Origin of the sequence: Pseudomonas sp. DR48 (assembly GCF_019823085.1) — a bacterium.
In the GTDB taxonomy this organism is placed as follows: Bacteria; Pseudomonadota; Gammaproteobacteria; order Pseudomonadales; family Pseudomonadaceae; genus Aquipseudomonas.
Genome location: NZ_CP081946.1, coordinates 6,447,513 through 6,898,746, shown reverse-complemented (window position 1 = coordinate 6,898,746; position 451,234 = coordinate 6,447,513). Strand labels below are relative to the sequence as shown.

At 58.6% G+C, this 451,234-nt stretch carries 421 protein-coding genes, 3 rRNA genes and 19 pseudogenes (2 of these 443 only partly in view); 207 read left to right on the top strand and 236 right to left on the bottom strand.

Translation table 11 applies throughout. The features are described 5' to 3' along the window. On the bottom strand, window positions 1–733 hold the 5' portion of the coding sequence (gene xthA / locus K5K95_RS31275) for an exodeoxyribonuclease III (protein ID WP_222587643.1). 80 nt of this gene lie to the left of the window's left edge; 733 of the gene's 813 nt are visible here — the first part of the coding sequence; its start codon is at window positions 731–733; the stop codon falls past the left edge of the window. A 277-nt stretch (window positions 734–1,010) separates the two neighbouring features. Between xthA and K5K95_RS31270 the strand changes: the two genes are divergently transcribed. The 7 genes from K5K95_RS31270 (at window position 1,011) to K5K95_RS31240 (ending at window position 12,216) form a co-directional block, all read left to right on the top strand. Further along, window positions 1,011–1,661 (top strand): GNAT family N-acetyltransferase, encoded by a 651-nt coding sequence (locus K5K95_RS31270; RefSeq protein ID WP_222587642.1) that lies wholly within the window; start codon window positions 1,011–1,013, stop codon window positions 1,659–1,661. Between the two features lie 65 nt (window positions 1,662–1,726). Beyond that, window positions 1,727–3,454 (top strand): autotransporter assembly complex protein TamA, encoded by a 1,728-nt coding sequence (locus K5K95_RS31265; protein WP_222587641.1) that lies wholly within the window; start codon window positions 1,727–1,729, stop codon window positions 3,452–3,454. Further along, a complete protein-coding gene (locus tag K5K95_RS31260; protein ID WP_222587640.1) occupies window positions 3,451–7,119 on the top strand; it encodes a translocation/assembly module TamB domain-containing protein in 3,669 nt (1,222 codons plus the stop codon). Before K5K95_RS31265 ends, K5K95_RS31260 begins: the two co-directional genes overlap by 4 nt. Before the next feature lie 245 nt (window positions 7,120–7,364). Further along, entirely contained in the window at window positions 7,365–7,838 is a 474-nt protein-coding gene (locus K5K95_RS31255) for a MarR family winged helix-turn-helix transcriptional regulator (protein ID WP_222587639.1), read from the top strand. Further along, window positions 7,835–9,304 (top strand): efflux transporter outer membrane subunit, encoded by a 1,470-nt coding sequence (locus tag K5K95_RS31250; RefSeq protein ID WP_222587638.1) that lies wholly within the window; start codon window positions 7,835–7,837, stop codon window positions 9,302–9,304. The genes K5K95_RS31255 and K5K95_RS31250 overlap by 4 nt, the downstream gene beginning before the upstream one ends. A 15-nt stretch (window positions 9,305–9,319) precedes the next feature. Continuing rightward, entirely contained in the window at window positions 9,320–10,522 is a 1,203-nt protein-coding gene (locus K5K95_RS31245) for an efflux RND transporter periplasmic adaptor subunit (RefSeq protein WP_222587637.1), read from the top strand. Window positions 10,523–10,686: 164 nt separating this feature from the next. After that, entirely contained in the window at window positions 10,687–12,216 is a 1,530-nt protein-coding gene (locus K5K95_RS31240) for a DHA2 family efflux MFS transporter permease subunit (protein WP_222587636.1), read from the top strand. Window positions 12,217–12,337: 121 nt separating this feature from the next. Here the strand turns inward: K5K95_RS31240 and lpxH are convergent, their stop codons facing one another. Together lpxH and K5K95_RS31230 are read right to left on the bottom strand one after the other, a co-directional pair. Next, the gene (gene lpxH, locus K5K95_RS31235) at window positions 12,338–13,090 is read right to left on the bottom strand and encodes a UDP-2,3-diacylglucosamine diphosphatase (protein ID WP_222587635.1); all 753 of its coding nucleotides are present in this window, start codon (window positions 13,088–13,090) and stop codon (window positions 12,338–12,340) included. Then, window positions 13,087–13,593, bottom strand: a complete 507-nt coding sequence (locus K5K95_RS31230; protein ID WP_090185718.1) for a peptidylprolyl isomerase — start codon at window positions 13,591–13,593, stop codon at window positions 13,087–13,089. Before K5K95_RS31230 ends, lpxH begins: the two co-directional genes overlap by 4 nt. Before the next feature lie 260 nt (window positions 13,594–13,853). On the opposite strand from K5K95_RS31230, the gene K5K95_RS31225 reads away from it, so the two are divergent. Together K5K95_RS31225 and cysS are read left to right on the top strand one after the other, a co-directional pair. After that, window positions 13,854–15,554: a glutamine--tRNA ligase/YqeY domain fusion protein gene (locus K5K95_RS31225; protein ID WP_222587634.1), complete on the top strand. Its 1,701-nt coding sequence runs from the start codon at window positions 13,854–13,856 to the stop codon at window positions 15,552–15,554. Window positions 15,555–15,569: 15 nt separating this feature from the next. Further along, window positions 15,570–16,952 (top strand): cysteine--tRNA ligase, encoded by a 1,383-nt coding sequence (gene cysS, locus K5K95_RS31220; protein ID WP_222587633.1) that lies wholly within the window; start codon window positions 15,570–15,572, stop codon window positions 16,950–16,952. Between the two features lie 60 nt (window positions 16,953–17,012). Here cysS and uppP read toward each other — a convergent pair whose 3' ends face one another. Both uppP and K5K95_RS31210 read right to left on the bottom strand, forming a co-directional pair. Further along, window positions 17,013–17,885 carry an undecaprenyl-diphosphatase UppP gene (gene uppP / locus K5K95_RS31215; protein ID WP_222587632.1) on the bottom strand — a complete coding sequence of 291 codons (873 nt, stop codon included), beginning with the start codon at window positions 17,883–17,885 and terminating at the stop codon, window positions 17,013–17,015. Window positions 17,886–18,136: 251 nt separating this feature from the next. After that, window positions 18,137–20,005: a sigma-54-dependent Fis family transcriptional regulator gene (locus tag K5K95_RS31210; protein ID WP_222587631.1), complete on the bottom strand. Its 1,869-nt coding sequence runs from the start codon at window positions 20,003–20,005 to the stop codon at window positions 18,137–18,139. A gap of 389 nt (window positions 20,006–20,394) precedes the next feature. On the opposite strand from K5K95_RS31210, the gene K5K95_RS31205 reads away from it, so the two are divergent. From K5K95_RS31205 to K5K95_RS31175, 7 genes are all read left to right on the top strand, one after another. After that, window positions 20,395–21,489 carry an ABC transporter ATP-binding protein gene (locus tag K5K95_RS31205; RefSeq protein ID WP_090185704.1) on the top strand — a complete coding sequence of 365 codons (1,095 nt, stop codon included), beginning with the start codon at window positions 20,395–20,397 and terminating at the stop codon, window positions 21,487–21,489. Then, complete coding sequence (locus K5K95_RS31200) at window positions 21,489–22,586, top strand: ABC transporter ATP-binding protein (RefSeq protein WP_222587630.1); 1,098 nt, start codon at window positions 21,489–21,491, stop codon at window positions 22,584–22,586. Before K5K95_RS31205 ends, K5K95_RS31200 begins: the two co-directional genes overlap by 1 nt. Beyond that, a complete protein-coding gene (locus K5K95_RS31195; protein WP_208669050.1) occupies window positions 22,583–23,449 on the top strand; it encodes a carbohydrate ABC transporter permease in 867 nt (288 codons plus the stop codon). Before K5K95_RS31200 ends, K5K95_RS31195 begins: the two co-directional genes overlap by 4 nt. Window positions 23,450–23,457: 8 nt before the next feature. After that, window positions 23,458–24,258 carry a carbohydrate ABC transporter permease gene (locus K5K95_RS31190; protein ID WP_208669049.1) on the top strand — a complete coding sequence of 267 codons (801 nt, stop codon included), beginning with the start codon at window positions 23,458–23,460 and terminating at the stop codon, window positions 24,256–24,258. 10 nt (window positions 24,259–24,268) lie between these two features. After that, a complete protein-coding gene (locus K5K95_RS31185) occupies window positions 24,269–24,541 on the top strand; it encodes a DUF2160 domain-containing protein (RefSeq protein ID WP_222587629.1) in 273 nt (90 codons plus the stop codon). Window positions 24,542–24,588: 47 nt separating this feature from the next. Next, window positions 24,589–26,331 carry an extracellular solute-binding protein gene (locus tag K5K95_RS31180; RefSeq protein WP_222587628.1) on the top strand — a complete coding sequence of 581 codons (1,743 nt, stop codon included), beginning with the start codon at window positions 24,589–24,591 and terminating at the stop codon, window positions 26,329–26,331. A 586-nt stretch (window positions 26,332–26,917) separates the two neighbouring features. Further along, window positions 26,918–27,298, top strand: coding sequence for a DUF6124 family protein (locus K5K95_RS31175; RefSeq protein ID WP_222587627.1), 381 nt, complete (start codon window positions 26,918–26,920; stop codon window positions 27,296–27,298). Window positions 27,299–27,811: 513 nt separating this feature from the next. Here the strand turns inward: K5K95_RS31175 and K5K95_RS33730 are convergent. Continuing rightward, window positions 27,812–27,901, bottom strand: a pseudogene (locus tag K5K95_RS33730) (hypothetical protein); the annotation flags it as partial. Window positions 27,902–27,999: 98 nt separating this feature from the next. Here K5K95_RS33730 and K5K95_RS31170 point away from each other — a divergent pair. Next, a complete protein-coding gene (locus tag K5K95_RS31170) occupies window positions 28,000–28,200 on the top strand; it encodes a co-regulatory protein PtrA N-terminal domain-containing protein (protein WP_222587626.1) in 201 nt (66 codons plus the stop codon). A gap of 96 nt (window positions 28,201–28,296) precedes the next feature. Here K5K95_RS31170 and K5K95_RS31165 read toward each other — a convergent pair whose 3' ends face one another. From K5K95_RS31165 to K5K95_RS31035, 28 genes are all read right to left on the bottom strand, one after another. Beyond that, a complete protein-coding gene (locus K5K95_RS31165) occupies window positions 28,297–29,163 on the bottom strand; it encodes an alpha/beta fold hydrolase (RefSeq protein WP_222587625.1) in 867 nt (288 codons plus the stop codon). Continuing rightward, on the bottom strand, window positions 29,163–30,107 hold the full coding sequence (locus tag K5K95_RS31160; RefSeq protein WP_222587624.1) for a class I SAM-dependent methyltransferase: 945 nt from the start codon (window positions 30,105–30,107) through the stop codon (window positions 29,163–29,165). The genes K5K95_RS31165 and K5K95_RS31160 overlap by 1 nt, the downstream gene beginning before the upstream one ends. Continuing rightward, window positions 30,104–31,339 (bottom strand): YcaO-like family protein, encoded by a 1,236-nt coding sequence (locus tag K5K95_RS31155; protein ID WP_222587623.1) that lies wholly within the window; start codon window positions 31,337–31,339, stop codon window positions 30,104–30,106. The genes K5K95_RS31160 and K5K95_RS31155 overlap by 4 nt, the downstream gene beginning before the upstream one ends. Window positions 31,340–31,388: 49 nt before the next feature. Then, window positions 31,389–31,517, bottom strand: coding sequence for a hypothetical protein (locus tag K5K95_RS33360; RefSeq protein WP_261398117.1), 129 nt, complete (start codon window positions 31,515–31,517; stop codon window positions 31,389–31,391). A 564-nt stretch (window positions 31,518–32,081) separates the two neighbouring features. Beyond that, window positions 32,082–32,396 carry a helix-turn-helix domain-containing protein gene (locus tag K5K95_RS31150; protein WP_222587622.1) on the bottom strand — a complete coding sequence of 105 codons (315 nt, stop codon included), beginning with the start codon at window positions 32,394–32,396 and terminating at the stop codon, window positions 32,082–32,084. Further along, the gene (locus K5K95_RS31145) at window positions 32,386–32,736 is read right to left on the bottom strand and encodes a toxin (protein ID WP_222590488.1); all 351 of its coding nucleotides are present in this window, start codon (window positions 32,734–32,736) and stop codon (window positions 32,386–32,388) included. Before K5K95_RS31145 ends, K5K95_RS31150 begins: the two co-directional genes overlap by 11 nt. A 289-nt stretch (window positions 32,737–33,025) precedes the next feature. Next, window positions 33,026–34,489 (bottom strand): NADH-quinone oxidoreductase subunit NuoN, encoded by a 1,464-nt coding sequence (gene nuoN / locus K5K95_RS31140; protein ID WP_090185674.1) that lies wholly within the window; start codon window positions 34,487–34,489, stop codon window positions 33,026–33,028. A 7-nt stretch (window positions 34,490–34,496) separates the two neighbouring features. Further along, on the bottom strand, window positions 34,497–36,029 hold the full coding sequence (gene nuoM, locus K5K95_RS31135; RefSeq protein ID WP_222587621.1) for an NADH-quinone oxidoreductase subunit M: 1,533 nt from the start codon (window positions 36,027–36,029) through the stop codon (window positions 34,497–34,499). Between the two features lie 40 nt (window positions 36,030–36,069). After that, window positions 36,070–37,923: an NADH-quinone oxidoreductase subunit L gene (nuoL, locus tag K5K95_RS31130; protein WP_222587620.1), complete on the bottom strand. Its 1,854-nt coding sequence runs from the start codon at window positions 37,921–37,923 to the stop codon at window positions 36,070–36,072. Next, the gene (gene nuoK / locus K5K95_RS31125) at window positions 37,920–38,228 is read right to left on the bottom strand and encodes an NADH-quinone oxidoreductase subunit NuoK (RefSeq protein ID WP_007946416.1); all 309 of its coding nucleotides are present in this window, start codon (window positions 38,226–38,228) and stop codon (window positions 37,920–37,922) included. The genes nuoL and nuoK overlap by 4 nt, the downstream gene beginning before the upstream one ends. Window positions 38,229–38,230: 2 nt before the next feature. After that, window positions 38,231–38,734 carry an NADH-quinone oxidoreductase subunit J gene (gene nuoJ / locus K5K95_RS31120; protein WP_090185667.1) on the bottom strand — a complete coding sequence of 168 codons (504 nt, stop codon included), beginning with the start codon at window positions 38,732–38,734 and terminating at the stop codon, window positions 38,231–38,233. A 9-nt stretch (window positions 38,735–38,743) separates the two neighbouring features. Continuing rightward, the gene (nuoI, locus tag K5K95_RS31115) at window positions 38,744–39,289 is read right to left on the bottom strand and encodes an NADH-quinone oxidoreductase subunit NuoI (protein WP_177331423.1); all 546 of its coding nucleotides are present in this window, start codon (window positions 39,287–39,289) and stop codon (window positions 38,744–38,746) included. A gap of 12 nt (window positions 39,290–39,301) precedes the next feature. Then, on the bottom strand, window positions 39,302–40,309 hold the full coding sequence (gene nuoH, locus K5K95_RS31110) for an NADH-quinone oxidoreductase subunit NuoH (protein WP_046032492.1): 1,008 nt from the start codon (window positions 40,307–40,309) through the stop codon (window positions 39,302–39,304). Next, the gene (gene nuoG, locus K5K95_RS31105; protein ID WP_222587619.1) at window positions 40,306–43,020 is read right to left on the bottom strand and encodes an NADH-quinone oxidoreductase subunit NuoG; all 2,715 of its coding nucleotides are present in this window, start codon (window positions 43,018–43,020) and stop codon (window positions 40,306–40,308) included. The genes nuoH and nuoG overlap by 4 nt, the downstream gene beginning before the upstream one ends. 138 nt (window positions 43,021–43,158) lie before the next feature. Then, window positions 43,159–44,514, bottom strand: a complete 1,356-nt coding sequence (gene nuoF, locus K5K95_RS31100) for an NADH-quinone oxidoreductase subunit NuoF (protein WP_090185654.1) — start codon at window positions 44,512–44,514, stop codon at window positions 43,159–43,161. Then, entirely contained in the window at window positions 44,511–45,008 is a 498-nt protein-coding gene (nuoE, locus tag K5K95_RS31095) for an NADH-quinone oxidoreductase subunit NuoE (protein ID WP_007946422.1), read from the bottom strand. Before nuoE ends, nuoF begins: the two co-directional genes overlap by 4 nt. A 2-nt stretch (window positions 45,009–45,010) precedes the next feature. Beyond that, window positions 45,011–46,795: an NADH-quinone oxidoreductase subunit C/D gene (nuoC, locus tag K5K95_RS31090; RefSeq protein ID WP_222587618.1), complete on the bottom strand. Its 1,785-nt coding sequence runs from the start codon at window positions 46,793–46,795 to the stop codon at window positions 45,011–45,013. Between the two features lie 72 nt (window positions 46,796–46,867). Beyond that, window positions 46,868–47,542, bottom strand: coding sequence for a NuoB/complex I 20 kDa subunit family protein (locus tag K5K95_RS31085; RefSeq protein ID WP_007946424.1), 675 nt, complete (start codon window positions 47,540–47,542; stop codon window positions 46,868–46,870). 10 nt (window positions 47,543–47,552) lie between these two features. Further along, on the bottom strand, window positions 47,553–47,966 hold the full coding sequence (locus K5K95_RS31080) for an NADH-quinone oxidoreductase subunit A (RefSeq protein ID WP_003223812.1): 414 nt from the start codon (window positions 47,964–47,966) through the stop codon (window positions 47,553–47,555). A gap of 648 nt (window positions 47,967–48,614) precedes the next feature. Then, window positions 48,615–49,940, bottom strand: a complete 1,326-nt coding sequence (aceA, locus tag K5K95_RS31075; RefSeq protein WP_020296744.1) for an isocitrate lyase — start codon at window positions 49,938–49,940, stop codon at window positions 48,615–48,617. A 495-nt stretch (window positions 49,941–50,435) separates the two neighbouring features. After that, window positions 50,436–51,197, bottom strand: coding sequence for a secretin N-terminal domain-containing protein (locus K5K95_RS31070; protein WP_222587617.1), 762 nt, complete (start codon window positions 51,195–51,197; stop codon window positions 50,436–50,438). Between the two features lie 217 nt (window positions 51,198–51,414). Next, window positions 51,415–51,840 (bottom strand): GNAT family N-acetyltransferase, encoded by a 426-nt coding sequence (locus tag K5K95_RS31065; protein WP_222587616.1) that lies wholly within the window; start codon window positions 51,838–51,840, stop codon window positions 51,415–51,417. Continuing rightward, window positions 51,833–53,002, bottom strand: coding sequence for a cupin domain-containing protein (locus K5K95_RS31060; protein WP_222587615.1), 1,170 nt, complete (start codon window positions 53,000–53,002; stop codon window positions 51,833–51,835). The genes K5K95_RS31065 and K5K95_RS31060 overlap by 8 nt, the downstream gene beginning before the upstream one ends. Window positions 53,003–53,088: 86 nt before the next feature. Next, window positions 53,089–54,459 carry an adenylosuccinate lyase gene (purB, locus tag K5K95_RS31055; RefSeq protein ID WP_222587614.1) on the bottom strand — a complete coding sequence of 457 codons (1,371 nt, stop codon included), beginning with the start codon at window positions 54,457–54,459 and terminating at the stop codon, window positions 53,089–53,091. A 126-nt stretch (window positions 54,460–54,585) separates the two neighbouring features. Further along, window positions 54,586–55,209, bottom strand: a complete 624-nt coding sequence (gene hflD / locus K5K95_RS31050) for a high frequency lysogenization protein HflD (protein WP_090185634.1) — start codon at window positions 55,207–55,209, stop codon at window positions 54,586–54,588. Then, on the bottom strand, window positions 55,206–56,330 hold the full coding sequence (mnmA, locus tag K5K95_RS31045) for a tRNA 2-thiouridine(34) synthase MnmA (protein WP_222587613.1): 1,125 nt from the start codon (window positions 56,328–56,330) through the stop codon (window positions 55,206–55,208). The genes hflD and mnmA overlap by 4 nt, the downstream gene beginning before the upstream one ends. A 59-nt stretch (window positions 56,331–56,389) precedes the next feature. Beyond that, complete coding sequence (locus tag K5K95_RS31040; RefSeq protein ID WP_222587612.1) at window positions 56,390–56,836, bottom strand: NUDIX hydrolase; 447 nt, start codon at window positions 56,834–56,836, stop codon at window positions 56,390–56,392. 211 nt (window positions 56,837–57,047) lie between these two features. Beyond that, window positions 57,048–59,273, bottom strand: a complete 2,226-nt coding sequence (locus K5K95_RS31035; RefSeq protein WP_222587611.1) for an NADP-dependent isocitrate dehydrogenase — start codon at window positions 59,271–59,273, stop codon at window positions 57,048–57,050. Window positions 59,274–59,782: 509 nt separating this feature from the next. On the opposite strand from K5K95_RS31035, the gene icd reads away from it, so the two are divergent. Continuing rightward, a complete protein-coding gene (gene icd / locus K5K95_RS31030) occupies window positions 59,783–61,039 on the top strand; it encodes an NADP-dependent isocitrate dehydrogenase (RefSeq protein ID WP_010458895.1) in 1,257 nt (418 codons plus the stop codon). 62 nt (window positions 61,040–61,101) lie between these two features. On the opposite strand, the gene K5K95_RS31025 is transcribed toward icd, so the two are convergent. Continuing rightward, window positions 61,102–61,383, bottom strand: coding sequence for a cold shock domain-containing protein (locus tag K5K95_RS31025; protein WP_222587610.1), 282 nt, complete (start codon window positions 61,381–61,383; stop codon window positions 61,102–61,104). A gap of 225 nt (window positions 61,384–61,608) precedes the next feature. Between K5K95_RS31025 and clpS the strand changes: the two genes are divergently transcribed. Continuing rightward, on the top strand, window positions 61,609–61,992 hold the full coding sequence (gene clpS, locus K5K95_RS31020) for an ATP-dependent Clp protease adapter ClpS (protein WP_090185621.1): 384 nt from the start codon (window positions 61,609–61,611) through the stop codon (window positions 61,990–61,992). A gap of 30 nt (window positions 61,993–62,022) precedes the next feature. After that, on the top strand, window positions 62,023–64,293 hold the full coding sequence (gene clpA, locus K5K95_RS31015; RefSeq protein ID WP_090185618.1) for an ATP-dependent Clp protease ATP-binding subunit ClpA: 2,271 nt from the start codon (window positions 62,023–62,025) through the stop codon (window positions 64,291–64,293). Between the two features lie 948 nt (window positions 64,294–65,241). Here the strand turns inward: clpA and infA are convergent. From infA to trxB, 4 genes are all read right to left on the bottom strand, one after another. Continuing rightward, entirely contained in the window at window positions 65,242–65,460 is a 219-nt protein-coding gene (gene infA / locus K5K95_RS31010) for a translation initiation factor IF-1 (protein ID WP_002553999.1), read from the bottom strand. 100 nt (window positions 65,461–65,560) lie between these two features. After that, on the bottom strand, window positions 65,561–66,268 hold the full coding sequence (locus K5K95_RS31005; protein ID WP_222587609.1) for an arginyltransferase: 708 nt from the start codon (window positions 66,266–66,268) through the stop codon (window positions 65,561–65,563). A gap of 57 nt (window positions 66,269–66,325) precedes the next feature. Further along, window positions 66,326–67,006, bottom strand: a complete 681-nt coding sequence (gene aat / locus K5K95_RS31000) for a leucyl/phenylalanyl-tRNA--protein transferase (protein ID WP_208669028.1) — start codon at window positions 67,004–67,006, stop codon at window positions 66,326–66,328. A 64-nt stretch (window positions 67,007–67,070) separates the two neighbouring features. Next, on the bottom strand, window positions 67,071–68,030 hold the full coding sequence (trxB, locus tag K5K95_RS30995; protein WP_222587608.1) for a thioredoxin-disulfide reductase: 960 nt from the start codon (window positions 68,028–68,030) through the stop codon (window positions 67,071–67,073). A 308-nt stretch (window positions 68,031–68,338) separates the two neighbouring features. On the opposite strand from trxB, the gene K5K95_RS30990 reads away from it, so the two are divergent. From K5K95_RS30990 to cysG, 6 genes are all read left to right on the top strand, one after another. Then, window positions 68,339–70,744: a DNA translocase FtsK gene (locus K5K95_RS30990; RefSeq protein ID WP_208669027.1), complete on the top strand. Its 2,406-nt coding sequence runs from the start codon at window positions 68,339–68,341 to the stop codon at window positions 70,742–70,744. Window positions 70,745–70,808: 64 nt separating this feature from the next. Further along, a complete protein-coding gene (lolA, locus tag K5K95_RS30985) occupies window positions 70,809–71,432 on the top strand; it encodes an outer membrane lipoprotein chaperone LolA (RefSeq protein ID WP_054053642.1) in 624 nt (207 codons plus the stop codon). Window positions 71,433–71,465: 33 nt separating this feature from the next. Continuing rightward, complete coding sequence (locus tag K5K95_RS30980; protein WP_027925133.1) at window positions 71,466–72,788, top strand: replication-associated recombination protein A; 1,323 nt, start codon at window positions 71,466–71,468, stop codon at window positions 72,786–72,788. Further along, entirely contained in the window at window positions 72,788–73,162 is a 375-nt protein-coding gene (gene crcB, locus K5K95_RS30975) for a fluoride efflux transporter CrcB (RefSeq protein ID WP_090185602.1), read from the top strand. The genes K5K95_RS30980 and crcB overlap by 1 nt, the downstream gene beginning before the upstream one ends. A 16-nt stretch (window positions 73,163–73,178) precedes the next feature. Beyond that, window positions 73,179–74,459 carry a serine--tRNA ligase gene (gene serS / locus K5K95_RS30970; RefSeq protein WP_222587607.1) on the top strand — a complete coding sequence of 427 codons (1,281 nt, stop codon included), beginning with the start codon at window positions 73,179–73,181 and terminating at the stop codon, window positions 74,457–74,459. Continuing rightward, window positions 74,460–75,854 (top strand): siroheme synthase CysG, encoded by a 1,395-nt coding sequence (cysG, locus tag K5K95_RS30965; RefSeq protein WP_222587606.1) that lies wholly within the window; start codon window positions 74,460–74,462, stop codon window positions 75,852–75,854. A gap of 121 nt (window positions 75,855–75,975) precedes the next feature. On the opposite strand, the gene K5K95_RS30960 is transcribed toward cysG, so the two are convergent. From K5K95_RS30960 to K5K95_RS30920, 9 genes are all read right to left on the bottom strand, one after another. Beyond that, entirely contained in the window at window positions 75,976–76,983 is a 1,008-nt protein-coding gene (locus K5K95_RS30960; protein ID WP_222587605.1) for a glutathione S-transferase family protein, read from the bottom strand. Window positions 76,984–77,073: 90 nt separating this feature from the next. After that, window positions 77,074–78,075, bottom strand: coding sequence for a glycosyl transferase family protein (locus K5K95_RS30955; protein WP_222587604.1), 1,002 nt, complete (start codon window positions 78,073–78,075; stop codon window positions 77,074–77,076). Further along, window positions 78,072–78,407 (bottom strand): TusE/DsrC/DsvC family sulfur relay protein, encoded by a 336-nt coding sequence (locus K5K95_RS30950; protein ID WP_222587603.1) that lies wholly within the window; start codon window positions 78,405–78,407, stop codon window positions 78,072–78,074. Before K5K95_RS30950 ends, K5K95_RS30955 begins: the two co-directional genes overlap by 4 nt. Beyond that, a complete protein-coding gene (tusB, locus tag K5K95_RS30945; RefSeq protein WP_222587602.1) occupies window positions 78,404–78,697 on the bottom strand; it encodes a sulfurtransferase complex subunit TusB in 294 nt (97 codons plus the stop codon). The genes K5K95_RS30950 and tusB overlap by 4 nt, the downstream gene beginning before the upstream one ends. Continuing rightward, on the bottom strand, window positions 78,697–79,059 hold the full coding sequence (gene tusC / locus K5K95_RS30940; protein ID WP_222587601.1) for a sulfurtransferase complex subunit TusC: 363 nt from the start codon (window positions 79,057–79,059) through the stop codon (window positions 78,697–78,699). The genes tusB and tusC overlap by 1 nt, the downstream gene beginning before the upstream one ends. A gap of 1 nt (window position 79,060) precedes the next feature. Further along, on the bottom strand, window positions 79,061–79,453 hold the full coding sequence (gene tusD / locus K5K95_RS30935; RefSeq protein WP_222590487.1) for a sulfurtransferase complex subunit TusD: 393 nt from the start codon (window positions 79,451–79,453) through the stop codon (window positions 79,061–79,063). A gap of 201 nt (window positions 79,454–79,654) precedes the next feature. Next, window positions 79,655–80,359, bottom strand: coding sequence for a YoaK family protein (locus tag K5K95_RS30930; protein WP_222587600.1), 705 nt, complete (start codon window positions 80,357–80,359; stop codon window positions 79,655–79,657). A 27-nt stretch (window positions 80,360–80,386) separates the two neighbouring features. Then, window positions 80,387–80,716 carry a DUF6388 family protein gene (locus K5K95_RS30925; RefSeq protein ID WP_222587599.1) on the bottom strand — a complete coding sequence of 110 codons (330 nt, stop codon included), beginning with the start codon at window positions 80,714–80,716 and terminating at the stop codon, window positions 80,387–80,389. A 21-nt stretch (window positions 80,717–80,737) separates the two neighbouring features. Continuing rightward, complete coding sequence (locus tag K5K95_RS30920) at window positions 80,738–80,986, bottom strand: hypothetical protein (protein WP_008154823.1); 249 nt, start codon at window positions 80,984–80,986, stop codon at window positions 80,738–80,740. Between the two features lie 162 nt (window positions 80,987–81,148). Here K5K95_RS30920 and K5K95_RS30915 point away from each other — a divergent pair, with 162 nt between their 5' ends. Continuing rightward, window positions 81,149–81,499 (top strand): hypothetical protein, encoded by a 351-nt coding sequence (locus tag K5K95_RS30915; protein WP_222587598.1) that lies wholly within the window; start codon window positions 81,149–81,151, stop codon window positions 81,497–81,499. 125 nt (window positions 81,500–81,624) lie between these two features. Here the strand turns inward: K5K95_RS30915 and K5K95_RS30910 are convergent, their stop codons facing one another. Then, entirely contained in the window at window positions 81,625–82,044 is a 420-nt protein-coding gene (locus K5K95_RS30910; protein WP_222587597.1) for a GNAT family N-acetyltransferase, read from the bottom strand. A 151-nt stretch (window positions 82,045–82,195) separates the two neighbouring features. Between K5K95_RS30910 and K5K95_RS30905 the strand changes: the two genes are divergently transcribed. The 3 genes from K5K95_RS30905 to K5K95_RS30895 all read left to right on the top strand — a co-directional run bounded on the left by K5K95_RS30905 (window position 82,196) and on the right by K5K95_RS30895 (window position 85,064). Then, window positions 82,196–82,633, top strand: coding sequence for a hemerythrin domain-containing protein (locus tag K5K95_RS30905; RefSeq protein WP_222587596.1), 438 nt, complete (start codon window positions 82,196–82,198; stop codon window positions 82,631–82,633). A gap of 221 nt (window positions 82,634–82,854) precedes the next feature. Beyond that, window positions 82,855–83,490 (top strand): lytic polysaccharide monooxygenase auxiliary activity family 9 protein, encoded by a 636-nt coding sequence (locus K5K95_RS30900; RefSeq protein WP_222587595.1) that lies wholly within the window; start codon window positions 82,855–82,857, stop codon window positions 83,488–83,490. 977 nt (window positions 83,491–84,467) lie between these two features. After that, window positions 84,468–85,064, top strand: coding sequence for an NUDIX domain-containing protein (locus tag K5K95_RS30895; protein ID WP_222587594.1), 597 nt, complete (start codon window positions 84,468–84,470; stop codon window positions 85,062–85,064). Here the strand turns inward: K5K95_RS30895 and K5K95_RS30890 are convergent. Continuing rightward, complete coding sequence (locus tag K5K95_RS30890) at window positions 85,056–85,571, bottom strand: methylated-DNA--[protein]-cysteine S-methyltransferase (protein ID WP_222587593.1); 516 nt, start codon at window positions 85,569–85,571, stop codon at window positions 85,056–85,058. The two genes, K5K95_RS30895 and K5K95_RS30890, sit on opposite strands and share 9 nt — an antisense overlap. A 149-nt stretch (window positions 85,572–85,720) precedes the next feature. On the opposite strand from K5K95_RS30890, the gene ggt reads away from it, so the two are divergent. Next, entirely contained in the window at window positions 85,721–87,448 is a 1,728-nt protein-coding gene (ggt, locus tag K5K95_RS30885) for a gamma-glutamyltransferase (protein WP_222587592.1), read from the top strand. A gap of 69 nt (window positions 87,449–87,517) precedes the next feature. Further along, a complete protein-coding gene (locus K5K95_RS30880) occupies window positions 87,518–88,051 on the top strand; it encodes a cysteine hydrolase family protein (protein ID WP_222587591.1) in 534 nt (177 codons plus the stop codon). A gap of 93 nt (window positions 88,052–88,144) precedes the next feature. Here K5K95_RS30880 and K5K95_RS30875 read toward each other — a convergent pair whose 3' ends face one another. Then, window positions 88,145–89,452 carry an OprD family porin gene (locus tag K5K95_RS30875; protein ID WP_222587590.1) on the bottom strand — a complete coding sequence of 436 codons (1,308 nt, stop codon included), beginning with the start codon at window positions 89,450–89,452 and terminating at the stop codon, window positions 88,145–88,147. A 649-nt stretch (window positions 89,453–90,101) separates the two neighbouring features. Here K5K95_RS30875 and K5K95_RS30870 point away from each other — a divergent pair. Next, window positions 90,102–90,506: a nuclear transport factor 2 family protein gene (locus tag K5K95_RS30870; protein ID WP_222587589.1), complete on the top strand. Its 405-nt coding sequence runs from the start codon at window positions 90,102–90,104 to the stop codon at window positions 90,504–90,506. Window positions 90,507–90,667: 161 nt separating this feature from the next. After that, a complete protein-coding gene (locus K5K95_RS30865; RefSeq protein WP_222587588.1) occupies window positions 90,668–91,141 on the top strand; it encodes a hypothetical protein in 474 nt (157 codons plus the stop codon). A gap of 9 nt (window positions 91,142–91,150) precedes the next feature. Here the strand turns inward: K5K95_RS30865 and K5K95_RS30860 are convergent, their stop codons facing one another. After that, on the bottom strand, window positions 91,151–92,059 hold the full coding sequence (locus tag K5K95_RS30860) for a LysR family transcriptional regulator (protein WP_222587587.1): 909 nt from the start codon (window positions 92,057–92,059) through the stop codon (window positions 91,151–91,153). 139 nt (window positions 92,060–92,198) lie between these two features. Here K5K95_RS30860 and K5K95_RS30855 point away from each other — a divergent pair, with 139 nt between their 5' ends. After that, window positions 92,199–93,425, top strand: a complete 1,227-nt coding sequence (locus K5K95_RS30855; RefSeq protein WP_222587586.1) for an MFS transporter — start codon at window positions 92,199–92,201, stop codon at window positions 93,423–93,425. A 325-nt stretch (window positions 93,426–93,750) separates the two neighbouring features. After that, window positions 93,751–94,260 carry a hypothetical protein gene (locus tag K5K95_RS30850; protein WP_222587585.1) on the top strand — a complete coding sequence of 170 codons (510 nt, stop codon included), beginning with the start codon at window positions 93,751–93,753 and terminating at the stop codon, window positions 94,258–94,260. On the opposite strand, the gene K5K95_RS30845 is transcribed toward K5K95_RS30850, so the two are convergent. Beyond that, a complete protein-coding gene (locus tag K5K95_RS30845) occupies window positions 94,226–94,555 on the bottom strand; it encodes a GIY-YIG nuclease family protein (RefSeq protein ID WP_222587584.1) in 330 nt (109 codons plus the stop codon). The two genes, K5K95_RS30850 and K5K95_RS30845, sit on opposite strands and share 35 nt — an antisense overlap. Window positions 94,556–95,133: 578 nt before the next feature. Here K5K95_RS30845 and K5K95_RS30840 point away from each other — a divergent pair. Continuing rightward, entirely contained in the window at window positions 95,134–95,493 is a 360-nt protein-coding gene (locus tag K5K95_RS30840; RefSeq protein WP_222587583.1) for a DUF6124 family protein, read from the top strand. A gap of 87 nt (window positions 95,494–95,580) precedes the next feature. Here the strand turns inward: K5K95_RS30840 and K5K95_RS30835 are convergent, their stop codons facing one another. Next, window positions 95,581–95,979, bottom strand: a complete 399-nt coding sequence (locus K5K95_RS30835; protein WP_222587582.1) for a DUF5329 domain-containing protein — start codon at window positions 95,977–95,979, stop codon at window positions 95,581–95,583. A 97-nt stretch (window positions 95,980–96,076) separates the two neighbouring features. After that, window positions 96,077–97,645 carry a phospholipase D family protein gene (locus K5K95_RS30830; protein ID WP_222587581.1) on the bottom strand — a complete coding sequence of 523 codons (1,569 nt, stop codon included), beginning with the start codon at window positions 97,643–97,645 and terminating at the stop codon, window positions 96,077–96,079. A gap of 331 nt (window positions 97,646–97,976) precedes the next feature. Between K5K95_RS30830 and K5K95_RS30825 the strand changes: the two genes are divergently transcribed. Continuing rightward, entirely contained in the window at window positions 97,977–99,020 is a 1,044-nt protein-coding gene (locus tag K5K95_RS30825) for a hypothetical protein (protein ID WP_222587580.1), read from the top strand. Window positions 99,021–99,026: 6 nt separating this feature from the next. After that, window positions 99,027–99,158 (top strand): annotated as a pseudogene (locus K5K95_RS30820) (enolase); the annotation flags it as partial. Between the two features lie 196 nt (window positions 99,159–99,354). Here K5K95_RS30820 and K5K95_RS30815 read toward each other — a convergent pair. Continuing rightward, window positions 99,355–99,690 carry a hypothetical protein gene (locus K5K95_RS30815; protein WP_261398116.1) on the bottom strand — a complete coding sequence of 112 codons (336 nt, stop codon included), beginning with the start codon at window positions 99,688–99,690 and terminating at the stop codon, window positions 99,355–99,357. A 350-nt stretch (window positions 99,691–100,040) separates the two neighbouring features. Between K5K95_RS30815 and K5K95_RS30810 the strand changes: the two genes are divergently transcribed. From K5K95_RS30810 to K5K95_RS30775, 10 genes and pseudogenes are all read left to right on the top strand, one after another. After that, entirely contained in the window at window positions 100,041–101,081 is a 1,041-nt protein-coding gene (locus K5K95_RS30810) for an alpha/beta hydrolase family protein (protein WP_222587578.1), read from the top strand. A 95-nt stretch (window positions 101,082–101,176) separates the two neighbouring features. After that, window positions 101,177–101,917: an NAD-dependent epimerase/dehydratase family protein gene (locus K5K95_RS30805; RefSeq protein ID WP_222587577.1), complete on the top strand. Its 741-nt coding sequence runs from the start codon at window positions 101,177–101,179 to the stop codon at window positions 101,915–101,917. Between the two features lie 79 nt (window positions 101,918–101,996). Further along, window positions 101,997–102,098 (top strand): annotated as a pseudogene (locus tag K5K95_RS30800) (GNAT family N-acetyltransferase); the annotation flags it as partial. A 376-nt stretch (window positions 102,099–102,474) separates the two neighbouring features. Further along, window positions 102,475–103,593 carry a low temperature requirement protein A gene (locus K5K95_RS30795; RefSeq protein WP_222587576.1) on the top strand — a complete coding sequence of 373 codons (1,119 nt, stop codon included), beginning with the start codon at window positions 102,475–102,477 and terminating at the stop codon, window positions 103,591–103,593. Window positions 103,594–103,859: 266 nt separating this feature from the next. Next, a pseudogene (locus tag K5K95_RS33725) lies at window positions 103,860–104,005 on the top strand (LLM class flavin-dependent oxidoreductase); the annotation flags it as partial. A 220-nt stretch (window positions 104,006–104,225) separates the two neighbouring features. Continuing rightward, window positions 104,226–104,564: a carboxymuconolactone decarboxylase family protein gene (locus tag K5K95_RS30790; protein WP_222590486.1), complete on the top strand. Its 339-nt coding sequence runs from the start codon at window positions 104,226–104,228 to the stop codon at window positions 104,562–104,564. 46 nt (window positions 104,565–104,610) lie between these two features. Beyond that, a pseudogene (locus tag K5K95_RS33720) lies at window positions 104,611–104,736 on the top strand (zinc-binding dehydrogenase); the annotation flags it as partial. 143 nt (window positions 104,737–104,879) lie between these two features. Beyond that, window positions 104,880–106,052, top strand: coding sequence for an alkene reductase (locus K5K95_RS30780; protein ID WP_222590485.1), 1,173 nt, complete (start codon window positions 104,880–104,882; stop codon window positions 106,050–106,052). Window positions 106,053–106,092: 40 nt separating this feature from the next. Then, complete coding sequence (locus K5K95_RS33350) at window positions 106,093–106,224, top strand: hypothetical protein (protein WP_261398113.1); 132 nt, start codon at window positions 106,093–106,095, stop codon at window positions 106,222–106,224. A gap of 22 nt (window positions 106,225–106,246) precedes the next feature. Then, window positions 106,247–106,549 (top strand): putative quinol monooxygenase, encoded by a 303-nt coding sequence (locus K5K95_RS30775; protein WP_222587575.1) that lies wholly within the window; start codon window positions 106,247–106,249, stop codon window positions 106,547–106,549. Window positions 106,550–106,751: 202 nt separating this feature from the next. Here the strand turns inward: K5K95_RS30775 and K5K95_RS30770 are convergent, their stop codons facing one another. After that, window positions 106,752–107,942 carry an MFS transporter gene (locus K5K95_RS30770; RefSeq protein WP_222587574.1) on the bottom strand — a complete coding sequence of 397 codons (1,191 nt, stop codon included), beginning with the start codon at window positions 107,940–107,942 and terminating at the stop codon, window positions 106,752–106,754. Between the two features lie 235 nt (window positions 107,943–108,177). Between K5K95_RS30770 and K5K95_RS30765 the strand changes: the two genes are divergently transcribed. After that, on the top strand, window positions 108,178–109,065 hold the full coding sequence (locus tag K5K95_RS30765; RefSeq protein ID WP_259156331.1) for a LysR family transcriptional regulator: 888 nt from the start codon (window positions 108,178–108,180) through the stop codon (window positions 109,063–109,065). A 52-nt stretch (window positions 109,066–109,117) separates the two neighbouring features. On the opposite strand, the gene K5K95_RS30760 is transcribed toward K5K95_RS30765, so the two are convergent. Next, window positions 109,118–109,522, bottom strand: coding sequence for a DUF6632 domain-containing protein (locus K5K95_RS30760; RefSeq protein ID WP_222587573.1), 405 nt, complete (start codon window positions 109,520–109,522; stop codon window positions 109,118–109,120). 374 nt (window positions 109,523–109,896) lie between these two features. Between K5K95_RS30760 and K5K95_RS30755 the strand changes: the two genes are divergently transcribed. Next, the gene (locus K5K95_RS30755) at window positions 109,897–110,196 is read left to right on the top strand and encodes a hypothetical protein (RefSeq protein ID WP_222587572.1); all 300 of its coding nucleotides are present in this window, start codon (window positions 109,897–109,899) and stop codon (window positions 110,194–110,196) included. 92 nt (window positions 110,197–110,288) lie between these two features. Here the strand turns inward: K5K95_RS30755 and K5K95_RS30750 are convergent, their stop codons facing one another. Continuing rightward, window positions 110,289–110,834, bottom strand: coding sequence for a GNAT family N-acetyltransferase (locus tag K5K95_RS30750; RefSeq protein WP_222587571.1), 546 nt, complete (start codon window positions 110,832–110,834; stop codon window positions 110,289–110,291). A gap of 168 nt (window positions 110,835–111,002) precedes the next feature. Next, window positions 111,003–111,521, bottom strand: a complete 519-nt coding sequence (locus K5K95_RS30745) for an isochorismatase family protein (protein ID WP_222587570.1) — start codon at window positions 111,519–111,521, stop codon at window positions 111,003–111,005. Between the two features lie 445 nt (window positions 111,522–111,966). On the opposite strand from K5K95_RS30745, the gene K5K95_RS30740 reads away from it, so the two are divergent. Further along, window positions 111,967–112,788, top strand: a complete 822-nt coding sequence (locus K5K95_RS30740; RefSeq protein WP_261398112.1) for a CmcJ/NvfI family oxidoreductase — start codon at window positions 111,967–111,969, stop codon at window positions 112,786–112,788. A gap of 201 nt (window positions 112,789–112,989) precedes the next feature. Here the strand turns inward: K5K95_RS30740 and K5K95_RS30735 are convergent. The 8 genes and pseudogenes from K5K95_RS30735 to K5K95_RS30700 all read right to left on the bottom strand — a co-directional run. Beyond that, window positions 112,990–113,819, bottom strand: a pseudogene (locus K5K95_RS30735) (arylsulfatase); the annotation flags it as partial. Window positions 113,820–114,009: 190 nt separating this feature from the next. Continuing rightward, window positions 114,010–114,459 (bottom strand): hypothetical protein, encoded by a 450-nt coding sequence (locus K5K95_RS30730; protein ID WP_222587569.1) that lies wholly within the window; start codon window positions 114,457–114,459, stop codon window positions 114,010–114,012. A gap of 328 nt (window positions 114,460–114,787) precedes the next feature. Then, window positions 114,788–116,335 (bottom strand): amino acid permease, encoded by a 1,548-nt coding sequence (locus tag K5K95_RS30725; RefSeq protein WP_222587568.1) that lies wholly within the window; start codon window positions 116,333–116,335, stop codon window positions 114,788–114,790. Between the two features lie 113 nt (window positions 116,336–116,448). After that, window positions 116,449–117,609, bottom strand: coding sequence for an iron-containing alcohol dehydrogenase (locus tag K5K95_RS30720; RefSeq protein WP_222587567.1), 1,161 nt, complete (start codon window positions 117,607–117,609; stop codon window positions 116,449–116,451). Window positions 117,610–117,612: 3 nt separating this feature from the next. Next, window positions 117,613–119,004: an aldehyde dehydrogenase family protein gene (locus K5K95_RS30715; protein ID WP_222587566.1), complete on the bottom strand. Its 1,392-nt coding sequence runs from the start codon at window positions 119,002–119,004 to the stop codon at window positions 117,613–117,615. A 7-nt stretch (window positions 119,005–119,011) separates the two neighbouring features. Beyond that, window positions 119,012–120,385: a glutamine synthetase family protein gene (locus K5K95_RS30710; RefSeq protein ID WP_222587565.1), complete on the bottom strand. Its 1,374-nt coding sequence runs from the start codon at window positions 120,383–120,385 to the stop codon at window positions 119,012–119,014. Window positions 120,386–120,499: 114 nt separating this feature from the next. Continuing rightward, a complete protein-coding gene (gene mug, locus K5K95_RS30705; RefSeq protein ID WP_222587564.1) occupies window positions 120,500–121,060 on the bottom strand; it encodes a G/U mismatch-specific DNA glycosylase in 561 nt (186 codons plus the stop codon). Between the two features lie 8 nt (window positions 121,061–121,068). After that, window positions 121,069–121,695 (bottom strand): TetR/AcrR family transcriptional regulator, encoded by a 627-nt coding sequence (locus K5K95_RS30700; protein ID WP_222587563.1) that lies wholly within the window; start codon window positions 121,693–121,695, stop codon window positions 121,069–121,071. Window positions 121,696–121,947: 252 nt separating this feature from the next. Here K5K95_RS30700 and K5K95_RS30695 point away from each other — a divergent pair, with 252 nt between their 5' ends. From K5K95_RS30695 to K5K95_RS30680, 4 genes are all read left to right on the top strand, one after another. Further along, a complete protein-coding gene (locus K5K95_RS30695; RefSeq protein ID WP_222587562.1) occupies window positions 121,948–123,084 on the top strand; it encodes an HlyD family secretion protein in 1,137 nt (378 codons plus the stop codon). After that, window positions 123,084–124,556 carry a DHA2 family efflux MFS transporter permease subunit gene (locus K5K95_RS30690; RefSeq protein ID WP_222587561.1) on the top strand — a complete coding sequence of 491 codons (1,473 nt, stop codon included), beginning with the start codon at window positions 123,084–123,086 and terminating at the stop codon, window positions 124,554–124,556. The genes K5K95_RS30695 and K5K95_RS30690 overlap by 1 nt, the downstream gene beginning before the upstream one ends. A gap of 19 nt (window positions 124,557–124,575) precedes the next feature. After that, window positions 124,576–126,066: an efflux transporter outer membrane subunit gene (locus K5K95_RS30685; RefSeq protein ID WP_222587560.1), complete on the top strand. Its 1,491-nt coding sequence runs from the start codon at window positions 124,576–124,578 to the stop codon at window positions 126,064–126,066. Window positions 126,067–126,149: 83 nt separating this feature from the next. Continuing rightward, on the top strand, window positions 126,150–127,088 hold the full coding sequence (locus K5K95_RS30680) for a LysR family transcriptional regulator (RefSeq protein WP_222587559.1): 939 nt from the start codon (window positions 126,150–126,152) through the stop codon (window positions 127,086–127,088). Window positions 127,089–127,141: 53 nt separating this feature from the next. On the opposite strand, the gene K5K95_RS30675 is transcribed toward K5K95_RS30680, so the two are convergent. Next, window positions 127,142–127,414, bottom strand: coding sequence for a DUF2790 domain-containing protein (locus K5K95_RS30675; RefSeq protein ID WP_222587558.1), 273 nt, complete (start codon window positions 127,412–127,414; stop codon window positions 127,142–127,144). Window positions 127,415–127,650: 236 nt separating this feature from the next. Here K5K95_RS30675 and K5K95_RS30670 point away from each other — a divergent pair, with 236 nt between their 5' ends. The 5 genes and pseudogenes from K5K95_RS30670 to K5K95_RS30650 all read left to right on the top strand — a co-directional run bounded on the left by K5K95_RS30670 (window position 127,651) and on the right by K5K95_RS30650 (window position 132,777). Continuing rightward, window positions 127,651–128,655 carry a helix-turn-helix transcriptional regulator gene (locus tag K5K95_RS30670; RefSeq protein ID WP_222587557.1) on the top strand — a complete coding sequence of 335 codons (1,005 nt, stop codon included), beginning with the start codon at window positions 127,651–127,653 and terminating at the stop codon, window positions 128,653–128,655. A gap of 281 nt (window positions 128,656–128,936) precedes the next feature. Continuing rightward, on the top strand, window positions 128,937–130,799 hold the full coding sequence (locus tag K5K95_RS30665; RefSeq protein WP_222587556.1) for an amidohydrolase: 1,863 nt from the start codon (window positions 128,937–128,939) through the stop codon (window positions 130,797–130,799). A 122-nt stretch (window positions 130,800–130,921) separates the two neighbouring features. Beyond that, a pseudogene (locus K5K95_RS30660) lies at window positions 130,922–131,568 on the top strand (cytosine permease); the annotation flags it as partial. Between the two features lie 75 nt (window positions 131,569–131,643). After that, window positions 131,644–132,297 (top strand): peroxiredoxin, encoded by a 654-nt coding sequence (locus K5K95_RS30655; RefSeq protein WP_222587555.1) that lies wholly within the window; start codon window positions 131,644–131,646, stop codon window positions 132,295–132,297. Between the two features lie 21 nt (window positions 132,298–132,318). Then, the gene (locus tag K5K95_RS30650) at window positions 132,319–132,777 is read left to right on the top strand and encodes a GNAT family N-acetyltransferase (protein ID WP_222587554.1); all 459 of its coding nucleotides are present in this window, start codon (window positions 132,319–132,321) and stop codon (window positions 132,775–132,777) included. A gap of 22 nt (window positions 132,778–132,799) precedes the next feature. Here the strand turns inward: K5K95_RS30650 and K5K95_RS30645 are convergent, their stop codons facing one another. Then, a complete protein-coding gene (locus K5K95_RS30645; protein ID WP_222587553.1) occupies window positions 132,800–134,254 on the bottom strand; it encodes a M15 family metallopeptidase in 1,455 nt (484 codons plus the stop codon). 168 nt (window positions 134,255–134,422) lie between these two features. Between K5K95_RS30645 and K5K95_RS30640 the strand changes: the two genes are divergently transcribed. After that, window positions 134,423–134,815: a GFA family protein gene (locus K5K95_RS30640; RefSeq protein ID WP_222587552.1), complete on the top strand. Its 393-nt coding sequence runs from the start codon at window positions 134,423–134,425 to the stop codon at window positions 134,813–134,815. Between the two features lie 134 nt (window positions 134,816–134,949). Here the strand turns inward: K5K95_RS30640 and K5K95_RS30635 are convergent, their stop codons facing one another. The 8 genes from K5K95_RS30635 to K5K95_RS30600 form a co-directional block, all read right to left on the bottom strand. Beyond that, the gene (locus K5K95_RS30635; protein WP_222587551.1) at window positions 134,950–135,789 is read right to left on the bottom strand and encodes an alpha/beta fold hydrolase; all 840 of its coding nucleotides are present in this window, start codon (window positions 135,787–135,789) and stop codon (window positions 134,950–134,952) included. A 16-nt stretch (window positions 135,790–135,805) separates the two neighbouring features. Then, window positions 135,806–136,006 (bottom strand): hypothetical protein, encoded by a 201-nt coding sequence (locus K5K95_RS30630; protein ID WP_222587550.1) that lies wholly within the window; start codon window positions 136,004–136,006, stop codon window positions 135,806–135,808. Continuing rightward, on the bottom strand, window positions 136,006–136,914 hold the full coding sequence (locus tag K5K95_RS30625) for a MurR/RpiR family transcriptional regulator (protein WP_222587549.1): 909 nt from the start codon (window positions 136,912–136,914) through the stop codon (window positions 136,006–136,008). The genes K5K95_RS30630 and K5K95_RS30625 overlap by 1 nt, the downstream gene beginning before the upstream one ends. Before the next feature lie 80 nt (window positions 136,915–136,994). Then, the gene (locus K5K95_RS30620; protein WP_222587548.1) at window positions 136,995–137,759 is read right to left on the bottom strand and encodes an ABC transporter ATP-binding protein; all 765 of its coding nucleotides are present in this window, start codon (window positions 137,757–137,759) and stop codon (window positions 136,995–136,997) included. Window positions 137,760–137,777: 18 nt separating this feature from the next. Next, a complete protein-coding gene (locus K5K95_RS30615; protein ID WP_222587547.1) occupies window positions 137,778–138,890 on the bottom strand; it encodes a succinylglutamate desuccinylase/aspartoacylase family protein in 1,113 nt (370 codons plus the stop codon). A gap of 9 nt (window positions 138,891–138,899) precedes the next feature. Further along, on the bottom strand, window positions 138,900–139,598 hold the full coding sequence (locus tag K5K95_RS30610; RefSeq protein ID WP_222587546.1) for an ABC transporter permease: 699 nt from the start codon (window positions 139,596–139,598) through the stop codon (window positions 138,900–138,902). A 15-nt stretch (window positions 139,599–139,613) separates the two neighbouring features. Next, entirely contained in the window at window positions 139,614–140,303 is a 690-nt protein-coding gene (locus K5K95_RS30605; RefSeq protein WP_222587545.1) for an ABC transporter permease, read from the bottom strand. Between the two features lie 89 nt (window positions 140,304–140,392). Continuing rightward, on the bottom strand, window positions 140,393–141,169 hold the full coding sequence (locus K5K95_RS30600; RefSeq protein ID WP_222587544.1) for an ABC transporter substrate-binding protein: 777 nt from the start codon (window positions 141,167–141,169) through the stop codon (window positions 140,393–140,395). Window positions 141,170–141,452: 283 nt separating this feature from the next. Between K5K95_RS30600 and K5K95_RS30595 the strand changes: the two genes are divergently transcribed. Beyond that, the gene (locus tag K5K95_RS30595; protein WP_405046086.1) at window positions 141,453–141,788 is read left to right on the top strand and encodes a hypothetical protein; all 336 of its coding nucleotides are present in this window, start codon (window positions 141,453–141,455) and stop codon (window positions 141,786–141,788) included. A 288-nt stretch (window positions 141,789–142,076) separates the two neighbouring features. Continuing rightward, window positions 142,077–142,712 (top strand): hypothetical protein, encoded by a 636-nt coding sequence (locus tag K5K95_RS30590; RefSeq protein WP_222587543.1) that lies wholly within the window; start codon window positions 142,077–142,079, stop codon window positions 142,710–142,712. A 46-nt stretch (window positions 142,713–142,758) separates the two neighbouring features. On the opposite strand, the gene K5K95_RS30585 is transcribed toward K5K95_RS30590, so the two are convergent. Beyond that, window positions 142,759–143,304, bottom strand: a complete 546-nt coding sequence (locus tag K5K95_RS30585; RefSeq protein ID WP_222587542.1) for a hypothetical protein — start codon at window positions 143,302–143,304, stop codon at window positions 142,759–142,761. A 358-nt stretch (window positions 143,305–143,662) separates the two neighbouring features. Here K5K95_RS30585 and K5K95_RS33420 point away from each other — a divergent pair, with 358 nt between their 5' ends. The 5 genes from K5K95_RS33420 to K5K95_RS33330 all read left to right on the top strand — a co-directional run bounded on the left by K5K95_RS33420 (window position 143,663) and on the right by K5K95_RS33330 (window position 149,045). Continuing rightward, window positions 143,663–145,666, top strand: coding sequence for an aminotransferase class I/II-fold pyridoxal phosphate-dependent enzyme (locus K5K95_RS33420; protein ID WP_222587540.1), 2,004 nt, complete (start codon window positions 143,663–143,665; stop codon window positions 145,664–145,666). 27 nt (window positions 145,667–145,693) lie between these two features. After that, window positions 145,694–146,476: a transporter substrate-binding domain-containing protein gene (locus K5K95_RS30570; RefSeq protein ID WP_222587539.1), complete on the top strand. Its 783-nt coding sequence runs from the start codon at window positions 145,694–145,696 to the stop codon at window positions 146,474–146,476. A gap of 147 nt (window positions 146,477–146,623) precedes the next feature. Then, on the top strand, window positions 146,624–147,337 hold the full coding sequence (locus K5K95_RS30565; protein WP_222587538.1) for an ABC transporter permease: 714 nt from the start codon (window positions 146,624–146,626) through the stop codon (window positions 147,335–147,337). A 5-nt stretch (window positions 147,338–147,342) separates the two neighbouring features. Next, window positions 147,343–148,041 (top strand): ABC transporter permease, encoded by a 699-nt coding sequence (locus K5K95_RS30560; protein ID WP_222587537.1) that lies wholly within the window; start codon window positions 147,343–147,345, stop codon window positions 148,039–148,041. Continuing rightward, window positions 148,041–149,045, top strand: a complete 1,005-nt coding sequence (locus K5K95_RS33330) for a DMT family transporter (protein ID WP_261398109.1) — start codon at window positions 148,041–148,043, stop codon at window positions 149,043–149,045. The genes K5K95_RS30560 and K5K95_RS33330 overlap by 1 nt, the downstream gene beginning before the upstream one ends. On the opposite strand, the pseudogene K5K95_RS30555 reads toward K5K95_RS33330, so the two are convergent. After that, window positions 149,004–149,489 (bottom strand): annotated as a pseudogene (locus tag K5K95_RS30555) (TetR family transcriptional regulator C-terminal domain-containing protein); the annotation flags it as partial. The gene K5K95_RS33330 and the pseudogene K5K95_RS30555 sit on opposite strands and share 42 nt — an antisense overlap. 173 nt (window positions 149,490–149,662) lie before the next feature. Between K5K95_RS30555 and K5K95_RS30550 the strand changes: the two are divergent. Further along, the gene (locus tag K5K95_RS30550) at window positions 149,663–150,679 is read left to right on the top strand and encodes a succinylglutamate desuccinylase/aspartoacylase family protein (protein WP_222587535.1); all 1,017 of its coding nucleotides are present in this window, start codon (window positions 149,663–149,665) and stop codon (window positions 150,677–150,679) included. A gap of 73 nt (window positions 150,680–150,752) precedes the next feature. Here K5K95_RS30550 and K5K95_RS30545 read toward each other — a convergent pair whose 3' ends face one another. After that, the gene (locus K5K95_RS30545) at window positions 150,753–150,914 is read right to left on the bottom strand and encodes a hypothetical protein (protein ID WP_222587534.1); all 162 of its coding nucleotides are present in this window, start codon (window positions 150,912–150,914) and stop codon (window positions 150,753–150,755) included. Window positions 150,915–150,992: 78 nt separating this feature from the next. Then, the gene (locus K5K95_RS30540; protein ID WP_222590481.1) at window positions 150,993–151,940 is read right to left on the bottom strand and encodes a Dyp-type peroxidase; all 948 of its coding nucleotides are present in this window, start codon (window positions 151,938–151,940) and stop codon (window positions 150,993–150,995) included. A 157-nt stretch (window positions 151,941–152,097) separates the two neighbouring features. Here K5K95_RS30540 and K5K95_RS30535 point away from each other — a divergent pair, with 157 nt between their 5' ends. The 3 genes from K5K95_RS30535 to K5K95_RS30525 all read left to right on the top strand — a co-directional run bounded on the left by K5K95_RS30535 (window position 152,098) and on the right by K5K95_RS30525 (window position 155,479). Beyond that, window positions 152,098–152,478 carry a RidA family protein gene (locus K5K95_RS30535; protein ID WP_222587533.1) on the top strand — a complete coding sequence of 127 codons (381 nt, stop codon included), beginning with the start codon at window positions 152,098–152,100 and terminating at the stop codon, window positions 152,476–152,478. A gap of 184 nt (window positions 152,479–152,662) precedes the next feature. Further along, window positions 152,663–154,012 (top strand): gluconate:H+ symporter, encoded by a 1,350-nt coding sequence (locus K5K95_RS30530; RefSeq protein ID WP_222587532.1) that lies wholly within the window; start codon window positions 152,663–152,665, stop codon window positions 154,010–154,012. A 141-nt stretch (window positions 154,013–154,153) separates the two neighbouring features. Continuing rightward, window positions 154,154–155,479 (top strand): OprD family porin, encoded by a 1,326-nt coding sequence (locus tag K5K95_RS30525; RefSeq protein ID WP_222587531.1) that lies wholly within the window; start codon window positions 154,154–154,156, stop codon window positions 155,477–155,479. A gap of 465 nt (window positions 155,480–155,944) precedes the next feature. Here K5K95_RS30525 and K5K95_RS30520 read toward each other — a convergent pair whose 3' ends face one another. Next, window positions 155,945–156,202 carry a DUF6555 family protein gene (locus K5K95_RS30520; protein WP_222587530.1) on the bottom strand — a complete coding sequence of 86 codons (258 nt, stop codon included), beginning with the start codon at window positions 156,200–156,202 and terminating at the stop codon, window positions 155,945–155,947. 212 nt (window positions 156,203–156,414) lie between these two features. Between K5K95_RS30520 and K5K95_RS30515 the strand changes: the two genes are divergently transcribed. Beyond that, on the top strand, window positions 156,415–157,581 hold the full coding sequence (locus tag K5K95_RS30515) for a carboxylate-amine ligase (protein ID WP_222590480.1): 1,167 nt from the start codon (window positions 156,415–156,417) through the stop codon (window positions 157,579–157,581). Between the two features lie 60 nt (window positions 157,582–157,641). Here K5K95_RS30515 and K5K95_RS30510 read toward each other — a convergent pair whose 3' ends face one another. Next, complete coding sequence (locus K5K95_RS30510; protein WP_222587529.1) at window positions 157,642–159,357, bottom strand: amidase; 1,716 nt, start codon at window positions 159,355–159,357, stop codon at window positions 157,642–157,644. Between the two features lie 299 nt (window positions 159,358–159,656). Between K5K95_RS30510 and K5K95_RS30505 the strand changes: the two genes are divergently transcribed. Further along, the gene (locus tag K5K95_RS30505; RefSeq protein WP_222587528.1) at window positions 159,657–160,088 is read left to right on the top strand and encodes a DUF1801 domain-containing protein; all 432 of its coding nucleotides are present in this window, start codon (window positions 159,657–159,659) and stop codon (window positions 160,086–160,088) included. Window positions 160,089–160,870: 782 nt separating this feature from the next. Here K5K95_RS30505 and K5K95_RS30500 read toward each other — a convergent pair. From K5K95_RS30500 to K5K95_RS30490, 3 genes are all read right to left on the bottom strand, one after another. Next, window positions 160,871–162,556 carry a sensor domain-containing diguanylate cyclase gene (locus K5K95_RS30500; protein ID WP_222587527.1) on the bottom strand — a complete coding sequence of 562 codons (1,686 nt, stop codon included), beginning with the start codon at window positions 162,554–162,556 and terminating at the stop codon, window positions 160,871–160,873. A gap of 146 nt (window positions 162,557–162,702) precedes the next feature. After that, window positions 162,703–163,062 (bottom strand): DUF6124 family protein, encoded by a 360-nt coding sequence (locus K5K95_RS30495; RefSeq protein WP_222587526.1) that lies wholly within the window; start codon window positions 163,060–163,062, stop codon window positions 162,703–162,705. A gap of 398 nt (window positions 163,063–163,460) precedes the next feature. Further along, window positions 163,461–164,363 (bottom strand): LysR substrate-binding domain-containing protein, encoded by a 903-nt coding sequence (locus tag K5K95_RS30490; protein WP_222587525.1) that lies wholly within the window; start codon window positions 164,361–164,363, stop codon window positions 163,461–163,463. A 106-nt stretch (window positions 164,364–164,469) separates the two neighbouring features. Between K5K95_RS30490 and K5K95_RS30485 the strand changes: the two genes are divergently transcribed. The 3 genes from K5K95_RS30485 to solA all read left to right on the top strand — a co-directional run bounded on the left by K5K95_RS30485 (window position 164,470) and on the right by solA (window position 168,394). Beyond that, window positions 164,470–165,849, top strand: a complete 1,380-nt coding sequence (locus K5K95_RS30485; protein WP_222587524.1) for an MFS transporter — start codon at window positions 164,470–164,472, stop codon at window positions 165,847–165,849. Then, window positions 165,846–167,120 carry a glucarate dehydratase family protein gene (locus tag K5K95_RS30480; RefSeq protein WP_222587523.1) on the top strand — a complete coding sequence of 425 codons (1,275 nt, stop codon included), beginning with the start codon at window positions 165,846–165,848 and terminating at the stop codon, window positions 167,118–167,120. The genes K5K95_RS30485 and K5K95_RS30480 overlap by 4 nt, the downstream gene beginning before the upstream one ends. 98 nt (window positions 167,121–167,218) lie before the next feature. Beyond that, window positions 167,219–168,394 (top strand): N-methyl-L-tryptophan oxidase, encoded by a 1,176-nt coding sequence (solA, locus tag K5K95_RS30475; RefSeq protein ID WP_222587522.1) that lies wholly within the window; start codon window positions 167,219–167,221, stop codon window positions 168,392–168,394. Here the strand turns inward: solA and K5K95_RS30470 are convergent. Beyond that, window positions 168,384–168,686, bottom strand: coding sequence for a hypothetical protein (locus K5K95_RS30470; protein WP_222587521.1), 303 nt, complete (start codon window positions 168,684–168,686; stop codon window positions 168,384–168,386). The two genes, solA and K5K95_RS30470, sit on opposite strands and share 11 nt — an antisense overlap. Window positions 168,687–168,785: 99 nt before the next feature. Here K5K95_RS30470 and K5K95_RS30465 point away from each other — a divergent pair, with 99 nt between their 5' ends. Both K5K95_RS30465 and K5K95_RS30460 read left to right on the top strand, forming a co-directional pair. Beyond that, window positions 168,786–169,175 carry a c-type cytochrome gene (locus tag K5K95_RS30465; RefSeq protein WP_222587520.1) on the top strand — a complete coding sequence of 130 codons (390 nt, stop codon included), beginning with the start codon at window positions 168,786–168,788 and terminating at the stop codon, window positions 169,173–169,175. Window positions 169,176–169,284: 109 nt separating this feature from the next. Continuing rightward, window positions 169,285–171,858 carry an EAL domain-containing protein gene (locus K5K95_RS30460; protein ID WP_222587519.1) on the top strand — a complete coding sequence of 858 codons (2,574 nt, stop codon included), beginning with the start codon at window positions 169,285–169,287 and terminating at the stop codon, window positions 171,856–171,858. 23 nt (window positions 171,859–171,881) lie between these two features. Here the strand turns inward: K5K95_RS30460 and K5K95_RS30455 are convergent, their stop codons facing one another. Then, a complete protein-coding gene (locus K5K95_RS30455) occupies window positions 171,882–172,775 on the bottom strand; it encodes an AraC family transcriptional regulator (protein WP_222587518.1) in 894 nt (297 codons plus the stop codon). Window positions 172,776–172,913: 138 nt separating this feature from the next. Between K5K95_RS30455 and K5K95_RS30450 the strand changes: the two genes are divergently transcribed. The 3 genes from K5K95_RS30450 to K5K95_RS30440 are packed head-to-tail and all read left to right on the top strand — an operon-like array spanning window position 172,914 to window position 175,062. Continuing rightward, window positions 172,914–173,657: an SDR family NAD(P)-dependent oxidoreductase gene (locus K5K95_RS30450; RefSeq protein ID WP_222587517.1), complete on the top strand. Its 744-nt coding sequence runs from the start codon at window positions 172,914–172,916 to the stop codon at window positions 173,655–173,657. Window positions 173,658–173,686: 29 nt separating this feature from the next. Then, on the top strand, window positions 173,687–174,088 hold the full coding sequence (locus tag K5K95_RS30445; protein ID WP_222587516.1) for a VOC family protein: 402 nt from the start codon (window positions 173,687–173,689) through the stop codon (window positions 174,086–174,088). Beyond that, complete coding sequence (locus tag K5K95_RS30440; protein ID WP_222587515.1) at window positions 174,085–175,062, top strand: saccharopine dehydrogenase family protein; 978 nt, start codon at window positions 174,085–174,087, stop codon at window positions 175,060–175,062. Before K5K95_RS30445 ends, K5K95_RS30440 begins: the two co-directional genes overlap by 4 nt. A 98-nt stretch (window positions 175,063–175,160) precedes the next feature. Here K5K95_RS30440 and K5K95_RS30435 read toward each other — a convergent pair whose 3' ends face one another. Next, window positions 175,161–176,042 (bottom strand): AraC family transcriptional regulator, encoded by an 882-nt coding sequence (locus K5K95_RS30435; protein WP_222587514.1) that lies wholly within the window; start codon window positions 176,040–176,042, stop codon window positions 175,161–175,163. Between the two features lie 192 nt (window positions 176,043–176,234). On the opposite strand from K5K95_RS30435, the gene K5K95_RS30430 reads away from it, so the two are divergent. Next, a complete protein-coding gene (locus tag K5K95_RS30430) occupies window positions 176,235–176,984 on the top strand; it encodes a glucose 1-dehydrogenase (protein ID WP_222587513.1) in 750 nt (249 codons plus the stop codon). 14 nt (window positions 176,985–176,998) lie between these two features. Here the strand turns inward: K5K95_RS30430 and K5K95_RS30425 are convergent, their stop codons facing one another. Both K5K95_RS30425 and K5K95_RS30420 read right to left on the bottom strand, forming a co-directional pair. Beyond that, window positions 176,999–177,670 (bottom strand): class I SAM-dependent methyltransferase, encoded by a 672-nt coding sequence (locus tag K5K95_RS30425; protein WP_222587512.1) that lies wholly within the window; start codon window positions 177,668–177,670, stop codon window positions 176,999–177,001. Window positions 177,671–177,776: 106 nt separating this feature from the next. Beyond that, window positions 177,777–178,655: a LysR family transcriptional regulator gene (locus K5K95_RS30420; protein ID WP_222587511.1), complete on the bottom strand. Its 879-nt coding sequence runs from the start codon at window positions 178,653–178,655 to the stop codon at window positions 177,777–177,779. A 99-nt stretch (window positions 178,656–178,754) separates the two neighbouring features. On the opposite strand from K5K95_RS30420, the gene K5K95_RS30415 reads away from it, so the two are divergent. Both K5K95_RS30415 and dctA read left to right on the top strand, forming a co-directional pair. Beyond that, window positions 178,755–179,924: a mandelate racemase/muconate lactonizing enzyme family protein gene (locus K5K95_RS30415; protein ID WP_222587510.1), complete on the top strand. Its 1,170-nt coding sequence runs from the start codon at window positions 178,755–178,757 to the stop codon at window positions 179,922–179,924. A gap of 103 nt (window positions 179,925–180,027) precedes the next feature. After that, complete coding sequence (dctA, locus tag K5K95_RS30410) at window positions 180,028–181,335, top strand: C4-dicarboxylate transporter DctA (protein ID WP_222587509.1); 1,308 nt, start codon at window positions 180,028–180,030, stop codon at window positions 181,333–181,335. A 132-nt stretch (window positions 181,336–181,467) separates the two neighbouring features. Here the strand turns inward: dctA and K5K95_RS30405 are convergent, their stop codons facing one another. The 9 genes from K5K95_RS30405 to K5K95_RS30365 all read right to left on the bottom strand — a co-directional run bounded on the left by K5K95_RS30405 (window position 181,468) and on the right by K5K95_RS30365 (window position 194,521). Beyond that, window positions 181,468–182,235, bottom strand: coding sequence for a metallophosphoesterase (locus K5K95_RS30405; protein ID WP_222587508.1), 768 nt, complete (start codon window positions 182,233–182,235; stop codon window positions 181,468–181,470). Window positions 182,236–182,337: 102 nt separating this feature from the next. Beyond that, window positions 182,338–183,120, bottom strand: coding sequence for a hypothetical protein (locus tag K5K95_RS30400; RefSeq protein WP_409999745.1), 783 nt, complete (start codon window positions 183,118–183,120; stop codon window positions 182,338–182,340). Between the two features lie 77 nt (window positions 183,121–183,197). Beyond that, complete coding sequence (locus K5K95_RS30395; RefSeq protein ID WP_222587506.1) at window positions 183,198–184,187, bottom strand: alginate O-acetyltransferase AlgX-related protein; 990 nt, start codon at window positions 184,185–184,187, stop codon at window positions 183,198–183,200. Further along, window positions 184,184–184,837, bottom strand: a complete 654-nt coding sequence (locus tag K5K95_RS30390) for an alginate O-acetyltransferase AlgF (RefSeq protein WP_222587505.1) — start codon at window positions 184,835–184,837, stop codon at window positions 184,184–184,186. The genes K5K95_RS30395 and K5K95_RS30390 overlap by 4 nt, the downstream gene beginning before the upstream one ends. Before the next feature lie 8 nt (window positions 184,838–184,845). Further along, entirely contained in the window at window positions 184,846–187,395 is a 2,550-nt protein-coding gene (locus K5K95_RS30385) for an NfrA family protein (protein WP_222587504.1), read from the bottom strand. Then, window positions 187,392–189,506: a glycosyl transferase family protein gene (locus K5K95_RS30380; protein ID WP_222587503.1), complete on the bottom strand. Its 2,115-nt coding sequence runs from the start codon at window positions 189,504–189,506 to the stop codon at window positions 187,392–187,394. The genes K5K95_RS30385 and K5K95_RS30380 overlap by 4 nt, the downstream gene beginning before the upstream one ends. Before the next feature lie 12 nt (window positions 189,507–189,518). Beyond that, window positions 189,519–191,732 carry a cellulose biosynthesis cyclic di-GMP-binding regulatory protein BcsB gene (locus K5K95_RS30375; protein ID WP_222587502.1) on the bottom strand — a complete coding sequence of 738 codons (2,214 nt, stop codon included), beginning with the start codon at window positions 191,730–191,732 and terminating at the stop codon, window positions 189,519–189,521. Between the two features lie 41 nt (window positions 191,733–191,773). Beyond that, the gene (gene wecB / locus K5K95_RS30370) at window positions 191,774–192,943 is read right to left on the bottom strand and encodes a non-hydrolyzing UDP-N-acetylglucosamine 2-epimerase (RefSeq protein ID WP_222587501.1); all 1,170 of its coding nucleotides are present in this window, start codon (window positions 192,941–192,943) and stop codon (window positions 191,774–191,776) included. A gap of 666 nt (window positions 192,944–193,609) precedes the next feature. After that, window positions 193,610–194,521: a LysR family transcriptional regulator gene (locus K5K95_RS30365; protein WP_222587500.1), complete on the bottom strand. Its 912-nt coding sequence runs from the start codon at window positions 194,519–194,521 to the stop codon at window positions 193,610–193,612. Window positions 194,522–194,657: 136 nt separating this feature from the next. Here K5K95_RS30365 and K5K95_RS30360 point away from each other — a divergent pair, with 136 nt between their 5' ends. Both K5K95_RS30360 and K5K95_RS30355 read left to right on the top strand, forming a co-directional pair. After that, entirely contained in the window at window positions 194,658–195,713 is a 1,056-nt protein-coding gene (locus K5K95_RS30360) for a tartrate dehydrogenase (RefSeq protein ID WP_222587499.1), read from the top strand. A gap of 93 nt (window positions 195,714–195,806) precedes the next feature. After that, a complete protein-coding gene (locus tag K5K95_RS30355) occupies window positions 195,807–197,159 on the top strand; it encodes a dicarboxylate/amino acid:cation symporter (protein WP_222587498.1) in 1,353 nt (450 codons plus the stop codon). A gap of 3 nt (window positions 197,160–197,162) precedes the next feature. Here K5K95_RS30355 and K5K95_RS30350 read toward each other — a convergent pair whose 3' ends face one another. Further along, window positions 197,163–198,035 carry a LysR substrate-binding domain-containing protein gene (locus K5K95_RS30350; RefSeq protein WP_222587497.1) on the bottom strand — a complete coding sequence of 291 codons (873 nt, stop codon included), beginning with the start codon at window positions 198,033–198,035 and terminating at the stop codon, window positions 197,163–197,165. 134 nt (window positions 198,036–198,169) lie between these two features. Here K5K95_RS30350 and K5K95_RS30345 point away from each other — a divergent pair, with 134 nt between their 5' ends. From K5K95_RS30345 to K5K95_RS30330, 4 genes are all read left to right on the top strand, one after another. Further along, window positions 198,170–199,222 (top strand): agmatine/peptidylarginine deiminase, encoded by a 1,053-nt coding sequence (locus tag K5K95_RS30345; protein WP_222587496.1) that lies wholly within the window; start codon window positions 198,170–198,172, stop codon window positions 199,220–199,222. Between the two features lie 4 nt (window positions 199,223–199,226). Next, window positions 199,227–200,135, top strand: a complete 909-nt coding sequence (aguB, locus tag K5K95_RS30340; RefSeq protein WP_222587495.1) for an N-carbamoylputrescine amidase — start codon at window positions 199,227–199,229, stop codon at window positions 200,133–200,135. 1 nt (window position 200,136) lies between these two features. After that, the gene (locus K5K95_RS30335; protein ID WP_222587494.1) at window positions 200,137–201,234 is read left to right on the top strand and encodes an extracellular solute-binding protein; all 1,098 of its coding nucleotides are present in this window, start codon (window positions 200,137–200,139) and stop codon (window positions 201,232–201,234) included. Between the two features lie 209 nt (window positions 201,235–201,443). After that, on the top strand, window positions 201,444–202,037 hold the full coding sequence (locus K5K95_RS30330; protein ID WP_222587493.1) for a DUF4157 domain-containing protein: 594 nt from the start codon (window positions 201,444–201,446) through the stop codon (window positions 202,035–202,037). Between the two features lies 1 nt (window position 202,038). On the opposite strand, the gene K5K95_RS30325 is transcribed toward K5K95_RS30330, so the two are convergent. After that, window positions 202,039–202,953, bottom strand: a complete 915-nt coding sequence (locus K5K95_RS30325; RefSeq protein ID WP_222587492.1) for a LysR family transcriptional regulator — start codon at window positions 202,951–202,953, stop codon at window positions 202,039–202,041. Window positions 202,954–203,062: 109 nt separating this feature from the next. Between K5K95_RS30325 and K5K95_RS30320 the strand changes: the two genes are divergently transcribed. The 3 genes from K5K95_RS30320 to K5K95_RS30310 all read left to right on the top strand — a co-directional run bounded on the left by K5K95_RS30320 (window position 203,063) and on the right by K5K95_RS30310 (window position 205,895). Next, entirely contained in the window at window positions 203,063–203,875 is an 813-nt protein-coding gene (locus K5K95_RS30320; protein WP_222587491.1) for a phytanoyl-CoA dioxygenase family protein, read from the top strand. Window positions 203,876–203,962: 87 nt separating this feature from the next. Then, complete coding sequence (locus K5K95_RS30315; RefSeq protein ID WP_222587490.1) at window positions 203,963–204,931, top strand: ABC transporter substrate-binding protein; 969 nt, start codon at window positions 203,963–203,965, stop codon at window positions 204,929–204,931. Between the two features lie 265 nt (window positions 204,932–205,196). Beyond that, window positions 205,197–205,895, top strand: a complete 699-nt coding sequence (locus K5K95_RS30310) for a potassium channel family protein (protein ID WP_222587489.1) — start codon at window positions 205,197–205,199, stop codon at window positions 205,893–205,895. 54 nt (window positions 205,896–205,949) lie between these two features. Here the strand turns inward: K5K95_RS30310 and K5K95_RS30305 are convergent, their stop codons facing one another. After that, on the bottom strand, window positions 205,950–206,582 hold the full coding sequence (locus tag K5K95_RS30305) for a VOC family protein (RefSeq protein WP_222587488.1): 633 nt from the start codon (window positions 206,580–206,582) through the stop codon (window positions 205,950–205,952). A gap of 105 nt (window positions 206,583–206,687) precedes the next feature. Here K5K95_RS30305 and K5K95_RS30300 point away from each other — a divergent pair. The 3 genes and pseudogenes from K5K95_RS30300 to K5K95_RS30290 all read left to right on the top strand — a co-directional run. After that, window positions 206,688–206,849: pseudogene (locus K5K95_RS30300) on the top strand (hypothetical protein); the annotation flags it as partial. Window positions 206,850–206,928: 79 nt separating this feature from the next. Further along, window positions 206,929–207,471: a redoxin domain-containing protein gene (locus K5K95_RS30295; RefSeq protein ID WP_222587487.1), complete on the top strand. Its 543-nt coding sequence runs from the start codon at window positions 206,929–206,931 to the stop codon at window positions 207,469–207,471. 11 nt (window positions 207,472–207,482) lie between these two features. Continuing rightward, the gene (locus K5K95_RS30290) at window positions 207,483–208,022 is read left to right on the top strand and encodes a DsbA family protein (protein WP_222587486.1); all 540 of its coding nucleotides are present in this window, start codon (window positions 207,483–207,485) and stop codon (window positions 208,020–208,022) included. 35 nt (window positions 208,023–208,057) lie between these two features. Here K5K95_RS30290 and K5K95_RS30285 read toward each other — a convergent pair whose 3' ends face one another. Both K5K95_RS30285 and K5K95_RS30280 read right to left on the bottom strand, forming a co-directional pair. Then, window positions 208,058–208,423 (bottom strand): response regulator transcription factor, encoded by a 366-nt coding sequence (locus K5K95_RS30285; protein WP_222590479.1) that lies wholly within the window; start codon window positions 208,421–208,423, stop codon window positions 208,058–208,060. A 44-nt stretch (window positions 208,424–208,467) separates the two neighbouring features. Next, window positions 208,468–209,460, bottom strand: coding sequence for a response regulator (locus K5K95_RS30280; protein WP_222587485.1), 993 nt, complete (start codon window positions 209,458–209,460; stop codon window positions 208,468–208,470). Window positions 209,461–209,813: 353 nt separating this feature from the next. Between K5K95_RS30280 and K5K95_RS30275 the strand changes: the two genes are divergently transcribed. Further along, complete coding sequence (locus K5K95_RS30275) at window positions 209,814–214,868, top strand: trifunctional serine/threonine-protein kinase/ATP-binding protein/sensor histidine kinase (RefSeq protein ID WP_222590478.1); 5,055 nt, start codon at window positions 209,814–209,816, stop codon at window positions 214,866–214,868. A 52-nt stretch (window positions 214,869–214,920) separates the two neighbouring features. Here the strand turns inward: K5K95_RS30275 and K5K95_RS30270 are convergent, their stop codons facing one another. The 8 genes from K5K95_RS30270 to K5K95_RS30235 all read right to left on the bottom strand — a co-directional run bounded on the left by K5K95_RS30270 (window position 214,921) and on the right by K5K95_RS30235 (window position 222,031). Continuing rightward, a complete protein-coding gene (locus K5K95_RS30270; RefSeq protein WP_222587484.1) occupies window positions 214,921–215,424 on the bottom strand; it encodes a helix-turn-helix transcriptional regulator in 504 nt (167 codons plus the stop codon). A gap of 157 nt (window positions 215,425–215,581) precedes the next feature. After that, on the bottom strand, window positions 215,582–216,307 hold the full coding sequence (locus K5K95_RS30265; RefSeq protein ID WP_222587483.1) for an alpha/beta fold hydrolase: 726 nt from the start codon (window positions 216,305–216,307) through the stop codon (window positions 215,582–215,584). A gap of 144 nt (window positions 216,308–216,451) precedes the next feature. After that, window positions 216,452–217,375 carry a LysR family transcriptional regulator gene (locus tag K5K95_RS30260; RefSeq protein ID WP_222587482.1) on the bottom strand — a complete coding sequence of 308 codons (924 nt, stop codon included), beginning with the start codon at window positions 217,373–217,375 and terminating at the stop codon, window positions 216,452–216,454. A 315-nt stretch (window positions 217,376–217,690) separates the two neighbouring features. Next, window positions 217,691–218,137, bottom strand: a complete 447-nt coding sequence (locus K5K95_RS30255; protein WP_222587481.1) for a GNAT family N-acetyltransferase — start codon at window positions 218,135–218,137, stop codon at window positions 217,691–217,693. A gap of 105 nt (window positions 218,138–218,242) precedes the next feature. After that, the gene (locus K5K95_RS30250; RefSeq protein ID WP_222587480.1) at window positions 218,243–219,094 is read right to left on the bottom strand and encodes a class I SAM-dependent methyltransferase; all 852 of its coding nucleotides are present in this window, start codon (window positions 219,092–219,094) and stop codon (window positions 218,243–218,245) included. Window positions 219,095–219,243: 149 nt separating this feature from the next. Further along, window positions 219,244–220,602 carry a chromate efflux transporter gene (gene chrA, locus K5K95_RS30245; RefSeq protein WP_222587479.1) on the bottom strand — a complete coding sequence of 453 codons (1,359 nt, stop codon included), beginning with the start codon at window positions 220,600–220,602 and terminating at the stop codon, window positions 219,244–219,246. Further along, window positions 220,595–221,539 (bottom strand): chromate resistance protein ChrB domain-containing protein, encoded by a 945-nt coding sequence (locus tag K5K95_RS30240; RefSeq protein WP_222587478.1) that lies wholly within the window; start codon window positions 221,537–221,539, stop codon window positions 220,595–220,597. Before K5K95_RS30240 ends, chrA begins: the two co-directional genes overlap by 8 nt. Before the next feature lie 129 nt (window positions 221,540–221,668). After that, window positions 221,669–222,031, bottom strand: a complete 363-nt coding sequence (locus tag K5K95_RS30235) for a DUF6124 family protein (RefSeq protein WP_222587477.1) — start codon at window positions 222,029–222,031, stop codon at window positions 221,669–221,671. A 543-nt stretch (window positions 222,032–222,574) separates the two neighbouring features. On the opposite strand from K5K95_RS30235, the gene K5K95_RS30230 reads away from it, so the two are divergent. Continuing rightward, a complete protein-coding gene (locus tag K5K95_RS30230) occupies window positions 222,575–222,973 on the top strand; it encodes a DUF5329 domain-containing protein (protein WP_222587476.1) in 399 nt (132 codons plus the stop codon). Window positions 222,974–223,200: 227 nt separating this feature from the next. Beyond that, a complete protein-coding gene (locus tag K5K95_RS30225; RefSeq protein WP_222587475.1) occupies window positions 223,201–223,557 on the top strand; it encodes a VOC family protein in 357 nt (118 codons plus the stop codon). Window positions 223,558–223,559: 2 nt separating this feature from the next. On the opposite strand, the pseudogene K5K95_RS30220 reads toward K5K95_RS30225, so the two are convergent. The 13 genes and pseudogenes from K5K95_RS30220 to K5K95_RS30160 form a co-directional block, all read right to left on the bottom strand. After that, a pseudogene (locus tag K5K95_RS30220) lies at window positions 223,560–223,758 on the bottom strand (integrase); the annotation flags it as partial. A 122-nt stretch (window positions 223,759–223,880) separates the two neighbouring features. Beyond that, complete coding sequence (locus tag K5K95_RS30215) at window positions 223,881–224,636, bottom strand: ABC transporter ATP-binding protein (protein WP_222587474.1); 756 nt, start codon at window positions 224,634–224,636, stop codon at window positions 223,881–223,883. Continuing rightward, window positions 224,630–225,691: a FecCD family ABC transporter permease gene (locus tag K5K95_RS30210; RefSeq protein ID WP_222587473.1), complete on the bottom strand. Its 1,062-nt coding sequence runs from the start codon at window positions 225,689–225,691 to the stop codon at window positions 224,630–224,632. The genes K5K95_RS30215 and K5K95_RS30210 overlap by 7 nt, the downstream gene beginning before the upstream one ends. Continuing rightward, window positions 225,688–226,875: an ABC transporter substrate-binding protein gene (locus K5K95_RS30205; RefSeq protein WP_222587472.1), complete on the bottom strand. Its 1,188-nt coding sequence runs from the start codon at window positions 226,873–226,875 to the stop codon at window positions 225,688–225,690. The genes K5K95_RS30210 and K5K95_RS30205 overlap by 4 nt, the downstream gene beginning before the upstream one ends. Window positions 226,876–226,937: 62 nt before the next feature. Beyond that, entirely contained in the window at window positions 226,938–229,352 is a 2,415-nt protein-coding gene (locus K5K95_RS30200; RefSeq protein ID WP_222587471.1) for a TonB-dependent receptor, read from the bottom strand. Between the two features lie 94 nt (window positions 229,353–229,446). Then, a complete protein-coding gene (locus tag K5K95_RS30195) occupies window positions 229,447–230,424 on the bottom strand; it encodes a FecR domain-containing protein (RefSeq protein WP_222587470.1) in 978 nt (325 codons plus the stop codon). Further along, complete coding sequence (locus K5K95_RS30190; protein WP_222587469.1) at window positions 230,425–230,940, bottom strand: sigma-70 family RNA polymerase sigma factor; 516 nt, start codon at window positions 230,938–230,940, stop codon at window positions 230,425–230,427. It lies immediately after the preceding gene. 85 nt (window positions 230,941–231,025) lie between these two features. Then, window positions 231,026–232,210: an aminotransferase class V-fold PLP-dependent enzyme gene (locus tag K5K95_RS30185; protein ID WP_222587468.1), complete on the bottom strand. Its 1,185-nt coding sequence runs from the start codon at window positions 232,208–232,210 to the stop codon at window positions 231,026–231,028. Window positions 232,211–232,225: 15 nt separating this feature from the next. Then, entirely contained in the window at window positions 232,226–233,470 is a 1,245-nt protein-coding gene (locus tag K5K95_RS30180; RefSeq protein WP_222587467.1) for an MFS transporter, read from the bottom strand. A 16-nt stretch (window positions 233,471–233,486) separates the two neighbouring features. Further along, window positions 233,487–235,337: an IucA/IucC family protein gene (locus K5K95_RS30175; protein ID WP_222587466.1), complete on the bottom strand. Its 1,851-nt coding sequence runs from the start codon at window positions 235,335–235,337 to the stop codon at window positions 233,487–233,489. 49 nt (window positions 235,338–235,386) lie between these two features. After that, entirely contained in the window at window positions 235,387–236,535 is a 1,149-nt protein-coding gene (locus K5K95_RS30170; protein WP_222587465.1) for an NAD/NADP-dependent octopine/nopaline dehydrogenase family protein, read from the bottom strand. A 28-nt stretch (window positions 236,536–236,563) separates the two neighbouring features. Beyond that, the gene (locus K5K95_RS30165) at window positions 236,564–237,565 is read right to left on the bottom strand and encodes a PLP-dependent cysteine synthase family protein (RefSeq protein WP_261398108.1); all 1,002 of its coding nucleotides are present in this window, start codon (window positions 237,563–237,565) and stop codon (window positions 236,564–236,566) included. Window positions 237,566–237,621: 56 nt separating this feature from the next. Next, on the bottom strand, window positions 237,622–239,016 hold the full coding sequence (locus tag K5K95_RS30160; RefSeq protein ID WP_222587463.1) for a Y4yA family PLP-dependent enzyme: 1,395 nt from the start codon (window positions 239,014–239,016) through the stop codon (window positions 237,622–237,624). Between the two features lie 610 nt (window positions 239,017–239,626). Between K5K95_RS30160 and K5K95_RS30155 the strand changes: the two genes are divergently transcribed. From K5K95_RS30155 to K5K95_RS30130, 6 genes are all read left to right on the top strand, one after another. Then, entirely contained in the window at window positions 239,627–240,517 is an 891-nt protein-coding gene (locus K5K95_RS30155) for an HpcH/HpaI aldolase/citrate lyase family protein (protein WP_222587462.1), read from the top strand. 25 nt (window positions 240,518–240,542) lie between these two features. Continuing rightward, window positions 240,543–240,944, top strand: a complete 402-nt coding sequence (locus tag K5K95_RS30150; RefSeq protein ID WP_222587461.1) for a ParB N-terminal domain-containing protein — start codon at window positions 240,543–240,545, stop codon at window positions 240,942–240,944. Between the two features lie 110 nt (window positions 240,945–241,054). Beyond that, a complete protein-coding gene (locus K5K95_RS30145; protein ID WP_222587460.1) occupies window positions 241,055–243,295 on the top strand; it encodes a TonB-dependent receptor in 2,241 nt (746 codons plus the stop codon). A 73-nt stretch (window positions 243,296–243,368) separates the two neighbouring features. After that, window positions 243,369–243,749, top strand: a complete 381-nt coding sequence (locus K5K95_RS30140) for a fe2+ zn2+ uptake regulation protein (protein ID WP_261398106.1) — start codon at window positions 243,369–243,371, stop codon at window positions 243,747–243,749. Window positions 243,750–243,895: 146 nt separating this feature from the next. Next, window positions 243,896–244,447: a chalcone isomerase family protein gene (locus K5K95_RS30135; protein WP_409999708.1), complete on the top strand. Its 552-nt coding sequence runs from the start codon at window positions 243,896–243,898 to the stop codon at window positions 244,445–244,447. A 19-nt stretch (window positions 244,448–244,466) separates the two neighbouring features. Next, on the top strand, window positions 244,467–244,991 hold the full coding sequence (locus tag K5K95_RS30130) for a DUF3833 domain-containing protein (RefSeq protein WP_222587459.1): 525 nt from the start codon (window positions 244,467–244,469) through the stop codon (window positions 244,989–244,991). A gap of 57 nt (window positions 244,992–245,048) precedes the next feature. Here the strand turns inward: K5K95_RS30130 and K5K95_RS30125 are convergent, their stop codons facing one another. Beyond that, window positions 245,049–245,504 carry a VOC family protein gene (locus K5K95_RS30125; RefSeq protein ID WP_222587458.1) on the bottom strand — a complete coding sequence of 152 codons (456 nt, stop codon included), beginning with the start codon at window positions 245,502–245,504 and terminating at the stop codon, window positions 245,049–245,051. A gap of 112 nt (window positions 245,505–245,616) precedes the next feature. Between K5K95_RS30125 and K5K95_RS30120 the strand changes: the two genes are divergently transcribed. Next, a complete protein-coding gene (locus K5K95_RS30120) occupies window positions 245,617–246,051 on the top strand; it encodes a GFA family protein (protein ID WP_222587457.1) in 435 nt (144 codons plus the stop codon). A 27-nt stretch (window positions 246,052–246,078) separates the two neighbouring features. Here the strand turns inward: K5K95_RS30120 and K5K95_RS30115 are convergent, their stop codons facing one another. From K5K95_RS30115 to K5K95_RS30105, 3 genes are all read right to left on the bottom strand, one after another. Beyond that, window positions 246,079–246,969: a DUF2950 domain-containing protein gene (locus tag K5K95_RS30115; RefSeq protein ID WP_222590475.1), complete on the bottom strand. Its 891-nt coding sequence runs from the start codon at window positions 246,967–246,969 to the stop codon at window positions 246,079–246,081. Window positions 246,970–246,995: 26 nt separating this feature from the next. Next, complete coding sequence (locus K5K95_RS30110) at window positions 246,996–248,474, bottom strand: DUF3300 domain-containing protein (RefSeq protein WP_222587456.1); 1,479 nt, start codon at window positions 248,472–248,474, stop codon at window positions 246,996–246,998. Window positions 248,475–248,539: 65 nt separating this feature from the next. Next, window positions 248,540–249,118: a hypothetical protein gene (locus K5K95_RS30105; protein WP_222587455.1), complete on the bottom strand. Its 579-nt coding sequence runs from the start codon at window positions 249,116–249,118 to the stop codon at window positions 248,540–248,542. A 301-nt stretch (window positions 249,119–249,419) separates the two neighbouring features. On the opposite strand from K5K95_RS30105, the gene K5K95_RS30100 reads away from it, so the two are divergent. Both K5K95_RS30100 and K5K95_RS30095 read left to right on the top strand, forming a co-directional pair. Next, window positions 249,420–251,207 (top strand): SulP family inorganic anion transporter, encoded by a 1,788-nt coding sequence (locus K5K95_RS30100; protein WP_222587454.1) that lies wholly within the window; start codon window positions 249,420–249,422, stop codon window positions 251,205–251,207. A 91-nt stretch (window positions 251,208–251,298) separates the two neighbouring features. Next, window positions 251,299–251,460, top strand: a complete 162-nt coding sequence (locus K5K95_RS30095) for a DUF2986 domain-containing protein (protein WP_222587453.1) — start codon at window positions 251,299–251,301, stop codon at window positions 251,458–251,460. Here K5K95_RS30095 and K5K95_RS30090 read toward each other — a convergent pair. Then, window positions 251,457–251,720 carry a hypothetical protein gene (locus K5K95_RS30090; RefSeq protein WP_222587452.1) on the bottom strand — a complete coding sequence of 88 codons (264 nt, stop codon included), beginning with the start codon at window positions 251,718–251,720 and terminating at the stop codon, window positions 251,457–251,459. The genes K5K95_RS30095 and K5K95_RS30090 overlap by 4 nt on opposite strands. 184 nt (window positions 251,721–251,904) lie before the next feature. Here K5K95_RS30090 and K5K95_RS30085 point away from each other — a divergent pair, with 184 nt between their 5' ends. Then, window positions 251,905–252,246, top strand: coding sequence for a hypothetical protein (locus K5K95_RS30085; protein WP_222587451.1), 342 nt, complete (start codon window positions 251,905–251,907; stop codon window positions 252,244–252,246). A 106-nt stretch (window positions 252,247–252,352) separates the two neighbouring features. On the opposite strand, the gene K5K95_RS30080 is transcribed toward K5K95_RS30085, so the two are convergent. From K5K95_RS30080 to K5K95_RS30050, 7 genes are all read right to left on the bottom strand, one after another. After that, window positions 252,353–253,417, bottom strand: a complete 1,065-nt coding sequence (locus tag K5K95_RS30080; RefSeq protein ID WP_222587450.1) for an alpha/beta fold hydrolase — start codon at window positions 253,415–253,417, stop codon at window positions 252,353–252,355. A 222-nt stretch (window positions 253,418–253,639) separates the two neighbouring features. Next, window positions 253,640–254,068, bottom strand: a complete 429-nt coding sequence (locus K5K95_RS30075) for a nuclear transport factor 2 family protein (protein ID WP_222587449.1) — start codon at window positions 254,066–254,068, stop codon at window positions 253,640–253,642. A gap of 1,204 nt (window positions 254,069–255,272) precedes the next feature. After that, entirely contained in the window at window positions 255,273–255,845 is a 573-nt protein-coding gene (locus K5K95_RS30070) for a chorismate mutase (RefSeq protein ID WP_222587448.1), read from the bottom strand. Between the two features lie 40 nt (window positions 255,846–255,885). Further along, a complete protein-coding gene (locus tag K5K95_RS30065) occupies window positions 255,886–256,386 on the bottom strand; it encodes a PaaI family thioesterase (protein WP_222587447.1) in 501 nt (166 codons plus the stop codon). 103 nt (window positions 256,387–256,489) lie between these two features. Next, window positions 256,490–257,182: an RES family NAD+ phosphorylase gene (locus K5K95_RS30060; protein WP_222587446.1), complete on the bottom strand. Its 693-nt coding sequence runs from the start codon at window positions 257,180–257,182 to the stop codon at window positions 256,490–256,492. Continuing rightward, window positions 257,176–257,580, bottom strand: a complete 405-nt coding sequence (locus K5K95_RS30055) for an antitoxin Xre-like helix-turn-helix domain-containing protein (protein ID WP_222587445.1) — start codon at window positions 257,578–257,580, stop codon at window positions 257,176–257,178. The genes K5K95_RS30060 and K5K95_RS30055 overlap by 7 nt, the downstream gene beginning before the upstream one ends. Before the next feature lie 165 nt (window positions 257,581–257,745). Continuing rightward, a complete protein-coding gene (locus K5K95_RS30050; protein WP_222587444.1) occupies window positions 257,746–258,672 on the bottom strand; it encodes a universal stress protein in 927 nt (308 codons plus the stop codon). 290 nt (window positions 258,673–258,962) lie between these two features. On the opposite strand from K5K95_RS30050, the gene K5K95_RS30045 reads away from it, so the two are divergent. After that, window positions 258,963–259,886, top strand: coding sequence for a universal stress protein (locus K5K95_RS30045; protein ID WP_222587443.1), 924 nt, complete (start codon window positions 258,963–258,965; stop codon window positions 259,884–259,886). 53 nt (window positions 259,887–259,939) lie between these two features. On the opposite strand, the gene K5K95_RS30040 is transcribed toward K5K95_RS30045, so the two are convergent. Beyond that, the gene (locus K5K95_RS30040; RefSeq protein WP_222587442.1) at window positions 259,940–260,503 is read right to left on the bottom strand and encodes a GNAT family N-acetyltransferase; all 564 of its coding nucleotides are present in this window, start codon (window positions 260,501–260,503) and stop codon (window positions 259,940–259,942) included. A 221-nt stretch (window positions 260,504–260,724) separates the two neighbouring features. On the opposite strand from K5K95_RS30040, the gene K5K95_RS30035 reads away from it, so the two are divergent. Next, window positions 260,725–261,636 (top strand): universal stress protein, encoded by a 912-nt coding sequence (locus K5K95_RS30035; RefSeq protein ID WP_222587441.1) that lies wholly within the window; start codon window positions 260,725–260,727, stop codon window positions 261,634–261,636. Here the strand turns inward: K5K95_RS30035 and K5K95_RS30030 are convergent. Further along, window positions 261,626–262,609 carry a zinc-dependent alcohol dehydrogenase family protein gene (locus K5K95_RS30030; RefSeq protein WP_222587440.1) on the bottom strand — a complete coding sequence of 328 codons (984 nt, stop codon included), beginning with the start codon at window positions 262,607–262,609 and terminating at the stop codon, window positions 261,626–261,628. The genes K5K95_RS30035 and K5K95_RS30030 overlap by 11 nt on opposite strands. Before the next feature lie 22 nt (window positions 262,610–262,631). Then, window positions 262,632–263,375 carry a fumarate/nitrate reduction transcriptional regulator Fnr gene (fnr, locus tag K5K95_RS30025; protein ID WP_222590474.1) on the bottom strand — a complete coding sequence of 248 codons (744 nt, stop codon included), beginning with the start codon at window positions 263,373–263,375 and terminating at the stop codon, window positions 262,632–262,634. 284 nt (window positions 263,376–263,659) lie between these two features. Here fnr and K5K95_RS30020 point away from each other — a divergent pair, with 284 nt between their 5' ends. Next, on the top strand, window positions 263,660–264,544 hold the full coding sequence (locus K5K95_RS30020) for a universal stress protein (RefSeq protein ID WP_222587439.1): 885 nt from the start codon (window positions 263,660–263,662) through the stop codon (window positions 264,542–264,544). 60 nt (window positions 264,545–264,604) lie between these two features. Here the strand turns inward: K5K95_RS30020 and K5K95_RS30015 are convergent, their stop codons facing one another. After that, complete coding sequence (locus K5K95_RS30015) at window positions 264,605–265,030, bottom strand: potassium channel family protein (protein WP_222587438.1); 426 nt, start codon at window positions 265,028–265,030, stop codon at window positions 264,605–264,607. A gap of 233 nt (window positions 265,031–265,263) precedes the next feature. On the opposite strand from K5K95_RS30015, the gene K5K95_RS30010 reads away from it, so the two are divergent. Both K5K95_RS30010 and K5K95_RS30005 read left to right on the top strand, forming a co-directional pair. Next, a complete protein-coding gene (locus K5K95_RS30010) occupies window positions 265,264–265,518 on the top strand; it encodes an Lpp/OprI family alanine-zipper lipoprotein (protein WP_222587437.1) in 255 nt (84 codons plus the stop codon). A gap of 78 nt (window positions 265,519–265,596) precedes the next feature. Continuing rightward, window positions 265,597–266,517 carry a universal stress protein gene (locus tag K5K95_RS30005; RefSeq protein WP_222587436.1) on the top strand — a complete coding sequence of 307 codons (921 nt, stop codon included), beginning with the start codon at window positions 265,597–265,599 and terminating at the stop codon, window positions 266,515–266,517. Window positions 266,518–266,610: 93 nt separating this feature from the next. Here K5K95_RS30005 and K5K95_RS30000 read toward each other — a convergent pair whose 3' ends face one another. The 3 genes from K5K95_RS30000 to K5K95_RS29990 all read right to left on the bottom strand — a co-directional run bounded on the left by K5K95_RS30000 (window position 266,611) and on the right by K5K95_RS29990 (window position 268,403). Continuing rightward, on the bottom strand, window positions 266,611–267,156 hold the full coding sequence (locus K5K95_RS30000; RefSeq protein WP_222587435.1) for an Hsp20/alpha crystallin family protein: 546 nt from the start codon (window positions 267,154–267,156) through the stop codon (window positions 266,611–266,613). Between the two features lie 492 nt (window positions 267,157–267,648). After that, window positions 267,649–267,882 (bottom strand): hypothetical protein, encoded by a 234-nt coding sequence (locus K5K95_RS29995; protein ID WP_222587434.1) that lies wholly within the window; start codon window positions 267,880–267,882, stop codon window positions 267,649–267,651. A 23-nt stretch (window positions 267,883–267,905) separates the two neighbouring features. After that, on the bottom strand, window positions 267,906–268,403 hold the full coding sequence (locus K5K95_RS29990) for a BCAM0308 family protein (protein WP_222587433.1): 498 nt from the start codon (window positions 268,401–268,403) through the stop codon (window positions 267,906–267,908). A gap of 287 nt (window positions 268,404–268,690) precedes the next feature. Here K5K95_RS29990 and groL point away from each other — a divergent pair, with 287 nt between their 5' ends. The 5 genes from groL (at window position 268,691) to K5K95_RS29965 (ending at window position 273,658) form a co-directional block, all read left to right on the top strand. Continuing rightward, a complete protein-coding gene (gene groL / locus K5K95_RS29985; protein ID WP_222587432.1) occupies window positions 268,691–270,307 on the top strand; it encodes a chaperonin GroEL in 1,617 nt (538 codons plus the stop codon). Between the two features lie 15 nt (window positions 270,308–270,322). Continuing rightward, window positions 270,323–271,210, top strand: coding sequence for a universal stress protein (locus K5K95_RS29980; protein WP_222587431.1), 888 nt, complete (start codon window positions 270,323–270,325; stop codon window positions 271,208–271,210). A 149-nt stretch (window positions 271,211–271,359) separates the two neighbouring features. Further along, entirely contained in the window at window positions 271,360–272,244 is an 885-nt protein-coding gene (locus tag K5K95_RS29975; protein WP_222587430.1) for a universal stress protein, read from the top strand. Window positions 272,245–272,298: 54 nt separating this feature from the next. After that, window positions 272,299–273,006, top strand: coding sequence for a phosphoribosyltransferase (locus K5K95_RS29970; protein WP_222587429.1), 708 nt, complete (start codon window positions 272,299–272,301; stop codon window positions 273,004–273,006). Next, a complete protein-coding gene (locus K5K95_RS29965; protein WP_222587428.1) occupies window positions 272,999–273,658 on the top strand; it encodes a dienelactone hydrolase family protein in 660 nt (219 codons plus the stop codon). The genes K5K95_RS29970 and K5K95_RS29965 overlap by 8 nt, the downstream gene beginning before the upstream one ends. A gap of 24 nt (window positions 273,659–273,682) precedes the next feature. Here K5K95_RS29965 and K5K95_RS29960 read toward each other — a convergent pair whose 3' ends face one another. Beyond that, a complete protein-coding gene (locus K5K95_RS29960; RefSeq protein ID WP_222587427.1) occupies window positions 273,683–275,050 on the bottom strand; it encodes an erythromycin esterase family protein in 1,368 nt (455 codons plus the stop codon). 537 nt (window positions 275,051–275,587) lie between these two features. On the opposite strand from K5K95_RS29960, the gene K5K95_RS29955 reads away from it, so the two are divergent. Further along, the gene (locus K5K95_RS29955) at window positions 275,588–276,130 is read left to right on the top strand and encodes a c-type cytochrome (RefSeq protein WP_261398105.1); all 543 of its coding nucleotides are present in this window, start codon (window positions 275,588–275,590) and stop codon (window positions 276,128–276,130) included. A 112-nt stretch (window positions 276,131–276,242) separates the two neighbouring features. Further along, window positions 276,243–278,633 carry a phosphoketolase gene (locus K5K95_RS29950; RefSeq protein ID WP_222587425.1) on the top strand — a complete coding sequence of 797 codons (2,391 nt, stop codon included), beginning with the start codon at window positions 276,243–276,245 and terminating at the stop codon, window positions 278,631–278,633. Here the strand turns inward: K5K95_RS29950 and ftsH are convergent. Together ftsH and K5K95_RS29940 are read right to left on the bottom strand one after the other, a co-directional pair. After that, window positions 278,621–280,471 (bottom strand): ATP-dependent zinc metalloprotease FtsH, encoded by a 1,851-nt coding sequence (gene ftsH, locus K5K95_RS29945; RefSeq protein ID WP_222587424.1) that lies wholly within the window; start codon window positions 280,469–280,471, stop codon window positions 278,621–278,623. The genes K5K95_RS29950 and ftsH overlap by 13 nt on opposite strands. Before the next feature lie 84 nt (window positions 280,472–280,555). Continuing rightward, window positions 280,556–281,203, bottom strand: coding sequence for a BON domain-containing protein (locus K5K95_RS29940; protein ID WP_222587423.1), 648 nt, complete (start codon window positions 281,201–281,203; stop codon window positions 280,556–280,558). Between the two features lie 200 nt (window positions 281,204–281,403). On the opposite strand from K5K95_RS29940, the gene K5K95_RS29935 reads away from it, so the two are divergent. Together K5K95_RS29935 and K5K95_RS29930 are read left to right on the top strand one after the other, a co-directional pair. Further along, on the top strand, window positions 281,404–281,886 hold the full coding sequence (locus K5K95_RS29935) for an anti-virulence regulator CigR family protein (protein WP_222587422.1): 483 nt from the start codon (window positions 281,404–281,406) through the stop codon (window positions 281,884–281,886). A gap of 159 nt (window positions 281,887–282,045) precedes the next feature. Beyond that, complete coding sequence (locus K5K95_RS29930; protein ID WP_222587421.1) at window positions 282,046–282,573, top strand: hypothetical protein; 528 nt, start codon at window positions 282,046–282,048, stop codon at window positions 282,571–282,573. 123 nt (window positions 282,574–282,696) lie between these two features. Here the strand turns inward: K5K95_RS29930 and K5K95_RS29925 are convergent, their stop codons facing one another. Continuing rightward, a complete protein-coding gene (locus K5K95_RS29925) occupies window positions 282,697–283,620 on the bottom strand; it encodes a LysR family transcriptional regulator (protein WP_222587420.1) in 924 nt (307 codons plus the stop codon). Window positions 283,621–283,900: 280 nt separating this feature from the next. On the opposite strand from K5K95_RS29925, the gene K5K95_RS29920 reads away from it, so the two are divergent. Then, on the top strand, window positions 283,901–284,440 hold the full coding sequence (locus K5K95_RS29920) for a carbonic anhydrase (RefSeq protein WP_222587419.1): 540 nt from the start codon (window positions 283,901–283,903) through the stop codon (window positions 284,438–284,440). Window positions 284,441–284,703: 263 nt separating this feature from the next. Further along, entirely contained in the window at window positions 284,704–285,348 is a 645-nt protein-coding gene (locus tag K5K95_RS29915; protein WP_222587418.1) for an HD domain-containing protein, read from the top strand. 31 nt (window positions 285,349–285,379) lie between these two features. On the opposite strand, the gene K5K95_RS29910 is transcribed toward K5K95_RS29915, so the two are convergent. Both K5K95_RS29910 and K5K95_RS29905 read right to left on the bottom strand, forming a co-directional pair. Then, window positions 285,380–285,652, bottom strand: a complete 273-nt coding sequence (locus K5K95_RS29910) for a hypothetical protein (RefSeq protein ID WP_222587417.1) — start codon at window positions 285,650–285,652, stop codon at window positions 285,380–285,382. Between the two features lie 144 nt (window positions 285,653–285,796). Next, entirely contained in the window at window positions 285,797–286,096 is a 300-nt protein-coding gene (locus K5K95_RS29905; protein ID WP_222587416.1) for a hypothetical protein, read from the bottom strand. A 212-nt stretch (window positions 286,097–286,308) separates the two neighbouring features. Between K5K95_RS29905 and K5K95_RS29900 the strand changes: the two genes are divergently transcribed. Further along, window positions 286,309–286,653 (top strand): cupin domain-containing protein, encoded by a 345-nt coding sequence (locus K5K95_RS29900; protein ID WP_222587415.1) that lies wholly within the window; start codon window positions 286,309–286,311, stop codon window positions 286,651–286,653. Window positions 286,654–286,758: 105 nt separating this feature from the next. Here K5K95_RS29900 and K5K95_RS29895 read toward each other — a convergent pair whose 3' ends face one another. Next, window positions 286,759–287,184, bottom strand: coding sequence for a hypothetical protein (locus tag K5K95_RS29895; RefSeq protein WP_222587414.1), 426 nt, complete (start codon window positions 287,182–287,184; stop codon window positions 286,759–286,761). A 96-nt stretch (window positions 287,185–287,280) separates the two neighbouring features. On the opposite strand from K5K95_RS29895, the gene K5K95_RS29890 reads away from it, so the two are divergent. After that, window positions 287,281–287,955, top strand: coding sequence for a TetR/AcrR family transcriptional regulator (locus K5K95_RS29890; RefSeq protein ID WP_222587413.1), 675 nt, complete (start codon window positions 287,281–287,283; stop codon window positions 287,953–287,955). Window positions 287,956–288,072: 117 nt separating this feature from the next. Here the strand turns inward: K5K95_RS29890 and K5K95_RS29885 are convergent, their stop codons facing one another. Continuing rightward, window positions 288,073–288,474 (bottom strand): hypothetical protein, encoded by a 402-nt coding sequence (locus K5K95_RS29885; protein WP_222587412.1) that lies wholly within the window; start codon window positions 288,472–288,474, stop codon window positions 288,073–288,075. 217 nt (window positions 288,475–288,691) lie between these two features. Between K5K95_RS29885 and K5K95_RS29880 the strand changes: the two genes are divergently transcribed. The 3 genes from K5K95_RS29880 to K5K95_RS29870 all read left to right on the top strand — a co-directional run bounded on the left by K5K95_RS29880 (window position 288,692) and on the right by K5K95_RS29870 (window position 291,958). Then, window positions 288,692–290,236 (top strand): T6SS phospholipase effector Tle1-like catalytic domain-containing protein, encoded by a 1,545-nt coding sequence (locus K5K95_RS29880; protein WP_222587411.1) that lies wholly within the window; start codon window positions 288,692–288,694, stop codon window positions 290,234–290,236. Further along, window positions 290,236–290,892 carry a DUF2931 family protein gene (locus K5K95_RS29875; protein ID WP_222587410.1) on the top strand — a complete coding sequence of 219 codons (657 nt, stop codon included), beginning with the start codon at window positions 290,236–290,238 and terminating at the stop codon, window positions 290,890–290,892. The genes K5K95_RS29880 and K5K95_RS29875 overlap by 1 nt, the downstream gene beginning before the upstream one ends. 166 nt (window positions 290,893–291,058) lie before the next feature. Continuing rightward, entirely contained in the window at window positions 291,059–291,958 is a 900-nt protein-coding gene (locus K5K95_RS29870; protein ID WP_222590473.1) for a bifunctional helix-turn-helix transcriptional regulator/GNAT family N-acetyltransferase, read from the top strand. A 25-nt stretch (window positions 291,959–291,983) separates the two neighbouring features. On the opposite strand, the gene K5K95_RS29865 is transcribed toward K5K95_RS29870, so the two are convergent. From K5K95_RS29865 to K5K95_RS29855, 3 genes are all read right to left on the bottom strand, one after another. Then, a complete protein-coding gene (locus tag K5K95_RS29865) occupies window positions 291,984–292,436 on the bottom strand; it encodes a hypothetical protein (RefSeq protein ID WP_222587409.1) in 453 nt (150 codons plus the stop codon). Window positions 292,437–292,654: 218 nt separating this feature from the next. Further along, window positions 292,655–292,960, bottom strand: a complete 306-nt coding sequence (locus K5K95_RS29860; RefSeq protein ID WP_222587408.1) for a panthothenate synthetase — start codon at window positions 292,958–292,960, stop codon at window positions 292,655–292,657. A 441-nt stretch (window positions 292,961–293,401) separates the two neighbouring features. After that, on the bottom strand, window positions 293,402–293,860 hold the full coding sequence (locus K5K95_RS29855) for a winged helix-turn-helix transcriptional regulator (protein ID WP_222587407.1): 459 nt from the start codon (window positions 293,858–293,860) through the stop codon (window positions 293,402–293,404). 136 nt (window positions 293,861–293,996) lie between these two features. Between K5K95_RS29855 and K5K95_RS29850 the strand changes: the two genes are divergently transcribed. The 6 genes from K5K95_RS29850 (at window position 293,997) to K5K95_RS29825 (ending at window position 302,761) form a co-directional block, all read left to right on the top strand. Beyond that, the gene (locus tag K5K95_RS29850) at window positions 293,997–295,283 is read left to right on the top strand and encodes an MFS transporter (protein ID WP_222590472.1); all 1,287 of its coding nucleotides are present in this window, start codon (window positions 293,997–293,999) and stop codon (window positions 295,281–295,283) included. Between the two features lie 180 nt (window positions 295,284–295,463). Then, window positions 295,464–295,676: a DUF1059 domain-containing protein gene (locus tag K5K95_RS29845; protein ID WP_008074349.1), complete on the top strand. Its 213-nt coding sequence runs from the start codon at window positions 295,464–295,466 to the stop codon at window positions 295,674–295,676. A 526-nt stretch (window positions 295,677–296,202) separates the two neighbouring features. Then, window positions 296,203–297,739, top strand: a 16S ribosomal RNA gene (locus tag K5K95_RS29840). 280 nt (window positions 297,740–298,019) lie between these two features. Further along, window positions 298,020–300,909, top strand: a 23S ribosomal RNA gene (locus K5K95_RS29835). Between the two features lie 163 nt (window positions 300,910–301,072). Beyond that, window positions 301,073–301,188 (top strand): 5S ribosomal RNA (gene rrf, locus K5K95_RS29830). Together the 16S, 23S and 5S rRNA genes form the textbook arrangement of a ribosomal RNA operon. A gap of 214 nt (window positions 301,189–301,402) precedes the next feature. Continuing rightward, window positions 301,403–302,761, top strand: a complete 1,359-nt coding sequence (locus tag K5K95_RS29825; RefSeq protein WP_222587406.1) for an MATE family efflux transporter — start codon at window positions 301,403–301,405, stop codon at window positions 302,759–302,761. A 7-nt stretch (window positions 302,762–302,768) separates the two neighbouring features. On the opposite strand, the pseudogene K5K95_RS29820 reads toward K5K95_RS29825, so the two are convergent. Further along, a pseudogene (locus K5K95_RS29820) lies at window positions 302,769–303,037 on the bottom strand (LysE family translocator); the annotation flags it as partial. Between the two features lie 83 nt (window positions 303,038–303,120). Between K5K95_RS29820 and K5K95_RS29815 the strand changes: the two are divergent. Continuing rightward, entirely contained in the window at window positions 303,121–303,573 is a 453-nt protein-coding gene (locus tag K5K95_RS29815) for an Lrp/AsnC family transcriptional regulator (RefSeq protein WP_222587405.1), read from the top strand. 5 nt (window positions 303,574–303,578) lie between these two features. Here K5K95_RS29815 and phnE read toward each other — a convergent pair whose 3' ends face one another. The 9 genes from phnE to K5K95_RS29770 form a co-directional block, all read right to left on the bottom strand. Next, a complete protein-coding gene (phnE, locus tag K5K95_RS29810) occupies window positions 303,579–304,346 on the bottom strand; it encodes a phosphonate ABC transporter, permease protein PhnE (RefSeq protein WP_222587404.1) in 768 nt (255 codons plus the stop codon). Then, entirely contained in the window at window positions 304,343–305,170 is an 828-nt protein-coding gene (locus tag K5K95_RS29805) for a PhnE/PtxC family ABC transporter permease (RefSeq protein ID WP_222587403.1), read from the bottom strand. Before K5K95_RS29805 ends, phnE begins: the two co-directional genes overlap by 4 nt. Continuing rightward, complete coding sequence (locus K5K95_RS29800; RefSeq protein ID WP_222587402.1) at window positions 305,164–305,961, bottom strand: phosphonate ABC transporter ATP-binding protein; 798 nt, start codon at window positions 305,959–305,961, stop codon at window positions 305,164–305,166. The genes K5K95_RS29805 and K5K95_RS29800 overlap by 7 nt, the downstream gene beginning before the upstream one ends. After that, window positions 305,958–306,809 (bottom strand): putative selenate ABC transporter substrate-binding protein, encoded by an 852-nt coding sequence (locus tag K5K95_RS29795; RefSeq protein ID WP_222587401.1) that lies wholly within the window; start codon window positions 306,807–306,809, stop codon window positions 305,958–305,960. The genes K5K95_RS29800 and K5K95_RS29795 overlap by 4 nt, the downstream gene beginning before the upstream one ends. Window positions 306,810–307,037: 228 nt before the next feature. Then, window positions 307,038–307,739, bottom strand: a complete 702-nt coding sequence (locus tag K5K95_RS29790; RefSeq protein ID WP_222587400.1) for a VIT family protein — start codon at window positions 307,737–307,739, stop codon at window positions 307,038–307,040. A 50-nt stretch (window positions 307,740–307,789) separates the two neighbouring features. After that, window positions 307,790–308,761 (bottom strand): FAD:protein FMN transferase, encoded by a 972-nt coding sequence (locus K5K95_RS29785; protein WP_261398104.1) that lies wholly within the window; start codon window positions 308,759–308,761, stop codon window positions 307,790–307,792. Next, window positions 308,745–310,925 carry a PepSY domain-containing protein gene (locus tag K5K95_RS29780; RefSeq protein WP_222587399.1) on the bottom strand — a complete coding sequence of 727 codons (2,181 nt, stop codon included), beginning with the start codon at window positions 310,923–310,925 and terminating at the stop codon, window positions 308,745–308,747. Before K5K95_RS29780 ends, K5K95_RS29785 begins: the two co-directional genes overlap by 17 nt. Window positions 310,926–310,950: 25 nt before the next feature. After that, window positions 310,951–311,421 carry a DUF2271 domain-containing protein gene (locus K5K95_RS29775; RefSeq protein WP_222587398.1) on the bottom strand — a complete coding sequence of 157 codons (471 nt, stop codon included), beginning with the start codon at window positions 311,419–311,421 and terminating at the stop codon, window positions 310,951–310,953. 91 nt (window positions 311,422–311,512) lie between these two features. Next, a complete protein-coding gene (locus tag K5K95_RS29770) occupies window positions 311,513–311,836 on the bottom strand; it encodes a PepSY domain-containing protein (RefSeq protein ID WP_222587397.1) in 324 nt (107 codons plus the stop codon). A gap of 133 nt (window positions 311,837–311,969) precedes the next feature. Between K5K95_RS29770 and K5K95_RS29765 the strand changes: the two genes are divergently transcribed. The 3 genes from K5K95_RS29765 to K5K95_RS29755 all read left to right on the top strand — a co-directional run bounded on the left by K5K95_RS29765 (window position 311,970) and on the right by K5K95_RS29755 (window position 315,213). Further along, a complete protein-coding gene (locus tag K5K95_RS29765; RefSeq protein WP_222587396.1) occupies window positions 311,970–312,629 on the top strand; it encodes a response regulator transcription factor in 660 nt (219 codons plus the stop codon). Beyond that, window positions 312,626–313,984, top strand: coding sequence for an ATP-binding protein (locus K5K95_RS29760; RefSeq protein WP_222587395.1), 1,359 nt, complete (start codon window positions 312,626–312,628; stop codon window positions 313,982–313,984). Before K5K95_RS29765 ends, K5K95_RS29760 begins: the two co-directional genes overlap by 4 nt. Window positions 313,985–314,565: 581 nt before the next feature. Further along, window positions 314,566–315,213: a hypothetical protein gene (locus K5K95_RS29755; protein ID WP_222590470.1), complete on the top strand. Its 648-nt coding sequence runs from the start codon at window positions 314,566–314,568 to the stop codon at window positions 315,211–315,213. Between the two features lie 82 nt (window positions 315,214–315,295). On the opposite strand, the gene K5K95_RS29750 is transcribed toward K5K95_RS29755, so the two are convergent. Further along, complete coding sequence (locus K5K95_RS29750; RefSeq protein ID WP_222587394.1) at window positions 315,296–316,042, bottom strand: SDR family oxidoreductase; 747 nt, start codon at window positions 316,040–316,042, stop codon at window positions 315,296–315,298. 182 nt (window positions 316,043–316,224) lie between these two features. Here K5K95_RS29750 and K5K95_RS29745 point away from each other — a divergent pair, with 182 nt between their 5' ends. Further along, window positions 316,225–316,794, top strand: a complete 570-nt coding sequence (locus tag K5K95_RS29745; RefSeq protein ID WP_222587393.1) for a YceI family protein — start codon at window positions 316,225–316,227, stop codon at window positions 316,792–316,794. A 47-nt stretch (window positions 316,795–316,841) separates the two neighbouring features. On the opposite strand, the gene K5K95_RS33325 is transcribed toward K5K95_RS29745, so the two are convergent. Next, a complete protein-coding gene (locus tag K5K95_RS33325) occupies window positions 316,842–317,285 on the bottom strand; it encodes a hypothetical protein (RefSeq protein WP_261398103.1) in 444 nt (147 codons plus the stop codon). Window positions 317,286–317,805: 520 nt separating this feature from the next. Between K5K95_RS33325 and K5K95_RS29735 the strand changes: the two genes are divergently transcribed. Next, window positions 317,806–318,933, top strand: coding sequence for a sensor domain-containing diguanylate cyclase (locus tag K5K95_RS29735; protein ID WP_222587392.1), 1,128 nt, complete (start codon window positions 317,806–317,808; stop codon window positions 318,931–318,933). A 51-nt stretch (window positions 318,934–318,984) separates the two neighbouring features. On the opposite strand, the pseudogene K5K95_RS29730 reads toward K5K95_RS29735, so the two are convergent. Next, window positions 318,985–321,817, bottom strand: a pseudogene (locus tag K5K95_RS29730) (multicopper oxidase domain-containing protein); the annotation flags it as partial. A 337-nt stretch (window positions 321,818–322,154) separates the two neighbouring features. Beyond that, window positions 322,155–322,595 carry a hotdog fold domain-containing protein gene (locus K5K95_RS29725; protein WP_222587391.1) on the bottom strand — a complete coding sequence of 147 codons (441 nt, stop codon included), beginning with the start codon at window positions 322,593–322,595 and terminating at the stop codon, window positions 322,155–322,157. Between the two features lie 164 nt (window positions 322,596–322,759). Between K5K95_RS29725 and K5K95_RS29720 the strand changes: the two genes are divergently transcribed. The 3 genes from K5K95_RS29720 to mqo all read left to right on the top strand — a co-directional run bounded on the left by K5K95_RS29720 (window position 322,760) and on the right by mqo (window position 326,095). Then, window positions 322,760–323,395, top strand: coding sequence for a TetR/AcrR family transcriptional regulator (locus K5K95_RS29720; RefSeq protein WP_222587390.1), 636 nt, complete (start codon window positions 322,760–322,762; stop codon window positions 323,393–323,395). 25 nt (window positions 323,396–323,420) lie between these two features. After that, window positions 323,421–324,131 (top strand): GNAT family N-acetyltransferase, encoded by a 711-nt coding sequence (locus K5K95_RS29715; RefSeq protein ID WP_222587389.1) that lies wholly within the window; start codon window positions 323,421–323,423, stop codon window positions 324,129–324,131. A 317-nt stretch (window positions 324,132–324,448) separates the two neighbouring features. Beyond that, window positions 324,449–326,095, top strand: a complete 1,647-nt coding sequence (gene mqo / locus K5K95_RS29710; protein ID WP_222587388.1) for a malate dehydrogenase (quinone) — start codon at window positions 324,449–324,451, stop codon at window positions 326,093–326,095. A 113-nt stretch (window positions 326,096–326,208) separates the two neighbouring features. Here mqo and K5K95_RS29705 read toward each other — a convergent pair whose 3' ends face one another. The 8 genes and pseudogenes from K5K95_RS29705 to K5K95_RS29670 form a co-directional block, all read right to left on the bottom strand. Further along, the gene (locus K5K95_RS29705) at window positions 326,209–326,619 is read right to left on the bottom strand and encodes a carbohydrate-binding module family 20 domain-containing protein (protein WP_261398102.1); all 411 of its coding nucleotides are present in this window, start codon (window positions 326,617–326,619) and stop codon (window positions 326,209–326,211) included. 147 nt (window positions 326,620–326,766) lie between these two features. Next, entirely contained in the window at window positions 326,767–328,185 is a 1,419-nt protein-coding gene (locus tag K5K95_RS29700; RefSeq protein ID WP_222587387.1) for an ATP-binding protein, read from the bottom strand. Continuing rightward, on the bottom strand, window positions 328,182–328,844 hold the full coding sequence (locus K5K95_RS29695; protein WP_222587386.1) for a response regulator: 663 nt from the start codon (window positions 328,842–328,844) through the stop codon (window positions 328,182–328,184). The genes K5K95_RS29700 and K5K95_RS29695 overlap by 4 nt, the downstream gene beginning before the upstream one ends. Before the next feature lie 11 nt (window positions 328,845–328,855). Further along, window positions 328,856–329,103, bottom strand: a pseudogene (locus K5K95_RS29690) (tetratricopeptide repeat protein); the annotation flags it as partial. 38 nt (window positions 329,104–329,141) lie between these two features. Beyond that, window positions 329,142–329,951: an SDR family oxidoreductase gene (locus tag K5K95_RS29685; RefSeq protein ID WP_222587385.1), complete on the bottom strand. Its 810-nt coding sequence runs from the start codon at window positions 329,949–329,951 to the stop codon at window positions 329,142–329,144. Further along, window positions 329,938–330,612, bottom strand: coding sequence for a TenA family transcriptional regulator (locus K5K95_RS29680; protein ID WP_222587384.1), 675 nt, complete (start codon window positions 330,610–330,612; stop codon window positions 329,938–329,940). Before K5K95_RS29680 ends, K5K95_RS29685 begins: the two co-directional genes overlap by 14 nt. Continuing rightward, window positions 330,609–332,090: pseudogene (locus tag K5K95_RS29675) on the bottom strand (AMP-binding protein). Before K5K95_RS29675 ends, K5K95_RS29680 begins: the two are co-directional and overlap by 4 nt. Beyond that, on the bottom strand, window positions 332,080–332,757 hold the full coding sequence (locus K5K95_RS29670) for a thermostable hemolysin (RefSeq protein WP_222587383.1): 678 nt from the start codon (window positions 332,755–332,757) through the stop codon (window positions 332,080–332,082). The pseudogene K5K95_RS29675 and the gene K5K95_RS29670 overlap by 11 nt, the downstream one beginning before the upstream one ends. A gap of 207 nt (window positions 332,758–332,964) precedes the next feature. Between K5K95_RS29670 and K5K95_RS29665 the strand changes: the two genes are divergently transcribed. From K5K95_RS29665 to K5K95_RS29655, 3 genes and pseudogenes are all read left to right on the top strand, one after another. Further along, window positions 332,965–333,537: a cytochrome b gene (locus K5K95_RS29665; RefSeq protein WP_222587382.1), complete on the top strand. Its 573-nt coding sequence runs from the start codon at window positions 332,965–332,967 to the stop codon at window positions 333,535–333,537. 483 nt (window positions 333,538–334,020) lie between these two features. After that, window positions 334,021–334,384, top strand: a pseudogene (locus K5K95_RS29660) (DUF6124 family protein). Window positions 334,385–334,601: 217 nt separating this feature from the next. Next, the gene (locus K5K95_RS29655) at window positions 334,602–334,850 is read left to right on the top strand and encodes a hypothetical protein (RefSeq protein ID WP_222587381.1); all 249 of its coding nucleotides are present in this window, start codon (window positions 334,602–334,604) and stop codon (window positions 334,848–334,850) included. A gap of 66 nt (window positions 334,851–334,916) precedes the next feature. Here K5K95_RS29655 and K5K95_RS29650 read toward each other — a convergent pair whose 3' ends face one another. The 6 genes from K5K95_RS29650 to K5K95_RS29625 form a co-directional block, all read right to left on the bottom strand. Further along, entirely contained in the window at window positions 334,917–335,477 is a 561-nt protein-coding gene (locus tag K5K95_RS29650; RefSeq protein WP_222587380.1) for a YSC84-related protein, read from the bottom strand. Window positions 335,478–335,799: 322 nt separating this feature from the next. Further along, window positions 335,800–337,098, bottom strand: a complete 1,299-nt coding sequence (locus K5K95_RS29645) for an MFS transporter (RefSeq protein ID WP_222587379.1) — start codon at window positions 337,096–337,098, stop codon at window positions 335,800–335,802. 47 nt (window positions 337,099–337,145) lie between these two features. After that, complete coding sequence (gene tcuB, locus K5K95_RS29640) at window positions 337,146–338,303, bottom strand: tricarballylate utilization 4Fe-4S protein TcuB (protein WP_222587378.1); 1,158 nt, start codon at window positions 338,301–338,303, stop codon at window positions 337,146–337,148. Next, a complete protein-coding gene (gene tcuA / locus K5K95_RS29635; protein ID WP_222587377.1) occupies window positions 338,290–339,744 on the bottom strand; it encodes an FAD-dependent tricarballylate dehydrogenase TcuA in 1,455 nt (484 codons plus the stop codon). Before tcuA ends, tcuB begins: the two co-directional genes overlap by 14 nt. A 167-nt stretch (window positions 339,745–339,911) precedes the next feature. Further along, window positions 339,912–340,847, bottom strand: a complete 936-nt coding sequence (locus K5K95_RS29630) for a LysR substrate-binding domain-containing protein (RefSeq protein WP_222587376.1) — start codon at window positions 340,845–340,847, stop codon at window positions 339,912–339,914. Window positions 340,848–341,141: 294 nt separating this feature from the next. After that, window positions 341,142–342,044: a LysR family transcriptional regulator gene (locus tag K5K95_RS29625; RefSeq protein WP_261398101.1), complete on the bottom strand. Its 903-nt coding sequence runs from the start codon at window positions 342,042–342,044 to the stop codon at window positions 341,142–341,144. A 124-nt stretch (window positions 342,045–342,168) separates the two neighbouring features. On the opposite strand from K5K95_RS29625, the gene K5K95_RS29620 reads away from it, so the two are divergent. Continuing rightward, a complete protein-coding gene (locus tag K5K95_RS29620; protein WP_222587375.1) occupies window positions 342,169–343,599 on the top strand; it encodes an aldehyde dehydrogenase family protein in 1,431 nt (476 codons plus the stop codon). 96 nt (window positions 343,600–343,695) lie between these two features. On the opposite strand, the gene K5K95_RS29615 is transcribed toward K5K95_RS29620, so the two are convergent. After that, window positions 343,696–344,058 (bottom strand): DUF6463 family protein, encoded by a 363-nt coding sequence (locus K5K95_RS29615; protein WP_222587374.1) that lies wholly within the window; start codon window positions 344,056–344,058, stop codon window positions 343,696–343,698. Between the two features lie 240 nt (window positions 344,059–344,298). After that, entirely contained in the window at window positions 344,299–344,937 is a 639-nt protein-coding gene (locus K5K95_RS29610) for a TetR/AcrR family transcriptional regulator (RefSeq protein WP_222587373.1), read from the bottom strand. A 129-nt stretch (window positions 344,938–345,066) separates the two neighbouring features. Here K5K95_RS29610 and K5K95_RS29605 point away from each other — a divergent pair, with 129 nt between their 5' ends. Continuing rightward, window positions 345,067–346,284, top strand: a complete 1,218-nt coding sequence (locus K5K95_RS29605) for an MFS transporter (protein WP_222587372.1) — start codon at window positions 345,067–345,069, stop codon at window positions 346,282–346,284. A gap of 508 nt (window positions 346,285–346,792) precedes the next feature. Here the strand turns inward: K5K95_RS29605 and K5K95_RS29600 are convergent. The 5 genes from K5K95_RS29600 to glcD are packed head-to-tail and all read right to left on the bottom strand — an operon-like array spanning window position 346,793 to window position 353,235. Then, on the bottom strand, window positions 346,793–348,982 hold the full coding sequence (locus K5K95_RS29600; protein WP_409999744.1) for a malate synthase G: 2,190 nt from the start codon (window positions 348,980–348,982) through the stop codon (window positions 346,793–346,795). A gap of 46 nt (window positions 348,983–349,028) precedes the next feature. Continuing rightward, window positions 349,029–349,430 carry a heme-binding protein gene (locus K5K95_RS29595; protein WP_222587370.1) on the bottom strand — a complete coding sequence of 134 codons (402 nt, stop codon included), beginning with the start codon at window positions 349,428–349,430 and terminating at the stop codon, window positions 349,029–349,031. Next, window positions 349,427–350,668: a glycolate oxidase subunit GlcF gene (gene glcF, locus K5K95_RS29590; RefSeq protein WP_222587369.1), complete on the bottom strand. Its 1,242-nt coding sequence runs from the start codon at window positions 350,666–350,668 to the stop codon at window positions 349,427–349,429. Before glcF ends, K5K95_RS29595 begins: the two co-directional genes overlap by 4 nt. Window positions 350,669–350,671: 3 nt before the next feature. Continuing rightward, on the bottom strand, window positions 350,672–351,736 hold the full coding sequence (gene glcE / locus K5K95_RS29585) for a glycolate oxidase subunit GlcE (protein WP_222587368.1): 1,065 nt from the start codon (window positions 351,734–351,736) through the stop codon (window positions 350,672–350,674). Next, on the bottom strand, window positions 351,736–353,235 hold the full coding sequence (gene glcD / locus K5K95_RS29580; protein ID WP_222587367.1) for a glycolate oxidase subunit GlcD: 1,500 nt from the start codon (window positions 353,233–353,235) through the stop codon (window positions 351,736–351,738). The genes glcE and glcD overlap by 1 nt, the downstream gene beginning before the upstream one ends. Window positions 353,236–353,464: 229 nt before the next feature. On the opposite strand from glcD, the gene glcC reads away from it, so the two are divergent. The 7 genes from glcC to K5K95_RS29545 all read left to right on the top strand — a co-directional run bounded on the left by glcC (window position 353,465) and on the right by K5K95_RS29545 (window position 360,654). Next, the gene (gene glcC / locus K5K95_RS29575) at window positions 353,465–354,232 is read left to right on the top strand and encodes a transcriptional regulator GlcC (RefSeq protein ID WP_222587366.1); all 768 of its coding nucleotides are present in this window, start codon (window positions 353,465–353,467) and stop codon (window positions 354,230–354,232) included. Continuing rightward, window positions 354,232–355,143 carry a LysR family transcriptional regulator gene (locus K5K95_RS29570; RefSeq protein WP_222587365.1) on the top strand — a complete coding sequence of 304 codons (912 nt, stop codon included), beginning with the start codon at window positions 354,232–354,234 and terminating at the stop codon, window positions 355,141–355,143. The genes glcC and K5K95_RS29570 overlap by 1 nt, the downstream gene beginning before the upstream one ends. 106 nt (window positions 355,144–355,249) lie before the next feature. Beyond that, complete coding sequence (locus K5K95_RS29565; protein ID WP_222587364.1) at window positions 355,250–356,179, top strand: hydroxymethylglutaryl-CoA lyase; 930 nt, start codon at window positions 355,250–355,252, stop codon at window positions 356,177–356,179. A 25-nt stretch (window positions 356,180–356,204) separates the two neighbouring features. Beyond that, window positions 356,205–357,395, top strand: a complete 1,191-nt coding sequence (locus tag K5K95_RS29560; RefSeq protein ID WP_222587363.1) for a CaiB/BaiF CoA transferase family protein — start codon at window positions 356,205–356,207, stop codon at window positions 357,393–357,395. A gap of 10 nt (window positions 357,396–357,405) precedes the next feature. Beyond that, window positions 357,406–357,930 carry a gamma carbonic anhydrase family protein gene (locus K5K95_RS29555; protein WP_222587362.1) on the top strand — a complete coding sequence of 175 codons (525 nt, stop codon included), beginning with the start codon at window positions 357,406–357,408 and terminating at the stop codon, window positions 357,928–357,930. A gap of 66 nt (window positions 357,931–357,996) precedes the next feature. Beyond that, window positions 357,997–359,313, top strand: a complete 1,317-nt coding sequence (locus tag K5K95_RS29550; protein ID WP_222587361.1) for an MFS transporter — start codon at window positions 357,997–357,999, stop codon at window positions 359,311–359,313. A gap of 54 nt (window positions 359,314–359,367) precedes the next feature. Further along, window positions 359,368–360,654 (top strand): OprD family porin, encoded by a 1,287-nt coding sequence (locus tag K5K95_RS29545; RefSeq protein WP_222587360.1) that lies wholly within the window; start codon window positions 359,368–359,370, stop codon window positions 360,652–360,654. A 37-nt stretch (window positions 360,655–360,691) separates the two neighbouring features. Here the strand turns inward: K5K95_RS29545 and K5K95_RS29540 are convergent, their stop codons facing one another. After that, the gene (locus K5K95_RS29540) at window positions 360,692–361,144 is read right to left on the bottom strand and encodes a winged helix-turn-helix transcriptional regulator (protein WP_222587359.1); all 453 of its coding nucleotides are present in this window, start codon (window positions 361,142–361,144) and stop codon (window positions 360,692–360,694) included. Window positions 361,145–361,269: 125 nt separating this feature from the next. Here K5K95_RS29540 and K5K95_RS29535 point away from each other — a divergent pair, with 125 nt between their 5' ends. The 5 genes from K5K95_RS29535 (at window position 361,270) to K5K95_RS29515 (ending at window position 365,227) form a co-directional block, all read left to right on the top strand. After that, window positions 361,270–361,902, top strand: coding sequence for a class I SAM-dependent methyltransferase (locus K5K95_RS29535; RefSeq protein ID WP_222587358.1), 633 nt, complete (start codon window positions 361,270–361,272; stop codon window positions 361,900–361,902). A gap of 435 nt (window positions 361,903–362,337) precedes the next feature. Then, window positions 362,338–362,973 (top strand): NADPH-dependent F420 reductase, encoded by a 636-nt coding sequence (locus K5K95_RS29530; RefSeq protein ID WP_222587357.1) that lies wholly within the window; start codon window positions 362,338–362,340, stop codon window positions 362,971–362,973. A gap of 47 nt (window positions 362,974–363,020) precedes the next feature. Further along, window positions 363,021–363,986: an SDR family oxidoreductase gene (locus K5K95_RS29525; RefSeq protein ID WP_222587356.1), complete on the top strand. Its 966-nt coding sequence runs from the start codon at window positions 363,021–363,023 to the stop codon at window positions 363,984–363,986. 113 nt (window positions 363,987–364,099) lie between these two features. Next, window positions 364,100–364,720 carry an NADPH-dependent F420 reductase gene (locus tag K5K95_RS29520; protein WP_222587355.1) on the top strand — a complete coding sequence of 207 codons (621 nt, stop codon included), beginning with the start codon at window positions 364,100–364,102 and terminating at the stop codon, window positions 364,718–364,720. A 90-nt stretch (window positions 364,721–364,810) separates the two neighbouring features. Then, on the top strand, window positions 364,811–365,227 hold the full coding sequence (locus K5K95_RS29515; RefSeq protein WP_222587354.1) for a nuclear transport factor 2 family protein: 417 nt from the start codon (window positions 364,811–364,813) through the stop codon (window positions 365,225–365,227). Window positions 365,228–365,269: 42 nt separating this feature from the next. Here K5K95_RS29515 and K5K95_RS33415 read toward each other — a convergent pair. Both K5K95_RS33415 and K5K95_RS29510 read right to left on the bottom strand, forming a co-directional pair. Beyond that, window positions 365,270–365,476 (bottom strand): annotated as a pseudogene (locus K5K95_RS33415) (LysE family translocator); the annotation flags it as partial. 59 nt (window positions 365,477–365,535) lie between these two features. Beyond that, complete coding sequence (locus K5K95_RS29510) at window positions 365,536–366,216, bottom strand: polysaccharide lyase family 7 protein (RefSeq protein WP_222587353.1); 681 nt, start codon at window positions 366,214–366,216, stop codon at window positions 365,536–365,538. Window positions 366,217–366,664: 448 nt separating this feature from the next. Here K5K95_RS29510 and K5K95_RS29505 point away from each other — a divergent pair, with 448 nt between their 5' ends. After that, the gene (locus K5K95_RS29505; protein WP_261398100.1) at window positions 366,665–367,522 is read left to right on the top strand and encodes an alpha/beta fold hydrolase; all 858 of its coding nucleotides are present in this window, start codon (window positions 366,665–366,667) and stop codon (window positions 367,520–367,522) included. On the opposite strand, the gene K5K95_RS29500 is transcribed toward K5K95_RS29505, so the two are convergent. Next, the gene (locus K5K95_RS29500) at window positions 367,519–368,283 is read right to left on the bottom strand and encodes an SDR family oxidoreductase (RefSeq protein ID WP_222587352.1); all 765 of its coding nucleotides are present in this window, start codon (window positions 368,281–368,283) and stop codon (window positions 367,519–367,521) included. The genes K5K95_RS29505 and K5K95_RS29500 overlap by 4 nt on opposite strands. 97 nt (window positions 368,284–368,380) lie before the next feature. On the opposite strand from K5K95_RS29500, the gene K5K95_RS29495 reads away from it, so the two are divergent. The 3 genes from K5K95_RS29495 to K5K95_RS29485 all read left to right on the top strand — a co-directional run bounded on the left by K5K95_RS29495 (window position 368,381) and on the right by K5K95_RS29485 (window position 371,004). Then, complete coding sequence (locus K5K95_RS29495; protein WP_222587351.1) at window positions 368,381–369,322, top strand: LysR family transcriptional regulator; 942 nt, start codon at window positions 368,381–368,383, stop codon at window positions 369,320–369,322. A 260-nt stretch (window positions 369,323–369,582) separates the two neighbouring features. Further along, entirely contained in the window at window positions 369,583–370,419 is an 837-nt protein-coding gene (locus K5K95_RS29490) for an AraC family transcriptional regulator (RefSeq protein ID WP_222587350.1), read from the top strand. Between the two features lie 99 nt (window positions 370,420–370,518). Next, window positions 370,519–371,004 carry a helix-turn-helix domain-containing protein gene (locus K5K95_RS29485; protein ID WP_222587349.1) on the top strand — a complete coding sequence of 162 codons (486 nt, stop codon included), beginning with the start codon at window positions 370,519–370,521 and terminating at the stop codon, window positions 371,002–371,004. A 22-nt stretch (window positions 371,005–371,026) separates the two neighbouring features. On the opposite strand, the gene K5K95_RS29480 is transcribed toward K5K95_RS29485, so the two are convergent. After that, complete coding sequence (locus K5K95_RS29480) at window positions 371,027–371,401, bottom strand: winged helix-turn-helix transcriptional regulator (RefSeq protein WP_222587348.1); 375 nt, start codon at window positions 371,399–371,401, stop codon at window positions 371,027–371,029. Between the two features lie 113 nt (window positions 371,402–371,514). Here K5K95_RS29480 and K5K95_RS29475 point away from each other — a divergent pair, with 113 nt between their 5' ends. The 4 genes from K5K95_RS29475 to K5K95_RS29460 all read left to right on the top strand — a co-directional run bounded on the left by K5K95_RS29475 (window position 371,515) and on the right by K5K95_RS29460 (window position 373,916). Then, a complete protein-coding gene (locus tag K5K95_RS29475; protein ID WP_222587347.1) occupies window positions 371,515–372,249 on the top strand; it encodes an SDR family NAD(P)-dependent oxidoreductase in 735 nt (244 codons plus the stop codon). A 59-nt stretch (window positions 372,250–372,308) separates the two neighbouring features. Then, window positions 372,309–372,908, top strand: a complete 600-nt coding sequence (locus K5K95_RS29470; RefSeq protein WP_222587346.1) for an NADPH-dependent F420 reductase — start codon at window positions 372,309–372,311, stop codon at window positions 372,906–372,908. Window positions 372,909–373,020: 112 nt separating this feature from the next. After that, on the top strand, window positions 373,021–373,446 hold the full coding sequence (locus tag K5K95_RS29465; RefSeq protein ID WP_222587345.1) for an ester cyclase: 426 nt from the start codon (window positions 373,021–373,023) through the stop codon (window positions 373,444–373,446). A 20-nt stretch (window positions 373,447–373,466) separates the two neighbouring features. Next, window positions 373,467–373,916, top strand: a complete 450-nt coding sequence (locus K5K95_RS29460) for a nuclear transport factor 2 family protein (RefSeq protein ID WP_222587344.1) — start codon at window positions 373,467–373,469, stop codon at window positions 373,914–373,916. Between the two features lie 35 nt (window positions 373,917–373,951). On the opposite strand, the gene K5K95_RS29455 is transcribed toward K5K95_RS29460, so the two are convergent. The 4 genes from K5K95_RS29455 to K5K95_RS29440 all read right to left on the bottom strand — a co-directional run bounded on the left by K5K95_RS29455 (window position 373,952) and on the right by K5K95_RS29440 (window position 380,313). Further along, a complete protein-coding gene (locus K5K95_RS29455) occupies window positions 373,952–375,106 on the bottom strand; it encodes an epoxide hydrolase family protein (protein WP_222587343.1) in 1,155 nt (384 codons plus the stop codon). Between the two features lie 65 nt (window positions 375,107–375,171). Next, window positions 375,172–376,113 carry an AraC family transcriptional regulator gene (locus K5K95_RS29450; protein ID WP_222587342.1) on the bottom strand — a complete coding sequence of 314 codons (942 nt, stop codon included), beginning with the start codon at window positions 376,111–376,113 and terminating at the stop codon, window positions 375,172–375,174. A gap of 24 nt (window positions 376,114–376,137) precedes the next feature. Next, window positions 376,138–376,971 (bottom strand): oxidoreductase, encoded by an 834-nt coding sequence (locus tag K5K95_RS29445; RefSeq protein ID WP_222587341.1) that lies wholly within the window; start codon window positions 376,969–376,971, stop codon window positions 376,138–376,140. A 141-nt stretch (window positions 376,972–377,112) separates the two neighbouring features. Next, entirely contained in the window at window positions 377,113–380,313 is a 3,201-nt protein-coding gene (locus tag K5K95_RS29440; protein WP_222587340.1) for a glycogen debranching N-terminal domain-containing protein, read from the bottom strand. A gap of 273 nt (window positions 380,314–380,586) precedes the next feature. Here K5K95_RS29440 and K5K95_RS29435 point away from each other — a divergent pair, with 273 nt between their 5' ends. After that, on the top strand, window positions 380,587–381,165 hold the full coding sequence (locus K5K95_RS29435) for a DUF4337 domain-containing protein (RefSeq protein WP_222587339.1): 579 nt from the start codon (window positions 380,587–380,589) through the stop codon (window positions 381,163–381,165). 23 nt (window positions 381,166–381,188) lie between these two features. On the opposite strand, the gene K5K95_RS29430 is transcribed toward K5K95_RS29435, so the two are convergent. Further along, entirely contained in the window at window positions 381,189–382,085 is an 897-nt protein-coding gene (locus K5K95_RS29430) for a LysR family transcriptional regulator (protein WP_261398098.1), read from the bottom strand. A gap of 101 nt (window positions 382,086–382,186) precedes the next feature. Between K5K95_RS29430 and K5K95_RS29425 the strand changes: the two genes are divergently transcribed. Further along, window positions 382,187–382,849: an NADPH-dependent F420 reductase gene (locus tag K5K95_RS29425; protein ID WP_222590465.1), complete on the top strand. Its 663-nt coding sequence runs from the start codon at window positions 382,187–382,189 to the stop codon at window positions 382,847–382,849. A gap of 61 nt (window positions 382,850–382,910) precedes the next feature. Here the strand turns inward: K5K95_RS29425 and K5K95_RS29420 are convergent, their stop codons facing one another. Further along, complete coding sequence (locus tag K5K95_RS29420) at window positions 382,911–383,315, bottom strand: hypothetical protein (protein WP_222587338.1); 405 nt, start codon at window positions 383,313–383,315, stop codon at window positions 382,911–382,913. Between the two features lie 748 nt (window positions 383,316–384,063). Between K5K95_RS29420 and K5K95_RS29415 the strand changes: the two genes are divergently transcribed. After that, the gene (locus tag K5K95_RS29415; protein WP_261398097.1) at window positions 384,064–384,786 is read left to right on the top strand and encodes a cytochrome b; all 723 of its coding nucleotides are present in this window, start codon (window positions 384,064–384,066) and stop codon (window positions 384,784–384,786) included. Window positions 384,787–385,002: 216 nt separating this feature from the next. After that, window positions 385,003–385,272, top strand: a complete 270-nt coding sequence (locus K5K95_RS29410; protein WP_222587337.1) for a hypothetical protein — start codon at window positions 385,003–385,005, stop codon at window positions 385,270–385,272. A gap of 110 nt (window positions 385,273–385,382) precedes the next feature. On the opposite strand, the pseudogene K5K95_RS29405 reads toward K5K95_RS29410, so the two are convergent. After that, window positions 385,383–385,784: pseudogene (locus tag K5K95_RS29405) on the bottom strand (DUF6632 domain-containing protein); the annotation flags it as partial. Window positions 385,785–386,193: 409 nt separating this feature from the next. Then, the gene (locus K5K95_RS29400; protein WP_222587336.1) at window positions 386,194–387,015 is read right to left on the bottom strand and encodes a DeoR/GlpR family DNA-binding transcription regulator; all 822 of its coding nucleotides are present in this window, start codon (window positions 387,013–387,015) and stop codon (window positions 386,194–386,196) included. Between the two features lie 360 nt (window positions 387,016–387,375). Here K5K95_RS29400 and ltnD point away from each other — a divergent pair, with 360 nt between their 5' ends. From ltnD to otnI, 5 genes are all read left to right on the top strand, one after another. After that, on the top strand, window positions 387,376–388,281 hold the full coding sequence (ltnD, locus tag K5K95_RS29395; protein WP_222587335.1) for an L-threonate dehydrogenase: 906 nt from the start codon (window positions 387,376–387,378) through the stop codon (window positions 388,279–388,281). A gap of 10 nt (window positions 388,282–388,291) precedes the next feature. Continuing rightward, a complete protein-coding gene (gene otnK, locus K5K95_RS29390) occupies window positions 388,292–389,590 on the top strand; it encodes a 3-oxo-tetronate kinase (RefSeq protein WP_222587334.1) in 1,299 nt (432 codons plus the stop codon). Between the two features lie 8 nt (window positions 389,591–389,598). Further along, entirely contained in the window at window positions 389,599–390,237 is a 639-nt protein-coding gene (locus K5K95_RS29385; protein ID WP_222587333.1) for an aldolase, read from the top strand. A gap of 189 nt (window positions 390,238–390,426) precedes the next feature. After that, window positions 390,427–391,887 carry an SLC13 family permease gene (locus K5K95_RS29380; protein ID WP_222587332.1) on the top strand — a complete coding sequence of 487 codons (1,461 nt, stop codon included), beginning with the start codon at window positions 390,427–390,429 and terminating at the stop codon, window positions 391,885–391,887. A 117-nt stretch (window positions 391,888–392,004) separates the two neighbouring features. After that, window positions 392,005–392,787, top strand: a complete 783-nt coding sequence (gene otnI, locus K5K95_RS29375; protein ID WP_222587331.1) for a 2-oxo-tetronate isomerase — start codon at window positions 392,005–392,007, stop codon at window positions 392,785–392,787. 132 nt (window positions 392,788–392,919) lie between these two features. Here otnI and K5K95_RS29370 read toward each other — a convergent pair whose 3' ends face one another. Continuing rightward, entirely contained in the window at window positions 392,920–393,807 is an 888-nt protein-coding gene (locus tag K5K95_RS29370) for a LysR substrate-binding domain-containing protein (RefSeq protein WP_222587330.1), read from the bottom strand. 108 nt (window positions 393,808–393,915) lie between these two features. Here K5K95_RS29370 and K5K95_RS29365 point away from each other — a divergent pair, with 108 nt between their 5' ends. The 3 genes from K5K95_RS29365 (at window position 393,916) to K5K95_RS29355 (ending at window position 395,072) form a co-directional block, all read left to right on the top strand. Beyond that, entirely contained in the window at window positions 393,916–394,251 is a 336-nt protein-coding gene (locus K5K95_RS29365) for a carboxymuconolactone decarboxylase family protein (protein ID WP_222587329.1), read from the top strand. 6 nt (window positions 394,252–394,257) lie between these two features. After that, window positions 394,258–394,632: a tautomerase family protein gene (locus K5K95_RS29360; protein ID WP_222587328.1), complete on the top strand. Its 375-nt coding sequence runs from the start codon at window positions 394,258–394,260 to the stop codon at window positions 394,630–394,632. Window positions 394,633–394,742: 110 nt separating this feature from the next. Further along, on the top strand, window positions 394,743–395,072 hold the full coding sequence (locus tag K5K95_RS29355; RefSeq protein WP_222586279.1) for a DHCW motif cupin fold protein: 330 nt from the start codon (window positions 394,743–394,745) through the stop codon (window positions 395,070–395,072). 429 nt (window positions 395,073–395,501) lie between these two features. Here the strand turns inward: K5K95_RS29355 and K5K95_RS29350 are convergent, their stop codons facing one another. Then, window positions 395,502–396,422, bottom strand: a complete 921-nt coding sequence (locus K5K95_RS29350; protein WP_261398096.1) for a LysR family transcriptional regulator — start codon at window positions 396,420–396,422, stop codon at window positions 395,502–395,504. Window positions 396,423–396,574: 152 nt separating this feature from the next. Here K5K95_RS29350 and K5K95_RS29345 point away from each other — a divergent pair, with 152 nt between their 5' ends. Beyond that, the gene (locus tag K5K95_RS29345; protein WP_222587327.1) at window positions 396,575–397,606 is read left to right on the top strand and encodes an alcohol dehydrogenase catalytic domain-containing protein; all 1,032 of its coding nucleotides are present in this window, start codon (window positions 396,575–396,577) and stop codon (window positions 397,604–397,606) included. Window positions 397,607–398,077: 471 nt separating this feature from the next. Here the strand turns inward: K5K95_RS29345 and K5K95_RS29340 are convergent, their stop codons facing one another. Continuing rightward, the gene (locus K5K95_RS29340; RefSeq protein ID WP_222590462.1) at window positions 398,078–398,623 is read right to left on the bottom strand and encodes a DinB family protein; all 546 of its coding nucleotides are present in this window, start codon (window positions 398,621–398,623) and stop codon (window positions 398,078–398,080) included. 498 nt (window positions 398,624–399,121) lie between these two features. After that, complete coding sequence (locus tag K5K95_RS29335; RefSeq protein WP_222587326.1) at window positions 399,122–399,751, bottom strand: LysE family translocator; 630 nt, start codon at window positions 399,749–399,751, stop codon at window positions 399,122–399,124. A gap of 278 nt (window positions 399,752–400,029) precedes the next feature. Here K5K95_RS29335 and K5K95_RS29330 point away from each other — a divergent pair, with 278 nt between their 5' ends. Next, on the top strand, window positions 400,030–405,867 hold the full coding sequence (locus K5K95_RS29330; protein ID WP_222587325.1) for a DUF3320 domain-containing protein: 5,838 nt from the start codon (window positions 400,030–400,032) through the stop codon (window positions 405,865–405,867). Between the two features lie 183 nt (window positions 405,868–406,050). Here K5K95_RS29330 and K5K95_RS29325 read toward each other — a convergent pair whose 3' ends face one another. Further along, window positions 406,051–406,941 carry a LysR family transcriptional regulator gene (locus K5K95_RS29325; protein ID WP_222587324.1) on the bottom strand — a complete coding sequence of 297 codons (891 nt, stop codon included), beginning with the start codon at window positions 406,939–406,941 and terminating at the stop codon, window positions 406,051–406,053. A 110-nt stretch (window positions 406,942–407,051) separates the two neighbouring features. Here K5K95_RS29325 and K5K95_RS29320 point away from each other — a divergent pair, with 110 nt between their 5' ends. Next, entirely contained in the window at window positions 407,052–408,059 is a 1,008-nt protein-coding gene (locus tag K5K95_RS29320; protein ID WP_222587323.1) for a zinc-binding alcohol dehydrogenase family protein, read from the top strand. Between the two features lie 107 nt (window positions 408,060–408,166). Here the strand turns inward: K5K95_RS29320 and K5K95_RS29315 are convergent, their stop codons facing one another. From K5K95_RS29315 to K5K95_RS29295, 6 genes and pseudogenes are all read right to left on the bottom strand, one after another. After that, window positions 408,167–409,150, bottom strand: a complete 984-nt coding sequence (locus K5K95_RS29315; protein WP_222587322.1) for an LLM class oxidoreductase — start codon at window positions 409,148–409,150, stop codon at window positions 408,167–408,169. Between the two features lie 65 nt (window positions 409,151–409,215). Continuing rightward, window positions 409,216–409,410: a hypothetical protein gene (locus K5K95_RS29310; RefSeq protein ID WP_222587321.1), complete on the bottom strand. Its 195-nt coding sequence runs from the start codon at window positions 409,408–409,410 to the stop codon at window positions 409,216–409,218. A 154-nt stretch (window positions 409,411–409,564) separates the two neighbouring features. Then, entirely contained in the window at window positions 409,565–409,996 is a 432-nt protein-coding gene (locus tag K5K95_RS29305) for a hypothetical protein (protein ID WP_315903117.1), read from the bottom strand. Between the two features lie 130 nt (window positions 409,997–410,126). Continuing rightward, window positions 410,127–410,942, bottom strand: a complete 816-nt coding sequence (dapF, locus tag K5K95_RS29300; RefSeq protein WP_222587320.1) for a diaminopimelate epimerase — start codon at window positions 410,940–410,942, stop codon at window positions 410,127–410,129. A gap of 57 nt (window positions 410,943–410,999) precedes the next feature. Beyond that, window positions 411,000–411,116: pseudogene (locus K5K95_RS33315) on the bottom strand (GNAT family N-acetyltransferase); the annotation flags it as partial. A 23-nt stretch (window positions 411,117–411,139) separates the two neighbouring features. Beyond that, window positions 411,140–411,754 (bottom strand): FMN-dependent NADH-azoreductase, encoded by a 615-nt coding sequence (locus K5K95_RS29295; RefSeq protein WP_222587319.1) that lies wholly within the window; start codon window positions 411,752–411,754, stop codon window positions 411,140–411,142. Between the two features lie 139 nt (window positions 411,755–411,893). On the opposite strand from K5K95_RS29295, the gene K5K95_RS29290 reads away from it, so the two are divergent. From K5K95_RS29290 to K5K95_RS29280, 3 genes are all read left to right on the top strand, one after another. After that, the gene (locus tag K5K95_RS29290) at window positions 411,894–412,793 is read left to right on the top strand and encodes a LysR family transcriptional regulator (protein WP_222587318.1); all 900 of its coding nucleotides are present in this window, start codon (window positions 411,894–411,896) and stop codon (window positions 412,791–412,793) included. A 292-nt stretch (window positions 412,794–413,085) separates the two neighbouring features. After that, a complete protein-coding gene (locus tag K5K95_RS29285; protein WP_222587317.1) occupies window positions 413,086–413,958 on the top strand; it encodes a DNA/RNA non-specific endonuclease in 873 nt (290 codons plus the stop codon). Window positions 413,959–414,160: 202 nt separating this feature from the next. Beyond that, on the top strand, window positions 414,161–414,565 hold the full coding sequence (locus K5K95_RS29280) for a hypothetical protein (RefSeq protein WP_222587316.1): 405 nt from the start codon (window positions 414,161–414,163) through the stop codon (window positions 414,563–414,565). Window positions 414,566–414,720: 155 nt separating this feature from the next. Here K5K95_RS29280 and K5K95_RS29275 read toward each other — a convergent pair whose 3' ends face one another. Then, window positions 414,721–415,455, bottom strand: coding sequence for a FadR/GntR family transcriptional regulator (locus tag K5K95_RS29275; RefSeq protein ID WP_222587315.1), 735 nt, complete (start codon window positions 415,453–415,455; stop codon window positions 414,721–414,723). Window positions 415,456–415,717: 262 nt separating this feature from the next. On the opposite strand from K5K95_RS29275, the gene K5K95_RS29270 reads away from it, so the two are divergent. Both K5K95_RS29270 and K5K95_RS29265 read left to right on the top strand, forming a co-directional pair. Continuing rightward, the gene (locus tag K5K95_RS29270; RefSeq protein ID WP_222587314.1) at window positions 415,718–416,824 is read left to right on the top strand and encodes a mandelate racemase/muconate lactonizing enzyme family protein; all 1,107 of its coding nucleotides are present in this window, start codon (window positions 415,718–415,720) and stop codon (window positions 416,822–416,824) included. A 104-nt stretch (window positions 416,825–416,928) separates the two neighbouring features. Next, on the top strand, window positions 416,929–417,870 hold the full coding sequence (locus K5K95_RS29265; RefSeq protein WP_222587313.1) for an AEC family transporter: 942 nt from the start codon (window positions 416,929–416,931) through the stop codon (window positions 417,868–417,870). A 122-nt stretch (window positions 417,871–417,992) separates the two neighbouring features. Here K5K95_RS29265 and K5K95_RS29260 read toward each other — a convergent pair whose 3' ends face one another. Next, window positions 417,993–418,403, bottom strand: coding sequence for a cupin domain-containing protein (locus tag K5K95_RS29260; RefSeq protein ID WP_090185372.1), 411 nt, complete (start codon window positions 418,401–418,403; stop codon window positions 417,993–417,995). An 88-nt stretch (window positions 418,404–418,491) separates the two neighbouring features. Here K5K95_RS29260 and K5K95_RS29255 point away from each other — a divergent pair, with 88 nt between their 5' ends. From K5K95_RS29255 to K5K95_RS29245, 3 genes are all read left to right on the top strand, one after another. Continuing rightward, complete coding sequence (locus tag K5K95_RS29255) at window positions 418,492–419,403, top strand: LysR family transcriptional regulator (protein WP_222587312.1); 912 nt, start codon at window positions 418,492–418,494, stop codon at window positions 419,401–419,403. 105 nt (window positions 419,404–419,508) lie between these two features. Continuing rightward, complete coding sequence (locus K5K95_RS29250) at window positions 419,509–420,531, top strand: LLM class oxidoreductase (protein WP_261398095.1); 1,023 nt, start codon at window positions 419,509–419,511, stop codon at window positions 420,529–420,531. Between the two features lie 21 nt (window positions 420,532–420,552). Beyond that, window positions 420,553–421,644, top strand: a complete 1,092-nt coding sequence (locus tag K5K95_RS29245) for an alkene reductase (protein ID WP_222587310.1) — start codon at window positions 420,553–420,555, stop codon at window positions 421,642–421,644. 22 nt (window positions 421,645–421,666) lie between these two features. On the opposite strand, the gene K5K95_RS29240 is transcribed toward K5K95_RS29245, so the two are convergent. Continuing rightward, window positions 421,667–422,161 carry a cupin domain-containing protein gene (locus K5K95_RS29240; protein WP_222587309.1) on the bottom strand — a complete coding sequence of 165 codons (495 nt, stop codon included), beginning with the start codon at window positions 422,159–422,161 and terminating at the stop codon, window positions 421,667–421,669. 469 nt (window positions 422,162–422,630) lie between these two features. On the opposite strand from K5K95_RS29240, the gene K5K95_RS29235 reads away from it, so the two are divergent. From K5K95_RS29235 to K5K95_RS29225, 3 genes are all read left to right on the top strand, one after another. Further along, entirely contained in the window at window positions 422,631–423,029 is a 399-nt protein-coding gene (locus K5K95_RS29235; RefSeq protein WP_090185356.1) for a hypothetical protein, read from the top strand. 64 nt (window positions 423,030–423,093) lie between these two features. Continuing rightward, window positions 423,094–423,489 (top strand): hypothetical protein, encoded by a 396-nt coding sequence (locus K5K95_RS29230; protein ID WP_222587308.1) that lies wholly within the window; start codon window positions 423,094–423,096, stop codon window positions 423,487–423,489. A 576-nt stretch (window positions 423,490–424,065) separates the two neighbouring features. After that, the gene (locus tag K5K95_RS29225) at window positions 424,066–424,428 is read left to right on the top strand and encodes a DUF6124 family protein (protein ID WP_222587307.1); all 363 of its coding nucleotides are present in this window, start codon (window positions 424,066–424,068) and stop codon (window positions 424,426–424,428) included. A gap of 84 nt (window positions 424,429–424,512) precedes the next feature. On the opposite strand, the gene K5K95_RS29220 is transcribed toward K5K95_RS29225, so the two are convergent. Continuing rightward, window positions 424,513–425,013 carry an Lrp/AsnC family transcriptional regulator gene (locus tag K5K95_RS29220; protein ID WP_222587306.1) on the bottom strand — a complete coding sequence of 167 codons (501 nt, stop codon included), beginning with the start codon at window positions 425,011–425,013 and terminating at the stop codon, window positions 424,513–424,515. A 119-nt stretch (window positions 425,014–425,132) separates the two neighbouring features. Between K5K95_RS29220 and K5K95_RS29215 the strand changes: the two genes are divergently transcribed. The 3 genes from K5K95_RS29215 to K5K95_RS29205 all read left to right on the top strand — a co-directional run bounded on the left by K5K95_RS29215 (window position 425,133) and on the right by K5K95_RS29205 (window position 428,864). Then, window positions 425,133–426,167: a histone deacetylase family protein gene (locus K5K95_RS29215; RefSeq protein WP_222587305.1), complete on the top strand. Its 1,035-nt coding sequence runs from the start codon at window positions 425,133–425,135 to the stop codon at window positions 426,165–426,167. 50 nt (window positions 426,168–426,217) lie between these two features. Then, the gene (locus K5K95_RS29210; RefSeq protein WP_222587304.1) at window positions 426,218–427,273 is read left to right on the top strand and encodes an ornithine cyclodeaminase; all 1,056 of its coding nucleotides are present in this window, start codon (window positions 426,218–426,220) and stop codon (window positions 427,271–427,273) included. Window positions 427,274–427,448: 175 nt separating this feature from the next. Further along, complete coding sequence (locus tag K5K95_RS29205; protein WP_222587303.1) at window positions 427,449–428,864, top strand: amino acid permease; 1,416 nt, start codon at window positions 427,449–427,451, stop codon at window positions 428,862–428,864. A gap of 133 nt (window positions 428,865–428,997) precedes the next feature. Here the strand turns inward: K5K95_RS29205 and hutC are convergent, their stop codons facing one another. The 9 genes from hutC to hutH form a co-directional block, all read right to left on the bottom strand. After that, on the bottom strand, window positions 428,998–429,735 hold the full coding sequence (hutC, locus tag K5K95_RS29200) for a histidine utilization repressor (protein ID WP_222587302.1): 738 nt from the start codon (window positions 429,733–429,735) through the stop codon (window positions 428,998–429,000). Beyond that, window positions 429,735–430,871: a histidinol-phosphate transaminase gene (gene hisC, locus K5K95_RS29195; protein ID WP_222587301.1), complete on the bottom strand. Its 1,137-nt coding sequence runs from the start codon at window positions 430,869–430,871 to the stop codon at window positions 429,735–429,737. The genes hutC and hisC overlap by 1 nt, the downstream gene beginning before the upstream one ends. Then, the gene (locus K5K95_RS29190) at window positions 430,868–431,668 is read right to left on the bottom strand and encodes an amino acid ABC transporter ATP-binding protein (protein ID WP_222590460.1); all 801 of its coding nucleotides are present in this window, start codon (window positions 431,666–431,668) and stop codon (window positions 430,868–430,870) included. Before K5K95_RS29190 ends, hisC begins: the two co-directional genes overlap by 4 nt. A 104-nt stretch (window positions 431,669–431,772) precedes the next feature. After that, the gene (locus tag K5K95_RS29185; RefSeq protein WP_222587300.1) at window positions 431,773–432,444 is read right to left on the bottom strand and encodes an amino acid ABC transporter permease; all 672 of its coding nucleotides are present in this window, start codon (window positions 432,442–432,444) and stop codon (window positions 431,773–431,775) included. Further along, window positions 432,441–433,100, bottom strand: coding sequence for an amino acid ABC transporter permease (locus K5K95_RS29180; protein ID WP_090185343.1), 660 nt, complete (start codon window positions 433,098–433,100; stop codon window positions 432,441–432,443). Before K5K95_RS29180 ends, K5K95_RS29185 begins: the two co-directional genes overlap by 4 nt. 75 nt (window positions 433,101–433,175) lie before the next feature. Further along, window positions 433,176–434,012 carry a transporter substrate-binding domain-containing protein gene (locus K5K95_RS29175; RefSeq protein ID WP_222587299.1) on the bottom strand — a complete coding sequence of 279 codons (837 nt, stop codon included), beginning with the start codon at window positions 434,010–434,012 and terminating at the stop codon, window positions 433,176–433,178. Between the two features lie 128 nt (window positions 434,013–434,140). Beyond that, window positions 434,141–435,517, bottom strand: coding sequence for an FAD-binding oxidoreductase (locus K5K95_RS29170; RefSeq protein WP_222587298.1), 1,377 nt, complete (start codon window positions 435,515–435,517; stop codon window positions 434,141–434,143). 4 nt (window positions 435,518–435,521) lie between these two features. Further along, window positions 435,522–436,718, bottom strand: a complete 1,197-nt coding sequence (locus tag K5K95_RS29165; RefSeq protein ID WP_222587297.1) for an alpha-hydroxy acid oxidase — start codon at window positions 436,716–436,718, stop codon at window positions 435,522–435,524. A gap of 77 nt (window positions 436,719–436,795) precedes the next feature. After that, on the bottom strand, window positions 436,796–438,325 hold the full coding sequence (hutH, locus tag K5K95_RS29160; protein ID WP_222587296.1) for a histidine ammonia-lyase: 1,530 nt from the start codon (window positions 438,323–438,325) through the stop codon (window positions 436,796–436,798). Between the two features lie 407 nt (window positions 438,326–438,732). Here hutH and K5K95_RS29155 point away from each other — a divergent pair, with 407 nt between their 5' ends. Both K5K95_RS29155 and K5K95_RS29150 read left to right on the top strand, forming a co-directional pair. Continuing rightward, a complete protein-coding gene (locus K5K95_RS29155; protein ID WP_222587295.1) occupies window positions 438,733–439,695 on the top strand; it encodes an isopenicillin N synthase family dioxygenase in 963 nt (320 codons plus the stop codon). A 525-nt stretch (window positions 439,696–440,220) separates the two neighbouring features. Continuing rightward, window positions 440,221–440,583 carry a DUF6124 family protein gene (locus K5K95_RS29150; protein ID WP_222587294.1) on the top strand — a complete coding sequence of 121 codons (363 nt, stop codon included), beginning with the start codon at window positions 440,221–440,223 and terminating at the stop codon, window positions 440,581–440,583. A gap of 261 nt (window positions 440,584–440,844) precedes the next feature. Here the strand turns inward: K5K95_RS29150 and K5K95_RS29145 are convergent, their stop codons facing one another. The 3 genes from K5K95_RS29145 to K5K95_RS29135 form a co-directional block, all read right to left on the bottom strand. Beyond that, window positions 440,845–441,993 carry a hypothetical protein gene (locus K5K95_RS29145; RefSeq protein WP_261398094.1) on the bottom strand — a complete coding sequence of 383 codons (1,149 nt, stop codon included), beginning with the start codon at window positions 441,991–441,993 and terminating at the stop codon, window positions 440,845–440,847. Window positions 441,994–442,044: 51 nt separating this feature from the next. After that, a complete protein-coding gene (locus K5K95_RS29140) occupies window positions 442,045–442,815 on the bottom strand; it encodes a DUF2971 domain-containing protein (RefSeq protein ID WP_261398093.1) in 771 nt (256 codons plus the stop codon). 497 nt (window positions 442,816–443,312) lie between these two features. Further along, the gene (locus K5K95_RS29135) at window positions 443,313–443,468 is read right to left on the bottom strand and encodes a hypothetical protein (protein ID WP_222586845.1); all 156 of its coding nucleotides are present in this window, start codon (window positions 443,466–443,468) and stop codon (window positions 443,313–443,315) included. 171 nt (window positions 443,469–443,639) lie between these two features. Between K5K95_RS29135 and K5K95_RS29130 the strand changes: the two genes are divergently transcribed. Together K5K95_RS29130 and K5K95_RS29125 are read left to right on the top strand one after the other, a co-directional pair. Continuing rightward, the gene (locus K5K95_RS29130) at window positions 443,640–444,020 is read left to right on the top strand and encodes a TolC family protein (RefSeq protein ID WP_222587293.1); all 381 of its coding nucleotides are present in this window, start codon (window positions 443,640–443,642) and stop codon (window positions 444,018–444,020) included. Window positions 444,021–444,313: 293 nt separating this feature from the next. Next, on the top strand, window positions 444,314–445,225 hold the full coding sequence (locus K5K95_RS29125; RefSeq protein WP_315903116.1) for a YeeE/YedE thiosulfate transporter family protein: 912 nt from the start codon (window positions 444,314–444,316) through the stop codon (window positions 445,223–445,225). Window positions 445,226–445,379: 154 nt separating this feature from the next. On the opposite strand, the pseudogene K5K95_RS33310 reads toward K5K95_RS29125, so the two are convergent. Further along, window positions 445,380–445,562, bottom strand: a pseudogene (locus K5K95_RS33310) (DNA alkylation repair protein); the annotation flags it as partial. 277 nt (window positions 445,563–445,839) lie between these two features. On the opposite strand from K5K95_RS33310, the gene K5K95_RS29120 reads away from it, so the two are divergent. Next, window positions 445,840–446,604, top strand: coding sequence for a tetratricopeptide repeat protein (locus K5K95_RS29120; RefSeq protein WP_222587292.1), 765 nt, complete (start codon window positions 445,840–445,842; stop codon window positions 446,602–446,604). Window positions 446,605–446,628: 24 nt separating this feature from the next. On the opposite strand, the gene K5K95_RS29115 is transcribed toward K5K95_RS29120, so the two are convergent. The 3 genes from K5K95_RS29115 to K5K95_RS29105 all read right to left on the bottom strand — a co-directional run bounded on the left by K5K95_RS29115 (window position 446,629) and on the right by K5K95_RS29105 (window position 449,366). Continuing rightward, window positions 446,629–447,732: a DNA alkylation repair protein gene (locus tag K5K95_RS29115; RefSeq protein ID WP_222587291.1), complete on the bottom strand. Its 1,104-nt coding sequence runs from the start codon at window positions 447,730–447,732 to the stop codon at window positions 446,629–446,631. Window positions 447,733–447,757: 25 nt separating this feature from the next. Beyond that, window positions 447,758–448,369, bottom strand: a complete 612-nt coding sequence (locus tag K5K95_RS29110; RefSeq protein ID WP_222587290.1) for a glutathione S-transferase — start codon at window positions 448,367–448,369, stop codon at window positions 447,758–447,760. Between the two features lie 76 nt (window positions 448,370–448,445). Then, on the bottom strand, window positions 448,446–449,366 hold the full coding sequence (locus K5K95_RS29105; protein ID WP_222587289.1) for a MurR/RpiR family transcriptional regulator: 921 nt from the start codon (window positions 449,364–449,366) through the stop codon (window positions 448,446–448,448). A 309-nt stretch (window positions 449,367–449,675) separates the two neighbouring features. Between K5K95_RS29105 and iolC the strand changes: the two genes are divergently transcribed. Further along, a protein-coding gene (gene iolC, locus K5K95_RS29100) for a bifunctional 5-dehydro-2-deoxygluconokinase/5-dehydro-2-deoxyphosphogluconate aldolase (protein ID WP_222587288.1) crosses the window boundary here: on the top strand, window positions 449,676–451,234 show its 5' portion. 379 nt of this gene lie beyond the right edge of the window; 1,559 of the gene's 1,938 nt are visible here — the first part of the coding sequence; its start codon is at window positions 449,676–449,678; its stop codon lies beyond the right edge, outside the window.

The window sequence follows — 451,234 nt, the reverse complement described above, 5'->3', positions numbered from 1 at the left end:
TCACCCGTGGCAACAAGCCATGAGACGCCATGATCAGGTCGATCCGCAGCCCGCGCTTGGGCTCGTCTTCGAAGCCGCGGCTACGGTAGTCGAACCAGCTGAAACGGTCGGCCACGTCTGGGTTCAAGTGGCGGAAACTGTCCACCAGGCCCCAGTTCTTCAGGCGGGCCATCCACTCGCGTTCTTCCGGCAGGAAGCTGCATTTGCCGGTCTTGAGCCAGCGTTTCATGTTGTCCGGGCCGATACCGATGTCGCAGTCTTCCGGGGAAATGTTCACATCGCCCATCACCACCACCGGCTGTTCATTGGTGAACTGCGATTCCAGCAATAGTTGCAGGTCGCTGTAGAAACGCTCCTTGGCCGGGAACTTGGTGGGGTGATCGCGGCTTTCGCCCTGTGGGAAATAGCCGTTCATGATGGTTACCGGCACGCCATCGGCATCGGCGAACGTGCCCCAGATGAAGCGCCGTTGAGCGTCTTCTTCATCGGTGGAGAAACCTTTGTGCAGCGAAAGCGGCTCTTTACGCGAGAGCAGGGCGACGCCGTAATGGCCTTTCTGCCCGTGGAAATACACGTGATAGCCCAGCGCCTGAACCTCGGCCAGCGGGAACTGGTCGTCGTGAACCTTGGTTTCCTGCAGCCCGATGACGTCCGGCTGATGCTTTTCGATCAGCGCCGCCAGCTGATGCGGACGAGCGCGCAGCCCGTTGATGTTGAAGGAGACGATCTTCATGGTCGGCAGTCCTGGCAAAAGGGCGATGCTAGCTGACCTGTAGGAATCGGGCCAGTGTTGCGGCAGGGTAGTTACCTTGTTCTGTCAGACATGTGGCGTCTTTACCGGGCTGACTGATTTCTCAAGTCTGGTCTATACCTTGTGGGAGCGAGCTTGCTCGCGATGACGGCTTACGCAACGGCACTGATTTGGATCAGCAAGGAACTGTGTCGGCGCTATAGGCTCGTAACCAGAAGAGCGCAGTCATTTGAACAGCGCCCCGGGGAGAAATACCGTTATGCCCGAAACCTCGACCGCCATTGCCGATATCCACATGCTCGACAGCGGCTACGCCCACGAAGCGCGCTCCCTTCTTTACCACGCCTACCGACACGAGCCGACTTTCGGTTACCTGTTCGAAGCCGAACGCCCCGGCTATGAGCATCGCGTGCGAGCGACCGTGCGCGAGCTGGTCAAACAACATTTTCTGCAGGATTTGCCGGCCATCGGCCTGCTGGTCAACGACCGGCTGATCGGCATCGCCCTGATTGCACCGCCGCAACGCCGGCTGGGCATTACCGAAAGTTGGGCGTGGCGCCTGCGCATGGTGCTCAGCACCGGGTTTCGGTGCACCCGTCGCTACCTCGATTACCACGCCGCGGTGGCCGCCTGTGTGCCGACTGACTCGGTACACGTCCTGCCGTTGCTGGGGATCCATCCGCAGTTCCAGGGCCAGCATTTCGGCGAGCAACTGCTGCAAGCGGTGCACAACTGGTGCGCGGTGGATGAAAACTCCCAGGGCGTGATCCTCGACACCGGGAATCCTCGTTATCTGGAGTTCTATAAGCGTCAGGGCTATGAGGAAATCGGCGAGGTCGCCGTAGGACCGGTTCGCGAGCACGTGTTTTTCCACGCCAATCCCCAGGTGTTACAAACAGCAACGGCATAAAGGTAGAACTTTGACTCCACGCCAGGCTCTATCACGCTCCCAAGCTCGTGATAGCATCCGCGCCTATGAAGTTTCCAGGAAGATTTACCAGTGGCGTGCTGATGCTGTTAACCAGCTGCGCGGTGCTGGCGCAAAGTGAATTGGATGTGCGGATCAAACCGTCCAACGATGAACTGAAGGCCAATATAGAGGGCTATATCGGCAGCCTCGGCGATCGTGACGAGCAAGCGTTGTTGCGCTTCAGTCGTGGCGCCGAGGAACAGGCGCGCAAGGCTGCCCAGGCCTTGGGTTATTACCAGCCGCACATCGACAGTGACGTGAAGGGCGGCAAGAACCCACGCCTGGTGCTCAATATCGATCCCGGCGAGCCGGTGCATTTACGCAATGTCACGATTCGCATCGACGGCCCTGCGGCGTCCCTCAAGGCCTTTCGTATCCCCCAGGGCCATGCGTTGCAAACCGGCGCCGTGCTCAACCACGGCCAATATGAAGACGCCAAGCGGCTGATTCAGAACCAGGCGTCGCGCTACGGCTTTTTCAGCGGTTATTTCACCCATCAGACACTGTCCGTGGACCCGCGAGCCGGCGTCGCCGACATCGAGCTCATTTATAACAGCGGCCCGCGTTATGCCCTGGGCAAAGTGAGTTTCGAAGGTGACACACCGTTCGACGAAGACCTGCTGCGGCGTATGGTGCCGTTCAAGGAAGGTGCTCCTTACGATTCCGAATTGATCGCCGAACTCAATCAGGCCATGCAGGCCAGCGGCTATTTCGAGAGCGTGCGGGTGGATGCAGCCCCCACGGCGGCCAAGAATGATGTGATCCCGGTCGACGTCCAGCTCCAAACCCGCAAGCCTCGGACCATGGGCCTGGGGCTGGGTTTTTCCACTGACGTCGGCCCACGGGTCAAGGCCAACTGGACCCGGCACTGGGTCAACCCGCAGGGACACAGCTACGGCTGGGAGACCGAAGTCTCGGCACCGCGGCAGAACGTTGGTGTGTTCTACGACATTCCCCTGGACCCGCCGCTGACCGACAAACTGCGCTTCGCCGGGGGGTATCAGAACGAAGAAATCGCCGACAAGGACTCTCTGAGCAAACTGCTGACACTCGGCCCCGAGTGGCACAGCAAATTGCCCAGCGGTTGGCAGCGCGTGGTTTCGCTCAAATGGCAGCGTGAGGAATACCGGCTCGGCGACGATTCGGGGCTCAGCACCTTGCTGATGCCGGGCATCACCTATTCGTATTTGAAAAGCGACAATCGCATCGATCCGCACAACGGCTATCGCCTGCAATTCGAGACCAAAGTGGCCAAGGAAGGTTTGGGTTCGGACACCAATCTGGTGTACGGGACCGCTCTGGTGAAAGGTCTGACCACGGTCTTCGATAAACACCGTTTCCTCGGTCGGGTGCAGGTCGGCGGCAGCGCCACCAATGGCTACAAATCGGTTCCGCCGTCGTTGCGCTTTTTTGCTGGTGGTGATCAGAGTGTGCGCGGATACGACTATCAGAGCTTGTCCCCGGAAAACTCCGACGGCGACCGCATCGGTGGCCGCTACATGGTCGCCGGCAGCGTCGAGTATCAGTATTCCATCGCCGAAAAATGGCGGGTCGCGACCTTTGTTGACCAGGGCAACTCCTTTAATACGCTCGACCTGCCGAACCTCAAGACCGGCGTTGGTATCGGCGTTCGCTGGGTTTCGCCTGTGGGGCCTATTCGTCTCGACCTGGCCCATGCGCTAGACGACGACGGCGGCATCCGCTTGCACTTTTCCATGGGGCCTGAGCTGTGACGCGTGGTTTGAAGATAAGGCTGATGGCGATTCTGGCGCTGCTGATGCTGGTCGTCCTGGCGGTGAGCACAGTGTTGGGCACGGCGACGGGCAGCCGTTGGGCGCTCGGTTTTGTGCCGGGTTTGACCGTCGAGAATTTCCAGGGCCGTTTGGGCGGACAGTGGAGTGCAGATCATCTGTTGTGGCAGCAGGACAGCAGCCGGGTTGAGCTCAGCAAGCCGATTTTCGCCTGGTCGCCGCTGTGCCTGATGCGCATGACGCTGTGCATCGAGCAACTGAAGGCCGATCAAGTCAGCCTGCAATTGCCGCCGAGTACCGAAGAAACCAGCAGTGGACCGATCGCGCTGCCGGATCTGAAATTACCGCTGGCCATCGAACTGGGCGATGTGCAAATCGGCAGCCTGCTGTTCAATGGCAGCGAAGAACTCAAAGGCTTGCAACTGGCTGCACACTGGACCGCGCAAGGGTTGCAGATCGATTCAGTGAAGTTGCAACGCGACGAACTCAGCCTGAATCTGTCCGGCCTGCTGCAGCCCAACGGCAATTGGCCGCTGAAGGCCGAAGGCACACTGACCCTGCCGGCCCCGCAGCCCTGGAACCTGGCATTGAAGGTTGACGGTGACTTGCTGAAAACCCTCAACCTGAAAGCCGACAGCAGCGGTTACCTCAACGGGCAACTGAGCGGCGAAGTACAACCGCTGACCGAGAATCTGCCAGCCAAAGTGCGCATCACCGCTGACGGTTTCAAGCCCAGCGCCGATCTGCCGGACACCTTGCAACTCAATCAACTGGAGCTCACCGGCGACGGCGACCTGAAAAACGGTTACCAATTGCTCGGCAAAGCGACATTGCCCGCCGAAAAAGGCCCGGTCGCATTGATGCTGCAAGGCAAGGTCGATGCCCAAGGCGCACAGATTGCCGCGCTCGATCTGACCGCCAACGACAAGCAAACCCTCAAACTCACCGGGCAACTGGATTGGAGCAAAGGCCTGAGCGCCGACGCGAAAATCGACTGGCAGGATTTCCCGTGGCATCGCCTCTATCCGTTGATCGATGAGCCAGAAGTCGCGTTGCGCAGCTTCAACGGACAAGTTTCCTACACCGACGGCAAATACTTGGGCAGCTTCAAAGCGGCGCTGGATGGTCCGGCGGGTGCGTTCAGTCTGAACAGCCCGTTCAGCGGCGACCTGACGAAAATCTACCTGCAACAAATCCAGCTCGAAGCCGGGCAGGGCAAGGCTGAAGGGCATCTGAACCTGCAATTTGCCGATGGCATTGCCTGGGACACTGCTCTGGATCTGTCGGCGATCAACCCGGCGTATTGGGTCGCGGAGTTGCCGGGCACACTGGCCGGACCGTTGCGCAGCAAAGGCGAGATGAAAAATGAACAACTCAGCCTGAACGCCGACCTCGACCTCAAAGGCAAACTGCGCGGCCAACCGGCGGTGATCCAGGCCAAGGCCGATGGCGGCGGCGCGCAATGGAACCTCAACGCGCTGCAAATCCGCCTCGGCGACAACAGCATCAGCGGCAAGGGCAGCCTGCAACAGAAACTGGCCGGCCAGCTAGATATCAAGCTGCCGCGCCTGGCGCAACTCTGGCCACAACTGCGCGGCCAGATCAACGGTCGCCTCGATGTCGCCGGCACGCTCAAGGCACCGCAAGGCAAGCTCGGGCTGCAGGGTACGCAACTGGCCTTCCAGGACAATCGCCTGCAAAGCCTCAACGTGGACGCGAATCTCGACAGCGCGCAACGAGCGAAAATCGACCTCAAGGGCAGTGGCATTCAGGCCGGCGACACCGCACTGGGAACGCTGACCGCCAGCGGTCAGGGCGATATCAAAAACCAGAAACTCACCCTCGATCTGCAAGGGCCGAAACTGAAACTGGCGCTCGGCCTCGACGGTGCGCTGGACAAGGGCAACTGGCGCGGTCGCCTGGCCAGTGGTGATATCCAGGCCGGTGGTCAGGACTGGAAGCTGCAAGGCCCGGCCAGGCTCGAACGATTGGTCGACGGCAAAATCAATATTGGCGCCCATTGCTGGATGTCCGGCCCGGCCAGCCTGTGCGGTGAAGACCAGCGCCTGATGCCTGAACCGAAGCTGCGTTACCACCTCAAGCAATTCCCGATCGAAAGCCTCGCGCAGTGGTTGCCAAAGGATTTCGCCTGGAACGGCAAGCTCAACGCCGACCTGCAACTGGACTTGCCGGCCAGCGGCCCGAACGGCCAGATCAGCATCGATGCCAGCGGCGGCACCTTGCGCATGAAGGAAAAGGATCAGTGGCTGGACTTCCCCTACCAGACCCTGCTGCTGACCAGCAAACTCACGCCCAAACGCATCGACACCGACCTCAACTTCGTCGGCGGCAAGCTCGGCGAATTGCGGGTGCAAGCGCAGATCAATCCGTTGCCCGCTAACAAACCGCTGACCGGCTCGTTCCGTCTCAGTGGCCTGGACCTGTCCGTCGCGCGGCCGTTTGTGCCGATGGTCGAGAAACTCACGGGCCGCCTCAATGGCAGCGGCACGCTCTCCGGCACGCTGCTGGCGCCCCTGGTCAATGGCAACCTGCTGCTCAGCGACGGTGAAGTGTCCGGGCCGGAACTGCCGATGGAGTTGCAAGCCTTGCAACTACAAGCGGTGATTGCCGGCGAGACCGTGCAACTGAACGGCGGCTGGAAAAGCGGCAAGACCGGGCAGGGCACTCTCAATGGCAACGTCGCCTGGGGCCAAGCGCTGGTGGTGGACCTGGCTCTCAAAGGCACACAGTTGCCGGTCAGCGTCGAGCCATACGCCAAGCTCGAAGTGGCGCCGGACCTGAAAATCTCGATGAAGGGCGACGAACTGGCGATTGCCGGCAAAGTGCTGGTGCCAAGGGGCGATATCACCGTGCGCGAACTGCCTCCGTCGACGGTCAAGCTGTCCGGCGACACCGTGATCGTCGGCCAGCAGACCGAAGAGGGCAAACCGCCGCTGGCGATGAAAATGGACATCGACGTGGCGGTCGGTCAGGACAAACTCAGCTTTGCCGGGTTTGGCCTGACTGCCAACCTGCAAGGTCATGTGCACATTGGCGACAACATGGATACTCGCGGCGAGCTCTGGCTCAACGATGGCCGTTATCGCGCCTACGGCCAGCGACTGACGGTACGCCGGGCGCGTTTGCTGTTTGCCGGTCCCATCGATCAGCCATACCTGGACATCGAAGCGATTCGCCAGACAGATGACATCATCGCCGGCATTCGCCTCAGCGGCAGCGCCGAGCAGCCCACCACGCAGATTTTCTCCGAACCGGCCATGAGCCAGGAACAGGCCTTGTCCTATCTGGTACTGGGGCGTCCGCTGAGCAGCAACGGTGAAGACAACAACATGCTGGCCCAGGCGGCGCTAGGTTTGGGGCTGATGGGCAGTTCCGGTGTGACCAGCGGCCTGGCCAAGAATCTGGGGATTCAGGACTTCCAGCTCGATACCGAGGGCAGCGGCAACACCACCAGCGTCGTGGCCAGCGGCAACCTCTCGGAAAAACTCAGCCTGCGCTATGGCGTCGGCGTGTTCGAGCCGGCCAACACGATTGCCTTGCGCTACAAGCTGAGCAAAAAGGTCTACCTCGAAGCCGCCGGCGGCGTGGCCAGTTCGCTGGACATCTTCTACAAGCGGGATTTCTAAGCCCCGTCTTCTCCTAAACCGAGTCGCTGCCATCGCGAGCAGGCTCGCTCCCACAGGGATCACACCGAACCCTGTGGGAGCGAGCCTGCTCGCGACGGGCGCGCTGCGGTCATCGATCCAAAGCAACTTCCCCGCGCCATTGATCAGCTAAATAGCAAGCAACCTAACTATTGCGTTGACATTCGCTGCCTAGGCAGTAACATCTCGTCATACATTCTCTGCCTAGGCAGCTAATTGGTGGTCAGATGAAACATTTCACGCCAGACGAATTCCAGAATTGCCATCTCGGTCTCCTGCTCGGGCGCGCTGCGCTGCTCAAGGACCGGATCATCGACACGCACATGGAGCCCCACGGCATCACCGCCGCGCAGTTCAAAGTGCTGATCATCATGGCCCAGTTCGGTGTCGATACGCCGGCCGAGCTGTGTCGGCACCTGTCGCTGGACAGCGGTTCGATGACCCGCATGCTCGATCGTCTGGAACAGAAAGGTTTCCTCGCCCGCCAGCGTTCCGAGGCGGATCGCCGTCAGGTGCAACTGGTGCTGACCGAAGAAGGCCAGAAGCTCGCCGACCGGCTGCCGCACATCGGCGCTAACGCCATGAATGAACTGGCTGGCGCGATCACACCGGAAGAGCTGAAAACCCTGGAACAGATCCTCAAGAAAATATTGGTGGCGGCGGGTGACTCGATCACCTTGCTGCGGGTAGGTGACAAATGAGCAGTAAAACCCTGCGTGCCGGTTTGAGCCTGGTGCTGGTGGCCATGACCCTGGCCGGATGCGCCAGCTATAGCGGCCTGACCACCGAAGGCGTCAGCCTCGATGCGAAAAACCTCAAGGCCGGACAATCCCTCACCGGCGTGACCCTGTCGCCGGCGGCCTGGCCGAAAAGCGACTGGTGGACCAGCCTGGGCGATCCGCAACTCGATGGTCTGATCCGCGAAGCCCTGCACGACAGCCCCGACATGCAAATCGCCGACGCCCGTGCGCATCAGGCCAGCGCCGCTGCCTATGCCGCCGACGCTGCGCGCATGCCGACCCTCGACGCCAGCGCCGGTGTCAGCCGTTCGCATCTGTCCCGCGATCAAGACCCGAGCGGGCAGGGCGGCACTTACTCCACCGTGCGCAATATCGGCGCCAGTTTCAATTACAACTTCGACCTCTGGGGCGGTCAGCGTGACGCCTGGGAAGCAGCGCTGGGCCAAGCCCGTGCGGCCGAAGTCGACCAGCAGGCCGCGCAGCTGACGTTGTCGGCCGATGTGGCCCGCGCCTATAGCGATCTGGGCCAGGCGCACATCATTTATGACCTGGCCAATGAAGACCTCAAACGTACTCGGCAAATGCTCGACCTGAGTCAGCGTCGCCTGAGTTCGGGGATCGACAGTCAGTACCAGTTCCAGCAAACCGAAAGCCTGGAAGCGAGCTCCGAAGCCAGCCTGATCGACGCCGAAAAACGCCTGCAAAGCGCGAAAATTGCCCTGGCCGTGCTGCTGGGCAAAGGCCCTGACCGCGGTAACGAAATTGCCCGGCCGAAAGTCCTTCAGGCCAGCGCCGTTGCGTTGCCGTCGGTGTTGCCGGCCGAATTGCTCGGTCGTCGCCCTGACCTGGTGGCTGCACGCTGGCGGGTCGAAGCCGCGAGCAAGAACATCGCCGCAGGCAAAACCCAGTTCTATCCCAACTTGAACTTGAGCGCGGCGGCGGGTGCCGAATCTTTACTGGGCGATGCGATGTTTGGTTCGGCGAGCCGTTTCTTCAACATCGCGCCAACTATTTCCGTGCCGATTTTCGATGGCGGCCGCCTGCGCGCCAACCTCGACTCCCGCGACGCCGATTACGACCTCGCTGTGGCGCAGTACAACAAAAGCCTGGTGAAAGCGCTGGGTGATGTCAGCGACACCATCAACCAGTTGCGCGATATCGGCCGGCAGATCGGGGCACAGCAACACGCCACCGACATTGCCCAGGATTCTTACAACACCGTGGTCCAGCGGTACGGTTCCGGCATCGGCAACTACCTGGACGTGCTCAGCATCGAGCAGCAATTGCTCCAGGCCCAGCGTCAGCTGGCCAACCTGAATGCCGAGCAGATCGACTTATCGATCCAACTGATGCAAGCGCTGGGCGGCGGCTTCCAAGGCGAAACCCTGACCGCAGCCAACGCAACCCCAGCCACGCAGCACAACTAATTCAAGGTATTTGTCATGGCCACTGCCGATACATCTCAAGCCCCGGACAATGCTCAAGACACGAGCAATCCGCGCAAACGCAAAATCATGCTGGTGGTGCTCGCCATCGTGGTAATCCTCGCCGGTATCGGTGTCTGGGGTTATCACGAGTTCTACGGGCGCTGGAATGAAAGCACCGACGACGCCTATGTGAACGGCAACGTGGTGGAAATCACCCCGCTGGTCACCGGCACCGTTGTCAGCATCGGTGCTGACGACGGCGACCTGGTCCATGAAGGCCAGGTGCTGATCAACTTTGACCCGAACGATGCCCAAGTCGGTCTGCAAAGTGCACAGGCCAACCTGGCCCGCACCGTGCGTCAGGTTCGCGGTCTGTACAGCAACGTCGACGGCATGAAAGCCCAGGTCAACGCCCAACAAGCAGAAGTGCAAAAGGCGCAAGACAACTTCAATCGGCGGAAAAATCTTGCCGCTGGCGGGGCGATTTCCCAGGAAGAACTGTCCCACGCTCGCGACGACCTGACCTCGGCACAAAACGCCCTGGCCAACGCCAAGCAACAACTGAAAACCACCAGCGCGTTGGTGGACGACACCGTGGTGTCGTCGCATCCAGACGTGATGGCGGCTGCCGCGCAGCTGCGTCAGGCTTACCTGAACAATTCGCGCAGCACCTTGATCGCGCCGGTCACCGGTTATGTGGCCAAGCGCTCCGTGCAACTGGGCCAGCGGGTTCAGCCAGGCACTGCGCTGATGGCGGTGATTCCGCTGGATCAGCTGTGGATCGACGCCAACTTCAAGGAAACCCAACTGCGCGACATGCGCATCGGCCAGCCTGTGGACATTGAGACCGACCTGTACGGCAGCGACGTCAAGTTCAGCGGCACCATCGACAGCCTCGGCGCCGGGACCGGCAGCGCGTTCGCCTTGCTGCCAGCGCAGAACGCCACCGGCAACTGGATCAAGATCGTGCAGCGCGTGCCGGTGCGGATCCACATCAACGCCGAAGAACTGGCCAAGCATCCGCTGCGGGTCGGCCTCTCGACTCAGGTCGATGTGAACCTGCATGACCAGAGCGGCCCGGTGCTGGCGCAACAGCCGCCGCAAAAGGCTTCGTTCAGCACCAACGTGTATGACCGTCAGTTGGCCGAGGCCGACGCGATGATCACTCAGTTGATCCACGACAACAGCGCAGCGGTCAGCAAAACCGTTCAACGCTGATTCGCCATGACACCGCCCTTGTGGGAGCGAGCTTGCTCGCGATAGCGGTGTGTCAGTTAACAACGATGTCGACTGATCCACCGCTATCGCGAGCAGGCTCGCTCCCACAGGGTCAGCTGCGTCTGTAACAGGCGTAGCGCCAACCAGGTTTCAAAGGATTCGCGATGAGCAATAACGCGTCTTTCACCCCGCCCAGCCTGCTGCTCAGCACCATCGGCCTGTCGCTGGCGACCTTCATGCAAGTGCTCGACACCACCATCGCCAACGTGGCGCTGCCGACCATCTCCGGCAACCTCGGCGTGAGCTCGGAGCAGGGCACTTGGGTGATCACCTCATTTGCCGTGAGCAACGCCATTGCCTTGCCGCTGACCGGTTGGCTGAGTCGGCGTTTCGGTGAGGTGAAGCTGTTTCTCTGGGCGACCATCCTGTTCGTACTGGCTTCGTTTCTGTGCGGTATCTCGACTTCAATGCCGGAGCTGATCGGGTTTCGGGTGCTGCAAGGTCTGGTTGCCGGGCCGTTGTACCCGATGACCCAGACGTTGCTGATCGCGGTCTATCCGCCCGCCAGACGCGGCATGGCCCTGGCGTTGCTGGCGATGGTCACGGTGGTGGCGCCGATTGCCGGGCCGATCCTTGGTGGCTGGATCACCGACAGTTACAGCTGGCCGTGGATTTTCTTTATCAACGTGCCGATCGGGATCTTTGCGGCAATGGTAGTGCGCCAGCAACTGAAAACGCGCCCGGTGGAAACCAGCCGTCAACCGATGGACTACGTCGGCTTGATCACGCTGATCATTGGCGTCGGTGCGTTGCAGGTGATCCTCGACAAGGGCAATGACCTGGATTGGTTCGAGTCGAACTTCATCCTCATCGGCGCGGCGATTTCGGTGATTGCGCTGGCGGTGTTTATCATCTGGGAAATGACCGACAAACACCCGGTGGTCAACCTGCGCCTGTTTGCCTATCGCAACTTCCGCATCGGCACGCTGGTGCTGGTGTTGGGCTACGCCGGCTTCTTCGGCATTAACCTGATTCTGCCGCAATGGTTGCAAACGCAGATGGGCTACACGGCGACGTGGGCCGGTCTGGCGGTGGCGCCTATCGGGATTCTGCCGGTGCTGATGTCACCGTTTGTCGGCAAATACGCGCACAAATTCGATCTGCGGTTGCTGGCCGGGCTGGCCTTCCTGGCGATTGGCCTGAGCTGCTTCATGCGTGCCGGGTTCACCAACGAGGTGGACTTCCAGCACATCGCGTTGGTGCAACTGTTCATGGGCATTGGCGTGGCGCTGTTCTTCATGCCGACCTTGAGCATTCTGATGTCGGACTTGCCACCGAGCCAGATCGCCGATGGCGCGGGCCTGGCGACGTTCCTGCGAACACTGGGCGGCAGCTTCGCGGCGTCGTTGACGACATGGATCTGGATTCGCCGGGCGGACCAGCATCATGCGTATTTGAGTGAAAGCATCACGACGTACGAGCCGGCGACCCGTGAGGCGCTGAACAATCTGGGCGGTGCGGGCAATCCGGCGTATGCACAGCTCGATCACGTGCTGACCAGTCAGGCGTACATGTTGTCGACGGTGGATTACTTCACGTTGCTGGGGTGGGCATTCATGGGGTTGATCGTGATTGTCTGGCTGGCAAAACCACCGTTCGCCGCTAAAGCAGGCCCGGCCGCCAGCGGCCACTGATCGGAAATGCAATCAATGTGGGAGCGGGCTTGCTCGCGAATGCGCAGTGTCATTCAGCATTGATGTGTCTGATACACCGCTTTCGCGAGCAAGCCCGCTCCCACAGGGGCTGTGTTCGGCGCTAGATCGTGGGGGCTGCCAGTTGCGGCGGCGGGGCGAAATCGAAAGGCGCCAGTGCAAACCCTTGCTCATCCACCTGCAACGCCCACCCCTGGCGGTCCCAATCTCCCAGCACAATGCGCTTGGCCGCCTGTTCGCCAATCTGCAACTTGTGAATCGCCGGGCGATGGGTGTGCCCGTGAATCAAGGTCTTTACGCCATATTCCTGCATGATCCGCGGCACTTCCTGCTGCGTGACATCGACGATGTCATTGGCTTTCATCCGCGTCTGCGCACGGCTTTCACTGCGCAGCTTGCGCGCCAGTTTATGCCGGGTGCCCAAGGGCAGGTGGCGCAGGATGAACAGGGTGACGGGGTTGCGCAGGTAGCGACGCAGCTTCATATAGGCTTCGTCGCGGGTGCAGAGGCTGTCGCCGTGCATCAGGAGCACTGGCTCGCCGTAAAGCTGTACGACGCTCGGGTCTTTCAACAACGTGCAGCCGGCCTGTTTGCAAAAGGCCTTGCCGAGCAAGAAGTCGCGATTGCCGTGCATCAGAAAAATGGCCGTGCCGCTGTCGCTGAGATCGCGCAGGGCCTGGCAGATGGAACGCTGAAAGGGCGTCATGGCATCGTCGCCAATCCACACCTCGAAAAAGTCGCCCAGGATGTACAACGCACTCGCCGAGCGGGCGCGTCCGGCGAGCAAATCCAGAAACGCCCGGGTAATGTCCGGGCGCTCCTCTTCCAGATGCAAGTCTGAAATCAGCAGTATCACGCTTCGATGATCTCGGCTTTCTCGATGATCACGTCGTCTGCAGGTACGTCCTGGTGGCCAGCTTTGGAGGTGGTGGAAACGCCTTTGATCTTGTCGACAACGTCGGTGCCTTCAACGACTTTGGCGAATACGGCGTAGCCCCAGCCCTGAGTGGTCTTGGCGCTGTGGTTCAGGAAGCTGTTGTCAGCCACGTTGATGAAGAACTGGGCGGAAGCCGAATGCGGCTCCATGGTACGGGCCATGGCAACGCTGTATTTCACGTTCGGCAGGCCGTTGTCGGCTTCGTTCTGGATGCTTGGGCGCTTGTCTTTCTTTTCTTTCATGCCTGGCTCAAAACCGCCGCCCTGGATCATGAAGTTACCGATGACACGGTGGAAAACGGTGTTTTCGTAGTGACCGGCTTTGACGTACTCGATGAAGTTGGCAACGGTCAGCGGTGCCTTTTCAGCGTTCAGTTCCAGGACGATGTCGCCATGGTTGGTGGTCAGTTTGACTTGGGTCATGATCGGTACTCTATCAATGAATTCGTGGGTTTCGAGGCGTTGAAGCCCTCAACCGGTCCGGCCAGATTCGGCCAAGGTGCGCAGTTTAGCGTGCCGAGCGCGAATTTCGAGGCTGTTTTTCATTTGCATCCGATTAAATGCAGCCGTTTTCGGGCCTGCTCTGTCAGCGACTTGACGGCATCGGCTATGATAAGCCCCTTTGATTTAACAGCCGCTTTGATTTGGCCAACTGGCCGCGCACTTGTACGTTCAAGGATCCTATGAGCAAGCCCACTGTCGACCCTACCTCGAATTCCAAGACCGGCCCTGCCGTGCCGGTCAATTTCCTGCGCCCGATCATCCAGGCGGACCTGGACTCGGGTAAGCACACGCAGATCGTCACTCGTTTCCCGCCTGAGCCCAACGGTTACCTGCACATCGGTCACGCCAAGTCGATTTGCGTGAACTTCGGCCTGGCCCAGGAATTTGGCGGCGTCACGCACCTGCGTTTCGACGACACCAACCCGGCCAAGGAAGACCAGGAATACATCGACGCGATCGAAAGCGACGTCAAATGGCTGGGCTTTGAATGGTCCGGTGAAGTGCGCTATGCCTCGCAGTATTTCGACCAGTTGCACGACTGGGCCGTCGAGCTGATCAAGGCCGGCAAGGCCTACGTCGACGACCTGAGCCCTGAACAGGCCAAGGAATACCGTGGCAGCCTGACCGAGCCGGGCAAGAACAGCCCGTTCCGTGACCGCTCCGTGGAAGAAAACCTCGACTGGTTCGCCCGCATGCGTGCCGGCGAATTCCCGGACGGCGCTCGTGTGCTGCGGGCCAAGATCGACATGGCGTCGCCGAACATGAACCTGCGCGATCCGATCATGTATCGCATCCGTCACGCGCATCACCACCAGACCGGCGACAAATGGTGCATCTACCCGAACTATGACTTCACCCACGGTCAGTCGGACGCCATCGAAGGCATCACCCACTCGATCTGCACCCTGGAATTCGAAAGCCACCGTCCGTTGTACGACTGGTTCCTCGACAGCCTGCCGGTGCCGGCGCACCCGCGCCAGTACGAGTTCAGCCGTCTGAACCTGAACTACACGATCACCAGCAAGCGCAAGCTCAAGCAACTGGTCGATGAAAAGCACGTCAATGGCTGGGACGATCCGCGCATGTCCACGCTGTCGGGCTTCCGCCGCCGTGGCTACACCCCGGCATCGATCCGCAACTTCTGCGACATGATCGGCACCAACCGTTCCGACGGCGTCGTCGACTTCGGCATGCTCGAATTCAGCATCCGTCAGGACCTGGACGCGAACGCCCCGCGCGCCATGTGCGTGCTGCGTCCGTTGAAAGTCGTGATCACCAACTACCCGCAAGACCAGGTCGAGAACCTCGAACTGCCACGTCATCCGCAGAAAGAAGAACTAGGCGTGCGCAAGCTGCCGTTCGCCCGTGAAATCTACATCGACCGCGATGACTTCATGGAAGAGCCGCCAAAAGGCTACAAGCGCCTGGAGCCGAACGGCGAAGTGCGTCTGCGCGGCAGCTACGTGATCCGTGCCGACGAAGCGATCAAGGACGCCGATGGCAACATCGTCGAACTGCGTTGCACCTACGACCCGGAAACCCTCGGCAAGAACCCTGAAGGCCGCAAGGTCAAAGGCGTGGTGCACTGGGTGCCGGCAGCTGCAAGCGTCGAGTGCGAAGTGCGTCTGTACGATCGTCTGTTCCGCTCTGCGAACCCGGAGAAGGCCGAAGACAGCGCCAGTTTCCTGGACAACATCAACCCTGACTCACTGCAGGTCCTCACCGGTTGTCGTGCTGAACCCTCGTTGGGCAATGCACAGCCGGAAGACCGTTTCCAGTTCGAGCGCGAAGGCTACTTCGTCGCGGATATCAAGGACTCGAAACCGGGCGCACCGGTATTTAACCGTACCGTGACCCTGCGTGATTCGTGGGGCCAGTGATTCAAGGAACCTAAAGTGCTGACGATCTACAACACGCTCACCAAGAGCAAAGAAGTCTTCAAGCCCCTGGATGGCAACAAGGTGCGCATGTACGTGTGCGGGATGACCGTGTACGACTACTGCCACCTGGGCCACGGCCGCAGCATGGTTGCGTTCGACCTGGTGACCCGCTGGTTGCGGTTCAGCGGCTATGACCTGACTTATGTGCGCAACATCACCGACATTGACGACAAGATCATCAATCGGGCCAACGAGAACGGCGAGTCGTTCGAAGCCTTGACCGAGCGCATGATCGCGGCGATGCACGAAGACGAAGCGCGCCTGAACATCAAGAAGCCGGACATGGAACCGCGCGCCACCGGGCATATTCCTGGCATGCACGCGATGATCCAGACCCTGATCGACAAGGGTTACGCCTACGCACCGGGCAATGGCGACGTGTACTACCGCGTGGCCAAGTTCATGGGCTACGGCAAGCTGTCGCGCAAGAAGATCGAAGACCTGCGCATTGGCGCGCGGATCGAAGTCGACGAGTCCAAACAGGATCCGCTGGACTTCGTGCTGTGGAAAGGCGCCAAGCCGGGTGAGCCAAGCTGGCCATCGCCGTGGGGCGACGGTCGTCCGGGCTGGCACATTGAATGCTCGGTGATGTCGACCTGCTGCCTGGGCGAGACCTTTGACATTCATGGCGGCGGCAGCGACCTGGAGTTTCCGCACCACGAAAACGAAATCGCCCAGAGCGAAGCGGCGACCGGTAAGACCTACGCCAACGCGTGGATGCATTGCGGCATGATTCGCATCAATGGCGAGAAGATGTCCAAGTCCTTGAACAACTTCTTCACCATTCGCGACGTGCTGGAAAAGTACCACCCGGAAGTCGTGCGTTACCTGCTGGTGTCGAGCCATTACCGCAGCGCGATCAACTATTCGGAAGACAACCTCAAGGACGCCAAAGGCGCACTCGAGCGTTTCTACCACGCCTTGAAAGGCCTGCCGAACGTGGCGCCTGCTGGTGGCGAAGCCTTTGTCGAGCGTTTCACCCAGGTGATGAACGACGACTTCGGCACTCCGGAAGCCTGCGCGGTGCTGTTCGAGATGGTTCGCGAGATCAACCGTCTGCGCGAGAGCGATCTTCAGGCGGCGGCCGGTCTGGCGGCGCGCTTGAAAGAGCTGGCCAGCGTGCTGGGTGTGTTGCAGCTTGAGGCGGATGACTTCCTGCAGGCCGGTGCCGAAGGGCGGGTCGATGCGGCTGAAGTCGATGCACTGATTCAGGCTCGCCTGAATGCGCGCGCCAACAAGGACTGGGCCGAATCCGACCGCATCCGCGACCAGCTCACCGCCATGGGCGTGGTGCTGGAAGATGGCAAGGGCGGCACGACTTGGCGTCTGGCTGACTGATTGTCCGATCCGTAAAAAACAAAACCCGCCTTGTGCGGGTTTTGTTTTTTCTGCCGGGTGTCAGCTCAGCAGACCTGTGCTGACCGCGACAATCAGGAAGATCCCGAGCACAGCGCGGTAGATGACAAACGGCCAGGTGGAGAACTTCTCCAGAAAGCGCATCAGGCCCCAGATGGCGAAAAATGCCGAAATGCTGGCGATCACCAGGCCGAAAATCAGATGCGCCCAGGCTTGCGCGGGCAGATCGGCATGGAACAACACCCACAGCTCCTTCAAACCGGCCAGGGCGATGGCGGGCAGCCCCAGCAAAAAGGAGAACCGTGCAGCCTCTTCACGTTTGAAGTTGAGGAACAGCGCGGCTGTGAGTGTAGAGCCCGAACGCGACACCCCGGGAATCAGCGCGCCGATCTGCGCAATACCGACGATCAGCGCATCGCGCAGGCGCATTTCGCCTACGGTGCGGCGATGCTGGCAACTGAGTTCGGCGGCCGCCAACAACACCGCCATGACCACGCAGGAAATCCCGATCACCATCAGCCCGCGCAACGGCGAGTTGCACGCGTTGAGCGTCGAAGACAACGCGATGCCGGCAATGCCGATAGGAATGGTCGCCAGTACGATGGCCACCGCCAGGACGAACCACTGGTTGCTGTAATCGCGTTGGCGTACGGCGCCGATACTGCCGCTGACGAGTTGACTGACATCACGCCAGAAATAACTGACCACCGCCGCCAGTGCGGCCAACTGCATGGCCGCGGAAAACGCCGAGCCGGGATCCGGCCAGCCGAGCAGGGCGGGCACGATGCGCATGTGCGCGGTGGAGGACACGGGCAACAACTCAGTGATGCCCTGAACAATGCCCAGGAAGCCGATTTGCAGGTAATCCAGTGAGGCGAAGCCGATATCGAGGCCGGTAGAACAGATGTTGGTCAAAGCGCTTATCCTGTGAGGATCAGGAGGAGGGAAGTTCTGAATCAAAGAGATGAGGTGAAAAGCTGAAACATTTCGTCACAGAGTAGTCTGTTCGGTCAATGGTTTAGTTGATGGTTTTGCGGTGATTGAGCTGGTGTCTTTGCGAGCAAGCCCGCTCCCACAGGGGAATGGTGTTATCCATAAAGATCAAATCGACGAAAATCCAGTGTGGGAGCGGGCTTGCTCGCGAAGAGGCCCGCCAAGCCAACCCGTCACTCAGCCTGACGCAACCGCTTGTATAGGGTATTTCGGCTCACCCCCAACCGCCGCGCCAGATGCGAAATATTCCCCCCGGCCGCCTGCAACAACCGATTCAAATCCTCGGCATCATTCAAGTCAGCCGCCAGCGGCTCCGTTGTTTCAACCGGCTCCATCTCCAGATCCACAAAGAAATCATCCGGCAAATGCTCCGGCCGCACCGGCTGTTCCTCGGCCATGGCCAGCGCCACCTGCATCACGCTGCTGACCTGGCGTAAATTCCCCGGCCACGGATGACGACCGAACAACTCCATCACCTCGCGACTCAACCCGGCCCATTGCGAGGGTTCTCGGTGTTGCTCCCACAAGCGTTTGAACAGCGCCTGCTTGTCACTGCGTTCCCGTAGCGGCGGCAACTCCAGGGTCAAACCGCCAATGCGGTAATACAGGTCTTCGCGAAAGCGCCCAAGTTGCACTTGCTCGCGCAACGAGCGGTTGGTGGCGGAGATGATCCGCAGGTCCACCGCAAACAACTCGCTGCTGCCCACCGGTTGCACGCAACGTTCCTGCAACACCCTCAGCAGCCGCGCCTGGGTCGGCAGCGGCATGTCGCCGATTTCATCGAGAAACAGCGTGCCTTTGTCGGCCTTGCGGATCAGTCCGATGCTGCCTTTCTGGTTAGCGCCGGTGAACGCGCCTTTCTCGTAGCCAAACAGCTCGGACTCCACCAGTTCGGCGGGGATCGCGGCACAGTTCACGGCAATGAACGCCTGTTTGCTGCGAGAGCTGGCGTGATGCAAAGCTTTGACGAACACTTCCTTGCCGACCCCGGTTTCACCGTGAATCAACAGCGGAATGTCCTTTTCCAGCAAACGCTCGGCCTGCCGTACGGCTTTTTCCACGCGGCTGTCGCCGAAGTGCAGGGTGTTGAGGCTGATCGCGGCAGGAGAGGTTTCGGCGCGCTTTGCTTCAGCATTCTCTGTTTCAGTGCTCTTCATTTCAGCGAAAAGCCGCGCCTGGATCGGTGCCTGCTTCGGCCGTTTCAGTACGCACTGGAAGCGGTTGCGACCGGCGGCTTGCAGGGAAAAAGGCAGGCCTTCGGGCTGGTTCAACAGTTCCAGCAGCGAGACTTTGAACAGACTTTCGACGCTGACCCGCGACAGGCTGATGCCCAGCAAATTATCGGCACGGCGGTTGGCCGAGAGCACTTGACCGGTTTCATCGAAAATCAACAACCCGGCCCATTGGCTGTCGAGGTTGTTTAACCCGGTATTGAACGTCAATTGAAAATGCTGGCCATGGAACAGGTTGAGGATCAGCCGGTTCTCCACGGTCTGGCTCATCATCTTGACCATGCCAAGGGTGTGGGAGGGCGGCAGGTAGCTGTCGCTGGACACGTCCAGCACCGCGATCACCTTGCGCTCGGCATCGAAAATCGGCGCGGCGGACCCGGTCATGAAACGGTTGGCCTTGAGGAAGTGCTCATCGTGCTCGATGTGCACGGCTTGCTCGCAGGCCAGCGCGGTGCCGATGGCATTGGTCCCGCTGCAACGCTCCATCCAGCTGGCGCCAGCGTTGAAACCTCGGGTCAGGCTCGGCTCGATGAAGCGCTGAGTGCCCCATGAGGTCAGCACCTGGCCCTGTTTGTCGGCGAGCATGATCAGGCAATTGGAGTTGCTCAGAATGTTTTCGTAATACGGCAGGACTTCCTGATGCGTGGTCTGCACCAGTGAATGCTGGCTCTCCAGCAAGTGCGCGATGTCTGCCGCCGGTAACTGATCGAACGCCGGGGCACTCTGATGATTGAGGCCAAACGCGCGGCAACGGGACCAGGAGTCCTGGATGATGGCGTCGTGGGATAAACCGGGGGCAGGTGCGGCCATGACAGTCAGCCTCTGAGAAACACTTTTATTGTTGTTATAGGTATTCCCCTGTGGGAGCGGGCTTGCTCGCGAAAGCGGTGGGGCAGTCGATATCAACATTGACTGGTCGACCGCTTTCGCGAGCAAGCCCGCTCCCACAGGTTCTGTAATTCTGGCCTTGCTTAAAGGGAGGCACAAAACATCCGTAGAGTGTTGTTCACTATTGTTCATTGTCAACGCTTCGATTGTTCAGTTGTTCAATCGTGACTGTTCATTTCTGTTCAGCAACGAAAGCCGGCTTGCCGCTGTTTCGAAGTTTTTCAAGGCGGATCAACGGTTTGCATTTTCTGGCATGAAACTCGCTCTGTGCCTGGTGTCGCTTGACTCCAAATAATAAAAAAGGCCGAGCCATGTCATTAACCCTGGAGCACGTCAGCCGTACCGTCGAGGGCCAGACCTGGATCGACGATGCGAACCTGAGTTTCGAACCCGGATCCTTCAACGTTTTGCTCGGGCGCACGCTGTCCGGCAAGACCAGTCTCATGCGCCTGATGGCCGGTCTGGACAAGCCCGACAGCGGCCGCATCCTGATGAACGGCGTCGATGTCACGCAGCGCCCGGTGCGTTTGCGCAACGTGTCGATGGTGTATCAGCAGTTCATCAATTACCCGACCATGACGGTCTTCGAGAACATCGCCTCGCCCTTGCGCCAGGGCGGCGTTTCCAACGAGCTGATCCAGAGCAAAGTGCTGGAAACCGCGAAGATGCTGCGCATCGAGAAGTTCCTCCAGCGCCATCCCCTCGAATTGTCCGGCGGCCAGCAACAGCGCACGGCGATGGCCCGGGCGCTGGTCAAGGATGCCGAACTGATCCTGTTTGATGAACCGCTGGTCAACCTGGACTACAAACTGCGCGAGGAACTGCGCCAGGAAATGCGCGAGCTGTTCAAGGCTCGCCACACCATCGCCATTTACGCCACCACCGAACCCAACGAAGCGCTGGCGCTGGGTGGCACCACGACCATTCTTCACGAAGGCCGGGTGATTCAGAGCGGCAAGTCTTCGCAGGTCTATCACCAGCCGCAAACAGTGCTGGCAGCGGAGCTGTTCTCCGAGCCGCCGATCAACCTTATGCCGGGCCGTATCGCCGGCAACGAGGTCAGTTTCGCCAACTTCGTGCACTTTCCGTTGAACGTGGATTTGCGCCCGGTGGGCGAGGGCGAGTTCCGCTTCGGCGTGCGCCCCAGCCACATTTCGCTGGTGCCGAGCAACGACGATGACCTGGAACTGGCGGTGACCGTCGAGGTGGCCGAGATCAGCGGCTCCGAAACGTTCCTGCACGTGCGCAACGAGCATTTCCTGTTGGTGCTGCACCTGCCCGGCGTACACGAGTACGACGTCGATGCGCCGATCCGCATCTACATCCCGACCCATAAACTGTTTGTGTTCGATGCGCAGGGGCGGCTGGTCCAGGCGCCCGGTCGCCGTATTGCGAGGGTTGCCTGATGGCCGAAATACGCTTGCAGAACCTCGCCCACAGCTACACCCGCACGCCGACCGGCCCCGAGGATTACGCGATTCGCGAGATGGACCACATCTGGGAGCAGGGTGGGGCCTACGCCTTGCTCGGTCCTTCGGGCTGCGGTAAATCGACGTTGCTCAATATCATTTCCGGGTTGCTCAGCCCGTCCCAGGGCCATGTCCTGTTCGACGGCAAAGCGGTCAATGACCTGACCCCGGAGAAGCGCAACATCGCCCAGGTTTTCCAGTTTCCGGTGGTCTACGACACCATGACGGTGTTCGACAACCTGGCCTTCCCGTTGCGCAACCAGGGCATGGCCGAGGCGAAAATTCACAGCAAGGTGCAGGAAATCGCCGAGGTCCTCGACCTCCAGACGTTGCTGAGCAAGAAGGCGCGCAACCTCACCGCCGATGAAAAGCAGAAAGTCTCCATGGGCCGCGGGCTGGTGCGCGATGACGTCTCGGCGATCCTCTTCGATGAGCCGCTGACGGTGATCGACCCGCACCTGAAGTGGAAGCTGCGGCGCAAGCTCAAGCAGATCCACGAGCAGTTCAACATCACCATGGTCTACGTCACCCACGATCAACTGGAAGCATCGACCTTCGCCGACAAGATTGCCGTGATGTACGGCGGGCAAATCGTGCAGTTCGGTACGCCGCGCGAATTGTTCGAGCGGCCAAGCCACACCTTTGTCGGCTACTTCATCGGCAGCCCTGGCATGAACCTGATTCAGGTGCAGCCACAACCGGGCGGTGTCGGTTTTGCTTCGACGCATTTGCCGTTGTCTGACGCGCAACAAAAACGCATCGCCGAATCGCAATGGAAAACCTTGAAGGTCGGCATCCGTCCCGAGTTCGTGCATGTGTGGGACGAACCGGTAGATGACGCGATGCAGGCACACGTCGTACACGTCGAAGACCTCGGCACCTACAAGATCATGACCCTGAACCTCGACGGCGCGCCGCTGAAAGTGCGCCTGGCCGAAGACAAGCCCGTGCCTGAAGGCACGGCTTACATCAGCTTTCCAGCGCAGTGGCTGATGGTCTATGCCGACGATTACTTGCTGGAGACGCTGCCATGAACAAGGTGCAAAACAACAAGGCCTGGTGGCTGGTCCTGCCGGTGTTCCTGCTGGTGGCGTTCAGTGCGGTGATCCCGATGATGACCGTGGTCAACTATTCGGTGCAGGACATCTTCGATCAGTCCAGCCGCTACTTCGTCGGTGCCGACTGGTACAAACAGGTGCTGCTGGACCCACGACTGCACGAGTCACTGCTGCGCCAGTTCATCTATTCGGGCTGCGTGCTGCTGATCGAAATCCCGCTGGGCATCGCCATCGCCCTGACCATGCCGACCAAGGGGCGCTGGTCTTCGCTGGTGCTGATTATCCTGGCGATTCCGCTGCTGATTCCATGGAACGTGGTCGGCACCATCTGGCAGATCTTCGGTCGGGCCGATATTGGCTTGCTGGGGTCGAGCCTCAACGCCATGGGCATCAGCTACAACTATGCGGCGAACACCATGGACGCCTGGGTCACGGTGCTGGTGATGGACGTCTGGCACTGGACCTCGCTGGTGGCGCTGTTGTGTTTTTCCGGGTTGCGGGCCATTCCTGACGTGTATTACCAGGCGGCGCGAATCGATCGGGCCTCGGCCTGGGCCGTGTTCCGCCACATTCAGTTGCCCAAGCTCAAGAGCGTGCTGCTGATCGCGGTGATGCTGCGCTTCATGGACAGTTTCATGATCTACACCGAGCCGTTCGTGCTCACCGGCGGCGGCCCGGGCAATGCCACCACCTTCCTCAGTCAGACCCTGACCCAGATGGCTGTAGGGCAATTCGACCTGGGGCCGGCGGCCGCGTTCTCGCTGGTGTACTTCCTGATCATCCTGTTGGTGTCCTGGCTGTTCTACACCGCCATGACTCACTCTGACGCCAACCGCTGAGGTCTGCCATGAGCAAAAGAAAGCTGATCCCGCTGCTGATCTACATCCTGTTCCTGCTGGTGCCGATCTACTGGTTGCTGAACATGTCCTTCAAGAGCAACACCGAAATCCTCGGCGGGCTGACACTGTTTCCGCAGGATTTCACCTTCGCCAACTACAAGGTGATCTTCACCGACCCGAGTTGGTACACCGGTTATCTCAACTCGCTGTACTACGTGAGCCTCAACACGGTGATCTCCCTGAGCGTGGCGCTGCCGGCGGCTTATGCGTTTTCGCGTTATCGCTTCCTGGGCGACAAGCACCTGTTCTTCTGGCTGCTGACCAATCGCATGGCGCCGCCTGCGGTGTTTCTGCTGCCGTTCTTCCAGCTGTATTCCTCGATCGGCCTGTTTGACACGCACATCGCCGTGGCCTTGGCGCACTGCCTGTTCAACGTGCCGTTGGCGGTGTGGATCCTCGAGGGCTTCATGTCTGGCGTTCCGAAGGAGATCGACGAAACGGCCTACATCGACGGCTACAGTTTTCCCAAGTTCTTCATAAAGATTTTCGTCCCGCTGATCGGCTCCGGAATCGGCGTCACGGCGTTCTTCTGCTTCATGTTTTCCTGGGTCGAACTGCTGCTGGCACGGACGCTGACGTCGGTGAACGCCAAGCCGATCGCGGCGGTAATGACCCGAACCGTTTCGGCGTCCGGCATTGATTGGGGCGTACTGGCAGCGGCGGGGGTGTTGACCATCCTGCCGGGCATGCTGGTGATCTGGTTTGTTCGCAACCACGTGGCCAAGGGCTTTGCCCTGGGCCGGGTCTGAGGAACTGATGATGGAATGGATGAGTTGGACCGGCCCCACGGCGGCGTTCTTCGGCGTCATTGCCTTGATGCTGGTTTGTATGACGACTTGGGAATTACGCTCGCCGAGTGTCCCTCGGCGTGGTTTTTTGCCGATTGCCACGACCCGTGGCGACCGGCTGTTTATCGGTCTTCTCGGCAGCGCCTACCTGCATTTGCTGGTAATTGGCGTCACCGACTGGAGCATCTGGGTTGCGTTCGCGTTGTCCCTGGTGTGGCTGTTGGCTGTGATGCGGTGGGGCTAGTCGAATCGCTCGGCAATCGTGCTCCAAAACCTAAACAGGAGGTCTCTATGTTCGACAAAAACAATAAGCTGCGACATAGCATTTCATTGGCAGCCATGCTGGCACTCAGCGGTTTGAGCGCATCGGCCTGGGCCGACGCCTATGAAGACGCTGCCAAAAAATGGATTGGCAGCGAGTTCAAACCGTCTACCCTGACGGCGGATCAACAGCTTGAAGAACTGAAGTGGTTCATCAAGGCGGCGGAGCCGTTTCGCGGGATGGACATCAAGGTTGTTTCCGAAACCCTGACCACCCACGAGTATGAATCCAAGGTATTGGCCAAGGCCTTTACCGAGATCACCGGGATCAAAGTCACCCACGACCTGCTGCAAGAAGGCGACGTGGTAGAGAAACTGCAAACCGTGATGCAGTCCGACAAGAGCATCTATGACGGCTGGGTCAACGACTCGGACCTGATCGGTACCCATTTCCGTTACGGCAAGACCGAAGCCATTACCGACCTGATGGCCAATGAAGGTAAAAACTTCACCTCGCCGACCCTGGACCTCAAGGATTTCATCGGCACCTCCTTCACCACCGCGCCCGATGGCAAGCTCTATCAATTGCCCGATCAACAGTTCGCCAACCTCTACTGGTTCCGCGCCGACTGGTTCGAGCGCCCGGAGCTGAAAGCCAAGTTCAAGGAAAAATACGGTTACGAGTTGGGCGTGCCGGTGAACTGGTCGGCCTATGAAGACATCGCCAAGTTCTTCAGCGAAGACATCAAGGAAATCGACGGCAAGCGTATCTACGGGCACATGGACTATGGCAAGAAAGACCCGTCCCTGGGCTGGCGCTTTACCGATGCCTGGTTCTCCATGGCCGGCGGCGGTGACAAGGGCTTGCCCAACGGTTTGCCGGTTGATGAGTGGGGCATTCGTGTTGAAGACTGCCACCCGGTCGGCTCCAGCGTGACCCGCGGGGGTGACACCAACGGCCCGGCAGCAGTTTTCGCCACCACCAAATACGTCGACTGGATGAAGAAATACGCGCCACCGGAAGCGGCGGGCATGACCTTCTCCGAATCCGGCCCGGTGCCGTCCCAAGGCAACATTGCCCAGCAAATTTTCTGGTACACCGCGTTCACCGCAGACATGACCAAACCGGGCCTGCCGGTGGTGAATGCCGACGGCACGCCAAAATGGCGCATGGCGCCATCGCCACGCGGACCGTATTGGGAAGAGGGCATGAAGCTTGGATATCAGGACGTGGGTTCGTGGACGTTCATGAAATCCACGCCTGAGAAACAGAAACTGGCGGCCTGGCTGTACGCGCAGTTCGTGACCTCGAAAACCGTATCGTTGAAGAAAACCATCGTCGGCCTGACACCCATCCGCGAGTCGGACATCAACTCGCAAGCAATGACCGACCTGGCACCGAAACTAGGCGGCCTGGTGGAGTTCTACCGCAGCCCGGCCCGCGTGCAATGGACCCCGACCGGGACCAACGTGCCGGACTATCCACGCCTGGCTCAACTGTGGTGGAGCCACATCGCCGAAGCCGCCAGCGGCGACAAAACCCCGCAACAGGCGCTGGATGGCCTGGCCAAGGATCAGGACGCAATCATGACGCGCCTGGAACGCTCGAAAGCCCAAGCCGTGTGCGCGCCGAAAATGAACGCCGAGCGCGATGCGCAGTACTGGTTCGATCAGCCGGGTGCACCGAAGCCGAAACTGGCGAACGAGAAACCGAAAGGCGAAACCGTGAGCTACAACGAACTGCTGAAATCGTGGGCGGATGCGCGCAAGTAAGAGGCTGTAATGTGAAACGCGAACGGCACCGGAAGGTGCCGTTTTTATTTGTGCCTGTTCCGCCGCCATCGCGGGCAAGCCCGCTCCCACAGGTATTGCGCAGTGCCGGCAAATGTTGTGTACACCGCTAAACCTGTGGGAGTGGGCTTGCCCGCGATAGCGGTGGAACAGCCAATGAAGAGGCTGGATGGGCCGGATTTTTCGTGGGTAAGCCAGAACTGGCCTGATAATTCCGTGCACCACAGTTCGTATTTCAATGCTGGATGTTTAAGCGTTTAAGTGGATGAGCAGAACCTTCCCACAATGTTTTCAGGTTGTCCGTCGGACGTCAGCTCTCTAGCCTGTGGACGTCGCTGCCAAATCAGCGATCGGGATTGGAACCCCGAGGGCAGTACAGCGCCAAGGCGCCTTTCATAACGTATGCTTGCACACCTTCAATGTGTGCACTCCGTTTATGGCGGCTGTGCGCGGGAGACCTTCGGGTCTGCCGGGTTCTTTGCCCCCGGGTTCCAACCTGCGTACAGCTGCCACCCTTCGCGTGGAACCGAAAGGGGCAGCTACAACTTTCAGGCAAAGGAAATACCCTATGAAAAAACCAACCCCCAACCCTCCCGAAGCAGATACCGCTACGGACACCGACCCAACATCCCCCTACGTCTGCGTGGACACCCGAAAACTCCACGAAGCCGCCGACCGCGCCCTCGACTACTACCTCAACCCCAGCGTCAAAATCATGGCCACGCCATATACCCCCAACGAAATGTTCTTCGTCAATCCCAAAGCCGACACCGAATCCTTGCTGGCCAATGCCTGCGAATCCCTGGCATCGGCCTCGGTCATGCTCGGTGACTTCGCCGCGGTGCTGGAAGGCACGCACCGTCAGACGTTATTGGGGATTGCGCAGGTGGTGATGTTGGGCGAACTGGCAGTGAACAAGGCGTTGGATAACGTCGATCCTGCGGGCTGATCAACGGACTGAGCAGACACAAAAAACGCGGCGCTAGAAGGGCCGCGTTTTTATTGAAAGGCTGACAACCGGCTTCTTTGCTTTCAGGCAAATTCCAGTCGACGTTACTAATAGCCTCGATCAGTTTTCGCTGGTTGGCTCCTTGAATGTAATTGGATCGATTGAGCCCCAATGCGTTTAGCAAATCGTCGAAGCCTGGTAAATCGTCCGGGCGGCTCAGCGCCTCTCGAAAGTTTTCCATGGCTTGGTAGGTGTCGAGTACTTGCCCATGTTGGCCATGGACTTCTCTTCGGGGGATGAGTCTGGTCACGTCCGTGTCCCTTTCCGCAAAACGGGGACTTTGGCGAGTAACCTCAAATTTGAATGCCGGGTGATTCCGGTTTGGCAGTAGGGTAAATCCGATAGACCTGCGAGCCGAAGCCGAAGGCAAAAAAAGGCGCCCTGACGGATACCCAAAAGACTCACCTCTTACTCAGCGCCAAGGTCCAAGCCCGGCTCCCACAGGTATTGCGCCGTTACCTGTGACTTGCCCCTCAAATTGCTGATCGGCGTGCCCAGCTCATGGGCCAGGTCATCGCAGAACTGCGACAACTGCTGCACGCCCTGCGGCCACATAACGGATATGTAATTTGCGCGCCACCTTCATGAAAGGTTCGGATTGTTACCTTGATCTCGTTAGTTAATTAAACGAGGAATCAAACATGAAACTTGCACAACTGAGTGCGTTTGCAGTGGCGTTGGTGATGTCTTCTGTGGTTTTGGCTGAAGGTGGTGGCGACAGAGCCTTTGAAAAAATGATGGCGGCCAATGAACGCTCGATGGAGGTGTTTGTTGCCAAAGAACAGGCGCGTAACCCCGTCGTGTTGACTGAGAAGAAGGACGACAAGACCCAAGATTTGTAAGCGTGTCGAGTGACCCTTCCTTGTCGCTCATCTGCGAGATCTTCCATGCCTCCCATCAGTTCGGAAAAATGTCACGTTCCATAGTGCGATCTCTTGTCAGCGCAGATATTCACGTTTCAACGACTGGCGCACGGTTTTCAGAATCGCCAGCTCGAAGGCGTTGTGTCCGGCGTTGAGTAGCCGGCATCGCAGCGGTTGGCGCCGCCGAAGCCAGCGAACGCTGGCCATGCCGAATGTATCGCTGATGCCTTGGATCACTTCAGTCTGGGCATTAAGCGAAGGCGCTTCATCCGCGGTTGTGAAGAAGTACTGGTTTACGTGGTAATGCAACTCCAGGCGGATAGCGCGCACGGCTTCGTCGTCAACGAATGCTTCGAGTGCGCTCGGCTGCATCGATTGTCCGCTCAATTGCAGTGTTGCCCTTGACCAGTGGAGGGCCGCCTGGCGCTGCTGGATTGCGCAGCCATTGTTCAAGACTTGGTAGATCGCACCGGCACTGACGGCGCGTGCCCCATGGGTAATGGCCGAGAGACCGCCATTCAAGGTTTGATCGTAGGCACTTACGTTGGCTGAAAACGGCACGAAGACTGAGACCAGTGTGGTTTTCAGAACGGCCTCTGGATAGCGTTGCTGGTATTGAATGGCCAGCCAGCTGCCCCATGAGACGCCGAGCATGCTGATCGTTTCGAACCCCAGATGCTGCCGCAGGGCTTCGATGTCTTCGACGCAAAGGCTGGTGTCGTTGTGTTGGAGTTGGCCATGGGGAACGGAGCGCCCGCAGCCACGCTGATCGAACAGGATAATGTCGAAACAGCGCTCATCGAAGAACTCCAGATGACGTCTGTCGCTGCAACCCCCCGGTCCGCCATGCAGGAAAAATATCGGTTCGCGACCTGGGGTGCCGTGTCGCTCCCAATAGAGTTGGTGACCGTCGCCGGTCGAGAGGTAGCCACTGTTCACCATTAGGCGGGCGTCCTCAGCCTGTAGAACTGAAACAGTTCCGTGTGGCCGGGACGGGCCGCTACGCTGGATATCAGTTCAAGCTTCAGCACCTGCGCCATATAGGGCACGGCGATCAGCACCGGCGTATGGCCGAAAAGGAGAATAGTGCCTCCCGGTTTAACGCCGGCTGCCATATCGAGGAACGCTCGATGCGCGTCCTTGCGCGACATCACTTCGGCATTGAGGAAGCGCAGGATCAGCACATCGCATTGAATACCTGTTGTCGCGATGTCGCGGGCATCGGCCAGGTAGAACCGGGCAGCTGAAGTGCCATGATGCTTTTTGGCATATTCGATCATCGACGCTGAGCGATCAGACCCCAGGCATTGGCGATCCGGGAGTTTGCCAGCGAGGTGCGCGATGAACTCGCCCGTCGAACACGCCGGGTCATGGATCACCGCGCCGGGAGATGACAGGAAGTTGAGCAGGTTTGTGCAATGCTGGCGAAAATGCCGTTCGTCAGCATCCAGCTGTGTGGCGAGTGACTCATCACATTGCCAGTACTCGGGCGGGCAGACGCACTCTCGGCCGTTGTCATCCATGGCAGGAAACGGAAAACGCACTTCGCTGCCCGACTGCGTCAACGCGTTATGGAATGCGGTTTCTTTCTCCTGCGCAGATACCGCATGGAAATAGATCACGGCGCCTTGATTGCCCCAGTGCCACTCCGCCAGCGGTCCGAGCAGCATCCAGGGTTGGAGTGCGCTGCTGATGTGCCAGCCGACCGTCTCGCTGTGTTGCAGGACTTTGCGGCCGACCCATTCTTTGCCGCCGACACGCAAGACAAACAAATGATGCAGGCCCGAGCCGAACGGTTCGATGAAGCGATCGAGCTCGCCCGGCGATGCCTTGCGCCGGGGGAATGATCGAGCGAGGCGGTGTTCTCGACGAAGGGCAGGGGTCATGCTGGCACTCCCTGATTCCTTTGCAGGCGCCGTCCTCGTGCCTGCGGTATCACCACATTGCCACTGGACACCACAAAAAACCGCTCCAGCCCCGGAATGACGACGTTGACCAGCGTGGTCCCCAACGGCGTCTGATGTAATTGGGTGACACCCAGCGCGCGCCCATGCCGGTGGAGATCTTCTGCCAGCAAGTTGATTTGCTCGGCCAATGGTCGCTCATTGATTGTTTCGGGTAATTCGACGGTGAATTGTTCGCACAGGGTAAGCAGTGGATACAGATCGAATTGCAGACAGCGGAGCAGGCGAGGAAATTTGCTCAAGTGCCGTTGCGCATTACTCAGGTAGTGTTGCAGTTCTGGTTCCGAGGCCCCGTGATGCAGTTGGACGAGTTCGGTCAGCGCCCGCCACGCGCCATGTCGGGCGCTGATCGAGCTACCGCTGCCGAACACGCGAGGATGGGGACCTGGTTCGGTTGTGAACGCCAGAAAGGTGCGTGGCAGGAATTCAGTGCTGATGTCGATCAGGATGATTTCCGCTCCGATCTCCGCTTCGGCGTCTGACCACAGTTGACCCAATTCTTCGTGATCTGCCACGCGCCCAACCCGGCGCAACACAGGCCGGTTCTCGTAGTAAAAATGCTCCAGCAAAAACAACGAGACCGCATCGCGCTCGATGCATTCATTTGCCGCATGCAAGACCGCTTCGTCGTAACTCGCGCCAATGGCCGTTCCACTGTTAGAGGCGTATCGCCGTAATACGCCGTAGTTTGTAGTGTCTTGTTCCAGTGGTTGGCGCGAATAGTCGGGAGTGCATAATGCAACGGGATAAGAGAATGACGTTTTTTTGAAAATGTCCGTATAAGTTCTGCTGGCTGTCAAGGCATCGGGTTGGTCGATGAGAGTCGAAAGAACAGTGTCGTCGATAAATAGTGACGAGTCGGAAAAATAATGCGGGGCGATGCAGTGAATATCGCAGGAGCTGAAGTGATCACTTAGATAATGTTCCAGTGTTTCGTAAAGTGCACCCACCTGGGCGTGATGGAGGTAACCTTTTCCCGCTCCCCTGGCGATGCCCTGTTGATTGCCCATACTCGCCGAGACATGCACTGCGACGATCTGTTGTCCGAGTATCCGGGGTTCCGGGCGAAGTCCCAGGTTTTTCAGTTCGGCGTGAATCCTCTTTTCAGCCTGCGCGAGGGTGAGTTCTCGTTCTGCACGTGTAAAGTTATCCATTGTTCCCTCCCTTGAAAAACGGGGGGGCATTTGCCCCCCCCCCGTTTTCTTAAACGGCTTCCAGTTCTGCCTGTTCATCCTCGGTCAGTTGCAGTTCTTCAATTTGTTCTGCTGTGGGGGTGTCCTGTTGTTTCAGGTCGATAACTTTGTTTGCGTTCCAGCTGACAAGGTAACCCATAGGTAGACTCTCTTTATTGTTGGATAGTGGAGTGCTTAATCAAGCACGGAGCAACTGTATAAGTTGGAATTTGGTCGGTCAAAAATGACGGGAAGTTACAGTGTCGTTATTTTTGGTGTAAGGAAACACATACACATTAATCCGCGATTGACGACTTTTATTCGTAAACAGGGGCGGACGCCGAGTAAACACCGCATTCGCTGCAGCGATGGGGGAAATGGGGTGTGGGAAAATTCAGATAGTTGGGTAGCCAGATTGCAATGATGAGTCTGTTTTCGTTCCTTTACAGGTAGTACGCGGAGATTTTTCCTATCGCGTTTGAAGTTATTTCAGACGGCGGCGCGGATTTACCCCTCGAATTCAACCGGCAGAAGTCTTTGCTTTCTGCACAGATGAAAAAGCCCCGAACAAGTCGGGGCGTTTGCTTGGAACCACCATCAGTGCGTTTTCACTCAGTCTTGAGAGGTGCCGTTTTTGTATGTGCCAGTTCCAGCGCTTTAGCGAGCAGGTCCGTCACTGCGGGCAACGATCCAATGAAGGAGCAATTAAAATGGTGCAGACAATTCAAGTCAGTGCCGCCAGTTGCGCGACTGTCTCCGGAAAACGCTCAACCAGGCGGATCAGTGTCGTGGCTTGGGCATTGGGAATTGCCCGTCCCTGCTCCCAATTCTCGAGGGTTCGGGTGTTGGTGCGCAGATACATGGCGAACACGGACCGGGAGAGGTTGAGCTGTTGGCGGATGGCTACTACTTCCTCGGCAGTGATGGGCACCAGTTTTGGCAACTGAACCTTGTGGGTTCGCAACGTGATTTTGCCTTGGCGCTCATCCGCCAGGGCCTCGAGGCCATCCATCAGTTCGGAAAAAATGTCACGTTTCATAGTGGGATCTCGTGTTGATTTCTCTATCTAGCGCTTGTCTGAAAACGTTTTTCTGGGAGTGCGACAGGTCGTCTTGCTCGTTTTTGCTGTACACGGTGAACAGCCAGAATTGATCGAAGCCTGACCACCAGTAATAAATCACCCGCAATCCGCTACGTTTGCCCTTGCCTCGTCGTTGATCGCAGAAGCGGATTTTGCGCAGCCCACCGGTGCCCTCAATGAGATCGCCCGCTTCCGGATTCTTAAGCAACTCCAGTTGAAAGCTGCGAAACAGATCGTCATCCATGTACTCGTCTCGATGTTTCTGAAACATACGTAATTCGATAAAAAGAGCATCCATGTTCTGTACGCTACCTACGTATAGTGTTGTCTTGATAATCGAATCGGTCAAGGCATCGAAGCCATCCTTTTCGTTCCCGTTTCCAACGGTAGACCCGGGTTGAAAAAACACCTGTAGGACAAATCAACCCGTGCGGTGAGAGCATTCGATCAAAGAGAGGGGATACTTCGCAGTGGGACTGACCCGGGAGGCGGTGCATAAATCGATGCTTGAAAATCACGATCCCACAAACGCAAAAACGGCACCCGAAGGTGCCGTTTCTGTTTTCTACCGAGTATCGACTAAACGATCAACCCGCCAGGCCCGCCTGCTGAACCAGCACCAGCAATGGCTGCGGATACAGACCCAGGAAGAACGCCAGTGCGGCGATGGCCAGCAGCATCACGCCGCCTGCACGTTGTTCCCAATGCAGTTGCGCATCGTGACGACGCAGGTTTGGCTCGATCAGGTACAGGGTGACCATGACGCGCAGGTAGTAGAAGACGCCGATGGCGCTGCCCAGTACCAGGGAACCGACCAGCCACCATTGATGCGATTCGACACCGGTGGCGATGATGTAGAACTTGCCGATGAAGCCCGCGGTCAGCGGGATACCGGCCAGGGACAGCATCATCACGGTCAGTACGGCGGTCAGGTACGGACGACGCCAGAACAGGCCGCGGTACTCGTACAGGGCATCGGCGTCACGACCGTTGTACGGCGAGGACATCAGCGTGATCACGCCGAACGCGCCGAGGCTGGTGATGACGTAGGTGACCAGGTACACGCCGATGGCTTCAACGGCCAGGCCCTTGCTCGCCACCAGAGCGATCAGCAGGTAACCGAAGTGAGCGATGGACGAGTAACCCAGCAGACGCTTGAGGTTGCTTTGGGTCAGTGCCAGCAGGTTACCGAACAGGATCGACGCGATGGCGATGATGGTCAGTACGTCGCTCAGTACACCGCTGCTTGCCGCCGGGGAGATCTGGAACAGACGCACCATCACCGCGAACACCGCGACTTTGGAGGCGGTGGCCAGGAACGCCGCCACCGGAGCCGGAGCCCCTTCGTAAACGTCCGGGGTCCAGAGGTGGAACGGCACCAGCGACAGCTTGAACGCCAGACCGATCAGCATCATGCCCAGGCCCAGTTGCGCCAGCGAGCTTGGCAGGCCGGTGGCCGCGAGGGCCTGGCCGATGCCAACGAAGCTCAGGCTACCGGAGTCGGCATACAGCAGCGCCATACCGAACAGCAGGAACGCGGAACCTGCGGCCGACAGCACCATGTACTTGATACCGGCTTCCAGCGAACGCTTGTTGAAGAAGGCGTAAGCCACCAGACCGTAGACCGGTACCGAGAGCAGCTCCAGACCGACGAACAATCCGGCCAGATGTTGCGCGCTGACCAGTACCAGGCCGCCAGCTGCGGACATCAGGATCAGCAGGTAAAGTTCTTCACGGTTGCCCGGGTAACCCGAACCGCCATCGCCGAGGTAGGCGTGGGCGAGGGTTACACAGGCGAGGGTGGCGACCAGGATCAGCGCCATGTACAGGCAGGCGAAGGTGTCGATCTGCAGCAAAGGAGTCACCGCCAAAGGCGCGACTTTCAGGGCTGGCAGGATCGACAGCAATGCCAGGTTCAGACCCGCCACGGAAATCAGGAAGGTCTGCGAGTGGTTGCGGCGCCAGGCGATTGCCAGCATCACCACGATGATCGTGGCGCTGGTGATCAACAACGGCGCAAGCGCGATAAAGTGTTGAGTCGTGAATTCCATAGCGCTCTTACCGGGCCGAAGCGAGTTGAGTGAAGGCGGAGCCAAGCCACTGCTGCACGCCATGCATCGTCGCGGCAGAAGTGTCGAGGAACGGCTGCGGGTACACGCCGATGTAAATCAGCAGTGCCGCCAGGCCGACCACCATGATCAGTTCGCGACCGTCCATGCCATGCAGCACCGCGTCCGATTTGGACGGGCCGAAGTAGGCACGGTGGATCATGATCAGCGAGTAGACCGAACCGAACACCAGGCCCGACGTTGCGATCGCGGTGATCCACGGCGCAGCGGCGAAGGTGCCGATCAGGATCAGGAACTCACCGACGAAGTTACCGGTACCCGGCAAGCCCAGGGACGCCGCCGCGAAGAACAGGCTGATGGCGGGCAGGTAAGCGATCTTCGACCACAGGCCACCCATTTCACGCATGTCGCGGGTGTGGGTGCGCTCGTACAGCTGGCCACTGAGGATAAAGAGTGCCGCCGCCGACAGACCGTGAGCCAGCATCTGCATCACCGCTCCCTGCAGCGCCAGTTGGCTGCCGGAGTAGATGCCGATCAGCACGAAGCCCATGTGGGAAACCGAGGAGTAGGCGATCAGACGCTTGATGTCGGTTTGCGCGAACGCCAGGAAAGCACCGTAGAAGATCCCGATCAGACCCAGGGTCATGGCGAACGGCGCGAACTCGGCCGAGGCATTCGGGAACAGCGGCAGGGCGAATCGCAGCAGACCGTAAGCCGCAGTCTTCAACAAGATACCGGCCAGGTCGACGGAACCCGCGGTCGGTGCCTGGGCGTGAGCGTCAGGCAGCCAGGAGTGGAACGGCACCACTGGCAGCTTCACCGCGAACGCGATGAAGAAGCCGAGCATCAGGATGTACTCGGTGGTGAGCGACATCTTGGTTTTCAACAGATCGGAGTAATTGAAGGTAATCACACCGGTGCTGTTGAAGTTGACCAGCACCAGGCCCAGGATCGCCACCAACATGATCAGGCCGGAAGCCTGGGTGAAGATGAAGAACTTGGTCGCCGCGTAGATCCGGGTTTTCTTGCCGTCCGAAGAACTGTGACCCCAGAGCGCGATGAGGAAGTACATCGGCACCAGCATCATTTCCCAGAAGAAGAAGAACATGAACAGGTCGAGGGCGAGGAACACGCCGACGACACCGCCCAGGATCCACATCAGGTTCAGGTGGAAGAAGCCAACGTGACGCTGGATCTCTTTCCACGAGCAGAGCACCGAGAGGATACCCAGCAGACCGGTCAGCAGGATCATCAGCAGCGACAGGCCGTCGAGGGCCAGGTGCACGCTGATGCCGAAACGCTGGATCCAGATGTGCTTGAACTCAAGCGCCCAGACCGGATCGGCGCCAGGCGCCGGAGCAAATGAATAATTACCGTGGGCCCACAGCCAGAGGCCGAGCGCGAGTTCCAGGGTCATGGTCAACAGCGCAATCCAGCGGGGGAGGGTAGCGCCGAAGCGCTCACCCATCCAGCACAGCAGGCCGCCGATGAAGGGGATCAGGATTAGCCAAGGCAGAATCATGACGGGCTCAATTCCTTTCGCAAGTTCGCAAGGTTCATATTCAGACCGCTACCAGCACGATGGCGCCGATGACCAGCACGGAGCCGGCTGCCATCGATGCCGCGTACCAACGCAGTTGACCGGTTTCGGTACGGCTCAGGGCGGTGTGACCGCCTTTGGCCATACGCGGGATCAGACCGATGGTCTGGTCGAGCGGGTCTTTGCGCAGTACGTGGCTGATCGCAAGGTATGGCTTGACGAACAGTTTGTCGTAGATCCAGTCGAAGCCCCAGGCAGCGAACCACCATGCCGAAAGGAAGCGGCCGATGCCGCTGTTGGCGATTGCAGTGACGAAACGACGCTTGCCAAGGAACAGCAGCGCGGCCAGCAGGATACCGGACAGGGCGATGGCGCCCGAGGCGATTTCCAGACTGTGCTTGGCTTCGCCGCCGGCATGGCCAACGCTTTCCGGCAGCACGCCGTGCAGCGGTGGAACGATCATGGCGCCGACGAAGGTCGACAGCACGATCAGCACCGACAGTGGCAACCAGTGAGCGATGCCGTGACCGGCGTGCGCTTCGGTCTTCGCTTCACCGTGGAACGTGATGAAGATCAGGCGGAAGGTGTACAGCGATGTCATGAACGCGCCGACCAGACCTGCATACAGCAGACCGTGGTTGCCGCTGGCGAACGCTTCCCAGAGGATTTCGTCCTTGGAGTAGAAGCCTGCGGTCACCAGAGGCAGGGCAGACAATGCCGCGCCGCCGACGATGAAGCTGGCGTAGGCCAGCGGCAGTTTCTTCCACAGGCCGCCCATCTTGAAGATGTTCTGCTCGTGGTGGCAGGCAACGATCACCGCACCGGAGGCAAGGAACAACAGCGCCTTGAAGAAAGCGTGGGTCATCAGGTGGAAAATCGCGCCATCCCATGCACCAACGCCCAGGGCCAGGAACATGTAGCCGATCTGGCTCATGGTCGAGTAGGCGAGGATACGTTTGATGTCGGTCTGCACCAGCGCGGCAAAACCGGCCAGCACCAGGGTCACGCCACCCACAACACCGACGAGGTGCAGGATGTCCGGCGCCAACGCAAACAGGCCGTGGGTACGGGCGATCAGGTAGACACCGGCGGTCACCATGGTTGCAGCGTGGATCAGTGCCGAAACCGGGGTAGGACCGGCCATCGCATCCGCCAACCAGGTTTGCAGTGGCAGTTGCGCGGATTTACCGACAGCGCCACCCAGCAGCATCAGGGTCGCCAGGACGATCCAGAAGTCACCGGACTGGAAGTGCTGAGGTGCCTTGACCAGCAGCTCCTGAATGTTCAGCGTGCCCAACTGCTGGAACAGGATGAACAGGCCGATGGCCATGAACACGTCGCCGATACGGGTGACGATAAAGGCTTTGAGCGCCGCGTTACCGTTGTTGCGGTTGCTGTAGTAGAAACCGATCAACAGATACGAGCACAGGCCCACGCCTTCCCAGCCGAAGTACAGGAACAACAGGTTATCGCCCAGCACCAGGAACAGCATGCTGGCGATAAACAGGTTGGTGTAGGCGAAGAAGCGCGAGTAACCGGCTTCACCGCGCATGTACCAGGACGCAAACAGGTGGATCAGGAAGCCGACGCCGACGACCACACCGAGCATGGTCACGGACAGGCCATCCAGATACAGCGCGAAGTTAGGCGTGAAGCCTTCCACCGCCATCCACTGCCACAACACCTGGGTGTAGTGGCCGCCTTCTGGCGGGGCGACGTTGAATTGCCAGATCACGTAGGCCGCGACGATGGCAGACAGGCCGATGGAACCGACGCCGATCAGCGCCGACAGGTTTTCCGAAAAGCGACCGCGTGAGAACGCCAGCAGCAGAAAACCTATGAGAGGGAATACGAAAGTCAGATAGAGAAGATTCATCCGCGCATCTCGCTGGCAGCGTCGATATCGAGAGTGTGGAAGCGGCGATACAGCTGCAACAGAATCGCCAGGCCAATACTGGCCTCGGCGGCTGCCAGGCTGATCACCAGGATGAACATGATCTGTCCATCCGGCTGCGCCCAGCGGCTACCGGCAACGATGAACGCCAACGCGGAGGCATTCATCATGACCTCCAGGCTCATCAGCACGAAAAGAATGTTGCGCCGGACCATCAGGCCGACCAGACCGAGGCAGAACAGGATGCCGGCGACCGCCAGACCATGCTCCATAGGGATAGCAGGCATCGTCATTGCTCCTTGGCTTCGTTGCGGCCCAAGTGGAACGCCGTGACGGCTGCCGCAAGCAGCAACATCGAGGCGAGTTCGACCACCAGCAGATAAGGACCGAACAGGCTGATGCCCACGGCCTTCGCGTCTACGGTGGTGTGGCCGATGGCCTGACCGGTCTGGTGGCTGAACAGCACGTACAGCAACTCGGCCAGCAGCAGGGCACCGAGAATCACCGGGCCGAGCCAGATGCCGGGCTTGAGCCAGACGCGCTCTTGCTGAACCGAGGCGGGCCCCAGGTTCAGCATCATCACCACAAACACGAACAGCACCATGATGGCGCCAGCGTAGGCGATCACTTCCAGCACACCGGCAAACGGTGCGCCGAGGGCGAAGAACGTCATCGCCACGGCAATCAGCGAAATGATCAGGTAGAGCAGGGCGTGCACAGGGTTGGTGTGGGTGACCACGCGAAGCGTGGAAACCACAGCGATACCCGATGCGAAATAGAAAGCGAATTCCATCTTTCTTCCTTAAGGCAGCAAGCTCTTCACGTTGATCGGTTCGGCTTCATTTTGCGCGGCGCCTTTTGGCTTACCGGCAATCGCCATACCTGCAACACGATAGAAGTTGTAATCAGGGTTTTTGCCGGGGCCGGAGATCAGCAGATCTTCTTTCTCGTAAACCAGGTCCTGACGTTTGAACTCGGCCATCTCGAAATCCGGTGTCAGCTGGATCGCGGTGGTCGGGCAGGCTTCCTCGCAGAGGCCGCAGAAAATGCAGCGCGAGAAGTTGATGCGGAAGAAGTCCGGGTACCAGCGACCGTCTTCGGTTTCGGCTTTCTGCAGCGAGATGCAACCGACCGGGCATGCCACGGCGCACAGGTTGCAGGCTACACAACGCTCTTCTCCATCAGGGTCGCGGGTCAGGACGATACGGCCACGGTAGCGCGGCGGCAGGTACACGGCTTCTTCCGGGTACTGCAGCGTGTCGCGCTTGCGGAAGGCGTGGCCGAAAATCATCACCAGGCTGCGAAGCTGGGTGAAGAAGCCATGCACGATGTCAAATATGTACTTCATGATTCTCTATCCTCACTGAGCCGCGACGGCGGGCGTGTTGAGCAACACGATCGCAGCGGTCACCAGCATGTTGACGAGGGTCAGCGGCAGGCAGAACTTCCAGCTGAAATCCATCACTTGGTCATACCGTGGGCGCGGAATCGAGGCGCGCAGCAGGATGAAGATCATGATGAAGAACGCGGTTTTCAGCGCGAACCAGATGAAAGGGATCTGCGGCAGAATGTCGAACGGACCATGCCAGCCACCGAAGAACAAGGTCACCAGCAGCGCCGAAATCAACACGATGCCGATGTACTCGCCGACGAAGAACATGCCCCATTTCATGCCGGCGTATTCAATGTGGTAACCGTCGGCCAGTTCCTGTTCCGCTTCCGGCTGGTCGAACGGGTGACGGTGAGTCACGGCGACGCCAGCGATGAAGAAGGTCAGGAAACCGAAGATCTGCGGAATGATGAACCACAGGTGCTGCGCTTGATAATCAACGATGTCGCGCATGTTGAACGAGCCGACCTGGATCACGATGCCCATCAGCGACAGGCCCATGAACACTTCGTACGACACGGTCTGTGCCGAGGCCCGCAAGCTGCCCAGCAGGGCGAACTTGTTGTTACTCGACCAGCCGGCGAACAACACCGCGTAGACCGACAGACCGGCCATGGCGAAGAAGAACAGGATGCCGATGTTCAGGTCCGCCACGCCCCAGGTCGGGGTGATCGGGATGATCGCGAAGGCAATCAGCAGGGCGCTCATGGCCACGACCGGTGCCAGGGTGAAGATCATCTTGTCGGCGAACGGCGGCGTCCAGTCTTCCTTGAAGAACATCTTGATCATGTCGGCCGCGATCTGGAACGCGCCGAACGGACCGACGCGGTTCGGACCGTAACGGTCCTGCCAGAGGGCGAGCAGACGACGCTCGACCCAGCTCAGCAGCGCGCCGCAGACCACCACGGCGAGCAGAATCACGATGGCCTGGATGACCGAGATGATCACGGCGATCACTTCAGGAGTGAACCAAGTCATTGCGCTGCCTCCTGCAGACCGTCAACGGTTTTGCCAAAGATCGCGGGCGGAATGCCGGCGATACCCGCCGGCAATGCCACCAGGCCAGCACCCAGCTCTTCATTGATGCGCAGCGGCAGACGCAAGGTCTGGCCCGCGACGTTCAAGCTGAGCATGGCGCCGTCATTGACACCCAGGCGGTCGGCTTCGGACTTGGCCAGCGACACGTAAGCGGCCGGAATGCGCTCTTGAACCGGCGCGGCTTTGGAAGAGTTCTCTTCGCTGCCGAACAGGTGGAAGAACGGCACGACCTGCCAGGTGCCCGGCGCCGGGTTGAACGCACGTGGAACAGCGGCGAACCAGTTCAGCGAATCACCGGTGCTTTCGATCAGGCGGGTGCCCGGGTCGCCAGCGCGGATGTGACCACCGACTTCGTCCTGGAACTTGTTCCAGGCTTGCGGCGAGTTCCAGCCCGGAGACCAGGCGAATGGCACTTGCTGACGCGGTTCGACCGAGCCCGAGTAGCCTTCCATGGAGAACGAGAACGCAGTGTCGTTGTCCTGGGAAGTACGCGGTTCGTGCACGCTGATGTCGGCGCGCATGGCGGTACGACCGGAGTAGCGCAGCGGTTCGCGCGCCAGTTTCAGGCCTTTGATGCGGAACGCGGCGGACGGCGCGGCGTCGACGATGCGCGCCAGTTGCGGCGTGCTTGCAGCCACGGCTGCAGTGACGTGGTCCAGTTGGGTCCAGTCGATCGGCTGGTTCAACAGGGTCGCGCGCAGGGCATGCAGCCAGCGCCAGCCTTCGTGAACCAGGATGCTCGCGTCGAGGTAAGTCGGGTCGAACACCTGGAAGAAGCGCTGGGCGCGGCCTTCCTGGCTGACCAGCGTGCCGTCGCCTTCAGCGAAGCTGGCGGCTGGCAGAACCAGGTGCGCGCGATCGCTGGTGGCAGTCTTCTGATGGTCCGCGACGATCACCACTTTCGCGGCGTTCAGGGCGGCATCAACCTTGGCTCTGTCGGTGCGGGTGTACAGATCGTTTTCCAGCACGACGAGAGCGTCGGCACGGCCGTCGATCACCGCTTGCAGGGCGTCGTCGACCGAGTCGCCACCGAGCATGGCCAGGCCGAGGCTGTTGGCCTCTGGCACGATCAGGCTGATGGAACCGTTCTTCTCACGCAGCTTCAAGGCTTTGGCAATGTTCGCGGCGGCTTCGATCAGCGCCTTGGAACCCAACGAGGTGCCGGCGATGATCAATGGACGCTTGGCCGCGAGCAGGGCGTCGGCGATGCGCTTGGCCAGATCAAGGGCTTCAGCATCCAGGCCTTCGGCAGCCGGTGCGCTGGCGTCGAGGGCGTGAGCCACGGCGAAACCGATGCGGGCCAGATCGTCCGGTGCTGCGTGAACGCATTCTTCAGCGACGTCGTCGAGCTTGGTTTCAGCCAGGCTGGCGATGAACAACGGGTTCAGCGCGTGCTGACCGATGTTCTTCACGGCGGCGTCGAGCCAAGGCTGAACGCGCATCGCGTCGGCCATGTCTTCGGCTTTGCCCTTGACCGATTGACGCAGGGACAGGGCCATGCGTGCAGCGGTCTGGGTCAGGTCTTCGCCGAGGACGAAAATCGCGTCGTGGTCTTCGATGTCGCGCATGTTCGGGATCGGCAGCGGGCTGTCTTTGAGCACCTGCATGACCAGACGAATGCGCTCCAGCTCAGCGGCTTCGATACCGGAGTAGAAGTGCTCGGCACCGACCAGCTCGCGCAACGCGTAGTTGCTTTCGAGGCTGGCGCGCGGCGAACCGATACCGACGATGTTGCGACCGCGCAGCAGGTCAGCGGCTTTATCCAGCGCTTCGTCCAGGGTCAGCTTGGCGCCGTTGGCCAGCAATGGCTGACGCGGACGATCCGTGCGGTTGACGTAGCCATAGCCGAAACGGCCACGGTCGCACAGGAAGTACTGGTTGACCGAACCGTTGAAGCGGTTTTCGATACGACGCAGTTCACCGTAGCGTTCGCCCGGGGAGATGTTGCAACCGCTGGAGCAGCCATGGCAGATGCTCGGCGAGAACTGCATGTCCCACTTGCGGTTGTAGCGCTCGGAGTGAGTCTTGTCGGTGAACACACCGGTCGGGCAGACCTCGGTGAGGTTGCCGGAGAACTCGCTTTCCAGGGTGCCGTCTTCAACGCGACCGAAGTACACGTTGTCGTGGGCGCCGAACACACCGAGATCGGTGCCGCCAGCGTAATCCTTATAGAAGCGCACGCAGCGGTAGCAAGCGATGCAGCGGTTCATTTCGTGGGAAATGAACGGGCCCAGTTGCTGGTTCTGGTGGGTGCGCTTGGTGAAGCGATAACGGCGCTCGTTGTGGCCGGTCATCACGGTCATGTCTTGCAGGTGGCAGTGACCGCCTTCTTCACAGACCGGGCAGTCGTGAGGGTGGTTGGTCATCAGCCATTCAACGACGCTGGCGCGAAACACTTTCGCTTCTTCGTCGTCGATGGAGATCCAGCTGCCGTCGGTGGCGGGGGTCATGCAGGACATGACGATCCGACCACGCTTGTCGTTCTCGTCGGTGTACTGCTTGACCGCGCACTGGCGGCAAGCGCCAACGCTGCCAAGGGCTGGGTGCCAGCAGAAATAAGGGATATCGAGGCCTAGCGACAGACATGCCTGTAACAGGTTGTCTGCCCCATCGACTTCGAGCTCTTTGCCGTCTACGTGGATAGTGGCCATGGTTCAAAGTTCTTCGTTGGCCCGGTGTCAGCGGGCGTGGCTAATGGAATCTTGTTGTTCGCGTGAATCAAAACAGCCGCTTGCGGCGTCATCACACGAGAAGGCGAAGGGCACGGACCCTTCGCCTTTTTTAAGCGTTTACGCGCCGACTACGATCGGCCTTGCCAGAGGCGGGACGACGGCGCTGGTGGGCGCGATGCCGGCTTCGAACTCATGGCGGAAGTATTTGATTGCGCTGCCCAATGGCTCCACGGCGCCCGGTGCGTGAGCACAGAAGGTCTTGCCCGGGCCGAGGAAACCGACCAGACCCAGCAGGGTCTCGATGTCGCCGGCTTGCCCTTCACCGTTCTCGATTGCACGCAGCAGCTTGACGCTCCACGGCAGACCGTCACGGCACGGGGTGCAGAAGCCGCAGGATTCACGGGAGAAGAACTCTTCCATGTTGCGCAGCAGGGAAACCATGTTGACGCTGTCGTCCACCGCCATGGCCAGGCCAGTACCCATACGGGTGCCCACTTTGGCGATGCCGCCGGCGTACATTTGTGCGTCGAGGTGTTCCGGCAACAGAAAACCGGTACCGGCGCCGCCTGGCTGCCAGCACTTGAGCGTATAACCGTCGCGCATGCCGCCGGCGTAGTCTTCGAACAACTCGCGACCGGTGACGCCGAATGGCAATTCCCACAGGCCCGGGTTCTTGACCTTGCCGGAGAAGCCCATGAGCTTGGTGCCCATGTCTTCACTGCCCGGGCGCGCCAACGATTTGTACCAGTCCACGCCGTCGGCAATGATCGCCGGGACGTTGCACAGGGTTTCAACGTTGTTCACGCACGTCGGCTTGCCCCACACGCCAACGGCGGCAGGGAAGGGCGGCTTGGAACGCGGATTGGCGCGGCGGCCTTCGAGGGAGTTGATCAGTGCGGTTTCTTCACCGCAGATGTAACGCCCGGCGCCGGTGTGGACGAACAGCTCGAAATCGAAGCCGCTGCCCAGGATGTTCTTGCCCAGAAGGCCTGCGGCCTTGGCTTCTTCCACGGCACGGTTCAAGTGCTTGGCGGCGGTGGTGTATTCGCCACGCAGGAAGATGTAGCCACGGTAGGTTTTCAGCGCGCGAGCACTGATCAGCATGCCTTCGATCAGCAGATGGGGCAGTTGCTCCATCAGCATGCGGTCTTTCCAGGTGTTCGGTTCCATCTCGTCCGCGTTGCACAGCAGGTAGCGGATGTTGATGGATTCGTCTTTGGGCATCAGGCCCCACTTAACGCCAGTGGGGAAGCCTGCGCCGCCGCGACCTTTCAAACCCGAATCCTTCACGGTCTGGACGATGTCGTCCTGAGCCATGTCAGCGAAGGCTTTGCGCGCAGCGGCGTAACCGTTCTTGGCCTGGTACTCGTCGAGCCAGACGGCTTCGCCGTCATCACGCAGACGCCAGGTGAGCGGGTGGGTCTCGGCCGATCGCTTGATGCGGTTGGCTGGACCGAAGGAAGTCAGGGTCATACGTAGCCCTCGAGCAATTTGGCAACGCCGGCAGGCTGCACATCACCGAAAGTGTCGTCGTCGATCATCAACGCCGGCGCCTTGTCACAGTTGCCGAGGCAGCAGACCGGCAGCAGGGTGAATCGACCGTCGGCAGTGGTCTGCCCCAGGCCGATGCCCAGATTGCTCTGGATTTCGCTGACAACCGACTCGTGGCCGCCGATGTAGCAGACCATGCTGTCGCAGACGCGAATGATGTGGCGACCGACTGGCTGACGGAAGATCTGGCTATAGAACGTCGCCACCCCTTCAACGTCGCTGGCCGGAATGCCGAGGATCTCGCCAATGGCGTAGAGCGCGCCGTCAGGCACCCAGCCACGTTCCTTCTGGACGATCTTCAGGGCTTCGATCGACGCCGCGCGCGGGTCTTCGTAGTGATGCAGCTCGTGCTCGATGGCCGAGCGCTCGGTTTCACTCAAGGTGAAACGGTCTGTCTGGATAAGCGTGCTATTCATGCTTAGCGGTCCACGTCGGCCATAACGAAATCGATACTACCCAGGTACGCAATCAAGTCCGCGACCATGCTGCCTTTGATCACCGAAGGGATCTGCTGCAGGTGCGGGAAGCTTGGCGTACGAATCCGGGTGCGGTAGCTCATGGTGCCGCCATCGCTCGTCAGGTAATAACTGTTGATGCCCTTGGTCGCTTCGATCATCTGGAAGGATTCGTTGGCCGGCATGACCGGGCCCCACGAAACTTGCAGGAAGTGCGTGATCAGGGTCTCGATGTGCTGCAGCGTGCGCTCTTTGGGCGGCGGCGTGGTCAGCGGGTGATCCGCCTTGTACGGGCCTTCCGGCATGTTGCGCATGCACTGCTCGATGATCTTGATGCTCTGGCGCATTTCTTCGACGCGCACGATGCAACGGTCGTAGGCATCGCCATTGGCGGCCAGCGGCACTTCGAATTCGAAGTTCTCGTAACCGGAGTACGGGCGTGCCTTACGCAGGTCGAAGTCGCAACCGGTCGAACGCAGGCCTGCACCGGTGACGCCCCATTCGAAGGCTTCCTTGGTGTTGTAGGCGGCAACGCCGATGGTCCGGCCACGCAGGATGCTGTTGTCCAGTGCGGCTTTCTGGTATTCGTCCAGACGCTTTGGCATCCACTCGACGAAGTCTTTCACCAGCTTTTCCCAGCCGCGCGGCAGGTCGTGGGCGACGCCACCGATGCGGTACCAGGCCGGGTGCAGACGGAAACCGGTAATGGCTTCGATCACCGTGTACGCCTTCTGACGGTCGGTGAAGGTGAAGAACACCGGGGTCATGGCGCCGACGTCCTGGATGTACGTACCCAGGAACAGCAGGTGGCTGGTGATCCGGAAGAACTCGGCCATCATGATGCGGATGACGTCGACCTTCTCGGGCACCTTGATGCCGGCCAGCTTCTCGACCGAGAGCACGTACGGCAGGTTGTTCATCACGCCGCCGAGGTAGTCGATACGGTCGGTGTACGGAATGAAGCTGTGCCAGGACTGACGCTCGGCCATCTTCTCGGCACCACGGTGGTGGTAACCGACGTCAGGCACGCAGTCGACGATCTCTTCACCGTCCAGCTGCAGGATGATGCGGAACGCACCGTGCGCCGAAGGGTGGTTGGGGCCGAGGTTGAGGAACATGTAGTCCTCGTTCGCGCCGGAACGTTTCATGCCCCAGTCTTCAGGCTTGAAGCGCGCGGCTTCTTCCTCAAGCTGTTGCTTGGCCAGGGTCAGGCTGAACGGATCGAACTCGGTGGCGCGGGCCGGGAAGTCCTTGCGCAGCGGGTGACCTTCCCAGGTCGGCGGCATCATGATGCGGGTCAGGTGAGGGTGGCCGGCGAAGTTGATGCCGTACATGTCCCACACTTCACGCTCGTACCAGTTGGCGTTCGGCCAGATACCGGTCACGGTCGGCACGCTAAGGTCGCTCTCGGACAAGGCGACCTTGATCATTACGTCACTATTACGTTCGATCGACATCAAGTGATAGAACACTGTGAAGTCGGCGCCGCTTGGCAGCCCTTGACGCTTGGTGCGCAGACGCTCGTCCACGCCGTGCAAGTCATAGAGCATGACGTACGGCTTGGGCAGGTTGCGCAGGAAAGTCAGGACTTCGACGAGTTTGGCCCGGGCAACCCAAAGTACCGGCATGCCGGTGCGGGTAGGCTGGGCGGTGAACGCCTCGGGGCCAAAACGGTTGTTCAGTTCGACGACCACATCCTGGTCGTCTGCCTTATAAGGCGGGATGTACAGAGCACTGCCTGTAGTCATGGTTATTTATCGCTTTCGGTCAACGTAAAGAATGAAGCCAGTGTCTTGTTCTTTTAAAGAAGCAGATCTGGATCAGACTTCGTCGGGGCTGCGCAGGTTGGTGACTGCGATTCGCTGTTCGCGGCGCTTTTCCTTTTCGGAAGGCATCTCGGCGCGGTACACGCCTTGATCACCGACGACCCAGGAAAGCGGACGACGCTCCTGTCCAATCGACTCTTGCAAGAGCATCAAGCCTTGCAGGAAAGCTTCAGGACGGGGCGGGCAGCCAGGCACGTAGACGTCCACGGGCAGGAACTTGTCCACCCCTTGAACGACTGAGTAGATGTCGTACATGCCACCGGAGTTGGCGCACGAACCCATGGAAATAACCCATTTAGGTTCGAGCATTTGCTCGTAGAGACGCTGAATGATCGGCGCCATCTTGATGAAGCAGGTACCGGCGATAACCATGAAGTCCGCCTGACGCGGCGATGCCCGGATAACCTCGGCGCCAAAGCGCGCGATGTCGTGGGGCGCCGTGAAGGCGGTAGTCATTTCCACGTAGCAGCACGAAAGACCGAAGTTATACGGCCACAGGGAGTTCTTGCGCCCCCAGTTGATCGTGCCGTTAAGCACGTCTTCGAGCTTGCCCATGAAGATGTTTTTGTGGACTTGATCTTCTAACGGATCGGAAACGGTTTCCCGTTCGCCAATCGGATACTGCTCGTTAGGAGCATCGGGGTCGATCCTGGTGAGATTGTATTGCATTGCCAAAGCCTCATTGTTTCAGCTTCGCCTGCCGCTTGCGACGAGCTTCCGGAGCCCAGTCAAGGGCGCCCACTCGGAACAGGTAGACAAGACCTGCCAACAGAATTGCTATGAAAACGAGAGCTTCGACGAATCCGGTCCAGCCGCTTTCGCGGACGGACACAGACCAGGCAAAGAGAAAGAGGGCTTCGATATCGAAGATCACGAAGAGCATCGCGACCAGATAGAATTTGGCTGAGAGCCGCAAGCGGGCGCCACCTGTAGGTAGCATGCCGGACTCGAACGGTTCGTTTTTGCTGCGACCCCAGGCTTTTGACCCGAGAAGGCTGGAGACGCCGAGCATGAAGGCGCAGAGGCCGACAACGCCCAGAAGGAAAATGGCAAAGCCCCAGTTGTGGGCCATGAGTCCTGTCGCTTCGGGCATGCTGGTAATCCTTAACAGAGAGCAAAGGTCTCTGAGCTTGATAAAGAAACAAAGCAGTGACGATATGTCGCAGCAATCAATCCCGCTGATTTTATGGCACAACACTCTGCAAGTAAAATTCCTATAGCGAAATTATTTATAGGAATAAGGACATAGCGCACCTCCGAAAGCCCGCGGCCCATGCGTTGCGGGCATTAGCCGGCATTTCATCAATATTGTTTTGTCGGAAATGTAACGAACATAGTTGTCGCTAAATGATAATCAATATTGTTTGAGTCGGTTTTTAAACTGTTTAACGGGATGGTGACCGGGAAGTTGTCTTATATGCGCATTACTGCAAGTAGCAGGCGGGGTCGTTTTACCGTGTTTTCCTGATGGGGAAACTGCTCTGGATCAAGATTTTTCAGATGGTTTTGCGCCATGGCGCGTTCTCTGTGGGAGCGGGCTTGCCCGCGATGAGGGTGTGTCAGGTGCTGCCGAATTGACTGACAGACTGCCATCGCGGGCAAGCCCGCTCCCACAGGGAGTAGCAGTGTTTGCTAAATCGCAGGCAAAAAAACGCCCCGAACCAGTCGGGGCGTCAGATGTGCGGCGTTGCGGTTAGCTTTCTACTCGATCCGCAACGGCCGTTTGCTCAGGCGAAGCAGATCAGTGGAACTGTTCTTCTTCGGTCGAACCGGTCAGTGCGGTTACCGAGGACGTGCCACCTTGAATCACAGTGGTCATGTCGTCGAAGTAGCCGGTGCCCACTTCCTGCTGGTGAGCCACGAAGGTGTAACCCTTGGCGGCGTCAGCGAACTCTTGCTCTTGCAGCTTCACGTAGGCAGTCATGTCGTTGCGGGCGTAGTCGTGCGCCAGGTTGAACATGCTGTGCCACATGTTGTGAATGCCGGCCAGGGTGATGAACTGGTGCTTGTAACCCATGGCGGACAGTTCGCGCTGGAACTTGGCGATGGTCGCGTCGTCCAGGTTTTTCTTCCAGTTGAAGGAAGGCGAGCAGTTGTACGACAGCAGTTGGTCCGGGTATTCCTTTTTGATCGCTTCAGCGAAGCGACGAGCCTCGTCCAGATCCGGCTTGGCGGTTTCGCACCAGATCAGGTCGGCGTACGGCGCGTAGGCCAGGCCGCGAGCGATCGCCTGGTCGAGACCGGCGCGCACTTTGTAGAAGCCTTCCTGGGTGCGTTCGCCAGTCACGAATGGCTGGTCGTACGGGTCGCAGTCCGACGTCAGCAGGTCAGCAGCGTTTGCGTCGGTACGCGCCAGGATGATGGTCGGCGTGCCGGCAACGTCAGCTGCCAAACGAGCAGCGGTCAGCTTCTGTACAGCTTCCTGGGTAGGAACCAGTACCTTGCCGCCCATGTGGCCGCATTTTTTCACGGACGCCAGTTGGTCTTCGAAGTGAACGCCGGCGGCGCCTGCTTCGATCATGCTCTTCATCAGCTCGTAAGCGTTCAGAACGCCGCCGAAACCGGCTTCAGCGTCAGCCACGATTGGCGCGAAGTAGTCGATGTAGCCTTCGTCGCCCGGGTTCTTGCCGGCTTTCCACTGGATCTGGTCAGCACGACGGAACGAGTTGTTGATGCGCTTGACCACGGTTGGAACCGAATCCACCGGGTACAGCGACTGGTCCGGGTACATCGATTCTGCGGAGTTGTTGTCCGCAGCAACCTGCCAGCCCGACAGGTAGATCGCCTGGATACCGGCTTTAACTTGTTGTACAGCCTGGCCGCCGGTCAGGGCGCCCATGCAGTTGACGAAATCTTTCTCAGGACGGAAGGACGGCTTGGCGCCCTGGGTAACCAGGTTCCACAGCTTCTCGGCGCCCATTCTTGCAAGGGTGTGCTCAGGTTGAACCGAGCCACGCAGGCGGACGACGTCAGCAGCGGAGTAAGCGCGTGTCACGCCTTTCCAGCGTGGGTTTTCAGCCCAATCTTTTTCGAGGGCTGCAATTTGCTGTTCGCGTGTCAGTGCCATGGAGATAAACCTCGTCGCATAGGTCTGGGGTGGAAAATTCCTGCTCCTGCCCACTACGCAAATCAAGCGTAAGAGGCTGCTCGCTGACCAGAAGCTTAGGTGGTCAAGTCGGATTCGGCGGGGATGGCGACGGGATGAACGATGGGCTCGAGGGGAAGTGAGCAGGTAAGGGCGAACTGGCGAGCGGATTCGGGCGTCGTGGGCCTTTATACGAACTTCAGTGTGGAGCCGGGTTACCTAATTACGCTTCCGTCCCTCGGGACAACTTCGTTCCAGTCGGCAACCTCGTCAAACACACCTTGTGGGCGGTACAGACACGAAACGGCTCGCGGGGTAGTTGCGAGCGACGCTTCGAAGGCCCTTGCCAGGGCCCCTGATTAGCGGGAGCGAGGCCATCATGCCTTTGCTTTTTTCGATCGTCAAACGTTTTGTAGTGCTTTTTTTGTGGCACTACATCTTTGGTCTAATACGACTAATCAGTCAGTTTTCGGTGGTTTAGTCCAAAGTGTCGACTTTCACCCGCAGAGTCATGTCATCCCGGCCCTGAGTCGAGTAGCTGCGGCCCAGGCCCTGTTTGTCAGCTTGAGTCTCGCGGTTCACACCGGCCAGGGTGATCCATTCGCCGAGGCGCCCCGTGACAGTTGTGTCGGTGCTTTGCACATTCACTACATCGGGACGTTCCTGGCTCATGCGGTCACGGTTGGTACTGATCGCCAGGTGAACGATGTCGCCGGTGACGCTGGCGGTGACGTAGAACCCTTGGGTGACGTTTCGGTATTCAGTCTGGCTGCGCAGATCACCGTAGGAATCGGTCTGTGCGCTGGTCAGCGGTACGCTTTGGCCGACCTGAATCAGTGCTGGAGCACCTTCGCTGGCCTGGATTTGCTGGATGCCGCCATCACGGCTGTCGGTGCTGCGATTGATGATGCGCGTCTGGCTCGGTTTGGCACCGTTGACTGAGTAACCCTGATCGCCCTGGAAGTTGTTTTCGTTGGTGTCGACGGTAATCAGCAAGCGCTTGGCCGCAACGTCGAGTTGGGAGATCAGGGCCTTAAGTTCGTCGATCTTGCGCTGATCGGCATTGACAATGAGCTGGTTGCCATAGGCGCTGACCTGGCCGTCCTTGCCAATGAAATTTTGTGCCATCGGCAGCATATCGTCACTCGTGCGGTAGTTCAGGGGCACGATCTCGGTGGCTGCCATGGCCGAAAAACTGCAGCTCAGCAGCAGCGTGGTGAGCAGGGTGCGTAGGGACATATCCGTTATCTCCGCCATCTTGAAGTGTTGATATTGCCAGTTTGTCGGCCCGGGGTGGGGCAAGTTGAATCGCAGACAGCAAAACGCCCCGGTATCCGAAGATAGCCGGGGCGTTTTGGGGTGTTCTTCAAGGCCTCTTCGCGAGCAAGCCCGCTCCCACAGGGAAATGCATTCCAATTGTGGGAGCGGGCTTGCTCGCGAAGGGTGCGACTCGGTATCAGGCCGAGTGCCGCACCATGTCCACATGCGGAATCCCGGCTTCCAGGAATTCCTCACTGACCATGCTGAAGCCCAGGCGCTCGTAGAACGCCGTGGCCTGCACTTGCGCGCTCAGCATTTGCTGCTTCAGCCCGCGCTTCTCGGCTTCACCGATCACCGCGTGCATCAGTGCATCGCCGACTTTCAAGCCGCGCCAGTCTTTGAGCACCGATACCCGGCCGACATGGCCGTCGGGCAACAGGCGTGCGGTGCCAATCGGAAAGTCGCCCTCGTAGGCCAGGAAATGCACCGCTGTTGCGTCATCAGCATCCCATTCCAGCTCAGGCGGAACGGATTGCTCGGCGATGAACACCGTCTCACGAATGCGCCGGATCTCGGCGATATCCTTCTGCCAGTCTGCGACACGTACGTGAATTTTATTCATCGGCAAACCCCAGGCTTCCTTGCTTGATCAGTTCGCACAGCAGGCCGCGGCCATCTTCGTCGCTCAGCCACTCGCCGAGATTGTCGATGTGCAGGGCGTCGGCGGCGCAAATCAATTTCAACAGATCGCGCAGTTTGCCCGGCAGGTAACGGCTCTGGCCACTGGCGAACAACAGCAGATCGTCATCCACTTCCGACCATGCCAGACGCGCACTCGGGTTGCGGATCATTACGGCGCCTTGCTCGAGGCTGGCGAGCAGATCGTCTTCTTCGACTTCTTCCGGGCCAACCACCAGTTCCGGGTAGCGCGGCTCGGTCATGAACTGGCCGAACCAGGTCAGCAGCAGGCGCTCGTCGCTCATGTGCTCGGCCAGCAAGGCTTTCAGGCGATCAAGAGCGTCGTGCTGAATCTGATGCGGGTCTGCCGCCGGCAGGGCGTCGGCGTCGGTGTAGCGCTCTTCGTCAGACAGGAACTGGCTGAGGAAGTCAGTGAAGTGGGTCAGCACTTCAGCAGCGCTAGGTGCGCGGAAACCGACCGAATACGTCAGGCAGTCATCGACGGCCACACCGCAATGGGCCAGGCGTGGCGGCAGGTAAAGCATGTCGCCCGGTTCCAGCACCCATTCATCGGTGGCTTCGAAATCAGCCAGGATGCGCAGGTCGGCATGTTTCAGCATCGGGCTCTCGGCATCGCACATCTGGCCGATTTTCCAATTGCGTTTGCCGTGGCCTTGCAGCAGGAACACGTCGTAGTTGTCGAAGTGCGGACCGACGCTGCCACCCGGGGCGGCGAAGCTGATCATCACGTCGTCGATGCGCCAGCTTGGCAGAAAACGAAAGTTCTCCAGCAGTTCAGCGACTTCCGGCACGAACTGGTCAACGGCTTGAACCAGCAGGGTCCAGTCGCGTTCCGGCAGCTTGCTGAATTCGTCTTCGGCGAAGGGGCCGCGACGCAGCTCCCAAGGACGCTCGCCGTTTTCGATGATCAGGCGCGACTCAACTTCTTCTTCCAGCGCCAGGCCGGCCAGTTCGTCGGCATCGATCGGGCTTTCGAATTCAGGAATCGCCTGGCGGATCAGCAGAGGTTTCTTCTGCCAGTAGTCGCGCATGAATTCGCGCGCCGTGATGCCACCCAGAAGTTGAAGAGGAATATCAGGATTCATGTGTAACCTATTGAAAAAAAGCACTTTTCAGACGGGAATAAAAACGCCCGGCGCTGCCGGGCGTCTCAAACGGGTACAGCGGTCGATCAGATGCGTCTGGCTTGCTCTACAGCGTTACCGATGTAGTTCGCCGGGGTGAGCAATTTCAGCTCGGCCTTGGCGGCGGCTGGCATGTCCAGGCCGTCGATGAAAGTTTGCAGCGCTTCAGGGCTGATGCCCTTGCCGCGGGTCAACTCTTTCAGCTTCTCGTACGGGTTTTCGATGTTGTAGCGGCGCATCACGGTCTGGATCGGCTCGGCCAACACTTCCCAGCATGCGTCCAGGTCAGCAGCGATCTTCTGGGCGTTGAGCTCCAGTTTGCTGATGCCTTTGAGGCTGGCTTCGTATGCGATCACGCTGTGGGCGAAGCCGACACCGAGGTTGCGCAGTACGGTGGAGTCGGTCAGGTCGCGCTGCCAGCGGGAGATTGGCAGTTTGCTCGCCAGGTGCTGGAACAGTGCGTTGGCGATGCCCAGGTTGCCTTCGGAGTTTTCGAAGTCGATCGGGTTGACCTTGTGCGGCATGGTCGAGGAACCGATTTCGCCAGCGATGGTGCGCTGTTTGAAATAACCCAGGGAGATATAGCCCCAGATGTCACGGTCGAAGTCGATCAGGATGGTGTTGAAGCGAGCGATCGCGTCGAACAGCTCGGCGATGTAGTCGTGCGGTTCGATCTGCGTGGTGTACGGGTTGAAGCCCAGGCCCAGTTCGTCTTCGATGAAGGCGCGGGCGTTTTCTTCCCAGTCGATCTCAGGGTAGGCCGACAGGTGAGCGTTGTAATTGCCGACAGCGCCGTTGATCTTGCCCAGCAGCGGAACGGCGGCGACCTGGGCGATTTGACGCTCCAGACGGTAAACCACGTTCGCCAGCTCTTTGCCCAGGGTGGTCGGCGAAGCCGGCTGACCGTGGGTGCGCGACAGCATTGGCACGTCGGCGAAACGGATGGCCAGTTCACGGATGGCTTCAGCAGTCTGGCGCATCAGCGGCAGCATCACGTCATCACGGCCTTCGCGCAGCATCAGGGCGTGGGACAGGTTGTTGATGTCCTCGCTGGTGCAGGCAAAGTGGATGAATTCGCTGACCTTGGCCAGTTCCGGCAGCTTGGCCGCTTGCTCTTTGAGCAGGTATTCGATGGCTTTGACGTCGTGGTTGGTGGTGCGCTCGATCTCTTTGACACGCTCGGCGTGCTCCAGAGCGAAGTTGTCCGCCAGAGTGTTCAGTACAGCGTTGGCTTCGGCGGAGAACGCCGGCACTTCGCTGATGCCTGGGTGAGCGGCCAGGCGCTGGAGCCAGCGCACTTCAACCAGGACGCGAGCACGGATCAGACCGTATTCGCTGAAAATTGGGCGCAGGGCCTGGGTTTTGCCGGCGTAGCGGCCGTCAACAGGGGAAACCGCAGTGAGCGAAGAAAGCTGCATGGGGTGTTCTCGGACAGTCGGGCAACGAAATGGGGCGCGTATCATACATGAAAAAATCCGCCGGTCCGTTGCCAACTGACCGGCGTATTACGCGTTACAGATTTGAAGCCATGTTGCGGGCGCGGTTCAGCTGCTGCGCATCAGCGGGTAAAGCTCTTTGAGCAACTTGCGACGGCTGATCACCAACTGCCAGCGATGACCGCCCAACTGCCGCCACAGGCGCGCCGAACGAATACCGGCCAGCAACAGGGCGCGGATTTTCGAGGCGTTGCTCGGTTGCTGCAGGTTGCGCATGTCGCCGTGGACCTGAATCCGTTGGCGCAAGGTGCTCAGCGTGTCCTGGTACAGCGCGCCGCAGGCGGCGATCACGTTTTCGTGCGCCGGGCCGAAGTGCTCGACCTGGGATTGAATCTGCGGCAGGCGCTTGCCGATCGCGTCGAGCATGTCGCCGCGCTTGGCCAGTTGGCGCTCAAGGCCCAGCATGGCCAGGGCGTAGCGCAGCGGCTCGCGCTGCAGGGTGCTCGGGTCGCGTTCCAGGGCGCCGATCAAGGCGCGATAGCCTTCACGCAGGTTGAGATCGTCGCCGCCGTACACTTCGAGGGTGTCCTTGGGGTCACGAATCAGCAGGCTGCCGAGCATGCAGGTCAGGCCGGCTTCGCTGGTCTGGCCAGTCTTGGCAATCTTGTCGACGAGGACGGCGGCGAGAAACACGCCGCCCAGCGCCGTCAGTTGCTCCTGAGTGGGGCTCATGCCTTGCTGCTCCAGGGTTCTGCAATTTCAATCACGCCACCGCCGAGGCAGATTTCACCGTCATAGAACACCACCGACTGGCCCGGGGTGACCGCGCGTTGCGGGTCATCGAAGGTTGCGCGGTAACCGGTGGCGGTCTTTTCCAGCGTGCAAGGTTGATCGCTCTGGCGATAACGGACCTTGGCGGTCAACTTGCGCGGTTGGCTCAGATCGATCGGGTTGACCCAATAGATGTCCGAGGCGAGCAGGGCGCGGGAGAACAGGTAAGGGTGGTCATTGCCCTGGCCAACGATCAGCTCGTTGTGTTCCAGGTCCTTGATCAGCACGTACCACGGCTCGTCACCGGCGTCCTTCAGACCACCAATGCCCAGGCCCTGACGCTGGCCGATGGTGTGATACATCAAGCCGTGGTGGCGGCCGATGACTTCACCTTCGGTGGTCTTGATCTCGCCTGGCTGGGCCGGCAGGTATTGCTTGAGGAAGTCGCTGAAGCGGCGTTCGCCGATGAAGCAGATCCCGGTGGAGTCCTTTTTCTTCGCGGTTGCCAGCTCGTGTTTCTCGGCAATCGCGCGCACTTCCGGCTTTTCCAGCTCGCCGACCGGGAACAGGGTCTTGGCGATCTGTTCGCCGCCGACAGCGTGCAGGAAGTAACTCTGGTCCTTGTTCGGGTCCAGGCCCTTGAGCAGTTCGGTGCGGCCATCGATGTCACGGCGGCGCACGTAGTGGCCGGTGGCAATCAGGTCGGCGCCGAGCATCATGGCGTAGTCGAGGAACGCCTTGAACTTGATCTCGCGGTTACACAGGATGTCCGGATTTGGCGTGCGCCCGGCCTTGTATTCGGCCAGGAAGTGCTCGAACACGTTGTCCCAGTACTCGGCGGCGAAGTTGGCGGTGTGCAGCTTGATGCCAATCTTGTCGCACACGGCCTGGGCGTCCGCCAGGTCATCCATGGCGGTGCAGTATTCCGTTCCATCGTCTTCTTCCCAGTTCTTCATGAACAGGCCTTCCACCTCATAACCCTGCTCGATCAGCAGGAGAGCGGAAACGGAAGAGTCCACGCCGCCGGACATGCCGACAATGACGCGCTTCTTTTTTGTGTCAGAAGGGGCTGGATCACGCATAGGGATTCAATGAGTGTCTTGAAAAAGGACGCGATTCTAGCAGGCCGAAGCCCGCAAGGCTAAAGAGAAGGGCGGATCAGTTCGAGACTGAAGTGTTTACCGTCCAGATAATCATCGATACAGCGGATGATCAGCTCACTGCGCCAGTTTGCGCGCTCTGCCAGCAGTTCGTCACGCGTCAGCCACTTAGCGCCGACGATACCGTCGTCCAGTTGATAGTCGGGGTGGTGTTTGAGCGGTTTTGCGGTGAAGCAGACGCGCTGGTAGGTCACGCCGTTGCTTGGCGCGGTGTAGAGGTAAATGCCCACCACGCCGGTCGGTTCCACGTCCCAGCCGGTTTCTTCAAGGGTTTCACGCACGGCGGCTTCGATCAGGGTTTCGTCCGGGTCGAGGTGGCCGGCGGGTTGGTTGAGCACCGTTCGTCCGTGCTTGGTTTCTTCGACCATCAGGAAGCGGCCGCTGTCTTCAACGATGGTGGCGACGGTGATGTGGGGTAGCCAATCCATAGAGCTTCCTCAAATTCTGAATAGTGAAACACGGGCCCTGTGGGAGCGGGCTTGCTCGCGAAAGCGGTCGGTCGGTCAATAAAAGTGTTGAATGATAAACCGCATTCGCGAGCAAGCCCGCTCCCACATTTGTACGGTGTTCACATTGAAGTGTGGGGCAGAAACAGAAACCCCGGCGCTTGGCCGGGGTTTGTGATGTGTCCTTACAACCTTAAACCAGCGCAGCGATCGCGGCGTTGAAAGTGTTGCTTGGGCGCATGGCCTTGCTGATCAGCTCGGCATTGGCGTGGTAGTAACCGCCGATGTCCACAGGCTTGCCCTGAACGGCGTTGAGCTCGGCAACGATGGTCGCCTCGTTCTCGGTCAGAGTCTTGGCCAGTTGGCTGAACTGGGCTTGCAGTGCAGCGTCTTCAGTCTGGGCAGCCAGGGCTTGAGCCCAGTACAGCGCCAGGTAGAAGTGGCTGCCGCGGTTGTCGATGTTGCCGACTTTGCGCGATGGCGACTTGTTGTTGTCCAGGAACTGGCCAGTGGCCTGATCCAGGGTCTTGGCCAGCACCAGCGCTTTAGGGTTGTTGTAAGTAACACCCAGGTGCTCGAGGGAGGCGGCCAGGGCCAGGAACTCGCCCAGGGAATCCCAGCGCAGGAAGTTTTCTTCCAGCAGCTGCTGAACGTGCTTCGGTGCCGAACCGCCAGCGCCGGTTTCGAACAGGCCACCGCCATTCATCAGCGGCACGATCGACAGCATCTTGGCGCTGGTGCCCAGTTCCATGATCGGGAACAGGTCGGTCAGGTAGTCGCGCAGTACGTTGCCGGTCACCGAGATGGTGTCCTTGCCTTCGCGGGTGCGTTCCAGGGTGAACTTCATCGCGTCGACAGGCGACATGATGCGGATGTCCAGGCCCGAAGTGTCGTGATCCTTCAGGTAAGCCTGAACTTTCTCGATCACTACGCCGTCGTGGGCGCGCATCGGGTCCAGCCAGAAAATGGCCGGGGTTGCGCTTGCGCGAGCACGGTTGACGGCCAGTTTGACCCAGTCCTGGATCGGCGCGTCTTTGGTCTGGCACATGCGGAAGATGTCGCCGGCTTCAACCGACTGTTCCAGCAGAGTACGGCCAGCGCTGTCGGAAACCCGAACCACGCCGTTGCTCTTGATCTGGAAAGTCTTGTCGTGCGAGCCGTACTCTTCGGCTTTTTTCGCCATCAGGCCAACGTTTGGCACGCTGCCCATGGTGGTTGGATCGAAAGCGCCGTGCAGCTTGCAGTCTTCGATCACCGCCTGGTAGATGGTGGCGTAGCAGCGATCCGGGATCACGGCCTTGGTGTCGTGCAGTTGACCGTCAGTGCCCCACATCTTGCCGGAGTCACGGATCATCGCTGGCATCGAGGCGTCGACGATAACGTCGCTCGGCACGTGCAGGTTGGTGATGCCTTTGTCGGAGTTGACCATGGCCAACGACGGACGAACGGCGTAGACCGCCTGGATGTCCGCTTCGATCTGTGCTTGCTGCTCGGCAGGCAAGGCCTTGATGCGAGCGTACAGGTCGCCGATGCCGTTGTTCAGGTTGAAGCCGATCTGTGCCAGCACGTCAGCGTGCTTGGCCAGTGCGTCTTTATAGAACTCGGCAACGATCTGGCCGAACATGATCGGGTCGGAGACCTTCATCATGGTGGCTTTCAGGTGAACCGACAGCAGCACGCCTTTTTGCTTGGCGTCTTCGATCTCGGCGGCAATGAAGCTGCGCAGGGCGTTTTTGCTCATGACCGCGCAATCGAGGATCTCACCGGCTTGCACGGTGGTTTTTTCTTTCAGGACGGTGGTGGTGCCGTCTTGAGCGATCAGTTCGATTTTGACCGCGTCAGCGGCGTCGATCAGGGCGGCTTTTTCGCTGCCGTAGAAATCGCCGGCGCTCATGTGTGCGACGTGGGACTTGGAGTCTTTGGCCCAGGCGCCCATTTTGTGCGGGTGCTTGCGAGCGTAGTTCTTGACCGACAGTGGCGCACGACGATCGGAGTTGCCTTCGCGCAGAACCGGGTTTACGGCGCTGCCCTTGATCTTGTCGTAACGGGATTTGGCGAGCTTGTCGGCGTCGCTGGTCACGGTTTCCGGGTAGTCCGGCAGTGCGAAGCCCTGGGCTTGCAGCTCTTTGATCGCGGCTTGCAGCTGCGGAACCGAAGCGCTGATGTTCGGCAACTTGATGATGTTGGCTTCAGGCGTAACGGCCAGGTCGCCCAGTTCGGCGAGGTGGTCGGCTACGGCTTTGTCACCCAATTGCTCGGGGAAGCTGGCCAGAATGCGCCCTGCAAGAGAGATATCGCGGGTTTCAACGGCGATATCAGCCGAGGCGGTGAACGCCTCTACGATAGGCAACAGTGAATAGGTGGCGAGGGCGGGAGCTTCGTCGGTGAAGGTATAGATGATCTTCGAGCGGGTGGGCATATTCGGATTAACTCTCTCTTCTTTGCTAAAGCGTGCGCAGAAACTCGAGGGGCGCCGGGTAAAGCGCGTTCGTTCAAAGTCATCCATGAGCCGAATGTCGAGGTTTCTTTGCGGTGATGTTGGGTGCATCGGTCGAGCGTCAAGCGGGTGGGTTGCGGTAACAACCCTGCTTTTTCTGGCCCCAAGCCTCGGCTACTTGTTCAGTTGCAGGAGAGGTCGGCCGTTGTGACTCTGTGGTCAGCGGGCGGCATTATACATAGGTAGCTGGCAATCTGCCGATGGTTCATACGTAACGATGCACGTCCATTGGTCTAAAGGTCGCAGGGACCCGTGGGGCGTAGAGTCTTGCACCGTGCTTGAGTTTGGCGCTTTTCCCTTTGCTTTCAGGCTTGTACGTCGCGAACTGCGAAGCTTTGCGGCAGATGGTTGGAACATAGGGTTTGCGTGCCGATTTAACTGGGGTACGCTCGAACGAAGCCAGATGTTCAATCCAAACAATGGAGTTCAGCATGGGATACAAGAAGATTCAGGTTCCAGCAGTCGGCGACAAAATCACCGTCAACGCGGACCATTCTCTCAATGTTCCTAACAACCCGATCATCCCCTTCATCGAAGGCGATGGTATTGGCGTTGATATCAGCCCGGTCATGATCAAGGTTGTCGATGCTGCTGTTAAGAAGGCTTACGGCGGCGAGCGCAAAATTTCCTGGATGGAAGTCTACGCCGGGGAGAAAGCGACTCAGGTTTACGATCAGGACACCTGGCTACCCCAGGAAACCCTGGACGCAGTTAAAGATTACGTGGTTTCCATCAAGGGTCCTCTGACCACCCCGGTCGGTGGCGGCATCCGTTCGCTGAACGTGGCCCTGCGTCAGCAGCTCGACCTGTATGTCTGCCTGCGTCCGGTACGCTGGTTCGAAGGCGTGCCGAGCCCGGTCAAGAAGCCAGGCGATGTCGACATGACGATCTTCCGCGAGAACTCGGAAGACATCTACGCCGGTATCGAGTGGAAAGCCGGTTCGCCGGAAGCGACCAAGGTCATCAAGTTCCTGAAAGATGAAATGGGCGTCACCAAGATCCGTTTCGACGAAAACTGCGGTATCGGCATCAAGCCGGTTTCCCTGCAAGGCACCAAGCGCCTGGCGCGCAAGGCTCTGCAATATGTGGTCGACAACGACCGCGATTCGCTGACCATCGTGCACAAAGGCAACATCATGAAGTTCACCGAAGGTGCCTTCAAGGAGTGGGCCTACGAAGTGGCGGCTGAAGAGTTCGGCGCGACCCTGCTCGACGGCGGTCCTTGGATGCAGTTCAAGAATCCGAAAACCGGCAAGAACGTTATCGTCAAGGACGCCATCGCCGACGCCATGCTCCAGCAGATCCTGCTGCGCCCGGCCGAGTACGATGTGATCGCGACCCTGAACCTCAACGGCGACTACCTCTCCGACGCCCTGGCGGCCGAAGTGGGCGGTATCGGTATCGCGCCGGGTGCCAACCTGTCCGACACCATTGCGATGTTCGAAGCGACCCACGGTACCGCGCCGAAATACGCTGGCAAGGACCAGGTCAACCCGGGCTCGCTGATCCTGTCCGCAGAGATGATGTTGCGCCACATGGGCTGGACCGAAGCGGCTGACCTGATCATCAAGGGCACCAACGGCGCGATTTCCGCCAAGACCGTGACCTATGACTTCCACCGTTTGATGGAAGGCGCGAAGCTGCTATCTTCGTCCGCGTTTGGTGATGCGCTCATCTCGCACATGTAAGCGAACCGCTATAAAAAAAACCGCCTTCGGGCGGTTTTTTCATGACTGGATGATCTGTTGCGTCAGCTCGACACCGACTCCTGTTTAACGGAAGGTGTCGTTTTTTCGGTGGCGGGGATGGCAGCCGTGATTTTCACGGCGTGCAAGCCTTTGGGCCCCTGGACGATATCGAAGTTGACGATTTGTCCCGCCTTGAGAGTCTTGTAGCCGCCCATCTCAATGGCAGAGTAGTGGGCAAAGAAATCGATTTCCTTGCCGTCCTCGTCGCGTCCTTCTCTGGCGTCGGTGTTAATGAAACCGAATCCCTTGGCATTGTTGAACCATTTCACCTTACCGACTGGCATACCCATATCCCTCTGCAACAGACTCCATCACTGGAGTATCATCCAGTACATCCGCAGTCAGTCTCTATAATTAAGATTGACTCCGCGGACCTTTTTTACCCACTGTGGGCTCTATTGGTTGTAACACTGATTTCCCGATAGTCAAGGTGACCAGGCAGTCGGAGTTGAAATCGACGTTGGCCGCCCCCACCACTGTATTTGAACAACTGACGAACCTTTCTTTCCATGCATGCAATCAGCCAGATTCGACTAACATTCAATCAGGATCGCCCGGCTCTCCAAAAAGAACACCCGGGAGCTCAAGACGACGATTCCGCAGGCATTGCTGTTCAGGAGGCAAAGCCTGCACTACAGGCGCCGCCGATGTACAAGGTGGTTTTGTTCAATGATGACTACACACCGATGGATTTCGTCGTCGAAGTGCTCGAGGTGTTTTTTAACCTGAATCGGGAGCTGGCGACCAAGGTCATGCTGGCCGTCCACACAGAAGGACGGGCAGTATGTGGAGTGTTTACCCGCGACATCGCCGAGACTAAGGCCATGCAGGTCAACCAGTACGCCAGGGAAAGCCAGCATCCGCTACTCTGTGAAATCGAGAAGGACGGTTAATCGCCGACCACTTGGGTATGAGGTGAAGCTATGTTAAACCGCGAGCTCGAAGTCACCCTCAATTTAGCCTTCAAGGAGGCTCGATCGAAGCGTCATGAATTCATGACCGTCGAACACCTCCTGCTGGCCCTATTGGATAATGAGGCTGCCGCCACCGTTTTGCGTGCCTGCGGCGCAAACCTCGACAAACTCAAGCATGATCTGCAGGAGTTCATTGACTCCACCACGCCATTGATCCCTATCCATGATGAGGATCGTGAAACCCAGCCAACCCTGGGCTTCCAGCGTGTCCTGCAGCGTGCTGTTTTCCACGTACAGAGCTCGGGCAAACGCGAAGTGACTGGCGCCAACGTGCTGGTCGCAATCTTCAGTGAGCAAGAGAGTCAGGCAGTGTTCCTGCTGAAACAGCAGAGCGTTGCGCGCATTGATGTCGTCAACTACATCGCTCATGGCATTTCCAAAGTGCCTGGGCATGGCGATCACTCTGAAGGTGAGCAAGATATGCAGGACGACGAGGGCGGTGAGTCTTCTTCTTCAGGCAATCCTCTGGATGCTTATGCCAGCAACCTCAACGAACTCGCGCGCCAGGGTCGTATCGATCCGTTGGTCGGCCGTGAGCTGGAAGTCGAGCGTGTCGCGCAGATCCTGGCGCGTCGTCGCAAAAACAATCCGCTGTTGGTAGGCGAGGCGGGCGTGGGTAAAACCGCGATTGCCGAAGGCCTGGCCAAGCGTATTGTCGACAACCAGGTGCCGGACCTGCTGGCCAACAGCGTGGTGTATTCCCTCGATCTGGGAGCCCTGCTGGCCGGGACCAAATACCGTGGCGATTTCGAGAAACGCTTCAAGGCGTTGCTCAATGAGCTGAAAAAACGTCCGCAGGCGATCCTGTTCATCGACGAAATCCACACCATCATCGGTGCGGGTGCTGCGTCCGGTGGCGTCATGGATGCCTCGAACCTGCTCAAGCCACTGCTGTCGTCGGGCGATATCCGTTGCATCGGTTCGACCACGTTCCAGGAATTCCGCGGGATCTTCGAGAAGGACCGGGCCCTGGCTCGGCGCTTCCAGAAGGTCGATGTGTCGGAGCCGTCGGTGGAAGACACCATCGGCATCCTGCGCGGCCTGAAAGGTCGTTTCGAAGCGCACCACAACATCGAATACAGCGATGAGGCGTTGCGTGCCGCTGCCGAACTGGCGTCGCGCTACATCAATGACCGGCACATGCCGGACAAAGCCATCGATGTCATCGACGAGGCGGGCGCCTATCAGCGTCTGCAGCCGATCGAGAAACGCGTGAAACGCATCGAAGTGCCTCAGGTCGAGGACATCGTTGCGAAAATCGCGCGGATTCCGCCAAAACACGTCACCAGCTCCGACAAAGAGCTGCTGCGTAACCTTGAGCGTGACCTGAAGCTGACCGTATTCGGCCAGGATGCCGCGATCGACTCGCTGTCGACTGCGATCAAACTGTCCCGCGCCGGTCTCAAGTCGCCTGACAAGCCTGTCGGTTCGTTCCTGTTCGCAGGGCCGACCGGTGTCGGTAAAACCGAAGCGGCACGTCAGCTGGCCAAGGCCTTGGGGATCGAGCTGGTTCGCTTCGACATGTCCGAGTACATGGAGCGCCACACCGTATCGCGTCTGATCGGTGCACCTCCAGGCTATGTCGGGTTCGATCAGGGCGGTCTGCTGACCGAAGCCATCACCAAGCAGCCTCACTGCGTGCTGTTGCTCGATGAGATCGAGAAGGCGCATCCGGAAGTCTTCAACTTGCTGCTGCAGGTGATGGACCACGGTACGCTGACCGATAACAACGGGCGAAAGGCGGACTTCCGTAACGTGATCGTCATCATGACGACCAACGCCGGTGCCGAAACAGCGGCTCGCGCTTCGATCGGTTTCACCCATCAGGACCACTCGTCCGATGCGATGGAAGTGATCAAGAAGAGCTTCACGCCGGAGTTCCGTAACCGTCTGGACACCATTATCCAGTTTGGTCGTCTCAGTCATGAGGTCATCAAAAGCGTGGTGGACAAGTTCCTTACCGAGCTTCAGGCGCAGTTGGAAGACAAGCGCGTGCAGTTGGAAGTGACCGACGCTGCGCGTGGCTGGCTGGCGGCAAGTGGCTACGACACGGCGATGGGCGCTCGTCCAATGGCGCGTTTGATCCAGGACAAGATCAAGCGTCCGCTGGCTGAGGAGATTCTGTTTGGCGAGTTGGCTGACCATGGTGGTGTGGTTCATATCGATTTGAAGGATGGCGAGCTGACCTTCGATTTCGAGACCACAGCTGAGATGGCCTGACGGTTGTTGATCTGTTGTAGAGCTAGAGGCGCCTTCGGGCGCCTTTTTGCTGTTGGGGGCTTTGGGTTTGGGTGGATATCCGTTGGTGCGGTAACGGCGGCTGGCGGTTTCGCCCTGACGGCGACTCACTTTTTTTACAAACGCCTAAAAAAAGTAAGCAAAAAAACGCTTGCTCCTACGTTCGGCCCACTCGCTGGGGCTCGGGGTTCCTTCGCTCCGGGATCCATCCGGGGGGCATCGCCTCCGGTTTGCTTCGCTGCACCTCCTCTCGATGTGTTCGACTTCGTCGAACGGTCGCTGCGCTCCCACCCCGGATGAATCCCTCCCCTCAGCCTTCCGATGTCGCACGTGGATCAAGATCAAGAGCTGCAGCCGAGCTAACGCTCATCCTGTTGAGTGGTGAGAAGCACATGCACACCCATCCCCTGTAGGAGCTGTCGAGTGAAACGAGGCTGCGATCTTTTAATCTTTTAATCTTTTGATCTGCTGTGGCTGTGGCTGTGGCTGTGGCTGTGGCTGTGGCTGTGGCTGTGGCTGTGGCTTTTGATCTTGATCTTGATCTTGATCTGCTTTTGATCTTTCGCCCCTTCGGCAGGCCGAGCGTAGGTGTTCATCAGGGGGTTAGGCGCGTAGCGCCGTGCGGCGCAGCCGCACACATCGAGAGGAGGTCGTCGCGAAGCAGACCGGAGGCGATGCCCCCTGATGGACACCGTAGCGAGGGTACGCGGAGCCTCAGCGAGGCGCCGTACGCCGGGGCGAAGCCTTTTGCTTACTTTTCGGCGTCTGGAAAAGTGAGTCGCTGTAAAAGCGAAACCATAAGCCGCCGTTACCGCAGCAACGGATATACACCCAAACCCCAAAACCCCAAAACCCAAGAACCCAGGCCCCCACCAAATCGCAGGCAAACAAAAACGCCCGGCATAAACCGGGCGTTTTGTATTGACTTGATTAGCGAGCGCGGTAAGTGATGCGCCCTTTGCTCAAGTCATAGGGCGTCAGCTCGACGCGCACTTTGTCACCGGTAAGAATACGAATGTAGTTCTTGCGCATCTTGCCGGAGATATGCGCGGTTACGACGTGCCCATTTTCCAACTCCACACGAAACATGGTGTTGGGCAGGGTGTCGACGACAGTGCCTTCCATTTCGAAGCTGTCTTCTTTCGACATGCAGTAAAGCCCTCGGTGTCCAATGAATGGCCCGGTGCAACTGCGCCAGGCAAAAGCGGCGTGCATTGTGCCCGAAAAATGGGGTTTAAGCCAAGGGGTTCTAGTTCAGGATGACCCAACGTTGATTAATCAGCAGTTCGATAGGGCGATATTGGGTCTTGTAGCTCATCTTTTTGCAGTTCTTGATCCAGTAGCCGAGGTAGACGGCTTCCAGGCCAAGACGTTTGGCCTCGGCAATCTGCCACAGGATCGCGTAGCGCCCCAGGCTGCGGCGTTCTTCTTCGGGTTCGTAGAAGGTGTAGACCGCCGACAAACCGTTTGGCAGTAAGTCGGTGACAGCTACCGCCACGAGTCGGCCTTCGAGGCGAAATTCGTAAAAGCGTGAAAACGGCAGGTCACGCACCAGGAAGGTCGAAAATTGGTCACGGCTCGGCGGATACATATCGCCGTCGGCGTGCCGCTGTTCGATGTAGCGCTGGTAGAGATCGAAATACTCTTCGCTGTATTGCGGTCTGGCAGGACGCACTTGCAGGTCGACGTTGCGTTTGAAAATGCGTTTCTGCTGACGGTTGGGCGTAAATTGCGCCACGGGGATGCGCGCCGGAACGCACGCATTGCAATTCTGGCAATGAGGCCGGTAGAGATGATCGCCGCTGCGACGAAAACCCATTTCAGACAGATCTGCGTAGACATGCACATCCATGGGCTGACTAGGGTCGAGGAACAGCGTGGTGGCCTGCTCCTCGGGCAGATAACTGCAAGAGTGGGGCTGAGTGGCATAGAACTTCAAACGCGCCAACTCGGTCATGATCAACCCTCGGGGATAAGCTTTGCATTAAGTGTAAGCCACGCGCGCAAATGTCGCTCAGCAAACCCAGGTGGCACGGCTGGGTTGATCCAGATGCTGCGCAAGGTAGCCGGCAAACTCGCGGCGGGGAATGGCCCTGGCCCCCAGACTGTGCAGATGGTCGGTCGGCATCTGGCAATCGATCAGCACAAAACCTGAGTCTTTCAGATGTCGCACCAGTGTGGCAAAACCAAATTTCGAGGCATTGTCGGCGCGGCTGAACATGGACTCGCCGAAAAACAGCTGACCCATCGCCAGGCCATAGAGCCCGCCAACCAATACGCCATCGTCCCAGACCTCCACGGAGTGCGCGTAGCCGCGCCTGTGCAACTCGAGGTAGGCGGTCTGCATCGCGTCGGTGATCCAGGTGCCGTCGGCGTAATCGCGTGGTGCGGCGCAGGCGGCAATGACCGAGGCGAAATCCTGATCGAAGGTCACTTGGTAGCGTTGCTGGCGCAGCAATTTGTTCAGGCTGCGCGAGACATGCAGTTCGTCGGGAAACAGCACTGTGCGTGGATCCGGCGACCACCAGAGAATCGGCTGTCCCTCCGAGAACCACGGAAAGCAGCCGTGGCGATACGCCTGTATCAGACGATCGGCAGACAGGTCGCCGCCTGCGGCCAGCAGACCGTTGGGGTCGCGCATGGCTTTTTCCAGCGGCGGAAAGGTCAGGGTGTTGCGTTGTAACCAAGTCAGCATGGCATCCGGGCTTGCAGAAGGGGAGGGCGGTGGCGGGCCATTGGGCCCGCCGTCAAGTTTGCCGTCAAACGACGGGAATGTCGTCGAGGTATTTCTCGGCGTCCAGTGCGGCCATGCAGCCAGCCCCTGCGGAAGTCACTGCCTGGCGGTACACGTGATCGGCTACGTCGCCTGCGGCAAAGACGCCGGGAATCTCGGTGGCGGTGGCATCGCCCTCGTTGCCGCCCTTGACCAGCAGGTAGCCGTCGCGCATGGGCAGTTGGCCGATAAACAAGTCGGTATTGGGCTTGTGGCCGATGGCGATGAACACGCCGGCCACAGGCAACTCGCTGGTCTCGCCGGTGTGGCTGTCGCGCAGGCGGGCGCCGGTCACGCCGCTGGCGTCGCCCAGAATTTCATCCAGATGTTGATTCCAGTGCAGGCGGATATTGCCGGTGGCGGCCTTTTCGAAAAGCTTGTCCTGAAGGATTTTCTCCGAGCGCAACTTGTCGCGCCGGTGAATCAGGTGGACTTCCTTGGCGATGTTCGACAGGTACAGGGCTTCTTCGACTGCAGTGTTGCCGCCGCCGACGACCGCGACCACTTGATTGCGATAGAAGAACCCGTCGCACGTGGCACAAGCTGAAACGCCACGGCCGGCAAAGGTCTCTTCCGACGCCAGTCCCAGGTATTGCGCTGAAGCGCCGGTCGCAATGATCAGGGCGTCGCACGTATAGGTGCCGCCATCGCCGATCAGTTCGAAGGGGCGCTGCTGCAACTTGGCGGTATGAATGTGGTCGTAAACGATCTGTGTGTCGAAGCGTTCGGCGTGTTTTTGCATGCGTTCCATCAGCACCGGACCGGTAAGGCCTTCGACGTCGCCGGGCCAGTTATCGACTTCGACGGTGGTGGTTAGCTGGCCACCTGCCTGTATGCCGGTAATGACAACGGGTTTGAGGTTGGCACGAGCGGCATAAACGGCTGCGCTGTAACCGGCAGGGCCGGAACCCAGAATGATCAGGCGGGAATGCTTCGCTTCGCTCATAAAAACACCTCATAAGCCTTTGTCACAAAAGAGAATGCATGCTCAAATTGAATCGCGCGTAACCTGCCTTTGGCTATGCTACATCCAAGGGCTTGAAGCATGGCATCGGGCGAACAAACCCGTACAATGCCTGCCTGTAACTGTGTTTGTAACAAAATAAGCAGTGCGTACCGTGTTTAAAAAAACCAGGGCGCAGTGTTAAAAGTAGTCTCAGTTGCGCCTGTTAACTTTTTTACCTGCCTGGATTGGGCAGTTTTTTATAGTCAATCAACAGATGGACGCGCCACGGGCGCAGGAAAAGAAGCGTTTTGAAGAAATCCACCGCAGCACCCAAGACAGTCGTTCCGCTCTGGCGCCAGCATTTGCACTACCGGCTCAAGGAAGGTGCATTGATCGCCATCGGCGGCCTGTGCCTGTTCCTGATGATGGCCTTGTTGACGTATGGCAAGGACGATCCGGGCTGGAGCCACAACAGCAAGATCGAGGACGTGCAGAACTTCGGCGGACCGGTCGGTTCCTACAGCGCCGATATCCTGTTCATGGTGCTGGGTTATTTCGCCTATATCTTCCCGCTGCTGCTGGCGATCAAGGCGTATCAGATCTTCCGTCAGCGCCACGAAGCGTGGGAGTGGAGCGGCTGGCTGTTCTCCTGGCGCCTGATCGGCCTGGTATTTCTGGTGCTGTCTGGCGCCGCCCTGGCACATATCCATTTTCACGCGGCGACCGGTCTGCCGGCCGGCGCTGGCGGTGCGCTGGGCGAAAGCCTTGGCGATCTGGCCAGGAACGCCCTGAACATTCAGGGCAGCACGTTGTTGTTCATTGCGCTGTTCCTGTTCGGCCTGACCGTGTTCACCGACCTGTCATGGTTCAAGGTGATGGACGTCACCGGCAAGATTACCCTCGACCTGCTGGAACTGTTCCAGGGCGCGGCCAATCGCTGGTGGGCCGCCCGTGTCGAGCGCAAGCAACTGGTTGCGCAGTTGCGTGAAGTCGACGATCGCGTTCATGACGTGGTTGCGCCGACTGTCACCGACAAACGCGAGCAGGCCAAGGTCAAGGAGCGCTTGATCGAGCGCGAACAAGCGTTAAGCAAACACATGTCGGACCGCGAGAAGCAGGTGCCGCCTGTGATCGCCCCCGCGCCGCCAAAACCGGCAGCGCCGAGCAAACGTGTGGAAAAAGAGAAGCAGGCACCGCTGTTCGTCGACAGCGCCGTCGAAGGCACCTTGCCGCCGATCTCGATTCTCGATCCGGCAGAAAAGAAACAACTCAATTACTCCCCGGAATCCCTGGCGGCCGTCGGCCATTTGCTGGAAATCAAGCTCAAGGAATTCGGCGTCGAAGTCTCGGTGGATTCGATCCACCCAGGCCCGGTGATTACCCGTTACGAAATCCAGCCCGCCGCCGGGGTCAAGGTCAGTCGCATTTCCAACCTGGCAAAAGACCTGGCGCGCTCCCTGGCCGTGACCAGCGTGCGGGTGGTGGAAGTGATTCCCGGCAAGACCACCGTCGGTATCGAGATTCCCAACGAAGACCGCCAGATCGTGCGCTTCTCCGAAGTACTGTCGACGCCCGAGTACGACAACTTCAAGTCGCCTGTCACCTTGGCCTTGGGCCACGACATCGGCGGCAAGCCGGTCATCACCGACCTGGCGAAAATGCCTCACTTGCTGGTGGCCGGTACGACCGGTTCCGGTAAGTCGGTGGGTGTGAACGCGATGATCCTGTCGATCCTGTTCAAGTCCGGCCCGGAAGACGCCAAGCTGATCATGATCGACCCGAAAATGCTTGAACTGTCGATCTACGAAGGCATTCCGCACCTGCTGTGCCCGGTGGTCACCGACATGAAGGATGCGGCCAACGCCCTGCGCTGGAGCGTGGCGGAGATGGAGCGTCGCTACAAACTGATGGCGAAGATGGGCGTACGAAACCTGTCGGGCTTCAACGCCAAGGTCAAGGAAGCCCAGGACGCCGGGACACCGTTGACCGATCCGTTGTACAAGCGCGAAAGCATTCACGACGAAGCACCGTTGCTGACCAAGCTGCCAACCATCGTCGTAGTGGTCGACGAATTCGCCGACATGATGATGATCGTCGGCAAGAAGGTTGAAGAACTGATCGCCCGTATCGCCCAGAAGGCCCGTGCGGCCGGTATCCACTTGATTCTCGCGACCCAGCGTCCGTCGGTTGACGTGATCACCGGTCTGATCAAGGCGAACATCCCGACGCGCATGGCGTTCCAGGTGTCGAGCAAGATCGACTCGCGGACCATCATCGACCAGGGCGGCGCCGAGCAATTGCTGGGCCACGGTGACATGCTCTACATGCCGCCGGGCACCAGCCTGCCGATTCGGGTTCACGGCGCTTTCGTGTCCGATGACGAAGTTCACCGGGTGGTGGAAGCCTGGAAGCTGCGTGGCGCGCCGGAATACAACGACGAGATCCTGGCCGGTGTCGAAGAGGCCGGCAGTGGCTTTGAAAATGGCGGCGGTGGCGGTGACGACGATGCTGAAACCGATGCCTTGTACGACGAAGCCGTCCAGTTCGTTCTGGAAAGCCGCCGTGCCTCCATCTCTGCAGTTCAGCGCAAGCTGAAAATCGGCTACAACCGCGCCGCGCGCATGATCGAAGCCATGGAAATGGCCGGGGTCGTGACGTCCATGAATACCAACGGTTCGCGTGAAGTCCTGGCCCCGGGCCCGGTACGCGACTGATTTGAATTGAAAGGGCATCGCGACATGCAATGCCCGTACTCCCACGAATGTTATGAGGACTCCCATGCGTCTTATCCGCATGCTGTTGTTGCCGGTACTGGCTTTGACCACGCTCTCGGCTCACGCCGATGACAAGGACGTGGCGCGTCTGACCCAATTGCTGGAAACATCCAAGACCCTGACTGCACGCTTTTCGCAACTGACCCTCGATGGCAGCGGCACCCAATTGCAGGAAACCGCCGGTGACATGTCGCTGCAACGTCCAGGCCTGTTTTACTGGCACACCAATGCACCCGCTGAACAAACGATGGTTTCCGACGGCAAGAAGGTCACCCTGTGGGACCCGGACCTTGAACAGGTCACCATCAAGACCCTCGACCTGCGCCTGACCCAGACTCCAGCCCTGTTGTTGTCGGGTGACGTGTCCAAGATCAGCCAGAGCTTCGACATCAGCGCCAAGGAAGCCGGCGGCGTGATCGACTTCACCTTGAAGCCGAAAACCAAAGACACGCTGTTTGACAGCCTGCGCCTGTCGTTCCGCAACGGTCTGGTCAATGACATGCAACTGATCGACAGTGTCGGCCAGCGCACCAACATCCTGTTCACCGGCGTGAAGGCCAACGAGCCGATCCCGGCTTCCAAGTTCAAGTTCGACATCCCCAAGGGTGCGGACGTGATCCAGGAATAAAACGCAGTCCCCAGTGAGGTTTCATAAGTAGTGATGGACCTGTTTCGCAGTGCCCCGATAGCTCAGCCCCTGGCCGCTCGCCTGCGTGCGGCCAATCTGGACGAGTACGTCGGTCAGGAACACCTGCTCGCTCGCGGCAAGCCTTTGCGCGAAGCCCTGGAGCAGGGTGCCCTGCACTCGATGATTTTCTGGGGACCGCCGGGAGTGGGCAAGACCACCCTGGCGCGGTTGTTGGCGGAAGTCTCGGATGCGCACTTCGAAACGGTCTCGGCGGTGCTGGCTGGCGTGAAAGAGATCCGTCAGGCGGTGGAAATCGCCAAGCAGCAGGCCGGGCAATACGGCAAACGAACCATCCTGTTCGTCGATGAAGTGCATCGCTTCAACAAGTCGCAGCAGGATGCGTTTCTGCCCTACGTTGAAGACGGCACGCTGATTTTCATCGGCGCGACCACTGAAAACCCCTCGTTCGAACTCAATAACGCCTTGCTCTCACGGGCGCGTGTCTATGTGCTCAAAAGCCTCGACGAAGCGGCTTTGCGCAAATTGGTGCATCGCGCGCTGACCGAAGAGCGTGGCCTGGGCAAGCGGCAACTGACCCTCAGCGATGAAGGCTTCCAGATGCTGCTGTCCGCCGCCGATGGCGATGGCCGCCGTTTGCTCAACCTGTTGGAAAACGCCTCGGACCTGGCGGAAGACAACAGCGAGATCGGTGTCGACCTGCTGCAAAGCCTGCTCGGCGATACCCGGCGCCGTTTCGACAAGGGCGGCGAGGCGTTCTACGACCAGATATCGGCGCTGCATAAATCGGTACGCGGCTCCAATCCCGATGGCGCGTTGTACTGGTTCGCGCGGATGATCGATGGCGGTTGCGACCCGTTGTACCTGGCCCGGCGCGTGGTGCGCATGGCCAGCGAAGACATCGGTAACGCCGACCCGCGTGCCCTGAGCCTGTGCCTGGCGGCGTGGGAAGTGCAGGAGCGCCTCGGCAGTCCTGAAGGCGAGTTGGCAGTGGCCCAGGCCATCACGTATCTGGCGTGCGCGCCGAAAAGCAATGCGGTGTACATGGGTTTCAAAGCCGCGATGCGCAGCGCCACCGAACACGGCTCGCTCGAAGTGCCGCTGCACCTGCGCAACGCACCGACCAAGCTGATGAAACAATTGGGTTATGGCGATGAATACCGTTATGCCCACGATGAGCCAGACGCGTACGCCGCGGGCGAAGACTATTTCCCGGAAGAACTCGAGCCACAACCGTTCTATCAACCGGTGCCGCGTGGCCTGGAGTTGAAGATCGGCGAGAAACTCAATCACCTTGCACAACTGGACCGTCTAAGCCCCCGGCAGCGGAGAAAATAGTGATTCCTCTGGTTATAGCGGTCTCCATCGGCGGTGTTGCCGGCACATTGTTGCGCTTTGCCACCGGCAATTGGGTCAACGCAAATTGGCCGCGACACTTCTATACCGCGACGCTCGCCGTTAATATCGTGGGCTGTCTGCTGATCGGCGTTCTATACGGTCTGTTTTTGATTCGCCCGGAGGTGCCTTTCGAGGTGCGTGCCGGGCTCATTGTCGGCTTCCTCGGGGGGCTGACGACTTTTTCATCCTTTTCACTGGATACGGTGCGCCTGCTTGAAAGCGGGCAGGTGCCGCTGGCCCTGGGCTATGCTGCGATCAGCGTATTCGGCGGTCTGCTCGCCACTTGGGCCGGCCTGTCCTTGACCAAACTTTGATAAACGAGAAACCGACATGCTCGATTCCAAACTGTTACGTAGCAACCTTCAGGACGTAGCGGACCGCCTGGCATCCCGTGGCTACACGCTGGATGTGGCGCGCATCGAAGCGCTGGAAGAACAGCGCAAGACCGTCCAGACCCGTACCGAAGCACTGCAGGCTGAGCGTAATGCGCGTTCCAAATCCATCGGCCAGGCCAAACAGCGCGGCGAAGATATCGCGCCTTTGATGGCTGCTGTGGAACGCATGGCAAGCGAGTTGAGCATCGGTAAAGTCGAGCTGGACGCGATCCAGACCGAGCTGGATTCGATCCTGCTGGGTATCCCGAACCTGCCACACGAATCCGTGCCGATTGGCGCCGATGAAGATGGCAACGTTGAAGTCCGTCGCTGGGGCACCCCGACGGCGTTCGACTTCCCGGTCCTGGACCACGTTGCGCTGGGCGAGAAGTTCGGCTGGCTGGATTTCGAAACCGCCGCCAAGCTGTCCGGTGCCCGTTTCGCTCTGTTGCGCGGCCCGATCGCTCGCATGCACCGCGCTCTGGCGCAGTTCATGATCAACCTGCACACCAGCGAACACGGTTACGAAGAGGCTTACACGCCGTATCTGGTCCAGGCGCCTGCGCTGCAAGGCACCGGCCAGCTGCCGAAATTCGAAGAAGACCTGTTCAAGATCAGCCGCGAAGGCGAAGCCGATCTGTACCTGATTCCGACCGCGGAAGTGTCGCTGACCAACATCGTTGCCGGTGAGATCGTCGATTCGAAACTGCTGCCGATCAAGTTCGTGGCTCACACGCCGTGCTTCCGCAGTGAAGCCGGTGCATCGGGTCGCGATACACGCGGCATGATCCGCCAGCACCAGTTCGACAAGGTCGAAATGGTCCAGATCGTTGAGCCGTCGACGTCGATGGACGCGCTGGAAGGCCTGACCGCCAACGCCGAGAAAGTCCTGCAACTGCTGCAACTGCCGTATCGCACGATTGCCTTGTGCACCGGCGACATGGGCTTCAGCGCGGTCAAGACCTACGACCTGGAAGTGTGGATCCCGAGCCAGGACAAGTACCGTGAAATTTCGTCGTGCTCCAACTGCGGCGACTTCCAGGCCCGTCGTATGCAAGCGCGTTTCCGCAACCCGGAAACCGGCAAGCCTGAGCTGGTGCACACCCTCAACGGTTCCGGCCTGGCGGTCGGTCGTACTCTGGTGGCGGTGCTGGAAAACTACCAGCAGTCCGACGGTTCGATCCGTGTACCGGACGTGCTGAAGCCGTACATGGGTGGCCTCGAGGTCATCGGCTAAATGGACTATCTGCCGCTGTTTCACAACCTTCGCGGCAGTCGTGTGTTGGTCGTCGGCGGGGGGGAAATTGCCTTGCGCAAATCCCGCCTGCTGGCCGAAGCCGGTGCGCTGCTGCGGGTAGTTGCACCTGAAATCGAACCGCAACTGCGCGAGCTGGTGGTCGGCAGCGGTGGCGAGTGCCTGGTAAGGGGTTACGTCGAGTCGGACCTTGACGGTTGCGGGCTGATCATTGCCGCCACCGACGACGAACCGCTCAACGCGCAAGTCTCCGCCGATGCCCATCGGCGTTGCGTGCCAGTCAACGTGGTGGATGCGCCTGCCTTGTGCAGCGTGATCTTCCCGGCGATCGTCGACCGATCCCCATTGATCATTGCGGTGTCCAGTGGCGGTGACGCACCGGTGCTGGCGCGGTTGATCCGCGCCAAGCTGGAAACCTGGATACCGTCCACCTACGGTCAACTGGCTGGTCTGGCGGCGCGCTTTCGCACTCAGGTCAAAGGCTTGTTCCCGGATGTGCAGCAGCGTCGGGCGTTCTGGGAAGATGTATTCCAGGGCCCGATTGCCGACCGACAACTGGCCGGGCAGGGCGCCGAAGCCGAGCGCCTGATGCTGGCGAAAATCAACGGCGAAGCGCCAGTTGCGACCGGTGAAGTGTATTTGGTGGGCGCAGGTCCCGGTGATCCGGACTTGCTGACCTTCCGTGCCTTGCGCCTGATGCAGCAAGCCGATGTGGTGCTGTATGACCGCCTGGTTGCACCGGCCATCCTCGATTTGTGCCGTCGCGATGCCGAACGGGTCTACGTCGGCAAGCGTCGCGCCGATCACGCCGTGCCTCAGGATCAGATCAACCAGCAATTGGTCGATCTGGCCAAACAAGGCAAACGTGTGGTGCGACTGAAGGGCGGTGATCCGTTCATCTTCGGGCGCGGTGGTGAGGAGATCGAAGAACTGGCGGCTCACGGCATCCCGTTTCAGGTCGTACCGGGTATCACGGCGGCCAGCGGTTGCGCGGCGTATGCCGGGATTCCGCTGACGCACCGTGATTACGCGCAGTCAGTGCGGTTTGTCACCGGGCACCTCAAGGACGGCTCTACCGATTTGCCGTGGGGTGACCTGGTTGCACCGGCACAAACCCTGGTGTTTTACATGGGGTTGGTGGGCTTGCCGATCATTTGCGAGCAGTTGATCAAGCATGGTCGCGCAGCCGATACCCCGGCGGCGTTGATCCAACAGGGCACCACGGTCAATCAGCGGGTGTTTACCGGCACCCTGGCCGATCTTCCACGGCTGGTGGCGGAGCACGAAGTGCACGCGCCGACCCTGGTGATCGTTGGGGAAGTGGTGCAACTGCGCGAAAAGCTGGCGTGGTTCGAAGGGGCTCAGGCGCAGGTCTGAACATCGAGTCGCTGCCTTCGCGAGCAAGCCCGCTCCCACATTGGATTTGTGAACGACACAAATCCAATGTGGGAGCGGGCTTGCTCGCGAAGGGGCCCTCAAAATCACTCCATGCTTCAGATCAGACCTCGGATTTACGCCAAACCCCTTTCCCGCTCAACCGTTCCCGATCATGGGGCGCGGTGAAATCCTGCGCCGGTCCCTTGGGCACGACACCCGTCGGGTTAATGGTCTTGTGGCTGCCGTAGTAGTGATGCTTGATGTGCTGGAAATCCACCGTCTCGGCAATCCCCGGCCACTGATACATCTCCCGCAGCCAGTTCGACAGATTCGGATAATCGGCAATCCGCCGCAGATTGCACTTGAAGTGCCCGTGGTACACCGCATCAAAACGAATCAGCGTGGTGAACAACCGGATGTCGGCTTCCGTCAGGTATTCGCCGACGAGATAACGGTTCTCGCTCAACAGCAGTTCGAGCCGATCCAGCTCGGCGAACACATCATCAAAGGCTTCTTCATAAGCACCCTGAGAGGTGGCAAACCCTGCGCGGTAGACGCCATTGTTCACGGCCGGATAAATCCGCTCGTTCAGCGCATCGATCTCACCGCGCAGAGGCGCCGGATAGAAATCCAGGTCATTGCCGGTCAGTTCATCGAAGGCGCCATTGAACATGCGGATGATTTCCGCCGATTCATTGTTGACGATGCGGTTCTGCTGCTTGTCCCACAGCACCGGTACGGTGACACGGCCGGTGTACTCGGCGGTATCGGCGGTGTAGCGCTGGTGCATGAATTCGAAATGATCAAGTTTGTCGCCGGTCGAGCCGAGGTTCTGATCGAAGGTCCAGCCGTTTTCCAGCATCAACCAACTGACCACCGACACGTCGATCAGGTTTTCAAGGCCTTTGAGTTTGCGCAGGATCAGCGTGCGATGCGCCCAGGGACAGGCGAGGGACACATAAAGGTGATAGCGCCCAGCCTCGGCGGCAAAGCCACCGACACCGGTCGGGCCGGGTTTGCCGTCGGCGGTCAGCCAGTTGCGGCGTTGCGCCTGTTCACGCTGGAACGCGCCGTCCTTGCTGCTTTCGTACCACTGGTCATGCCAGCGACCTTCAACTAACAAACCCATATTCAAGACTCCTTAACCGATAAGCGTTTGAGAGGAGTCTATTCGGATAGGTTCGATAAAAAAGCGCAAAGGTTAACGGGTTATGATCGGTTAAATAGATCTATCCCGTGCGTCCCAATACTGTTGTGCGGTTTCGAAGGCTTGCTCGCGCGATTGACCGAGGCCGCGCAGCGCTAGGGCCATCGTCGAAATCAGGGCCATTTGCGGATAGCTGTCGACCACATCGCCGCGCCACACGGCTTTCAAGTGCTCCGGATCGAGCGAGGCGGGTTTGACGTGGCGCTGGGTCGACATCTGCGGCCATTCCTCATCCCAGCTTTCGCCACCGGTGGTGCCGTACAAGTGGCTGTCGGCGTCCGGGTTGATCTCGATTTCGCCGCCATCGCCCTTGACCACGATTGCGGTATCGCCGAGCAAGCCGCTGGTATCGCGATGCACGGCCTGATAGCCAGGATGGAAAATGCTTTGCAGGCCACAGCGGGCGCCCAGCGGATTGAGAATCCGCGTCAGCGAATGAATCGGCGAACGCAGGCCCAGCGTGTTGCGCAGATCGATCATGCGTTGCAGTTGCGGTGCCCAATCCACCAGCGGCATGAAGGCCAGACCGCCCTGATCCAGCGCCTCGCCGACCTGCTGCCAGTTACGGCACAGCGGGATATTCAACTGATCCAGCAATTGTTCGCTGTACAGCCGACCGGCCGTGTGTGCGCCACCGCCATGCATGAAGATGCGCACGCCGTTCTGCGCCAGGCACTTGGCCGCCAGCAGATACCACGGCAGGTGGCGCTTCTTGCCCGCATACGTCGGCCAGTCCAGATCGACCGCTAGCGCCGGCGGATTCAGCCGTTCACGCAAGGCTTCGGCGAACCCGGCCATTTCCTCGGCGCTTTCTTCCTTGTGCCGCAGCAACATCAGAAACGCACCTAGCTGTGTGTCTTCGACCTTGTCGTCGAGCACCATGCCCATGGCTTCGCGGGCTTCGATCCGGGTCAGGTCGCGAGCGCCGCGCTTGCCCTTGCCGAGGATTCGCACGAACTGGGCGAAAGGGTGTTCGGCAGGTGTTTCGAGGGTCAGCGCTGGATAGTCGGTCATAAACAATTCGTCGGTTTGGGCAGGCCCGCCAGTTTCGCGGCGAGTTTGGCAGGGGTGCCTTTGAACAGTCGGTTCAGGTGCAGGCTGTTGCCTTTTTCCGGGCCCAGCTTCAGTGCGGTGTACTTGATCAACGGACGGGTCGCAGGCGACAGCTGGAATTCGTCGTAGAAACCGCGCAGCAGTTCGAGGACTTCCCAATGTTCCGGGCTCAACTCGATGTCTTCGGCGGCGGCGAGGGCGGCAGCCACCTCGTTGGACCAGTCGCTCAGGTCGACCAGGAAGCCGTCCTTGTCCAGCTCGATGGCGCGGGCGCCGACTGTCAGGGAATTCATAGCCAACTGTTGACCTTGTCGTAGTGAATCGACAGCTCGACGAAGGCCGGGTAATCGATGGCCTGGACCGCGTCAGGAATCTCCAGCGCACGAGCCTGGGCATCTTCGGCCAGTACGAATAGTTTCAAATTGCGAGCATTCAACGCATTGAACGGCGCTGTGCCGGGTTGCAACGCATAGACGGCATCGCCGGTCAGCAACAGCGCATCGTTCGCGCCGATCACCCGCAGGCAACTGGTCAGGCGGTCGTCGCCAAATGGGGAATGAGACAACACATGCAAAGTCGACATCAGAGGGTGATCACCTGGTCGTAACGGTCAATAAGCGCAGTGATTTGCTCGGCAGCCAGCAGTTGGGCTTCTTCGAGCGAGAAACGGCTCGGGTCCAGGCCGCGTTCCGCAGCACTGTCTGCACAGACGAACAGCTCTTCAACACCGAACATCGGCAACGCTTGCAGGTTGGCGCTCAGGTCTTTTTGCTGCAGGGCCTTGGCGTCCTGTTTGGCGGCGAGTTGAAACACACCGTCATCGAGAAACAGCAAACCGATCGGCAGATCGAAAGCACCGCCGGCCAGCACGATGTCCAGCGCTTCGCGCGCATTCGGCCCGGACCACGGGGCCTGGCGGCTGATGATCAGCAAGGATTTGGGCATTTCACGCGCCTCCAAAACAGATCAGGCGGTCGGCGTCCTGCACGGCGTCATGCAACTGACCCAGACCGGACAATTCCCACGGTGCACCGACCGATACGGCCTCGCGCTGATAACGCCCGGCTTCTTCTGCGTCCAGCACACCACGGCGCAGGGCGGCGGCAATGCAAACAACGCCGTCCAGTTGATGATCAGTGACAAAGGCGCGCCATTGCTTGGGCAAGTCCAGCTCATCCTGGGGCGTGACCACGCTGCCGGAAGCGTTATAAACGCCGTCCTGATAGAAAAACATCCGGACAATTTCATGCCCGCCCGCCAATGCGGCCTGGGCGAACAGCAAGGCGCGGCGCGAGGAGGGCGCATGGGCGGCGGAAAACAGCGCGATGGCGAACTTCATGACGGACTCGATCAGCAAAACTGTGGCCATGATAAAGCTTTATCGGCGAGGCGGCGAAGTGCGTTTGATCATGGACCGAGTCGCCGCCATCTCGAGCAGGCTCGCTCCCACAGGGGGTTTGTGGCGAATATCGATTTCGTGTACGACATTAATCCCTTGTGGGAGCGAGCCTGCTCGCGATGGCGGTCTGGCAGGCACCGCTCAGCGCGGCATATAGCCCAACTGCCAACGCCTCGGAATGCTTAACGACAGCCCCCCCAACGCCGCGGCCAGCAATCCGCTGGCAAACATCGCCTTGAGTCCCAGGTGATGTTCCAGCACGGCACCCAGCACGGCGCCGGCAAACATGCCGGTCCAGGGAATCAACTGAACCCGCCAGCCATTGCGCCGTTCGCCGAGCATCCAGCGCCCCAGACCACGACCGAAGCGCGACAGGGCGCCGGTCACGTAGGTGAGGCCGACCGGCAGACCGTTCACTTCCTCCACCGCCGCATTGAGCATGCCCATGGCGATGATGGCCGCCAGCAACGCCGGCAGTTGCTCGTCATAAGGCCAGGCAGCGGCGCCGCACAGCAGCATGGCGATACACAGTAATAACGGCAGTGCCCGTCGACCGCCCAGACGACTGATCACAATGCCCAAGGCGTTGCCGACGACAAAGGTGGCCACAAGGATCAGCAGACGCAAGGTCAGCCCGAGATTGCCGTCGCTGATGGCGACCGCAAGGCGGGTGGTGTTGCCGCTCATGAAGGAAACAAAGTCACCGCTGGCCATGAAGCCGATGGCGTCGGTCATGCCGGCCAGCACCGAGAGTGCGGCGACCAGCGACATGCCGATGCGGCCGCGCCATTTGCGGGCGTGCAGATGACCCGGGCTGGCGCGGGTACTTGAAGGCGACGGTAGCATCGGTTGAGCATCCTTGAGCGGCGGTGGTTACTTGCTCAACCCATATAACTCACAATATTCCAGCCAGTCCAGACCCGCCATCTCAGCCACTTCCTTGTGTACTTCCATTCGCTGAGTCTCGTAGTCCTCAGGCGTGTCGACGGTCAGTTTCAGCGTCAGCTCCCAGGCAAACAACCCCAGGCGCTCGGCTTCGGCTTCGAACGCTTCATGCAAGCGCTCGTCACGGTATTGTGCTGCCGTCTCGCCTTTGGCCTGGGCCAACAGCGGATTGAGGTTGTCGAGTTCGTGGCGCAGCTCGGGGCGCTCGTCGAGAAATTTCTCCAGCGCCTTTTCATGTTGCTGTTCGGTTGCCGCCATGGTCACTCCTTGAGGCTGCTCTTATGAAGATTGCTTCTTGCTGGCCTTGGCCGCAGCGGCCAGGCACTCGAGTGCAAACTGCTCGGGGTACGTCATCTGGATCGGCGTGGTTTCGCCTTTGACGGTCCGTTCGCCGTCGAGGATGTAGCGAATCCGTTTGTCGGTGACGCCAATTCGCTTGGCGATCCAGGAAGGGGTCTGGCCGATCTGGCTGATCAGCTTGTCAGCGTATTCAGCGGTCGGTTTGTAATACTCGGCGTTGGGTGTCATGGACGTTCCAGAAAAATGAGCCCGAAAAAACGGGCGATGTGACGGTAATGGCGCGACAGGGTGCGCGAATCGTCAGTCGATGTCGCGCTATAAATGAAGTAAAGCAGAACGATACGCCGTGCCACGGTGATACAGTCCGCTTTTTCTTGATGAGCGAACGCGATGCGAATTCTGATGGTAGCGCTGGCCGTAACGTTGCTGGCCGGATGTGCCGGTTCGGTGATGAACGATGCCCGCACCAAAACCCCTTATAAAACCCTGAAGTCGGACAAGCCGGAAAAAGTCGTCGCGCAGTGCGTGCAGTTTTCCTGGCAGGACGAGGCGGTGTTCGGTGTCGATGCCGCTGCTTATCTGCAATCGGGTGAGAAGAGCGGGACCACGGTCTACACGCGTTCGGCGGAGTCGTTTGTCGACGTCACCACCGATCCTTCCGGAACGGTGCTGAGTTACTACGCGCAGCATGACGACTTTGTCGCCAAACGCCGTCTGGCGGCGTTGGCAACCTGCCTCTGAGATCGACGCAGTACCCCTGTGAGAGCGAGCCTGCTCGCGATAGCGGTTTATCATTCAACATTGATATCGATTGACAGGCCGCCATCGCGAGCAGGCTCACTCCCACAGGAGTTTGCGCTATTTCGTCACAGGCGCTTCTGGAAAAACAGGCGCTTGTGGCCCGGCGGATAGTCGACAATCTGGCCCAGCTCGCTGTAGCCCAGCTTCTGGTAGAACCCCGGCGCCTGAAAGTCGAACGTGTCGAGCCAGACCCCAACGCACTCCTTCTCTCGCGCCACGTCTTCGGCCATACGCATCAGCTTCGAGCCCAGGCCTTGTCCCCGGGCCTGTTCCGGCACCGACAGCAATTCGATGAACATCCACTGGTAAAACACCCGAGCATAGAGTCCGCCGAGGATCTCGCCGCTGTCATCGCGCACCAGTAAAGCAATGGGTTCCTGCATCGAGACGCCGGCCTTTGAGGCGTTATAGGCGCGCAATGGCAAAAGGATCGCTTGCCGCTCTTCATCTGTGGGGGTTTGCGAGCGTTCAATTCGCAGGGGCATTAGCTACATCCTTATGGCTTTGGGAATAACGATCTCCAAGCCTATCCCGGCAAGTGGTCGTTGTTCCAGCCCTTCAGGTGGAACCCTCGCTCGCGCCCGGCTGTCTAGGCTAAACAGCGTCATCCCAGAACGCAGCCGATGAGGATCCTCCGTGAATATTTTTGAAGCCTTGCGTGAAAGCCATGACCGTCAACGCACCTATGCCGACGCGCTGATCAAGACCAGTGGCGACACCCCGGAGCGGGTCGAGGCTTACAAACAGCTCAAGTCCGAATTGCAGGCCCACGAAACAGCGGAAGAGCGGCATTTCTACATCCCGCTGATGGAGTTCGACAACGGCGTCGACCTGAGCCGTCATGCCATCTCCGAGCACCATGAGATGGACGAAATGATGGAAGAGCTGGATGAGACAGAGATGTCCAGCCCGGCGTGGCTGGCGACTGCCAAGAAGCTTTGCGAGAAGGTTCATCACCACCTCAAAGAGGAAGAGCAGAAGTTCTTCCAGATGGCCGGCAAGCTGCTCGATGACAAACAGAAAGAGACGCTGGCTGGCCAGTACGTAAAGGAATACAAGGCTCAGCTTTCCTGATCGAAGCGGTGCGCCCGGTTGGCACTTTGGGGCGTAGTCCTTTTGCTATGCCGCGAGTAAGCGCTAGCCCAGACAACTGGTTATACATCCAGTATTTGTTCGGTGTTGGTTTGAGACGTCATGCAGCCACGGTTTTTGGTCCCATGGACAAAAAAACTGGCTCCGTTAGTTTGAAGGCCTCTCCTCGGGAAGGAGAGTTCTCAAATCAACGGAGTGAAAACATGAACCAACCACACGCTCAAACCCAACTGCGGCACGGCCGCGTCACTTCCCCTGCAAGCCGTGGCTCGGTCGCTGTGGAGCTGGGGCTGCTGGGGAACTGGCAAGTCAACGAAATGGAAGGCGGCAAGAATTTCCCGGCATTGATGGCCGGGCCTTTCCCGGTGCCTTACGAGACAGACAGCGTCAGCGTCGTTCCGCCTGGCGATGGTCATATCCTCAGCGGTGGCAAGGTCGATGCTCGTGACTGCCTTAATTTCACCAATGAGGAAATGAGCCTCAAGCTCAACCGACCGTTCACCTGGCCGATGTTGAACGTCGATCCGGGCCAGACCTTTAACGTCACTTGGGAATACACCGCGGCCCACGTCACCCGTGGCTACAGCTGGTTCATCACCCGGGATGGCTGGAACCCGAAACAGCGGATCAGCCGTGCGCAGTTGGAGCCGACATCGTTTTTCGATGACTTCTACACCCAGGTGCCTTACTACAGTCATTCCGCTGAGATGAAAGCCAAGGTCAATCACCAGGTGAATTTGCCGGGCAACAAGAAGGGCCACCATGTCATCGTGCTGATGTGGATTGTGGCCAATACCGGGAATGCGTTTTATCAAGCGTTTGATGTGGACTTTAAGTAGGCAATAAGGTCCGGCAGTGATGCCGTTTACTTATGACGTTTTGGGGTTGGGGGCTTATCCGTTTCTGCGGTCACGGCGGCTATTGGTTCCGCCCTGACGGCGGGTCACTTGGAGAAGCGCCAAGTAACCAAGCGCTAGCGTCCCTGACGTACGGTGCCTCGCCTAGGCTCGGCATTCCCTCACTCCGGTCCTGCTCCGTGGGCCCGCCGCCATCGGCCATCCATGGCCGGGGGCGGCTAACCCGGCATCCATGCCGGGTTGCCCACTGCGCAGAACCTGCGTTCGGCCTCCCGACGGAGCAGATCAAGATCAAGATCAAAAGCGCAAGGCGAGCTAACGCTCGACCTGATGAGTGGTGAGGAGCCACGGGTGTACACCGTCAAAATGTGGGAGCGAGCCTGCTCGCGATGAGGCCCTGTCAGTCAGCGGTGATGTTGCCTGTAATGCCGCCATCGAGAGCAAGCTCGCTCCCACAGGTATTGAGTACATCTGGCAAAGCCAGGCTGGCCGGAAGGCCGCTTCGCGCGATCGCGCCCACGCTCTGGGAGGACGATCACTACGCGCAAGCGTTGAAGAACCAGGCCGGCCCGTAGGCCGCCTCGTTTTGCTTTGGCGGTACACGCCCCCTCGTGAGGCCGAGCGCAGGTTCTGCGCAGTGGGCAACCCGGCATGGATGCCGGGTTAGCCGCCCCCGGCCATGGATGGCCGATGGCGGCGGGCCCACGGAGCAGGACCGGAGCGAGGGCATGCCGAGCCCTAGCGAGGCACCGAACGTCAGGGGCAAAAGCGCTTGGTTACTTGGCGCTTCTCCAAGTGACCCGCCGTCAGGGCGGAACCCTAAGCCGCCGTTACCGCAGCAACGGATATGTACCCAACCCCAACCCCAACCCCAAAATTTCTTAAGTGAACAGGTCATGCCGGGCTTTTAAGTTTTCGCCTACCATGTGCACCTCCCGACAAAAAAAGGATGAATTGTGATGTCGAACACCGCCGAGCGAGTCAACATCATCGAATCACAGGTGTTGTCCCACGACTGGTACCTGCTGAGAAAAATCAGCTTCGACTACCTGCGCAACAACGGTGAATGGCAACGCCAGACTCGCGAGGTCTACGACCGAGGCAATGGCGCCGCCATTCTGCTGTTCAACCGCGAGAAGAGAACGGTCGTGCTGACCCGCCAGTTCCGGCTGCCGGTGTTCGTCAACGGCCACGATGGCTTGCTGATCGAGGTTGCAGCCGGATTGCTTGAAGGCGCCGATCCCGAGGAGCGCATCCGGGCCGAGGCCGAAGAAGAAACCGGCTATCGCGTTCACCATGTGCAAAAGGTCTTCGAGTCCTACATGAGCCCCGGCTCGGTGACCGAAAAACTGCACTTCTTCATCGCCGAATACGACACCGCATCGAAAGTCAGTGATGGCGGTGGGCTGGAAGAAGAGACCGAAGAACTGGAAGTGTTGGAGTGGGCATTCGAGGAGGCGCTCGAGGCGTTTTATCGCGGGGAGATCTGCGATGCGAAGACCATTATGTTGCTGCAGTATGCGGCGATGAAGGATCTCTTCGGCCCCTCAAAATAAATCATCCATCCGGCTGGCGCCTGACCATTCGCATCCTTCCAGTGTCAGCAATCGCTCTTTGGCCGCAAGCCCACCGGCAAACCCGGTGAGCTTCCCGGACGCACCGATCACCCGATGGCACGGTGCAACAATCGAAATCGGATTCTTGCCATTCGCCGCACCCACTGCGCGCACCGCGCTCGGATGGCCAATCTGCTCGGCAATCTGGCTGTAGCTGCGGGTCTGGCCAAACGGAATGGTCAACAGCGCCTGCCAGACCTTCTTCTGAAATTCGGTGCCGGCAAAATCCAGTTCCAGCTCAAACCGATGGCGCGTTCCGGCGAAGTATTCCTCTAACTGCTGAACAGCGCGCACGAGGATCGGGCTATCCGGCGCTTCGTGCATCGGCCCCAGTCTTACCCGATTCGGCTTGTCGTTTTCCCAGAGGATGGCCGCCAGTCTTGAATCTTTCGCGACCAGCTTCAACTCGCCAACCGGGGAAGCCAGGGTGGTGAAGGTGTAAGGCATGCCGGCGGACTCCGCAACAGGGTTGAACAGGGGCTCAGCATACTGACTCGACGGGGAGGCGCAATACGCAATCCCAGCCATACTTGCCTCTGCTCTTGACGCGATTTCTCAGATTTTTTACACAAACCATAAAAAGAAGAGACCGACTCATGAAGTTCGAACCTTTTGCCAAATCGCTGATTGCGACCTCGTTGGCGCTCAGCTGCCTCAGCACGTACGCCGCCTCGGTGGCCCCGGTCGCTGCCGAAAACGGTATGGTCGTGACGGCACAGCATCTGGCGTCCCATGTGGGCGTCGATGTGCTCAAGAATGGTGGCAACGCCGTCGATGCCGCGGTCGCGGTGGGTTATGCGCTGGCGGTGGTCTATCCCGCAGCCGGTAACCTGGGTGGCGGCGGCTTCATGACCATTCAGCTGGCGGACGGGCGCAAAACCTTCCTCGATTTCCGCGAAAAAGCACCGCTGGCCGCCAAAGCCGACATGTACCTCGACAAAGAGGGCAACGTCGTCCCGGACCTCAGCACCCGCGGGCACCTGGCCGTTGGCGTGCCGGGCACCGTGTCTGGCATGGAACTGGCCTTGCAGAAGTACGGCACCAAACCGCGCAAGGATGTGATCGCGCCGGCGATCAAGCTCGCCGAAGACGGTTTCGTGCTGGAGCAGGGCGATGTCGATTTGCTGGACTATGCCACCGACGTGTTCAAGAAGGACATCAAGGATTCCGGCTCGATCTTCCTCAGCAATGGCGAACCGATGCAGGTCGGGCAAAAACTGGTGCAGAAAGATCTGGCCAAGACCCTGCGGGAAATTTCCGAGAAGGGCGCCGACGGTTTCTATAAAGGCTGGGTGGCCGACGCTATCGTCACCTCCAGTCAGGCCAACAAGGGCATCATCACCCAGGCCGACCTCGACAAATACAAGACCCGTGAGCTGGCGCCGATCGAGTGCGATTACCGGGGCTATCACGTGGTCTCGGCACCGCCACCAAGCTCCGGTGGGGTAGTGATCTGCGAGATCATGAACATCCTCGAAGGCTACCCGATGAAAGACCTGGGCTACCACTCGGCCCAAGGCATGCACTACCAGATCGAAGCGATGCGCCACGCGTATGTGGACCGCAACAGCTACCTGGGCGACCCGGACTTCGTGAAAAATCCGATCGCGCACCTGCTGGATAAAAACTACGCGACCAAACTGCGCGAAGCCATCAATCCGCAAAAGGCCGGCATATCCCGCGACCTCAAACCCGGTGTCGCGCCACATGAAGGCAACAACACCACGCATTACTCGATCGTCGACAAATGGGGCAACGCGGTATCGGTGACCTACACCCTCAACGACTGGTTCGGCGCCGGCGTCATGGCCAGCAAAACCGGGGTCATTCTTAACGACGAAATGGACGACTTCACTTCGAAAATCGGCGTACCGAACATGTACGGCCTGGTTCAGGGCGAAGCCAATGCCATCGCTCCTGGCAAGGCACCGCTGTCATCGATGAGCCCGACCATCGTCACCAAGGACGGCAAAGTCGTCATGGTTGTCGGCACCCCCGGCGGCAGTCGAATCATCACGGCAACCTTGCTGACCATGCTCAACGTGATCGATTACGGCATGAACATCCAGGAAGCGGTCGATGCGCCACGTTTCCACCAGCAGTGGCTGCCGGAGGAGACCAATCTGGAAGCCTTCACCACCAGCCCGGATACAGTGAAGATGCTGGAAAGCTGGGGACATAAATTTGCCGGGCCACAGGACGCCAACCACCTGGCGGCGATTCTGGTAGGCGCGCCTTCGCTGGGAGGCAAACCGGTCGGCAAGAACCGCTTCTACGGCGCCAACGACCCACGTCGCAACACCGGGCTGTCGCTCGGTTACTGAGGATTGTTTTTCAAAGGGGACGGATCTGTTTTCTGTCCCCTGATTGACCAACACATCAAGGAGGGGACCATGACAACTGCACTGCTGATCATCGACGTCCAGCAGGCCCTGTGCACTGGCGAGTACGAATGCTTCGAGATCAAGCGCGTCATCGACAACATCAACGACCTGAGCGCCGCGGCCCGTGACGCTGGCGTTCGGGTTATCTTGATTCAGCACGAAGAAGCGGGTAGCCCCTTGGCGCATAACGCCCAAGGCTGGCAACTGGCCGAAGGGCTGGAAACCTCGCCGAAGGATCTGCGTGTGCGCAAAACCACGGCGGATTCGTTTTACCAGACCAACTTGCAAAAGCTGGTGCCGAAGGAAGACTTCGAACGCCTGATCATCTGCGGCTTGCAAACCGACTACTGCGTCAACGCTACCGTGCGTCAGGCGTTGACGCTGGGTTACGACGTGGTGCTCGCAGGCGACGCTCATTCCACCGTCGCCAACGCCAGCATGACCGCCGAAGACATCATCGCCGAACACAACAAGGATCTGGCGCACCTGACCGGTTCGGTGGCACGCATCGACGTCACTCGCACCAGCGACATACGCTTCTAAGCAGCAAAAATCTCGATTAACTCACTGTCCCGTCCTGAATAAGGTTTACACCTATTTCAGGACTAGATACACATTGCCCGCTCATGACACTCGTTAGAAAAGCGGAATGCTATAGCTTACAAAAACTCGATTCTGATCTACGTTACGAGACGCTTCGCTGTTGGACTTACCGTTACGCCAGCCGAACCCCACTCCTTTGAGCGCTCCGGACTGAAGGACGTAGTCCAGGCTAATGTCTCTTTCCCATTCTTTTTGGTTGTCGCCTGACGTAGTTTTAATATTATCGCCGGAGAGGTACATGACCGAGCCTTTCAGGCCAGGGACACCCAGAGCGGCAAAGTCGTAAGCATATTGACCGAAAGCTGTGCGCTCGCCTGCGTGGGTGAAAGTTTGGATCAGGCGGTCTGTATACAGATACAGGCTTGCTCCACCGGCACCCTTGTCTACCAGGCTACCCTGATTGAGTTGAGTGAAGTTGCTGCCATCCGACACACTTTGGTACCCCGCGGTAATTGCGTGGCCACCCAGCGTGTAAATCAGCGCGGCACTCCAGGTACGGTTGTCGATCTCTCCATCACCGTTTTTGGTGTAGCCACTCATTCTGTAGCCTGACGTACCGGAGCTATTTGCACCGGACGAGTCAGTTTTGAAGTAGCGCAGGTCGGTTTTAAGGGACTGATTGTCCGAGAGGGCAAGGGTGTGAATTAATCCAAAAAAATGCTGCGTATAGTAGTTATCGAGGTTGGCGTAGTAGTACTGAGCTGTCAGATCCTTGGTGACGTTCCAATCGCCCCCGGCGAAGTCAAACTGATTACTTTCACGCGTACCACCAGCAACGGCCAACCCCGTCTGATCGCTAGAACCACGTCCTGTCGCATGTTCGATCCGACCTCCAGTCAAGGTCAGCCCCTTGAACTCGCTCGAGGTGATTTGACCGCCCTCGAAGGTTTGTGGAAGCACGCGCCCATCGTTGGCGACCAGAATGGGGAGTTTCGGAATCAAGGTGCCGTAGCGAAGTTCGGTTTTCGACATTTTGACTTTTCCGGTCAGCCCCAGCCGGCTCCACTCGTCGACGGCACGGTTGTCACTGTCAGAAGGCATCATGGTGCTGCCAGCGTGCCGTCCTTTGCCGCTGTCCAGGGTAACCCCCAGCAACCCCAGGCCATCGACACCAAACCCAACCATGCCATCGGTATAGCCCGATTTGAAGTCCAACATGAAACCCTGCGCCCATTCTTCGGTTTTGGAAGGGGCGGCAATGCCATCGCGGTTGTCGTTATTGAAGTAGAAGTTTCTCATTCCCAAAGTGGCTTTGCTATCACTCAGGAACTCAGCATGCGCCTGGGCACTCAGGGTGAGACCAAGAAACACCGAACTTGCAGCAAATTTTTTTCTAATCACTTATATAGCGCTCCATTTGTTATTTTCAAGTAATAGAAGCAACACAAAATCTTCCCGCTCATCGCAACTATTGCGATGAAGGCGCTGAACAGCTAATTAACTTATCTATTTAAATAAATTAGACGGTGTTCAAGGCCTATTTAGATAAATGATCTAGTGGCCCAGCGGTCAGTTCGTCAATCAAAAATAGCCAGAAACAGGCGCAGCCGAGGCCACGCAACAATACGGCGTCCTCGACACGGGTCTGACGGGCGCCGATATGGCCTGTCTGGCTTTCGATAGCAGATGGGAAACTGGTCATTTTTTCGCGGCTCTTGTTGTTATGCAGCGCGATAGCGTTAGAGCCGAGTGTGTGAGAAAGGCGCAGGGAGCGCCTTGCCAGGGGAGATGGAGTTCTGCGTTGGGGTCTGAAAATTTATCTTATCGTCTGATTTTCAGGACTGGGACCCGACACTATTGCCGGTCACGCCGCAATGATCGAGATCCGCTGCCGCTCAAAGGGTATGGCAAGAAATGCGGGTTTTTCGACCTATGCAGTCAAATCCGCCGAGCTAGGATGCATGGCACCAACAGTCCGAGTGCACGGTAGATAACCAGCACCGGTCAAGCCGTCCCCTCACCAACTAATCTCATCGAGACAGGAACAATCATGACTATCGAAACGCAGAACAAATCCATCGTGCTTGAAGCTTTTGATACGTTGTTCAATAAACGCGACTACGTTGCTGCCGAAGCGTATTGGTCTCCTGCCTACATTCAGCACAGTGCCCTTATCGCATCTGGGCGTCAGGGGCTGTTTGACCTGATCAAAAGCCTGCCCGATACATTGACTTACGAACCTGGCGTCATCATGGCGGAAGGGGACAAAGTTATGGTTCACGGTCGTTTCTCTGGCAATGGTCATCCTTCCGCGCTCATCGCAGTCGATATCGTGCGTCTGGAAAATGGCATTCTGGTCGAGCACTGGGACGTTCTCCAGGACGAGGTCACCGCCGTCAGTTCAGCCAGCGGCCTGCCGATGTTCGGCGAACGTTTCCCGGATTCGGTTGAGTAAGAGACGGTTCTGCGATGAACCAATAATGACTCCTGAGATTAAATGGCGCTGCGGGGCGAGTCTGTATCCGCCCCGGTTGCGCCAACGAAGTCTCATACTCGATAGTTCAATATCGAGCGGTTTCAATTGAGGGTGTGTTAAGCCAGGACGCCAGCATCACGTTGCTGATCAACCATCACGACATCACTGAGGCGCAAGAGATCGGGGCGACAATCGCCTTGGGGGTGACGGCTCCCGTGTGCTTGTCTTATGCCTTGGCCAATGGTTTCGTAAAACGGGACATCGGAACGGTGATCAACCTGGTGCCGGTGTTCGAGGCGAGTTCCGGCGCTGCCATTGAGTCGGCGAGTAGCGCTTTTCTGCTTTCGCTATCCGACACGCTGCAACAGCGCTTCAATAACGTCGCCGTGCGTGTTCAAGCCGTTTTGTATGCGGGGTTCCCGCCGATCCGATACCAGAGCGCAGTGGCCATCGTAGACGCAGCGCTGGAGGATTTTGATGCTGGAGTAGCCATCTCGCTACCGACGTTTGCCCATCGGGTGGCATGGAATGCCTTCGTGGCCGCCCGGCTGGAATTGTTCAGCGGGGTAGGGGGCGGGTCCAGCATCGTGGCGCCTGCACATCTGCTCCATTGAACGTGGTCGTCACTGCCACATTCCCCGCGACGTTCGAGCCCGCAACCGCGGCGTCACAAAATCAAAGAACGCGCGCAGCTTCAACGGCAGCGGCGTTTGTCCTTTGTGCACGAGGTTGATGGGCAAGGGCGCTGATTCAAACTTATCGAGCACGATGCTCAGTTCATTGTTTCGTACTGCGTCTGCGACCTGGTAGGACAGCACACGGATTACGCCCACCCCAAGAATCGCTGCGGCGATAGCCGCTTCGGCGGCGTTGACGGTGAGCCGTGAATGCATCGGCACCGACAGCTCTGACTTGCCGGCGCCAAACACCCAGGCGCGCATGGACGCGAGGACTTCGAAGGTGACGCAGTCATGCCCGGCGAGGTCTTGCGGTGTGGTCGGCACGCCATGGCTTGCCAGGTAGGCCGGACTCGCGCAGACGACCCGGCGCACGGTTCCAACTTCAGTCGCCATGAGCATGCTGTCGGGCAGTTCGCCAATTCGCACGGCGACATCGGCGTGTTCGTCCATCAGATGCACGACGCGATCGGTCAGCACCAGGTTGATGTCGATCTCCGGGTAGTGCGCGAGAAATTCCGCCACCACTGGCACCACGTGCAAGCGCCCGAACACGACCGGGGCGGTGACCACCAGTTCGCCTTTAGGGCTGGCGTATTCACCCGTCGCCGCGCGTTCGGCTTCGCCAATCTCTTCGAGGATGCGTCGGCAGGCCGCCACGTAGGAATCGCCAGCCTCGGTTAACGAAAGCTGTCGCGTCGTCCGATGCAGCAGGCGTGTGTGCAGATGCGCTTCCAGTTCTGCCACCTTGCGGCTGACGGTGGTCAGGGGCATGCCGAGGCGACGTGCGGCCGCCGACAGACTGCCCGCATCAACGACGGCGATGAGGATGGACATGGATTCAAGACGGTTCATCAGACTCTACCAAATACTGGAAGGATGCTTCCCGATCCTATGGGATTCTCTTGATAAATGCGAGTCGGTAAGGTTCAAGCCTAACCTCCGGCCCGCGGCGTCCCGCTGCACATACTGGGGAGATTGAAAGGAGAGCGCCGTGAGCGGCCAGCCCGATACATCTGCTAGTTCCCCTGCGCCCGCGATAGCGTCGCGCGGCAAGATCATCATGATGGCGATCATCGCCGGCGCGGTGATCACCAACATCTACGCCACTCAGCCGATCCTGCCGTTGATCTCGTCGGGCCTGGGGCTCGACCTGACGACGGTCGATCTGGTCGCCGGCGCAGCGCTGCTCGGCTTCGCCTTCGGGCTCGCTTTTCTGTTGCCGCTGGGTGACCGTTTTGATCGGCGCAAGCTGGTGCTTGGGCAGATCGCGGTGGCCTTTTTATTTGGTTTAGCGGCGGCGTTTGCGCCCGGCATCTGGGCGCTGATCGCGGCATCCTTTGGCCTTGGCGTCGTCAGTTGCGTGCCCCAGCAACTCGTGCCCTTCGCGGCGGTGATGTCGCGGCCGGAAGAACGCGGGCGCTCGGTCGGCACCGTGGTCAGCGGCATCATGGTTGGCATTCTGCTTGGCCGCACGATCAGCGGCGTGGTGGGAGCGGCCTGGGGTTGGCGCGCGGTCTACGGCGTTGAAGCCGCGTTCATGATCCCGGTGTTTATCGCCGCGGCGATGCTCCTGCCACGCGGCGTGCCCACCACTAACCTGTCCTACACAAAGCTGCTCGCGTCGCTCTGGCCATTGGTGCGCGACAATCGTCCGATCCGCGAATCAATGATTGTCCAGGCGCTGTTGTGGGCGTGTTTCAACGCCTTTTGGGTCAACCTCGCTGCGCTCCTGAGCGATGGTCCCTGGCATCTTGGCAGCGCGTGGGCAGGCAGCTTCGGCATCATCGGGGCAGCCGGTGCGCTTGCCGCTTCACTGGGTGGTCGCGCCACTGACCGGATGGGTTCGCGAACGGTGATCGGCGCCAGTATTGGCATCGTTACCCTGGCGTTCCTGCTGCTCGCCGGGGCGCAGACCTCGATTATTTTCCTGGTGATCGGCGTCATCGTTCTCGATATCGGCGTGCAGTCGGGCCTGGTGTCCAACCAGACTCGCGCCTTTGCAGTCGACCCCAAAGCACAGGGCCGCATCAACAGCCTCTACATGACGGCCACCTTCCTCGGCGGCGCGCTGGGTGTGACCATCAGCGGCTGGCTGATGAGCCGCTACGGCTGGTCGGGCATCGTGGTCTTTGGCATTGCGCTTGGGCTGATCGCGTTGGCCATCCACTGGATCGGCGTGCCGCGCCGCCAGGCAAGCGCGGATGTCGGGGTGCGGTAAGGCCAATCAGATATCTGCAGGAGCAGATCTCTCTGCTCCTGCGTCCGTCCCTTTTTTCCTACTGTCCTCGGCTAAATCCCTGCTGAAACAGAACCAGGTGCAGCGCGCTTTGCTGGAGCATGCGAGTGCCGCGCTGGCACGAAAAAAGGGCACGGATTTATTTTTAGGATCGGACGAGGTAGGCGGCAATGTCCGCTCCGCGTTGCAACCGATCGATAAAAACGAGAAGTTCATCAAAATGAACCTCGCTATACTCATGGCATCGGAGTAGGTATTGAAGGGAAGCAATTGGCCAAAACAGACGATATAACCTTGGAGTAGTCGGATGCGCGAGACTACGGAGAAGCTTCTAGTCGCAGTCGAACTATTGGATCGAGCCCTGCGCATGTACTACGAGGGAAGCTCCTACTTTGCGGCGCTGCATCTTGCAGGCGGTGCTGAGGAAATTCTTGGCGTTTATGTTGAGCGCAGGGAGGGAGAGTCATCCTTGAAAAGCCTGGTGTCCGGTGCAGTGGAGTTTTCCAAGCTTTTAAACGACGGAGTGGCGTCAAATCCCAAAAACATCAGAGATGCCATCAATCACCCGAAGAATCAAACGAAGCACATGGACAAGGGGAATGGCGAATATGTAACCTTCGATCCAAAGATGGAGGCTCGCAATTTGTTGGAGCGAGCGGTCTCAAACTACTACACATTAATCAGAGACAATAATCGCTATAATCTGCCGGAAACTGGGCTTCTCAGTAGGTTTAACTTGGAAATTATTGGGCTTCCATCGGCCAGTGTCGATCGATGCTCCTTCAGTCTACGTTGGATACCTGCTCGATATAGCTAAGAAGGTCGTCAGTTATGTCGAACCATTCGCCATGCATGCGCGAATTTGAAAACATAGCCTGTATTTCTGCTTCTTTCTGTTTTGCTAAAACTGAAAATTCTATTCTGCCGGGCGTAATAAGTCCTGTAGCCTTCCTTAAGTCTATAGCGCCGACTAACTTCAGTTTGCGGTGATTTGCAGTTTGTAATTGAAGAATACGTTTTTCTAATGGCTCTATAGTCGTACCTATTTTTATAGCCAAATCATCTCCAGCCTGGAGGAAGTAGACATATCCTGTGGTGTAATGATCTTTCATAAATAACCTAAATTATAATTGTTGATGGTGATGATTTTATGTGCGTGGCACATTGAAAAAGGGGGGCGGATTTATTTTTAGGAAAATAAATCTGTCCCCTTTTTTCGTTTAGGAAAATAGATCCGTCCCCTTTTCTGCTTTTTCCTTCATTTAAATACGTCAGTGACTTCCTAAATGCTTCCGAAGCTTTCATCTCCCGTAGGAAGTGCGCGTCAGCTTTTTCAACAGCTACTGAGAGCGCGTGTTTAAACATCCTCAAGGTTACGTCCTGAAAGCTACAAAACCTTGCGCCGTTGCCTACGACTCCACCAGAATCCGCCGGCTTGTACGCTTTTGGCCCACTCGGTAACTTGATTCCCGTCACTGCTCATCAGTGATCGGGTTTAGCAGCCCGTGGTTAACCTAAGACGTATGACGCTTCCATCAGTCAGGTTTTTCGCCTGTATTTTGATGGTGGCTGTGCGCAGGGCGCCCTTGGGCGCGCCGGCTTCTTAGGTTTCCCGGTCTGCTAACCTGCGTGCAGCTGCCTCCCTCTTTGTTTAGCAGCAGGAGGGTGGGCACATCATTAGGAACCTAAGATGCTGAAAGTAACGCCAAACCCACCAGACACCGACCCAACCTCCCCATACGAACCCGATTCAAAGAAATTCCACGAGGCCGCCGAACGCGCTCTCGACTTCCACTTCCCATCAAACGCCGATATCAAAGCCACACCGCGAATCCGCAGCACGCTGTTCTCCGTTGACCCAGAAGCCACTGCCGAAACCCTGGCGGTTTTTCTGGTCGAGACGTTGGCGTCGGTCGATGTGATGGTCCATCAGTTGGTGGATCATCTGGAGGGCGAGTCGCGCTATGCCTTGTTGGGCATTTCAAACAGCATCATGGTGGCGGAGATCACGGCGAACCGGGTGCTGGACAGGATTGAGCCACCTGCGTAACCGCTGTCCCTCGCCACTGGCTCCTCATCGTTCAATCTGTCTGTTTTCATAAAATCGGGGCGCTCAGCGCCCCTTTTTTCACCGAAATCAATGAAGTTGCCGTTGCCTCTGTAGTTCCCTCTTCAACCAGGTGCTTGCCGGTTCTACTCCATCTGGACAGCGCACCTCATAGGCGCGGCCACTCATACTGCTTTTAGTGGCAGCAAGATCGATGAAGTCTTCTGCGCTGTTCACCATGTTCTTGCCTTCGAGATAATTCAGCTTTTTCTCCAGATGCGCGCGCGCGCGGGGACCTGGGTATTCGCTCCCGTTGCGCACAAACTGACACTCACTGTGTTCGACAAAGTCCAGCAAGCTCTTTATCTCTTGAGTGGCTTGAGGTGTGGCTTGAACCTGCCCATTAGTGACGATCGCGATAACGCTAATACCCGCAGCCATCATCAATTGGCGGATAAGCCGCGCCGTGCGTCCCATCCACATCCGCATGATTCACCCCGGTCCGGAACGTGAAAAGAAAGGAGTTACCTCCAACAGATACCATAGAGCATAACCACTCACACACCTCTGTCCGCTTGATACAGGGCTATAACATCTTCTCCAGCCCGATCGTGCTGCTAAGCCACGAATTGAAGCGTCGCCACCAACTTCCCGGTTCCTTGGTCAATGTATGTTGTTTGCCGTCATCCTCGGTGACCCAGACCAGTTGATTCTTTTCCAGCAGGACATGGTAACTGAGCGTAGGAGCCATACCTTCCAGGGCCAGTTCGCGCACCCGTCCGGCGAGTTGCGGATTGTCCACTAACACCCCGACTTCGGTGTTCCACAATAATGAGCGCGAGTCGAAATTGAACGAGCCGATAAAAGCTTTCTGCTGGTCGAAAATCATCGCCTTGCTATGCAGGCTGGAGTCGGAACTATTGGAGGATCCGCTGTGAAACAGGCGCGGTCCGCTGTCGCCATTGTCGCCGGACTGGCGGCGTAATTCGAACAACCGCACGCCATGCTCCAGCAAGGTTTTGCGATAAGGGGCGTAAGCACCGTGCGCGGCGGGCACATCGGTGGCGTCCAGTGAGTTGGTCAGCAAGCTGATCGACACGCCGGCGTCGGCACGACTGATCAAGTACACCAACCCCGGCTGGCCGGGCACCATGTAGGCCGAAACCATGATCAGCTCCTTGGTGACCCCGTTAAGCTCGGGTGCCAACTGGGTGGTCAACAGCAACTGTGGGGCTGGTTCGCCCTTCGACAAGACCTTGCTTGGTGCATCCCACATCGCCTTGTTCCAGGCCCAGATCAGCTCCCGTCGCCAGACATTCAGGCGTGGGTGAGTGGTGTAGGTCATCAATTGTTGGTAGAGCGCATGATTCTGCTTGCGCGTTTCCTCCAGGGATCCGTCCAGCCGGGTCCGGAGATTTTTCAGGTCCCTGGGTGTCGGCTTCGTCGAGAGAAACTGCTCGATCGGCTTGCTCAGCGCACTGTTCCAGTACTCGTCAAAACTATGCCCCAACTGCTCTGCAACCGGGCCAACACTGAGCATGTCGATGTCGGTGAAATTCTTGTTGGGCTCGGCATCGAAATACTCGTCGCCCAAATTGCGCCCTCCAACGATTGCCACGCTGTTGTCCACTACCCACAATTTGTTGTGCATGCGCCTGTGTTGCTGCGACAGATTGAACAGCCGGCCCATCGTTCGCGTCACGACGGTGCTGCGGCCCAAGTGCAGCGGATTAAACACGCGGATCTGAATCAGCGGGTGCGTAGTCAGCGTCGCGATAATTCGGTCCAGGTCATCGCTGGTGGTGTCATCGAGCAGAATCCTCACGCGGACTCCGCGGTCGGCGGCGTCGAGCAGTTCGCTCACCAGTATCCGCGTACTGATGCCGTCGTGGACGATGTAGTACTGCAAGTCGAGGCTGCTTCGGGCGTTGCGAATCAGCTCGGCGCGGGCAGAGAAAGCCTCGGCACTATCGGACAACAAGCGAAATCCCGATTGGCCCTGATGGGGAGCTGCCTGGGCCTGGATAGAACGACCGAACGCCGAATCGCTCGCTGGCAAGGCCTGACTGGGTTCGTTAGGGACATTGAGAGTCGTACAGCCACCAAAGAGCACGGCGAGCAACAGCAGAGCAAGCAGGGGCTGTTTGATTCTCACGGAGCGTACTCCGGGTGGTGGCAATCAGGGATGCCGGATCCCGAAGAATGGCCAGTTGGTGTCCACCAGCATTCTGGTCGTATCGACCTTGCGCACTGTTTCTTCGATCTGCGGGGTTGTTTTTGGAGCGTAGTTCATCTGCTGGCAATTGCGGTATCTGCCAGGGCGGAAAAGATAGTGCCGACAGCAATCGGTCCCCCTTTTTTGTTCTTTCAAAACGCGGTTCGTACAAACCGCAGACATCGGCGGCATGATGCAGAAAAGGGGGCGACACCGTTGGGTCGACAGGTGCTAGGCTCCTCATCCGAGTTCATCTGCCAAAGGCCCTTTCATGAGCGACGTCCACGGCACCGCAAAAGCACCAGCACGTTCCAAGCCCAGGGTCATGATCTACGGGGTCGGATATTACGGAATGGAGGCTGTGCGCATTCTCGTCAAAAAAGGCTGGCCTATCGTTGCGGCGGTGAACCGGGCAGGTCCCAAGATCGGCGAGGACCTGGGGCGGCTTGCCGGGCTGAACGAGGACTTGGGCGTTATCGTTCAGGACTGTGAAACCGCCGACTACGCGACCATGAATGCGGACATCGCGTTGGTTGTGCAAACCGAGAGGCTGAGCCTCAACTTTGCGGCTTATCAACGCCTCTTGGGCGCCGGCATCAATGTCATCTGCCACGGCTCGGAGTCCTATTTTCCGCAAGGCGCCGATCCCGACCTGGCCGAAAAGATCGATGCGTTGGCCAAGAGCAACGCTGTTACTTTCACCGGGACTGGCATTTGGGACTTCTCGCGCATCTGGGCGGGAATTCTGATTGCGGGACCGTGCACCGAGCTTCGCTCGCTCACGCATCGCAGCGTGACAAACGCAGAGCTGGCGAACGAACGCATGATGCGCGCCTATGGCGTCGACATGACGCAAGCCGAGTTTTTGGAAAAGGTCACCAAGGTGCCCGGTCAATTGGGCGAGCTGTATAAAGGCATACCGGCGCACGTGATGCATGCGCTTGGCTTTACGCTCAAAAACGTGACCGAGCTGCGCGAGCCGGTACTGTCCGATCAACCGATGTGGTGTCGTACCCTCAACAGGTTTTTACAGCCCGGCACTTCGCTCGGTCTTCGGATCATCGTGTCGGTCGAAACCGTAGAAGGGTCTACGGCAAGCGCGCACATCGAGCTGCGTCTGCTGGCGGAAGGGGAGTCCGAAAACATGACGTGGGACGTTGATGGAAGGCCACCCTCCAAAATCCGGATCGACCGCGCCGATGGTGTACACACCTCGGCGTCCTGCATGGTGAACCGCATTCAAGATGTCATCGCTGCTGCGCCTGGGATCAGGTTGATTTCGCAGCTTGGTCCATTGCGACCGTCGCTGACGTAAATACCGGATACCCCGATCGCCACGGGTGAAATGCTCACCAGCGTTGCCGAGCACGCCGAGTTCATCAATCTGCGCGGCGCTGACTTCCTGATGCCCGATGCAAAAGCGTTGCTGTTGATCGTTCCCATGCTCCGCGTGGGAATGCCGCCGGGGACGCTCTGCGTTCCGCTGTCGACACCAGGCTTGAGTCTTGCGCAAGGGTGACGCGGAGCGTCACGGGATGCATTCCCACGCAGAGCGTGGGAACGATCACTAAACCGTGGACAGCGCAAGAAGCTGAGGTTGCCAAAGACAAAAAAACCCGCTCAATGGCGGGCTTCATCAACGGTTTTTCCTATGGCGCATGGCCAAAACTCTTGTGCAATTCGTCCTCCAGTTTTCGACACGAATCAGCGATTACGCTTTTCCCTGCTGCCGGGCCGGAGTAGCTGTCTACTTCTTGACGGCATAGTTCGACGGCATCTTGGGCTTGTATTCTTCCCTGGTCTTCTGGCGTGTCTCTGACATAAAAACCGAAAGCCCAGTACAAGGTTGTGGCAATAATAATTGCGACGAAGACCTTGCTGACAGGGCCTATTCTCCTTTCTGACGATAGTGGCCCCTGCGGCGCATTCCGTATTTTCTGCCTGAGGTCGGATTGGCAGTGCTTGCATAAAATGGCTTCAGCCATGATGACTTCCGCGCAATAGGGGCAACTCTTTTTTCCAGCCTCCACGGATGAAACTCCTTTTTCAAAACGGAATTCTATCATTGGGCCTGAAGGGTGGCGGAGGGGAGAAATTTTGTAAGAGTGTCCGATCGGGGACGTGAGCTACTTATCCTTACAGATCGCTTTGGGCCGAATGTTGCGCGTTACGAAGGACAGCAATCGTCCAAAGCAGTCATTCAGATACGCCTGAAGAACCAGCCAATTCAATGAGTATCAGAAATGACTGTATGTGCCGACGCGATGGCTGATATGTTTCCTGCGCACCCGATCATGTCCAATTGACGTTGATCACATCAAGGAAGATGAAAGCCATGAAAACAGTGCTGGGCGCCTTGCTCCTTTTGTGTCTGAACACACCAGCATTCGCTGGCGACAACCCAATCGGTTTCCGGGCCTTGACGTTGCCAGAAAAGCAAAATGACCGTCCGCTGGAGTTAGTCGTCTGGTACCCGAGCGCCTCCACAGCCACACCGCAGTTGATCGCGGATACACCGGTATTTGTCGGTGCGCTCGCTGTTCCCGATGCGCCGCCGGCCACTGGCGCGCATCCATTGGTAGTGCTCTCCCATGGCTTTCGCGGAAATTGGGGGAACCAGTCATGGCTGGCCATTGCATTGGTCCGACAGGGTTACATCGTGGCGGCGGTCAACCACCCCGGCACCACCACCCACGATCGCAACCCTGAAGCGGCCGCCCAGTTGTGGCAGCGGCCTGTCGATCTACAACGGGCCATCGATGCGGTCATGGCTCAACCGGAATACTTCGGGTCAGTGGCCAAACGGCACATTGCAGTGGTAGGACATTCACTTGGCGGCTGGACCGCTCTGGTAATCGCCGGTGCCCGATTCGATCCCGAGCGTTTTGCGCAGGACTGCATCTCGCACCCTCAACTGTCCAGTTGCAGCACTTACAAACAACTCGACCCCGACCGTGATCCAGCATCGAAAGCCCGGCTGGTCGCCGATCTGAGCGATAAACGTGTTACTGCCATTGTTTCCCTGGACCTGGGCCTGTCACGCGGCCTGACCAATGAAAGTCTGGCGGCATTGCCGGTACCGACACTGGTGATCGCAGCGGGTGTGCCGTCCGAAGACCTTCCCGCGCAATTGGAGTCCGCCAACCTGGCCAAGCGCTTGCCCACGGCGACGAGTCGTTATGTCGAAATCAAGGACGCCAGTCATTTCAGTTTTTTGTCGATGTGCAAACCCGGTGCGGTGGCGTTGCTCGAAGAAGACGCACCGGGCGATGGCATGATCTGCCGCGATGGAGACAACGCTCGACCACGGGCGACGATCCAGGTGCAGATTGCATCGCTGATCAACGAGTTTCTCGTGCAGTCATTTCGCAACTGAAAAGGGCTGAACCCATTGGACGCCTTTCACTCTGCCACTCAAGCGAATCCAGGGCGGGGTGACAGGCATGAGCTCGAACATGAGGACATACGGACATGAATACGCGAAAAATTCTGGTCACCGGGGCTGCGGGTCTGATCGGTAGCGCTTTCTGGAAAGCACAAGCCGACAACATGGATTTACGTCTGGCCGATATAGACGAATCAAGACTGCCAGACTCCGCACAACGTTTCGCCCTCGACGTCAGGGATCAAGCCAGCTGCCTTGAAGCCTGCGCAGGCATCCACACTGTGATTCATCTAGCGGGTGATCCGGACCCGGATGCTGATTTCATGAGTTCCCTGCTACCGGTGAATATCGTGGGCACCTACAACATGTTGTTCGCCGCAAAAGTCCAAGGCTGCAAGCGCTTCATATTGGCGAGCAGCGCCCAGGCCATTGAAGGTTATCCCAAGGATGTACAGGTACATGAAGGTATGGCGCCCAGGCCAGGCAACCACTACGGCGTCAGCAAAGCGTTTGGCGAAGCGCTCGCTTCGTTGTACGCAAACGACGGTGACATGACGACCATTGCAGTCCGTATTGCAAACGTCGCGCAGTTTCACCCAGGGGAAACCCACAGCCCTCGGGACGTCGCTGCGTTTATCAGCGTGAGGGATGTCGTCGCTTTGTTGGGTAATTGTGTAGAGGCCGAGTTGAACGGATTCCATGTTGTCCATGGCGTCTCGGATAACAGGTATAAACGCCTCTCCATTGATACGACCAGAAAGGTCGTTGGCTACGCGCCCCTTGATAATGCATTCGAAATTCTGGAAGGACGCGCTCAACATGATTGAGTGCAGGCGTCTTTCTATTCACCTGCACGCGTCAAAGCTACCTATTCGACCCAATGACTCATTGCTCAGGGAGAGCGCCATGCCTTTAGAAATCCAGCTGTTGGAACATCCAACTGAAGAAGAGCGGTCAGCCATTCTAACCCCGTTGCTGGCCCATAATCTGGCCAACGGTGGGGATGATGGGTGCGCCGGGATTACGGGAACACCAACAGCTTCAACGAGAACCGGTTGATCATTTCCTACCCGTTGTCGATTTTTTAGCGCTTCAAGGGCCCTTGCCGAGCAGCAACATGGTTGGGGCCGGTAGCGAATCCCAAACTTCCGCCTATTCAGTACCCGTGCTTCGATACCTTCTGAGCCGTCCTCGTTTTTCACGCGATGGAGCTTAAGGGGCAGCTTGATATAGGACATAAGGCCAACACGTACCGAAAAGGTCAGGAATTGCACTCGGTTTTTGCGACCGCCCCCCCCAAGCTTGACGCCTATTCCCGGCCACCCGTTCGCTTATCCGCTAGTTTCCTTCTACATTAAAGAGGTGCACACGGAGCCAACAGCGAATGAAGTCTTTGAAGTATTACGAAAAAGATCGACACGCCACATGGTTGGAGTTGTTTTTTGACCTGATCTTTGTTGTTGTAATTGGCAAGGTGACGCATATTCTCGGAGATGTTCATCAAGGCCATTTTGAGCATGAGCAATTATGGATATTTGTACTGCTTTTTGTTCCATTATGGTGGGTCTGGTCTAGTCACACGATTTACGCCAACAGGTTTGATACAGACAGTAATTCTCACCGTTTGGCAACATTATTTGTAATGTTGCTGCTCATTGTGCTGTCTGCACTGATTGGGGATGAACCAGAAGTAAACTATCCGCTTGTTATTGCCTGTTATTTTGGTATACGTGTCGTCATCAGTATTATGTACATTTCATCCAGACGTAAACTTAATGGCCGTGGCGAATTCTCCTCCAGGCTTGGCTTTGCCCTGTTAGTTAGCGCAGTTGTTACTCTTTCATCTATTCTTTTTGACCCGCCCATGCGTTACCTTGTCGCTTACTTTGGGATTTTTCTCGATATTCTCCTCCCTGTATTTGTTGGGAGTAAACTAAAGCCATTGCCAGCACATACAGAACACTTGGTTGAACGACTGGGCTTGCTCACCCTCATCTTATTGGGCGAGTCAGTATTTAGTCTTTCTGCAGGGTTATCTAACATTCAATGGGGTCTTTATAATGTGATGACGGCAATCACCGGATTTATCATGATTTGCAGTATCTGGTGGATATATTTTGACAGCTTTTACCTGCTGAGCAAAAATGAAAGCAGTATGACTGGGCACTCCTTAATCTACTCGCACCTTTTTCTATTTATGGGGCTAGCACTCCTCGCCAATTTGATCAGGCATGCGATCCTGAATGACATTGCGATACGCGATTTCCAGATTATGTCAATCATCGGCATGGCCTTGTTTTTCCTGGGCAAGCAATATGGCTATTTCATAGCCGTGCCTAAAATAAGGAAATACATAATACAAAACACTTTGATCGTGTTCTCTTTGGGTGCGTTGGTTATATTTCTACCCCGCGTCGAGTACATATTGGTCGGCCTGACAGCAACCATGATCTGTTATGTTTTTCTGAATTTCAGATATCGTGGAATGTTTATTAGGCCATAAGTTGGGGGGCGCCCGCGAAACCCCGCAGACAAGATCGAACAACCCGCCCGCGAGCATGGAAAAGGGGATTGATCAATTTTCCAATCCAATTGCCCTAAAAAGTGATCAACCAGCTGACCTTCGGCTTACGCGCTGCCCACTACGTCATTCTCAGTGTCCCTACGCCACTTGCCGCTACCCTTTGTCTCTTTGGGTTTGTAATCCTGGGATCGACGACCATAGTTAAGAGTCCGGTGTCCCTTGTGGCTATCGCGATCTGACAGCGCTGGATCGCGGCACAGACAACCACGATTACGCTTGCCACCGGTCCGATAGTGCTAACCGTGCGCTACCGCTGCACACCGCCAAGGCATCGATCGAACAGCTCTCGGGCGGGCGGCTAGTGCTTGGTGTCGCCTCGGGCGACAGACCAGATTGCCGCCAGCCTCGGGGGCACACGTCATCGCGACGACAAGCCGGCGCAACCACGACTTCGAGCATGCCCTCGGTGACCCTACGGTGCTCGACTACACATCTGAGGATGTGGTCAAAGCCATCAAGCGGTGCAGCAGGTTAACCCTCCTCACCAACAGCTTATGCGTGAGGAGCGAGGCGCAAGGATCCGCTTAATCCACTGAAGGAAATCGAAAATGATGCTCGATTGGAACACCTACCATCAACAGCTGCTCGCCACGATTGGCGACATGGCCAAGCTCAGCCCAGACACCGTTCACGGTTATGGCCAGTTAAGCGAAGCCGGCACGAAAACCGGACGACTGGACGCCAAGACACGCGAGTTGATAGCGCTCGCCGTGTCTGTCACTCGTCAATGCGACGGCTGTATCACCGTGCACACGGAAGCGGCGATCAAACATGGGGCAACCCGGGAAGAAATCATGGAGGCGCTGGGCGTGGCCATCACCGTGAATGCCGGTGCCACCCTGGTTTACTCGGCGCGAGTCCTGGATGCCTACACCGCTAAAACAACCTAGCAGCGGCAGCACACTCAACGGCGGCAGGCAATGGCTACTGACTGAGGGCGAGGCCGGGCAGCTGAAGCCGATCATTGCCAAGACCTTCCCCTTCGAGCAGATCGTCGAGGCGCACCGTTACGTGGAATCGAACCAGCAGTTCGGCAAGATCGTCGTCACCGTATCCCGGTAGAGGCAGTTCGTGAAAGACCAGGGGAGGGCAGAGTCGCCTTTCCCAAGATTACGGAAATGACTCGGCTCTGATCTCTCGGATAATTTCGATAGGAGGTAAACCTCATGCCCGTATCTACCGAATCTGCAGCGCAACAAGGCGCTATGCCGCAAACGTCCAGGGAGTTGCTGTTTCAACCCGTCAAACTAGGGCGCTACGAGCTTCCGCACCGGATGGTCATGGCTCCCTTGACCCGCTCGCGCGCCGGCCAGCCGGGCAATGTCCCGACGCCACTCAATGCCTGCTATTACGCGCAACGGGCTTCAGCCGCCCTGATCATCAGCGAGGCGACCCAGGTCTCGATGCAGGGCCAGGGCTACGCCTGGACCCCGGGTATCCATAGCCGCGAACAGGTCGAGGGCTGGCGACGGGTCAGCGACGCCGTGCATGAAGCCGGCGGTTTGATTTTTATGCAGCTCTGGCATGTCGGCCGCATCTCTCACCCGGCGCTGCAACCCGATGGCATGCTGCCGGTCGCGCCCTCGGCGCTCAAACCGAGCGGTGAGGCGTTTATCGAGAACGAGAACGGCGAGGGCGAGCTGGTGCCCTTCGTCACCCCGCGGGCCTTGCAGATCGAGGAGATGCCCTACCTCGTTCGGCAATTCGAGCGCGCGGCCAGGAATGCGCTGAGCGCCGGCGTCGACGGCATCGAGGTGCACGGCGCCAACGGCTACCTGCTCGACCAGTTCATCAATTCCGGCACCAACCAGCGCAGCGACTGCTACGGTGGGCAGATCGAAAACCGCGCACGGCTGCTCCTGGAAGTGGTCGAGGCGGCCTGCGAAATCTGTGGGCCGGACCGCGTCGGCGTGCGCCTATCGCCGCTCGGCACCTTCAACGACATCAGCGACGACAATCGGGAGGCGACCTTCGGTTACCTCGCCGAAAAGCTGAGCGACTACAAGCTCGCCTATCTGCACCTGGTCAATCCGGCAATCGCCGCGCTTGAGCAGGGCCTTCCTCCCACCCCTGAGGCCATGCGGATGCTGGCGCTGATGCGGGAAAAATACCGTGGCACGCTGATCCTCGCCGGCGGTTTCGACCACGACACGGCTGAGGCCTGGCTGCAACGGGGCAAGGCAGACTTGATCGCCTTCGGCCGCAAGTTCCTGGCTAATCCCGACCTGCCGGAACGCTTTCGCACGCGCGTGTCCCTCAATGCCGAGGATCACTCCACCTTCTACGGCGGCGGCGCCAAGGGCTATACCGACTACCCATCCCTGGCCAAGGAGCGCTGCGAGGAAGCGAAACCCTGCGTCGATGAGAGTTGGCGCTAGTCCAGTCCGCAAGCCGCTCGAGAACCAAGGAGCAGCCAGAATGATGCTCGAATGGAACGGGAACGATTACACGCTGTTCGAGCTGACCGGTGACCCGCAACGCTGGAGCTGGGCGGCAAATCGGCGAATATCGCGTCGGGCTTACTGGAAAGCATGGCGCATGATGATGTAGGCGTAACAACAGGAGGCACGTCATGGTCAAAGTAGCGTTGTTCGTTCGTCTGGAAGCAAAACCCGGGAAAGAGAAAGAGGTAGAGAGCTTTCTCTTGAGTGGCCTTCCAATGGTAGAGGAAGAGCCGGCCACTACGGCTTGGTTTGGAATCCGCTTGGGCCCGTCCACCTTTGGCATCTTTGATGCCTTCCCGGATGAAGCAGGCCGGCAGGCTCATCTTTCGGGCAAGGTCGCAGCGGCGCTTATGGCGAAGGCTGGCGAGCTGTTTGCCAAACCGCCGTCAATCGAGAAGGTTGACGTCCTTGCGGCCAAGCTACCCGGCTAAGCAAGCCCAACAAAGCCCCCAATCAACGTCACCGGTATGGAGCCGGACGCAGCACCGAAACCCACCAAAGCGCTGACCCCGGTGTCGCTGGACGATCACAGCCAGATGTTCAGCAGTTGGCTGTGGCAGGGCACCGGCAGCCTGAACGTTAAACGGTTACGCGCATGGCTCAACGCATTGCCCAGTCAGTCGCCCGGCCGCGTCATGCGGCAGGACCGACGACCGCGCGGTAGTCGGCTCCTCGGTTGCGCACCATCAGCAGCGCCAATCCCAGTACCGAGACGAGGGCACCGACCAGCCCCATGTAGGAAACGCCAACGGTACTGATGGTCACCCCGCCCAATACCGAGCCCAAGGCGATGCCGAAGTTGAAACCGGCGATGTTCAGGCCGGCCGCCACGCCATAGGCGTGCGGCGCATGCTGTTCGGCGATGCCGATCAGGCGGGCCTGCAAGGCCGGCACGGCAGCGAAGGTGAATAGGCCCAGCAACGCGACAAGTACGCCCATGGCAAGCGCCGAGGAGGCGAAAGCCCACACGCCCAGCGCAACGAAGGCGATACCGCTGATCACGATCACGCTTGAACGATCCACTCCGATCCGGTCGGTCATCTTGCCGCCAATCACGTTGCCAATCGCGGCGAGCACGCCATAGATCAGCATGAAGATGCTGACCGTAGCGCCACTGACGTGGGTGACGTCCGTGAGCAGCGGCGCGATGTAGGTATACGCGGTGAACGAGCCGGCATAGCCCAGCACCGTGACGAGCGCAGCAACCAGCAAGGTCGGATGGAAGATCGCCTTCACCGCCTGCCCGACCGAGTCGGCTCCAATGTGCCCTTGTTGCTTGGGCGGCTCCTTCATGCCCAGCAGCAGTCCCAGGAAGCCCAGTGCGCCGAACGCCGCGATCGCGCCGAGCACCGAATGCCAGGAGATCACGCCCCCAAGGTAGGTGCTGATCGGCACGCCAATCGCCATGGCAATGGTGAACCCGCCAAACACCACAGCCACGGCACTGCCGGCCTTCTTCGGCCCTACGAGACGTGCCGCGGTGCTCGAAGCCACGGCGAGGAACAGGCCGTGGCCCATACCGGCCACAAAGCGCGCAATCAGCAGTGTTGACAGGTTGGTGGCGATTGCCGCGAGCAGGCTGCCGACAGTGAAGACCAATACTGTCACCAGCATGACTTGCTTGCGTGACCATCCGGCGGTCAAGGCTGTCAGGACGGGCGCCGCGAAGGTCGCCCCCAATGCGTACAGGGTCACGGCGCTACCCGCCTGTTCGATGCTGATGTCCAAGCTTTGCGCCATGACATCGGTCAGGCCTATGGGCACAAACTCGGCAAGGCCTAGCGCGAAGGCACTGAGCGTAAAGATGTACACGATAAGTGGCATGAGAATCGCTCTCGATCTTCAGGAAAGAACAGCCTTGGGCCGCAGTGCCGTGAATCGTAAAGAAGGTCTATGGATATGAGGAATTATCATTTAATGGTCTATGGATAAAAAATTTTATGGCTGACATACTTTTTTCATGCAGATCGGCTTGCGAACGGCGGTCCGGAGCCGAACAGGTTGCTATCTCCACCAGAACCTTCCGGAGGACGTCGCCAGCAGCGGCGTGACACTATCCATGAGCCATCTTGATCATCTGCGCACATTTATCGAGGCTTACCGGCTGCAGTCGTTCTCACGGGCGGCAGAATCTCTTGGCATGACACAACCTGCGGCATCCCTGCACATCCAGGCGCTGGAAGCCTTTGTGGCCAAGCCGTTATTCGTACGTCGTGCCCGTGGCGTCACGCCGACGGAAGCGGCTGACGAACTGGCGCGAGCGATCGGCCCGATGATCGACGGGCTGGAGATGAGGATGGCCTCATACCGTCTGGGCGGTGAGATGGGTGGCACCGTGCATATCGCCGGGCCTTCCGACTTCATTTATTCCAAGATCGCGGCGGGATTGGCACCGCTGATGGCGCAGGGATTTCAGATCCGCGTGCACACGGGAAACCGCGACCGCATCTACAGCCTCCTCAATGCCTCGACTGCGGACCTGGCCATCACCGCCTCCATGCCGAATGAGCATTCGCACGGATTCGCCAGGCTGTGGACCGAGCGTTTTTTGCTTGTCCTCGCTCCGGAGATGGCCAAGCAATTGGGCAAGCGTCCTACTGCGCAAAGGCTGGCGAAGCTCCCGCTTATCGCGTTCGATGAAGACCTGCCGCTGATTCGGCCGGTGTGGACCGCGCTGTTTCAGTTTGCGCCAACACTGCAGGCCGCGCTCACAATCGCCGACCTGCGCATCATTCAAGACCTGGTCGTGAAGGGGCACGGATGGAGCGTTTTACCGGATTACCAGTGCGCCGAGGCGCTGGAATCAGGACTGTTGGTGTCGATCACTTCGCGTCAAGACGCCCCCACCAACAACCTGTATCTGGTTTGGCAAAAAACCGTTATGCGCAATCCACGCATCGTCCATGTGCGCGACTTCATTCTGGGAATGTTCGGTAGCGACACATAAGAGCGTATTGTCGGCTGCTGCTCAAACAACAAGTAAGCGGACTGGCCTGCTGTTAGGCCCCATTGTGTGTCCGGGGCCGAGCGGCCAGTTGCGAGCGGGGCGTCAAGGTGGCCAAGGCAACCGCCACGATGAAGAGCGCCGGCACGTCACCTGCCAAGTGCCCCATTTGCCCCGGCTGGGTCACCGCCTGGACGGTCATGATTCCTGCGTGTACGGCGCTAGACCACGCGGTGAACCAGATTAGGCTCAGATTGGCTAATGGATCACGTGCGGCCAGGATCAAGAACACGCCAAGTGTGGCGTAGATGCCAACGATCATCATCGGGTAGTCCGAGTGACCGACGTGCCAGGCCCAGCCGGACGGCCAGAACAACATAAGTGGGTAGAGAGCAAGGCTCGCGAGCCCAGCCAACACTAGAACGACACGCAAATACCTGAGGCGATCGACTACGGTCATGGCGGACTCCTCTTTGGGCCTGACTCTAATTTGACCTCAAGTGGGGTGATAACACCCTCACGGGCTTGGTGGATAAAATTCCTTGCTCTGTCGTCTAGCCCTGACTAGACCGGGCATTGACAGTCGGGTGTCTGCTGAAGAGGGTTATACGCCATCGACGCAAAAGCCCAATCTGCTCAAATAGTTCCGGCAGCAGACCAAGCATAGCTACTCATTAGCTATCGCTCCGTCCACCGGCTGCTTTTGGCCGATTGATGCCTGTCACAAGGGGCAACAATCGACCCAAAGCGGTCTTTTGCTTTTGGCTGTCTGAGTGTTTATATAACCTCTCGAAATTCGCTTTGTACACTCGTTGCAATATCCAGGACTCTTATATGCAGACTGACCAGACCAGGCTACTCGCCCTCGCATTGCTAGAGATCAGGACGTTACTTGCTGATTATCTGGGTAGCGTTGTGGATGCTCCAATGAGCGTCCGTGTCGCGGCGCATATGGCCTATGCACTTCATAATGAGGCGGAAACTGCATACGGCAACGCTGACTTTCAGCTCGACCACGCAACCCAGAAAATCTCTGCGATCGATCAGATTCTTGGTGTTTCGGATGGTGCCGCGTTGTTGAGCAGGTTTGATATCGAGACCAAAGGCATTCTGGACAATGCTCAACCTGAATGACTGCTCCTGGCCGTTTCCGTCCATTGGCAACCGGCTGAAATCGACCCGATGGCAGCCTGTCACTCGGAACTGCACAAAATTCAGATCAGGTTTCAGCGCGCGCTGAGCCACTCGCTTCGTGTGATCTCCCAGACTTCGACCTGCATGGGCCCCGAGACAAAATGCCCGTCCCGCGTCCCTATCATCCGCATGCCTTCATGTTGGGATACCTTGCGCGAAGCGTGGTTGGCGACAGCCTTGGGCACCTGCATGACTGGACGTAACAATGTCGCGAACCAGTACGCGTTGACGACCTCGCAAGCTTCGCGCATATAGCCGTTGCCCTGCCACAGAGGCGCGAGCCAGAACCCCCTATGGTTACCTGGCTGGTCATACAGGCTGATGCTTCCGATGCTGCGTTCAGGTTGCGCCCGCGTGCGAATCATCCAGTGCCACTCTTGTCCCCTGGCCATGGCGGGAAGAGCGACATCGCGCACGTAAACCAGCGCACCATCCTGCGGGTAGGGCCATGGCACACGGCTGTCAAGGTAGCGGACCACTTCCCATTGGGGAAACAGCTGTTGTATAGCGGCTGCATCAGTCATTCGCAGCGGCGTGAGGATAAGACGGTTGGTATATAGCGTCGGGGGGCAATCCATCGCATGAAATCCTTGGCAAGAGTTGTTGCAGATTTGATCAACACTTTCCTAATGCAATTGTGCCTTGGTCGCGTGTCTACACTTGGCCGATTTCTGCCTGCCGTGGGGGCAGCAGCCACCCAAAGCGGACAGATCGACCCAGAACTTGAGTCGATCTATCAATGCCGGTCAGAAACGCCAGTCCTCAGCGTGAACGACACGACAGAATGGGCCCGCCAGGGTTGCATTGTGATGAGCGACGATACTTTCAGCCTTCAATGCGGGAGTGTCGGTGCAGGTATGACCATCGGCGATCAGCACTGCGTCGAATCCAAGATCTCGTGCGGCGCGGCAGGTGCTGTCGACACAATACTGGGTCTTCATTCCCGCAATAATCACGCCTCGAGATCCACAAGCCTTTAGTCGATCGGCCAGGTCAGTCATGGCGAAAGCGTTAGGTCGGCTTTTGTTGAAAATCACTTCGTCGCCTTGCAGCAACAGTTCCTGCACCAGTTGCGTCAACGGGCTTCCAGGTTCGATAGGCGAGCCGGGCGGCCCCACGTGGCGAGCAAGAAAAATTGGCGCGCCTGCCCTGCGGGCTTTATTCAACAGACTATTCAACGTATTCAGCAGCGCCTCACCAGCCCATGGTTCATCCGGGCCATGAAACAATCCAACCTGCATATCGAGAATCAACAGTGCATGCATAGTGCTTTTCCTTGCGTTTGGACCAGCGACACAAGGGCAAAAGAAAAGGCCCTTTCCATCACTGGCGGGCCTTTGAAGTTCGTGCGCTATTGGCTCACGGCACCTCTCACGACCCGCCTCGGGCGGTCGTAGTCGTGGTGGTGGTCGAGGCAATGCGTAGCTGATTCATAAGCGGACAGTATCTGCAAGGTGCCTGGTTGGCAAGGGGACAAGATCTACGCGATGGCTACTTCTTGTATTGCTCATTGAGGTCCGCTTCTGGCCGTTTTCTGCCTATCACGACAAGCCGAAACCGACCAGAAGCTGCCGGTAGCGCAGGAAAATAAATGAGTCCCCTTTTTTGGTTCGAAGGCATACGATTAAAAGTGAGGCAGTCTACATGCAAGCTACAGCGCCGCCACGGTGACACCACGCCGGATGCGGTCATCAGACCGGGAGGTGCTACTTGAAGTGCACAACTGATATGCCCGCTAGCGTCATCACGACACTTACCTACCTGGTCAAGCACGATGCGAAGCCCTATGTGCATACCGAGGCTCTGACCGGTAACAGTGAACCGCACTACTTTGCTGAGCAGGAGGAGCGCGAGGTCACGATACACAACGGTCGTCCGTTGGCAGACAGCCTTTCTCTGGACAAGCAGGGGTTTGAACTCCATCGGCGGGATACGGTGGTCGACGACCTCTACGACGATACCTCAGTGGAAAGCGTCTACTATGACGAGGTCAAGGCCTTGATCAAGGAGTTGACGGGCGCGAGCCGGGTCGTCATCTTCGACCACACCAGGCGCAGCGACGCCGAGCGGCGGGATATTCGCGGCCCAGCCAGCCGTGTGCATAATGACTACACCGAGCGCTCGGGGCCTGAGCGTATCCGCGACGTGCTGGGCAGCGATCAGGCCGCCGCACTGGCAGCGGTGTCGATGGCCCAGATCAACCTCTGGCGCCCGATGAGTGGACCCGTCAAGCGCTCGCCGCTGGCCGTGCTGGACGCCTCGACGCTCGACCCCAATGACCTGCTGGCCACCGACCTGGTCTACCCGGATCGTGTCGGTGAGATCTACCACCTGGCCTACAATCCGCACCAGCGCTGGTACTATTTTCCGGACATGCGCCGTGACGAAGTCTTGCTGATCAAGGGGTATGACTCGCGTCATGACGGCCGTGCCCGCTTCACGCCCCATACCGCCTTCCAGGACCCCCATACGCCGCCGGGAGCCCCGCCGCGCGAGAGTATCGAAGTTCGCACCCTGGCCTTCTTTGATTAGGTTGTGGCCACCTGGCGTGGGCCTCACCCGTGCGGCGCTTGACCACTCCCGCGTTCTACCAGGCGACCATCCGCTCCCAGTCGATTCCAGCCCCACTGATGGATCTGTAGCCGTTACGAGTGATGGCTGCTCGCAAACGTAAAAACAGCGAAGTTGCGAAGTGGCGACCCCTGATGAAGTCGCCACGTTTCCTCTGCCTGATCAGTTACCCACTGGCATCGGCAGGTTGATACCTTCTTTTTTCAGCACGTCACGCACGTACTGGAATTTCTGGTATTGCGACAGCTCGATCGGCCCGTCATAACCCATGCTTTGCAGTTTGCGTGGTGGGTAATCCGCGTAGGTTTTCATCAGCTTGATGATTGCGCTCGTGATCGGCACCATCGTCCAGGTACGCTCGGTGAAGTTGTTCATGAAGAGGTCATAACGTTCCTGCGGGTCTTGCCACAAGTCAAAGACTTGCGGAACAGTGGCCACATACTTTTCTGCGCCTTTCCATCCCAGGTTGGAGTCGACAGCCAGACCACCGGTTTGTGCACCATCATCGCCGCGCAGGTTGAACACGGCTTTGTAGTTTCCAACTCGGGCCGCACCCGGGGATAACTCGTTCTCGGTAAAGTAGAACCACTCCTTACGTGGAGACGGGCCAGTTCCAGTGAGCACTGGAGTCATATCGTAACTGTCGAAGATGATCGGCTGACCCTCGCGGTCTTTTTCCGGCAGCTTCACGCCAGCAACAGAGGCGAAGGTTGCCATCAAATCCAGGCCACCGAGAATCTCGTGATTTTTTGTGTCCGGCTTGATCTTGTCTGGCCAGACGGCAATGGCCGGTACCCGGTTACCCCCCCTCACGCACGGTACCTTTGGTTCCCCGGAACGGCATGTAGCCAGCATCTGAGATGGTATAGCCCGACGTATTTCATCACGTCATAACCTTGCGCATTTGGCAGCGTATAATCGGCTTCGCCCAAATGCCATTTCCCGGTGAAATAAGTGTCATAGCCACCGGTTTTCAACACCGATGCCAATGTCTTCATTTCCCCTGTTACATGATCGTGCACTGTTTAAGGCGCAAGAAGGAGTCTAGTGCTGTTTTGGCAAGGGGGCGGGGCGATTGCACTGTTTTGCCGTATATGTAACGCCAGAATAACAACTGGAAAAACACCCTTGAATACAATCGCCACCTATGACACGACTTGACTCAAACTGACTACGGGAAGTTCATCGAGTCGCGTGTGCAATATCGCCGCAGAAAATATCAGCGCTGCCATCCTCGGGTGAGGTACGCACGACAACTGAGTACTTGCCGGAAAGCAGGTCTGGCAAGGTGATCGGTGCGCTCCTGTAGAAGGTCCATCCACCGGTGCCTGCATTGGGCTCAGTGTTGACCTTAGCGTTCATTGCGAACGCGGCTGGCCCGGGTTGCTGGCAGCTGCCCTTGTTGATGAAGGTGTAGAGGCGCGGCGGCAAGATGGTTCCGTCTGGAACGCCGGTTATGTAGAAATCAAAATTGGTTTGATTGCCTTCGCCAGTCAATGTAGTCGTGGCTGTATGACCAGGGTTTTTATGGGTCGCTGCCAAAGGAAGATTCATTGACTGGTGTGATGAACTGGAGCAGCCAAAGAGAGTAAAGGTCATCAAGAGTGCCGACAGGGGGATACAGGGTTTCATTGCCAACCTCCAATAATGGAAGAAGTGCGGTGGGGGGACTATTGGGTATAGCTCAATAACATCGCATTGTTTTCCTGGGCCTCTATTTTTTTATAATCCCTTGAATCCCTGATCCTACGGTTTATGAATAAGCCATTGTGATTTCCAATGCTCACGCGCTTGAGAACCAGTAAGTAAGTAGAGGGTTACGTCACTCGAATGCGAAATCTTCTTCCAGTCTTTTTTATGCTGATCGCCTTCCAGCCTTGTTGCTTGGGTATATAACGATTCGAACTTGATCCGTGTCAAAGACGGGGCGCTCGGCGCCCCGTTTTTTATAGCGCAAGTATCAGCTTCCAGCGCGCCTGTTCAGCGCCTCTTCCTCTGCGAAAATTTCTGCCTGGCGCCTGACGATCAAATCGCCCTTTGGCGGTCCCTGGAAGCGGCGGGCTTCGAAGCCGAACCAGACGATGGCGGTCAGCACCAGGAAGCCGATGGTGATGTACAACGCCCATTCGTTGGGTGGCTGGATGCCGATGACGAAGATGATCACCATCGAGAGGACCGAGAGCAGGGCGAACACCGTGTACCAGAATCGCCCCATGTTCCATGGCCCCATGGTGGGCCACTTCGAGGTGCCGTAGGTGAACAGGCCGAGCACGATGGGGATGATGAAGGAGAAGAACAGGAAGATGACCGTACAGGACACGACGATGGTGTAGACCGGCGTTTCACCGATCGATATCACCGACGATCCCCAGTCGAACAATACCGCGAGCGTGGCGCCGGTCCAGATCGCTGCGACCGGGCTGCGCAGGGTTGGCGAAACCGAGGACAGTGCCTTGGAGAAGGGCAGGCCGCCGTCACGGGAGAACGCGAAGATCATGCGCGAGACCGAGGTTACGGTCGCCAGTCCGCAAAGCACTTGCGAGATGAAAATGGCCACGTACAGCACCGTTTTTACGGTCGGGTTGACTTGGGTGTCCATCGCCCAGAAGAACACGGTCCAGCCATGCTTGGCGGCCTCGTCCATGCTCGGCAGCATCAGGACAAACGAGCAGAGCATGAGCCAGCCGAACAGCAGCGACCACACCACTGATGTGACCATGCCGCGTGGCACCGACATCGTCGCGTTATGTGTCTCTTCCGAGGTGTGCGCGGAGGCGTCGTAGCCGGTGATGGTGTAGATCGGCAACAGCAGGCCGAGCATGAACACCCAGCTGTTCGACACCTGCGGCCAGACGTTGCCGCCTGCCTCGCCGGAATAGTTGCTGAAGGTCCATAACCGGGCGAACTCATAACTGGGCGCCGATATCAGGCAAACGATGGTTAGCGCGAGCGCGGTGGCGAAGATCAGGTACCCCGAGAAGTCGGTGAGTTTCGCAGTCAGGCCAATGCCCAGGTGGTTGCACAAGGCTTGGAGGCCCGTGAGGATCGCCAGGAAAATCACCCGTGTCGTGATGGTGTCTTGCATGCCCAATGCCGGTCCGAAGGCGCCGAAAAAGAAGTAATACGTCCCGACGTTGATCGCGCCAAGCACGGTGATCAGACCCAACAGGTTGAACCAGGCCGTCAGCCAGCCGGTGAAGCGGTTACCGAGAATCGAGCCCCAATGATAGAGGCCGCCAGCGGTGGGGTAGGCGGAGGAGATCTGCGCCATGGCCATGGCGAAGACCCCGGAGATCAGGCAACCGATTGGCCAGCCGATGCCAATGGACGCGCCGCCCGCGCCCGAGGTGCCTTGGGCAAGTGAGTTGATGCCACCCGAGAGGATGCAGATGATCGAAAAGGAAATGGCGAAGTTGGAGAAAACGCCCATGCGTCGCGAGAGCTGCTGGGCATAGCCCATGCTGTGCAGCACCTTGACGTCATCGTCGTGCGGGCTTGCTGGCTTCATGTCGTGTGCCCCTTCAGGTTTTGATACGCATCCATCCGGGGTCCCGGATGGCCTGGTCTTCAACCCCTTGTCGTACTGCTCCTTTTTGCAACCCTGTCCGCACGGCGACGGCTCTAGAGACGGCCGTGATACGCCGCGTCGAAAATCTGTGCGGCACCGGCCCGCGTCAATGGCAGCGGATTGCCGCCGGCAGACGGATCGACAATCGCCATGTCCGCGATCAAGTCGGCTTGTCGATCATCCACGCCCAGTTCTATCAACGTGTGCGGCACACCGATGTCCTTGCGCAGCTTGAGAATGAAGGCCAGGAAGCTGTCGAAGCCGGGCGAGGGCAATCGCAGATAAGCCGCCAGGCGCGTGATGCGCTCTTCGATGGCCGGGCGATTGAACTTCAAGACATAGGGCATGAACGTGGCGTTGGTCATGCCGTGATGGGTGTCGTACAGCGCACCCACCGGATGCGACAGGGCATGCATGCCGCCCAGACCTTTCTGGAAAGCGGTGGCGCCCATCGCCGCGGCGGCGAGCATTTGCGCGCGTGCATCAAGGTCGGACGGCGTAAGAACCGCTCGCACCAGGGCATTGGCCACCAGACGTATGCCTTCCACCGCGATGCCGTCGGCCATCGGATGAAAACCGGGAGCACAGTAGGATTCCAGGCAATGCGCCAACGCATCCATGCCTGTGCCGGCGGTGACTTTTGCCGGCATGCCGACGGTCAGGGCCGGGTCGCTGATGACCACGCGCGGCATCATTTTCGGGTGAAAGATGATGCGCTTGGTGTGGGTTTGCTCGTCGATGATCACCGCCGCACGACCCACTTCCGAACCGGTGCCCGCCGTCGTCGGCACGGCGATGACCGGGGCGATCCGGCTTTCGTCGGCGCGGGTCCAGTAGTCGCCGATGTCTTCAAAATCCCAGACCGGCCGGGTCTGGCCGCTCATGAAGGCGATGAGTTTGCCCATGTCCAGGCCGCTGCCCCCGCCGAACGCGACCACGCCATCGTGTTTGCCCGCGCGCCAGGCATCGAGCCCACCGGCCAGGTTGGCTTCGACGGGATTGGGCTTGAGGTCGCAAAACAGCGCGACACCCAGGCCGGCCGCGCGCAAGGCGTCTACTGCCGCAATGGTGATCGGGGCACGCGCCAGACCGCTGTCGGTGACCAGCAACGGTCGCTGGATACCCTGGCTGCGACAGACTTCGGCCAGTTCGGCGATGCGGCCGACGCCGAAACGAATGCTCGTGGGGTAGTTCCAGTTTCCGGTCAGGCTCATGGCTCAGGTCTCGTGGCGAAGATGGAAGGATTTCGCTCGGGTCAGGTGTTCGTAGCCCAGGGACGACAGCGTGACGCCGCGTCCGCTGTGCTTCACCCCGGTCCAGGCCAGGGCCGGGTCCAGGTAATCACAGCGGTTCATGAACACGGTGCCGGTGTCGATCTGGTCACCCAGGTGTTCGGCGGCGGCGAGGTCTTGGGTCCAGAGGGAGGCGCTGAGGCCGAATTCACTGTCGTTCATCAGGGCAATGGCTTCGTCGTCGCCGGCCACCGGCATGATGCCGACCACCGGACCAAAGCTTTCCTCGCGCATCACCGACATGTCATGGCTGACGTCGACCAATACCTGAGGCGCCATGTAGGCGCTGCCCGGCGCATCAAGGGGGAAGGCTTTCGGATCGATCAGGGCCTTGGCGCCTTTTGCCAGCGCATCGACGATCTGGCCACGGACGAATTCGGCGGCGTCCGGGTTCACCAGCGGACCGAGGGTGGTGGCTTGATCGAGTGGATTGCCCAGTACGTATTGATTGGTCAGGGCGACGAATCGCTCGACAAAGGCCGGGTAGATTTTCTGATCAACATAGATGCGTTCAACGGCGCAGCAGCTTTGCCCGGAGTTGAAGAAGCTGCCATCCACCAGGTTTTCCACTGCGTGTTCAAGGTTCGCGTCTGCGCGAACGTAGGCCGGGTCTTTGCCGCCGAGTTCCAGGCCGACGCCGATGAATCGCCCCGTGGCGGCGGTTTCCATGGCCTTACCGGCGGCAACCGAGCCGGTGAAGTTCACTTGCTGCACGCGTCCAGAGGCAATCATCGACGCGGTCTGCTGATGATCGAGCAGCAAATTTTGGAACAGACCTTCAGGCAGATTGGCGCGGCGAAAGGCTTCGTCGAACCGTTCGCCGACCAGCAGCGTTTGCGAGGCGTGTTTGAGGATGACGCTGTTGCCGGCCATCAGCGCGGGAATGATCGTATTCACCGCCGTCAGGTAGGGGTAATTCCAGGGGGCGACGACCAACACCGTACCCAGCGGATCACGTTTGATATAGCGGCGAAATCCTGCAATCGGCGTGGGCTCTATCGTTGCCAGGGCTTTGGGCGCGATGGCAATCATATGCCGGACGCGTTCTTCGAAACCGCGCAGTTCACCGGCGCCAAAACGCACCGGGCGGCCCATCTGCCAGGCCAGCTCCGGCACGATGTCGGCTTTCATCGCCAGCATGGCGTCCGCGGCGGCGCTGCAAAACGCCGCGCGTTCGTTCAGTGGCCTGCGTTTCCATTGCGCCTGAGCGGCTGCGGCAGCCGTCAGCGCCTGATCGATCTGTACGGTATCGGCGCAATGGCGCTCGGCATAGATCCGGCCATCGACCGGTGAGATGAGTTGAATCATTGAAGTCATGATCGCCTCAATAGCGCTCGAAGCCGCGCTGCAATTCCCAGTCGGTGATGCGCCGGTCGTATTCCTTCTGCTCCCATTCGGCGGTGTGCACATAGTGGTCGACCACTTCATCGCCGAACGCTTCGCGCAACATCGTCGAGCCCTTGAGCGCGGTGCAGGCTTCGCGCAAGGTCTTCGACACTTCTGGCAAGTGTTCGTCGATGTAGGCATCGCCTTCAAAGGGCGGCGCGAGATTGAGCTTCTCGTCGATACCGGCCAGGCCCGCAGCGATTAACGCGGCGAAAGCCAGGTAAGGGTTGAGGTCGGCGCCACCGATGCGGCATTCAATGCGGATGGACTTGCTGCTTTCTGCGCACAGGCGAAAGCCTGCGGTGCGATTGTCGCGGCTCCAGACCGCCCGCGTCGGCGCAAAGGTGCCGGCCTGGAAGCGCTTGTAGGAATTGATGTACGGCGCGAGAAAACAGGTGATGTCGTTGGCGTATTTGAGCTGCCCGGCGACCCAGGCGCGCATCAGTTTCGACATGCCGAACTCAGCCTTGGCGTCGAAGAACAGCGGCTTCTTGCCGTTCTTGTCCCACAGTGAATTGTGGATATGGCTGCTGGAACCGGCGGCGTCATAACGCCACTTGGCCATGAACGTGATCGCCTTGCCCTGCAGTTGCGCGATCTCCTTGCAGGCGTGTTTGATGATGACGTGGTGGTCGGCCATCGTCAGCGCATCGGCGTAGCGAATGTTGATCTCTTCCTGCCCCGGTCCCCATTCACCCTTGGAGTTTTCCACGGGGATGCCGCTGGCTTGCAGGTGCTTGCGAATCGCCCGCAGCACCGGCTCTTCGCGGGTGGTCTGGAGGATGTTGTAATCCTCGATGTAGTGGCCGGCGGTCTTGGGCTTGTGGTAGTTGCGTTTGTGGATGGCCTCGTAGCTCTCGTCGAACAGGTAGAACTCCAGTTCCGAGGCGAACATGCCGGTGTAGCCGCGCTCGCGCAGGCGCTCGATCTGCTTTTTCAGGATGGCCCGCGGGCTGTGGGGCAAGTCCTTTCGATGGTGATGATCTAGCACATCGCACAAGACCAATGCCGTGCATTCGAGCCAGGGCACCCGTCGTAACGTGGCCATGTCGGGCTTGAGCACGAAGTCGCCGTAGCCTTTGCTCCAACTGGCGGCGGCGTAGCCCGGCACGGGCTCCATGTCGATGTCGTCGGCCAGCAGGTAATTGCAACAGTGGGTTTCTTCATGTCCGCTGTCGATGAAAAACTCGACCTGGAATCGCTTGCCGACCAGTCGGCCTTGCATGTCGACCATGCACACCAGAACGGTATCGATTTCGCCGGAGGCAGCAGCGCGCTTGAGTTGCTCGAAAGTGAGGAAGGGCTCGGTCATCACGTAATCCTGCGTGAATAGGTTGGGCCTGTCTGAGATAGCTGTTGCAGACGCTCTCCAGAAAAAACCTAAACCTGCAGACGCGAGCATCGTGAGCAATAAGCTGCTCTTAGCTTAGCCTACCTCCGCTGAATGCAAGTTTTGCGCGGTGGCCATCCGCTGACTCGACTCACTCATCGCACAGTGGAGTTGGCGGTAGGCGTCCACCAATTGATCCTGCGTGAACGCGCGATTTCGCCCACTTGGATTGGGCAGGACCCAGACCGAGGCGTTGCCAAAAGTTTGGGATTGCCGCCCCCAGTTGATTTGCCGCTGGCCGGAAAGCGCGCAATAAGCCGCTTTGCCGAGAAACGCCACATAGCGCGGTGCGTAGCGTTCGATCTTGCGTTCGAAGTCGGCCGCCGCTGCGGTGAATTCATGCAACGACAGCTGATCCGCCCGCGCGGTCGGCCGCTCAACCACGGCCGTCAATCCACACTGATACTGCAAGATCGTTCGATCGTTTTCCGGGCGCACTTCCTCAGGTGTAAAACCGGCGAGGTGCAGCGTGCGCCAGAAGCGATTGCCCCTGCCGGCAAAGTGATGCCCTTGAGCGGCGGCGGTCAGGCCCGGATTGATCCCACAAAAAATCACCGCCAGCTGCTCGGCCAGAATGTCTTCAAGTCCTTCACTCACGATCAACCTCACACACCGCAGATCACACTGACCGCGTTGCGGGCCAGTTCCGTCAGTTCTTCGCGGGATTTGCCTGCCCGCGCGCGGATCGAGATGCTGTGCAGCAGGGAGGAGGCGAGGACGGCGAGGGCGGCGGCGTCGACATCGCTTTTCAGTTCGCCGGACTCGATGGCCGTTCGCAAGCGCGCTTCCAGGTCGGTGTCGAGCCTGCTGAGCCGGTCTGAAAGTACCTCACGAATTTCCGGGTCCTCGACGGCTTCGGTGGTTGCCGTGCCGATCGCAAAGCAGCCGCGCGGTTGGCCGTCGCCCGAAAAATAGATCGACAGCTGCCCTTCGTAGAAACGCATCAACGCATCGCGCAGGGGCAGTTGGGTGTCGGTCAGCGCCTCATGCATCGCTGCTGCGGCAAATTCCCAGTATTGCTCAAGCGCTTTGATGTACAGCGCGTGTTTATCACCGAATGCCGCGTAGAGGCTCGGGCGATTCATCCCGGCTGCGGTGGCAATGCTATCCAGCGAGGCGCCTGAATAGCCGGTGCTCCAGAACACACCAAGTGCCTGCTGCAGGGCGGTTTGTGGGTCGTAGGCGCGAGGGCGGCCACGGCCTTTTGTCTCGGTAATCTTTTTTTGTGCCATGTTGTACAAAATCCTTGATGGAAGGTGGGTGTGGGGATATTCTTACACCATCGCACAAAATTAAGGAACCAGAAATTCCTTGGTTTACGGTTTGTTGAAGCGGAGCTCGAACTGAGTGTTGCGGCGACGAAACAGGTGCGGCGGAGCGATCCTCCAGTCCGTGCTCGGGCTTGATTCCTCACAGCAACTATTGATGTCCGGCCCGGCACAGTGTTGGCCGGCCTGATTTCCCGGTTAAAGGTGTATTCGATCATGACTAAACAGTTCGACATCCCGGCGTCACAGAGCTTCGAGCACCCAGGCGTGAACCCTGGCCAGGCGCCCATCAAGAAACCGTTCAAACAGAAACTGCGACCTTGGCTGATGATCGGCTTGCCGGTGATCTTCGCCGCGCTGGGATACGCCCGCTATCATGCCGGCGCCGCTTTCATTTCGACGGATAACGCCTACGCCCGAGTGGCGAAAGCGTCGATCAACGCGCGCATTTCCGGGCAAGTCGTGGAAATCGCGGTCGAGGACAATCAGCGGGTACACAAAGGTCAGGTGCTGTTCCGGATCGATCCGAAACCGCTGCAGATTGCCGTTGACCGCGCCGAAGCGCAGCTGAATGTGGCGCGCCTGCGCATCGACGGGCTCAAGGCCAGCTACCGCCAGCAGCAGGCTGAGCTGCAATCGGCCAAAGAGTCGGCCGATTTCGATCAGCGCGAATTTGCCCGCAAGAAGGCGCTGGTCGCGACCGAGTTCGTCTCCCGCGCCATTTACGAACGTGCCGACACCGACCTTAAAGTCGCCCGGCAACGGATCGCGTCTGTCGAACAACAGATCGCCAGCACCGTGGTTGCCCTGAACGGCAATCCGACGATTGAAGTCGACACCCATCCCACGGTTCGCGAAGCCAAGGCGCAACTCGACGAGGCGCAGCTCTATCTTTCGTACTCAACGGTGTATGCGCCGGACGACGGCACGGTAGCCAAGGTCGATGACTTGCAGGTGGGCAACTACGTCAACAGCGGCGCGCCAGCCTTTGCGTTGTTGTCCGATCACGAGATCTGGGTCGAGGCCAACTTCCGCGAAACGGACGTCACCCATATGCGCCCCGGCCAGGAAGCGACCGTCAGTATCGACACCTACCCTGATCACGTTTTCAAGGCTCACGTGACCAGCATGAGCCCGGGTGCCGGCTCCGACTTCGCCTTGCTGCCACCGGAAAATGCCACCGGCAACTGGGTCAAGGTGGTCCAGCGTGTTCCGGTACGGCTCGAACTCGATGAAACCGATCCCGCCTTGCCGCTGTTCTCGGGCACCAGTGCCACGGTCAAGGTCGATACCGGCTTTCGCACACCTTGGTGGCATCCGCTCAAGACATTGTTGACCGCGGGTAACTTCTGATGAACGCCAACCATGCCGGACTTCAAGGTGCGGGAGCGTTAAGGTTCGCCGCGCTGCTTGCGACGTATATGCAGTCGGCGAGCCTGCCACTTCCAAACGCTGTACTCAGGTTGATTCAGGGCAGCCTGTCGATGACCGACGACCAGGCGGGGTGGATCTTCACCTCGTACCTGGCGGCTAGCGCCATCACTATGCCGATTGCACAATGGCTCGCCGGACGCTTTGGCCTCAAGCGCATGTATCAAACCGCGCTGGCCTTTTTCGTCCTCGGGTTGCTGCTCGCCACACAGGCCACAACGCCGCTGGAATTCATCGGCGCGCGGATTATCCAGGGCCTGGCGAGTGGTGTGCTGGCGCCGCTGTCGATGGCGATTGCCATGGAGACGTTGGCACTGGAAAAGCGCGCGAAATTTGGCGCGACCTGGACCGCCATCGTGCTGTTCGGCATCGTCAGCGGCCCGAGCATCGGTGGCTGGATTGGCGAGCATTTCGGATGGCGCCCGATCTTCTACATCAGCGTCCCGTTGTCGGCGTTTATCGGCCTGGTGATCGCGCTGTTGCAGGCCGAGAAAAAGGCCGAGAAGCGTCCGTCGTTCGACTTCTTCGGCTTCGGCAGCTTCACGCTGGGCTTGATCAGCCTGCAAATGCTGCTCGACCGTGGCGAACGTCTGGACTGGTTCGCCTCGACCGAAATCTGGCTGGAGGCCATCGGCTGTGCCCTGGGGCTCTACCTGTTCGCGGTGCATGTGTTGACCACGAAGGCGCATTTCCTCAACAAGCGCCTGTTCCAGGACCGTAACTTCGTGTTGTCGACGACGATCTTCTTCGCCGTGGGTTTTGTACTGTTGTCGACCATGGCCCTGACGTCGCCGATGCTCGACGAGATTCTCGGTTACCCGCCGGACACCACCGGGTCCCTGACGATCCCGCGTGGCATTGGACTGGTCGGCGCGTTTCTGCTGATGGGGCGTGTGCCCGAGCGCTTTGACCGGCGGTTTTTCGTGGCGGTGGGCGTGGCGCTGGTGGTTTACGCCAACTGGCTGATGCTCGGTTACTCGCCGCTGATGGACTGGTCGCCGGTGGCGGTGGCGGGTGCGATCCAGGGCGTCGGCATCGGCATGTTGATGCCGTCGCTGACGAAAGTCGCGTTCAGCACGCTCGATCCAGCGTTACGTCCGGAAGGCACCGGTATTTTCAATCTGTTTCGGGTCTACGGCAGCACGCTGGGCGTGGCGATTGTGCAGCTGTTTTTCTTCAACAACACGCAAGCGATGCACATGGCGCTGGCCAGCAACCTGACGCCGTATCGCCCGGCGCCGACGTCCCTGCAAGCACTGGCTGGGCTCAATGAAATGATCACAGGGCAAGCGGCGTTCATCGCGGTGATCGATCAATTCAAGATTTTGATGGTGGCGATGCTGGTGGTGAGTCCACTGGTTGTCTTTCTTCGCAAGCCGGTTTCGGCCCAATAGTTTTCGTGGAGTATGCCCAATGAAATCCTCTGCACGCTTCATCAACAGACAGACCTTCAGAACCACGTTCGGCGCGATGGCGGCCCTTGCATTCCTGACCGCCTGCACCGTTGGCCCTGACTATCAAATGCAACCGCCGAGCCAGTCGCAACACTACGACCAACAGGCCGAGCAGCGCCTTGGTCCGCGCGGCAACACGCCGGGTGAACAGCACATTGCCCTTGGCCAGAAGGTCAGTGGCAACTGGTGGACGGCTTTCCAGTCGCCAAAGCTCGACAAGGTTGTGCGCCGCGCCATCGAAGGCAATCTTGAGCTGGTGGCCGCGGACGCAACCATCCGCCAAGCGTCGTCTTCGGTAGCCGCGGCGCAAGGTGCGCTGTATCCGCAAGTCGATTTTGGCGGCCAGGCGGGTCGCCAACGGGTGCATAACGCGAAGGAGCCAGCCACCACCAATTTCTATGCGATCGGCCCACGGGTTGGCTTCGACCTCGATGTCTTCGGCGGCAACAAACGCCTGGTCGAACAGCAAGAAGCGTTTACCGATCTGCAGAAGCATCGCTACGAAGCGGCCTATTTGACCTTGACGGGCAACGTCGCGAGTCAGGCGTTGCTGGTCGCGTCTGCCAACGCACAGATGGCGGCAGTCGAGAAGTTGCTGGCCAATGACACGAAAAACCTCGAGCTGGTGCGCAGGGCACACGCCAGCGGCGCCACCACGCAGATCGACGTTTCGCTGGCCGAAACCCGGCTCGCCCAGGATCGCACGCTGTTGCCGCCGCTTGCCCAGCAGCGCGATGCCGCTCGCCACGCGTTGTCGATTCTCACCGGCAAAGGCCCTGGCGACTGGATCGCGCCGGACTTCGATTTTGCCGAGTTCGTGTTGCCGGCAAACGTGCCCGTCAACGTTCCTTCGGAAATGGCCCACGGCCGGCCGGACGTATTGCAAGCGGAGGCCGAGTTGCACATGGCCAGCGCGGCAGTAGGCGTTGCAACCGCTAATCTCTATCCACATGTCACGCTGTCGGCGTCGCTGGTACAGGCCGCTTCAGGCAATGGTGGGGCGGCGCTCTGGGGTTTCGCGGCCGGGATCGCGGGTCAACTGTTCGATGGCGGAACGCTCAAGGCAGAACGTCAGGCGGCCGTCGACGGGTACAAGGCGACACTTGCTGGCTACCAGCAAACGGTCATTCAGTCGTTCGGCCAGGTCGCTGACTCGTTGCAGGCCATCAACCACGACGCGGAGGAAAACCTGGCGCAGGCAGACGCGTTACGCGCGGCGCAAAGCAGTTTTCAGTTGAACCAGCAAGCGTACGCGCAGGGCGAGAACAGCGTTCTCCAGGTGTTGGAAGCGGAGCGTGCTTATGAGCAGGCATTGCTGGGTCAAATCAAGGTGAAAACCGCGCAATACCTCGACACGGTGCAGCTCTACGTAGCGCTCGGCGGTAATTCGGTCGGTGCGTTCGAGCAACGCGTTGCCAGTCGTGATGAACCGAAACCTGCGTATCAATAGCGCCGGATTTTTTGGCAGCACATGACCCAGGGGCGGCCTGACTCAGGTTCGCCCCGATTCTTCTTTTTCCCGAGGTGAAAACGATGGACGTTTTCCAGACCATGCGCTTTTTCGTTTCTGTGGCCCAAAGTGGCAGTTTTACTGCCGCGGCTGAGGTGTTGGACACCACCACGACGAACGTTTCCAAAGCGATCTCCAGCCTGGAAGCGAGGCTGCAAACACGGTTGATCAACCGCACCACCCGGCGCCTGGCATTGACCGAAGCAGGCCTGCGTTATTTGCAACGCTGCGAGAGGATTCTGGAAGAGATACGTGACGCGGAACAGGAAGCGGGCACTGCGCATACGCTGCCGGTGGGGCGGTTGAAAATCCATGCGATGTCAGCGGTGGGCAATCACTACGTGATCGATGCGATTGCCAAATACCGAGAGACACACCCTTCGGTGATGTTTGATCTGACGCTGACCAATCGACTGCCGGATCTGCTGGAGGAGGGCTATGACATGTCGATTGTGTTGGCCCGGGACCTGCCCGATTCAGGGTTTGTCGCGCAGCGGCTCGGCATCACGTACAGCATTCTCTGCGCGTCGCCGACGTACTTGAGGAAACGCGGATACCCTGACACACCGCAGGCGCTGGCCGCCCATGACTGTTTGAAAATCGTCAACACGGTGATGCCGGTTGAAAGCTGGGTACTGGAAGGGCCCGAAGGCGTGGAGACGGTTAACGTGTCGTCATCACCGTTTCACATCAACACCGCCGACGGCATGACCGTGGCGATTGCCAATGGTATGGGTATTGGTATTCAGCCTATTGCTTCTGCGGTCGATGGCTTGAGAGCGGGCACGCTGATGCGGGTGTTGCCCGAACACCATCTGGAAGAGCTGAATTTGTATGCGATCTACCCGTCACGAAAGTTCGTGGATGCAAAAATAAAGACCTGGGTGGAGTTTCTTAAACATTCCATCCCGGACGTATTGGCCAGCGACGAAAAAATCATCGGTTCGGCGAAAAAAAATTAACTTCACAAACACCGCAGGCATGGAGTGTCGACCCTCCATGATCCTGACGGTATTCAACCATTTGAACATCCGGTGCCCATCACTTGGTACTGAAGGATGTGACGTTGTCCGTGAGAATCTTCATACGTCATCTGCGCCGGAACCGGTGCGCACTCGTTGGGAATGTCTGAGATCGCGATGATTTTCTTGATGTCGAGCGTCGTGCCGTATGTGTAGCTTTCAACCGCTGTTTTGCTGGCGTCGGCCGTTGAGTGGCTATCGTCTGCAAAGGCCTGTGCGCCTAAACCGCCCAGCGCCAGGAACAGCGCAACTTTGAGGATTTTCATTTCATTCTCCGTCTCATCTTGGGTTGACCCGGCTGGCCAGTGGAGCGTTGCGCCATCGGTGTACCGGGTTAGTGGCAATGCTAGGTGTTCAGCCCTTTCTCAAAAAGCGCCCGATTGGACAAACACTGTTGCCGGATTGCGCAGTAATGACGGGTTGGGAAAAAGCCAATGGCGTTGCGCTTGCCCCTATGGCATCGTCGAAAAAAATACGTCGTACAGCGAACAGGATCAGCACCATGGAGGAGGGGAATGAGGTCGGCGCCAAGGCGTCGATGGCCACGCTCAACGCGTTCAATCTGTGTGTGCTGCACCTGGGGCGGCTGGCGCGGGATCGAGGCTCGTCGCAGTTCATCGCAGACGGCCTGCAAGCGTTTCGCGAGTTGGTGCCGTTCGCTTCGGCGTGGTGGGGCGAGATGTCCGCCTCAGATGCCGATGCTCCCCCCAAGAGCTGGATGCACGGGCGTATCAACCTGCCGGCATCGTTTGCCGCCGAATGGCACAAAAGTGCAGGCAGCGACAAATTCTCCCATGACACCTTGAGTCAGCCAGGAGCGGTCGTGCGCGACAGCGGTTTCACCGACCCGGATGCAGAGGTGGACGCGTTCGCGCGGCGCCACGACCTCTACCACCCGATGTGCATTACCTTCGAGTTGCCTGAAAGCGGCTTGATGTTCTTCGTCTGTCTATACCGTGGCGCGGATGCTCCAGCGTTCAGTGACAGCGAGGCCGGTGTGTTTGCGGCTTTCTGCGACCATCTGTTGCAGCTGTGGCGGTTTCAGGTGCAGGACATGATCCGCATCGACACCGGCAACGGCGCGACTGACTTTGGCGTCGCGCGCATGGACGGCAGCCTGTTGTACGTGGGCGCCAGTCTTTGCGCTGCCATTCAGCGTGAATTGCCGGGGTGGAGCGGTTCGATGTTGCCGACTGAGGTGATTGCACAGCTGCATCAAGCGCCCTGCGTGATGCGCCTGGGCCGTTGCACGCTGACGCTGAGTCCCAACGCCGAGCACGTCATCCTGTCGCTCGAAGCGCAGTCGCGCGGGGCGGTGCTGGCGCCGCGGGAGCGCACGGCGGCGATGCTGTTCGCCGCGGGGCATTCCTACAAGGAGATTGCCAGGATGCTTGCCTTGAGCCCTGCCACGGTGCGCACCTACTTGCGCAATTGCTACTTGCAGCTTGGCCTGAAGAGCAAGGTGGAACTGGGTTCTGCCCTGCGCGATGCCACGCGGCGCGATTAATTGCGTAGATCTCGCCAGTTGAAATGCAAATCCCCTGTGGGAGCGAGCCTGCTCGCGATGAGGGTGCGTCAGTCGACATGAATGTTGTCTGACACACCCTCATCGCGAGCAGGCTCGCTCCCACGGGGTTGTTGATGTTGCTGGGCTATTTGCCTCACCCCTCCTCATTTGCAGAGGTCCATCCAGACGCCGCGATCTATAGGGTATGCCCTGCATATCAGGGGCTTGCGCGGCAGTTTGTCCGGGCCACTTCGAAAACTATAAGAACAGGGGTGAGGCAGTTGAACATTTCCAGGCTGTTTATCGAGGTTGCGACGACTACGGCAGTTTCCTGCGTGGCACTGGTGGGGTGTCAGACACTGGGCTCGGCGCCCGCTGACCGGGTGATGCGCAACGGCTATGTCTATACCGTCGATGGCCAGAATTCAGTGCAGCAGGCGATTGCCGTGAAAGGTGGGAAGATCGTCTATGTTGGCAGCGACGAAGGAGTTACCTCGTACATCGGCCAGAATACTCAGCTGATCGATCTGGCGGGGCGCATGCTGATGCCCGGCTTCATCGATGCGCATATGCACCCGGGGGACGGCGGTCGTGCCATGACCTTGTGCGACCTGAAATACCAGACAATGACGCGCAAGGCGTTTCAGGAAACCATCCAGGCATGTCTTGATGCCGACAAGGACAAAGGCCCCGATGTCTGGCTTGAAGTCGGCAGCTGGGATCGCATGGGCATGGACGGACTCGACGGCGATCCGGACAAGTCGACACTGGATGCGTTGAAGACCAAACGTCCGATTCAGGTGCGTTCCACCGACTTCCATACCGTGCTGACCAACTCCCGTGGCCTGGAAGTGGCCGGCATCAACAAGCACACGGCCAATCCGGGCGATGGCAAATACGTGCGCGACAACGCCGGCAACCCCAACGGCATCTGCGAGGACGGTGCCGCCGATGCCATGGCCGCCGTGGTGCCACCCGCCACCGATGCAGAAAAACTCAACCAGACCCGCGCAGCGCTCGACGCGATGCGCCAGCAAGGCATCACCAGTTTCTTCGATGCCCTGTCCGGGCCGGAAAACGGCAAAGCCTTCACCCGCCTGCAACAGTCGGGCGAGCTGACTGCCCGGGCCTTGCTGGCGATCAAACTGGACCCGGCCGCCGCCGCGGCAGACCCGGCGAAAACCATTGCCGAGGCGAAGGCGTTGGCCACGACTTACGACCAGGGCCCAGCGCAACCGGCGCCGGGCGTCAGCATGCGTCACGTCAAATTGTTCATGGACGGCATCATCAATGCGCCGGCGGACACGGGGGCGATGTTGACGCCGTATCTGCGCAATGCCGGGACCGAGAAAGCGCCGAAGTGGACGCCCGGCAAGAATGTCGGGGAGCTATATTTCCCGCCGCAAGTGCTCAAGCCGCTGCTGTTGCAAGCCGTGCAGGCCGGTCTCGATCCGCATCTGCACGCCACGGGCGACCGCGCAGTGCGTGATTCACTGGATGGCATCGAATACGTGCGCCAGCAACTGCCGGGCAATGCTTTTCGCCCGACCATCACGCACAACGAATCCGTGGATCCGGCCGACTACCCACGCTTCAAGGCCCTCGATGTGACCGCCAACATGTCCTTCCAGTGGGCGCAGCAAGCGCCGTCCACGGTCGATGGCACCAGCGATCACCTCGGGGCTCAGCGGTTTGCCCGAATGGAGCCGTCGGGCAGCATTGCCCTTGCCGGCGGTCGCGTGGCGTATGGCAGCGACTGGCCCGTCGACCCGCTCGACGAGTTCCTCGCGTTGAAGATTGGTGTCACCCGCTCGGGCGATCCGCTGAACCCGCACAGCTACGGCCCCCAGTACGCCGGGAGACTGAATGCCGACCCGGCACTGTCGCGCGCGGACGTGCTGCGCACCATCACGATCAACGCCGCCGAGCAGCTGAACCTGGATGCCGCGGTCGGCTCGATTGAAGTGGGCAAGTTCGCCGACCTGATCGTCCTCGACAAGAACTTCATGAAAGTGCCCGAGGAAGAACTGGCCCGCAATGAAGTGCTGATGACGGTGGTCGGGGGCAAGGTCGTGTGGGCCAAGGCGCCGTTCGTGGGGCTTGATCGGCAACCGGCTCAAGTCGCAGTGACTGAACAACAATAAGCGCGACTGTCTGAGTCAAACACAAAACCTGTGGGAGCGAGCTTGCTCGCGATCAGGGCGTGTCAGTCGACATCAACGGTGCCTGGCACACCGCTATCGCGAGCAAGCTCGCTCCCACAGGGATCGCATTAAACGGCCTGACATTGCCGTCTACCAATAAGAAGAGAACAGCTTACTTTGGCTGGAGCACCTTCCTGCTGGCCGTAACGCTGTCCGCGTCCTGGCAGATCGCTTTTGGCCCTTACGTGGCCGACTACTCACGCTACCTGCCAAGCAACACCTCATCGTGGAAAACCTTCACCGCCGTCGGCCTCGGAACCGTGCTCGGCGCCCAGGCGTCCATGGTGCTGGGGCCGCGGCGTCCACCACCCTGGCGCTGCTGGGGCAGTATTCGTTCCTCAACACGTTCAAATATTTCATCCTGTTCCTGCTCACGTTCTTCACGCCGTGGAGCGCGATCAACCTGGTGGACTACTACTTCATCAACAAGGAGCGTTATGACATCCCGGCACTGTCGGACCCGGCGGGTCGTTATGGCCGCTGGAACAGGCGAGGGATCAGCGTGTATGTCGTGGGGGTGTTGATCCAGCTGCCTTTCGTCGACACGCATTTCTACTCGGGGCCGATGGTCGCGCGGCTCGGCGACGTGGATATTTCCTGGATCGTGGGCCTGGTGGTGCCAGGAATTCTCTATTACGCGCTGGCCCGAAAATCAGGGTTGGCAGTAACCGGCATGTCTTCGAGCGTCTCCTATACTGATCCGCGTTGACAGGTTCAACGCAGATCAAGAAGGCCGTTGGAACAGCGACGGCTTCCCTAAGACCCAACAGTCAGGAGAACGATCATGACCATCCGTATTGGCGACGAAGCCCCGGACTTTACCGCCGAAAGCACCGAAGGCACGCTGCATTTCCACGAGTGGATCGGCGACAAGTGGGCGATTCTGTTCTCGCATCCCAAGGACTTCACCCCGGTGTGCACCACTGAGCTCGGTTACATGGCAGGGCTCAAGCCGGAGTTCGATAAACGCAACACCAAGATCGTCGGCCTCAGTGTCGACCCGGTCAGCAATCATGCGAGCTGGGCCAAGGACATCGAAGAGACCCAGGGGCATGCAGTCAACTACCCGATGATAGGCGACGACAACCTGGTGGTGGCCAAGCTCTACGACATGATCCATCCCAATGCCAGTGGCGGCGCGCGCACGGCCGTGGACAACGCCACGGTGCGTTCGGTGTTCATCATCGGGCCGGATAAAAAGGTCAAGGCAATGCTGGTCTACCCGATGAGTGCCGGGCGCAACTTCGATGAGGTACTGCGCTTGCTCGATGCGCTGCAATTGAACGCCAAGCACACCGTTGCCACCCCGGTGAACTGGCGTCCGGGCGAGGACGTGATCATTCCGACGTCGGTGTCCGACGAAGACGCGAAGAAGAAATACCCGGATGGCTTCAAAACCGTGAAACCGTATTTGCGCACCGTGGCGCAACCGAAATAACCCACTCGTTTGGAGACCCGCATGGCTGTTCAAATCGTTCGCGCCGAAGCGATTCATGTCGACAAGATTGCCGGCCTCTTCGATGCGTATCGAGGTTTTTACGGCCAGCCCTCCAACCTGGCGCAGTCCCGGGATTTCATTGCCGAACGCCTTGCCCTGAACGAATCGGCGATCTTTTTCGCCGAGGACGCCACCGGCAAGGCGCTGGGCTTTGTCCAGTTGTATCCGACGTTTTCCTCCATCGACGCCTATCGCACCTGGCTGCTCAGCGACCTGTTCACCGCCCCCGAAGCCCGGGGGCGGGGAGTGGGGCGATCACTGATGAACGCTGCGCGAGCCTTCGCGGTGTCGACCGGCGCCAAGGGCATGGTGCTGGAAACGGCCACGGACAACCTGGGGGCGCAACGGTTGTATGAGTCGTTGGGCTATGTGCGTGACAGCGGTTATTACACCTACTGCCTGGATTTGCAGCAGGGCTGAGCAAACCCTGGCAGGTGGCCCATCAACGCGGCGGTAACTTCCAGGCTTCACGCAATTGCTCGTATTGCGCCTCGGGCATTTGCACCAACAACGGCGACTCACCCGGGTCCAGCCAGTCGAACAACCGCGAAATATCCGCCGGGTCCATCGCTGTGCAGCCCAGCGTCGGGGAGGTGGGACCGCGCCAGATATGGAAAAAGATGCACGACCCCGAGGCCGGGGAGGCTGGCGTGTTGTGCTCGATGAAAATGCCTTGGCGATAGCCGGACTCACTGCGCATGTGTTCGGAGCTGTTCCAGTCCTTTGCCGTCGCCGCGCCGTCGACCAGTGCGTTGTAGTGCCTGGAGGCGCTGTCATCCACGCATTCGGTGGTGGGCGTCAGTGCGAGGTAAGGCAGTTTTGTCGCGGCCGTCGTGTCGTAGCCGAAGGCCGTGCCGAGTCTGAAGATCCCGGCCGGCGCCTTGCCGTCGCCTTCGCGCTTGACCGGTCCTGCGCCAGGCTCGACGTTACCCGGTCCCTTGCCCCACGCCAGGCCGTTTTTGCCGACCACCACTGCAAACCCGTCACCGACTTTTCGAAAGGAGTTCCCGTCCCGTTCATAACGCTGGGCGCTGCCCTGGATGTCGTCCCAGTTTTTGGTGGTGACCACAATCAATTGATGACTGGTGTCGAGCACATCACGGGCCGTCAGCGGTGTGATGGGAAAATCCATCACGGTTTTGGGCGCGCCCTCTGCGCTGTAAGTGAAGTGCCACCATTCTTTGGAATATCCGGCAAAGCCCTCTTTCTCCATGGCGCTACCGAGCCGTTGGCGGTTTTCTTTGGCAAGCGCATTGATCGTCGGGTTGGCGGTATGCGCGCGCTCATCGAAACAATCGAACCCGGTGCCCATATCGAGTGCGCCGTCGTGCCAGCGCTGGCCGTAGGGCGCGGTGCAATCGACTTGCGCGGCCGAGGGCGTCCAGGTGTCGGCAGGCAGCGCGTTCGGGCCGGTCAGTGTCAGGTCCACGGTCGAACCTCTGGAGTGATTCGACACCCGCGCCACATAGCCCAGGTGCCAGAAATCCTGCTTGTCCACGCGCGGGTAGAACTCAGCCTTGCGCGGATCACCGGGTTCAGTGGCGAAGCGAGCCATATCGGCCACGGCCCGGCTGGGCCGATAGCAGTCGAACACCTTCAAGCCGTAACCTTGTTTTTGCAGGGCGGTTTGAACCCGGGACAGGGCTTTGGCGGTGTCCAGCGAAAGCATGCATTCCGGCGCGGCATAGCCGTCGAGCGGGTGCCCGGTGAAGTTGTGGGCGCCCGCGTAGCGAATGTCCTGCTCGATATTCGGATCAATCGCACGCAAATACACCATGTTGTCCGGCCTTGGCTCGGCGCCGGCCATGGCGGGCATGACGATGCTCAGCAAGAGGAGAGGGCGTGCAAGCAGGCGGCGCAGTTGGGCCGCAATGGGAACGTTCAGGTTTAAGCGCATGAAGTGATCGTCGAGTCCGCAGAAGGCTTCAACCGATCTTAAACCATGCCGCCCGTTTCTGGCCGATTCATGTCTGGCCTGTGCGCTCTAGCGATTTTTTGAGGCACGCCCGACGGGACTTATTGTCAACATCACAACAGCACAGCTTGAGATAAGAGGAGACGCAACATGGACCGATTCACTGGCGGTTGCCTGTGTGGCAGTGTCCGCTTCGAAGCCACGGGACGCCCTTACCGGGTCGGGATTTGTCACTGCCTGGACTGTCGCAAGCGACACGGCGCCGTTTTCAACGCTTGCGCGATATTTCCCGAGAACGCCGTCACGATCGAGGGCGAAACCCGCGACTACGCCGGACGGTATTTCTGCCCGCTTTGTGGCTCGTCGGTTTTCGCGCGCACCGCTGACGAAATCGAAGTGAACCTGGGGTCTCTGGATGCCCCCGATCAACTGACGCCCACCTATGAAATCTGGACCGTGCGTCGCGAGTCCTGGTTGCCGCCGTTTGCGCTGTCCAAACGCTACGAGCGTGATCGCGAGAGCACGGGGCGCTGCGAAGAATAGGGCCTAGGTGGGGCGAAGCTGGCCAGATGACCGACCGCCGGCGAGGTATCCTGGAGGTCGGGTCAAGGGGTGAAAAAGCTGTGGATTGGTTTTGCCACGACCTCACCCGAACGCTTCAGGAAAAATGCGCCCGTTTATTTTTGACCAAGGAAATTCAGCATGATGGCGTTGAAGTCATCGGGTGCCTGCATAAACGCAAAATGACTGGCGTTGGGCAGTATCGCCAGGCCCGCACCCGGGATGGTGGCCGCCAGGTACTCAGTATGTGCACGCTTGATTGCCTCGTCGTGGTCGCCGTCGACAATCAATACCGGTGTTTTGATTTTCTTCAGGTCGGCATCGCTCCACGATGGCTGCGATGCCCACATATGGCTGATTTGCTCAACGAACTCATCATATTTATCCGGTGTCGGGGAGAGCTTTTTGTATTCCTGTCCGGCACGGTCGATGTAGGCGGCAAACGTCGGGTTTTTTTCGACGCCGGCAATGACACCGTCCGTTGTTGAGTTGGCGGCGAAGGCGAAGATCTTGCCGACGCGCTCAGGGTGACGGATCGCCAGATCGAGCCCCAGGATCGCCCCGTCACTCCATCCCACCACGTCGGCTTTCTTGATCTTCAGACGGTCCAGTAGCGCCACGACGTCATCCGCCATCAAGTCGTAGCCATAGGCTTGCGCATCCCTGCCACTGCGACCGTGGCCCCGACTGTCGAGCAATATCACGGTGTGATGGGGGGCGAGAACCTTGACCTGATTACCCCAATAGTCAGAATTGGCCAGCCCGCCATGCAACAAGACCACGGGTGATCCCTGGCCGACGACGCGGTAGAACAGTTTGGTGCCGTTAACGTCGAGATAGCCGGATTTAGAGGTTGTTGTGACTGGCGGTGTTGCCGGAAGTGTTTCCCAGCGCTCGGCAGCCTGTGCCATCGAAAGCGCCGTGCACAGCAATGCTGCAGCCAACAGTCGGTTCATGCCTTTCTCCCCTGCGTCATCGATTCGACGAAAAATGCGCGAGTAGCGCCTGATCAGCCTTGTGCCTGGCGGCAACCACGGTCGATGGTCCCAAGGCGGTTCCTTCAACAGAGAAGAACGTTAGCGCATGCAGTCCGATCATGCCCGGTACGGTTTTCAGATAGGGCGTCAAAAAGCCTGGCTTGTCTCGTGTAATGGATGGCGAATCGAACGCCATCACTTTTTCGACGGTTTTCCGCTGGCGGGCATGTGCAGGTAAGCCATCACGCTTTCAGTCAGCTCGGTCGCCAGCTTGACGGCTTCTTTGTTGCGCGCCATCACACCGGCCACCAAGCCTTCGATCAAGGCGAGCACCGCGATGTTGGAACTGGTCAACACCGGATGGTCGGCGGGGGCAAACAGCGTGTGTTCGGCAATGCTGGTGAGCGGCGAGGCGGGTGAATCGGTGATGGCCAATACCGAGGCACCACGTTCGTTGGCGAAACGGGCGAGTTGCAGGGTGTCGAGGGAATAACGCGGCAGGGAGATCGCCAGCAACACATCCTGATCGGTGATCGCGGCCAGGCGGTAAGCAGCGTTTTCGTTGCCGCCCTCCATGCTGATGGCGGTGGCGTCCGCACAGAAGGGCATCAGGGTCGAGGCGGCGAGACCGGCGAAGTACACGCTGTTGCCAAAGCCCAGGATGTAGATTTTGCGAGCGGTGGTCAGCCGTGTGACGAACGCTTCAAAGGTGTCTTCGTGGTTATTGGTCGCCGCGGTGGCAAGGTTGCTGCTGGCGCTCTGGATTTGCTCATGCAGGCCAAACGCACCGTCGGGACGATGGGCCAGTTCGTTACGCAGCTTGTCGACCGGCGACACCATCTGCTGCAAGGTCGCGACCAGCTCGGCCTTCATGCCGGTGTAGCCGCCCAGGTTCAGCGCCTTGGCCAGCCGGTTGACCGCGGCAGGCGAAGTGGATGTTTCGTGCGCCATCTCCTCGATTGTCAGCGTCGCGGCCTTCAGCGGGTGACGCAGGATAAAGTCCGCCACCTTGCGCAGGGACGGCTGCAAATCGGCAACGATTTCCGCCAGTTTGCGCATCACCGGCGCGGCATAGACCGTGGTGTTTTTCGAGGGGGTCGGCATATCCGGCTCAACATTTCCTGAGGGCATAAGGTTGGCTGGAGTGTATCCGAAGCCAACCGTCGGTGAGCGGGGCGGGTGGATTATTTCAAGCTACCGGCCAGGAATTGCTGGAGGCGCTCGGACTGTGGGTTGGCCAGCACTTCACGCGGGTTGCCGCGCTCTTCGACCTGGCCCTGGTGCAGAAACACCAGTTGATTGGAGACTTCCCGGGCAAAGCCCATCTCATGGGTCACGACCACCATGGTGCGGCCTTCAAGGGCGAGGTCCTGCATGACTTTGAGGACTTCCCCGACCAGTTCGGGATCGAGGGCCGAGGTCGGTTCGTCGAACAGCATCACTTCCGGTTCCATGGCCAACGCACGGGCAATCGCCACTCGCTGCTGCTCGCCGCCCGACATATGCGCCGGCCAGGCGTCCATGCGATGGGCGACGCCGACTTTGTTCAGGTAGTGCTCAGCCTTTTCGCGCGCCTCTTTCTTGGACATTCCCAGCACGTGCACCGGGGCTTCCATGACATTTTCAAGGGCGCTCAGGTGCGACCACAGGTTGAAGTGTTGAAACACCATCGACAGGCGCGAACGCATGCGTTGCAACTGCCTGGGTTCGGCAGCTTTGAGACCGCCGAGCTTGTTGGGCATCAACTTGAGCGGTTCGCCATTGAGCACGATAGTGCCCGCGTTCGGTTGTTCCAGCAGGTTGATGCAGCGCAGGAAGGTGCTTTTGCCGGAGCCGCTGGAGCCGATAAGGCTGATCACGTCACCGGCTTTCGCCTCCAGGGACACGCCTTTGAGCACTTGGTGGGTGCCGTAGCTTTTATGCAGGTTCTGGATTTCAAGTTTGTACATGCTGGTCATTCTCTGGAGTCAGTCGCTGAGCAAGCGACCTTGGCGAATTAGGCGGGTGCCGGCGACTTTGGCCAGCCACAAACCGGGTTGGGCAAAGCGTAGGCGCTCGCGGGCATAAAGGATGCCGTCGGTGCTGGCGCGCACGATGCTGTGCTGGTCTGTCAGCGGATCCAGTACTTCGAACAGTGGATCACCGACCCGGACCTGGGCACCCAACGGTTGCAGAAAACTCACCACGCCGGGGTGCGGCGCATAGGCGTACTGCGTTCCGGCGAAGGGCGTTGCTTCGCAGCAGGTCAAGGGCGCTTCGGGCCAGTCACCGCTGATCAGACCCTGTTCGGCGAGGTAACCGAGAATGGCTTCGGCGCTGTCGATGCATTGTTCACGCTCGGTGTCGGCCATGCCGCGTAATTCGATGGTGGTGGCGGCGCAGGCCAGCGGGATAGCGGCGTCAGGAAACAGCTCGGCCAAACGCAGCCACGGGATCGCGCAGGCTTCATCGAAGGCATTGCCGCCGGCACCTTCGGCGAGGAGCGCCGCGCCGGCACCCAGGCGCGCGGCCAGAGAACGCAAGTGCGGCCAATGTTGCGGCATGGTGTAAAGCAGCATGATCGACTCAAAGTCGCAATGCAGGTCCAGCACCACATCGGCGTCGCAGGCATGCTGCAACAGCACGCGACGCAGGCCATCGAGCTCGGAATTTGCTGGCGGCATGTCGGCGAGGACATCGCTCATGGCGCGGCGGATCAGCGCGGTGTTGAGGTCGGCGTTATCACCCAGTTGACCTTGCACCAGTGCCGCCACGGCTTCGGTCAGTTCCGGGAAGTCGCGGTTGAAATTCTTGCCGCTGTTGAATTCGAAACGACCCTGATGGGTGGCCTGAAACATCTGGGCGATACCGATCGGATTGGCCATCGGCACCAATTCGATCACCCCGTTCAGCCGACCTTGTTCTTCCAGCAGCCGCAGCTGCCGCTTGAGTTCCACCGCCACGCGCATCCCCGGCAGTTCATCGGCGTGCAAGGATGCCTGGATGTAGGCCTTGCGCGGCCCGCTGCCGAAACGAAACAGCGACAGGCGCCGTTCCGTGCCCGAAGCACTCCACGGCAACAGGTATTCAATGTGTTCCATAAATGCTCCTTAATGCTTGCGCGGTGCCAGATACGCCAGCCAGCGGCGCTCGGCCAGCTTGAACAGACGGACCAGGATGAAGGTCAGGGCGAGGTAGATAAGGCCGGCGGTGATGAACGCTTCGAACGGCAGGTAGAACCGCGAACTGACCGTCCGCGCCGCACCGGTGATGTCCACCAGCGTGACGATCGAGGCCAGGCTGGTGGTTTGCAGCATCATCAATACTTCGTTGCTGTACTGCGGCAGTGCCCGGCGCAAGGCCGACGGCAAGAGAATCCGGCGGTACAACGTGAAGCGCGACATGCCCATGGCCTTGGCCGCTTCGATTTCGCCATGGGCGGTGGCCTTCAAACTGCCGGCCAACAGTTCCGCGCTGTAGGCACTGGTATTGATCGCAAAGGCCAGGCAGGCGCAAAACGTCGCGCTGGAAAGGTACGGCCAGAGTGCGCTTTCACGGACCGCTGCGAACTGCGCCAGGCCGTAATAGATCAGGAACAATTGCACCAGCATCGGCGTGCCGCGAATCACGTAGGTGTAGAGCCAGGCCGGGAAGTTGATTAGTGGTGAGCGGGACACCCGCATCAGCGCCAAGGGGATTGCCAGCATCAGGCCAAAAGCCAGGGAGATCAGCAGCACTTTGAGGGTCAACAAGGCGCCATTGAAATACAGCGGCAGGTTTTCCCAGATCAGGTTGTAGTCGAGAATCATGGGGGTTGCTCCCAATCACAATTCGGCGGCTTTGATGCCGACCGAGTAGTGTTTTTCCAGATAGCGCAGCACCAGCAATGACAGACTGGTCAGCATCAGATACAGCGCCGCCACCGCGAGGAAAAACGTGAACGGTTCATGGGTGGCGTCCGCTGCGTTCTTGGCCTTGAACATCATGTCCTGCAAGCCGATCACCGAGATCAGCGCGGTGGATTTGGTCAGCACCAGCCAGTTGTTGGTGAAGCCGGGAATGGCGAAACGAATCATCTGCGGCACCAGAATCCGCCAGAAAACCTGGGCGCCACTCATGCCATACGCCACGCCGGCTTCGCCCTGGCCTTTAGGGATCGCCATAAAGGCGCCGCGAAAGGTTTCCGAGAGATAGGCACCAAAAATAAAGCCCATGGTGCAGACGCCGGCGATAAAGGGATTGATGTCGATGTAACGGGTGTAGCCGAGTGCCAGGGCAATGCGGTTCACCAGGTCCTGGCCGCCATAGAAGATCAGCAGGATCAACACCAGGTCAGGGATCCCGCGAATCAGCGTGGTATAGCCTTCGCCGAGCATCGCCAGCCATTTAAGCGGCGACAAACGAAAGGCGGCGCCAATCAGACCCAAGGCAATCGCCATGCTCATGGAGGTCAGGGCCAGATTAATGGTCAGCCAGGCGCCATCGAGAATGCTCGATCCGTAGCCGTGAAGCATGATGAAAATCCTCAAGCTAGCGCCGTGAAGCGCGCAAGACACGTCCCAAGCGCCCGCGATGAGCGGGCGCCCGCATGACAGATAAAGGTTTATTCGCCGTAGATATCGAAGGCGAAATACTTGGCCATCACTTGCTGGTACTTGCCATTGGCGCGGATCGCGTCAATCGCCGCACTGAGGCGTGCAGCGTTCGCGCTGTCGCCTTTACGCACCGCAATCCCGGCGCCCCGACCGAAATATTTCGGGTCATTGATGTCCGGCCCGGTCAGCGCGAAACCCTTGCCCGCCGGGGTTTTGATAAAGCTTTCGTCGGTGGCGACGATGTCGGCGAGCGTGGCGTCCAGTCGACCCGACGCCAGGTCAAGGAAGGCTTCGTTTTGTGAGCCGTAGCGCACCACTTCGACGCCGGCTTTTTCAAGTTGCTCGGTGGCGAAACGGTCGTAAGTCGAGGCGCGTTGCACACCGACTTTCTTGCCCTTGAGATCCACCAGCGGGTCGTTGATCACGTTGCCGGCCTTCATCGCGAACTTGCCCGGCGTGTGGTAGTACTTTTTGCTGAAGTCGACCGACTTCATGCGGTCTTCAGTGATCGACATCGACGACAGCACCGCATCGATCTTGCGCACTTTGAGCGACGGGATCATGCCGTCGAACTCCTGAATGACCCACTCGCATTTCACTTTCATCTCTTCGCACAGTGCGTTGCCGATGTCGTAGTCGAAACCACTGACGTTGCCCTCGGGCGTCTTGAAAGAGAAGGGCGGGTAGGCGGCTTCGATACCGATACGCAGGCTGTCTTCCTCGGCGTGTGCCAGAAAGCTTGCTGCGCACAGTGCCAGAGCGCCAAGAAGTGCTGTCTTGTTCATTTTGTTGACTCCTGGGGGGCATTGGGAGGGTGCTGGTTTGGTGCCGTCCGGGCTGGCGGTGGATCAGTCCTGATGAATTTTGTGAGGCTATAAATGACACGTATTGTTTCATAAATCAATAATGTGAAAATAAATGTATCAAAACGAGTCGCGCGGATTTATTGATCAATCGATGCCGGCCCGGTTTATCCGGTCGATCCTCAAGGCGCAGAAAAGGCAAACTGCTGGCCCCCAAGTCGCCAAACTATCGCCAAAATCACTTCACTTTCAGGTGGTTAGGTGAATGGAATTGCGAAGTGTATTTGTCACGATGATCTCGTTCGCCCTGGCGAGCGTTGCACTCTCTGCCCAGGCTAAAGAGCTGGCGTCCAATGACCGGTTTATGTGCAGTTGGGGCGCGGGAACGGCGGCGAGGGCCCAGGAACTCAAGCTGGCCGGGGTTTCGCTGTATGCCGCTCGTCAGAAGATACAGGCCTACAAATTCGACAAGGCGTGGATGCGGATGATGGCGATGGGCATCACCGAGCAAACCTACGACAGCAAATCGCGGTACAAGCCAGCGGACGTGCGGAAAAATTTTTATGAGGATTGCGTGCGGTTCAAATTGGCCCGCAAGTGAAAAAAGGCCCGCGAATTTAACACCCAAATCCCCTGTAGGAGTGAGCCTGCTTTTGCCTCAGTTCAGGCATTGCGGCTTCGACCAGTTCGATCCAGTGCCGCACAGGGGGGTGGCCCTCACCGTCGAGGTGGGACTGCATGGGCGTTACGCGGAAAGGCCGTCGCATTCGTACGGACTGGGGTTGATCTCTTTTTCAGTGGTGGCCTTTTAATATTGCCTGCAACTCTCTAAAATCCGCGACCCGCTCTCCGGTATGGAGGCGCTGTGCCATTATTAAAGGGAGTCGTCATGCAGTTTGGGAAATGTCTAGGGTTGGCCTTGGTACTCGGCCTAAGTGGTTGCGCCAGCTTCACCAAAGATGAAGTTGCTCCGGTCAGCCTGCCGTCAATGTCCAGCTATTCGAACAAACCGAACGTCTATGTGGACTTCGATTTCTATCAAGGCGAGCCAAAAAGCGCTTCGGCCGTTGAAATGCCGCAAGCACGCGACATGTTGAAGCCTGAACTGCAAAAAGTGCTGACCGATTCCGGTCTTTTCGGCCGCGTCACGCTAGACGAGTTCCAGAAACAGCCAGGTGACTACAAACTGCGTTTGAAGGTTTATAACCATCCACCGGGTGGTGGTCAGATGGTCATGGCATTTATCAGTGGTTTGACGTTCACCGTTATCCCGGCGCTGGCGACGGACCAATACACCATGAGCCTGGAGACGCTCGATTCGCAGGGGCAGACCCTGACTAACACGAGCAACCATGACGGGATCAATACCTGGATTGGCATCTGGTTCGTGCCGTTGATGGCTAACACCCCGAAAGAGGCAATCAACGACACCTTCAGCCGTCAGGTCAATTCCCTGCTCAAGCAGATGGTCGATAGCAAAAGCCTGAAATATTCGGCTCTTGATGCCTACGTGCCTCGGGCCTGATCACGACATCACGAAAGGAGCCGCAAAAGCGGCTCCTGTTTTGCCCTTATTTGAGGGCTTGAATGAACTTCGGGTCGCTGTACAACGCCTTCAGCAAATCACGAACCATCGGGTTGTAAGCGTTAGCGGCATTCGGGATCGCAATGGCACCGAAAAAGCTACTGTCCCACTGGCGGCCGACATCTTTGGTCGCGTCATAAACCACCTCATTGTCCTTGAGCAGCGTAAAACGCGCCGCCAGCTGGCCCGTGCCCGTTCCCATGCCTGCGGTCAGCTCATTCTTGACCACCAATACATCCAGATGCCGCTGCGCATGAGCATTCAACAGTCCCGCCCGACCCAGTTCTTCGGTAATCGCATCCTGAATATGCTGCGTGATGCTGCCGCTCGGTGAGCTGATCGGATTGGCCCGGACCGTCAGCGATCCCTGACCGGAGTCCGCTTTGACCTGAGCGTTGCTGATCGATTGCAGCGGCGGGGTTTGCTTGAGCTGTTGGACGTTTTCGTAGCTCGGCTCATAACGCGCCATGGTTACACCACAACCTTGCAGCAGCAGAGCGAAAACAGGGACGAGCAGGAGAGATTTCTTCACGGCATTTCCTTGCGTGAGTTTAAGGAGGGGCGGGATTATCAACTGATGGCATATAGCTAGCAATCAAGTTTCGACAAGTATTCGTCGATGCGGTCGGCTTGGCTCGCTGCATCGGTATTGGAGATCTGTGCGCCGTATCCGGAATAGAAGAGCACTAGTCGATCACCTGACTGTGCGTCGTCCAAGGCGATCAAGCGCTGAAAAACGCCGCGACTGTCGTAAAAACGACCTGTTTACACCGAACGCGAAGCACCACGACTTTTCTGTTGAACGACTGTTCAGCTTCGACTATGTTGATGACCACCTCCCCGGCTGGTTGCGCGGGCTTGCGTTTCTTCTATTCGAACGAGGCACTGGCATGCGGTTTTCACCCTTTGTTGAGCGGATTTCAGGCGACGGTGTGGCCGCCTGGGATATTCACAATGCAGCCTTCGAAGCCCAGCGCCGGGGCGAGGATGTGATCATTCTCAGTGTCGGCGACCCGGATTTCCCCACCCCCGATTTCATCACCGATGCCGCGATTCATGCGCTGCGTGAGGGCGACACCCACTACACCGAAATTGCCGGTCGGCTGGCCTTGCGCGAAGCCATCGCGGCTCGCTACAGCCAACTGTTCGACCGTGAGCTGCAAGCGTCAAACGTGATCATTGCGGCCGGGGCGCAGAACGCGCTGTTCATCACCTCGATGTGCCTGCTCAATACCGGCGATGAAGTGATTGCCCTGGACCCGATGTACGTGACCTACGAGGCCACGCTCAAGGCGTCGGGCGCCACGCTGGTTCGTGTGCCGTGTTCGGCGGACGAAGGTTTCAGGCTCGATGCCGCTGTGCTGGCCAAGGCCATCACCCCGCGGACCCGGGCGATTTTCTTCTCCAACCCGAACAACCCCACCGGCGTGGTGCTCAACCGCGAAGAGCTGCAAGCCATCGCCGAACTCGCCATCGAGCATGACCTGTGGGTGGTGGTGGACGAGGTTTATGAGAGCCTCGCCTTCGAGCGTGAACACCTGAGCCTGGCGGCGTTGCCGGGCATGGCCGAGCGCTGCGTGGTGATCGGCAGTCTGTCCAAATCCCACGCGATGACTGGCTGGCGTACCGGCTGGATCGTCGCCGATCCAAGCCTGGTCGCGCACGCCGAAACCCTGGTGCTGAGCATGCTTTACGGCTTGCCGGGGTTCGTCATGGAAGCCGCGCTCAAAGCGGTGCAGGCCCATGCAGACGTGACCCATGGCATGCGCGAAATCTATCGCCGTCGCCGCGATCTGGTGGTGACCAGCCTGTCGGATTGCCCGGGCATTTCGGTGCTCAACCCCGACGCCGGCATGTTCGTGCTGGTGGACGTGCGCGCCACCGGGCTGACCTCCCTGGAATTTGCCTGGCGCCTGTTGCGCGAAGCACACGTCTCGGTGCTGGACGCTGCCGCGTTTGGCGAACCGGCGCAAGGTTTCGTGCGGCTCTCGTTCACCCTTGGTGAAGAGCGCCTGGCCCAGGCCTGCCAGCGTATCCGCGATTTTGTCCTGGTGTTGCAAGGCGAAGCGCCAAGGCCGGTGATCAGCCGTGTCACTTGCCAGGCGCCGGTTGAACCGGTCGCCGCCAAGACCATGATCGAAGTCGACGGCCTGCATAAACGCTTCGGCAATATCGAGGTGCTCAAAGGCGTTTCCCTGACCGCCCGCGAAGGCGATGTGATTTCGTTGATTGGTGCCAGCGGCTCGGGCAAAAGCACCTTGCTGCGCTGCATCAACATGCTCGAAGTGCCGGACCAGGGACGCATTCTGGTGGACGGCGAGAGCATCCACCTGAACTTCGACCGTCCTGGCGCGCCGCTGGTATCCGACGCCAAGCAACTGGTCCGGATTCGTTCGAGCCTGGGCATGGTGTTCCAGAATTTCAATCTCTGGCCCCATCGCACGGTGCTGGAAAACCTCATCGAAGCGCCGACCCAGGTCCTGCGTGAAAGCCGTGCGGAGGCCACTGAACGGGCCGAAGCCTTGCTTGAACGCGTCGGACTTGCGGCCAAGCGCAACGAGTACCCGGCGTTTCTCTCCGGGGGACAGCAACAACGGGTGGCTATCGCCCGGGCCTTGGCCATGCGGCCCAAGGTCATGCTGTTCGATGAACCCACCTCGGCACTCGACCCGGAACTGGTCGGCGAAGTGCTGCGGGTGATCCGCTCCCTCGCGGAAGAAGGCCGGACCATGATCCTGGTGACCCATGAAATGGCTTTCGCCCGCGATGTCTCTTCCAAAGTCGCCTACTTGCACCAAGGCCTGATCGAGGAAACCGGTTCGCCGGATGAAGTGTTCGTACACCCACGCAGCGAGCGTTGCCGACAATTCGTCAACGCTCATCAGACTCGCTAATACATCATAAAAAGACGGGGAAAAATCATGGGAAATCGACGTTTGGCAAACTGGTTCACGGGCGTGGCCTGCGTATTGCTGGCCGGGATGAGCGCGGCCCAGGCCCAGCCGATCAGGTTCGCGGTCGCGGCCGAACCTTATCCGCCGTACACCGAGAAGCAGGCCAACGGGGAATGGAAAGGCTTTGAAGTCGACCTGATCCACAAGCTGTGCAGCGAAATGAAAGCCGAATGCGAGATCAAGGAAGTGGCGTGGGACGGCATCATTCCCTCGCTGCTGTCGAAGAAGATCGACGTGATTTTTTCCTCGATGTCGGTGACCGAAGAACGGGAAAAACAGATTGCGTTCAGCAAGGCCTATTACGATTCGGTGGTCGCGCTTGTCGGGCCGAAGGGCACGTCGGTGAAAAAATACCCGGATGACCTCAAGGGCAAAACCATCGGCGTGCAGAACTCGACGGTGAGCGCCAGCTTCCTCAAGACCTACTACGAAAAGATTGCCGACGTTAAGTATTACGACACCCAGGATTCGGCCAACGCCGACCTGATTGCCGGCCGGATCGACTTGATGATGGCTGACGGCACGGCCATGGCGGCCTTCGTGCAGACACCGGATGCCAAGGACCTGGCATACCTCGGCGCGGTTCCGTACGACCCGATCTTCGGCAAGGGTGTGGGCGCCGGTCTGCGCAAGGACGACACCGAACTCAAGGCCAAACTCGACACGGCGATCGCCTCGTTGCTGGCCAGCAAGGATTATGACGACCTGTCGCAGCACTACTTCGGCACCAGCGTGAAACCTGCGTTCTGACCTGAACACAGAACCTGTGGGAGCGGGCTTGCTCGCGAAGGCGGTGGGTCAGGCGACATCATTGCTGAATGTCAGGCCGCCTTCGCGAGCAAGCCCGCTCCCACAGGGGATTGCGTCAGGCAGTGATTGCGTTAACTGGAGGCGGAAATGCCGGCAATGTTCGATTTGATCAATTTCAGCGAACAAGGATGGGGCGGTGCGCTGTTGAAGGGGCTCTGGATGACCCTGCAGATATCGGCCGGGGCCTTCGTGGTCGGGCTGTTCATCGGGTTGGTGGTGGCCTGTCTGAAACTGGGCGCACCCAAACCGATCGCCGCACTGATGCGCAGCTACACCACGTTGTTCCGTGCCGTTCCCGAGTTGCTGCTGATCCTGCTGCTGTACTACGTCGGCTCCATGCTCCTCAATTCGTTGATGGCGCAGCTGGGTTACGGCGCGGTGAACGTCAGCGGTCCGCTGGCGGCTATCGTCGTGCTGGGACTGGTGCAAGGCGCCTACGCGTCGGAGATTTTTCGCGCGGCGATCCAGGCGATTCCCTTCGGCCAGATCGAAGCGGCGAAGGCGTTCGGCCTGAGCGGTTTTGGCCTGTTCCGCCGTGTCACGCTGCCGATCATGGCGCCGTATGCGATGGCCGGAATGGCCAACCTGTGGATCAACCTGATCAAGGACAGCGCCTTGATCAGCGTGGTCGGCACCAACGAGCTGCTGTACACCGCCAAGCAAGGCGCGGGTTCCACGCGTCACTATCTGTTGTTCTACCTCACGGCCGCGGCGATGTATTACGCGGTGACGCTGGTGTCCAACTACCTGTCGGGACGGCTTGAGCGACGGATTCGTCGCTGGATGCCTTTGGCTGAGTGAATGAAATGATTCCAGCGTGGATAGTTGAATACGCGGCGCTGTTGGGCCGAGGGTTGCAAACGACCATTACCATCCTGTTGATTTCCAGTGCCTTGGGGTTTGTCCTGGCGGTGCTGGTGGCGTTGGCGCGGATCTCGAAGAACACAGTGATCGCCAAGGTCAGTCTGTTCTACACCAGCGTGACGCGTGGCACGCCGTTGCTGATCCAGATCTACATCTTCTACTACGGGCTCGGCAGCCTGTTTGCGCAGTTCCCGCTGATACGCGGCAGTTTTCTCTGGCCTTACTTGCGTGACGGTTACTGGTACATCGTGTTCGCCCTGGTGTTGTCGGTGGGCGCGTATGTGGGCGAGGTTATTCGTGGCGGCCTGTTAGCGGTGCCAAAGGGCGAGATGGAAGCCGCCTCGGCGTTTGGCATGACCCCGCGCCAGTCGCTGCTGCGGGTGCGCTTGCCCCGGGCCTTGCGTTTGCTGTTGCCGACCCTGGCCGGGGAGACCGTGATGTTGCTCAAGTCCACGGCACTGGCGTCGACCATTGCGATTGTCGACCTGCTGGGCGCGGCCAACGTGGTGCGGGCGCAAACCCTTCAGGTCTATGAGCCGCTGCTGCTGGTGGCCGGGGTGTATGTCTGCCTGACGTTCCTGATCGAGGCACTGTTTGCCTTTGCCGAACGGCGCGGGACGCCCGTGCGCAGGTCGGTGTAATGAGTGCGTCAGGAGTGGTCGACCGCTCGTTGCAGGGCATTGGCCTGTGCACCTTGGGTTACGCGTTCCTGGCGTTGCAGGATGCCGTGATCAAGTGGCTGGTGGCCGACTATTCGGTGGTCACCATTTTGTTCTGGCGCGGCCTGGTGGTGGTCCTCGCCTGTCTGTTGACCGGGCGCCTGCGCCTGGTTCAGCGAGCCTGGCGCTCGCCGAGTCGACGCTTGCTGGTGGTGCGCGGCTTGCTGTCGATTGTCGCCTGGCTGCTCTATTACACGGCTGCTCGGGACCTGTCGCTGGCGGAAATGACCACCCTGTATTTTTCCGCGCCGATCATGGTCACGGTGCTGGCAGCGGTGATACTCAAGGAGCGTGCGAGCGGCTGGCAATGGTTTTCCCTGATCATCGGATTTGTCGGGGTGGTCATCGCCTGTCGCCCGAGCAACATCACCGATCCCTTGCCGATCGTACTGACGCTGCTAGCGGCAGTGTGCTGGGCATTCACCTACATTCAGTTACGCCAGGTGGACGAGCAGACATCCGTGCTGGAGCAGATGCTGATCACCAACGTGGTGTTTGTGCTGTGCATGGCCGTCGCGCTGCCCTGGACCCACACCCCGGCGCCGACCCCGGCCTGGCTGGGGATGATCGGTGCCGGGCTGGTGGGCGGCATCGGTCAATTCCTGTTGTTCGCCAGTTTCCGGCGAGCCACCGCGACCTTGCTCGCACCGTTCGAATACACCGGGCTGATCTGGGCGTTCCTGTTGTCGAGCCTGATCTGGGGCACGCTGATGGACGTGTCGCTGATGATCGGTGCCGGGCTGATCGCGGTCAGCGGCACCCTGGCGATGATCTTCGGACGCCATGCCTCACAAGACGTCGTCGGTGCTGAATGCTCCGTGTCGCAACCCCTTTATCCAGCAACGGCAGATGTGCAGGCCGTTGGCGGGGCTGAAGGTTTCGGGGTTCAGGCACCACTCGATCCAGAGTCCGTCGAGCATCGCTGACAGACCGATGGCCGCCAGGCGGGTGTCGTGGATCACAAAACCTTCGCTGGCCGCCATGTCATCCAGCAGTTGGCGGAGCAGGTCGAGGTAGGCGCGGTAGCTTTTTTCGTGGGACTGGCTGACGTGTTCGGAGTGACGAATCAGGCTCCAGAACACCACCCAGACACCCAGCAGTTGCGGGTCCATGACCCGCGGAGAAAAAGACCCGGTGAGAAACGCGTCCATCTTTTCGGCCGGGGTGCCGGCCTGCTGGATTTCCTGGAGCAGGGCGGTGGTCAGCTCGCTGGCGATCTTCTGGTAGGTGTCGGCGATCAAGGCATCGATGCTGCCGAAATGATGGTTGAGCAGACCCACGGACACCCCGGCCTCGGTGGCGATGCGGCGCACGGAAATCCCGGCGTGCCCGTCACGGGCCAGGCAGCGCAAGGTGGCGGCCACCAGCATTTCGCGGCGTTCGTCGGGCTCGGCGCGGCGGTTTTTCGGCGAAGGGGTTGTCACAAGGAGTTCCTTGGATGCGGTGCCAGGTTGGCGAGCTTAGTTGAACGTGCGTTCAATCTCCAGTTCCGGCCGTGGCGATGCATCGGTTTTTAACGGTTCATGACGGGGAGGGTGGGCCAATGGCGCAGGATATTTCGTTCAGTGTGCGCAACAACAACGGTGACGCGATGCCGGTCGGCGTCTGGCGTTTCGAGGGCGATGGCAGCGGGCCGAACGTGCATTTGCAGGCCGGGGTGCACGCCGATGAAATTGCCGGGATGCTGGTGCTGCACGTGTTGATGCAGCGCCTGGAGGTGGCCGAGGCCGAAGGCCGGCTCAAGGGCCAGGTGACGGTGGTGCCGCAGGCCAATCCACTGGGCATCGGGCAGTTTCGCCAGGGGCGGATCCTGGGGCGTTTTCACGACGCCACCGGGCATAACTTCAACCGCGCATTCGATCAGTCGGCCGCGCTGCAGCGGCCGTCGACCAACGTCCAGGAATGGCAAAAAAAACTGGTGCAACTGGCGTCCTCGGCAGATCTGATGCTCGACCTGCACACCGATGACGAAGCGCTGCCGTACCTCTACGTACACCGCAGTTTCTGGCCCCGTGGCCGGCAACTGGCGGCGGCGCTGAAGATGGACGTGGCGATCATCTGGGACGAGGGCGGCGATGGCTCCTTCGAAGAAACCATTATTGCGCCGTGGCTGCGCGATGGCGTCACCGACGGGCGCATGGCTGCGACCCTGGAATTGCGTGGGCAGGGCGATGTCAGCGATCGCTTTGCCGAGCAGGATGCCCAGGGTTTGTACGTTTGGCTGTGCAGTTGCGGGGTCATCGACGAAGCGCTTGCGCCAGGCGACTGGCCCGTCGAGGCGATGGAAATGGGCCACATGGAAACCATCCTCGCGCCGCAGCCCGGGGTATTGATCTTTGAAAAGGAACTGGGGGATTTCGTCGAAGAAGGCCAGCGGTTTGCGCGGATTCTGCGCCGCCCCGGCGATCCGTCTTCCGAAGTGGTGCTGGTGGCCGAGCAGGCCGGACGCATGGTGACGCGCTATCGGGATCGGCTGGTGTCCCAAGGCATGGTGGTGGCGAAATTCACCGGCAGCCGGATGTCGCGCCACTGGAGCGGCGGGTTGCTGGACCCGAACTAGGCAACACGGCCACCTCCGCTGAACGTGCATGACTCTCTAAAGCAGTCAGCGGAGGCGGCCATCAGGCGTATTGCTAGTTCCCGTCGGCGACTTTGCGCTCTATCTCCGCTACTTTTCGGCGCAGCTCCTCGGCTTCCTGCTCCTGGTTATGAGTGGAAGCAGGGTTATTGGCCTCTTTGGCTTCTTTGTCCTTCAGCGCCTTTTCAACGTCATCGATACTGTCATCGTTGTTCATCTTGCCTACCTCCGTTGACCTACACGTTGGACGCAACGGCATGGCGCGAGTTCGAGATTTGTTTACCGACGGTCGCCCTTAAAGCTCACGGTCCGCCAGCGCTTCCAGCAGGTCGGCTGAAGGCACGAAAAACAGGCCTCCCGTCACTGCCGTGCTGAAATCAAGCAAGCGGTCATAATTGCCTGGCGGCCTGCCGACGAACATGTTTTCGAGCATCAGCTCCAGAGGGGCGGGCGAGCGCGCATAGCCGATGAAGTAGGTGCCGAATTCGCCCGCGCCCGGCCGGCCGAATGGCATGTTGTCGCGCAGGATTTTCACTTCTTGCCCGTCCTCGGTGATCGTGGTCAGGGCGCTGTGGGAGTTGGTCGGTTTGACCGTGTCATCGAGTTCGATGTCGGACAGCTTGGTACGGCCGATAATCCGCTCCTGCGCTTCGACCGTCAGGGTGTTCCAGGCCGTCATGTTGTGCAGGTATTTCTGCACCAGCACATAGCTGCCACCGCTGAACGACGGATCTTCACTGCCCACTATCGTGAAGTCGACCGCCTTGCGCCCGACCGGGTTTTCGGTGCCGTCGACAAAGCCGATGATGCTGCGCATGTCGAAATAGCGAAAACCCTGCACTTCATCGACGACCGAAATCGCATCACCCAAGGCGGCGATTATTTGCGTGGCCAATTCGAAACACAGGTCCATCTGTTCGGCACGGATGTGCAGCAAGAGGTCGCCGGGGGTTGCCAGTGCGCGACGTCCCGCCGGACCGAACTCGCGAAACGGGTGCAGCGCGGCCGGGCGCGGGTTGCCGAACAAGGTGTCCCACGCGGTCGCGCCAAAGCCGCAGATACACGAAAGATTGCCTGCGGGAACACGTTTGCCCACCGAGCGCACCAGGCCCGCGACGTCGCCACACCAGGCCCGCACGCGATTGGCCGCGTCACTGCCCGGCGCTATGGTCGCCACGATGAAAATCGCACTGCGGGTGATGGGGCTATCGACCGATTGCGGTTCCGGCGTCGGGTTGTCCATAGGCGTCAGCGTTGTCATAGAGCGTTTCCAATTCAGCAGGACGAGGTTGGAAAACAGTAGCAGAGAATGGCGTCGAGGCAGCCACGGCGTATGGACTGTAAACTGTCCGCGCAAAAGGCGTTGAGCTCCCCTTTACCCCCCCAAGCAAGAGATCCCCATGGCAAACCAAGACATCACGTTCACCCCCGATCCCGATGCGGATTCCATCTCTTCCGACGTTGCCGGTTTCGGTGGCCTGTTGGTCTCCACGCAGATCCCGACCCACGCCGATGGCAGCCTGGAGCTGGGCGACATCACCTTGCAGAGCGAATGCACGCTGCAGGCGCTGAAAGTTGCGCTGGAGCGCGCCGGCAGTTCGATGGACCGGGTGTTGCACCTGACCATCTACCTCACCGACATGGCCGACCGCGCCGCGTTCAACGAAGTCTATAAGCGTTTCTTCGCCAAGCCGTGGCCGGTTCGGGCGGCGGTGGGCGTGGCCGCTCTGGCCGTTGAAGGCATGCGCGTCGAAGTCACCGCGATGGCCGCCAAAGCCTGACGTTTGGGGTCAGGCGCGATGAAAATCCGCCTGACCCAATTTCAAAAACACCGACGGCTCATGCCTCTGCACGACAAGCCTTATCCCTGCACGAAAATTAGTTTCGCCTCGTTTGAAAATCACGCCTCGAAATGTTTTATGAGTTTCACAACCCATTCGACGTGACCCTTTCGAGGAGTACCGCATGACCCTGTCCTTCGGCTATTGGCTGCTGGTGTATGCCGCCATCGCCATCATTGCGCTGATCGTTCTGATCGCCCGTTACCGACTCAATCCATTCATCGTCATCACCCTGGTGTCCATCGGCCTGGCCTTGCTGGCCGGGATGCCGGCGTCTGGCGTGGTCGGCGCTTATGAGGCGGGCGTCGGCAAGACCCTGGGGCACATCGCGCTGGTGGTAGCGCTGGGCACCATGCTCGGCAAGATGATGGCCGAGTCCGGCGGTGCCGAGCAGGTGGCGCGGACCCTGATCGACCGGTTCGGCGAGAAGAACGCGCACTGGGCGATGGTCTGCATCGCCTTTCTGGTCGGCCTGCCGTTGTTCTTCGAGGTCGGTTTTGTGCTGCTGGTGCCGATTGCGTTCACCGTGGCGCGGCGCGTTGGCGTGTCGATCCTGATGGTCGGTTTGCCGATGGTCGCCGGGCTGTCGGTGGTGCATGCACTGGTGCCGCCGCACCCGGCGGCGATGCTGGCGGTGCAGGTGTATCAGGCGTCGGTGGGGCAGACGTTGATGTATGCGATTTTGATCGGCATTCCGACCGCGATCATCGCCGGGCCGCTGTATGCCAAGTTCATCGTGCCGCGCATTCAACTGCCGGCGGAAAACCCGCTGGAGCGCCAGTTCCTCGACCGCGAACCGCGTGACCGCCTGCCGGGCTTCGGCATCACCATGGCGACCATTTTGTTGCCGGTGGTGCTGATGCTGATCGGCGGCTGGGCCAACCTGATCTCCACGCCGGGCAGTGGTTTCAACCAGTTCCTGCTGTTCATCGGCAACTCGGTGATCGCCCTGTTGCTGGCGACCTTGCTGAGCTTCTGGACCTTGGGCATCGCCCAGGGCTTCAACCGCGAGTCGATCCTCAAATTCACCAACGAATGCCTGGCGCCTACCGCCAGCATCACCTTGCTGGTCGGCGCCGGCGGCGGCTTGAACCGGATTCTGGTGGACGCCGGGGTCACCGACCAGATCGTCAGCCTGGCCCATGAATTTCACCTGTCGCCGCTGATCATGGGCTGGCTGTTCGCCGCGCTGATGCGCATCGCCACCGGTTCGGCCACGGTCGCGATGACTACCGCCTCGGGGATTGTTGCGCCGGTGGCCATTGGTCTGGGTTATCCGCACCCGGAACTGTTGGTGCTGGCGACAGGCGCGGGGTCGGTTATCTTTTCCCACGTCAACGACGGCGGTTTCTGGTTGATCAAGGAATACTTCAACATGACCGTTGCCCAGACCTTCAAGACCTGGACCGTGCTCGAAACCATCATTTCGCTGGTGGCGTTCGCGCTGACCGTAGGTCTTTCCTACCTGATTTAACCCGAACACTCCGATCGCTTTCCTCAAGGCTCATGGTCACCCATCGAGCGCGTCATTGTGCGCGCCGGCGGTGGGTGCTACTGGCGGATGGCGCTCGTTCAACAAGAAAAAAATCATAAAAAAATCACCCTGGAGCACCGTATGTTTAAGCGAGCAATCCCCACCGCACTCTTGTTGGCCACCGGTTCCCTGTGCGCCCAGGCAGCCGACTCTGCAGGCCACGGTTTTCTCGAGGACAGCAAGGCCAGCCTGTCGATGCGCACCTTGTATTTCAACAGCGATAACCGCGACGGCGCCGCCGCCCCCTCGAAAACGGAGGAGGCCGCGCAGGGGTTTGTGCTGCGTTACGAGTCAGGGTTTACCCAAGGCACCGTCGGGTTCGGGGTCGATGCGCAGGCGTTGCTCGGGATTACGCTGGACAGCGGCACTGGGCGTCACAACGGCAGCGGCATGATCCCCACTGATGGCGACGGCGCGGTGGACGCCTGGAGCAGCTTCGGCCCGACCGCGAAGATGCGTATTTCCAAGACCGAGTTTCGCTACGGCACACTGCTGCCAAAACTGCCGATCCTGATCTCCAACGATGCGCGTGTCTTGCCGCAGTCGTTCACCGGTGCCCAAGTCACGTCGACCGATATCGATGGCCTGATGCTGACCAGCGGCGTGCTCGAACACGCGGTCGGCCGTGCCTCGACTGATCGCACAGGGCTGTCGGTGGCCGGCAGCACCCAGGACAGCAACAAGTTCTACTTCGCGGGCGGCGACTACAACATCACCAAGGATCTGAAGGCGCAGTATTACTTTGCGCAGCTGGAAGACTTCTACAACCAGAACTTCTTTGGCTTGACGCACATCCTGCCCATCGATGGCAAAAGCTCCTTCACCACCGACCTGCGCTACTTCCATACCACGTCGACCGGTGCCAACAGCACCGCGGCAGGTCGCGCACAAGGTTATCGCGTGTCGGGTTACACCGAAGACAACAACGGTGAAATCGATAACAACACTTGGGTGGCGATGATCACTTATGCCAACAGTGGTCACGCGGTGTCACTGGGGCATCAGCGGGTGGGTGACGGCAGCAACTTTGTTCAGCCCAACCAGGGCAGCCTGGTGGATAAAGGGGCGGGCGGCGGTAGTGTCTATCTGCCGACGGACCGGATGATTCAGAACTTTGCCCGTGCTGGCGAGCAGACCAATTTCGGTCAGTACAGTTATGACTTTGCGCCGCTGGGGGTGCCGGGTTTGAAGGCGACCATTGCTTATCTGAAGGGCACGGATATCAAGGCGCGCAATGCCAGTGATCAGTCGGAATGGGAGCGGGATATGACTCTCGATTATGTGTTGCAATCGGGTGCGCTCAAGGGGGTTGGTTTCAGTGTGCGCAATGGTAAGTCGAATACTGATGCTGGGCGGAATGTTGAGCAGAACCGCTTTATCATCAATTACACGCTTTCGTTGTTGTAAGCGTGGTGGGCGGCGGTTTGGGGGCATATCCGTTTTTTCGGTAATGGCTGGTATTGGTTCCGCCCTGACGGCGGGTTACTTGGAAGAGCGCCAAGTAACCAAGCGCTTTCGCCCCTGACGTACGGTGCCTCGCTGTGGCTCGGCATTCCCTCACTCCAGTCCTGCTCCGTGGGCCCGCCGCCATCGGCCATCCATGGCCGGGGGCGGCTAACCCGGCATCCATGCCGGGTTGCCCACTGCGCAGAACCTGCGTTCGGCCTTCCGATGGGGCATGTCAAGATCAAAAGCCAGATCAACAGCCAGATCAAGTGCTGAAGCGTGCTTGGCGCTGACGCGAATCTGTGCTGATACGCGAACCTGTGGGAGCGAGCTTGCTCGCGATGGCGGCAGTACATTCAACATCATCGGCGACTGGTCCGGCCCCATCGCGAGCAAGCTCGCTCCCACTTTAGGCTCAGCATTTGCTCAAGGCGCTGAAGCCTCTGTCCAGTCCAGCGTTGCCGATGCGCGCCATTTCACGTCGGTGAGGCCGTACCGTTCAGCTTGGGGTTTGGACACGACCTTGAGGGGTGGTTTTCCGGGTTTCGGGATGGGCGCCAATCCGGCATCACAGCTTGCCCAGTGCCATGCGTGCGCGTTGCTCATTTCTTTCGCCCGGATGATGAAAGACTTCGGCTCCCCGTGGAGCTTGTATTCGATGATGAAAAGGTCAGTGCGGTTCATGAGGCGCTCCTTATGCTCATAGACAAAGGAGTGAGTGCGTCAAAAAAAATTCAAAGTGTTTAACTGGCGTGCCCAGGCTTTTGAATTCGTTGTTTTTTTTCGCCATCGCGTCGGCCAATCGCTGGAAGCGTTTCGCGGCTGTACCTCATGTCAATCCTTGTGAACCAATGCCGTTGCCGGTTGATCCATTCAAAAACAACGCCGGGATTGCGATGAACAGCCACCTGAACTTCGGCATCGAAGAAGAATATTTCATCACCGACCTGAACACCCGGCGTATGGCCTGCAAGCCTCCCGTCGCGGCGATCCAGGCGTGTGAGGCTGCGCTGGGCAGTTGTTTTGCCTATGAGATGTTCCAGGGCCAGATCGAAGTCGCTTCGCCCATTTTTACCGGCGTTGCTCAAGCGGCGCATTACCTCGCTGCGGCCCGTCACACGTTGCGAAAAACCCTGGAGGAATACGGCCTGGGACTGCTCAGTGTCGGCAGCCACCCTTTGGCGGATTGGCGTGTGCAGCAGGCCACCGGGCAACCGCACTTTCTTCAACTGTTTGAAGACTTCCAGCGCGTGGCCAGGCGTAGCCTGTTATCTGGTCTGCACGTGCATGTCGAAGTGCCGTCGGACCTGGACCGTATTCAGGTGATGAACGAAGTCTTGCCGTGGATGCCGTTGTTGTTGGCGCTGAGCAGTTCTTCACCGTTCTGGGACGGTGCCGACAGCGGCTTCATGAGTTACCGGCAAACAGCCTGTGACGAGTGGCCGAGGATGGGCATTCCCGAGTTCTTCGAAGATCAACGTGCCTATGACGCCTACATCGGATTGCTGATTCAGACTGGCACCATCAAGCAGGCGGGCGAATGCTGGTGGTCGGTAAGACCGGCTGCGAAATATCCGACGTTGGAGATGCGCATCACGGACGCCTGTCCACGCCTGGACGATGCGTTGTGCATCGCGTCTTTCTTTCGATTGCTGGTGGCCTATGCCATTGAGCAACCGTGCCCCGGGTCGACCTATTCGTCCGTGTCGCGATGGGTTCTCAGCGAAAACCGGTGGCGGGCCAAACGGTTTGGAGCCCACGCAGCCTTCATCATCGAAGGCTATGACCGACCGTTCTCCGCCGAGCAGTGGCTGTCCATGGCGCAGCAGGTGTTGGGCGATGCGGCGCGTAATATGGGCGTGGAGAATGTGTTTGCTCAGGCGCGCCGGATCCTGCGCAGGGGCACCAGTGCGGATCGGCAGCGCAGCGTCTACGAACGCGCCTTGCACAGTGGGCAGGATGTCCAGGCGGCGCTGTCGCAGGTCGTGGATCAGTTGCTGATGGAGACGTCGCAAGCGCCGCACATTTGCAATGACGTGCAAAGCGTCGCCTGTGAGTCGTGAGTAAAGGGTGAGCCAGTTGAGCGACGGGATTGTGGCTGTGCGGCCCCAATCCCGGCTGTTTTACGGATGGTTGCGCGGCAATGGCGGGGTGCGCGGCGGGATCATTCGCAGGTTGCCCATCGACTCGAACGCCGAGGCAAAGCGCAGCAGCGTCGAATCGTCATAGGCCCGACCGGCAAACGTCAGCCCGACCGGCATGCCGATGTCCGGCATTACGCCCATCGGCACCGTGACCGTGGGCACGCCCAGATGGCGGATGGCGAGGTTGCCGTTGGCGACCCACACGCCGTTGCTCCAGGCGATATCGGCAGACTGCAGATCAACATCGGCATTCGCCGGCCCGACATCAGCCACCGTCGGGAACAGCACCGCATCCAGCTTCAACCGATCCATCCAGTCTTCAAGGTCGATGCGCCGCGTTTCTTCAAGTCCGCGAAGTCCGTCCGGCACTGTGCTGAACTGGTCCCACGGGGTGATACCGCGCTGGGCCATCTTCACGTATTCGTCCATGCCCGCCGCCAGGTCGTCTTCGCGGTTGGGCAACGTGCCCGGGTCGTGGGGGAATATCAGCGGCCCGTCGACATCGGCCAGACGGTTGAGCTTGGGGTCGCCGTTGGCGCGCAGGAAATCATCGAACGCCCAGGCCGACAGGTCCCACAACTCATGATGCAAAAACTCTTTGGACACCAGGCCGCGGGTGAACACGGTCGGCGCGCCGGGGCGATCGCCCTCGCAGTTGGAAACCAGCGGGAAATCGACTTCGACCACTTCGGCGCCAGCGGCTTCGAGGGCCTTGCGCGCTTGCTCCCACAGGCCAATCACGCTTTGGCGGGTGTGGATTTTCTGCCCCGTCGGGCCGCCGATGCCAGGCGATTCGCTGGTGCCCGCATCCGGATCCTTGTTGATGTACATGCGCGGGACGCCGAAGCGCTTGCCGGCGAGCGAGTCGGATGCCGCGGCCAGTTCGGCATAGGAAGCGGGGCGCACCGACGCGACACTCGGGATCGGCACCCAGGGTTGCATCCGCCACAGATCGCCACGGGTGTCGGGGTCGTTCGCCACCACCACGTCGAGCACCTCAAGCAAGTCGGCCATGGTTCTGGCGTACGGCACGACCACGTCCATCGTCGGGGTCAACGGCCAGTTGCCGCGCACCGAGATCACCCCGCGCGACGGCGTATAGGCGCACAGGCCGTTGTTCGATGCCGGACCGCGTCCACTCGACCAGGTCTCTTCGGCCAGGCCGAATGCGGCGAAACTGGCGGCGGTTGCAGTGCCGGCACCGTTCGATGAGCCTGACGCAAACGGGGCCGTCAGATAGTCGGCGTTGTACGGGCTCTCGGCGCGGCCGTAGACCCCGCGTTGCATGCCGCCATTGGCCATCGGCGGCATATTGGTCTTGCCCAGGCAAATCGCCCCGGCGGCACGAAGCCGTTCGATGGTGAACGCATCGCGGTAGGCGATCAGGTCTTTAAACGCAGGACTTCCGGAAGCGGCAGTGAGCCCCTTCACCAGATAACTGTCCTTGGCCGTATAGGGAATGCCATCCAGCGGGCCGAGCGTCTTGCCTTTGGCTCGACGGTCATCGCTGGCTTGGGCTTCCTTGAGTGCGTCGGGGTTTCGAACCACCACCGCGTTGAGTGCGGTGGGCGTTTGGGCAGTGTCGTAGGCGTCGATCCTGGCGAGATAGGCCTGGACCAGTTCAACCGCCGTGGTCTGGCCGGACTCGAGCGCCGCGCGCAGTTCGGCAATGGAAACCTCGGTGACCTCGATCATGCTGTCACCACCGCTGGCTGAAGGGTGTTGTGGTCGATGTTGGCCTCGCGCCGGGTCTTGGGGGCGAGGGCATCGCTTATCTCAAAATGGGTGTTCATATCAGTTCTCGTTGCACTGCATTACGCGACAGGGTCTGGGCTTAAACCTGAGCGCTCTATTTAGCACCAAGGCGGGCGCGGAGGGAATCGGTGTGATCATTTGGTGCGCAGGGAAGCCGTCAGTCAGCGATTCTCAAACCGGGGGCGTGTGGCGACTATTCTCATTCGGGCGAAAATCATCCTCAAGGAGGCGGCATCCAAATGAAGAAGGACGCAATGTTCGCAAAGGACGGAGAGGGGGACGATTCTGCCTCTCGGTTGATAGACGCAAGAATCAACGAGTTGAATGACTGGCGGGGCGAGACGCTGGCCCGGGTCCGCTCGCTTATCCACCAGGCCGACCCTGATGTCGTTGAGGAGTGGAAGTGGCGGGGCGTTCCGGTGTGGTCCCATGCCGGGATTCTCTGTACCGGCGAGACGTATAAGCAGGTTGTGAAAATGACCTTTGCCAAGGGGGCCTCGCTTGAAGACCCTGCGGGGCTGTTCAACTCAAGCCTTGAAGGGAATACCCGGCGGGCTATCGATATCCATGAAGGTGATTCGATTGATGAGGGGGCGTTGAAGGCGTTGATTTTGGCTGCTGTTGCGCTCAATACCTCGCGAGCGACCGCTCGTAGCAGACCGCTCAAGTAAGCGCACGGTGGGGTGGGTACATATCCGTTTCTGTGGTCATGGCGGCTATTGGTTCCGCCCTGACGGCGGGTCACTTTGAAAAGCGCAAAGTAACCAAACGCTCTTGCCCCTGACGTCCGGTGCCTCGCCTAGGCTCGGCATTCCCTCACTCCGGTCCTGCTCCGTGGGCCCGCCGCCATCGGCCATCCATGGCCGGGGGCGGCTAACCCGGCATCCATGCCGGGTTGCCCACTACGCAGAACCTGCGTTCGGCCTTCCGACGGAGCAGAACAAAATCAAAAGCGCAAGGCGAGCTAACGCTCGACCTGAAGAGTGGTGAGGAGCAACTGCGGTGCGCCGATTTGCTTTGTGTGGGAGTGAGCCTGCTCGCGATGCTGTTGCTGTTGATCGTTCCCACGCTCCGCGTGGGAATGCATCCCGTGACGCTCCGCGTCACCTTGCGCAAGACTCAAGTCTGGTGTCGATAGTTGGGACGCAGAGCGTCCCCGGCGGCATTCCCACGCGGAGCATGGGAACGATCAGGACGCGCAAGCGTTGAGCAAACAGGTCGGCCCGCAGGCCGCCTCGCTTTGGCTTTTGCGGTGCACGCCCCCTCGTGAGGCCGAACGTCAGGGGTAAAGCGCTTTGGTTACTTTCGCGCTTTTCGAAAGTGACCCGCCGTCAGGGCGGTACCATAAGCCGCCATTACCAAAAAAACGGATATGTACCCAAACCCCAAAACACCCCAAGCATTACCATTCCCCCAGGCTTTTCCGTTTCAGGAAGTCAAGAACTCGCGGCAGTCAGTGGCGCTCAGCGACGCCAGCATGTCGAGACACCCGATTCCTTCCCGCCCGTTTCGCCTGATAGAGCTGCTGATCCGCCCGATTGATCAGCGCTGTAGCGTTGCTATCGGATGCTTCGGCAAGGCCAATACCGATACTGACCGTGACCTGACCGACCGAGGCAAAGGTAGCGGCGGCGATCGCGGCGCGGATTTTCTCTGCGACGATCTCGGGACTCTCCGGCTCCTCGACTTCGGGCAACAGCACCGCAAATTCCTCGCCACCGTAGCGGGCCACGAAATCCGTGGCGCGGGTGTTGTCCTGAATCAGGCGGGCCAGTTGGTGCAGCACTTCATCGCCGATGGCATGACCATGGGTGTCGTTGATTTGCTTGAAGTGGTCGGCGTCGATGAACAGCAACGCGAACGGGCGTCCGGTGCGTTGATACAGCAGGCTGGACTCGACCAGTTTCTCGTCGAACCGCCGCCGGTTGTAAACGCCCGTCAGCGCGTCATGAGTGGCCAGTTTCAACAAGTCGGCATTGGCCTGGGTTAGGGCGGCGGTGCGTTGGGCGACGGTGGCTTCCAGCGAGGCATTGGCCTCCTGCAACTCGCGCTCCTTGCCGAGCAAGGACTGAGTCATGCCCTGAAGGGACTGGCCAAGCTGGGCAATTTCCAGCACTGAATGTTCCCGGGGGAACGTCGCGCCGGGCTGTTGGTTCTGGACTTGTTGAGCCGACTTGGCCAGCAGCTCTATCGGCCGGCTGAGGTACAGCGCGAGGTAATACGCCACCAGCGCAAACACGATGGCGGCGATGACGCCCAGCAACAGCAACTTGTAAAACAGGACGCGTGCCGGCTCAAGCGCGATGTCCAGCGGCTGTCGAACAGCGATGTACCACGCAAGGTTCGTACTCGAGGATGTCGGCACCGCGACAATGCTGGTCAGGTAGCCATTGCCCACTGACCAGCCCGGCGTATCGGGATGGGTTCCCTGAGGCGGCGGCATGTTGGTCAGTTGTTGCCCCATGAGCGGTTCCGGGTACAGCACTTTGCCGTCGTGGTCGACAATCAGTGCTTCTACTTCAGGCGTCGTACCCTTGTGCAGTACGGCCGCGTCGACAATGCGCGTCACCCAGCTCCAATGGGCATGCGCACCCAGCACGCCGATCACCTGGCCGTTGGCATTGCGTATCGGCGCGGCGAAATCGATGAAGCGCAGCGGCTCGCCATTGCTGGCGCCCGGCAACAGTTTGGCCAGCAAGACCGCCTCGTGAGGATCGCCGGTATAGGCACCGCGCAACCCGGCCTGAAACCAGGGGCGTTCTTTTACCGATTGATTGACCAGAAGATTGTTCACCGACTGGTGCACACGCCCGTCGGCGTCCGCCACGCCCATCCACGCGTATTCGGCTCGGGACTGCGAACGCAGCTCCATCGACGACAGGATGTCCGGATCGTCGAGGTCGCCACGCTTGAACAGCGCGGCGCGGCTGAGCAGGGACACTTCGAGCTGACGTTCACCCAATTGCGCGCCCAACAGCTCGGCCGCAGACCGGGCGGTGCTCAACAACGCATTGCCGCTTGCCTGCTTCATCTGCTCGGTGGCGATGTGGCCGACATAGAAACCCACGCTCAGCAGCGTAAGCAGCGACAAACCGGCAAACCAAAGTGTCAGGTGGCTACGCAGACTGGCTTTGATCATGGGGGCCCATCTGTAGTTTTTTTTAGAGTCGCGCATGGTATGCGCAATGGAGGGGGCGCGGCCAGTGGCGGCGCTTTCATGGCCCTTTGGGAAAGAGTCTCTTGTGACAGCGGCCCAAAAAGGGACCGCTGCACAGCAAACCGCCTCTACACCGGCGTATCGATCTTATCCAGCACCCGGTTCGCCGTGATCTCCGCGACCATGATGCTGTTGGAAATCCCCAGCAGGGCATAACGTGATTCACCCTCCAGATGATCCACCAACTGATGGACCATCACATCGACCGAGGCCAACGTCTCGACCAGATACACCGCCAGGGTTTCAGCCGTGGCCTCAGGGTCAACGGAAAACAGGGTGCTACGGGTTCGCGGTGTGGCTTTGATGTCGGCGTTCGACGGGAAGTGGTAATCGAGCGCTCGCTCGGCGGCTTCGTGGAATTTCTTTGAATCGGGTTCGTACGGGGAGGCCGGATCGTTGTCCGGTGGGTTCGGCGTTACTTTGAACATATGCTGAGTTTCCAATTGGGTGCCGCCCCTTTTGCGACTAAACAAAGGGGTGGCAGCTGCACGCAGGTTAGTCGACCGGGAAACTCAGCAATCCGGCGCGCCCGAAGGCGCCCTGCGTACAGCCACCATCAAGTACAGGAATGAAAGTCCTGCATGACAGATGCACGCAACTGAGTTAACCCGGGCGACTAAACCCGATCACTGATGAGCAGTGACGGGAACCAAGTTACCGAGCAGCCCCCAGGCGCACAAGCCGGCGGATTCTGGCGTAGCCGTAGGCAACGGCGCAAGGTTTTGTAGCTTTCAGGACGTAACCTTGAGCGCGCTTAAACAGACACCTTCCGGCGATGTTTAAACCTTGATAAAACCGAGCGAATTCCGGACGTACGCCGAGCAGCTCAAACCCCCCAGCCTTCCCGCACCGCCCTGCGAATCCCCTCCAGCAACATCGCAAACGCTGGATTGTCGTTGTTCTCGCGCCAGATCAGATGCAGCTCGCTTTGCACCCCTTCGCCCAGATCAATGTCGCGAAACACCACGTTCTTGAACACCACGCTGGTCGCGCAACGCGGCACCAGGGCCAGGCCCATGCCGGCGTTGACCAGGGCCAGGATGGTCAGCGACGAACCCAGCCATTGCACGTATTCCGGGGCTACGCGGGCGGAGCGCAGCATGCCGGTCAGCAGCTCGTTGAAGGGCGGGTAGGCGGCGTGGGAGTACATTAGAAAAGGTTGCGCATCGAGGTCATTGACCGACACGGATTCGACGCTGGCCAGCCGATGGTGGCTGGGCACCGCCAGCACGAACGGTTCACGCACCAGGCATTCGGTGGCGTAACCCGGCTCCAGCAACGGCGCGCGGACAATGCCCAGGTCGATACGCCGCGCACGCAAGGCCTCGTGCTGCTGGTAGGTGTTCATCTCCGACAGATCGATTTTCACGTGGGGCTGTTTGAGCCGCGCTTCGGCGATGACCTTGGGCAGGAACTCATACACCGCGCTGCCAACGAAACTGATGTTGACCGAGCCGATATCGCCTTCAGCAAAGCGCCGAGCGGTGACCGCCGCTTGCTGCGCACGCTCCAGCAGGTTCTGCGCTTCGATGAAGAACGCACGACCGGCGGCGGTCAGGGCCACGCTGCGGGTCGTGCGGGTGAACAGCTCGACGCCCAGGTGATGCTCCAGCAGTTGAATCTGTCGGCTGAGGGGCGGTTGCGTCATGTTCAGCCGTTCGGCGGCACGGCGGAAGTTGAGTTCGGTCGCTACCGTGGTGAAGCAGCGCAGTTGAGTCAGTTCGAACATTGATCTAATCCAGGTATCAATCGAATGCCAAGTTAGATTAGACGGGATCAATACTGGCGTCCATGATCGGCCTGTCCCTAAAAAAACAATGATCGGGAGTCGCCCCTTGAATACCCTCCAGAGTCCGCCGGACCCGAATGTGCTCGCCCGCGCAGCCGCCAAGGTCAAGCGCCACGTGCTGCCGCTGTTCGTGGTGATGTTCATCGTCAACTACATCGACCGGGTCAACATCGGCTTCGTGCGCAGCCACATGGAAACCGACCTGGGCATCGGCGCTGCCGCCTACGGCCTGGGCGCCGGCCTGTTCTTCATCGGTTACGCAATCTTCGAAGTGCCTTCCAACATGCTGCTGCAACGTTACGGCGCTCGCGCCTGGCTGACGCGCATCATGTTCACCTGGGGCGCGGCGGCGATGGCGATGGCGTTTGTGCGCGGCGAAACCAGCTTCTATGTGCTGCGATTTGTGCTCGGCGCCGCCGAAGCGGGGTTCTTTCCCGGGATCATTTATTACTTCACTCAATGGCTGCCATCGACCGAACGCGGCAAGGCCATGGCGATCTTCCTCAGCGGCTCGGCCATCGCCTCGGTGATCTCCGGCCCGGTGTCCGGCGCGTTGCTCAATGTCAGTGGCTTCAGCCTGCATGGCTGGCAGTGGATGTTCCTGATCGAAGGTTTTGCTTCGATCGTGCTCTGCGGATTTGTCTGGTTCTGGTTGCAGTCCCATCCGCGCCAGGCCAATTGGCTGAGTGCAGAAGAAAAAGACGCACTGGTCAGCGCCATCGCCCTGGAACAGCAGGCCCGCGAGGCGACGCAAACCGTCAAGCCGTCGATGTTCAAATTGCTCGCCGACAAGCAGATCGCGCTGTTTTGCTTCATCTACTTTTCCATCGCCCTGACCATCTATGGCGCCACGTTCTGGCTGCCGAGCATGATCAAGAAAATGGGCAACCTCGGCGACTTCCAGGTCGGCCTGTTCAACTCGATTCCGTGGATCATTTCGATCATCGCGATGTACGGCTTCGCCGCGATGGCCAGCAAATGGAAACACCAGCAAGCCTGGGTCGCCCTGACCCTGGTGATCGCTGCGTTCGGCATGTTCATGTCCACCACCGGCGGGCCGATTTTCGCCTTCGTCGCCATCTGCTTTGCCGCGATAGGTTTCAAAGCGGCCTCGGCGTTGTTCTGGCCGATTCCGCAGGGCTATCTGGATGCGCGCATCGCTGCTGCCGTGATCGCCTTGATCAACTCCATCGGTAACCTCGGCGGTTTCGTCGCGCCGACGGCGTTCGGTTTCCTTGAGCAGAAAACCGGCTCCATCGAAGGCGGCCTCTACGGTCTGGCGGCCACTTCACTGGTGGCGGCGGTGGTGATCTTCTTCGCCCGCACCGCACCGAAGGGCGATGCACGCAGCGTGCTCGGTGCCCCACCGCAAAAATCTTCAAGTTACCCAGCATTGAAACCTGATCCAAAGGGAGCAGCCTCTTGAAAATCAAACGAGTCACCGTCACCCCCATCGCCTTTCGAGACCCGCCGCTGCTCAATGCCAGCGGGATTCACGAACCCTTTGCGCTGCGCTCGATCATCGAGATTGAAAGCGACAACGGCTACATAGGCCTAGGTGAAAGTTACGGCGACGCGCCGGCACTGTTGATCCAGCAGCAACTGCAAAGCCAATTGATCGGCCTCGACCCGTTCAACCTCAATCAATTGCGCAGCATCGTCCAGGCGACGGTGGCGGCGAACAAACCGGCGAGCATTGCCGGCGCGGAACTGGCGCCGGGCTCGCATGCGAGCAAAGCGGTGAGCAACGCGTATTCGGCGTTCGAAGTGGCGTTCCTGGATTTGCAGGCACACTCGTTGAACGTGCCCTTGGTGGACTTGCTCGGCGGGGCGATCCGCGACGAAATTCCGTTCAGCGCCTACCTGTTTTTCAAGTACGCCCAGCATGTCGATTCACCCTACAAACCGGACAACTGGGGCGAGGCGCTGAACGAAGAACAGATCGTTGCCCAGGCGCGGCGGATGATCGAGGCCTACGGTTTCAAGAGCATCAAGCTCAAGGCCGGCACGCTGCCACCGGAGCACGAAGTGTCGTGCATCAAGGCGCTGAAACAAGCCTTTCCCGGTTACCCGTTGCGCATCGATCCGAACGGTAACTGGTCGCTGGAAACCTCGATCCGCATGGCCGAACTGTTGGGCGATGATCTGCAATATTACGAAGACCCGACACCGGGCCTCGACGGCATGTCCGAGCTGCACAAACGCACCGGGCTGCCGCTGGCGACCAACATGGTGGTCACCGATTTCGACGAATTCCGCCGCAGTGTGGCGTTGAACAGCGTGCAGATCGTCCTCGCCGATCACCATTATTGGGGCGGTCTGCGCGACACCCAGGCACTGGCGAAAATGTGCGACACCTTTGGCCTTGGCGTGTCGATGCATTCCAACTCGCACCTGGGCATCAGCCTGATGGCGATGGCACATGTGGCTGCCGCAGTGCCCAATCTGGATTACGCCTGCGACACGCATTACCCGTGGCAGGAGCCGGACGAAGAGGTGATCAAGGGCGGCAAGATCCCGATTGTCGATGGCTGCGTGAAAATCACCCGTGCGCCAGGGTTGGGCCTGGAGCTGGACCACGATCAACTCGGCAAGCTGCATGACCAATACCTGACCTGCGGCATCCGCCAGCGCGATGACGTGAAGCAGATGCAGCGTTATAAACCGGACTGGAAGGCAGTCAAACCGCGTTTTTAACGCCTCCGTCGAGGATCATCTGTGCCGCCACTGAAAAATCAGAACGAAGCGCTTATGCTGGAGGCTTTTCAATCATCTGGTTTTCGGTGGGGGCAGGGATGGAACATCGGTGTGAAGTAGCGGTTCTCGGCATGGGCGCGATGGGCGCCGCCACGCTGTATCAACTGGCGAAAGCCGGCGTCAATGTGATCGGCGTCGACCGCCACCATCCTCCCCACGATCAAGGTTCAAGTCACGGCGACACGCGCATCACCCGGCTTTCGGTCGGGGAGGGCGCCGCCTATCTGCCCATCGTTCGCAATTCCCACCGAATCTGGCGCGAGCTCGAAGCACTGTCCGGCGAGTCGCTGTTTGAACAGTGTGGCGTGCTGGTCATGACCTCCGGCCCCGACTACAACGCTGACGATGCCAGCGACTTCACCCACCGCACCCTGCACCTCGCGCAAACCCACGGCATCGAACACGAGCGGTTGTCGGCGGAGCAGATTCGCCAGCGCTTCCCGCAGTTTTCACCGGTGCTGGACACGGCGGTCGGCTACTTCGAACCGAGTGGCGGCTACGTCCGGCCCGAGCGCTGCATCGCGGTGCAGCTGCAACTCGCCGAAGCACTGGGCGCGACGCTGCTCAAAGGGGAAACCGTCACGCAGATCCGCTCGGACGAGCAGGGCGTCACAGTCACGACTGATCAGCGCACGATCATTGCCGACAAGGTGGTGATCAGCGCGGGCATGTGGTCCCAGGGTTTGCTCGGCGCCCCCTTCGACCGTTTGCTGCGGGTGTGTCGTCAGACGCTGTTCTGGTTTGAGCTGGAAGAAACAGCGCAATTCGCGCCGGTCTCGCCGACGTTCATCCGCCATCAAGGGGCAGACGATGATGCGAGCTATGGCTTTCCACCGTTGCCGGGCGAGAACAGCCTGAAGGTCGCGACCGAGCAATACAGCGAAGAATCGTCGCCCGACACCCTGGACAGAACCGTCAGCGCCGCCGAAGCACAAGAGATGTTCGATACCCACGTGCGCGGCAAGATCGCCGGTGTCAGCTCGCGGGTCGCCAAGTCGGCGGTGTGCGCCTACACCGTGACGCCGGACAGCCACTTCATCATCGACGAGCATCCTTCACTGAAAAATACCCTGGTGGTGTCCGCCTGTTCCGGGCATGGCTTCAAGCATTCCGCGGCGCTGGGAGAGGCGTTGGCGCAGTGGTGTGTGCGGGGCCGCAGTGACCTGGATTTGTCGGCGTTTTCGTTGCGGCGCTTTGAGGGTGTTACTGCGTGATTTCAGCGCACAGCCGTTCAATCTGCGCCTGCTCCCAAGTGCTGAGCAAACTCACCGGGTCGGTGCCGTAACGTTGCCAGCTATCGGGCTCACCCGTGCGACCGTCCGGGCTTTGGCAGCGCAGGCAGTGACGCAGGCGATTGCCCTCGAAACCGAGGCTCAGGCGCCAGCCTTCGATGTCGACGTGCACATGGCCAGGCTCGGGTTGTTCGTCGAGGCGCTTAAGCGGCCGGACTTCCAGCGCAGCGTCGCGCAATAGCTGGTAAACCTCGCGGGCGGTCAGGGGTGGCACAGGTGTCTCCGGTGAAATTTCGGGGTGCACAGGATAAACGATCATGGTGAAATCGCCGCAAAGCTTGTGCCGTGAACACCCTCTGATCCGGAACCCTATATGAAGAAAGCCGCGTTACTCACCTTCGCCCTGGTGCTCAATGCTGGAGCGTTCAGTGCGCAAGCACACGCGGCCGGCGACGCTGAAGCCGGCGCAAAATTGTTCCCGCGCCTATGCGGCGGCTGCCATCAGGTCGGCGAATCGGCGCGAGGTTCATTCGGACCGCAGCTCAACGGCATTTTTGGCCGTCATTCGGGCAGCAGCCCGGATTACCAATACTCCGACGCGATGAAATCAGCCGGCATCGTCTGGACCCGCGAAACCCTGACCGCCTACCTTGAAGCGCCAAAATCCGTCGTGCCTGGTACCCGCATGATTTTCTGGGGGCTCAGCGATCCGGAAAAAGTCGACAACCTGTTGGCGTATCTTCAGACGTTTCAGCCGCAGTAGAGCCTTCTGTCGCAAATGGCCGCGTAGAAAACGAGATCGCTCATAGTTCTCCCTCCGCCGCCGATAGCGTTGTATGCAAGCGCCTTGCACCAACGAACTGCGGTAAATCATGCCGAACAATCTCGCTTCTATCGTTTCCTCCCTCTCCAACCGTACAAGCGTATCGTTGGCTCGGGCCTCTCTTTTCAAGTTTGTGGGGTTACTGGCCGGTGTGTTTCTGCTGGCCAGCATTTCACTGGTTTTTCTCGCCCGGGATTTAGACCGTACGGAGGAGGCCGAAAGTGCTTTCTACACGCAGAAAGCGGTGCAATCGATGGAAAAATCCCTGCGTCTGACCGTCAAGGATTACGCATTTTGGGGCGATGCATACAAGCACCTGCACACTCAAGTGGACCCCAACTGGGCTTTCGTGCGACAAAACGTTGGCTCCACGCTTTATGCGGACTTTGGCATCCAGGGCCTGTTTGTCGTCAATGACGTCAACCGCACTGTCTATTCGGTCGTCAAAGGGGAGCTGAAATCCGTCGAGCTTGCCCAGTGGCTCGGGCATTCCGTTGACTCGATTCTCGACAAGGCTCGTGCGGGCGCGGAATCGGAAACGCCGACCACCGCTTTCGTCAATATTGGTGGCGTACCGGCCCTTGTCGCGGCTGCCGCTATTACACCGGGCACCGATCCGACCGTAACGGCGGATGACCGAGTGCCGTCGGTGTTGATTTTCGTGGACATGCTGGAGGGCGCCAAACTCCAGGCGATAGGCAACGATTTCGGGGTAAATGGTCTGCGTGTCGCCACCGCTGATGACGTTGACTCGACGTCTCTCTTTGCCTTGGGCGATGACGGCAGCGTCGGCAAATTGCGTTGGATTTCGTCCCGGCCTGGTCTGCGCTTGTTGGGCATAGGGTTGCCATTGATTGGCATCGCCGCGTTGTTGGTGTGCCTGATGACCTGGGTGATATTGCGGCGCGCGACCGTTGCTGCGCTCGCATTGGACGCCAGCTACGCATCGCTGCAGAAAAGTCAGGATGCCCTTGCCACCAGCGAAGCGCGTTTTCGCGATGTGGTTGAAGCCAGCTCGGACTGGGTCTGGGAAATTGATGCGAATTGGCGCTTCACCTATCTGTCGGAGCGATTTGAAGCCGTCACCGGGCTCTCCATGAATGCCTGGATTGGTGCGCCAATGGATGATCTGCTGGGTACTGAATCAGGCACATTGTCTCAGTGGCTGAGCCTCCCGAACCGGCGTCCCGATATCACTATCCAGTGTCGCTACGTGGATCCCCAGGGGCGTGAGCGAATCACTCGTCTCTCGGCCCGAGACATGCCCTGTAAAGGGTTCCGGGGTACAGCCACTGATGTGACGGAAGAAGTCGAAGCCCGTCGACGCATCGAGTTTCTGTCACAGCATGATTCCCTGACCGGGCTACCCAACAGGACACGTCTGCAGGAGTTTCTTGACGGTAAACTCAAGGCAATGCCAAGCGAAGACTCACCGCTGGTCATGCTCAGCCTGGACCTGGATCGGTTCAAACCGGTCAACGACTTGCTTGGGCACGCGGCAGGCGACCTTGTTCTGAATGAAGTGTCGAGCCGCCTGGCGGATTGCGTACGCCACGGCGACCTTGTCGCCCGGGTCGGCGGGGATGAGTTTGTGCTGATCCTCACCGACGTCAGTTCCCAGGACGAAGTCGAGGCACTCTGTCATCGCCTGATCGAATCTATCGAGCGGCCGGTCGCGATCGATGAGCAGGAAGTGTTTGTCAGTGCCAGCATCGGCATCGCCATGGCGCCAAATGACGCTAGCAAAGCGGCCGAACTGCTGCGTTATGCGGACATTGCCCTGTACGAGGCGAAGGCCGCGGGTCGTAACACCTGGCGTTTTTACGCCGGTGATATGAATGCCAAGATCATTGAGCGTCGTCGCCTGGAAAACGATCTGCGTTTCGCGATCAAGCATGGCGAGCTGCGGCTGCATTTCCAGCCCCGCTATCGAATCGCCGACGGAAAGATGGTCGGCGCCGAAGCCTTGGTACGCTGGAAACATCCCGAGCACGGCTTGATCTCCCCCGACACATTCATCCCCATTGCCGAAGAGTCAGGGCTGATACTGGCCTTGAGCAACTGGGTGCTCAATACCGCCTGCACGAGCGCCGCTCAATGGCCGGAGAGTCTGTTCGTCTCCGTCAACCTGTCACCGACCGAGTTCAAACAGGGCAATCTGGTCGAGCGCATTCAGCAATCGCTCGACGATTCTGGTATCGACCCCGCCCGCGTCGAGCTGGAAATTACCGAGAGTGTCATGCTCGAAGATGCGTCGGGCGCGCTGGAGATCATGCGCACGCTGAAACGCCTTGGCGTGCGCATAGCGATGGACGACTTCGGCACCGGGTATTCATCGCTGAGCTATCTGCGCGCGTTTCCTTTCGATGGCCTGAAGATAGACCGCAGCTTTTTGAACCGGCTCGATGAAAGCGAAGATGACAAGGCGATCATCCAGGCCATCGTCGGCCTGGGGCGTGCGCTGGCGCTCACCGTGACGGCAGAGGGCATCGAAACCGCTGAACAACTGAAGTTGCTCAAAGCGGTGTCATGCGATGAAGGTCAAGGCTACTTCCTGAGCAGGCCACTGGATATCGAGGCGTTCATTACCTTGGTCGGTGTCAGGGAAGAAGAAGTCAGCTGAAGCGCTGTTTAACGGATGCTGCTCTAACGCGGCTGGCTTCGGGTTTCGCCAAGAATCCTGGCGGCATCTCGAGCGGGCGGCAAGCCGAATACCCGCGCGTAATCGCGGCTGAATTGCGTGGCGCTTTCATAACCCACCTCGAATGCCGCGCCGGTGACACTGCTGGCGTTGGCCACCAACAGCATCCGGGCCTGGAGCAAGCGCACCCTTTTCTGATACTGCAACGGGCTCAGCGCGGTGACGGCTTTGAAGTGCCGGTGAAAGGCTGACACGCTCATCGCCGCACGTTGTGCCAGGGCCTCCACCCGAATGGTTTCGGCGAAGTCGCGACGGATGTGCTGAATCGCCTGGCTGACCCGGGCCATGGCGCTGTCGGGGGCCGCGATATCACGCAGCATCCAGCCGTGAGGGCCTTGCAGGACACGGTACAGAATCTCTCGTTCGTAGACTGGCGCCAGCGCCGCAATGTCGTCGGGGCGGTCAATCAATCGCAGCATGCGCACCCAGGCATCCATCAGGTCGGGGGTGACGGCGGCTACCGAAAAGCCAGGGTCCTGGTTGTGATGCCCGATGGGTTTGGGAAGATCGGCCAGTAGCGTTGCCAGAACGATCGGGTCGAGCGTCAGGCTGACGGCCAGGTACGGTTCACCGCGAGCGCTGGGGTGTACTTGACCGACCGCAGGCAATTCGATGGACATGACGAAATACGTCGCCGGGTCATAGCGCAGCGTACGGTCGCCGATGGTCATGGATTTACTGCCTTGCAGGATCAGGTTGATCATCGGGTCGTAAACGGCGGCGAGCATGTGCTCAGGGATTTTGCCCTGGACCATGGCGACTCTCGGGATGCCCGTTTCCGTGCGGCGGTTTTCGGCCCGGCTTGCCAGTGCGCGAAGTTCATTCAATGGGTTTGTCATGGCGAACATCTGACCTCAGGCGTGTATGCCCAGGCAAGCGAAAAGCAGAAACAGGCAGGATTTGGGCAGGAACGGCTGCGTGCGTTGCGAAGGCGATGGTTACTGTGGTGACTCAATTCAGTGACATTGGAGTAGCACATGAGCGTTATCGTCATTACCGGCGGCAGCCGGGGCATCGGCGCCAGCACGGCCGAACTCTGCGCCCGACGCGGCATGGGCGTCATCCTGACCTACAAGAGCAACGCTGATGCAGCAGCCTCTGTGGTCCAGCGTATCCAGGCAGCAGGCGGCAAGGCCGTAGCGCTTGAGCTGGAGGTTGGCGACGTGAGTCGCTTCGACCGTTTTCGAGACACGGTGCAGCTGACCTTGCAGGACACCTGGGGGGTGGCAACGCTCGACGGTCTGGTGAACAACGCCGGCCACGGCGTATTCAATCCTCTGGAGTCGGTCACCGAGGCGCAATTTGACGGCCTGCTGAACGTTCACCTCAAGGGCCCGTTTTTCCTGACACAAGCGTTGCTGCCGTTGATGGGCGAAGGTGCGAGCATCGTCAACCTGACCAGCGCCACGACTCGCGTTGCCACCGCAGGCGTCGCGCCTTATGCCGCCTTCAAGGGCGGACTCGACGTGTTGACCCGTTACATGGCCAAAGAATTTGGCCCTCGGCGCATCCGTGCCAATGCCGTCTCACCGGGGGCGATTCGCACCGAACTAGGTGGCGGTTTGAATGACGAATTCGAAGCGATGCTCGCCTCGCAAACCGCCCTTGGCCGGGTGGGCGAACCCCAGGATGTCGCGGATGTCATCGCCATGTTGCTATCCGAGGAAGGGCGCTGGATCAACGCTCAGACGATTGAAGTCGCGGGCGGTTATTGCATCTGAATCAGCATCTCAACAGCGAGGCAACCACCATGCTTGATCATGTTTTTATTTCGGTAAGCGACGTTGAGCGCTCCATCCGTTTCTACACCGCCGCACTGGCGCCGCTTGGCATTACCGCGCGACTCGACTATGACGGGAAGAACGGTCCGCCGGGCCATCCGGACCTGAAGGGGTTCGGTGCCAACGGGCGGGTGTTTTTCTGGTTGCGCGAGGGTGTGGTCGAGGGACGGGCAGTGCATGTCGGCTTCGTGGCGAACAGTCAGGCCGAGGTCAACGCCGCCTACACCGCCGCCATGGAAAATGGCGCGGTGGACAATGGAGCCCCTGGCGCACGCCTGCATTACGATCCCAACTATTACGCCGCCAATGTCCTTGACCCGGACGGTTACAGCCTCGAATTCGTCTACAAGAACTGGCAGCACGCCCAATGAAAACACTAATGATCTACGGGGCGACGGGCTACACCGGTCGCATGGCGGCCGAGCATGCCACAGCGCTGGGGCTGGACGTTGTGATCGCCGGGCGCAATGGCGAAAAACTGGCGTCGCTCGCTGCGCGACTGGAGGTTCCTTATCGCGTGTTCACGCCCGATGAGCAGGCAGCCGAATCCCTGGACGGCGTTGGCGTGCTGCTGAACTTCGCCGGGCCTTTTGCGAAGACGGCATCTCCCTTGATGCAGGCCTGTATCAAGGCCGCGGTCGACTATCTGGACATTACGGCTGAGATCAACGTCTATCGGCTGGCGGAACGGCTTGGCACTCAGGCTGCCGAGGCGGGTGTCATGTTGCTGCCCGGGGTTGGCTGGGACGTGGTGCCGACCGATTGCCTGGCGATGCATGTCGCTCGCCGAGTGCAGGACCCGCAGTCATTGCGGGTGGCACTTCAAGTCGCAGGTTCCATGTCCCGGGGATCGGCCCTGAGTGTCAGCGAGATTATCGGTGCCGGCCTTCTGGCACGGGTCGATGGGCAGCTCGTAGCAACGCCGGATGCCCAGGCGCAGTACTTCGATTTTGGCGAGGGTCCGGCACTGTGCGCGCCGCTGTCCTTCGGTGATTTGGTGACCGCCTGGCATTCCACCGACATCCCCAATATTGCGATGTTCGTGCACATCACCGGCGATGCCTTCCCCGAAGGCGATCTGTCACTGCTCCCCGACGGCCCCAACGCTCAGCAACGAGAAGCCCACCGCGCCCGCGCCGTGGCAGAAGTCACAGGGGCCGACGGCAGCGTGGCGCGCTCAGTGATCGAGACTGTCAACGGTTACACCTACACACCGTTGGCGGCGTTGGCAGCAGCGCGCCGGGTGTTGGGGGGTGAACGAAGACCGGGTTTTGAAACGCCTGCGCGGGTGTTTGGAGTGGGGTTTGCCAAGACGATTGCCGGGACGACGATCATCGATTTGTAGCGCTGGCTGAGCGGGTGAGTCCGGCTGAGGTCTCGGTCGACAATGTCTGGCGTACCGGCGATCCAGGCGTCCTTTACGGTGTTTGAAATGCCAGCAGGCTACCCTCGGCCCGGCGCCGTCGGCGATTTGAACCTGGCCGCATCACGGGCCGGTGGCAAGCCGAACAGGCGGGAGTATTCGCGGCTGAACTGCGAGGCACTTTCATAGCCGACGGTGAAGGCGATCGACGCGGCATCACGAGGGTCGAACAGCAGCAACCATCGAGCCCTGAGCAGGCGCAGATGCTTCTGATACTGGATCGGCGTCAGGCCTGTGATGGATTTGAAATGACGGTAGAACGCCGCGACGCTCATTCCGGCCAACGCGGCGAGCGGCTCGACCCGAAAAGGTTCGGTGTAATGCTCGCCGATCCATTGGGTAGCGCGACGGATCTGTGCCAGATGGCCGTCCGGGCGCGCCATTTCTCGCAGCATTCCCCCCAGCGGTCCTTGCAAAACCCTGAACAGGATTTCTCTCTCGATCATGGGCGCCAACACCGCCGCTTCGTGTGGACGGTCAATGAGCCGCAGCATGCGCAACCATGCATCGATCATCTCGGCAGGCGCCGTCACGGCACAAAAACGACTCGGGTTTCGCTGTTCCCTCGGCGGACATTCGCCCTCCAGCAACGTGGCAATCACGGCGGGATCCAGGGTCAGGCTGATCGCAAGGTATGGCAAGCCCGGCCCGCTCGGGTGGATCTCGCCGGTGGCGGGCACATCCACGGGCACCAGGAAATAGGTGATCGGCCCGTACTGCAAAACCTGATCCCCGATGGACAGCGTCTTGGCGCCCTGAAGCACCAGGTGCAGCATTGGTTGATAAACCTGGCTCGCACACGCCTCGGCCTGGACCATCGCTACGCGTGGCAGCCCGGTGTCCGTCCATTTGTTGTCGGCGCGCATCACGAGACGGCGCAGTTCATCGATTGCAGTGTTCATGCGCTTGAACATGAGGCCGCGCCAAAGGCAACGCAAGCGATGCGAGAAGAATAGGCAAGCATCGAAGAGAAACCGGCAAGCGCATCACCTTCGCATGCACGAATACTGTGGGTAGGCGGCACGTTGCGCCCAGGCCTTCATACCTGGCTGCTTGCGCTGGCGAACCCTCACTCAATTGAAGAAGGTCATTGCATGAAACTCGAAGGAAAAATAGCGATTGTCACCGGCGCATCAAAAGGTATCGGTGCAGGTATCGCCAAAGCACTCGGTGCCGCGGGCGCTACAGTCGTCGTGAATTATGCGTCGAGCCAGCCTGACGCCGACGCGGTGGTTGCACAGATTCAGCGCCAGGGCGGCAACGCCGTCAGCATTCAGGCGGACATGAGCAAGGCCGCCGATGTGGTTCGCTTGTTCGATACCGTCAAGGCTGAATTCGGGACGCTCGATATTCTCGTGAACAATGCCGGCGTCGCGGTGTTTCAAATGATCGAAGACCTCACCGAGGAAGCGTTCCACCAGCAATTCAACCTCAATGTGCTCGGGTACCTTTTAGCGGTTCGAGAAGCCGTCAAATTGTTTGGTCCATCGGGCAGCATCATCAACATCAGCTCGATCCTCAGCACGGATCCGTACCTGGCTTCCAGCGTTTATTCGGCCACCAAGGGCGCGGTCGATACGTTGACCTTCGCCTTGGCCCGGGAGCTCGGACCACGGGGTATCAGGGTCAATTCAATCTTGCCGGGCCACACCAACACGCCGGCAACTGACGGCAATTTCGCCGGTGAATTTGGCGAAAAACTGATTGCCGGTACACCTCTGGGTCGTTTCGGCGAGCCGCAAGACATTGCACCGTTGGCCGTGTTCCTGGCATGCGAAGACTCGCATTGGATAACTGGCGAATCCATTCGGGCTTCGGGTGGCGTACGAGGGGTTGGCTACTAAACACCGTAAAGGGCTTAACCCCGAGGCTCAGCCACCATCAACAACGACTGCGGCACAGGACTTTGCGGGTGTTGCGGCTCCTGCAAGGCAGTCAACTGAAATCCCGCCATGTCCAGCGCATTGAGCCAACTGGACAGGGTGCGGAAATACCACGGCATCGGTTTCCATTGGCCCTTGAACCCCGCGAACGTCTCCTCGCGCCAGCCGTCCTGATAGTCATCCCCTGCGGCGATCCACGGATGCAGCGTCTGGATCACTAGCGCGCCGCCAGGGGCGAGCAGGGTGTTCATGGCGGCGAGCAGCGGGATGATGTCCTGATGCAGCAGGGCGAAGTTGGCGCAGATCAGGTCGTAGTCGCGGCCTATGTCCACCGTCGAATCCACCAACGCCTCATAACTCGCCACATGCACGGGTGAAGAACCCGCCGCCTGCGCGGCCTCGACCAGCGTCGCGTCGCCATCGACACCGACTGCCTCGATGCCCCGTTCAGTCAGTGCGCGCAGCAGCCAGCCTTCGCCACACCCCAGGTCCAACACCCGTTCGGGCTGGCGCCCCAGCACCGCGAGCAAGATGGCCTGGTCGGTGACCTGCAGGCGGCTTTCGATGGTGCCGCCGCGGATGGCTTCAATCCAGGGTTTGGCGTTGTGGTGCCAGCTTTGCAGAAGGTTGGATTCGGGGGCGGGCATGTCGGTGTCCAGAGTGGTCGGCTGGATAGAAGGATAGGACACGTGCCGGGATCGAACCTGCCGGTGCCGCTGAACGGCCTGCACGATCAACGTGCAAGCCTGAAAATCAGTTGCTTCCCAGCTTGGCCCAGAACTCTTCGGCGGCTGTGCTGACAGGTGCCGTCGGACGCGTGAGATGAATCTCCAGTGGTATGTCCCAGCTTTCGTCGAGCGCCCGCACCAGACGTCCGTCCAGGACTTCCTGCTCGGTCAGGCTCTTGGGTAGCCAGGCCACGCCTTTGTTTTCCAGAGCCATCGACATCAGCACGGCGGCAAGGTGGCTGCTGAACAGCGGCTTGAGGTGCAAATAGTCCGCTTTGCCCTGAAGCCGGTGAGCGACGATGCGCCCGAGCCCGGATTCCTGAGTGTACGCAAGGTAAGGTAGCGATGCCGGCGACGTGCCGAAGTTGGCCGAACTGCCCGCCAAGGGCACAAGCACATCTTCACCGACCTTTTTGCTGACGAATTGAGCAGGAGGAATTTGCGGGGGAACGTCGGGGTGGCGATGGCAAAGCAGAAACTGCACCTGGCCATGAATCAGCATCTGCTCACAAACCGCCATGCTGTCCGAATGCAGTTGCACTGCCTCAAGCGGGGCGCCTTTTTCCGCGCTTCTCAACCATCTGGGGAAAAAGGTAAACGACAGCGAATGCGTTGCGGCGAATTGCAGTGTTTTAGCGGCCATTCCCGCCACTTCCTGAGCTTCGCTGCGCATCCGGTACAAACGCCTGGCGGCTTCCTGGGCACTGGGCAAAATCTGCTTGCCGGCCTCGGTCAGCGTCGCCCCTTGTGGCGTGCGTACGAACAGTTCAACACCCATCCAGTTTTCCAGCGAACGGACTCTGCGACTGAAGGCCGGCTGCGTCACATGGCGCGCTTCAGCGGCACGAACAAAGCTGCCGTACTCCGCCAAAGCCGAAAAATCTTCTAGCCAAACGAGTTCCAAGGGCAATGCCTCCTGTGCATAGGGCGCGGCATTAATAGCATTGGGCGCGTGTCATCGCAAAGCATAACGTTGGGCCATCTACAACAAGAGGAACCCGTCATGCGTATCGTCGACATCCGTGAAAAAACCGTTTCCATTGCCTCTCCCATTGCCAATGCCTACATCGATTTTTCCAAAATGACCTGCTCGGTCGTCGCTGTTATCACGGATGTGATTCGCGATGGCAAACCTGTCATCGGCTACGGTTTCAACTCCAACGGTCGTTATGGCCAGGGCGCGTTGATGCGCGATCGTTTCCTGGCGCGAATCATGGAAGCCGATCCAGAGACTCTCATCGACCATGAGAACAACAACCTGGATCCGTTCGCCATCTGGAAAGCCCTGATGACCAACGAAAAGCCTGGTGGTCACGGCGAGCGTTCAGTTGCAGTCGGTACCATTGATATGGCCGTGTGGGATGCCGTTGCCAAGATCGAAGGCAAGCCGCTGTATCGCTTGCTGGCAGACCGTTATCGCGATGGCGTGGCCGATGACAAGGTTTGGGTTTATGCAGCGGGTGGCTATTACTATCCGGGCAAGGACCAGACCAAGCTCAAGGCGGAAATGCAGAGCTATCTGGATCGTGGTTACGACGTGGTCAAGATGAAGATTGGCGCGGTGCCACTGGACGAAGATATCCGTCGTATCGAAGCAGTACTTGAAGTGGTCGGTGACGGTCGTCGACTGGCGGTCGATGCCAATGGCCGCTTCGATCTTAAGACAGGTATTGCGTACGCAGAGGCCATCAAAAAGTACAACCTCTTCTGGTACGAAGAAGTTGGCGATCCGCTGGACTATGCACTGCAAGCTGAACTGGCAAATCACTATGAATTGCCCATGGCCACGGGTGAAAACCTGTTCTCCCACCAGGATGCCCGCAACCTGCTGCGCCACGGCGGCATGCGTCCTGACCGTGACTTCGTGCAATTCGACTGTGCACTGTCCTACGGCCTGGTGGAGTACATGCGCACCCTGAAAGTGATGGAAGAAATGGGCTGGTCGTCCCGCCGCGTCGTGCCCCACGGTGGTCACCAAATGTCTCTGAACATCGCCGCCGGCCTGCACCTGGGCGGCAACGAATCCTATCCCGACGTGTTCCAGCCTTTCGGCGGCTTCGCTGACGGGATTCGTGTGGAAAACGGTTACGTCGGCCTGCCGGATATCCCGGGCGTCGGCTTCGAAGCCAAGTCTGCCTTGTACGCGGTAATGCGCGAGCTGGGCGAAGGCTGATAGCCGCCAAGCTGCGGCCTCCCAGCCGGAGGTCGCAGTGATCAGGCGTCACCCACCGACGCCACGCCACACGCCCATCACAACAATAAAATGAGGTGCTTCCGTGGAAATCTCCAAGTCCCGCTGGTACGGCCAGCTTTATGTGCAGGTGCTGATCGGCATCGTGATCGGTGCAGCCATCGGTCACTTTGAACCGCAATTCGGCGCCAAGCTTCAACCCTTTGCAGATGGCTTTATCCGGCTCATCAAGATGCTCCTGGCGCCTATTATCTTTGGCACGGTGGTGGTCGGTATCGCCAAGATGGGCAGCATCAAAGAGGTTGGGAGGATTGGTGCCAAATCGCTCCTGTATTTCGAGGTTCTTTCAACCATTGCGCTGGTCATCGGCCTGATCGTCGTCAACATCCTCAAGCCCGGCGTCGGGATGAACATCAATGTCGACACGCTGGATGGCAGCGCCATCGCCAAGTACAGCCAGGCTGCCAGTGAGCAGGGCGGTACCATCGATTTCTTCATGAACATCATCCCGCAAACGTTCGTTGGCGCGTTCTCGAACGGCGTCATGCTGCAGGTCATCCTGCTGTCCGTTCTGATGGGGATTGCCCTGGTTCAAATGGGCGAAACCAGCAAGCCGCTGATCAATAGCATCGATCTGTTCCTGCAAGGCTTGTTCAAGGTCGTCGCCATGGTCATGCGACTGGCCCCTCTGGGCGCCGGTGCCGGTATGGCGTTCACCATCGGCAAATATGGGATCGGTACGTTGCTGTCGCTCGGCCAGTTGCTGATTGCCCTCTATGTCACCACGTTGATCTTCATTGTGGTGGTGCTGGGGACGGTGGCTCGCTGGTCAGGCATGCCTTTGTTTCAGTTTCTGCGCTACTTCAAGGACGAGATCCTCATCACGCTCGGCACCTGCTCGACTGAAGCAGTGCTGCCGCGAATGATGGTGAAACTGGAAAAACTGGGCTGCAAGAAATCGGTGGTCGGCATGGTGCTGCCAACCGGCTACACTTTCAATGCCGATGGCACCTGCATTTACCTGACCATGGCGGCGATTTTCATCGCCCAGGCCACCAATACGCCGTTGACGTTCATGGATCAGATGGTTCTGTTGGGCGTTTTCCTGCTGACCTCGAAAGGTTCGGCTGGCGTGGCGGGTGCCGGGTTCATCACCCTGGCGGCCACGCTCACCACCATTCACTCGATTCCGCTGGTCGGGTTGGTACTGCTTTTAGGCATCGACCGGTTCCTCAACGAAGCACGCGCCGTAACCAACCTGATTGGCAACGGCATCGGCACCCTCGCGATTGCGAAGTGGGACAACTCGTTCGATGTCGAGGCCTGCGAGCGTGAAATGGCCGCCATGAAAAACGCAAAGGCGGCGCGCAAGGCGTTAGTCGCACAAAAGTAACCCGTCTCGCTCACCGGTCGTTGCCCTGCAAACAGAAGGCAATGACCGGTGGCGATGTTGAGCGGGCAAGTGCGCGCTCAACGCCATGATGCAGATGGGAAAAACCGACGTCGCGGCAAACGGGGCCGTGCCTCAGACATCCAGGTCAATCACGCAGGCGTCATCAAAGAGAGGGTTCTCATTGATGCCGTCCTTTGCATAGCCACGGGCATTGCACATGACGCGGGTGTTGCCGACCCGATAGTCAAAGCTCCCGTGGGTGTGACCATGTAGCCAGAGCGCCGGCTGCCACTCCTTGATGCGGGCTTCGAGGTCTGAAACGAAACTCGCGTTAATCGCTGAGCGCTCGAAAAGCGGGCTGATGCTCAACCGTGTCGGTGCGAAATGCGAAACCACCACCGTGGGAATCGTAGGGTCCTGGCTGAAGCATTCTTGCAGCCAGGAAACGGTCTGCAAGAAAATCAGTTGGGACACTGCCGGGGTGAACGGATCCTCGAAATCGGGTGAGATTTTTATATGGGTGAAGTCCCGGATCACGTTCGTCGCCATAGCAATGCCTTGTGCCCGCTCCTCTGGGTCATCGATCAGACGATAGTCAGACCACAAGGTGCAACCCAAAAACCGCACGCCTTTGTGGATGTACTGCGAGCGCTCCAGCACGTGGATCTGCGTGCCTTGGGTCAAGCTTTTGAAGTGCGCGTAGGTCGAGATCAGGTCACTGCCATAAAACTCGTGGTTGCCCGCCACATACACCACCGGCAAAGGGCAGGCTCTGGCCCACTCAATGGCCCGTGCCGGGCGCGAGATATCGCCGGCGAGCACGACAATGTCGGCATCCACATCGGGAAAGGGGATTGCGTTGACGGACAAGTGGATGTCGGACAGCAAGGCGATGCGCATCGATCAACTCCAGACTGACGTGAATGGCAGCCTGTGCAACTTACGCGTTCGTCGCTGCTTGCGACAAGTGCCGAGGAAGCAGACCCTTGTCGCCTTCGGACGTTATTGCGCCAACTGATCCACCAACTCAGGCGTCACGTAGTGCGGCCCGTCGAACAGGTACAGCGGATAACCGTTGTACGCTGCCATTTGCGGCTTGAGCTCGGCGGCGGTTGCGGAGCGAAATCCGCCACCGAAGCGGGGGCGGAAGGCTTCGACGATGATTCGCACGCGGTCTTTGCCCAGGCGTTGGCTCAGGGCGTCGGCGTAGGTTTTGGCCACCGGGGCGGTGCGGGCGTAAACGCCGACGCCGTCCTGGAAGAACACGCCGATGTCATTGGGCAGCCACTGCTTGAGCCAGTCGGCGGTGGCGGCGGGGCCGATGTTGGCGCCGTCGTAGACGCTGATCCACAACGGTCGCGGCAGCTTGGCCAGCAGGGCGGGGAGTTCTTTGGCGCGGGTCCAGCTGGGGTCGACTTCGGCGGGGAAATACCAGCCGGTGACGTGCAGCGGCGTCGGCAACTTGGCGATGCGCTCCGAGGTCGCGGCCAGTTGCTCGATGTTGTCCCGTGAGCGGTTTTCGCTGAAGTAACCGGCCAGTCCGACGATCACATCCTGCGCCCACGGTGCCTTGGCGATCCGCGCCCAGTCGGGCAGAACCGGTACGCTGGGCAGGCCGGTGCCGGCCACAAAGGCCTGGTCGTCGACAACCGTCCATTGCACCAGCAGTTCACGCGCGCCGAGTTTTTCCCAGTGGCCATTGATGCCGACAGTCTTGTTGTCTGGCTGCCAGACGATGCCGACAACCCCCGGTTCCAGGGTCTTGTTGTGGGTCACATAGAGCATGCTGGTACCTGCACCGAGAGTGGCGGCGAACAAAAGTCCGGCAAGGGTTGCCCGGCTGACGGTGTAGCCAAGAATCTTCACGGCAGAGCCTTGTCGATGCGTTGATGCCATTGGTTCAGCGAGGTGACGCCTTTGGCGTTCCAGTTGGCCGCTGCATCCGGGCCGAGGTGGAACTGACCCTCGTTGAATTGCCAGACGATCACTTGCGGTTTGTGTTGGGCGAAATCCGCCGACTCCAGGTACTGCAGCAGCGTAGCCCACGGGCCGACGTCGCCGGGATTCCAGGTCAGCGCAACGGGACGGTCCAGGGCATTGGAAAGCTTTTGCGTAAAGCCCAGGTAAGGCTGGACAAAGCTGTTGCCGATGACTTGAACCGGCGCCGGAGCATCATCGATCAGCAAATCGTTCTCGGCTTGATGGCGCACGGTGTAGATGTCGCGACCAATGGCCTTGCGCTTGACCGCCGGCAGGAAGTTACTCGCCAGGTCGCCGAAGGCGCGGCGTTCGAACCACTGGCCCAGTGCTGCGCCACCACCGGGTTGACCTTGCAGGCGGTAACGCTCGGTGATCAGTTGTGCGGTGGCATCGGCGGTGTTTTCCGCGCTCCAGGCTGTCCAGTGGTAGTCGGCGCGGTAAAACGCGGTCTGCTGGCCAACCTCGGTACGGAGCAGGATCGGCTTGATGTCCAGAGTGGTCAGGCCGGCGCGAGTCAGGTCACTCTGCAAATGCTCGTAACGCTGATTCACTGCTGCGCTCAGCGGCTGATCGGCGGGCAAGCGTTGGGCATAGAACGGCGCTTTCATGGGCACGACCAGTACGATCAGCCCGATGTGTTCGCGTTGCAGTTGCTGCTGGAGCGTTTTGACCAGCGCGATGTTGCGCGCCGTGCCGGCGTTGTCGACCTTGCTCAGGCTTTCCCAGGCCGGGAATAACCAGCCGCCGTCGCCAGTAATCACCGCCGACGCCGCTTGAACGCTGGCACCGGACAGGCTCAACAACAGGCCGGCGATCACGCCAGGAATCGACAGGCGAGGAGGGCGGCCAGCGGATTTCAATTGAAAGTTCATGGCGCGCTCTGGTCGACAAGGCCAATCAGGCGTGGCGCCTGCCGCGAGCCGACCAGGAACAGGCTGTAACGGTCACCGGCCTTGAAAGGGGCGAGCTTCAACGGCAGGCTCGCGGTTTCATTGCAGGAGGCGACCAGCGTCGCTTGTACCGGGTTGATCGTGCGCTGGGCCTGACCGTTGAACGGCAGCTGATTGAAGACAGGGGCGCCGTTGGCTAGTTTGACCTCGGCCTTGTCGCAACCGTTGGCCAGGTTGTAGACATTCAGTTCGGCGCGCAGGTCCTTGCCGCGCAACGGCGGGTCGATCACCAGGCGTGGCGCCCGTGTCGGGTCGCTGTCGAGGATCAACGTGACCCACGCGCTTTTCGGCGCGCTCAGGCCTTTGATCTCCTGACCATTGACGGTCACGTGCAGCGGCTGTCGCGAGTCCACCACCTGAAAAGGGCTGGCCACTGTGGCTTGTGCTGAAAGGGCGACGCTTGTGCCCTGGTCGACCCGCACTTGCTGGGCCGTGTCGGACGGATTGACCACGCGCAACCAGGCCGAACCTTCCGGCAGTTTTGGCGCATACAGCTGGGCGATTTCAGAGGCGGCGTGCGCCCCCATCGGGAGCAGGCCAAGACCCAGCCACAAACACATTCGAACGTTCATGCAAGTCCTCAATAGGAGTAGGTCAGGCGCGCGAACACGCCTTCAGCGTTGTCTTCGCCCAGCACCTTCACACGGTATTGCAGGGAAAAATCCACGTAGGAGCGAGGCGCGTTGTACGCGTCTTCGCGGAACCAGTAACGCACGTTGTTGCCCACGCCAATGCCGCCGGCCTTGCCGGACGATGTGTGGTCGCTGCCGTCGGCGCCGGTCTCGCTGTTCATCTTCGAGTCGTAGTCGAACGCGGCCACCACATGCGGGAACGTCACCCAGCGCGAACCCGCGCCGCCGATGGCGTAGCTGCGACCCACCTGCCATTCGCTGTTGAAGTAGTTGCGCGAGGCGTTGACGTAATGACCGCCTTCGGCGTACAGCTGCGAGGTCCACCAGCTGTCGGTATCGACCCGCAGGTCGGTGCCGATGCTGGAGCCATAACCCAGACGCAGCAACCAGTCACCGTCGACATTCGATGAGCCCAAAGGGAAGGTGCGCTCGACGGCGGCCATCACGTTCAGCGAGGTGAACGGTTTGACCCGCACGCCCAAGGCGCCTTGCAGCGCATCGACGCCGGTATCCGAATCGCTGTTCTTGCTCCACAGCGTGTCGGTGACGCGACCGTACAGTTCGACAAAACGTGCGTTGCGGTAACCCAGGGGGCGCCAGGAAAGTTCGGTGCTGTTTTGCACACTGTCATTGCTGGTACTGCCACTGCCACCGCTCGGGGCAGAACTCAGGCCGCTGCTGGTGCTGTTGCCGCGATAGCTGGTGGTGTTGGTCAAGCCCCAGGTGCGCGACACATCGGCCACCGCGCGACGGGTGTCGAACAACTGCTGCGGGGTCAGGTCCAGATCGCCGGCATTGGTCGAATCGATGACGCGCTTGAAGTAGGTGACGGCTTGTTCGTCGTCATTGACCCGCATCGCGTTGTAGGCCGCATCCTGAGTGGCTGTCGGCGAGAGTCGGGTCTGGGCATCGGCCTTGCGGAACGACTCATGGGCGCTGTCATCGTCGCCGGCCTGGACCGACAGGTAAGCGATTTGCAGCTCGCTCATCGATTCGAGTTCACCGGTGTCCCGCGCTTGTTGCAGCCGTTCGCGCGCAGTTCGGCGCTGGCCGATGGCGGCATACAGGCTGGCTTCTTCGTAAGCGGGCAGGCTGCCCAGTGCCAGGGCTTGAGTAAAGTCCTGGCGAGCCCCGGCATCGTCACCCGCTTGCTGACGCAGACGGCCGCGTTGGGCCAACAGTCGTGCGTCATCGCCAGTGATCTTGAGACCTTCGCTGGCTGCCGTGATGGCTTCGGGCACACGTTTCTGGTCGCTCAAGGCGCTGACCAGCAAACGGCGGTACGCCGGATTCTGCGGCGCACGGTCAATGGCCTGTTGCGCCAGGGCCGCCGCCGTTGCTGGGTCTTTGCGGGCCAGGGCTGCGTAAGCCTGGGTCGCCATGTCCGTGCCGCCGTCGCGCTGGTTGCCCGGCCAGATATCACAGACCAGGCCGAAGGCAGTTTCCTGGCAGTTCAAGGCCGGGGCAGGGAAGCGCGCGCTGACATTCGCACCGTTATTTTTCTGGCGCAACGCCATACGGGCGGCGGTGCGTCGACGTGCCACTTCGCCGCCTTCATCGTCGGCGAGCGGTTGCAGGTGATCGAGTGCTTGCTGAGGCTCGCCATGGGCCAGTGCGGCGTCGGCGGCGAAGAAACGAATGTCGCGGGTTTCGGTTTCCAGCAAGCCGTCGATGGCCAGGGCGTGATTAAGGTCCGCCTGAGCGGCCTGGGTCTTGCCCTGACGATCAAGGGCATAGCTGCGCAGAATCCACGGAGCGATTTCCCCATCGTCCTGGGCCAATGCGCCGGTCGCGGCCTGTTCGGCGCCGCGATAATCGTTGGCAGCGAGCAGGGCGCTGATCAGCAGTTGCTGGTTGGCGCCGATTTCCGGCGCCCAGGCGACGGCTTTTTGCGCCCGGTCCACGGCCACCGGTACTTGGCCTTGTTCCAGGGCTCGATAGCCTTCAACCGCCAGCGGTGCGGCCAGTTGACGACGAATTGCTTCGCGACGCATCAGCAACGTATCGTCATTGGGGAAGACGGCCAAGGCCTGGGTGGTGGCTTGATCGGCGTCCTGCAAATGTTGCTGGCGCTGCAAGGATTCGATCAACAGCAGTCGATAATCCATGCGTTTGGGCGCTTGGGCGATGGCTTTGCGTGCCGCAATAGCCGCCGTGCCGAAGTCATCGTGATCATAGGCCTTGAAGGCCTGTGCCGCGGCGCCGAAGCCCGGAGCCTGGCGTGACGGCGAGTAGCTTTTGGGATGGTCGCGCAGCTCCTTGTCCCGTTGCGCCAGCGCAATCAGCGTATTCAAACGGGTGATGTCGGCGCGCTGACGCAGTGCTTCGCGGGCCTTGGCGATGGCCAGGTCGTAGTCTTTGCGTTCGTAGGCGCTGTAGGCCTCGTTGGCGGTGACATAGGCCGGGCCGGTCAATGGCAGCGGCAGGTTTTCGGCAAGGGCCAGCGCAGGTATCAGGCTCAGCCCCGTCGCCATGAGGGTCAACAAGGGGCGATTCATGCCGGAAGCTCCGCAGGGTAGTGGCTGTGTTGACGTGCCACGGCCTTTTCGATGATTTCGCGGGGCAGCACGCCGCTGTCGACCAGATAGTCGCCGATGCGTCCGTGACGTTGCGGGCGGTACTGCAACATGGCGCGGTCGAACACCTCGCGATCCAGCAGACCCATTTCGATCAGCAGGTCGCCCAACAGCGGCGCACGGGCATCCGGTACGGCCTGGCCGTCGCGCACGTTCAGTTGGCGCAATTGCGCGACGATTTCACTTTCCCGGGCGATCAGTTGCACCGGCTCACTGCCCAGCTCATCGCTGATCTGTTGCAGACCTTCGGCCGGCAGTGGACTGGCCACGGCGATTTGCGCCAGGCCGTCTGCATTCAGGCCAAGCGGCACCACGCGCCAGCGCAGGGCGAATTCATCGTCGAGCGTCTGGTTGGCGTCCTCAGCCTTGTTCGCTAGATCGAACACCCGGGGCAGGTCGTTCTGGAAAGCGATGGCTTCAGCCAGGGTCTCGTCATCCAGCCAGCCGTTGCTGAGCAAAATACGGCCCAAGGGCATGTGCCGGGTTTTCTGTTCGATGAGGGCGCTTTGCAGATCGGTTTCGTTGATCGCCTGCCAGGACAGCAACACGCTGCCCAGCTTGCGCGGTGCGACAGCGACCAGGTCGGTGGACGGGAAGTCGTGCATGGTCTTGTCCCACACCAGTTTGCGGTTCATCACCTTGCCGACCAGGAACATGCGCCAGGCCCGTGAGGCGGCCATGAAGTTGACGAAGTTGCCGACGACCATGCGCGGAATGGACAGCAAACCATGCTGCCAGCCGTAGAGCACGGTGGTGAAGTAGCAGCGGTGGGCGATACGCCAGACCAGTGCGGCACCGTTGGCCAGCAACAGGTATTTGATGAAGCCGTTGGTTTCAAACGGGGTCGGGAAACTCACGTCCCACAGACCGCTGTGACGCAGAATGATCAACGCCAGCAGCTGCACCAGAATCACGTAAGCGATGATGCTGACGAACGCCGTCACCACGCCTTTGCGGTCACGAAACAGCAGATAACGGTTGGCCAGCGAGCCGTTCCAGCCCATTTGCTCCCAGCCTTGCAGGCCGATGCCGAGGGTCCAGCGAGCTTTCTGGCGGAACGCGGTGCGGAAGGTGTCTGGAAAGAATTCGCGCACACACAACGGCATTGTCAGGGTCGATTCGTACGGCTTGCGGAACCACGATTTGCGCAGCACGCGAAATTTAACCGGGAAGCGCACGAAGATCGCATTCATGCCGACCTTGGCCAGGCGTGCGCCAACGTCGTAGTCCTCGGTGAGGCTGTCGGTGTTGAACGGCTGGTTCTGGGTTTCCCCGGCCAGCACGCGCAACGCACGGTGTGAAAAGCACGTGCCGACGCCGGCAGACGGCACCGTGTCGGTCATGCTTTCACGCACCACCAGGTCCTTGCCGTGCCATTCGGCAAACTCATCCATGTAGGTGCCAGCGACCCATTCGTACCAGTTGCGCTCCAGTGAAACCACGGGCAACTGGATCATGTCCTTGCGCGGCAGCAAGTAGTTGAACAGGCGCAATTCCATCGGGTGCAGCACGTCTTCGCTGTCGTGCAGCACGACGCCGGCGAAGGTTATGCCGTGGGTTTTCTCGTGCAGGAAAATCGCCTGGATCACCCAGTTCAGGCAGTCGGCCTTGCAGGTCGGCCCGGCATGCGGGACTTCCACGCGATGCAACTGCTTGTAGCGCCGACGCATGCGTTCCACTTCATCAATGGTGCGCTGGTCGTTGATGTACGTGCCGACGAAGACCACATAGTTCTGGTAATCGAGGGTCGACACCATGTTCTCGATCATCGGCGCGATGACGTCGTATTCCAGCCACGCCGGGACCATGATTGCCAGGGGTTGTTCGTCCCTGGCCATCAGTTGCTCGGCGGTCAGCGGCCGGTACTTGCGGCCCACGGTGAACTTGCGAAACAGGCGGCGAGACCAGTACCACAGGTCAATGAACAGATCGTCAACCCCGGAGATCAGGATCAATATCGCGACCACGATGGTCGAGAACTCCAGGAAGCTGTAGTAGTGGGCCAGCCAGTAGGGCCAATAAAGCGACGTCATCGAAGGGTACCGTTATTGACGATTGCGACGGGCGTTACGGCCAGCCAACAACAGGATGAGGACCAACAGAATGCCGCCGGGAATCAGCCACAGCAGCGACGGCGTGCGCCAGGCATCCAGGCCTTTGGGTTCTTCGTTGTCGATCAGTTGGCTGCCACTCGGGTCCTGGGTGTCGAAGGTGGTCAGGGTGCCGTTGTCACCGAGGATGGCGACGTCGCCGCGGTTCAGCAGAACCTGCTTGGCGAAGCGTGGCGCGTCGGCGCCCAGGGTGCGATAGACCAGACCGTGCTGGCTGCCGGCATCGACCACTTGCAACGAGGCCAGGTGGTTGAGGGGATGCACGTCCAGCAGCAGTTGATCCTTGTGATTGACGCGCAGACGACCCTGGTCATCGACCAGCACCGACTCTTTGCTGTCCTTGATCGGCAGCTCGAACGCCAGGAAAGGCTTGTCCGGCGTGACCGAGTTTTTCGGGTCGGCGCTGACATTCAGATTTGCCCGCAGCGGCGAAACACCGGCGGCGTTGGCGACCGAAATCACCTGCGGCAAACTGCTTGCCGGGTGTTCGAGGTAGGCCTGTGGCACGAAGATTTGCGTGTCCATGGCAAAGCGCGCAGCCATGCCGGAGAAGTCATCACCCAGCGTGGTTTTTTCCAGCACGATATGGCTGGTCGGCAATACCGAGACCGGGAACGCCTGTGGCGTTTCCAGGCAGCGATCGCTGACAGGCTGACGCTGGAACGACACGCGCAACACGTTGGTCGAGCCCAAGGCGTAACGCGGGATGCGCGCTTCGATGCGTTGCTTTTCACCGTTGGCCACCAGCTGTTGCGCGCCAATCAGGTAATCGTTGAGAAACAGCGAGGCCACCGGATCGGTGTCCGAGGCGCCGGGAGCGGCGGACACGTCGATTACTGCTTTCACAGGCAGGCGACCGTCGTAGGCCACGCTGCCCAGCGGGAACGAGGTGCTCCAGTCGGACTTGGCCAGCACGTCGATGGCGCCGGGGTTACCGCCCAGGCGCGACAAGGCCACGCGGCCATCGGCGCTCAGTGGCAACTGGGCTTCGCTGACCGTCAATTGACGGCTGCGGGCCAGGGAGTTCCAGGCCGAGCTGAACAAGGCCAAGGCCTTGCCGGTCGCTTGCGGCGCGATCATCAGCACCGGGCGTGTGCCCAGCAGTGCCAAGCGCACATTGTCTGTGCCAGTGGCGGCCAGGCCTGCATTGATGTGCTGCGCACGCCATTGCGTGAAAGCGTTGACCGCGGAGGCGTCGAGGCCCTGGATCTGGCTCTGCAAGGCGTCGAGGGCGTCATTGACGGCCTTGAGCAGTTGCGGGTCGTTGATCGCCAGGTCAGCCTGGACGTTCGGGGTCTGGCCCAACATCAGCAGCGCGCCGATTTGCGCCGGGTTCGCCAGGACCTGCGAGCCTTTGCCGTTCAGGCTGGCGAAGGCCGGGATCGCCAGCAGCTCGGCCGGGATGCGCAGGCCGCTTAGGTCAACGCTGTCCTGGAGTGCCGGGAAGGGCAGGATGCGGGCGTGCTTGCCGATCCGCTCCAGCGCCACACCGAGGCGCCAGGCGGCGTCGTAGCTTTCGGCGGACACCGTGCCCGGCGCAACCATGATCCCCGGTTTGCCAGGCAATGCTGTCCAGGCTGCACCGACGTCCTGCAAAAGGCTGGCGTCGTAGCTGTAGGTGAGGCGGGTGTCCGGCTCGATGCGCAACACGTTGCCGATGGCACGTTCGTCTTCGCACAACACACGCGACACGATCGATGACCAGGCGACGCCCAGGCGTACCGAGCCGCTGTCTCGTGCTTTCTTGTCCACGCCGAGTATCGCGCTGGCATTGCCCTGAGGTTCGCTGAGCCCTTGCGCACTCACCGGATAGCCATCCAGCGACAGCATCAAGGTGTTGCGGCCGCCTTCGCCATTGAGGTAGCTGGCGTCAAAATTGAGCGACGCATCCGTCAGAGGAACGCCCGCCGGCACCGGCAGATACAGTTCACGTCGCGAATCGGTGGAACCGAGGATGATCGGTGCGTCGATCCCCAGATCGCTCAAGCGAATCTCACGCTCTTGTCGGGTATCGGCGGTGAGCCGGTTGATCGCCTGGGTGAGCGGGCTGTCCGCGGCCAAGGCAAAGGTCGGCATGAGCGCGAGCAGGCTCACGCCACAGGCAAAGGCGCTGAGCGCACCCGTATGGATGGCAACGGAAGACTTCATTCAGGTAGATCTCGAGCTGATAAGGGGAGAAGTGATTTGGGTTACTGAGCGGTAAAAGCCGGGTGGTGTTTCTCGGCCACCGGCACCCCTGACGGCGAGTGCAGGAATTGAGGCAAAGGGCTGGCGACGATGAACTCATCGACCGGACGACCCATCAGGGCGTCGACGATGCGCGAGCTGGCCAGGCCATCGCCGTAGGGGTTGGCCGCCAGGGAGCAGCGACGCCACAGCAGGTCGTCATCGAACAGCGCGTTGACGCCCTCGATGATCGAGTCCGGCGAGGTGCCGACCAGCCGCACGGTGCCGGCAGCGACAGCTTCCGGTCGCTCGGTCACATCGCGCATGACCAGCACGGGTTTGCCCAGCGACGGCGCTTCTTCCTGCACACCACCGGAGTCGGTCAGGATCACATGTGCCCGTTGCATCAGGCGCACGAAGGCCAGGTAGTCCAGCGGCTGGATCAGGTGCACGTTGGGCAGGCCGCCCAGGTGTTCGGTGACCGGGCCCATGACATTGGGGTTCAAGTGCACCGGATAGACGATCTGGATGTCGGCACGCCGAGCCAGATGGCTCAAGGCCTTGCAGATATCGAGGAAGCCTTCGCCGAAGTTCTCACGACGATGCCCGGTTACCAGCAGGACCTTGCGGCCGCCCTGCAGGAAGGAGAATTGCTGGTCCAGGCTGGCACGCAGGTCAGCGTCCCGTTCGATGCGCTGCGCGGTCATCTGCAACGCGTCGATCACCGTATTGCCGGTCACGAACGTGCGCCCCTGAAGGCGTTCGTCGAGCAGGTTCTGCCGCGATTCGTGAGTCGGTGCAAACAGCATGTCCGCGCCGAGGTCGATGCAGCGGCGGTTCATTTCTTCGGGCCACGGGCTGTAGATATCACCGGTTCGCAAACCGGCTTCGACATGGCCGACCGGAATGCGGCGATGGAACGCAGCCATCGCGGCGACCATGGCCGAGGTGGTATCGCCATGCACCAGCACCCGATCCGGGCACGTCGCGTCCAGCACCGGGTCAATCGCCGCGTAGAGCGCCGCTGTCAGAGAGTTGAGCGTCTGCTTCGGCGTCATCACATCGAGGGTGTAATCGGCTTTCAGGTCGAACAGATCCAGCACCTGTTTGAGCATGCTTTGGTGTTGGCCGGTGATGCAGATCTGCGAATCAATGCCAGGTTCTGCAGCGAGGGCTTTGACCAAAGGCGCCATCTTGATGGCTTCTGGACGGGTACCGAAAATCGATAGGATTTTAATCCTGGATTGATGACGAGCGATGATGCCCTTCCTCGCGCAGATTTATGCGCAGCGAAATAGCTGGTCCGAGTTTATTAGAACTTGAACAAGCTGGCGTTGTTTGGGGGTTAGTTGAAACCGGAAAAGTCAGCCTGAGAGCTGATGTTCACTTCATGTGAGAAGGGTGTGACGCCTTAAGAACCCGGTGGCGGGCGGATTATTAGCATCTATGATCAATATTTAAAAGTGTTAAATGCACTATTTAATTTAATAAATAAGTTTGAAACTTTTTATATTTGCGCCCGGTCTGTGTTGGTTTTGCTAATTTTCGACAGGGTTGCCTGGAGAGGAGGCTGTTCTGTTAGTGCGTTGTTTTTAAAGGGTTTTATTTATTTTATGTCCGTTCGTCAGTTCTGGTGAATTAAACATTAGTGTCTGCGGTCGCGTTTTTTGGTTTGAGGGTCTTAAGTTTCTGGTGTGGTGATTGATATGGCCACTTTAATGACGCCTGAATGTTGTCAGGCGCTATTGATAAGGTGGCGTCAACTAATGCGCCTTCGTAATAGTGTACGTTCACTTGTCAAAATAGACGTTGCTCAAGAACTTGCCAGTGACGATCGGTCGGTCCGTTTAATCCGAGGCTCATTCCTGTTCTTCCAAATGATCAATGTGTTTGAAGCGCTCCACTAGAAAATCGATAAGGCTGCGCACTCGCGCCGACAAGTGCAATTGTTGCGGGTAGACGGCATAGACGTCGGCGCGAGTGGGGGTCTGATCCTCCAGCACCAGGCGCAGGCGACCGCTGCGTACATAGCGAGCGATGTCCCATTCGGCCCTAAGCAAAATACCGTGGCCTTCCAGCGCCCAGTTCAGGGCCACTTCACCGTCATTGCAGCCCAACGCTCCACGCACCTTGATGTTTTGCGTGCGCCCGCCGTTGGTAAAACTCCACACGCCGTAGGGTGTTTCGTTTTGCCGCAGGAAGATGCAGTTGTGTTGCTGCAGATCCGCGAGGCGCTTGGGCACACCGTGCTTTTCCAGGTACAGCGGCGACGCGCAGAGCAGGCGGCGATTGGAGGCGATCTTGCGCGCATGGAAAGCGGCATCGGGCAGGGTGCCAAAACGAATGCCCAGATCAAACCCGTGCGTTGCCAGGTCGAGCGGGTGATCGCTGATTTCCAGCTGGATTTCCACCTCAGGGTATTGCGCGAAGAAGGCGCCGAGGGCCGGGCCAATATAACGGCGCCCGAATCCCAGCGAGGCGTTGACGCGGATCAGTCCCTTGGGCGTCGCCCGGCTGCTGCTGATTAACTGCTCGACTTCATCGATCTGGGTCAGGATGCGCGCGGCATGGGAAAAATACAGCTCGCCTTCCGAGGTCAGGCTCATCGAGCGCGTGGTGCGGTTGACCAGGCGAATGCCCAGCCGGGCTTCCAGTGCGCTCAGGCGTTTGCTCACCGCCGGCGGAGTGACGCCAAGTTCCCGTGCTGTCGCCGCGAGGCTGCCTTTATTGGCCAGCAGGTAGAAAAATGACAAATCCAGGGTCTGGCTCATTCGTAACCTGTGTTCATGTATGTAGTGATTTTGAGTAACTCACACTCATTTGTTCACTACATATACTCCGCTCACACCCTGATTGAACACCCCGTTCGACAGGCACAACAAGAACGTGACGAGAGTGGAGTCAACCATGAGCGCATACAAAATTGCTGCGGTACCCGGCGATGGCATCGGTGTTGAAGTGATCGCCGCAGGCGTCGAGGTGCTGCAAGCGTTGTCGAAGCAATCGGGCTTCGAACTGGACTTCAAGCACTTCGACTGGAACTCGGACAACTACCTGAAAAACGGTTACTACATCCCCGAGGGTGGGTTGGAAGAACTGAAAACCTTCGACGCGATTTTCTTTGGCGCAGTCGGTGCGCTCAACGTGCCGGATCACATTTCCCTGTGGGGACTGCGTCTGCCGATCTGCCAGGGCTTCGATCAATACGCCAACGTGCGGCCGGCGCGCGTATTGCCTGGGGTCAAGAGTCCGTTGCTCAACGGCGATCAGATCGACTGGGTGGTGGTGCGGGAAAACTCCGAGGGCGAATACTCCGGCAACGGTGGTCGCGTTCACCGAGGGTTGCCTGAAGAGGTCGCCACTGAAGTGTCGGTCTTCACCCGTGCCGGGGTCGAACGCATTCACCGCTTTGCCTTCGAACTGGCCCGAAGCCGTCCGCGCAAGCACCTGACCATGGTCACCAAGTCCAACGCCCAGCGACATGGCATGGTGTTGTGGGACGAGATTTTCTACGAAGTCGCCAAGGATTTCCCTGACGTCAGGATCGACAAGGAACTGGTCGACGCCGTGACCACGCGCATGGTGCTCAAACCGTCGACCCTGGACGTGATCGTCGCCACCAACCTGCACGCCGACATCTTGTCCGACCTGGCCGCGGCGTTGTCCGGCAGCCTGGGCATCGCGCCGACGGCCAACCTCAACCCGTCGCGCAAATTCCCCTCGATGTTCGAACCGATCCACGGCTCGGCCTTCGACATCACCGGCAAAGGCGTGGCCAACCCGATCGCGACCTTCTGGACTGCGGCAATGATGCTCGAACACCTGGGTGAAGCGGCTGCCGCAAACCACCTGATGTCGGCCATCGAGGCCGTCACCGAGAGCGGTCTGCACACGCCGGACCTGGGCGGCACGGCCACTACCCGGCAGGTCACCGATGCCGTGATCGAGCTGATCAAGCGCTGATTCAAGTCGTACTGCGGCACAACGCCAAGGGGCCGGTCACTGCATCCGCGCCCTTGGCATTTCCTGACAACAATAAAAAATCAGGGCCCTGTCATGAAAAGAATATTCGGCAAACTCTATGTTCAAGTCCTCATCGCCGTCATCCTCGGCGCCATCGTCGGGGTGTTCATTCCTGAAACCGCAACTGCGCTCAAACCCTTGGGCGATGCCTTTATCAAACTGATCAAAATGCTCCTCGCACCGGTGATTTTCCTCACCGTGGTCACGGGCATCGCCCGCATGGAGAGCATGAAAGAGCTGGGCCGTGTGGGCTTTCGGGCGCTGCTGTATTTTGAAGTGGTGTCCACGCTGGCCTTGATCGTCGGCCTGGTGGTGGTTGATGTGTTCAAGCCCGGCGCCGGCATGAACATCGATGTCGCCACGCTGGACACTTCAAGCCTGGCCACCTACACCACGGCGGTGAAACATACCTCGTTCATGGACTTCGTCATGAACATCATCCCCGACACCATCGTCGATGCCTTCGCCAAGGGCAACGTGCTGCAAATCCTGCTGTTTTCGATCCTGCTCGGCATTGCGCTGGCGCACGTGGGACCGCGAGCAAAAGTGTTCGTCGACACTCTGGATAGCCTGATGCAGGGGATGTTCCGCATCGTCAACATGGTGATGCGCCTGGCGCCGATCGGTGCCTTCGGTGCCATCGCATTCACCATCGGCAAATACGGTTTTGGCTCGTTGTTCTCACTCGGAAAACTCATGGCCTGCGTCTATCTGACCTGCGCCGTGTTCGTGATTTTCGTGCTGGGGCCGATCTGTCGCTACAGCGGTTTCAGCCTGTGGAAGTTCCTGAAGTTCATCAAGGAAGAACTGTTCACCGTGCTGGGCACCAGCTCTTCGGAATCGGTGCTGCCGCAGATGATTTCCAAGATGGAAAAGGCCGGTGTCTCCAAGCCCGTGGCGGGGATGATCATTCCCTCGGGCTTGACCTTCAACCCGGACGGTCAGGCGATCTACTACACCATCGCCGCGATCTTCATCGCCCAGGCCACCAACACGCCGCTGACCCTGACGGATCAGTTGATCGTCCTGGCGGTGTTGATGTTTACCTCCAAAGGTTCTGCCGGTGTGACCGGTTCGGGGTTCATCATTCTGGCGGCGACATTGTCATCCCTGGGCACCATTCCGGTGGCGGGCATGGTGTTGCTGTTGGGCGTGGACCGATTCATGTCGGAAGCGCGGGCGATCACCAACACCATCGGCAACGGCGTCGGCACCATGGCCATTGCCAAATGGGTCGGCGCACTGGACACCGTGAAGATGAACAAGGCGCTGAACGGGGAGGTGGTCGACGAAGAGAAGCCTGAGACGGTTCAGGCAGACCTCAGCGCAGTGACGTCATCGACGGCGACCCTGTTGCCCAATTTCAAGAGTGTTTCTCAGGGGTAAACACTATGTCGTCTGGCTGGCGGCATCGAGGTTACTCAGCAGCCAACCGACGAAGCTTCGCGCCAGCGGATTGTTTTCGCTGTCGCGATGGGTCAACAAGGCCCAGTTCGGTCCGCGAATGGTGTCTTCCACCAAGGGTTGCAACAAGCCGTTGGCGCGCGCTGGCTGGCTCAGCAATTGACTGACCAGCGCGATGCCGAGCCCTGCGCATGCTGCGTCCAGCAACAGGCCAGGATCGGAGAAATTCAATCCCTGATCCTTCTGACCGACATCAATTCCGGCCTCCACCGCCCAATGACTCCAGTCCATTTCCCGTTCGCCGTGAAGCGTGGTGCGTTGCTCGGCGGGCAGCACCAACAGGTCCGGGTGGCAGGCTGGGTAAAGGCGGTCGGCGTGCAGCACTTTGAAGCTGCATTCGGCCTGGGAACTGATGTCGTCGCGCACCGCGAGATCGATGGTCTGCGTGGTCATGTCCGGCACTTCATCGGTGCTGAAAATCCACAGGTCGACTTCCGGGTGCTGCCGGCGAAAATCCCCCAGCCGTGGCAGCAGCCAATGACGGGCAAACGTCGGCGTGGTGTTGAGCACCAGTTGATTGGGTTTCTGGTATTGCCCGAGGCGGCGAATGCCGACCGCCAATTGCTGCAACAACGCTTGGGTGGTGCTGAGCAAATCGTGGCCGGCATCGGTCAGGCTGACGCTGCGTCCACTGCGGAAAAACAGCGGCTGTTCCAGGTACGCCTCAAGCGTTCGAATCTGCTGACTGATCGCCGATTGAGTCAGGTGCAATTCGTCGGCGGCCTTGTGAAAACTGCCCAGGCGGGCGGCGGCTTCAAAGCCGCGAAGGGTGCTGAGCGGGGGCCAGTGCTTGAGCATATTGATAAGTTCCTCTAATCACTTTTCTGCAAAATCCATCGTTTGTTGGCCCGTTTTTACAGCCGTAGCATGCATGCCAAGACCGCCAAGGCAGTTTTGTTGAACACAATGGCTTAACTAAGGGGCTTTTTATCATGCAGCAGAACCAACTTCAAAACGGCGGCTGGTGGATGCCGGCCGAGTGGGTTAAACACACCGCGACCTGGATGGTCTGGCCGCACAACCGGGCACTCTGGGAGTCGGGTTGGCGCGTTACCTTGCCGTTGGTACAAGAAGATTTCGCTCGGGTCGCCAACGCCATTGCCCGTTTCGAACCGGTGAAAATGGTGGTCGATCCGTCTGCTGTCGCCAGCGCAAAAGCGCTGTGCGGACCCAACATTGAATTGATCGAAATGGCGGTGAATGACAGTTGGTGCCGTGACTCAGGCCCAAGCTTCGTCTGCCACCCGCAACACGGGATGGCCGGTGTGAGTTGGCGCTTCAACGCGTGGGGCGGCAAGTCGGCGCACGACCTGGATCAGAGCCTGGCGCGCCGCGCGCTCAATCACTTGGGGATGCAGTGCTTCGGCACACCTTTGAGCAATGAAGGCGGGGCGATTCATGTCGACGGTGAGGGCACGCTGATTACCACCGAGTCGGTGCTGCTCAATCCCAATCGAAATCCGGGCATGACCAAGGCTGAAATCGAAGAGATCTTCACCCGCCTGCTGGGCGTGAAGAAAACCATCTGGCTACCGGGTGATCCGGATTACGTGACCGGCGACATGACCGATGGCCACGTCGATGGCGTCTGTGCATTCGCTCGTCCTGGTGTGCTGCTGGTGGACGCCACCCACGACACGCAATCGGTGTATGCCGAGGTCGCCCGGGAAAACCGTCGTGCGTTGGAACTGGCCACCGATGCCAATGGCCGGCGGTTCGAGTTGATCGAGTTGTTTGAAGCCACCGATGCCGTGGACACCGACGCCGAAGTGTTCTGCGCCTCGTACACCAATTTCTATATCGCCAACAACGCGATCATCATGCCGGCCTATGGCATCGATGCCGACCACGCGGCGGCCGAGGTGTTGACTCATGCCTTCCCGGGGCGCGAGGTGGTGCCGGTGCGGATCAACCATCTGGCGCATGGCGGCGGCGGGGTGCATTGCATCACCCAGCAGCAGCCGGCCTGGCCGGTGGAGGGTTGATGCCATGACGTTGCTGACGATTGCCACCACGCAGATGCCTTGCACCTGGGATTTACCGCACAACCTTGATCAAGCCGAGCAGTTGGTCCGGGACGCGGCCGGGAAGGGCGCCCAGGTCATCCTGTTGCAAGAGCTGTTCGCCACACCGTATTTCTGCATCGAGCAGAGCCATAAGCATTTGATGTTGGCTGAAGAGTATCGGTACAGCCCCGTACTCAAGCGCTTTGCCGCACTGGCCAAAGAGTTAGGGGTGGTGTTGCCGCTGAGCTGGTTCGAGAAGGCCGGCAATGCCTACTTCAATTCCCTGAGCGTGGCGGATGCCGACGGGCGTTTGCTGGGGGTGTATCGCAAGACCCATATCCCCAACGCCATCGGCTATCAGGAGAAGGAATACTTCAGCCCCGGCGATACCGGCTTCCGCGTTTGGGACACCGCGTTCGGGCGTCTTGGCGTGGGCATCTGCTGGGATCAGTGGTTCCCCGAAACCGCCCGTTGCCTGGCGCTGATGGGCGCCGAAATCTTGCTGTTTCCCACCGCCATCGGTTCCGAACCGGGCTGCGCCACACTGGATTCGCGCGATCACTGGCAGATGACCATGCGCGGTCATGCCGCCGCGAACATCCTGCCCGTGGTCGCGGCGAATCGCGTCGGTCGTGAGGTGGCAACCACCGATCCAGACTTGCAGATGAGCTTCTACGGCTCGTCATTCATCTGCAATCACAAGGGCAAGCTGCTCGCCGAAGCCGACCGAGACAGCAGCGGGGTGCTGGTCCACAGCGTGGACCTGGCCGCAATTCGCGAAGAGCGCCTGAGCTGGGGCATCTACCGCGACCGCCGGCCGGACATGTACGGCGCGCTGTTGAGCCAGGACGGTCGCCATTCCCACGCACGCTGGAACACTCAAGGAGTTTGACATGCGCATTCCCCACACGCTGTTGCTCGCCGCTTTGGGTCTGGCGCTCGCCTCGCCATCGCTGCGCGCCGAAGAGAAAACCCTGCGGCTGTACAACTGGGCCGATTATTTTGCCGAAGACACACTCGCCCAATTCACTGCAGAAACCGGGATCAAGGTGATCTATGACGTCATGGATGGCAGCGAAACGCTGGAAGCCAAGATGCTCGCCGGCGGCAGCGGTTATGACCTGATCTTCCCCGGCGACACGGTTGCCGAGCGCCTGATGCGCGCCGGTAGCCTGTTGCCGCTGGACCGCTCCAGACTCACCGCCCTGAATGACGTCGAGCCCGGTCTGCAGAAGTTGCGCGCGCAGTATGAGCATTCGAGCCAAGCAACTGTGCCCTACACCTGGGGCACCATCGGCCTGACCTACAATGCCGAACAAATCAAACAACGCTCGCCGGATGCGCCGGTCAACAGCCTCGACATGCTGTTCAAACCGGAACTGGCCGCAAAATTTGCCGACTGCGGTATTTCGATGATCGACTCGCCAGACGAAGTGCTGGCGGTGGTGCTCAATTACCTCGGTCGCGAACCGCGCAGCGCCAAGCCGCAGGACCTGGCGGCAGCGAGTGAATTGCTGATGAAATTGCGGCCGTACATTCGCAAGTTCCAGTCGCAACCGGTGACCGATCTGGTGAACGGCAACCTGTGCCTGTCGCTCGGCTACAGCGGCGACATGACCCAGGCGCAACGCACATCGGACAGCGCCGGCAAGACCACCCGATTCGAATACCGCATCCCCCGTGAAGGCACCACGGTGTGGATGGACACCATGGCCATTCCGGTCGACGCCAAACACCCGGAATATGCTTACGCGTTCATCAACTTCGTCATGCGTCCACAGAACATGGCCGCCATCAGCAATTTCACCGGCTACCCGACCTCCAACGCCAACGCGCGGCCGAGCGTCGATGCGACGATGCGCAACAACCCGGACATCTACCTCGATGAGGCCACCTATGCACGGCTGATTCCGGGCAAGGACATTCCCCAGGCCGACATGCGGGCGCGCATGCGTACCTGGACGAAGTTCAAGACGGCTACTGCGAAATGAGTGACTTCGCCATCGATGGGAGGGTTGGGGCAACAGGCAGCATGACAAGGAAGATCCGTCGAAGTTCACGTTCGGCGTCTGATGGCGGCTAGTCCTGAGGCGCGGCTATGATCCATAGCAATCATGGAGAAGAAACCGACAGGGATACGTGAAAGCTATACACGAACTTGATCAGTTGTGACTCGCTGCTCGCGTCCCTGGAGGGGCTCATGTCGCCCATCACCCCGCGTCTGGCGCTGTTTGTTCTTGGCCTGACACTTGTCGTGCCAGCCCACGCCAACGACTGTCCCGCTGGCGAGAAACCAGTGTGCCTGGACAGTTGTGTCTGCCTGCCAGACCTGAGCCCGCTGCTCGGCACACTGCCCGATGACATTTACCAGGTCGCGGCGCCTGCACTGGCGCTGTGGCTGACCCAAGCTCGCGCCGAAGCCGCCAGCGCCGACATCCAACCCATCCCGCCGCACATCCGCGAGCAACTGCTGCGCTGGTACGACCCCGGCATCCTTGATGCCGCGCACTACAAAGTCAGCGATGCCAGCCAATTCACCGCTGCCACCGCGATGCTGCAAAACCCCGATGTCGGCGCCGTGACGCTGATCGACATCATCCTCTTCCGGGACGCTCAAACCGCAGAACAGAACCTCGCCGTCTGGGCTCACGAACTCAAGCACGTGCAACAGTTTCAGGAATGGGGAGTCAACGGATTTGCCCAGCGCTATACCCAGGATTTCAATGCGGTGGAGGCGCCGGCTTATGCGATACAGGCTGAAGTCAGGCGCTGGGTGCGGGAAGGGGCTCACTGACTCAATTTGCGGCAAACGGCGGCCGTTCGTTGAACCAGGCCACGGCTTGTTGTTTGAACGCCTCGGCAGGTGGCGTTAACGGGTAGCGCTGGTCATAGGCCAATACGATGCGCTGTGCAGGCAGCTCTTCGCGGATCGGACGACAGACCAGTGGCTGACCATCGTAGCTGTGGTCGCCGAAGGGTCTGGTGTAGGTCAGCGCCACGCCGAATCCATTGGCGACGAGACTGCGCTGAAACTCGAAGCTGTGTGTGCGCTGGACGCTGGCGGGCGAAAGCCCATGAAAATTGAACAGGTCGAGCACGTGTTGCCAGCTGTGGATTTGGTCAGTCACCACCAGGTTGCATTCGCTCAGAGCCTGCAGACTGACATGGGTCTCGTTGGCCAGCGGGTGATCAGCCGCCAACAAGGCATGGGCCGTCAACTGGCGCAGCACGATGCATTCCATGTTTGCCGGCAACCCCAGGTCGTACGTCAGCGCCAACTCCAGGGCGCCTTCAGCGAGACGCTTGCCCAGATATTCGAACCCGCCTTCGCGCATATCGACCGTGACCTGAGGATGGTCCTGTTGCACGCGCCTCAGGATTTGCGGCAGGCAATAAGGCGCCAGGTCCTCGTAGCAACCCAGCACCAGTTCTCCGGAAAAATCGTTGCTGTTACTCCCGATGTCCGAAAAGCTCCGAGCCTCGGCCAAGACACGTTTGGCCTGGGCCATCACCGTGCGGCCGAAAGGCGTCAGGGACACGCCGAGCCCGCGTTGGCGAACAAACAGTGGCTGCTCGAAAAGCTGTTCCAGCTCGGTAATGGCCGTGGAGATCGAGGGTTGGGAAACGTGTAACTCCTCGGCCGCCAGCGTGAGGTTGCCATGCTTGGCCGCAGCGAGTGCGTAACGCAGTTGTCGCAGGCTGAACTTCATAAGATTTTCTTCGGTGTCAGATCAAGACATATTATTTTATCTTCGTTGAGTGTCATGAAATATTTGTCCTGCGCCCACCTTTATTTCTTGTTCGAGGGAGTTTCAGGTCATGACACGCAGTTCCTACACCATTAACGAAAAAGACATTGAGGCCTTTCAACGCGATGGGGCGGTTTGCCTGCGCGGCATTTTCAGTGACTGGATCGAGACCATTGCCGCCGGTATTGAGCGCAATCTGAACGAGCCAGGCGTTTACGCCAGCCGATACGTCGAGAAGGATGACAAGCCGGGCGGTTTTTTCGATGACTATTGCAACTGGCAACGGATCCCCGAGTTTCGCGCCATGGTGGAGCAGTCTCCGGCAGCCTCCGTCGCTGCCGCTGTCATGCGTTCGAAATCGGCACAATTCTTCCATGATCATGTGCTGGTCAAGGAGCCGGGGGCGCAGAAAGCCACGCCTTGGCATCAAGACATTCCCTACTACTTTGTCGAGGGCAACCAGAACGTCAGTTTCTGGATACCCGTGGACCCAGTGCGCGAATCGACACTGCGGCTGCTTGCGGGCTCACACCGTTGGGAGAAGGGGATAAAACCCGTCCACTGGGCCGATCAAAGCGATTTTTACCGGGACGCGGACGGGTACCGTGACGCGCCTGATCCGGACAAGGAAGAGGGCATGCAAGTGCTTGAGTGGGAGATGCAGCCTGGCGATGCAGTGCTGTTCGATTTCCGCACGGTCCATGGCGCCAGGGGCAATGCATCGGCGCAGCGTCGACGTGTGTTGTCGCTGCGCTGGCTTGGCGACGACATCCGTTACTTCGAGCGTCCAGGACGGACCTCTCCACCGTATCCAGGGCATGCGATGCAGACCGGTCAGAGACTGCGCGAAGATTGGTTCCCGACGATACATCAAGGAGCTTGAGTTTTACGTTGATGACAATTGTTCGCCACTGATGTGGCGAACGTTTGCACTGCCATAACCCTGTTCACTGTGTTGGAGCGTGCGATTGTGAAAATCAAAAAAAACCTTACCGCCACACTGATTTCCCTCGGTCTGTTGGCCGGTAGTGCAGCGACCCAGGCCGCCGGTTGGTGCGAGTCGGGCAAACCGGTGAAGTTCGCCGGGCTCAATTGGGAAAGCGGCATGTTGCTCACCGACGTGTTGCAGGTTTTGCTCAAGGACGGCTACGGCTGTGCCATCGATACGCTGCCGGGCAATTCCATCACGATGGAGAGCGCCTTGAGCAGCAATGATATTCAAGTGTTGGCGGAAGAATGGGTGGGTCGCAGCGAAGTCTGGAACAAGGCGGCAGACTCCGGGAAGGTAGTGGGCGTCGGCGCACCGATCATTGGCGCAACCGAAGGCTGGTATGTGCCGCGGTATGTGGTCGAAGGCGATGCCAAACGCAACCTCAAGCCCAAGGCTCCGGACCTGAAAAAAATCGCCGATCTGACGCAGTACGCCGGACTTTTCAAGGATCAGGAAGAGCCGAAGAAGGGCCGTTTTTATAACTGCCCGGCCGGCTGGACCTGCGAACTTGAAAACAGCGAAATGCTAAAAAGCTACGGCCTCGAAGCGAGCTACACCAACTTCCGTCCGGGGACCGGCCCAGCCCTGGATGCCGCGGTCCTGTCGAGCTACAAGCGTGGCGAGCCGATACTGTTTTACTACTGGTCCCCGACACCGCTCATGGGGCAGGTCGACCTGGTCAAGCTGGAAGAGAAGCCGGGTGTCGACAAAAAGATCAGCATCAAAGTCGGGCTTTCCAGCGCTTTCCATGAGCAGGCGCCGGAACTGGTAGGCGTGCTGGAGAAGGTCAATCTGCCGATCGACCTGTTAAACCAGAACCTGGCCCGCATGACCAAGGAGCATATTGATTCTCCCAAGCTGGCGAAGATTTTCTTCAAGGAACACCCGGAAATCTGGCACACCTGGGTCAGTGAAGCGGCGGCGAAAAAAATCGACGCGACGCTCTAGCTCGTCAAAGGGCAGGGATGCCCTTTCTCTGGCCAAGGTTGTTTCTCCTTGCGCAATCGCTGATGGCCAATCCCTCGGTATGACTCACCCACCTCGGTAACAGTTTCTGACTGGCACTGGTCGATTCCTAGCACCCCCAAGCGAACTGAATCCTCTCACCTGTATTCCGAACTAGAATTTCACTGCCGACTCTTCTAAGGCCCGGTCTGATATCAACCGCGCTGCATCAGATCTCGAGCGTTATTTCAGTCCCTGGGATACCGGTATGGAAAATCCGCAAGATAAAGCCGAATCCGAAGCGGATTTAGCTCAGATGGTCATAGGGCACGGGCCCTGCACCTATCTATTGTTGCTCTTGCTGGGATTGATTCTGCTGTTCCCCTTTCTTGAAGAAGGCATATTTGCTCGCACGTTGCTTGGCATTTTGTTTTCAATCGTGCTGCTCGTAGGCGCTTTTGCCACCAGGCAGACTCGAATGGGGTTCATCCTCAAAACAGCTCTGGCGTTGCTTGCGGTTGGCCTTCAATGGGCGGCGTTGTGGGCTGGAAGCATCGCCATGCTTGACCTTGCGGGATTAGCTTATGCGACGTCTCTTGCCGTCTCATTTAGCGGAGTACTTCGCTATATTCTCCAACGCGGGCCCATTACGACGGACAAGCTGCATGGTGCGCTAGCGGGTTACATCCTGCTGGCCTTCGTTTGGTCCTTCGTCTATGCGATGGTCGAAGTATCCAGTCCGGGCTCATTCGGCCCTGGTCAGCTCGACTTTGTACAACCCGGCACTTTCTTCAGGCTGATCTATTTCAGCTTCACAACGCTGACGACCACCGGTTACGGTGACGTTCTCCCGCTGACCAATCACGCTCGTTCAGTTGTGATGGTCGAAGAATTTTCAGGCGTCTTTTATGTCGGTGTTGTGATTGCGCGGCTAGCCGGTCTTTATCCGTCGTATCAGACGAAGTGACTGTCGATTGGCTGTACCACTGCCGGGCATCTGGATGGCGGCGCGATGGTTGCCTTATAAGTTCCTCAGGCCGCTTGGTGTTTCGATAGAGGAAACCAGGCGTGACGCCTCAATGCTTTCGCACCTGTGAAGTCGAACTGGCCCGGAAAAATTCATGGCCTCCAGCAGGTGACTGATCCTCTCTGGCGCCGGATGAAAGATATCGAGCATCTGCAACGAGCAGCCTTTATCTTCAAGCATCGTCGCAGGGTGCACCGGCTGTCCCCAATGAATCAGGCTGGGCGCGGCCCCCTCCAAAGGCAGTCTGCCGTCCGCTAAAACAGTAATCTCCCAACGCAGTTCGCCTCGGCTCATCGGCTGCGCCTGTCCGACGACCTCTGTGAGCATCGGGCCAAGCGTTTTCAAGGTGTCGGTTTTAGCGACCCAATGGGCCAGCCGAGGAGATACGTTGGCTGGCAGCTCGTCCAGGCCAAACCACCGAGGCCGATTCACTGGCGGCGCCGCTGGGTTAATAGCGATCACTTCCAGATAGACATGTGTGCCTAGCCGAAGCAGTTTGTTGTGGGTTCCCATCAGCGGATGGCAACCGCCTGGTTGAAGTTCCACACCCAGTCGCTGACTCACGAAGCGGTCACCCGCCTCCAACGTAGGCGCCACGATGACTAAATGATCCAGCGAAGTCTGCATAAGGGCTCCCATCACACCAGTACGTTATCGAGCAAGGTACAGATCGACGGCGCCCAAGTGATGCTCGGAAAGCGCCAACAACGACTATAGTCATTGCAGCGTTAGAGCGAATCCAGCCGTTGCGCTACCCACCTGGCCTCAATCCAATACCGCGAAAGCACGGCGGACTTCCTCGTGCTTCTTGATGCGGAACATGAACGTCTCGCAGCCGAAAACACTCAGGCTCAGGCCGAGATCGAGGCATCGTCGCCATTTATATATTCCTGACGGTGGATGGAGTAATCCCGCCGGGCAGTCGTATCCCCGCTGAGCAGACCCTAACCACCCATCTATCAGGGCTCAAGCAATGAACACTTCAGAATTGGATGATGCAAAAAAAACGAACGACGACCTGGGTCAGGGGCCGCTGTCAGCTGGCACTGTCGCGCCCGACTTCTCGCTGTATGCGACCCCTGATCAACAGTTGTCGCTGCGTGAGCTGAAGGGAAATCCCGTGATACTTTCGTTTTATCCCGCTGACTGGAGTTCGGTTTGTGGCGACCAACTGACTTTGTACAACCAGTTGCTACCCACATTCAGAGAATACGGAGCGACGCTACTGGGTATCTCGGTTGACAGCGCCTGGTGTCATCAGGCCTTTGCCAAAGATCGGAATTTTCACTTCAGCCTGCTGGCCGATTTCGAGCCCAAAGGGGCTGTGGCGCGACAGTATGGAGCGTACGACTCCCACCTGGGGGTTTGTAAGCGGGCGCTGTTCGTGATTGACAAGGAAGGGGTGGTCGCCTGGAGCTACGTCTCACCGATGGCTATCAATCCTGGGGCGGACGGCATTCTGGATGCGCTGGATGCTCTGGCGAATTCGCCACAAAGAACGCCAGCCAAAAATTAACAGGTGATCACATGGCCACTCTCAAAGTCCCGGTAAGTGAAAACGACCATCGTCAGGGAAGTGCGCATGCCAAGGTCACACTGGTGGAATTTGGCGACTATGAATGTCCCTATTGCGGTGAAGCGTATTGGATGGTCAAAGAGCTACAAAAGCATTTTCGCGATGATCTGCAGTTCGTGTTCCGTAACTTTCCACTGACCACCGCTCACCCGCATGCGATGGGTGCAGCTGTCACCGCTGAGTATGCCGGGAGTCGAGGATTCTTCTGGGAGGCTCACGACGAATTGTATGAAAATCAGGAGCGATTGGGCCTGCCGCTGTTTCGGGCCATCGCTCTAAAACACGGCCTCTCCGACGAAGAACTCTATCTTGCTATGCAAGACGGTACTTACCTACCCAAAATAAAATCCGATTTTAATGGCGGCGTACGCAGCGGCGTGAATGGCACCCCCGCGTTTTACATTGACGGGCTTCGTTATGACGGGGTTCCAGAGTTCACCGAGATGAGTCAGATGATTGAGCTTTCGTTAGTGCGTGAACGAGATCGCTAGAGTGCGACATCGGCTTGGCATTACCCAAATCGTAGTCACCGCTCCCATTGAAGCGCCGACTCGACAGCGCTCAGCAAAGCTTCTTCGCTGAAGGGTTTACGTAAGCATTCGATGGGCTCATAGCGGCTGGATTCGGCCAGTGTCGCTTCGTCCCAGTGTGCGGACATGCAAATCACCGGCAATTTTCTGTTCCCGGTTGTCAGTGCGTGCATGACGCCTATCCCTGACAGTCCGGTCATTTTCAGATCCAACAGCACACACGCGATGTCATCGAAGTTGTCGAGGGCCAGGAATTCCTCCCCCGAGGCGAATACCCGAGAGCGGTATCCGGCCGACCGGAGCAGGTTGGCCAGGCTTTTGCGCACAGATGCATCGTCGTCCACGATACAGACGATGATCATGGCGCTACCGGACGATCCGGGCACGGCGCAAGCGTTGTCAGTAGTCATGAAGGTCCCTGCGTGCCAAACGCCGGCTCTGCGCTGATCAAGCCATACAGGTTGACCAGACTCACCAGCGAGCGCGTCTGCATCTTCTCCATAATGTGTTTGCGGTGGACCTTGGCGGTGACTTCACTGGTGCCCAGCCGGTTGGCGATGAGTTTGTTGGATAGCCCCGCGACGACCAGCGGCAGCACTTCGCGCTCACGGGGGGTCAACAGGGCGGCCTTTTGACGGGCGCCCTGAAGGCGCTGCCATTGCTCGAACGCCACCGCTGCCCGCTGACGGGTGGTGCGCAGCGTGTCCAGCAACTGGTCGTCGTTGAAAGGCTTGGTCAGAAACTCGACCGCTCCCGCTTTCATGGCCTGTACCGACATAGGGATGGTGCCGAACCCGGTCATGAAAATCACCGGCCACGGATGTCCGCGTTGTCCGAGTACCGATTGCAGTTCCAGGCCAGTCGCCTCGGGCAGGGTGACGTCCAGCAGCAGGCACGCGGGACCGATCTCGAGGTCAGCATTGAGAAATTCTTCGGCCGAGGCGAATATCCGGTGCGCAATGCCTTCGGCCCGTAATAGTCGGCTGAGTGCTGTGCGCACGGACGCGTCATCATCCACGATGAACACCGGCACGCTGCCAGGATCGATCGATTTCTGATCCTCGGACGCCAAGGAGACCGGTGCTACCGGGTGGAACAGGGGCAGGGGCGGTTCACGTTCTTTCAATATTCGGTAACCTCGGCGCGGAACCGTCTGGATGAGTTCTTTTTCTCCGAGCAACTTGCGCAGGGAGGAAATCTGCACCTGCAGATTGTTTTCCTCGACGACAGTGTCGGGCCAGACCTGTGTGATCAATTCATCTTTACTGACAATCCGGCCATCTGCCTGCATCAGCACCGAGAGGATTTCGAACGCCCGGCCCCCGACACGCAGCAGACGTCCATCAAGAAATGCTTCGCGCCGCTCCAGGGAAATAGTAGCTTGGCCGAGTCGGATCATGCGTTCCTCTGCACTGCGTTGGCGGAGAGTGACGGCGGAGCGTCGACTCATCAGGCGTACACGCTAGGGGAGGGCCCCACATAATGCAATTATCCCGAGGGATAACGCGCCGTGATTTCAGAGAGCAAATACCATCGGCAGCGGCGGCTCTCAACGGCCATTATGGTGCTGATGACAGACAGAATTCCCTGAGCGCAGCCATTGGGCCAGAGCCTTGCGTATACTCTTGGGCTCCGCCCGAAACGAATCTTTAGCGGTGATTGTTCATGCCCAGCAGTCCTTTCACATCATCCGGTTCCTGCAGACTTGATGTCGTCCACGATGAAGCCTGGCTGGAACGTTGCACGTTGGGAATGCTGCGCCGGGAAAACGATCTGACCTGGTTCATGCTTCATGATCGGCCATCGGGAACACGCTGGCTCGCCGCCCGGGCACCGATTCAGCGGCCTGCCACGTGCCAGCGGCTGGAGCGCGATTTTCATTTGGACCGGGATCCGGCCTGGGCGATTGCCCCAGTCGCATTCATCCGCTCCGCCGAGGGACCTTTGTTGGTTTATCCCGCGACGGGGACACCACTGGTAGATTTGATCGGTGACACAGGGCTGCCACTGGAACGTTTTCTGGCCATCGCAACGGCTGCCGCCACCGCAATGGCTGGCGCGCAGAAAGCGGGTGTGCGACATGCCAGTCTGCTCCCGCACCATCTGATGGTGGAGGCCGCCGACTCGGTCAGACTTCTGGGGTTGCACAGTCATGCCGCCGAGGCGCCTGCGGATGAACTGCCCAGCCTGGAACAATGGCCTTATCTGGCGCCGGAGCAAGTGCGCCGCGATGCTGCCAGTTTTGACGCACGCAGCGATACCTACGCTCTGACGGTGATCCTTTATCAAGCGCTGACCGGGCGCCTGCCGCTCACTGGCCGCGACCCGTCCCATTGGCTGCACGTGCACGCCGCCGTCCAGCCCCAATCACCGGCGATTCATGTCACCGGTCTGCCGGAAGGCCTGTGCCGAGTGCTGCTCAAAGGTTTGGCGAAGGACCCGGGTGCCCGTTATCAGAGCGCAGCATCGATGGCCGCCGATCTGGCCTGGTGCCAACAGCAGTGGCTGGAGCATGAGCGCATCGACGCGTTTCGGCTGGGCGCTTTCGATGCATTGCCTTCCATGACCCGCAGCGATGTTCTGTTCGGTCGAGACACCGAACGCACGCAGTTGATCGAGCAGATAAGTCAGGTGCGCAGCGATGGCATTGCCCGGGTCTTGTTGGTCGGTGGCGCGCCGGGTGCCGGCAAGTCGACGCTGATCCATCAGGGCGTCCGCCCGCAGGCACCCGGCTATTGGGCTAGCGGCAAGAGCAATTTGCTGCAGCAGGAAATTCCATACGCACCGTTGGCGGAAATCTTCAGGTCGCTGATGACCCAACTGCTCGGCAAGCCGGCTCTGGAACTGGAAACGCTGGGCGAGCAACTGGTCGAACGGCTCAAGGGCCGAGGCAGGCTCCTGGTGGATCTTGCGCCCGAGGCCGAGTTGGTGATCGGCGGCACGCCTGAGCTGCCGAACATGCCGGCCCGACATGCGCTCGATCGTGCCAACCGGACGTTGCTCGATGTATTGGAAATCTTCACTCTGCCGGGGCGGCCGCTGGTGCTGTTCGTGGATGACGTGCAGTGGGCGGATGATTCGACCCTGTCGTTCTTGCGAGCCTTGCTCGCGCGGCCGCCCCGGCATTTAGTGCTGATCCTGGCGTACCGCGAGGCTGAGTCGCAGGCCCTTGAGCGTGAGGGGGGATTGCTGGAGGTGCTGGGCCGTGGGCAATCGTTGCCGTGTACACGCGTCATGCTGGGGGCGTTGTCAGTGCCCGCGGTCGCTGAACTGATCGCCGCTGAACTGGACACTGATCCGAAGGGGATTGAGGCGCTTGCGCACGTCGTGCACTACAAGACGGCCGGTAACCCTCTGTTCGTCAGCCAGGTGTTGCGAGCGTTGATCGATGAGCGTCTCGTGCGCTTCGACGTACAGGGTCGCCGCTGGGTCTGGAACCAGCAGGAAGTGGACGGTTACCGCTATGCCGACAACGTCGCGGACTTGATGGTGCAGCGACTCGAACGGCTGGCACCGATGGAACGCGAGGTGCTGCGCACGGCCGGCTATGTCGGCGGGCGCTGTGATGAATCGTTGCTGCATCGGCTGTTGCCCGGTGATCCGCAACAGATCACCCGTGATGCGCAACATTTGGTCGATACCGGTTTTCTGCTGCGCGAGGGCGAGCAACTGGTGTTTCCCCACGACCGCGTGCTTGAGGCGGCCTGTCAGCTTGCGGCACCGGCGGGACGCGCCGCCGAGCATGCGCGTATTGCTGGTGCCATGCTTGATCAGTGGGGCGAGCAGATCCATGAGCGTGTGTTCGAAGTCGCCAGCCAGGTCCAGCGCATTGACGCCGATGAACTGGATGCGAATCGCCGCGCCGCGTTCGTCGAGCTATTAGTCGAAGCCGCCGAACGCGCCAGGGACACCGCTGCTGTCGAGCAGGCCGTGGGTTATCTGCGCACGGCTGAAAGCCTGCTCGGCCAGACGGGGTGGTCGAGCCTCTACACCCAGGCGTTCGCTACCCAATGGCTGGCTGCCGAGTGCGACATGCTGCTGGCTGATCTGGCTGGCGCGCAACAGCGCCTCGACGATTGCCTGAGCCACGCCACCACGGCGCTCGACCTTGCGAAAACCTATCGGATACGGGCCACCTTGCGCACGCTGCATTCCGATTACGAGGGGGCAATAACCGAGGCGCTGAACGGTCTGAACCTGCTGGACATTGCGCTGCAGCGCAGGCCCTCGCAGGAACAATTGACCCTGGCATTTACCCTGGTGCGTGAGCTCGTCGGCGCTCGCCGCATCGCCGAGCTGGTGCATTTGCCCAAAGCTGATGACCCGGTGGTCGAAACGGCCATGGAGTTGCTCAGCACGTTGATTTCCTCGTTCTTCGTCGACGATGACATACGCTTTTTGCATCTGGCAAAAATGGTCGAACTCACGCTGCTGCATGGCACCACGCCGAGCACCGGTTACGGGTTTGCCTGGTTCGGCGTGATGATTGCAGAACGCTATGGCGAATATCTGGACGGGCAAGCCTTCGCTGAAGTGGCGTTGGAACTCACCGACAAGCACGGCTATGAAGCCGGTCGCACAGGCACGCTGGTGGCGCTTGATCAGGTCAGCCCGTGGACCAGGCCGATGGCGTACGCCCGGCAGAAGGCGTTCGCGGCGTTCGAATGCGGCCAGGCCGGCGGCGACTTGGGAATGTCCTGTTATGCCTGCAATCACATCGGTTCGGACCTGCTGTTCATGGGCGAACCCTTGCAAGGTGTGTTGAACGAACTGGAACATGGCCTGGAATGGGTGCGTCAATTTCATTACATCGACATCGAGCGCATTCTGCTGGCGCAACAGGCGTTCGCCACCGATCTGCGCGATGGGCGCCCGCACCGCCCGCTGGCTGAACTGGACGCCACGGAACATGACCGTTTCGGCTCCATCGATCGCACCCGAGTGTCGCAGCCGACACTATTTTGGTCGTGGTTGTATTCAGGTATGTCGGCGTTTTATTTTCGCGATATCCCTTACGCATTGCGACGTTTCGAAGAAGCTGCCGCGCTGGTCTGGTCCATTCCAGCGCACATAAATCTCGCCGATTACTACCTGTTCTACAGCCTGGCCCTGAGCAGTGCGCAAGCACCGGGCGAGGTGGCGGAAAAACTGCAAAAGCTCGAGCGGCAACGCCAGCGGTTCCTGCCATGGGTCGAACTCAACCCGACAACCTTTCGCAACAAATTGCTGCTGATCGAGGGGTGCATTGCCCGTATGCGTGGTCAGGAGCTAGTTGCCATCCGCTGCTTTGACCAATCGCAGATCGCCGCGGCGGCGGCCGGTTTCATCCATGAGCAGGCACTGGCTCATGAACAGTTGGCCGATATCTGCTTGCCCAACGGATTGGTCTCTGGTGCCAACCACCACCTGCGTGTCGCACGTGACTGCTATATCCAATGGGGGGCCGAGGGCAAGGCGCGTCAGCTGGAGACCTTGCACCCGTTTCTGAGTGCTGAGCCGGCGTTCGAACCGTCCCGGCCGGCAACCCAGGTCCGTCTCGATCTTGAAGTGGGGATCGAGGCGGCGCGTGCACTTTCGCAGGAAGTACTGCTAGAACGACTGATCGAAACCCTGATGAATCACCTGATGATTCAGGCTGGTGCCGACAATGGGGTTCTGATGATCGTCAGCGGCGCCGAACTGCAGCTGGCGGCGACAGCTGCGGTCGAAGCCGGCAACGTGCGGGTTGCTCTGGACGCCGGACAGCCGCTCGAACAAATGGCGCCTGCCTCGGTACTTAATGCAACCATGCGCACACGCACGACCCTGGTACTCGACGATGCCCGAGCCGAATGTCCCGAGGCCTACAGTGCCGATCTACAACTGCGCCAGACACGTTCCATGTTGTGCCTGCCGTTGCTCAAACAAGGCACATTGATCGGTCTGGTCTATCTCGAAAACAGCCTGGTACCCAAGCTCTTCAGCGCCGAACGCCTGACCATGCTGGAAATTCTCGCTTCTCAGGCCGCGGTGTCACTGCAAACTGCCAGGCTGTATGCACGGTTGGTCGAAGACAACCAACTGCGCGCGCAGATGGAAGCGGACTTGCGCAGTTCCCGCGCAGAACTGGCGCGTAGCTCGCACCTTAAGGTTTTGGGTGAACTGTCTGCTTCGATTGCCCATGAGATCAGCCAGCCACTGCTGGGCATTTTGTCCAATGCCTCGGCGAGCCTGCGCTGGCTCAAGCGTGACCAGCCCGATCTGGACGAGGCGATTCAAGGGTTGGAGGACATCCGCTCAGACAGCGCCCGTGCCGCCGACATTGTCCAGGCACTTCGTGCCCTCGCCAAACAAGCGCCGTTGAAACGGTTGCCTGTGCAGATCGACGATTTGATCGGTGAGGTCGTGCGCCTGACTGCCACCGACCTGGCGAACCGTAACGTGCGCGTGGAAACCCGGCTGGATGTGCAATGTCCGGTGTCGGCCGATGCGGTGCAGATCCAGCAGGTGGTATTCAACCTGATCACCAATGCGCTGGAGGCCATTGCTGGGGCAGGGTTGCAGGATGGATGCATCATTATCGGCTCAGCGGTGAAGGACGACCATGTGGTGGTTTGTTTCCAGGATAACGGGCCTGGAATTGACGCGCACCAGCGCGAGCAGATCTTCGATGCGTTCTACACCACCAAAGGCAGCGGCATGGGAATGGGCCTCGCCATTTGCAGGTCGGTGATCGGCGCGCATGGTGGGACGCTGGTAGTCGAGGACAGCGAGGAGGGCGCCCGGATAGGCTTCAGCCTGCCACTGGCACCGGCCAGCAGTGGATAAAAAAAGGCCGCATAAGCGGCCAAAAGGGAGGAATTCGTTTTGCGGAGCTCGATCAGTTCACGACGCGCAGCTCCTTGGAGCGCGACTGTCCCATCCCGTCGACCAGGTTATCGAGAATTCTCCAGTCGGATATGTCGCGATCGATCACTGGTCGCGGGGTAGGGTGGCTCGTTGCATGATCAAAGGCCCGGCGCCAGGCCTTGGGTGTTATCCCTTCCAGACGGCTGAAAGTGCGGGTGAAATGCGAGTGGTCGGCGAAACCGCACTCATAGACGATGTCAGTGATGGGTATCGGGGTGCTTAACAGACTTTTGGCTTTTTCGATTTTCATCCTCACCAACCAGCCTTGCGGCGAGTGGCCGGTCACCTTTTTGAACGCCCGGGAAAAATGGCTGCGGGACAGATTGCAGTGTTCGGCAACCTCGCTGATGCGCACGCAGCTGCCTATGTCACGCAACATCAATTCCTTGGCACGGCGCTCTTGCCAGCCAGACAGGGCGCCCAGCGGTCGCGCAAGGGCTTGCGGATGGTCTGAATTTACCGATTGCGGATTCATGGCGGCTCTCCTGATCGTTCAGGAAAGTCTGTCCGCTGGTGACATTTAAAGTCCTTAAGCAAACCTTAAGAGTTCTGAAATGCAGGGGCCGTTGCAGCGCGTCCTGCCATGCGTGCTGTTCAGCTAGTATCAATTGTCCACGCCCGTGTGCATTCGCTTAAAGCGATGCCCGCTTCAGAAACTTCATGATTTCGAGAGAGTAGGCGCCTGGATGCGAGAATCTGAACATGTGGCCGGTGCGCGGCATGATGACTTCCTGCGAACCCTTGATGCCCTTCAGGAGGATGCCCGCGGCTTGTTTGCCGATCAGCTTGTCTTCCTCGGGAGTCAGGATCAGCGTGGGGACGTCGATCTTCCTCAGCATGGCCGTATAGTCCACTTTCTCGATTGAGCGCAGGCGGTTGACGTAGGCTTTGTGAGGAGTCTCCTTGACGAAGAATGCGCGACTCTTTGCGGTTGACCAAGGGATGTCTCCCTCCTTGTCAAACGACGAAGCTAACTGCGCAGCGTGGACCCGAAGGGTTGTCTGCCGGTAAAAAGGCCCGGGGAAGAATGGTGCAAGCGCTGCCATCGTTTTGAGCAAGGGCGATGTGATCGGATTCTTGGCAAAACCACCAGAGAGCACCAGCCCCTTAAGACCCTTTGGCTGCCGCGTCGCAACCGCGATTGAGGATACCGCGCCATACGAATCGCCAATCAGCACATAGTTATCGAGGTCCTTCACCCGGTCGGCGATGAAGTCGGCCAACGTTTCCAGCTCGCATACGTCGTTCGGCAAACGAAGGGTTCGCATGGGGCGGCCTTGCAAGTAGGTCAACTGTTCAAGCTGCCACGGGGCGCCCGCGAAGCAAGGGATCATGACCAAGGTGGGCTCTGTTTTCATCAGGTACTCCTAGCGGGTTGAGTAAACGACGACCGAACTCTAGGAGGACCGATGTGTTCGATCCAATGGCATTTATACAGCGTGTGGATGCACGAGATTCATGGGCGCGGCTCACTCTGGCCGCACCAGGTCAGGGCCGATGTTTTAGTCGGCGATCATCATGTTTGTAATCCACTCAACGGCAGGCTCGTTGGCACGTCCTTGTGCTCGAATAACCAGTACCTCCCACGTGGGGAGTACGAGGGGCAGTTCAAAGAGGCTTAGCTGCGCGGTCTCCTGCAGCTGTAATGCGACCCGCTCGGCAACAACGGCGATCGATTGCGAAGCGCCGACCATAAACGGAACAGCCAGAAAGCTGGGGCAGGTGACACTCACCTTGCGGGTCCGACCAAGCTTCTCCAGCGCATCGTCGACAACGCCCCGAGTGTCGCCGAGCGGAGAGACCAGTATGTGGGGCAGGCGAGCGAAGTCATCCAATTCCATGTGCAGCTTCCTGCCTCGCTTGACCAGAGCCGGGTGGTCATTGCGCGCGATGCCAACGAAACGCTCCTTATGGACAAGCTGGCAATCAAAGCGCTGTGGGACCTGGGCAAAAGAGCCCGATCCCAGCACGATGTCGATCTCGCCAGTGTCCAGCATGCGCAGAGCGGATTCGACATCGGCCGGTCTGAGCCTCAGCACGGCGTCTGGCGCAGCGGCTTGGATCTTGGCCAGAACAGGGGTGATGACGGTCAATAACGCGTGATCGGTGGCCGCCACTGAGAGTATCGCTTGCAGACACCCTGGATCGAACGGCCCACGGGGACTGGCAACGAGCCTGACTGACTCGAGCACCGCCGCCACTCTGGGCATTAACTCTATGGCCAGCGGCGTCGGCGCGATCCCGCGGGGGTTGCGAATGAAAAGCTGATCAGCAAAAGCGGTACGCAGCCTCGCTAAGGCGTGGCTGGTTGCGGACTGGGACAAATGCAATCTTTCGGCCGCACGACCGACGTGCCTTTCGGCCCAAAGCGCCTCAAGTACAACCAGAAGGTTGAGATCGAAACGCGTTAGATCCAGAGGCTTCATGCTGTATTGGTCTCGTTATTCATAATTCCAGGAACGGAGCTTTCGTATAGACCTTTCGGGGCAACGATGGCAACTATTCTGTCCGGCCTGAGCCACTGCGTTGATCCCAGCTCTATCAAGCGTCCTTTCGCCTGCGGGATGTTATCCATCCGCTGCTGGAGTCAATAGCTGAAGAAAGCGGGGGAAACCTCATCCTTCTACGTGCTTGAGAACGGAAGCAAAGCTCTATTTTAGGTGGGCGGGTAGGGCGGTCGCAGACGACGGGAAGCAAGAAGCAGCATTGACTGGCCGCTATTTGGCCGTTTGCCGCCTGAATCATGCGTCGCCAAGAAACAAGGTATGGGTTGCATGGTCATCATCTGATCGGTTGAAGCCGCAATGCCGATAAAAGGCGTCTCCTTCAGGTGTATCAGTAGAAAGGCGTACGATCCGAAAACGATGAGAGGCGAATTCGACAAGCGCATTGACCAACGCTTGTCCGACTTTTAGTCCTCTTGATGAAGCTGAAACGTATAGCCGTCGTAGCCTTGCCGTATCGTTTTGAGCATACGGATCAACCGAAAGGCCTCCAATGCCTATCAGGCGATGGTCCCTATACGCTGCCATCAGACACTCGCCCGGTGCGTCGAAGCGATTTGCCCCGGATCTCCATTCGGCAATCAGGCGGGTGAGAAACCTGAAGCCTTCCCCGACCGCCTCTTTTTCAAGGGTCAGGATCTCTGGCGGAAGGCGCGCGATCCGTTGAATCTCCACTCGTTTCATTCATCGTCCCTGACTTGGCGACTCCCGTTCCTGCGCTTTCAAAAGACCGCTACCAAGGACATCAAATCCTACGCAGCGGCCATCATCAGGCGTGTAGACAGCGGGCTATGGTTTTATCAAAAGTCCCTGTCCTGTGGGCAGACTGGCAATCGCAATATCCCTTTTTGCGGCCCATTGATCCATCCCGTCCTTTTGCGGCTGATAGCCAAAGTAGGCGTAGTCATCCAGTAAAATGACCGCCCCCGACACCAATCGATCCCACAGAAACTCAATGGCCGCCACTTCTGGCTGCACGCAATTCATATCGATGTGCAAGTAAGCAATCTGTGTCGAGTCGATCTGAGCCAGCGTTTCAGGAATGGAGCCTTGAATGATATTTACATTTGACCATTCCGAGAAATTTGCTCTTACCGCATCAATGTTCGATGTGTACGTCCCGTCGTCAACCCACTTCTGGCTTTTGCCAGAGACACCACCGACTTTCTCTTCATCCGATAAAAACCGGTCATCGATGCCCGAGTAAGTGTCCAGAAGATGGAACATTTTGCCGGTGCTGTCCCAGTCCAGGTCTTTCATGATCGCTGAACTTAAAAAGCCATAATTGACACCACATTCGACAAAGTCACCTTGGCGTTTCGCTGCGGTCCGTGCTGCCCAAAGCCCTAGATGAACGCGCCAGTACCATTGATAGTCGGCGCCTGAGGCCTCCATGCCTCGGTCATACGCAGCGATATAACGCGGATCACTCATGAAGTCGTGATTGTGTACGGTCCTCAATCCATCCGAATGGAATTCTCCCTTTACTTTAGGAAGTAGAGGATCTGAGTTCGGTTTATAAGGACGACCTTCTCCGACTCCCCACGTCAAGTAGTGAACTGCAGGATCGATACCTGACAATCTAACGTCAGGGTGTAGATACAGGTATTGCTCAGCAGAAAAATCTATAGGCAAACTCATTCCATATCCTTGTTAGCCTTTAAACAGCTCCATTCCCAATGCGCGATGCAAGGGTAATCACCAATCAGCATTCAAAAATCGGCGCGGGGCGATACTACATTAACGGCGTATCACCCTCTATGCAGAACACAAACTCCTTTGTGGTTGCTCTAGCGCAACAGATGCACGGCCAGGCCAGTGAGCGCACAGCCCGTCAACACCGGGATGACGCCCCGCTTGAAGCGAAACAAGGCAATCGCGGCGGCGATTGCGATCAACGCCGAAGGCCAGTCGAGGCTGCCGTTGAAGCCCTTTGGCCAAAGCACGTGATAACCGAAGAAACACGCCAGGTTGAGGATCACGCCAACCACCGCGGCGGTAATGGCGGTCAGTGGCGCAGTGAATTTGAGTTCGTTGTGGGTCGACTCCACCAGCGGGCCGCCTGCGAGGATGAACAGAAACGAAGGCAGGAAGGTAAACCAAGTCACCAGCGAGGCAGCCACAGCGCCGGCCAGAAACACCTGATCCGGCCCGAAAACCTGCGAGACATAGGCGCCGACAAAACCGACGAAGGCCACCACCATGATTAGTGGCCCAGGTGTTGTTTCGCCCAGCGCCAAGCCGTCGATCATCTGGGTTGGGGTCAGCCAGCCATAGTGACCGACCGCGCCCTGGTAGACATACGGGAGCACCGCGTAGGCGCCACCAAAGGTCAGCAATGCCGCCTTGGTAAAGAACCATCCCATCTGGGTCAAGGTGCCCTCCCAACCAAAAACCACGGTCAAAAGGCCCATTGGTAATGCCCATAGCCCGACGGCGATCACGGCCAGTATTGCCAGTTTTGGCCAACTGAACCGGGCATGTTCCGGGGAGGGGGTGTCATCATCGATCAAGGCCGGACCGAAGGATTTTTTCGAAGCGCTATGGCCACCGGTTCTGAACTTCTCGGGCGCCAGGCGTCCGCCGACATAACCGATCAATGCAGCACCCAGCACAATCAGCGGGAACGGAACATTGAACGCGAAGATGGCGGTGAATGACGCCGCCGCTATCGCCCATAGCCAATTGTTTTTCAACGCCCGAGAGCCGATCCGATGGGCCGCCTGCACCACAATGGCCGTCACGGCGGGCTTGATCCCATAGAAGAGCCCGGCCACCACGGGTACTTCGCCGAACGCGATATACATCCACGACAGTGCGATCAGGATGAACAATGAGGGCAGGACAAACAGCGCCCCCGCAATCACGCCTCCCCAGGTTCGATGCATCAGCCAGCCAATGTAAGTTGCCAACTGCTGAGCCTCCGGCCCGGGCAGCAACATGCAGTAGTTGAGGGCATGCAGGAATCGGCGCTCGGATATCCAGCGCCGCCGCTCTACCAACTCCTGGTGCATGATCGAAATTTGCCCTGCGGGCCCACCGAAGCTGATAAAGCCGAGCTTCAGCCAAAACCAGAACGCCTCACGCAAACTGACTGCTTCGGGCCTCGACAGCTCTTCTTCAACCATGGGTGCCACCACCTTATTCATCGGATTGTTCCTCTTTCACAAACACGGCGAGCAGACCGTCGAAGATGGCGCTCGCAGCAGCCAGCAGGTCATCGTCATGGAGAATGGTTTGATGCAACCCTGCGAGCACGCGCTCGATGCCGGTGGCCTCCACCGGTTGAATGCCTCCGACGTCAAGGTAATGCACCAAGGCCGCAATGCGGTTCAGGCCTGACTCTTGAAGGTCGAAACTGGCTTGCAACGTTTCGAAGCTCACGCGGTTGCCGACATGACTGAACGCCGCGTCATCGAAGTCGAACCCCACGGCATCGGCGGGGCAGTCCTGTGGAGTGTCCAGCCAGAGGATTTTAGCGCCAGGGTCAATGAAGCGGCGGATTAGCCAGGCACAGGCCAGACGATCAACCCAAGGACGCTTGCGGGTTGCCCAAACACGTCCTTGATATTCGTCACGGTCGAGCACCGTTATGGGTTGGTCGTGGCTGTGCGGCTCGTCTGAAGACAGGGCTCTGCTGACGGCAATCTCAAGCTCCTGCAAGACGGCATCAATCTGCTGCTTCGGTTTGCCCGGGAAGTAATCGATGGTGGTCAACTGCTCGTAGGTTTTGCGCAGTTTGCGAACCTGTTTCGTAATGGCCAGCGCGTTTTCAGGATTGAGCTGCCCACGGCACTCTTCGATCTCTGCGCGTAGCTTGCTGTAGTCATCGCTACGGTCGAACAACTCGACGAAACGCTCCCCGTCAGGATCGACGACGGGCAGGATAAATGCGGTGCCATTGATCGCCAGGATGTCGCGCTCGACAGCGGCGAGGGTTTCACGACAGGCATCGGTGTCCGGCAACAGATAGGCACCATCACGCAGAACTGCCGCACCCGCAGCTCTCAACGCACGCCAGGCGCGCATGCGTTCGGTGGCATTGGCGGTGGGTAATCCAAGAATCAGGGTTAGCCAGTTTTTCATGTAGAGTTAGCTATTTATTATGTAGTAACAATTACATTACGCTGGATTTTGAAAATTGGAAAGTTGCCTGGTCAGGACGATCGACCCTCTGTGACGCCGGACGAACCGCCCGCCACAGAGGGTTGTCCCTTACTCCTTCATCTCAACATTATCCAACGCCTGATTCACCGCCAATTCCCCCAGCATCACGACCTGCGTAATTCCCAGCAGGGTCTTGCGGTGTGAGTGGTCCAGTAACGCCGCGAAATTGCTGAGCATGGTGGTGGCCGAGCCCAGTGATTCACTGGCGTTGACCAGCAGGGATTCGGTGTCGTACTTGGGATTGACGAGGAACATGCGCTCGGGCTCGTTGGCCGCGGCCATGATGTGGGCGCCTGGGTTGAGGTAATGGTCGAGGGCGCGTTCGGCAGCGTCGTGGAATTTTTTGGAATCGACGGATTCGTAGGGGGATGCCGGATCGGTATCCGGTGGGTTGGGTGTGGGTTTGATCATGGGTGAAACTCCGATGCTACTTATTAAAAAGAGCCATCGCCCTCTCGCTACCAAACGGAGGGTGGCGGCCATACGAAGGTTGGTAGACCGGGCATCGGAACCGGCGCCCCCGAAGGAGCCCTGCGCATGGCCACCGTAAAATCGCAGTCCAGAAGAAGGACCGCAGAAGGTGACGCTATGCGTCGATGCTGAGGGTCTACCAAACCCATCACTGTTTTTAGTGACGAGCAAACGATAGAACCCCCGCCTCAGACGCACAAGCCGGCGGATTCTGGCGTACGCGTAGGTAACGACGCAAGACGTTGTAGCCCTTAGGACGTAACACCGGGTGTCTTTAAACGCGCGCCTTAAAACCTGTTTAAGGCATCAATCGTCGAGCGAAAATTTCCAGTTTGAAATCGATGCTGCCCGCTTTTTTTGCCCTTTATTTTTAGTCGACTCGGTCGCGCAGGCGCTGTGAAATAGGTGTAAACCTGTTTGAGGACTAGACGAAGTATTTCGCACAGCCTTACATCCATTCCACTTCCAGCACGAGGATGAATCATGCGTATGTGGATAGGAGAGGCAGCCCGGCTCATCAGCCGATGGATGATGGCGGCGGGTATCAGCCTTGTCGCAATCTTGACCAGTGTCCAGGCTCAAACCACACCTCAAGCCACTCTTGAGATAAAGAACTTGCTGGACTATGTCGAGCATAGTGAATGTCTGTTTGTGCGCAACGGGAGCGAATACCCAGGTCCCCGGGCTCGGGCGCATCTTGAGCAGAAGCTGAATTATCTCGAAGGCAAGAATAAGGTTAACAGCGCAGAAGACTTCATCGATCTTGCTGCCACCAGAAGCAGCATGAGTGGCCGCGCCTATGAGGTGAGATGTCCAGAAGGCGTGCAACCGGCGGGTACCTGGCTGAAGCGGGAACTACAGAGGCAACGGCAGCTTCATTAATTTTCATTCAGCTAAAGAACACCGCTCGAGTTGATGAGGTGCACACCTCACCAGGCCCAAGGGCTGAAAAAGTACGAAAGCATCTGACGTATTCCAGGACGAGGTAAGGCCGACAAACGCCCCTCAGCCCCTCAATTCAAAGTGCTACAAATAGCTTCGCGCATGGGCACATACATCACCGAATGTCCTAGACTCGTTTGCTCTGCCAATCAGCCAAGGAAGAATCAATGGGCATTCGAGGCAAGGACCATCAGATTGACAACATTGAGTTCAATGTTGTTGATATAGCCATCAGCAAGGCGTTCTACGGAAGCGTATTTAACTGGAGTTTCGTCGACTATGGGCCGACCTATAGTGAGTTCAGCGACGGTCGTATGACGGGCGGATTCACTACAGGAGAACCTGTGCGGCCGGGCGGCCCACTAGTCATTCTCTACGCAGAAGACCTGGACCTTATCCAACTCAGGCTCAAGGCTGCAGGCGCTACGATAAGCCGTGAGATTTTCTCGTTCCCAGGTGGGCGCCGTTTCCACTTCATCGACCCGGATGGTTACGAACTAGCCGTGTCGTCGAGTTCTCAATGACCTCGAGGTAAGTCACAGACACGCAGTTTGCTGTCGATGGCCAAATTGTATAGAGCCCGATCCCGTGTCTTCTCACGCTAGCTGAAGCCTTACCCGGATGGTCCAGATATCTCTGACTCGGAGTGGGGCTTTCAGCGCGACAAACTTTCCCTTGTTCCAAGGCTGGGTTGGTGTACAGCGCCGGAGGGCAATCCATCGCATAAATCCTCGGTAAAAGTCGTCACCGGTTTTGCCAATACTTTCCTAAAGGAATCGCGGCTTTGTCGAGTGTTTACACCTGGCCGTTTTCAGCCCTCAAGACCTGACCTTAACTGGCCAACGTATCAAACGATATCGTCGATGAGTATGTGATGCAGCCCGCGGCTGCACTGCTCGATGCGCGCCTCAACCTTGTATACGTTGCGCAGCATTTGTTTGGTAATGACCTCGTGGCTTGGACCGCTGCCTTGAGCGGTGCCGTCCGCGATAACCAGCACCTGATCGGCAAAGCGCAGTGCCTGGTTCAGGTCGTGGATGGCGATGAATACAATGACCTCGCGTTTGCGGGCCAGTTTGCGCATGAAGTCCAGCACCTGCACCTGCCGATACATATCGAGGGCGCTGGTGGGTTCGTCCATCAGCAGGATTTCCGGCTCGCGCACCAGCGTTTGTGCGATCGAGACCAATTGTTGCTGACCTCCGCTCAATTCGCCGAGGTTGCGGAACGATAGCCCCGTGATGCCCAGCGCCGCGAGAATCTCGTCGACCAGTTTCAATTCGTCGTCGTGTACGACCCAGCCCGGTGTCAGTTGTTTACGCGCCAGCAGCACTGATTCGTAGACCGTCAGCCGGGCGCTGGCATTCAAACCCTGAGGCATATAGCTGATGCCCTGTGTGCCTTTTTTTGAGTCTTGCAGGATGACCTGCCCGGGGCCATCGATCAGTCCGGCCATGCGTTTGAACAACGTCGACTTGCCTGCGGCATTGGGCCCGACCACCGCGACCACCTGACCACCGAAAAAAGCCGCAGTCGTGACACCGCGAATGATCTCGCGCTGGCCGTAGCGGGCACCGAGATTCTCCAATTGAAGCGTTACCATGAATTTTTCTTCCCGCCGAGAATCAAGGATATGAAGAACGGCACGCCGATCAACGAGGTGACGACCCCGATGGGGAATATCGCGCCCGGTATCAGGGTTTTGCTGACCACAGAGCTTGCCGACAGAATCAATGAGCCGGTCAGCAACGAGGCCGGCAAAAAGAACCGTTGGTCTTCACCAATCAGCATGCGGGCGATGTGCGGGCCAACCAGCCCGATGAATCCGATGGTGCCGACGAAGGCCACCGGAAACGAGGCGAGCAGGCTGACCATGATCAGCGTCTGAAATCGCAGGCTGCGCACGTTGATGCCGAAACTGGCAGCCTTGTCATCGCCCAGTCGCAAGGCCGTCAGGGCCCAGGCGCGTTTGGCGAAGATCGGCAGGGTGATGAGAATGACCAGGCAGATCACCCCGAGCTTCGGCCAGGTGGCCTTGGTCAGGCTGCCCATCGTCCAGAACACCACGGCGGCCACGGCCTGCTCGGTGGCGAAGAACTGCACCAGCGCCAGCAGCGCATTGAACGTGAACACCAGCGCAATGCCGAGCAGCACGATGGTTTCTGCGGTGACGCCGCGACGCATGCTCAAAAAGTGGATCAACAGCGCCGACAACATGGCCATGATGAACGCGTTCAACGGCACCATGAACTGCGCTGCCAGCGGAAACAATGCGACACCGAACGCCAGCCCCAGCGCCGCACCAAAACTGGCGGCGGCGGAAATGCCCAACGTAAACGGACTGGCCAACGGGTTGTTGAGGATCGTCTGCATCTGGGCGCCAGCCAGCGACAACGCCGCGCCGACGGCGACGGCCATCAGGGCCACCGGGAGGCGGATGTCCCACATCACCACACGCACTTGCGGTGAAGCGCTGTCCGGCGAGAACAGCGCGCCGAGGACTTCGCGCAAGCTGTAACTCGCGGGCCCCAGCGCCAGGTCGAGCAATACGCTGCACAACAGCAAGATCACCAGCCCGGCGAGAATCAGGCGTTTACGCAGCACCAGGCGACGATAGGTTTCGCGCTGGACGACCACGGCGTCGGTCAATGAACTCATGGTTTTACCTCAGGCTGGCGCAAGCTGACAAAGTAACCGGACTCATAAGGCACCGGCAGGAAGCGCTCATGCAGTTCGCGAAATGACGCGTCCGGATCCAGATCGGCAAACAGCGTTGGATGGAACCATTTTGCCAATTGCTGGATGGCCACGAACTGGTAGGGGCTGTTGTAGAACTGATGCCAGATGGCGTGAAAGGCTTGATCGTCCTGAGCCTTGATCCCGGCGTAGGCCGGACGCTGGGTGTACCAGGCAAGTTTTTTCCTGGCTTGCGCCATGTCCGCGCCTGGGCCGACGCCGACCCAATGACCGCCGGGGGCAAAGGCTTCCCAGTTGGCGGTGGTGACAACGACATGCGCCGGGTTGGAGACGATGACCTGCTCGGGGTTCAACTGGCCGAACGTGGTGGGAATGATGCGGCGGGCGATGTTGTTGCCGCCGGCCATATCGACGAACAGTCCGAAGTTCTCGTTGCCGAAACTCAGGCAGCAATCATCGGTGTAGCCTCCGATGCGCTCAATGAACACGCTGGGGCGGGGAGGGTGTTGTTTCTCGATGACGTCGGTGACGCGATGAATCTGCTGGTTGCGAAAATCGATGAAGGCTTCGGCGCGTTGTTCCTTGCCGAACAGTTGGCCGAACAGGCGCATGGTCGGTTCGGTGTTCTGGATCGGGTTATTGCGAAAGTCGACGTAAACCACCGGGATGCCCAAGGCGTCGAGCTTCTCGATGTAGCGCGCATCTTCGGTGGCATGCTGCGCTTCAATATTGAGGATGATCACGTCCGGGCGCTGGGAGATTGCCTGCTCGATATCGAAGGTGCCGTCTTCAAACCCGCCGAAGGTGGGGATTTTTGCGATGTCGGGGAATTTGCGCAGGTACGCGCCGTAGGTGTCCGGGTCTGACTGGATCAGATCCTTGCGCCAACCGACGATACGCTCGATGGGGTTTTGTGTGTCCAGCGCGGCAACCAGATATAACTGCCGGCCTTCACCGAGAATGACGCGCCTGACCGGCAAGTGCACCTTGACCTTGCGTCCCAGCAGATCGGTCACCTCGGTGAGCGCCGGATCCGCTTCAGCGGCGAGCACGCTGCGCGGTGCGAGGCAAAACACTGCCAGGCTCAGCAGTCCTGCCAGTAGTAGCGCAGCGAAAGCGTGGCTGCGTCGATCAAAAGTCACCATGGTCAAAGCCTTTGCAAAAGCCAGAACGGTCAACGGCTCACACCGTCGCCGGGCTGAACGTTTCAGAAATCGACAGTCGCCGACAGTAATAAGGTGCGCGGTGAGCCCTGGGAGAACGCGCCGTAAGAGGCCACGCCCGACCAGTATTCTTGGTCGAGCACGTTTTGCACGGTGGCGCGAAACGTGGTCGGTCGTTCATCGATGCGGGTGGTGTAACGTGCGCCGACATCGAAGCGCGTCCAGTCATCCAGTTGCTGGGTGTTGGCCTGGTTCACGTACTGGCTCCCGGTATGAATCGCACCACCGGTGAGCGTCAGGCCTTCGACCCACGAGGTATCCCATTCGGCCCAGAGGTTGGCCTGCACCTGCGGCACGCCGACCGGTTTGTTGCCACGGTTGGCGGCAACCCCGGTTTCGGTCAGTTGCGCATCGAGCAGGGTTACGCCACCGAGCAGGCGTGTGCCTGGAACGACTTCGCCGAACACATTGAGCTCCAGCCCGCGGTTGCGCTGTTCGCCCTGCACCGAAAACACACCGGATACCAGCTCGCCACTGGGTTTCTTGATTTGAAACAGGGCAAGTGTCGAGGTGAACGTGCCGTAGTCGACCTTGACCCCGATTTCCTGTTGTCGGGAGACATAAGGGGCAAAGATCTCGCCGGCGTTCGACGCGGCGGAGGGGGCAACGTCACCTTTGCTGAGGCCTTCGACATAGTTGTAATAGAACGAAACGTGGTCCCAGGGTTTGACCACCACACCGAACAGCGGCGTGGTTTTTCCGTCGTCGTAAGAGGTGGTGACCGTGCCGACCGCGTTGTAGTTGTCGGAATCGATGTTCTGCTTGCGCAGGCCGAGCGTTACCTGAACGCGCTCATCCAGCACTGACAGCGTGTCGGCGAGGGCCACGCTAGTCAGCTCGCTCTCGGACACCTTGGGCGTGTCCGGCTTGGGGATGGCAGGTTCCGGGCGATCCACCGGGTGATAGATATTCGACAGGATGGGGGGGCCGGAAATGATCCCCCGCGACAGTACATCCCGATAACGGCTGACCTGCAGGGCGGCCCGGTGACTGATCGGCCCGGTGTCGAAGTGCAGGCGCGCACCGGCGTCGACGGTGTACCGCTCGACTTCGAATTTGTAATAGCCGGGAACGGAAGAGGTGTCGCCGGCCGCATTGATGATGGTCGGGGTCTGGTCGGACATGCGCGCGACGTCCGATTTGCCGCCGCCGGCGTGGGCGAACACGGTCAACGCGTCGCTGAGGTCGTATTCGCCGCTGAGCAGGGCCGATTTGTCTCGGGTTTCGGACCAGCCCCATGCCTGGCTCACATTGGTACGGCCATTGGCGGCAGAGGGAATGTCCACGCCCGGGGCGATCAGAAACGGCCTCGAGGCGGCATCGAAGTGTTCTTTCTGGTTGAGCCAGTCGAGGGTGGTTCGCAGGCGTTCACCCTGGTAGTCGAGGGATATGGCGCCGATATCGACGTGACGGGATTGATCGTCAATCGCTGTGTCGCCCTGCTGGGTACTGCCGTTGATGCGCACGCCGAACCGGCGTTCCTCACCAAAGCGTCGGCTGACATCGAGGTGGCCACCGACCTGCGAATCCATGGCGTAACTGGCGGTGAAACGGGTCAGGTCCTCATCGAGGGAGCGCTTGGGCACGACGTTGATGACACCGCCAACCGCGTTGTTGGGCGACATGCCGTAAAGCAGGGCGCCGGGGCCTTTGACCAGCTCGATGCGCTCGGCGTATTCGGTAAATACCCGGTAGTTGGGCGCCACGCCGTACACGCCGTCAAATGCCAGTTCGCCGAGGTTGCCTTCACCAACCGGAAAACCGCGGATAAAAAACGAGTCGACAATGCCTCCCGTCTGCCCCGTGGAGCGCACCGATGAGTCGCGCTCCAGCACATCGCCGACGGTGACGGCCTGCTGATCCTTGATCAGCGTCGAGGTGTAGGAGCTGATACTGAAAGGCGCGTCCATCACATCGGTGTTGCCCAGGATGCCCAGGCGCCCGCCATTGGCGACCTGCCCGCCGGAATACACGGATGGCAGGGTATCGGTGCGTTTGTCGGTGCCGATGACGGCCGTTTCATCCAGCGTAACCCGGCGTGGCACCAGTGTGTAGCTACCGTCGCGGCGCACAGCCATGTCCAGGCCACTGCCCTCCAACAAGCGAGAGACCGCCTCCTGAGTGGAGTAGTTGCCGACCAGTCCGGGACTGATCAGGCCTTCGGTCAACGATGGCTGGAACGACAGCGCGATGCCGGCGTCCACGGCAACGCTCGACAGGGTCGCACCAAGGGGGCCGGAAGGAATGTCATAGGCACGGACCGCGACAGCGTCCAGTTGCTCAGGCACGACGGCCAAGGCAAACGGGCAAATGGCACCGATCAGGACAAGGCTTAGCAACGCACTGCGAAAAACTGGGCTGAACTGACGATCCGGGCGCAGGAGGCGTGCAGCGAACATGAATGGATGAACCTATAAACAGGACGAAAAAGTTCTTCTTCCCCATAGCCAGTCGAGATCAAAAAAAGTATCACCTGTGCGCACTTTTTTTGGCTCAGGCCGGCGAGAGCATGACCCAGAAGCCATTCAAGTGGCCGCTGACAAGAATCGGGTAGGTCTGCGCTAACATGTTCAACGTGCGCTGGGTGTCGCTGATCGGATAGGCACCGGAAATGCGCAGGTCGGCAATCGCCGGATCGAGACGCACGAAGCCGTGGCGATAGCGGGTCAGTTCGGCGACGAAGTCCGCCAGGCGCATCTTGTCGGCCATCAACATGCCTTGGGCCCAGGCGCCGATGTAACGATCGGTGGCGGTGACCTGGCCAAAGGTGCCGGACGAAAAGTCGGTGCGTTGGCCGGCATTGATGATCAATGGCGATCCCTGGCGATTGTCGGCGAGGTCGACCTGCACCGCGCCTTCCAGCACCGCAAGGTGAGTGCGTGACTGCAGTTCTCGAACGGTGAACCGTGTGCCCAGTGCCTGCATTCGGCTCTGGCGGGTGCTGACCAGGAAAGGCCGCGCCAGCGGGGAAATATCCGGTGCGGTCTGCACCAGTATTTCGCCTTCACGCAGACGGATGAGCCTTTGGTGGGCATCGAACAGCACGTCGATGGCGGTATCGGTGTTCAGGGTGATGTGCGAGCCGTCAGCCAGGGTCAACTCGCGTCTCTGGCCGACAGCGGTGTGATAGTCCGCCGACCATTGCAGCGATTGCGCCAGCTTCCAGCCGCCCAAACCGGCCGGCAGGATCGCCAGAATCATCGCCAGTTTGCCCAGCGCTGCGCGACGCTGCGGGCTGCTTGGGCGATCCAGTGCCGACATCGCCAGTGACGGTGGCAGGCCGCCAAATTTGCTCTGCAATAACTGCGCGCGTCCCCAGGCACGACCACGCTCGGGCGTGCTGACTTTCCAGCATTCCCATTCGGCACGTTCAGCGTCACTGAGTTCGCGCTCGCTGAGGCGCATCAGCCAGTCTGCGGCTTCTTCAAGGGCCTGGTGATCGGGATGAGGTGCTTGGCGGCGACTAAGCATTTACTCCACCAGCAACAGGCATTGCACGAAGGCTTGCTTCATGTAGCGTTTGACGGTGATCAGTGACACGCCCAGTTGCTCGGCGATGTCATCATATTTCAGGCCGCTGATCTGCGAGAGCAGGAACGCACGTTTGACCAGGGGCGGCAGGGCGTCGAGCATCGCATCGATTTCGTGCAGGGTCTCCAGCACCATGAAACGCAATTCCGGCGAAGGCACTTCGGGAGCGGGCACATGAGCGAGGGCATCCAGATAGGCACGTTCCAGTGCCTTGCGCTGGTACCAGTTGATCAGGATGCCCTTGGCCACGCAGCTCAGGTACGCGCGAGGTTGTTCGATGACTGTGACCCGGGAGGCGAGGATCCGAGTGAAGGTGTCCTGTGCCAGATCCGCCGCATCCATGGCGTTACCCAGTTTTTTTCTCAGCGTCGCATACAGCCAGCCGTGATGGCCGCTGTACAGGGCTTCGATCGCACGCAGGTGATCGTCGTTGTTCGCGGAAAGGGTTTCGCTCATGGCTGCAGACTTTCATGCAATTGAGAAGTATTCCCAATGCTAGATTACAAAGCGGCTGTGACGCAAGCAGCGATTGGTATCCCTTTCAGGCGCGTGGCAGGCGGATCAGTGCTTCGATCATCGTGTCGATTTCAGCCTCGGTGTTGTAGGCATGGAGTGAGGCGCGGCTGACCTCCGCCAAGTCCCTGTGCTGCATGTCGAGCAGGGTCGAGCGCGACGTTGAGGTGGAGACATTGATGCGTTTTTCCTGGGCAGCCAGCCATTGCTGGACCTGCGCGGCACTGCTGTTCTGGTGGGTGAAGGTCACGATGCCTGATTTGATGGCGCCCGGATCCCGCGGTGTCATGCCCGGAATGTTCGCCAGTCGATCACGCAAGTGACTGGCCAGTTGTTGAATCCGTTGCCACATCGGCTCGATGCCTTGAGCCAGCGCGTACTCCACCGCCGCACCGAGGCCCAGCTTGGCGGCGACGTTGCACTCCCAGTTCTCGAAGCGTCGTGCGTCGGCGCGAATGTTAAACGTGTCGGATGTCAGCAAGGACGCCGCATGCAGGTCGAGAAAGGCCGGCTCCAGGTTCTGGCACAGAGAGCTTTCAACATACAAAAATCCCATCCCCCTCGGCCCACGCAAATATTTGCGGCTGGTGGCGGCGAGCATGTGACAGCCGATTTTCTGCACATCGATGGGCATTTGCCCGACACCTTGGCAGGCATCGAGCAAAAACAGCACGCCGGCGGCCCGAGCGAGCGCGCCGATCTGCTCGATGGGTTGGACCGGCCCGCCATTGGTGGCGATCACGGGCAGGGAGATCAATGCCACGCGGTCATCGTCGAGCATGTCTTTCAGCCCCGGCAGCGACACCTGGCCTTGCTCATCATTGGGGATGATGCGGATTTCAATGCCGCGTTGCTTTTTCAATTGCAGGTAGGGGATGTAGTTGCCCGCGTACTCGGTGGTTGAGGTCAGCACCACATCACCGTGTTGCAAGGGCAATGAATAGAACGCCATGTCCCAGGCGCGGGTCGCGTTTTCGATCACCGCGATTTCATCAGGCCGGGCGTTGATCAGGCGGCCGATGGCGCCATAGACATTCTCCAGTTCGGCCGACTGTTGCCCGGCCGCTTCATAACCGCCGAGGTTCGCCTCAAGCTGAATGTGGCGGATCATGGCCTCGATCACCGGCCCGGGCATCAGTGCCGCGCCGGCGTTGTTGAAGTGGATCAGGTTCGCGACACCCGGTGTATCGGCGCGCAGTTGTTCAATGTTCAAAGCAAGACTCCTTGATCAATCCTGGGGCGGGGCATGACTCGGGAGCATCTGTGCAGGCCAGTAACGCAACGCGACAATCGGGATCAGTGCCAACACGTAGGCCAGGCAGACAAACAGGTAGGTGTATTGCAAGCCATAGACCTGGCTGAGCAAACCACCGGCCGAGATCCCCGCAATCGAAGCGAATTGTGCGGTGCCCTGGGCAATTCCCAGCACGTGACCCTGTTGCGAGCTATCGGCGGTTTTCGAGATCAGCGCCATGAGCACTGGCGTGGTCGCCCCCAGCAGCACACCCCAGATGAAGTAGGCGATGACAAACACCACGGGGTTGTGCGTGACGCCTGCTATTGCGGTCAGGGCGATGCAGCCGATGACGACGTAGGTCATGCGGTGCAAGGTTTCCTGTTGAGTGCGGTGTTCGAAGTAACGCGACCAGGCCGTTGCCGAAAGAATGAAACCCAGCGCCAACAAGCCATAGCACAGGCCGACCACCGAGTTACTGACCTCGAAGACCGAGCTGACGTAGAGCGAGAAGGAGGTCTGCGGCAGCATGCGCGCCAGCAGCAGAATGCCCATCACGCCCAGCAACGACAGTAACGGTGAGCCTTGCCAAACGCTGCCCGAACGGCTGGCCGATGTCGCTTTGTCCGCGACCGGCGTTTTCTTCACCGGCGGTACATCGGGCAAGGTAACGGCCGCGATGACGGTGCAGACGGCGCACAGTGCCGAGGCAATGATGTTGATCCAGAAGAACGTCGCGTAATCGAGGATCAGCCCGCCGACGACAGCGCCGAGCAACGAGCCGACGTTGGTGGAAATCTGCAGGATGGCGAACAGGCGTGCGCGCCGCGAAGGGGCTTCGATGCTGACTCCATAAGCTTGGGCCGGCGCGATGTATCCGGCGAAAGCGCCTTGCAGAAAACGCAGGATCAGAATGACCCAGATGTCGCTGAAGAGTGCCAGCCCAAGCTGGGTCAACGACAAACCGGCGAGGGCGCGGATCATCATCAACTTGTGGCCGTAGCGATCACCGATACGGCCCCAGAATGCACTGGTCAGAATAATGCCCAGCATCGGCCCGACGTATACGGCGATGCTGGCGAAGCTGAAAACCGATTCCGAGGAGGTCAGCCCACGCAGGTGGACGGGCCAGAAGGGCCCACTCATTTCCATCGCGCCCATGGACACAAGCTGGATCGCAAATAGAAGATAAATCAGGATTCTTACTTTAGAACCCTGGATGGCACCTGCATGGGACATGAGTCAGCCTCGGTGGTTAAACGCTAGCGAGCGGGTTGGTCAGGGTGTGTTGCAAACGATAGTTGGAGTACTGCATCAAGTGCATGCGCAACAACGATCGGGTTGGCCATGGATCTTCCACAAACGCCTGATGTTCGACTTCCCACAGGTCTGGCGAGACACGGTCGCGTACCGCCGCGAATGCAAGATCGGTTTCCTCGCGCAGTACCTCCCACAACCGCGTGTTGTTCAAACCGTATTCCTTGGTCAGCCACAGGGCCATTTCGTGCAGGTGCGTCAGGAACGCGGCGTCCAGCACGAACATGCGCACCGGTTCGATATCGCCTGAGAATACCGTCGGCAAAATACCCGGCTGTACATGTGGCAGCAGGGTGTAGCCACGGGCTTCCAGCAGCGGAGCGTAAGTCCTGCCATCGCCGAAATCGCGGATCAGCAGACTACGTGCTTTGCCATCGGGGGAGAACAGCACCATGGTGTTTTGCTGATGCGCTTCGAGCCCGATGCCATACAGCAAATAGATCGCCACCACTGGGTGGGTGACCACTTTGGCGTACTCGCGGAACCAGTCTTCAACCTGGTCAGCATTGGCCCGCACGCCATCACGTTCGATCAGATCGGTAAATAACGGCCGGCCACTGCCGGGCAACCTGGTGAACAGTGATGCCACGGTAATCGGCAGGCAATTGTCGCTGCGCTCGAACGCTTGTTGACTGGCGCGATAGACCACAGAGAGATGGCGCCCGGGATTATCGTCCTGGGTGACCGCATTTTTATAACGCACGCCGATTTCTTCCGGGAAGATTTCCAGGCGTTGCCCGAAGCCATTTTCGGCCTGCAAAATCCGGGTGATCACCGCGCTGATGCGCGGCCCCATGTGAATCGACTTGGCTTGCAGGCTGCGCAGTTCGCTGGTCATCCACACGGCGATCGGCAATTTGATCAACGGTGCGCATTCGTCCAGCACCGGCATCATGGTGCGGTAGGACATGGTCGGCAGGGTTTGAATGTCAGGGCCGTCGGTGATCAGGATGCCTTCTTCGATTTCCGCAGCAAACGTCTTGAGCACATAGGCCTGCAAATGCCAGGCGTGAATCGGTAGCGGCAGCCACTGGGTTTCATCCAGCCCTTTGCTGTTGAGCGAGGCTTTCCATTGTTCCCAGTGCGCCGGGAAGTTGCTGGCGAACCACTCGCGGTATCCGGTCACGTGCGGCATGCTTTCGCTTTTCGAATGCTCGGCACGCAAGGAGGCGATGCGCAGCGGTACCTGAGCGTTGAACTCGGGTGACAGTTGCTCGACCTCGGCATCGGTGAGGCCCGGACGGGATTTCCACGTCGGGTAATACGGATGGCCTTCCAGCGAACCCCACTGATCCAGCAGGATGGCGGCGTCTTTGGTCGTGGCATGCTGGCGCAGGTAGTCGGTGAAGCTGTTGAGGCCCTGATCCCTGGCCGCCTGCTCCAGTCGCGCGTTCCATTGCTGGCGATGCTGACGGGCGTGGGCATCGTTGGTCAGGCTGTTTTCCATGTCGGCCTTGAGCCCGGCCACGCCTTCGTCGGTCGGCTTGAAGTCGAAGCTGTCACGCAACACATCCAACATATCCTGATGGCTGGTGATCACCTGGCGTACGCCTTCGTCGGTCAACAGCACCACTTCACCGTCATTGACCACGGTATCGGCCGGGCCTTTGGCGATGTCGGAGAAAAACAGGTGGGCGCGGGCATCCTTCAGCGGGTAGGTGGCCTGGTTCCCCTCGACGGAAAAGTTCAGGGCCGAACGATCGAGGATGTTTTCCGCAAAGAGGCAACGGATCAAGCGTCGCATGGCGTTTTTGCGGGAGTAGGCGATCAGTGTCTTGAAATCATCCATATCTGCTGTCTGCTCGTCGAAAATTAAAGAAAGAGATCAAGCCCACGGCTCATGCCGTGCGTGGCCAGTGGCTTGGGAAATAGTCGAGCGCCGAATCGCGCAGGCCTTGCATGTAGGCAACGCTCCACTGCAAGACTTCCTCGATGTAGGGCACCTTCAGTTCAAAGCGTTTGGCCATTTCCACCAGCAACACCAGGCCATAGGCAACGTCTTCGTTGAAGGCGCGGCTCTCGCGTTCAATTACGTAGCCGGCGCGGTTGCCGTCGGCTGGCACCATGGGGGCAAGGATGTCGTTGTAGGCCTGATTGGTGCGCAGAATCGAAAGCATGCTGCTCTGGTCGCGGATCTGTTCGCCGTAGGCCTCGACAATTTCCTGTTTCAAGGATTTGACCGATGACAGGTCGATGCCCATGCGCTGGCTGATGACGGCGCACAGATCCTGGCTTTCCTGATCCATGCGTTCGAGGAAGTAGGCACCCAGTTCCGGGCACTCGGTCCACCAGCACATGCGTTGCGGGAAAATTTTGCGATGCCATTGGCCAAAGGGGCCGATCAGCCCGTAGATCACCGAGCTGTGCATGATCGGGTTGCCCGGCGTCAGGGTTATTTCCAGGTAATTGTCGAGCATCGTCACGCACGGGCCGTACAACACGGTGAGGATTTCCTCGAGCCGCTGACGGGACTCTTGCGATTCCCGAGCGTGCGTCGCCACGTACAACCGGCTTTTGCCACCGCCCATTTTGATTGATCGTCCGGGGGTCAGCTCGAAGGCGGTATGTGGGACGTCCTTCATCCCCCAGATCACCAGATTGGGGCGATCGGCCAGCGTGGCCTCTGCCAGCCAGTCGAAACCGCAAAACCCCGGAATCGCGCCGACGTACACCGGTTTGCTTGAACTCAGGTGTGGTGCGATCGCTTGCAAGGTTTGCGGCCGGGCATGGGCGGGCACGGTGATGATGACGATGTCGGCGTCCTCAACGGCAGTCCTGGCATCGGTGGTTACCCGATCCAGCCGGGCGTCCAGTGTCGAACCATCCGGCAACATGGCCTGCATTGGCGTGTGACGAGCGTGCTGTTCAATGATCTCCAGATTGCTGGTGAGCATCGAAACCTGAACATTGGGCAGCTGCTTGAACAGGATGGCGTTGAGATGGCCAGTCCTGCCGCCACCACAGATGGCGACTTTCAACAGATTCATCGAGAGACGTTCCTGAGTGATGGGTGGGTCATGCGACGCTTAATTGCAGCGGCGCGGAAACGGAGTCCAGCCATTGGGTCTTGCCCAGCCAGGCATCCAGTTGCGGTGCGACGTTCGGGTCCAGCAAATCACGTTCTTGCAGCCATTGATCGTCGAACACCGTGTGCAGGTATTTTTCGCCGCCATCGGCGATCGGCACGACCACGTTGCCGGTCAGCACGCCTTTGTGGATCAGCTCCAATGCCTTGAAAATCGCCCCGCCGGTCGAGCCACCCACCAACAGCGCCAGGTTTCGGGCGATGTAGCGGGCGGTTTCGAAGGCTTGGGAGTCGGTGACTTGCACGCCCAGGTCGATGCAGCTGTAGTCGAGCACCAGACCGACCGTGTCACCGGCCGGGGTGCCGGTACCGGACTGATAGTAGGGATAGCCGGGATGGCCGAAGACAATGGAACCGGCCGGTTCCACCGCAACGGTCACGGTGTCGGGATTGTGCAGTTTCAAACCACGGGCGATGCCGGTCATCGAACCGCCGGTACCGACGCAACCGACGTAGGCACCGATAGAGCCTTGCACCTGAGCAATCGTTTCGCGGACGAAATCGCTGTAGCCACCGGCATTGGCGGCGTTGTCGGATTGATTCATGAACACGGCACCGGGAATGTCGGTGGCGAGTTCAGCCGCCAGCCGTTGGCGCTCGACCACCGCCACTTCGTCTTCGCGATAGGTGCCTTTAACGAATCGAATGTCGGCGCCCAGCGCCTTCATCACGGCGATCTTGTCCTGAGCCGCGTGATGATCGACCACGGCGATAAACTGCAGGCCGAATTCGACGGCGGCCATGGCCAGGCCAATGCCTGTGTTGCCGGACGACGACTCGACGATGACGCCGCCCGGTTTCAGCCGCCCGGACTTGAGCGCGGCCAGCACCATGTTCCGTGCCATGCGGTCTTTTATGCTGCCGCCGGGGTTGTTCTTTTCAATCTTGAGTAACAGCCTGGCGTTGGTATCCGGAACATCAATACCCAACATTGGTGTATTGCCAATAAGATCAGAAACTTTATTCAATATCATTTCAATTATTCCCTTTAGTAGTCAGGTGAAAATGCATAGTTACCTTCCGTACAACAGGTCGCCATCAAGCGCCGGGGCAGGGGATGGCGATGAAACTCGTTTTCCAGCAAGTCCATTTGATAACCGGCGGTATTAACGTAAATCAACAAGTCGCCTGCTTGCGGGGCAGTGCCAAAGTTGATCAGGCGATGGGTAATGACGTCATCGTCCAGACAGCTATGTCCAGCGATATACGCTTGCGTCGGGGTGTGCGGTAGTTCGTTTGTGCTGATGAGTATCGGGTCAACGAGGTACTCGGATGAAAACCAGGTTTCACAGGCGCTGAAACTACTGCCTTCAACAAAGATGACGATTTTGTTGTCGGCCAGTTTCTTTGTTCGTGTGACGCGAAACAAGGAAATAGCCGCCTGGTCCACCAGACTTCGGCCGGGCTCCAGTGCCAACGTTATTTTTTGCATGTTCAAATAATTGGCAATGGACAGCCCGGGCGAGTGGTCGGCCTGGAGGAATAATGTCAACCATTGGGGCGCGTTCAGTTCACTGCCGTAGGGATAATAAGAGTCGGGCACTACATGGTTGTAATAATGGTCGGGCTTATTGTCGTTCTGTAAAAACCGACTATAGGCCTGAGGCTCGACATAGCGAATCGGCAGGCCGCCGCCGATGTCGATCATCTGCGGATTCAGCCCCATTTCACGGGCGGCCTCGACAAACCCCGTGACTTCACGGAAGGCTTGCGCACGGGATTCGAATCCATAACCACCCAAGTGGAAATGGAACCCTTCGAAGTGAAAATTCTCAGGTTGTCGGGTCAGCCGTTGAAGGCATTCAAGCATGTCCTCAAAGCCCATTCCAAATCGGCTCTTTGGACAGCTCGTTGGCCTGTAACGCAGTAAAACCCGTGCTTTGGCGGGGGCTGGAAAAGATTCAATCACTGTTTTCAGGTGATCGAATTCCTCCAGCGAGTCCACACAAATCAGAGAGCCTGCGCTGATCAGTGCTTGATGAAACACGGCAGTTTTGGCCGGGCCGGTCGCACAGATTTTTGCCGCTGGCGTACCAGCTCGCAGTGCTGCCTGCAGCTCATGAATGCTCGAGACATCGACGCCAATGCCCGAATTTGCCGCAGCGCTGAGCATGCTCTGAGACTTGTTGGCCTTGGCGCCATAGAAGATGGCGTGACAGACATTGTGCTGATTCAACACCGTTTGCAGCGCCTTCGTATTCAACTCGAAAGCATGTGGCCAGACCAGATTTAACGGTGAGCCATGTTGTTTGACCAGATCTGAAAGTGTGCTCGGAAAATGGTTGATAAGTGTGGCAATAACAAGGTCGATAAGCGGTTTTAGCGTCTCTGGATGATGAACTTCAATTCGCTGTTCAGCGGGCTGTACATTAATTGCAGGCATAGTTAACCCTCTGGCTTGAAATAGAACTTAGCCATTGATATTCGACAACCAGAAGTTATCGACGGAAACCGTATTTTCGCTCGTCAGATACGAGCTTTTAAATGGGGCGGAGGCGGATGCCACGCCAAACCTGAAGACGAATTTGTAGCGCGGGTCGCAATAAATGGTTCACAAAACAATTGCATGAGAAACCCCATTCCATAAGGTTTGTACGGATGTTCTGATTGGCCACTAGTTGATGGCCAACCGGTGTGAATGATCAGTAACTGACATTCATGTGCCATGACTGGCATGTACTTCCCATTGCTAGTGATGACGTGCTTTGAAGCGAGGCTAGTTCCGCTTGGCGACGTGAACAATATTGCTAACGCGAATGATTATCAAGTAATGTCTTCAAATATTTTTGAATAAGAACCTGCGCAGGGCGAATGAATGGGCGCGTATTTACACGCTCAAGTACGCGTTCGCCTTATTTAAAAACCCCCCGTAATACCTTGATGAACAAGGCGTTGCGGGGAGGTGCGAGCAGCCACAGGCAGGCGCGGAAATCCGCCGCTGACAGGGCCTGGTTTTTTCAGATTCACAACGATTCACGCCAAGGAGTAACGCCATGACATCCGATCTACTCAGCAGCAAAACCCCAACCGCGATCAGCTACCTGTTCGTGCCGGGCAACCGTCCCGAACGTTTTTCCAAAGCCGTCGAAGCGGGGCCGGACGCTATCATTCTCGACCTCGAGGACGCCGTTCATCCGGACAGCAAGGCCGCTGCCCGGGCAGCCATCTGGGCATGGCAGGAGAGTACGCCGAGCGTTTCCTGCGAGCGTTACATCCGCCTGAACAGCGTCAGCAGCACGCTTTTCCGCCAGGACCTGACCTGGCTGAACGACATGCGCTATCCCGAGCGTTGCGACGGAATTTTCCTGCCCAAGGCGGAATGCCCCGAGGCCCTTACCCAGGTCGTCGAACGTTTGCTGAAGTGGCAACCGGAACTCAAGATCATCGCGATCATCGAGACGGCCAAAGGTCTGCAACAGGTGGAAGCGATCGCCGCGATTCCAGGGGTGACGCGACTGGCGTTTGGCTCACTGGATTTCTCCCTCGATATCAACTGCAGCCAGATTCCCGAAGCGTTTCTCTTCGCCCGAAACCGCATCGTGCTGGCTTCGCGTACAGCCGATTTGCCGTCGCCGATTGACGGCGTCACGCCGGCGATCAGCGATTTGGCGGTGGTCGCCAAGGACTCCCATTACGCGCGTGCGTTGGGGTTCGGTGCCAAGCTGTGCATCCATCCCTCGCAACTGCTCACGGTGCAGCGCGCCTTCCTGCCGGATTCGCGGCAATTGGCGTGGGCCGATCGGGTGATGAGCGCCGTGGCCACCGGCAGTCATGCGGTGCAAGTGGATGGCGAGATGGTTGATCTGCCGCTGATCGAACACGCCCAGCGTCTGCTCGATGTGGCCCGCCAATACGCGCCGATTGCCAACGCAGACGCTTGCTGAAGCCCGGCGAATCAGGAGATCAACCATGGAACACGGTTATCAGATTGCATTGCGGCCGCTGTGTGACGTGCTGCAGTCCGAGCAGGTCGATCCTGCCAACGTGACGTTGCTGCGGGAGTCGATTGTGCGGGCCGGCCATTGGCTGGAACCGATCATCGTCGAGCGCTCGCTGGGCATCGTGATGGACGGCAATCACCGGTTCAACGCGGCGTTGCAATTGGGGTTGAAGAGGGTGCCTTGCATCCAGCTCGACTACACCGATCCGAGGGTGTGCGTGCGGCACTGGCAGTCCGGCCAGGCGTTTGAAGTGGCGCGGATTTTCACCACGATCGCCCGGGGTGAGATCTTTCCGTACAAGACCACTCGGCACGCGTTTGACCCCGCGTTGCCGGTGATCGCAATACCGCTGGAGCGCCTGTATGCCTAGCGATGGAGGCACAGCAGCAAAAAAACTCTACTGAGAGTGATACTTTTTCGCATATCGACTGGCAATAGGAGTGATTACCATTTTCCCTGTTTGAAAAGGATCCTCACGTCATGCCTGTTGTCAGTCGTCCTTGCGGTGAGCGCGTGTTAACACTCGCCATTCGTACCGCCATGCTGAATTTTGTCTTGGTCGCAGGAAGCGCCAACGCCTGGGCCGCAGCCCCTGAGCAACAGGACGTTGCCGCTGACACAACCACGAACACTCCGGCCGCGACGCCGGCCGAACACAGCACCAATACGCTGACGCTCGGCACCACTGACATCAACGCCAGTTACAGCGGCCCGACCGCGTTGCCGGAAGTTTTCGCCGGTGGCCAGGTGGCGCGTGGTGCGCGACTGGGCATGCTGGGCAACAAAGACGTGATGGATACCCCGTTCAGCGTGACCAGTTACACCGCCAAGACATTGGCCGACCTGCAAACGGTGACCGTGGCCGATGCATTGGAACGTGACCCTTCGGTGCGCTCCACGGGTCAGACGGGGGGCATCGTCGATTCGTTTTTCATCCGTGGCTTTCCGGTGGGTGAAGGCAACCTGGGCGAACTGGCGTTCGATGGTGTGTATGGCGTGGCGCCCAACTACCGGGTATTCACCGAGTATGCCGAGCGTGTCGAAGTGCTGAAGGGACCGGGCGCCCTGATGTACGGCATTTCGCCAAACAGTGGCGTCGGTGGCGTGATCAATATCGTTCCCAAACGTCCGCTGGACGAAGACCTGACTCGTGTTACCACCAGCTACGCCTCGGACTCCCAAGTCGGCGGTCACCTGGATCTAAGCCGGCGCTTTGGTGAAGAAAATCAGTTCGGCGTGCGCTTCAACGGCAACCTGCAAGGCGGTGACACTGCCGTTGATGATCAGCGCCGAGACCTGGGGATCGGTGCCATCGCGCTGGATTATCGAGGCGAGCGCTTGCGCTTGAACCTTGATTACATCAGCCAGAAAGAAAGCTTCGATGCACCGTCTAGGCCATTCACTGTCGCGCCTGGAATTGATATTCCCTCCGCACCCAATGGCCGGACCAATGTGTCGCAGGACTGGGGGTGGTCAGATACCAAAGAGCAGTCGGCATTGCTGGGCGGCGAATATGACCTGAGTGATGCGGTCACCGTGTTTGCCCATGCGGGGGGCGGCAAGTCAGACGTCAAGCGGATGTCCGACCAGGTGCCGAGAATCATCAATGAGGCCGGCGATACCAGCAACATTCCCGGGTACTACAAATTCAACGTCGACCGCTCTACCGCCGACGTCGGGATCCGCGGAGTGTTCGCAACCGGTCCCGTCACCCACACAACGACGCTGATGGCGACCCGATACCAGGATGAGCTGTCCCGAGGGATCAACAACGGCACTGAAGTGCGTTCGAACATCTACCATCCGGTGGAAGTGCCGAAGCAATTTATCAACTCGCCCCAGGTGCTCCGTGTTTCCGAATCGGATTTGTCCGGTGTTGCGTTGACCGACACGCTGTCCATGCTTGATGACCGCTTTCAGTTGACCCTGGGTGTGCGTCGACAAGACATTGAGTCACGTAATTACAACGCGGCAGGCTCGGTCAGCTCGAAATATAACGAGAGTGCCACGACCCCGCTCGTCGGCGTGGTGGTCAAGCCCTGGGAAGACGTTTCGCTCTACTACAACTACGTCGAAGGCTTGAGCAAAGGCGATATCGCACCGGGCTCGGCGGCCAACGCCGGCGAGACGTTCGCACCTTATGAATCGAAGCAGCATGAAATCGGCGTCAAGTATGAACACGGCACGTTCATGACCACGCTGGCGTTGTTTCAGATCGAAAAACCGAGTGGCGAAGTCGGTGCCGACAACGTGTTTTCGGTGCAAGCCGAACAGCGTAACCGCGGTGTCGAGTTGAGCATGTTTGGCGAAGTGGCGCCGGGCACGCGCTTGATGGGGGGCGTGACGCTGCTCGATGGCGAGTTGACCGATTCGGCCACGGCCGCCAATCGCGGCAACAAACCGGTAGGCGTGCCAGACGTGCAAGCCAATCTGTGGGCCGAATATGACACGCCTTGGCTTGAGGGTTTCACCCTCACCAGCGGTGCCATTTACACCGACAGCCAATACGTCAATCAAGCCAATACCCAGGAACTGGCTTCCTGGACCCGCTTTGATGCCGGCGCGCGTTACGCCACCAAAATCGAAGGGCGGCCGACGACCTTCCGCGCCACCGTACAGAACGTATTCGATCGTGAGTACTGGTCGGGCGTCGCCTCCTACGGCGCGTTCTCGGCTGGTTATCCGCGCACCTTGCAGTTATCGGCCACGGTCGATTTTTGAGAAGGACGGGAAGGGGGAGCGACCATTGAGCGTTGTTGCCCCGACCTGATCATTCCTGAACAGGAGTATTTGCATGTTGTTTAACCACAACCTGTCCTCTGCTGTTAAACGTCGTCCGTTCCTCGCAACGACTCATTCACTGCCCCCCGAGTCTGATCGCAGTGCGAACGGTCATATCCGTGAGTTGCTCCGTTTGCATGGACTGCGCACCAGTCTGTTCCGTCTTAAAGTTATCAAAGCACTGGTCTTGGCTACGCAGGAGGGGCGCTCGATCGGTGTGTGTGGGGTGCGTGCCTGTTTAGAGTCGTCCTCTGTTGAGCTGACGCTCGTCAGTGTGCGTGAAGTACTGAAGCGTCTGGCTGATGAAGGCGTGATCGTTTTTCAAGCGGACAAGAGCTACCGCTTTACTGCCGAGGCGTGGGAGATCCTCAAACCAAATCTAAGAAAAGCGTGAGTGATCACTGCTTTTTATTGTACGTGGCAGATGTGTTTGTATATGTTTTGTGCAAGATAGGCCTAAAAGAGCCACCTGACGATTGCCACTTCAGCACGTTGGTATAACTTTCAAAGGCGCCTATTGAGTCATATCGAGGGCTTTGCATGACTATGCAGACGGGCCGCTTCATCCGCCACGCGATCTGTTTTGTTCTGATGCTCCAGAGCGCAGAACTGCTTGCTGACTGGCGCGAGGCTGTTCCCAATGCTCATCGGTTGGGGTACGGGGAGATGCGCGTATTCGGGTTTTCCATCTACAGCGCGCAGTTCTGGAGCTCACGCCTCGTTGCCGGTGAAACGCTGGATGCCGATGTGCCTTTTGCGCTGGAGCTGACCTACCGTCGCGCTATCAGTCGCGATGATCTGGTTGAGGCCAGCATCAAGGAAATCCGTCGTCTGTCGCCCAACACTCCGAATTCAGAGCTGATGGCTCGCTGGGCGTCGGAGATGTCCAAGGCGTTTGTCGATGTGCGTGCCGGTGACCGCATCACCGGAGTTTATATGCCCGGAGAGGGCGTACGTTTTTATGTCGGTGAGCACCTTCAGCATGTGGTGAGGGATGTTGCGTTCGCCAAAGCCTTTTTTGCGATATGGCTAGACCCCCGAACACGCAACCCGGAACTGCGCGCCCAATTGCTGGGCGTAGCTCAACCCTGAGACCGTTGAGGAAATGCACATGTTGAAGATAGGCATACTGCTGCTTTGCCTTGGCCTTGCAAGTTGCAGCCAGGTGGATGTGCACACCTACAGTCAGGACAAGCCCGCGCTTGAGTTGCGCGAATTCTTCGAGGGCCGGGTTGAAGCGTGGGGGATGTTTCAAAAGCGTTCTGGCTTGGTCGCCAAACGCTTCCACGTGGAGATCAATGGCCACTCCGAAGGTAGCAAGCTGATACTCGACGAATCATTTACCTACAGCGACGGTACCCAGCAAAAACGCGTGTGGGCATTAACCCCGGTTGGCTCCAGTCAATGGCGCGGAACCGCTGGCGACGTGGTGGGCGAGGCGCTGGGTGAGGTGGCAGGCAATACGCTGCGCTGGAACTATGTGCTGAGCCTGCCGGTGGATGGCAAGGAGTATCAGGTTCAGTTGGACGACTGGATGTACCTTATGGACAAGAACACCATGATCAATCGCTCGTTCATGTCCAAGTTCGGGGTAGAGGTAGGCCAGATCACCTTGTTCTTCCGCAAGCAACCTTGATTCAAAAACAGACTGCGCCGCTTTTGGCCGTTTATTGCCTGTCGCGCTGGCCCTTCCTCAAACAAACGCCGCCTCGATAAACGCCTCCAGCGCCTCATCTTCCAAAATCTCGATAGAGAAATGCCCGAAGCGCTTGGGTAGCCAGATGATGCGTGTTCCGGAAGGAGACTGCAGATTCTCACGGGTCAATGGCGCGCCGTTTTCGTCCTCGGGCTGAACGCCGGCGATGATCAATTCGTCATAGGCTTTCTCGATGTCTGGCGTTGAGTAGCAGTGGCGGTAGATCATTCCTTCGCCCGATGAGTCCATCAGCTCTTTGAGGTTTCCCGCCAACGGTTGTACCAGCATGAAACGCTCTTGACCGATCAATGCAATTGCATAGCGCACGTGCAGGCCACCGCGTTCCCAGACCAGTGTTTTTGAGATCCTCGCGTTCAATATCTGCGCGTAGTAGGCACAGGCTTCTTCGAGATCCTTGACCAGTACATCGACGTGACTGAACTTCAGTTCCATTGCATGCCTCCTGCTAAGCCTGCGTCCATGGTAAATATGTCGCCTACCGCTGTTTCAATAGCAAAGTTCTACGGGAAAGGCACCGATAACTTGGTTTTCAAAGGAGATATTCATGGCATCAGGACAATGTCTTTGCGGGTCTGTACGTTTTTCCCTCGCGGTTGAACCACGATTTTTCTATCGCTGCCATTGCAGCCAGTGCCGCAAGCAAACCGGGGTCGGCCATAATCTCGCGACGCTGGTCAACGCTCGCGATTTTCGGTGGGAAGAGGGGCAAGAAGTGATCGCCAGTTGGCGTAAACCCAGCGGGTACAGAAATGACTTTTGCTCGCAATGTGGCTCGACCGTGCCCAACGTTCTTCGCGAGTCTCCTTACTTCTGGATTCCGCTTGGACTTCTCGATGTCCAGTCGAACATGGCGTGTGTCGGGGATTTCTGCACCGATGATGCGATGCCATGGGATCAACAACGCTCGGAAAAAAGCCATCCCGCAGCCCCGGACTCACTTGGGTTCCTTCTGCGTGAACTCCAGGTCGATGTTGATTGAACCGCAAGTTTGCGGGATCAGAATCCATCAATGCTTCTGATCTTCGGTAACCTCCTGCCAGCTGTCATCTGGATCAAAAAGCTTCATCGACTGCGCCACTTTATTACCCTCGGGTCCCAGGTCTTTCTCAAAGACCTGGCCATCGTGACTGATCATGAAGCTCATGACGCCGGTGTCAGCGTATTTTGCCGGCCAGGCGATCAGCGCAAAGCCACGGCTCATTTTGTTGCCGATGAGGTAGCTGTAGGCGCCACCCGGTGCCGAGGGGCCTTGTCCCTTGAGGATACGGAAGTGGTAACCATGCCAATCCTCCCCGGCGATGGTTTTGCCGAACAGGGGGCCTAATGGACTGATCTGACCACTGTCGTCGTCCGCCCAATAGAGTCCGTCGTGCGTGCCGGGTGTGCTGAAGATGTTCTGAGCGTATTCGAGTGCGCCGTCACCGTTATGATCCACTAACGCGTAGTCCATCTGGGCGTCGTGATAGGTCATCGCCGATTGCATCGCGGCGAGTTCGTTTCTGCCGATGCGACGTGCACGGATTTCGGCGTCACCGGCCTTGATATCGAAGCGCCAACCGTTCCCGGTTTTTATCAGGGGAATCGGCAGCGTCCATTGATCGTTACCGACAGACAGAATGGCCTTGCGATCGCTGGGTTTTTCGATCTTGTGCTGTTCGTGATACAGCTTCAAAAAAGCATCCACGTCACTGCGCTGCACGCCACTTCGCGGGATGAGGCTGCGCCATTGATCACCCAGCAACTCTGTCAGACGGGCCTGATCGGCGTGCTCCGTACCCAGCGCTTCGACGAACGCTTCAGCAGCCTTTTCCGGCGTTGGAAATGCCTGCTGTGCCGCCGCCATGCACGACCATGCCAAGCTGACGATGATCGACAGGATCAGCGGGAGCAAACCCATGAATGCTGTCACTCGAGAATGGTTTTTCACCGCCGGCCTCCCGATCTTTGTCGCATGGGGGGACTGGATGGCCTGCTGATCTGGTGGCCAGCCGATCGCTGGGCACTGGGGCGCCGTGCGGATGCCTCGCTGGTTCGACCGCGGGCGGCTTGTGCGCTGGTCTGGGACGGTGAGCGCGCACCGGCGAATGCGTTGTTGCGGGCACTGCCCGCCGTACTGGCCGGTCGATTTTGCGTGCCTTGGCGCGCCTGCGAGTAGTCCTGCCTGCGTTGATTTGTCTGGGCTGCCTGGTTCCTGGGTTGCTGGTTTTCCCGCGTGTTTCGTGCAGTGCCTTGGCTGCGGTCAGACGCCTTGGGTCTGTCGGCACCGGCTTGCATGCGATTGCCGGCTGAAGGTGTGGACTGAGCTTTGCGCGCTTGATCACGGGCCTGGCGATTGCTGGTGGCGGGTCGTTCGATACCGTATTTGTCCATTGAACCGCGGGCTTTTTCGCGAGCCTGGGCTCGTTGGGCATTGTCCCCTCGAAAGGCCTCACGCTGAGTGGCGCCGTTGAGTTGTCGGCCGTATTGTTCACGGCTGCGGCTGTCCCGATAGGGAACGCCATCGCGATGGGCGGAGTTGTGCTGCCACTTGTTCTGATTCTGGGTGATCTGGTTGTTGCGATTGATGTTGTTGTAGCGGTTGACGTTGATATCGACGTCGTTATTGCCCCAGTTACAATTGCCCCACAACGAAGCGACGATCGCCACACCGGTACCAAACGCCAGCCCGGCCACCAATGCCGAACCGGGGTAATAAGCGGGCGGCGGTGGATAGTACGTGGGCGGCGACGCTGGATAGGCCCAGGTGCCATAGGTTGTTGTCGGGTTATAGCTGGGTACGTACACCACCTGCGGATCGGAAGGCTGAATGATGATGGTGGAAGTGCTGCTGGCCGGAGCCGGAGCCGGAGCTGGCGCTGTGGAGGAGGGGGCCGGCGGAGCCAGGTTCTGAACCGTCACATTCTGATATTGGTTGCTCTGGAGATTGCCTGCGGCCTGCGCCTGATGACGCAAGCGTTGCACGCCCCCCATGACATCGTCCGGTTGCGCCAGGAAGGCATCGCCCAGGCGCTGCACCCAGACGGGATCCTGCCCCAGCGTTGCCAGGACCTGCGGGAAGGCGACCAGCGCCTGAACGCTCGGATCCCAGGGCTGACTGGCCACCTGTTTGACTGCATCATCGCCCTTGGCGTCCGGATGCGCTTTAGACCAGGTGACCGCTTCGGCGATTTCCCCCGGGTACGTGACCGCCATCAGTACCTGGGCCAGCAGTGGGTCCGGGTAAAGCGCGATGGGCGCCAGCATCTGATCCAGCTGTTCCTGAGTAAACACCGCATCTTTGGCCGCTGCCGTCACGGGCGCTGTACCGGCCGCGTTTGCCGGCGCCTCCAATGGCTGCGCCAGGCACCAGGGTCCACCTAGAAGCAGCACCGCTGAAACCGCGTAAACCAATGAAATACGCATCGCTCCACCCTCATGCGGTCATGCAGACCGTATTCTTTGACGCCTTGTGTTGTCCGCCTACGTTGCTAGCGTGAGGTTTTGACATGCATGACTTCGGTGTAAACAGCGTTGATTGTCTGACCCACCTGGAGCTTCTTCATTCGGGCCTGGAGCTTGGGGTCTTCGACCTTCATGACCCTCGCTTGGCCTTCGGGGGGAAGCAAAGTCACTTCATGCTTTTTCAAGTCGATGTGAGTGATCTTCGAAGTGACCTTGACCCGGCGAAACGCCTCGCCTCCCGGATTGGGATTGTCTTTGCCGGCGCGCACGGTCGTTGATTCGTTGCTGATACCTGGCGCGTTGTCGAGATTGGTGTCGAGCGTGTAGGCGACTGTGCGAATGACATGGATGTCAACCTTGTCGCCGACTTTCAAGTTGTGCAGTGCCTTGGCTTTGTCCGTGAGTTGGAGGGGCATCGGACTTTTATCGGCGCCTTCAATGGTGATCTGATAATTCGCCGGATCGACGGCCAGCACTTGGGTGACGATGTGACCTTCCATCGTAGTACTGCCCAACGGCACTTCAGCGGCCCGGGCTATATAGCCGGCAGTGGGGATGAATGAGGCAAGAGCCACAGCGTAGGCAAGAACGCGGATCGGTTTCATGAGCCTGCTTTTCCGTGTGATGGCCGGCAACGCAGCGCGACGGATTTCGGGTCAGAGCGCTTTGCACCTAGGTCAAAGCATAGACAGTGATTGCCAATGTGTTTGATCACTCGGACCGTGGATATTCATGTTTCTTAAGTGTTGCTTAGGCTAATTCGAACTGGACGATATGCCGAAACAGCAGAACAGACGAAAGTCGGCACCTCTACTTTTATTTGTAATGTGGAACTAACGACTAAGCTCTTTCAGATCGCTGTTACCGGCGCATCGAACTGTCTGGCCATGGCAAAAGGCAAGTCGTATGAGTGATTCGCAGACCTCGCCTCCCGTTCCGGAACCCGGCCGCATTGCGCGTAGCCGCACAACCAAGCCCTCTGGCTGGAGTCGTTGGCTGCCCGGGTTACAGACGTTGCGCAGCTACAAGATGGAATGGTTGCCGCACGATATCGTGGCCGGACTGGTACTGACCACAATGCTGGTGCCCGTCGGTATCGCCTATGCGGTGGCGTCGGGGTTGTCGGGCATCTACGGCCTGTACGCGACCATTGTTCCTTTGCTTGCCTATGCCTTGTTCGGACCCAGCCGCATTCTGGTTCTGGGGCCTGACTCGTCGTTGGCAGCGGTCATTCTCGCCGTGATCCTGCCCCTGTCCGGGGGCGACCCGCATCGTGCAATCGCCCTGGCGGGCATGATGGCGATCGTCTCCGGGACGGTGTGCATCCTGGCGGGGGTGGCGAGGCTGGGTTTCATCACCGAGTTGCTGTCCAAACCCATTCGCTACGGCTACATGAACGGCATCGCACTGACGGTACTGATCAGCCAATTGCCGAAGTTATTCGGCTTCAAGATCGAATCCGATGGACCCTTGAGAAATTTGTGGGCGATTGCCAGCGAGGTGATAGCTGGGAAAACCAACTGGATCACCTTCATGATCGGCGCCGTCACCCTGGTGGTGATCCTGGCCCTCAAGAACTATAAGCGCGTGCCGGGCATTCTGATCGCCGTGGCCGCCGCCACTCTCGTCGTTGGCATGCTCGACCTCGCCGCACGGGGCGTAGCGGTCCTCGGCACACTTCCGCAAGGCCTGCCTTCGCTCGTCATCCCCTGGATCACCCGTGCCGATATCGTCCCGGTACTGATCGGTGGCTTCGCCGTTGCACTGGTGTCGTTCGCCGACACCAGCGTGCTGTCGCGGGTCTACGCGGCGAAAACCCAGACCTATGTCGATCCGAACCAGGAGATGGTCGGTCTCGGCGTCGCCAACCTCGCCGGCGGTTTTTTCCAGGGTTTCCCGATCAGCAGCAGCTCGTCACGCACTCCCGTCGCCGAAGCGGCGGGCGCCAAGACCCAACTGGCCGGCGTCGTCGGTGCGCTGGCGGTTGCCTTGCTGTTGGTGGTGGAGCCCGATCTGCTGAAGAACCTGCCGACCAGCGCACTGGCGGCGGTGGTGATCGCATCGGCCATCGGCCTGATCGAGATCACCGACCTGCGGCGCATCTACCGCATCCAGCGTTGGGAGTTCTGGCTCTCGATTGCGTGTACCGTTGGCGTGGCGGTATTCGGCGCGATCGAGGGCATTGGCCTGGCGATCGTCATCGCCGTCATCGAGTTTCTGTGGGATGGCTGGCGTCCCTATTCGACGGTATTGGGGCGCGCCGAAGGTGTCGAAGGCTATCACGACATCACGCGTTATCCCGATGCGCAGCTTATTCCCGGCCTGGTGCTGTTTCGCTGGGATTCGCCGCTGTTCTTTGCCAACGCCGAGCTCTTTCATGACCGGGTGCTGGACGCCGTGGCGACCTCGCCGACGCCGGTACGCTGGCTGGTCGTGGCGGCTGAACCGGTCACCAGCGTGGACGTGACGTCCGCCGACATGCTGGCCGAACTCGACGAAACGCTGCACGCGAGCGGCATCAAGTTATGCGTGGCCGAGATGAAGGATCCGGTGAAGGACAAAATGAAGCGCTTCGGGCTGTTCGCTCGCCTCGGCGAAACGGCGTTCTTTCCCACGATCGACACGGCGGTCAGCGGCTATCTCCAGACCCTTCGTGGGAAGGGGCTGGAAGGGAAGGGCGAGGACCGTGAATAGGCGTTCACGACCAGCGGTGATGGAGCTGTGGTTATTTGGTCCGATTTCTTAAGCTGGTATCATTCGGGCACTTACACGCCGAGCAAAAAACATGAACCGTCGTAAAAAGATCACGCAGTTATTAAAGGCTCACGCAAAAAAGGCCAGTGCCAAATTGGCACCCGCCAGCAAGTCGAAATACATCAGTAAGGCTGACCGACTGAAGCTGGCTGCTGAAACCAGTCAGGAAACAGACAATTCCTCCGAGAGCTAATCCTGGCTAGCTTCCGAATACGTGCGCAGCCACGTATTAGCCACCCGTCGATCCAATTCCTCCCAATCCGCCATGCCCAGCCCCCGCGTGGTGTTCAACCCGCGCAAATAACCACGCAATTGATTGGCGGTGTCGCGCACGAGCTCCGGTTCGGCCGCTGTTTCGCCCAACAGCACGCTTTCGTATTGGGTCAGGTAATCGGCCACCCGCTCACGAAAGTCGGGCAGAACGGCGTCGCGGATCAGGTCAAAAGTTCTCAAGGTGAGATCCTCACTAAGGTCATTTCCAGTGGTGATTGATTGTGCATTCTCGCGCGCGGCACACAACTATCGTTAGAAGTAATAGTGACCATTACCAAACGCAAGTTCTGCTTTGCCATCAAACGTCGGAAAATCGCCTCCACTGGCTGAAACAACCGAACTTTTAATTTTCAGGATGAGAACGATGCGCGCTTTATTCGTCCCTGCCACGGCGTTTGCCTCTTTGTTGCTCGCCGGTTGTGCTTCTGCACCGAATGATCCGACCCTGACCTTGCAAACCCGCAAGACGCCAGCGCAGTACGCCGATTGCGTCGTGCCGAAATTGCAGAGCAGCGCGTTGAACCCGACGGTTTCGCAGACTCAACGCAGCTACCGCATCGTGGTGCCGAGCAAAGTCTCGGCGGATAACGTGCTGGAAGCCTACAAGGCCGGCAGCGGTGGCAAGGTGTTCATCTACGAGCGGCATTTGCTGGCTTCCAACTTCCTGCCTTCGAGTTTTGAACGTGCCGCACAGGATTGCATCTGACCCAGGCTGCGCATCGTTTTTTTATCGAGCTCCTTTGGTTGGCCGCAACCAACCAATTTTTTGCCCCGCAGCCCAGTTGGTTGCGGGGCTTTTTTTTGTGTGCGCTTCAGAGGTGGTCCGCATCAATGATCGCCTTGGCGAACGCCTGCGGATCTTCTTGTGGCAGGTTGTGGCCGATGCCGCCGTTGATCAGCCGGAACTCGTATTTACCGGTGAAGCGCTTGGCGTAATCCTCAGGAGCGGGATGCGGTGCACCGTTGGCATCGCCTTCCAGGGTGATGGTCGGCACGCTGATGGACGGCGCCGTGGCCAGTTTCTGTTCAAGCGCTTCGTACTGAGGCTCACCCTGGACGAAGCCCAGGCGCCAGCGGTAGTTGAATACCGTGATGTCGACGTGGTCGGGGTTTTCAAGTGCCTTGGCACTGCGGTCAAACGTGGCGTCGTCGAACGCCCATTTCGGCGAAGCCAGTTGCCAGATCAACTTGGCAAAGTCGTGGGTGTTTTTCTCGTAGCCGGCGCGGCCACGGTCGGTGGCGAAGTAGAACTGGTACCACCACTGCAGTTCAGCCTTGGGCGGGAGCGGGTTCTTGCCGGCCGCCTGGTTACCGATCAGATAGCCGCTGACCGAGACCAGCGCCTTCACCCGTTCTGGCCACAGCGCCGAAACGATGTCGGCCGAACGCGCGCCCCAGTCGTAGCCACCGAGCACGGCTTGTTTGATCTTCAGCGCGTCCATGAAGTCGATGACGTCACTGGCCAGCGCGGCCGGCTGGCCATTGCGAACGGTTTTGTCCGAGAGAAAATGCGTATCGCCATAACCCCGCGCATACGGCATCAGCACGCGATAGCCTTTGGCGGCCAGTAGCGGTGCAACCTCGTCATAGCTATGGATATCGTACGGCCAGCCGTGCAAAAGAATCACCACAGGCCCATTGGCCGGGCCTGTTTCGGCATACGCCACGGTCAGCAGACCGGCGTTGACGTGCTTCAGCGGGCCGAACGGAGAGGGTGTTGCTTGGGCGGTGTCGGCCTTGATCGCGGTTGGCTGTGCGGCGGCGGACGTTTGTGCGTGGGCCCCACCGAGAACGCCGAACAGGGCGAGCGCCAGGACCGACGAGCCGATCAGACGGCCTTGGGGTTTAGGGTTTTTGTTGTGCAATGCCATCTTCATGGTGATGTCTCCGTCGCATGCCATTGGCCAGGGGTTCCGGCTGAGCCCCTTGAAACCTTGCATGCATTTGAACCCGGTGACGTATCTGGCCTGTGTCGAATCGCAGGCCAGGTGAAAACTCATGTATCAAGGGAATAGCCAGACACACTGTGATACACAGCTGAAGGTGCCGGGTTTTGCTGTCCGGCACTGGTATTAGCAGCCTGGGACGCTGTCAGGGCATCAGGTTTTGCTGGCCGCCAGGTAAGCGCCCAGGCGTTGCCCCATTTGTTCGCCCAAGGCTTGCAGGGCACTGAATGGGCGGACCATGACTTCGAACTCGACGATTTTTCCCTGTTCGTTGAACCGGATCATGTCGATGCCTTTCAGTTCTTTTTCTCCGACTTTGGCGCTGAACTCCAGGACCACGTTCAAGCCGTCGGCTGTCGATAATTCGCGGTGGTAGGCAAAGTCTTCGAATACGTTGACCACGGTGTTGAGGATCATCGATACCACGGCGGCTCCCGGATAAGGCTTGTGCGCCATTGGTGAGCGAAATATTGCTTGTGGGTCCAGCAAGCCGGGCAGGTCGCTCAAGTCACCCTTGCGGATCATGTCGTGCCACTGCTTCAGGGATTGCGCGGCATTGGGATGCAGTTTCGGTTCAGACATTTTCAACTCCTGTTGTTTGGCGCGAGGTATTGATCGTGCGCTGGCGGTTTTGTGCAGGCACTAAACATAGCTGAAAAAACATGTCCGGCGGTTTAGGCCTTACTGCGGTTCACTTAAGAAGTTTTTTTTGGGGGGGGGGGGGTGGGTACATATTCGTTTTTTTGGTGATGGCGGCTATTGGTTCCGCCCTGACGGCGGGTTACTTGGAAGAGCGCCAAGTAACCAAGCGCTAGCGCCCCTGACGTACGGTGCCTCGCTAAGGCTCGGCATTCCCTCACTCCGGTCCTGCTCCGTGGGCCCGCCGCCATCGGCCATCCATGGCCGGGGGCGGCTAACCCGGCATCCATGCCGGGTTGCCCACTACGCAGAACCTGCGTTCGGCCTCCCGACGGGGCAGATCAAGATCAAGATCAAAAGCTGAAGGCGAGCTAACGCTCGGCCTGAAGAGTGGTGAGGAGCCACGGGTGTACACCGTCAAATGTGGGAGCGAGCTTGCTCGCGATGAGGCCCTGTCAGTCGGCGGTGATGTTGCCTGTAATGCCGCCATCGTGAGCAAGCTCGCTCCCACAGGTATTGAGTACATCTGGCAACGCCAGGTGGGCCGGAAGGCCTCCTCGCGGTTTGATGCTGATCGTTCCCACGCTCCGCGTGGGAATGCATCCCGTGACGCTCCGCGTCACCATCGCGCAAGACTCAAGCCCTGTGTCGACAGCGGGACGCAGAGCGTCCCCGGCGGCATTCCCACGCGGAGCATGGGAACGATCAGGACGCGCAAGCGTTGAGCAAACAGGTCGGCCCGCAGGCCGCCTCGCTTTGGCTTTGGCGGTGCACGCCCCCTCGAGAGGCCGAGCGCAGGTTCTGCGCAGTGGGCAACCCGGCATGGATGCCGGGTTAGCCGCCCCCGGCCATGGATGGCCGATGGCGGCGGGCCCACGGAGCAGGACCGGAGCGAGGGCATGCCGAGCCTTAGCGAGGCACCGAACGTCAGGGGCAAGAGCCCTTGGTTACTTGGGGCTTTTCCAAGTGACCCGCCGTCAGGGCGGAACCAATAGCCGCCGTTACCGCAGAAACGGATATGTACCCAACCCCAACCCCAACCCCAACCCCAAAACAGTGAGCAGCATCAGAAGGATAAGGCCAGGCTTGTTGTTGGTCCAAGCTACAAACCTATCCCTTCAGCCAACACGCCGTTCGATCAAGGGGCTCACTGATTCGCGACACACAACTCGCCAGTGGCACGAATCAAGGCCTGCCCGTGCAATTGATCCTTGATCAGACGGGCTCGCGCCTTGCCCAGCCAACTCGGGCAATTCGGATCCTTGCGATAGGCGGCAAAGTCGGCGTATTGCTGCAACAGACGGTTTTGCAACTCATCCAGCTGAGGCCGGATCTGCCCGGCGAGGTCAGGCCGTGGGGTGTCCGGCGCCTTACCCGCCGCTTGCCATTGCGCAAGCAGCCCGTACTGCACCAGTTTGTTGGCCTCTATCTGCGCGGCGATCAGCTCGGCGACCTCATCCGGGTCGAGTTTACGGTCAACGGCCATTTTCCTCGCATTGGCGATCACTTGCGCTTCCCGGGCGCTGTCCTGTATCGGCTTGCCACTGTCCCACTTGGTCAGCGCCACAAGGTCGCCGATGTTCAAGCGCTCGTTCATCGTGAGCAGCAGCGGCTGCAAACTGTCAGGTGCAGAGGAGGGCGAGCTAGCCTGTGTGCTGCTCGCGAATAAACCGATCAAGGCGCAGATCAGCAGTTGCGATAAATGCGGGAAGCGGGGCATGGACAACCTCTTGGGCTCACGATTCACAATCAAGGGCGATTTATTCAGGCTTTACGCGCGCACTGTCTGCCAATTGCGCGGCATCTACGCGAACGAAAACCGAGTCGCCAATCGCCGTGAGTACGTCCCCGGCGTAGACCTCGCAAATGACGCGACTCTTGCGTCCGACCTCACCTTCGACTTTCGCACGCAAGGTCAGCGGCACACCCATCGGTGTCGGTTTGATGAACTTGATGCCCAGGTTGCCAGTAACGCAATTGATGCGCGGAAGGCTTGCCGCGTCGCGGTTTTCCATCCGGTAGTGATAGGCCATCGCCGTCCAGTTTGAATGGCAATCCACCAGCATCGCGATCAACCCGCCGTACACCAGGTCCGGCCAGCCGCAATACATGGCGTCGGGCGTGTGTTCGGCCATGACGTGGATGCCGTCTTCATGCCAGAAGCTCTTGATGTGCAGCCCGTGCGGGTTGCTGCTGCCGCAGCCATAACACACGCCGTCTGGCGCTGCGGTGTCTTGCAGGGAGGTGTCGAGTGCGGACATGCCTTTGATTCTCCTTGATCGTGTGAACCCAATCTGGCGGATATTAACGCGACAGGCAGGTTTTGGTCATTGGGGGGATGGCGTCCCGTTGATCTTGCCGTGCTCAGGCTTCGCTGATCTTGCTGACGCTGGTGATCTGGCCGTTCCAGACCATCTCGTAGTGGGCTGCCTGAATGATCGATAAGACCGGTTTCGGTGTCATCAGCGCCCAGCAGTAACTGCCTTGCATTCTCACGGACCGGTAGCGCAGGCCGGGTACGCCGGATTCTTTGACTGAGCGCCCGAGCCGACGGGAATGGGTGTAATCGTCAGGCGCGTACACAGGATCGGTCAGCGCAATGGGGGCGGCGTCTTTCATGCCTGCGTCGACAAAGCTGCAGGACAGTCCGCGAAAAACGAAGCGCTCATAGTTGAGGCTCGGCACATTCGACCAATACAGGCTTTGGTGATGACGGACTTCGGCCAGTGCCGTTTCCAGGGTGTCGGCCAGGTACAACACCCCGAAGCTGCCATCGCTGAACCGTGAACCGGCCGGGTTGACGTGGGTGAACGGCGCGGTTGCATAGGAGCAGCCAGGAATGCCGAACGGGATCTGATCGCGTGCGATCCACTCCAGATGACCCACTTCATTTTTCAGACGGGGATTGGTCAGTGCCTGAATCTGATACAGGACTTCAAATGCTTCCGCGTCCGCCACGTCGTCGAACAACGCCACGGGTGGATACTTGGAATTGACCAGTCGGTAGGCCTGTAGGCGCTCGCCAGCGCACTCTGCCAGTTGGTTGACTTCTACCATTGAGCGCCACGCAGCACGTCAATGCGCCGGAAGGTTTCATACAAGGAAATCATGTCGCCCTGCGCCATGATCTCGAGTGGGCTGCGTCCGTTGAAGAACTCGTTGTGATTGGCCATCGACGGGAACCCGTAGACGTTTTCCGGGTTATCGAAAACCAGGCGCAGGGCGGCATGGATGTTGAGTACAAAACTGATGCGCTGCATCTGGTCCGCGTCCAGGGACACCGTCCATTGCGCGTCGCGCTGCCGGGCGCGGGTGTAGGTGCTGCGGGAAATGCGCAGGATGCGACAGGCCTGGTCGCTGGAGGCGCCCCATTTGTCGAGTATGCCGACCGCTGCACGCAGCCCCGTGACGCACTGGGTCTTGGTGAGCGCTTGTGCCTGGAGAGGGACTGCCATGTTCGATATCTCACGATGAATCCTTGGAATCAAAACTATCCATATTGAATCTATAGATCAAGGTTGGGTCGACCAATGGACAGTGAAGGGCGGCTGTTTGCGGATGAAGAAAATCAAAAAGGGCTGCCGTTGATACGGCAGCCCTTTTGGTTACGCCAGTCTGTGTCAATCGGCGAGTTCTTGCGGCGAGACCACCCAAACGCTGCAAGGCATTTTGTAGAGCAGGTGTTCGACCGTGCTGCCAATCAAGCGGCCCATGCCACGGTGGCCAACCCGTCCCATAACGATCACGTCGACGTTGTAGGCATCGGCATAACTGGCCAGGACCTTGGCCGGGTTGCCCATGACCATGTGGCGCTGCTCCGGTGGGATGCCGTTGCGCTCGGCCAGTTCGTTGAAGGCTTCGCCCTGGGCGTCGAACAGGGTCTTGGCGGTTTTTGAGGAGAAGAATCTGGTGGCGTCGTCGAAACCGAATTCATCGGCACCGATCGACGACAGGTCGTAGGCGTAGACCACATCAAGCTGGGCGTTGCACGCGGTCGCCAGCTTCACCGCTTCATGCAGGATGCGGTCGTTGAAGCCTTCGTATTGAGCGTCGCGATGAAACGGGTCGACCGCCGCAACAATCCTGCGCGGCAACGCATGCTGCATATGACTGACAAAGTGCAGCGGCACCGGGCATTCGCGCAGCAGATGGATATCCAGGGGCGTAAACATCATGCGCGAAAACGCCGTTTCATGTTCCAGCGCCTTGATCAGCAGGGCCATTGGCTGCTCTTTGAGGTGAATCAGGATTTCCTTCAAGGGATTTCGGACCCAGACCACTTCGGTGGTGACGGTCACGCCGATTTTGCGCAACGGCCGAGCCTGTTCTTCCAGCCATTGGCGGTGGCGTTCGAGGTAACCGAGGCGCATCTGTTCCAGCGCCTGCTCGTTGACCAGGCCTGCGGTTGCCAGGCCTTCCAGGTAATCGAAGGCCACGATGTGCAGCGCGGCGTCTTCTGCCTTGGCCAGTGCGGCGGCGCGGTCGAATGCGGGGCTGTTTTCCATCAGGGGTGAGACGACCAGCATGAAACGTGATTGCTCGGACATGACAATGCTCCCTTGGCGCACAGAAACTGGCCGAAATGGCCACGAGGGTTGGATGGGGCGTGTACCTGAAAGCAAGGTTGCCGCCACCGTTGTCGTCGCCGCTTGATCTTTGTCAACCCGATGCGGTGTGCCGGGGGACGGCACGACGCGTGGTTGTCGGATGGGTTTGACGTCTCCGCGCTTGATGAAAAGGGACGGCGAAACTGATAAAGATCAACTGGTCCGGGGCTGGGAACGTGCAATCTGAAACTCTACTGACCCCAGCCGATAACCGCCTGTCGAGGTGCCCCATGTCACAGACTCAACGCTTACTGTTAATTGCTCCCCCAGCCATGACCCGCACGCCGGCGTTCGACCGGGCCGCCGCGTTGGCGCACGCGATGCAGATGCCGTTGCACATTGTGGCGTTCGATTATTTGCAGGCTCTGGCGGTCGCTGGCCTGTTCGCCCCCGAACAAATCAACCTGGCCCGGGAAGGGTACTTGCAAACCCATCGGCAATGGCTCGCCGAACAAGCCGGTTTGATCGGCCGGCACGGGGTTGATGTCACCAGCGAGGTGGTCTGGGTGCAGCATCCGTATGAGGAAATCCTGCACTTCGTCAACGAGATGTCGCTGGCGCTGATCATCAAGGACGCCCAGGAAGAGTCGACGCTGAAACGGGTGTTTTTCACGCCGCTGGACTGGCAGTTGCTGCGCGATTGTCCGGTGCCGGTGCACTTGGTGACCAATGCCCTCAATCCCAAGCCACGCAACGTCCTGGCCATCGTCGATGTGTTGCGCAGCGAAGACCAGGATCGGGTGTTCAACGACCAGATTGTCGACGCGGCCGCCAAGCTGGCCGTCCTGTGTGATGCGGGGCTGGATCTGCTGCATGTGTTTGACTGGACGGCGGTGTATGCCCAGGACATGGGCTTTGGCGCATTGCCGCTGGCCACCGGCATTTATGAAGCCTTGGGAACGGCTCAGCACGATGCCTTTGCGGCCCTCGCCGAACGTCATGGCGTGCCTCCAGCGTCCCGGCATTTCATTGAAGGCTCACCGCTGACCAGTATTTGTGACTTTGTCGCCGAGCATCACACGGATGTCATTGTCATGGGCACGGTGCAGCACAACAAATTGAACATCCTGTTGGGCACCACGGCAGAGCAATTGCTGCATCGTGCGCCCTGCAGTGTGCTGGCCATCAAGCCAGGCAAGACGCTGCAATCCTGAAGGCTGGATCGCCCCGCGATGAACCGTTGGCCTGAACATCCCGGGGCGATTTTTTACAGGTAAAGACGGTGAATGACCTGATGGCTGTCATCTGGGTCATTGCTTGTCTGGAAACCCAGCGCTTTGGCCAGGTCACGCATCGGTGCATTGCTGGCGGCATCCACCGAATACATCTGGGTAAAACCATTTTTGCGTGCGGCCTTGATCAGATGCTCCATCAGCAATGTTCCCAGGCCCAGGTGCGTCCACTCATCGGCGACCGTCACGGCGCATTCGCATTCTTTCTCGGCCGTGGCGGCGTAGCGGCTGACGCCGATCTCGATCAGTTGGCCGTTTTCATGGGTCAGCGCGACGTAGGCCATCCGCTGTTTGTTGTCGGTGTCCATCAGCTGATTGAGCATCGAGATGCCGGGCTCGTTGATCTGGGCGAGAAAACGCATGTGCCTGGACTCGGGGGACAGCCGTTTGATGAAGGCGTATTCACGCTCACGGTCTTTTTCCGACAGCGGCCGGATCAGCACATGACGACCATCCTTGAGCGATTCGATCCAGTGTTGCCCGGTGACTGCGGCGTAAGCGGCTGCGGCCCGTTCATTGTGGTCTTTGACAGTCAGCATGGGGTGATCCTCCATCCGGTTTGAAAGGTGCGCGGGGGTGAACCGTACAGTTCAGTCCTTTCTACGCCCATGGCCGGGCCTGAATCTGATCTGGATCAGAGAGTCGTGACGCAGGAGGTTCATTGACCTGTATTTGATGTAAATCAACCTGGAAGAGGGGGCAACGCGCGCACGCTTGGAACCTGCCGGTCCTGCGACCGCCGTCGAACTCGAGGTGTGTGATGGGTCAATATCAACGTTTGTTGCTGGTCGCCGACCAAACCCTGCATCAGTCCCCGGCCATGCTGCGGGCGGTAGCCCTGGCCAAGGCGAGCGGTGCCGTGCTGGCCGTGCGGGCCTTTGTCGAACCGGCACCGGTCGTGCATTTGTGGGAAGAGAAAATCGACGACGCACGGTATCAGGGGTATTTGCGCCGTTACCGTCGCTGGGCCGCCGATGAGCTCGACCGACTCAACGATTTGGGGCTGGACGTGACGGTCGAGGTGGTTTTTACCACGCATCCGCTGCTGGATATCTTGAAAGCGGTCGAAGACCTCAAGCCCGACATGCTGATCAAGGACGTGACCCTGGAGCCGATGCTGAAACGGGTATTCATCACACCGCTCGATTGCCATTTGCTGCGCGAATGCCCGGTCCCGGTGCATCTGGTCAACCAGACCCGTTACGGCTTGCCGCACCGCGTCGTGGCGGCGGTGGACCCGTTCGATCCTTCCACCCAGATCAACGGTTTGAATGACACCATCATTCAGACCGCGAACGCCTTGGCCTTGCAATGCGATGCCCCACTGCACCTGCTTTACGCGTATGACTTGTCACCAGCCTTCAACGGCGATGCGCCACTGGCCGGTGGAGGCTGGACCGTGGACTTTATCGAGGAACTGCGCGAGTCCTTGCACCTGGCGTTTATCACGTTGGCCGATCGCTACGGCATACCGCCGGAGCGGCGGCATTTCATCATGGGGTTACCAGTGCCCGTGATCCACGAGTTTGTCGAAGAGTACGTGGCGGATGTCGTGGTGATGGGCACGGTGCACCGGGTGGGGATCGACCGGTTCATTGGCAGTAACACCGAACGGGCCCTGTATTCGGTGCCGGGCAGCATCCTCGCCGTCAGGTCCCCGGTCAGGGGGTAAGCACGATGGCGCCCTTGAACTGGCCGGCTCGCAGGCACGCCAAGGCCTGATTGGCCTCGGCCAGGGCAAAACAGGTGACGTCACAGTGCACGGGCGTGTGCTCCAGCTCCTGGAAAAACGTGGTGCCGTCTTCACGGGTCAGGTTGGCCACCGAACGAACGCTGCGCTCGCCCCATAGCAGCCGGTAAGGAAATGCGGGAATGTCGCTCATGTGAATGCCGGCGCAAATCACGCAGCCACCCTTGACGGTGACCGCCAGTGCCAGCGGCACCAGCGCGCCGACAGGGGCGAAAATCAGGCTGGCATCGAGCAGGTGTGGCGGTGGCTGGTCCGAAGGCCCGGCCCATTCGGCGCCCAATGAACGGGCATAGGCCTGACCCTCGCTGTCATCCGGGCGAGTGAACGCATAGACCTTCTGCCCCCGGCCACGCGCCACCTGAATCGCCAGATGCGCCGCCGCACCAAACCCGTAGAGGCCCAGATGGCGCGTGCCCTTGGCCATTTGCAACGCCCGAAATCCGATCAGCCCGGCACACAGCAGCGGTGCCGCCTGAACGTCCGAGAGCCCCTCGGGAATCGGGAAACAGAAGCGCCGGTCGGCAACCGTGTACTCGGCATAACCGCCGTCCAGATGACAACCGGTGAACTGAGCATGATCACAAAGGTTTTCCCGGCCCGAGGTGCAGAACACACATTCACCGCAGGTCCAGCCCAGCCATGGGACGCCCACTCGCCGACCGATCCAGTCGGGCCTGACATCCGCTCCGACTGCTGTGACCACGCCGACGATTTCATGCCCCGGCACTCGCGGCAGCACCGCTTGTGGCAACTCGCCGTCGACCAGGTGCAGGTCGGTGCGGCACACGCCGCAGGCCAGGACTTTGATCAGCAGTTGCTGGGGACCGGGTGTCGGCATAGGCCGTTCTTGTTGTTGCAGCGGATGGCCGGGCCTGTGCAATACCATGGCGCGCATGATGACTCTCCGGCGTCAGGGGTTAGCTTTGATGGCGATGACAGCCCGCGACCAGCTGCTTGAGCCCATCCATGTTCTGGATTTTGACGTCGCGGCCCGATATTTCCGCCAGCCCCTGATCTCGCAGGTGCGCGATGCCCCGGCAGATGGTTTCCAGGCGCAGGCCCAGGTAGGAGCCGATTTCCTCGCGGCGCATTTTCAGGACAAATTCCCGGGATGAATACCCACGTTGGTTTAGACGTTGCGACAGGTTCAGCAGAAACGCGGCCAGGCGCTCATCGGAGTTCATGTTGCCCAGCATCATCAGCATGTCGTGATCGCGGACGATTTCACGGCTCAATATCTTGTTCAGGTTGTGCTGCAGTGAGGGCAGTTCACTTGCGAGTTTTTCCAGGTGAGCGAAGTGGATAGGACAGACTTCGCTGTCTTCCAGCGCGTAGGCATCGCAGGTGTGCCGCTCGGTGCTGATGGCGTCCAGACCGAGCATTTCGCCGGGCATCTGGAACCCGGTGACCTGCTCCCGGCCATCGAGCGAGAGCACGCAGGTCTTGAACGAGCCGATACGCACGGCGTACAGCGAGCGCAACGGGTCGTCTGCGCGATAGAGTGCGGCGCCTTTTTTGACTTTGACGCGTTGTACGATCAGCGTATCGAGCTGCTCGATTTCCGGGCCGGAGAGGCCTAGCGGAAGGCACAGATCCAACACGCTGCAGTTGGAGCACGCGGCCTTGAGATGATGGTCTCGATACGAACGAGCGTCAGGCATGTTCATATAGCCCTCGGTGTCAGCTTATAAAGCATAGTTTCCTGTGCGTCGCAGGTAAGGCTAATTGGTCCCATGGACAAGGGATTTAGACGAATGGATCCATGCTCGGCAGTGTCGCCCCCCCCCGCGCCCGAAGGCCCGCGCACCGATTCCACGGCTTGGACACTTGAGGTAAATCAAGTTCTGCCCGGTGCCAGACTCGCACAATCACCCCATGTCGATCAGTGGATCGACCCGCGCTGCTGGGCAAACGGGTCGAACGCTCACCTGTCTGGAGGTCAGTCATGAGTCAGTATCAACGCTTGCTACTCATCATCAACCCGGCCCTGCGCCAGTCTCCGGCAATCAACCATGCGGCGGCACTGGCCAAGGCCAGCGGTGCGAAGTTGCATATTGCCGCCTTGATTCCTTCCTTCAAATTGTTGTCGCTGCTTGAAGAAGGCGACCGTGACCAGGCCCGGGAAGTCTATCGGCGTGACCATGAGGACTGGCTCAAGGCACAGGCCCATACGTTGCGTGGCAGGGGCATTGAGGTGACCACACAGGTGACCTGGGCCGATGACCTGTCGCAAGACATCCTCGATCACGTCACGCAATTGCAGCCCGACCTGCTGCTCAAGGAAGTGCAACATGAATCGGTGCTCAAGCGCGCTTTCTTCACCCCGCTGGACTGGCGATTGCTGCGTCAATGCCCGATACCGGTCTACCTGATCGGAGCCAGCAGCTTTGCCTTGCCGCGCAAGGTCGTGGCGGCGGTGGAAGTGTCGGATACCGGGTCACCGGACGAGGCGCTCAATGACCGGATCATCGAGCAGGCTTGCGGCCTCGCCCTGCAGTGCGATGCCGAGTTGCATCTGCTATATGCCTGCGATATCTCCGCGGCTTTTCTGGCAGACATGGGTGGACTGACGCTCGCGGACCTCACCAAGTCGCTGCGCAGAGACCTGGAAAAATCGTTCCTGCATTTAGCCGCTCGATACGGCGTGGGCTCGGACCGTCGACATTTCATACAGGGCCACCCCGTCACGGCACTGAGCGACTTCGCCAGCGAGCATCAAGTGGATGTGATCGTGATGGGCAAAGTCCAGTCCCACGGAGTGGACAAGCTGCTGGGCAGCACCACCGAGCATATTTTGTATCAGGTGCCTTGTAGCGTCCTGGCGGTCTAGAGCAGCGTCGAACAGGGCGGAATAAATCTCCCCGGACGACTGCGGGCGGTACATGGGCGGTTATTTGCGCTTCCAGTATTTCTGCATTTCGAGAAACAGAAACGAAGCCGTCCAGGTAATCAATACCAGCCCCGTCAGGGCTTCCAGGCCGGTCAGGTATTTGAGGTTGCCCACCGGTGAAATATCGCCGAAGCCGATGGTCGTGTAGGTGGTGAAGGAAAAGTACACGCAGTCCATGAACGAGCCATCGAAATTGCCGATCAGGGTTCCCCATTCGCCGGAACGTGCCATCAGGTAATAGGCCAGCGCGAAGCACCAGACTTCTATCGCGTGGGCAAGCAGGGCACCGAAGACCCCGGCGACAATCCGAAAGCGGCTCCAGATCTTGAGCCGCGGCAGCCAGTCGTTCAGCCGTAACAGGCATTCGTAATGGTTCACCACGACGATGACGACCACTAGCGTGTTGATCAGCGTGACTGCCAGCATGGTGAGCCTCCAACGGTATCGGGGCGAGCTTCATCAGCATCGGCGGTGGACGTGTCCATTTCTACTCCAGGGCGGCTGAAAGTCATTGAGCTACATCAACAAGGCTTCCATGAGCGGGCGTCGCAGGAACAAAGTCTCTGAGAGTTTGTTGACAAAAATCAGAGCCCTCAGGGAATAACGCCAGATACTTGAACAAAAGCTTTCGAGTCGCATTAAATCCAGGGAGCACCGTCATGAACAAGCGCTTGTCCTTTGCTTTACTGAGCATCCTGTTAGCTGCGACTGCCGGTTGCAGTCACCGGCAAACTCAGGAATTCGAGGCGCGGCTCGAATCCGCTGAAAGCAACGCCGCGACGGCAGGACATCGCGCCGATGAGGCGATGGTGAAGGCGCAACAGGCAGCGCAAGCGGCCAGCCAGGCGCAACGCACTGCCGATGAAGCCAATGTTCGTGCCAGTCGGATGGCGGAAAAGTCGACTCGAAAATAAAGGAACCGGTTTGCAGGACATCCGCCAACAAAGGATTGGCGGCAAGGCAGGCAAGGTATTCCGAGGACGAGGTAGGTCATGCTGAAACTCAAGCGGATCCTGTTGATCGCCCCCTCCGAAATGAACCGCACGCCGGCGTTCGACCGGGCGCGCGCACTGGCCTGCGCCTCCGGGGCTTTATTGCACATCGTCGCGTTCGACTATGTGCAGACACTGGCGCTGGCCGGGTTGTTCGATCACGACGCAATGGCACAGGCACGGGAGGGCTACTTGCAGGTACATCGTCACTGGCTGGAGCAGCAAGCCCGGTTTCAACGGTGTACGGGGTTGCAGGTGACCACTGAAGTGGTCTGGGCCAAGTCGAGCCTGGCGCATGTGCTCGAGTACGTGAATGACTTCCATGCGGATTTGGTGATCAAGGACACCCAGCAGATTCCGGCACTCGATCGCGCCTTCCATCGCCCTCTGGACTGGCTGTTGCTGCGTGACTGCCCGGCTCATTTGCATCTGGTGACTGACCCCAGGAATCCCAAGCCGTCGAAGATCCTCGCGGCCATCGATCTTTCACACCTGGAAGACCTCACGCATGGGCTCAATGACCGGATTCTCGACCTGGCCTCGACATTCGCAGCCTCCTGCGATGCGTCCTTGCACCTGCTCAACGTCAGCAACTGGTCGGTGATGGGCGACGCTACGCAGAGCGTGCCGACACAGAGCCTGAAAGCCAGTCTGGGCGACGCCGTCACCGATGCCCAGACAGAAGCCTTCGAGGTGCTGGCCGAGCGCTACGGTATCGAACAAAAACGTCGACATCAGCTCAGAGGTATTCCTCACAAGGTGATTACACATTTCGCGCAACGCAATGCCTTCGACATGGTGGTGATGGGCGCGGTCTACCAACGCGGGATTGACCGGTTCATCGGCAGTACCGCCGAGAGTGTGTTGAACCGCGCGCCTTGCAGTTTGACCATCGTCAAGCCATTGCCATGGCTCCAGTGAGAGACCACCGCGTCATCGATTCGCCTGCTACGCCATCAAGCTGATAAAAAAAGCCCCCGCCGGTTTCCCGGCAGGGGCTGGACTTGCAGGGTTTCACTCGCCTTTGATCGGTACAACCTTGTCGGCTTTCATGGCCTCAGGTTTTTTTGGCAACGAGACGTTCAGCACACCTTTGCTGAAGCTCGCTTCGATCTTATCGGCATCGACGCCTTTGGGCAGATTGAACACCCGTTCGAACGAGCCATAGTGACGCTCGCTGAGGTGATAACCCTTCCTTTTTTCTTCCTTGTCCTCTTTCTTCTCGCCTCTGATGATGAGGCTGCCGTTGGACAATTTGATCTCGATGTTTTTTTGGTCCATGCCGGGCAGTTCGGCGGAGATTTCGTAGCTTTTATCTTTCTCGGTGATGTCCACCGCAGGCAGGCTCTGGCCGGTCAGTTCCAGTGGCCAGAATGGCTCGACATCGAACAGCCCACGACTGAAGGGGGAAAGTCCCCGGCCGCGACCAAAGTCCGAGAACAGTTGATCGACCTGTTGCCGGAGTTTTTCCAGAGGTCGCCAAAGGTCTGCTGTCGTCATAGGGTGCTGACTGGCTTTGTCTTCAGTCGTTATCGGCATTTTTTTCACGGAATTGCTCATGTTTACTCCTCCTCTTGGATTGAGGGCGGACGGCGAACATTTTGCTGCACTCCACCCTGAAAGAATAAAAAGCAGGTCCTGGCCCTTATAAGATCGGTGGCCCGGACCACAGCCTCCAGCCGACGAAGGCTACCGCCGCGCCCCTGAATGACAGTCCCGTATCGGGGGCATGGAGCGGTTGGCCCTGAGTTTCTGTATTCCTCGAATGTCAGGGTGCGGCTGCTGACTTTACTGTCGGCGAGAATGTCCAGGAGCCGTTTGATTTAGATCAGAAACAGGGCAAACGTTGAGTGCCTTGGGGGACAAAGGTCAGTGCTGGCCGGCGTGGTTGACATGGCTGCTGGGGGCGGCGATGTGTGCGACGGACGTTGGTATCGCGCTGCATTTCACTGATGTCGAATCCTTCCCTCGATTGCTGATGGAGCGTCACCCCTTATCCCGTCGTCATGCTTGACGCACGTGTTGGCCGCCCCTGGGTTATGCCTGGCGCTGTCATCGATTGGCCTTGTCCCTGAACCGCATCCATTCCTGCCAGGCTTGCCGGTATTTTTCATCGGCGCGTTTTTTCGCTTCGGAAAACTTATGCATGGTCGGCGCCGAAATGGGCTCGTTCAACAATGCGTAGGCTTGATCGTTCAGTTGGTCGGCTTCAAAAAACAGCGCGGCGATACTGTCGTTCGATTCGAAGTTGGCAGCGTGCTGTATGGCTGAATGATTGTTGGTCATGGTCGTACTCTTTCTGAAAGCACCTATTCGTCACGTGTCCAGTGGATGCTCACCCCGTACTTATCCTCGCTGTACCGGTAATCGGATTTGCCTTTGAAAGCACCTTCCAGCGCATGGCCCAAGCGATTCGCGAGATGGATGCCGGTCGTGGTCACGATCAGGTCATCCCCGGAGTCGGTCAGCTTGATGATGCGCTCCAGGGCATGCTCGGCTTTTTCAGTTTTCTCGGTGTGTTCCACCAGGTGGATGATTTCATTTCGATGCTTTTGCGAGAAGCTCCCCGACAGCGTGAGGGTGCCCGCTGGCATGTTGTCCGCGATGCGTCGGCAGGCTGGGCAGGTGGTTTCTTTCGCGTCATGCACCACGGTGTTTTCGGGACGATTCCAGGTCCAGTTCCCTGCTTGATACACCGCGCCACACTGCGCACAAACGGCTGAGCCTTCAACTCGCTGCAAGCAATAGGGGTCATGGGTGGAGGTTTTGAACAGCTTGTCTTTCTGGCTCTGTTGATACTTGTCCATCGTGTTTCTCCTCGCCCATTGAAATGGAAAAAAAACCGTTCGGTTCACAAAAATTCGCCTGTCCATCCTTGGAGTTCACGATTTCATTGGGACTCTGTTTCCTGCTTCCAGCATTGATTTTTGTCAATTCCGGGGCGCGAGCTGACAGTCGGTCTTCCTGAGGCTACAGGCGGCCGAAGGGTCGGGGGACCCTGTAATTTTGTTGATAAAAGTCAACGTGGAGCCGGCCATTCCATAGAAGCATTCCAGCATGCAGTTGTTATACAAATGGCGAGGAGTGCACCCCGATGGCTCACAGTAAAATCGTGTTTCGTGCGACAGCTCGCGAGAAAATCCTCAGTGGCGCCACGCAGTTGGCGGACGCCGTGCGTGTGACGCTGGGCCCGAAATCAAAATCGGTGTTGATTCAAAGTAAATGGGGCAATCCGACGGTCTGCAATGACGGCGTGACGATTGCCAAACGCGTTGACCTGCAAGACCCCGAGGAAAACCTGGGCGCGCAAATGCTGCGCCAGGCCGCCGAACGCACAGGCGATGCCGTAGGGGATGGCACCAGCACCTCAACAGTACTGGCCCATGCCATCCTGGCCGATGGCATTCGTAACGTTGTCGCGGGTGCCAGTGCGATCGACCTCAAGCGTGGCCTGGATCGCGGCTTGTCGCTGGTCGTGGAATCACTTGCCGCCCAGTCGCGACCCGTCAGCACACCCAAGGAAAAAGCCCAGGTCGCCGCGCTGTCGGCGCACAACGACACGGTCATCGGTCAATTGGTGGCGGATGCATTGGAGAAGGTCGGCGTAGAAGGTGTCGTCAGCGTAGAGGAATCGAAGACGACCGAAACCGTGGTCGAGGTCATGGAAGGGATGCGCTTTGACCGGGGCTATGTCTCGCCGTATTTCGTTACCGACGCCGAGAAAATGCAGGTTGAACTCGATGACGCGTATTTGCTGCTCTGTGACCATAAGATCGGCGCACTCAAAGACTTGCTTCCCTTGCTTGAACTCGTTGCCAAAAGCGGTCAACCCCTGGTGTTGATCGCGGACGACATTGAAGGTGAGGCGTTGACCACGTTGGTCGTCAACCAGATACGCGGCGTATTGCGGGCGGTGGCCATCAAGGCACCAGGCTTTGGCGACCGGCGCAAGGAAATGCTCCACGACATGGCGGTTCTGACAGGGGCGACGGTGATTTCCAACGACCTGGGCATCCCCCTGGAACAGGTGGAACTGAGCCAGCTGGGACGGGCGCATCGCGTGGTGGTGCAAAAAGACAGCACGGCATTGATAGGCGGGGCGGGCACACGTGAGGCCATTGAGGCGCGTCTGCAGCAGATTCGTGCGCAAATGGACAGCACCGCCAGCGATTACGACCGGGAAAAACTCCAGGAACGACTGGCCAGGCTTTCTGGCGGTGTTGCGGTGATCCGGGTCGGGGCGCCTTCCGAAGCCGAGATGAAAGCACGCAAGGATGCGCTGGATGACGCCATCTCGGCGACCCGGGCGGCAATCGCCGAAGGCATTGTTCCGGGGGGTGGGCTTGCGCTACTCAAGGCTGTCCCGATTATCGCGGCCGAAGAGGCCCTTTATGAGGGCGATGCCAGGACCGGTCTGCAGATCCTGCGCCGGGCGCTGGAAGCCCCGGCCAGACTCATCGCGGAAAACTCCGCGGTGGACGCCGGCGTGGTGGTTGCACGCATGCTCGCCGAACCCGGCAACGTCGGTTTCGACGCGTCCGCCAACTGTTACGTGGACATGTATGACGCCGGCATTATCGATCCGACCAAAGTGGTGCGCATTGCCCTGGAAAATGCCGTTTCAGTCGCCAGCATCTTGCTGCTGACCGAGGCAACCCTGACCGACATTCCGGAAAAGGAATCGCCGGTCCAGCCACCGTTCCCTGAATGAAACAGGGGTGAGCTCATGAGCCAGTATCAACAGTTGTTACTCATTACCCATCTCGCCCTGCGCCACTCCCCGGCAATCGACCAGGCCGCGGCGTTGGCCCGGGCCAGCGCTGCACGTTTGCATATTGCGGCGTTGATTGCGCCACTGAAACTGTTGTCGCTGCTGGAGGAGAGGGACAGGGCAACCGCGCGGGAGCGTTATCTGCAGGATCACCGAGACTGGCTGCGGGAGCAGGCGAAATATCTGCATGGCCAAGGGATCAGCGTCACCACGCAGGTGGCCTGGGCTGATGATATGGAGCAAGACATTCTTGATCACGTGGCGCTACTGCGGCCCGACCTGCTGATCAAGGAAGTTCAGCATGAATCGGCGCTCAAGCGTGCGTTCTTCACGCCTCTCGACTGGCGCTTGTTGCGCCATTGCCCTGTGCCGGTTTATCTGGTCGGAGAGGCTCGTCACGCCTTGCCGCGCAAGGTCGTGGCGGCGGTCGACGCTGCGGCAGGCGAGTCGACGAACAGCGAACTGAATGATCGCATTATCGAGCAGGCCATCGGCCTGGCCATACAGTGCGATGCCGAATTACATCTGCTGTGCGCCTGTGAGGTGTCGGAAGTTGTTCTGGAGGAATTGGATGCAGGGTTGGCACTGTCGAAGTTGACGAGGAAGCTGCGCAACGAGCTGGAAAAATCGTTCATCCAGTTGGCCAGTCGGCACAGCGTGCCCGCTGATCGTCGGCATTTCGTTTTGGGGCATCCGGTCTCGGCGCTGAGCGAGTTCGTCGATACGCATCAGATGGATGTGATCGTGATGGGCAGAGTTCAGTATCAGGGTCTGGAAAAGCGGGTGGGCAGTACCACTGAACACATCCTGTACCAGGTGCCGTGCAGCGTATTGGCAGTCTAGCGGGCGCAGGTTTGACATAAGTCAACGCCACAGAATCCTCAACGGAGGACGCTTAATCAACGCTGGTGCTGATCCGGCGCAGGCGTCGACGCCAGCCTCGGCAAAGGGCCTGTGGTGCACGACGAGCCCCCTCTGTGTGGAGTCAGATCATGAGCCAATATCAACGCTTGTTACTGATCATCAACCCGGCCCAGCGCCATTCCCCGGCGATCAACCATGCTGCCGCCGTGGCCAAGGCCAGCGGTGCGAGCTTGCATATTGCGGCGTTGGCCAAGCCGGTAGAGATACTGTCACTGCTTGAAGAAGGCGTGCGGGAAAAGGCCCGGAAAAGCTACCTGCAGGACCATACGGAATGGCTGAAAAACCAGGCAAAGAGCCTCCGTGGTCGCGGTATCGAGGTCACCATGGAGGTGAGCTGGGCCGATGACTTGCAGCAGGACATCCTTGATCACGTTACGGAAATGCAACCTGATTTGGTGATCAAAGAAACCCAACACGAATCAGCGCTCAAACGTGTTTTTTTCACCCCGCTCGATTGGCGTTTATTGCGACATTGCCCCGTGCCGGTGTACCTGGTGGGCGGGGGCGCTCACGCCTTGCCGCGCAAGGTCGTGGCGGCCGTCGACGCGTCCGATACGGCGCCTGCCAACAACGAGCTGAACGAGCGGATCATTCAACAGGCCACCAGCCTGGCGTTGCAGTGCGGGGCCGAACTGCATCTGCTGTATGCCTGTGATATTTCCTCGGTGTACATGACGGACATGGGCGGGCTGGCGCTGTCTGACCTGACCGAGGATTTGCGTAGAAACGATGAACAAGCGTTTCTCGAATTGGCCCATCGCTACGGTGTGCCCGCCGATCGTCACCATTTCATTCTGGGACAACCCGTCTCGGCGCTGAGTGAGTTTGCCAGCGAACAGGAGGTGGATGTGATCGTGATGGGCAGGGCTCAGTATCACGGCCTGGAGAAACTTCTGGGCAGCACCACTGAACATATTCTGTACCAGGTGGCTTGCAACGTTCTGGCGGTCTAGCGCGGGCAAAGCCCTGGGTAAACAACGGCAGGCGTCATCGCTCGGGAGGTTTTCATGACTCAGAGTCCCTCATTGCAAACGACCTTGAAGGATCGGGCCGCGGCAGGTCGAGGTCTGGTAGAACCGTTGCTCAAGTACGCAAATCGACCGGATGTCATCGTCCTCGCCTTGCCGCGTGGCGGCGTCCCGGTGGCCTATGAAGTGGCCACGGCGCTTAATGTTCACCTGGACCTGATGCTGGTGCGCAAGCTGGGCGTTCCGTCTCATGAGGAGTACGCCATGGGCGCCATTGCCAGCGGTGGCATTCAAATACTCAACGAAGATGCTCTGCGCGCCCATCCCATTGATCGAGCCAGTTTCGACGCGGTGGTCGCACGAGAAACACGCGAGTTGCTGCGTCGTGAACAGCTGTACCGGGGCAATCGCCCACCGGTGCAGATCAAGGACCGGGTGGTGATTCTGATCGATGACGGGCTGGCGACAGGGGCCTCGATGATGGCTGCGATACAGGCAGTGAGAAAACAAACACCTGCTCGCATCGTTGTCGCCGTGCCGGTTGCGCCGCTCGAAACGATGGAGACGTTGCTCATCGAAGTCGATGAAGTGATCTGCCCGCTCGTGCCTGAGTGGATGGTCTCGATCGGTTATTGGTATTTGAATTTTTCCCAGACCTCGGATGCGCAGGTCATTGAGTTGCTGCAGCGCGCCTGGCAACGAGAAGCTGCTGCTGGCGGTGCAACTGAGGGCAGTGTCGATGTTTGAACTTCAACCTCGACAGCTGGACCTGAATGACGTTGAACTGGCTGCTGATTTACGACTGCCACCGGGCGCCGTTGGCCTGGTGGTCTTCGTCCATGGCAGCGGCAGCAGCCGTTCAAGCCCACGCAATCGATTTGTGGCGGAGTCGCTGGCCAAACGAGGGTTAGGGTCGTTGCTGTTTGACCTGCTCATGGAGCCCGAACAACGCCTGGACAACCTGACCGGAGAGCTTCGTTTCGATATCGCGCTGCTGACCCGGCGGCTGGTGAAGGTCATCGACTGGATCGGCCAGGATGCGCAACTTCGAACGCTGCGCATCGGCCTGTTCGGTGCCAGCACCGGTGCAGCTGCCGCGCTGTTGGCGGCGGTTGCGCGAGCGGATGTGGTGCATGCGGTGGTCAGCCGAGGAGGGCGGACCGACCTGGCGGGGGCGGCGCTGTCTCAAGTGCGGGCGCCCACGTTACAGATTGTCGGCAGCCTGGACCCGGTGGTGATCAGGGTCAATCGCCAAAGCAGCGATGCCCTGCGCTGCGTCCAGCGTCTGGACATCGTGCGGGGCGCGACCCATCTGTTTGAAGAGCCCGGAACTCTGGCGGAAGTCGCCACGCTGGCTGGCGAATGGTTTGAACAGTATTTGAACGACACTGCTGCATAGACCATCGCCTACCCTCGGTGCGCCTCACACACCAAACGGAAAGGTTTCGTCTTCCGGTTCGATGGCCTGGCTTTTCGGCAGCGCCAATGCGCTCACGGGTCGGGTCTGTTCAATCCAGATCATCGCGTCAAACTGCTCGGCCAGCGAGGCCTCGAAGTAATGGCTGCGGCGCTCAGTGTCCGGGCGATAAATCACCCCGATGGCCCGCTCCAGCAACGGTCCGGTCAAGGCCTGGCGCAATTCTTTGCGGCGCGGATCTCGCCAATCGGTCAAGGACGCCGGTACGCCGGCCTTGAAAAACTGATGTTCCCAACTGTCCGGGTGCGAGGGCCTGATGTCCTTGATGAGCATGGCGCCGTCCCAGTCATCGGCAGCCGCCACCTGGCCGCGGTCGGTGCTCATGCCAATCAGCACGGCATCGCGCCCGAAGGCGCTGCGGCATAGATGTCCAATGTTGAACTGCCCCTTCCAACCCATTTCCGTGGCGGCCGCGTTGCCGATATGGGAGTTGTGCGCCCAGACCACGGCTTTGGCCTGAGGCCCCCGGTGCTTGAGCAGCGCCTGTAGCGTGTCGAACATATGCCGGTCCCGCAGGTTCCAGGAGGCGGTCGAACCGCGGTAAATCGCGCGGTAATACTGTTCCGCCGCCTGCACCACCCGGGCGTTTTGCGCCGCATTGAAGAACGCTTCGTCATTGCGGACAAGTCCGGCCAATTGTTCGGCCAGCATGGCGTTGAGTTGCTCGACCACCGCTTGCTCGCAGGGCATGAGGCCGGCGCGTTCGACGAAGTGTCCGTAAAGCGCCGGATCATCCTGCCACGGCGTCAGACAGCCGTAGCGCTGGCGCGCTTCCTGGGCCAACCGCGGATCGACATGGTCCAGGTAGCTCAGCACGTCATGGATGGAGTTGCGCAGACTGTAAACGTCGAGACCGCGGAACTCGACACGACGTTCAGGGGCGTGCTGGTGATTGAAGTCATGCAGCCAGTGGACGAAGGTCCTCACTTCGGTATTGCGCCACATCCAGGTCGGAAATCGGCTGAAGATGTGGCGTTTCCACGCCGAACGGGCGAGTCCCCGGACGTACTGGTCGACATGGCAAGCGTCCGGCCAATCGGCTTCCACTGCCACCACAGTGAACCCGTGGTGTTCAATCAGCCTTTGGGTAATCGCTGCGCGGGTTTTATAGAACTCGCTGGTGCCATGGCTGGCCTCACCGATCAGCACCACGCGCGCATCCGCGTAGCGATCGAACATCTCACCAAACGTTGCCGAGGTCAGCGTCGGCAAGGGTTCCGCGTATCGGCGCAGGATCGGCGCGATGGCGGCCTCGTCGATGGGCCGAGGTGAACCATGGAATGTGTCCAGCGAGTCTTGAGTGGGTGTAGGCATGACGGCCCTCCCATGGGTAGGTAACTGCCACCGGCATTGCGCTTGTTTTCCATCAGGCGCGCAACCACCAGAACTCAATTCGCAGGCGCTCGACGCGGTGTTCACGCTCCGCCCCGTGTGGCGCCTGGTCGACGTTCGATCATTCCTACACGCTGATTCAGGCGAATGATTGAGTTTGATCAACAAAGGCTGCAATGCCTCGAGAGAAAGTGTTCAAGCCAGGTCCTCACGAGCCGGATATGAGCACAAGCGATGGACATTATTGCGAATCAGGCTGAGCGGCTCGTTGCCCTTGACCTTTAGAGGGGCGACGTCTGGCTAAGCTCAATTCAGAGGTGTCACCCGCGCGCCTCTTGGGAGATTCGCAATGACAGTGACGGGCGTGTCTGTCGATAGTTGAATCGAGGGGCGTCGACCATGGAAACCTGTGGCAACAAGCGTACTTTCAACCGGTTGCATCGTGTTGTCGCGCTCTGCGCCGTTGCGCTCATGAGCTGCACGAGTACCAAAGAGGACACCTCCCAAGAGGTGTCGCCCATGCCCGGTATCGCCATGGCCGATCAAGTGTGCTCGTTGTGTCATGGCCTGACGGGAGAGTCCGTGTCGCCGCTGTTTCCCAAGTTGGCCGGTCAGCAGAAGGAGTACCTGAAGTTGCAATTGAGCGACTTCAAACTGCATACGCGCAGCGATAAAACCGGGGCTCAGTACATGAGCGGGCTGACCCATTTGACCGAGACCCAGATTAAGGAATTGGCAGACTATTTTTCGAGTCAGAGCCCCATGAAAGCGGATGTCGGTGCGTCGGACGCCCGCGGCGAATCGATTTTTCGCAACGGCATTCCCGAGTCCGGCGTGGCTCGGTGCAGCGCTTGCCATGGTGCTGGCGGGGAGGGCAAAGGCGCGGTGCCCCGCTTGGCGGGTCAACACGCAGACTATGTGGTCAGCCAGATGAAAGTGCTTGGGCAGACAGACCAGCGTCCCCGTGGCGCTCAAATGAAGCGGGAGAATCATTCCCTGTCCGATGCGGACGCTCAATTTGTAGCGCATTACCTGGCGACGCTTGGAGCCAAGACCCAGTGAAACGATCTTGAATCGCCGTCTTGATAATTGAGGTAAATCAAGTCTCCTCGGTTCAAGACTTGCAGAATCAACCCATGCCGATCATTGGACCGACAGCTGGCGGAGCACTGCAATGAGCGATTTTCTGAATGCCGAGCAACTGGAAGGACTGGATGCCTATTGGAGGGCGTCCAATTATCTGGCCGTCGGGCAGATCTACCTCAAGGACAATCCGCTACTGAAGGAACCGCTCACCCTGGCGCACCTGAAACCGCGGTTACTGGGTCACTGGGGGACCACGCCGGGGTTGAACCTGATCTACACGCACCTCAATCGCCTGATCAATCTGTATGACCTGAACATGCTGTTTATCGCCGGTCCCGGTCATGGCGGGCCGGCGGTGGTGGCGCAGACGTATCTGGAAGGCACCTATACCGAGTTTTTTCCCTCGGTGGAACGCAATACCAATGGCCTGGTTCGTCTTTTTCGGCAGTTTTCCTGGCCGTACGGGATCTCCAGTCACGTCTCGGCGCAAGTTCCGGGATCGATCCATGAAGGTGGCGAGCTGGGTTACAGCCTGGCCCACGCCTATGGCGCTGCATTTGATAATCCGGACCTGATCGTCGCCTGCGTGATCGGCGACGGTGAGGCCGAAACCGGCACGCTGGCGGCCAGTTGGCATTCCAACAAGTTCCTCAATCCGGCGCGTGACGGCGCGGTGTTGCCGATCCTGCACCTCAACGGCTACAAAATCGCCAACCCCACGGTGCTGTCCAGGATCAGCGAGGATGAACTGTCAGCCTTGCTGTATGGCTATGGCTACGACCCCTATTTTGTGGAAGGTGACGACCCGGTGCAGGTGCATCTGGCCTTGGCGCAGACGCTGGACACCTTGGTGCAGAAGATCCGTGACATTCAACTCGAGGCGCGCCGTTCCGGGCGATCGGGACCGCCGGAGCGGCCGCTGTGGCCAATGCTGGTCTTGCGGACACCCAAAGGCTGGACCGGGCCGAAGTTTGTCGATGGCCATCGAGTCGAAGGCACCTGGCGCGCGCATCAAGTGCCGCTGGCCGATTTCCAGCAACCGGTGCACCTGCGCCAACTCGAAGAGTGGCTCAAAAGCTACCGTCCCGATGAACTGTTTGATGCCAACGGTACGTTGCTGCCCGACATCGCGGCGCTGGCGCCGACCGGTCACCGGCGCATGAGTGCCAACCCCCACGCCAATGGCGGCGGGTTGTTGCGAGCGCTGGATCTGCCACGTTTCAGTGACTATGCCGTGCGGTTCAAAGCTCCCGGCAGCCTGCGCGCGGAGGCCACGCGGGTCATGGGCACGTTTTTGCGCGATGTGATGAAACACAACCTGGCCTCCAGCAACTTTCGCCTGTTTGGCCCGGATGAAACCGCCTCGAACCGACTGGACGCCGTCTATGAGGTCAGCGCCAAGGCGTGGATGGAGCCGCGAGAACCGGACGACCTCAATCTGGCACCCGATGGCCGGGTGATGGAAATTCTCAGTGAACAGGTTTGCGAGGGTTGGCTCGAGGGCTATTTGCTGACCGGTCGCCATGGTGTGTTGTCCTGCTACGAGGCCTTCATCCATATCGTCGATTCGATGGTCAACCAGCATGCGAAATGGCTGAAAACCGCCGCCGAGGTGCCTTGGCGCAAACCGATTGCTTCGCTCAATTATTTGCTGACGTCGCACGTCTGGCGTCAGGACCATAACGGCTTTTCCCATCAGGACCCGGGCTTCATCGATCTGGTGGCCAATAAAAAATCGGACGTGGTGCGGATCTACCTGCCGCCCGATGCCAATTGCCTGTTATCGGTGGCTGACCACTGCTTGAAAAGTCGCGATTACATCAACGTGATCGTGGCGGGCAAACAGCCGGAGTGGCAATGGCTGGATATCGATGCAGCCGTCCTTCATTGCCAGGCGGGTATCGGCCGTTGGGATTGGGCGTGCAAGGATGATCAAGACCCGGACGTGGTCATGGCCTGCGCCGGTGACGTGCCGACCCTGGAAACCCTGGCTGCCGTGACCCTGTTGCGCGAGTACGTGCCGGACTTGCGGGTGAGGGTGGTCAATGTCGTGGACCTGATGGTGTTGCAGCCCTCATACCAGCATCCCCATGGCTTGCCCGACAGTACGTTCGACGAGCTGTTCACCGTCGACAAACCGGTGATCTTCGCCTTCCACGGTTACCCCGCGCTGATTCATCGGCTGCTGTACAAACGCACCAATCACGAGAATTTCCATGTCCGTGGGTTCAAGGACGAGGGCGCGACCACGACACCCTTCGACATGGCCGTGATGAATAACCTGGACCGTTATCAGTTGGCCCTGGACGTCTTCGAACGGGTCCCCCGGCTGCACGATCAGTTGCACGTGGCCCGGTCGCGCTATTGGTCAACGCTTGAGCGGCACAAGCTCTACCTGATCGAGCACGGGCAGGACATGCCCGAGGTGCTGAACTGGCAATGGACCTCGGCAAGCGCCGCCAATAATCAGCCGACCTGAGGTGGAGGGGCGGGCAGTCGGGGGGCTATCGGGATGGGCTCGATGGGCTTGAGCGGTGGGAATTCTTCAGGTGTCAGGGTTTCTTTCTCCAGCAAAAGACGTGCTCCGGCGTCCAGGTCAGCCCGACGACTGTCGAGCAAGGCTTTTGCGCGCTCGTACGCTTCATCGAGCAGGGCGCGAATCCCCAGGTCAACTTCCCTGGCGGTTTGTTCCGAATAGTCTTTTTCGCCGACGCCTTGCATCCGTTCGCCCAGATACGTCGCGTTTTGCCGCTCCAGAACCGCCTGTCCAAGTTCAGGGCTCATGCCAAAACGGGTGATCAATTGGCGGGCAATATCCGTCGCGTGGGCCAGGTCATCAGCCGCCCCGGTGGAAATCTGGCCATAGGTAAGGAACTCGGCGGCGCGTCCGGCCATCAGGACGACAATCCGGTCCTTGAGCATTTGATAGCTGATGAGGAAGTGGTCTTCGGTGGGGCGCTGCAACGTATACCCCAGCGAGCCAATGGCGCGGGGCACGATGGAGACTTTGTGCACCGGGTCCATGGCCGGCAAACTGCTAGCGGCCAGGGCGTGCCCCATTTCGTGGTACGCCACCACTTGGCGTTCGTCGGCGTGCAACAAGCTGCTCTTGCGCTCAACCCCGGCGACGATGCGTTCTACGGCCCGGGTGAAGTCATCGAGGCTGACCGCTTCGGCGCCGCGACGGGTGGCGACGATGGCCGCTTCGTTGACCAGGTTGGCCAGGTCGGCGCCGGTAAAACCGGTAGTGATGTCGGCGATCTGCTCGGCGTCGAGGCCCGGCTTTATGACGATTTTCTTCAGATGGACGTTGAGAATCGCCTGTCGACCTTTGCGGTCGGGGCGGTCAATCAGAATCTGCCGGTCGATCCGTCCGGCGCGAAGCAGTGCCGGGTCGAGAATCTCTGGCCGATTGGTCGCGGCCAACAGCACGACACCTTCCCGGGGATCAAATCCGTCCAGCTCTGCCAGTAACTGGTTGAGGGTTTGCTCTTTTTCGTCGTTGCCGCCAAATGCGCCGACGCCGCGCATTTTTCCCAATGCATCGAGTTCGTCAATGAAGATGATGCAAGGTGCCGCCTGGCGCGCCTGGTCAAACAAGTCGTGTACCCGGGCAGCCCCCACGCCGACGAACATTTCGACGAACTCAGACCCCGATATCGAGAAAAATGGCACACCGGCTTCACCGGCGATGGCTTTGGCCACCAGCGTCTTGCCGGTCCCCGGCGGGCCGACCAGCAGCGTGCCCTTGGGAATGTGCGCCCCGAGCCGGGCGTATCGGGTCTTGTCCTTGAGGAACGAGACAATCTCGACCAATTCAACCTTGGCTTCATCGATGCCTGCGACATCGGCGAAGGTCACCCCGGTGTCACGCTCGACGAACACTTTGGCGCGTGACTTGCCAATACTCATCAGGCCGCCGATGCCTTGTTTTTCCGCCATCCCGCGAAACAGAAAATGCCAGATCACCATGATCAGGATAAACGGCAGCAGCCACCCGATCAGACCGTTGAGCAAGGTGTTTTCACTGACCCCGGTAAACTCCACACCTGATTGACCAAGGTCGCTGGCCAGCGCTGGATCGACCCGAACCGTCGAAAACAGGTTGCGGCCGTCGATGGGTTCCAGCAGCTTTCCGCTGATCTGGTCCTTCTCGATCCGCAAATCACTGACCTTGTGCTCGCTGAGCAGTTGCTGGAACTGACTGTAGGGAATGCTCTGAACGACATGCCGTTCTATGAACAGAAATTGAAAGAGGCTGAGCACGATAAAGGTGATCGCGAAGTAAGACAGGTTCCATTGGTGGTTTTTTTTCATGACCTTTGCTCGGATAAGTAACGGCTGTCGAACAGGCCGTTCTTGAGCCTCCCGGGGAGGTCGCAGGCTCCCCGGGTCCGCGATTCAGGCAAGCAGTATGTGATCGATGACCTCCTTGACGCCGGGCACGGACCAGGCCGCCCGTTCCGCAATCTGGCGCTGGCGCCACAAATGCACCCTGCCTTCGAGTTTCACCACATCGCCCTGAACCTTGACGTGAATCCCCTCGGCATCGACTTCGGCATTGCGCTTGAGTGCTTCTTCGATGCTGCGCTGGATATTCCCGGCGTCTACACGAGGACGCAGGGTAAGGTCATTGTGAATGCCCACCACGCCGGACAATTTACGCACGGCCCGCTCCACGGTTTCCTTCTGGTACTGCCAGTCAACTTCGCCTTCCAGGGTGACCCAGCCGTCCTGCACGATGATTTTTATGTCGCCATCGGGGACATCGGAGCTCCAGTTGATGATCTTCAACGCGCGACTGGCGATGGTGTCATCTGCCGTGCCGGCGCCTTTCTCCGGCCGCACCTGGATTTCTTCAGCGACTGCGCGTACGCCTTTGAGACTTTTGACTGCGCGCTCTGCACTGATTTTCTGGGCGTAGCTTGAAACGTGTCCAGAGAGCGTCACCACACCGTTATCCACGGCCACGCCAATGTTGGCGGCATCGATTTCAGGCTGGAACTGCAGTTCATCGAGGATGGCATTACGCAGGCTCAAGTCGTTCATGATGGAGTCCTCTGTAAAGTGCGCGAGAGATAACGGATTGTGATTACCCGGTCAGTATTTTTTACGCTTGAACGAAGGAAAATCGTTGAGTTATATCAACAATGCGTCGGAGAGCCAGGGGCTGGCCGGGAGACATGAAACCCACACCGTTTAAAGCGTCTACAGTCAGGGAGCTATCTCCTCGCTGAAGGAACGACTCGATGTTCAGATCTCGCTCATTAATTGTCGCCGTTACAAGCCTTGCACTGGTCTGCGGCTCGACCACGGCGCTGGCCGATCCTGGAAATGGAAATGGAAATGGAAATGGAAAGGGTAATGGCAAGGGAAACCCGCAGAACAGCCAGGATCATGGCAATCAGGCAGGTCATGCCAATAAAGGCAAAAATACCGCAGGCGGCGATTGGGATCATGGTCCGAGCGTCAATCGCGACAGTATCCTGGGGATTATTGGCGGCCACCGGGACTACTGGAATCCCGGTCCTGCTTTGCCCCCCGGCATCCAGAAAAACCTCGCTCGCGGCAAACCATTACCGCCGGGTATTGCTAAAAAGCTGGATGGCCGCCTGGTCGGCAGATTGCCTCATTATGACGGGTACGAGTGGCAGCAAGTCGGCGTCGACTTGATCCTGGTCGCGTTGGCGACGGGGCTTGTCTACGAAGTTTTGAACGGCGCTTTTGATTAATGGTAGATGAGTTAAAGCGCTTGAATCTCATTACCCGAAGAGGTTTTTTTCTTCGTGCGACTCAGGCATGTCTGCAAGGCTTCCGTCCGTCGCAACACCCGGAACTGAAACCGGGTTATCACGTCTTATGACACGCGATATCAACCTACGGAAGCCATCATGCTTTTAAAGAATAAAAGTCTCTTTGCGGTCTTTTCCTGCGCCCTGATGCTTGCAGCTGCGCCATTGCTCCCCGTTGACCTGTCGATCATGGGCTCGGCCTATGCGAAAGATGGCGGCGGTGGCGGTGGCGGCGGTAATGGAGGCGGTGGCGGTAACGGAGGGGGGCATGGTGGTGGAAACAGTGGCGGAAATGGCGGTGGCCATAGCGGCGGTGCGAGTGGCAGCCATAGCGGTGGTGTGAGTGGCAGCCATAGCGACGCGGATCATGACGGTCGCTCCGACAGCAACGGACACGGTAAAGGGCTGGCCAGCGATCATACCGGCAAGGCAGTTCGCGACCGTGGTGAAAGCGGAAACCATTACGGCAGTGATCGCGGTCACGGAGCAACGACTTCTGGCGTCGCCCACTCCAAAGATACTCGCGGCTTAGCCAAAGCCAGGGCCATTTCGGCCACAACGCCCGGTGATCACAACACCAAAGGGTTAAGCAAGATTGGTAACTCGATCTCGAATAAAACGCACTGACACTGAAAAACGGGCGCCTTGATGGCGCCCGTTTTCGGCGCCCGTTTTCATTGAGCCTCGCTTTAGCCTGCAAACGCCCGAACACACGCTTGGCATGAAGCGAGGTAGGCGATATTCCGTGGTTTATGCACCGTCTCCCAAAACGGCAGATTCCGCATGTTTATTGCCGAGCGTGGTGGCGAGGAAGTCGGCAAACGCACGCGCCGCCAGACGCGTCGTGCGTCCCTGCGGAAAGTACGCATGGACGGGCAGGTCGGCCATTTTCCACTCCGCAAGCAGATGCACCAGGGTGCCACTGGCCAACTCCAGTGCGCAGGCCCAGGACGTGGTCGAAACGATGCCCAGGCCTCCTGCCGCGGCTGCCAGCGCCCCGGCGGTGTCGTTGGTGGAAAACTGTGGGGCGAGGTTGATGGTTGACGCTACGCCGTCGCGTTCGAATTGCCAGGATGAAGCCTGCGAACCTGCCGGACCACCGACGATCCGGTGTCGCTCCAGGTCGGTCGGGGTCATTGGCGTGCCGTGGCGTGCAAGGTAAGCGGGAGAGGCAACGATCACACGGTGCATGGTGCCAATCCGTTTGGCCGTGCCCGCCAGGTCCGGCAGTTTGCCCACGCGGATGCCGATGTCGACGGCTTCCTTGACCATGTCCTGCCACTGATCTTCGAGCATCAGCTCCAGGTGCAGCATCGGGTGGCGTTCAGTAAAGGCCGACAATCTGGGGATGATCACGCGAATACCCATCGTCGAGGGCATGCCGATACGCAGCAAACCCCGCAATTCTCCGTTCTCGCGCACGCTGTTCTCGGCATCGTCGACCGCCGCCAGGATCGGTTCCATGCGCGCCAGAAACTCCATCCCGGCTTCGGTCGGCACCACGGCCCGCGTGGTCCGCGACAGCAGCCGCGCGCCCAGGCTCGCCTCCAGCTCGGCAATCATCCGTGACACCTGGGACTGCGCCAGCCCGCTTTCCCGTGCGGCGGCCGAGAAGCTGCCGAGTCGGGCTACGCGGGTATACAGCCGCAAGGCGAGGATGTCTTTCAACGGCATGCCGGTTTACCTGTTCAAGCGAGCCCGTGCCGCTCACCCGAGAGCGTCGCAAGTGTCGCAGGCGATGATTAATGCTGATTCGATATAAATCTTAGCCTGATTCAACCGCTACCGCCGGTTTGGGCAAGACGACATAGTTGGCCCATCGGAGCCGAAGCCCTCCAGCGCTTCCCCGAACTGACGGGTGCCCGTTCACCGCCGAACCGCAGATCCTGCAGGCGATGATGTTCACCCGGTTGCCGCAACGCGGCAGTCCCCCACCTGTTTGACGGAGCTCATCATGGATTTTTTACAGACGCTGACCCAACGCAACAGCGAGTTCGCAACGACCGGTTTTCATCCCGACCTCAAGATTATTCCTTCGCAAAAAACACTGATCCTCGGCTGTGTCGACCCCCGCGTCGACCCGATGGACGTGCTCAAGCTTGCCCCTGGCGAGGCGGCAGTTATCCGCAATGTCGGTGGCCGGGTGAACCCGGCGCTGTTCGAGACGATGGCCATCCTCGGCACCGTGTCCCGTGTCGGTGGCGCGGCGGTGGGCCAGGGCTGGAACCTGATCGTCCTGCACCACACCGATTGCGGTATCAGTGGCTGCTATCACCACGCCCCCGCATTGTTGGCGAAACACATGGGCGTGTCCGAGGATGACCTGGCGGCATTGCAAATCGACGATCCTTACAAAGCGGTCGGAGTCGATGTGGCCGCCCTGAAAGCCAATCCAAACCTGCCCGGTGGATTCACCGTGACAGGCCTGGTCTACGACGTGGCCACCGGGCGCATCGACACGGTGGTGCCCGCGAGCCAGCTGAGACCCGAGTAAGCCGATCGACTTCATTCGTGCTGCGTTTATTGCTTGAAAGGGCCAATGGCGAGTGTGGTCACGCCGGTCATTGGCGCACAAAAAATCCGCAACATTGGCACTGTGTTGCAACCTGCTCGACGTGTATTTTTTCAGTTTCAACGGGTTGATCTGCCTGGGTTCGAACCCTTGAGGTAGCCGTCTCCAATGGAGCGACCAGGGCCGATCAGCTGGCCGGCGTTGCCGATGTAAAACCGGCGGCGCTAGACACAGGAGGAAAATCCATGTCGACGAACGACATTGCCGGCGTACAAATCCCCGACAGCACGATGGCTCGGGAAGTGACGCAACTCATTCGTGACACCGAAAGCGAATTGCTGTTTACCCACTCCACGCGCGTTTACTACTGGGGCGCTTTGCTCGGAAAACGCAAGGGCCTGATCTTTGATCCAGAGTTGCTGTACGTCGCCGCCATGTTCCACGATCTGGGCCTGACCTCAATCTACCGGGAGAGTCAGCTGCGCTTCGAGGTAGACAGTGCCAACGCCGCGCGTGACTTCCTGCGAAGCCATCACATCAACGAGGGCGATATCGAAAAAGTCTGGACCGCCGTTGCTCTCCATACGACGCCTGGCATCCCGGAACACATGCACGCAGAAATCGCTCTGGTGCAAGCAGGAGCGGGCATGGACGTGGCAGGACGTGGTTTTGATATGTTCACGGGCGAACAACGTGAAGCGGTGATTGCCGCCTATCCGCGTGAAAGTGATTTCGCCCACAAGATGATCGACGAATTTTATCTCGGGATGATGCATCGCCCCGGCAGTACGTTCGGCACCTTCAATGATGATTTTCTGGCCTACAAGGATCCAGACTTCAAGCGAGTGAATCTGTGCAGCATCATCCTGGGCTCACACTGGGAGCGATGAACCGGCCACTCAAGAGGACCGCTGATCCTTCCTAGGGCTTTTTCTCAGTGTCGTCGCCACCGCTCGAAGTCGCCGCATCATTGTCCGTGGCCTGCGAATCGGCGCCGGAGTTGGAGCCTGACGCTTCCTCGCCTTTTTTGTCGGCCTTGTCCTCCTTGGATTCAGCACCCTGAGGCTGGTTGATACCCGGAAGCGCGGCCGGTGGAACCGCCGAGTCTGCAACCGTGTTTTCGCCTGCCAGTGCGGGCAGCGTGCCAACGGACACCAGGCCAGCGATCATGAGAGCAGCGATTGTTCCGTTCATGGTTTGATCCGCCGTATGAGGGGGTATACGGCGTTGGAAAAAATGCAAGGCAGAAGGTGCTGAGAAGCTGACAAGCGGCGGCCAATGAACCATCAAGCAGATGGCGCGCACTGAAACTCTATTGCTCCAACGACGGAGTGTTGATCAGTTCTTGCATTGCGCCAACACCACTTTGCAGGTGTCTGGCGTGCCACCGGAGCGGCCGGCATAGCGAATGCAATTATCCAGGGATTTCTTGCGCGCCATGCCCAACGTGTTCCCCCAGGCCAGGCCGCCCTCGCCAGCGGTGGGGAGGGCTTTGGCGTAGCAAGCAGAGCTGGTATTGGAGGCCAGATAACGCGTCGAGGCCGGTTTGCCCGCGCAACCCGCTGTCTGCGCCAGGCTGATGGCGAGCAGGGAGGGCAGAATCCATAACGAGCATTGATGCGCTGTTAGACCGGTCATCTCATCTCCCCTGGATCAAGAGGCTTGAGGCGTGAATGGGCTCGTGCCGTGCTCTGTTGAGATTAGTTGGTGTTGCGCCTGTCCATGAGGTGCGGCGGACAAAAAAGCCTGAATCCTGGAGCAAACCAACGACCCTTCGTCGCCTGCCGACTGATCGGCGTTTTTAATGTCTCTACTTAAAGGCAGGCCCTGTGTTTAAAAAGAGGCGCGCCATGAGCGACGAACAGGTGGCACCTGAGACGAAAGGCGTGACAGTGGACTTGTTGGCAACGATTGATCTGGGTCCCGAGATCGAGGGCATGGCAGGGCGTCAACTCAGAATGCGTCGGGTAACCATCGAGCCCGGCGGCGTCTTCGGACCGATTCACAACCATGTGGACAGGCCCGGCACCGTCTACATCCTGCAAGGGACAATCACCGATCACCGTAATGGCGTTGCGACCGACTATGGGCCGGGCGTGGGCTGGCCCGAGGACAGGCACACCACTCACTGGCTTGAGAATCGAGGAACGATTGCAGCGGTGGAGATCTCGGTCGATATCGTGCGGCAGACGTAATTTCGCGTCCTTGCGGCGGGTATCTGCGGGGCTTATTTTCTCGGAACGCAAGGGCAGCAATCGTCACGCACCGATCGCTGCCCTGACGCCGTGTCCTGTTTTGCCTTATGAAAGGCTTGATTCGCCAGTTGTGCTCCGCAAACGTTCGGCCGTGATGGCGATGCGCGAGAAAACCAGCCACGCATAGAGCAGCACACTGCAGCCGACGAGGATTGATGCGGCACCGATCAATGGCTCCACCGCCGCGAAACCCTTCAGGCGCAGCGTCAGCGCACCGAGCATCACCGGGACGCCCAGGTTGTACATCCAGTACTGTGCTGTCGCAACGCGCCCTTCATTCATTGCCGGATGCACGGTGCCGATCAGCCCAAACAGTGCCATCGATACCCATCCCAACAGATTGATATGAGCATGAACCGCGAAAAGTGAGTGGTCGCCGGAAGCACCCATCACCACACCCAGCACCACGCCAATCGCAAAGTAGAGGGCGGCGAGCCGAAACCACGTCCGCGAACGAGGGTTGATATTCATGACATTCACCTCATGCGCCCTGAGGCGCGCTCAGTTGCTGAAATGTGTCTATCATGAGACTCAAGTCTCATTACAAGACGGAGTATCATTTATTCCATGTCGAATTCCACGTCAAGCCCGTCGGTCAGAGACGGCGATACCCAAGGCCGTGCCAATCAGCGCCTGCGAACGCGTCAAGCGTTGCTCGATGCCGCCGTCGCATTGCGCGACGAAGGCCTGAACCCAACGGTTGCACAAGTGGCCGAGCGCGCGCGGGTGTCGCGGGCCACGGCCTATCGTTACTTCCCCTCGCCTGAAGCATTGATCAGCGAAACGGCGACCGATCGTGACATGCCACCGCTGGAGCAGCTCTGGCAGCCGGGAGAAGATCCGGTCAAGGGCATAGGCCTGGCGGCGAATGCATTGAACACACTCTTGATCGAAGACGAAATCGCCTTGCACGTGATGGAGCGTTCATTCATGACGGTATGGCTGGACAGTGAAACCCACGAGCCGCTGCGACCGGGTCGACGCATGAGCTACGTAGCGCCGATTGTCGATTCGCTGAAGGACGTGCTTTCACCCCGTGCACGCAAACGATTGAAGCAGGCGCTGTCGATCGTCATGGGCACCGAGGCGTTGATCGCCGTGCGCGACATCGGTCAGGCGAGTATCGAAGAGTCTCTCGACACTGCCGCCTGGGCCGCTCGGGCGCTTATGCGTCAGGCGCTGGAGGAGGATGAACAGGCTAGACGCAAACGCAAGGCCCGTTCGGTTGCTTCATCTGAGTGAACGACCCGCGTTTGTTCAAGGCAGACAGGCAGCAAACGAAACCGATCAATTGCATACGAAAAAGCCCGGCTGTTCAGGCCGGGCTTCTGCGTTGAGTAGTGCGGTGAAACCAGGCATTTATGCAGCGCGGCTTTCGATCAGACGGTCCGAGCCACCTTCGGCAACGCGGTTCTCGATCAGACGGTCGGAACCACCTTCGGCGACGCGTTTTTCCATCAGACGGTCAGAGCCGCCTTCGGCAACGCGATTCTCGATCAGACGGTCAGAGCCGCCTTCGGCAACGCGATTCTCGATCAGACGATCCGAGCCACCTTCGGCGACGCGTTTTTCCATCAGACGGTCAGAGCCGCCTTCGGCAACGCGATTCTCGATCAGACGATCCGAGCCACCCTCAGCCACTCGACTTTCAATCAGACGATCCGAGCCGCCTTCAGCGACAACAGGGTAAGCCGAAGTAGCGGCGAAAGCGTTAGCTGCAAAAACCGAGAAAGCGATGCTGAGGAAGAGTTGGCGTTTCATGATGGTGTGCTCCGGGGTGTAGTTGTTTGGTATGGATGCGATGTTACGCCGCGGAGTTTTTAAGAGAACTTCATTAAATTGATGGTGACTATCGACGTCGGCAATGGATGGACGAACTGTCCTTCCCTGAATGATGGCATCAGGCTACGCGTTGCTTGATTGGATCCGCGGTGGCACCCTCAGCGCCCGTTACACCAAGGAGCCAGGTGATCAAGGAATGAGTGGATACGTACCCAACCCCCCGAAAAACTATCGATACGACGAAGCCAAACCCGTCGACATCCATGCCAACCGCTGGGCCGAATATGAGAAACACGGCAAAGCACCGGCTCCCGCAAAAGAGAAGGCCAGGGTCGCGTTGCGCATTGGAGTGTTCTTTGACGGGACGCTGAACAATGCCAGCAACTCCGCTTCGGGACTGCTTTGCGGCGCACATCATCCGATTCTGCCGACCGATGTCGATGCGAGTTGTAAGCCTTATATGGCGGATCCCGAAGGGAGTTACGGGAATGATGTGAGTAATGTCTTCAAGCTTTATGAGCTTTATCCGACATCAGAAGTAGCGGGCAGCGACAACTCCGCCAAACTCGTACTTCGCAGTTTGTATGTCGATGGGATCGGTACGGATGCAGGCGCTGAAGACAGCATGGGGGCAGCAGCCACCGGACGAGGCGATGCCGGCGTAGCTGGGAAGGTGCAACAAGCGTTTGTCGCTATGAAAGCACTGATCAAGGAAGCTGCAGAACGTAACCCCGGTGGCGAGATCACATCGCTAACGTTCGACACCTTTGGATTCAGTCGGGGTGCTGCCGCTGCCCGGCATTTCGCCAATGAAATCGTGCGCTGCAACCAAGGACCGTTGGGGGAAGTCCTACGCAGCAACCCAAAGGGCTTCAGTTCCGGCTTTGGTACCCAGTACAACAGCGAAATCATCATGGGGTTTATCGGCCTGTTCGATACTGTGCCCTCCGTCGCGGGGTTCACAAACATCGGTAATATCCAAAGTCCAGTGGCACCGGGGATCAAGCTCTACCTTGATCGCAAGTACTTTACCGATGTCGTCCAGTTGACCGCGCGGGATGAAATTCGAGCCAACTTTGCGTTGAGTACAGTCATCCCTGCGCACACGGAAATTTCTGTTCCTGGTGTGCATTCGGATATTGGTGGCGGTTATCGGGAGGAAGTCGAGGAATGTGTATTGGTTAGCCCTATGCAAGCCCTGACAGTGCGAGAGGGAATCGACATTCGAACCACTTCAATCTATCGGGATGCCCAGCAGCAAAAAATCCGGTTGGTCGACAGCGGCTGGCCAGAGACGATGTTGGAAATCGTGACGCCGAAACCGACCCTCCTGCCGAAGGCAGAGCAAACGGTCGGGTTCAAGCAGGTACGGGCGTATGTAGGTCTGCAACTTAAACGTCCGGTCAGTGGCAAGCTGTCTGTGGTTTATCTGCACTTGATGCATAAGTTGGCGAAGGAGAAGGGGGTGCAGTTTATTGATGTGCCAAAAACCTCTCAGTATTCCGTTCCATCAGATCTTCAAGCTCTACGCGACCGGTTTCTGGGTGGTAACTACGAGGTCACAGCCGCAGAAGAGAAAATGCTCAAGTTGCACTACATCCATACGTCCGCCAATTGGAACAATCCCATCGGGCTAAGTCGAGAACGTGGCGTGAACCTTCGCTATACCAATGCTCCGACTGAAGATGGCATACGCGTGCGTCATCCTCACGTGCAAGACTCAAGCTGGAGAACGTTTTGATGCGTTTCTCGGGAATATTGTTAGGGATGCTGTTGGTTTCAGGCTGCCAAGCCACAAACCTTGCATCATCCCAAACGGAACTCACCAGAAAATGGTGGAGCCTCAGTTTCAACGAACCGTACTACATGAAAGCGTGGGTTGAAGACAGCGCGGTCGAAGACATCAACGGCAAAATGTTCCGTCGTACAGGGGGCGGCACGGCAGCAGGCGGCGAGCCACAAAACGGCACGGAGTCCGCTCGGGGTTGGGGCGAGATAACCGGAGGCATTCGTGAGGTCGTGGGGGCTGACTTGCCCAAGCGGATCTTTGTTCGCTGGCAATCCATTGTCGAACCGCAAACATACCGCGCATGGGTAGACATTCCAGAAGAAGCCCGGCAAATCATGCGCGCTACATTGAGAGAACCTTGTCCTGCATCTCCAGATGAGCCCGCAGGCAATGTCGCACTGGTTTATGTGGGCGTGGCGCCGGGAGGCGTTGTCCAAGTGTGGGTTGCAGACAAGTGCATGAAACCCGTCAAGGTCGCTCGCGCCCAAGCAGAGATCGAGCCTTTGGGGCCAGACCAAGGTAAAAGTCAGGGGCAATATGCGTATCCAGTTAGTGAAAAGGCGAAGCGCTACATTGGCCAATATGGAATTCCATACGGCAGTTGGTAATCGCCGCCCCAAAAAACAAAAAAAGCGACCCCAAGATCACAAGCCATCTCAATCGACGGCTATTTAGTTGTGCTATACAACTAAATAGCCGTTCATTCGAGGTGTGCTCCCCGTGACTCATTCACAGCCAGACCTGATCAACCAAGTCCGTTCAGCATCGCGCCTCATGGTGCGCGAGCTGGGGTTCATGCAAGCCACTCTGGCGGCGACGGACTATCCGCCTTCGTCGGTTCACACAATTGTGGAAATTGGTGAGTGGAGGTCGTTGACTGCCGTGGAACTGGTGGAGCTTCTCGGCCTGGAGAAGTCTTCGGTGAGCCGCATGGTCCGCAAGTTAATTGAGGCGGGCGAGATCGAGGAAGTCCCGAACGAGGAAGATGCTCGTTCCAAGAAGCTGCAGCTCACGGCAAAGGGCATGGAGACCCTGCGAGCCATTGATTCTTTCGCCAGGGAACAAGTGAGTGCGGCGATGTCGCACTTAACTACCGAGCAACAGCAGGCAGTCAGTGAGGGCATCGCCAACTACGCCGCGGCCCTGCACGCGCATCGACTCGGCATGGCTCAACCGCCCTCGGCGCCGCTGGACATTGCTCGGGGTTACCGACCCGGCATCATCGGCCGAATTGTGCAGATGCATTCCGACTACTATGCCAGGCTTGCGAACTTCGGCCAGCCGTTCGAAAGTCTGGTTGCTGCGGATATGGCGGAGTTGATGGGGCGTTTGGACAATCCACGCAATGAAGTTTGGGTGGCGTTGGACGGTCAGCGGATTGTCGGTTCCATTGCCATAGATGGCGAAGGAGAGGGCGGCGAAGCGATTCTGCGATGCTTTATTCTTGATGACTCGGCGCGTGGCAAAGGCGCAGGCAAGCGCTTATTGGCGCAAGCCATCAAGTTCTGTGACGAACATGGCTTTTGTGCGACAAGGCTTTGGACATTCAAGGGGCTCGATGTCGCGCGTAAACTCTATGAAGACGCTGGTTTTAAACTGGAACAGGAGCAAGAAGGGGAGCAATGGGGCGCACGGGTTACCGAGCAATGCTATGTACGGCGCTGCCCGTCGTAAACATTCGGATCAACTTCGGTCGCGGCTATTTCACCGCACCGCCACCTTTGATATCCCCACAAAAGATATCAGCGTTGCCACTGTCCGGCGCACTTCGCACGACGATGGAGTACTCGCCGGACAACAGGACCGGCAAAGCGACCGGCGCGGTTCTTGAGAACGACCAACCACGCACCGCTTGGCGTTCGGTGTTGACGCGATCATTCATGGCGTAGGCGACGGGCCCAGGTTTTTGGCAACTACCTTTATTGATGAATGTGTAAAGCCGCAAGGGCAGTATCGATCCACTGGGTGCGCCACTGATAAAGAAGCTGAGCCCGGTTTCTTTGCCCCAGTCAGACAATGCCACATTGCCGATCTGACCGGTGTTCTGTCGGGTGGCAACCAAGGTGACGCTCGCTCCTGGGTGTGATGAAGTGGCGCAGCCAAAGAGGCTTGCGCTGATCAATAGAGCAGTCAGTGAATATCTGAGCTTCATTGCCAACCTCCGGTATTGAAGAACTGCAATAGGAGATTAGCCGGTATAGCTCATTAATCGCCTCTGTGGAGTGACTTGGAGGGTAGGGCATTAAAAACCCGACTGATGAGGCCGGGTCCTTATTTGAGTCCCGCGTTAAAGCCAATCATTTATGCAGCGCGGAGTTTTAAAAGAACTTCATTGATCTGATGGTGACCGATGGCAGCAATGGATGCGCCTCACCCCCAGGTTTGCCCGAGCCTTCCCAAATCAGCCTTTTGCAGATCTTGCGCGCTCAACATGATGCGGAACTTGCAGCTGGCATTGAAGTTAAGAAAAAAGGGTTCGGCCAAGGCGGGGATATCGGATGGCTCATTGACGTCGACCAGAAAGATCCCGCCACGCATGCCATCCTGCTCGGTAAAATAAGCCGCCTCCGGCTTGATGCTCGCCAGAATGCGCTCAATCAGCTGGCCCGCCGTGCCGGCTTTGATAAGGGAGTTGAAGGGTTCATTAGGGCATTCGACCATCATTAACATCTTCATGATTCAATCCTCTGCTCAACCCGCAAACCTGTAACCAGACTTATGCGCCTGGTGCCCGTGCCGCTGGCCATCGATTCAACAATCCTCGCAGCGCGTGTTATCAAGAATAGCCAAGCGGGTGCCGGCTCTCGGGGCAGGGTTACGGGTGGTCATGAAGGCTCATGTCGGGAATTGAGAACGTCCTGATAGCAGACCTCGCTTCGCGATTCGGAAAATAAACCGCTTATCGCTCAATTCGACGGCTTCGACGGCTTCGACGGAAAGATACCGCGTGAACCCCCTGATTTATTTCCCGTTTTACCGGGCAGGCTGGGCACCACCGGACGGGATCGGGGCTGAGGGTTGGAGCGGCTGCGGGGTTGAGGTTGTTTGCTCATGGATTGCCTCCGGATCTTTCAGAAAGTCGCGCGGTGGTCTTCCAATCAGGTAGTTGCTGTCGGCTCACGACCCGCCGTCAACGAGTCGTACCCTGTGGCAGTCCGATGGGCCAAGTTTCCGACCTTTTGATGAGCGAACATCCAGCGGCATCAACGGCTGGCCTGACTCTTTATCCAACAGCACAGAACGCGTCTCCTGCGGCTGGAACAGATAACGTTCGCCCCACTGCCTCATGCTGACCACCACCGGGAAGATCTCCCGTCCTTTATCCGTCAGCACATACTCCTTATAGGCGCTGCCATCGGACGCTGGTCGGACGTCGAATACGCCGACTGCAACCAGCGTTTTCAGTCGTGATGTCAGAATATTCTTGGCTACGCCCAAGCTCTTCTGAAATTCGCTGAACCGACGGATGTCGTCGAAGGCATCGCGGATGATCATGAGCGACCAGCGATCTCCGATGGCCTCGAGTGTTCTTGCTACGGGGCATTCGCTGCTTTGCGGTGATGCGTCTGCGACCATTTTTTTGACCTTCCGGAATATGTGTTTGCCAAGCCTGTCCACTGAGTTGGTGCAATGTGGTTGCAACTTGAAACAAGATACGGCAACAATCGATCTGGTTTTTAATCGCAACCAGTTTAGCGCCAAGGAGGCGTACATGACAGCAGATGCCGACCCGGCTACCCAGCGTTTCCTCAGTCAGCCTTCAGCATTGCCGCCTGTGGATATCGAAGAAAGCACCAGGGCTCACCGAGCTCAAGGACTCTCTGCCTCGCTCACGTTACTGTTTTCTGTCACCTGTGCGCTCGCAGTAGCCAACGTTTACTTCGCACAACCTTTACTCGACTCAATGGCTCAGAGTCTGGGTGTTGCTTCATCAATGATCGGCGTCGTGGTGACCGCGACTCAGATTGGATACGCGCTGGGGCTGCTGTTCATCGTTCCGCTCGGCGATCTGGTCAACCGCAAGCGGCTGATTTTGACTCAGGTATTGCTGTCTGCCATTGCGCTGGCGGTCGTCGGCGCAGCACAGCAATGGATCGCCCTGTTGAGTGCAATGATCCTAATGGGCCTGCTGGCAGTGGTCGTCCAAGTGCTGGTGGCTTACGCCGCGGCGTTGGCAACGCCATCGCAACGCGGACAGGCAGTGGGCACGGTGACCAGTGGCATTGTCCTGGGCATTCTATTGGCGCGGTTCACCTCTGGCCTGATCGCGGACGTCGCGGGCTGGCGCGCTGTGTATTTTCTGTCCTCGGCGGTGATGCTGATACTTGCGTTGGTGCTGTGGAGGGTGGTTCCAGTCACTGCGTCGCCAAGGCATCAAGCTACTTACCGGGCGCTCATAGGATCGCTCTTCAAACTGTTCATCACCGAGCGGACACTTCGCGTCAGAGGCCTGCTGGGTCTAATGATCTTTGCCGCTTTTTCCGTACTGTGGACGTCGATGGTGCTGCCATTGAGCGCGCCACCTTTATCCCTTTCACACACGGCAATCGGTCTGTTTGGATTGGCCGGGGTCGCCGGCGCACTTGCGGCCAGAAGAGCGGGTCGCTGGGCCGACCAAGGTCATGGGCAACGCGTGACCGGCATCTCGCTGGTGCTCCTGACGTTGTCCTGGTTGCCCATCACGTTTGCCGTGACATCCCTGGTCGCGCTGGTCTGCGGTGTAGTGGTGCTCGACTTTGCGGTGCAAGCGATACACGTCACCAACCAGAGCATCATTTTAGCGGCACGCCCCGACGCCCAAAGCCGCATGGTCGGTGCCTATATGTGCTTCTACTCGGTCGGTAGCGCACTGGGTGCGGCCGCTGCGACTCAGGTGTATGCGCTTTGGGGCTGGACAGCAGTCAGCCTGCTGGGCGCTTTGATCAGCGCCAGCGCATTGATTCTATGGTTTCTCACGCGTCATCTCTTAACGACCCATGAAGTGGCAAGGCCCCGTTAACTGGCATTAATTCTGGTCTTTCAGCAGGCATCGCGTCGCTGGTGGCCGCGGAGGCGGGCCTATACTTTAAGAGTCAGCACACTCGATACGACCTGCAGTCTTGGGTAATACATGGGGTGGCGCGTCGAGTGATCGTTCACGCGGGTCACGGCCTGCCTTCGTCGTAAAGAGGAGAAGATCATGGCGCGTAAATACATCGACTGCCGCGAGTTTCCAAGCGACTCCAAATGCTCCGTCGCGCTCAGCGCAGACTCTGAAAACGAATTGCTCGAGGCTGCCGCACAGCATGCGGTCAGCGTTCATAAGCACACCGACTCACCAGAACTGCGTGCTCAACTGAAAACGATGTTTCACGACGGTACCCCACCTGTTGAAGCACCGCGCCCCGCTTAGCATGAGAGGGGCAGACTACGATGACGGCAAATGCTGACCCATCGTGATCTGTCCCGCTTCTTTAATGGTGGTCTTTCGCGAAGGTCTTTAATCGACCTGGAGTTAACGATGGGCGTCTGGCGGCAATCGCCAAAAGCGGTGAGTCAGCACCCAGGCTCTGGGGGAGGGGAAAGAATTTTTTAGACGGGGGTTGACCACCTGTTTTAATCCTGTATTATTCGCCTCCCGCTAACGAGCATATTGAACTTGCTCCTAGCGTAAGTAATTGATTTGAATGAAAAAATCATGCGCTTTTAAGGGTTTGCTTTTGAGGAGATGTGCTGTAAGATGCGCTCCTCGGTTGAGACGAAAGATCTTAACCAACCGCTCTTTAACAACTGAATCAAGCAATTCGTGTGGGTGCTTGTGGAGTCAGACTGATAGTCAACAAGATTATCAGCATCACAAGTTACTCCGCGAGAAATCAAAGATGTAACCAACGATTGCTGAGCCAAGTTTAGGGTTTCTTAAAAACCCAAAGATGTTTGAACTGAAGAGTTTGATCATGGCTCAGATTGAACGCTGGCGGCAGGCCTAACACATGCAAGTCGAGCGGTAGAGAGAAGCTTGCTTCTCTTGAGAGCGGCGGACGGGTGAGTAATGCCTAGGAATCTGCCTGGTAGTGGGGGATAACGCTCGGAAACGGACGCTAATACCGCATACGTCCTACGGGAGAAAGCAGGGGACCTTCGGGCCTTGCGCTATCAGATGAGCCTAGGTCGGATTAGCTAGTTGGTGAGGTAATGGCTCACCAAGGCGACGATCCGTAACTGGTCTGAGAGGATGATCAGTCACACTGGAACTGAGACACGGTCCAGACTCCTACGGGAGGCAGCAGTGGGGAATATTGGACAATGGGCGAAAGCCTGATCCAGCCATGCCGCGTGTGTGAAGAAGGTCTTCGGATTGTAAAGCACTTTAAGTTGGGAGGAAGGGCAGTTACCTAATACGTATCTGTTTTGACGTTACCGACAGAATAAGCACCGGCTAACTCTGTGCCAGCAGCCGCGGTAATACAGAGGGTGCAAGCGTTAATCGGAATTACTGGGCGTAAAGCGCGCGTAGGTGGTTTGTTAAGTTGGATGTGAAATCCCCGGGCTCAACCTGGGAACTGCATTCAAAACTGACAAGCTAGAGTATGGTAGAGGGTGGTGGAATTTCCTGTGTAGCGGTGAAATGCGTAGATATAGGAAGGAACACCAGTGGCGAAGGCGACCACCTGGACTGATACTGACACTGAGGTGCGAAAGCGTGGGGAGCAAACAGGATTAGATACCCTGGTAGTCCACGCCGTAAACGATGTCAACTAGCCGTTGGGAGCCTTGAGCTCTTAGTGGCGCAGCTAACGCATTAAGTTGACCGCCTGGGGAGTACGGCCGCAAGGTTAAAACTCAAATGAATTGACGGGGGCCCGCACAAGCGGTGGAGCATGTGGTTTAATTCGAAGCAACGCGAAGAACCTTACCAGGCCTTGACATCCAATGAACTTTCCAGAGATGGATTGGTGCCTTCGGGAACATTGAGACAGGTGCTGCATGGCTGTCGTCAGCTCGTGTCGTGAGATGTTGGGTTAAGTCCCGTAACGAGCGCAACCCTTGTCCTTAGTTACCAGCACGTTATGGTGGGCACTCTAAGGAGACTGCCGGTGACAAACCGGAGGAAGGTGGGGATGACGTCAAGTCATCATGGCCCTTACGGCCTGGGCTACACACGTGCTACAATGGTCGGTACAGAGGGTTGCCAAGCCGCGAGGTGGAGCTAATCCCAGAAAACCGATCGTAGTCCGGATCGCAGTCTGCAACTCGACTGCGTGAAGTCGGAATCGCTAGTAATCGCGAATCAGAATGTCGCGGTGAATACGTTCCCGGGCCTTGTACACACCGCCCGTCACACCATGGGAGTGGGTTGCACCAGAAGTAGCTAGTCTAACCTTCGGGAGGACGGTTACCACGGTGTGATTCATGACTGGGGTGAAGTCGTAACAAGGTAGCCGTAGGGGAACCTGCGGCTGGATCACCTCCTTAATCGACGACATCAGCTGCTCCATAAGTTCCCACACGAATTGCTTGATTCATGAGTTTGTAAAAGCGCAGAGCTAACTATTCGCTTCGAGTATTTAGCTCTGATCTTTTTCAGAACCGTTCTTTAAAAATTTGGGTATGTGATAGAAAGATAGACTGAACGTTACTTTCACTGGTAACGGATCAGGCTAAGGTAAAATTTGTGAGTTGCTCTTAATTGAGTATTATCGAATTTTCGGCGAATGTCGTCTTCACAGTATAACCAGATTGCTTGGGGTTATATGGTCAAGTGAAGAAGCGCATACGGTGGATGCCTTGGCAGTCAGAGGCGATGAAAGACGTGGTAGCCTGCGAAAAGCTTCGGGGAGTCGGCAAACAGACTTTGATCCGGAGATGTCTGAATGGGGGAACCCACCTAACATAAGTTAGGTATCTTAAGCTGAATACATAGGCTTAAGAAGCGAACCAGGGGAACTGAAACATCTAAGTACCCTGAGGAAAAGAAATCAACCGAGATTCCCTTAGTAGTGGCGAGCGAACGGGGACTAGCCCTTAAGTGGCTTTGAGATTAGCGGAACGCTCTGGAAAGTGCGGCCATAGTGGGTGATAGCCCTGTACGCGAAAATCTCTTAGTCATGAAATCGAGTAGGACGGAGCACGAGAAACTTTGTCTGAATATGGGGGACCATCCTCCAAGGCTAAATACTACTGACTGACCGATAGTGAACTAGTACCGTGAGGGAAAGGCGAAAAGAACCCCGGAGAGGGGAGTGAAATAGATCCTGAAACCGTATGCGTACAAGCAGTGGGAGCCCACTTTGTTGGGTGACTGCGTACCTTTTGTATAATGGGTCAGCGACTTATTTTCAGTGGCGAGCTTAACCGAATAGGGGAGGCGTAGCGAAAGCGAGTCTTAATAGGGCGTCTAGTCGCTGGGAATAGACCCGAAACCGGGCGATCTATCCATGGGCAGGTTGAAGGTTGGGTAACACTAACTGGAGGACCGAACCGACTACCGTTGAAAAGTTAGCGGATGACCTGTGGATCGGAGTGAAAGGCTAATCAAGCTCGGAGATAGCTGGTTCTCCTCGAAAGCTATTTAGGTAGCGCCTCATGTATCACTGTAGGGGGTAGAGCACTGTTTCGGCTAGGGGGTCATCCCGACTTACCAAACCGATGCAAACTCCGAATACCTACAAGTGCCGAGCATGGGAGACACACGGCGGGTGCTAACGTCCGTCGTGAAAAGGGAAACAACCCAGACCGTCAGCTAAGGTCCCAAAGTTATGGTTAAGTGGGAAACGATGTGGGAAGGCTTAGACAGCTAGGAGGTTGGCTTAGAAGCAGCCACCCTTTAAAGAAAGCGTAATAGCTCACTAGTCGAGTCGGCCTGCGCGGAAGATGTAACGGGGCTCAAACCATACACCGAAGCTACGGGTATCACTTAGGTGATGCGGTAGAGGAGCGTTCTGTAAGCCTGTGAAGGTGAGTTGAGAAGCTTGCTGGAGGTATCAGAAGTGCGAATGCTGACATGAGTAACGACAATGGGTGTGAAAAACACCCACGCCGAAAGACCAAGGTTTCCTGCGCAACGTTAATCGACGCAGGGTTAGTCGGTCCCTAAGGCGAGGCTGAAAAGCGTAGTCGATGGAAAACAGGTTAATATTCCTGTACTTCTGGTTATTGCGATGGAGGGACGGAGAAGGCTAGGCCAGCTTGGCGTTGGTTGTCCAAGTTTAAGGTGGTAGGCTGGAATCTTAGGTAAATCCGGGATTCTAAGGCCGAGAGCTGATGACGAGTGTTCTTTTAGAACACGAAGTGGTTGATGCCATGCTTCCAAGAAAAGCTTCTAAGCTTCAGGTAACCAGGAACCGTACCCCAAACCGACACAGGTGGTTGGGTAGAGAATACCAAGGCGCTTGAGAGAACTCGGGTGAAGGAACTAGGCAAAATGGCACCGTAACTTCGGGAGAAGGTGCGCCGGTGAGGGTGAAGCATTTACTGCGTAAGCCCATGCCGGTCGAAGATACCAGGCCGCTGCGACTGTTTATTAAAAACACAGCACTCTGCAAACACGAAAGTGGACGTATAGGGTGTGACGCCTGCCCGGTGCCGGAAGGTTAATTGATGGGGTTAGCTAACGCGAAGCTCTTGATCGAAGCCCCGGTAAACGGCGGCCGTAACTATAACGGTCCTAAGGTAGCGAAATTCCTTGTCGGGTAAGTTCCGACCTGCACGAATGGCGTAACGATGGCGGCGCTGTCTCCACCCGAGACTCAGTGAAATTGAAATCGCTGTGAAGATGCAGTGTATCCGCGGCTAGACGGAAAGACCCGTGAACCTTTACTATAGCTTTGCACTGGACTTTGAATTTGCTTGTGTAGGATAGGTGGGAGGCTTTGAAGCGTGGACGCCAGTTCGCGTGGAGCCAACCTTGAAATACCACCCTGGCAACTTTGAGGTTCTAACTCAGGTCCGTTATCCGGATCGAGGACAGTGTATGGTGGGTAGTTTGACTGGGGCGGTCTCCTCCTAAAGAGTAACGGAGGAGTACGAAGGTGCGCTCAGACCGGTCGGAAATCGGTCGTAGAGTATAAAGGCAAAAGCGCGCTTGACTGCGAGACAGACACGTCGAGCAGGTACGAAAGTAGGTCTTAGTGATCCGGTGGTTCTGTATGGAAGGGCCATCGCTCAACGGATAAAAGGTACTCCGGGGATAACAGGCTGATACCGCCCAAGAGTTCATATCGACGGCGGTGTTTGGCACCTCGATGTCGGCTCATCACATCCTGGGGCTGAAGCCGGTCCCAAGGGTATGGCTGTTCGCCATTTAAAGTGGTACGCGAGCTGGGTTTAGAACGTCGTGAGACAGTTCGGTCCCTATCTGCCGTGGACGTTTGAGATTTGAGAGGGGCTGCTCCTAGTACGAGAGGACCGGAGTGGACGAACCTCTGGTGTTCCGGTTGTCACGCCAGTGGCATTGCCGGGTAGCTATGTTCGGAATAGATAACCGCTGAAAGCATCTAAGCGGGAAACTAGCCTCAAGATGAGATCTCACTGGGACCTTGAGTCCCCTGAAGGGCCGTCGAAGACTACGACGTTGATAGGTTGGGTGTGTAAGCGCTGTGAGGCGTTGAGCTAACCAATACTAATTGCCCGTGAGGCTTGACCATATAACACCCAAGCAATTTGCTGACCTGAGAAGGCACCAGATTGCGGTGTGTGAAGACGAAACGAACCGAAAGTTCGAGAAGACTCGCAAAACACCGACAGCTATCACATACCCATTCGCTGGAGCGTGACCTCGCAAGAGAGCACGAGCTGGCTACCGAATTTCTTGACGACCATAGAGCATTGGAACCACCTGATCCCATCCCGAACTCAGCAGTGAAACGATGCATCGCCGATGGTAGTGTGGGGTTTCCCCATGTGAGAGTAGGTCATCGTCAAGATTAAATTCCGAAACCCCTATCTGCGTATGCAGGTAGGGGTTTTGTTTTGCCCATAGAAAAATGTCCGGCAGCTGCCGGGTTTACGTCAGCTGGTTACTGCTCCTTGCCTCTGTTCCCATCGAAAATAATCGCCATTACCCGCGTGGCGGAGATTATGGCCGACTCCCTGGCGTAGAATTGCAAACCGCGAGCCCACACCCGAGACGGAGCCTCAATGCAAACCCCTACCACCCAACACTCCCTCTGGAAAACCTACCTCCTTTTCCTCGCCCCCATGGTTCTCTCCAATTTCCTCCAATCCATGTCGGGCACCATCAACAGCATCTACATTGGCCAAATGCTCGGCACCCAGGCGCTCGCAGCCGTCTCCGGCATGTTCCCGATCGTCTTCTTCTTCATCGCCTTGGTCATCGGCCTCGGCGCGGGCGCAGGCGTGCTCATCGGTCAGGCCTGGGGCGCGCGTGAACCGCATCTGGTAAAAACCATCGCCGGTACAACGCTACTGCTAGGCGCGATGATCGGCCTGACAGCAGCAATCCTCGGCAGTATTTTCGCCAGATCTGCCCTGCAAGGCCTGGGCACGCCGGCGGATGTACTCGACGACGCTGTGTCCTACGCCCACGTGATGATGTGGATCATGCCCTCGTTGCTGGTCTACGTGCTGTTCACCCAGTTACTGCGCGGGGTGAGCGATACGGTGTCGCCGTTGGTGGCGTTGGTGGTGTCGACGTGCATCGGGTTGGCCCTGACGCCGGCGTTGATTCGGGGCTGGTTCGGGTTGCCGATGATGGGGATTCAGAGTGCGGCGTATGCCGGGTTGGCGGGTAACTTGTCGGCGATGGCGTGGCTGGCGTGGCGGTTGATTCGCAAGGACCATCCGTTGGCGCCCGATCGGGAGATGTTTGCGGCGATGCGCCTGGACCTGGTGATTCTCGGCAAGGTGCTGCGTATCGGTTTGCCAACCGGCTTGCAGATGGTGGTGTTGTCGGTCTCGGAACTGGTGATTCTGGCGTTGGTGAATCAGCACGGTTCGCAAGCGACAGCGGCCTATGGTGCGGTGACCCAGATCGTCAATTACGTGCAGTTCCCGGCGTTGTCGATTGCGATCACGGCGTCGATCCTTGGCGCGCAGGCGATCGGGGCAGGGCGGCTGGAGCGCATGGGGCCGATTTTGCGCACGGGGTTGTTGATCAATGTGTGCCTGACCGGTGGCCTGGTGGTGTTGGGGTATCTGTTGTCGCACTGGTTGCTGGGGTTGTTCCTCACTGATGACACCACCCGCGCAAAAGCGGAGCACCTGCTGCACATCATGCTCTGGAGTCTGTTGGTGTTCGGCTTCCAGGCGATTGTCGGCGGCATCATGCGTGCCAGCGGTTCGGTGCTGGTGCCGATGGCGATCTCGATATTTTGCGTGGTCGGCGTGCAGTTGCCGGTGGCGTATGTGCTCGACGGGCAGTTCGGGTTGCAGGGCGTATGGATGGCGTTTCCAGTGGCGTATCTGGGGATGCTGCTGTTGCAGACGGCGTATTACAAAATGGTCTGGCAGCATCAGAAGATCGAGCGGTTGGTCTAGGCGCTCGCTAAGTGCTTGCCATCTGCTCGATGAGCAAAATCACCGCGATAACTATCATCGCGCGCCGGAAATACTTCTGACCCACGGTGCAGCGGCGGGCCGCGCTTGCAAAACTGCCTGGGAGCCAAAGCCCTCCAACAGATAAATGACGCCACAGCTGACCGGGTGGACCAGCCCCAGTGCCACCATTTGCATCGGCACTGGCCAAGCCGCGGCGGCATCGGCGAACTGTGGCAATAGTGCGAGGAACAGCAAGAACACTTTCGGGTTCAGCCCGCCACCGTCAGCACTGACAAGACAACCGGGTTTTTCTTTCAAAGATCATCACGAAAATGCAGCACAAAAGGAGATTCTTCTAAATGGACAGGATTGATCGGAAGATTCTTTCTGAGCTTCAAAAGGATGGCCGGCTGTCGGTCACCGACCTCGCCGAGCGCATAGGACTGAGCCTTTCCCCTTGCCATCGGCGAGTTCGCGCACTGGAAGATGCAGGAGTTGTACTGGGCTACCGCGCACAACTGGACCCCGGCGCCGTCGGCCTGAATTTTTCGGCCTTGGTGTTTGCTACCTTGCGTGAAGGCGACCGACAAGCCGTCGAGGCGTTCGAGACGGCCCTCGTTGACATCCCTCAGGTGATCGATGCCCAAAGATTGTTTGGTGAACCGGACTACTTGCTGTACGTGGTCGCCCAGGATCTGCCGGCCTTTCAAAGGCTCTACGATGAGAGCCTGTCGACCTTGCCCAATGTGCAGCGGTTGACCTCAACGCTGGTGATGAAACGGGTGGTGCAGGACCGGCCTTTACCGTTGTAACGCACTCAGGCGTTGACCCAGCGCTGACGGCTCCAGCTGCTCAATGAATCGACGGCCAAAACCAATAACAGCATGGCCAGTATGACCGTGCTGGCTTGCGCTTCCTGGAACAGGCTGAGGCTGACATAGAGCATTTGCCCCAGGCCACCAGCACCGACGAAGCCGAGCACGCTGGCCATGCGAATGTTGTTTTCCCAGCGGTACAGGATGTAGGCCAGCAGCTGTGGCAAGAGGTTGGGCAGGGTGCCGTAGCAAAACGCCCAGACGGCGTTACCGCCCTGCAAGCGAATGGCGTCAGCCGGTTCTGGCGGGGTGTTTTCCAGTGCTTCGGCGAACAGCCGGCCGAGTACGCCGGTAGTGTGCAGCGCCAGTGCAAGGGTGCCGGCGTTCGGGCCGAGCCCGGCGGCAAGCACCATCAACGCGGCCCAGACCAGTTCCGGCACCGCGCGCAAAGCGTTGAGGACCAGGCGCGACGCGCTCTGCAACGGCCAGCCGAAACGTCCGGCCGCAGGCAAGGCCAGCAGCAAGCCGAATACCGCCGCGAGCAAGGTGCCAAGGGCCGACATGGCGATGGTTTCCAAGGCGCCGTGGCCGATGGCTTGCAGGTGTCCTGCGCTCAGGTCCGGGCTGAGAAAGCGTTGCGCATAGGCGCCCATTTGCTTCAAGTTGCCGCTGCTCCCCAGCTCGCCGAGGTCGATGCTCAAGTAGCCGAAGGAAGCCACGACCGCAATGCCGATGGCGAGGACCAGCAGTAAGTTGAACAGACGATTCATGCCAGCCTCCAGCGCAGCAGGCGACTGAGTTGGTCGGCGAACAGCACCAGCACCAGGAACGTCAGCAACAGGCTGGCCACTTCACCGCCAGCGAACATGCGCAGCGACAGGTCCATTTGCTGGCCCAGCCCGCCAGCGCCGACGAAGCCCATCACCACCGAAGCGCGGATCGCGCACTCCCAGCGGTACACGGTGTACGACAGCAACTCCGCCGAGACATTGGGCAGGATGCCGTAGCAAAACGCTGCGAGCCGTCCACTGCCGGACCGTAACAGCGCGTGAGCCGGGCGCTGGTCGACCGACTCGAAAATTTCCGCGTAAACCTTGCCCAGCATGCCGCTGTAGGTAATCGCAATTGCTAAAACCCCCGCCGTCGGACCCAGACCGACAGCGCGCACGAACAGCAGCGCCCAGACGATTTCCGGCACGCTGCGCAAAAAAATCAGCAAGCCGCGTACCGGCCATCGCAGCAATTGCCCCCAAAAGCTCGGACGACCGGCACGTGAGGCCGCAGACAGCGACAGCGCCCGACTGGCCAACAGGCTGGCGGGAATGGCCAGCAGCAACGCCAGGGCCATGCCGGCCGTAGCGATGGCCAGTGTCTGCAAGGTGGCTTGCAGCAGAATCTGGATGAACTCTTCGCCATGGGCTGGTGGCCAGAAGGCCGAGACGAATCGGCCCATTTCGCTCTGGCTGTCACTGGCGATCAGCACCCGCAAGTCCAGTTCGCTGTAGTGAATGCCCGGCCACAGCAGGGCGATCGCCAACAGGGTGAGCAACAGGCGAGGGCGGGCGGCTGGGTCGCGGGTGTCAGACGTCAGCATCGCGGAATCTGCACACTCAAGTGGGTAGCAGGCACCGGTGAGGATTGCAGCTGCTCGTTGGCGTAGAGCGCGTCGAGGCGCTCGCGATCGACGGCGCTGGCTGGGAGGTCGAACAGGATCTGTCCGTCACGCAGGCCAATGATCCGCGAAAAATGCGCCAGCGCCAGCTCCACCGCATGCAGGCTGGCCACCAACGTGACGTTGTGTTCCCGGGCATGGCGGCAGAGCACTGACAGCGTGTGCTCGGCCAGTACCGGGTCCATCGCCGAAACAGGCTCATCGGCCAGCAACACCTCGGGCGCCTGGTACAACACCCGGGCAATGCCCACGCGCTGCAATTGCCCACCGGACAGCTGCTGGCACTGGCTGAACAATTTGTCGCTCAGGTCCAGCTTCACCAATGCCGCGCGTGCACCGGGAATGTCCAGCGGATACAGCAGATTCAGCAGGCTCTTGCCCAAACCCCACTGACCCAGCTTGCCGGCCAGAATCGCCGTGACCACGCGCTGTCGCGGTGGCAGGGGCGGCGACTGATGGATCAGACCAATGCGCGCACGCAGGCGCTGACGTTGACGGGCCGAGAGCTGCCACGCGCGCTCGCCCAGCACTTGCAGCTCGCCGTGGCCCGGTCGCAGGGCGGTGGCCAGCAGATTGAGCAAACTCGACTTGCCCGCGCCTGACGGTCCGATAATAGCGACCTGTTCGTTGGCGCCGATGTGCAGTTCCACGTCACGCAGCGCCTCGACACCGTTGGCGTGGGTCAGGCTGACCTGGGTCAGGTGCAATGTCATTTCAGCAGTTCGGCGGCGCGTGCAGCCTCTTCGATGCCCTTGTAGTTTTCAGGGCTGGTTTCGATGAAGCGGCTGGCAGCCTGCAGGTCGAGGATTTCCTTGTCCTTCGGGTTTGCCGGATCAAGCGCCAGGAAGGCCGCTTTTATCTTCGCGGCCAGCGCCGGGTCGAGAGTCCCGCGCACCGTCCAGTTGTAGTCGAAGTAGGCCGGGGTGGTCGAAAACACCTTGACCTTGTTGGTATCGACCTTGCCGGCGGCGACCAGTTTTTCCCACACGCTGGCGTTCAGCACACCGGCGTCCACTTTGCCGGCCTGAACCCAGGCGACGGTGGCGTCATGCGCGCCGGAGTAGCCAACGCGGCTAAAGTAGGTTTCCGGCTTGATGCCTTCCTTCAACATGAAATAACGCGGCATCAGGCTACCCGAGGTGGACGACACCGAGCCGAAGGCAAAGGTCTTGCCCTTGAGATCGGCGAGGGATTTGACGTTGGGGTCGGCAGTGATGAATTTGCTGGTGAATTGGGCATCCTGTTCACGCTGCACCAGCGGGATGGCGTTGCCGGTTTTCAAACGCGCCTGCACGAACGTGAAACCGCCCAGCCAGGCCAGGTCGATTCGGTCAGTGGCCAGCGCCTCGACCACGGCCGGGTAATCGCTGACAGGCACGAACTCGACTTTCATGCCTAACTTTTGCTCCAGATACTCACCCAGCGGCTTGAACTTGCGCAGCAGTTCCGTGGGGGCTTCATCGGGAATTGCGCTGACTTTCAAGGTGTCGGCGGCCTGCGAGAGCAGGGTGAAAAAACACAGGGTCAAGCTGACAGTCAATGCCAGGGTACGCTTGAGCATGGAAGTTCTCCGGTGCATTAACGGATGGAATTCGATGCGCCGGACACAGGCAGATGACTGCATGGCGCTTTGTGAGGTTAGACGAAACGCAGCGATGCTAACGGCTTTTGGCCTGATTGCAGAGCCCTTACTGCAACAGGATGTATGAGCGCTGCGTGGATCAGGCTCCAGGCGATGTCGGTAACATCAGGCGAACAGGCGAACGGGCTGAAAAGGTGGACGCCCCACTTAGACCACCGCGCCAAACAAATGCCCCACCAGTGCCGTGATTGCCATGGCCAGTGCTCCCCAGAATGTCACGCGCCAAGCGCCGATCAACACCTTGGCTCCGCCCGCTCTGGCGGCTATGGCGCCCAGTGACGCCAAAAATACCAGCGACATGGCCGATATCCACATCACCACGCTCTGCTGCGGCGCGAAAAATGTCACGGCCAGCGGCAACGCGGCACCCACCACGAAACTGGCGGCGGAGGCCATGGCAGCCTGCAAGGGTTTGGCGGTGAGGGTGGCGCTGATGCCCAATTCGTCCCGGGCGTGGGAGCCCAGTGCGTCATGGGCCATCAATTGATCGGCGACCTGATGCGCCAGTTCGGGGGATACGCCGCGATGCATGTAGATGTTGGCGAGTTCGATGTGTTCGGCTTTCGGGTCGCTCGCCAGTTCTGCCCGTTCGCGGGACAGATCGGCTCGCTCGGTATCGGCTTGGGAGTGCACGGAAATGTACTCGCCTGCGGCCATGGACATGGCGCCTGCGATCAGCCCTGCCATTCCAGTGACCAGTAAGGTGGCATGAGTGGCGTTGGCGGCTGCGACGCCGATCAGCAGGCTGGCGGTCGAGACAATCCCGTCGTTGGCGCCCAGGACGGCGGCGCGCAGCCAGCCGATACGATCGCTTCGGTGTGCCTCGGTGTGACGGTGCATGAATTTCATTGTTCAACGGACTCACTGTCAGTAGGCGGTCCTGCCGCCCGGTCAGGGTGTCAGCGGCTTTCAATCTGCGCCTGCAACTGGCCGCCGACAATGGATATTTCTCTGAACTGATCACCCTCGCGCAGCACGAACAGTGCGTCCATGCCGCGCTCCTGAGCCAGGCGTGGGCCTTCGGTTTCGCCCAGCACCATCAGCGCCGTGGCCCAGGCATCGGCGAGTATGCATGAGGCGGCTACCACAGTAACGGCGGCCAGTCGGTTGCACAGCGGGGCGCCGGTAATCGGGTTCATGGTATGAGCATAGGATTGCCCGGCCACATCGACCCAGTGTCGATAGTCCCCGGATGTTGCAATCGCGGCGTCGCTCAGTTCCATCACGCCCATCACTTCACGCACGCCCCGATTGGGCTTTTCCAGGGCCACGGCCCAGCATTGGCCGTCCGGTTTGACGCCCCGGGCGCGCATCTCGCCATCGATGCCGACCAGGTAGCGGGTGATGCTTAAATCATCCAGGCAACGCGCCAGCTCATCAACGCCAAAGCCTTTGGCGATCCCACTCAAATCAAGGTTCAGTGGCCCGCGTTTGCGCGCCTGATTGCGTTGCGGGTCAACCATTAACGCTGCGCTGGCCAGCAGCCTGACGCGCGACGGTATCGTGCCCAGCGTCTGCTCGGTGACCGTCTGTTCCCCAGGACCAAACCCCCAGGCGTTAACCAGATCACCGACAGCGATGTCGAAGGCGCCGTCGGATTGCTGACCCACACGCAATGCAGCAGACAGCACCGCGCACAACTCCTTGGGCACCGACACCCATTCCTGCTCGGGGGCGTCGTTGAGGCGGTTGAGGTCAGAATCGTCTTTCCATGTGGACATTTGCTGGTCCACCCGGGCCACGGCGTGCGCTAGGCGCTGGCCAACCTCGTCGGTATTGATCCCGGGGCCGGCATAGAACAGGGCGGTGTAGCGGGTGCCCATGGTTTCGCCATTCAGGCTGTAGCGCTGCAACTCAGTAGATGTCTTCACGGTAGCGTCCTTGTGCCTTGAGGGTGAGCACACTCAGGTCGAGAGGCGCCAACACTTCATCCAGGGCGTGCATCACGCCTTTGGCCATTTCGCGACTGCCACACACCAACACCTGGGCGCCTTTTTCAATCAGTCGGCGCAAGGCCAGGGCATCGCTGATCAGTCGGTCTTGCACGTAGCTGCGGTCCTGAACCTGAGAGAAGGCGGCGCGCAGCGCTGTGAGGCGCCGGTCCGCCAGATACTGGTTGAGCTGCGGTTCATAGAGAAAATCCGACGCCGGATGGCGCCCGCCCCAGTACAGGTGCATCGGGTGTCGTGCCTTGTTGTTGCGAATAAAACCGGCCAGCGGACCGATGCCGGTACCGGCGCCGATCAGGATCACCGGATGTGCGCCCGACGCTGGACGAAATTGCGGGTTCGGCTGGATAAAGGCTTCGATCTGCCCGCCGATGTTCAAGTCATGAAGAAACTGCGAGCACATGCCGCCGTCGTGTTTACGCACACAGATTTCCAGCACACCGTCCTGCGAACCGCTGGCCAGCGAGTAGAAGCGCGCGATCGGGCTGCCCGGGGGCACAATCCCCACCAAGTCGCCGGCCAGAAAGTCCGGCAGCTCGCCGGGCGCCTTGAAGCGCAATACATGAGTCGGCGCATTCACCTGTTCGCCATAGGCGATGCGTTCTGTCAGCGCCAACAGATGAGTGCGTGGCTGCTGCGGGGTGTGAATCAGCGTCAGGTCATGGCCCAGGACTTCGCCCAAGGCGTGGCCCCAGCGGGCAAACTCCTGAGAAGACTGGCGGTTGACGGTTTCCAGTCCCAGCAACGGCGAGCCCCCGGCCTGCACCATCGCGTCCTGAACCTGATGGGCGTACTGACAGAACTGCGCAAACTGACGGTCACCCAAGCCCAGCACGGCAAAGGGCAGGCCGGGCTTGAGGCCGCTGTCGGCCAGACGCTTCAGGAACTGAGAGGCCGAAGCCGGTGCATCGCCGTCACCGTGGGTCGCGGTCAAGATGAATACCTGCTCAGCCTCGCGGTAATCGCCGCGCCATTCATTCATGGCTGCGCTATGCACTTGATGGCCGCGCTGGTGCAAAGCTTCATGCAAGGTGTTGGCAAAGCCCCAGGTGCTGTTGTTTTCACTGCCCACCAGAATCACGCTGCCGGCTGAATGGGCAGGGCTGTTGTGGCGGATCTTCGGGCCGGCCTTGCGGCGGCGCCACCACAAGAGAATGCCAGTCACGCTCATCAACGGTACACCGAGGGCACACAGACCAAGCGGCAGCCCGAGCCACCAGAGGCCTTCGCCGGTGTGCAGCCGATAGATCCATTCGTAGAGGTTGCGCATCGAGTCGTGGGCTTGATAGGACAACAAGGCACCGCTGGCCTGATCCACATAGCCGTCACCCTGGGCCGTGCGCAGGGAAAACACGTCCTGAGGATTGCCGGGGCTGGGGTAGACCAGTTCGCGCAGGTCATTCAGGTCGGTGGCCTGCAAGGCGTGCAGGCTCGCCACGGGCAAGGCCGGCCCGGTGCTGACGTGGGCAGGGAAGGCGGGTTCACGTTGACTGCCGTCGGCGATAAAACCAAAGTTCGTGGCGGACATATAGAGCCCGGTCAATGCTGAAAGCAGCAGTGCGAGCATGACCAGTCGCCCGACTTCGGCATGCCAGCGCTGGCTGAAGGTGCCGCGCAGTGGCCGCAGCAAGTTGCGCCAGCCACCCAGGCGCCGGGCCAGCAACAGCGCGCCGGACACCGACAGTATCAGCATGAACAACGCGCCCATCCCCGATGCACCATGGCCTGGCGAGCCAAGGAATAGCGAGCGGTGCAGCTCTTTGACCCAGCGGGAGAATGCCGATGGCGCGTACGGCGCGAGGCCTTGGCCGGTCAATGGGTCGACCTTTTCAGCCCCGGCCTGACCGTTCTGGTTGTAGTAGACGATCACTGTGCCGGACGCTGTGCGCTGGATCTGCTCCACGCCCGGAAAGTGGCTGGCGACGCGTCCGGCCAGTTGGCCGACGTTGAGTTGTCCTTGGGTGGTGGGCGTACTGTGCAGGCGTTCCAGGGCCGGGTCGATGGACAGCACCGCGCCGCTGATGGCCAACAGCATGACCAACAGGGCGGCGATCAAGCCGGGCAGGGAATGGAACTGGCGAAGCATGTTCAGCCTCCAGAGTGGGCAGGTGCTACAGATCGTAAGTAAAGGAATCAACGTAGGTGCTGCCGGCCGCCGGCTTGCCTGCGCCTTTGGACGTCAGGGGCACGCTGACATCAGCGTGGGCTTCACGTTTATCCTCGACGGCGCTATCGATGCGGATTTGATACCCGGCATCGATCAGCGTATCTGCCAGTTCGACGCTGACTTTGAGCGTGCGCCCGCTGCCGACACTGGCACCGCTGACCCCATCGAACTCGCTCGGGTTCAGCCCGCTGCCACGGGCCCAGTCGCCCAGGTGCTTGTAATATTTGGCCTTCTTGCCGGCCACCCAGAGGGTTTTCTGGTAGTGGCCAGCGGCGTCGGTGACGTAGATCGCCAGGTACGCATCATTGCCGCTGTAGTCCTTGAGCTGTGTGGTCAGGGTCACTTCACGAGCCTGGGCCAGCCCCGGCAGGGCAATGGCACCGGCAAGGCAAGTTGCAGCGATGATCTTTTTCATGGAGATATCCTTTTGATCGTTAGGTCGAGAGCCTGGACCTGCTTGCTGACAACAACCTGAAACGCAGGAAAAAACCATCGACAGTGGGACGTCATTCGGTGAGTGGACTGCCGAGGTAATCCCTGGCATCGCCATCGTCGCGAAAATGAATCTCGAGTGTGTGCAGGCGCAGCGAGGCCGGCGAGTAGCTGGCTTCAATGGCGTTGCCTTTGCGGTCCAGCCCCTTGAGCTCGTAACAGCCGTCGTCGACCTTGATGCGCTGCACGCTCCAGCCGTATTGCCGTTCCACCTGCTGACGCAGGGTTTCGCGCGGTTGCCAGTCGCTCACCGGGTCGCTGCAATCGTCATCGGCCACGGCGTAGCCGCTGAGCAGCAGGCTCAACAGTGCGGCATTGACGATAAAACCTGTTTTCATGATCTGTCTCCTGCCGAAGGCGGCGTCTGTGGCATACCCTAAGGTGCAATCCTGACAACCAGCTGAATCTTCAGATTCACGTCAGGTAAGGCGATTAAGGTGCTGCACGACAACCATCACAGGAGGTGCCCCAATGCGGGTTTTATTGGTCGAAGATGCACTGGGTCTGGGGGAGGCGGTGCGCGAACAGATCGCCGATGACGGCCATGCAGTCGATTGGGTGCAACGCCTGGACCATGCGCGCAACAGCGTGCGCACCACGCCTTACGACCTGATCCTGCTCGACCTGATGCTGCCGGACGGTCGCGGACTGGATTTTTTGCATCAACAACGCTCGGCAGGGAACGTGACACCGGTGATCATCCTGACCGCACAGGATCAGATTTCCGATCGTATCGCGGGCCTCAACGCCGGTGCCGACGACTACCTGGTCAAACCGTTCGACCTGTTCGAGCTCTCGGCCCGGGTGGCGGCGGTGGCCCGGCGCTACAGCGGCAACCCCAATCCGCAGATCAGACTCGGCGACTTGCAGGTCGACATGAGTGCCCGCACGGTGTCGCGGGCCGGTGTGACGGTGGACTTGACCGCGCGGGAGTGGGCGCTGTTCGAGGCGTTTGTGCAGCGTCCCAGCGCGCTGCTGTCCAAATCGCAGCTGGAAGAACGGTTGTATGCTTTCGGCGCCGAGATCGAGAGCAACACCATCGAGGTCTACATCAGCCGGCTGCGTAAAAAGCTCGGGCGCGATCTGATTGAAACCGTGCGCGGCATGGGCTATCGGTTGATGTCCGCATGAAGCCATCTTCAAGCCTGCAAAAACGCCTCGGCCTGGGACTGACGCTGGGCATGACCTTGCTGTGGCTGGCGGCGACCGTCGGCGCCTGGCTGGTGGTGCAACATGAATTGAACGAGGCGTTCGACAGTGCGCTGGAAGAGACCGCGCAACGCATCCTGCCTCTGGCCGTGCTGGAAATCAGCAACCGCGAAAGTCCCCGTGATGCTCAGCACGTCGCCCCCCTGAAAATACACAAGGAATACCTGACGTATCTGGTGCGCGATGCCAAGGGCGAGATCCTGATGCAGTCCCATGACGCTGACCCGAAGATCTTCCGCTCGCAACTTGCCGAAGGTTTCACAACCACTGAAAAATACCGTCTGTATGGCGCCAGTGCACTACGTGAGACGGTGTTCATTGAAATCGCCGAACCTCTGGAACATCGCCGTGAAGCCGCGCGGGAAGCTTTGGTAGCCTTGCTGTTGCCGTTATTGGCCCTGATCCCCATCAGTCTGTTCGGCACCTGGATGCTGGTGCGCATCAGCCTGCGCAGCGTATTGGCCTATCGTCGTGCCGTGGAGGCCCGCGGTGTGGGCGATCTGTCGCCGATCACCATGACGCACCTGCCGGCAGAAATCGCCCCGCTGGCCGAGGCGGTCAATCATCTGCTGGAGCGCTTGCGCAAAACCCTGGAAGCCGAGCGCAGCTTTACCGCCAACAGCGCTCATGAACTGCGCACGCCATTGGCCGCGACCCTGGCGCAGATCCAGCGCTTGCGTCACGAAGCGCCCGAAGGTCCGCTGCGCTTGCGTGCGGCCAAAATCGAAAACTCGTTGCGCGAACTGACGCGACTCTCGGAAAAACTCATGCAACTGGCCAAGGCTGAGGGCGGCGGGCTGTTGTCCGAAACGCCTCAGGACCTCATTCCATTGCTGGCCCATGTAGTCGATGAGTGGAACCACAGCAGCGGCCAACGAATCGCGTTGCAACTGCCCACCCAGACCAGCGTGTACTCGACGATTGATCCGGACGCCTTCGCCATCCTGTTACGCAACCTGATCGAGAATGCGCTCAAGTACGGCGCCACGGATCAACCGGTCGAAGTCAGCCTCACCGACCAGGCGTTGCTGCGGGTAGTTAATGGTGGCCCGCCAGTGCCCGAGCCGGTTTTACAGAGTCTCACCGAGCGATTTGTACGGGGTAGCAGTGACACCAGCGGTTCGGGTTTGGGGTTGGCGATTGCAAAAACCATTGCGCAGGGAGTTGGCGCGAAAATTCTTCTGATATCGCCAGCAACAGGACGGCGAGAAGGATTTGAAGTATGCGTGTGGTTTCCACTCGCGTCGATTACAGACACTGAGCGCGATGACAAGTAACTTGGCGTCATCAATATTAACTAAAGAGCTTATTGTCGACCATTAGAGCGTTCTAAGAAGTCTGACAATTGTGGATGTTCAGGCACGAGTTGAGAGTGACTCGCTGTTGCACTTTTTGTTAGCTTGGCAATAACTAATGGATCCAATGTGCGCTGTTTCAGGTGTCGCCTGATGGACCAGGCCAGTGACCATGGGCGATTGCGAAAATCGTCAACAAAGACGCCAGCGCGAGTGCTTTTAACAACCATCACCGTTTGTCGGTCATGTGCTCAGAAAATGAACATTTTGGGGGCGAGGGCCTCTGATTCTTCAGCACGTCACCCAAGACCTGCTCGTATAACTGTAAATAAGAAGTGGAAAAATAATCTCATGTGCATTGAATGCCAATGGGGATTTTTTTATCTGGAATCAAGGAGAACCTAAGTAAATCGGCCGTTCATTTGCCAGACAAATCAATGGTCTAAGTAGTGTCAGCTTATTGGTCTGGCATATCTTATAAAAGTAAGATCGCAAGGGTTTCTAATCGTTGGATTCCCTGTTGAATGTCGATCTGTACTATCGAACAAGGTGGAGAAAGTACCGTGGCGATAAATACAATTATGAGCCTGCTCGACAATAAAGAAGTGATGGAGTTTTTGCGACTTGGCGTTATTTACGTTCATTTAGTGTCATGTTGTGTGGCCATTGGTTTGGTCTTGACCAGTGATGTTGCGATGGTAAGAGACTTGTTAAAACGAAAGGCATTCACTGAACATGATACGGCTCATATGGAGAGTCTTCAGCGGTCTGTCGTGGGTGCGTTGATTGTGTTGTGGATAACCGGTATTGCTGTGATCGGTATTGATTACCTGGACAAAGGGATGGATTACTTCATGAATCCAAAGCTCCACGCCAAAGTGATTATTGTCGTGTTGCTGAGTTACAACGGCATCTTGTTGCATCGCCTGGTATTGCCCGCGCTGCAAAAGGCTGGTTCCTTGCTCAATCTTGGATTCAGCGCACGGATGCTGGCGCTTTTCTGCGGTTCATTGTCGGCAGTCTCCTGGATGTATGCCGCCATGCTCGGCGTCGGGCGCCCGCTGGCCTGGAAGTATTCCCTTTCTGAGTTGTTGATGGCATATCCAGTACTGATCGCCCTGGGTTTCCTGGCAATGCTGGTATTGACTCAGCGGATGAGACAACAGGACTTCATCGTGGGGTCTCAGCGGACCGTCGCGAGCGCCTGTTAGGCCGGGTTAGCGCGTAAACCTTACGGCTTGTTTAAAGCCCGACTGGGGCGACTGTCCTTGCGCAGAGCAATATCGGCCGTGACTAGTCGCTCTTCAGCCAGTCCTCAAACCGGGTCGCGCCGACGATGGGGTTGGCACCCGGTGTCAGCGACTGGTCATTGATCGGCGCACCAAAATAAGGAACCGTGTCGTCCGCGACGGCCTGGCGCGGGTCCTTGGTGTGTTTCAGGTAGTCGTTGGCGAATTCCACGAGCGGGCGTTTTTCGGGGCCCGCCACTTCGACGGTCTGATTGCTCGGCGCTTTCAACGCAATTTCCGTCAGTGCTGCTGCGACGTCGGCCGACGCCACCGGTTGCAACGCGGCGGACGGCAGGTGAAGGGTGTTGCCTTCCTCGCGCCCGGAATGCGCAATGGCATGGATAAACTCGAAGAACTGCGTGGCCCGCAGGATGGTGTAGGGAATGCCCGACTTTTTGACGAGCTTTTCCTGGGCCATTTTCGCCCGGAAGTAACCGCTGTCGAGCAGGCGCTCGGTGCCGACAACAGACAAGGCGACATGGTGTTTGACGCCGTCGATCTTCTCCGCTTTAAACAGGTTGTGCCCGGCGGTTTCGAAAAAGTGCAACGCGGCGTGGTCCTCGAAGGAGGGTGAGTTCGCCACGTCGACGACCACATCCGCGCCTTTCAATGCCTGTGTCAGCCCTTCGCCGCTGATGACATTGACGCCGGTACTGGGAGACGCCGCCAGGGCTTCATGTCCCAGATCCTGCAGGTTCTTGCACAGTTTGCTACCGATCAAGCCTGTGCCACCGATGACCACGATTTTCATGTCCGGTCTCCTGAAGCGGTGAGTGCCTGGACAATTAAACACCCGCCTGGACGCAAGGATCGGCCGCGGACTCACGTTGCCGACCGGTGGTCAGGGGCTAGATGCCCGGTGGCATAAATCGCAGTTCTTTGCTTTAGTCCACCTATCGTTGGCCGGTGGGTGCCACGACCGGAGCGTCCCCCATGAAGCATCGATTCGCGCAGTTCGCCCTGTTGGCTGCAGCGCTCACCTTCGGCGTCTTGCCTTGTGCCGAAGCAGTCCAGTATTCGCAAGTCAATGAGACCGCCAGCAAGATCTCGTTTACCTACAACCAGTTGAGCTCGCAGGTGTATGGCACTTTTGGCTCTTTCAAGGCCACGCTCGATTTCGACACGGCCGACCCGGCCGCAGCCCATGCCGCTCTGACCATCGATCTCGACAGCATCGATGCCGGCAGCGAGGACGCCAACACCGAACTGAAAAAGCCTGCCTGGTTTGATACGCAGCAGTATCCGGTGGGTACGTTTCAATCGATCAGCGTGAAAACCCTGAGTGCTCGTCACTACTCAATCACCGGAAAACTGACGCTCAGGGGTGTCACGCGTGTGGTGCAGGTGCCCGTTGAGCTGAGGACCCAAAAAGGTATCGGCATTTTTGATGGTCGGTTGGTGCTCAAGCGCAGCGACTTCAAGATCGGGGAGGGGGAGTGGGCTGATACGGTTGTTTCCGACGACATCAATATCCGCTTCCGGATGGTTGCACCGCAGCGGTGACTCAGAAGATCCGGGGGGAGGGCGCAGGAAAAAACTGATCGAGCCGGTTAGAGACAGGCCTCGGCTACGGCTTTCTCGGCGCGTTCAATTTCCTGTTTGATGTCTGCGGTGATGCGTTGTTTCTTGAGTGTCTGTTCGAGGAATTGCTGACTTCGCTGGTTTTCCAGTACCGCGTCGGTTGCAGCGTCCTGCGCTTGCAACTCGGCTGCGTGTGCGTCAATGACGGCTTCGATCTCTGCGTCATTTTTCGCCGTATCCAGGGCGCTGACCAATTTGCCGACTTGGGCTTTCTCGGCTTCGGCGTAAGCGTCGACAGACAGTCCAGCCGCCATTGCCCGCGTTCGAATGCCCAGGGTTTCCATGTGCTGCTGCGCGGTCTTGCACACGGCATCACGGCGTGCGCTCTCGGCTGCTCTCCATTGCATGAAACCGTGCGTTGTCGCACTCATCACGGCCAGGGTGATGACGATACCAATCAATTGGCCTCTCACATCCAGCAACCTCGACAGTCAAGGGGGTCATTGTCGTGAGCGAAAGTCCCCGTCGTTGATACACAAACACTCAATGCGAGGCACCGGGCGTCGAGGGGGAAGCTACCGCAAATCTTTTCAAGATCAGACAGCGTTGAAGTGACGTCAAAAACAACGATGTCCTCTCACCCCGAAGTGGAAGGCGACGGGAAAGTCTCACCTCTACAAGGTATTGCACCTTTGTTCGCATTTCCATTGAGAAATCCGCATCATTGCGGACCTCATCCTCGCGGGCATACAGACCCTCTGTCGCACGGTCGATTTCTGGCGTCCATCGACGGCACTTTCCTCAGTGGAGGCGTGGGGGACGCACTTGTGTGCTATTACTTTTTTTGGCGATTGGCGCTATACGTCTGCAAGTTGAGGTATGGCGCATCACCGTGAGTGGACGAGCCTGCGCCGAGTGTTATTCGTTTGTTTACCTGTATGGCAGGATGCCACAATCGCTTTTTTGTCGCAGTATCATGATCAGGCGGATCAAATGGGTGGCCCAGGACTTCGGCACGAACAGGATACTTCCATCGCAGCGCAGGTGCGCAGTGACCGGCTGCACCAGTTGTTCCACCAATCCGTGGCGGCGGTTTTCGGCAGTTACCTCGCCGCGATCATGCTGTGCGGGCTGTGCTGGCAACGCTTCGACCACGGCGTCATTTTCTGGTGGATAGGCTTGTTGACGTGTTCGTCGTTGCTGCGCATCTCGATGTTCATCGCCTGGTTTCGCTGCCCAGACAGTGAACGCACCCCGCAACGCTGGGAGCGCAGATACTGGATCACGCTGATGTTATCCGCCGGCATATGGGGCGCGGGTGCGCTGGCGGTCATGCCGGCGAATGACTTGTTGGCCCAGGCGCTGGTCATGCTCTTTGCCGTTGGCATGTCGGTCAGTGCAGTGTCGTGCTACTCGGCGCATCGCTACATGACACTCTCGGCCATTGGCCTGGTCTTGTTGCCCTGCACCTTCTGGTTGCTGTTTCAACCCTCGGCGATGCAAATCGGAATGGCGTTGGCGGTTTTGGTGTTTACCTCATTCGTGGCCAGCGCGACCCGCAAATTGTCCGAAGCCCTGGCAACAGCCTTTCAATTAACCCGTGAGATGGAACGCGCGCATCACATTTCCACGCATGCGGCCCAGACCGACGAACTGACCGGCCTGAAAAACCGCCGGGCTTTTTTCGAGCACGCACAACAATTGTTCTATGACTGCAAAGACAAGCGCCTGCCTTTGTGCGCCGTGATGCTGGACATGGATCACTTCAAACATATCAATGACACCTACGGGCATCAGGTCGGGGATCAGGTGCTGCGGCAAATGGGCGTGGTCATCCATCGCTCTTTTCGCGAAACGGATGTCTATGGCCGGTTGGGTGGGGAGGAGTTTGCGATCCTGCTGCCGGACACTTCGATTGAAGTAGCACTGACGATCGCCGAACAACTGATCCACTCCATCAGCGGCTTGATGACTGGCCCGGTTCACCGCATCTCCGCCAGCCTCGGCGTGGCCGCAATGGAAGCCAGCGACAATGACCTGCAAAGCTTGCTGAACAATGCCGATAAAGCGCTGTACCGGGCCAAGGCCCGGGGGCGTAATCAGGTGGCGGTGTCGGAGTAGGTCTCCTTAATGCGCCGCGATCGGCACCGTCAGCGTTTTGCCGAGCGCCGAATTGACGGTGATGTTCGGGCTCGGTGTCGGGCCATTGCCGGTTGCGGCACTGTCAGGGTTGGCCAGCGGATTTTTTGTTGTCCCCCTGATTGTTGTCATTTTTTATGCCGGTGCGGAAGGTGGGCAGTGCGACGGAGTTGACATAGGTGACGCCATCCCAACCCGGCAGTGGCGTTGGCATCAACTGGAACTGGCCCGGATGCTCGACATCCCAACGCAACAGCATCGAGGAGTCCTCGTGCTGGGTGTTGTGGCAGTGTTCCATGTAGGTCCCGGCGAACTCGCGAAAGTGGATCGCTATATCGACATCCACCGAGGTGTCGATGCCTTCGCCGATGGAATAGATATCCTTGCGCGCGCCTTTTTCCCATTCCGGCGGGGCCTTGCCATCACGGCTGAGGATGACCGCTTCCTCGAAGTGCACGTGCACCGGGTGGGTCCAGCCGTTGCCGCCATTCTTGATCTTCCAGACTTCGAGCGTGCCGTCTCCGGAGAACCCGGCATCGGTGGGGCCGGTTGCCAGTTGCGGCGCGGCCGAGATCCGGCGAGGGTCCATGTTATAACCCGCACCGCCGTCGGTCTTGACGGTCCAGGGCGCTTCGTCGGTGCCCTCGGACCGGCCGAAAATGAACTCGCGATGCCGCGCCACCTTGAGCTTGGCCTGGTCGGCGGGATTGTCCCGATCGATGGTCAGAGGAATCATGACTTTACCCGCCGGCTTGCCCGGTTTGGCTGGCTCGTAGTCGGCCGGGTTCATGCTCACGTCCTGTCCGGCATACGGCTGCACCAGCAGTTGCAGGAACTTGCCCACGGTCGGGTCGCCCTTGTCCCACTGCGGGCCCTTGCTGGTCTGCTTGATCACGGCTTTGTACTTTTCGGACAACACATCGGCCAGGGACAGTTCGGTTTTCTCCGGTCCCTTGCCGGTCTTGTGTTCCATCAAGTTGACGAAGTACAGCTTGTCGCCGGGTTTGATGCCGTTTTTTGCAAAATTGATGATGATGTCGAAGCGTTCAGCGATGGCTTGCGTTGGCAGGATTGCGTTGTGGTCTTGCCGGTCACCATCACCGTCCAGGTCCATGCTGCCGTCGAACGGCACGGCGTGTTCCATGAGATTGCCGTCGTTGGCGATCATGTGGAACGGCACTCGGTTGTAGGACACACCTGACCCTGCGGGCCCCGGGAACTCGCCGCCATTGCCGCTGGTTTCACGTACCACGGCAATCTTGAAGAAGCGCGATACCGAGCCGTTGAGAATACGGAACCGATAGCTGCGCGCCCGGACTTTCAAGTGTGGCTGATACTGCCAATTGACCAGGATCTGGTCGCCGAGAAAGCCATCGGTGTTGAACGGGTTGAACCACAACTGGCCTTTCTCGTCCCAGGCCTTGTCGGCAACCACCAGGTTCACATCGTAGTCCCGATTGCCCCACGGCAGCGCCGAACCGCTGGGCAGGCGCAGGTTGACGCCATCCTCGAAGGCCTCGTTGCCGCGATCGAGAGCGCTGTAATAGTTCATCATCACCGCGTTGCCCTTGTAGACATTCTGCGCGGTGAAATCGAGCATGTGGTCGTGGAACCAGTGGGTGCTCATGGTTTCGCGCCAGTCGCCACGGATCTTGATGCTGCCGTTTTCGCAGGTCTTCAGGCCCGGGTGGGTATCGTTGACGAAGAGCTTTTCGCCCGGCGAGCAGGGGAACGCGGCGCGCGGATCCTGCGCCGTGGTGTTGATGGTGTCGTAACCGGCCAGTTGCAGCGGCCAGCGATAATCGTAGTACTGCCCCGGAAAGAAAAACGCGTTGGCATAGCCGTCGCTTTCGGCGGGGGCGTGGCCGTTGTGTTCGTGGGTGGTGATGGTGTGCAGACCAAAGCCCATATTGGCCGACGGGTCGATCGGCAGAGCGTTGTAGTGACGCATCAGCAGCGGTTGGCCGTTGCGGACCATCAGCAGTTTGGGCGGTATGGTGCCGTCAAAGGTCCACAGCGAGTTGTGATTCTGTACCGGCATTTTCGAGTGGAAACGCAGGTCTATGCCTTTGGTCGTGCCCGCCGTTTCCGGGATGTCGGAGGTCTGGTAGTAGAGCCCGCCAGGGGCGAATTCACCTACGGCGTAGTTGTGCAATTGCCTGCGGTCACGCAGGCCCTGGTTGGTCCGTGCGCCAGCTTGCACGGTCTTGAATCCGACCTGAGGAAAAAACTCGTTCCAGCGCTGATGCGACCAGCCTTTTCCCGGCGGCCGACCTTCAGCGGGCGAACCTACCGGATGCCGATTGAGGAAGGCTTCGATCTGCGCTTTCCACGGGTTACGGTCCAGCACATTGGAAAACTGCGAGGGGAACGGAAACAACCCCGGCTGACGCATGAACGCTTCAAGCGCGGCACTCGATGGACCGCTGCGGGCGACGTTGTTCGGGTCTTGCTGGGGCGCCGGGCCGGTAGTGGGCACCGGGAATGTCAGTGGCGGCGGCGGTAGGGTCGGATCGAGTTTTTCCGAACCTAACTCTTCAAACAGAAGCAATTGCTGGGTGAACGGTTCGGCCCCAAACAAGGGGCTGGGTTTACCGTTAGTGGGGAAGTTGAACGAGGTCTGTACGTTGGGCGGCAGCACGTTGTCGGCCCGTGGTGTGTCGCGGTTGCCGAAGACTCCGTTGGGCAGGGCGATGGCTCCTTGATTGGCCGGCGGCAGGAGTTTCAGCGCCTCGAGCGCAGCGGCGGGGTTGGCCGCAGGATTGGTGAATGCCGAGGGATCTGTCGGTGGCGGCGGCCCGAAATCATCGAGTGGTGCGGCATTTACGGCGGTCAGGCTGAACGTCATCAGCATCACCGAAGTCATGCCCGATGCCAGCAAAAAGCCGGACGAGACGTTCTCAGGAACTGGGCTTTTCATGGTGGTTCTCGTGGGGCATGCCGACATGACAGCACGTGCCTTTGAGCCTGAGCAAAAGTTGTGCCTATCCTGGATCCACAAAAATATGTCTAAAAATCATTATCTTAGAGTTGATTTTTGACGAGTTGTGATTAAGACGATTTCCCAATTAGGGTGATATTCCTCACTGTCGGGTGACGGCGATTTCCCCACGGCAAAGCACCGAGCTACGACGGGGGACGCCATTTCGTAACCGCTGGCGCAGCCTGCGTCCGGCTGCGCCAGCTCTTACAAATACGTAGGCTTACGAGAGTTTGACGTTCATGGTAATCCGCGCCGTGAACACCTTCTTACCCTCGGCGTCATGAATGTCCACCGGCACGATCTTGTCGCCTTCGGTTTGCCAATCCACCGCCTCACCGTCGGCCACCGCGGTCACATCGCTTTTGGCCTTGGCCAGGTATTCAACCGTCATGCCTTTTGGAATCCAGCGCGCGCCAGCGGGGATGGACACGTCGGTCATCGTCCCGGCGGCCAGTTCGGCGGCGTTGCACATCGCAATCGCGTGAACCGTGCCCAAGTGGTTGGTGATTTCGCGGCTGAAGGGCACCTGCACCGTTGCATGCCCGGGGCGCAGCGCCGAGATCAGCGGGTTGATGGTGGTGAAATAGGGCGCCATCTGGCAGGCCATTTTGCTGAAGGCTTGTGGGCCTACGCTGTTGAACATGCTAAGAACCTGACTCATGTCGAAGCCTCACTATAGGGTGGTTTTACAGAATGATGTTCCGTAACAGAATAATGTTCTGTGACGGAACAGTATTCTGTTGAGACGAAATCTGTCAACCTAGCGCGGCTTACTCATGGGCAGTCGACTGCCTTGTCATGGATTTTCTTTGGCCTGTGTTCAGCATGGAAACCGCAGATTTACTCGAGCGCTGCTACCCCGGCAGAAGAGCCGAACTCAAGCGCGACATCTTCAGAAAGGCCCTGGCCCTGTTCAACGAACAAGGGCTCGAAGCCACGACCATCGAAATGATCCGCGCCGAATGCGATACCAGCGTGGGCGCGATCTACCATCACTTCGGCAACAAGGAAGGCCTGGTGGCCGCGTTGTTTTTCACCGCGCTGGACGATCAGGCGCTGCTACGCGACGGCTACCTTGCAGAGGCCTCGACGACCGAAGAGGGCGTGCACGCGTTGGTGCACAGTTACGTCGATTGGGTGGACAGCCAGCCCGAGTGGGCGCGCTTCCAGTACCACGCCCGATTCGCCGTCACCAAAGGACCGTTCAAGGAAGAGCTGGCGAGTCGCAACAAGACGCGCAACCAAAAGCTTGGGCAGTGGCTGGCAGAGCCCGGTCGGCGCGATGAGTTGAAGGCCTTTCCGGCCGAATTGTTGCCGTCGCTGATCATCGGCCAGGCGGACAGTTACTGCCGGGCATGGTTGTCGGGCCGGGTGACAGCCAGTCCGAAGGCCTACAGGGAATTGCTGGCGGAAGCGGCGTGGCGATCAATCTGTGACAATAGCCACGCCGATGCCCAGTAAGTCTTTTCCCGGAGTCAGAATTTCAATGCCGCACCTCACCCACTTCAAGGTCCCGTGCCCGGAGCACATCAACAGCCAGATCCTGCAGCTGGTCGTGGACAACCTGACCGACATCAGCATGGTCGGCATCGCGCCGAGCAACCCGCTGTACAACGTGTACCAGTACGCAGTGGGCTACGAAGTGCACCTGTACCTGGAAGCCCTCGGCGGCGGCAAGGGCATTGCGGTCGAGTTGATCGTCGCCACCGACGAAGACGACCCCGAGAAGGTCATCGGCTTTTTGCTGTACCTGCCGGTCAAGGACGATCCCGATGCGTGCGGCGTGGCCTACATGGCCGTCGACGCCAGCCACCGTCGACGCGGTGTGGCGCGCGCCATGCTGCGCCAAATGATCGGCCGCTATCCGCACGCCGAACTGACCTGCACAGTGGCCAAGGTACCGTGGTTTGAGTCGATGGGGTTTCAGGTGCTCGGCGTGCGTGGCACGCAGGTGCTGATGAACACCCGCGACCACAGCAGCGAAGGCTTGATGGGACTGTTGGATGTCACATTTATCTACAGTTCTCTGGAGGTCCGGCAGATACATCACTACTTGCTGCAAAAACATGGAAAGCGCGCGATGGTCGATGCTGAAAAGCAGCGCGACCGGCATCTGGACCAAATGACCCACAACGCCAAGGTGTTTGTGCTGAATCGTTTAGGCCCCAACGCGGCAAACGAACCGCGTCTTGAATGACTCTCAAGTCCTTTCGAGAGCGCGCGGTCATCGAGCCGTGATATTCTGCGCGCCAACTTGGTTTGACCTATTCAGTTTGCCCGTCCTTGAGACGTGCCGACAGGATCAATGTCGCTCAAGTAGCTGAAGCCAATAATGATAAAAAGTCAGTTCAGTAGGGACATATAACTGAGGTCGATGGAGACACGTCGGCCTTGTGTGCCCACCCTCCAATCCTTATACGCAAGCACCCCACGACATCCTGCCTGAATGCCGTGAAACGAGGGTTTCGTTGTGAGGATGGAAGGGCGGATGGCGTTTTATCATAGGTGCTACAGATGTTTAAGAAAATGAACACAGCCCTGTTGGGGCTGGCTTTGTCGATGGGGATCACGTCCGTTCACGCGGAAGAGGCAAAGAAGGTCGATGTGTTGCTCATCGGCGGCGGCATCATGAGTGCCACCTTGGGTGTCTGGCTCAATGAGCTGGAACCTGACCTGTCGATGGAAATGGTCGAGCGTCTCGACGGCGTCGCCCAGGAAAGCTCCAACGGCTGGAACAACGCCGGTACCGGTCACTCCGCCCTGGCCGAGTTGAACTACACGCCGGAAGACGAGAACGGCAAAGTTCAAATCACGAAAGCCATTGAAATTAACGAAGCCTTCCAGATCTCCCGTCAATTCTGGGCCTGGCAGGTTCAGCAAGGCGTGCTGAAGAACCCGCGTTCGTTCATCAACTCCACGCCGCACATGAGCTTTGTGTGGGGCGATGACAACATCAAGTTCCTGAAAAAGCGCTACGAAGCCCTGCAAGCGAGCCCGCTGTTCGCCGGCATGCAGTACTCCGAAGACCCGGCAGTGATCAAAAAGTGGGTTCCGCTGATGATGGAAGGGCGTGACCCGAACCAGAAAGTCGCGGCCACCTGGAGCCCGATCGGCACCGACATGAACTTTGGCGAGATCACCCGCCAGTTCGTCGCGCACCTGCAAACCACGCCGAAGTTCGACTTGAAGTTGTCTAGCGAAGTGCAAGACATCACCAAGAACGCAGACGGCAGCTGGCGCGTCAGCTACAAAAACCTGAAAGACGGCAGCAAAACCGAAACCGACGCCAAGTTCGTCTTCATCGGCGCGGGCGGCGGTGCACTGCACCTGCTGCAGAAGTCCGGCATTCCTGAAGCCAAGGAATATGCAGGCTTCCCGGTAGGCGGCTCGTTCCTGGTCACCGACAACCCGACCATCGCCGAGCAACATCTGGCTAAGGCCTACGGCAAAGCCTCCGTTGGCGCACCGCCGATGTCGGTTCCGCACCTGGATACCCGTGTCCTGGACGGCAAGCGCGTCATCCTGTTTGGCCCATTCGCGACCTTCAGCACCAAGTTCCTGAAGGAAGGTTCGTACATGGACCTGCTGACAACCACGACCACGCACAACGTGTGGCCAATGACCAAAGTCGGCATCAAGGAATACCCGCTGGTCGAGTACCTCGCCGGCCAACTGATGCTGTCTGATGAAGACCGCCTCAACGCCCTGAAAGAATACTTCCCGAACGCCAAAGCCGAAGACTGGCGCCTGTGGCAAGCCGGCCAGCGCGTGCAGATCATCAAGCGCGATGAAGCTGCCGGTGGCGTGCTGAAGCTGGGCACCGAGATCGTTGCTTCGCAAGACGGCACCATCGCCGGCCTGCTGGGCGCATCGCCGGGTGCATCGACCGCTGCGCCGATCATGCTGACCGTGCTGCAGAAAGTGTTCAAGGACAAGGTTGCAACGCCTGCCTGGCAGGAAAAACTGCATCAGATCGTGCCAAGCTATGGCACTCAACTGAACGGCAGTCCTGAGAAGGTTGCACAGGAGTGGGCTTACACCGCCAAGGTGCTGCAACTGACTCCGCCGCCGGCGATTGGTCAGGTAGCGGCTCCGGTTGCTGCTCCGGCTGAAGCGCCAAAGGCCGCAAAGGCTAATGCTGCAAGTGATATGGCTCTGTAACTAGAGGCCTGATCAAAAGCCCACTGGACCGGTGACGGTCAGTGGGCTTTTTTATGGGCGGGATTCAGTGTTAGCGCGTCACGCAGTGCGTGGGGCAAGTGCTCACTCACGCCTCAGAACGTGCCGACGCTCTTTGGCGCGGGACTGAAGGCCATCTTCACTTTGTTGTTGGGACCCGGCTGCCACTCTAAGACTGTCAAGTCGTCCTCTTTAAGCACGACGCACTTCCATTCCACTTCATCGCCAGGTTTTAACTTTGTGAAGTTTATCTTACGGGTCCATGTAGGATAGGAATCCGAGTTGAGTTTTACAGCGTCGGCCATAGCCCATCCCCCTAACTCCTCAGGGGCACCAACCACATACACGCTGTAGCCCTGCGTCGTGACGCCGTTGTTGCATTGAAAGTCCACTTCGAGTCGCAAGTACGTCCACTGGACGCCCGCAACAGCCGGGGCATCGTGCAACACCGACAGCATCGCCAGCAAGAGAACGCCCAGCGGCAAAAGGTATCGATTACGGAACATGATGAACACCTCCATTCACTCTGGTGGGCGCAGCTTATCGTTGGTCAAACTGAAAGTGACCTGTTAGAACTGACAGTTCGTTAGAGCGCTTCGCGATAGCTTCAATCGTTGGTTGTTAATGGCGAGCTTGTTCTCGCTGGCAATCCCTCAAGCAGTAGGCGGCAACTCGCGTGTAGAGCGTTGCAAAGGGTTGTGGGGGTGACCATCAGGAATCGACAGCGTCGCGCGCAATCCGCCTTCCGGTCGGTTGACCAGGGTGATGCGTCCGCCCAGCCGGGTGGCGATGGTGTTGACGATGGTCAGGCCCAGTCCGGCGCCGTGAGCATTGCCGCGACTGTAGAAACGCTCGAACAATCGTGCGCGATCCGCTTCGTCGATGCCCGGGCCTTGATCCTCGACGCTCAGCGTATAGAAACCGTCCGCCTGGTTTAACTGCACGGTGATGACGCCGTGTTCGGGGGAGAAGTTGGCCGCGTTACTGATCAGGTTGTTCAGGGCGATGTCGATGGCGGAGGCGTCCGCTACCACTTTAAAGGGGCGGTCGGTGACGTCAAAGGCCAGCTCAAGGTTTTTGCTCAGCAGCCAGGGAGTGAGCTGGGCCAGGCTGTCGCGCACGGTTTCGGCCAGGTCAATGCTGGTTAACACCGGCGCCAGGGCTTTGGGTTCAAGGCGCGCCATGGTCAGCAACTGATTGACCAGGCGGCTGGTGCGGTCGACGCCGGCAATCAGAAATTGCAAGGACTCACGGCGCTCCTGTTCGGTGCCGGCCTCCAGCAGGTTTTGTGCATGCACGCGCAACACGGCCAGAGGCGTGCGCATTTCGTGGGCGGCATCGGCAATGAAGCGTCGTTCGCGGCCCAGCACTTCCTGAATCTGCGCGAGCATGCGGTTGAGCGCCGCTTGCATCGGCTCCAGTTCACTGGGCAACGGGTTCAGTTGCAACGGCTCCAGCGAACCGCTGTGCCGCGCGCGCAACGTTGCCGCCATGTTTTCCAGCGGCTTGAGGCCCCAGCCGATAGCCATCCAGATCATCGCCGCCAGGATCAGACTGCCCAACACATTGGGCCAGAGGGTATGGCTCACGATCCGATCCACCAGGTCCGCACGCACATCGTCCAGTTCGCCGACCCAGATCCTCAAGTCATTTTGTTTATCCAGCAGCAGGAACGCGCGCCAGTGACGATTGTTCAGATCGACCACGTCACTGAATCCTGGAGTTGCCGGCGGCGAACTGAAGGAGGGCGCGCTCGCCGTGTGCACCAGCACTTCGCCGTTGTGGCTCCAGACTTGAAAGGCCAGTTTGGTTTCATAAGGATGGCCGTCTACTCGGGGTTCCGCTTCGCCCAGCGCCTTGTTGAAAGCCTGGTACAGATCGGCGTGCTGCTTGCCGGCCATCGGCATGCGCATCACGCCCTGCAACAGCCGGGCGTTCTGCGCCAGTTGAGCATCGTAGACTTCGGCGATCTCGTGATTGCTGTCGTGCAGGTTGAACAGGCTGATCACTGCCACCCCCACCAGCATCAAGCCGATGATCAGCGTGAGCGTGCGGCGTCGGATCGACGTCATCGACGCTCCTCCACCAAATAACCGACACCGCGAATGGTGCGGATCAGGTCGGTGGAGAATTTTTTGCGCAGGTGATGGATGTGCACTTCCAGAGTGTTGCTTTCAGCTTCCTCGTTCCAGCCATACAGCAACTGCATGAGGTGATCGCGCGTCATGACCCGGCCCGGCGGCGAGAGCAATTCGTGCAGCAGCTGGTATTCCTTGGGCGTCAGCGCAACCGGTTCGCCCTGGTAACTGACTTGCTGGGTGCCGGGGTTCAGGCTGATGCCGGCGTGTTCGATCAACACCTGGGCGCGACCGGCACTGCGGCGCAACAAGGCCCGCAGGCGAGCCTTCAGTTCGGCGAGGTCAAAGGGCTTGATCAAATAATCATCAGCCCCGGCATCCAGCCCGGCAATGCGGTCTTCGGTCGCGTCCCGCGCGGTGAGGATCAGCACCGGCAGGTTGGAACCGCTGTCACGCAAGCGCCGCAACACTTCAAGCCCGTCCATGCGCGGCAGGCCGAGATCGAGCACCGCCAGGTCAAAGTTTTCGCTGAGTAATGAATGCAGGGCGCTCGCGCCGTCCTGCAGCCAATCGACGGTGTAGCCCTCACGGCCCAGGGCCTGATGGATGCCTTCGCCCAAGGCCACGTCATCCTCGATCAGTAATAAGCGCACACGAACTCCTGTCAGTCGATTTTCTTGTTGATGTCCATCAGCAACGCTGCGATCTCTTTGCGCCGCCCCGCGTCGGCGGTTTCCCGGCCTGGCCTTGGTTCGGCCAGCAGGGCTTTTTGCAGCGCGGTCCGAGCCTCGGCGTAACGTTTTTGACGGTAAAGGTGATCGCCCCAGAAGTACAGACTATCGATGCCGGTCGGGTTGAGTTGCAAGGCCTGCCTGGTAAGTGTTCGGCCTTGTCCGAGTCGCCGAAACCGACAAGTCAATTCGATACACGGTCATGCAACGCGAATTTTTTCATGGTTCGAGGTTCTCGTTATCGGGCTTGTGACTCAGGCGTCGAATCAGTGGCAATTGCTTGCGCAAGCCTCGATCCACCAGATGCGGCAGCAGGCTGTTGAGGCGTACGAAAAAGCGCTCCGGCCAGCCCAGGTACAAGTCGCGCCGGTCACCGGCGACCGCATGGATCACGGCAGATGCGACGGTTTGCGGGTCATCGACATTGGCCTTGAGCGCATCGTTCAAGGCCTGCGCCGCCGGGCTGTTCATGCTGGTGCGGGTGGCGCGCGGGGCGACATAGAGCACGCTGACCCGGGTATCCGCCAGTTCCCGGCGCAGGGCTTCTGAAAACCCGCGCAAGGCAAACTTGGTGGCGCAATAACTGGCGTAACCGGGGTAGCCGATGGAACCGTAAGTCGAGCCGACGTTTACCACCATCGCGCTGTTGGCTTGCTTGAGCAGCGGCAGCAAGGTTTTGGTCAGGCAAATGGGCGCGCCAATGTTCACCGCGAGCATGGCGTGGATGTCGCTGTCCTCCAGCTGTTCGAGCATGGCGAAATGGTTGACCCCGGCGGCGTTGATCAGCAGGTTGATCCCGCCGATGGCTTCGGCCGCGCTCAGCACTTTGCGCCGGTCGGACAGCACGGTCAGGTCCGCGCCAATCCAGCACAACTGCTGCGGATAACGTTCGATCAAGGGCGTCAGCGGTTCCTTGTGCCGAGCCACCGCCAACACCCGGGCGCCGCTGGCACACAGGGCGGTGGCGATTGCCAGGCCGATGCCGCCACTGGCGCCGGTCAATACCACGCGAGCCTCAGACAGGCGCATGTAGATTCTCCCCGTTACGCGGCAAGCCACGGAACATGTCGATGTAGAGCGTGTACACCACTTTGGAGGCGTGAATCACGGAGGCCTGATCGGCCGGGTCTTCGAGCGTGTTCATCAATCGGCGATAGGTCTGCATGTGTTCAATGTCCAGAGCGCCATGGGAGCTGAGGTAGCTGAAAGCGCTTTCGGGCAAGTCCAGCCGTTCGCGAATGCTGCCCGCCGCGTGGGTGGCGAGGGCGATACTGGTGCCTTCGAGCACGTTGACCATGCCGAACAGACCGACCGGGTTGTCGCGGGCGATCAAGTCGTAGAGATAGCTGACCATCAATTCGATTGGCAGGCTCGGCTGACCATCGCGCACGGCGTTGCGGTCGCCACCGCAGGCTTCGATATCGTCAAGCACCCACTGTTCGTGGCCGTATTCATCCTCGATGTATTCGCACACCGCTTTGCGCAGCCATTCCAGACGCGTTGGCAGACGCGCACCGCAGGCCATCATCAACGGCACGGTGTGGCGCACGTGGTAATAGGCTTGCGTCAAAAAAGCCCGGTAGCTTTCCAGGCTGACCTTGCCTTCGAGGGCGTCGAGAATGATCGGCAGGTTGAACAATGTGTGGCGTTCTTGTTGCGTGACTTCTTGCAGGGTGTCGAAAAAACTCATGATGCGGATACCTCGGGAAATACCGATTCAGACAGTTGTGCCCGGTAACGCTCGACGATGGCGTCACGGCGCGGACGGCCGTTGGCGGTGAGCAGGCCATTGGCGGGGGTGAAAGGTTGATCCAGACGGGTCCAGTGATGGACCTAGGCGTAATCGGGCAAGGCCTCGTTAGCCTGGGCCACGGCGGCGGCCAGTTCTTCGTCGGTGCAGTCCGGGCGGTGGGGCCAGAGCAGCGCGTGGTTGTGCGGCATGGCTTCGCCATAGACGAAGGCCTGGGCGATATGGCGGCGCTGGGTCAATTCGGCCTCAACCCATTCCGGGTTGACGTTGCGTCCGAAACTGGTGACGAATTGGTGCTTCTTGCGACCCTTGAGGTAGAGAAAACCTTCGGGGTCGAACTCGCCGAGATCGCCGGTCGGCCACCATTCATCGGTGTGCGGCGCTTCGCCCAGATAGCCGAGCAGGGTGGAACCCTTGACCAGCACTTCGCCGTCCTCTGCCAGGCGAATCTCGACGTGGGGCAGGGGGCGGCCGACACTGCCCGGGCGGCGTGCCTCGGGTCGATTGAGGCACACCACCGAGGCGCACTCCGACAGCCCGTAGCCTTCGTAAACCGGCAGGCCGATGCGTTGTGCGCGATGCAGCAATTCTTCGCAAACCCGCGCGCCACCCACTGCGGCAAAGCGTAATGCGCCGGGGTTGTAGGCTTTCTGTTCGGCGGCGCTGACCAGTAGTTGTAACAACTGCGGCACGAGGATCAGGCTCTCGGGCGCACGGGTCATCAGGCAGCCGAGCAACCGTGGAATATCAACACCGCTGGCGCCCTGAATTCCCAGGGTTTTCTGACTGGGCACGCTCAAGGTTGCACCGGCGTACAGCGCGGCATAGCAACCGAGGTTCTCCAACAGGATCGCCAGCGGCAACAGGGCCAGATGATGCTGCGGATCGGTTGGCGTGCTGGCCTGATACAGTTCGCGAGCGACAGTCAGAAGGCTTTCGGCGCTCAGGCATACACCTTTTGGCGTGCCCGTGGTGCCAGAGGTAAACGTCAGTTTGGCGGTCCCTTTGGGCATTCGGTCCGGGCCGCTGAACGAGCGGCGCCAGAACGCCCCTGCTTTCTCGTAGCCGCACGCTTGAAGTTCGGCGTCGAGTTCCGGCTCGGCAATCACCAGCTCGGCCTGGCTCTGTTCCAGGCAATGGCTACGTTGCGCCGGGCTGAAAAATGTCGGCAACGTCAGGCACGTCAGGCCTTCAAACAACACAGCCAGGTCCCAGAGCATGGCTTCGACGCCGTTCTCCAGCGCCAACGCCACCACCTTGACGTTTTCATCACGCAGTCGCTCCTGGCGATACACCACGTCGGCGTACAGCTCGGAGTAATCCACTTTGAGCTGATCGCCCCACAAGGCGATGGTGTTGGGCTTGCGTGCGGCGTGGCTGCGCAGGATCTGTTTGAAACGCTCGGTTTCAGGCGACATGGCTGGAATCCTCGATGGACGTTGGCAGCCCCAGGCGATTGAACATGCCGATGTTGCGTAAATGGATGAAGCCGGCGCGGATGTTGCCGACGTGCACCCAGGGTTTGCTCTCGTAATAACTGCCCCAATGCTGGCGCTCATCGCCCAGTCGCTCGGGATCGGCCGCGCAGAGCGTCACCGGTTTCAACCCCAGGCGATGAAAGCTGTTGACCAGACCGACGTTGCCGGTGAAAGCCACCCATTCCAGGCCGCCCATGGCCAACAGATAAGTGATGGCGATGATGCTCATCCGCGCGCTGCCGGTGTCGCTGGCAGCCAGGTTGCCGACTTCGACTATGCCGGTGCGGTCCACCGGACGTTCGGCGGCGGCACTGATCAGCGGCTCGATCGACTCGTCCAGATAACGCTCCAGAAACAAGTCCCCAGCGTTCGCCAATCGCACGCCGACCACCGCGGTGAGCGCGCCCGAAGCATCGCTCATGCCGAACAGCTCAGGCATGAAATGACGAATATCGGCACCATGGGCCTTGCGAAAACGATGTTGGATAAACGCTTCAAAGACAGGACGCTCGATGTCGTCCGGTAACGCCCTGGCCAGATTCATCGGTGGCGTTTCGGCGTGGCCGAAGTGCAGGGGTAGAGGAATATTCCATTCAAAATCAAGCATTGGAAGACGCCTCCCGGGTAGCTTTTGGAGGAGTATTGGTGGTGTTTCTTAACGGAGTCTGAAGGTGACAATCGCTGTCTTACCGTCCCGATCTTCAGATTGCCTTAAGACTTCGCGGGCAGGGTGTCGCCCTTCGGTGCGGTAACCCACCGGACCCCGGATGCGCGAATGACTCGGCAGCCGGCAATGACGTTTTTGAGGCCCTTTATGACCCGCGAATCAGTGACAAATCGGTACGGAAAACTCTCGATCACCCTGCATTGGCTGATGCTGGCGCTGTTCGTTGGCGTGTATGCCTGCATCGAGATCAAGGGGCTACTGCCCCGGGAGAGCACCGCCAGGGGCCTGTTTCTGGGGCTGCACGGCTTGTTCGGGCTGAGCATTTTTGCGCTGGTGTGGGTGCGTTTGCTCGGGCGCCTGACGCCTCGACCACCGATCACTCCATCACTGCCAAAATGGCAGACGGGCATTTCGCACCTGATGCACTTCGCCTTGTACGGCCTGATGATCGCCACGCCATTACTGGCCTGGCTGTTGCTCTCGGCAAGCGGCAAACCGATGCCTTATTTTGAGTTCTACCTGCCATCGCTGGTGGCGGTCGATCCGGACCAGGCCAAGCAGTTCAAATACTGGCACGAGCTGCTCGGCAGCACCGGTTACTGGCTGATCGGCTTGCACGCGGCGGCGGGGCTGTTCCATCACTATTGGGTCCGCGATAACACCCTGACCCGCATGCTGCCGGGCCGATCCGCCGATGCCGTCAATCAGCGTCAGCGCTGATTGCGGCCGAGCCTTTTCATCGTCATCCAGATACCTTGAATTCAACCCAATCCCCTGTGGGAGCGAGCCTGCTCGCGATGGCGTCAGCCCCGACGCCATCGATTTCAGACTGGAAATTGTCGCCCGACGTTTGATGACTTAAACAGATTTCAAGGCGCCTGTTTAAAGACACCCGGTGTTACGTCCCAAGGGCTACAACGTCTTGCGTCGTTGCCTACGCGTGCGCCAGAATCCGCCGGCTTGTGCGTCTGTGAGGTGGGCTATATCGTTTCCTGGTCACTGGAAAACAGTGATCGGGTTTGGTAGCCCGGTTTCGTATCACAGCGCATAGCATCACCTTTTATGGTGGCCATGCGTGGGGTCCTTTCGAGGGCGCCGGGAACTGATACGACCGGTCTACCAACCCGCGTATGGCCGCCACCTTCGTTTGGTAGCGAGTGTGATGGCTCCCTTTCAAATAAACTCGTATCAGGAGTTTTATCCATGACCAAACCCACACCCAACCCACCCGATACCGATCCAGCATCCCCCCTACGAATCCGTCGATTCCAAAAAATTCCACGACGCCGCTGAGCGTGCTCTCGACCATTACCTCAACCCAGGCGCCCACATCATGGCCGCGGTTAACGAACCCGAGCGCATGTTCCTCGTCAATCCCAAGTACGACACCGAATCCCTGTTAACCAACGCCGGCGAATCACTGGGCTCGGCCACCACCATGCTCAGCAACTTCGCGGCGTTGCTGGACAACTCTCACCGCAAGACGCTGCTGGGAATTACCCTGGTGGTGATGTTGGGAGAATTGGCAGTGAATCAGGCGCTGGATCAGGTTGAAGTGAAGGAGTAGGGCAACGCCCTCTGTGGCGGACGGCTGGTCTGGCGTCACAGAGGGTCGAGTCAATCGACAACCTACCGATGGGATTTCAACGGTCAGGTATCGGTGCTTCACCCAAAGCTTGTCTCGACGCATCAAAAAATTTGAACCGCTCTTGGACGCGCTCGCCTAATGATTAGCTTGTCGAGAATCGCACAGGCATTTTGCCAATACCGGCATACTCCGAGAGGTGATCAACGTGGCTAAAGACGACAAAAAAAGCAAAGGTGAAGCTTCGAGCGCCAGCAAGGATATGAAAGACAAAAAGTCTTCATCGACAAAGAAATCAGCGGCGGCCTCGGCTCTTTCGAAATCTTCCGATAAGAAAGACAAGAAAAAAGATGTCGAGCCAAAGAAATCTGCAAAAAAAGCTGATAGCAAGCCAGATAAGACTAAGAAGTCAGACAAGGCAGATAAGCCTGCGAAGAAGAAAAAGTGACTGAAAAGGGGCGGGTTTACTTTCCTGAAAGTAAACCCGCCCCCTCACTTTTTTGCGCGACCGGTTTTAACGCTTGATCAGCGAAATCTTGGTGCCTTCGATACTGATCCCGGCCATCAACCCTTGCTGATCGAAGATAAACGCATACGCGTCGTCCTTCAGCGTCGAGCTGGACAGGTTCTTCGCAACCCCTTCATCAACCACCACAACCGTTGGTCCTACGCCGATTTCCCAACCCTTGGTTTCAGCGACATATTTCACGGCTTTGTCGGTCATCAGGAAAACCACATAGCCATACGACTGGGCGCCTGCCTGTAGCCCCCATGAGCCGCTGACAGAGTTGTAGTAATTCTCTACTTTCGAGCCCTTCATCAATACGCCTTCGCCATAGCTACCACCAAATACGAGGCCAGCCTTGATGATTTTCGGGAAGACGAGCACAGCCTTGGCTTTTTGCGAGATGGTTTCAGAAAACGGATGGGACTTGTAGAGCATTTGTAACGCTTGCCGGGATTCGGCATTCAGATCTTCGGCGGTGGCCGCACCCGCCGTGTTGAGGAAACTCGCCGAGGCCAGTGATGCCGCTGCGAGGAAGATCGACAGGAAGAAGCGCATTGATTGAGTCATTTGCATACTCCGACAAGGGAGCATTGGATGAAAGCAGCAGTCCGCGCCTGCGTTACACAGAACCGAACCCACTGAACGTTATCCGGCGCACCCTAAAGTGTGTGATTTGCAAGCGCCGCGCTTGAGTGGAGCAGACCGAGGGTCTTTGATCAGTCGCGGTGCCATCATTGGTTGTGACCACTGTGCGAGGGCCAAGGTTCGCTGTCAGAGGGGCTGATTTTGGCCGATTACTGCCCTGACGAAAGACTGTAATCGACCTCATGCCACTCTAATTCGGTGCCCGTCGTGGTTCGACGCGTGGTAAGCGTCGGCGATCGAGAAACTAAACGGTTCTGACTGACAATGCTTTTTGCCGACGATACAGAATCGTCGTCGCCGTGAACCCGCACACCGCCGCGAACATCAGCCAGTAGGCAGGTGATGCCTTGTCGCCCGTGGTTTGGACAAGCAACGTCGAGATTGCCGGGGTAAAACCGCCAAACACCGCGGTGGCCAAACTGAAGGCCAGTGAAAACCCGACTACCCGCACGTTCTGTGGCATGACTTCGGTCAGTGCCGCGACCATGGCGCCGTTGTAAATGCCAAAGAAGAATGAGAAGTACAGCAGAACAGCGAGCAGTCGTTCGAAACTTGCCGCTTCTGCCAGCCAGTGCATGGCGGGATAGGCGGTCAAAATGCACAGCAACGATATCGCCAGCAACAGTGGCCGACGGCCAATGCGGTCGGAGAGGGCGCCGCCGACAGGCAACCAGATAAAGTTGCTGATGCCGACCAGCAGTGTGACCGCCAGGCTGTCGGTGGTGCTTAAATTCAGCACTGTCCTGCCAAACGTCGGTGTGTAAACCGTAATCAGGTAGAACGTGGTGGTGGTCATGGACGCCAGCAAGCCACCCGCCAGTACGGTGCGCCAGTTGTCACGCATCGAGCGAAAAACTTCGCGAGTTGTTGGACGATGGCTGCGAGCAGTGAAGGCCGCGGTTTCTTCCAGTGAGCGGCGAATAATGAAAATGAACGGGATGATCACGCAGCCAACGAAGAACGGAATACGCCAGCCCCAATCGGCGATCTCGGCGGCTTGCATCGTGGCGTTGATCGTGTAGCCCAATGCGGCCGCGACGACGATCGCCACCTGTTGGCTGGCCGATTGCCAACTGGTGTAGAAACCGGTGTGACCGGGGGTGGAAATTTCCGCCAGATACACGGAAACACCGCCCATTTCCGCTCCGGCGGAGAAGCCCTGGAGCAGCCTGCCCAACAACACCAGAATTGGTGCCGCCACGCCGATGGCGGCATAGCCCGGCACCAGGGCGATCAATACGGTACCGGTGGCCATGATCGACAGCGTCACGATCAGCCCCTTGCGACGGCCCACTTTGTCGATGTACGCCCCCAGCACAATGGCGCCTAACGGACGCATCAGGAATCCGGAGCCGAATACCGCGAAGGTCATCATCAGCGAGGCAAACTCGCTGGTGGCCGGAAAGAAGGTCTGAGAGATGTAGGTCGCGTAGAACCCGAACAGAAAGAAGTCGAACTGCTCGAGAAAGTTACCACTGGTGACCCGCAAAATGGCGCCCAATTTGGACCCCTTGGCTCGGGTTGTTGCCGTTGTCGTTTTCATGGCTACCGTTATGCTCACTATTGTTTTTGGAATGAGTGTTTTAACCGTCAGTCGCTGCCGGCGTTGATCGGGTTGGGTTGACGCTTCTCGATCGCGTGTTTGAGCAGCGCTGCGCTGCGGAATATTCCATGGGCGAATTTGCTGTAGGGCATGGTCAAGAAAAACGCCATGACCAGGCCGAGATGGATCGCCAACATCAAGCCCAAGGCGCTGGTTTCACGCAAAGCCAGTAGCGCCATGCCGCTTGCGCTGACCAGAAACAGCAGCGCGATGAAGCCGCGATCCATGGGTTTTTGGTTCTCATCGCCTTGCGCAGGGTTGCGACGCAGGTTCAGCCAGAGAAGACCCGCCGGGCCGATCAGCAGGCCGATGCCACCGGCAATACCCAACATCACCGGCAAGCTGAAGATCGGATAAGGTGCCGACCACTTCAGCAGATAGTGAAAGAGCGTGGCGACACCGGTGGCGGCGAAGCACAGCATGAAGCCGTAAAAGGTGAGGTGGTGGAATCGGCGTCGCCACAAGGTGAATTGGTCGTCGGCGTTGTTGCAGCCTTCGCCATGGCCGCCATCCAGGTATTTGAGTTTCGCGACGTTGGCCGTAGCCTCCAATGCAGCGGACGTTTTCAACGGCAGTGGCGCTGCGACCGGTGAAACGTTGCGCCAGAAGCGCCGTACACCCATGGTCAGGGCAAGTACCGCAAAGCCGAACACTGAGCCAAACATCAGCGCCAGGGTGTTATGCGGGAAAATCTTGTAGAAGTTGCCCCCAGGAATGGCCGTGTACAGGTTGCTCATGAGCATCAGGGTCAGGCATAAAAACAACGCCAGTGCCCCTCCGGAAGCCAGCGCCAGAGTCAGGCCGTTGCGCTGATACAACCTGCCCATCACTTGCGGCCAGGCGTATTCGGCGTAAGTATCCAGGCGCACTTTGGCCATGGCTTTGGGGATGTTGACGTCGAATTCGTGTGGGGCGGCGTACTGACAGGCGTGCAGGCACGCGCCGCAGTTATGGCACAAGTTCGCCAGGTAATGGATGTCGGCCTGAGTGAATTCCAAACGCCGGGTCATCGCCGGAAATACTGCGCAAAAGCCTTCGCAATAACGGCAGGCATTGCAGATGGTCATCTGCCGCTGGACTTCACTTTCGTCAAGATTCAATACCGGGATCAACCCGCCCGACGCTTGGGGATCAAACAGTTGCATGTCGAGACTCCGTCTTTGCAGATGAAACGCCAAAGCCCACCGAAGCGGCCGCCTGCACACCGGCGATACGGCCAAACGCGGTACCGATGGCCATGCCGATGCCGGCGGTGTAGCCCTTGCCGAGAACATTGCCGGCCATCATTTCTCCCGCGACGAACAGGTTGGGGCTCGCTTTACCGTTGAAATGCACGGCAGCGGTTTCGTCGGTGGCGAGGCCGAGGTAGGTGAACGTGACACCCGGTTTAAGCGGGTACGCGTAGAAAGGTGGTTTCACCAATGGCCGCGCCCAATGGGTTTTGGCGGGCATCAGTCCTTGGGTGTGGCAGTCGTCCAACGCCGTGTGATCGAACGTGCCAACACGGCAGGCGCGGTTGTAGTCCTCGACAGTCTTGACGAATTTTTCTTGAGGCAGCTTCAACTGGCGGGCAAGGTCTTGCAGAGTATTGGCGGTAGTTCCGGGAAAGACCGGTGGCATGAAGCGGCCGATGGCTTGTTGATCGATGATCGAATACGCCTGCTGACCGGGTTGTCCGGCCACTAGACGCCCCCAGATCGCATAACGTTTCGGCCAGAAATCCTCACCTTCGTCGTAAAAGCGTTCGCCATCACGATTGACCACCACACCCAGCGATACGCAGTCGATTCGGGTGCAGATGCCGCCGTCGTAGAGTGGCGCGCGGGCATCAATCGCGACCATGTGTGCTTGTGTCGGATCGCCGATCACATCTGCGCCAAGGTCGAGCATGCGCCGCAGCAAAATGCCGGTGTTGAATCGGGTGCCGCGGATCAGGAAATTGTCCGATGGCCATTCACCGCGTTCGTTCTGACCCCACGCTTCGCGCAGCCATTCACGGTTGGATTCGAAGCCGCCGGCCGCCAACACGCAGGCCCGGGCTTCAATGCGTTCTGCGGCGAAACGCTGACCATCGACCTCATGTTCGCCCACATGGGCGGCGACGAATTTCCCCTCATCCAACTCAATGTCGGTCACTTGCGCGTTGTAGCGAACTTTTACACCCAGGCGCTCGGCGCTGCGGAAATAGGCATTGACCAGCGCTTTGCCGCCGCCCATAAAAAATGCATTGGTCCGCGCCACGTGCAGCGCGCCGGACAGCGGTGGCTGAAAATGCACGCCGTGTGAGCGCATCCAGTCGCGGCAAGAGGACGATGCCCGAATTGCAATGCGTGCAAGCTTTTCATCCGTAAGGCCACCGGTGACCTTCAGCAGGTCTTGCCAGTATTCTTCTTCCGGATAGGCATCGATCAGCACGTCCTGCGGTTCGTCGTGCATGCACCGCAGGTTACGGGTGTGTTGGGAGTTGCCACCGCGCCAGATTTTCGGAGAGGCTTCCAGCAGCATCACGCTGGCGCCCGCTTCTCGCGCCATCAGGGCGGCGCACAAGGCAGCGTTGCCACCCCCTATGATTAAAACATCGATCATTATCGCTCCTCGATTTGCAAGGAAGCGGGAACGAAGTGCTCCTTGCGAGTGGGGAGAACGATAGGGTGAGGCAGGAGTGGCCGAAAGGCTGCGTTTGACGCGGGGTGTTTAGTTTTTCTAAAGGCTTTGTCGTCTGGAGAGTCTAATGAGTCCGGGGTGAAGGAGGATTACGCATCTACACCTTCTATCCATGTAGCTCCAGGCCACTGTTTGTCGACGACCAGCTGTCGCGCCACATCGACGATGACCAACCGCGTTGCCAGCGCCGCCGGAGAGAGTTCGTCGTCAGCCAGCGTCGCCAGAAGATTACGCCGGCCCACATGGGGATCGGCAATCCTGACCAGTGAAAGTCCTGACCCGTCTTTCAATGCAGCGGCCGCCCCCGGTTGGATCGTTGCTGCATGACCTGCCCGAACGGCGTTCATCAACACAGCGAGACCGTCGACTTCCATAATCACATTGGGTGTTAGCCCGACCCGCTCGAACGCGCTCATTAATGCCGAGCGCAGTCCATGTTGCGCGCTAGGCATCACCAGCGGCAGGCTGCCGAGGTCTGCTAACTGCACGCTATCACCAGAAGGCGCTTGAGGCAGGCTGGGCGAAGCAATGACAAACAACTTTTCATCCAGCAGCGGAGTCACGCTCCAGCGTTTACCCCCTTCGAGCTGGAACAGGATGGCCAGATCAATTTGCCGTGCGTTGAGCTGCGCCGCCAAGTGGCCGGAAAGCATTTCCACCAAATGCAGCTGTATGTCCGGATAGCGCGCACGCATTGCGTTGATCAACGGCAACGCGAGCACCGTTGCGGTGGTCGGCGGTAAGCCGACGCTGACATAACCGCTCATTCGCCCGCGATGGGCGGCCATGATTGCGTTTTCCGCCTGGCGTAGCGTCAATTGGGCATGGTGTAAGAACGCAAATCCGGCGCTAGTGGGCGTCACGCCGGTAGAGGTTCGATTCAGGAGGCGGGTGCACAGTTCGCTTTCCAGCTTGGAGATTTGCTGACTGAGGGCTGACACGCCAACGTCCAGTTCAAGTGCCGCACGCCCCAGGCTGCCAAGCTCGATGATTTTTACGAAATAGCGCAGTTGTCTCAATTCCAATGTGGCGGCTCCTCGCGAATTTGCAATTCAAATACCTGAACGTTTGCCACGCAAGTTACGAAGCACGAAGAGGCAGCATTGTCGCAGGTTTGGGTTGACCGTTGAGCGCGTGCGCTTTGTCGAGGACTGGTAGCAGCGGACCCGAAGCTTTCATCGAGACAATGGTCACTGATCCTGGATTTCATACCAGGGTGCCTTGGACGTGACTTCGATATGTTGCTACTTGTCGGTAATAAAGGTCATGTCTAGCGAACCCAACGTTATAAATATCCAGTCTGCGCGGGTGAAACATGATCAAACCACAACGGGCCGCAACTCGTGCGCCAGTTCAATCAGTGCGCGCAATCGCGCCGGCACGAAGCGATGGCCCGAGTAGTAGAGCCTCAACCCGCCAAACGACGGGCACCACGGCATCAACACCGGCACCAGTGCGCCGCTTGCCAGTTCTTCCAGGATGAACCACTCGGAAATGAAACCAATGCCAAGGCCCAACAACACGGCCTGCTTGATCGCCAGCAACTCATTGAACGCGAAGCGCACCGGCAGATCCATCTGCAACTTCTGGCCGTCGCGCTCCAATTCCCACTGGTAGAGGCCTCCGTGGGCCATGCGCATGCCGATGCTCTGGTGGGAGAGCAGATCTCGCGGATGCTCGGGCACGCCGTGGCGTTCGAGGTACTCGGGCGTTGCCACCACGAGCATCCGGATGTCACCTGACAGTGCCACGGCAATCATGTCTTGCGGCACGGACTCTGCCAGGCGAATCCCGGCGTCGAAGCCACCGGCGATGATGTCGACCATGCTTGATTCGCTGACGATGTCGATGCGCACTTCGGGATAGCGCTGAGCGTATCGCTTCAATAGCGGCTCCAACAGCAGGTAGGCCGCGCCATTCGGTGCATTGATGCGCAATGTGCCGCTGGGTTCATCGGGGCCGACGCTGGCTTCTTCGCCAGCACTTTTGATCTGTGCCAACGCAGGTGCGATGCGTGCCACGTAGCGCTGCCCGATGTCGGTGAGGGCAACGCTGCGCGTGGAGCGATTGAACAGGCGTACTTTCAGGCGCGCTTCCAGGCCAGCCACCGCGCTGCTCACGGCGGTGGTGGACATGCCCAACTCCTGTGCTGCGCCGCGAAAACTGCTGCGGCGCGCAACGGCCAGAACCACTTCCAGTTCGGTCATTCCTGTTCTGTGCATGGATTGTCCTGAAAATGCGGATTCTTCATGAGCCAAAGGATAGCTTATCGGAACAATGAACTCTTCTTAGACTTCGCTTCACAGAGGCTCGATTCAGGCGAGTCATTTTGAGCGAGGAGTTTCCATGCAACGCATTGAACATATCTACATCAACGGCGAGTTCGTCATTCCACACGGGCAGGAATGGTTCGACCTGCATAACCCGAGCACCGAGGAAGTCATCGGTCAGGTTCGGCTGGGCGATGCACTGGACGCACAGCGTGCGATCGCAGCCGCCAAGGTAGCGTTCCCGGCGTGGGCTCGTACCAGCCGGGAGGAGCGCATTGCGGCACTGCAACGCATGCACCGGGCCGTGGCGGCAAGGGAGGAAGAACTGTTGGAGGCCATCCTCGTGGAATACGGCGCACCTGCGGTCCGCGGGCGCTGGATGGCGACTTATCCGACTGACGTGATCGCGCAGGCAATCGATGCACTGGAGGCGTTCGATTTCGAGGAGCAGGTCGGCATGGCCAGGGTCATTCTGACGCCCGTGGGCGTTACCGGTCTGATCACACCCTGGAACAGCAATGCGGGCTTCATCTGCAACAAGCTGGCCACCGCGCTGGCGGCAGGCTGCACCGCTGTCATCAAGCCGAGCGAGATGAGCGCGTTGCAGACGCAGGTCGTGGTCAGGGCGTTGCACGAAGCGGGGCTGCCACCGGGTGTATTCAATATCGTCAACGGACGAGGCGATGTGGTAGGCGAGGAAATCGTCCGTCATCCCGACGTTGCCAAGATCTCGTTCACGGGGTCGTCCGCGGTGGGCAAACATCTGGTAAGAGCCGGTGCCGACACCATGAAGCGCGTGACGCTCGAACTCGGCGGCAAGTCGCCCACCGTCGTACTTGACGATGCGGATTTCCATGCGGTCATGCCATTGGTGCTGCAAGCCGGATTTCTCAACAGCGGCCAGGCTTGCATCGCGGGCACTCGCATCCTCGTGCCGCGCAGCCGGCTGGCAGAGTTCGAGCGGATTGCGAAGGAGGGGGTCTCACAGATTCACTCGGACGATCCACGCAACGCCGACACCGACATCGGTCCGATGGTGAGCCAGAAACAATGGGAACGGGTGCAGCGCTACATCCGTACCGGCCAGGAAGAAGGCGCGAGGTTGTTGGCGGGTGGCGAAGGTCGCCCGGAAGGCTTGCATGCCGGATGGTTTGTGAAGCCCACGATCTTCACTGATGTCAACAACCGGATGCGCATCGCCCGTGAGGAAATCTTCGGCCCGGTGCTGACGATCATCCCCTACGAGGATGATGCTGATGCGATCAGCATTGCCAACGATACGGACTATGGGCTGAGCGCCCTGGTGCTGGGAAAAAGCTCCGAACGTTGTATGAACGTCGCCCGTCAGATCGATTCGGGACGCGTGCTCATCAACACCCTGGCCCACGAACCGCGTGCCCCCTTCGGTGGATTCAAGCATTCAGGCCTTGGGCGCGAAATGGGCAGGTGGGGGATGAGCGCGTATTTGGAGCCTAAGACGTTGATCAGGTATGACCCGTTGAAATGACAGGGGCAGGTTCCTGTGTGGGAGCACTGGATGGGGAATAGCAGCCAGCGTCCGCTTTTGGCCGATTGTTGCCTATCGTGAAGGATGAACCGTTTGTCAGGCGTACAAGCCATACCCTGCCGCGATGATCAGCGGAGAAACCAGCAGCGTTGCCCAGAACCCCGATTTTGGAACAGCAATGACGCAAATGATCGAGATCATAAGCACATAGATGCCAACCATTTTAAGCAGCGCGAGATCGCCAATGGCTACGGCGTGAATCGCTGTCTGCCCTGCGAGCATAAAAAGCGGCCCCAGCATGGTAAACCACAGGGCAGTACGCCGATCTTCGTGCGCTTTGAATTGGTCAACGAAGCCAGAGTCTATAGCGGCGGCGAATGCTGTTTTGAACTTGATAATACCGAATGGAATATGGAGGACGCCCAAGGCGAACAGGGTCCATGCGACGATGTTGGACATGTCTTATATGCTCCGCAACGGGAAGGTTGGCTTAGAAGTGCTCACGGCAAATACGACATTGCTCAGGGAGAAACGCAACATGGGTCACGGCAAGGACTGCTCCCCGCGAATGAAGCTACCCATTCGCCATCACCGTGTCCACCGTTCACTTTTGACCGTTATCTACCAGTCATCACCGGCATCAATCGACGGTGGATTCAACCGGTCGACGCACAGATTGGCTAAATCGATCAGTCCCTTTTAACCATTGCAATGGGTGGGCGGCACAGTAGAGGCAGCAATGTCCCACGTCAGCATTATCTGGGTGATGGCCGCATCAATGACCCCATGCTGCGTGTTATCCCGAGCAAGGATGGAAATACCCTGCAAGAAACTGTCGAACACCGTAGCCATCGCAGGCGCGTAAATATTGCCCGGCAACTGACCGGCACTGACACCCCGCTCAACACACGCCAAAATCCCCGCGCGAGTGCGGGCGCGAGATTGGGTCAGGGCATCGACCACTCGCGCATTCTCTGGGCTGGGCGCGCTCATCATGCCGAGGGTCACCATGCAGCCCTTGGGGTGGCCTTCTTCACACTGCATGCGCGCCGACTGGCGCAGCGCTGTCTCGATAGCCTGGCGTGGCGGCAGGCTCTCGTCCCATAGGCATTCGGTGACTTGGGCGAAGGTCGCCAGGTAACGCTGCACACACTCATCAAATAACGCTTCCTTGGAACCGAACGCCGCGTAAAAACTCGGCGCAGAGATCCCGCCACCGAGTCCGGCTTTCAACTGAGCGAGGGAGGTCGCGTCGTAGCCTTGTTGCCAAAACAGGTGCAAGGCCTGTTCCACGGCGTGGTCACGGTCGAAGGTGCGGGGGCGGCCCATTTGCGCCATTTCAAGGCTCCTCTGAATGACGAGATAAATACTAGTCGATACATAAGTCGTTGACAACAAGCGCTGCCTGCACTCAACATTTGTATCGATCAGTATTTAAATATGAAGTCCTCGCTCAAGGAGTCTCCCGTGACACCCTCAATCACCTTATCGGCAGCACCCGACCGCCTGCCCATCGGGGCGTTGCTTGCTCTGGCCATGACCGGCTTCATCTGCATCGTCACCGAAACCCTGCCCGCTGGCCTATTACCGCTGATCAGTGAAGGCTTGGCGATTTCCCCCTCCATGGCCGGCCAGATGGTCACCGCTTACGCTCTGGGCTCGGTGCTGGCGGTCATCCCAATGACCATCGCCACCCGCGGTTGGCGCCGCCGTAACGTGCTGCTGCTGACCATCGTCGGTTTCTTGCTGTTCAATTCCATCACCGCGCTGTCATCCCATTACGGCGTGACTCTGGTAGCGCGCTTCTTTGCCGGTGTCGCGGCGGGGTTGGCCTGGAGCCTGCTGGCCGGCTACGCACGCCGCATGGTTGCGCCCCATCAACAGGGCAAGGCGCTGGCGCTGGCCATGGTCGGCACACCGATTGCTCTGTCCCTGGGCGTTCCCCTCGGCACCTGGCTCGGCGGCCTCGTGGGTTGGCGCACCACCTTCGGCATCATGTCGGCCCTGACTCTGGTGCTGATCGCCTGGGTACTTGTGAAAGTCCCTGACTACCCTCCCCAAGCTGCACACCAGCGCATGTCGCTGCGCACTGTGCTGACCACGCCGGGCGTACAACCTGTGCTAGCGGTGGTGATCAGCTGGATGCTGGCACACAACATTCTCTACACCTACATCGCACCGTTTGTGGCGCCGGCGGGGTTGGGGGATCAAGTGGATTTGGTGTTGTTGGTGTTTGGTATTGCTGCGTTGGTGGGGATTTGGGTGACTGCCAAATTGGTTGAGCCATTGTTGCGCAAGACTGTGTTGGTGAGCTTGGCAGCGTTTGCGGCTGTTTGCGTGATGTTAGGTTTTTTGGGTAGCGTGCCTGAGGTGATCTACATCGGTATGGTGGTTTGGGGGGTGAGCTTTGGTGGGGCGGCGACGTTGCTGCAAACGGCACTGGCGGATGCGGCCGGGGATGGGGCTGATGTGGCGTTGTCGTTGAATGTGGTGGCCTGGAATAGCGCGATTGCGGGAAGTGGGGTGATGGGTGGGGTGTTGTTGGATAGATGGGGCGTCGCCTCTTTTCCATGGGCAATGGTGGTGTTGGTGGGTGTGGGGTTTGCAATTGTCTGGAGCGCTCGGGTTCACGGCTTCAAATCGGGCCCGCGTGCGGCTGGCAGACCTGCGGTTGCGGGGCACTGAACCACATGAAAAATCGGCAATCCGAGGGGGCGGCCTTAAGTCGATAGCGGCTTTTTGATCGATTTCTGACATCTGTAAAAGGGTCGTTATCGACCCGATGTCGCCACACTCCGGGCAGATGTAAATGAGCACCCGATTCGGCTCTTCTTCTGGCTCATTGAATTGCAGAAGGCTAGCGCCCAAGAGCTGATTTTGTTGGACGGGCTTCAGGCAAGATTAGGGGCTTCAGGCGAGGGACCGCTCCTGGCCTATTTCTGCCTATTGCGAGGACCGCATTTGCCCCAAACCGGCCCCGCCGAGCAAGAGCGTTCGAAAAAAAAGCCGCCCGGTGATGGGCGGCAAAGTACAAACTTGAATTCAATCAGACGCTCTAAAGAACACGCAGTAAATGGCCTGACGACCGGTTCGATGCGGGCCAATATTTGCTTGACCTTATCGGTCTTTCAAGCGGTACAACACCTGACCAAGGACGTCTGACGCCAGCGTAAAAAAGACTCCCAGCTCATAGTTACAGCTTTGTACTTTTGAGTTTCAATCGAAATTTGTGTAACAGCGGTTCGGTATAACCGTTGGGTTGCGCACAGCCTTCGAATACCAGTGCGCAGGCCGCTTGAAAGGCAATGGACTGCTCAAAGTCCGGAGCCATGGGCTTGTAGATCGAATCCCCCGCGTTCTGCTCATCGACGACCCGCGCCATACGCTGCAATATTTCGAGGGTCTGTTCCTTGGTGATTATCCCGTGTCGTAGCCAGTTGGCCATGTGCTGGCTGGAGATGCGCAAGGTCGCGCGGTCTTCCATCAACCCCACGTTATGGATGTCGGGCACCTTCGAGCAGCCAATGCCTTGTTCGACCCAGCGCACTACATACCCCAGCAAGCCTTGCGCGTTGTTTTCGACTTCCTGACGAATCTCATCCGCCGACCAGGATGGGGCGGTGACGACCGGCACGCTGAGCAAGCCGTCCAGAAGTGCCGGGCTGGCGCCAACGAAGTCCGTTTTTTCAAGGGACTCCTGCACCGAGCGCGCGTTGACCTGGTGGTAATGCAGCGCGTGCAAAGTGGCGGCGGTCGGCGAGGGAACCCAGGCGGTATTCGCGCCTGCTTTCGGGTGGGCGACTTTTTGCTTGAGCATATCGGCCATCCGGTCCGGCATGGCCCACATGCCTTTGCCAATCTGCGCCCGCCCACGCAATCCGCAGTCCAGACCGACGAGCACATTGTTGCGCTCGTAGGCGTCGATCCACGCGGTGTTTTTCATGTCTCCCTTGCGCAGCATCGCGCCCGCTTCCATGGCGGTGTGCATCTCGTCGCCAGTGCGATCCAGAAAACCGGTGTTGATGAACGCGACCCGTGACGAGGCTGCCGCGATACAGGCCTTGAGGTTGACGCTGGTGCGTCGTTCCTCGTCCATGATGCCCATTTTCAGCGTGTGACGTTCGAGCTGAAGCAGGTCTTCGATGCGGCTGAACAATTGCTCGGCGAAGGCCACTTCGGCGGGGCCGTGCATTTTTGGTTTGACAATATAGACGCTGCCGGTCCGTGAGTTGCCGCGGCGTTGCAGGTCATGCAGGGCAATCAGGCTGGTGATGACGCCATCGAGAATGCCTTCCGGGATTTCCAGTCCGCCATTGTCAAGAATCGCCGGGTTGGTCATCAGGTGCCCGACGTTGCGGATGAACAGCAGCGAACGCCCGTGCAGCGTCAGTGCACGGCCATCAGCGGCGGTGTATTCGCGGTCCGGGTTCAATCGACGAGTGATGGTTTTACCGTTTTTCTCCAGGTCTTCCTTGAGGTCGCCCGTCATCAAGCCCAACCAGTTGCGGTACACCTGCACCTTGTCTTCGGCGTCGACTGCCGCCACCGAATCTTCGCAATCGATGATGGTCGACAGCGCTGCTTCGATCAGCAAGTCCTTGACGCCGGCAGCGTCAGCCTGGCCGATGACGCTCTGGCGATCGATCTGGATCTCCACGTGTAGATCGTTATTTTTCAGCAGAATGGCCGTGGGGGCAGCGAGCGAGCCCTGGTAGCCGATGTACTGCGTGGCATTCGCCAAGCCGGTTTGACTGCCATCGTTCAAGGTGACTTGCAGCGCTCCACCTTCAATGCCGTAACGCGACACGGCTGTATGGGAGCCACTGCTCAACGGGAACGCCTGATCGAGAAACGCCCGCGCAAAAGCGATGACTTTCGCCCCGCGCACAGGGTTGTAAGCCCAACCTGGTTCAGCGCCGCCGTCGTCGGAAATCACATCGGTGCCATACAGGGCGTCGTACAACGAGCCCCAACGGGCATTGGCCGCATTCAGCGCGTAACGGGCATTCACGGCGGGGACAACCAGTTGCGGTCCAGCCTGCATACTGATCTCGGTATCAACGTTACTGGTGCTGACGTTGACGTTCTCGGGCTGTGCGTGCAGGTAACCGATCCTTCTGAGGAAGTCGCGGTACGCCGGCATGTCGGTCACCGGGCCCGGGTGTGCACGGTGCCAGGTGTCCAGTTCGGCTTGCAGGCGATCCCGCTCTGCCAGCAGCGCGCGGTTGATCGGTGCCAGTTCGTGCACCAGCGCGGCGAAACCACCCCAGAACGTTTGTGAATTCAGACCGGTTCCCGGCAAGACGTCCGAATCAACGAAACGCTGCAGGACAGGTGCGACCTTGAGGCCATGGCAGTTAACGAAATCGGTCACTTTTTGCATCTCCATCACACGGTGTTTATCGAGCGCTGACAGCGTCACGTTCAGTTCATTTCAGGCATTGCGCGCCGGCCTTGGCCACTTGTGCATCCTGCTCGGCCTTGACCCCGGACACGCCGACCGCGCCGATCACCTGGCCGTCGACGATGATCGGCACGCCACCTTCAAGGGACGTCAGCAAGGGCGCTGACAAAAAGGCATGGCGCCCACCATTGACCATCTCTTCATAACCTTTCGATTCACGCCGACCCAGCGCCGAGGTGCGGGCCTTTTCGGTGGCGATGTAGGCGCCAATCGGAGCGCAACCGTCGAGGCGTTCAAGGGCCAGGGGATGGCCACCGTCGTCGACAATCACGATGGTCACGGCCCATTGGTTGGTCTGCGCTTCGGTGCGTGCAGCCGCGAGGATTTGGCTGACTTCGGTCTGGCTCAGTACGGCTTTGCTTTTCATGGGGATTCTCCAGTGCTCGGTTGGGGCAAGGCGGCTTCGACCAGTTCGATCCAGTGCCTGACAGGGGTTCGGCCCGCACCGTCGAGGTGCGACTGACAGCCGATATTGGCCGTGACAATGACTTCGGGATGCCCGCTTTCCAGCGCATTGAGCTTGTTGTCGCGCAGTTGCCGGGACAGTTCGGGTTGGGTCAGCGAATAGGTGCCCGCCGAACCGCAGCACAGGTGACTGTCGGCAACCGGCGTGAGGTTGAAGCCCAGGCTCGTCAGAATCGCTTCCACCGCGCCGCCGAGTTTTTGCGCGTGCTGCAAGGTGCAGGGGCAATGGAAGGCCAGGCGCTGGTCGCTATGGACGCCGAGTTTTTCCAGTGGCTCGTCGCGCAGCACTTCGACCAGATCCTTGGCCAGTGCACTGACTTTTCTAGCCTTCTCGGCATAAGTCGCGTCGGTGCTGAGCAGGTGGCCATAGTCTTTGATGAAAGCGCCGCAACCGCTGGCGGTTTGTACGATCGCCTCGGCGCCGTTTTCAATGCTCGGCCACCACGCATCGATATTGCGGCGGGCGCGATCAAGGCCGGCCGCCTGAGCGTCGAGGTGATAGTCCACGGCGCCGCAGCATCCGGCTTCGCGGGCCGCAATGACGCTGATCCCCAGTCGGTCCAGAACCCGCGCGGCGGCCGCGTTGGTATTGGGCGACAGACTCGGTTGAACGCAGCCTTCGAGCATCAGCATCTGCCGGGTGTGGCGCGTGACCGGGCGCGGCTTGGCCGGATAGACGCGGCGAGGTAACTTGATCTGCAAGGTGTTGGGCAATAACGCCCGAAACAGCTGCCCGCTGCTGACCAGTGCCTTGAACAACCCGGGATTGGGCACGACGCTGCGCAGCCCCTCGCGCAACAACCGCTGACCGAGTGGGCGCGGCACCGCCGCATCGACCACCGCCCGGCCGATGTCCAGCAGGTTGTGGTAGTCGACGCCGGAAGGGCAGGTGGTTTCACAATTGCGGCACGACAGGCAGCGATCCAGGTGCTGTTGGGTCTTCTGCGTGACTTCGTTGCCTTCCAGCACCTGCTTGATCAGGTAAATCCGCCCCCGCGGTCCATCCAGTTCATCGCCCAGCAATTGATAGGTTGGGCAGGTGGCGTTGCAGAAACCGCAGTGCACACAGGTGCGCAGAATGCTTTCGGCTTCTTCGGCGCGGGGCAGTTGGCGGGCGTGTTCGCTCAAGGTGGTCTGCATGGGTCAAAGCTCCGCGTACAGGCGTCCGGGGTTGAAAATCCCCCGGGGATCGAGTTGTTGCTTCAGGTTCCGGTGGTAGCGCAGCAGTGCTGGGGGCAACGGCTGGAACGGGCTGTCGATCAGGCCATGGCTGTAACAGGTCACATGCCCGCCGACTTCTTCCACGATCGAGCGAATGAAGGCTGCCTCTGCGTCAGATTTGAGCCAGCGCTGTGCGCCGCCCCAATCGAGCAACTGACGGCCAGGCAGGGAAAGCCGTGGCGTGTTGTGAGGCACGGACAGGCGCCAAAGCGGCTGGTCCTCATCAAAGAAGCTCAATCGATGTTCGTTGAGATCATCCCAATACGAAGCGTCCAGCAACTCGCCGCCGAGTCGGTCATGCGCCGCCGCCACCGAGCCTTCACCGCCCTCAAGTCGCAGGTGCAGTCGCTCGCCATCGTGGCACGCGGCGCTGATCGGCAACGGTTGCTGGCCCCATTCGGCGAGGCGCAGCAAGGCGCGATCACTGTCCATGTCCAGGCTGATGCTCAAGCATTGACGTGGTTTTGGCAGGACCTTGAGTGAGACTTCGGTCACCACGCCCAGCGAGCCGTAGCTGCCCGCCATCAAGCGCGACAGATCGTAGCCGGCGACGTTTTTCATGACTTCGCCACCAAAGCGCAAATGCTTGCCATGCCCGGTGATAACCCGTGTTCCGAGGACGAAGTCCCTGACGGACCCGGACCAGGGGCGCCGTGGCCCCGAGAGCCCGCTGGCGATCATGCCGCCGACCGTTGCACCGTCGCCGAAGGAGGGCGGTTCGCAGGGCAACATCTGCTGCGCCGCGTCCAACACCTCAGCCAGTTCTGCCAACGGGGTGCCACAGCGGGCGGTGATCACCAGCTCGGTCGGGTCGTAGCTGACGATGCCTCGGTGGCTGCGCGTGTCGAGCACTTCGCCCGCCACGATGCGTCCCAGAAACGCTTTGCTGTTGGCGCCTTGAATGCGCAACGGCGTGGCGTTTTGCAATGCCTGGTTGACCTGCTCCAGCAGAGAGGTGCTGTCGTCGAAATCGAGTTCGCGGCGCATCAGAATCGCTCCAGTTCAGGGAAGGGCATTTGCCCCATGTGAACGTGCATGGCGCCAAATTCGGCGCAGCGGTGCAGCGTCGGAATGTTCTTGCCGGGGTTGAGCAGGCCGCTTGGATCGAAGGCGGCTTTGACGGCATGGAACACGGTCAACTCGTCGCTATTGAACTGCGCACACATCTGATTGATTTTTTCGCGGCCCACGCCGTGTTCACCGGTAATGCTGCCGCCGACCTTCACGCACAATTCGAGGATCTTGCCGCCCAGGGCTTCAGCGCGATCGAGCTCACCCGGTTGGTTGGCATCGAACAGAATCAGCGGGTGCATGTTGCCGTCACCGGCGTGGAAAACGTTGGCCACGCGCAGGTCGTACTCGGCCGACAACGCCGCGATCGCGTGCAGCACGCCGGGCAGTTCGCGGCGCGGGATCGTCCCGTCCATGCAGTAATAATCCGGGGAGAGACGACCCACCGCCGGAAAGGCGTTCTTGCGTCCGGCCCAGAAGCGCATACGTTCGGCTTCATCGCGAGCCTGGCGCACTTCGGTGGCGCCGGCCTGTTCCAGCACCTGGCGCACGCGGTCGCAGTCATCATGAACGTCGGCTTCTACACCATCGAGCTCGCACAACAGAATGGCCTCGGCGTCGACCGGGTAACCAGCGTGAATGAAGTCTTCGGCGGCGCGAATGGCCAGGTTGTCCATCATCTCCAGACCGCCCGGGATGATGCCGGCGGCAATAATGTCACCCACTGCGCGGCCAGCCTTCTCAACGGAATCGAACGCCGCCAAAAGCACCTTGGCGGTCTGCGGTTTGGGCAGCAGTTTGACCGTGACCTCGGTGATGACACCGAGCATGCCTTCGGAACCGGTGAACAACGCCAGCAGATCGAAACCCGGAGAATCGAGCGCCTGGGAACCCAGGCTCAGGTGTTCGCCGTCGACGGTGAGGATGTCGACCTTGAGCAGGTTGTGCACGGTCAATCCGTACTTCAGGCAATGCACGCCGCCGGCGTTTTCCGCCACATTACCGCCGATTGAGCAGGCGATCTGGGAGGAAGGGTCCGGCGCGTAATACAAGCCAAACGGCGCGGCCGCCTGGGAAATCGCCAGGTTACGCACCCCCGGCTGAACCCGGGCCGTGCGGGCGGCAGGGTCGATGTGCAGGATGTTGTTGAAGCGCGCCATCACCAGCAGCACGCCTTTTTCCAGCGGCAATGCACCGCCGGACAAACCGGTGCCGGCACCGCGGGCGACCACCGCGACCTGACGCTCATGGCAGAGTCGAAGCACGCCTTGCACCTCGTCGATGTGGCGCGGCAGCACCACCAGCATGGGCGTGGTGCGGTAAGCGGAAAGTCCGTCGCATTCGTACGGTTTGAGCTCTTCCTGTTGATGCAGGACTTCCAGATCCGGCCATTGCGTGTGCAAGGCTTGCAGCAGCGCATTTTTGTCGACGTCTGGCAGGACTCCGTCAACGCGCTCGTCGTAGAGAATGTTCATCGGTGCACGACACTCGCTTGTTTTTATAAGTGGTCTTTGCGTATGCAACTGACTTGCATCATTGGACTGAGCCGATCTACTGTCTATGTATTGTTTGAGTGGTCGAACCAGTTTTTTAATAATGGTTTTGTTTGATAACCAAAAAAATTGATATTAAACATGGACATAAAATTGATGTTGATGACATATGATCGGGCCGGTTGAGCTGGTCATACCAGTTGGAGGTTCTATGGACGGCGCAGGCACCAGCCGTAATCTACAAGTGGCCGATCTGGTCTGTGAACGTATTGAACGTCTGATCGTGGACGGCGTGCTCAAGACAGGACAGCTGTTGCCATCGGAGCGTCGTCTGACGGAAAAGCTAGGTGTTTCCCGCACGGCACTTCGCGAGGGGCTGAAGCTGCTGCGCGCTCGCGGGATCATCGAGACGGAGCAGGGCAAGGGATCATTTGTCGCCAACCTTTCGGGGCATGGAGCTGCATCACCACTGATGCACTTGTTCAGTTCACAGCCTCGAACACTCTATGATCTGTTCGAGGTCCGCAGCTTGCTTGAAGGAGAGTCCGCTCGCCTGGCGGCTCTGCGCGGCACGGACGCTGATTTTGTCCTTATCACCCGCAGCTACGAAGCCTTGGTCGATGCCCACTCGCGATCTTTGGAAGCATCCGAACACGCTCGGCTCGATCATGCCTTCCATCTCGCAATCTGCGAGGCTTCGCATAATCCTGTGCTGGTGCAAACCTTGCGTTCGCTGACGGATTTGCTGCTCAACACGGTGTTCGCGTCGGTCAACAATCTCTATCACCGAGAACCGCAAAAGCGTCAAATCGATCGTCATCACGCACGGCTCTACAACGCAGTGATCGGCCGAATGCCGGAGCAGGCACGAAAAGCGGCCATTGCGCATATTCAGAGCATCTGCGAAAACCTCAAGGAAATTGAAGGCGAAGAACAACGTTTGATTCGGGCCACATTGCGACTTGAGGGGTGGGCGTAATGCAGCACCTGGATCATTTGTCCTTGCACTTGTTCATTCTGGTCTGTGAGGAAGGCACCATTGTGCGCGCCGGCGAACGGGCATTCATTGCGCCATCGGCTGTCAGTAAACGTATTTCCGACATTGAGGCGCGATTTGGTACACCGCTGCTAAAACGCAGCAAACGCGGAGTTGAACCCACTCCGGCGGGGTTGGCGCTGCTGCGGCACGCTCGGTCTCTGACGCGGGCGATGGAGCGGCTCGATAGCGAGCTTAGCGAATATGCTGAAGGCGCCCGAGGACATGTTCGGGTATTGGCAAACATCTCGTCAATTATGGAGTTTCTGCCGGAAGAACTGTCTGACTTCATGCTCGAGCACCCAAGAATCCAGACCGACATCGAAGAGCGTTTCAGTCCCGATGTGGTGCGAGGAGTGGCCGAAGGAAATGCCGATTTGGGCATTTGTCGACGATCAATGGCCGTGGGCGATCTAGAGTTTCTGCCCTATCGACAGGATCATCTGGCCGTCGTCGTAGGAGCAAATCATCCCTTGGCCGATCGCACCAGTATTGCGTTTGGAGAGACCCTCGCCTTTGATCACTTGGGGTTATCCGCTTTCGCCACGCTGAATAACTTTATGCGTAATGAAGCGACGCAGCATGGCCATGAGCTGCGGTTTCGCTCCTATGTGTCGTCGTTCGATGCAGCATTCCGCTTGGCGCAATTTGGGTTGGGACTTGCTGTATTCCCTCTGGAAGCGGTGGCTCGGTACGCACCGTTGTTTGAATTGCGCATCATTCCTCTGACCGACGATTGGGCGTTGGGTGAGTTTGTGATCTGTGTACGTGATCGGGATGCACTGTCGCTGTCGGCACGGCGGTTGCTGGATCATCTGCTTTTGCGCGCTCCACCGCTGCAATCCCGGCCCTGATCGCATCCATCGCGGTTGACGATGGATCAACCCGTAAATGACGTCTTTTCGCTAAACCTATGGCTCTCTAATCTGAAATCACGCTTCAGCCTGTGAGAGCTTTTTCATGAAAACAATAACAATCAACGAAGTCGGTATGCGTGATGGTTTGCAAAGCCTTCAAGCCGTTATGTCTACGTCTGCTAAACGACAATGGATCGATGCCGCCTATGCCGCTGGCGTGCGTTATATGGAAGTCGCGTCTTTTGTGCCCGCCAAATTGTTGCCGCAGATGGCCGATGCCAAAGAAGTCGTAGCCCATGCCTTAAGTTTTCCGGGGCTGGTCGTCACGGTCCTGGCGCCTAACCTGCGCGGCTGTCGCGATGCGCTAGAGTCCGGTGCCCACCGTATCATTGCGCCTGTCTCCGTAAGCGCTGCCCATAGCCTGGCTAACGTGCGTCGCACTCCGCTGGAAATGGTCGAAGAGTTGGCGCGGATGTGCCAACTGCGCACTGAATTTGGCTTGCACAACGTTCAAGTCATTGCCGGAATGTCTGTAGCCTTCGGCTGCACCCGCCAGGGTGATGTGCCATTGAGCGAACTCTGCGAGTTAACCGGGCACGTACTGGAAGCCGGTTGCGATCTGGTTTCCTTGGGGGATACCACGGGCTACGCCAATCCCGGCCAAGTGGCGACCACCTTGCAAGCCGTTCGCGCCATTGCTGGTGACAAACTCAGGGCTGCGCACTTCCACGACACTCGAGGTCTGGCACTTGCCAATAGCCTGGTAGCCGTTCAGCAAGGTATCACCGAGCTCGATTCATCATTGGCCGGGCTCGGCGGTTGTCCGTTCGCTCCTGGTGCTTCCGGCAATGCCGTCACTGAAGACCTGGTGTTCATGCTGCAGAGCATGGGCTACGAGACTGGCATCGACCTGGCCGCCCTGATCGCCTCACGGGACGTGCTTCGCGATGCGTTGCCGCACGAAACCCTCTACGGCTGCATTGCCCGCGCCGGTCTGCCACTCAATTACCCGTCAGCTGCCAGTCGCACCTGAACCTGTCCGATCGAGGGGAACAATAATGTCCAGGCTTCCATTGGACGGCATTCGTGTCGTCGAAATTTCGCACATGGTGATGGGTCCGACCTGCGGGATGATCTTGGGTGACCTCGGTGCCGAGGTGATCAAGATAGAACCGACCCGGGGAGACGGCACGCGCCGTCTGTTGGGTGCAGGTGCAGGTTTTTTTCGCACGTTCAACCGCAACAAGCAGTGTATTGCGATCGACGTCAATACTCCGCAAGGGCGAGACGCGGTGTTGGCGCTGATCGACACAGCGGACGTATTCATCGAGAACTTCAAGCCCGGCCGCATGCAGGAGATCGGCTTCGGTTACGCGGCAATTCGTGAGCGTAACCCGCGCATCATCTTCGCCTCGCACAAAGGCTTTCTCAAAGGCCCATACGACAATCGCCTGGCCCTGGATGAAGTTGTGCAAATGATGGCCGGCCTGGCCTATATGACCGGCCCGGCAGGTAGACCCCTGCGTGCCGGTAGTTCGGTAAATGACATCATGGGTGGCATGTTCGGTGCCATCGGTGTGCTTGCTGCGCTCAACGATCGTAATGCCACCGGTGTCGGTCGTGAGGTGCAAAGCGCACTTTATGAAAACTGCGTATTGCTCGCCGCCCAGCATATGCAGCAATACGCTGTGACAGGCCAGGCCGCCGCGCCTATGCCAAATCGTATAAGTGCATGGGCCATTTACGACGTATTCGAGTTCGCCAATGGCGAGCAGATGTTCGTCGCCGCCACCGGTGAAGGCCAATGGAACGCTTTGTGCCAGTTGCTGGGCCAGACCGCACTGCTAGACGACCAGACCCTCGCTACCAACAATGATCGCGTGCTGCAGCGGCCACGCCTTCTGGCTCACCTGGCTGAAGTCTTTGCCACCATGGACGCTCAAGCGCTGGCTCTGGAGCTTGAGGCCAACAGCATTCCGTTTGCACCGATTCGACGTCCCGAAGAGCTGTTCGAAGATCCTCATCTGCTGCAAAGCGGCGGCCTGGCGAATCTTGAACTCGAAGACGGATCGTTCACCGCTATGCCGTTGCTGCCGTTGTCCCTCGATGGAGAACGCCTGCAACCCCGCCGATCGATTCCGCGCATCGGAGAACATACACATAAGGTCATGCGCGAGTTGGGTTACAGCGACGAGCACATTGCTGAATTGTGTGCGGCGGGCGTTTTGAAAACCGACGTTCAAGTCTGAGGAGGCAGCAATGGCTATCTATCAGTTCGATGCGCTTATTCCTGTCATCCATGCCGAAACGTTCATCGCGGAAGACGCCACCGTCATCGGCAATGTCACCCTGGAACAGGGCGTCAGCGTATGGCCCCAGGCCGTTCTGCGTGGTGACAACGATTCGATTCGCATCGGTCAGCACAGTAATGTGCAGGAAGGGGCGGTGTTGCATGCGGACCCCGGATTTGCGCTGACGGTCGGCGAGGGTGTCACCATCGGGCATCAGGCCATGTTGCATGGTTGCACTATCGGCGATGGAGCGCTGATCGGGATACAGGCCGTTGTGCTCAATGGTGCGGTTATAGGCAAGAACTGCCTCGTCGGTGCAGGTGCGATTGTCACTGAAGGCAAGGTGTTCCCAGACAATTCACTAATACTCGGTGCACCAGCCAAAGTCGTGCGCGAACTGACACCTGAAGCGATTGCCGGCATGCAGAGAAACGCTGCTGACTATGTCACCAAAGGGCACATGTACAAATACAAACTGATTCGAATCAGCTGAACCCATTGAGCGAGGTCCTTAAAGGACGTTGCCTCTCTCCAATAATTACAACAATGGAGAAACATCATGGTTGCCTTGACTGGTGAAATTGCGCTTGCGCGCAATGAAGAAACGATCAACGAGCTGTTGCTTTATCGGCGTGTGGCTTGGCGCATCATGCCGCTAGCCATTATCTGCTTTCTATTCTCCTATTTTGACCGGATCAACATTAGCTTCGCCAAGACCCAGATGCAGCATGAACTGGGCTTGTCGGATGCAGCCTATGGTCTGGCAGCAAGCATGTTTTTTATCGGCTACGTGCTGTTCGAAGTACCCAGCAGCCTGGGCCTGAAACGTTACGGTGCGCCCGCCTGGATCTGCCGGATCATGGTTTCCTGGGGCTTGGCTACCGCAGCGATGATGTTCGCTTACACCCAATACACGCTCTACTTTTTGCGCTTTCTGATCGGCGTGATGGAGGCTGGTTTTGGCCCGGCGATTCTGTTTTACCTCGCTTGCTGGTTTCCCAAAAAACATCTGGCAAAAATGAACGGCCTTTGGTTCCTGTCAGTGCCCCTCGCAGGCGCCGTCGGCGGTCCCGCGGCGGGGATCTTGTTGGGCACGATGGATGGCGTTTTCGGCCTCGCCGGCTGGCACTGGTTGTTCCTGATGTCTGGGTTGCCATGTGTGGTACTGGGCGTGCTGGTACTGTGGAAACTGGACCGGGATATCGAATCGGCCAAATGGCTGAGTCGTGGAGAGAAAGACCTGCTGGCGGCCAATCTCGAGCACGACAAAGCCAACCAGAAGCCAATACTTGGCTCATTGTGGAGGGTGCTGTTGACGCGGGAGGTCGCGATCATGGCGTTCATCTATTTCGTGATCAAGACCGCTTCCTACGGCCTGAATTTTTGGATGCCGCATCTGATCAAATCCTCTGGTGTTCAAAGCCTGTTGTGGATTGGGATGCTTTCGGCTTTGCCTTACATCGTTGCCTGCATCGGCATGATCTGGCTGACCCGGCGTTCGGATCGTACTGGTGAGCGTAAGACTTACCTTGTCTGGTGCCTGATTGCGGCCGCGGTCGGCTACCTGTTGGCTTGCCTGTACTCCGACTCGTCGTGGGCCATGATGGCTGCGCTGGTTTTGGCAACCGCTGGCACGTTCATCGCTATCCCGATCTTCTGGACGATTCCTCAGTCGACCTTCTCGGGATTGGCAATCGCTACCGGGACAGCAGCAATCAATTCCGTAGCTCAACTGAGCGGCATGATTGCACCGGTGATGGTGGGCAAGATTAATGATGTTACCGGGAGTACCTACATGGGCATGCTCTCCATCGCGCCACTCATTCTGATCGCGTGCTTCATCGTCATGCGCTACGTCAAGAATCCAAAATCCTGACGAGATTGCTCATCCGCTTTCATACCTGACAATAACAATAAGAAAGGCAGAAACATGACTTTAATGACCACCAAGCGGGCATCGCTGATGCTCGCGACACTTTGCTGCGCTTCTCATTCGGCGGTTTATGCAGGTTTTATCGACGATGGAAAAGGCAGCCTGGAGCTGCGTAATTTCTATTTTGATCGTGATTTCCACGGTGATTCAGCAACCCAGTCCAGACGCGACGAGTGGGCCCAAGGTTTCATGTTGAAGTTGCAATCCGGTTTTACACCAGGACCGGTTGGATTTGGCCTGGATGCCGTGGGCATGTTGGGCATCAAACTCGATTCGTCTCCAGATCGTTCTGGTACGGGGCTATTGCCACGTGGAGCTGATAAGCGGGCTGTCGATGAGTATTCAAAGGCCGTTGGCACGTTCAAGGCCAGACTCTCGGAAACGGAGGCTAGAGTGGGTGGTCTCAGCCCTCAGCTGCCATTGCTTGCTTCCAACAACAGCCGGCTATTTGCGCAGTGGTTCAACGGCGCTCAAGTAGTGAGCAAGGATTTGGACAAGTTTACCTTCACGGTCCTGGAGGTCGACTCAACCAAGTTACGGGACTCTACCAACTTCGAAGACCTGACGGCGATGGCACAGCAGGGTGCTTACTCTACGACCGTCACCAGCGACCGGTTGTACTACGCGGGGGTTGACTATCAGCCGTTGAAAAGTCTGACGTTGAGCTTGCATACCAGTCAGCTTGAGGATTTGTTTCAGCGTAATTTCGCCGGATTCAAATACAAGATTGAAGCGGGCCCAGGTGAGGCATTTACCGAGTGGCGTTATTTTTCCGCCAAGGAGCAAGGCCGAGACTTGCTTGGCAAGGTTGATAACCGAACCTTGAGCACAAACTTCGGTTATTCGATTAAGGGTCACACCTTCAGCGGTGGCTACCAGAAAGTAAGCGGAGACACGGCCTACGCATATGTGGGCGGCACTGATACCTATCTGTTCAGCGAGCAGCAAATCAGTACGTTCGCATTGGAAAATGAACGCGCCTTGATGATGCGCTACGACTACGATTTCGCTGCACTTGGAATTCCCGGCCTGACATTCAATGTGCGTTATGTAAAGGGGGATCAGGTAGATCCCGCGCATATCAGCAGCGTCAAGGCCAGGGGCTTGCGTGCCTCGGGTGGAGAGGGTGAAGAATGGGAGCGCACGACTGACCTCAGCTATGTCGTCCAGTCAGGCACTTTCAAGAATGTTTCGCTGCGCTGGCGTAACGCAACAATGCGCTCGAATTTCGCGGATGCGGCGGATGAAAACCGCATCATCGTGGGCTACACCTTCGCGTTCTAGCCAATTGTTTTCAACCGAATCGGCCGCTGCCTCAAGCTCATCCCTTGCTCTCAGGAAACATGCATCCGCCACTGCGGACCAGCGCCTTCAACTCTTCGCTCACCTGCGTGGGGTCTTGAGTTAAACGGGTCACGAATTCCTCGAGGTCCCGTGCGTACGACTTCGAATCGTGCTTCGCGCTCCAAAGAACGATGTTGAGCACGATGGGAATGAGGTCCAGGCCTTTCTCTGTCAGCGTGTAGAAATCCTTGCGCCTGTCGTCGGGGTTAGGTGCCTTCGAGAGAACGCCTTGTCCTTCAAGGAAGGCAAGGCGGGACGCAAGGACATTGGACGCGATGCCTTCTTCCGATTTCAGGAACTGGCCATACGTCTTCTTACCCGCAAAAACGATATCGCGAATGATCAAGAGCGACCATCGGTCGCCGAAGATCTCCACGCCATAGTTCACTGCGCAATGGGACCGAATGTCTTCTTTAGATGTGGTTTTCATGGGGGGATCTTAACATCACTTGCATGGTGCAAGTAAATTCCTGTTATTCGCTTGCGCTTTGCAAGTGAAGCGACCAGCATGGTTAGGACATTGAACGCGAATACCCAGCCGTAAAGGAGATCCCCATGTACGACACAACCAAGTTATCCGAGTTGCTCCGGTTCGCACGCGTGGATGCAGGCTCCACCGTCATTGACGTTTACCCAGGCGACGGCGAATGGACCCGTCTGTTCTCCGACACCGTGGGACCAAAAGGGCGGGTCTACAGCTTTGTGCCAGCCGAAGTCGCCCACTTCAAGAACGATCCGCTCGGCAGCATGCAGGCGCTCGCGAAGGAGGCGGGCCGGGAGAATGTCGAAGCCGTCTCCGCCGACCTGACCGCGATGCCGGAGGTCACGCAACCGGCGGATGTCCTGTGGCTGCACCTGTTCTACCACGATCTCCACACTGATCTGATGAAGGCGAGGGGCGCCACGGCCGCCGACTTCAATCGAGCCGTCTATGAGCAGCTGAAGCCTGGTGGGGCCTACGTCATCATCGACCACGCCGCCGCCATCGGGACGGGCGCGAGCAATGCCCAGTCACTGCATCGGATTGAGCCCGCATCCGTTCGCAAGGAGGTGGAAGCGGCCGGTTTTGTACTGGACGCGCAAAGCACTTTGCTCGCGAACAAGGACGATCCGCACTCGATCAAGGCGTTCGATCCCGCCATCAAGGGCGAGACCGATCGCTTCGTCTATCGGTTCGTGAAGCCCTGACAGGTCACGACGCCGTCTTCATGGGAAGGGGTCGGTAGTAGCAGTCGACCAGGTGGCTTGGACAAGGCCATTCTGGTCGCGAGGTTTCTGATCTCGGGAAAGATACATCCGCGATTGCGGACCAGCGCCTTCACCTCTTTGTCGACCTGCCAGGGGCTTCGATTTAGTCGAGCCACCACCCTCATGATCAAGAGCGACCACCGGTCGCCGAAGATCTCCACGCCATAGTTCACTGCGCCAATGGAACCGAATGTCTTCTTTAGATATTGATTTCATTGGCGATTCTTAACATTGCTTGCATCGAGCAAGTAAATTTATGCAATTCACTTGCTTTTAGCAAGTGAAACGACCAGCATGGCTCGTAGGTTGAACGCAGTCGCCGGATCACGCCGGCAGTCCTTGAATGGTCAACCCATATCTGTAAGGAAACTGCACATGAGCACTATCAGCATCATCGGCTCAGGTGGCATGGCCGCAGCGATCGGCGGCCTTGCCGCCAAAGCCGGACACACCGTCGAGGTGATGAGTCGTGACGCCACCAAGGCGCGGGCGCTGGCCGAGCAGGTCGGAGATGGCGCGACGACAGGAACGTTCGGCGCCGCCCCGGCAGGGGATATTGTGATCCTGGCGGTTCCCTATTCAGCGGTTCTCGAGGTGGTGAAGCAGTACGGCGAAGAATTGGCAGGCAAGCTTCTTGTCGACATCACCAACCCCGTCGCCCCTGACTTCAAAAGCTTTGTGACCCCTGAGGACAGTTTCGGCGCGCAGGAAATCGCCAAAGCTGCGCCAGCCGGCGCCGAAGTCATCAAGGCGTTCAACACCCATTTCTCCCACGTCCTGGCTGCCGGTCCTGTCGAAGGCCACTCGCTGGACGTGTTCATCGCTGGAGACGACGCGCAGGCGAAGGCACGCGTCTCGGCATTCATAGAGAGCCTCGGATTACGCCCGATGGACGTCGGGCCGCTGCTCATGGCGCGAACGCTGGAGCACGCCTGCCTGCTTTCGCTGGGCCTCATTGCCCACTCCGTCAAGCACACGCACTTCTCAATCGGCGTCAGCCTTCTCGGCTGACCGCACCCGCAGCACCATTTTTTATCTCACTTACAAGGAACACCAACATGCGCGTTTTCGTAACTGGCGGGACCGGCCATTCCGGTCCATACATCATTTCCGACCTCATCGCTGCCGGCCACGAGGTCACCGCTTTGGCACGGTCAGACAGCGCGGCGGAGGCGATCACTGCGCTCGGCGCAAAGGTGCGTCGCGGTGATCTCGATGATCTCGAGGGGCTCAAGGAGGCCGCTGCAGCCGCCGACGGCGTGATCCACGTCGCGCACCGACAAGATCTGCTTCCGGTCGGCGGGATCGACGCTGTTGCCGCAGCGGAGATTCAGATCATGCTTGCATACGGTGATGCGCTGGCTGGAACGGGAAAGCCGCTGGTCGTGTCGGGCAGCATCGGTTCGCCGACTAACGAGGGCTGGCCGGTTCCTGGGCCACTCCAGAGCCGACCGGCGACCGAGGAGGATCCGGCTCTTTCTCCGGCTGGCGATCAATATAAGGGCTCGCTGCGGGTTCGGAACATCGTGGAGCTGACTGCAATCGGTCTCGCAGAGCGGGGCGTGCGGTCTTCGGTCGTGCGCATTTCTGAAATCATGCACAGCTCAACCGACAAGGCCGGGTTCCTTCAGGTCCTGATCGGGCAAGCAAAGGAAAAGGGCGTCGTTGGCTACCCCGGCGAAGGCTCCAACCGGTGGGCGGCAGTGCATGCCCGCGACCTCGCTACCCTGTTCCGTCTGGCGCTGGAGAAGAGTCCCGCTGGCAGATCCTGGCATGCGGTTGCTGAAGGGGCGATCCCGTACCGCGAGATCGCGGAGGCCATTGGCAGCCGTCTGAACCTTCCCGTCGTGCCCATTCCTGTGGACGTAATGATGGGGCCGGGCTTCTTCGGCTTCCTCGCGAACCTGGTGACGCTGGATACCCCGGCGTCGAACGCTATCACGCGCCAGATGCTCGGCTGGACACCAACGCAGCCCGGCCTGTTTGCCGATATGGACAACGGCCACTACTTCCCTGTCGCCTGAGTGAGCTGAGGCTGTTCGCCGGGTCGCAACAAGCCCGGCACACACGGGATATTAACCGGGGGAAGCCTGTTCAGAGACTGCGGGCAAGACCCCGACTCATTTGGAGATTACACATGAGCACTATCAGCATCATCGGTTCAGGAGGCATGGCTGCGGCCATCGCCGGTCGTGCCGCCAAAGCTGGACACACCGTCGAGGTGGTCAGCCGCGACCCTGCCAAAGCGCAGGCGCTGGTTGACAAGCTCGCTGCCGGAGCGACCACCGGCACCTATGGGGCCGCTCCTGCCGGCGACATCGTCATCCTCGCCGTGCCGTACACCGGTGCGGCGTCGGTGGTGGCCGATTACGGGGACGCGCTGGACGGCAAGGTGATCATCGACATCACCAACACGGCCTCGCCGGATCTCACGGGCCTCGTCTCTCCCGCTGGCAGTTCTGGTGCGCAGGAGATCGCCAGGATCGCCCCCGCCAGCGCGCATGTCGTGAAGGCATTCAACACCCTTTTCGGCCACGTCCTTGCCAAGGGAGGCGCCCTCGACGCGTTCATCGCCGCCGACGATTTGGAGGCCAAGGCGCGCGTCTCGACGTTCATCGAAAGTCTCGGGCTACGACCGTTGGATGTCGGTGGCCTGCACATGGCCCAGACGCTCGAGGCGCTCGGCCTGATGATGATCGGCCTGGCCAAAAACGGCGCTGGCACCTGGGACATCGCGTTGAAAGTCGATATCGGTTGAATCACCGACACCATGCTCCTCACCGGCAGGTCCACAAGGTATCTGATCAGAACGGACGCGATCAGATGCGAGAGAAACGGAGAGATTTCGATGAACGCACAAAAGAATGTCCAGGTTGTTAAGGACTTCTTCACCGCAATGGGCCGCAGCGATAGGCAAGGTCTGCTGGCGCTGACTTCCGAAGATATTGAATGGATCATTCCGGGCGAGAACTGGCCGCTGGCTGGCACGTATCGCGGGCACGCGGGATTGGCAGATCTGCTTCAGAAGGCTTCCGAAAAAATGGAAACATCCGTCATGGAGTTCCACGAGTACGTGGCGCAGGAAGATCGCGTTCTGGTCATCGGCTTCGCCAAGGGGAGAATCAAAGCCACGAATAAAACGTGGGAGGACGATTGGGTCTTCGCCATTACCGTGCGAGATGGAAAGCTGACGAACATCCGGGAATATATCGATACGCAAGCACTGGCGCGGGCCTCCAGGATGGATGCCGGCTCCAGGCCCTGACGCGAAGTGTGTCTCCTTCTTCTCGGATGAAGGAGGGGATTGCTAAACCAGCTGGCGGATCCCCAGAGACAAAATCAAACCACCGCACAGTCGATCAATTGCTTTTTTCCTCCCTTGATACCCGGCAGCAATCCTGGGTTGCGAAAGAGCGATTGCGACCATTCCATACCAGGTCATTGAAACCACCACCACAACTGCCAGCATCGACAAAAAGGTGCCTGGCGAAACGTGGGCCCACTGGGTAGCCGATTGACGAGTAAATCCACTAAAGTCTTCGCCCTTCGGATCGGCGTGCCAACGGTAGTGACCTAAAGAGGCGACTTAATGTTGTGTTGGATCTCCAGCATCCTGAACGTCACTTTTCCGCCCTCGGTGGGATAGCCGGTGTTGTCCTGCACATACGCACCCGCTTTGAAATACAGTGGTTTGGTCTTCCAGCTCGGGTCGATAGTGGTTCTCCAGTTGTTTCCTGCTGCGCTGATGCCCAGCGCGCCCTTCGGACTGAGATGGATCTGGTAGGAAAAGTTGCAGTCGAGCGGCACACCCGTCGCAATGGTAGTGACCTGGCCCTCTTCATCGTCGGGGCGCATGCGCACCTTGACGACAATGTTTCCCGTCGAAGCCGACGTTTTGTATTGGTATTCCAGTTTCACCATCGGGTTGTTGCTGTCCTTGTTGTGAATCTGACCAATCACGATCTTGCCGGTGCTGGGCACCTGATTGATGCTCAGACTCGCCCGCAGAATGTTATCTGCCGCTGAATACTGCCAGTTGCGCACCGTTCCATCGCTATAGGTTTCCCGCAACTCGCTACGCGGGTAAATAGCGTTGGCCGTCTTGGAACCGGTCACCGGTGCCCAGAAGGAAAGGGTAGTGGCTTCAGAACTGAAATACTGGTCTTTGAAGCCTTGCGCCAATCGAGGCGTTTCTATGGTGGCCGGTGGGCTGCCTTCAGGGATGCTCAAATTCCAAGTGGCGAGGTCGATCATGTCAATACTCCTGTATGCGGGGAATGCTGCGGCCACGGTTGCGCTCGAACCAACGCTATTGAGCTGTGTCAATTGGGTCTGCTGATTTGGAAATCCGTATGGCGGTAGATTGACGTCAAATGTTCGTCGAGGTGGTTAGTGCAGGCTTTGTGCCTGCGAGGGGCACCGTTCGTCGGCTATGTTGGGGGTTGATGGAACTAATCCGGGTTGCTTGGCTGCAACAGCGAATGGCCTAGCCATCAGCGATGGACGGGGCGGCCAGGACGAGTGCCTTCCGTCGACGGTAGAGGCCGCACGGCAATCGTTTTTTGCTGGCCCGCTTCCCTGTGGTGCAGCAGAGCGGCAGCTATCTACTAGCCAGGAAAGTGCCGGCGCAGCTGCAGGGCAACGACGTAAACGCCAGACGCCAGACGCTGTCTTAACAGCGGGTAGGCCAAAGGGGGAAATCATGACAACGCACAAATTAGTCATTAAAGACTTGCAGTTGAACGTTTCAATCCGTGGCCAAGGCTCACCGCTGCTCTTGCTCAACGGCCTGGGTGGTTTGATTCGTACCTTCGATCCCCTGCGCGATGAACTGGTGGACTACAGGACAATTACGTTGGACGTGCCCGGGGTCGGCAAATCGCAAATGCCCCGCTGGCCGATGCGTCTGCCGCGCCATGCCGACCTGATAGCCGAGCTGCTCAAGCAATTGGGAATCGACCAGGTCGATGTGTTCGGCGTGAGTTGGGGCGGAGCGTTGGCGCAAGAATTCGCCCTGCGTCACCCGAGCATGGTGCGTCGGCTGATCCTCGCAGCGACGTCGGCCGGCCCGGCGATGCTGGTGAAGCCCGCCGACATCCTGGATTTTTTTGGCAGGCGCAAAGGCGCCAAACTGCGCAGGCAAGAAGGCTCGCGCAATTCGATACAGACGCTGCTGCGCTTTGGTGTGGTGAACGGCATGCTCACGGTCAACCCGCGAGCCTATTACCACCAGCTCACCGCCTTGGTCGGCTGGACCAGCCTGCTGCGGCTGTTCCGTCTGCGCCAGCGCACGCTGATCCTCACTGGCGAACGCGACACCCTGGTGCGGCTGTACAACGCGCACATCCTGTGCCGAACCATTCGCCGTGCCGAACTGCACGTCCTGCAAGGCGAGGGGCATTTTTTCGTGGTGACCAGCGCCAGGCGAACCGCCGTAGCGATACGCGAATTCCTCTGCCAGCAGCACGGCGATGAAGAGCTTGCATCGATAAGTGAAAAGGGAACACCCATTAGCCAGTCTCAGATGACTGTTTTTGGCCGATTTTTGCCATTCACTTAGACCAGCCGAGCGCCGCCGTCGATGTTCAGCGTGGCGCCGTTCATAAACGTGTTGGTCATCAGGAAAACGGTAGCGGCGCCTGCTTCGGTGGCGGTGCCCAGGCGATGCAGCGGCAGCGACTGCTCCCATGCGCTGACGTACGCATCGCGACCCTCGCCCAAGGCTTTGCTAAAAATGGGGGTGTTGATCGGGCCAGGGGACAGCGTGTTGACACGAATGGGCGCCAGCTCCAGGGCGAGGCCACGTGCCAACGCTTCCATTGCTGCCGAAGCGGCAGCGAGCACGGCAGTGCCATGAGCATTGGGCCGGTCGGCCAAACAGCCAGAGATAAAGGTGATGGAGCCGTCCTTGGACAACCGATCACCAAGAGCGCGAATGGCGTGCACAGAAGCCCACATCCGCTCTTCAAACGCCCGTCGCAGGTAATCGACTTCAGCGTCCAGAATCTTGCCCGCCACAAATGTGCCGGCGAGTAGAACCAGATGATCCACGTGCGGGATGTCCGCCAAAGCGGTGTAGATGGCTTCGCTATCGGTGACATCAGCGGCACGCCAGCCGGCGAGTCCATATTCCAGAGCCGCTTGCTCGGCACGCTCGGCATTGGAACCGATCACAGTCACGGATGCCCCGGCGGCTTTGGCTTGAATCGCGGCCGCTAAACCGATGCCGGACGTGCCACCGAAAATCACCACGGTGCGGCCTTCCAGTTGGGCGGGAAGCGGTTGGGTAAATGCGCTTTGGGTAACAGTGGAATGGCTCATGGTCTATCTCCTTGAGCGCCTTGATGGCGCCGACGGGTAAACACTAAAGGCTCGAGCCAATATTGATAATTAGGGCATATGTCGCTTTACTAGTGCCATGAAGGAACAAATAGGGTTGGACCGCCTTACTGGTCTTATTGCCTTTGCCCGCGCTGCCTCTTTGGGCAGCTATACCGCTGCAGCGCGCGATTTATCAGTATCGCCGTCCGCCGTCAGCAAGAGCGTGCAACGCCTGGAGCAGCATTTCGGGCTGAGTTTATTCAGCCGCACCACCCGTTCGCTAACCCTGACAGTTGAAGGGCGGGATCTATACGAACGGGCACTACGGATTCTGCGCGAAGTGGAGGACATCGAGCAGGCCGCAACAGCCTCGCGCGCTGAGCCCTCCGGCACCTTGAAAGTCACAGCGCCACCGCCAATCGGGCTGAACATATTGGCGCCGGCGATTCCCAGGTTTCGCGAGCGCTACCCCAAGCTCGCCATCGACCTGCGCTTGGGCGATCAGTTTGCGGACATCGTTGAGCAAGGCATCGATGTGGCCGTACGCGTGGGCAACCTGGCCGACTCGCGGCTTATCTCTCGTACGCTGGGACCGCATCGACTGTGCGCTTTTGCCTCGCCAGCCTATTTGGCCAAACGCGGCACGCCGCTGGAACTCAGCGACCTGGCCGACCATGACTGCGTGAATTTTCGCTACCAGAGTTCGGGCCAAGCGCTGCGCTGGCCATTCAGCGTGGGGGGCCGAATGGTGGAGATAGCCCCCGACGCATCCATCGTCATCGACGCCAGCGATGCGGTGGCTGCGGTACTTGCCGCCGGCGGTGGCATTGGCATTTCACCCACCTATGTGGCAGCGCCCTATGTCGCTCGGGGAGAGCTGAAGCCGCTCTTTCCGCAGTTCGCGGCCGACCGTTCCTCCATCACGGCCTTGTGGCCAGAAAGCCGTCGGGGAAGCCCGAACGTCAAGGCGTTTGTGGGGTTTCTCAACGAGCTATTTCCCACACCTACAGCGTGGGACGAGATTGTCGCGAAAGGGTAGGAGTCGGTTGAATCCACAGCCACAAACCGTCATCAATATGCTCATCCATTGACCGCACTGGTAACGCCAACGAAGCAGTAATTGGACATGGGCAGAAGGCACTGAAAATTAAGGGGAACGCTCTAGCTCGGTCGTGCCACGCTGGGCAGGTATGTATGATAACGATGCAAGTTTATTTTTACCGACAGTCCATACTCGCAGTCTAGACCCGTCCCGATGAGGCTATTGCATCTGGGCATTTGTATTAAGGCGCCCACTTAATGGCCTATATGTCTCCCAAGCTCAATAGTAAGTCGCCTGAAGTGTTTCACTTGGAGACTAGCGATACCAGTGGCTACGCCGTGGATTGGCACGCCCACGACTGTCATATGCTGCTGTTACCACGCCAGGGTGGGCTATTTCTAACGACCGAAGGTAGCCAGACCTCTCACGTTTCGCGCCAGTCGTTTTCCTTTGTGCCAGCCGACTTTGCACATGCAACCCAAGCGGCTCCGGGGCGGGAGAAACATATGACCTTGTATGTCGACCCCTCATACGTCAAACACCAAGGACAGAAGTCCGGTTACCGCGGTTTCGCCAAACAGGTAAATCGATCGGGGATCTGGCAAGGAACCGAAGCGCTGGAAAGTATCTTGCGCTTGCATGACCAACTTCAGGGCTGTGTATCTACGGAGGCCTTTCAGCGCCAATTACCCCATCTCAATCATCTGCTCTTCGAGGAGTGCACGCGGGTTATCGCTTGTCAGCAGGCACAACCGCAGCCGAGTGAACATCTGCAGCAGGCCACTCTGGTGCGCGAAATACAGCGATACATTCGGGAGAATCTGGAAACAGAGTTGGATATTGAGTCGATTGGGCATGAGTTTCACCTGTCACGGCGTCACCTTACGCGTATTTTCAAAGCGGTTACGGACGAAACCCTGCTGGATTTCACTAACCGCACTCGGGTGGAAACTGCTGCCAGGCTTGTCTCTTGCACCTCACTGTCGATCCTCGAGATCAGTCTGACGGTAGGTCTGGAATCCCCTTCTTACCTTGCCCGATTGTTTAAGCGCTACCTGAGTCTAACTCCGAGCGAGCTGCGCAAAACCCGCTAACGTTCTGGCCCAAACGGGCGCATAGGCGGCCCGATCAAGCGCTTTCGTCAAAGTTATGCCGGCCACAATGGACCTCTTTTTCCATATTTAGAGGTCACGATGAGCGACGTGGACACGGTCGAAGTCTTCAAGCCCAGCCAGGGCGGTGGCTACCCGGCATCTATCGTTATCGATGCTGTTGGATTTAGCGCTGAACAGATTATGACGATCGAAGGCCTCTATCCGCGACTCATAGCGACCAATAACGAGCGAGGCAGACTGAGTTACTGGCAGGAGCGAAAAGCTAAAGAAGTCATGATGGAAAACCTTGATTGCGGCATTCAGATTTCGGCTGTAGCCAACGAGTGTTGCTTGTCACGAAGTCATTTCTCCCGGGCTTTCAAGAATGCTACGGGCCACTCTCCACGTGATTGGTTTCAGCTTGCGAGATTGACCCGAGCCAAAGTACTCCTGGAGCAAACTGATTTTTCTATTTCTCAAGTAGGCCTGGAGTGCGGGTTTGCAGATCAAGCCCATTTCTCCAATATATTTTCCCGCAGATTTGGTATGCCCCCGGGAAAGTGGCGCGCAAAGGAAAAGCCTTAGCCATAGGGGCTGGATTCCTTCTTCAGCATGCGGCTAAGGCCAAAGCGTCGCGTTCGGCGAAGATGCTTGCCATTTCCGCCGCGTTTTCGGTTCCCCAGGTGCACAGGGGGATGATCGCTTCAGCCAGGCTGCGACCGATCGAGGTCAGCGTGTAGTCCACGCGCGGCGGCACTTCTTTGTAGTCGTTCCGCGCCAGCACGCGGTCGGCTTCCAGATCCTTCAATTGCTGGATCAGCACCTTGTCGCTCACGCCCGGGATCAAACGTTTGAGTTCGCCGTAGCGCTTCGGGCCGTCGCGCAGGAAAAACAAGACCAGTGGTTTCCACTTGCCCGAGATGATGCGTAGCGTGGCGTTGAGCCCACAACCGGTGCCGCAGATTTCAGAATTCGTCGTCATTTTTTGATACTTACCAAAAGGTGCATACTTGCCCTTAGGTTATCAGAGCCGCATCCTCGTTCTCAAGCAAGCAATTTCCTGCTTGGGTAAAACTCCAACGAAGGATGCACGACATGACCAGATTGAATGGAAAGACCGCCGTGATCACCGGCGGCGCTACTGGCATCGGCCTCGCCGCAGCAAAGCGCTTCATCGAAGAGGGCGCTTTCGTCTTCATCTTCGGTCGCCGGCAGGAAGCGCTCGACGCTGCCGTAGCCGAACTCGGGCCCAATGCCCGCGCAGTAAAGGGCTCGGTCTCCACTGAGGCCGACCTCGACCGACTCTACGCGGCGGTTAAGGCCGAACGCGGAACCCTCGACATCGTCTTCGCCAATGCCGGGGCGGGAAGCCCGCTTGCGCTCGGCAACATCACCGCCGAACACATTGACGAAACCTTCGACACCAATGTGAAGGGCACGATCTTCACCGTCCAGAAGGCGCTGCCGCTGATGGGCCAGGGCGGCTCGATCATCCTGACCGGTTCGAGCGCCGGCACCACGGGCGCTCCGGCATTCAGCGTCTACAGCGCAAGCAAGGCAGCGGTGCGCAACCTCGCGCGGACCTGGGCGGAGGACCTGAAGGGTACCGGCATCCGGGTGAACGTGCTGTCGCCCGGGCCGACTGCGACCGATCTCGCGAAGGCAGCGCTAGGCGAGGAAGGCATGAAGGTCTTCGCCTCGATGAATCCACTCCAGCGCATGGCCGAGCCGGCGGAAATCGGAGCCGCAGCCGCGTTTCTCGCATCGCAGGACAGCAGCTTCATGACCGCCAGTGAGGTCGCCGTCGACGGCGGCCTGGCGCAAATCTGACTCACCACGCCCGGCCCGCTATTTGGCGCAGCCGGGCGTGGTAAACCTGAGGAGAATATATGAGCTACGCAATTATCGGCTTCGGCAATATCGGCCAGGCCCTGGCCAAGGCGTTTGCCCGCAACGGCATCGAAGTATCCGTTGCAACCACGCGCGACCCGCAAAGCTTTGCCTCCACAGCGGCCGCGATCGGACCCCAGATCATTCCTAAAACACTGGCGGAAGCCGTCAAGGCGGACATCATCTTTTTGGCCGTCCGTTTCGAGTCGCACCCGGATGTCGCAAAGGCGCTGCCGACCTGGAAGGGAAAGACCATCATCGATGTGACCAATGCCTACGGCGTGTCCCCCGATGAACTGGGAGGACAGCCTTCTTCCAGGTTCCTCGCGCAGGCCTTCACTGGCGCAAAATTGGTGAAGGGCTTCAATCATTTGGGCGCTGGCGTCCTTGGTCAAGATCCGGCCGTGAAGGGTGGCCGGCGAGTCGTGTTCCTGGCGAGCGACGATGACGGCGCCGCAGAGGAGGTTGGTGCGCTTGCGGAAAATCTCGGTTTCTCGCCGATCAAACTTGGCGGCCTTTCGGAAGGTGGACTGCTTGTGCAGGCGCGCGGAAATACTTGGGGTCAACTGATCTTCAAGGACTTGGTCAAGTTCGACTGATCGCAAATTTTGATGCGGTGCTGATGTCGGTCAAGCCACCGACATCATTCACCGACAGGTCCAAAACATAGTCGATTTCTTAAGTGCTTAATCATGAAGATAAGGAGTGACCATGCTTAATAATGAAAAAATAATCAGAGAACTCTGCGCCGCCGCAGAAGGGCAAGGAACGGATATCGAGAAGTTTGTCTCCATGTTCTCTGAGGAAGGGTACATGTGGGATATGGCTTCCGGCATGAAGTTTCGCGGGAAGGCCATTGGCGAGTCTATCGCGAGTCTGATAAGCGCGTTCCCCGATGTACACCGTGAGTTGTTTGACATCCACGTCGCGGGAGACGTTGTCGTTGTCGAGCTCGCAATTCGTGGAACGCACAAAGGTGATCTGCCTCTTGCCTCCGGGACTCTGGCTCCCACGGGCAAGACGATAGATGTCCCGTCCTGCGATGTTTTCCGTCTCGAAAATGGAAAGGTTGTCTCTTTCCATTGCTACAACGAGGCATCCGCCATGCAGCAACAACTTGGCCTCGTCCCCGGCTGATTTGCAACGCAGAGGTCTTTATGAGCATTAAAGAAAACATCCAGATTGCGAAGGACTTTTTTGCAGCAATAGGCGGCGGCGATAGGGACGCTCTGCTAGCGCTGGCTGCCGAAGATATCGAGTGGATCATTCCGGGAGAGGGCTGGCCGCTCGCTGGCACGTACCGCGGCCACGCGGGATTGGCGCACTTGCTTCAGAAGGCTTCCACAGAGATGGAGATTTCATCCCCGGAGCCCCCAGAGTTCGTAGCGCAGGGAGACCGGGTTCTGGTCGTCGGCGTCGCTACCGGAAAGGTCAAAGCCACGAACAGGACATTTGAAGACTATTTTGTTTTCGCCATCACTGTTCGCAACGGCAAGCTGACGAACATTCGAGAATATGTCGACACGCAAGCACTGGCGCGGGCCTCAGAGATGGGCTCAAGTCCCAGGCACCAAGCCATCGGGCCCGATACCCCCGGCGCTCGCTAATTGCACGCATAGCACGTCATGGAATTACGATGGATCTAGCCCCTTAAAGGCCTGAAGAATGCCCTGATCTCTTCAGCAAGGATTTCGGGCTGTTCCAGCGCTGCGAAATGACCGCCACGTTGCATAGATTCCCAACGGTGGACGTCAAAAACGCGCTCGACCCAACTGCGCGGTGGCATGGGCAATTCTTTCGGAAATAACGCAACTCCCAACGGAGTCTCCACTCGCTCATTGGCTTCGAAAACGAGCGGATTAAGTCGATTTTCCTTGTATAGCCTCAAGGTTGCTTGAATGCTCCCGCTGAACCAATAAAGCGATATATCGCTGAGGAGAGCGTCAAACGGCACCACTTGTTCAAGATCGTCGGGATGATCTACCCATGAGTGGAATTTTTCGATAATCCACGCAGCAAGGCCCGCTGGCGAGTCCGCAAGTGCAAAAACCAGGGTTTGAGGTTTGGTCCCGTGCAAAGCTGCGTAAGCACCTTCGGTCGCCGCGAACTGGCTGCTTCGATTCAGAAAATCCTGTTCTTCTTCGCTCAAGGCGTCTTGGCCCGTCCCCAGAAATGGCCTGAAACTACCCGGGATGTAATTGAGATGGGCACCTATCAAGTTGGGGCCGTGGTTACGAGCGAGCCACATTGATACACCCGCGCCGATATCGCCTCCCTGAGCGCCAAATCGATCGTAGCCCAGCTCTCCCATCAACGATGCCCATAGTCCTGCGATTTGCTTGGAGCTGATACCCGCTTTGGTCGGAGCAGGGGAGCAACCGTAGCCTGGTAAAGATGGCACGACTACATCAAAGGCATCTGAGGCATGCCCCCCGTATTTTGCAGGATCGGTCAGAAGCGCAAGCAACCGTTCCATCTCCAGGAAAGAGCCCGGCCAGCCGTGGGTAATTATCAGTGGCATGGGCTTTGGCCCAACGCCCCGCTGGTGTAGGAAGTGAATCTTCTCGCCGTCGATTTCCGCCATGAACTGTGGCAACTGGTTTATCCGCTGCTCATGAATGCGCCAATCAAATTGGTTGCTCCAATAATCCAGAAGGCGCGCAAGAAAACTCACCGCAGTACCGTCCTCCCAACTATCGGCTGCCAAGGTGTCCGGTAAGCGTGAAGAGCGCAGGCGTCGGTCAAGGTCGTCTAGTTGCTCAGTGGTAATGGCAAGCGTGAAAGGGCGGATGGACATGACGGTTCTCTATGGGAGGGGAGCGTTCCCGCTCGGTCGCGGGGCAAGGCAGGGCTGATGAAAGTTCAGTGTGATGACACGAAAGGCGAAGCGGTTGTCGGTGCCGGCAACGCATAGGTCCGTTTCATCCTCGCCACCTCCGCCAACGGTGTACGGCCGAAGAAGCGCTTGAAGTCGCGGCTGAATTGCGAAGCACTTTCATAGCCCACCAGAAACGCCGATCTGGCTGCTGTCAGGTCATTGCGCAGCATCAATAAGCGCGCTTGATGCAACCGTGTCGACTTGAGGTACTGCATCGGCGAGGATTCGGTCACCTTGCGAAAGTGCAGATGAAAGTTAGGCACGCTCATCTGTGCTTCCTGGGCCAGGGCTTCGACATCCAGGTGCTCGTGGTAACAGCTGTGGATTTTGTGAATGGCGCGCGTCACCTTGCCGAACTGGCCCTGCTGGGCGATGGCAGCTCGCAGGGTGCCGCCTTGTTCGCCGGTGAGGATGCGGTAGTAGAGTTCACGCAGCATCGCCGGGCCAAGGATTTGCGCGTCGGTGGGATCGCTCATGACCTCCAGAAAACGCAGGGTCGACTGGCCGAGCAGTTCATCCATGGGCGAGGCGTACATGCCCATCGGCTGAGCCGCGCTGACGCCCCATACCTCATCCACCTGCTGAATCAGCTCGCCGACCAGGGTGAAATCCAGACGCAGGTACACCGCCAGCATTGGCTCGGCCTCGCTGGCGTCGGTCTCCATCGTGAAGGGCACCGGCACCGACACCACCAGATAGTGCTGGGCGTCGTAGACGTAAATGTCGTCACCCAGATAACCGCGTTTCTGCCCCTGACAGAGGATGACGATGCCTGGCTCATACAAAACCGGCGTGCGCGTCAGCGGTCGGTTGGAACGCAGAAAACGCACATCATCCAGCGGGCTCAGGTTGTAACCCTCCAGCGGCGCAAGCTGGCCCATCAACTGCACCATACGTGCGGTGCTCGGGTCTTTGGGTTTGGCCATCGACTGCAATTTCTCCATATATGCTCAGCCGTCCGTCGAACGGCTAAGCGTCTCCCATTGCTCAATACTCTCCGCCGTCCGGTGCAGCTTGTCACGCACAAGGGCCAGGGCGTCGCTGCCTAGCAGTAGATGAGTCGGCGGGGCAGGGTTGGCGATAATCGTCAGCATGGCGCGTGCGGCTTTCTGCGGGTCGCCCGGTTGATGCCCGCTTTTTTCCTCGCGGGCTTTGCGTACCGGGTCGAAGCTCGCATCGTAGTCACTGATACTGCGTGGCGTGCGCTGCATCGAACGGCCCGCCCAGTCCGTGCGAAACGACCCCGGCGCCACGGCGGTGACAAAAATGTTGAAGGGTGCAAGCTCCTTGCTCAGCGTGTCAGAAATGCCCTCCAGCGCGAATTTGCTGCCGCAGTAATAGGCAATGCCCGGCATGGTGATATAGCCGCCCATGGAAGTGATATTGAGGATATGCCCCGCCCGCCGCTGGCGAAAATACGGCACAAACGCCTTGGTAACTGCCACCGCGCCAAATACATTCACATCGAACTGGCGGCGCATTTCCTCCAGCGACGACTCCTCGAAAACCCCTTCGTGACCATAACCCGCATTGTTTACCAGCACATCCACCGGGCCGTGCCGTTCCTCAACGTCGGCGACCACTGCGTCGATGGCATCGAAGTGGGTAACGTCCAGCACCACCCCATGAGCCCGTTCAGGCGAGAGTGCCTCGAAGGTTGCCAGAGCGGATTCACTGCGAACGGTGCCGATCACACGATGGCCCTGGGCGAGAGCTTCCGTAGCCAGTGCCTGGCCAAAGCCGCTGCTGACGCCGGTGATGAAGAGCGTTTTTGCTGCACTCATGTGGCGCACTCCTGAAGATACAAGGTGAGGCCATGCTAGGACGAGCAGGGGTGAGGGGCTATGCCGGATTGGATTTTAGTATTGCCTGATTCTATCAGGGTGGTCGGCCCATTACAGAGCCGCACTCATCCCATCGGCGCTCTAACTGGTACTCATAATCCGAACAGGGCCATGACGGTTAAGGACTTCGATCATGACGTTCTTTCCTGAACGTCTCAGCATCACATCAGCCGATTCCGTCCCCACTGTCAGGCGCTGAATGGCGATGGTGTCCAGAAATGCCGGAAGTATGGGCTCGTCAAACATGATGTTGAGTTTGGTCGGGCTGAAGCTAAGCCCCAGGCACGACTGAATCATCGAAAGCGGCGCTGCAGCAGCCCACGCCTGCGGCATGCAGGCGACTGGATAAAACGTCGGTCCTTGGGTGCGCTGCCGGGGGAAGCCGCAAAACAGTTCCGGAAGCCGTCGAAGATCAATGTACGTGGATGCGGCAAAAATCCCTTCGAAAATCCGCGCGGCTTCCTGCCGGAAGCCGTACCGGGCGAACCCGGCCGCGATCAAGGCATTGTCATGGGGCCAGACGGATCCGTTGTGATAGCTCATCGGGTTATAGCGTGGCTGCGAGGAAGCGACGGTTCGCACGCCCCAGCCTGAAAAAGAGGAGCGATCCATCAACGCCGCCACGACCGATGACGCGCGTTTTCGGTACGCGATGCCGGCAAAAAGCGCATGGCCCGCATTGGAGGTGCGCACTCGACAGGGCATTTTTTTGCCGTCCAGCGCCAGGACATACGTGCCCAGTTCCTCGTCGAAAAAGTGAGCATCGAACTGCTGGCGCAAGTGTCGAGCCTTTTCTTTCAAACGTAGAGCATGGGTTGGTTCACCAAGCCGTCGTGCAATTTGGGCGGCACCATTAAAAGCGCCATAGACGTAAGCCTGCACTTCAACGATCGCTATCGGGCCGACGGCCAATCGACCGTCCGCATGGAACACCGAGTCATGACTGTCCTTCCATCCCTGGTTGATTAGACCTTCGGCGGACTGCCGACCATATTCGATAAAACCGTCACCGTCGCGGTCGCCGTATTCATCAATCCAGTTCAGCGCCGCTACAATGTTTGGCCAGAGTCGGCGGAGGGTATCCAGGTCATTGGTCCTTTCCAGATAAGCCGCGGCCAGCATTACAAACAATGGCGTGGAGTCGATGCTCCCGTAGTAACGCCGGAAGGGCACCTCACCCAACTCAGCCATTTCCCCTAGCCTGATCTCATGCAGGATTTTCCCGGGTTCTGCATCGGCGCCAGGGTCGACGGTCAGTGCTTGATTGGCCGCCAGATGTCCCAGTACGCCCCGGGCTATACCAGGGTCGAGCCAGAGCATCTGCCACGCGGTGATCAAAGCATCACGTCCAAAGACTGTACTGAACCAAGGGATACCTGCGTATGGATACAGGCCCTCGGGCGTTTTGGTCATGAGCATGTAAAGGTCGGAAACGCTCCGACTGACCGCTTCGTTGAACACGTCATGGGACGTCACGACCGCGGCCGCGCGCGAAGAAAACGTGCGTGACTGGCGCCGGGCATCGCGCAGTGAAACGAAAAACCCGTGACGCACTGAATAGGGTGGGTTTTGAACGCCGCAATTGATATCCATAAACAATGATTGGATTTGACCGGGCGCCAATTCGATGTCGAACAGTGCCTGATCGCAGGAAAGACTGGCTGGCAACGGGTCAAATCGTAATCGGGTGGTGCGCCGCTTGTGGTCCAGCCCGGTGTAGGAGAGAAGGACTTGCTCACCCGTGATTTCCGCCCGATGACTCTCTCCGCGCTGCGGGCGCCGAGCACCGCGAACCTCGAACAGATCCTTGAAGTCGGCCACGAATTGGATTCTGAGTTGCAGGCGATGTGGGTGTTCGTCGAAATTGCGCAATGTCAGTCGTTCGTAACATGTTCCTTCCCACAAAAAACGTGAGCGGCGCAGGTGGATCAAATCATGGTGCAGGATTTTTTGGCCCTGGGTGTTGAACAGATCTGCGTTGGTAAGATCGCATGTGAGCATCGCGTTATCGTCGCGCAGCGTGGAACTGAGCAACAGTGGTCGCGTCCCGTTAAGCGTCAGATAGAACCCCGACAGATGCCGGGTATCGGTATGGAAAAGCCCCTGGGGGCTTTCTTCTGTAACCAGTACGTCCCCGTTAGGGTCGAATATCGCAAAAGTATCGTTATGTTTAAGAGTGCGTAAGCGCAATTCTTGCAACGACGCCGAGGCAGGAACATCGAAAGGTGTGTTGGGTTGGCCCGTACTGTGGCCCGTCGTCAGATGACGATACAGCTCCAGATAATGGTTAGTCATGCACTCGACCGTGAACCGTCCCTCGAACGCGGCCCGAACGCTGCGACGGTCGAGCTCATCGACTCGCTGGATAGCCGCTACCGCGCCTTCGATGTCATCGACAATGTAACCGGACACTCCGTCATCAATCACTTCCGGGACCGCGCCATGACGAAAGGCCACGACAGGCGTCCCACACGCCATGGCTTCGATCATCGCGATGCCGAAAGGCTCAGGCCAATCGATGGGGAAAATCAGAGCGCGGGCATTGCCAAGAAAATCGGCCTTTTGGTGATCATCGATCTCGCCGATAAATTCGACGTTCGGATGCGTCGCGATCAACGGAGCAATAACGTCGTCCCAGTAAAGCTGATCCGCCTTGTCGACCTTGGCTGCGATCTTCAACGGCAGGCCCGCCCTGGTGGCAATTTCGATGGCGCGGTCCGGACGTTTTTCGGGGGAGATACGGCCCAGGAATGCCAGATAGTCGCCTTTGGGCTCAGGGGTGAATGGGAAAAGATCGGCTGGAATCCCGTGATAAACATTGCCCGTCCAATTGACGTTGCCGATCAACGGCTCGCGTTGGGCTTTTGAAATCGAGACCAGTGGTACCTCGGGGAAATGGCTGTAAAACGATTGGTAGTCTGCGATATCCAGACGTCCGTGAAGCGTGGTTACACTGCGGCCGGCCAAGCGACGAATTAACGGAAAATGATAGATGTCGACATGAAAGTGCATCACATCGAATTGATCCGCCTGTCTGATCACTTGATCCAGCATCAGGATGTGATGAGGAATCGCATCCTTGACGTCCGGGTCCAGCCGCAAGGCTCGCCGCGATCCTGGCTGCAGGTGTGCCGAAGTTTGTGAATCCCCACTGGCAAAGAGCGTTACATCGTGGCCTTGCCGAACCAGTTCTTCAGTCAGGTAAGAAACAATCCGCTCAATGCCGCCGTACAGACGCGGCGGACAGCATTCGGTAAGCGGCGCAATCTGAGCGATTCTCATGGAGATGATCTCCGTTGTTGAGTCGAATGAATAGGCCTCCTGTGCCTGGCTTCTTACGATTTCCTTTGCTCGCTTTATCCACGGTTGATGGTGCTTCCACCGTGACAGTTCAACTCGATATGAAGCCTTCAGTGTTCACTGGTCGAAAACAGCCGATTGCTGCCGTTGACGACAGGCAACATCAGGCAGAAGCCGCCGGTCACCTGTGTCTAAAAAACCAGCCGCCATTCATAATACCGACCCTCTCTATTTACCCATCCAAAGCCGACAGCCATGACTGAAGAGTTCGAAGTCCCCAGCCCTCACGAGCAACATATTGAGCACACCACCCATCATGCCCATGCAAAAGGCGATCGCTTTGCCAGCAGGGTTGCGGTCATGACGGCGATCATGGCAACTGTGGGCGCCATGATGAGCTATCAGGCGGGCTCGACGGAGAGCGAGGCGGCCATGGACAAAAACAACGCAGCCATCCAGAAAACCGAAGCCGCCAACGAATGGAACTACTACCAGGCCAAGTCCAGCCGGCAGAACCTGTCAGAGCTGGCCAGTCATCTGCCGGGGCTGGATTCCGCCCATTATGTTGCCGAGGTGCGGCGCTACGGGGAGCAAAAAGAGGAGGCGCGCAAGAAGGCCGAAGCACTTGAGCAACAGGCGCGAGAGTGGGACGAGAAGTCAGAGCAGGTGCTGCATCAGCATCACCGCTGGGCCCAGGCCATGACCGCGATTCAAATCGCCATTTCACTGGCGGCCATTACCTTGCTGACGCGTAAGGAATGGCTCAAGCGTCTCTCGTTCGGGGCTGCGGGTGTGGGCGTCATGTTGGGTTCGCTTGCCTGGCTGCATATCTGAGCGAACGTCTGCTTGCGAACCACTCAAGCAGCACCAAAGCGAGCGAGCGCAGCATCGATAAAACGTCGGAGTTTGGCGGTTCTCTGACGATTGGCCGTGTAGAGCAAATGCATTTGTCGGCTCGGTGCTTCGTAATCGGCTAACAGTCGAACCAACTCGCCGCTGTGCAACGAAGGCTCAAGAAAGTCTTCGGGTCCAAGGACAATTCCGAACCCGTCCAGCGCGGCCGACAGCAGTGCTTTGCTCTCGTTGACCTGCAATCGACTGGCGACTTGTACCCGTTCAACGACGGAGTCTTTGCAGAATACCCATTTGCGGTCGGCCGGGCGGGACCAATAGGCGTACCCCAGACACTCATGGCTCTGCAGATCATCCGGTATTTGCGGCACTCCGCGCTCGGCCAGATAGCTGGGTGCCGCACAGGCCACCAACCGATAAGGCGCCAACGGTCTGGCGGTCAAACTGGATGAGGTCAGTGGGCCAATTCTGAAGGTCACTTCGTAACTTTCCTCCACCAGGTCGACGAAGCGATCGGTCAAATGCAGATCGATTTCAACTTCCGGGTGTTGACGTAAAAACTCCGTCACAAAGGGCATGAGGCTGTAGGAGCCAAATGTTACGGGAGCACTGATTTTCAGTTTTCCGCGCGGGGTATCGTTCATGATCTGCGCAAGGGAGTCGGCAGCCTGAGCTTCGCTCAAAATGTGTTTGCAGCGTTCGTAGTAGGCGCTGCCCAACTCAGTCAGGCTCTGGCGTCGAGTGGTACGGTTCAGTAGCCGCGCGCCGAGCCGCTGTTCAAGCGCGGCCACATGCTTGGCCACCATCTGCGGCGACAGGCCCAATCGCTCGGCAGCACTGGCGTAGGAGCCGGATTCCGCGGCCATCACAAACGCGCCCATGCTCGTCAGACGGTCCATCATTCAACACTCCTGGTAGCGAGACTAAGTAGCCGATGATTATTTATCTGCCATTGGTTGGCAATCATCATGGTTTCCTCTTACTCAACCAGCGGTGCAAGAACATGCGTATCGGTATTATCGGGGCAGGCTTCATCGGACGGGCAGTGGCGCAATTGGTCATCGCCGCGGGACATGAGGCAATGCTCAGCAATTCACGTGGGCCACAGACCATGAGCAGCGTGCTGAGTGGCATTCCTGGCAGTCAGGTCGGCACTATCGAGGAGGCCGCACAATTTGGCGACGTTGTACTCGTCGCCATTCCTCTTGAGCATTACCGAAGCGTGCCAGCGAAGTGGCTAGAGGGAAAAATCGTGCTGGACGCCAATAATTACTACCCGGAGCGCGACGGACACATCGCCGCTCTCGACCGATTCGAAACCACCACCAGCCGCCTGCTTGCCGAGCATCTGCCTCACTCCCGTGTGGTCAAGGTGTTCAATGCGATCCTCGCGCAGGACCTGGTGCAGGACTCACGTCCGAAAGCAGCGCACGACCGACGCGCACTCCCGATCGCTGCGGATGATCCGGCAGCGAAAGACCTGGTGATCAAGTTGTTGGACGAGATTGGGTTCGACGCGGTAAATGCAGGCGGCCTTGATGAAAGCTGGCGGTTCGAACGGGCTAAACCCGCTTACTGCATACCGCTGGATAAGGAAGGGCTGAAGGTTGCCTTGGCTACGGCCCAGCGGCAGGTCGAGTTGCCCGACGGATCGTGGCGCCGCTGAATAGCCTGAAAGGCGTGTGCGGACGTCCATGTTGTCCGCGGATTGCTCCCGTGGCATCGCACTAGCGACGATAGTAGCGGTGATCGTCCTCGTAGCGGTGCTGCATCGCCCGATCTTCGCGGCGCTCCCATTCACGACGGCGTTCGGCTTCTCGGTAGGCTTGCTCTCTGCGCCACTGATCTCTGCGCCAGTCGTCTCGACGCCAATCGTCTCTACGATCGTGCCAACGGCCGTCACGCCAGTATCCATCGTCGTGGGCCAGCAATGGCCCTGACGGTTTGCCGGCCATGCTGGCCAAGGAAGGCCACGGGTTGCCGGCGGCCTGGGCCTGAGCGGTTGTGAATTCAGTTTTGACTTCTGTTGTGAAAGCAGGGGTTGAGGTCTTCATCGGTGTTGCTGATGCCGAGCCCACTACCGCGAGCGCGAACAGGCCTAAAAGCATCATTCGTGGGTCATGGAATTTCATGAGCGAAGACAACCTCTGATTGACATTGGGACTTATGGCCATCTGGTTGCGGGAAGCCTGCGGATTCGCGCTTAACGAGCAGATGTGCCTATCCACATAGACCGATAAATAAGGAAAAGTTCTAGACGACCGCTGCTTTAAATAGCTGACGGCCTTGGTCTTCAACCCCTTTAAGGTTTGTTCTCTCGATGCCCACTTCTGGCCGATTGCTGTCCGTCATGGGAGGACGGCAGCCGACGGTGGACTCAATCGGTTGCTGCCACAAACTGAACAGGTTGTAAGCAGGGTGATTCTGCTACTGGTTAATATTTACCCCGTTGGCTGCTTTACTGTAAGTCGCAATAATAAATTGTCTCCCGTCCATGAGTCGTGGATTTCAAATTAGCTCATTAGTATTTGTTGGCTCGATATCTTGTTATCAGACAGGTATGTGAACTCGTATCCATTGATCTAGAGAGCCCTTTTATATAATTGGCTGTATAAAAGTATACGTTCGGGGATAAGCACCCAATTACCCCTCGTTTTCGGTGTAAACCTATCCCGATTATGGGTCAGTCCCCAGCAAGGTTTTCGTCCCGAACGAAACGCGATGACGGCTGGAACCCTTGGCTGACAAGACTCTCAGCCATCGAGACTGTTTGATTGAATGTTGGCGTAGTAATTGCTCGATGAGGTTGTCCCGTCCAAAAAAGTTGGGCGGGAATGGCATTTATGTATCGCGCTGGTTTGACATGAATCGTAGGGCGACATGAATAAAAATCTCTCTCAGTTCGAGTTTGAGGAAACCGTCATGAGTCATCATAAATATACATTGGCGCAAGTTGCACTGCATTGGCTGTCTGCGTTTGTAATTCTATGGTCGTTATGCACGGGCTCTTATGTCGCGTTGTTCAATGTGTCACCACACATGAAATCAATAATGACGGCCTTTAATATTTCGATGACAACGTTGTTCATTCCCTTTTTCCTGATGCGGGTGGTTTTGCGTATCAATCATCTACGCCACCACACGGTCGTGTCGGGTGAATTATTGGCCACTTTTGTGCATAACCTGATTTATCTGATAACGGGGATGGTGTTGCTCACGGGTGTGCTGATGATGGATCGATCGATTACGGTATTTGGCGCGCTGAGCATGCCGCCGCTGATCACCAACCCTCAGTTGCTGAGCGACTTCCATGCTGCGCATCAGGACAGTACCGCCATGCTGGGGGGACTGGTGTTGTTGCATCTGCTGGCGGTGGTCAAGCATGAGTTGAGTGGCAACCGGATTTTGAAGCGGATGAGCTTTCAGACATCGGCCTGGGAGTCGCCACTGCATGCTCGCGAGGATATCAGTCGCCAGTCCGCCACCGATCACAATTCAATGTGGACACCACCTGCTGCCGCGCCGTTAACAGGCAATGCGCGACATTCAATGGCCGCGATGGCTGATGATGTTCAAGATCGCCGGCGCATTCGTAGGCACTAGCGGTGGCTGGACTCAAAGAGCAGCAGGGTAGTACCAGCGAGTCAAAAGCATCCAGCGGATGGAGCGATGGAAAATGAGCGCTAAGCTTTCATCTACTGTCGGGCTTATTGAACAGATCGGGCTTTGCATGCGATTGACCAACCCTGCAAAGGCACTATCGACCCATTGCGGTCTAGTTATAGCTAGCCCTTCACAACAAGCCTCGGAGGGGAACCAATGAAACGCTTCGTAACGCTGATCGCCATTTCTTTGCTGACCACTGCTTGTCAGAGCAATAACGGCATCACCCAAATCGACAATTGTGTCTGCTATAAAACCGCCGAGGGACAAGCTTTGCAAGCATCGCAAATAGCATGGAAAGACCCCAAAGCGTTACAGAAACAATTCTCCCATTGTATTTGCCGAGCCTTGGTTGACCTGAAGGAGGCCAAGGATCCCGGTAAATATTTTGTGCCCGGAACCGAGATTCGAACTGAGCTGAAATAGATGAGTGGGGTGGTTAACAGACTCTGTTTTCGAGGTATTCAGTGAGTTTTGACGCAGCATTGGCCGATTGGGGTCTGTTGTGAGGGGCAGCAATCGACCCAAACCGGTCGAGCCCCATTGTATGTCCGGGGCCGAGCGGCCAACTGCGAGCGGGGCGTCAAGATGGCCAAGGCAACCGCCACGATGAAGAGCGCCGGCACGTCACCTGCCAAGTGCCCCATTTGCCCCGGCTGGGTGACCGCCTGGACGGCCATGATTCCTGCGTGTACGGCGCTAGACCACACGGTGAACCAAATCAGGCTCAGATTGGCTAATGGATCTCGTGCGGCCAGGATCAAGAACACGCCAAGTGTGGCGTAGATGCCGACGATCATCATCGGGTAATCCGAGTGACCGATGTGCCAGGCCCAGCCGGACGGCCAGACCAACATAAGTGGGTAGAGAGCAAGGCACGCGAGGCCAGCCAAAACTAGTACGGCGCGCAAATACCTGAGGCGATCGACTACGGTCATGGCGGACTCCTCTTTGGGCCTGACTCTAAATTGACCCCAAGTGGGGTGATAACACCTTCACGGGCTTGGTGGATAACATTCCATGTTCTGTCGTCCAGCCCTGACTGGACCGGGCATTGTGACAGTCGGGTGACCGCTGAAGGTGTCTATACACCATGGACGCAAAGCCCAATCTACTCAATTAGTTCCGGCAGTAGACCAATCATAGCTACTCATTAACTGTCGCTCCGTTCACCGGCTGCTTGTGGACGTTTTTTTCCTGTCGCGACCGGTTGAAAACGACCCAAAGCAGACGGAGTGCCGGTCGCGTGGCAACAGATCGGCCGGCTTGCGCTGTTACGTGACTGGATGGCGTGCCAGGCGCAACAGAGGAGGGGGCCAGGGGCTCTGCTTTATCCAGGCCCGCTGCTCAAGTCGGGGTACTGTCAGAAGGTAGCAACAGTTCGACGCCCTGCTTGCGGATGCCATCGGCCGCGGCCGGGGTCAGCGCGTCGTCGCTGAGGATGATGTCGAACTGCTCCAGCCCGGCGATCTTGTACATACTGAAAGTACCGTACTTCGAACTACTGGCGATCAGCACCACTTGCGAAGCCGATTGCATCGCGGCTTGTTTGACCTCCACCTTCAGTGCCGAAGGCGTGGTGAGGCCACGACGCAAATCCCAGGAACTGGTCGATATGAACGCGATATCGGTGACAACCTGACGCAAGGTGGCAACCGCCAGTCCACCCACGCATGATTGATTGGAGTGATCCAACTGCCCGCCGGTGTGAATCACTGTGACATGGGGGGCATCGATCAATGCCTGCACGATCCCGAAGTCGTTAGTCACCACGGTCACGCCCGTCAGCGCCTTGATATACGGGACGATCTCCAGTGTGCTCGTTCCCGCATCCAGATAAATCGTCATGTCGGCATGCAGTAACCGCGCAGCCAGCTTGGCCATCGCCTGCTTCTGCGGCAACTCGACCACCGCCTTGGACTGATGGCTGGGCTCGCTGTGGAGCTGGCTCGCGATTCGCACGCCACCCGTTACCGAGTAAGCACGGCCTTCCTGCTCCAGCAACGCTATGTCGCGGCGTATGGTCATGTGCGAGCAGTCGAACATGTCGATCAATTGATGAACGCTCAGCACCTGATGCTTGCGCAACTGGCGCAGCATCAACTCACGGCGCTGTTCAGGAATCATCGGTGCGCCGCGTTCGTCGGCGATGTCCTTTTGACTAGGCATCCGGGCTCCAAAGTAAAAATCCGCATGAAAGGAAAGCGGGCAAACATAGTAGCGAATCTACGGTGAAGGGACGAGCTGCTCGAAGATGGTGTTAAAAAATGTTATTTGAAAAAAATACTTCACATAATCTGCTCATTGGGGGATTATCTGTTCAACCTGTATGACGACCTGATTACCAAGGGCGCGGCCTCTTCGTCACGGCCAACGCCAATATCCAGGCGATCGTCGCGGCTATTCGCGGCTATTCGCGGCTATCCGCTCGTCGCCGGGTATGCCGCCCGCGCACATATCTACAATGCGGCCCGCCGTCTACGCCTTGCCGGCGTTGAATAAGCCGCTGTTTTTCTCAGGAGTCCCCCAATGAATAACAAGAATGTCGGTGTTGTCGGTCTGGGCGCGATGGGTCTGGGTATTGCCCGCTCGTTGTTGCGCAGCGGTTTCAATGTGCATGCCTGTGATGTGCGCGCTGCCGTAACAGAACAGTTCGCCGGTGAGGGCGGCGTGGCTTGCCCGTCGCCGTCGCACATGGCCGCTGAATGTGACGTGATCATTACCGTGGTGGTCAACGCCGAGCAGACCGAGACTGTATTGTTCGGTGAGGGTGGTGCCGTGGCCGCACTGCGCCCGGGCAGCCTGGTGATCGGCTGCGCCACAGTCGCTCCGACCTATGCCGTGGATCTTGGCCAGCGTCTGGCCGCGCTGGGTTTGCTCTATCTGGATGCACCGATTTCCGGTGGTGCCGCCAAGGCTGCCGCTGGCGAGATGACCATGATGACCTCGGGCCCGGCCGACGCCTATGCCAAGGCCGAGTCGATCCTGGCTGGTATGGCCGGCAAGGTTTATCGCCTGGGTGACGTCCATGGCCTGGGTTCGAAGGTCAAAATCATTAACCAGCTTCTGGCTGGGGTGCATATCGCCGCTTCTGCCGAAGCCATGGCGCTGGGCCTGCGTGAAGGGGTCGATGCCGATGCGCTGTATGAGGTGATCACCCACAGCGCCGGTAATTCCTGGATGTTCGAAAACCGCGTGCCGCACATTCTCAAGGCTGACTACACGCCGTTGTCCGCAGTGGATATTTTCGTCAAGGACCTGGGGCTGGTACTGGATACCGCCCGGGCCAGCAAATTCCCGCTGCCGCTGTCGGCCACAGCTCACCAAATGTTCATGCAGGCGTCCAGCGCCGGCTTCGGCCGTGAGGACGATTCGGCGGTGATCAAAATTTTCCCGGGCATCGAATTGCCGACTGCCAAGCCTGAGCCCGTTTGAGGAACACCCCATGACTACATCCACCGCACGCCCGCTGCTGGGCTGCATCGCCGACGACTTCACCGGTGCCACGGATCTGGCCAACATGCTGGTGCGCGGTGGCATGCGCACCGTGCAAAGCATCGGTATCCCGAGCGCGGAAATTGCCGCCGGGCTTGATGCCGATGCCATCGTCATTGCCTTGAAATCACGTACCACGCCGGTCGCCGAAGCGGTCGAGCAGTCCCTCGCCGCGCTGGCCTGGTTGCGCGAGCAAGGTTGCGAGCAGATCTTTTTCAAATATTGCTCGACGTTCGACTCCACCGCAGCCGGCAATATCGGTCAGGTCAGCGAAGCGCTGCTGGCTGCACTGGGCAGCGACTTTACCCTGGCCTGCCCGGCATTCCCGGAGAATGGCCGGACAATCTTTCGCGGCCACCTGTTTGTCCAGAATCAACTGCTCAGCGAGTCGGGCATGCAGCATCACCCGCTGACGCCGATGACCGATGCCAATCTGGTTCGGGTCCTGCAATCGCAAACCCGCCTGAATGTCGGTCTGTTGTGCTACGACACCATTGCCCGCGGTATTGAGCCGGTACGTGAGCGAATCGCAGAGTTGAAAGCTCAAGGTGTCGGCATGGCCATCGCCGATGCCTTGTCGGACAGCGATCTGTATACCCTCGGTAGCGCCTGCGCCGATCTGCCGTTGCTGACTGGTGGTTCGGGGCTGGCCCTGGGCCTGCCGGAAAACTTCCGTCGCGCCGGCAAGCTGCGCAATCTCGATGCCTCGAAACTTCCGGCGGTGTCCGGCGGTGAAGTGGTGTTGGCCGGCAGTGCTTCGATCGCCACCAATGGGCAAGTGGCGGCCTGGCTCGAAGCCGGTCGGCCGGCCCTGCGGATTGATCCGTTGGCCTTGGCGGCGGGTGAACCGGTGGTGGCGCAAGCCTTGGCCTTCGCTCGTGATAACGAACAAACCGTATTGATCTACGCCACCAGCTCACCGGAAACGGTCAAGTCGGTGCAACAGCAACTGGGTGTGGAACAAGCCGGCAGTCTGGTGGAAAACGCCTTTGGCGAAATTGCACAAGGTCTGCGCCAGAGCGGTGTGCGCCGCTTCGTGATCGCCGGCGGAGAAACCTCGGGCGCTGTGGTTCAGGCGCTGGGCGTACAACTGCTTCAGATTGGCGCGCAGATCGATCCGGGTGTACCCGCGACCGTCAGCAGTACTGACGAACCTTTGGCGCTGGCACTCAAATCGGGCAACTTCGGTGGCCGGGATTTCTTCAGCAAAGCCTTGAACCAACTCGCCCCGGCCGGAGGTGCGCAGTGAGCAGTGCAGTGACTAACGAAAACGCCCTGCGCGAAGAAATCTGTGAGGTAGGCCGTAGCCTTTATCAGCGCGGATACACCGTTGGCAGCGCCGGCAATATCAGCGCGCGCCTGGACGACGGCTGGTTGATCACCCCAACCGATGTCTGCCTCGGACGCCTCGATCCGGCAACCATCGCCAAGGTCAACCTGGCTGGCGAATGGGTGTCCGGTGACAAGCCCTCAAAGACATTGGCGCTGCATCGCCAGGTCTACGACCGCAACCCAAGTGTCGGCGGCGTGGTGCATACCCACTCCACCCATCTGGTGGCGTTGACGCTGGCCGGTGTCTGGCAGGCGGACGACATTCTGCCGCCGCTGACGCCGTATCAGGTCATGAAAGTCGGGCATATCCCGTTGATTGGCTACCAGCGACCCGGTTCGCCGAAGGTTGCCGAACAGGTCGCCCAGCTGGCCAACAGCGTTCGCGGCGTGATGCTCGAACGGCTGGGCCCGGTGGTCTGGGAGAGTTCGGTGTCCAGGGCCAGCTACGCCCTGGAAGAACTCGAGGAAACCGCGCGGCTCTGGCTGATGAGCAATCCCAAGCCTGAACCGCTCGATCAGGTGGCGCTGGACGAGCTGCGAGAGACTTTTGGTGCGCACTGGTAAGGCATTGGCTTAACACGACAGATTGATAACGCAGGCCCTGACCGGGAGGCGCGCAGCGACTCCCGATGGCCGAGGCTTGCCAAAAAATACAATAACAAGAGGAAAACCAGGCATGACTCATCTTCATTGCGGCATGTTCAGATCCAGTGGCGGCACCGTTTCGCCCACCCGGCATGGAGGGGGCGTGAAATGAGCCCGTTAATCCTGCTGGTTACCGCGGGGCTCGGGATCGCTCTGCTGTTGTTCCTGGTGCTCAAGTACAAGTTTCAGCCATTCGTGGCCTTGATGCTGGTGAGCATTCTGGTGGCGCTGGTGGCCGGGGTGAAACCGGTCGATCTGGTCGCCACCATCGAAGGCGGCATGGGTAAGACCCTGGGCCATATTGCGATAATCATTGCCCTGGGCGCGATGATCGGGCGGATCATCGAGCTCTCCGGCGGTGCCGAGGCGCTGGCCAAGACGCTGATTACCCGTTTCGGCAATCGACGGACGCCGCTGGCGTTGACGATGGCCGGCTTCATGGTCGGGGTGCCGGTGTTTTTCGAGGTCGGCGTGATCATCCTCATGCCGCTGGCCTATGGTGTTGCCCGCAGTGCGCGTAAGCCGCTGTTGGTGTTCGCGCTGCCGATGTGCGCGGCTTTATTGACCGTACACGCCTTTCTGCCGCCACACCCGGGCGCCGTGGCCGCTGCCAGTCAGTTGGGCGCGGATCTGGGTCGCGTGCTGATGTTCGGTCTGCCCATCACCGCGTTCCTTTGCTATGTCGGCTACCGCGTGGCCGGACGCATGACCCGTCGGGTGTACCCGATGACCGACGATATTCGTGCCGAGGTCTATGGCCCGCATGTCACCAATGAAGATCTGACCGCCTGGTCCAATGGCAACCACACGAACACTGCGCAAGCAGCCGTGGCTGCATCGCATATGGGCCTGGAGGAGTCCACGAGCAGCATCGTTGCCAAGTTGCCGCCGGCACCCGCACCGGGGTTTGGTCTGATCGTCAGCCTGATCCTGCTGCCCATCATCCTGATTCTGCTAGGAACTCTGTCCACCTCGCTGCTGCCTGCCGATTCGCTCCTGCGCGGCATCATGACCGTGCTCGGCGCGCCGATGGTGGCGTTGCTGCTCGACACCTTGCTGTGTGCCTGGCTGCTGGGTACGCGTCGGGGCTGGAGCCGCAGTCAAGTTTCCGATGTGATCGGTTCGGCTTTGCCCGGCGTAGCCATGGTGATCCTGATCGCTGGTGCCGGGGGGGTGTTTGGCAAGGTGCTGGTGGATACCGGAATCGGTGCCGTGGTCTCCGAAATGTTGCGCACAACCGGGCTGCCGGTGCTGGCGCTGGGCTTTCTGCTGACCCTGCTGCTGCGCGCGGTGCAGGGCTCGACCACGGTGGCGCTGGTGACCACTGCCGGCATCATCAGCCCACTGATTGCGACCCTCAATCTCACCCCGAACCACATGGCCCTGCTGTGCCTGGCCATGGGCGGTGGCGGGTTGGCCATGTCCCATATCAATGATGCCGGTTACTGGATCTTCACCAAACTGTCCGGGCTGAACGTGGCCGACGGCTTGCGCACCTGGACGGTATTGACCACTTTGCTCGGCACCTTGGGTTTCTGTATTACCCTGCTGATCTGGCCCTTTGTCTAACGAACTGTCGACCTGCAGGAGCACGGCTTGCCGGCGATGGCGTCCTTGAGATCGCCATCGTCAGAACGCCGCCCGGAGCAAGCTCGGCTCCTACAAAAACCATCTATAGGAGTTACCATGCCTCGTTTTGCTGCCAACCTCAGCATGCTCTATCCGGAGCATGCATTTCTGGATCGCTTCGCCGCCGCGGCGGCTGATGGTTTCGAAGCGGTGGAGTATCTGTTTCCCTACGACTACAGCGCTGAAGAACTCAAGCAACGCTTGAGCGACAACGGCCTGGTGCAGGCGCTGTTCAATGCGCCGCCCGGTGACTGGACGGCGGGCGAGCGGGGCACGGTGACGTTGCCGGGCCGGGAGAGTGAATTTCGTAGCGGTTTTGATCGTGCCCTGGAATACGCAGAGGTACTGGGCAACTCACGGATCCATGTTATGGCCGGCCTGCTGCCATCCGAAAGTGATCGGGCGCGGCATCACGCCATTTACCTGGACAACCTCGCCTATGCCACCGCCCAAGCGGCCAAGGTCGGCGTCACGGTATTGCTCGAGCCAATCAATACGCGGGACATGCCGGGCTTTTTCCTCAACCGGCAGGATCAGGCCCAGGCCATCTGCAAGGAAGTGGGCGCCAGTAACCTGAAGGTTCAGTTCGACTGCTACCACTGTCAAATCGTCGAGGGCGACCTGGCCACTAAACTGCGTCGGGACTTCGACGGTATTGGCCATATCCAGATCGCCGGCGTGCCGGACCGACATGAACCGGACCTGGGAGAAGTCAACTATCCCTATCTGTTCGAGCTGATCGATCAGTTGGGCTATGACGGTTGGGTAGGGTGTGAATACCGGTCGCGTGGCAATACCTCGGCCGGTTTGCAGTGGTTGCGCGACTGGAAATCGCGTTAAGCGCAGGAAAAACTAATCCATTGAACCGTTTTTCGTTGGTCACCTTTTATGACGACCACGGAGGTCGCTGCATAACTTGTGATCCCACTCGACCATAGCCGTAGTTCGAATTGAACCCTTGGGTGCCTTCGATTATTTCGTAATCGTGAAACGATACGTCTGTTCTTGCAGGCTCGTTTTGATTAATGAGGCCAATTGTTGGGTGGCTGGTGTTGGGTCGTCGCCATTGCTGTGAAGCACATAGCCAAGGCTTGGAACGGGGGGTAAGCCAGAAACAACGGTGAGATGGCTCGGCAGCCCGATGCGGGTTCGCAGCGTCAGGCCCAATCCGGCGGCGACGGCCGCCCAGATACCGCCGACGCTGGGGCTGGTCAGGGCGATCCGCCAAGGTATTTGCGCGGCATCCAGCGCCTGGGCGGCGGCGCTGCGCAATACGCAAGGCGCGTCGAACATGATCAATGGCAACGGTGAGTCATCAAGGGCCGTCAGCAATGGCGTATCGCGGGCCCCGATCCAGTGCATCTGTGTTTCGCCCAGACGTGTGGCATAGGGCGACATGTGCCCGGTGTCCCAGGTCAGGGCCAGGTCCAGATCGGCGCTTTCGACCAGAGCAAGCAGTTCGGCGTTACGGGCGATCCTGACTTCGAGATTCACCCTCGGGTAAGTCTGGACGAAGCGTCGCAGGATATCGCTCAGGAAATGTTCCCCGAAGTCCTCTTGAAGCCCGAGGCGTATGGTCCCGGCGGTTTGGCTTTCATGCAGGGTCTGGAAAATGCCGTCGTTGAGCTCCAGCAACCGGCGGGCATGGCTGAGCAGTGTTTCTCCCGTGGGGGTCAAGACCAGTCCGCGACCGGATTTAGCCAGTACCGGCGTACCGACCTGCTCCTCGAGTTTCTTCAATTGAGCGCTTACGGCAGACGTCGACCGACCGAGACGATCCGCCGCTTTGGCAAAACTGTTGAACTCCACGCCGGTGACGAAGGTGCGCAATACGTCAAGATCGAAGGTTGGGCGGCGCATTCAATGGTCCACTAATTCGGGATGATTGGTGCTATTAAATCTGATATTCGGAATTATCGCGACTTGATAGTTTTCCCCCGTCAATTGGGACATCAGGGGAAAAACATCATGAGTGCATCGATGGTCACGGGGCGGGAACACCCGAGCAGCTACCCGCAGAAGTTTACCGAGCTGACCGACAACGTATTGTTTGGCGACATGTGGACGCGTACGCAATTGAAGCCCCGTGAACGCAGTCTCGCGACGGTGGCCGCGCTGGTGGCGATGTACCGTCTGGAGCATCTGCCATTTCATTTGAAACGTGCACTGGATAACGGCTTGTGTGTCGACGAACTGGCCGAAGTCATAACCCATCTGGCGTTTTATTCAGGTTGGCCGACAGCCGCCTCGGCGCTGAATTTGCTCAGTGAGCTACAGGCTTGCCTTCCAAAACGTCAGGAGTAATCGTTGATGCCGTTTGCACGAATTTCACTGCACCGCGGGAAGTCGGCCGAGTATTTACAGGCATTGTCTGAGGGTTTGCACGACGCCTTGGTCGAGAGCTTCGAAGTGCCGAAGACTGATCGCTTCCAGGCCATTCACCAACATGAGATCGGCGAGCTGATATTTGATCCCCACTACTTGGGCGGGCCGCGTAGCCATGACTTTTTGCTAATCGCGATTACCGCAGGCCGTCCTCGAAGTGTTGAGACCAAACAGCGTTTTTACCGCGATCTGGTCGAGAAATTGGGGCGGGCGACGGGACTGAACGCGGAGGATGTCATGGTGGTGATTTCCACTACGGCCAGCGATGAGTGGTCGTTTGGAGGAGGGCGGGGCAACTAGCCTTCGGGTGGGCGCAGCGCCTGTATCCCATAAATGCATCACCTCTGTGTCTATCGACACCATCGCCAGATTGATACGGTCTGCATTTATCGCATGTCGATGAGGCAACCATGGATCTCACTGCAATCCCGTTCGGTACCACTGATTGGTCAACGATAGAGCCCGTGGCGCATGCCGGTCAGACAGGCACAGCCTATTGGCGTACCTGCCAGTTTGGTTCAGCGCGTGTGCGGATGGTCGAGTACAGCCCTGGCTATTTGGCCGATCACTGGTGTTGGAGAGGGCACATCCTGTTGTGCCTGGAGGGGCAGTTGCATACAGAGCTGGAGGATGGTCGTCAGTTCACACTGACGCCGGGCATGAGCTATCAGGTGGGTAATGATGCTGAGGGACATCGATCATTCACTACCCACGGTGCGAAATTGTTCATTGTGGATTAGTCGTGGGGGTGGGCGGACCTGCAGAACGCGCCCACGCAATCCGTTTGTGGCCTATACAGCCGCAATCATGGGGTCTGAAATATACGTGTGCGAATGACCGGTTATGGCCGAAAGTGGAAGCCCGAACATAAAGATACTTCCCATTAACCCGCTTGAGCCAATTCCAGAATGGCTCGTTCGATTTCAGCGTATCCATACTTTCAGTGTCAGGGACCAGTTCCGACGCTCTCGCCGGGATACTCAACCCAAGTGTTCGTTCGACATGGGTTAGCAACAGAAGCGGCAGAACAGAAAAGGGGGCGCGTCCGAAACGATTGGCCAATGATCGAGCCGCAGACAGCTGCAATGGCAATGCGCTAACGATGCTGGTCGTCGAGTTGTGCCAGGCGGAATTACATCCGGCCCGCCGCCTCTTAGGCGCAAGATCTTCTATTTGCCGGGCCGCGTTTCAGTCAGCATATTGATCAACGCTCTCAGGCCGGATGGTACATGGCGATTCGCCGAATAGTAGAGGCACAGCCCAGGATACGCGGGACACCACTGTTCCAGAACTCGTTTGAGTCGGCCGTCCTTGAGCGCATTTGCTGCAAGATGGTCAGGCACGAAGGCGATGCCTATTCCATCGATTGCTGCCTCCACCATCAGCGGTTGATCAGTCAATGTGAGAGGGCCGGGAGCGTTGATCCTTTCGACAGCGCCATGGCGCTCAAACTCCCATCGGTAGATTGCACCACTTTCAAACCGGAAGCGGATGCAATGATGGTCATACAGATCTTGCGGCACCACTGGATATCCGTGTTGCCCGAAATAATCGGGCGACGCCACTGCCGCAAAGCGGACCTCTCTCATGACTGGGATGGCCACCATATCTTTGGGTACAGCTTCCGCTAATCGGATACCTGCATCGAAACCATCGGCAACGATATCGCTCAACTTGCCATCATTGAATATGTCGAGATGGACGCGAGGATACTCGCGCAAAAACCGCGCAAGTACTGGCCACAGTACCAACCGGATGGCGCCCTCACTGGCATTGATTCGCACCGTGCCGCTGGGAGTATGGTCATCGCCCTCCAGTTCCCGAACGGCCTCTTCAACCGAGGCCATTGCCGGCCTTAGTTTTATGGCCAGGCGCTCTCCCGCCTCGGTCAAGGAGACGCTTCGGGTCGTCCTGTTGAAAAGGCGCACGTTCAACCGTTGCTCGAGAGCCTTGATCGAATGACTGATCGCCGAGGGCGTCATGTCGAGTTCGATTGCGGCGCTGCGGAAACTTCGGTGGGCTGCGACCGCCAGGAATGCGACAAAGGCCGACAGGTCATTTCCCTTGGATTGGTGAATTGATTTCATCATGGAATCAAATATTGACCAGATTGTTGCGACAGTCAATGACCCATAGACTCGAATGAAGCTGCAGCAAAGCGGGTCCAAAATGGCCAGTGCCGCTCTCAGAGCATCTCGTCCGCAGCCCAAGTACTAACCACCTGATCGAAAGGAAAAATGCGATGAAGATGAAGGCCGTTGTGATGACCGGCGCGAACAAGCCTTGGGAGGTTCATGAGGTTCCCATGCCCAAGGCAGAGCCAGGGCTGGTCTTGGTGAAAGTTCACGCCTCCGGCATGTGCTACACCGATGTGTGGGCAACTCAAGGGGCAGGCGGTGACATTTACCCCCAGACCCCGGGTCACGAAGTGGTCGGCGAAATCGTCGAAGTCGGTGCGGGCGTCCACACGCGCAAGGTTGGAGACCGAGTCGGCACCACCTGGGTACAGTCCTCCTGCGGGCGATGCCCGTACTGTCGCCAGAACCGCCCATTGACCGGCCAGACAGCCATGAACTGCGTTTCGCCCAGAACGACCGGCTTCGCGTCGCAGGGCGGGCACGCAGAGTACATCGCAATTTCTGCGGAAGGCACCGTATTGTTGCCCGATGGGCTGTCCTACACGGATGCCGCGCCCATGATGTGCGCGGGCTATACAACCTGGAGCGGCCTGCGAGACGCGGAGCCGAAACCGGGTGACAGGGTCGCGGTGCTGGGTATCGGCGGGTTGGGCCATGTCGCCTTGCAGTTCTCAAAGGCGTGCGGGTTCGAGACCATCGCGATCACGCATTCCCCAGACAAGCACAAGCTTGCGACCGACTTGGGTGCCGACCACGTCGTCACCAATGCCGAGGAGCTCTTGGCAGTCGGTGGTGCCGACGTGGTGCTGATCACCACCAACGACTACGAAACCGCCGAAAAGGCGCTCGCGGGAGTTAATCCTGACGGTCGCATCGTCCTGTGTGGGCTCGACTTCAGCAAGCCGTTCTCGGTTCCGTCCGACGGCAAGCCATTCCATATGATGCGCCAACGGGTGGTTGGCTCCACGCATGGCGGACAGCATTACCTCGCCGAAATTCTCGACTTGGCCGCGAAGGGTAAGGTCAAGCCCATTGTCGAAACCTTTTCGCTTGACCAAGCAACGGAGGCTTATGAACGTCTGTCCTCCGGGAAGATGCGATTCCGTGGTGTGTTCCAGCCTCACGGCGGAAATTGATACGCAGAGCGGTTCCGGCGACCGCGCGGTCGCCGGAACCGCGTTAATCATGAAACATGGGACTGAAAAATGGCGGCGGGTAGGTCATCGGCAATGCGCAAACGAACGTCCCCTCAACATCGCCATGCTGAAAGCCTGCGACGTGGCATTGATATCGGTCGAATATCGGCTTCTGGTAACGACGCCTGATTTATTGCTCAGAATATAAATCAGTCCCCTTTTCTATGCCCGCGCTCCACAGCTAATCCTGATCGTGCGCAAGATAGGACCGAAGTGGCTTGGTGACAAAACGCCACGTTGGGTTGAGTCGTGGCAAGTCGCTTGGATCAGTGCGTAGCAAATGGTGATAGGTCTATTTTCTCCTAGTTAGACGTCCGCTTCTGGCCGTTAGACGTCACTCGGGATCGGCAATCAACCCGGATGGCTGCGCTGTTTCGCTGACCAGATCACATGTGGCTGAGCTAGGCTTTTCTACTTTGTGCAGGGCTCGGATGGAATGAGGACGACCAGATCCGTATCACCTATGTCGACACCCGCTTGTGAAAGCAAGGTAGTCACTTGTCCACGGTGATGCGTTTGATGATTGAAGAAATGCATGAATAAACCATAAAAGTTCCTGTCAGCGGGTATTCCCTTCATGCTCGTGTAATTGAGGGTGTGATCTAGATCCGACTCTGCAATGGAGCAAGACCACTCGACAATTTTCTGATCGAGCCACTCTCGATGTGCCGAAAGTTCTCGGATATTCGAGAACAGCAACTGGTCGAGGCTTTTGAGCGTAGGAAGCTGTCGAATCGGTTCCAGAGCCAAGTAGTTCGCTGGGTGCTTGGCGAATCGCTTTAGCCAGACAGTGTCGCCGGCCACCAGATGGTTCAACGTCCCGAGAATTGAACCAAAGAATGCTTTCCTATCCACTGAGAGTTCTTCATCTGGCAGGCTTCTGGCTGCCTCATAAATTTTTGCGTTCATCCACTCGTTATAGGTCGCCATTAGGCGGATATGACTGGTTCGGCTCATCATGCTCATCCCCTGAATGAATACTTAACAAGCGATCCACGCTCATCTTGAAACCCAGTCTAGTGTTGGGTTTGTTTCGGGGGCAACAGGGGGAGGGGCCGTTCTTGCTGGGTGCTTGCATTTGGCTTGGCGAATGTCTTCATTTGGCCGATTTATGCCTGGCGCGAGCGGCGGAAAACGACCCATAACCGACGATCAAGCCAAGGAATGAATGACTGATTGGTGATCGTCCTTGAAGGTAACTACCCATGGCTTGGGAATCCGTAAAATATGAGTGTTCAAGTCCTCTTCCGGCGACTAAGTAATACGAATAAACCGATCAGTTGAATCACGCCTACGCCTATTGCCACGTTCTGCGCTACGGGGCCCAGATGGCTAAGCCAAATGGTCAAGGGAATCAAAAGCCCCGCGCCGAAGGGGATCCAGCATACGGTGAGCACCACTCGGATTAGTTTTCCATGACGTCGAGACCACGTGGGTGGGCCGTCTTTTCTAGCCTCAAAGCGGCCGGTTGAGCACCAGCAAACGTGCCGCCAGAGCTGTCATCACCACAGCGAAACCGTAAGCCCCAAGCCGTTTGGATATCAAGCCTTTGCGCTGGCGCCCATGCAGCCGTCCGGCGCAAAATCCGAGCAGGGAATGGAAGATCAATGCGATCAGCGCAAGCAACAAACCCAAGAACATCAATTGCGCGGTGACGCTGCTGGCACCTACGGTGACGAACTGCGGCAGAAATACCATGAAGAACAACAGCGCCTTGGGATTTAACAGGCTGTTGAGCGTGGCTCGGGCAAAGATCTTGCGAAACAGAGCCTGTGTGGCTTGAGTATCAGTATCCGCAGGAGGAGTCTTCAATGCCTGCCAGGCCAGCCACATCAGATAACAGGCCCCGGCCCACCGTAGCAAGTCAAACGCTGGCGCCCAACTCATCACCAGCGCACCGAGACCTGCGCTGACCATGACGGTCATCAGCACATCAGCCAGGGATATTCCCAGTGCTGCGGCGAGGCCGGCGCGCCAGCCGTGAGCAACTGCATGGCTGCTGACGATAGCCATGTTAGGGCCAGGCACGATTAGCAACAGCAGGGCGGCAACAATGAACAGGTAGAGGTTAGTGGCGTCCGGCATAGAGCAATACCTCCTTGGATGAGGAGTAATGCTAACCGGTAGTCGTCAGGCAGAAGCAGATACAGTGGGGATGGATTTGGCCGCAACAGTGGGGTGTGGAGATGCAAAATAGTTCGTTCGACAGCATGGTGGAACAATTCGAGCGACTGCTATTGCCTGAACAATACGACTGGATTGCGAGATAAAGAAATTCCCAACCGGTGATTAGTCATGGACTATAGGGGCTTTTTTAGCTGCCTCTTTATGAGGCAAGCACTGGTAGCTTCGGGAGCCCGTGGATGAACATCAAGATTGAGGCGCTGATCGCTCGTAAGATCGGCTTCGCTTCCCACCAGAACGCCATTCCGCTTGTACGAGAATTGAGCATTTGGAACCAGGAAGAAACAAATCTTGAAAATCTGATACTGACTTTAAGCACCGACCCGGATTTCGTTGAAAGCCGGTCTTGGCATATTGACCGGATTCATGCGGGTGATCGCCTTAGTATTTCTGAGCGCGACATCAAGCTCAACGCTGGCTATCTGTCCGGGTTGAGTGAAAGCCTGAGTGCCGATGTGGTATTGCGCTTGTCCCAAGGCGAGAACCTGCTCGTCGAGCAGCGCTTTCCCACTGAGCTGCTTTCTCGCACCGAATGGGGTGGTTTGAGCGCCATGCCAGAGTTGCTGGCAGCTTTCTGCATGCCCAATGACCCATCGGTAGACCGAGTGCTCAAAGCGGCTTCTCAAGTCTTGCGGCGAGCAGGAAAGAAAGACGGCATCGATGGCTATGAAAGCAAGTCGCGCACCCGCACATGGGAGCTTGCCTCCGCCATTTGGTCGGGGGTGTGCAGCTTTCAGTTGAGCTATGCATTGCCTCCAGCCAGTTTTGAGCAACAGGGCCAGAAGATCAGGCCGCCAAGCGTCATTCTGGAAAACGGCGTGGCGACCTGTCTGGATATGGCATTGCTGTTCGCTGCGGCGTTGGAGCAGGCTGGATTGAATGCCCTGCTTATCATGACAAAGGGGCACGCGTTTGCAGGCGTTTGGTTGCAGCCTCAAGAGTTTTCCCAACTGCTGACTGATGAAGCATCGGCAGTACGCAAGCGCTTGGATCTGAAGGAGATGGTGGTTTTCGAGACCACCCTGGCGACCCAATCGCCGGCACCGAATTTTAGCCAGGCGGTCGCAGCTGCGCAGCGGCAATTAGATGATGAGCAGTTCATCATGGCAATCGATTTGCACCGTGCCCGGATGCAGAAGATCCGCCCAATGGCACTTGTGTCAGCCGTCAATGCATCCGATCTGACAGACGATGCTCCGCCAGCCGCTGAAAGCCTGGAGGAAGCCCCGGCACTGCCAGGGTTCGATGTCGAAATCAACGAGGGTAATGAAGGTCCTGCCGGTAAAATAACGCTCTGGCAACGCAAACTCCTCGATCTGACTACTCGCAACCGTCTACTGCATTTGCCAGACAGCGCTAAAGGCGTGCGTCTTCTCTGCCCGGACCCAGCGGCTCTTGAAGACCTGCTTTCGAGTGGCCAGCGCATTCGAGTGGTGCCGGTACCTGACCTGAATAGCAGCGGCCGCGATGTGGCCGTGTACGAGCAGCAGAATAATGAAAGCCTGGTAGACGAAGTCGCCCGTCAAGCGCTGGCGCGGGGTGAAGTGCTCGCCAGCCTGGAGAAGATCAAGCTTGAAGCAACCTTGATTGATCTATTCCGAAAGGCGCGCAGCGATCTGGAGGAGGGCGGAGCCAACACGCTGTTTTTGGCAATCGGCTTTCTTAAATGGAAGAAAAGTGCCGAAGACCCGAAGACCTACTCCGCACCCCTGATTTTGCTGCCGGTGAAACTTGAGCGCAAAAGTGCCTTGTCCGGGGTGACGCTGACGTTGCTCGACGAGGAACCGCGTTTCAACCTGACCCTACTTGAATTGCTGCGTCATGATTTTGAGTTGGTGATACCCGGGCTCGATGGCGAGCTACCAAGTGATGAAAGCGGCATCGATGTGACCGGCATCTGGAACATGGTGCGGCGAGCGGTACGCGATGTGCCCGGATTTGAGGTGAGTACCGAACTGGTTCTGGGCACTTTCTCATTTGCCAAATATTTGATGTGGAAGGACTTGAATGCCAATGGGGCACAGCTGCTGCAAAGCCCATTGGTCAAGCATTTGCTGGAGCCTAAAGAAGCAGGTGAAGGCTTCTCTGGCTCGGACGAGTTTCCCAGGCCTGAGCGCCTGGACTCGTCGGTAACGCCTGCTCAGCTTTTTGCGCCATTGCCAGCTGACTCTTCGCAGCTATCTGCCGTGGTGGCATCGGCGGGCACTCATAGTTTCGTAATGGATGGACCTCCGGGAACCGGTAAGTCGCAGACCATTGCCAACATGATTGCTCATAACCTTGCACTAGGCCGTCGCGTTTTGTTCGTGGCAGAGAAGCGTGCTGCCCTTGACGTGGTTTATCGTCGCTTGGCGGAGAAGGGGCTCGGCGAGTTCTGCCTGGAGTTGCACTCAAGCAAAGCGTCCAAAGTTGAAGTGCTCAAGCAGTTGGATCGCGCATGGGATGTGAGTGACGCGTTGAGCGCCGAGGAGTGGGAGCGTGAGACTGCTCGATTGCAAACGCTGCGGTCACGACTTAACCAGTTGGTCGAAGTCCTGCATCGACGCTGGAGCAACGGTCTTACCCTGCATCAGGCGATTGGTCGCGTCGTTCGTGATCACGGTCCTCAGACGCCGAGACTGGCTTGGCCACCAGGCAAGGAACACGATGCTGCCGAGTATGGCGAGTTGCTCGATCTCGCGCGTCGGCTTGGACTTAACGGCGTTGCGGCGCGCGACTTGTCAGGCAAATTTGGCGCTCTGGCCCAGACCCAATGGTCGAACGCCTGGCAGGCACAAATTGCAAGCGCCTCGCGTGAGTTGCCACAGGCCCTTGACGCGCTAAATACGGCAAGTGAGAGGCTTCTTGGCCTGACGCGCTTGGCGTTGCCTGTGGCTGAAGCCTCACAGGTACAGCAGCTTCACGATTTGACGAGCCTGATCGTGGAATCCTGCGGGATGAACCTTTCGTTCGCATTTGCCCCCGATGTTGTCACGCGTATCGAAGCAGCCCGGCGTGCTTGTCAGTTGCTAGAGAGCTACCGGGAGTTGGAGCAAAGCCTGTCGCTGAATTATGCCGATGAAGCCTGCCGTCGCATCCCCCTTGAGGCAATGCACAGCGAATGGAGAGAGGCCGAGGGCAAGTTCTGGTTCCTGGCTACTTTCGCCAAGAAAAAAGTGGCGAAAAAACTAGCCTCTTTAGGTGGCGCGGCGGGCCTTCCGGACACGCTGGGTGACCTCGCCATTTTCGAGCGCCTGCATTCACAGTTAACGGAGTTGGACGCGTTGGCAAGTGACATGCAGTCGATCCCTGGCTGGCAAGGTCTGGCCAGCGACACCGCCCGTACACTGCGAGCTATCACACTGGCTGAAACTTTGCGCGGGCTGCTGATTGGCTTGGCCGAATCACCCGACCACTTGGTTTCATTGCGCGGCGCAGTCGCGCGTCTGGTCGTCGATGCGAATGAGATGTTGGCGCCGGGTGGGCAAATCAGCGCAGCGTTATCGGCATTGCAACAGGCGTTGTCTCGCTATCACGAAGCAGCTCGGCTATTCGCTGGATTGGCTGCAACGGACACAGACGCGCATCCAAGTGTTGCGGCATTGCGGGCTACTTCACTTTCTATCCAGCAGCAGGAATCACAACTCAAGGCCTGGTGCGACTGGTGTCGAGTACGTGAGCAGGCCGGTGAAGCCGGCCTGGCAAGCCTCGCCCAGGCTTTGGAAGTAGGAAGCCTGATTCCGTCAGCCAGCGAGGAAACGTTTGTCACGGCCTATGCCCATTGGTTTGCGACACAGGGCATCGACAGCGAGCCGCTTCTGAGGAATTTTGTCGCGGCCGAGCACATGAGTGACATTGGAGCTTTCGTTCGCCTGGACGACGAACTGGCTAAACTGACGGTGCGATATATTCGGGCGAAACTATGTGGCCTGATCCCTTCAAAGAATGACATTCCCAAGAGCAGCGGCTTTGCCATTCTCAAGCATGAATTGCAGAAGTCCCGTAGACACAAACCAGTCCGGCAGCTGGCTATCGAGATGGGGGACGCGCTGAATCGCCTCGCACCGTGCATGCTCATGAGCCCGTTGTCGATTGCGCAGTTCTTGCCTGCCGATCAGCCCCCATTCGATCTGGTCATCTTCGACGAGGCTTCGCAGATTGCTCCATGGGACGCAATCGGTTCGATAGCTCGGGGCAAACAAGTTGTTATCGCCGGTGACCCTCGTCAGATGCCACCTACGAACTTCTTCAGCCGTGGCCCTAATGCTGGCGACGACGACACGGCAGAAGACATGGAGAGCATCCTGGACGAATGCTTGGGAGCCGGGGTGCCGAGCCACAGTTTGAGTTGGCACTACCGTAGTCGCCATGAAAGCCTGATCGCGTTCTCCAACCATCGTTACTACGATAGTAATTTGATTACCTTCCCAGCCGCTGAAACTCGCGCAAGTGCTGTTGAGTGGCGCAGGGTTGAGGGCGTGTATGCGAAAGGCAAAGGGCGTTACAACCAAGCTGAGGCTGAAGCCATTGTCAGCGAGACAGTCAAACGTCTAACCGATCCTGCGTTCGTCGCTGCGGGTCATTCAATCGGGATCATCACGCTCAACTCTGACCAGCAAAAGCTGATCAACGATCTGTTGGACGCTGCCCGTAAGCAACACCCCCAGATCGAGCCGTTTTTCCAGGATACCCAGACCGAACCCGTCGTCGTCAAAAACCTGGAAACGGTCCAGGGCGATGAGCGAGACCTGATTATGCTCGGGATCGGCTATGGACCCACCGAGCCGGGTGCGCAGGTCATGTCGATGAACTTCGGCCCTCTCAACAAGGACGGGGGATGGCGCAGGCTAAACGTCGCCATCACACGGTCACGTCGAGAGATGTTGGTATTCACCTCGTTCGACCCGTCGATGATCGATCTGAACCGGACCAATGCTCGGGCGGTCCGGGATCTGAAGCACTTCATAGAGTTTGCTCAGCGTGGCCCTAAGGCTTTGGCAGAAGCGGTACAGGGCTCGGTCGGTGGATATGACTCACCGTTTGAAGAAGCTGTTGCTCAAGGGCTGCGTCGTCTTGGCTGGCAAGTAGTCCCGCAGATCGGCGTGTCGCGTTTCCGCATTGACCTGGGCATTGTTCACCCTGATCGTCCGGGTGACTATTTGGCGGGTGTCGAGTGTGATGGCGCGACTTACCACAGTGCCGCCACTGCTCGTGATCGCGACAAGGTACGAGGCGCGATTCTCAGTGGCTTGGGATGGAACCTGGTGCGACTTTGGTCTACGGAATGGTGGGTCGACAAGGAAGGCGCTTTGCAGAAGCTGCACATAGCCCTGAACGACCTTCTGGCTCAATCCCGAGTAGAGGCAGTGGGTAGCCAAGTGACCGAGGAACCATCGGCCGCTCCAATCGTTATCGATTTCTCAACCGACGCCGGCATTAGTGATGAGTTGCCAGAAGCGCCCATTAGCTCCGTGAGTGAATTGCCGTCGGAGATTGCGGACGTTCGTGTTGCTCGCGCTCACAGCGATCAACCTGTTTCCCTGGGGCAGAAGGGTGAATATCGCGTTGCCGATCTTTCTACGCTTGCGCACATGATCCAGCCCGAGCAATTTCACTTACCGCATTACAGTCCGGTGCTCCGTCAGATCATTGATGCGGTGCTACGCCAGGAAGCGCCAATTCTCGACGCACTCTTGGTCCAGCGTATCGCTCGCGCACACGGCTTCCAACGATCAGGACGGCTTATTCGAGACAGAGTGCTGGAACTGGTCGAACAGCACCATCACGTCCGGCAAGAGGAATTTGAGGAGGCATTCGTCTGGCACGCCGAGGGGGATGTGATGGAGTGGTCGACATACCGTGTTCCGGCATCGGTCAATGACGCGCGTTCAATCGAGGAGATCGCGGCGCAGGAGTTGCGTATCGCCGCGAGCATCATCGATTCTGGGGACCGATCCCTTGAGGTTGCCAGGTTATTAGGCGTCAAGCGTCTCACAGGGGTGGGACGTGAACGCATTGAGCGAATACTGAATGCATAGGGGCTGATTGATTCGTACGCGGCGTACTGCCCGCAGGTGAAATGGGTGGTGCGCGCTTTTGACCGCGAACACGCACTGGAATTGGTCAAGCACGACGCTGACTACATCGTGCGGGAAACCTTTGAGGCCGCCTTGCGCGGGATGTTCAGTGAGCATCATTGGAGCGGCGCACGGTTTCACGCTTCAACTGCGCTCCAGAGCAGAAAACTGGCCACTCAACCACGTGTAAAGCTGAGAAACCGCAGGGCTGATCTGCTTGCGATGCGGGCACACCAGACTCAACGGTGAAGCTTCGCCAGGATAATCCGGCAGCAGCACAAGCAGACGCTCTGCGGCGATATCTGCACTGACATCCAGCCAGGATTTGTTGGCGATACCTTCACCCTCCAATGCCCAGCGCCGCACGACATCGGCGTCATCGCTGAACAACGGCCCCGAAACCTGCACGGTTTGCCCGCCCAGGTTCCACTTGTCGTAGACCCGGCCATTTTGCAGATAGAGCAGGCAGGGATGCTTGCTCAGGTCATCCGGCGTTTGGGGAGAACCGCAGCGTTGCACGTACTCCGGCGAGGCCACCAGCACCCGCTGGTTCCACGGTGCAAGCGGCAGTGCCACGTAGTTGGCGTCTTCATTCGGGCCGTATCGAATCGCCACGTCCACCGGGTCGCGAAACAGATTGGCCATCTGGTCCGACAGGAAAAAGCGCAACGTCAATTCCGGATGCTGACGGCGGAACAGCGTCAGCCACGGCAGCAGTAGGTTGCGCCCCAGATCGGACGGCGCTGTCACTTGCAGCACGCCCCGCAGCGTGGCGTTCTCGCCACGCAGGTTTTCCTTGCCTTGCTTCAGGGTCTCTAGCACCGAGTGGGCAGTAGGCAGATATTGCTCGCCCTCGGCAGTCAATCGCAGGCTGCGAGTGGTACGGGCGAACAGGCGCACGTCCAGTTCGCGTTCCAGACGTTTGATTGCGGCGGCGACCTGACCGGGCAGTAGATCAGTCTCAAGCGCCGCTGCGGTGAAACTGCCCAGCGCGGCGCTGCGGATGAATAAACCAAGATCATCGATGCGGATCATTTTCACTCCTGCAGTGAAAGTGTTGGCGCATTCTGCTTGTTTTTCTTTGTACATGGGAAGTCGAAGATGGCCGCAAGTGAATGCACCAATCCTTCAGACAGCGAGTGTCCATGAAAGCCATCACCTTTACCGAACACGCCTTACCCATCGACGATCCACAAGCATTGATTGACATCAGTCTCCCGGTGCCCACGCCTGGCCCACGGGATCTGCTGGTGGAAGTTCACGCGGTATCAGTCAATCCGGTGGATACCAAGGTGCGCGCCGGAACTTTCACAAAAGAACCGAAAATCCTCGGCTGGGATGCCACAGGCATTGTCCGCGAGGTCGGCTCTGAAGTGACGCTGTTTCAGCCGGGCGATGAAGTGTTCTATGCCGGCTCGATTGCCCGCACCGGCAGCTACAGCGAATTCCATTTGGTCGATGAGCGGATCGTCGGGCACAAGCCTCGTTCATTGAGTGCAGCCGATGCGGCAGCGTTGCCGTTGACCTCGATCACTGCCTGGGAATTGCTGTTTGACCGGCTCGGTGTCGTCGAGGGTTCGGGGGAGGGCAAGTGCCTGTTGATCACTGGAGCGGCTGGCGGCGTCGGTTCGATGCTGGTGCAACTGGCCCGACAGTTGACCCGCCTGACCGTCATCGGTACCGCCTCACGCCAGGAAACATCTGATTGGGTGCGGCAGTTGGGCGCGCATCATGTGATCGATCACAGCCAGCCAATGTTGGCACAGTTGCAAGCGCTCGGCGTGCCGGAGGTCGACTACGTCGCCAGCCTGACCCACACCGAACAGCACTTTGCACAACTGATCGACGTGCTCAAGCCACAAGGGCGCCTGGGTGTGATTGACGACCCCGAAAGCCTCGACGTGATGCCGCTCAAGCGCAAGTCGCTGTCGTTGCATTGGGAGCTGATGTTCACCCGCTCGCTGTACGAAACCGCGGACATGATCAACCAGCATCACCTGCTCAATCGGGTCAGCGCTCTGATTGACCAAGGTGTTCTGCAAACCACCGTGGGCGAGCACTTTGGTGCGATCAATGCGGCAAACATGCGTCGTGCCCATGCGCTGGTCGAGAGCGGCAAGGCTCGGGGGAAGATCGTTCTCGAAGGTTTCTGATTTCTCTCATCAGGCGGGCTCGCTTGCGGGTCCGTTGAATCGGCCTGCTCATTCAACCTGCTGAACCGCGCCCTCGGCCGGGCGCGGGTGCGGATGCGATCGGCGTATCATTTCGCTCCATGACGCGCCTTTACTCCGAATTGCGGAACGAGGTGAGTGCCCAGCTCCTCAATGACTTGCTCGGCAGGGCGCTTTCCGTACTTGAGATTCAGGATGACGTGGTCCACCCCGATTTCCTGAAGCGTCTCCAGCAAAGCCCGGAGATGGTCACGTCCCAGCCTGAACCCCAAATGAATGTGAGTGGGCGGCATGGACGGGTTCTCGCTGAGGTCGATGTAAAGCGACTGAGCGAAGGGCTTATAGACGGAACCACATTGCTTCATGACCTCCATCCGCCAATCTTCCACGATCAGTCGCTGCATTTTCGGCGCGCGTGGATAGTTGATCCAACCGACGCTTTCGCGCGCGATCCAATCCAGTGACTGGCGGCTATGGCCGGTCACGAGCATTGGAATCACTTGGGTTGTGGGTTTGGGAATGAGGTCTGCGCCCAGCAGCTCACCACCGCTCCAGCGGATGGGTTCGAAGCTGGTGCTGTACGCTCGGCGAATCACCTCGTAGTGCTCTCGAAAGATTTCTCCGCGCCTTTCGGGATCGACGTCAAAGGCTGAAAACTCCACTGGGCGATCGCCGGAAGCTACCCCCAGAATCAAGCGACCTGCGCTCAACTGATCGACGCTGGCTGATGCCTTGGCCGTGTGCAGGGGATGGTGTAAAGGGATCGCAATCGATGCGGTGCCAAGCGCTATCTCTGATGTATGAGCGGCCATGTAGCCCAGGTAAACCCAGGGATCGAACACTTGGCCCACATCGCCGAAATTAGGGTCCCGAAGAGGCACGTCGCGAAACCAGAGCGCGGAGAAGCCCAGCTCCTCTGCTCGTTTGGCCAATGCGACCTGGTTGAGCATGCTTGGAGTGTCCCTATCGAAGGCCTCCAAAGGAAAGAACAATCCCAGGCTCAAATGACCCTGAGTGAAGGTTCGCCTGAACCCTCGATGCTCCTGATAAGGAACCGTGCTTGGCCGATACATACTCATCTTCCTCGATGGAAGAACGTGAACCGAGCGCCCATTTCCAGAGGCGCCGCATCGGTCGCTTAGGGACGATAGGTAGGGAAGTCCGTGTAGCCTTTGCCCGTTGCGTCGTACATGCTGGTCGGGTCGACCGGATGGAGGGGCCAGTGGTTGGCGATACACGCGTGCAGGTCAGGACTGACAATGAACGGGTGGTCAAAGGCAATCAGATCGCTCCAGCCCGATACCAGTACCTCAGCAAGGGCGTGGGGATTCATGCAAGAAGCATAGGCGGTTTGCGGTGAACCGCCATGTCCGTCGTCACTACGATGGGGGTGGATGCAAAAGAACGGGTTCACTTCAGTGAACAGGCCTTTTAGCCTAGCCACTTCATTGTGCGTGGCCTGCGAAACTGGCCGAAACGCTCTGCGCTCAACGCCCCTCTTGAACATAGGGACCCAAGGAGAAACCTTGCGTATCCCAGTTGATTTGGTAGATCACTTCCTTCCTTGGCTTGATGTTGGCTGCGATAGTTTTGATGGCGACACCTGCGCACAGCCCAGACTCGGCGAGCCCGGTACCGAGATTCACTTCACCGGGCGGCAAAACGAAAGATGCCTTTTGACCGGGAGCTATCTTCGCGGCGCGCTGACCATCAATGTAGAACACCGCATCACATCCCGCGCCGACAAACCCGTCATCACGGAAAATGGTCAGTCGTCCCGCATCTTCCGCATCTTCGATTTTGATCGCGTACATCTCGCTGGCCGGCACTGGCCGCGCTTCGGAAACTTGCATAGGTGATGTTGCGCACCCGCCCAAGGCGAGCAGAAGTGCGCCGGTTGCGATAATCCTTCGCATCATTTTTCCTCCTGAAAAAAAGACAAATGTATCAGAGCGTCATACTGCTTTGCTTCCTGAAGCCATTCGCAAAAAAACATCGCCAAGTACTACCATGAGGGGCTGCGTCAGGCCAATCGCGTCCTGGCTGAAATCAAGCCTTCAATAGTGAGTCCGTGATGACTCCTGAAAAAGTTGTCTTCACAGGCCCAGTGAGGAAGACGGGGCCGACGCCATCCCATTGCACCGTGACAGTTCCGCCGTCGCATTCGACTTCAACGCAGTTGTCCAACAACCCACGACGAATCCCGTTAACCGCGGCGCCGCAAGAGCAGGAGCCCGAGCCTAGCGGAATGCCACCACCTCGCTCCCAGATGCGCAACCGGATGTGCTGTCGGTCAATGACCTGAACAAAATGCACGTTGGTCCTGCGGGGAAACAAGGCGTCGGTTTCAATTGCGGGTCCAATCGTTGCTATCTCAACGGCTGTCAGATCATCGACAAAATAGGTGCAGTGCGGATTTCCCATGCTGCAGGCAATTGGGCTGCCGGTAAGTGGCAGCACTGAAGTATCCATTTCCAGCGCCAGAGGAATATCTGTCCAGTCAAAAAGCGGCTGCCCCATGTTGACGGAAATTGCGCCGGTTGAAGTTCGTTCGCAGTTCAGCAGACCACGGTCGGTGCGAAGAGCAACCGACGTCCTGTTGGATTCGCGCATCAACATATCCGCCGCCCCTCGCGTTGCGCTTCCGCATGTTTGCAGCGTCGAGCCATCCGCATTCCAAAAAATCAAACGCGCATCTGCATCATCACAGTCGAGCACGACCGCAAGCTGATTGAAGCCGACTCCCCGGTTCCGATCTCCCATTCGCCGAGCCAATTGGCTGGTGACTGGATTGGGTGATTTTCTCGAATCCACGATAACGAAATCATCGCCGTTGGCGTGCATTTTATAAAAGCTCAATGGCATAAATGGACCTGGGACGAGATATGAGATGAAAGAGTGTTTTAAAGCGAAACCGGCCGTTCACTCAAGCGCTTTACCCACCTTCATTCCCATCTCGAACGCGCGCGTCTCAAACCCGAACTCTGTATACATGCGAGCTGCACGTGCATTGAACGGCCATACAGACAATCTCAAGTCCAATGGATGCGCTACGTGTCTGGTTACACCAGCGACTGTTGAATTTGATGATCAAATGCGTCTAGAAAATCGTGCATGCCGATTTCTCCGAGATCTACAGCTTTAGCGCCGCCTGCGGCAATAAAGGTGACATCCGTGATACCCAGGACGTTCAGGATCAGTTTCAAATATTGGGTCGCAATGTCACGGTCTCTAATTGGCGAGTCGATGGTGTATACACCGCCCGAGGCGATCAGCACCGTTGCCTTTTTACCGGTCACCAACCCTTTACCATCAAAGCCCAAGGTCAGGCCCTTACGTACCACGTGATCCACCCACGCCTTGAGTGCCGCAGGGACATTGTAGTTGTAGACCGGCGTTGAGATAACCACATGATCGGTTTCCAGTAATTCGGCCACAAGCTCATTGGATAGCTGCAACGCGGATTTCATTTCAGGCGAATGTTGGGCTTGCGGCGTGAAGTAAGCCTGTAACCAAGGGGCCGTCACAAACGTAAGTGGAGTGTCCGTTAGATCCCGTATTTGGACGACGCCATCAGGGTTTGCAGCTTCCCACGCGGCCACAAATTGGCGAGTGAGCTGGCGGGAGATTGAAGCCTCTCCACGTGGGCTGGTTTCAATGGTGAGAAGCCTGGACATAAAAGTAACTCCTGCGCGCTGACGCGGCGGTATGTTTTGCGTTGTCGCTCTGGGCGATGTGGGACACACTCTACCCAACGCGATATCTAAGCAGGAGTGATGTAAATATGATTGAGTCCATCTGTTTAAGTGATGGGTCATGATCGGAAATCTCAGCCTGGATCAGTTGCGCATCCTCGTAACCATTGCTGAAACAGGTAGTTTCTCGGCAACGGGACGTCACCTGCGGCGCGCTCAATCTGCAATTAGCCAGTCGATTGCCACCCTCGAGTCAGTTCAAGGTGTGAGGCTGTTTGATCGCAGCGGCCATCGTCCCACGCTCACCGAGGTGGGTAGAGTGCTGGTGGTTCAAGCGCGCGCAGTGCTGGCAAGCGCTGCCCAATTTGAAGCAATGGCCGCCAGTACGGCAGCTGGGGTTGAGCCGGAGTTGGCGATCGCCATAGACCCGTTGGTCCCTAGCGCACCGCTCATCGAAAGCCTGCGCGCTATCCGTGAGGCTTTCCCGCATCTGGCCGTGAGTTTTTCTACAGAAGGCTTGGGCGGTGCGGAGCGCCGATTGCGCAACGGCGATGCCGCGCTGGCGCTTTGCACATTGATTCCGACAGTGCCCGACGATGTCACCGCGTTGCCGCTGCTCAGTGTCGACTTGCGGCCTGTGGTCGCCAGCGGGCATCCGTTGGCCATGTTAGGCCGTCGGGCAACAAGTGCTGACCTCAAGCCTTATGTGCAACTGGTACTTTCCGATCCGGTTACCCCCGACGGCCCAAGTTATGGAGTGACGGGCAGCCACCAGTGGCGGTTTGTAGATTTGGCACGACGGCTGGATTTTTTGCTTGCCGGGTTCGGCTGGTGCCGAATGCCGGAGCATCTGATTGCGGATCATCTGGCGTCAGGACGCCTCGTGCCGCTTGAGTTAACCGCCGAACTTCAGCGCACACCAGACACGCTTACGATCTACGCAGCGCACATGCAAAATCGCTCTTTAGGGAAAGCAGGCCGATGGCTTCTGGATGATCTGACTCGTCGTCTGTGCATGTGAGGATGCGAATACGATTGACGTCAGCGGTTTGGTTATCCCTGTTTTGTACCGATCACTTTGTCGACGTGAATTGACAGGTAGAATGCCAACGCTGCTCAGCACTAAAGGAATTAATGGTGGTCATAACGCGCACGATCGTTAGTGGTCGTACTGTTTGGAGCCGACCGGTTCCGCACGGGTATTTTGATCAAGGACAGTGAAAGCATGCTCACCGCAACATAATCCGCAGCCGTCTCCCTGAATCGGCACTCGCCCTACGTTTACTCCTCAATCCCATTCGAAGATCTAAAGCATGCACCTACGCAAAATTGCAGTTGGGCTGTCGGCCCTTGTTTTGCTCTCAACCGGCGCGGAAGCCCGCAGCCTCCTGGATTTCCTCAAGCCGCAAAGCCAGTCTCAGGAACACGTATCCCGCTCCGGCTCGATCAGCCAGAACGCAGCGCTGGACCTCTATTCAAACAAACAGAAACAGGCGTCGTTCGAGGGCTGTGCCGATCTGTTCCCGGCAGCCAAGCCGATCAACATGGCTACCGTGCCTGCAACAATGAACCCGCTGGCCTTGTGTTCCGACAACTTTGCAGTGCTGTACTCGCAAACCAGCAAGACACCGTTGGTGGTGGTAGAGCGTCTTACTGCCGCCCAGCTTCAGGATGCAAAAGGGGAAGAGCGCACTAACCAGTTCTATGCCGACCCACGCATCCCCAAGGGTGGACGGGCAGAGTTGAGCGACTACCGTAGTCAGCATCCAGCCGTGGACCGTGGTCATCAATCTCCTGCAGCGGATGCGCCAAGTCCTCATGCGATGGCGCAATCTTTTGCGCTGTCGAACATGGTGCCGCAAGACCCCACCAACAACCGGAAGATCTGGAGCAAGGTCGAATCCGATGTCAGGAAATTTGCCAAGCGAGCCGATGGCGATGTTTTTGTGTTTACCGGGCCGCTCTTTGGCTCGGGTCATTCCACCATTGGCGACAACAGGGTCTGGGTGCCGACCCGCCTGTTCAAGCTGGTTTACGACGCATCGTCCAAGCGTGCCTGGGCTTACGTATTACCCAACGCAGAAACTCGTATTGAGAGACCGATGGACTATGACGCTTTCGTAAAAAGTACGGGGCTCAAGTTGCTGGGTAATTTACCGGTCACAGGTTCAGTGGGTCGCAGTTGAAGCTTTCTGCTTGACGGAATGGACCCTGAAAGCTTGAAAAAAGGGGATGGGTTTATAGTTTTCTTAAACTATATCCGTCTCCTTTTTTTGTGTTTTGCATTCATGAGCCTCACCCGTCCGGCGCCTGGACCAGGCCATCCGCCACGGTTATCTATGCTTGATTCACCGGAAATTGTTTCGGTCAATACAAGGAAGGTGTGGCATGAATTTATTAAAGTTCGGCACGTTCATTTTTTTGTTCTCTTTGGCCGCTTGCGCAACCAGCCCCCCTTATCAACCACCGCCGGTGCCGGCAACCGCAGCAACGTTAAATGATCAACAGATCCAGAGTACGTTCACCGGCAAGAAACTGTACGGAACCACGCGCGAAGGCAGTCATCCTTATTCGATCACCTTCTCCCCTGATGGGACAGACGTATTCGAGATGGCGCCTAACAAGCCCGAGACAGAACGCTGGACGCTTAACGACGGTGTTGTTTGCGTTATAGCGAAAGATTATCCAACGGAATGCAGCCAGGTGAAGGTGGCCAACAATGAGTACTGGTTGGTCGATCCCAAAAACGGGAAAGTCAACGCGCATCTGAGGCTCAGTCCACCAACGAAGTAACGCGATGGGTTTATTGATACGCGCCTGGTTGTGCCCGCAGCGAAGTTGACGATTTTATCGGCCAATGGTTCGCCAGATCGCCATGCTCGCATCATTAAAGGAACAACTGGCCTGTCTTGTAGAACAACGAGACAACGGCCTTTCCGCACATACGGTTAGAAAAAGTTGATCTCGTAGCCAAATCGAGAGGCTGCGTTGACGATATGTTCCCCCATGATCTGGCGTGCCGCCGTCGCATCGCGATCGATGAACGCTTGTACGAGCTGTTCATGTTCTCCGCGAGCCGCATGTGGAATGTTGCTGAACACCGGGCCTCGGCGCGCGAAGGTCATCGTGATCAGCGCGCGCATCGGCTCGAGCACCGTGCGAATCATCGTCTCCAGATAATCATTGCCCGACGCTGCCGCCACGGCCCTGTGAAAATCGAGATCGGCGTTGACGGTTTCCAGGGTCGGCTCGCCTTCGTATTGCATACGCAAGACCGCTGCCTGAATGACTTTCAGCTTGGCGGGAGTCATGTGCGAGGCGGTGAGGGCGGCGGCCTGGCTTTCCAGAACGGCTCGCACTTCAAACATGTTTCGAATGGTGTTGTCACCGTCCAGCATCGGCGCACTCGCGCGCGGTGCCAAAGGCTCCGACGATTGCGGGGGCTCGGAGACGAAGACACCTACGCCCTGGCGTGACTGAATCAGCCCCTGCGCCCGCAGCGTGGCGATGCCTTCACGCACCACGTTGCGGCTGACGCCGAAGTTCTGCGAGAGAAACTGTTCGGTGGGCAAGCGGTCACCCGGTCGCAGCCGCCCGGAAGCGATCTCGTCGCTCAACGAGCGGGCGATGTGCTCGGCCAGATGAGGTCGCCGCGCTACGGGTTGCACATTCATTTCACTCATTCTTTTTCATCCCCTCACTTGTCTTCTTAATCTACATCAGAAGACTTGTTCCTGACAGTTAAAACTGAATTTCGCTAAACGCATAAAATATAAAAATCAATAAAAACAATGAGTTGACAGAAACATAGACCAAAGTCTGTCGAAATCACTCAGTTGTTCAGTTGAAGGACAACAGGACGTCGTGTACGTTGTCCTCAACCTGACACGGACGAATTCAAAAAATCGCTGTGCCAGCTTCGCAACCCGCTTGAGGCGCAGTCTTATGAAAATTGCCAGCATTGAAACCATTCCGCTTCGTATTCCCTTCACCACCGGTGGCCCGTCAGCCGGCGGGGTCTGGGGGCCGAAAGACCTGCAAATGGTCGATTCTCTTGTGGTCAAGATCACCACCGACGACGGTATCGTTGGCTGGGGCGAAACCTTCGGCTTCACCGCGATCCCAGCAGTCAAAGTGGTGATCGACACGATCCTTGCGCCTGAGCTGATCGGCAGTGATGTCACTCGACGGGAGAAGTTACAGGGCGATCTGCAGAAGAAATTTCACGTTTTCGGTCGCAGCGGCGCGTTTATCTATGGCCTCTCGGCGATAGACATTGCGCTGTGGGATATCGCCGGCAAAGCCGCCGAAAAACCGATCTACCAACTGCTGGGCGGCAGTGAGGCGACGTCGCTTGCGGCGTATGCAAGCCTGATCCGTTACGCCGATCCCGAGCTCATCCGCGTCAATGTGCAGCGCGCGGTCAACAGCGGTTTTCGTCACCTCAAGCTGCACGAGGTGGATATCAACGTTATCCGCGCGGCGTGTGAGGCCGCCGGTCCTGGCGTGGAAATCACCCTCGACGTCAACGCTCCGTGGACGGTGCGCGAAGCGTTGGACATGACCGAGAAACTTCGCCCATTGAACCTGCGCTGGATCGAAGAACCGGTGTGGCCACCGGAAGATTACTCGGGGCTGGCAAGGGTTCGCGCGCACGGCGGCATTCCGGTGGCAGCAGGCGAGAATGCCTCGACGCTCATGGACTTCCAGCACCTGCTTGAGGCCGGCGCGGTGGACTTCGTGCAGCCGAGCCCCGCCAAAATGGGCGGCATCACCGAATTGCAAAAAGTCTATGCGCTGGCCAACGCCCATGGCGTCACCGTGATGGTCCACGCCTTTTATGACGGCCCCGGCCTGCTGGCGGCGGTGCATGGAAGTGCGGCCCTGGGCGGCGCCAAGTCACTGGTCGAATGGCGTTACTTCGATCTCGAAGCGCAACTCTATGGCGACGCCATCATTCCGCGTAACGGCCGCATCGACGTCCCGCAAGGGCCGGGGCTCGGCATCGAGCCGGACCCGGACGTGATTCGGGACTACCGCTTCAAACCTTGACCCCAAAAGCCGCTTGTTCATTGCCGAGTTGATCGAAGCCGAAGTGTCGGCCTCGATCAGTCATGACGACATTCTTGATAAAAACAAATACGAGGATTGATGACATGTTAGACAGGATCGTAGGACCGATTTTACCCGTCGCCTTTGTGATCGCGCTGGGCTACATCGCCGGCAAGCGCGGACGGCTTACCCATTCGGACAGCTTGCTGATCAGTCGGCTGGTGCTCGGCTGGATATTCCCGGCGTTGCTATTCGTCGGTATGGCGAGCACGCCCCGTGAACAGCTGTTCGACTTCAAGTTCATCGTAGCGACTTTCATCGGCATCATGGGCATGTACACGATGGCGTTGGCGATCGGCTGGTTCAGCTCTCGCAATCTCAAGGTGGCGACGCTCAAAGGTTTCGTGAACGGTTATCCGGACGCTGCCTTCATGGGCATCCCGATCCTGGGCGCAATGTTCGGCGCGGGCAGCATTTACTCGGTGCTGGTGCTGAACCTGGTCGCGAGCCTGGTGATGATTCCGCTGACGACCATGTTGCTCACCATCGCCGATGGAAAGGCCAGTGGCGGGCAGGCGTTCGTGTCCAGCCTTTCAGGGGCGGTACGTCGTCCGCTGATGTGGGCGCCGGCGTTGGGGATTCTGCTTTCCGTGCTGCAGGTCAAGTTGCCGCCGCTTGCTGCCGAGTCCCTCACTCTTCTCGGCAAGGCCACGCCCGGCGTATCCCTGCTGTGCCTGGGGCTGATCATGTCGTCAGAGAAACTGAAAATGTCCGGTGAAGTCTGGGGCAACCTTGGGCTCAAGCTGTTCATTCACCCTGTGTTGATGTTCGGCGCGACGGTCCTGCTGGGCACTCGTGGCCTGTACGCACAACAAATGATCCTGCTTTGCGCGCTTCCATCGGCGACGATCCCGGCGATGTTTGCAAACCAGACCGGCGCCTATCAAAGTGAAGCCGCGACCTCCATTCTGGTCAGCACCGTATTGTCGATCGTGACGTTCTCTGCGGCGATCTACTTTATTGATGGAGGCCTCGCCGCCGCTTGATGGCGGGTTCCGCAAAACGCAGGGATGGGCTGGCGTGGATTGCGGCATGTGTGCCGAATACCACGCCGCGCTTCCCCTGAATCCATTCGGTTTCAACTGGCCGGTTCACTCAACAGGTCAAATCATTCGCCCGTCGGGCCGACGTTATATTCCTCGTCGGTGACCTTTTCCATCCAGACGACACTCACACCATCCAACGCTTCCTGGACCCCAATATGGGTCATGGCGGTGGTGGCGCTCGCGCCGTGCCAGTGTTTATGACCCGGTGGGCACCAGATCACATCGCCGGCACGAATTTCCACGATCGGTTCGCCTTCACACTGCGTCCAGCCGCAGCCTGCAGTGACGATCAGCGTCTGACCCAGCGGATGGGTGTGCCAGGCGCTACGAGCACCGGGTTCAAAGGTGACGCTGACGATGGACGCTCGGGCCGGTTCAGGAGGGGTGTTGATTGGGTCCATGCGGACGGTGCCCGTGAAGTACGCTTCAGGGGCTTTTATCGATGGCTGCGAGCCTGCGCGCTTGAGGATCATGGTCCAGTCCTGTTGATGAATGAAAAGGAAACGCAGCGAGCTTTATGCTCCGCATACACTATGTGCATGTTCTGGAGTAAAGCTACCCGTGGAAGCTAACCGATTTGGTGACATCGCTGCATTTGTCTGCGCCGTGAAGGCTGGAAGCTTCACCGCAGCGGCGGCCTCACTCGGCCTGACCCGATCGGCAGTGGGAAAAAGTATAGTTCGCCTGGAAAGCCGGCTGGGCGCACGGCTGCTCAATCGCACGACGCGCAAACTGAGCCTGACTGATGAAGGACAGGTGGCTTATGAGCGCTGGCGGCAGATTCTCGAAGATCTGGATGAGGTGGACGCAACCATGGCCTTGCGCCGTGGAAGGCCAACCGGGACCTTCAAACTCACCGCGCCGCTGTCTTTTGGTCAGCGTCACATTCTGCCGATTCTGGGTGCTTATCTGAAACAGTGGCCTGAACTGCGGGCGGACGTCTGGTTTACCGATCGCTTTGTTGATCTGATCGAAGAGGGCATCGACATCGCCGTACGGATCGGTGCGCCCAAAGATGACTCAAATTTATTCACCCGTACCGTGGCTTGGCAGCAGTTTGCGACGTGCGCCTCGCCAACATATCTGGCCCAGCGCGGAGTGCCGCAAACACCCGCTGACCTTATCGAACATGACACCATCGCTTTATTCAATGGCGAGCAGCCGACCGTCTGGCGTTACCAGACACCTGCCGGCCTTCATCTATACGAACAGCCTGGGCGACTGAACATCGACAGTTCCGAAGCCACGCGAGAAGCGGCGCTGGCAGGCATCGGCCTGATTCACCTGCCGACCTACATTACCGGTAACGACCTGCGCGACGGCACGTTAGTGGAAGTGCTGAAACCCTTTCGCGCACCTCCCGACCCCATCCGAATCGTCTACACCAGCAAGCGTCACTTGTCCCCCCGCGTTCGCCAGTTCATTGATCTGTTGATTGAGCGGTGGGAAACGGGAGTGCCTTGGGAAAGATAACGCCATTGGGGACTCAGAGGACCGTGTAAAGGGCGCGAACTGCTGTTTATCCAGCCTGAGGAATCAATAAATATGTCAGTCATCGTCACTTACGGGACTGCCATCATGACTACCGCCACACATTTCTCGCCACCCGCTCAACCTGCCACTTTACCGACCGCGCATCCTTCACTTGAGCGTCATCCCGGGTTTCAACGCTTGTTCAAACCGGAGGCGCTCACGATTGGCCTGATTTTGCCCCTCGAAACCCACCCGGGCCGACCAGCTCCGACCATGCGTGATCACGTGGAGATGGCGCAGCGCGCCGAAGCGCTTGGCGTTGGTGCGTTATGGATGCGCGACATACCTTTCTACGACCCGGAGTATGGCGATGTGGCGCAGATCTTTGAGCCACTGGTCTACATCGGCTACCTGGCCGCTGCCACCCGCAGCATCGTCCTGGGTACCACGGGTATTGTGTTGCCGACCCGTGATCCGATGTACCTGGCCAAGCAAGCGACGTCCCTCGATCAACTCAGTGAAGGTCGTCTGGTGTTGGGCTTTTCCTCGGGCGATCGATACAGCGATTACCCGATGCTGGGCATCGATTATGAGTCCCGAGGCGATCGCTACCGTGATGCCTTTTCGGTGTTTCGAACCCTGATCGAACAGAGTTTCCCGCGTTTCCGTTCCGAGCGATTCGGTGGCTCGCCGGGCAACCTCGATCTGGTGCCGAAAGCGCCGTATGGCCGCGTTCCCTCGATTGCTGTTGGCCAGGCGCAACAAAGCATCGAATGGTTGGCACAGCACCTCGATGGCTATCTCGCCGGTGTCCAAAGCCCAGAGCGGTTGGCATCGTTGGGCGAGAATTGGCGCGCCTCCGTGCAGGAAGCAGAGAACCGCAATGCCTTCAAACCGTTGGGCCTGGGTGGTTATCTGGACCTCAGCGACAACCCGGATCAGCCGTTCCAGCGCATCCAGGGCGGTTTCCGGGCGGGGCGAAACGGCCTGCGCAATTACCTGGAGCAAGCGCAATCTGCCGGTGTCTCGCATATCGCGCTCAACCCCAAGGTCAGCCGTCAACCCTATGGCGAAATCCTCGACGAACTCGGCGAGTACGTGCTGCCGTACTTCCCGTCACATTCCTGAGAGCACGCGGAGAAATCACTCATGTCATCACTTTTCGAATCTTATGACCTCTCGGGTCAGCCACTGCCGAATCGCATCGTCATGGCACCGATGACCCGCGCTCGCGTCGAGGGCACCGTGCCGTCTGAAGACATGGCTACCTACTACGCACAGCGCGCCGGAGCCGGCCTGATCATCAGTGAAAGCGCCCAGGTTTCTCCACAGGGACGTGGCTACCTGTACACCCCGGGCATCCACAGCGCCGCGCAAATTCAAGGCTGGAAGCGCGTGACTGATGCGGTTCATCAAGCCGGCGGACGCATGTTCCTCCAGCTATGGCATGTGGGGCGCGTCTCGCATTCTTCCTTGCTGGAGGGACGCTCACCTGTCGCGCCCGTGGCCATGCCCGCCGCTCAAACGTTGGTGCATGCTTACGACAGCGACGACAAGCCTGCCCAGGTTCCTGTGAGTGCGCCCGTGGCTTTGGATGCCGAGGGTATTCGGCAGGTCATTGCAGACTTTCGCCTTGCCTCGGCCAATGCCATGTCGGCAGGTTTTGACGGCGTCGAAATCCATGCCGGCAACGGCTTTCTGTTTGAACAGTTCATCAACGGCGGCTTCAACACACGTGAAGATCGTTACGGTGGAGCACCGATTGCGAATCGCCTGCGATTGCTGCTTGAGACGGTCGATGCGGTGAGTGCGCAGATCGGCAGTTCGAAGGTAGGTGTGCGCGTGTCGCCTTTCGCCCACTTGGCGGATCTGCACCCGTTCGATGGCGAAGAGGCCACTTGGCTTGCCCTGGCCGGAGCACTGTCGCAACGCCAGATTGCTTACCTGCATGCGAGCCATCTCGGCACGCCGCGTTTCCAAAAAGATTTCCGTGCCGCTTACGACGGCACCTTGATGGTATCGGGCGGATTCACCCGTGAAACAGCGCAGCAGGCTATCGAAGAAGGATTAAGCGACCTGGTGGTTTTTGGCCGGCCGTTTATTGCCAATCCCGACCTGGTCAATCGCTTGCGCCACGGCTGGCCACTGGCCGAAGCGGGAAGGGAGGCTTACTACGGTGGGGGAGCACACGGCTACATCGACTATCCCGCGTACTCGTCGCCAGTTGCAGAGTGCGCATAGCGGACTTCGCCGTGCAGGTTTCTTATTTTGACGAGTTACGAGGGTCGTCATGACTATCAATATACTCAAGCCCCAACGGACCTGTTCCATACACCTGAGAGATGTACTCCCCCGACTTGGCCCAATGAAAATGCGGCGTATTGGCCGGGAGAACTACAACACTGCCAGGACCGTAAGCAACCAACTTGTCCGGATCAAAGACAGACCCGAAACCAATATAAAACACACCGGACATTACGGTGTAGATACGGTCTTCAGGGTGGGTATGGGGCATTAATTTAATGCCGTCAGGCACTTTGACCCTCACAACGTAAGGGCCTGGCTTACTAGGGTCGCCGACCACAACCGCGAGCTTCACTTCCTTCGGGAACGCTGGAAAGCTACGCCACTCCACGTCTTCATTATGCAAAGCCCCGGGTTTGCCGAGCGGCAAGGGTTGCGCCTGAACAAACGGCATTGCTGCGCACGCGACAAGAAGGGTGGTCAGGCAGGCAGTTTTCATAAGGCTGTGAATCATGAGAGGCACCTTGGCTACGTCATCTGTAAATCGGCATCGACACCGGGTTCTCTATAAACACGTGAGGCGAGTCGCCGCTGAAGAGACAAAAATCCTGCCTAATTTATCGGTAGGGCATTGCTGTGATAACGCCGCTGATGCGCATTTCAGTTGATACGTAATGTAATCAATGGCTGATGTCCTGCCCTTCATTGAAACACCTCCGTCATTCAGCGTTCGACCGGCTGCCTCGAACAAGACAGATGGACCCTTGATCTATCGGTTGACGGTGAGGCGACCTCCCAATAACTGTAGCAAGCGAACTGGAAAAGAATAAACCTGTCCTCTAATTCCTATCGCCTAAACTTTGTCTCACGAATGATTCATCTTCGATGGTTTTGCGCTATTAACTTTATCGTGAATAAATATATTTGCGGGTTGTTGAGTGGCTACCATCAAAGCATTGGACCCGTAGACCAAGGTGAAGGTTATGAATAAGGTAATTATTTATTCACTAGTCGTGCTGTTCATGACGGGCTGCTCTTCTTCTGGTCATCAAACTGCGGCTGATGCCCACGCCGCTGCGCCGGCAAACGCGAAACAACTAAGTGGGAGCGAGATTAACTCGACGGTGATAGGTCGCAAGCATTCGAGTGTGACGTCTACCGGTTATCCCTTTACTGAAACATTAAACCCTGATGGGACTGCAGTAATCCAGATTTCCAGCGATCCTGAGCAGGCGGGTCATTGGGTGATTATGGAGGATGTTATCTGTGTGACCTATCAGAAATATGGCAAGGAGTGCAATAAAGTACTCACTGATGGGGTTGCAATCTGGTTTGTCGATAGCGTGAATAACAAAACCAATAACAAATTCAAAGTCAAATAAAGGCTGTGACTGTTGTCTTTTGATTGATAAGTTTTATCGGGGTTTGCGGCAATGGAGGTAAGGTATGAATATTGAACGTTGGAGTCGCCTGTTCCTGGTACTTGCCTTGTCCGGGTGTGCTACGTCTGGTGGAAATACAGTGAAGCCGGTTTCTCCTTCAGCGGTGGCGCTTGATGATGAGCAAGTGCGCAGCACCTTGGTCGGGAACAAACTCAATAATATCGGCCCTTCAGGCCTACCCTATACGTTAAGTTTTAATGCTGATGGGACCGAAATATTCACGCTGTCCGGTAAACCACCCGAGACGGAATATTGGACCGTCAAGGAGGGGGTGATTTGTTTCACCTCGCCCAAAATCCCCAAAGAATGTTATCGATTAAAAAAAGACAAGGATGATTACTGGCTGGTACATCCACAGACGGGAGCAGTCCACTACCACTACACACTGACTCCACAGTGATCGTGGTTTGTTCGTGCGTCCTGAGCGCCGTGAGCGTCATATGAAGCGCGCAATGCGCGCCAGTACCGAAGTTTCCGATTAAAACGTAAAGGATGTCCCCGGTTTCTACAATTGAACCCGTCTCCCAATGTGGGAGCGGGCTTGCCCGCGAAGGCGTCAGACCCAACACCATCAATTTCAGCCAAGAAATATTGGCCCAACGTTTGATGCCTTAAACGGGTTTCAATGCGCGCGTTTAATGACACCCAGTGTTACGTCCTAAGGGCTACAACGCCTTGCGCCGTTACCTACGCGTACGCCAGAATCCGCCGGCTTGTGCGTCTGGGGCACGGGTTCTATCGTGGCTGGGTCACTGAAAAACAGTGATCGGGTTTGGTAGCCCGGTATAACTAGACGCATAGCGCGCCGTTTGCAGATCCTTTCAGGTCTCTACTTTATGGTGGCCATGCGCAGGGCTCCTTCGGGGGCGCCGGGTTTATCTAGTTACCGGTCTACCAACCCGCGTATGGCCGCCACCCATCGTTTGGTAGCGAGGGTGAAGGCTCCTTTTTAAGCATTAACTAGAGAGCTTCATTCATGATCAAACCAACACCCAACCCACCGGATACCGATCCGGCATCCCCGTACGAATCCGTCGATTCCAAGAAATTCCACGACGCCGCCGAGCGCGCCCTCGACCATTACCTCAACCCAGGCGCCCTCATCATGGCCGCGGCCAAGGAGCCCGAGCGCATGTTCCTCGTCAATCCCAAGTACGACACCGAATCCCTGCTGGCCAACGCCAGCGAATCACTGGGCTCGGCCACCACCATGCTCAACAACTTCGCGGCGTTGCTGGACAACTCACACCGCAAGACTTTGTTGGGGATTACGCAGGTGGTGATGCTGGGAGAATTGGCGGTGAATCAGGCATTGGATCAGGTTGACGCGAAGGAGTAAGAGCACACCCTGTGTGGCGGTGGTGAGTCCGTCGTCACAGAGGTGAGGTTAAGTCGGCAGGGGTTGGATGGCGCTTCGGCCCATTCAGTCTTTGCGCGATTTGGGTATCGCAATACGGCTACTGGTCTTGACCTCGCGTAATGCCAGGCTGGACTGGATGGATGCGATACCCACCTGACGCCTGAGCACCTGCTCGATAAAGTCACTATAGCTATCAAGATCCTCTGCCAACACTTGCAGCACGTAATCAGCATCCCCGGTGATCTTGTGACAGGACAACACTTCGGGCAATTGCGCAATCACCGCCTCGAAGGCGTCGGGAGCGTGGTCGGCGTGGGTGGAAAAACGGATGTGCACGAACGCCATGATGTCCAGTCCCAGCATGCGTCGATCAAGGTTTGCCTGGTAGCCCTTTATCACTCCCGCCTCTTCCATTCTCTTTCGCCGCCGCCAGCAAGGAGTCAGGCTTAACGACAGGCGCTCGCTGAGTTCGGCGTTGGAAATGCTCGCATCCTCTTGCAGCAACGTGAGTATTGCCAAGTCCGTCTCGTCGAGACTGATGCGTTTGGATGATTTTTTCTGCATTTGGCAAATCCTGAGTATAAAAACCCGAAAAATCTAGTAAACCACGAAAACAAAGCAAAGAAAGCGCATCCCTGCCGGAACAGAATATTTGCACTGGCTCACATTAACGGATGCGCAGAATGTTTACAGTTTTCAGTGATTCCCACCGTTTGCACCACGGCACCGAATTGAAAGACGGCGTGCTCAAGCCGTCGTTCGAACAGCCCAGTCGGGCCGATACCGTCCATAACCGCGTCAAGCAGGTAGGCCTTGGCCAGATCGTAGAGCCGCGAGCCTTTGACCGCGCGTGCTACGTCAACGCGCACAGCGAGCGCTACGTCAGCTTTCTGGAAAGTGCCTGGGCAGAATGGTGCGCGACCGGACGTACCCACGATGCCCTGCCGCTGGTATGGCCAGTGCGCGATCTGTCCAACGAACAAGTACCGGCCTTCATCGACGGCAAACTGGGTTTCTACGCCATGGACGCTGGCTCGCCGATTACCGCGACGACATGGCAAGCGGTTAAAACCAGTGCAGATATAGCCCTCACTGGCCTGGCGTTGATCGATGAAGGCCACGACAGTGCCTTTGCCCTGTGCCGCCCGCCCGGCCATCACGCCGCGCGTGAATACATGGGCGGCTACTGCTATCTCAACAACGCCGCCATTGCTGCACAAAGGGCCATTACCCAAGGCGCCAAGCGTGTCGCGGTACTGGACGTCGATTTTCATCATGGCAACGGCACCCAGAACATTTTCTACGAGCGCAGTGACGTCATGTTTGTCTCGCTGCACGGCGAACCGACGGTGTCCTATCCGTACTACTCAGGCTTCAGCCACGAAGTCGGCGCGGGCCACGGCGAAGGTTACAACTTGAACTATCCAATGCCGAAGAACACCACCTGGGAAAGCTACCGCAACGCCTTGCTCCACGCCTGCAAGAAACTCCAGCAATTTTCCCCTGAAGTGCTGGTTATTTCACTGGGCGTCGACACGTTCAAGGACGACCCCATCAGCCACTTCCTGCTGGAAAGCGACGATTTCATCGGCATCGGCGAGCTGATAGCGAGCGTGGGCAGCCCCACTCTGTTCGTGATGGAAGGTGGCTACATGGTCGATGAAATCGGGATCAATGCGGTCAACGTGCTGCATGGCTACGAGAGCAAGCGCGCCTGAACCACCCCCCGAATGGCAGCGCTTCAAACATTAAATCGGAGAATAAAAACATGACTCTTTTTATAGATGTCGATCATGCCGCACGCCTGTTCGCCAAGGTGGGAATCCGCCGCGCAATCCACGAAATGGCGGGGTATATCGAAGCCGACTATGCGCGTTGGGCACAGTTTGATAAGTCGCCACGCACCGCCAATCATTCAGCCGACGGTGTAATCGAGTTGATGCCCACCGACGATGGCCAACAGTACTCGTTCAAATACGTGAATGGTCACCCGGATAACGGACAAAGGAATTTGCTGACGGTCATGGCCTTCGGTGTCCTGGCCGATGTCCAGAGTGGCTATCCAACGCTGCTCAGCGAACTGACGCTGACCACTGCCGTACGCACTGCCGCGACCTCTGCCTTGGTTGCGCAGTCCCTGGCGCGGCCCGATGCAAGCATCATGGCAATCATCGGCAATGGCGCGCAGAGCGAATTTCAGGCCCTTGCCTTCCACGAAATGCTGTCGATCAAGCAACTGCGCATTTTCGATATCGACCGCGACGCTTCACTCAAGCTGAAGCACAACCTGTGCGCGTTCCCGGACATTGAGGTGATTCTGGCCAGCTCGGTGCAGGAGGCGGTGAAGGGCGCGCACATCGTCACCACAGTCACCGCCGACAAAGCCTATGCGACGATTCTGACGCCCGAGATGATCGAGCCCGGCATGCATATCAATGCAGTCGGCGGTGACTGCCCCGGGAAAACCGAACTGCACGCCGACATTCTGCGCAATGCCCGGGTCATTGTTGAGTTTGAACCTCAAACCCGGATTGAAGGCGATATTCAACAACTGGAGCCTGACTTTCCCGTCGTCGAGTTTTTCCGGATTGTTCAGGGCGAAGTCCCGGGCCGCGAGAGCGACACGCAGGTCACCGTATTCGATTCGGTGGGCTTCGCTCTGGAAGACTTTTCATCCCTGCGCTACGTGCACGATCTGGCACGGGAGCATGCCATTGGTGAGCGCATCCATCTGGTGCCCACGCCTGCCAACATAAAAAATCTTTACCAACTGCTTGATCAGCCGCCCGCAATCGCCCCCTCGCGCCTGCGCACCGCCAGCTGATAGCCATCGATGGCGCCCCCTGAGCAAAGCGCCAAGGGGGGGCTCGGGGTTGAGTGGATGAGGAACCCTGCCACTCCCAAAACAACACCGGTATTAGCCGTTGTACCTCTAACAAGAACGCTAGACACCCACCTTTCTGCCAAAACTCAAAAACATAAAATCAAGAGGTTTTGTAATGAAATCGACTCCGTCCGAGCGGGTTGAACAGCCCGCGCTGCAGCGCACGCTCAGCAATCGTCACATTCAATTAATGGCCATGGGAGGCGCCATCGGTACAGGCCTGTTCATGGGTTCAGGAAAGATCATTGCCCTCTCAGGCACGTCGATCATCCTCATTTATATGATCATCGGGATGTTCGTCTACTTCGTCATGCGCGCCATGGGCGAACTGTTGCTCTCCAACTTGAACTTCAAAACCTTCGCCGATTTTACTGGTGCCTACCTCGGCCCGCGAGCGGCATTTTTCCTCGGCTGGTCGTACTGGCTAAGCTGGAGTGTCGCTGTGGTGGGCGATGCCGTCGTGGTCGGCGGATTCTTTCAGTACTGGTTCCCCGATGTACCTGCGTGGATCCCGGCCATCGGTATGTTAATGACGCTGTTCGCCTTGAACGTGCTGACTGTCAGGCTTTTCGGCGAAGTGGAGTTCTGGTTTGCGATCATAAAGATCATTGCTGTCGTCACCCTGATTGGCGTCAGCATAGTGATGATCGCCAGCTCCTTTGTTTCACCCAGTGGCGTGACTGCATCCCTGAACCACCTGCTGGATAAACAGGCAGCCTTTCCCAACGGTCTGTTCGGTTTCTTTGCCGGATTCCAGATGGCAATCTTCTCCTTTGCCGGCACCGAACTGATCGGCACTGCCGCCGCCGAAACGCGCGCCCCCGAAAAGACCCTGCCTAAAGCCATTAACTCGATTCCGCTGAGAATCATCCTGTTTTATGTGCTGGCACTGGCTTGCATTATTGCGGTGACTTCCTGGCAGCAGGTGTCGCCCAACAAGAGCCCTTTCGTCGAACTGTTTCTGGTTGCAGGATTTCCCGCCGCCGCCGGTATCGTCAATTTCGTGGTGCTGACGTCTGCCGCCTCATCGGCCAACAGTGGCGTATTTTCATCCAGTCGCATGCTGTTCGGATTGGCCAGTCACGACAATGCTCCTGGGGTTTTCCGGCGCTTGTCGGGCAATAGCGTGCCTCTGCTGAGCCTGGCGTTTACCACTTTGTTGATGCTGGTGGGCGTACTGCTGCTGTTCATCGTTCCAGAGGTCATGACCGCGTTTACCATCGTCTCTACCGTGTCGGCAATCCTGGTGATTTTCACGTGGTCGACCATCCTCGCGTCATACATTGCCTATCGCAGAGCCAGGCCCGATCTGCATGCGCAATCGGTCTACAAGATGCCTGGCGGTGTGCCAATGGCCTGGTTCTCTTTGGCGTTTCTGGGCTTTGTTCTCTGTTTGCTGGCACTGAGACCTGACACCCGTATTGCCTTGATGGTCATGCCGGGGTGGTTCATATGGTTGGCAATTGCCTATCAACTGACCCATTCCAGGAAGTCCAAAGTCGCTGCTGATTCAGCAAGCCAATACAGCTGATGCGCTGATAGCACGAGTTGGTTAAAAGTCTCTGGCGGGCGCCTACAGGCTGTGTTCGCGCAGGCACTGCAATTACCTGACCCGACCAGGGACTGAAGAGAAGTTGTGACACACAGGGTTCAATGCACCGGCCTTAACTGTCTCTGTGTGCACCATTCACCGGCAGTCGACTTCCGAGGCGATAGCGTGAGGAGGGATGAATCAGGCGCACATAGGTGACGATTTTGCTTTGACTCCAGGTCCGGCGCATGAGGACCAGGCAAGGTTCATTGGCGTCGATTTGCATGTGTTTGCTTTCATCGCTGCTGGGGTGGCTGGCTTCGACGATATGTTCCATTTCATCGGGCCTGATGACCTGCAGCAGGTACCTGGCCGGTTGCAGGTGCTCGCCGAAGTCTTGCTGTAAAAAATCCGGCACCAGCTCGGGATTGACGTAACGATCCTCGAGCTGGACCGGTACGCCTTCTTCGCAATGGACACAGACCAGATGAAAGACCGAAGAGCCGGTGGGCAGCGCGAGCGCGGCGGCCACCGGCATTGAAGCCGCCTCGCGTCCCAGGTGCAGGACTCGGCACGTGTAGCTGTGACCGCGTGCGAGGATTTCGTCAGCGATGTTGGTGATTCTCAGCAGGTTAGATTGCGGTTTGCTTTCAGCGACGAAGGTGCCTACACCTGAAATCCGCACCAAATGTCCTTCTTCGGTCAGCTCGCGCAATGCCCGGTTGACGGTCATGCGCGACATGCCCAGTTCTTGCACCAAACGGTTCTCTGACGGGATCAGGTCGCCCGGTTTCCAAACGCCCGCGCGAAGCTGGCCTTGCACAAAATCCTTCGCGCGCTGATAGAGCGCTTGCGGTGCATTTTTAATCATTAGTCGGTCCGTGTTTCTTGTGCGGCAAGGACTTTTGCCAGTGCCTGGAGGAAAAGGTCGTTATCCTCACAGCTTCCGATGGATACCCGCAAGTGCCGAGAATAACCGGCTTCGCGCCAGGGCTTGATGATGACCCCCTCGCGCAGCAGTGCCTGGTTGATGACTTCGGCAGGGTAGGGCGTGTGGAAGTACAGAAAGTTTGCCATGGAGGGTGCGGTCGCGACGCCTTGCTCTTGCAATGCGGCTGCCACCCTGCGGCGTTCGCTGGCGACATGGGAAAGACAGCTGTGCAGATAATCATCGTCGGCCAGCGCAGCAACCGCCGCGGCTTGGGCTACGCGGTTAACGTTGAAGGGCGTGCGCAGACGGTTGATCAGATCGGCCAGTAGCGGATCGCTGACGATTCCGTAACCGACTCGCAAGCCCGCCAGGGAATAGGCCTTGGAGAAAGTCCGCAGCAGGATGAACGGTTTGCCACTGGCCTGAATCAAGCCCAGGCAATCCGGATACTCGGCCTCCCATTGGGCGTATTCGTAATAGGCCTCATCGAACACCAGCAAACATTGTGCGGGCAATGCGTCGAGCAACTGCTGCAACTCATCGGCGCTCAGGGTGCAGCCCACCGGATTGGACGGGCAGGAAAACATCAGCAAACGCGTGCGGGGCGTGAGCGCGGCGACCATGCCCGCTACGTCGAAAGTGCCTTCGTCAGTCATTGGCACGCCCACTACCCGGGCGCCGGCGGCCATTGGGTAGATGAAATGCAGCCCAAAGGACGGCACCACGGTGACGACTTCATCGTCATGGTCCAGGAACACGCGACTGATGACGCTCAGCAAATCTTCCGAGCCATTGCCGAATACCAATTGATCTTCCGGTACGTCGAGTTTTTCCGAGAGTGCGGCGCGTAATGCCTGGCAACCGGCGTCGGGATACAGCGCAATCTCGCTGCAGGCCTGAGTCATCGCGGGGGTGACGGCGGGTGCCGGCCCCATCGGGTTTTCATTGCTGCCCAGTTTGGCTACGCGGGTCAGGCCAAAGCGCTTGCGCACCGCCTCCGAGCCGAGGCCGGCGTTGTAGCTCGCCAGGTCACGCACTTCGGCACGGGCCAGCAGATTCAGGTCGTTGGAATTCATACCGGGCTAACCTCTTTGGTGTCCTGCCAGAAAGCGTTGCGATCCAGGTAGTTCTGCAGAAATTGCTGCAGACGTGGCTGTTCAGCGTTGTGAAAGATTTCGTGAGGGGTGCCCTGAGCGACCACTTGGCCTTGATCGAGAAACACCACCGAGTCGGCGACCTGAGCGGCGAATCCCATCTCGTGCGTGACCACCACCATGGTCATGCCTTCCTTGGCGAGGGTTTTCATGACCTGCAGTACTTCGCCGACCAGTTCCGGGTCGAGGGCCGAGGTGGGTTCATCGAACAACATGATGTGTGGCTCCATGGCCAGTGCCCGGGCAATCGCCACACGCTGTTGTTGACCACCGGACAGTTGCGCCGGATAAGCCGCGGCCTTATGGGCCAAGCCGACTTTATCGAGCATCGCCATGGCGCGTTGCCGGGCGTCATCGGCGGATAACTTGCGCACACGCAGCAAGGCTTCACTGACATTGCCAAGGGCGGTCATGTGCGGCCACAGGTTGAACTGCTGGAAGACCATGCCAACGTTGCGCCGCACCTGATTGATTTGCGACTGGGGCGCACGCTTGCGGCCCTTGCCGTTCTCCGGCACCCAGCCAAGCAGCTGACCTTCGATGTAAATTTCGCCCTCGTCGTACTCCTCAAGGAACGCCATGCTGCGCAGCAGGGTACTTTTGCCTGAGCCGGAAGGACCGATCAGGCACACCACTTCAGAGTGCCGGACCTGCAAATCGATACCTTTGAGTACACGCAGGTTGCCGAAGCTCTTGCCGACGTTGTGCAGTTTCAGCATCGGCGCGCTGTTGTCGGAGAGTGTCTTGGAAGTCTTCATCGCTTCACCTGATTCGTTCAATACGGATGAGTGTGGCGCAGCTGTCGGCGCCGAATGGAAGTTGCTCATCGCGGCTGCTTCTGCATGAATCGCCCGACGCGCACTTCCAGCAGCATGCCCAGCCGTGAGCAGGCTTCCACCAGGAGCAGGTAGCCGATGCACAGCACCAGCAGGGTCTCGACAAAGGCGAAGGTTTCCGAGCCGATGCCGGTGAGGACCATGGTCAATTCGGGGATGGTGATGATCGACAACACCGCCGTTTCCTTGCACAGGATGGTGATCAGATTGACCAGTGCCGGGAGGATGATCACCAGCATTTGTGGAATCTGGATGCGCGTAATGCATTGCAGGCGGGTGATGCCCAGGCAGTCGGCCGCTTCCAGTTGCCCGCGGGCAACGGATTGAAAGCCGGAGCGGAAAATTTCAGCGAAATAGACGCTGCCATAAATGCCCAGGCCGAGAATGCCAGCCGGAATGGGGTCCAGGTTCAAGCCGAAAGACGGGCCGCCGTAATACACCAGGAACAGCTGGACCAGAAACGGTGTACTTCGAATCATCTCGATGAACGCCCGCAACGGCACGCGCACCAGGCTGTTGCCGAACAGTTGGGCAACGGCGATCAACATGCCCAGCGTCAGGCCCAGCGCGACACCGGCAGACCAGGTGCCGAGGGTGGTCATGAAGCCTTGTCCGATGTCGCCGAGATGGTCGGTGATGATCGTGGGGTCAAAGATCATGCGTAGCGCTCCTTCAGATGACGCTCCAGCAGGCCGCCGAAGAACGCCAGCGGAATGTTGATCAGGCAATAGAAGCCGGCCAGCATCAGGTAGTCCTGAACGAACATGTAGTCACTGGCAGCAATGTTCTGGGCGGTGCGCGTCAGGTCGGCCAAACCCACCACCGACACCAGTGACGAAGCCTTGATCAGCAGGATCATTTCGTTGACCAGTGCCGGCAAGGTCAGGCGTACGGCTTGAGGGACGCGAATGCGCACCAGCATTTGCCCTGAGCTGAGACCCAGCAGGCCGGCGGCTTCCAGCTGACCGCCAGGGATGGCGAGAAAACCACCGCGCATGATTTCAGCGATATACGCACCCGCCGCCAGGGACAGCCCGATCACCGCTGCCACCATGGGCGAAACGTTGGGCAGGCCGATACGCGGCAGGAAGTAATAAATGAACAGCAGTTGCACCAGCAGCGGAATGCCACGGAACACGAATATATAAGCGCCACCCAAACGCCTGAGCAGCGGCAGGGGTGAAAGACGCAGACTGCCCACGATCACGCCGATGACAAAGCCGATGGCCAGTGCGGCGACGGAAATTTCGAGGGTCACCAGCAGGCTGTCCAGCAGAAGGGGCAGGTTTTGCAGCAGTAAAGGCCAATCGAACATCGTCGTGCCTCCAGCATGGATAAATCACCGGCTCGGCTGAGCCGGCGATCCGTTCATAAACCCCGTGACCGTGCTTTACCAGGTCGGCTCGAAGTCGGCTTTCGGCACGTCCATTTCGGTGCCCAGCCATTTCTTTTGCAGGGCGGCGAGACGACCGTCTTCGTGCATTTTCAGCATGGCGCTATCGAGGGCGGCGATCAGGCTGTTGGCGTCATCATCCTTGCGTCCCAGGTAGGCGAAGTAGGATTTCTTGCCGAATGGAGGCATCACCACTTTGTACTTGTCCGGGTGTTGGGCGGCGACGTAGGAGATGTTCGGCAGTGAGTTGGCAACGGCAACGATGCGCTTGGTCCCTAGCTCTGCGTAGGCCTGGTTGTTGTCGATGTATTCACGGACATCGACTTTTTTCGGCAGGGTGGCGGCGAAGGTTTTCAGCTCTTCGAGTTGCGCCGAACCTTTACCTGCGCCCACGGCTTTGCCGGCAATGTCTTCAGGTTTACTGATGGGGCTGTCCTTGGCGCTGACCATCAACGCTACGGTTGCCTCGGCTATCGGCATGACGAAATGGTAACGCTCCTTGCGTGCCTTGGTAACGATGATAGGCCCCGCGACGACGTCGAATTTCTTGGCTTCAAGCCCTGGCAACACACTTGGCCATGGCAGGTCCATGAATCTGACCTTGACGCCCAACTCTTTGCCCAACTGCTCGAACAGCTCGGCGTTCAAGCCCTTCTGTTTGCCGTTCTCGGTGAAGTCGAAAGGTGCAAATTGCAGTTCAGTGCCCACCACCAGTTCACCGGACTTTTTCACATCGGCAAGCTGATCGGCCTGAGCCGCCATACAGGCGCCAGCCAGGGTCAAGGCGATGCACAGACCGTTGAATTTTTTACTGAACAGAGAATCGAGTTGCATGGTGTAACTCCTTCATCAGGTGCAGCGAGGCTTATGGTGTGTGTTGGTTCTGGTTATGCGTTGCTTATGAATCATTACGGCTACAGCAGTTAACGTGCCAGAGCGGTATATACAGCTTGAATCAGCACTCAACCGAGGATTTTCCCCGGGTTGAGAATGCCCTTGGGGTCGAAGCAGTCCTTGAGTTGTTGCATTGCCTGGCGAGCCTCGAGGCTGACCGAGTGATGGAGAAAGTCGCGCTTGAGCAAGCCGATGCCATGTTCGGCCGAGACCGAACCGCGCAGTTCGCCGACAGCGCTGTAGACCAGCTCCTCGACTTCCAGGATGGGGGCAGGCTCGGGCAAGGAAGCGCAGTCCACCGTCAGGTGTAGATTGCTGTCACCGATATGGCCGAAATACACACTGTGGTTGCCCGGCCAGCGCTGTTCCAGGCGCTGGCGACAACGCTCGGCAAAGTCGCCGATCAGGCCGATGGGCAGGCTGATGTCGAAGTTCAAAGGCTTCATGCGCAGGGGGAATTCGCCTGTCGCTTCACGGATCTTCCAGAGTGCCCGGGCCTGGGTCTGGGAGCTGGCCAATACCGCATCGACCACTTCACCGGCAGCAAAGGCTTCTTCCAGTGTCTGCTCAAGCAAGTCCCGAGGGCTGGCGCATTCGAGCAGTACATACAGCGGATGGTCGAGCGACATTGGCGCGGTCGGGTTTTCCAGCCAGGAAACCCCCAGGCGGAAAAAATCCTGCCACATCAGCTCATACGCTTGCGGCGTACCGACGCTGCGTTGCACCCGGCGCAGCAGGCTGACCGCACTGGCGTAATCGGGAAGGGCGCAGAGCAGGGTGGTGGTTTCACCAGGTTGAGGTGCCAGCTTCAATACCGCACGGGTAATCACCCCAAGAGTGCCTTCACTGCCGATGAAGCACTGTTTCAGGTCATAACCGCAGTTATTCTTGATCATCTTGTTGAGCAGATTCAGCACACGGCCATCGGCCAGGACCACCTCCAGGCCGAGTACCAGATCCCGGGTCATGCCGTAACGAATCACCGCATTGCCACCGGCATTGGTGGCGATGTTGCCACCGATCTGGCACGAACCGCGGGCGCCGAGATCCAGGGGGAAGACAAAACCGGCATCGAGCGCTGCTTGCTGAATCTCTTGCAGCGTCGTGCCGGCCCAGACGCTGATGGTCGCCGCCGCTGGATCGATTTCTTCGATGCCGCGCAGGCGTTCCAGGGACAGGGCAATGTCCGTTTCACGAGGCACTGCGCCACCGGCCAACCCAGTCATTCCGCCTTGGGGGACCACCGGCTGTTGCGCGTTGCTGCAGATGCGTAAAGCGCTCGCGACCTGCTCGGTGGTGCGTGGCAGCAACAGTGCGGCAGGGCAGGCCGGTGCATGGCCCGTCCAGTCGCTGTAGTGCCGTTGACTGATATCGGCGCCCGTCACTACCGCGCCATCACCCAGCGCCAGGCGCAATTGTTCGAGGGTCTGTTGCAAATCGTTCATCGGTTCAACTCACGGTGAAGGATGTGGAGGGCGTCGCGCACAGCTGGCGACGGTGGAGCTGGTTCAGGTCTGGTGTTCCGAGCAGCGACAGGGCCAGACGCAATTCTTGTGCAAGCAGGTCGAGCGCATGCCCGGCACCCGCCTGCCCGCCGACTGCCACTCCATACAAGGTAGCGCGCCCGAGCAAAACCGCATCGGCACCGAGGGCGCAGGCTTTGAGAATGTCGGTGCCACGGCGGATGCCGCTGTCGAGCAGCAGCGTCAGCTTGCCTTTGGCGACGGAGGCAATCGCCGGGAGGCAATCGATACTCGCCGGGACGCCGTCCAGTTGCCGGCCGCCGTGGTTGCTGACCACCACGCCATCAAGACCCAGCGCGATGGCTTTCTCTGCATCAGCCGGGTGCAACACGCCTTTGAGCAACAACCGTTGCGGCCAGCGGTCGCGCAAGCGGGCGAGGGCATCCCAATCCAGGCCGGTGTCCATTTGCGAGCCTATGAAATGGGCGGCACCTTCGATAGTGCGTTGCGCGGAGGGCAGATAGCGTTCGATGTTGCCCAGGTTCGGCAGGCCATGAGGCCACAGTGTCTGGGCCATCCACCGAGGATGATTGAGCACGTCGAACTTGTTGCGCAGGCTCAGTTGCCGCGGCCGGACAAAGTTGCGTTTGTCCCACTCCCGGTTGCCCAGCAGTACAGCGTCGCTGGTCAGCAATAAGGTCTTGCAGCCTACGGACGCAGCACGCAGGAGCAGGTCTTCCTGGACCTTCGGGTCTCGCAGGCAGTAGAGCTGGAACCAGAGATTCACCTCTGGCACTGCCGCGACGACTTGCTCCAGAGAGCTGGTGGAAACGGTACTCAGCGTAAAGGGCAGGCCGCGCTCCGTTGCAGCGCGGGCCAGATGAATATCGGCATCGCGATAAAGCATGGCGTTATAGCCGGTGGGACCGATTGCGATGGGGAGCGGCAGCTCTCGACCGAACAGCGAGCGCTGGGGTTGCGTTTCGGAGCAGGGCACCAGGGTTTGCGGCAGCAGGGCAATGTCCGCGAAGCCTTGACGGTTGCGGCGCAAGGTCAATTCTTCTTCTGCACCACCCTCCAGGTATTCCCACGCGAAATGCGGCAAGCGTCGACGGGCCATTACTGCCAACTCGGCAATGCTGTGTGCTCGACGATAGTCCGGGCCTGAATAATAGCGGCGCATGGCATATCCCATCGGCTACGTAAGAGTAGGTGTTCGCCGCCGTCAGGCGGCGAACGGGTTCAGCTCAGAGTTATGAATCAGGCATACAGGCGTTCTGCCGGCAACCAGCGAGTGAACGCCGCGTTCTCGACCCAGGCGCGCGCAGCGGCGATATCCGGGGCGAAATAGCGATCTTCATCGTAGTGAGCCACTTCACGGCGAATCATCGTCAGCACTTCGCTGAGCTTTTCCGAAGTCTGCAGTGGGGCATGCAAGTCCACGCCTTGAGCCGCGCCCAGCAATTCGATGGCAACCACCGCGCTGCTGTTGCCAGCCATGTCCAGCAAACGACGTGCCGCAAAGGTCGCCATCGACACATGGTCTTCCTGGTTGGCTGAGGTTGGCAGGCTATCGACTGAGGCAGGATGCGCCAGGGTCTTGTTCTCCGAAGCGAGGGCGGCCGCGGTGACCTGAGCGATCATGAAGCCAGAATTCAGGCCGCCTTCGCGCACCAGAAAGGCCGGCAGCCCCGACAGTGCCGGGTCAACCAGTTGTGCGATTCGTCGCTCGGACAGGGCGCCAATTTCGGAGATGGCCAAGGCCAGCACATCGGCGGCCATGGCGACCGGTTCGGCGTGGAAGTTTCCTCCGGAAAGCACGTCGCCGTCGGCGCAGAACACCAGCGGGTTGTCCGAGACGGCATTGGCTTCACGCAGAAAGACTCCGGCGGCGAAGCGCATGTGGTCCAGGCACGCGCCCATGACCTGAGGCTGGCAACGCAGCGAGTAAGGGTCCTGCACTCGGTCGCAGTGGCGATGGGATTCGCGAATTTCACTGGTAGCCAGCAATTCGCGGTAGAGCTGCGCCACGTCGATCTGCCCTGGTTGTCCACGAACGGCCTGGATGCGTGGGTCAAACGGCACGTCCGAGCCTTTCAAGGCTTCAACGCTCAGGCTGCCAGCGACTACCGCAGCGCTGAACAGCTTTTCGCAGGCGAACAGGCCGCGCAGGGCCAGCGCCGTCGAGACCTGAGTGCCATTGATCAGCGCCAGGCCTTCCTTAGGGCCCAACACCATCGGTTCGAGGCCGGCAATTGCCAGACCCTCGACTGCATCCATTTCACGGCCCTCATGACGCACCCGGCCGACGCCGATCAACACCGCGGACATATGCGCCAACGGTGCCAGGTCGCCCGAAGCGCCGACGGACCCTTGCGACGGTATGCAGGGGTAAACCCTGGCTGCATAGAGCTTGCTCAGGGCCTGAATCACCTCCCAACGAATCCCGGAAAAACCACGGGCAAGGGAGCCCACCTTGAGCGCCATGATGAGAGCGACACTGGCGTCATCCAGCAGTGGACCAGTGCCGGTGCAATGTGAAAGCAGAAGGTTGCGCTGCAGTTTTGCCAGCGACTCGGTAGGAATTGAGGTCCGTGCCAGCAGGCCGAACCCGGTATTTATGCCGTACACCGTCCGCTCGTTGGCGATGATTTCGTCTACTGTACGAGTACTTGCATCGACGACGTCGCGCGCAGCCGGGTCCAGTTCGAAAGGACTTTGCAGCTGGTAGATGGCGCGCAATTGATCGAGGGTGAGATGACCGGGTTTGAGCTGCAACGGTGCGTACATTGAGAGTGTCCTGATGGCAGGGTGATGGGGAATTGAGACAGCTACATGTTCCTGTATATACAGGTAAGGCAAAATGCAGGCCAGCTTTCCATTCCGGCTCGCCAACGAGCATTCCAGACCCGCTCGTTCAGACGAAAAAGGAAATCGATCAGGACGGTTTTTCTAAAGGATGTAACCGAAGGTTGCACCAGTTGTGGGCGCTCTGCCCACTGCTGGGGCGAAGGGAAACGGGCTCGTAACAGGTTTGATCGGGCGCTTGCGTCGCAATATTCGCATTAGCTCGAGGCTTGCAGATAGGTAACTGGTGAGGCGGCACAGTAAATGCTATGTCCTGTATATACCGGCTCGTCATTCACTGGCAAAGCCGCAACCTCGCCACCGCTGTATTTACTTTTGCAGGAGTGAACATGACCTCTATCACCAATCTGCCTCTGATCGATATGACCGGAGTTCGTGAGGGTAATCAGGCAAGCATTCGCCAGGCCGGTGATGCCATTCGAAAAGCCTGCAGCGAAATCGGTTTTTTCTACATTATCAATCACGGCGTGCCGCAGCCGGTGATCGACAGAGCGATGGCGGCAGCGGCACAGTTCTTTGCCTATCCGACTGAGACCAAGCGCCAGGTGGCGGTGAACAAGCGGCATCGAGGCTGGCATGCACTGGGTGGGGCGACCATGTATGAAGCCACCAAGCCTGATCACAAGGAGTTCTTCAGTATCGGTCTGGAGCTGGCGGAGGATGATCCGTGCGTTATTGCCGGTGAGGCTTTACGCGGGCCGAATCAATGGCCGGAGTTCATGCCGGAGTTGCAGGACGCACTGGCGGAATACTATTCAGAAATCGGTAAGGCCGGAGCGGATTTACTCAGGGCAGTGGCGGTAGGGTTGGGTATCGAAGAAGATTTTTTCATAGATAAATACACCAAGCCCCTGCAGCGTACGCAGATGGTTTATTACCCACCACAGCCTGCACAGGCGGAGGCTGACCAATTCGGCGTGGCACCGCACACGGACTACGGTTGCATTACCTTGCTCTACCAAGATAACAGCGGCGGTCTGCAGGTCCGCGAGCTCGGCTCCAACCGTTGGATCGAGGCGACCCCTATTCCTGGCAGTCTGGTTGTTAACGTTGGAGACCTGTTGGCTCATTGGTCCAATGATCGCTTTCGTTCGACCCTGCACCGGGTGATTAACTCTTCGGGCCACGAGCGCTATTCCATTGCCACGTTCTACGACCCGACTTATAGCGCTGTTGTCGATCCCTGCGATCTGGGAGTCGATCCAGCGCAGAGTCTGTATCCTCCGGTTGCGGCGGGCGACTACATACTCAAACGTATCGACGACTCAATGGCGTATCGCAAAAAGGGCTGACGACGCGGACAAGATCGACGTTGTCATGGCCGGCACCGCGAAGCCCATGCCATCCCGAGACCGAGAATTCGCCCCATTTCCCTGTGGGAGTGAGCCTGCTCTCGATGGCGTCAGACCCGACGCCATCGATTTCAGCCAAGCAATATTCGCCCAACATTTGATGCCTTAAACAGGTTTCAAGGTGCGTGTTTAAAGACACTCAGTGTTACGTCCTAACGGCTACAACGCCTTGCGTCGTTACCTACGCGTACGCCAGAATCCGCCGGCTTGTGCGTCTAGGGCCCCGTCGGTAACTTCACTCCAGTCACTGCTCATCAGTGATCGGGTCTGCAAGCCCGCCGGAATACCAATCGCATAGCCTTGCCACAGGACGCTCGTTCGGGTCCGTTAAATGGCGGCTTTGTGCGGGAGACCTCACAGTCTGCCGGGTTCCTGGTTTCCCGGTCTTGCAGACCCGCGCATAGCTGCCACCCATCATCTGCAAGTGATGTTGGTAGCTCCTAGTGAACAATCAGGAGTTTCACCATGATCAAACCCACACCCAACCCACCCGATACCGATCCAGCATCCCCCTACGAATCCGTCGACTCCAAGAAATTCCACGATGCCGCTGAGCGCGCCCTCGACCATTACCTCAACCCAGGCGCCCTCATCATGGCCGCGGCCAACGAGCCCGAGCGCATGTTCCTCGTCAATCCCAAGTACGACACCGAATCCCTGCTGGCCAACGCCAGCGAATCACTGGGCTCGGCCACCACCATGCTCAGCAACTTCGCGGCGTTGCTGGGCCACTCACACCGCAAGACCCTGCTGGGAATTACGCAGGTCGTGATGCTGGGGGAATTGGCGGTGAATCAGGCGTTGGATCAGGTTGAGGTGAAGGAGTAAGAGCAAGCCCTGTGTGGCGATGGTTAGTCCGTCGTCACAGAGGGGAGGGTCAGTCGGCAACCGTATCCATGAAGTCTCAGCTTTCAGGTGAAGAGTCGGATCGGTACCGGGTTTCGTTCGACCCATGGCTGCTTTTCGTGAAAGGCAGTTAACGGCTAGAAAGCGGCCGCTCGCGAACGGCATCTATCGACCCAGAGTAGACACTCACTACCGTCTGCCTTTAGCGGGTTCTTCCAAATTCTTAGCTGACTGGTTAAGGGACTATTTAACGCGTGAGTAGTACTTGCCACTAAGTACGTCCCGCACTTGTCGATGATTCGCACCGACCAAATTTGCAATGAGATCAGGATCGAATCCCCATTCGTTCCCGTACTGGCGGATAGAAAGAATTTGATCTCGGTTCAAGGTGTTACTGCGCTTGAATATGACCTGCTCGTAAAATTGATCATCAGCCCACTTTTCTTTTACCCATGGAGCGAGGCGTGGCCGAGAGGCCTCGTCAAGCAGATATTTCGACGCAGCCTTATCCCGTTCGTCAACGGAGGTTTCTGAGCGGTTAAGAAAGCCAAGCTTGTGAAGGAATTGAAATCCCGCGAATCCACCCGGGATCATGTTCAGGCCTTTTGGATAAAGAGTGCGCTCGACCATTTTTTCCTCGACCTGCATAGCTTCCTCGTAGGAGAGATTCACATATTGCAACTCTGAAAGAAGGACGGCACCTTTCCTCACCAACTCAAAGTTTCCAAGCCCGGACTGCACAAGACTATCGCAGTTGAACACTTTGCGTAGGGAGGTGTGGAATATCAGCTCGCTGCCGGTTAATGCATCACGCTGATGTTCTTTGTATCTAGTTTGCCAGTTACGAGACGTAAGACCTATGTAGCTAACTGACTCGAACTGTTGCTCTGCAAAATCCATGGCCGAAATGTTGTGTTCATAAATCATATGGCCACTCTCAACATTGCCCCAGCCCTGCAACACGCACTGTACAGGGACAGAGAAGATACGCCGCGATTGAACATATGCACCCGGAGACGAGCCAAGTCCGCTTTCAGGTGGTTTACCGGAAACCCGCTCGAAACAACACATTAGCGTGGGCGCTTGCGGCGTGCCGTGTGTACTTGCCTCCCAAGAGTAGAAGCACTGGTCTGGTTCTTCTTGCTCATCGAATATTATGAATCGGAACGTAATCAGCAGATCGAGTTTTCGACCAGCTTTCAATCGACCCCAAGCCTTGTGGCTGTGCCGAGTTCGTTTATTGATTTTGATTAGGTCGGTTAGGCAACCTTTGATTCCGCCATGCATGCCAGCGTTGATCTCCCCGAGAGAAGCTTCAAGTTGATGAAGGCTTGTACTCGGAATGGGCAGCAGCGCCAATGTGTTTTGTTCATCAAGGCATCTGCGATTCATGAGGGTACCCGTTAGCTGACTCTCGCCAAAGGCGCGAAGTTGATTTGTTTGTTATATTTTTGCTTGCACGTCAAAAGTCAAGCTTTCGGGTAGTCGGTATAGCAGGGATCGCTTAATTTCTCCTTGGTATGCTGTTCGTTGACGTATATCTTGCTCAATAAGTTTGAATTTTTCATATGAAACTCGGGGGTCTATCATGATCTGAGTGATAAGTTTATGAGGATCAATATCATACCTGAGCAGTTTGTTCTCTCCAGCACCCTCAGCCCAATCACAAAACATCAATCGAACTTCATTTTCATGCCTGAAAGCTCGTCGTTTTAATAAAAGAGAGCTAAAAAGCTTGCCAAATGTTATTTCGCCATGAGAAGTAAAAGTGCCTTTCGCTCTTTTAACAAGCTCTGTCTCTCTTAAGTACTCAACTTTACCAATGCAGTGTACGCATTTTTTTCTATCTATAGTGCCTAAGCAAAGGCTATCAAGTAGTTGGTCTATGGTAGTCCTAATTCTGATGCCATCTTTGTTTGAAGAGTAAATTCTCCACAAGGCGTCGGATGATTTTTCTAAGGTCCAGCATTGCCCATACATTCGATTATGAATGTCGTACTCAATTTGCCGGCCAGTTTCATCTCTCAGTTTTGACTTTAAGATAAAATTTTCGAAGGTGTCTTCCCAGAGGCTGGGCTTAACTAACGTGTTTAGTTTTGTCGCAAATAGCTCTATTAGTCGATCGTATGAGATGGTTCGGTATACGTACTGCTTTAATTCTGTCTCGTCTAAATTAAGGTACATCTCAAGTCCCGTTGGAAAGTATAACTTCACTATGCGATATCCAATGCTGCATTTTATATCGCATAAGTCCCCTATCGCTTAGCAACTCCACGGCCAACTTGATTCTTCTCGTTGCAAACGCAACATCATTCCGAGAGAAGTGCGACACGGGTAGCAACCTATTGTGCTGCCAACCTACTGTTTTGGCGGCTAGCTGTCTAGAGACCGCTTCTGGCCGTTAGCTGCCTGCATCAGGCGTCGCCTGGCAGCATGATATGGGTAGCATCAACATCCTCTGTTCGCATTCGGACGAATCGGTGGAAAGACGCACCTTCTGACAGCGCAGAGGTGCATGTGCGACCAGCGCTTTTACTAGCGTTTGACCCACATGTTGTCCCTTGGAAGAAGTTGCGGTCACCACGCCCGAACAACTGCTGACACTCTCGGCGGACGCTTGGCAGCAGATGGTGAGTTAGCGGCAAAGCAGCGGCTGCTGACTTCAGCCAGCGCCGCCAAATGGCAGTTTCTAAATCAGGTTGCTGCCTTGCTCAAGCCTGGTCGGCTTGCTTGTCATCATCGTCTTTGAGTGCTGGCTTCATACCAGGCTGGGGCGTGTGCTCGGCATTTGGCGCGATTTCTTCGCCGTGGTTCTTTTTCTCTTGCTGTACTTTTTTGTCGTGGGCGACGTTACGTGGGTCAGTCATGGGAATTCCATGATTTGGAGGATGTTTCGGACACCCATCGACGCGACACGTTGAATGTGAGCGTCGGGGTAAGACTTGGAGTCAGGTCGATCTGAAGCGTTCATTACTTCTCGACTTGCAACTGCCCGGAAAGGCGAGCAGGGGGGAATTAGGCCGTATACAGGCGAAGCTTTGGCCATTTATCGACAATCCGTCCTTCGAGCCGCAGAAGATGTGGAGAACTCCTTTATTCAGCTGGGGCAGACCGTGATCCACGTGGTCCACGTGGTCCAGTTTCAGGAGCAGGTGGAGGCCTTGGAAAAATCTCGGAATCTGTCTGAGCAGGTTTACCGTGCAGGATCGATCACCCTGACCGATGTCCTGGACGCAGATCGTCAGTTGCTGACGGCGCGCGATGAACTCGACGCGAACCGTGCTGATGCTGCACGAGCCGCGGTGGGGGTCTTCCGTGCCCTTGGTGGAGGCTGGGATCCGGCGACACCCCCAGCACAACAAGACCAGACAGCGATCTCTTCCGTCGAAGAGCCAGATCCAAGAGTGCCGTCCTCTTAGCAAGCTCCCACGGGGAAATCCTCTCAGTTGTCGGCGTGCTAGTTCCTGCAGAGATATGGAAGCTCAGCATTATGCAGATGGTCACATCCACTGGAGGCAGCTCATGGCCGTTTTCTGCCCGTGGCGAGAGGCAGAAATCTGCCAAGAACAGTCATTCAACTTCTAAGAAACCAGGGAACGACACAAAGCGACCGTCAGATTACAGCCGCGTCAGATACACAGTTAACCTGATCGAGAGCTACGCTAATACCTGGTGAAACCCGGCCCATCCAAATCAGCAGTGGCGCACGAACATGGTGTTCTCTTTACTGATGGCGTTGGTATTAGCGTTCCTGATTGGCTGGGTTTCGCAGCGCATGGGCATGTGCCTGGTCAGAGCGAGCGAACAATTGCTGGCGGGGCGCCCGACGTTGTTTGTGGCGCTGACATCGTGTGGATTGTTCGGGTTGATGCTGGCCCCGATCTATCGTTTCTCCGGGGTCAGCCTGCCGCTGTACTCGCCTGATATTTCCTATCCTTTACTGGTTTCGGGAGGCTTGTTGTTCGGGGTGGCATCGGTGCTGAACAACGGTTGCAGCGTCGGCACGCTAACCAGGTTTGCCTGTGGCAATTTCAATAAACTGTTCACGATGATCGGCTGGATCCTGGGGATGGTGCTCTGGTATTACATGCGCATGATGCCCGAACAGAAGAGCATTCTGATGCCGGAAATTTCCAGCCGTCATTACTGGCTGTTGATCGGTGTAGTGGCGCTGGTGCTGATATTTCTGGTCGGCATACACGGTAATAGACACCTGGTTTTCTCCAGTATGCTGCTGGGTGCGTTGACGAGTGCGCTCTATGCGTTCGAGCCGTCATGGACACCTAGTGTGTTCTTTTACAATGTTTCGCAGATGTTCTGGCAAGCCGATATGGCAATCAGCGCCCGGCGTATTGCGGTGTTTGTCATGTTGCTGGCAGGCATGCTGAGTTTTACCTTGTCCAGGAAAAAATTCCGTTTCGAGGCCTTTACCCCATCGAAGGCTGGCGTTCATTTGTTGGCGGGTATTTTGATGGGAATTGGGGCTTCGATGATGCTTGGCGGCAACGACTCGCAAATACTGTTGGTGTTTCCAACACTGGGCGTTGCTTCGAGCATTCCACTGGTGTCGATTGCCACAGGCATGCTGGTGTCACTGTGGTGCAAAAAACGCGCTATGCGTTGAACGCACTAAAGATGGCTCCAGGGACAGTATGTCAGTCCCCTTTTTTCTATCGGCCCGAACCATCCACATGCCGAGTTAAGCGGCCCTCACGGGTAGACTCCGTCACTTCTAATGGCATTGGAGGCGGTCGGACGCAGCCTCGCGTTGCTACACGTTACGCGAGGATCTCAAATGAGGTGCTGGCAAGGCGTTCGCCATTCACCATGATGTGCACCGCGTGTTTGCCCACATAGTGTTTGCGAGTAGTCAGTTCCTTAATATGCTGCCCTCGACTCACAAACTCACTCCCCCCACCAGCCAGCGTCAACGCCTTCAGCTTGAACACCTTCGCTGAGGAAATAACGGGACGGATTTATTTTTCCGGGCAATAAATCCGCCGTTTTTTCTACCCCATCGTGAAGTCGAGCAACGGATCACGCTTTGAGAGTGGGGGTGGTAATAAATGAGAATGGTCGCAGTGGCCTGTGAATTCCAAACCATCCGCAGTAGCCGTTGCAGCGGGAACTTCAAGGCACTGGTCAGGTCAATGGGGGCCCTGTATCGGCGATGCCGAGCAGTGCTGGTGGACTGTTTTACGGCAGTGCCGTCCGAGATCAACTGAGTCCGACCCCCTGATGCCAACCAAAAGTTTTCTGCCGGGTCTCATCCTGGCGTTCTGCGCTGTCGCGTCGTTTTGCTCGGTTGCTGCGGAGCGAAGAGCGCCCTCGCAAAGTAACAGCGCATCAACCACCCTGATCGAAACCGCCTCGCGGCAGTATGAAGCTGGCCAGTTGGACCAGGCCGCTGCCACGCTGGAGCGTGCCCTGCATATCCAGCCGAACAATCCCGCAACGCTGCATTATCTTGGTGTGTTGCGTCTTCAGCAGGGGCAGTACCAGCAGGCTGAAACGTTGGCGGCGCGCTCGAACATGCGGGTTGGTCGCAACGTCGAGTTGCGTAACCGCAACTTCCAATTGATCCAGGCGGCGCAGCAGGCCAAGGCTTCGAGTACCTTACCCAACGCCCAAGAGGACCTGATCGCAGTTCAGAAGCGGCTTGAAGAAGAAGCCCAAAGGCGCCGCGTGGCGGAAATGGCCGCTGCTGAACTATCCGCTCAGGACACTGGGCGCTACGCTGGCGACTTCGCTCGCGCAAAGGCAGAGGGGGTATCGGATTCGCCGACGGCTGGCAGGCTTCGGCCCGAAGGAGAATTGCCAGTGGCTTCCGTCGATCGAGAGTCCGTGTACGACGGGGTCAAAATTCCCCGCGGCCATTGGCCGCCTCGGGGTAAATGTCGAATCTGGTTTCCTGATCGCCCGCCCGGACATCAGCCCGCACCCGGTAGCTGCAAAAAGCTGCGACATCGGGTGCCTTTAGGGGCCTATCTGGTTCGCGGTTGAGTTTCTACACCAGAGCGACGTGTTTTAGGGGAGGATTTCGAATGAGGTGCTGGCCAGGCGTTCGCCATTCACCAGAATGTGCACTGCGTGTTCGCCCACATAGTGTTTGCGAGTGGTGAGCTCCTTGATCTGCTGTCCGCGGCTGACCCGTTCAGTCGCCTTGCCAGGCAACGTCAATGCCTTAAGCTTGAACACCTTCGCCGATGTCCCGCCATTGGCCTTTACATAATCAATCGCATAATCGATCACCAGCCGCTGACTCTCCGCCACCGTGGATTTCACATCAAACGACAACGTAATTTTCTCCCCCAGCCGAATCACCGCCGGCTCGACCCTCACCCCAATAATCTCCACCTCAGCTTTGCCGCTGGCCCCAATAATCGCCAGCGCCCGCTGATTGCCCTGCTTGATCAAGCTGCGCAATGCATGCTTGGCAATCCAGGCCGTGTGTTTGTTCTCCAGTTGCCAACCCTCGATCAAATCCAGCACCCACTCAGGGTGGTCCTTGGTGATGTCATTGAGGTGGTTGGCCACGGACTTGCGCACGTAGAGGCTTTCATCGGCCTTGAGGTTGTCGAGAATCGGCGCGGCCAATGTCGGGTCGCTCTGAATCTGTTCCAACCGAAAGGACCACGGCAAACGCGGTCGACTGCCTTCGCTGGCCAGGCGTCGGACGTGTTCGTTTTCATCCCGGGACCATTGCTGCATCAGCGCCAATGACCGTTGCAGATCGCTGCGCAGAAAATAGCGGATCGCGAATTCCGCAGAGCCAAACGTGGTGAAGTATTTGAGTGCGTCCATCGACTGTTCGAAATCATGCGCGCCGTACATCGCCACGTAATGCGGCAGCGAGATGCTGACAAAGCCGCTGTTGAGGCGGGGGGCGAGGGCGCGCAGGATTTCCAGGGACTCGTCATAACCCAGCGGCAGCACCGCGTGCAGGCTTTCGCTGACCCGGGCCATGCGTTGCATGATCGACAGGTCGGCGAGGCCGTCGTTGGCCAATTTCAGGAAGGCTTTGGCGTTGAACGCCGGGTAGACCGCGGTCATTTCGGTCGCGATGTGCTGGAGGCGCGCGGCGTTGAAGATTTCCTTCAACGCCGGGGCAGGTTGTTCAGCGGCGGTCATGGTCGGGTCCGATGGATTGGGCCGTTCAGGTTATCGGTGTACTGATGAAGGCCTCAAGCTTTTCTGCCTGCGCGGTGAATTCAGCGATCCGCGGAAACTGCTCGGCATCGACTTGATCCGGCACCACGAGGTTGGTGAAGCTCCAGGCGACCGCGAGAGTGATGCCGTCTTGCCCGATCAAGGCGCCGTTCGCCAGGGGCTGCTTCTCCAGTTCGCGCTCAAGTGATGAGTACGCCGCCGCCAATTGACCTTCAACCCGTTCGACCCACGGTTGGTATTGGATGTCGGCCGGGCGCAGGTTGCGTTCGTAGTAAAGCTGCACCGACTTTTCGCAGGCCGCCAGCCCGAGGCCGATCAGGCGCAAGGCGCGCAGCCGCTGTTTGAGGTCGCCGGGCATCAGGCTTTTGCCGGGGCCGGCCAAGGCTTCGAGGTAGTCGATGATGAGTGTCGAGTCCATCAACACCTCGCCGTCGTCCAGCACCAGGGTGGGCGCCTTGACCACCGGGTTGATCTGCTGGAAGTGCTCGAAGTGGCGGAACACCGACACCGATTCGTGTTCCAGGTCGATGCCCAGATAGCGGGCAGAAATGGCCACGCGCCGCACGTAGGGCGAATCCAGCATGCCGATCAGTTTCATAGCGCCGTTCCTTCAGGTGTCGATGTCGGGATGGACTACCTTAGCTGAGCTTCCATGACCTGCAAGTGGCGCGTGGTTAATCCTCGAAGCCGACCTGTTCGTGGATCTCGTCGACCTTCAATTCCAGTCGATAGGCCACGGCGATAAACAGCGCCTGGCACAGGCACAACGTCGCACTCAGTGAGCGAAACGCAAACGAACTGCCTTCGTTGACCAGCAGCACGGTGTTGGCGCGCTTGGCCAGCGGCGACAGGTTGCTGTCGGTGATGATCAGGGTTTTCGCCTGATTGTGCTGGGCGATGCGCAGGCAGTGCTGGGTTTCCTTGCCGTAGGGCGTGAAGCTGATGGCGATCACCAGGTCATTGGCGCGCACGCTGCGCATCTGCTCGCGATAACTGCCGCCGAGGCCGGAAACCAGATGAATGCGCTTGTTGGTGTGTTGCAGGTTGTAGACCAGGTAATCGGCCACGGCGAACGAGCGGCGCACGCCGACCACGTAGATGTTGTCGGCGTTTACGACCAGGTCCACGGCCTTGTCGAAGGCTTCGTCATCGAGTTCCTGTCCCAGTCGCTCGATGCCCGACAGGGTCGCATCGATGCACTCGCGGGCGAGGTCGCCGCCGCTGGCCTTCTGCGATTTGTTGGCGATCATGCTGCGAATGCGCTGCTGGTAGTTCTGCACCGGCGTGGTCTTGTGCGTGTACGCCTCGCGGAACAAGGCCTGCATCTCGCTGAAACCACTGAAACCGAAGCGCTGGGAAAACCGCACGATGGCCGAGGGGTGCACTTCGCACTCACGGGCGATATCGCTGATGCGGTCGACCATGATCCGGTCGCTTTGCTGGCTCATGTAGCTGGCAATGCGTTTGAGCTGGCGCGGCAGGCTTTCGTATTCGTTGGTGATCAACTGCAGCAGACGCTCGGCATTGATCGGGGGGCTGACGAGATCGCTGTCGGGCGTGCTCTCGGACGTAGCCGGCTGATCGGTGCGGGACATAAGGAATCCTTCTGGCTTGTTCTTATAGGGACGACAGATCGCGTCATCCCCTGACAATAGGTTGGCTGTGCGCAGTCTACAGGGTAGGCCCGAATAAAATCTTGAGCTTGCAGCGTGTGCGGGGTTGCTGAAACGATGCACTGCGCCCGGAGCGCCCGTACAAGAGTTTATTGGAAAAAATATTCCACGTAAAAAATAATTGGAATATTTATTGATTGTTCGGTCTTGCTCGTTTTAGTCTGCATCCACCAAGAGTGTTCGGTGCCTCCAGCGCCCGAACGCAGGCTGATAAAAATAACAGGAGCCAGCATGGGCCAGACTCGTTTTGCCAGTGGGCGTCAATTGGATTTGATTTGCCTGGGGCGCCTTGGCGTCGACCTCTATGCGCAGCAAGTCGGGGCGCGGCTTGAGGATGTGAGCAGCTTCGCCAAATACCTCGGCGGATCATCCGCCAACATTGCCTTCGGCACCGCCCGGCTGGGTCTGAAGTCGGCGATGTTGAGCCGGGTAGGGGACGACCACATGGGCCGGTTCCTCCTGGAATCCCTGGCGCGTGAAGGCTGTGACGTCAGCGGCATCAAGGTCGACCCTGAACGCCTCACCGCGATGGTGCTGCTGGGCCTCAAGGACCGCGAAACCTTCCCCTTGGTCTTCTACCGCGAAAACTGCGCCGACATGGCGCTGCGGGCCGAAGACATCAGCGAAGCCTTTATAGCCTCCAGTAAGGCCCTGCTGATCACCGGCACCCATTTCTCCACCGACGGCGTGTACAAGGCGAGCATCCAGGCGCTGGACTACGCCGAAAAGCACAACGTCAAACGCGTGCTGGACATCGACTATCGCCCGGTGCTCTGGGGCCTGGCCGGCAAGGCCGACGGCGAGACCCGCTTCGTCGCCGATCAGAACGTCAGCCAGCATGTGCAGAAAATCCTCCCGCGTTTCGACCTGATCGTCGGCACTGAAGAAGAGTTTTTGATTGCCGGTGGCGCCGAGGATTTGCTCACTGCGCTGCGCAATGTCCGGCGCCTGAGCGACGCAACATTAGTGGTCAAGCTTGGCCCGCAAGGCTGCACAGTGATTCACGGTGGCATCCCGGCGCGACTGGAAGACGGCGCGATTTACCCTGGCGTGCGGGTGGAAGTGCTTAATGTGTTGGGCGCTGGCGATGCCTTCATGTCGGGCTTCCTCAGCGGTTGGCTGGAGGACGCCAGCGACGAGCGCTGCTGCCAATTGGCCAATGCCTGCGGCGGTCTGGTGGTGTCGCGCCATGCGTGCGCCCCGGCGATGCCGACCCGCGCCGAACTCGATTACCTGTTCAACAGCCCGGTGCCGATCACCCGGCCGGATCAGGACGCGGTGTTGCAGCGTTTGCATCAGGTCAGCGTGCCGCGCAAGCAGTGGAAACAGCTGTTCATCTTTGCGTTCGATCATCGCGGGCAATTGGTGGAACTGGCGCACAAGAGCGGGCGTGACCTCAACGCTATCGGCGAACTCAAGCAGCTCTTTATCAAGGCTGTGGAACGGGTCGAAGCCGATTTGCGCGAGCAGGGCATCGAAGCCGATGTCGGGCTGCTGGCCGATCAGCGCTTCGGCCAGGACTCGCTGAACGCCGCCACCGGCCGTGGCTGGTGGGTGGCGCGGCCGGTGGAAGTGCAGGGCTCGCGGCCCTTGGCGTTCGAACACGGGCGCTCGATTGGCAGCAACCTGATCGCCTGGCCGCAAGAACAGATCATCAAGTGCCTGGTGCAATTCCACCCGGACGACGAGCCAATGCTGCGCCTGGAACAGGAAGCGCAGATCAAGGGTTTGTATCAGGCCTCACAAGTCAGCGGTCATGAGCTGCTGCTGGAAATCATCCCGCCTAAAGA

Excerpts from the sequence above, each read along its gene's own strand:
- K5K95_RS29780 (WP_222587399.1), bottom strand. The coding sequence starts at position 310,925 with ATGCTTCGCCAGTTCCATTCCCTGCCCGGCTTGATCGCCGCCCTGTTG.
- K5K95_RS30440 (WP_222587515.1), top strand. The coding sequence starts at position 174,085 with ATGAAAACACTAATGATCTACGGGGCGACGGGCTACACCGGTCGCATG.
- K5K95_RS29685 (WP_222587385.1), bottom strand. The coding sequence starts at position 329,951 with ATGCGCCTGTCTGAGGCTCGCGTGGTATTGACCGGCGCCAGTGGCGGC.
- K5K95_RS29855 (WP_222587407.1), bottom strand. The coding sequence starts at position 293,860 with ATGGTCGCAGACGCATCACCGCAAAGCAGCGAATGCCCCGTAGCAAGA.
- K5K95_RS29525 (WP_222587356.1), top strand. The coding sequence starts at position 363,021 with ATGCGCGTTTTCGTAACTGGCGGGACCGGCCATTCCGGTCCATACATC.
- tusB (WP_222587602.1), bottom strand. The coding sequence starts at position 78,697 with ATGTCGACTTTGCATGTGTTGTCTCATTCCCCATTTGGCGACGACCGC.
- K5K95_RS29165 (WP_222587297.1), bottom strand. The coding sequence starts at position 436,718 with ATGCGCCGCTATTATTCAGGCCCGGACTATCGTCGAGCACACAGCATT.
- K5K95_RS31005 (WP_222587609.1), bottom strand. The coding sequence starts at position 66,268 with ATGACCGAGTTGGCGCGTTTGAAGTTCTATGCCACTCAGCCCCACTCT.
- K5K95_RS33330 (WP_261398109.1), top strand. The coding sequence starts at position 148,041 with ATGAGTGCGTCAGGAGTGGTCGACCGCTCGTTGCAGGGCATTGGCCTG.
- K5K95_RS29460 (WP_222587344.1), top strand. The coding sequence starts at position 373,467 with ATGAGCATTAAAGAAAACATCCAGATTGCGAAGGACTTTTTTGCAGCA.
- K5K95_RS29190 (WP_222590460.1), bottom strand. The coding sequence starts at position 431,668 with ATGCTGAAACTGCACAACGTCGGCAAGAGCTTCGGCAACCTGCGTGTA.
- K5K95_RS30320 (WP_222587491.1), top strand. The coding sequence starts at position 203,063 with ATGACACGCAGTTCCTACACCATTAACGAAAAAGACATTGAGGCCTTT.
- K5K95_RS29915 (WP_222587418.1), top strand. The coding sequence starts at position 284,704 with ATGTCGACGAACGACATTGCCGGCGTACAAATCCCCGACAGCACGATG.
- K5K95_RS29430 (WP_261398098.1), bottom strand. The coding sequence starts at position 382,085 with ATGATGGACCGTCTGACGAGCATGGGCGCGTTTGTGATGGCCGCGGAA.
- K5K95_RS29535 (WP_222587358.1), top strand. The coding sequence starts at position 361,270 with ATGTACGACACAACCAAGTTATCCGAGTTGCTCCGGTTCGCACGCGTG.
- K5K95_RS30535 (WP_222587533.1), top strand. The coding sequence starts at position 152,098 with ATGGCAAACCAAGACATCACGTTCACCCCCGATCCCGATGCGGATTCC.
- K5K95_RS30860 (WP_222587587.1), bottom strand. The coding sequence starts at position 92,059 with ATGAACCGTCTTGAATCCATGTCCATCCTCATCGCCGTCGTTGATGCG.
- K5K95_RS29990 (WP_222587433.1), bottom strand. The coding sequence starts at position 268,403 with ATGGACAAGTATCAACAGAGCCAGAAAGACAAGCTGTTCAAAACCTCC.
- K5K95_RS30530 (WP_222587532.1), top strand. The coding sequence starts at position 152,663 with ATGACCCTGTCCTTCGGCTATTGGCTGCTGGTGTATGCCGCCATCGCC.
- K5K95_RS29490 (WP_222587350.1), top strand. The coding sequence starts at position 369,583 with ATGGCCTATATGTCTCCCAAGCTCAATAGTAAGTCGCCTGAAGTGTTT.
- K5K95_RS30030 (WP_222587440.1), bottom strand. The coding sequence starts at position 262,609 with ATGCGCGCCATGGTATTGCACAGGCCCGGCCATCCGCTGCAACAACAA.
- K5K95_RS30390 (WP_222587505.1), bottom strand. The coding sequence starts at position 184,837 with ATGAACGTTCGAATGTGTTTGTGGCTGGGTCTTGGCCTGCTCCCGATG.
- K5K95_RS29415 (WP_261398097.1), top strand. The coding sequence starts at position 384,064 with ATGAATAAAAATCTCTCTCAGTTCGAGTTTGAGGAAACCGTCATGAGT.
- K5K95_RS31070 (WP_222587617.1), bottom strand. The coding sequence starts at position 51,197 with ATGTCCCTACGCACCCTGCTCACCACGCTGCTGCTGAGCTGCAGTTTT.
- K5K95_RS30550 (WP_222587535.1), top strand. The coding sequence starts at position 149,663 with ATGGCGCAGGATATTTCGTTCAGTGTGCGCAACAACAACGGTGACGCG.
- K5K95_RS30250 (WP_222587480.1), bottom strand. The coding sequence starts at position 219,094 with ATGAGTTTGCCTATAGATTTTTCTGCTGAGCAATACCTGTATCTACAC.
- K5K95_RS30825 (WP_222587580.1), top strand. The coding sequence starts at position 97,977 with ATGAGCGACGTCCACGGCACCGCAAAAGCACCAGCACGTTCCAAGCCC.
- K5K95_RS30625 (WP_222587549.1), bottom strand. The coding sequence starts at position 136,914 with ATGCCGACCCCCTCGAAAAACACCACGGTCTATGCCGCGCCGGTGATG.
- K5K95_RS30790 (WP_222590486.1), top strand. The coding sequence starts at position 104,226 with ATGCTCGATTGGAACACCTACCATCAACAGCTGCTCGCCACGATTGGC.
- K5K95_RS31240 (WP_222587636.1), top strand. The coding sequence starts at position 10,687 with ATGAGCAATAACGCGTCTTTCACCCCGCCCAGCCTGCTGCTCAGCACC.
- K5K95_RS31250 (WP_222587638.1), top strand. The coding sequence starts at position 7,835 with ATGAGCAGTAAAACCCTGCGTGCCGGTTTGAGCCTGGTGCTGGTGGCC.
- K5K95_RS29380 (WP_222587332.1), top strand. The coding sequence starts at position 390,427 with ATGAGCCCGTTAATCCTGCTGGTTACCGCGGGGCTCGGGATCGCTCTG.
- K5K95_RS29845 (WP_008074349.1), top strand. The coding sequence starts at position 295,464 with ATGGCGCGTAAATACATCGACTGCCGCGAGTTTCCAAGCGACTCCAAA.
- K5K95_RS30755 (WP_222587572.1), top strand. The coding sequence starts at position 109,897 with ATGCAGACTGACCAGACCAGGCTACTCGCCCTCGCATTGCTAGAGATC.
- K5K95_RS29235 (WP_090185356.1), top strand. The coding sequence starts at position 422,631 with ATGAATAAGGTAATTATTTATTCACTAGTCGTGCTGTTCATGACGGGC.
- K5K95_RS29815 (WP_222587405.1), top strand. The coding sequence starts at position 303,121 with ATGGACAGGATTGATCGGAAGATTCTTTCTGAGCTTCAAAAGGATGGC.
- K5K95_RS30065 (WP_222587447.1), bottom strand. The coding sequence starts at position 256,386 with ATGTCCGCACTCGACACCTCCCTGCAAGACACCGCAGCGCCAGACGGC.
- K5K95_RS29560 (WP_222587363.1), top strand. The coding sequence starts at position 356,205 with ATGTCCAGGCTTCCATTGGACGGCATTCGTGTCGTCGAAATTTCGCAC.
- K5K95_RS29365 (WP_222587329.1), top strand. The coding sequence starts at position 393,916 with ATGAGTGCATCGATGGTCACGGGGCGGGAACACCCGAGCAGCTACCCG.
- K5K95_RS30770 (WP_222587574.1), bottom strand. The coding sequence starts at position 107,942 with ATGCCACTTATCGTGTACATCTTTACGCTCAGTGCCTTCGCGCTAGGC.
- K5K95_RS30655 (WP_222587555.1), top strand. The coding sequence starts at position 131,644 with ATGACCATCCGTATTGGCGACGAAGCCCCGGACTTTACCGCCGAAAGC.
- K5K95_RS30255 (WP_222587481.1), bottom strand. The coding sequence starts at position 218,137 with ATGAAACGAGTGGAGATTCAACGGATCGCGCGCCTTCCGCCAGAGATC.
- K5K95_RS30505 (WP_222587528.1), top strand. The coding sequence starts at position 159,657 with ATGAAGAAGGACGCAATGTTCGCAAAGGACGGAGAGGGGGACGATTCT.
- K5K95_RS29170 (WP_222587298.1), bottom strand. The coding sequence starts at position 435,517 with ATGAACGATTTGCAACAGACCCTCGAACAATTGCGCCTGGCGCTGGGT.
- K5K95_RS29545 (WP_222587360.1), top strand. The coding sequence starts at position 359,368 with ATGACTTTAATGACCACCAAGCGGGCATCGCTGATGCTCGCGACACTT.
- K5K95_RS30745 (WP_222587570.1), bottom strand. The coding sequence starts at position 111,521 with ATGCATGCACTGTTGATTCTCGATATGCAGGTTGGATTGTTTCATGGC.
- K5K95_RS29670 (WP_222587383.1), bottom strand. The coding sequence starts at position 332,757 with ATGCTTGATTTTGAATGGAATATTCCTCTACCCCTGCACTTCGGCCAC.
- K5K95_RS30015 (WP_222587438.1), bottom strand. The coding sequence starts at position 265,030 with ATGCTGGCAGTCACGCTGATCAACACGCTAGTGGTCGTCATCGTCGTG.
- K5K95_RS30675 (WP_222587558.1), bottom strand. The coding sequence starts at position 127,414 with ATGAAAATCCTCAAAGTTGCGCTGTTCCTGGCGCTGGGCGGTTTAGGC.
- K5K95_RS29290 (WP_222587318.1), top strand. The coding sequence starts at position 411,894 with ATGATCGGAAATCTCAGCCTGGATCAGTTGCGCATCCTCGTAACCATT.
- K5K95_RS30310 (WP_222587489.1), top strand. The coding sequence starts at position 205,197 with ATGGAAAATCCGCAAGATAAAGCCGAATCCGAAGCGGATTTAGCTCAG.
- K5K95_RS30460 (WP_222587519.1), top strand. The coding sequence starts at position 169,285 with ATGCCGAACAATCTCGCTTCTATCGTTTCCTCCCTCTCCAACCGTACA.
- K5K95_RS30330 (WP_222587493.1), top strand. The coding sequence starts at position 201,444 with ATGTCGCCCATCACCCCGCGTCTGGCGCTGTTTGTTCTTGGCCTGACA.
- K5K95_RS30000 (WP_222587435.1), bottom strand. The coding sequence starts at position 267,156 with ATGAGCAATTCCGTGAAAAAAATGCCGATAACGACTGAAGACAAAGCC.
- tusC (WP_222587601.1), bottom strand. The coding sequence starts at position 79,059 with ATGCCCAAATCCTTGCTGATCATCAGCCGCCAGGCCCCGTGGTCCGGG.
- K5K95_RS30890 (WP_222587593.1), bottom strand. The coding sequence starts at position 85,571 with ATGCCTTACACCTTCACCACCCTGGCTTCCCCGGTTGGCGAGTTGAAG.
- K5K95_RS30225 (WP_222587475.1), top strand. The coding sequence starts at position 223,201 with ATGGGCATTCGAGGCAAGGACCATCAGATTGACAACATTGAGTTCAAT.
- hutH (WP_222587296.1), bottom strand. The coding sequence starts at position 438,325 with ATGTACGCACCGTTGCAGCTCAAACCCGGTCATCTCACCCTCGATCAA.
- K5K95_RS30915 (WP_222587598.1), top strand. The coding sequence starts at position 81,149 with ATGCGAATTCTGATGGTAGCGCTGGCCGTAACGTTGCTGGCCGGATGT.
- K5K95_RS30805 (WP_222587577.1), top strand. The coding sequence starts at position 101,177 with ATGAATACGCGAAAAATTCTGGTCACCGGGGCTGCGGGTCTGATCGGT.
- K5K95_RS29950 (WP_222587425.1), top strand. The coding sequence starts at position 276,243 with ATGAGCGATTTTCTGAATGCCGAGCAACTGGAAGGACTGGATGCCTAT.
- K5K95_RS29420 (WP_222587338.1), bottom strand. The coding sequence starts at position 383,315 with ATGAAATTCCATGACCCACGAATGATGCTTTTAGGCCTGTTCGCGCTC.
- K5K95_RS29510 (WP_222587353.1), bottom strand. The coding sequence starts at position 366,216 with ATGATCGACCTCGCCACTTGGAATTTGAGCATCCCTGAAGGCAGCCCA.
- K5K95_RS29995 (WP_222587434.1), bottom strand. The coding sequence starts at position 267,882 with ATGACCAACAATCATTCAGCCATACAGCACGCTGCCAACTTCGAATCG.
- K5K95_RS30355 (WP_222587498.1), top strand. The coding sequence starts at position 195,807 with ATGAAAAGAATATTCGGCAAACTCTATGTTCAAGTCCTCATCGCCGTC.
- K5K95_RS31210 (WP_222587631.1), bottom strand. The coding sequence starts at position 20,005 with ATGGCCGCACCTGCCCCCGGTTTATCCCACGACGCCATCATCCAGGAC.
- K5K95_RS29920 (WP_222587419.1), top strand. The coding sequence starts at position 283,901 with ATGGATTTTTTACAGACGCTGACCCAACGCAACAGCGAGTTCGCAACG.
- K5K95_RS30130 (WP_222587459.1), top strand. The coding sequence starts at position 244,467 with ATGTTGAAGATAGGCATACTGCTGCTTTGCCTTGGCCTTGCAAGTTGC.
- K5K95_RS30035 (WP_222587441.1), top strand. The coding sequence starts at position 260,725 with ATGGGTCAATATCAACGTTTGTTGCTGGTCGCCGACCAAACCCTGCAT.
- clpS (WP_090185621.1), top strand. The coding sequence starts at position 61,609 with ATGCATGCAATCAGCCAGATTCGACTAACATTCAATCAGGATCGCCCG.
- otnK (WP_222587334.1), top strand. The coding sequence starts at position 388,292 with ATGACTACATCCACCGCACGCCCGCTGCTGGGCTGCATCGCCGACGAC.
- K5K95_RS30380 (WP_222587503.1), bottom strand. The coding sequence starts at position 189,506 with ATGACGTCGCTTTATTGGCCCTACTGGCTGGCCCACTACTACAGCTTC.
- K5K95_RS30400 (WP_409999745.1), bottom strand. The coding sequence starts at position 183,120 with ATGCTCTATGTGACCCACAACAAGACCCTGGAACCGGGGGTTGTCGGC.
- K5K95_RS29750 (WP_222587394.1), bottom strand. The coding sequence starts at position 316,042 with ATGAAAATCGTGGTCATCGGTGGCACAGGCTTGATCGGTAGCAAACTG.
- K5K95_RS29445 (WP_222587341.1), bottom strand. The coding sequence starts at position 376,971 with ATGAGTGCAGCAAAAACGCTCTTCATCACCGGCGTCAGCAGCGGCTTT.
- K5K95_RS30565 (WP_222587538.1), top strand. The coding sequence starts at position 146,624 with ATGCCGGCAATGTTCGATTTGATCAATTTCAGCGAACAAGGATGGGGC.
- mqo (WP_222587388.1), top strand. The coding sequence starts at position 324,449 with ATGTTTAAGAAAATGAACACAGCCCTGTTGGGGCTGGCTTTGTCGATG.
- K5K95_RS29885 (WP_222587412.1), bottom strand. The coding sequence starts at position 288,474 with ATGAAACGCCAACTCTTCCTCAGCATCGCTTTCTCGGTTTTTGCAGCT.
- chrA (WP_222587479.1), bottom strand. The coding sequence starts at position 220,602 with ATGAATAAGGTGGTGGCACCCATGGTTGAAGAAGAGCTGTCGAGGCCC.
- K5K95_RS29500 (WP_222587352.1), bottom strand. The coding sequence starts at position 368,283 with ATGAGCCATTCCACTGTTACCCAAAGCGCATTTACCCAACCGCTTCCC.
- K5K95_RS30725 (WP_222587568.1), bottom strand. The coding sequence starts at position 116,335 with ATGAAGCCAGCAAGCCCGCACGACGATGACGTCAAGGTGCTGCACAGC.
- K5K95_RS29930 (WP_222587421.1), top strand. The coding sequence starts at position 282,046 with ATGCTTTTAAAGAATAAAAGTCTCTTTGCGGTCTTTTCCTGCGCCCTG.
- K5K95_RS29250 (WP_261398095.1), top strand. The coding sequence starts at position 419,509 with ATGACTACCGCCACACATTTCTCGCCACCCGCTCAACCTGCCACTTTA.
- K5K95_RS30635 (WP_222587551.1), bottom strand. The coding sequence starts at position 135,789 with ATGAACCGACTGTTGGCTGCAGCATTGCTGTGCACGGCGCTTTCGATG.
- K5K95_RS30060 (WP_222587446.1), bottom strand. The coding sequence starts at position 257,182 with ATGGTAGAAGTCAACCAACTGGCAGAGTGCGCTGGCGAGCGCCTACAG.
- nuoH (WP_046032492.1), bottom strand. The coding sequence starts at position 40,309 with ATGACTTGGTTCACTCCTGAAGTGATCGCCGTGATCATCTCGGTCATC.
- K5K95_RS30720 (WP_222587567.1), bottom strand. The coding sequence starts at position 117,609 with ATGAGCCTGACCGGAAACTGGAACTACCCCACGAGCATTCGTTTCGGC.
- glcE (WP_222587368.1), bottom strand. The coding sequence starts at position 351,736 with ATGCGCCGCGAACTCGATTTCGACGACAGCACCTCTCTGCTGGAGCAG.
- K5K95_RS29910 (WP_222587417.1), bottom strand. The coding sequence starts at position 285,652 with ATGAACGGAACAATCGCTGCTCTCATGATCGCTGGCCTGGTGTCCGTT.
- K5K95_RS30560 (WP_222587537.1), top strand. The coding sequence starts at position 147,343 with ATGATTCCAGCGTGGATAGTTGAATACGCGGCGCTGTTGGGCCGAGGG.
- hflD (WP_090185634.1), bottom strand. The coding sequence starts at position 55,209 with ATGAGCCCCACTCAGGAGCAACTGACGGCGCTGGGCGGCGTGTTTCTC.
- K5K95_RS29775 (WP_222587398.1), bottom strand. The coding sequence starts at position 311,421 with ATGAAAAAGATCATCGCTGCAACTTGCCTTGCCGGTGCCATTGCCCTG.
- K5K95_RS29865 (WP_222587409.1), bottom strand. The coding sequence starts at position 292,436 with ATGAAGCTCAGATATTCACTGACTGCTCTATTGATCAGCGCAAGCCTC.
- K5K95_RS31190 (WP_208669049.1), top strand. The coding sequence starts at position 23,458 with ATGAGCAAAAGAAAGCTGATCCCGCTGCTGATCTACATCCTGTTCCTG.
- K5K95_RS29870 (WP_222590473.1), top strand. The coding sequence starts at position 291,059 with ATGGTGCGCGAGCTGGGGTTCATGCAAGCCACTCTGGCGGCGACGGAC.
- K5K95_RS29960 (WP_222587427.1), bottom strand. The coding sequence starts at position 275,050 with ATGCCTACACCCACTCAAGACTCGCTGGACACATTCCATGGTTCACCT.
- K5K95_RS29970 (WP_222587429.1), top strand. The coding sequence starts at position 272,299 with ATGACTCAGAGTCCCTCATTGCAAACGACCTTGAAGGATCGGGCCGCG.
- K5K95_RS29400 (WP_222587336.1), bottom strand. The coding sequence starts at position 387,015 with ATGCCTAGTCAAAAGGACATCGCCGACGAACGCGGCGCACCGATGATT.
- K5K95_RS30010 (WP_222587437.1), top strand. The coding sequence starts at position 265,264 with ATGAACAAGCGCTTGTCCTTTGCTTTACTGAGCATCCTGTTAGCTGCG.
- K5K95_RS29900 (WP_222587415.1), top strand. The coding sequence starts at position 286,309 with ATGAGCGACGAACAGGTGGCACCTGAGACGAAAGGCGTGACAGTGGAC.
- K5K95_RS30570 (WP_222587539.1), top strand. The coding sequence starts at position 145,694 with ATGGGAAATCGACGTTTGGCAAACTGGTTCACGGGCGTGGCCTGCGTA.
- K5K95_RS30835 (WP_222587582.1), bottom strand. The coding sequence starts at position 95,979 with ATGCGGATGTGGATGGGACGCACGGCGCGGCTTATCCGCCAATTGATG.
- K5K95_RS29180 (WP_090185343.1), bottom strand. The coding sequence starts at position 433,100 with ATGTTCGATTGGCCTTTACTGCTGCAAAACCTGCCCCTTCTGCTGGAC.
- glcF (WP_222587369.1), bottom strand. The coding sequence starts at position 350,668 with ATGCAGACCACCTTGAGCGAACACGCCCGCCAACTGCCCCGCGCCGAA.
- K5K95_RS30045 (WP_222587443.1), top strand. The coding sequence starts at position 258,963 with ATGTCACAGACTCAACGCTTACTGTTAATTGCTCCCCCAGCCATGACC.
- ltnD (WP_222587335.1), top strand. The coding sequence starts at position 387,376 with ATGAATAACAAGAATGTCGGTGTTGTCGGTCTGGGCGCGATGGGTCTG.
- K5K95_RS30765 (WP_259156331.1), top strand. The coding sequence starts at position 108,178 with ATGAGCCATCTTGATCATCTGCGCACATTTATCGAGGCTTACCGGCTG.
- K5K95_RS30070 (WP_222587448.1), bottom strand. The coding sequence starts at position 255,845 with ATGCCCCGCTTCCCGCATTTATCGCAACTGCTGATCTGCGCCTTGATC.
- K5K95_RS30395 (WP_222587506.1), bottom strand. The coding sequence starts at position 184,187 with ATGAACTTTCAATTGAAATCCGCTGGCCGCCCTCCTCGCCTGTCGATT.
- K5K95_RS30305 (WP_222587488.1), bottom strand. The coding sequence starts at position 206,582 with ATGCAGACTTCGCTGGATCATTTAGTCATCGTGGCGCCTACGTTGGAG.
- K5K95_RS29320 (WP_222587323.1), top strand. The coding sequence starts at position 407,052 with ATGAAAGCCATCACCTTTACCGAACACGCCTTACCCATCGACGATCCA.
- K5K95_RS29280 (WP_222587316.1), top strand. The coding sequence starts at position 414,161 with ATGAATTTATTAAAGTTCGGCACGTTCATTTTTTTGTTCTCTTTGGCC.
- K5K95_RS30285 (WP_222590479.1), bottom strand. The coding sequence starts at position 208,423 with ATGATCATCGTCTGTATCGTGGACGACGATGCATCTGTGCGCAAAAGC.
- aat (WP_208669028.1), bottom strand. The coding sequence starts at position 67,006 with ATGCTGACTTGGTTACAACGCAACACCCTGACCTTTCCGCCGCTGGAA.
- K5K95_RS29470 (WP_222587346.1), top strand. The coding sequence starts at position 372,309 with ATGAGCTACGCAATTATCGGCTTCGGCAATATCGGCCAGGCCCTGGCC.
- K5K95_RS30230 (WP_222587476.1), top strand. The coding sequence starts at position 222,575 with ATGCGTATGTGGATAGGAGAGGCAGCCCGGCTCATCAGCCGATGGATG.
- K5K95_RS30525 (WP_222587531.1), top strand. The coding sequence starts at position 154,154 with ATGTTTAAGCGAGCAATCCCCACCGCACTCTTGTTGGCCACCGGTTCC.
- K5K95_RS29700 (WP_222587387.1), bottom strand. The coding sequence starts at position 328,185 with ATGACGTCGATCCGACGCCGCACGCTCACGCTGATCATCGGCTTGATG.
- K5K95_RS30110 (WP_222587456.1), bottom strand. The coding sequence starts at position 248,474 with ATGCGTATTTCATTGGTTTACGCGGTTTCAGCGGTGCTGCTTCTAGGT.
- K5K95_RS30960 (WP_222587605.1), bottom strand. The coding sequence starts at position 76,983 with ATGGGTTTGTTAGTTGAAGGTCGCTGGCATGACCAGTGGTACGAAAGC.
- K5K95_RS30680 (WP_222587559.1), top strand. The coding sequence starts at position 126,150 with ATGGACGTTTTCCAGACCATGCGCTTTTTCGTTTCTGTGGCCCAAAGT.
- K5K95_RS29965 (WP_222587428.1), top strand. The coding sequence starts at position 272,999 with ATGTTTGAACTTCAACCTCGACAGCTGGACCTGAATGACGTTGAACTG.
- K5K95_RS30490 (WP_222587525.1), bottom strand. The coding sequence starts at position 164,363 with ATGTTCGAACTGACTCAACTGCGCTGCTTCACCACGGTAGCGACCGAA.
- K5K95_RS29610 (WP_222587373.1), bottom strand. The coding sequence starts at position 344,937 with ATGGCGCAAATGGGCCGCCCCCGCACCTTCGACCGTGACCACGCCGTG.
- K5K95_RS30620 (WP_222587548.1), bottom strand. The coding sequence starts at position 137,759 with ATGTACAAACTTGAAATCCAGAACCTGCATAAAAGCTACGGCACCCAC.
- K5K95_RS29355 (WP_222586279.1), top strand. The coding sequence starts at position 394,743 with ATGGATCTCACTGCAATCCCGTTCGGTACCACTGATTGGTCAACGATA.
- K5K95_RS30695 (WP_222587562.1), top strand. The coding sequence starts at position 121,948 with ATGACTAAACAGTTCGACATCCCGGCGTCACAGAGCTTCGAGCACCCA.
- K5K95_RS29770 (WP_222587397.1), bottom strand. The coding sequence starts at position 311,836 with ATGAAAACAGGTTTTATCGTCAATGCCGCACTGTTGAGCCTGCTGCTC.
- K5K95_RS31165 (WP_222587625.1), bottom strand. The coding sequence starts at position 29,163 with ATGGTGAACAGTGGCTACCTCTCGACCGGCGACGGTCACCAACTCTAT.
- K5K95_RS30895 (WP_222587594.1), top strand. The coding sequence starts at position 84,468 with ATGTCGAACACCGCCGAGCGAGTCAACATCATCGAATCACAGGTGTTG.
- K5K95_RS29665 (WP_222587382.1), top strand. The coding sequence starts at position 332,965 with ATGACCCGCGAATCAGTGACAAATCGGTACGGAAAACTCTCGATCACC.
- K5K95_RS30050 (WP_222587444.1), bottom strand. The coding sequence starts at position 258,672 with ATGTCCGAGCAATCACGTTTCATGCTGGTCGTCTCACCCCTGATGGAA.
- K5K95_RS30930 (WP_222587600.1), bottom strand. The coding sequence starts at position 80,359 with ATGCTACCGTCGCCTTCAAGTACCCGCGCCAGCCCGGGTCATCTGCAC.
- K5K95_RS30500 (WP_222587527.1), bottom strand. The coding sequence starts at position 162,556 with ATGATCAAAGCCAGTCTGCGTAGCCACCTGACACTTTGGTTTGCCGGT.
- phnE (WP_222587404.1), bottom strand. The coding sequence starts at position 304,346 with ATGAATCGTCTGTTCAACTTACTGCTGGTCCTCGCCATCGGCATTGCG.
- tcuA (WP_222587377.1), bottom strand. The coding sequence starts at position 339,744 with ATGATCGATGTTTTAATCATAGGGGGTGGCAACGCTGCCTTGTGCGCC.
- K5K95_RS30055 (WP_222587445.1), bottom strand. The coding sequence starts at position 257,580 with ATGGCAGTCCCTCTCCAGGCACAAGCGCTCACCAAGACCCAGTGCGTC.
- K5K95_RS29305 (WP_315903117.1), bottom strand. The coding sequence starts at position 409,996 with ATGATGCGAAGGATTATCGCAACCGGCGCACTTCTGCTCGCCTTGGGC.
- K5K95_RS30040 (WP_222587442.1), bottom strand. The coding sequence starts at position 260,503 with ATGCTGACTGTCAAAGACCACAATGAACGGGCCGCAGCCGCTTACGCC.
- K5K95_RS29205 (WP_222587303.1), top strand. The coding sequence starts at position 427,449 with ATGAAATCGACTCCGTCCGAGCGGGTTGAACAGCCCGCGCTGCAGCGC.
- K5K95_RS30840 (WP_222587583.1), top strand. The coding sequence starts at position 95,134 with ATGCTGAAAGTAACGCCAAACCCACCAGACACCGACCCAACCTCCCCA.
- K5K95_RS30815 (WP_261398116.1), bottom strand. The coding sequence starts at position 99,690 with ATGGCTGAAGCCATTTTATGCAAGCACTGCCAATCCGACCTCAGGCAG.
- K5K95_RS29240 (WP_222587309.1), bottom strand. The coding sequence starts at position 422,161 with ATGATTCACAGCCTTATGAAAACTGCCTGCCTGACCACCCTTCTTGTC.
- K5K95_RS29275 (WP_222587315.1), bottom strand. The coding sequence starts at position 415,455 with ATGAGTGAAATGAATGTGCAACCCGTAGCGCGGCGACCTCATCTGGCC.
- K5K95_RS29550 (WP_222587361.1), top strand. The coding sequence starts at position 357,997 with ATGGTTGCCTTGACTGGTGAAATTGCGCTTGCGCGCAATGAAGAAACG.
- K5K95_RS30710 (WP_222587565.1), bottom strand. The coding sequence starts at position 120,385 with ATGACCGAGCCCTTCCTCACTTTCGAGCAACTCAAGCGCGCTGCTGCC.
- K5K95_RS30700 (WP_222587563.1), bottom strand. The coding sequence starts at position 121,695 with ATGGCACAAAAAAAGATTACCGAGACAAAAGGCCGTGGCCGCCCTCGC.
- K5K95_RS29765 (WP_222587396.1), top strand. The coding sequence starts at position 311,970 with ATGCGGGTTTTATTGGTCGAAGATGCACTGGGTCTGGGGGAGGCGGTG.
- K5K95_RS30795 (WP_222587576.1), top strand. The coding sequence starts at position 102,475 with ATGAAGTCTTTGAAGTATTACGAAAAAGATCGACACGCCACATGGTTG.
- K5K95_RS29260 (WP_090185372.1), bottom strand. The coding sequence starts at position 418,403 with ATGATCCTCAAGCGCGCAGGCTCGCAGCCATCGATAAAAGCCCCTGAA.
- K5K95_RS30760 (WP_222587573.1), bottom strand. The coding sequence starts at position 109,522 with ATGACCGTAGTCGATCGCCTCAGGTATTTGCGTGTCGTTCTAGTGTTG.
- K5K95_RS29185 (WP_222587300.1), bottom strand. The coding sequence starts at position 432,444 with ATGATCTTTGACCCCACGATCATCACCGACCATCTCGGCGACATCGGA.
- K5K95_RS30140 (WP_261398106.1), top strand. The coding sequence starts at position 243,369 with ATGTTGTTTAACCACAACCTGTCCTCTGCTGTTAAACGTCGTCCGTTC.
- K5K95_RS30870 (WP_222587589.1), top strand. The coding sequence starts at position 90,102 with ATGACTATCGAAACGCAGAACAAATCCATCGTGCTTGAAGCTTTTGAT.
- K5K95_RS29940 (WP_222587423.1), bottom strand. The coding sequence starts at position 281,203 with ATGAACGACTTGAGCCTGCGTAATGCCATCCTCGATGAACTGCAGTTC.
- K5K95_RS30630 (WP_222587550.1), bottom strand. The coding sequence starts at position 136,006 with ATGGCGTTCGATTCGCCATCCATTACACGAGACAAGCCAGGCTTTTTG.
- K5K95_RS29745 (WP_222587393.1), top strand. The coding sequence starts at position 316,225 with ATGAAGCATCGATTCGCGCAGTTCGCCCTGTTGGCTGCAGCGCTCACC.
- K5K95_RS30845 (WP_222587584.1), bottom strand. The coding sequence starts at position 94,555 with ATGAAAGATCATTACACCACAGGATATGTCTACTTCCTCCAGGCTGGA.
- K5K95_RS31155 (WP_222587623.1), bottom strand. The coding sequence starts at position 31,339 with ATGGATAACTTTACACGTGCAGAACGAGAACTCACCCTCGCGCAGGCT.
- K5K95_RS31065 (WP_222587616.1), bottom strand. The coding sequence starts at position 51,840 with ATGAATAAAATTCACGTACGTGTCGCAGACTGGCAGAAGGATATCGCC.
- nuoI (WP_177331423.1), bottom strand. The coding sequence starts at position 39,289 with ATGAAGTACATATTTGACATCGTGCATGGCTTCTTCACCCAGCTTCGC.
- tusD (WP_222590487.1), bottom strand. The coding sequence starts at position 79,453 with ATGAAGTTCGCCATCGCGCTGTTTTCCGCCGCCCATGCGCCCTCCTCG.
- K5K95_RS30075 (WP_222587449.1), bottom strand. The coding sequence starts at position 254,068 with ATGTCTGAACCGAAACTGCATCCCAATGCCGCGCAATCCCTGAAGCAG.
- K5K95_RS30020 (WP_222587439.1), top strand. The coding sequence starts at position 263,660 with ATGAGTCAGTATCAACGCTTGCTACTCATCATCAACCCGGCCCTGCGC.
- K5K95_RS30750 (WP_222587571.1), bottom strand. The coding sequence starts at position 110,834 with ATGGATTGCCCCCCGACGCTATATACCAACCGTCTTATCCTCACGCCG.
- K5K95_RS30270 (WP_222587484.1), bottom strand. The coding sequence starts at position 215,424 with ATGAATCCGCAATCGGTAAATTCAGACCATCCGCAAGCCCTTGCGCGA.
- K5K95_RS29495 (WP_222587351.1), top strand. The coding sequence starts at position 368,381 with ATGAAGGAACAAATAGGGTTGGACCGCCTTACTGGTCTTATTGCCTTT.
- K5K95_RS30950 (WP_222587603.1), bottom strand. The coding sequence starts at position 78,407 with ATGAATTCCCTGACAGTCGGCGCCCGCGCCATCGAGCTGGACAAGGAC.
- K5K95_RS31205 (WP_090185704.1), top strand. The coding sequence starts at position 20,395 with ATGTCATTAACCCTGGAGCACGTCAGCCGTACCGTCGAGGGCCAGACC.
- solA (WP_222587522.1), top strand. The coding sequence starts at position 167,219 with ATGGAACATCGGTGTGAAGTAGCGGTTCTCGGCATGGGCGCGATGGGC.
- K5K95_RS30955 (WP_222587604.1), bottom strand. The coding sequence starts at position 78,075 with ATGACCGACTATCCAGCGCTGACCCTCGAAACACCTGCCGAACACCCT.
- K5K95_RS30495 (WP_222587526.1), bottom strand. The coding sequence starts at position 163,062 with ATGTTCAAAGTAACGCCGAACCCACCGGACAACGATCCGGCCTCCCCG.
- K5K95_RS29975 (WP_222587430.1), top strand. The coding sequence starts at position 271,360 with ATGAGCCAATATCAACGCTTGTTACTGATCATCAACCCGGCCCAGCGC.
- icd (WP_010458895.1), top strand. The coding sequence starts at position 59,783 with ATGGGATACAAGAAGATTCAGGTTCCAGCAGTCGGCGACAAAATCACC.
- hutC (WP_222587302.1), bottom strand. The coding sequence starts at position 429,735 with ATGATTAAAAATGCACCGCAAGCGCTCTATCAGCGCGCGAAGGATTTT.
- K5K95_RS29315 (WP_222587322.1), bottom strand. The coding sequence starts at position 409,150 with ATGTATCGGCCAAGCACGGTTCCTTATCAGGAGCATCGAGGGTTCAGG.
- K5K95_RS31160 (WP_222587624.1), bottom strand. The coding sequence starts at position 30,107 with ATGACCCCTGCCCTTCGTCGAGAACACCGCCTCGCTCGATCATTCCCC.
- K5K95_RS31270 (WP_222587642.1), top strand. The coding sequence starts at position 1,011 with ATGCCCGAAACCTCGACCGCCATTGCCGATATCCACATGCTCGACAGC.
- nuoK (WP_007946416.1), bottom strand. The coding sequence starts at position 38,228 with ATGCCTGCTATCCCTATGGAGCATGGTCTGGCGGTCGCCGGCATCCTG.
- K5K95_RS30385 (WP_222587504.1), bottom strand. The coding sequence starts at position 187,395 with ATGAATCGCCCCTTGTTGACCCTCATGGCGACGGGGCTGAGCCTGATA.
- K5K95_RS29555 (WP_222587362.1), top strand. The coding sequence starts at position 357,406 with ATGGCTATCTATCAGTTCGATGCGCTTATTCCTGTCATCCATGCCGAA.
- mnmA (WP_222587613.1), bottom strand. The coding sequence starts at position 56,330 with ATGCGTGATCCAGCCCCTTCTGACACAAAAAAGAAGCGCGTCATTGTC.
- K5K95_RS30615 (WP_222587547.1), bottom strand. The coding sequence starts at position 138,890 with ATGGAACACATTGAATACCTGTTGCCGTGGAGTGCTTCGGGCACGGAA.
- K5K95_RS29245 (WP_222587310.1), top strand. The coding sequence starts at position 420,553 with ATGTCATCACTTTTCGAATCTTATGACCTCTCGGGTCAGCCACTGCCG.
- K5K95_RS29295 (WP_222587319.1), bottom strand. The coding sequence starts at position 411,754 with ATGTCCAGGCTTCTCACCATTGAAACCAGCCCACGTGGAGAGGCTTCA.
- K5K95_RS30780 (WP_222590485.1), top strand. The coding sequence starts at position 104,880 with ATGCCGCAAACGTCCAGGGAGTTGCTGTTTCAACCCGTCAAACTAGGG.
- K5K95_RS29715 (WP_222587389.1), top strand. The coding sequence starts at position 323,421 with ATGCCGCACCTCACCCACTTCAAGGTCCCGTGCCCGGAGCACATCAAC.
- K5K95_RS29565 (WP_222587364.1), top strand. The coding sequence starts at position 355,250 with ATGAAAACAATAACAATCAACGAAGTCGGTATGCGTGATGGTTTGCAA.
- K5K95_RS29105 (WP_222587289.1), bottom strand. The coding sequence starts at position 449,366 with ATGTCCCGCACCGATCAGCCGGCTACGTCCGAGAGCACGCCCGACAGC.
- glcD (WP_222587367.1), bottom strand. The coding sequence starts at position 353,235 with ATGAACATTCTCTACGACGAGCGCGTTGACGGAGTCCTGCCAGACGTC.
- K5K95_RS33420 (WP_222587540.1), top strand. The coding sequence starts at position 143,663 with ATGCGGTTTTCACCCTTTGTTGAGCGGATTTCAGGCGACGGTGTGGCC.
- K5K95_RS30520 (WP_222587530.1), bottom strand. The coding sequence starts at position 156,202 with ATGAACCGCACTGACCTTTTCATCATCGAATACAAGCTCCACGGGGAG.
- K5K95_RS29620 (WP_222587375.1), top strand. The coding sequence starts at position 342,169 with ATGCAACGCATTGAACATATCTACATCAACGGCGAGTTCGTCATTCCA.
- K5K95_RS31245 (WP_222587637.1), top strand. The coding sequence starts at position 9,320 with ATGGCCACTGCCGATACATCTCAAGCCCCGGACAATGCTCAAGACACG.
- K5K95_RS29505 (WP_261398100.1), top strand. The coding sequence starts at position 366,665 with ATGACAACGCACAAATTAGTCATTAAAGACTTGCAGTTGAACGTTTCA.
- K5K95_RS29850 (WP_222590472.1), top strand. The coding sequence starts at position 293,997 with ATGACAGCAGATGCCGACCCGGCTACCCAGCGTTTCCTCAGTCAGCCT.
- K5K95_RS29425 (WP_222590465.1), top strand. The coding sequence starts at position 382,187 with ATGCGTATCGGTATTATCGGGGCAGGCTTCATCGGACGGGCAGTGGCG.
- K5K95_RS30160 (WP_222587463.1), bottom strand. The coding sequence starts at position 239,016 with ATGCCTGCAATTAATGTACAGCCCGCTGAACAGCGAATTGAAGTTCAT.
- K5K95_RS30135 (WP_409999708.1), top strand. The coding sequence starts at position 243,896 with ATGACTATGCAGACGGGCCGCTTCATCCGCCACGCGATCTGTTTTGTT.
- wecB (WP_222587501.1), bottom strand. The coding sequence starts at position 192,943 with ATGGCGCCTTTGGTCAAAGCCCTCGCTGCAGAACCTGGCATTGATTCG.
- nuoC (WP_222587618.1), bottom strand. The coding sequence starts at position 46,795 with ATGACTACAGGCAGTGCTCTGTACATCCCGCCTTATAAGGCAGACGAC.
- K5K95_RS29440 (WP_222587340.1), bottom strand. The coding sequence starts at position 380,313 with ATGAGAATCGCTCAGATTGCGCCGCTTACCGAATGCTGTCCGCCGCGT.
- fnr (WP_222590474.1), bottom strand. The coding sequence starts at position 263,375 with ATGCCTGACGCTCGTTCGTATCGAGACCATCATCTCAAGGCCGCGTGC.
- K5K95_RS29120 (WP_222587292.1), top strand. The coding sequence starts at position 445,840 with ATGCCAACCAAAAGTTTTCTGCCGGGTCTCATCCTGGCGTTCTGCGCT.
- K5K95_RS30430 (WP_222587513.1), top strand. The coding sequence starts at position 176,235 with ATGAAACTCGAAGGAAAAATAGCGATTGTCACCGGCGCATCAAAAGGT.
- K5K95_RS31170 (WP_222587626.1), top strand. The coding sequence starts at position 28,000 with ATGAAACTTGCACAACTGAGTGCGTTTGCAGTGGCGTTGGTGATGTCT.
- K5K95_RS30415 (WP_222587510.1), top strand. The coding sequence starts at position 178,755 with ATGCGTATCGTCGACATCCGTGAAAAAACCGTTTCCATTGCCTCTCCC.
- K5K95_RS29880 (WP_222587411.1), top strand. The coding sequence starts at position 288,692 with ATGAGTGGATACGTACCCAACCCCCCGAAAAACTATCGATACGACGAA.
- hisC (WP_222587301.1), bottom strand. The coding sequence starts at position 430,871 with ATGAATTCCAACGACCTGAATCTGCTGGCCCGTGCCGAAGTGCGTGAC.
- K5K95_RS29450 (WP_222587342.1), bottom strand. The coding sequence starts at position 376,113 with ATGGCCAAACCCAAAGACCCGAGCACCGCACGTATGGTGCAGTTGATG.
- K5K95_RS29875 (WP_222587410.1), top strand. The coding sequence starts at position 290,236 with ATGCGTTTCTCGGGAATATTGTTAGGGATGCTGTTGGTTTCAGGCTGC.
- K5K95_RS30880 (WP_222587591.1), top strand. The coding sequence starts at position 87,518 with ATGACAACTGCACTGCTGATCATCGACGTCCAGCAGGCCCTGTGCACT.
- K5K95_RS30155 (WP_222587462.1), top strand. The coding sequence starts at position 239,627 with ATGACATCCGATCTACTCAGCAGCAAAACCCCAACCGCGATCAGCTAC.
- K5K95_RS30105 (WP_222587455.1), bottom strand. The coding sequence starts at position 249,118 with ATGAAACCGATCCGCGTTCTTGCCTACGCTGTGGCTCTTGCCTCATTC.
- K5K95_RS30850 (WP_222587585.1), top strand. The coding sequence starts at position 93,751 with ATGCGCGAGACTACGGAGAAGCTTCTAGTCGCAGTCGAACTATTGGAT.
- trxB (WP_222587608.1), bottom strand. The coding sequence starts at position 68,030 with ATGAGCGAAGCGAAGCATTCCCGCCTGATCATTCTGGGTTCCGGCCCT.
- K5K95_RS29485 (WP_222587349.1), top strand. The coding sequence starts at position 370,519 with ATGAGCGACGTGGACACGGTCGAAGTCTTCAAGCCCAGCCAGGGCGGT.
- aguB (WP_222587495.1), top strand. The coding sequence starts at position 199,227 with ATGACGTTGCTGACGATTGCCACCACGCAGATGCCTTGCACCTGGGAT.
- K5K95_RS29790 (WP_222587400.1), bottom strand. The coding sequence starts at position 307,739 with ATGAAATTCATGCACCGTCACACCGAGGCACACCGAAGCGATCGTATC.
- K5K95_RS30375 (WP_222587502.1), bottom strand. The coding sequence starts at position 191,732 with ATGAAGTCTTCCGTTGCCATCCATACGGGTGCGCTCAGCGCCTTTGCC.
- K5K95_RS30365 (WP_222587500.1), bottom strand. The coding sequence starts at position 194,521 with ATGAGCCAGACCCTGGATTTGTCATTTTTCTACCTGCTGGCCAATAAA.
- K5K95_RS29110 (WP_222587290.1), bottom strand. The coding sequence starts at position 448,369 with ATGAAACTGATCGGCATGCTGGATTCGCCCTACGTGCGGCGCGTGGCC.
- K5K95_RS30190 (WP_222587469.1), bottom strand. The coding sequence starts at position 230,940 with ATGAGCGAAACCCTTTCCGCGAACAACGACGATCACCTGCGTGCGATC.
- K5K95_RS30195 (WP_222587470.1), bottom strand. The coding sequence starts at position 230,424 with ATGCTTAGTCGCCGCCAAGCACCTCATCCCGATCACCAGGCCCTTGAA.
- K5K95_RS29540 (WP_222587359.1), bottom strand. The coding sequence starts at position 361,144 with ATGAAAACCACATCTAAAGAAGACATTCGGTCCCATTGCGCAGTGAAC.
- K5K95_RS29310 (WP_222587321.1), bottom strand. The coding sequence starts at position 409,410 with ATGAATCCCCACGCCCTTGCTGAGGTACTGGTATCGGGCTGGAGCGAT.
- K5K95_RS30640 (WP_222587552.1), top strand. The coding sequence starts at position 134,423 with ATGGACCGATTCACTGGCGGTTGCCTGTGTGGCAGTGTCCGCTTCGAA.
- K5K95_RS31195 (WP_208669050.1), top strand. The coding sequence starts at position 22,583 with ATGAACAAGGTGCAAAACAACAAGGCCTGGTGGCTGGTCCTGCCGGTG.
- K5K95_RS30115 (WP_222590475.1), bottom strand. The coding sequence starts at position 246,969 with ATGGGTTTGCTCCCGCTGATCCTGTCGATCATCGTCAGCTTGGCATGG.
- nuoJ (WP_090185667.1), bottom strand. The coding sequence starts at position 38,734 with ATGGAATTCGCTTTCTATTTCGCATCGGGTATCGCTGTGGTTTCCACG.
- K5K95_RS31080 (WP_003223812.1), bottom strand. The coding sequence starts at position 47,966 with ATGCCCGAAGCGACAGGACTCATGGCCCACAACTGGGGCTTTGCCATT.
- K5K95_RS29955 (WP_261398105.1), top strand. The coding sequence starts at position 275,588 with ATGCCCGGTATCGCCATGGCCGATCAAGTGTGCTCGTTGTGTCATGGC.
- K5K95_RS29980 (WP_222587431.1), top strand. The coding sequence starts at position 270,323 with ATGAGCCAGTATCAACAGTTGTTACTCATTACCCATCTCGCCCTGCGC.
- K5K95_RS30080 (WP_222587450.1), bottom strand. The coding sequence starts at position 253,417 with ATGAAGATGGCATTGCACAACAAAAACCCTAAACCCCAAGGCCGTCTG.
- K5K95_RS30260 (WP_222587482.1), bottom strand. The coding sequence starts at position 217,375 with ATGAAGCCTCTGGATCTAACGCGTTTCGATCTCAACCTTCTGGTTGTA.
- K5K95_RS29650 (WP_222587380.1), bottom strand. The coding sequence starts at position 335,477 with ATGACTCAATCAATGCGCTTCTTCCTGTCGATCTTCCTCGCAGCGGCA.
- K5K95_RS29520 (WP_222587355.1), top strand. The coding sequence starts at position 364,100 with ATGAGCACTATCAGCATCATCGGTTCAGGAGGCATGGCTGCGGCCATC.
- K5K95_RS31265 (WP_222587641.1), top strand. The coding sequence starts at position 1,727 with ATGAAGTTTCCAGGAAGATTTACCAGTGGCGTGCTGATGCTGTTAACC.
- K5K95_RS30235 (WP_222587477.1), bottom strand. The coding sequence starts at position 222,031 with ATGATCAAACCCACACCCAACCCACCGGATACCGATCCGGCATCCCCC.
- K5K95_RS29680 (WP_222587384.1), bottom strand. The coding sequence starts at position 330,612 with ATGAGTTTTTTCGACACCCTGCAAGAAGTCACGCAACAAGAACGCCAC.
- K5K95_RS31255 (WP_222587639.1), top strand. The coding sequence starts at position 7,365 with ATGAAACATTTCACGCCAGACGAATTCCAGAATTGCCATCTCGGTCTC.
- K5K95_RS30510 (WP_222587529.1), bottom strand. The coding sequence starts at position 159,357 with ATGATCGAGGTCACCGAGGTTTCCATTGCCGAACTGCGCGCGGCGCTC.
- K5K95_RS30170 (WP_222587465.1), bottom strand. The coding sequence starts at position 236,535 with ATGAATCTGTTGAAAGTCGCCATCTGTGGTGGCGGCAGGACTGGCCAT.
- purB (WP_222587614.1), bottom strand. The coding sequence starts at position 54,459 with ATGCAGCTTTCTTCGCTCACTGCGGTTTCCCCTGTTGACGGCCGCTAC.
- K5K95_RS29330 (WP_222587325.1), top strand. The coding sequence starts at position 400,030 with ATGAACATCAAGATTGAGGCGCTGATCGCTCGTAAGATCGGCTTCGCT.
- K5K95_RS29210 (WP_222587304.1), top strand. The coding sequence starts at position 426,218 with ATGACTCTTTTTATAGATGTCGATCATGCCGCACGCCTGTTCGCCAAG.
- K5K95_RS30005 (WP_222587436.1), top strand. The coding sequence starts at position 265,597 with ATGCTGAAACTCAAGCGGATCCTGTTGATCGCCCCCTCCGAAATGAAC.
- K5K95_RS30455 (WP_222587518.1), bottom strand. The coding sequence starts at position 172,775 with ATGACAAACCCATTGAATGAACTTCGCGCACTGGCAAGCCGGGCCGAA.
- K5K95_RS29455 (WP_222587343.1), bottom strand. The coding sequence starts at position 375,106 with ATGTCCATCCGCCCTTTCACGCTTGCCATTACCACTGAGCAACTAGAC.
- K5K95_RS29515 (WP_222587354.1), top strand. The coding sequence starts at position 364,811 with ATGAACGCACAAAAGAATGTCCAGGTTGTTAAGGACTTCTTCACCGCA.
- nuoL (WP_222587620.1), bottom strand. The coding sequence starts at position 37,923 with ATGAATCTTCTCTATCTGACTTTCGTATTCCCTCTCATAGGTTTTCTG.
- infA (WP_002553999.1), bottom strand. The coding sequence starts at position 65,460 with ATGTCGAAAGAAGACAGCTTCGAAATGGAAGGCACTGTCGTCGACACC.
- clpA (WP_090185618.1), top strand. The coding sequence starts at position 62,023 with ATGTTAAACCGCGAGCTCGAAGTCACCCTCAATTTAGCCTTCAAGGAG.
- K5K95_RS30210 (WP_222587473.1), bottom strand. The coding sequence starts at position 225,691 with ATGAGTTCATTGACCGACGCCGTGGTCGTCCAGCGCGAAACCTATCGT.
- K5K95_RS30275 (WP_222590478.1), top strand. The coding sequence starts at position 209,814 with ATGCTGCGCCGGGAAAACGATCTGACCTGGTTCATGCTTCATGATCGG.
- aceA (WP_020296744.1), bottom strand. The coding sequence starts at position 49,940 with ATGGCACTGACACGCGAACAGCAAATTGCAGCCCTCGAAAAAGATTGG.
- K5K95_RS29370 (WP_222587330.1), bottom strand. The coding sequence starts at position 393,807 with ATGCGCCGCCCAACCTTCGATCTTGACGTATTGCGCACCTTCGTCACC.
- K5K95_RS29625 (WP_261398101.1), bottom strand. The coding sequence starts at position 342,044 with ATGCACAGAACAGGAATGACCGAACTGGAAGTGGTTCTGGCCGTTGCG.
- K5K95_RS30120 (WP_222587457.1), top strand. The coding sequence starts at position 245,617 with ATGGCATCAGGACAATGTCTTTGCGGGTCTGTACGTTTTTCCCTCGCG.
- K5K95_RS30085 (WP_222587451.1), top strand. The coding sequence starts at position 251,905 with ATGCGCGCTTTATTCGTCCCTGCCACGGCGTTTGCCTCTTTGTTGCTC.
- K5K95_RS29725 (WP_222587391.1), bottom strand. The coding sequence starts at position 322,595 with ATGAGTCAGGTTCTTAGCATGTTCAACAGCGTAGGCCCACAAGCCTTC.
- nuoF (WP_090185654.1), bottom strand. The coding sequence starts at position 44,514 with ATGACCCTGACTTCCTTCGGTCCAGCCAACCGCATCAAGCGATCGGCC.
- K5K95_RS29600 (WP_409999744.1), bottom strand. The coding sequence starts at position 348,982 with ATGCAAAAAGTGACCGATTTCGTTAACTGCCATGGCCTCAAGGTCGCA.
- K5K95_RS30605 (WP_222587545.1), bottom strand. The coding sequence starts at position 140,303 with ATGCTTCACGGCTACGGATCGAGCATTCTCGATGGCGCCTGGCTGACC.
- K5K95_RS30445 (WP_222587516.1), top strand. The coding sequence starts at position 173,687 with ATGCTTGATCATGTTTTTATTTCGGTAAGCGACGTTGAGCGCTCCATC.
- K5K95_RS29595 (WP_222587370.1), bottom strand. The coding sequence starts at position 349,430 with ATGAAAAGCAAAGCCGTACTGAGCCAGACCGAAGTCAGCCAAATCCTC.
- K5K95_RS30730 (WP_222587569.1), bottom strand. The coding sequence starts at position 114,459 with ATGAAACCCTGTATCCCCCTGTCGGCACTCTTGATGACCTTTACTCTC.
- K5K95_RS30265 (WP_222587483.1), bottom strand. The coding sequence starts at position 216,307 with ATGAAAACAGAGCCCACCTTGGTCATGATCCCTTGCTTCGCGGGCGCC.
- K5K95_RS29125 (WP_315903116.1), top strand. The coding sequence starts at position 444,314 with ATGGTGTTCTCTTTACTGATGGCGTTGGTATTAGCGTTCCTGATTGGC.
- tcuB (WP_222587378.1), bottom strand. The coding sequence starts at position 338,303 with ATGCAACTGTTTGATCCCCAAGCGTCGGGCGGGTTGATCCCGGTATTG.
- K5K95_RS29800 (WP_222587402.1), bottom strand. The coding sequence starts at position 305,961 with ATGACATTGCACCTGACCCAGGTCAGCCTGACCCACGCCAACGGTGTC.
- K5K95_RS30425 (WP_222587512.1), bottom strand. The coding sequence starts at position 177,670 with ATGCCCGCCCCCGAATCCAACCTTCTGCAAAGCTGGCACCACAACGCC.
- K5K95_RS29480 (WP_222587348.1), bottom strand. The coding sequence starts at position 371,401 with ATGACGACGAATTCTGAAATCTGCGGCACCGGTTGTGGGCTCAACGCC.
- K5K95_RS29145 (WP_261398094.1), bottom strand. The coding sequence starts at position 441,993 with ATGAATCGCAGATGCCTTGATGAACAAAACACATTGGCGCTGCTGCCC.
- K5K95_RS30690 (WP_222587561.1), top strand. The coding sequence starts at position 123,084 with ATGAACGCCAACCATGCCGGACTTCAAGGTGCGGGAGCGTTAAGGTTC.
- K5K95_RS30515 (WP_222590480.1), top strand. The coding sequence starts at position 156,415 with ATGAACAGCCACCTGAACTTCGGCATCGAAGAAGAATATTTCATCACC.
- otnI (WP_222587331.1), top strand. The coding sequence starts at position 392,005 with ATGCCTCGTTTTGCTGCCAACCTCAGCATGCTCTATCCGGAGCATGCA.
- nuoM (WP_222587621.1), bottom strand. The coding sequence starts at position 36,029 with ATGATTCTGCCTTGGCTAATCCTGATCCCCTTCATCGGCGGCCTGCTG.
- K5K95_RS30775 (WP_222587575.1), top strand. The coding sequence starts at position 106,247 with ATGGTCAAAGTAGCGTTGTTCGTTCGTCTGGAAGCAAAACCCGGGAAA.
- K5K95_RS29905 (WP_222587416.1), bottom strand. The coding sequence starts at position 286,096 with ATGACCGGTCTAACAGCGCATCAATGCTCGTTATGGATTCTGCCCTCC.
- K5K95_RS30450 (WP_222587517.1), top strand. The coding sequence starts at position 172,914 with ATGAGCGTTATCGTCATTACCGGCGGCAGCCGGGGCATCGGCGCCAGC.
- K5K95_RS30350 (WP_222587497.1), bottom strand. The coding sequence starts at position 198,035 with ATGCTCAAGCACTGGCCCCCGCTCAGCACCCTTCGCGGCTTTGAAGCC.
- K5K95_RS29890 (WP_222587413.1), top strand. The coding sequence starts at position 287,281 with ATGTCGAATTCCACGTCAAGCCCGTCGGTCAGAGACGGCGATACCCAA.
- K5K95_RS29175 (WP_222587299.1), bottom strand. The coding sequence starts at position 434,012 with ATGCAACTCGATTCTCTGTTCAGTAAAAAATTCAACGGTCTGTGCATC.
- K5K95_RS29335 (WP_222587326.1), bottom strand. The coding sequence starts at position 399,751 with ATGCCGGACGCCACTAACCTCTACCTGTTCATTGTTGCCGCCCTGCTG.
- K5K95_RS30910 (WP_222587597.1), bottom strand. The coding sequence starts at position 82,044 with ATGCCCCTGCGAATTGAACGCTCGCAAACCCCCACAGATGAAGAGCGG.
- cysG (WP_222587606.1), top strand. The coding sequence starts at position 74,460 with ATGGACTATCTGCCGCTGTTTCACAACCTTCGCGGCAGTCGTGTGTTG.
- K5K95_RS30290 (WP_222587486.1), top strand. The coding sequence starts at position 207,483 with ATGGCCACTCTCAAAGTCCCGGTAAGTGAAAACGACCATCGTCAGGGA.
- nuoG (WP_222587619.1), bottom strand. The coding sequence starts at position 43,020 with ATGGCCACTATCCACGTAGACGGCAAAGAGCTCGAAGTCGATGGGGCA.
- K5K95_RS30095 (WP_222587453.1), top strand. The coding sequence starts at position 251,299 with ATGAACCGTCGTAAAAAGATCACGCAGTTATTAAAGGCTCACGCAAAA.
- K5K95_RS30205 (WP_222587472.1), bottom strand. The coding sequence starts at position 226,875 with ATGGTGACTTTTGATCGACGCAGCCACGCTTTCGCTGCGCTACTACTG.
- K5K95_RS31225 (WP_222587634.1), top strand. The coding sequence starts at position 13,854 with ATGAGCAAGCCCACTGTCGACCCTACCTCGAATTCCAAGACCGGCCCT.
- K5K95_RS31200 (WP_222587630.1), top strand. The coding sequence starts at position 21,489 with ATGGCCGAAATACGCTTGCAGAACCTCGCCCACAGCTACACCCGCACG.
- K5K95_RS30325 (WP_222587492.1), bottom strand. The coding sequence starts at position 202,953 with ATGAAGTTCAGCCTGCGACAACTGCGTTACGCACTCGCTGCGGCCAAG.
- K5K95_RS29805 (WP_222587403.1), bottom strand. The coding sequence starts at position 305,170 with ATGCTGACGTCTGACACCCGCGACCCAGCCGCCCGCCCTCGCCTGTTG.
- K5K95_RS30165 (WP_261398108.1), bottom strand. The coding sequence starts at position 237,565 with ATGTTGGGTATTGATGTTCCGGATACCAACGCCAGGCTGTTACTCAAG.
- K5K95_RS29795 (WP_222587401.1), bottom strand. The coding sequence starts at position 306,809 with ATGCTCAAGCGTACCCTGGCATTGACTGTCAGCTTGACCCTGTGTTTT.
- K5K95_RS30100 (WP_222587454.1), top strand. The coding sequence starts at position 249,420 with ATGAGTGATTCGCAGACCTCGCCTCCCGTTCCGGAACCCGGCCGCATT.
- K5K95_RS31180 (WP_222587628.1), top strand. The coding sequence starts at position 24,589 with ATGTTCGACAAAAACAATAAGCTGCGACATAGCATTTCATTGGCAGCC.
- K5K95_RS31145 (WP_222590488.1), bottom strand. The coding sequence starts at position 32,736 with ATGGATGCTCTTTTTATCGAATTACGTATGTTTCAGAAACATCGAGAC.
- glcC (WP_222587366.1), top strand. The coding sequence starts at position 353,465 with ATGGACGGCGCAGGCACCAGCCGTAATCTACAAGTGGCCGATCTGGTC.
- K5K95_RS30650 (WP_222587554.1), top strand. The coding sequence starts at position 132,319 with ATGGCTGTTCAAATCGTTCGCGCCGAAGCGATTCATGTCGACAAGATT.
- K5K95_RS29735 (WP_222587392.1), top strand. The coding sequence starts at position 317,806 with ATGGGTGGCCCAGGACTTCGGCACGAACAGGATACTTCCATCGCAGCG.
- K5K95_RS29350 (WP_261398096.1), bottom strand. The coding sequence starts at position 396,422 with ATGATGAAATCAATTCACCAATCCAAGGGAAATGACCTGTCGGCCTTT.
- K5K95_RS31150 (WP_222587622.1), bottom strand. The coding sequence starts at position 32,396 with ATGAAACGTGACATTTTTTCCGAACTGATGGATGGCCTCGAGGCCCTG.
- K5K95_RS30200 (WP_222587471.1), bottom strand. The coding sequence starts at position 229,352 with ATGTTCGCTGCACGCCTCCTGCGCCCGGATCGTCAGTTCAGCCCAGTT.
- K5K95_RS29410 (WP_222587337.1), top strand. The coding sequence starts at position 385,003 with ATGAAACGCTTCGTAACGCTGATCGCCATTTCTTTGCTGACCACTGCT.
- K5K95_RS29925 (WP_222587420.1), bottom strand. The coding sequence starts at position 283,620 with ATGCCGTTGAAAGACATCCTCGCCTTGCGGCTGTATACCCGCGTAGCC.
- K5K95_RS30145 (WP_222587460.1), top strand. The coding sequence starts at position 241,055 with ATGCCTGTTGTCAGTCGTCCTTGCGGTGAGCGCGTGTTAACACTCGCC.
- K5K95_RS30980 (WP_027925133.1), top strand. The coding sequence starts at position 71,466 with ATGGACCTGTTTCGCAGTGCCCCGATAGCTCAGCCCCTGGCCGCTCGC.
- K5K95_RS30595 (WP_405046086.1), top strand. The coding sequence starts at position 141,453 with ATGGAATTGCGAAGTGTATTTGTCACGATGATCTCGTTCGCCCTGGCG.
- K5K95_RS29570 (WP_222587365.1), top strand. The coding sequence starts at position 354,232 with ATGCAGCACCTGGATCATTTGTCCTTGCACTTGTTCATTCTGGTCTGT.
- K5K95_RS29225 (WP_222587307.1), top strand. The coding sequence starts at position 424,066 with ATGATCAAACCAACACCCAACCCACCGGATACCGATCCGGCATCCCCG.
- K5K95_RS33360 (WP_261398117.1), bottom strand. The coding sequence starts at position 31,517 with ATGGGTTACCTTGTCAGCTGGAACGCAAACAAAGTTATCGACCTGAAA.
- K5K95_RS29115 (WP_222587291.1), bottom strand. The coding sequence starts at position 447,732 with ATGACCGCCGCTGAACAACCTGCCCCGGCGTTGAAGGAAATCTTCAAC.
- ggt (WP_222587592.1), top strand. The coding sequence starts at position 85,721 with ATGAAGTTCGAACCTTTTGCCAAATCGCTGATTGCGACCTCGTTGGCG.
- K5K95_RS30295 (WP_222587487.1), top strand. The coding sequence starts at position 206,929 with ATGAACACTTCAGAATTGGATGATGCAAAAAAAACGAACGACGACCTG.
- K5K95_RS29720 (WP_222587390.1), top strand. The coding sequence starts at position 322,760 with ATGGAAACCGCAGATTTACTCGAGCGCTGCTACCCCGGCAGAAGAGCC.
- nuoN (WP_090185674.1), bottom strand. The coding sequence starts at position 34,489 with ATGGAATTCACGACTCAACACTTTATCGCGCTTGCGCCGTTGTTGATC.
- K5K95_RS30405 (WP_222587508.1), bottom strand. The coding sequence starts at position 182,235 with ATGCGCATCGCCTTGCTGTCCGACATCCACTTGTCCGTCAACGCAATC.
- lolA (WP_054053642.1), top strand. The coding sequence starts at position 70,809 with ATGCGTCTTATCCGCATGCTGTTGTTGCCGGTACTGGCTTTGACCACG.
- K5K95_RS30540 (WP_222590481.1), bottom strand. The coding sequence starts at position 151,940 with ATGGACAACCCGACGCCGGAACCGCAATCGGTCGATAGCCCCATCACC.
- K5K95_RS30125 (WP_222587458.1), bottom strand. The coding sequence starts at position 245,504 with ATGGAACTGAAGTTCAGTCACGTCGATGTACTGGTCAAGGATCTCGAA.
- nuoE (WP_007946422.1), bottom strand. The coding sequence starts at position 45,008 with ATGAATAGCACGCTTATCCAGACAGACCGTTTCACCTTGAGTGAAACC.
- K5K95_RS29230 (WP_222587308.1), top strand. The coding sequence starts at position 423,094 with ATGAATATTGAACGTTGGAGTCGCCTGTTCCTGGTACTTGCCTTGTCC.
- K5K95_RS30360 (WP_222587499.1), top strand. The coding sequence starts at position 194,658 with ATGAGCGCATACAAAATTGCTGCGGTACCCGGCGATGGCATCGGTGTT.
- K5K95_RS30670 (WP_222587557.1), top strand. The coding sequence starts at position 127,651 with ATGGAGGAGGGGAATGAGGTCGGCGCCAAGGCGTCGATGGCCACGCTC.
- K5K95_RS29220 (WP_222587306.1), bottom strand. The coding sequence starts at position 425,013 with ATGCAGAAAAAATCATCCAAACGCATCAGTCTCGACGAGACGGACTTG.
- K5K95_RS29360 (WP_222587328.1), top strand. The coding sequence starts at position 394,258 with ATGCCGTTTGCACGAATTTCACTGCACCGCGGGAAGTCGGCCGAGTAT.
- K5K95_RS29895 (WP_222587414.1), bottom strand. The coding sequence starts at position 287,184 with ATGAATATCAACCCTCGTTCGCGGACGTGGTTTCGGCTCGCCGCCCTC.
- serS (WP_222587607.1), top strand. The coding sequence starts at position 73,179 with ATGCTCGATTCCAAACTGTTACGTAGCAACCTTCAGGACGTAGCGGAC.
- K5K95_RS30590 (WP_222587543.1), top strand. The coding sequence starts at position 142,077 with ATGCAGTTTGGGAAATGTCTAGGGTTGGCCTTGGTACTCGGCCTAAGT.
- K5K95_RS29340 (WP_222590462.1), bottom strand. The coding sequence starts at position 398,623 with ATGAGCCGAACCAGTCATATCCGCCTAATGGCGACCTATAACGAGTGG.
- K5K95_RS29645 (WP_222587379.1), bottom strand. The coding sequence starts at position 337,098 with ATGAAAACGACAACGGCAACAACCCGAGCCAAGGGGTCCAAATTGGGC.
- K5K95_RS30175 (WP_222587466.1), bottom strand. The coding sequence starts at position 235,337 with ATGGATGATTTCAAGACACTGATCGCCTACTCCCGCAAAAACGCCATG.
- K5K95_RS33350 (WP_261398113.1), top strand. The coding sequence starts at position 106,093 with ATGATGCTCGAATGGAACGGGAACGATTACACGCTGTTCGAGCTGACC.
- K5K95_RS29760 (WP_222587395.1), top strand. The coding sequence starts at position 312,626 with ATGAAGCCATCTTCAAGCCTGCAAAAACGCCTCGGCCTGGGACTGACG.
- K5K95_RS30925 (WP_222587599.1), bottom strand. The coding sequence starts at position 80,716 with ATGGCGGCAACCGAACAGCAACATGAAAAGGCGCTGGAGAAATTTCTC.
- K5K95_RS31060 (WP_222587615.1), bottom strand. The coding sequence starts at position 53,002 with ATGAATCCTGATATTCCTCTTCAACTTCTGGGTGGCATCACGGCGCGC.
- K5K95_RS30435 (WP_222587514.1), bottom strand. The coding sequence starts at position 176,042 with ATGAACACTGCAATCGATGAACTGCGCCGTCTCGTGATGCGCGCCGAC.
- K5K95_RS29705 (WP_261398102.1), bottom strand. The coding sequence starts at position 326,619 with ATGTTCCGTAATCGATACCTTTTGCCGCTGGGCGTTCTCTTGCTGGCG.
- K5K95_RS31025 (WP_222587610.1), bottom strand. The coding sequence starts at position 61,383 with ATGCCAGTCGGTAAGGTGAAATGGTTCAACAATGCCAAGGGATTCGGT.
- K5K95_RS29215 (WP_222587305.1), top strand. The coding sequence starts at position 425,133 with ATGTTTACAGTTTTCAGTGATTCCCACCGTTTGCACCACGGCACCGAA.
- K5K95_RS30240 (WP_222587478.1), bottom strand. The coding sequence starts at position 221,539 with ATGAAAAACTGGCTAACCCTGATTCTTGGATTACCCACCGCCAATGCC.
- K5K95_RS31185 (WP_222587629.1), top strand. The coding sequence starts at position 24,269 with ATGGAATGGATGAGTTGGACCGGCCCCACGGCGGCGTTCTTCGGCGTC.
- K5K95_RS30150 (WP_222587461.1), top strand. The coding sequence starts at position 240,543 with ATGGAACACGGTTATCAGATTGCATTGCGGCCGCTGTGTGACGTGCTG.
- K5K95_RS30180 (WP_222587467.1), bottom strand. The coding sequence starts at position 233,470 with ATGTCCCATGCAGGTGCCATCCAGGGTTCTAAAGTAAGAATCCTGATT.
- K5K95_RS30335 (WP_222587494.1), top strand. The coding sequence starts at position 200,137 with ATGCGCATTCCCCACACGCTGTTGCTCGCCGCTTTGGGTCTGGCGCTC.
- K5K95_RS30600 (WP_222587544.1), bottom strand. The coding sequence starts at position 141,169 with ATGAACAAGACAGCACTTCTTGGCGCTCTGGCACTGTGCGCAGCAAGC.
- K5K95_RS30810 (WP_222587578.1), top strand. The coding sequence starts at position 100,041 with ATGAAAACAGTGCTGGGCGCCTTGCTCCTTTTGTGTCTGAACACACCA.
- K5K95_RS29860 (WP_222587408.1), bottom strand. The coding sequence starts at position 292,960 with ATGAAGATGTTAATGATGGTCGAATGCCCTAATGAACCCTTCAACTCC.
- K5K95_RS31035 (WP_222587611.1), bottom strand. The coding sequence starts at position 59,273 with ATGCCCACCCGCTCGAAGATCATCTATACCTTCACCGACGAAGCTCCC.
- K5K95_RS30545 (WP_222587534.1), bottom strand. The coding sequence starts at position 150,914 with ATGAACAACGATGACAGTATCGATGACGTTGAAAAGGCGCTGAAGGAC.
- K5K95_RS29285 (WP_222587317.1), top strand. The coding sequence starts at position 413,086 with ATGCACCTACGCAAAATTGCAGTTGGGCTGTCGGCCCTTGTTTTGCTC.
- K5K95_RS29270 (WP_222587314.1), top strand. The coding sequence starts at position 415,718 with ATGAAAATTGCCAGCATTGAAACCATTCCGCTTCGTATTCCCTTCACC.
- K5K95_RS30610 (WP_222587546.1), bottom strand. The coding sequence starts at position 139,598 with ATGATTCTCGACTACAACCTGATCTGGGAAAACCTGCCGCTGTATTTC.
- K5K95_RS30215 (WP_222587474.1), bottom strand. The coding sequence starts at position 224,636 with ATGGTAACGCTTCAATTGGAGAATCTCGGTGCCCGCTACGGCCAGCGC.
- K5K95_RS30645 (WP_222587553.1), bottom strand. The coding sequence starts at position 134,254 with ATGCGCTTAAACCTGAACGTTCCCATTGCGGCCCAACTGCGCCGCCTG.
- K5K95_RS29435 (WP_222587339.1), top strand. The coding sequence starts at position 380,587 with ATGACTGAAGAGTTCGAAGTCCCCAGCCCTCACGAGCAACATATTGAG.
- K5K95_RS29615 (WP_222587374.1), bottom strand. The coding sequence starts at position 344,058 with ATGTCCAACATCGTCGCATGGACCCTGTTCGCCTTGGGCGTCCTCCAT.
- K5K95_RS30685 (WP_222587560.1), top strand. The coding sequence starts at position 124,576 with ATGAAATCCTCTGCACGCTTCATCAACAGACAGACCTTCAGAACCACG.
- K5K95_RS29155 (WP_222587295.1), top strand. The coding sequence starts at position 438,733 with ATGACCTCTATCACCAATCTGCCTCTGATCGATATGACCGGAGTTCGT.
- K5K95_RS31230 (WP_090185718.1), bottom strand. The coding sequence starts at position 13,593 with ATGACCCAAGTCAAACTGACCACCAACCATGGCGACATCGTCCTGGAA.
- K5K95_RS29265 (WP_222587313.1), top strand. The coding sequence starts at position 416,929 with ATGTTAGACAGGATCGTAGGACCGATTTTACCCGTCGCCTTTGTGATC.
- K5K95_RS30280 (WP_222587485.1), bottom strand. The coding sequence starts at position 209,460 with ATGATCCGACTCGGCCAAGCTACTATTTCCCTGGAGCGGCGCGAAGCA.
- K5K95_RS30715 (WP_222587566.1), bottom strand. The coding sequence starts at position 119,004 with ATGACTTCAATGATTCAACTCATCTCACCGGTCGATGGCCGGATCTAT.
- K5K95_RS29325 (WP_222587324.1), bottom strand. The coding sequence starts at position 406,941 with ATGATCCGCATCGATGATCTTGGTTTATTCATCCGCAGCGCCGCGCTG.
- K5K95_RS29825 (WP_222587406.1), top strand. The coding sequence starts at position 301,403 with ATGCAAACCCCTACCACCCAACACTCCCTCTGGAAAACCTACCTCCTT.
- K5K95_RS31175 (WP_222587627.1), top strand. The coding sequence starts at position 26,918 with ATGAAAAAACCAACCCCCAACCCTCCCGAAGCAGATACCGCTACGGAC.
- K5K95_RS30900 (WP_222587595.1), top strand. The coding sequence starts at position 82,855 with ATGAACCAACCACACGCTCAAACCCAACTGCGGCACGGCCGCGTCACT.
- K5K95_RS29135 (WP_222586845.1), bottom strand. The coding sequence starts at position 443,468 with ATGACTGACCCACGTAACGTCGCCCACGACAAAAAAGTACAGCAAGAG.
- K5K95_RS29150 (WP_222587294.1), top strand. The coding sequence starts at position 440,221 with ATGATCAAACCCACACCCAACCCACCCGATACCGATCCAGCATCCCCC.
- K5K95_RS29935 (WP_222587422.1), top strand. The coding sequence starts at position 281,404 with ATGTTCAGATCTCGCTCATTAATTGTCGCCGTTACAAGCCTTGCACTG.
- K5K95_RS31040 (WP_222587612.1), bottom strand. The coding sequence starts at position 56,836 with ATGGATTGGCTACCCCACATCACCGTCGCCACCATCGTTGAAGACAGC.
- groL (WP_222587432.1), top strand. The coding sequence starts at position 268,691 with ATGGCTCACAGTAAAATCGTGTTTCGTGCGACAGCTCGCGAGAAAATC.
- K5K95_RS30465 (WP_222587520.1), top strand. The coding sequence starts at position 168,786 with ATGAAGAAAGCCGCGTTACTCACCTTCGCCCTGGTGCTCAATGCTGGA.
- K5K95_RS30345 (WP_222587496.1), top strand. The coding sequence starts at position 198,170 with ATGCAGCAGAACCAACTTCAAAACGGCGGCTGGTGGATGCCGGCCGAG.
- K5K95_RS29345 (WP_222587327.1), top strand. The coding sequence starts at position 396,575 with ATGAAGATGAAGGCCGTTGTGATGACCGGCGCGAACAAGCCTTGGGAG.
- K5K95_RS29475 (WP_222587347.1), top strand. The coding sequence starts at position 371,515 with ATGACCAGATTGAATGGAAAGACCGCCGTGATCACCGGCGGCGCTACT.
- K5K95_RS29530 (WP_222587357.1), top strand. The coding sequence starts at position 362,338 with ATGAGCACTATCAGCATCATCGGCTCAGGTGGCATGGCCGCAGCGATC.
- dapF (WP_222587320.1), bottom strand. The coding sequence starts at position 410,942 with ATGCCATTGAGCTTTTATAAAATGCACGCCAACGGCGATGATTTCGTT.
- K5K95_RS31085 (WP_007946424.1), bottom strand. The coding sequence starts at position 47,542 with ATGCAATACAATCTCACCAGGATCGACCCCGATGCTCCTAACGAGCAG.
- ftsH (WP_222587424.1), bottom strand. The coding sequence starts at position 280,471 with ATGAAAAAAAACCACCAATGGAACCTGTCTTACTTCGCGATCACCTTT.
- K5K95_RS29465 (WP_222587345.1), top strand. The coding sequence starts at position 373,021 with ATGCTTAATAATGAAAAAATAATCAGAGAACTCTGCGCCGCCGCAGAA.
- K5K95_RS30920 (WP_008154823.1), bottom strand. The coding sequence starts at position 80,986 with ATGACACCCAACGCCGAGTATTACAAACCGACCGCTGAATACGCTGAC.